Raw genomic sequence first — 323,220 nt, 5'->3', positions numbered from 1 at the left:
TTAGGTAGTTTCGTGTTCTTAACGGGAACCGGAGAAAAAGACGGAATCTTCCGACGCTTCGCCACACGCCCAATGCCCTACCCTCCGGTCCTGACTGTAAATAGCGAGCAAGGAACCGCAACTTTGACGACGGAGCATTTGCCTGCTCCTTACATACGGCTGTCAAAGTGCGGGGCCGTGCATTAGAAACGGCATATGAGACGCTTAAACACCACCCCAGATGCCGCAGGCCTGTTTGCATGACCAGAATGCCCGTTCCTATAAAGACCGAGTTGCCCGAACTTCCCGTCAGTGCCGTTCTCGGCGATATCGCCGAGGCTCTGGCCGGGGCGAAGCGCGCAGTTCTTTCTGCTCCACCGGGCGCGGGTAAAACGACACTGGTGCCGCTTCATCTTTTGCAGCAGGACTGGCGGGGGGACGGCAAGATCATTCTTCTCGAGCCCCGCCGGCTGGCCGCCCGAGCCGCAGCCGGGCGCATGGCCGAGCTGCTTCATGAGGATGTCGGGCAAAGCGTCGGCTATCGTATGCGGCTCGACAATCGCGTCTCCTCGAAAACCCGGATAGAAGTGGTGACCGAAGGCGTGTTTGCCCGGATGGTCCTAGACGATCCTGAACTTGCCGGCGTTTCGACGGTGATTTTCGACGAGTTTCACGGGCGTTCGCTTGACGGCGATTTCGGACTGGCGCTTGCGCTCGACGTACAGGGTGGGTTGCGAGATGATCTGCGTATCCTCGTCATGTCCGCCACTCTCGATGTCGAACGCATCAGCACGCTCATGGCAGACGCCCCGGTCATTCAGAGCCTTGGGCGGACGTTTCCAATCGATGTCCGTTATGAGGATCGTTGGCAGGGCGTGCCGATTGAAGAGAAAGTCACCAAGGCGATCACTGAGGCCCATGGGTCGGAAACCGGCTCCATCCTCGCCTTTCTACCGGGACAGGCGGAAATTACCCGAACGGCCGCGCGGCTGGAGGGACGTTTTCCCGACGATACGGATATCATCCCGCTTTACGGAAACCTTTCGCAGAAAGAGCAGGATGCAGCGATAAAGCCGGCGCCGGCCGGACGGCGCAAGATCGTGCTGGCCACCTCAATCGCGGAGACCTCGATTACCATCGATGGCGTGCGTGTGGTGATCGACAGCGGATTGCAGCGACTACCTGTCTTCGAGCCGGCAACTGGAATCACGAGACTGGAGACAGTGCGGGTGTCGCGCGCTTCCGCCGACCAGCGGGCGGGTCGCGCCGGGCGAACAGAACCCGGTGTTGCGATCCGCCTGTGGCATTCGGGGCAGACGGCGGCGCTCAACGCCTTTACGCCACCGCAAATTCTGGCGAGCGATCTAGCCGGCCTTGCGCTCGATCTCGCCCATTGGGGTGTTCAGGATCCCTCTTCTCTTGCCTTTCTGGATATGCCCCCCGAAGCCGCACTGAAAGAATCGGTGGCGCTTCTCAAAAATCTGGGCGCGCTCGACAAAGGCGGAGCGCTGACGCAGCGCGGCCATCTGATGCGCGGCCTTTCATTGCCGCCACGGCTGGCGGCCATGGTGATTGCGGCGGCAAGCGAAGGCGCGGGGAAAAAGGCGGCGATGCTCGCCGTCATGCTGACAGAACAGGGGCTCGGCGGAAACGATATCGATCTCGATGAACGGCTGCGGCGCTTTCTTTCCGACAGAAGCGAAAGGGCGCAGGCGGCGCGCAAGCTGGCATCGAGGCTGTTCGACGCGATCGGCGACAAGACGGCGGCAGCCGAGTTGCCGAGCGAGGCCGGCCCGCTGCTGCTGCATGCCTATCCGGACAGGATCGCACTCCAGCGTGGCGCGCGGGGACGTTATGTGATGGCCAATGGCCGTGGCGCAGAGCTTGCCGAGACAGAACGGTTGGCGGCGAGCAAAATGCTGGTGGTTGCCGATATTACCGGGCGAGCGGCGCAGCCGCGTATCCTTGCGGCGGCAGGCATAGAGAGGACCGATATAGAAGAGCGGATGCCGCATCTCATCGTTCAGCAGGACCAGCTGCTTTTCGACAAGGCGAGCGGCCAGGCGCGCGCGCGAAAGGTGACGCGGCTTGGCGCCATCATCCTCGATGAGACACCCCTGCCCCGTCCCGAGGGCGAACAGGCGGCACAGGCGCTCGCCAATGGCGTTCGGGAATTCGGCATCGGCATTCTTCCTTTTTCGAAAGAGACGCTGCAGTTACGCGACAGGATCGGCTTTCTGAACGCCAGTATCGGGGAACCCTGGCCGGATGTCAGCGACGAGGCGTTGCTTTCCAAGCTTGACGAATGGTTCGTCCCTTTTCAGAACGGTGCGCGCAGCCTGCAGGACATCCGGCCCGGCAGCCTCTCCGAAGGGATACTGTCTCTGGTGCCGCATGAGGTAGCGCGCGATCTCGCCAAGTTGGCGCCGACGCATTTCGAAGCGCCGACGGGCCAGCGACATCCCATCCGTTACGACGCCAGCGAACCGACGCTTTCCATTCGCGTGCAGGAACTTTTCGGGCTGAGAGCCCACCCGTCCATTGCACAGGGACGGTTGCCGCTGCTGCTGGAATTGACCTCCCCGGCGCACAGGCCGATACAGACGACACGCGATCTTCCCGGTTTCTGGTCGGGGTCCTGGAAGGATGTGCGGGCGGATATGCGTGGGCGTTATCCACGCCATCCATGGCCGGAAGACCCGGCATCGGCCCTGCCGACCAGCCGTGCAAAACCGCGCGGGACGTGATGATGATGAACAGGGCAAAGGAGATGACGGTGGCTGGCCATTCTATCGAAACCACGAGGCTCGGCCGCGCCAGCCGCAGGATAAGGCTGCAGACCATTGTCTGGCTGCGCTGGCTGGCGGTTGCGGGACAGACGGCAACGATCCTGCTTGTCGCCTTCGGGCTCAATTTCCCCCTGCCGCTTCTGGCCTGCGGTCTTCTGATCGCGGCACTGGCGCTGGCCAACCTGTTTCTCACTGCCCGCTTTCCCTCCACCTATCGTCTGGAGCCCTGGGAAGCGACATTGCTGCTGGCCTTCGACCTGCTGCAATTGACGGCGCTGATCTACATCACCGGCGGACTTTCCAATCCCTTCGCGCCGCTGATCTGCGTGCAGGTCATCATTGCCTTTGCCTCCCAGCCGCTGCGGCATTCGCTCATTCTCCTCGGCTTTGCCGTCATCTGCTCGACCGCGATCGCCTTTTCGCCCTTTCCGGTTCCGTGGTATCCCGGCGAGGTTTTGCCGATCCAGCTTCTGCTGCATGTCGGCACCTGGGTCGCGATCATCGCCACAACCTCTTTTGCGGCCTTTTACGCCTATCGCGTTTCGCATGAGGCAAACCAGCTGGCGGACGCGCTGGCTGCAACCGAGCTGGTGCTGGAGCGGGAAAAACATCTCTCGCAGCTGGATGGGCTCGCGGCGGCAGCGGCGCATGAGCTTGGCACGCCGCTCGCGACCATCAGTGTCGTCGCGAAGGAGATGGAGCGGGAACTCGGAAACGACGAAAAATTCGGCGAAGATATTGCCCTGCTGCGCAGCCAGAGCGAAAGATGCCGTGACATTCTGCGCCGCCTCACCTCGCTTTCCGCCGACAATGAGGAGCACATGCGCCGCCTGCCGCTCTCCTCGCTGATCGAGGAGGTGATGGCGCCGCACCGGGAATTCGGCATCCGCCTCGAACTCGTTGAAAAGAACAATCGCGCCGACGAGCCGGTCGGCATCCGCAATGCCGGTATCATCTACGGTCTTGGCAACCTCATTGAAAACGGCGTGGACTACGCGCGGGAAAAGGTGACCGTGACGGTGGATTACGACCAGCAGAACGTCGTCGTCATCATTGAAGACGATGGGCCGGGTTATGCCCATGACGTGCTTGCCCGTATCGGCGAGCCCTATGTGACCGAACGTCACAATGACACAAGAGCGGGCGGGCTCGGGCTCGGGCTTTTCATCGCCAAGACCCTGCTGGAGCGCTCCGGCGCCACCGTCACCTTTGAAAATCGCGGCACGAGCGGAACCGGAGCGCGGGTCACAATCGTCTGGCCTCGGGCGCTTATGGACGATAAAAGAAGCCGTTGACTTTACCATCCACGTTGAAGCGGCGATAAGAAGAAGAAAACCAAGCCGACGAAGTTGCCGGAAGGCCGGAAACATGAAGACAGAAGACCAGAACAACTCCACCAGCGCGCCAACGGACGATGTCGACCCGATCGGACCCGACAGATCGCTGCTGATCGTCGATGATGACGGCCCGTTTCTGCGCCGGCTTGCCCGGGCGATGGAAACACGCGGCTTTACCGTCGACACCGCGGAGACGGTCAGCGACGGCATTGCCCGCTCCAAAGCTGCACCGCCGAAATATGCGGTTGTCGATCTGAGGCTTGCGGATGGCAACGGTCTGGAAGTCATCGAGGCCATCAGGCAGAACCGGGACGATACGCAGATCGTCGTTCTGACCGGTTACGGCAATATCGCAACCGCCGTTACCGCCGTGAAACTTGGGGCGCTGGACTATCTGGCCAAGCCCGCCGATGCGGACGATGTGTTCAATGCGCTGACGCAGCGCAAGGGCGAAAAGACCGAAGTTCCTGAAAACCCGATGTCGGCAGACCGGGTTCGGTGGGAGCATATTCAGCGCGTCTATGAAATGTGCGAGCGCAACGTTTCGGAAACCGCCCGCCGGCTGAACATGCACCGGCGAACGCTGCAGCGCATTCTCGCCAAGCGCGCCCCCAAATAACGGAAGTCATTCTCCGAAGCTGCGCCCGGTCGTCCATTCCGCCAGCATCAGCCGGGTCGCAGCGGTTCGCGAGAAATCCAGCATCACCGACTTGCGGGTTGCGGGCGGCAATTTATGTTCCGGCGCATCGCGCAGCATATGGGCGCCATATCCATCCGACAGGATCAGCCCGCATTCCTCCGGGAATATGTCGGTCGGCACTTCAGGATGGGTGGCGAAGAACAGCCGGTCGCAATGCAGGCGATACTCCGGCCATTTGCGATCGACACGGAAATCCTCGATGGAGGATTTGATCTCTATGATCCAGATCTCACCCTTGACCGACAGGCTGATGAGATCTGCCCGTCGCCCGCTGGCAAGCGGCAGTTCGGGCAGCACCGAATGGCGCATTTCGTGCAGAAGCACCTGAACGCCGCGGCGCACCAGCATCGCTTTGTCCGACTGGCGACCGTCTATTAACGGATTATTGTTGGTAACGGAAAGAATAGTCATGGATAAAGGCTGCTGAAGCGTTTGGCCTATTGTTGCAAAAAGGCAATCAACCGGCAATTTTAAATGCCCGACCGTTTCGCGGCGGCGCAACGGCTTGCCAAGAGCGGCTGAATGGAAAATAACCGATTTATCCAATTAAGCCTACTCTTTCGCACAATTTGGCGAATTTTCCGCGAGAACGACATGCGCATCCGTACCCCATTGACCGCACTCGGTCTGACGGCAGCACTGGCTCTGGCCGGCTGCGCCGAAACTACCTCCCAATCCTCCGCTCCGACCTCCGGCAAGATCGCAGCGTCCGTACCGGTTGCTGACCCCGTTCCGGCGAAGGTCGAAACGGTCCAGATCTTCAACGATGTCTACGGTCCTGTGACCGATGCGGGCTATGCGCTGCCGGCCATTCCTATCAATCGTGTGAATGAGAAGTACCGCCGTCAGATCGTCGAATTCCAGACATCCGAACGCGCCGGTACCATCATCGTCAATACGCGTGAGCGTTACCTCTATTACATCCTGTCCGGCAACCGCGCGGTTCGCTACGGCATCGGCGTCGGCAAAGCAGGTTTCGCCTGGGCCGGTGAGGCCTATGTCGCCTGGAAGCAGGAATGGCCGATGTGGCATCCGCCGAAAGAAATGGCGGACCGTAAGCCGGAAGTCGCCAAATATGTCGAGGCTGGCATGGGTCCGGGTCTTACCAACCCGCTCGGCGCGCGCGCCATGTATCTCTTCAATGAAAAGGGACAGGACACGCTGTTCCGCATCCATGGTTCGCCCGAATGGGCCTCGATCGGCACCGCCGCCTCTTCCGGCTGCATCCGCATGATCAACCAGGACGTCATCGACCTTTACAGCCGCGTTCGCCCCGGCCGCAGCACCAAGGTCATCGTGATCCAGTAAAGATCACATACCAGACAAGAAAAAACCGCCGTGGATTTTCCCGGCGGCTTTTTTGTTTCTCGGGACGGCTGACGGCTTCAGGCCGCCTGTTTGGCCTTCAGCTCCAGACGACGGCGGTGCAGAACCGGCTCGGTGTAGCCGTTCGGCTGTTCACGGCCCTTCAGCACCAGTTCGACAGCCGCCTGAAATGCGACCGACCCGTCGAAGTCGGATGCCATCGGCAGATAGGCCGGATCGCCGGCATTCTGCGCATCGACCACGGCGGCCATGCGCTTCATGGTTTCGACGATCTGGTCCTGCGTCACCACGCCGTGGCGCAACCAGTTCGCCATGTGTTGCGCGGAGATGCGCAGCGTGGCGCGGTCTTCCATCAGCCCGATATTGTTGATATCCGGCACCTTCGAGCAACCAACGCCCTGATCGACCCAGCGCACGACGTATCCGAGAATGCCCTGCGCGTTGTTGTCGAGTTCGCGCTGGATTTCTTCCGGCGTCCAGTTGGGACGCGGCGCGACCGGCACCGACAGAATATCGGAAAGCTTCGCACGGCCGCGGCTTTTCAAACCTTCCTGAACGGCAGCGACATCGACCTTGTGATAATGCGTGGCATGCAGCGTCGCCGCCGTCGGCGACGGCACCCACGCGGTGTTGGCACCGGCCTTCGGATGCGCGATCTTCTGCTCCAGCATAGCCGCCATCAAATCCGGCATCGCCCACATGCCCTTGCCGATCTGCGCATGGCCGGAAAGGCCGCATTCGAGGCCGATATCGACGTTCCAATTCTCGTAAGCTGCAATCCATGCCGCCTGCTTCATGTCGCCCTTGCGGATCATCGGACCCGCCTCCATCGAGGTGTGGATTTCGTCGCCGGTGCGGTCGAGGAAGCCCGTATTGATGAAGACGACGCGATCCTTCGCAGCGCGAATGCTTTCCTTGAGGTTGACCGTGGTGCGGCGCTCCTCATCCATGATGCCCATCTTCATGGTGTTGGGCGCCATGCCGACAAGCTCTTCGACCCGGCTGAAGATTTCGTTGGCGAAGGCCACTTCCTCCGGCCCGTGCATCTTCGGCTTGACGACATACATGGAGCCGGCGCGGGAATTCTGACGCCGCCCGGATGGACCGACATCGTAAAGGGCGATCAACGCCGTGACGACGGCGTCCATGATGCCTTCAGGAACCTCCCGACCATCCCTGTCGAGGATCGCCGGATTGGTCATCAGATGACCGACATTGCGCACCAGCATCAGGGACCGGCCCGGCAAGGTCAGCGCGGCACCATTGGGAGCCGTGTAATAGCGATCAGGGTTGAGGCTGCGGATGAAGGTCTTGCCGCCCTTGGATACTTCTTCGGTCAGGTCGCCGCGCATCAGGCCAAGCCAGTTGCCATAAACCAGCACCTTGTCTTCGGCATCGACGGCGGCAACCGAATCTTCGCAATCCATGATGGTCGTGAGCGCGGATTCGAGAATGACATCGGAGATTCCCGCCTTGTCGCCCTTGCCGATTTCGGTCGTGGGATCGATGACGATTTCGGTGTGCAAACCATTCTTGCCGAGCAGGATCGTTGCAGGCTTTGCCGCTTCGCCGCTGAAACCCTTGAACTGGGCTGCATCCTCGAGGCCAGTCCTGGCGTCGCCGATGGCAAGCTGCAACAGGCCATTCTCGATCTTGAAACCGGTCACCTCGGACCAGCTTCCCGTTTCCAGTGGAGCGGATTCATCGAGGAAGTTTCGCGCCCATGCAATGACCTTTTCACCGCGCTTCGGATTATACCCCCTGCCCTTCTCCGCACCGTCGGCGTCAGAAATAGCATCCGTGCCGTAAAGCGAATCGTAAAGCGAACCCCAGCGGGCATTGGCCGCATTCAGCGCATAACGCGCATTCATGACCGGAACGACGAGCTGCGGGCCGGCAACGGCGGCGATTTCAGGGTCGACATTGCTGGTTTCCACCTGGAAGCCGGGACCTTCCGGCAGCAGATAGCCGATTTCCTTCAGAAAGCCCTCATAGGCGTCAAAATCCGCCGGCGCGCCATTCTGCCGATACCAGCCATCCAGCTTTTCCTGCAGGGCGTCACGCTTTGCCAGCAATTCGCGGTTCTTCGGAGAAAGCTCGTGAACAATGGTCGAAAAACCTTCGAAGAACGCCTCGCTGTCCAGACCCGTGCCGGGCAGGACGTCGTCAGTCAAAAAGGCATAAAGCCTGTCATCGATGGAAAGACCGAATTTATTCGTGCGGCTCACATGCGCCTCCTCTATTCTGAAGGCACAGATTGGACGCGGAGACGGCCGCTCGTCAATTGCGGCGGACAGCCAAATATTATTTCCATTTTGGAAACAATACGAACGATAGTCGCCTTTTTCTACAAAAGCGCCTGCAAATCCTTGATGCGGTCATTCACCAGCCAGCCGTAATAATTTTCCTCCGGCAACAGGGGCTGCTCCCCACCTGCGGCGCGCTGGCGGTTCTTCTGGGCAAGCGCAGCGGCACGCTGCTGCGACCCGCCGACATTATAAAGCGTGGAGGTCACACCCGGATTTTTCGAAATATCCATGTCGGCAATAGATCTATAGTCGTCGATAGACTTGCGGATGGAAGCCGCCATGAAAGCAAGCGACCGGTCAGGGTCCATGATGGCGGTGTAGACGGCGGTGGCGTCGTTCTCATCCAGCTTCTCATAGCCGGAAGTTCTCGACACCATATCGGACAACATCAGCGCGGTCAGCGGGTTGATCTGGCCGAGGCCGAAGGTCTGGCCGGCATAGAAGGGCTGGAAAAACACAGCGCTGAAACGGTTGTTCGGGTAGGCGACACCGTCTACCGTCTTGCCGCGGAAACTGTCTTCCCAGACATCTTCCCGACAGTTCCAGAGGCTGTAGGAATCCCTCTTCGACTGGCATTTGGCGAATTGCGAATGGGTCAGAAACTGCGCGATGGTTTCGTCCTTGTAGCCGAAACGGAAGCTGTTGCCCGCATAAGAGGCCGCCTTGACGTAATAGGACTGCAGCCGGTCATAGGCGTCGACATTATAGGTATGTTCGCCGACGATCGCGCCGATCATATGGATCGGATCGATGCCGTAGCGCCCGGCAGTCGACTTGATCTTGGCGATCAGCGCCTTGTCAGAGGACAAAAGATCGATGACCTTCTGGTACTTGCGCTCGAAAGAGGTGTTGGACGCCTTTGTTCTTTTTGCGGAAGCGCCGGGAACGCCGGGCTGTTCGGCATTGCGATTGCCCGGTGGAACGACCGTCGCGGCTTCGACGTAAGAAGACGCGGTGACGGTGAACGTCAAAGCAGCGGCAAATGCCAGAAGAGTTTTGCGCACGAGCGAATGCCTTTTCTCAAGCCTGCGGCTTCCGCCAGCGAAATACGCTGGGAAACCGTATCATTCCACTAAAGCGGTTCCAACCGGAATGCAGCCCTTCCCATAAACAAAATGCGGGCTGAATGCGAGACAAGGCGGATAAAATAAAAGAGTGCGGCAAATATGGCCGCACTCTTCTTTCTCATATCCCTGAAATTTTCAGAGAATATAGCGGGACAAATCCGTATCGGCGGCGAGATCGCCGACATGTTTGCGGACATATTCCTGATCGATCTTGACGGCGGAACCGCCGCGATCCGGCGCATTGAAGGAAATCTCGTCCAGAACCCGCTCCATCACCGTCTGCAGACGGCGCGCACCGATATTCTCGACCGACGAATTGAGATGAACCGCCACATCGGCCAGAGCATCGATTGCATCATCGGTGAAATCGAGGTCGAGTTCTTCCGTCGCCATCAGCGCCTTATACTGGCGGATGAGGCTTGCTTCCGTCTCCGTCAGGATGCGGCGGAAATCCTCCTTGGTCAGCGGCTTCAGCTCGACGCGGATCGGCAGGCGGCCCTGAAGTTCGGGCAGGAGGTCCGAAGGCTTCGCCACATGGAAGGCGCCCGATGCGATGAAGAGGACGTGGTCGGTTTTCACCGGCCCGTATTTCGTCGAAACCGTCGTGCCTTCGACAAGCGGCAGCAGATCGCGCTGCACGCCTTCGCGCGAGACGCCGGCACCCATGCCGCCATCGCGGGCAGCGATCTTGTCGATCTCATCGAGAAAGACGATGCCGTCATTTTCGACCGATTTCACCGCCTCGCGCTGGATCATTTCATTGTCGAGCAGCTTGTCGGATTCATCGCGGATAAGATCGGCATAGGATTTCGATACCGTGGTGCGCACTTTCTTGGTACGTCCGCCCATGGCCTTGCCGAACATTTCCGACAGGTTGAGAACGCCGATATTGGCGCCCGGCATGCCGGGAATTTCGAAACCGGGCATGCCCGAGCCGCTATCCGCCACTTCGATATCGATTTCCTTGTCGTCCAGTTCGCCGTCGCGCAGTTTCTTTCGGAAGCTTTCACGCGTGCCGGGCGATGCGGTTGCGCCAACCAGCGCATCGAGCACCCGCTCTTCGGCGCTTTGATGCGCCTTGGCCTGTACTTCGGCGCGCTTCTTTTCACGCACGAGGCCGATGCCGATCTCGACCAGATCGCGAATGATCTGCTCGACATCGCGGCCGACATAACCGACTTCGGTGAACTTGGTCGCCTCGACCTTGATGAAGGGTGCACCGGCCAGCTTGGCAAGGCGGCGGGAAATCTCCGTTTTGCCGACACCGGTTGGCCCGATCATGAGAATGTTTTTCGGCATGACTTCGTCGCGCAGGCTCTCATCGAGCTGCTGGCGGCGCCAGCGGTTACGCAGCGCAATCGCGACCGCACGTTTGGCCTCATGCTGGCCGATGATGAAGCGGTCGAGTTCCGAGACGATTTCCCGGGGAGAAAAAGTGGTCATTCTATCCTCTCGGCTTTCCTGTTCCGGCCGGCCATTCCGGCCCGGCCCACAGGACCCTTGGGTGAGAAACTGGCTTATTCGGCGTCGAGCGTTTCGACGACGAGATTGTGATTGGTATAAACGCAGATATCGGCGGCGATATCGAGCGACTGGCGCGCCACCTCCTCAGCCGATTTGTCCGTATCCATCATGGCGCGGGCAGCCGCAAAGGCGTAATTGCCGCCGGAACCGATGGCGATCGCGCCGTGCTCGGGCTCCAGCACATCGCCATTGCCGGTGATGGCGAGCGTGGTGGATTTATCGGCCACCAGCATCATGGCTTCGAGATTGCGCAGATATTTATCCGTGCGCCAGTCTTTCGCAAGCTCCACGGCTGCACGCATGAGCTGGCCCGGATATTGCTCGAGTTTCTTTTCAAGACGGTCGAGTAGCGTAAAAGCATCCGCCGTTGCACCGGCAAAACCGGCAATCACTTCACCCTTGCCGATGCGGCGAACCTTGCGGGCATTGCCCTTCATGACCGTCTGGCCAAGGCTTACCTGACCATCGCCAGCCATGACGACCTTGCCGCCCTTCCTGACTGTAATAATTGTTGTCATCAAACACCTGTCTGCCCTGCCGGGCCTGCGGTTAACGGGCCGGGATGCGGCCCTTCTCGGGTTCTATGTAAGTTTGCTTTTCACGATTGCAATCTTCGAGGCGACGCACCGTTTTCGGCATGTCAGGCAAGACGATGGAACAACTGGATATTTGTGTCCCGTGCTGATAAGGAACGGCAACATTTTCACGGAGCGGCCAAAATGGCAGAACGTAAAGGCGAGATTATCCGCAAGACCAACGAAACCTCGATTTCGGTGCGCGTGGATATCGACGGCACCGGCAAATCGAAAATTTCCACCGGCGTGGGATTTTTCGACCATATGCTGGACCAGCTCAGCCGCCATTCGCTGATCGACATGGAGATCGAGGTAGAGGGCGACCTGCATATCGACGACCATCACACGGTGGAAGATACGGGCATTGCCATCGGCCAGGCGATTGCCAGGGCGTTGGGCGACCGGCGCGGCATTACCCGTTATGCCTCGCTCGATCTTGCCATGGACGAGACGATGACCAAAGCCGCCGTCGATATTTCCGGCCGGCCTTTCCTCGTCTGGAACGTCAATTTTTCCGCGCCGAAGATCGGTACCTTCGACACGGAACTGGTGCGCGAGTTCTTCCAGGCGCTGGCGCAGAATGCCGGCATCACATTGCATATCCTGAACCATTACGGCGCCAACAACCATCATATCGCCGAAACATGCTTCAAGGCCGTTGCCCGCGTTCTTCGCACGGCAACCGAGATCGACCCCCGGCAGGCAGGCCGCGTTCCCTCCACGAAGGGCATGCTGGCCTGACGCCAAAGCTGTCAGGAAGCCCATGACAAGCTATCTCGTTCTGGAAGCCCCCAACGGGCCGGACAGGGACCACAAGACGACCCGCTTCATTGCAGACCGTTTCGTCTGGCTGGCTCTCATTGCGCCCTGGCTATGGCTCGCCATCAACCGGCTGTGGCTGGCAACGGCGGTGGTTGTGATCGCGCTCCTTCTGGCCGGGCAGGTCTCGATATTAGCCGGATTCGAACCGGTTGGCATTCTCTGCGGTTTCGCCATCGGGCTCATTACGGCGCTGGAGGGACGCGATTTTCTCGTCCGGCACCTGATCCGCAAAGGCTGGACACTGAAATCCGTCGTTTCCGCCCCTGATCTTTCGAGCGCCGAAGACATATATTTCTCCGGTCTCTCCGAAAACACCGAGAGGGCGGAACGGCTGTCCCAGCCGGTCTGGACCCCTTCGCCGCAAAAGAGCCGCGACAAAAACTTCGTCAACGATCCCGCCGGATCGTTTCTTTTCGACTTGAATGGAAGGCGCTGACATGCGTGTCGCGATCATCGACTACGGTTCGGGCAACCTGCGTTCGGCCACCAAAGCTTTCGAGCGTGCCGCCCGTGAAGCCGGCATCAATGCAACCATCGACCTGACCGACAAGCCGGATCATGTCGCCTCGGCGGACCGCATCGTTCTGCCGGGCGTCGGAGCCTATGCGGATTGCCGCGCCGGTCTCGACGCCGTTCCCGGCATGCATGACGCACTCATCGAAGCCGTGGAAAAAAAGGCCCATCCCTTCCTTGGTATCTGCGTCGGCATGCAGCTTATGTCCTCGCGCGGGTTGGAAAAGACTGTCAGCAAGGGCCTTGGCTGGATCGAAGGCGATGTCGTTGAAATGACGCCGTCCGATCCGAGCCTCAAGATTCCGCAGATCGGCTGGAATACACTGGAAATCCGCCACGCCCACCCGCTGTTCGACGGCATCAAGACCGGCGCGGACGGGTTGCACGCCTATTTCGTGCATTCCTATCATCTGGCCGCCAAGCACTCGACGGATGTCATCGCCACCACCAATTACGGTGGCGCGATGACGGCTTTCGTCGGCCGCGACAATATGGCGGGGGCGCAATTCCACCCGGAAAAGAGCCAGACGCTCGGCCTTGCCTTGATTTCCAATTTCCTGCGCTGGAAGCCCTGACATGATTCTTTTTCCTGCAATCGACCTTAAAGACGGCCAGTGCGTTCGCCTGAAACTCGGCGATATGGACCAGGCCACCGTTTACAACGAGGACCCCGGCGCACAGGCCAAGGCCTTCGAGGATCAGGGTTTCGAATGGCTGCATGTCGTCGATCTCAACGGCGCCTTTGCCGGCCAGACAGTCAATGGTGAGGCAGTCGACGCCATTCTGAAAACGACGAAAAACCCGGTGCAGCTTGGCGGCGGCATCCGCACGCTCGATCATATCGAAGCGTGGCTGAGCCGTGGGCTTGCCCGCGTCATTCTCGGCACCGTGGCGGTGCGCGACCCGGTTCTGGTCATCGAAGCCTGCAAGCGTTTCCCCGGTCAAGTCGCCGTCGGCATCGATGCCAAGGGCGGCAAGGTCGCTGTTGAAGGCTGGGCGGAAGCGTCCGAACTCGGCGTCATCGAACTGGCCAAACGTTTCGAAGGTGCCGGTGTCGCGGCCATCATCTACACCGATATCGATCGCGACGGCATTCTGGCCGGCATCAACTGGGCTTCGACGCTGGAACTGGCTAATGCCGTTTCCATCCCGGTCATCGCCTCGGGCGGTCTCGCCTCCATCGACGACATCAAGCGCATGTTGCAGCCGGATGCGTCAAAGCTCGAGGGCGCGATTTCCGGCCGCGCGCTTTACGACGGCCGCATCGATCCTGCCGAGGCGCTTGCCCTTATCAAGGCTGCAAAGGAAGTAAACGCATGACCCTCAAAGCCCGCGTTATTCCCTGCCTCGATGTCAAGGACGGCCGTGTCGTCAAAGGCGTGAACTTCGTCGACCTGATCGATGCCGGCGACCCGGTCGAGGCAGCGAAAGCCTATGATGCGGCGGGAGCGGACGAACTCTGCTTTCTCGACATTACCGCCTCTTCGGATAATCGCGACACGATCTTCGATGTCGTCTCGCGTACCGCCGATCATTGCTTCATGCCTCTGACCGTCGGCGGCGGGGTTCGCAGCGTCGCGGATATTCGCAAGCTGCTCCTTTGCGGTGCGGACAAGGTCTCGATCAATTCCGCAGCCGTCAAGGATCCGGATTTCGTGGCGCAGGCGGCCGACAAGTTCGGCAACCAGTGCATCGTCGTTTCCATCGACGCCAAGCGGGTTTCGAAGGACGGAGAAGAAGGCCGCTGGGAAATATTCACCCATGGCGGACGCCAGCCGACGGGTATCGACGCCGTGAAATTCGCCATCAAGATGGTCGAACGCGGCGCCGGTGAATTGCTTGTCACCTCGATGGATCGCGATGGCACCAAGAGCGGATACGATATCGGCCTGACGCGCAGCATTGCCGATCAGGTTCGCGTGCCCGTCATCGCCTCAGGCGGCGTCGGCACGCTGGACGATCTGGTGGCGGGCGTGCGCGATGGCCACGCAACTGCGGTGCTCGCTGCCTCCATCTTCCACTTCGGCACCTATTCGATCGGGCAAGCCAAGAACTACATGGCAGAGCACGGCATCGCCATGCGTCTCGACTGATTGCAGGAGCTTCCCATGAGCGCATTTTCCCTTTCCGATCTGGAACGCATCGTCGCGACTCGTGCCGCTGCCTCTCCTGACGAATCCTGGACGGCCAAGCTGGTTGCTGCCGGCCAGGAGCGTGCGGCGAAAAAACTGGGCGAAGAGGCGGTCGAAGCCGTTATCGCCGCTATCGCGAAGGACCGCGACGGGCTGAAGAACGAGGCGGCCGATCTGCTTTACCATCTGCTGGTGGTGCTGAAGATCGCAGACATTCCGTTGGACGACGTTTTTGCCGAGCTGGAGCGCCGTACGGGGCAGACTGGCCTTGCGGAAAAAGCGGCGAGGCCGACATCATGAATGTCGAGGCAGGCAGCGGGGAGAGAGGCATGCCGAGCACACTCGATCATTTCCGACCGGATGAATATTCGCCCTATCACTTCTTCAGTTCGGAAGAATGGTCGAAGTTTCGCGCCGATACGCCGCTGACGCTTTCCGCCGACGAGGTCAAACGTCTGCGCTCGCTGGACGACCCGATCGATCTGGACGAGGTGCGGCGCATTTACCTGTCATTGTCGCGCCTCCTGTCATCGCATGTGGAGGCATCGCAGCTGCTGTTCGAACAGCGCAACCGTTTTCTCAACATGGCGGATGTCAACAAGACGCCTTTTGTTATCGGTATTGCCGGTTCCGTGGCGGTTGGAAAATCGACGACGGCGCGTATCCTGAAGGAGCTTCTGGCCCGTTGGCCCTCCAGCCCCAAGGTCGATCTCATCACGACAGACGGATTTCTTTATCCGAATGAGGTTCTACGGCGCGAGAACCTGATGGAGCGCAAGGGCTTTCCCGAAAGCTACGATATCGGCGCGCTCCTGCGTTTCCTGTCGGCGATCAAGGCGGGCCAGCCGAATGTGAAAGCGCCGCGTTATTCGCACCTGACCTATGACGTTCTGCCGAACGAATTCACTGTCATCGACCAGCCGGATATTCTCATCTTCGAAGGCATCAACGTGCTGCAATCGCGCGACCTGCCGGCGGGCGGGCGGATCGTGCCGATCGTTTCCGACTTCTTCGATTTCTCGATCTATATCGATGCTGACGAGGGCCTCATTCACAACTGGTATGTGAACCGGTTCATGAATCTGAGAAAAACCGCCTTCCGCGATCCCAATTCGTTCTTCAACCGTTATGCCTCGATCAGCGAAGAGGCGGCGCTGAGCATTGCCGAAGGTCTCTGGCAAAACATCAACCTGAAGAACCTGCGGCAGAACATCGTGCCGACGCGCCCGCGCGCCGATCTTATCCTTCGCAAGGGCAAGAACCACCTGATCGATACGGTAGCGCTTCGCAAGCTGTGAAGATGCCGCGCGTGGCGGCACCTTCGGCGGTTAAAACCCGTTATTATGCAAGGTCAGGAATACGCAGAACCTGACCGGGATAAATCTTGTCAGGATGCGTCAGCATCGGCTTGTTGGCTTCGAAGATGATGTTGTTCTTCGCGCCATTGGCCTTGCCGTACTGGGCTTCCGCAATCTTCCAGAGATTGTCGCCCTTCTTGACCGTGTAGAAGACAGGTTCCTTCGCCGGCGCCTCAGTCACTTTCAGCTCGCCGGCCTCGACCTTGGAAATGCCGAGCGTATTGCCGACCGCGATGACCGCTTTTTCGAAAACCGACTGATCGGCCACTTCGCCCTTCAGAACGACCTTGTCGTCCACCACCTCGACCTGAACCTTGTCCGTGCCGAGATCGTGGGAAGCGAGTTCCTTCTTGACCGCTTCGACATCGGGGGCATCATCGCCGCCGATACCGAGCTTCTTTCCCGCTTCCTTGATGAAATTGAACAGACCCATAGCACCCTCCTTGGTTGTAGGGAGGCTTACCAGACGATATTTGAAGCTCTATGACAAGGGCGAAACATTCGCCGCCTCACCGTCGCTTATTCGCCCGAGGGCTTGCCGCGCATTTTCTTGATATCGGAGCGACCGGACTTCGCCTTGAGTCGGCGCTCGACCGATCCCTTGGTGGGCTTGGTGGCCTTGCGCACCGGCGGCGGCGGCGCGGCGGCTTCGAGGATCAGTTCCTTCAGCCTTTCGCGCGCGTCTTCGCGATTGCGCTCCTGGCTGCGAAATCGGCTCGCCTCTATCATCAGCACGCCGTCTTTCGACACGCGCCTGCCACCCAGACGCAGTGCATTGGTCTTCACCCGATCCGGAAGGGAGGGCGAATTGGCAATATCGAAAAACAGCTGAACCGCCGTCGAGACCTTATTGACGTTCTGGCCGCCCGGCCCGCCGGCCAGCACGAATTGCTCCGTCAGCTCCCAGCCGGCGATGGTGATACGGTTGCTGATGTAAAGCGGGTCGCTGGCCATGATCTTTCTCCGCGCCGGTGATGCCATAGATCGGCAGGAATGGAAACAGCAGGCCAAACGAAAGAACCCGGCACAAGGCCGGGTCCCCTCCTCCTCATAAATGAGGCTTCATTCATTCAGCCGCGAGCAAGAGGCCCGGCGCTGCGTCGCGAACCTTGCTGTCGACGTGGTCTTCGAACTTGGTGAAATTCGTGACGAACATCGACACCAGCTTCTTTGCCTGCGCGTCATAGGCTGCGCCATCGGCCCAGGTCGAACGCGGATCGAGGATCGCGCTGTCGACGCCATCCAGCGACAGCGGCACGGCGAAACCGAAATTCGCATCGGTGCGGAATTCCGCATTCTTCAGGTCGCCAGTCAATGCGGCGGTCAGAAGCGCACGGGTCGCCTTGATGGGCATGCGCTTGCCGACGCCGTAAGCACCGCCGGTCCAGCCGGTATTGACCAGCCAGCAATCGACGCCATGCTTGCCGATCAGCTCACGCAGCAGGTTGCCGTATTCCGCCGGGTGGCGCGGCATGAAGGGTGCGCCGAAGCAGGTGGAGAAGGTGGCTTCCGGCTCGGTCACGCCCTTTTCCGTGCCGGCGACCTTTGCGGTGTAACCGGAGAGAAAGTGGTACATGGCCTGCTCCGGCGTCAGCCGGGCAATCGGCGGCAGCACGCCGAAGGCATCCGCCGTCAGCATGATGATCGTCTTCGGATGGCCTGCAATGCCCGTTTCCGATGCATTCGGAATGAAGTGCAGCGGATAGGCGCTGCGGGTGTTTTCCGTCAGCGAGTTGTCATTGAAATCCGGAACGCGGTTTTCGTCCAGCACGACGTTCTCAAGAACCGTGCCGAAACGGCGGGTCGCGGCGTAGATTTCCGGCTCGGCTTCAGCCGAAAGCTTGATTGCCTTGGCGTAGCAGCCGCCTTCGAAGTTGAAGATGCCGTGCTCGCCCCAGCCATGCTCGTCATCGCCGATCAGCGTGCGCGACGGATCGGCCGACAGCGTGGTCTTGCCGGTGCCGGAAAGGCCGAAGAACACGGCGGAATCACCCTCAGGACCGACATTGGCCGAGCAATGCATCGGCATGACACCCTTGGCCGGCAGGAGATAATTCAGGGCCGTGAAGACGGACTTCTTGTTTTCGCCGGCATAGGAGGTGCCGCCGATCAGGATGAGACCATTGGTGAGATCGCAGGCGATGACGGTTTCCGTACGCACGCCGTGACGCGCCGGATCGGCCTTGAAGCTCGGCAGATTGATGATGGTGAGCTTCTGTTTGAAGCCCGAAAGCTTCTCCCGCTTCGGGCGGATCAGCAGATTGCGGATGAACAGCGAATGCCAGGCAAGCTCGGTGACGACGCGTGTCGGCAGCGCATTTTCCTCATCGGCGCCGCCGATCAGGTCCTGCACATAAAGCGTCTTTCCGGCGGCGTGGGCCAGCATGTCCTGCCGCAGCAGCTCGAAATTTTCCGGCGACAGCGGCTTGTTGTTGTCCCACCAGATGGTGTTCTCGGTCGCGGCGTCGCGAACGACGAATTTGTCCTTCGGAGAACGGCCCGTATGCTGGCCGGTGACGGCTCGAAGCGCACCATCGACGGTCAGTTCAGCCTCGCCGTTGCGGATCGCTTCTTCGTATAATTCGCTCTCATTGAGGTTATAAAAGACGCGGGAGGCCTCGCCCAGTCCGAGTTCCGCAACTCCATTGGCAGGATTATGAACCCCAAGCTCGTTCATGACGCGTTCCTTGTTAATGACGATAAGGACGTTGAAATTTCCTCGGAAAATACGTGGCAGCTTTTAGAAACGCAAGAGCCGCACTTTAAAAAACTTAGCAATTTCAATATATTAATCGATTTAAAAGATTTTATTTCTTTTTAAATCGGTTGAAGACGCATTAAAATCCAGCTGCGGCCTTTTCGCAAAATCCGCTCCCGCCTGAGCGGCGATTTCGGAGCGAGTTTTCCTTTGCCACAATTTGTTCCACCTTTATACTCAAGAGAGTGGCTCGCGGCGCACAACCTTGGCTGGGTGAATGTCGGGAGTTACGAGAAAATGACGATGGAGACCAACTACATGCAGACGATCGCGCTTGTCGACGACGACCGGAATATTCTGACTTCGGTATCGATCGCGCTCGAAGCCGAAGGCTACCGGGTCGAAACGTATACGGACGGCGCTTCCGCGCTTGACGGGTTGATCGCCCGTCCGCCGCAGCTCGCCATTTTCGATATTAAGATGCCACGCATGGACGGCATGGAGCTTTTGCGGCGTCTTCGCCAGAAGTCGGACCTGCCGGTGATCTTCCTCACCTCCAAGGATGAAGAGATCGACGAATTGTTCGGTCTGAAGATGGGTGCGGACGACTTCATCACGAAACCCTTCTCGCAGCGCCTTCTGGTGGAACGCGTCAAGGCCATCCTGCGCCGCGCCAGCAGCCGTGAGGCGTCCGCCGCAACCGGCAGCGTGCTGAAGCCGACCGCCGATCAGCAGGCGCGCACGCTGGAGCGCGGGCAGCTCGCCATGGACCAGGAACGCCACACCTGCACCTGGAAGGGTGAGCCGGTGACGTTGACGGTCACCGAATTCCTCATCCTGCATTCGCTGGCGCAGCGGCCGGGCGTGGTGAAAAGCCGCGACGCGCTGATGGATGCCGCCTATGACGAACAGGTCTATGTGGACGACCGCACCATCGACAGCCACATCAAGCGCCTTCGCAAGAAGTTCAAACTGGTCGATGGCGACTTCGATATGATTGAAACGCTTTATGGCGTAGGATATCGCTTCCGCGAAGCGGCTTGAAGAAGCCGACTCGCGCAGAAGGGACCACCCGATATGGGGGTGGTGAGGACTTGAATACGTGTTGAAGAAAACGCCGGAAACCGTCTCGGACAGCGACGATGCCGAAGAACGCGGCAGCGAACGCCGCCATCGTATCCATCCGCTGACGATCATCCGGCGCATTTTCGGCAATGCGGTGTTTTCCAGCCTCACGCGCCGCATCCTTTTTTTCAACGTCGCGGCGACGGTGGTTCTGGTCGGAGGCATCCTTTATCTCAACCAGTTCCGTGAAGGGCTGATCGACGCGCGCGTGGAAAGCCTGCTGACGCAGGGCGAGATCATCGCCGGCGCTGTCTCCGCTTCCGCCTCGGTCGATACCAATTCGATTACATCAATCCGGAAAAGCTGCTCGAATTGCAGGCGGGGCAAAGCATCACCCCTGCCCCCAATGACGAGGACTTGAGTTTCCCGATCAATCCGGAACGGGTGGCGCCGGTGCTGCGGCGGCTGATTTCGCCGACGCGTACCCGCGCGCGGCTGTTCGATGCCGACGCCAACCTGCTGCTCGATTCCCGCCATCTTTATTCGCGCGGCCAGGTGCTGCGCTTCGATCTGCCGCCGGTGACGCCGGAAACCCAGACTTGGGGCGACTGGTTCACCAGCATGTTCAACCGCATGCTGCAGCCGAGCAGCCTGCCGCAATACAAGGAAGCGCCGGGCGGCGACGGCTCGATCTATCCGGAAGTGATGAATGCGCTGACGGGTGTGCGCGGCGCGGTGGTGCGCGTCACCGAAAAGGGCGAGCTGATCGTTTCGGTCGCCGTGCCGGTGCAGCGCTTCCGGGCCGTGCTCGGCGTTCTGCTGCTGTCCACGCAGGCGGGCGATATCGACAAGATCGTGCATGCGGAGCGCCTTGCCATCATGCGCGTCTTCGGCATCGCCACGCTGGTCAATATCGTGCTGTCGCTGCTCCTGTCCTCGACCATCGCCACGCCGCTGCGACGGCTTTCCGCTGCCGCAATCCGCGTGCGCCGCGGGGCGAGAACCCGCGAGGAAATACCGGATTTCTCGGCGCGTCAGGATGAGATCGGCAATCTTTCGATTGCGCTGCGTGAAATGACGACGGCGCTTTACGACCGTATCGACGCCATCGAAAGCTTCGCCGCCGATGTCAGCCATGAGCTCAAGAACCCGCTGACCTCGCTGCGCAGCGCCGTGGAAACCCTGCCGCGCGCCAAGACCGAAGAGTCGAAACAGCGCCTGACCGAAATCATCTTCCACGATGTGCGCCGCCTCGACCGCCTGATCAGCGACATTTCGGATGCCTCGCGACTCGACGCCGAACTGGCACGCGCCGACGCCTCGCCGCTCGATCTCGACGTGCTGATGAAGGGTCTGGTGGACATATCCCGCCAGATAAGCACCAAGAAGAAAAGCGTGACGATCGACTATGTTGTCGACCGGAAGGCGGGTGCGAAAACCTCCTTCGTGGTGAATGGCCACGACCTGCGTATCGGCCAGATCGTCACCAACCTCATCGAGAATGCGCGCTCCTTCGTTGCCGAGGAAAGCGGTCGCATCACCGTGCGCCTTTCCCGTCACAAGGATCGCTGCATCGTGCAGGTGGAAGACAACGGACCTGGCATTCAGGCCGAGGATATCGACCGGATTTTCGAGCGCTTCTACACCGACCGGCCGGCGAGCGAAGGGTTCGGACAGAATTCCGGCCTTGGCCTTTCGATCAGCCGCCAGATCGCGGAAGCCCATGGCGGCAGTCTGCGGGCGGAAAACGTGGTCGACAAATATGGCGTGATTTCCGGCGCGCGCTTCACCCTGTCGCTGCCGGCGGCCGAAACCCATGAACGCTGAACGCTTCAACCTGCACGCCACCGCCATCACCGTTCAAAACACCGGCATCCTTTTCGTCGGACCGTCGGGCAGCGGCAAAAGCGAGCTTGCCTTCAGCTTCCTGACGGAGGCGGAACGCTGCGGATTGCCGGCGGCGCTGATCGCGGACGATCAGATTTTCGTGTATCGCGATGGCGACAACATCATTGCCGAGCGGCCGGAAGCAATCGCCGGCCTGCTGGAATTGCGCGGCAGCGGCATTGTTTCCGTCAAAAGCATTGCGCGCGCTCCACTACATTTTGCGGTCACGACAGTTCTTTCAGGGACAAATCCAAGACTTCCCGAAGATGACGAGGTGGTTTCCCTGCCCTGCGGCGGGCATATCAGACTTCTGCGCATTCCGCGTTCCAGTCTTACGCCCTATGGAAAATTTGCTGCACTTGCTCAGAATCTTTTTGAAACGAATGTGAAGTGACGATGATTCGGGCGATTTTAGGCTTGCGATTCGCATTTTCCTCATCAAGATGAAATCCCACCGATGGACAGGATTGCCGCGTTGCGATAGTCGGCAATGAGAGTGCGTGTGCAAGGGAGCATTTCATGATCGGACTAGTGCTTGTCACCCATGGCAAGCTGGCTGAGGAGTTTCGCCATGCGTTGGAGCATGTCGTCGGTCCCCAGAAATTGATCGAGACGGTCTGTATCGGTCCCGAAGACGACATGGATCAGCGCCGGCAGGATATCATCGACGCCGTTGCACGCGCCAATGACGGCAATGGCGTGATCATCCTGACGGACATGTTCGGCGGCACGCCTTCCAATCTCGCGATTTCCGTCATGAATAACGGCAATGTCGAAGTCATCGCAGGGGTCAATCTTCCCATGCTGATCAAGCTTGCCGGTGTTCGCAGCGAAGATAATATGGACAAGGCCCTTCAGGACGCATCCGATGCCGGCCGCAAATATATCAACGTCGCCAGCCGCGTTTTGAGCGGCAAGTGAGAAGTCAGCCCATGTCGCCATTCTCCCGGGAACTACCGATCATCAATAAACGCGGTCTTCACGCCCGGGCTTCTGCTAAATTCGTGCAGATGGTCGAAGGTTTTGACGCGACGATCACGGTTTCCAAGGATGGCATGACCGTTGGTGGCACCTCCATCATGGGCCTGATGATGCTGGCGGCCAGCCCCGGCTGCAGCGTTTATGTCGAGGCGAGCGGCAATCAGGCGAAAGAAGCGCTGGAAGCACTGGAGGCGCTGGTCGCCGACCGCTTCGGCGAAGAAGCCTGAGCCGGCACCATATAAAGACATAAAGACTTCTTTATATCATCATTGCCAGATCGTTCGTGGCCTGCTAAACCGCTGCTACGTTTAAGAGCCGGGCCGCAAGGCGCGGCGTTTCTGATCTGGAGAACTTCATGAGCCTTGAGAAGGACTACATCGTCGCCGATATCAACCTTGCCGCATTCGGCCGCAAGGAACTGGACATCGCCGAAACCGAAATGCCGGGCCTGATGTCCTGCCGCAAGGAATTCGGCGAAAGCAAGCCGCTGAAGGGCGCACGCATCACCGGTTCGCTTCACATGACGATCCAGACCGGCGTTCTCATCGAGACGCTGAAGGAACTCGGTGCGGACATCCGCTGGGCATCCTGCAACATTTTCTCGACGCAGGATCATGCAGCGGCGGCCATTGCGGCAGCCGGCATTCCGGTATTCGCCGTCAAGGGTGAAACCCTGACGGAATATTGGGAATATACCGACAGGATCTTCCAGTGGGCCGATGGCGGCCTCTCCAACATGATCCTCGACGATGGCGGCGACGCCACCATGTACATCCTGCTCGGCGCACGCGCCGAAGCCGGTGAGGACGTTCTTTCCAACCCCGGTTCGGAAGAAGAGGAAATCCTCTTCGCGCAGATCAACAAGCGCCTCAAGGCTTCGCCCGGCTGGTTCACCAAGCAGCGCGACGCGCTGAAGGGCGTCACGGAAGAAACGACGACCGGCGTTCACCGTCTTTACGATCTCAGCAAGAAGGGCCTGCTGCCCTTCCCGGCGATCAACGTCAATGACAGTGTCACCAAGTCGAAGTTCGACAACAAATACGGCTGCAAGGAATCGCTGGTGGACGGCATTCGCCGCGCAACCGACGTGATGATGGCCGGCAAGGTTGCCGTGGTCTGCGGTTACGGCGACGTAGGCAAGGGTTCTGCCGCCTCGCTGCAGGGCGCCGGCGCGCGCGTGAAAGTCACCGAAATCGATCCGATCTGCGCGCTTCAGGCCGCCATGGACGGTTTCGAGGTCGTTCGCCTGGAGGACGTGGTTTCCTCCGCCGATATCTTCATCACCACCACCGGCAACAAGGACGTGATCCGCATCGAGCATATGCGCGAGATGAAGGACATGGCCATCGTCGGCAATATCGGCCACTTCGACAACGAGATTCAGGTCGCATCGCTGCGTAACCTGAAGTGGACGAACATCAAGCCGCAGGTCGACATGATCGAGTTCCCGAAGGGCAACCGCATCATTCTTCTGTCCGAAGGCCGCCTGCTGAACCTCGGCAACGCCACCGGTCACCCCTCCTTCGTCATGTCGGCCTCCTTCACCAACCAGGTGCTGGGCCAGATCGAGCTCTTCACCAAGCAGGGCGAATACAAGAACGAAGTTTACGTGCTTCCCAAGCACCTCGACGAGAAGGTCGCGCGCCTTCATCTCGAGAAGCTCGGCGTACGCCTGACCGAACTTTCCGACCTTCAGGCAGATTATATCGGCATCTCGAAGGAAGGTCCGTTCAAGGCCGAACACTACAGATATTAATTTCATAGTTAATATCCACTGAAATTACACAATATCTAGATGCCGTGCGCTTGACAAAGCGTGCGGCATCTTTTTTGCGCGCTCCCTTTTCGCAGATTTATGAAGGCGGTATTGTCATCAGACTTGATTCGGACACGCCAAAGGGCGGCGGGGACGAAATGGGATGTCTTGTCGAAGATGCGGCACATAGGACGGAGACAGACCGGGGATGTCGGTTCAAAATTCGGATCTGCGCAAGCAGACAGTTCAACGCGTTGAAAACACGCAAGCGGGCGTGGCATTGAGCGCGGCTCTTGCGCGTTGCCGGCAGGTCGTCAGTGCGGTTCAGACAGGCTTTGCGAGGCTTCCTGTCCTGATGTCGGGCACGGTTCTGGCCGGCTCCGCAAGCGTGGCGCTGGCGCAAGACGGCCTTGTGGCAAAGACCGGCGCGCGGTTGTTCTCATCCGGAGAAACCATCACCTATTCGCTTTTCGTCGGCATGCTTTCGGCAACGCTGTTTTCCGTCGTCTGGCTTGTGCGCCAGCGCGGTAATATCGAGGCGGAAAGCAGCGAATACCGACAGGCGCTTGCCCAGTCCCACCACAAGATCGCGAAATACGAGGCGCTGATTTCCGACAAGAGCCGCCGCATCGTCATCTGGGACGGCGCAGACAAACGGCCCGAATTTCTGGGACAGCTGCCGGCCGAGACGGGTGTGCCGCTGGCGGATCAGGATTTTCTGGCCTTTGGCCGCTGGCTGAAACCGGCATCCGCAAGCCAGCTTGAAAAATCCATCGAAAAACTCCGCAGCCATGCCCAGAGTTTCGACCTGACCATCGAGACGCAGCGCGGCGAAGTCATTGAAGTGCAGGGCCGGGTTTCCGGCGGAAACGCCTTTGCGCGGTTTATTGCCCTCAACAATCTGCGCGCCGAACTCGCTGAATTGCAGGTGGAGCGCGAGCGCCTGATCGCTTCCGTCTCGACCTTTCAGGAACTTCTCGATTCCATCGAGCAGCCCGTCTGGCGGCGCAATGGCGAAGGTGACCTCATCTGGGTCAACCACGCCTATGCACAGGCGGTGGATGCACGTGACACCGAACAGGCCGTTCATGAAAAACGCGAACTGCTGAACACGGTTACCCGGCAGAAGATACGCGCGGCCGCGACACCGGAATCGCCCTATCACGACCGTATTTCGACGGTGGTTTCCGGAAACCGCACCTTCTTTGACGTCGTCGACATCAAGACGGCGGGTGGGTCTGCCGGCATCGCCATCGATGCCACCGAGGCCGAGACCATCGGCGAGGAACTCAAGCGGGTTCTGAAGAGCCACGCCGAAACGCTCGATCATCTGGCAACGCCTGTCGCCATTTTCGACGGCCGGCAGCGGCTGCAATTCTACAATCAGGCTTTTGCGGCTCTCTGGGGTCTCGATCTCGTTTTCCTCGAATCCAGCCCTGACAATTCCGAGCTTCTGGACAGGCTGCGCACCGCCGGCAAATTGCCGGAGCAACTGAACTGGAAGAACTGGAAGGAGACGGCGCTTTCCGTCTACCGTTCGCTGGATACCAAGACCGATCTCTGGCACCTGCCGAACGGCCAGACGCTTCGGGTTATCGCGACGGCCCATCCGCAGGGCGGCGCAACCTGGGTTTTCGAGAACCTGACCGAGCAGGTCGATCTGCAGATGCGCTACAACACGCTGGTAAAGGTGCAGGGCGAAACCATCGACCATCTGGCCGAAGGTGTGGCCGTGTTCGGCGCCGATGGGCGCATTCGCCTGTCCAACCCGGCATTCCGGGCGCTCTGGGGCGTGACCGCGGAACAGGCCGAGACCGGCACCCATATCCGCGCCATCGAAACCGCCTGCACGCAATCCTATGACAGGCCGGATGGCTGGCGCGCCTTCAGCCAGTTCATCACCAGCTTCGACGATGAGCGGCCGTCGCGGCAGGGCACGCTGGAACTGCTTTCCGGCCTAGTGCTCGACTACGCCATCATTCCGCTGCCGGATGCGCAGACCATGCTGACCTTCGTCAACATGACCGACAGTGTGCGGGCCGAGCGGGCGCTGAAAGAAAAGAACGACGCGCTTCTGAAGGCCGACGAGCTGAAGAACGATTTCGTGCAGCATGTTTCCTACGAGCTGCGCTCACCGCTGACGAATATCATCGGCTTCACCGACCTCCTGAAAACGCCCGGCATCGGCCAATTGACGGAACGGCAGGCGGAATATCTCGACCATATTTCCACGTCATCCTCGGTGCTCCTGACCATCGTCAACGATATTCTCGATCTCGCCACCGTCGATGCCGGCATCATGCAGCTCAATTATTCGGAAAACGATCTGAACGAATTGCTCGACGATGTTTCGGTGCAGATCGCGGACCGGCTGCAGGAGAGCGGTATTTCGCTCGAGATCGTTGCACCCGCCCATCTCGGCAGTCTGGTGGCCGATCACCAGCGGCTGAAGCAGATTCTCATCAAGCTCCTGACCAATGCGATCAATTTCGCACCCGAAGGTTCCTCCGTGCAGCTTTCCTGCCAACGTAGCGAAGGCGACTTCGTGTTCTCGGTGGCGGATAAGGGTCCGGGCATTCCTGAGGACATGCTGAAGAGCGTGTTCGACCGCTTCGCGACGCGCGGCAATGGCGGGCGGCGAACCGGTGCGGGGCTTGGCCTTTCCATCGTTGAAAGCTTCGTCAGCCTGCATCATGGCACCGTCAGCATCGACAGCCGGCCCGGCAACGGCACCATCGTCACCTGCCGCATTCCTTCCGGCACACGGCCGCATTCCATCGCCGCAGAATGAGCGAAGACATCTTGCCGATCACCATTCCCCTTGCGGGAGAAAAGGACACCATCAGGCTCGGTGAAGACCTTGCGCTGGCTTTGAAACCCGGCGATTGTCTCGCACTCATCGGCGATCTTGGTGCCGGCAAATCGACGCTTGCCCGCGCCTTCATCCGGGCAATGGCGGACGAGCCGGATCTTGAAGTTCCAAGCCCTACCTTCACGATCGTCCAGACCTATGCCGCCCGCATTCCAGTCGCCCATCTCGATCTCTACCGACTTTCGGATGTTTCGGAACTGGACGAACTCGGCATCGATGAGATGCTGGAGGATGGCATCTGCCTGATCGAATGGCCGGATATGGCCGCCGAGATTCTGCCGCCGGAGCAGACCGTCACGCTCCGGCTGACGCATTCCGGCGAAGGGCGGCTCGCCTCCATCGAGGCTCCGGCAAAGCTAAAAGCACGACTTGAACGGGTTTTCGCCATCCGCAGCTTCCTCGCGAAAAATGGCCGGGGCGACGCGGCCCGGCGCTTTCTGAGCGGTGACGCCTCAACACGCGCCTATGAGACCGTTTCCACTGACGGCCCGAACCTTATCCTTATGGATTGGCGCCGCCCCCTCAAGGGTGCGATCATTGCGGATGGCAAGACCTACGCGGAAATCGCCCATCTTGCCCAGGACGCCCGCTCCTTCGTCGCGATCGGCAATTATCTTCGAAACAACGGCCTTTGCGCCCCCGAGATTCTGGCGGCGGATATCGATCAGGGTATTCTGTTGCTGGAGGACCTCGGGCGGGATGGGGTACTTGCGCCTGACGGAACGCCGATAGAGGATCGCTATCTGCAAAGCGTCGCCTGCCTTGCCGCACTCCATCAGGCCACGCGACCCGGCCTGCTGCCGGTGGGTGACGGCAGCGCCTATGAGGTTCCCCCGTTCGACCGCCAGGCGATGAAGATCGAGGTTTCGCTGCTGGCGGAATGGTATCTGCCGCATAAACGCGGCAAGCCCCTCACCGATAGCGAAAAGAGCGACTATTACGCTCTATGGGACAGGCTGATCGACGCGCTCGCCGACTGCGAAACCGGCCTTCTGCTGCGCGATTTCCATTCACCCAACCTTATATGGCAGTCGCAAAACAGCGGCGTCCGGCAGGTCGGCCTGATCGATTATCAGGACGCGATGATCGGTCCGAGCGCATACGATCTTGCCTCCATCGTGCAGGACGCCCGTGTCACCATCTCACCCGAATTGCAGGCGCGCCTGCTTTCGCACTATCTCGACAGCAGGAGAAACGCGCCCTCTTTCGATAAGGCTGCTTTCCTCAAGGCTTTCGCCATCATGTCGGCGCAACGCAACTGCAAGCTCGCCGGTATCTGGGTGAGGCTGTTGGAACGGGACGGAAAACCCGGTTATATGAAACATATGCCGAGGACGTTCCGCTATCTCAGTGCAGCGCTTTCGCATCCGGAACTCGCACCGCTCAAAGACTGGTGCCTGCGCATGGGCATGGAATTCGACGACTGAAAGACGGTTGACCACGATGACGATTAAGAATGCGATGGTGCTGGCCGCCGGGCTTGGCACACGGATGCGCCCGATCACGGATACGATCCCGAAGCCGCTCGTCCAGATCGCGGGCAAGCCGATGATCGATTATGCGCTCGACGCCCTTGTCGAAGCCGGTGCGGAAACCATTGTCGTCAATGTGCACCACCACGCGGAACAGATGGTCGCCCATCTTGGGCAACGCACCGACGCCGAAATCCTGATTTCCGACGAGCGGACGCAACTGATGAATTCCGGCGGCGGTCTCGCCAAGGGCCTGAAGCTTCTGGAACCCGGCCCGGTCTTCGTCATGAATGCCGATCTATTCTGGATTGGCGAGCAGCTGAATGCGGTCAGCAACCTGCGCAAGCTTGCGCAATTCTTCGACCCGACCCGAATGGACATGGCGCTGCTCTGCGTCGACATGGACCGCACCACCGGGCACAATGGCAAGCGGGATTTCAACCTCTCCGCCGATGGGAAACTGACGCGGTATTGCGATGGCGATCCGAACCCCGTGGTTTATGCCGGAGCCATCGCCATGGATTCGCGACTGCTGGACGATGCGCCGGCGGATGCCTTCAACCTCAATATCTATTTCGACCGCGCCATTGAAAGAGACCGGCTTTTCGGGCTTTCTCTGGATGGCCACTGGATCACCGTCGGCACGCCGGATGCGATAGAAGATGCTGAAAGCATCATCCGCCAATTCAGGGAAAAACGCTCTGCATGACGCTCACCCACCACGCAAAGCGCGTTCTGACGATCGCTGCAGGAACGCCGTTCCTCAAGACGCTCGCGGAAACGCTGTGTGACGGGACACTGACAGCCGGCTATAAATACGACCCAGCCGATCCGCTGTCGCTTGCCAAGGTGACGATCTATGTGCCGACGCGGCGCTCCGCCCGTGTGTTGCGCTCCGAATTCGTCGATCTTCTGGGCGGCCGGTCCGCCATTCTGCCGCTGATCCGGCCGCTGGGCGAAACGGATGATGACAGCGGCTTTTTCGAGATCGAAAATCCTGAAATCATGGATCTGGCGCCGCCGATTTCCGGCACCGGCCGGCTGATCGAACTGGCGCGTCTCATTCTCGCCTGGCGCAACAGTCTGCCGGACGCCATCCGGGCAATTCACTCGGATTCGCCGCTTGTCGCCCCCGCCAGCCCCGCAGACGCCATATGGCTGGCGCGTGCGCTTGGCGAGGTGATCGATGCAATGGATACGGAAGAAAAGGACTGGGAAGCGCTTCAGCATCTCGATACTGGCGATCACGCCCAATGGTGGCAGCTGACGGCGGACTTCCTGCGCATCGCCAGTGTCTTCTGGCCGGCGCGGCTTGCCGAACTCAACCGTTCCTCGGCCGGCCGGCATCGCAACGCCATTCTGCGGGCGGAAGCGAACCGGCTTGCCAATTTGCCGGATACGGGACCGATCATTGTCGCCGGGTCGACGGGTTCCATTCCTGCCGCAGCCGATCTTATCGCCGCAGTTGCGGCCCTGCCCCAGGGCACCGTCGTGCTTCCGGGGCTAGACCTTGCCATGCCGGAGGAGCAATGGGAGGCAATCGCCGAGGACCCTACCGATCCTTCGAGCCGCACCCACTCGCAATATGGGCTTTATATGCTGTTGCAGAAGCTCGGCATCCTGCGCGACGACGTGGTTCAGATCGGCGCCATCGATGGCGATCTGGAAAAGCGCGCAGCCGTGTTTTCGGCCGCACTCGCGCCGGCCAAGTCCACCAGCGACTGGAATCGCTGGCGCGAGGACAGGCAACCCGGCTTTTTCGACGACGCCTTCGCAACGGCCACGCTGATAGAAGCCGCCAATGAGCGCGAGGAGGCAACGGCCATCGCGGTGGCTTTGCGGCTGGCGTTTGAAGCGCCCGGCGCTGGGCGTCCGTCGCAGGCAGCGCTGATAACCCCAGATCGCGGACTGGCGCGACGCGTGGCGACGGAGTTGCAGCGCTTCGGCATCGAAGCCGACGACTCGGCCGGTACGCCGCTTTCCGCCACCCCACAAGCGGGGCTGACGCAACTGGCGCTGGAAGCGATCCTGAGGCCCGGCGACCCGGTGCCGATCATTTCCCTTCTGAAACATCCGCTTAGCCGCTTCGGGCTTTCCGATGGAGCTTTCGCGAAAGCCTCCAAAGCGCTCGAGCTGATCGCGCTGCGCGGAGGCCGTGTCGAGACCGAAATCGGCAATCTGGAAGCGGTTCTGGAGGCGCAGCTTCTCGCGCAGCGCGATGACCGGCACCCGCCTGCCTGGCGGCTGGCGCTGCCGGAGGCAAGCGCGGAGGCCGCGCGCGACCTGGCACGGCGGATTGCCATTGCGACCGAGCCGCTTGGCTCCGCCTTTATCCGCAAAGATCGATCCGGCCGCGCCTTCACCGATAAATTGCCGCTGTCTGTTTGGGCGGAGCGGACGGGCCGCGTGATCGAAGCCATCTGCGCGGATGAAAACAGCGATCTTGCCGCGCTCTGGTCCGGTGAAGCGGGAGACAAGCTTTCCGAGCTGTTCGGCGAGCTGATGGAAAGCGGCGAAATCCTCGATGCGGATGGACCGCAATGGATCGATATTTTTGCGGCACTGGTAGCCGGTGAATCGATCAAGCCAAGATCGATGCGTCATCCGCGCATTTTCATCTTCGGCGCGCTTGAGGCACGGCTGCAAAGCGTCGATACCGTCGTCATCGGCGGTCTCAATGAAGGACTCTGGCCGGGGCAGACGGCGAATAATCCATTCCTGTCCCGCACCATGAAGACCGCCATCGGACTGGAGCCGCCGGAACGACGCATCGGCCAGCTTGCGCATGATTTCGAGATGGCAAATGGCACCCGGCAGATTTTTTACACCCGCGCGCTGAGGCAGGGCTCAACGCCCGCTGTCGCCTCACGCTGGTTGCAGCGTCTTCTGGCGCTGGGCGGCGAGGATTTTGCCGATAAACTCAGGAAGCGCGGCGAGACCTATCGCCATTGGGCGGGATTGATGGATGAAAGCATCGATCAGGAAGCGGCAAAGCGCCCTGTCCCGAAACCGCCGGCCGAGTTGCAGCCGACGCGCTATTCCTTCAGCGAAGTGGGGCGGCTGCGTCGCGATCCCTATTCGATCTATGCGCGACGCATCCTGAAGCTGGACCCGCTCGATCCCTTCAATCGCGATCCGAACGCCGCCGACCGCGGCACGCTCTATCACGCGATTATCGAGCGCTATTCCCGTGAGGGACATATTCCCGGCACACCGGCCTCGCTCGCGGCCATGCAGCGCATTCTGGACGAATGTTTCGATGCGGAAAACCTGCCTCCCCATGTGGATGTCATCTGGCGACCGCGTTTTGCGGCGGTAGCGCGCGCCTTTATCGACTGGGAAAAAGAACGTCATCCGTCCATTCGCCACAGCTTCTACGAGGCGCGCGCCGGGCAGGAAATCGTCGAGGCGGGTATAAGGCTGACGGGGATCGCCGACCGCATCGACATCAAGACAAACGGTCAGGCGGATATTATCGACTACAAGACGGGGCTTGCGCCTTCCGTCAATCAGGCGCGCGCGCTGCTCGATCCGCAGCTTGCGCTGGAGGCGGCCGCACTGATGCGCGGCGCCTTCCGCGAAGCCGGTTCGCCTACACCGGAAAACCTCATCTATGTTCGCCTGCGGCCGGGCGAGCGTTTTTTTGCCGATCAGGTCAATAACGAACATTCCAGCCGAAGCGGCAAAAGACCGCCGAAATCGGCGATTGAGCTCGCGACGGAATCGATCGAACAGCTCGCCAAATTCGTTCATTCCCTGCGTGACGGCGAAAACGGCTTCGCCTCGCGGCTCGTGCCGGAAGAGCAACAATCCTATGGCGGGGAATATGACCACCTCGCCCGCGTTTCGGAATGGTCGACGGCAGAACCGGGAGACGGCGATGACGATTGATCCCTTCGATGCCGGCCCCGCCACCGACACGCCTGAAAGCTGGATCGACTGGACCAGCGCCCGGCAGCGGCTTGCCTCCGATCCCGCCAGTTCCGCATGGGTGTCGGCCAATGCCGGCTCAGGCAAGACCCACGTGCTGACCCAACGCGTCATCCGCCTGCTTCTGGCCGGCTGCCGACCCTCGGCGATTTTGTGCCTCACCTATACCAAGGCCGCGGCGTCGGAAATGTCCAGCCGCGTCTTCGACCGTCTGGCGGAATGGGCTACTTTGCCGGATTCCGATCTCAAGGACCGCATCGCCGCCATCGAGGGCAAGGCGCCGGATCGCATCAAGCTTGCCGAAGCGCGCAGGCTGTTTGCCAAGGCGCTGGAAACGCCGGGCGGGTTGAAAATCCAGACGATCCACGCCTTCTGCGAGGCGCTGCTGCATCAGTTCCCGCTGGAAGCCAATGTCGCCGGCCATTTCTCCGTTCTTGACGACCGCGCCGCAACCACGCTGCTCGCCGAAGCACGCCGTTCGCTTCTGACGGCGGTTTCGACGGAGCGGGACGCGGAGCTCGCGCAATCGCTCGCTTATGTGCTTGATCTCGCCGACGAAAGCGGACTGGAATCGCTGCTCTCCGCCATCATCGCCAATCGCAGCGCCCTTCGCGCCTTTCTTCTGGACGCCAAACAGTCGGGCGGCATCGATGTGCGGTTGCGGCAGGCGATGCAGATCGCAGATGGGGAAACCGAAGAAACCGCGGCAGCAGCCTTCTGGCCTCTGCCCGGCCTCTCAGGCCTTGCGCTCGATACGTATCTCACCCTTGCCGACGAGGTGGGTGGATCACGCGTCATCGATGTCGCTTATGCGCTCAGGGAGGCAAAACGACAGTCGGACCCCGTGCGGCGGATGGAATTCATCGAAGCGGCGCTGCTGACAGCCAAGGGCGAAAAGAAATCGGATGCCTATGTCATCAACAAGAGTATGCAGAAATCCGCTCCCGAACTTCTCGATGCGCTGACACTGGCGCGGGACCATGTCGTCTCCTGCCGCAACCGTTATCGTCTGGTGCGGATGCTGGCGGCGACAAAATGCGCCCTTGTGCTGGCCGAAAGGCTGATCGGCGATTTCGAAGACCTGAAGAAACAGCGTAGCCAACTCGATTTCGAAGACCTGATCGAGCGCGCGGCCAACCTTCTCAACCGCGATACGGCGGGCGCTTGGGTGCACTACAAGCTGGATCAGGGCATCGACCATATTCTCGTTGACGAGGCGCAGGATACCAGCCCGGTGCAATGGTCGATCATCCAGTCGCTGGCGGCGGATTTCTTCACCGGCGAGAGCGCCCGCCTGGGGCGGCGCACGCTTTTTGCCGTGGGCGATGAAAAACAGTCGATCTATTCATTCCAGGGCGCCCGGCCGGAACGGTTTTCGCAGGAGCGCGAAGAAACTAAAAAGCGCGTCGATTCCGTCGAGCAGGCCTTTCACCGCATCCGCCTGCCGCTTTCTTTCCGGTCCACCGAGGATGTGCTGGCCGCCGTCGATCAGGTCTTTTCAGACCCGAATAACGCCAGTGGCCTCAGTGCCGATAACGAACCGGTGGAACACCGATCCAACCGCGCCGGCCATCCCGGCACCGTGGAGGTGTGGGACATGGTGGCGCCGGAAACCGCCGAAGACGAAGAGGATTGGACAGCGCCCTTCGATGCGCTGCGGGAAAGCGCGCCGGCTACTATCGTCGCCCGCCGGATCGCCGCGCGCATCGCCTATATGATCGGAAGCGAGACCATCATCGAAAAGGGCGTCGAGCGCGCCGTGGAGCCTGGCGATATTCTGGTTCTCGTCAGAAAACGCCATGCCTTCGTCAATGCGCTGACGCGCGAGCTGAAACGACGCAAGAACATCCCCGTTGCCGGCGCCGACCGCCTTCGCCTGACCGACCACATTGCCGTGCAGGATCTTCTGGCGCTCGGCCATTTCGTTGTCCTGCCCGAAGACGATCTTTCGCTCGCCGCACTGTTGAAGAGCCCGCTCTTCAACCTGACCGAAGATGACGTTTTCAACATCGCCGCCATGCGATCGGAAACGGAGAGCGTCTGGAAACGACTGCAAATCCTTTCGCAGGAAGAGAATAGCCATCTTTCCACCGTTACCGCCAAGCTGGAAGGTTTTATCGCTCTTTCAAAAACGGCCACCGTGCATGATTTCTTTGCAGCGGTCCTGACGCTGCATGACGGGCGCAAAAAATTCCTCGGCCGGCTTGGCAACGAGGCGAGCGATGTTCTGGATGAGTTCCTGTCCTTTGCGCTGGACCACGAAAGGACCGGTTTGCCCGGCCTTCAGGCCTTTCTCTCCGTTCTGGAAACCGATTCACCGGAGGTGAAACGCGAACAGGACAAGGATCGTGGCGAAGTACGTATCATGACCGTGCACGCCTCCAAGGGCCTGGAAGCGCCGGTGGTTTTTGTCGTCGATGGCGGCTCGAAGGCCTTCAATCACAGCCATGTGCCGAAACTGCGCTTCGTCGAAGCGGGCGAGGACGCCTTCCCGGTCTGGCTGCCCGGCAGCGGCTTTTCAAACCACCTCATTCGCTCGGACGAAGAACGGCTGAAGACGGCCGCCGAAGACGAATATCGACGGCTGCTTTATGTGGCGATGACGCGCGCCGCCGATCACCTCGTCGTCTGCGGCTATCGCGGCCAGAAGGAAAATCCAGAATGCTGGCATGCCATCGTCAAGGCGGCGCTTGCCAACAATGAAGACCATTGCAAGCCGCAGCTTTTCACGGCCGATGGTGAGGAATGGCAGGGGCTTGTCTGGCGTAAATCCGAGGCTCGCGCGACATCTCTTCCGCAAAGGTTGCCGGAAAAGCAGCAGGACGAAGAATATGCTCTTCCGCCCGGGCTGCTTGCTCCCCTGCCTGCCCTGCCCTCCTTGCCAAGGCCGCTCAGCCCCTCCGGTGCAGGCACCATCATCGATGACGGTGCGGATGATCTTGCCGTGCGTTCGCCGCTTTTCGGCGAGGAAGCCGATGTCTCTTCGCTGGCGCTGCAGCGCGGCCGGCTGGTGCATCGCATGTTGCAGGCACTGCCGGATTTTGCCGAGGCGGAGCGGGAGGAGGCTGCCCGCCGCTATGCGGAACGAGCGGCCCGTTTCTGGCCTGCGGCCGAACGCGAGCATTTGATCCGGGCGGTTCTGCGGGTCATCTCCGAACCGGCGGTGCAACCGGCCTTTTCCGCCAACAGCCGCGCGGAAATCTCCATCATGGGCACGATGACGATCGGCCGGCAGCACTATGCCGTGTCCGGTCGCGTCGACCGGCTGGCGGTGGATGGTGATCGCGTTATTCTGGTCGACTACAAGACGAACCGGGTTCCGCCGCGCACGGCACGCGAGATACCTTTCTCCCACACCGCGCAGCTTGCCATCTATCGCGAAATTCTTGCACCGCTCTATCCCGGCAAGGAATTTGTCTGCGCGCTGATCTATACGGAAAATGCCGCTTTTGTGCGGGTTGACGATGATGCAATGACGCAGGCTCTTGCCGCAATAAAGACAAAGTGAGATACCGGGGCATTGAAATTCCGACGCGCCCGCATCACATCGATAGCGGAAAAGTTTAGCTGAAAGGAGAGCCAGATATGGCTACCGTAAAAGTCGATGCCGCCAACTTCCAGTCCGAAGTCCTCGAATCCTCCGAACCCGTCGTGGTGGATTTCTGGGCCGAATGGTGCGGCCCGTGCAAGATGATCGCGCCGAGCCTTGAGGAAATTTCGTCCGAGCTGGCCGGCAAGGTCAAGGTCGCGAAGCTCAACATCGACGAAAACCCGGAACTGGCTGCCCAGTTCGGCGTGCGCTCCATCCCGACGCTCGCCATGTTCAAGGGCGGCGAAGTGGCCGACATCAAGGTTGGCGCTGCTCCCAAGACAGCGCTGTCCGCCTGGATTTCGGGCGCCGCATAAGCAATATCAGTGGAATGAAAAAAGCCCGGCAGCGATGCCGGGCTTTTTTATTGGGGAACCGTGCCGTTCAGGGCAAGCGCGTTGCCGGCAAGATAAAGCGAGCCGCCGATCAGGATGCGCGGCGCCGGTCCTTCGGGGTCGAAGCGGCGCGACAGCTCTTCCAGAGCATGCGTGAGAGACGAGGTGGGTGCCGCCACGAGGCCGGCATCGAAGGCCGCATGAGCAAGTACCACGGGATCGATCGCCGCATCGGTGCCGCCAATCGGCACGGTGAAGACATATTCGGCAATATCGGCGAAGGCCTTGAAATAGCCCACCGGATCCTTGGTATTGATCATGCCTGCAATGATGAACAGTGGGCGTGGCGTCTTTTCCTCAAAGCCGGCCATCGCTTCGGCAATGACTTCGCCCGCGCCGGGGTTATGACCGCCATCGATCCAGATTTCCGAATCCTTCGGGGCCATTTCAGCGATTTTGCCAGTCAGGATGCGCTGCAGACGGCCGGGCCATTCCACGGAGGTCATGGCTTTTTCGATCATCCGTTCCGTCACCTCGAAACCGGCGGCCTTGACAGCGCGGATCGCGGCGGCGGCATTGGCAAGCTGATGGCGGCCGGGAAGACGCGGCAACGGCGCATCGGCCAGGCCGAACTCATCCTGATAGACCATGCGGCCGAATTCTTCATGGGCGGAAAAATCCTGCCCATAGACCGATACCGGGCAACCGAGCCGCTCCGCCGTGGCGACAAGCGTTTCCAGCGCCGCATCATATTCCTGATGGCCTATGACGACGGGGGAACCCTTTTTCATGATTCCCGCCTTTTCCGCCGCGATCAACTCAACGCGGTCACCGAGATAAGCCTCATGATCGAGCGAAATCGGCATAATGATAGAGACAGCGGGGTTGTTGATCACATTGGTCGCATCGAAACGCCCACCAAGACCCACCTCGACGATAGCTGCGTCAGCCGGATGTTCCGAAAAAAGAAGGAACATAACCGCAGTCAGAATCTCGAAGACGGTAATCTTTTGGCCTTCGTTGGCAACTTCAATACGGCGCAGAGCATCCGCGAAGACAGCATCATCGACAAAGCGCCCCCTCTCGCCGGCCACACCGATGCGATAGCGTTCATGCCAATTGACGAGATGTGGCTTGGTGTGCACGTGCACGGGAAGTCCGGCTGCTTCCAGCAAGGCCCGACAAAAGGCGCTGACCGAGCCTTTGCCGTTGGTGCCAGCGACATGGATGACGGGCGGCATTCTATTTTGAGGATTGCCGAGTTTCTCAAGGAGCCGGGAAATTCTATCGAGCGAAAGATCGAACCCCTTGGGGTGGAGCTGCATCAGCTCTTCAATGATCTTCTCGGCCTCACCGATCGCGGGCTTCGTCATGTCTTCCGTTCGCCTTTCAGGCGTTTTGCTTGCCATTTGTCCGCCGCACCAAAGATGAAATCATGCAACGTATAGCATCATCCCGAAGGCAGTTTATGCCTCCGGGCGACATATTTTTTTTCTCAGGCCGAAGCGGCCAGCGGGACGACCGAATTTGCATTCCCAGCAGGCGCTTTGGTCATGATCTTGAGCAGATTAGCGAGCGTGTCGGGAATTTCGCGGCGGTCGATCACCATATCCACCATGCCGTGTTCCAGCAGATATTCCGAGGTCTGGAAGCCTTCGGGAAGCTTTTCGCGAATGGTCTGCTCGATCACGCGCTTGCCTGCGAAGCAAATCTCGGCGCCCGGCTCGGCGATATGCACATCGCCCAGCATGGCGTAAGAGGCCGTGACGCCGCCCGTCGTGGGGTTCGTCAGAACCACGATATAGGGCATGCCGGCTTCTTTCAGCATGTTCACGGCAACCGTGGTGCGTGGCAGCTGCATCAGCGAAAGAATGCCTTCCTGCATGCGCGCACCGCCCGAGGCCGGGAACATCACGAGCGGGCAACGCTCGGAAATGGCGCGCTCGAAGGCCTTGACGATGGCCTCGCCAGCGGCAATGCCGAGCGAACCGCCCATGAACTGGAATTCATGCACGACGGCGACGATCTTCAGGCCTTTCAGGAGGCCCACACCGGCAAGGATCGTATCTTCCTGCTCGGTCTTCGTGCGGCTGTCGCGCAGGCGGTCGGTGTATTTTTTGGAATCGCGGAACTTCAAGGGGTCCTGCGCCACCTTCGGCTGCGGCAGGGCTTCATAGACACCGCCATCGAAAAGATCGGCAAGACGTGCCTTGGCCGGCATCTTCATATGGTAGCCGGAAGCCGGGATGACCCACTTGTTATCTTCCAGGTCCTTGTGGAAGACCATCTCGCCCGTTTCCGGGCACTTGATCCACAGGTTCTCCGGAACCTCCGGGCGGCGGCCAAGCATGGAATTGATCCGGGGCCGTACGTAATTGGTGATCCAGTTCAACTGACTACTCCTGACTGGGCCGCGCGCTTATTCCGCAGCGGCGAGGCGCGATGCACGCACGCCCGTTGAAAGTCCTTTTACCAGCGTCGTAACGGCCGGTACGGTATCGGCGGTCGCCTGCCCGTCCTTGGTCAGGCTGCCCGCAATCTGGTTGACGATGGCCGAACCGACCACAACGCCATCCGCAACGGCACCGATCGCTTTTGCATGATCGGCCGTTTTGACACCGAAACCGACACAGACCGGCAGTTCCGTATGCGCCTTGATACGACCGACAGCGCCCGAGATCAACGAGGGATCGGGAAGCGCTGAACCGGTAATACCGTTCATCGAGACGTAATAAACGAAACCTGAGGTATTTTTAAGGACGGCAGGCAGGCGCTTGCCATCCGTCGTCGGCGTGGCGAGACGAATGAAGTTGATGCCGCGCGCGAGTGCCGGGATGCAGAGTTCATCGTCCATTTCCGGCGGCAGATCGACAACGATCAGGCCATCAATGCCGGCCGCGATTGCGTCGTCCAGAAATTTTTCGACGCCGTAGATATAGATAGGATTGTAATAGCCCATCATCACGATCGGCGTTGCATCGTCTTGCTTGCGAAACTCGCGGGCGAGATCGAGCGTGGTTTTCAGCGTCTGGCCGCCCTTCAGCGCGCGCTGGCCGGCCAGCTGAATCGCTGGGCCATCCGCCATCGGGTCGGAAAAGGGCATGCCGAGTTCGATGACGTCGGCACCGGCTTCCGGCAGGGCCTTCATGATGCCGAGCGAGGTTTCGAAATCCGGGTCGCCGCCCATGAAATAGGTAATCAGGGCCGGGCGATTTTCAGCGCGCAGATCGGCAAAGCGCTTGTCCATACGTGCAGTCATGATCTTATACATCCATTCCAAGGAACTTGCTGACGGTGTGGACATCCTTGTCGCCACGGCCGGAGAGGTTCATCAGGATGATTTCATCCTTGCCCATCTTCGGTGCGCGCTTGATGACTTCCGCCAGGGCGTGGCTCGGCTCAAGAGCCGGAATGATGCCTTCGAGGCGGGTCAGCATCTGGAAGGCGTCCAGCGCCTCATGGTCCATGATCGGCACATATTCCACGCGGCCGATATCGTTCAGCCAGGAATGTTCAGGGCCGATGCCGGGATAATCGAGGCCGGCGGAAATGGAGTGGCCTTCCTTGATCTGGCCATCCTCATCCTGCAGCAGATAGGTGCGGTTTCCATGCAGCACGCCCGGCGAACCGGCGGTGATGGAAGCGCAATGCTCATCACCCGAAAGACCCTTGCCGCCGGCTTCGACGCCGACGATGCGGACATTCTTGTCATCGAGGAAAGGATGGAAGATGCCGATGGCATTCGAACCACCGCCGACAGCCGCGACGACCAGATCCGGCAGGCGGCCTTCCGCCTCCAGCATCTGCGCCTTGGCTTCCTCGCCGATAACGGCCTGGAAATCGCGAACCATTTCCGGATAGGGATGCGGGCCGGCCGCGGTGCCGATCAGATAATAGGTATCCTCGACATTGGTGACCCAGTCGCGCAGGGCCTCGTTCATAGCGTCCTTCAGGGTGCCGTGGCCGGCCGTCACCGGCTTCACTTCAGCGCCAAGGAGCTTCATGCGGAACACATTCGGGGCCTGACGGGCAACATCCGTCGCGCCCATATAGACGACGCAAGGCAGGCCGAAGCGTGCAGCGACGGTAGCGGAGGCAACGCCGTGCTGGCCGGCACCGGTTTCGGCAATGATACGGGTCTTACCCATGCGCTTGGCAAGCAGGATCTGGCCGAGACAATTGTTGATCTTGTGCGAGCCAGTGTGGTTCAGCTCTTCGCGCTTGAAATAGATCTTCGCGCCGCCAAGTTCCGCCGTGAGGCGTTCCGCAAAATAAAGCGGGCTCGGACGACCCGTATAGTGCGCGCCGAGATGCTTGAGTTCCGCCTGAAACGCGGGATCGGTCTTGGCCTTGTCCCATTCCGCCTGCAAATCCAGAATGAGCGGCATCAGCGTTTCGGCAACGAAGCGACCTCCGTAAATGCCGAAACGGCCGTCCTCATCGGGACCAGCGCGAAAAGAATTGGGTGTTGGCGCGTCGTTCACTTCAAGCTCCCTTTGGGCCTTTCGACCAATCATTCACCACATCGAAAAATGCGTCGATCATGGATAGATCCTTGACGCCCGGCGCGCTTTCCACACCGGACGATAAATCTAGTCCGCTTGCCCTGGTCTCCGCCAGCGCCTCGGCGACATTGTCCTTGTTCAATCCCCCGGAAAGCATGTAATCCACACTTCCGTCAAGTGATCGCAGGATGGTCCAGTCGAAGGAGACACCGTTGCCACCCGGCAGCTCGGAACCGGCGGGCGCCTTGGCATCCAGCAGAAAACGGTCGGCTATTCCAATATAAGGGTCGATTTTGGCAAGATCAGCGGCATCGCGAATGGAAATCGCCTTCATGACAGGCAGGCCATACAGCGCCTTGATGTTCAGCAGCCGTTCCGGGCTTTCATTGCCATGTAGCTGAAGGATGTCCGGTTTGACGAGATCGACGATTTCATCGAGATAATCATTATCGGCATTGACCGTGACGGCAACCACCTTCGCAGCGCCGCGGGCGGCTTCCGCCAGCCTGCCGGCAATATCGGGCTCGATGTTGCGCGGGCTTTTTTCAAAAAAAATAAAACCGACATGGGACGCACCACGCCTGACGGCGCGCTCCAGCGCTTCCGGTGTCTTCAATCCGCAAATCTTGATATCCGGTTTCATACCCGCGACCTGACATGAAATGCGACAAGAGTCGAGCCAAATCGCATCCATTCCCGATGGAATGTTTCACGTGAATCCAGATGGCGATCCGCGTCGCCGGTTTCAATCGAAATCGATGGCGTGAAGTTTGGAACCGTGGCGTTTCAGCCAGCTCTTGGCTTCTTCCGTGTGCGGGCAGAGCTTTTCGCATAGTGCCCAGAATTTCGGGCCGTGGTTCATCTCGCTCAGATGCGCAACTTCGTGAGCGGCGAGATAGTCGATGACCTTTTCGGGGGCCATGACGATGCGCCATGAGAAGCTCAAATTTCCATCATGGGAACAGGAGCCCCAGCGGCTGCGCGTATCCTTCATACTGATGGAGCGCACCGGCCGGCCGGCGGTGCGTGCATGAACAGCCACAAGCCGTTCCAGATCCGCCTTCGCTTCCTTTTTCAGGAATGTCGCTATCCGTCTTCTCAGATGTTCCGGCGCGCCGCTGACCTTCAGAACGGCCACCCCATCGACGTCTTTCGTGACATGTGTCAGCCCTCGCACGCTCCCAGTATGGTCAATGCGGTGGGCTATGCCGCGAATATCGATGATCGCACCCGGACGCAAACCGTCGTCTGGGCTGAATTTTACAAGCTTGCCTTCCAGCCAACCCTGGTGCCTCTCAAGGAAATCATCCACCTGCCGGTGATGCAGGCCCATCGGGATCGTCAGCTTCAACGCCCTGCCGCCCGGTTCAATGCGCAGCGTAATGCGCGTGGCGCGCGGATTTTCCCTGACCGTAATCGGCACCTGCCTGCCCGCCACCGCGACGGTGCGCTGACTGGGCAGCACCTTCTTTGGGGCCGGCGATTTCAGGGATTTTCTGAGGAGCGAAAACATGTCCCCTTCATAACCGATTCGTCCGTCGCTTGGCCATGCAAATGCGCGGCACGGCCCGCCGTCTTTACCCTATGCTGTCTGGTGTTTGCGGATAAATTCCAGCATGCGCGGCACGATTTCCTTGCGGAAGCGCGAACCGTTGAAGACGCCGTAGTGCCCGACATCCGGCTGCATGTAATGGGCGCGTTTGTCTTCAGGGATATTCCGGCAGAGATCATGCGCGGCCTTTGTCTGGCCGACGCCGGAAATATCGTCGTTCTCGCCTTCCACCGTAAACAATGCGACATTGCGAATGGCCGCAGGATCGACCGCCCTGCCCCGGTGCAGCATGTTCCCTTTCGGAAGCGCATGGTCGATGAAGACGGTTTCCACCGTCTGCAGATAGAACTCCGCCGTCAGATCCATGACGGCCAGATATTCATCGTAAAATTCGCGGTGTTTTTCGGCGGAATCGCCGTCATTCTTGACGAGGTTGAGGTAAAAATCCTTGTGCGCCGTCATGTGTTTGTCGAGGTTCATCGACATGAAACCGGAGAGTTGCAGGAAGCCCGGATAGACATTGCGGCCAAAAGCCGGCTGCGGCCACGGCACCTGCATGACGACATTGTCGCGGAACCATTCAATGGGTTTCGCCTTGGCAAGACCGTTGACGGCAGTCGGGTTGATGCGGGTATCAATGGGACCGCCCATCAGCGTCATGGATGCCGGTGCGAATTTATCCCCATCCGCCTCCATCAGGGAAACGGCGGCCAGCACCGGCACGGATGGCTGACAGACGGCGACCACATGCGCCCCCGGTCCGACCGCGCGCAGCATCTCGATGACATAGCTGATGTAATCGTCGAGATCGAAGGTGCCCTCACTCACCGGCACGGTGCGGGCGTCGGCCCAATCGGTGATGTAAATATCCGCCGAAGGCAGCAGGGCCTCGACCGTCCCCCGCAACAAAGTGGCGTAGTGGCCGGACATGGGCGCCACCAGCAGCACCTTCGGATCGGACTGGCGGGCTGGATCAAGTTCTTTCTTGAAATGAAGCAGATTGCAGAACGGACGCGACCAGACGGTCTCTTCGACAACATTGACGGTCTGGCCATCGACAATCGTATTGCCGAGAGCGAATTCCGGTTTTGCGTAACGGCGCGTCATGCGCTCAAAGACCTCAAAACCGGCGTCTAGGCTTCTTCCGAAAGCCGTGCTGGAAAGCGGGTTGAGCGGATTATTGCAGGCCTGGCGCATCATGTCGGCGCCGGCGCGCAGCGGCGCCATGGCCGCATGGTTCATTTCATAGAGGTGGTAGAACACTGATGACGCCTCCCTCGCGATCACGCTCTTTTTTTCAACCATAGCAGCTTTTCGCAGGTGCACAAAATCGAAGGCGCTGGCGGTTTCCCGCCAGCGCCTCACTTTCCGTTGAACGCCTTCGCAATCAGATGTCGGCGACGAAAGTCTGCTTCTGGGAACCGAGGCCTTCGATACCGAGTTCCACGACATCGCCAGCCTTCAGGTAACGCGGTGGCTTCATGCCCATGCCGACACCGGGAGGAGTGCCGGTGGAAATGACATCGCCGGGATGCAGCGACATGAACTGGCTGAGATAGGAGACAACGTGGGCAACGCCGTACACCATGGTCTTGCTGGAGCCGTTCTGCATGGTCTGGCCGTTCACCTTCAGCCACATGCCGAGGTTCTGCGGGTCAGTAATTTCCTCTTTCGTCACCAGCCAGGGGCCGATGGGGCCAAAGGTGTCGCAGGACTTGCCCTTGGTCCACTGGCCGGCACGCTCCGTCTGGAAGGCGCGTTCGGAAACATCGTGCGAAACGCAATAGCCGGCAACGTAGTCGAGAGCATCGGCTTCCGAGACATATTTGGCGGTCTTGCCGATAACAACGCCGAGCTCGACTTCCCAGTCGGTCTTTTCAGAACCGCGCGGAATAGTGACGTTGTCATTCGGACCGACGATGGCCGAGGTCGCCTTCATGAAAATGACCGGTTCCGGCGGTACGGTGGCACCTGTTTCGGCGGCATGGTCGGAGAAATTGAGGCCGATGCAGATGAATTTTCCGGTTCCCGCGACGCAGGCGCCGATGCGATCTTCATTCAGGACCGGAAGCGTGCTCAGATCGATCGCGGCGATCTTTTTGAGGCCCTCGGGAGAAATGGCGTCGCCGCCGATATCTTTCACATGGGCGGACAGGTCGCGGATTTTTCCTTCCGCATCGAGGATTGCAGGTTTTTCCTGGCCGGGCTGGCCAACACGCATCAATTTCATGGAACTCTCTCCCGGTTGTCAGACAAGGTGATGCATATATGAACGATGCATTCATACTTGTCACCCCTTGACTGCGCCAAGTTTCGAAAAATACCTTTTCCTTCCCGTCAATCAAAAGGACATGGCCCGTGACGAACAGCAATAACAGGCAATCCGAATATCCCGTTGATCCCCTCTTCCTTGATCGCTGGTCTCCGCGCGCCTTCGACGGCAACGCCATGCCGCCACAACATCTGATGACCATTCTGGATGCGGCGCACTGGGCGCCTTCCGCCTCCAACTATCAGCCATGGCGCTTTGTCTATGCGCACAAGGACAGCGAAGACTGGCCGCTTTTCGTGGAACTGCTTGTGGAGGGAAACCAGCGCTGGGCTAAAAACGCCTCTGTGCTGCTCTTCGTCATTTCCCGCGACCATAACATCTCGCGCGAAGGTGAGAAAAAGCCATCCGCGACCCATTCCTTCGATGCGGGTGCTGCCTGGTTTTCGCTTGCCATGCAGGCGCATCTGCTCGGGTACCACGCCCACGGCATGGCTGGCATCTTGAAAGACCAGATCGTTGAGAGGCTGAATATTCCAGAAGGCTACAATGTGGAGGCCGGGGTTGCCATCGGCACGTTGACCGACAAGTCCGTTCTTCCTGACGATCTGGCGGAACGGGAAGTACCGAGCAAGCGCCTGCCTCTTTCAGACGTGGCTTTTGAAGGACGCTTCACGGGCAAGACCGACTGATATCAGCTTGTCCGCACAAAACAAAAGGCCCGGCGGAAATTGACCGCCGGGCCTTTTGTTAAAGTTTCGTTTCACGTGAATCGTTACGCGAAATGCTCCACAGGATTAAATGTCGAGGTTTGCAACGCTCAGCGCATTTTCCTGGATGAAGTCGCGGCGCGGCTCCACTTCGTCACCCATCAGGCGGGCAAACAGGCCGTCGGCATCGGTGGCGTCGTTGACCTTGACCTGCAGAAGCGAGCGGACGTTGGCATCAAGCGTCGTTTCCCAAAGCTGCTCGGCATTCATTTCGCCGAGGCCCTTGTAACGCTGCATGGAAAGACCCTTGCGGCCGGCGGCGAAAATCGCTTCCAGAAGCGCACGGGGGCCTGGCAGTTCCATGGTGCCGTCCTTGCGTTGCAGGACCGGCGGCGTGACGTAGATATCGCGTGTGCGGGCCGCGAGCTGATCGATATGGCGGGCATCGGCCGAACCGAGCAGGCCCATATCCAGCGTCGAGACTTCCTTGACGCCGCGCACCATGCGCTCGAAGCGCAAACCGCCATCCTGCAGCACGGTGCCGGACCAGCCGCGTTCGGTTTCTTCCGCAATCATGTCGAGACGCCGCGCCACTTCGGCAACGGTTTCTTCGGCGCGGGCGGCATCGGCCGAAAGCTCGGGGTTCAGCGCGCCGGCAATGGCAGCCTGTTCCACGATCGAGCGGCTGTAACGGGAATGCAGCCCGTCGATCAGCGAGCGCATGCGCAACGCATCCAGAATGACTTCGCGAAGATCGGCGCCGACACGCACTTCGCCAGAGCCGAGGGTCAGCGATGCTTCCTCGATACCCATGGAGATGAGGTACTCTTCCAGCGCCTTTTCATCCTTGAGGTACTGCACGGATTTGCCACGCGTGACCTTATAAAGCGGCGGCTGGGCGATATAGAGATGGCCGCGCTCGATCAGTTCCGGCATCTGCCGGAAGAAGAAGGTCAAGAGCAGGGTACGGATGTGAGCGCCGTCGACGTCAGCATCCGTCATGATGATGATCTTGTGGTAACGCAGTTTGTCGGCGTTGAACTCGTCCTTGCCGATGGACGTGCCAAGTGCCGTGATCAGCGTGCCGATTTCCTGGCTGGACAGCATCTTGTCGAAACGGGCGCGTTCGACATTGAGAATCTTGCCTCGCAGCGGCAGGATCGCCTGGGTTTCACGCGAGCGGCCCTGCTTGGCCGAACCGCCAGCGGAGTCACCCTCAACAAGGAAAAGTTCGGATTTCGCCGGATCGCGCTCGGAGCAGTCGGCAAGCTTGCCGGGCAGAGAAGCGATATCGAGCGCACCCTTGCGGCGCGTCAGTTCGCGCGCCTTGCGGGCGGCTTCGCGGGCGACCGCCGCTTCAACCACCTTGCCGACGAGGATTCTCGCGTCGGACGGATGTTCTTCCAGCCAGGTGGAGAGCGCTTCATTGACGAGGCTTTCCACGACCGGGCGCACTTCGGACGAAACGAGCTTGTCTTTCGTCTGCGAGGAAAACTTGGGGTCGGGAACCTTGACAGAAAGAATGGCCGTCAGACCTTCGCGGCAGTCCTCACCCTGCAGGCTTACCTTTTCCTTTTTCAGGATGCCGGAAGTTTCGGCATAGGAAGTGACCTGACGGGTCAACGCCGCGCGGAAACCGGCCATATGGGTGCCGCCGTCGCGCTGGGGAATGTTGTTGGTAAAACAAAGCACATTCTCGTGGTAACTGTCGTTCCACCAGAGCGCGACCTCAACCGTAATGCCGTCCTTTTCGCCCTTGATGGCGACAGGCTTGTCCACCAGCGGCTTCTTGGCGCGGTCGAGATAACGGACGAAGGCTTCGAGGCCGCCATCATACAGCAGCTCTTCCTGCTTGATATCAGAATGGCGCTTGTCGGTGAGCAGGATGCGCACGCCGGAATTCAGGAATGCGAGCTCGCGCAGGCGATGCTCCAGCGTTCCATAATCATAGTCCGTCATGGTGAAGGTTTGCGGGCTCGCGAGGAATGTGACCTCCGTGCCCGAGCGGCCTTCATATTCGCCAATGACGGAAAGCGGCGCATCGGCAACGCCATGGGTGAAGCCGATTTCATGCAGCTTGCCATTGCGGCGGATTCTGAGCTTCAGCCAGACGGAAAGCGCATTGACCACCGACACGCCCACACCATGCAGGCCGCCCGAAACCTTATAGGAGTTCTGGTCGAATTTACCGCCAGCATGCAGCTGGGTCATGATGACTTCGGCGGCGGAAACGCCTTCGGAAGAATGGATGTCGGTCGGAATGCCGCGTCCGTTATCCGTCACCGTCACGGAGCCATCGGCGTTCAGCGTCACCGTCACCAGATCGGCATGACCGGCGAGAGCCTCATCGATTGCGTTGTCGACGACTTCATAGACCATGTGATGCAGGCCGGAACCGTCATCGGTATCGCCGATATACATGCCGGGCCGTTTGCGCACGGCATCAAGGCCCTTGAGAACCTTGATCGAATCGGCTCCATATTCCGCATTCGCGCCGACTTCGCTTGACGATGTTTCGGTCATAAGTACTCTTTCCAAAGTTTTCCTGGCCAGGTTTCCAGTGAGAAGGCCTGAAGCCAGCGAATCACTCAAATCCGACATGCGACTATAGAAATTCTACACCCAATCCCAAAGGCCGCATGCTTCAGGATGCTGAATAAAGCAGGGGATAGAGGGGTTTCAATCGCAAGAACGGCTTTTTTGCAGCAAGGCTGACAGTTCCTCTACCACACTCGGCGGCAGCTTGCGAATATCCCGTGCGAGACGGTTGGCGAAAGCCGTATATTGCGGCGGCAGGCCGACGGTGTCGATCACCACTTTCGGGTCGGACGAGCCGGCCAGAAAGAACAATTCCTCCGCCTCGTCCCAGATGATGTTGAAATATCCGGCGATGCGCTGCAGCAGATCGAAGCTCGGCTTTCCACGCTTGCCATGCTCGAGCGCCGAAAGATAAGCCGGCGACACGCCGATAGCGGCGGCCATTTGTTTCTGCGTCACGCCCTTGCGTTCACGAAGCTGCCGCACTGCCTCCGCAAAGGGCGTCATGACTTTTCACCCCGCCGACGCGCCAGCCGCACATAAAGAGCGCCGTCGCCGCCGTGGTTGGCGGATGCATCCTCATAGGATGAAATCAGGTGGCGGTATTCCGGTTTGGAAAACCACATGGGCACCGCCCTTTTCAACGCGCCATCGCTACCAATGGAACGCCCCTTGCCCGTTATGACGAGCACATGCCTGAGACCACGTTCATGCGCGCGCAACAGAAAATCAAGCAGCACCGCATGGGCTTCGCTCTGGAACATACCGTGCAGATCGATCCGCCCTTCCAGCGGTAGCCGGCCACGGGTGAGCTTGCGCTTGACCGGTTTTTCCATCGGCTGATGAATTTTCGGCTTTTTGTCCGGAGCCGCTGATGGCGGCTCGGCCGGCTCCGCAAGCATGCGCGGAAAGCTGCTTTTGCCGGTCTGGGAAACCTCGGGTTCAACCAGAGGCTCCTCCATGTCCTCGAAAGCCAGCAAATCTTCCAGTCTGCCGGAGATCGGCCGCGTGGTTTTTGCGACCTTTCCCCACAGAATGCGTTCTTCCTTGCCGAGCTTGCGACTGCTCTTCATCACCGATACCTCTCCGCAGCAACCCGCGGTATCAGTATATAAAAGTCGGCCTCGTTGCGCACCGTACCGGCAAGCTCTCCTGCTTCGAAACCGGAGCCGGTGAAGATATCGCCACGGGCCGGGCCGACAATGGCTGAACCCGTATCGAGCGCCAGCATAAGCCGCGCAAAAGGTTTTCCGTCATCGAGATGAGTTAGCGACGGTGAATGGATGAAGAAGGGAAGCCCGAACGTGTGGATGAGCCTGTCCACCGCAAGCGCGCGCCCGGCGACAAGCGGCACCTTTGCGGCGGCGATCGGCCCCATATCCTGATCAGCGACATCCGCCTCCCGGAAAAAAATATAGGAGCGGTTATGCCATAGCACCCCATCCACCTTGTCGGGATGGTCAGCGAGCCATTTGCGGATCGTCTGCATTGACACGGTTTTCGGATCAAGTTCTCCGCGATCGAGAAGCAGACGGCCAATCGGGGAAAACGCATGCCCGGCCTTGGCCGCATAGGTAATGCGCTTTACCGCGCCGTCAGGAAAAACCAGACGTGCCGCCCCCTGAACATGGACGAAAAACAGGTCGACCTTCGATCTCGCCCAGGCAATCTCAAGGCCCCTGCCCTCCAGATGCCCTTCATCGATCGCCTGGCGGTCGGGATAATAGGAGATACCGTCCTTACCCGCCCTGCCGAAAGCATAGGAAGGATCGAAACCGGCAGGCCGATTGGTATCGTCGATATCCACCAGTTCGGGCGGCCGGCGGTAAATCGGATAACGCCAGATGTCGTCGGGTTCAGATGACACTTCCAGTTCGGGTTCGTAAAAAGCGGTTACGAAACCGCTTTTTCCCGGAGCCGAAGAAATCCTGAAAGGCACGCAATTGGTTTCGAAAAACCGGCGCGCCTGTTCCGGACTGTTTGCTAGGTTTTTCTCAGCACTTTCCAGAAGCGAAACAAGTTCCGCCGCCGTGACCCCGAGCGCGCCGGTCCTGTAGGGTTTTGCGTTTCGAAGATGCGACAGGATTGTCGCCATCGCCGGAAAAAGCTTGCCCGGATCGTCTTGCCGCCATCCGGGCAGGTCGCTGAAAGAAACTTCCTCGATCGAAAAGGGCGCGGTCATTGCTCGGATTCGGTAGCGATCAGCTTCCAGTTCGGATCACGCGAGCGGATATCGCGCGAGAAGGTCCAGATGTCGTCCACCTCCGCAACCGCATCCGGATCGCCATCCACCAGCTTGCCATCCTTGTCATAGGTCGCCGAAATCAGCTGGCTGACGATCCTCAGCGTGATCTGCACTTCGGAATCGCGCACACTGGCCTGCGTGATATCTGCTTTCTCGATGCCCACGAAGGTGGACTTCACCACCTCGCCACGACCTTCACGCTCGGAAATCGCCACTTCGAAACCATCGAAAACCTCCTTCGACAGAAGGTTCTTGAGCGTCTTGCGATCCCCATCGGCAAAACCCATGACGATCATTTCATAAGCCATGCGAGCGCCGTTCAGGAATTCCTTGGGACCGAAGGACGGGTCCCTGGTCATCACCTCACGCAGCGATGCATTGAGTGGGCTATCGACGGGCGCTAGCGCATCCGCCTCGGCAAAACGGTTTTCGTCGTCACCCTCGCTGCGCCTCGGCAGGGTCACGACCTTGTTATCGTCTGCAACGGGACCCTTTGCCACATCTCGCGGGCTATAGGGGTCGAATGGCGGCTTCTCATTGCCCGTGCGGCGACCGAGGACACTGCGCAGCTGAAAGAAGATCAGCACCGCTGCAACGAGAAAAAACAATGTGATAAAGTCGCTAAAGCCCATGTTTTACCAAAACCGCCATTTAAATTCGAAAACCACACCATCATATAGTCTGCATCTTATCATCATTCAAATGTGCAGATTCAATCATCGGTGTCCCGGGAACCGGCAATCTGCCAGAGATGCACACGCAAGGCTAGAAGATGCGTTTTTCCTTTCTCCCCATCGTCATCCTGATGATGCCCATCCTCGAAATTGCCGGTTTCATCATCGTCGGCAAGGCAATCGGTTTATGGCTGACATTGGCGCTTGTCCTGTTCACCTCGTTTCTGGGGTTGCTCATCCTGCGGCTGGGCGGCATCGGCATGGTGAGAAACCTTCAGGATGCGGGCCGCACCGGTGCGCAGCCGGCGGATGAGCTTGTGAATGGCGCCATGCGCGTCGTTGCCGGGATCCTGCTCTTCATTCCCGGTTTCATTACCGACATTCTCGGCCTTCTGCTTCTGTCGCCAACCGTGCGGCGATTTTTCTGGAAAGCCTTCGGGCCGCGCGTCGTCGTTGCGGGTTCCTTTCGGCAATCCGGCCAGCAATCCGGTCCTCAGCCCGGTGATTTTTCCGGCTTTCGGAATGATCCGGGACATGCGCGCAATTCGAAGGTGGTGGATCTCGACGAGGAGGAGTTTCATCGCGAAGAGCCAAAGGGTTCCCCATGGTCGCGCAAACCGGACGATCGCGATCTGCCCAAACCCTGATCCGGGGCGGAATGGATCGCGATGACCCGATCACGAAGGGTTGTAAGCCCCCGGTCGAAATGATAGACCGCCTTCCACGAATTCACGCCGTGAGGAAATGTAATGACCGCTGAAAATGGTGCACAGGGCGCAGTAAGTCCTTCCCTCAACATTCTTGCCCAGTACATCAAGGATCTTTCCTTCGAAAATCCGGGTGCTCCTCGCTCGCTTCAGGCCCGTGACAATGCGCCGTCGATCAACATCAATGTCAACGTCAACGCAAACCCGATCTCGGGTTCGGATTTCGATGTTGTCCTGACGCTGAACGCGGAAGCCAAGGATGGCGACAAGGTGCTGTTCGCGGCCGAGCTGGTTTATGGCGGCGTGTTCCGCATCGCCGGCTTCCCGCAGGAACATATGCTGCCGGTGCTGTTCATCGAATGCCCGCGCCTGCTGTTCCCCTTCGCGCGCCAGATCATTGCGGACGTTACCCGCAACGGCGGTTTCCCGCCGCTGATGATCGATCCGATCGATTTCGCGCAGATGTTCGCCCAGCGCGTTGCCGAGGAACAGGCAAAGGCCAAGGTTCAGGCCGTACCGAACTAAGTGGCGCGGTTCTGCGCTGCAGAATTCAGACAAAACAAAACCCGGGTTCATGCCCGGGTTTTTCTTTAACGGCATTCACCGTTTCCGGTGCCTGGACAAGCATCAATTCTGGTAACGGTTCCAGATCGCCTTGTCGCCCATGCCGAGAACGAGTTTGCCATGGGCCGCAACAGTTTCCGTATCCAGCCTCGAGGGCAAAGCCCGCGGCCTTTGCAGCGGCTCAAGCGGAACGTCTTCCTCGACGATGATGGTTTCCTGCTTGGCGGCGGAACCGAAACCGAGCGCCGTCTGGCGCCCGCCGATCATTTCAATATAAACTTCGGCGAGCAGTTCGGAGTCGAGAAGAGCGCCGTGCTTGGTACGGTGGGAATTGTCGATGCCGTAACGTCGGCAAAGCGCGTCCAGCGAGTTCGGTCCCATGGGGTGCTTGCGGCGGGCGAGCGAAAGCGTATCCGTCACCAGATCGGCGGCGACCGGTTCAATGCCGAGACGAGCGAATTCCGCATTGATGAAGCCCATGTCGAATGTGGCGTTATGCGCCACCCAGCGCGCGCCCTCGAGAAGTCACGAATCTGGTCGACGACCTCGGCGAATTTGGGTTTATCCTTCAGAAACTCGTCGGTAATCCCGTGAACGGCAAGTGCGTCGGGGTGAACCTTGCGATCTTCCGGGCTGATGTAGAGATGCAGCGTGCGGCCGGTGGGAAAGTGATTGATCAGCTCGATGCCGCCGATTTCAATCACGCGGTCCAGCTTCGATTCAAGGCCCGTGGTTTCCGTATCGAAAATGATCTCACGCATTCATCTCTCCGCGGCGCGACTCAGCGGCCAGTTTCTGCAGAACCTCTCTTACCTGATCCCGTGCCGCTTCGACACCATTTCCGGAATCGACAATAAAATCGGCGCGCCGGCGCTTTTCCGCATCGGGCATCTGCCGTGCGAGGATCATTTCGAATTTCTCTTCCGTCATTCCGGGTCGGGATAAAACCCGCTCTCGCTGAATCTCCGGCGCGCAGCTGACGACAACGACTTTATCGACCCGGCTTTCCGCCCCGGTTTCGAACAGCAGCGGAATATCGAGGAGGGCGAATTGCCGATCCTCTTTCCTTGCCTGCTCCAGAAAAGCCTCCTGCCTTCCGCGCACCAGCGGATGCACGATCTCTTCCAGTCTGCTGAAATTAGCCGGATTCTGCCGCAAGACCTCACCGAGTTTCTGCCTGTCCACCGCACCGGAAACGGTAGTGCCCGGAAAGGCCGCTTCGATCAGCGGGGCGGCTTCCGCCCGGTAAAGCCCGTGCACGACCTCATCCGAATCAAGAACCGGAACCCCTTCCCCGGCAAACAACTTTGCCGTCGTCGTTTTTCCCATTCCAATCGAGCCGGTGAGACCGATGACGATCATCAATGTTTCTCCATATCCTCGATGATGAGAGAACGCAGGGCCTCATCGACCTCCGGCGTTTTGCCGAACCATCGCTTGAAACCGGGTTTTGCCTGATGAAGCAGCATGCCGAGCCCGTCGACGGTTGCGATACCCTGCTCTTCCGCCATTTTCAGGATCGGTGTTTTCAACGGCACATAGACGATATCGGTTACAACGGCCTGATCTCCCAGCGGCGAAAAATCAATATGCGGCGCTTCCGTTCCATCCATGCCGAGCGACGTCGTATTCACGAAAAGCCCGGCACCCTGCATGACCTCATGAAGCGCTGCCTGCGGATGAGCAAAAACCCGCGGCCCAAAACGGTCAGCCAGTTCGCGCGCCCGTTCGACGGTACGGTTGAGGACGTGGATTTCGGCAATGCCGCGATCACGCAACGACTGAATGACCGCTCGGCTTGCGCCGCCGGCACCCAGAACCACTGCCCGCTCTGTCCTGTCCCAGCCCGGATGCCGCTCATCGAGATTGGAGACGAAACCATAACCGTCCGTATTGGTGGCGTGAAGCTCGCCCTCCTCCATCCAGACCGTGTTGGCGGCGCCGAGTTCTTCCGCCAGGGCATCTGGTCTGTCTGCCAGCCGGTAAGCCGCTTCCTTATGGGGAATGGTGACATTGCCGCCGACGGCCGTGCCCGGCTTGCCCTGCTTCAGCGTTGCAATGAAATTCGAGAAATCGTCCGGAGAGATTTCCACCGCTTTATAGGAGCCGGCAATGCCGAATTTCCTCAGCCAATAGGAATGGATAATAGGTGATCGCGAATGCTTGATCGGATAGCCGACAACGAAGGCGTTTATGGTTAATGTTTCACGTGAATCAGCCATCGATGACATCCATGTCGCGTAGCTTCGATAAAAGCGGCAGAAGCGGCAGACCGAGAATCGTGAAATAATCGCCCTTGATCGAGGTGAATAGCTGGATTCCCTCTCCTTCGAGCTGATAGGCGCCGACGCTGCTCAAGGCCTTTTCTCCCACCCGTTGCAGGTGGCGGGAGACAAATTCGGCGCTCAAAGTCCGAACGGTCAACTCGGCGCTGGAAACGACCTGCCACACCACCTCACCATGTCGGACGAGAACGGCAGCGCTGTTCAGGCGATGGACCTTGCCGGACAATGACAGCAGATGCGCTTCGGCCTTCGCCATGGTTTTCGGCTTGTGATAAACACGGGCGCCGAGCGCCATGGTCTGGTCGCAGCCGAGAATCAGTGCTTCCGGATAAAGCGCGCCAACCGCAAGAGCCTTGGCCCTGGCGAGTTCCAGCGCAACCTCTTCCGGACTGGCGCCGTCTCGTTCCAGCTGTTCATCGAGCGCACGCTCGTCAATATCCGCCGGGATGGCCGAAAATGTCAGCCCCGCATTGCGCATCAGCATCTGGCGGGATGCGCTGGACGAGGCGAGGATCAATTCTTGTTTCATCGACTGTCTGCTCCGAATGGTGCGATTCGGATTATCGTGTCCTCGAACGAAGGGCAAGGATCGCCGCCGCCGTTTCCTCGATGGAGCGGCGTGTGACATCGATCAGCGGCCAATTGTTGCGGGCACAGAGCGCACGTGCATATTTCAGCTCTTCCATGATGGTGGCGCGGTCCGTGTATCGACCACTGTCAAATCCGCCCGTCGCGCCGAGTTCCCGGTTTTCACGCACCTGCGATATCCGGTCCGATGTAGCGACTAGCCCGACGATCAACGGCCGCGTGGCCGCATAGAGGCTGTCGGGTAAAGGCACATTGGGAACGACCGGTATATTGGCGGTCTTTATCCCCCTGTTGGCGAGATAGATGCTGGTCGGTGTTTTTGAGGTGCGGCTGATGCCGATGATGACGATATCGGCCTCGTCATAGGTTTCGGGCATTTGCCCATCGTCATGATCCATGGCGAAATTGAGCGCCTCTATTCGGGCGAAATAATCCGCATTCAAGGCATGTTGCGCGCCCACCCGCCGTCTGGACGGCGCACCTAAATAGGTCTGGAAGATGCCGATAATGGGTTCAAGGACATTTACGCAGGGCACCCCGATCGCATGGCACCGCAGATCCAGAAACTCGGCCAGCTGCTGGTCGACGATCGTATAGAGAACAATGCCCGGTTCCTTGTCGATGAGGTCGACGACCTGTGCGAGCTGCTTCTGGTTTCGAATCATCGGATAGACATGCTCCACCGGCATGGAAGCGTGGAACTGTGCCGAAACGGCCCGACCGGCCGACATCAGAGTCTCTCCCGTTGAGTCCGAAATCAGGTGCAGATGGAAGAAGCTTTTTTTGTTCTCCACGCTGTTTTTCTCCCGCTGTTGATAAACCGGGACAAATCTCCGAATTGTCCTGCGGGTCGAACCGCGACGTGAATAAAGTGGTGTTTTTCCACAATCCGCAAGTGGCTTCAATCGTCTCCGGCGTGCTTGTGAATTGTTGGAAGAATGTGAAACCGTTCAAAATTTTCCCCAGACTATCCACAGTCGAACTGTTTTTCCGGATCTCTATAAATAACTGAAATTATTCATAAAATTTCTATTTTCCGGATTATTCCAAAACAATTGGGCCGATAACATCCGCAGGCGCGCTTGGAATTTTACGGCTGCGGCATTTCGACTGGAATGATTTTAATCCTTGCTACCCACAGACTCTAAGAAATAGAAAATCTTTTAAATCTCTTTGATTTTATTTTTTAGAAGCTGGGTGCCATGAGCGAACGTAAGGTTATGACGGTGTTGAACGGGCAGACGGTCACACCGCCGCCCATATGGCTGATGCGACAGGCTGGGCGTTATCTTCCCGAGTATAGGGAAACGCGAAAGAGCGCCGGCAGTTTCCTCGATCTCTGTTATAATCCCGAACTGGCGACGGAGGTTACTCTCCAACCCATTCGCCGGTTCGGGCTGGATGCCGCCATTCTCTTTTCCGACATTTTGGTGATACCCGACGCGCTTCATCGCAACGTATCTTTCAGCGAAGGAAAAGGTCCGGCCATGGACCCGATCGATGTCAGCGGTATCGAGAAGCTGGATGCAGCAAATGTCATGGCGCATCTTTCTCCCGTTTTCGAAACCGTTTCCCGTCTGCGCACCTCTTTGCCCGATGAAACGACACTTCTCGGTTTTTGCGGCGCGCCGTGGACGGTTGCGACTTATATGATCGCGGGACACGGAACGCCGGATCAGGCCCCGGCGCGGCTGTTCGGTTATCAGGAACCGGTGGCCATGGAAAAGCTGCTGGCTTTCCTCGCCGACGTTTCCGCCGATTATCTGGTGGCGCAGATCGATGCAGGCGCGGATGCGGTTCAAATCTTCGATTCCTGGGCCGGTGTGCTCGGTGAGAAGGAATTTGAGGATTATGCGATAAAACCCGTTGCCCGCACTATCGCATCGGTGCGCGCCCGTCGGCCTTCGGCAAAAATCATCGCCTTCGCCAAGGGGGCTGGTTATCTTCTCAAGGATTATCGTCGCAAGACGGGCGCCGACGCCATTGGGCTCGACTGGTCGGTGCCGCTGAGCTTTGCCAGGGATTTGCAGAAGGAAGGGCCCGTGCAGGGCAATCTCGACCCCATGCTGATGGTGGCGGGCGGCAAGGCTCTGCGAGATGGTATAGATGCGGTGCTGCAGGCTCTTGCACAGGGTCCGCTGATATTCAATCTCGGTCATGGCATCACCCCGCAGGCTGACCCGGAAAACGTCACCCGGCTGGTGCAGCGGGTGCGTTCCGGCGGAGCCGGGGCATGAGCGGCGAAAAACAGACTTCCGTCCGTTCCGGAAACCGGGCGGCTTTGCGCGCCGGCATCGCGCTCGGTGTCTTTGCTGCCTTCGTCGCCCTGTTATTTTATGCCGATCCGGCCGATCTCTATCTCTGGATCAAGGCACTGCATATCATCGCCGTCATTTCCTGGATGGCGGCGATTTTCTATCTGCCGCGTCTCTTCATCTACCACACCGATGCACCCGCCGGTTCGCAGCAGTCCGAAACCTTCAAGGTGATGGAACAGCGGCTGATCAAGGTGATCATGAACCCGGCGATGATGATATCCTGGATATTGGGACTTTATCTCGCCTGGTCGGTTTATGGTTTTTCCGGCGGCTGGCTGCATGCCAAGATCGCGCTGGTGGTGCTTCTGACTGCGACCCACGTTTATTTCACGCGCAGTGCAAAACGTTTCGCTCGGGATGAAAATACGCGGCCTGCCCGTCACTGGCGGTTGATGAACGAGGTTCCGACGGTGCTGATGATCCTCATCGTCATACTTGTGGTTGTGAAACCCTTCGGTTAAGACGGTGCGACGATAAATTTCGCGGAATTCGTGCTTTCCTCTTGCAGCGGCCGTGTTCAATCGCTATTTTCGGGCCACTCATCTTCGTGGCATGTGAATTATTCAGTCATCTGCGGTATCTCCCACAGCATCTGATTCGCGAACACGCCCTCCCCCGACATTACATTATCAAACGGTCTTCTCTTCATGGCTGAAATGAAGCTTCAGGAACTTAAGAGCAAATCGCCTACCGACTTGCTGACTTTTGCCGAATCCCTGGAAGTTGAAAATGCGAGCACCATGCGCAAGCAGGAGCTCATGTTCGCAATCCTCAAGGTTCTCGCGAGCCAGGACATCGAAATCATCGGCGAGGGCGTCGTTGAAGTCCTGCAGGACGGTTTCGGGTTCCTGCGATCCGCAAATGCAAATTATCTGCCCGGTCCGGACGATATCTATATCTCGCCGTCGCAGATCCGCCGCTTCTCGTTGAAGACCGGCGATACCGTTGAAGGCCCGATCCGCGGCCCCAAGGAAGGCGAACGTTATTTCGCGCTTCTCAAGGTCAATACGATCAATTTCGACGATCCGGAAAAGATCCGCCACAAGGTTCACTTCGACAATCTGACGCCGCTTTATCCGAATGAGCGCTTCAAGATGGAACTGGATGTTCCGACCTCGAAGGATTTGTCGTCGCGTGTGATCGATCTCGTCGCGCCGCTCGGCAAGGGTCAGCGCGGATTGATCGTCGCGCCGCCGCGCACCGGTAAGACCGTTCTGTTGCAGAACATCGCCCATTCCATCACGGCAAACCATCCGGAATGCTACCTGATCGTTCTCCTGATCGATGAGCGTCCGGAAGAAGTGACCGACATGCAGCGTTCCGTGAAGGGCGAGGTTGTGTCCTCCACCTTCGACGAACCGGCTGTCCGTCACGTGCAGGTCGCCGAGATGGTGATCGAAAAGGCGAAGCGCCTGGTCGAACACGGCCGCGACGTCGTCATCCTGCTCGATTCCATCACGCGCCTCGGCCGTGCCTACAACACGGTTGTTCCCTCCTCCGGCAAGGTTCTGACGGGTGGTGTGGATGCCAATGCCCTGCAGCGTCCGAAGCGTTTCTTCGGTGCCGCTCGTAATATCGAAGAAGGCGGTTCGCTCACCATTATCGCAACTGCGCTGATCGATACCGGCAGCCGCATGGATGAAGTCATCTTCGAAGAATTCAAGGGTACCGGTAACTCGGAAATCGTGCTCGACCGCAAGGTTGCCGACAAGCGCATCTTCCCGGCACTGGATATTCTGAAATCCGGTACGCGTAAGGAAGACCTGCTGGTGCCGCGTCAGGATCTGCAGAAGATTTTCGTTCTTCGCCGTATTCTCGCGCCGATGGGTACGATGGACGCCATCGAATTCCTGATCGACAAGCTGAAGCAGACCAAGAACAATTCGGATTTCTTCGAATCGATGAATACCTGATCCAAACTTTAGCCGGATTCATCATAAGAGCTTTAAAGCCGTATCCGTTTATTCGGATGCGGCTTGACTGTTTTAGACCGAGGTGAATGATGCCAGCTTCCGCCGATACGATCTATGCGCTTTCCAGCGGTGCCCTGCCGGCGGGTGTGGCTGTTCTCAGGATCAGTGGCTCCAAGGCTTTCGATGCCCTGGAGATGTTGACGGGCCGGGAACTTCCTTCACCACGAAAAGCTACGCTCTGCTCGATTCGGAATCGAAACGACGAGATCATCGACCAGGCGCTGGTAATCGCCTTTCCAGCTCCAAATTCTTTCACGGGTGAGCATTGCGTTGAAATTCATAGCCATGGCAGTCGCGCAGTCCTGGCTTCGATTTTTGCCGAACTGGAAAATCTTGAGGGACTTCGGCCTGCCGATGCCGGTGAATTCTCTCGCAGAGCCTTCGAAAATAGCAAGATGGATCTCCTTGAGGTCGAAGGCCTCGCCGATCTGTTGCAGGCCGAAACCGAAATGCAGCGGCGGTTGGCGGTGGAACAGAGTACTGGCAAATTGTCGGCACTCTATGATGGCTGGGCCAGCCGCCTGACACGCGCTCGCGCTCTGATCGAAGCGGAACTGGATTTCGCCGACGAGGAGGATGTTCCGGATTCCGTGGCGGCTCAGGTTTGGGAAGCCATGGCGATTCTCAAAAAGGAAATCCGCGATCATCTTCGGGGTGGCGAAAGCGGTGAAATCATTCGCGACGGGTTTAAGGTTGCGCTCGTCGGTGAACCGAATGCGGGCAAATCCACTCTTTTGAACGCCCTTAGCGGCCGCGATGTTGCTATCGTTACCGATATTGCCGGCACCACAAGAGATGTTTTGAGCGTTGACATCAATCTGGAAGGATATCTCGTCCGGATATTCGATACGGCAGGAATACGGGAAACACAGGATGTTGTGGAGCTTGAAGGTGTAAGGCGCGCGGTTCTGACGGCGGAAACAGCAGATCTCATTCTACTGCTGCAGGATAATGATTCGTTTCCGAAACAATCTCTCGAATCGTTCAAGAACCAGAGCTATTTGCGGGTTAGAACGAAAACAGCGCTTCATTCCCCCATCTTGGATGATGGATTTGATTTGTCTATCTCAGCCAAGGAAGGAATAGGCTTGAACGAACTGCGTTCGATGCTGAAGCAGGAGATAGAAAAACGCGTCGGCGCCGGCCAAACTTTGGTTCCCGCGCGCGCCAGGCATAAAAAACGACTTGAAGAGACGCTGAACTATGTTAGTGATGCGCTCGATTCCGGGACCCTGGACCTTGCGATAAGGTCGGAATATTTAAGACTCGCGGCGACATCGCTCGGACGGATCACCGGCCGCGTTGATGTGGAAGATTTGCTCGGCGTGATCTTCTCGGAATTCTGCATAGGAAAATGATTCACGTGAAACATCGACGGCCGAGGCGGCGATGTCGATGCTTATAGAACAGGGCGCAAGGATATGCACCAGTCATTCGATGTCATTGTTATTGGCGGTGGCCACGCGGGCAGCGAAGCCGCTGCTGCCGCTGCAAGGCATGGTGCAAAAACCGCCCTTGTTACCCATAAGCGTGAGACGATTGGCGTCATGTCCTGCAATCCTGCCATCGGCGGTCTGGGCAAGGGACACCTCGTTCGCGAGATCGATGCGCTGGATGGTTTGATGGGTCGGGTTGCCGACGCAGCGGGAATCCAGTTCCGCATGCTCAATCGCAAAAAGGGACCGGCCGTCCGTGGTCCGCGCACTCAAGCCGACCGGCGGCTCTACCGCGAAGCCATGCAGCGTGAGATCGATGCGATTGAAAATCTGACGATTATTGAAGGCGATGCTTTCGATATTGAGATGGACGATGATCGCGTCGCAGCCGTTATCATGAAGAACGGTAGCCGGATTCCTTGTGGCGCGGTTGTGCTGACGAGCGGCACCTTCCTGCGCGGTCTCATTCATATCGGCTCCGAAAAGATTCCGGCGGGACGCGTGGGAGAAATGCCGTCTGTTGGCCTCTCGGACACGCTCTCGCGGCTGGGTCTCGTTATGGGTCGCCTGAAAACGGGCACCCCTGCCCGACTGGACGGACGCACGATTGACTGGAATGCGGTGGATCGACAAGCTGCCGATGAGGATCCTGTCCCCTTTTCTTTCATGACGGATCGTATTCTCAATCCGCAAATAGAATGTGGCGTAACTCGCACCACTCCGGCTGGCCACAAGATCATTCAGGACAATATTCATCTGTCGGCGATGTATTCGGGACAGATCGAAGGGGTCGGTCCGCGTTATTGCCCGTCGATTGAGGATAAAATTACCCGTTTCGGTGAACGGGACGGTCATCAGATATTCCTCGAGCCGGAAGGTCTCGACGATCACACTATTTATCCAAACGGTATATCGACGTCCCTTCCCGCTTCCGTTCAGGAGCAATTTATCCGAACGATACCGGGCCTTGAACAGGTGACGATCCTGCAGCCGGGTTACGCGATCGAATATGACTATGTCGATCCGCGCGAGCTGAAGCCGTCGCTGGAATGCCGCAAGATTCCGGGATTGTTTTTGGCCGGCCAGATCAATGGCACGACCGGTTATGAAGAAGCGGGCGCTCAGGGTCTCGTTGCTGGATTGAATGCCTCCCTTTATGCGGGCAATGCCGATCCGGTCTATTTTAGCCGAACCGAGTCTTATATCGGCGTCATGATTGATGACCTGACGTCGAAAGGTGTCAGCGAACCCTACCGCATGTTTACATCCAGAGCGGAGTATCGTCTTTCGCTGCGCGTGGACAATGCGGATTTGCGGCTTACACCAGTCGGTCAGATGGCTGGCATTGTCGGCCGCGCGCGGCAGGAACGCTTCGCAAATTTCATTTCCGATCTGGATCGCGGTCGTGAGCTGATGAGGGCGATTTCCATCAGCCCATCCCAGGCGGCGAAGCAGGGGTTGAAACTTAATCAGGACGGTCAACGCCGGTCCGTTTATGAATTGCTGGCCTATCCGGATATGACTCTCGAGGTTCTTACCGAACATTGGCCGGAATTGGGCGCCCTTGACGGAAAAGTTGCCGAGGTCTTGCAGATCGAGGCGAGTTATGCGGTCTATATGCAGAGGCAGAGCGCTGATATCGTCGATATCAAGCGGGACGAAGACAGAAAAATCCCGGATGGCTTTGATTTTAAGAGTCTGTCAGGCCTCTCCAACGAGCTTAAACAAAAGCTGGAAAAGGCCCGTCCTGAGAATATTGCCCAGGCCGCTCGTGTTGACGGCATGACACCGGCTGCGATATCGCTGCTGCTCGCACTTCTGCGGAAGGATTCCGCAACGCGAAGTGAAAAATTACGCATGCACCAATAGCGAGTCGGATTATGAAGATAAACGGCCAGAGTGTTTCACGTGAAACACAGGAAAGGCTCGAACATTTTGTCGAGCTTTTTAAGAAGTGGAACAGAACCACAAATCTGGTAGCGCCTTCCACTCTCGCCGAGCTCTGGAACCGGCATGTGGCCGACAGTGCGCAAATATTCCAGCTCTCCCCTCAGCCAAAAAAGTGGATTGATCTTGGAAGCGGTGGCGGATTCCCCGGTGTCGTCACCGCGATTTTTCTGGCGGAGCTTGGCGACGGTTGGGTTGATCTGGTCGAAAGCAATAATAAAAAGGCGGCATTCTTGCGAATTGCACTGAAGGAAACCGGTGCAAGAGGTGCAGTCCACCCCGTCAGGATCGAAACAGCACCGGAAATCATTAAAAATTGCGACGCTGTTTCAGCGCGCGCGCTCGCCGAACTGGATCTGCTTTTCGATTATATTCATCCTTGGGCGCAGAATAACCCGAATCTCAAGGCCTATTTTAATAAAGGCCGGGATTATGATTCTGAAGTGCAGAAAGCACATGGTCGCTGGGAGTTTGATCTGGTAAAACATCAGAGTGCCATTGAGGCAGATTCTGTTGTTCTTGAAATCAGCAACCTCGCTTTGAGGCGCTGATGAGCTGGCCAGGTGCGGCATGACTTTGGAAAAAAACCGGATTATCGCAGTTGCAAACCAGAAAGGCGGCGTTGGTAAAACAACAACCGCCATCAATCTGGCTACCGCGCTGGCGGCTATTGGTGAGCGCGTGCTGATTGTGGATCTGGACCCGCAGGGTAATGCGAGTACCGGACTTGGAATCGACCGCAAGGAGCGCAAGCTTTCGTCCTATGATCTTCTGGTGGGAGATCATGGGGTAGCGGAAGTTGCTGTTCCCACCGCCGTTCCCAATCTCGACATCGTCCCCTCCACGATGGATTTGCTCGGTTTCGAAATGCAGGTCGCGAATGTTTCCAACCGCGTTTTTCTGCTGCGTGCGGCCATGGAGACGCAGGAAGCCAGAGGTTACTCCTATATTCTCGTCGACTGCCCTCCTTCTTTCAATCTTTTGACCATGAATGCCATGACGGCCGCACATTCCGTGCTCGTGCCGCTGCAATGCGAGTTCTTTGCACTGGAGGGCCTTAGCCAGTTGCTGGATACGGTCAGTCAGATTCGTGGATCGGTGAACCCGCAGCTCGATATACAGGGCATCGTTCTTACGATGTTCGATGCGCGAAATAATCTTGCACAGCAGGTTGTTTCCGACGTGCGCACGCATCTGGGCGAAAAGGTTTACCACACGCTCATTCCACGCAATGTGCGTGTTTCCGAAGCGCCGTCCTATGGTAAACCGGCAATTCTCTATGATCTGAAATGTGCCGGCAGCCAGGCCTATCTGCAACTGGCGTCCGAAGTGATTCAGAGAGAGCGTCTGCGCAAAGCCGCCTGACGTTTGCCGGAATGTATGGAGTAATATCTTATGAGTGATGATCTTTCCAAGCGTCGGCTGGGGCGCGGTCTTGCCGCATTGATCGGAGAAATGGACCAGCCTGTGCCGGTGGGTGAGCCCCAGCGCGCTGTTAACGCCGATCGTACCATCCCCATCGAATTCATCGCTCGCAGCCAGAGAAACCCGCGGCGTCATTTCGATGAGAATGAGCTGCAGGATCTTGCCGCCTCCATTCGTCAGCATGGAATTGTTCAGCCTGTAGTTGTAAGAACGGTTGGAGTCAACCGATACGAGATTATTGCGGGTGAAAGACGCTGGCGTGCGGCGCAGCTGGCGGGCTTTACCGATGTTCCCGTCATCGTTCGCGATGTGGATGACCGCACGGCGCTGGAACTGGCAATTGTCGAAAACGTACAGCGTTCCGACCTCAATCCGCTTGAAGAAGCGATGGGGTATGAGCAGCTGATCGCCGAACACGGCTATACGCAGAATGATCTCGGCGAAATCATCGGCAAAAGCCGAAGCCACGTTGCCAACAGCCTGCGGCTTTTGAAGCTTCCCGATCCGGTACGGGATATGCTGGCGGATGGTTCGCTCTCCGCAGGTCATGCCCGCGCGCTTGTTTCCACTTCCGATCCGGCGACGCTCGCGAAAACAATCGTATCCAAGGGACTTTCGGTCCGTGATGCCGAGCGCCTGGCGCAGAACGATATCAAATCGCAGGGCGATGTCGCGGAGAAGCGACCTGCGGCGGAAAAGGATTCCGATACGATCGCGCTCGAACGCAGCCTGTCCGATGCTCTCGGGCTGGATGTGAAGATCAGCCACAAGGGCGGATCGGGGCAAATCCGTATTGGTTATCGGACACTGGAACAGCTTGAAGCGGTATGCCGGCTTCTGGAGCAGAAATAAGTAACTATTTGTTTTAAAATATAAAATACCCGCCAAAGGCGGGTATTTTTATTTATGGCGCTCAAAAATCGATGGCCCGGCCTTTTATTTCGTAGTCGCCGAAACGCACGGGTTCCGCGCCGCCGCGGCCGCCGGTTTCCGGCGGCAGCTGGAGATCGGCCTGTTGCTTGCGCCGTTCTTCCGCTTCTTTCAACGCTCGCTGCGCCGCCGGCGAAAGTCGCTTTACACTTTCCGCGCCACTGTCTGTGGCGTTGTCATTATCCGCATTCTGCATGAAATCCTCCCTATGACGGGATATTGAAATACGTTTGCCGCTTACCAGATTATATAATCCGAGGGGCTTTATAAACCCCGGAATATTCCTGGTGAGTGACAAGGAGAGTTTAACGGATGAACATGATGCGCACGGCAATGCTTCTGGCCTTCATGACCGCATTGTTCATGGGTGTCGGTTTTCTGATCGGCGGCAAGGGCGGTATGATGATCGCCCTGGTCATCGCAGCCGGTATGAATATTTTTTCCTACTGGAACTCTGACAAGATGGTTCTCTCCGCCTATCATGCGCGGGAGGTCGACGAGGCGAATGCGCCCGAATTTTTTCACATGATCCGCGACCTGTCGCAGAATGCCGGTCTGCCGATGCCGAAGGTCTATATTTACGATAGCCCGCAACCCAATGCCTTCGCGACCGGGCGGAATCCGCAGAACGCCGCTGTTGCCGCTTCGACAGGCCTGCTGGAGCGTCTGACGCCCGAGGAAGTGGCCGGTGTCATGGCGCATGAGCTTGCGCATGTGCAGAACCGGGATACTTTGACCATGACAATCACCGCCACGCTGGCGGGCGCCATCTCGATGCTCGGCAATTTTGCCTTCTTCTTTGGCGGCAACCGGGAGAACAACAATAACCCGCTCGGCTTTATCGGCGTGCTGGTCGCGATGATCGTGGCGCCACTGGCAGCGATGCTGGTGCAGATGGCGATCAGTCGTACGCGGGAATACTCCGCCGACCGGCGCGGCGCGGAAATCTGCGGCAACCCGCTCTGGCTTGCTTCCGCCTTGCAGAAGATTTCGGGCATGGCGCAGCGCATTCACAATGACGATGCCGAGCGTAACCCGGCAACGGCGCATATGTTCATCATCAATCCGCTTTCCGGTGAGCGCATGGACAATCTCTTCTCCACGCATCCGAATACGGAAAACCGCGTGGCGGCGCTGCACGCCATGGCGCAGGAGTTTTCCCCGCGAGGATCGACGCCGCCGCCATCGGGTGATAGACCTCTGCGCAAATCAGGCTCCGTTCCCAAAACAGGCTGGGGACGAGGCAATGAAAACGAGCGCAAGGGGCCGTGGTCTTGACATCCGATATTCAGAATAAGCCGGCGCGGTCCAGAAAACCGAGACCGGCAAATGGGAGGGGCCGTGAAGACGGCCCTTCGTCTTTCCAGGACAAGCCGGGTCTCGCCGCGCGCATCGCCGCCACCCGCATTCTCGCCGCCGTTCTGGAAAAGAAGACCTCGCTGGATGGGATGCTCGATAGCGAAAACGGCAATCCCGTCTATCGAGCCCTGTCGCTTGCGGACCGGGCGCTGGTGAGAGCCATCGTCAACAGCGCGCTTCGCCACCTCCCCCGGATTGAAGCGGCATTGTCGATGCTGCTTGATGGGCCGTTGCCGCAGGGCGCGCGTTCGCTGCATCACGTTCTTGTCGTCGGTGCGGCGCAGATGCTTTACCTCGATGTACCGGATCATTCCGCTGTCGATCTCGCCGTGGAGCAGGCTCACCGCGATCCGCGCAACCGGCGTTTCGTCAAACTGGTGAACGCCGTTCTCCGACGGCTCGGTCGTGAAAAAGCGGATATCGAAAAGGCCGTCGCCGGCGTTCCGGTATTGCCGGATTGGTTCCATGCGCGGCTTGTTTCCGCTTACGGCAATGAGGTTGCGCAAAGGATTTCGGAGGCGCAGCTGACACCCTCCTCAATTGATCTGACGATCAAGGCTGATCCCGCTCTCTGGGCGGAAAAACTGGGCGGTACGCTCATGCCGAATGGCAGCGTGCGTCTGGGTGAATTCGAGGGGCAGATCCCATCGCTCGAAGGCTTCGCCGAGGGTGCATGGTGGGTGCAGGATCTCGCCGCCAGCATGCCGGTTCGGCTTATGGGCGACATCGCGGGCAAACGTGTCGCAGATCTCTGTGCTGCTCCTGGCGGCAAGACGGCGCAGCTTGCGCTGGCGGGCGCCAGGGTGACGGCGCTGGATCAGTCCGGTAACCGTCTTCGTCGCCTCAGGGAAAATCTCGACCGGCTTGGTCTCCGTGCCGAAACGGTGGAGGCCAATATGCTGAAGTACCAGCCGGAGCAGCTTTTTGACGCGGTCCTCCTCGATGCGCCCTGTTCTTCCACCGGGACACTTCGCAAACATCCCGATGTCTGCTGGACCAAGGATGAGAACGACATTGCCAAACTCGCTGCCCTTCAGGGCCAGATGCTGCGGCATGCGCTGACCCTTGTTGGCCCGGGCGGTCTCGTGGTCTTCTCCAATTGCTCGCTCGATCCTTCCGAAGGAGAAGCGATGATTGCTGAGGTTCTGGCGGAAAATCCGGGTGTGGAGCGTGTTGCCGTCCGCCGCGAGGATTGGCCCGGAATGGAAGCGGCCATCAGCCCCAATGGCGATCTTCGCACGACACCGGACATGTTCGGCGGTGTCGATGGGTTTTTTAGCAGTGTCTTGCGTAAGAAGTAGAAAAAAGCCAAGCTTTCGCGAATCATTAGATATTTATCGAAAACGTTCCGGTCGTCGCGGTTCACTGATAAAAACAAAACATGTGAAACGGGAAACACAGCTTGTTAGGGTCCTTTGCAGGCAGCATGAATGCCGCCGGTCTTCTGTCGCGGATGGCGTATCGTCATCTGTGTGTCGGCCTCACCCCTTTGCGCCTGCATATGTCGCGATTTGCCACTCGTGCGCCGGACGGTCTGGTGGCGGCGCCGACCGATCTCAGAGCCATCGATCCCTATTTCGCCGAGGAACTGTTGCGAGGCCGCATCGCGCTGGCCGGGCGTGTCGTCGAAACCGGCGGAGCTTCGCCATTTCAGGTGGAATATCCCTCGGCGGTCTTTGAAGAACGGCTGCATGCATTCAGTTGGCTGCGGCATATTCGCTCCGATAAATCGAGCGAGGCCTGCAAACGGGCGCGCCGCATCGTTGCGGAATGGATGGTGCTTCATGGCAAACGGCTTGCAGGCACTGCCTGGTCGCCGGAAATCGCCGCGCAAAGGCTGATTGCCTGGCTTTCGCACTCTCCCGTGGTTTTATACGAGGCCGATGCCGGCTTTTATCGACGGTTCCTGAAAAGCCTCGCCTTTCATGTGCGTTATCTCGAAAGAATCGTCCGACACGCGCCCGATGGCGAAGCGCGGCTGAGGATCAGGATTGCCTTGGCCATGGCTTCCATCGCCATGCCAACGCGCCTTTCGCGGATCACGCGGAATGGAATGAAGCTGGCTCAGGAAATGGAACGCCAGATTCTGCCCGATGGCGGGCATGTTTCCCGCAATCCACGCGTCACGCTGGACCTGCTGCTCGATCTCCTGCCGCTTCGGCAAAGTTATATCAATCTCGGCCATGATCTGCCCTCCGGCCTGGTACCGGCCATAGACCGCATGTTCCCGGCGATCCGGTTCTTCCGGCATCAGGGCGGCGATCTCGCGCTGTTCAACGGCGCCACGGCGACGCTCGCCAATGAGCTTGTTTCCGTGCTGCGCTATGACGAAACGGCCGGCCGGCCCTCCAAGGTCCTGCCGGACGTGAACTATCACCGGCTTGCGACGGACGATACGGTCATCATCGTGGATACGGGCTATCCCGGCTCGGCGGAGCTTTCACGCAATGCCCATTCGGGTTGCCTGTCTTTCGAAATGTCCTGCGGCAAGAACCGCTTCATCGTCAATTCCGGCTTTCCGCGCAACGCCGCGCCGGAATATCAGCGGGCCAGCCGGTCCACGGCGGCGCATTCCACCGTCACGCTTGCGGATACATCTTCCTGCAGACTGTCGCGCTCGCGGCTGCTTGGTCCGATCATGGTATCAGGCGTCAGCCACGTCGACAGCCGGCGTGGAACGGATGCAAACGGCAATGACGTTCTCTGGGCGTCTCACGACGGTTATTTGCAGAATTTCGGCTGCTACCATGAGCGGGAAATAGAATTGAATGCGGCCGGTACCAAGATAAAGGGCCGGGATCTGCTTCGGGCCGATGCGAGTGCGGCGAAAACGCAATTGCAGTCGGTCACGGCGGTTTCGCGTTTCCATATTCATCCCCACATTCAGATACACCAGCGGGATGAGGAGTCTGCCTATCTGGAGGCAGCGGATGGAACCGTCTGGCTGTTGTCTGCACCCGGACTGGAGCTTTTCGTCACCGAGGATGTCTTCATGGCCGATGCATCCGGTATGCGCCCGTCGCAGCAGATCGAGCTCCCCTTCAATCTCGCAAATACGCGGGAAATCCGCTGGCTCATCGAACGCCAGGCCTAGACAATTTCCGGCGATGCCGGTCAAAAACCACCATAGTTTTCACCGTTCGGCATCCCCGCTGTTTATTAATCCGGTAAGCTGTGTTAACGCGGCGGCAATTGCTGGATCAATCCCATTCCAGCCTGTCCTCCCCGTTAAACGGAGTATGCCTGATGGCCGTCGTGTCCAAGAAAATCCCCGCCCCCGATAAGGTCAAAATCCGCACGGCGCTTCTTTCCGTGTCCGACAAGACTGATATTATCGAGCTGGCGACGGTTCTGTCGAAGCTTGGCGTCAAGCTCCTGTCGACCGGTGGAACGGCGAAAACCATTGCCGAAGCAGGCCTGCCTGTGACGGATGTCTCCGACGTAACGAATTTTCCCGAGATCATGGACGGCCGCGTCAAGACACTGCATCCCAATGTCCATGGCGGGCTCCTTGCCATCCGGGACGATGCGGAGCATGTCGAGGCGATGAAGGCGCACGGCATCGAGGCAATCGATCTCTCGGTCATCAATCTCTATCCTTTCGAAGAAGTTCGCGCCAAGGGCGGCGATTATCCGACGACGGTGGAAAACATCGATATTGGCGGCCCGGCGATGATCCGCGCTTCCGCCAAGAACCACGCCTATGTCACGGTGGTTACCGACCCGTCTGACTACCCCGATCTGGTTGAGGCCCTGCAGGCCGATGACGGCCAGACGTCCTATGCGCTGCGCCAGCGTTTTGCCGCCAAGGCCTATGCCCGCACCGCCGCCTATGATGCGGTGATTTCCAACTGGTTTGCCGAGGCGCTTGCAATCGAAACGCCGGATTACCGCGCCATCGGCGGCGTGCTGAAGGAAAAGATGCGATATGGCGAAAACCCGCACCAGAGCGCTGGTTTTTACCTCACCGGCGAAAAGCGTCCTGGTGTCGCAACCGCGACGCTGCTCCAGGGCAAGCAGCTTTCCTATAACAACATCAATGACACCGATGCAGCTTACGAGCTCGTTGCGGAATTCCTGCCGGAAAACGCGCCGGCAGTCGCTATCATCAAGCATGCCAATCCCTGCGGCGTAGCGACAGGTCCGACACTTGCCGAAGCTTACCGGCGGGCGCTGGCATGCGATTCCGTTTCCGCTTTTGGTGGCGTGATTGCCCTGAACCGCACGCTCGATGCGGAAACGGCGGAAGAAATCGTCAAGCTCTTCACCGAAGTCATCATCGCGCCTGATGTCACCGAAGAAGCCAAGTCCATCATTGCCCGCAAGCCGAACCTGCGCCTTCTGGCCGCTGGCGGCCTGCCTGATCCGCGCGCGGCCGGTATTACCGCAAAGACCGTCTCGGGCGGCCTGCTGGTGCAGAGCCGCGACAATGGCATGGTCGAGGATCTGGACCTCAAGGTCGTCACCAAGCGTGCGCCGACGTCGCAGGAACTTGAAGACATGAAGTTTGCCTTCAAGATCGCCAAGCATGTGAAGTCCAATGCCGTCATTTACGCCAAGGACGGGCAGACCGCGGGTATTGGCGCAGGTCAGATGAGCCGTGTGGATTCGGCCCGTATCGCTGCCCAGAAGGCGGAAGATGCCGCCAAGGCTCTTGGCCTTGCCGAACCGTTGACGCGCGGCTCCGCCGTCGCCTCGGAAGCATTTTATCCCTTTGCCGACGGTTTGCTCGCCGCGATTGCCGCAGGTGCCACCGCCGTCATCCAGCCGGGCGGCTCCATGCGCGATCAGGAAGTGATCGACGCCGCGAATGAGCATAATGTGGCGATGGTCTTTACCGGCATGCGCCACTTCCGCCACTAAGCGCGGAAATAGGCAGAAATGACAAAGGCCCGGAAATCACTTTCCGGGCCTTTTGTTTCACGTGGGACAGTCTTGGTGCGGCAGGTTCAGGTCACGGCCCCAACCTGCCACGGCACAAATTCATTGTCGCCGTAGTCGTAGATCTCGCTGACGGTCTTGTCGCCGGAAGCCACCGCCAGAATATGTTCGAAAATTCGTTTGCCGGATTCTTCAATGGTTTCAGCGCCGGTGACGATCTCGCCGCAATTGATATCCATGTCTTCCTTCATGTGTTCATACATTTCGGAATTGGTGGCGATCTTGATGCAAGGTGACGGCTTGAAGCCCGAAACCGAGCCGCGGCCGGTGGTGAAACAGATGACGTTGCAGCCGCCGGCGACCTGTCCGGTGACGGCAACGGGGTCATAGCCGGGCGTATCCATGAAGACGAAACCCTGTTCCGTCACGGTTTCGGCGAACTCATAAACCGCCTTCAGCGGCATGGAGCCGCCCTTGGCGACCGCGCCCAGCGATTTTTCCAGAATGGTGGTCAGGCCGCCAAGCTTGTTGCCGTGGGAGGGGTTGTTATTGAGTTCGTCGCCATTACGGGCGGTATAATCACGCCACCAGTCGATACGCTGTAGCAGCTTTTCGGCGACGGCAGGGGTGACGGCGCGCTTCGTCAGGAGGTGTTCAGCGCCGTAAATCTCCGGCGTCTCCGAGAGGACCGTGGTTCCACCGTTGCGGACGATGAGGTCGGAGGCATAACCCAGAGCCGGGTTGGCGGAAATGCCGGAATAACCATCCGAACCGCCGCATTCCAGCGCCACCTTCAGCTTGGAAAGCGGTTGCTCCGTGCGGCGGGCGGCATTGACCATCGGCAGCATGGCCTTGATCTCGGCAATCGCCGCATCGATCGTCTTGCGGGTGCCGCCATGCTGCTGGATCGTCATGGTGCGCAGCCGCTCTCCTTCTTCCATCTTGTAATGTTCGAGAATGGGCGCGATCTGGTTGGTCTCGCAACCGAGGCCGATCAGCAGAATGCCGCCGAAATTCGGATGGCGGGCATAGCCCTGAATTGTGCGGATCAGCAGGCGGTAACCTTCCGATTTCGTATTCAGCGCACAGCCGCCGCCATGGGTCAGCGCCACGACGCCATCAACATTGTCGAAACCATCAAGGCCACCCTGCTTGTTGAAATAATCCGCGATGTAACGCGAAACCGTGGCGGAACAGTTCACCGAAGCGATGACGCCGATATAGTTTCGTGTTCCGACGCCACCAAGGCCGCGGTCATAACCCCTGAACGTCCGGCGTTCGGCTTCCGGCACCATGCCCTTTTCTTCGATATCAACGCTGAACTGATGCGCGTGTTCGGAAGGCACCATGGCGAGATTGTGCAGGTGCACGTGCCGGCCGGGTTCGATATCCTGGGTCGCTATACCGATGACCTGTCCGTATTTCAGCACCTCATCGCCCGATTTGATGAATTTGAGGGCCACCTTGTGCCCGCGCCCGATCAGTTCGAGCGCTGCCAGATCGCCCCTGCCCGTCGCGCCGCCGGCCGGAATGGACCGACGCGCCACCGCGACATTGTCGTTGGCGTTCAGCAAAATGGTTGCCTCGGAATTCTCACTCACGGGTTTTCCTCCTCCCGGTATATTGCCTGCTATGTTTCTAGATCAGTTTTCGACCCAGCGTCTCTTCGAACCTTCCAGATGGGTATGCATGGCGGCCTGCGCCAGCAGCGGGTCTTTCAGTTCAAGCGCCGCCAGAATGGCCTCGTGTTCCTGAAGCGCGTGGGTCCAGGTATCGCGGTCTTCGAATTTCACGCGAAGCTGGGCCGAAATGGGGCTGTGGCGCTCATCGAAGAGGTTCGCCACCATTCGCGCCAAAACGCTGTTACCGGATTGCTCGGCTATGGTGACGTGAAACAGCCGATCCTGATCCAGAGGCTTGCGGCCGGCCTCTATTTCCCGCTGCATGGTATTGAGTATCTGGCGGAGGGTCGCGATTGTCTCATCGGTCATCCGGCTTGCCGCCAGCACAATGGTCGCCCCCTCCAGCGCGGCGCGCGCTTGCATCAGTTCGGAGGGGCTGTCACCCAGCGATTTGGTATGGTGGGTCGTCTGCAACGCTTCCGCCGACACATAAACCCCGGAACCCATGCGAATTTCGACGGTGTTGTCGATTTCAAGCGCAATCAGCGCCTCGCGCAAGGAAGGCCTCGATACACCGAGCTTCTGTGCCAGTTCGCGTTCGGCGGGAAGCCGCGTGCCGGGCAGGAATTCACCCATATCGATGAGTTCGCGTATCTGGTCCGCAATTTGCTGATAAAGCCTGCGCGGTTCCGCTATTTTGGCCTGACCACTCATGTGTTTTTCGACGAGTCCTGTCTGCAATCCGTATTTGGCCTTACCGTAACGCCAAGTGTTTCAATACGCAAGGAATTACTTAAATATATGAAATTACGTATTTATTTTCAGTTATCGTTTTATATATTGCTTCCGTTTTGAATACGGCTTCGCAAATTTTGGCCTAATTGGCTTGACCATTCTGAAAAACCGGCCTAACCATTTGGCCTGTTCATGACCCCGGTGGAGCGGGGATACGGGTGGGAGGTTTCCAGATGTCGCAGGGCGCATCGACAATTCGGGGCGATTTTTCGCCTGAACAGATGGCGCATGGACAGCATGCGGTGCTCCTGCGCCTCGATAACATCAGCAAGGAATTTCCCGGCGTAAAAGCACTGTCGAACGTGCATTTCGATCTGCGCGCCGGCGAGGTACATGCCGTCTGCGGTGAGAATGGCGCGGGAAAATCGACGCTGATGAAGATCGTCAGCGGCGTCTATCAGCCGAGCGACGGCACCATCCTTCACAAAGGTGTGAAGGTGCAATATGTATCGCCGCTGGAATCCGAAGCCGCCGGCATCGCCATCATCCACCAGGAACTCAACCTCGTTCCGCATCTTTCCGTTGCCGAAAACATCTATCTTGCGCGCGAACCGCGTCGCGGTTTCCTCGTCGACCGCAAGAAGCTGCGTCTCGATGCCAAGCGCTGTCTCGACCGGCTGGGTGTCGATATCGACCCCGACCAGATCGTCCGCGGCCTTTCGGTCGCCCAGTGTCAGATGGTGGAAATCGCCAAGGCGCTTTCTCTTGACGCTGAAGTGCTCATCATGGATGAGCCGACCTCTTCGCTGACCGAGCAGGAGACCCGGCTCCTGTTCAAGGTCATTCGCGATCTCAAGGCATCCGGTGTCGGGATCGTTTATATTTCCCACCGTCTCGATGAAATGGCCGAAATCGTCGACCGTGTGACGGTTCTGCGCGACGGACGCTATATTTCGACCGACGATTTCGCTTCGATCACCGTTGACGACATCGTCACGCGCATGGTCGGGCGTTCGCTGGAAGACAAATTCCCCGAGCGCACATCGCGCCCCACGGAAGATGTTATTTTTTCCGTCGAGGGCCTGACACGCAGCGGCGTGTTCCACGACGTCGGTTTTTCGCTGCGACGTGGTGAAATCCTCGGTTTTGCCGGGCTGATGGGTGCCGGCCGCACCGAAGTCGCCCGGGCGATCTTCGGCGCCGATCCGCTCGATGCGGGCAGGATCGTTTTCAACGGGCGCGAACTTTCGATCAGCTCGCCGCAGGACGCCATCGAAGAAGGCATCGCCTATCTCTCGGAAGACCGCAAAAGCGATGGTCTCGCCATCAAGATGTCGGTAGCGGCCAATACGACGCTTGCCAATCTCGGCGAGGTTTCCAACCGTTTCGGCCTGATCGATTTCAAGAAACATGACGATGTGGCAAAGCGCTACGTCGATCTCCTGAATATTCGTACTCCCTCGATCGGGCAGACGGTGAGGCTGCTTTCCGGCGGCAATCAGCAGAAAATCATCATCGGCAAATGGTTGTTCCGGCAATCTCGCGTGCTGTTCTTCGACGAGCCGACACGCGGCATCGATGTCGGCGCGAAATTCGCGATCTACAAGATCATGGACGAGCTCGCCGCGCAGGGTATCGGCGTCATTCTCATCAGTTCGGAACTGCCGGAAATTCTGGGGCTGACGGATCGTATCGCCGTTTTCCACCAGGGCCGGATTACGGGCGTGCTCGAAACCGCCAATACCAATCAGGAAGAAATCATGCGGTATGCGTCCGGTTACGGCCGGACCGCGCAGTGAGGAACGACATGGCCAATATTGCAGAAACCAAGAAGAGCTTCGCAGTCAGCGATCGCCAGAAGGATATTATCCAGAAGTTTGCGGCGCTAGGCAGCCTCTTTGCGCTTGTCGCGGTCTTTTCCGCCACCAGCAGCGCCTTCTTCACCGTCAATAACGGCATGACGATTGCGTTGCAGGTCACGTCCATCGCGCTGCTCGGCATCGGGGCTACCTGTGTCATCATCACCGGTGGCATCGATCTTTCCGTCGGTTCGGTGCTTGCGCTTGCCGGTGTCGTCGCCGCCCTTGCGGTGAAGGAACTCGGCATGCCGGTGCCGGTCGGCATGTTGCTCGGTATTCTGACGGGGTCGCTCTGCGGTCTCATCAACGGTCTTCTGGTCACCCGTTTCAAGCTGCCGCCCTTCATCGCCACCCTTGGCATGATGTTGATCGCCCGTGGCGTGGCGCTGCAGATCACCGGTGCGCGCGCCGTCTCCGGCCTCGGCGAATCTTTCGGCGAACTCGGCAATGGCGCTCTCTTCCGCATCGTCACTATCGGTGACGACGGCTTTCCGAATGTGGTGTTCCCCGGCATCCCCTACCCCGTCATACTGATGGTGGTGATTGCGCTTGCGGTTTCCTTCATGCTCAACCGCTCGATCCTCGGCCGTCACATTTACGCTGTCGGTTCCAACGCCGAAGCCGCGCGCCTTTCCGGCGTCAATGTCGCCCGCGTTACCAATTTCACCTACATCCTGTCCGGCACGCTCGCCGGGCTGACGGGCTGCGTGCTGATGTCGCGCCTCGTCACCGCCCAGCCGAATGAGGGCGTGATGTATGAGCTGGACGCAATCGCCAGCGCGGTCATCGGCGGCACATCGCTGATCGGCGGCGTCGGCACGATTTCCGGCACGGCCATCGGCGCCTTCGTCATCGGCATCCTGCGCAACGGTCTCAACATGAACGGCGTCTCCGCCTTCACGCAACAGATCATCATCGGCCTCGTCATTCTGGTCACCGTCTGGATCGACCAGTTGCGCAACCGCCGCTGATCAAGGGCCTGCGGACCCTTTCCGCAAAAAAGATCGGCAAGGGGAGGCCCGGTATGCCGACATCACGGAGGAAGAAATGAAGAAAATTGCGACTGCCCTTCTGACATCCGCAATTGCGCTGTGGAGCGTTTCCACCGTGCAGGCCGGCGAAATCGCCGTCATCGTCAAGACCGTCAACTCCACCTTCTGGCAGAACGTCCAGAAGGGCGCTGATGCGGCGATGAAGAACTCTTCCGGCAATACCATGACCTTCCAGGGTCCGGCTGCCGAGTCCGCCATCGCCGATCAGGTCAACATGGTCGAAAACGCCATCAACCGTAAGGTCGCGGGCATTGTCCTGGCACCTTCAGACCCGGACGCGCTGGTGCCTGCCGTCAAGAAGGCCTGGGAAGCCCGTATTCCGGTGGTTCTGATCGACTCGCAGCTCGCAAAGGGCTCTGAGCAATATTACCAGTCGTTCCTGGCGACCGATAACAAGAAAGCCGGCGAACTGGCAGCGCAGGCGTTGATCGACAAGGTGGGCAAGGAAGGCAAGATCGCCGTCATGTCCTATGTCGCCGGTGCAGGTTCGGAAATCGGCCGTGTCGGCGGTTTCACCGACTACATCCAGATGAACTCCAACCTGAAGATCGTCGGCCCGTTCTATTCGCAGTCGCAGATGGCCACCGCGCTGAACCAGACGACCGACGTTCTGGCCGCCAATTCCGATCTCAAGGGCATTTTCGGCGCCAATGAGCCGACGGCAATCGGCGTCGGCCGCGCGCTCGCCCAGAGCGGCAAGGCCGGCAAGGTCGTCGCCATCGGCTTCGACGGCAACCAGGACCTTCAGGGCTTCGTCAAGGATGGCACGCTGGCCGGTATCGTGGTTCAGGGTTCCTATCAGATGGGTGAAAAGGGCGTAGAGACCATTTCCAAGCTCATTGGCAAGGAAAAGGTCGAGAAGTTCGTCGACACCGGTGTCGTTGTTGTTACCAAGGACAATATCGAAAAGCCGGAAGCCAAGAACGTTCTTTATTGATTGCGTGATGACGCGCCGCTTTGCGGCGGCGCGTCTTTCCAAAGACAAGCTGGAAAGTCCCTGCGATGAAAGTCTCCGATACACGTAAATTGCCGCGCCGCGCCGTCGACGTCACCGTCATGGGTCTCGGTTGCGCCCAGATGGGTAATCTCTACCGCGTCACGCCCTATGAAGAGTCCAAGGGTGCGTTCGACAAGGCATGGGAAAGCGGCATGCGTTATTTCGATACCGCGCCGTTTTACGGCTATACGCGGTCGGAGCGCCGCCTCGGCACCATGGTGACGGAGCATGACCGGAACGAATACACGCTGAGCACCAAGGTCGGCCGTGTGATGGTGCCTGACGAGACCGTCGGTCCGGAGGAGGATGCCTACATAGCGCCCCTGCCGTTCCGCCCGGTCTATGATTATTCCTATGACGGTATCCTGCGCTCCTTCGAGGCAAGCCAGCAACGGCTTGGTGTTCTGAAGCCGGATATTCTTTATGTGCATGATATCGGCTCCTTCACCCATGGCGAAAAGCACCGGCATTACTGGGAGCAGCTGACCACGGGCGGTGGCTTCCGGGCGCTTGGCAAGCTGCGCGAAGAAGGTTCGACGGGGGCCGTCGGCCTCGGCGTCAATGAATGGGAAATCGTCAGCGGCGCCATGGATGTCTTCGATATCGACGTCGCCATGCTCGCCGGCCGTTATACGCTGCTGGAGCAGCAGAGCCTCGCTTTCATGAACCGTTGCGCTGAAAGCGGTGTCGCCATCGTTGTCGCCGGTGCATTCAATTCCGGCATTCTGGCCGGCAACCGCAAATTCAATTATGCCGATGCGCCTGCCGATATTCTCACGCGTGTCGATGCGCTGCAGGGTGTTTGCGAGGAACTCGGCGTATCGCTGCAGGCGGCCGCGCTGCAGTTTCCGCTCGCCCATCCGGCATCTGTCACGGTCGTTTCGGGTGCGCGCAATGCGCAGCAGCTCGCCTCCAATATCGAGTGGTTCGAACAGTCGATCCCGGATGAATTCTGGTCCGAACTGCACAGGCGCGGCCTGATTGCCGAAGGTGCGCCTGTACCGGGCGGAAAGGCCTGAGGCAATGCTCATCGACGCCCACCAGCATCTCTGGCTGATGAAGGATCGCGCCGGGCAGTGGCCGCCGCCGTCGCTCGCCGCCATCTACCGGGATTTTCTCCCCGCCGACCTGTCGCCTTTGCTGGCCGCTGCTGGCGTTTCCGGCACCGTGCTGGTGCAGACGATGGAGACGGCGGCCGACACGGATTTCATGCTGGCGCTGGCGGAAAAGACCGATTTCATAAAGGGTGTTGTCGGCTGGGTGGATATGAAATCCGCCGATGCGGCGAGTGAAATCGCCCGTCGGGCAAAACATCCGGCGTTCAAGGGTGTCCGCCCGATGTTGCAGGGCATGGAGGATGTCGCCTGGATCGATGATCCGGCACTCGATCCCGCCGTGGCGGCCTTGGTGAAGCACGGTCTGGCGTTCGATGCGCTGGTCCTGTCGCCCAATCTGCCGCATCTCCTCGCCTTTGCCCGCCGCCATCCGCAATTGCCTGTCGTCATCGACCATGGCGCGAAGCCGCTGATTGCTACCGGTCACTACAGCAACTGGCGCAAGGATATGGCCGCTCTGGCGGCTCTCCCGAATGTCCATTGCAAGCTCTCAGGTCTGCTGACCGAGCGCGGTGAGCAGCGGCCGGAAGCGGTACGGCCTTATGCCGAGACCATTCTTGAACTCTTTGGCGGCAACCGCGTGATTTTCGGCAGTGACTGGCCGGTGTTGCGGCTGGCGGGCGATTATCAGGCGTGGCTGGATTTCTGCCGAGATATCGTGCCGGCAGAAGACCATGCGGCAGTTTTCGGCGGTAACGCCATTCGTTTTTATTCCCTTTCCCACAGGTGATGCATGCTGGCGATTTTCTGCGAAACCCCAGGTCAACTCGTCTCCAAGGAACTGCCGAAACCAGTGCGTGGCGACGGTGAAGTGCTGGTGCGTATTCGTCGCATCGGGGTTTGCGGCACTGACCTGCACATCTTCACCGGCAACCAGCCTTATCTTTCCTATCCCCGTATCATGGGCCATGAGCTTTCCGGCACGGTGGAAGAAGCGCCGCAAGGCAGCCATCTGTCTGCCGGCGATGTAGTCACCGTCATTCCCTATATCTCTTGCGGCAAATGCAGCGCCTGCCTGAAGGGCAAGAGCAATTGCTGCCGCAATATCGGTGTGCTGGGCGTTCATCGCGATGGCGGCATGGTCGAATATCTGAGCGTGCCGCAGCAATTCGTGCTGAAGGCGGCGGGGCTAAGTCTCGATCAGGCGGCGATGACCGAATTTCTGGCTATCGGTGCGCATGCGGTGCGCCGTGGCGCAGTCGAGAAGGGACAGAAGGTTCTGATCGTCGGCGCCGGCCCGATTGGCATGGCGGTTGCGGTTTTCGCGGTTCTCGATGGCGGTGAAGTGATCATGATCGATGGGCGCACCGACCGGCTGGATTTCTGTAAGGAGCATCTCGGCGTTGCGCATACGGTGACACTTGGCGAAGGTGACAAAGATCGCCTTTCCGAAATCACCGACGGCGATTTTTTCGATGCGGTCTTCGATGCGACCGGCAATCCGAAAGCCATGGAGCGCGGCTTTTCCTTTGTCGGCCATGGCGGTTCCTATGTGCTGGTCTCCATCGTCGCCAGCGATATTAGCTTCAACGACCCGGAGTTCCACAAGCGGGAGACGACGCTTCTCGGCAGCCGCAATGCCACGCCCCAGGATTTCGAGCGCGTCCTGCAGGCGCTGCGGGAAGGCAAGGTACCGGAAGCACTGATCACCCATCGCATGACGCTTGCCGATGTGCCCTCCAGATTCGCTGGCCTGACCGATCCGAAGGCCGGAGTGATCAAGGGCATGGTGGAGGTCGCATGACGCCCGATACGCCCATCCTGCAATTCGGCACCAGCCGCTTTCTTCTGGCGCATGCGGATCTCTTCGTTTCGCAGGCGCTGGATAAGGACGAGGCTCTCGGGCGCATCGCGATTGTCCAGACGACCGGCAATGCGGAGAGCCTGAAGCGTGTTGCGGCGCTAAACAGCGGCGCACCCTACCCCGTGCGTATTCGCGGCATCCGCGATGGGCAGGAAGTGGACGAGGAAATTCAGGGCGGGGCTGTCGCGCGGGCGCTGACGGCTGCGACCGACTGGGCCGAAGTGCGCCGCCTTGCCTGCGAGGCCGACGTCATTCTGTCCAATACGGGCGACCGCGGTTATGAGCTGGATTCGGCGGATAATGCTGGGCTGGCTGGCGATTTCACGATCGTACCGAAAAGCTTTCCGGCAAAACTCTGCATGTTGCTGCTGGAGCGTTTTCAGCGCAATCCGGAAGCGCCTGTGTCCATCTTCCCCTGCGAGCTCGTGCCGCGCAATGGCGAAAAGTTGAAACAGGTCATTCGCCGGCTTGCCGATGAATGGCAATTGCCGGCTGGGTTTGCCTTTTATCTGAATGAGAAGTGCCGTTTCGCCAATAGTCTGGTGGATCGCATCGTCTCCGAGCCTATCGACCCGGTGGGTGCGGTGGCGGAGCCCTATGCACTCTGGGCTATAGAGAAGCAGGACGGGCTTGTCCTTCCCTGCACGCACCCTGCCGTGGTGCTGACGGACGATCTCGATCACTATGAAAAGCTGAAGCTTTTCCTGCTCAATCTCGGCCATTCCTATCTGGCGGAACGCTGGTTGCAGGATGCGCGTGCGAAGGACGAGACGGTGCGTCAGGCAATGGCCGACGATGCTCTCGTTGCGGATCTGGAGATGCTTTGGCGTGACGAGGTTCTGCCGGTCTTTGCCGCTGAAGGCATGGGGGACGATGCGCAGGCCTATATTGGCGTGCTGCGGGAGCGTTTGCGCAATCCCTTTCTCGCGCATCGGCTCTCCGATATCGCCGGCAACCACGATGAAAAGAAGCGCCGCCGCTTTGTCCCGGTCATTGCTGCGGCAGAACGGCTGGGTTTGGACCTGCCGCAGACAAAGCTGCGCGCTGCGCTCGCCACCATCAAGCAATAACGGAGTTTTTCATGCAGCGCATGGGCATGGTCATAGGCGTCAAACCGGAGATGATCGCGGAGTATAAAAGGCTGCATGCAGCCGTCTGGCCTGAAATTCTGGCGTTTATCAGCGACTGCAATATCCGCAACTACACGATCTTCCTGCGCGAGCCGGAAAATCTGCTCTTCGGCTACTGGGAATATCACGGCAGCGATATCAGCGTCGACATGGCGAAGATGGCCGCAAGCCCCAAGAACCAGGAATGGTGGTCCTTCACCATTCCCTGCCAGCAACCGCTCGAAAGCCGGAAGGAAGGCGAGTGGTGGGCAATGATGGAAGAAACCTTCCACCACGATTGAACGATTTCCTTTGACACTGACCGCGAGTGAACGGCCATGACCAAAATTACTGATCTGCGTGTTTTCGACCTGCGTTTTCCGACCTCCCAGAGCCTCGACGGTTCGGATGCGATGAACCCCGACCCGGATTATTCGGCGGCTTATGTCATTCTCGATACCGATGAGCCAGGTCTTAAAGGCCACGGGCTGACCTTCACCATCGGCCGCGGTAACGATATCTGCTGCATGGCCATCGAAGCGATGCGTCATCTGGTCGTCGGCACCAATCTTGCCACCGTCACCGACAACCCCGGCAAATATTGGCGGCATCTGACGAGCGACAGCCAGCTGCGCTGGATCGGACCGGACAAGGGCGCGATGCATCTCGCCACCGGCGCCGTCGTCAATGCCGTATGGGACTTGCTGGCCAAGAAGGCGGGCAAGCCGGTCTGGCAGCTCGTTGCCGATATGAGCCCGGAAGAAATCGCCGATATCGTCGACTATCGTTATCTGACCGACGTGCTGACCCGGGACGAGGCGCTTGCGATCCTCAAAAAAGCCGAAAGCGGCAAGAAGGAACGTATCGAGACGCTGAAGAGCGAAGGTTATGCCTGCTACACGACCTCGGCCGGCTGGCTCGGTTATGACGACGCCAAGCTGCGCCGTCTTTGCCAGGAAGCCATCGATGCCGGATTCAACCATGTAAAGATGAAGGTCGGCCGCGATCTGGAAGACGACATCCGCCGCCTCACCATTGCCCGTGAGGTGATCGGTCCCGACCGTTACCTGATGATCGACGCCAACCAGGTATGGGAAGTAGATCAGGCAATCGACTGGGTGAAGAAGCTCGCTTTCGCCAAGCCATTCTTCATTGAGGAGCCGACCAGCCCGGACGATATTGCCGGCCATCGCAAGATCCGCGCCGCCATCGGCCCGGTGAAGGTGGCGACCGGTGAAATGTGCCAGAACCGTATCATGTTCAAGCAGTTCATCGCCGAGGGCGCCATCGATGTGGTGCAGATCGATAGCTGCCGTATGGGCGGGCTGAACGAGGTGCTGGCGGTGCTGCTGATCGCCGCCAAATACAATTTGCCGGTCTGGCCGCATGCCGGTGGCGTCGGCCTTTGCGAATATGTGCAGCATCTGTCGATGATCGACTATCTGGTCGTATCAGGCACGAAGGAAGGCCGCGTGATCGAATATGTCGACCACCTGCACGAGCACTTCATCGAGCCCTGCGATATCAGAAATGCCGCTTACATGCCGCCGAAATTGCCGGGCTTCTCCATCGAAATGAAGCCGGAGTCGATTGAGACCTACACCTTCGAGGAATAGTCAAAGGATGACAGCGCCTCCTCAACGCGCTGCCACTCCGTTTCGCTACCGGGAAGGCCGAAACGCATGTCGTTCGGCCTTTCATCAAAAATGCGGACCAGAATGCCGTGCCGGCCAAGATGGCTGAACAGGTCTGCGGTGCGGGGATCCCGCACCAGAGTAAACAGCGAGGTGCCGCCGGCAATTGCCAGCCCCGCTTTCTCCAGCATGGCGTTCATGCGCCGGGCGTCTTCGGCAAGGTGCAGACGCATGGATGATTGCCATTCCCCGTCCGCCAGAGCCTGTGTCGCGATATGCAGCGCCGGGCCGGAAACCGCCCAGGGGCCGAGCCTTGCCTCCAGTTCAGCAGCGATATCGGGCTGCGCAATCGCGAAACCCAGCCGAACGCCCGCCATGCCGTAAAATTTGCCGAATGAGCGCAGGACCACCAGCGCATCCTGACCGGCGGCATCTGCGAGGCTTTCGGCAAGTCCCGTCTCGATGAAGGCTTCGTCCACGACGAGCAGCCCACCCTTGCGGCGCATGGCTTCGGCCAGCGACAACAATGCAGCGCGATCCGTGATGCGGCCATCGGGATTATTGGGATTGACCACCACGGCATAGTCATGAGCCGACATCGCGTTGATGTTTTCCACCTCGGTCACAGCCAGCCCGGCCATGCGTGCGGTCCGGGCATGTTCCGCATAGGCGGGTGAAAGCACGGCGCCGCTCTTGGCCCCGCGGGCGATAGCGATCTGAGCCAGCAATGGCATCAGCATCTGGGTGCCGGGGGAAAGCGCCACATGCCGGGCGGAAGGCGCATCGAAATGCGCCGTCGCCAGATGTTTCAATTCTTCGGCGGCGTCCGGTTCCGGCAGGCGGGCGAATGCGCTGGCAGGGATCGGCGAATGCGGGTAATAGTGCGGATTGATCCCGGTCGAAAGGTCGATCCATGGTTCCGGCGCTTCAGGAAACATCAGACGCGCCCTGCCGAGATTGCCGCCATGACGGATCGCAGCTTTCGCCTTTTCTGGTACTGTCTCGCCCATGTTTTTTGCTCTCGCTTTCCTGTCGCTCGTGATCGAACGCCTGACCGGCTATCCGGACTGGCTGTTCAAACGCATCGGCCATCCCGTCACCTGGATCGGTTCGCTTATCGCGCTGCTGGACAAAAAATGGAACCGGGAGAGCGCGTCATTTTCACAGCGTAAGGGGGCTGGTGTGGCGGCTCTCGTCGTTTTCGTCGGGCTGACGCTGCTTGTTGCATGGTTAGCGCAATCCGTTCTCCTCCTCATGCCCTTTGGCCTTTTGCTGGTCGCCGTGCTTGGCGCTTCGCTGCCGGCGCAGAAAAGTCTCGAGCAACATGTGGAGGCTGTCGCCACTGCGCTGGAGCGCGAGGGTGTGGAAGGCGGCCGCAAGGCGGTATCGATGATCGTCGGGCGCGATCCGCAAAAGCTGGACGAGGCGGCAATTTGCCGTGCGGCGATCGAAAGTCTGGCCGAGAATTTTTCCGACGGCATCGTCGCTCCCGCCTTCTGGCTCGGCCTCCTGGGCCTACCGGGCGGCGCGGCCTACAAGGCGATCAATACGGCCGACAGCATGATCGGCCATCGCTCACCCCGTCATGAGGCTTTCGGCTGGGCCTCCGCCCGGCTGGACGATCTGGTCAATCTGCCGGCCTCGCGGCTGAGCGGCGTTCTTTTCGTTGTCGCGGCGTTTTTTGTTAAGGGCGCATCACCCGGCGGGGCCATGGCCGCGATACGTCGCGATGCCCACCATCACCGTTCCCCCAATGCCGGCTGGCCGGAGGCGGCGCTGGCTGGCGCTCTCGGCTTTGCGCTCGCAGGGCCGCGCTCCTATGGCGGGCAGATGATCGAGGCGCGTTTCATGTGCGAAGGCGGCAGGGCGGCGCTGGTTGCCGGCGATATTCGCAGGGCGCTGCGGCTCACACGGGTTGCCGACCTGTTGTTGATCGGCCTGCTGGGACTTCTGGCGATCCTTATCGCGCTATAGCGAGCAGACGGTCGAGATCGAGGTGCTGTTCCATATGCGCCGCAAGGCGATCAAGAACGGCGTCCACCTGCGCATCGTAGTTTAGTTCCGTGTTCTGTCCGCCAAGCCGCTCAAGCCACGCGCCGCGTTGGCGGTCGTCCGAAAACAGGCCGTGAATATAAGTGCCGAAGATGCGGCCGTCAGGCGACACAGCGCCGTCTTCATGCCCATCAATTTTTGAAAAAGGCAGGCTGTCGGTCCGCTCGCGGTTTCACCGACATGCATTTCATAGCCGGATAAATCAATTCCGTCGAAACTCTTCCCTGTAACGGAAACCAGCCTTTTGTCGCCCGTCAGAACAGTGTCGACATCCAGCAGGCCGAGCCCGTCGACTGTTGCCGGCGCTCCTTCGATGCCTTCGGGATCGGCAACTGTTTTCCCAAGCATCTGGTAGCCGCCGCAGAGGCCCAGAACATGGCCGCCACGTCTCACATGCGCCTTGATATCGATGTCGAGTCCCGTATTCTTCAGCACGGCAAGATCGGCGATGGTGGATTTCGAGCCGCAAAGCAGCACCAGCCGGCAATCGGCGGGAATGGTTTCGCCCGGCCGCACGCGGATCAGTTCGACATCCGGTTCCATGTCCAGCGGATCGAGATCGTCGAAATTGGAAATATGCGGCAGAATCGGCACGGCGATGCGGATCTTCGCGTCAGGTTTCCGCTCAGCCGGGCCGGAAAGCCCGAGAGCATCCTCTGCCGGCAACTTAGCGGCATCGGAAAAATGCGGCAGGAGCCCGATGGAGGCCCAGCCGGTTTTTTCGGCAATCATGCGCATGCCGTCTGAAAACAGGGCCGGATCGCCGCGAAAGCGATTGACGATAAAACCTTCGATCATCGCCGCGTCTTCAGCTTCGAGCACGGCTTTGGTGCCGACGAGGCTGGCGATGACGCCGCCCCGGTCGATATCGCCGATCAGGATCACAGGCGCGTCCGCAGCTCTGGCAAAACCCATATTGGCGATATCATTGGCACGCAGGTTGATTTCGGAGGCGCTGCCTGCGCCTTCCACCAGCACCAGATCGGTCTGTTGTTTCAGGCGGTCGAAGCTTTCCAACACACGCGGCATCAGCCCGGCCTTCATGTGCTGATAATCGGCCGCTTTGGCATTTCCGGCGATCTTGCCCTGCACCACCACCTGTGCGCCGGTCTCGCTCTGCGGCTTCAGGAGCACCGGGTTCATGTGCACGGAAAGCGGCACGCCCGCCGCCCGTGCCTGCAGCGCCTGCGCACGACCAATCTCGCCGCCATCGGCGGTGACCGCCGCATTGTTCGACATGTTCTGCGGTTTGAACGGCATGACGGACAGGCCGCGCCTGACGAAGGCACGGGCAAGGCCGGCCACCATCAGCGATTTGCCGACATCCGAGCCGGTTCCCTGAAACATCAGCACGCGTGCAGCCATATCAGAATTCTATCCCCGCCTGCGCCTTCACGCCCGCCTTGAAGTGATGTTTCACGAGGGTCATTTCCGTCACCATATCGGCCGCGTCGATGAGCGGTTGCTTGGCGTTGCGGCCGGTAACGATGACATGCAGATCGGGCCTGCGGCTGGAAAGCGTTTCGACCACCTCTTCCAGCGGCAGGTAATCGTAACGGAGCGCGATGTTCAGCTCATCGAGGATCAGCAGGCCGATGGTCTCGTCGACCATCAGGACCTTGGCTTCTTCCCAGGCCTTTGCCGCCGCTGCGACGTCGCGTTTCAAATCCTGTGTGTCCCAGGTGAACCCTTCGCCCATGGTGCGCCACACGACCTTGTCGCCGAACAAAGTCAGCGCCTGCTGTTCTCCCGTCGACCATGCGCCCTTGATGAATTGAACGACGCCCACCCGCCGCCCGGTGCCGAGCATGCGCAGGGCAAGGCCGAAAGCGGCGGTGGATTTGCCCTTGCCGGGACCGGTATTGATCATCAGCAGACCTTTTTCGATGGTCTTTTCCGCAACCTCGGCGTCCTGCATCGTCTTGCGGTTGACCATTTTCTGTCGGTGACGTTCGGCTTCGCTGTCGCTGATGTCGCGTGTCATCGCGTTTTCCTTTTCATCCAGCGGCGCGGGACCCGGTGCCCCCGCCATTCGGAGCGGCGACTATACCCAATTTGCCGCACCCGGCAATGTGCGGGCCACAGGGCCGCGGCATTGACCCCCACGCCCGTTCAGCCTAAGGGTAACGGACTGACGGTCTTTTCCCGGCAACGGGAAAAGCTAAGAGGGAACACGGTTCCAGCCCGATTACCGGGTCATTCCGTGGCTGCCCCCGCAACTGTAAGCGGTAAGCCCGCACCGTAAAGCCACTGGACACCTCAACGGGTTCGGGAAGGCGGTGTCAGGGTGTAAAGCCGCGAGCCAGGAGACCTGCCGTTTCAGGAAAAACGTCTGCCGGGCGGGGTGCTCCGGTCAGTCGGTTAGATCGAGCATCCGGTTTGCGCCTGTCCGCATACCGTATTCGACATCCGCACCCCCGAGATTTTTTTGCAAGGCGCGGGAAACGATACGGTTTGGATATTTCAGCGACATCTTCATGTGCAGGCGGAAACACGCAGGACGAAACGGCGTCCGGCGTGATCGTCTTCGTTTGCAGAAGCTGTCGCGATGAAGCCGAGCCCAATGCCGAACCGCGCCCCGGCTCACGCCTCGCCGATGCCGTCATCGCAAAGGCGGAGGAAACGGGTGTCACCGTTCGTTCCGTCAACTGCCTCGCCAATTGCAAGCGCGGGCTTAGCGCCGTGCTGCGCAGCGCCAATGGCTGGTCCTATGTCTTTGGCGGGCTGACAATAAGTGACGCGGAAGATTTGCTGACCGGCGCACGGCTGCTGGCCGCTGCTCCCGACGGCCTGATGCCCTGGCGCGGTCGCCCGGAACCCTTAAAGCGCGGCATGGTGGCGCGCATTCCCCCATTCGATTTTACCGAGGAGAGATCATGAGCACCCTTCTGGACCGCGTTCCCTGCACCATCGTCACCGGCTTTCTGGGGGCTGGCAAAACCACGCTGCTGCGCGGCCTTCTCGAAAAGCTGGACGGCAAGCGGCTGGCGATCATCGTCAACGAATTCGGCGATATCGGCATCGATGGCGAGATTCTCAAAGGTTGCGGTATTGAAAGCTGCCCGGAAGAAAACATCGTCGAACTGGCCAATGGCTGCATCTGCTGCACGGTGGCGGATGATTTCCAGCCCGCCATCGAACAGATTCTGAGCCGCCAGCCGAAGGTGGAGCATATCCTCATCGAAACTTCCGGCCTCGCCCTGCCGAAGCCGCTGGTGCAGGCCTTCCAGTGGCCGGCGATCAAGAGCCGCGTGACGGTGGATGCCGTCGTGGCCGTGGTGGATGGCGCCGCCCTTGCCGAAGGGCAGGTGGCGCACGACATGGAAGCGCTCGCGGCCCAGCGGGCCAATGACGAGGCGCTCGATCACGATGACCCGGTCGAAGAGGTTTTCGAGGATCAGGTCGCCTGCGCCGATCTTATCGTGCTGACCAAGGCCGATCTTCTTGACGATGCCGGCCTGAACAAGGCCAAGGCGCATGTTCTCGAACATCTGCCGAAGGCGGCAAAGATCGTCGTGGCTTCCAATGGCGCCATCGACCCCGCCGTGCTGATCGGTCTTGGCCTTGCGGTGGAAGAGGATATCGAAAACCGCCGTACCCACCATGATGGCGAACTCGACCATGAGCATGACGATTTCGACAGCTTCGTCATCGATCTGCCGGCCGTGACCGACCCGGAAGCGCTGGCAGCCCGTATCGCCGAGACGGCAGCTGCGGAAAATGTCCTGCGCATCAAGGGCTTCATCGAGGTTTCCGCAAAGCCGATGCGCCTGCAGGTGCAGGCTGTCGGCAGCCGCGTCAACCATTATTACGACCGGCCCTGGGCTGTGGGTGAGGAACGCCGCAGCCGCCTCGTCGTCATCGGCGAAAAGGGCATCAACCGCGAAAAGATCGAACAGATGCTGGCCGCCTGACGATGCACATTCTCGCCACCACATCCTCGTCTCTGGACGACCTGATCGAGCCGGTTGATCTCAACCAGCCCCGGTCTGATGTGGTGGTACTGTCTTTTTCGGCAAGCGATCTGGCCGGCTTGGAACAGGCCTGGCGGCGAACAGAGGGTGCGCTCCCCTCCCTGTCAGCCGCCAACCTCTCCGAGCTTCGACATCCCATGTCGGTCGATCTCTGGATCGAAAAGACGGCGGAACATGCCAAGGTTATTCTTATCCGGATTCTCGGCGGTGCGGAACGCTGGCGTTACGGTGTCGATCAGCTTTCCATTCTTGCACGCAGGCGCGGCATCAAGCTTCTGCTTTTGCCGGGTGAGTGCAGCGAAAGGGACGAGAAACTCGAAGCGGCCTCGACCGTCGATCGGCGGATTTTGACCTCGGTCCTCTCCTTCTTTCGCGAGGGCGGGCAGGAGAATATGGATCGGCTTGCCCTTGGTCTCGCCGCTCTTGCAAGAGGCGAGGCATGGCCGGATATCGAAGCCGAACCGCTGCCGAAAGCCGGTTTCTACCGGCCCGGTAGGGGCGTTGTGGATAGGGTGGAAGCCTGCGCGGGTTTTCCCGACGGTGCGCCCGTTCTGCCCATTCTGTTTTACCGTTCCATGCTTCTGGCGGCAGATGCAGCACCGGTGGATGCGCTTTTCGAGGCGCTCTCGCGGCGCGGTTTTGCACCCTTGCCGATTTTTGTCTGCGGTCTGAAGGATAGCGAGGCGATCCGTTTCCTCGAAACGGCGCTGCCCGATCTGAGGCCCGCCGCCATCATTGCCGCCACCGCCTTCGCCAGCCAGACGGATGACAATGGCACAACGCTGTTCGACCGTCTCGGCGTGCCGGTGTTTCAGGTGGTGATGGCGACGACGCGGCGGGACGGATGGGCGGAAAATGCGCGCGGGCTCAATCCCTCCGATCTCGCCATGCACGTCGTCCTGCCGGAACTGGATGGCCGGATTCTCGCCGGAGCAATCTCGTTCAAACAGGCGCGCGTGGATGGCGGCGCGAGTTTGCTCAATGTACCCGAGGCCGATCGGGTCGAGCAGGTGGCAAATCGCATCGCCGCTTTCCTGCGGCTGAGGAATGCCCTTCCACGGGATCGCCGTCTCGTCATTCTGATGCCGGATTATCCCGGTGCGGCGCCCGGACGAACCGGTTATGCCGTCGGTCTCGATGTGCCGCAAAGCGTTCTCGAAATGATGCGCGATCTTGCCGGGGCCGGTTATACGGTCAAGGATATTCCTAAGACCGCGCGGGCGCTGCTCGACTGCGTCGAGCAACAGGAAGCGGCAATTGATCTTTCCACCTACGAGGCTTTTTTCTCCGCCTTGCCGCCGGCATCTACCGCATCCGTAAACGCGACATGGGGCGTGGCAACCGATGACGATGCACTCGTCGATGGCGCATTCCGGTTCCGCGCCGCCCGTTTCGGCGAAGTGTTCGTGGCGCTAGCGCCGGACAGGGGCCGCAATGAGGATCGCCGGGTGGACTACCACGACCCTGCCCTGCCGCCGCGTCACGCGCTTGTTGCCTTCGGTGCATGGATGCAGCGGATTGCGGGTGCGCATGCCATCGTGCATGTTGGCGCGCATGGAACGCTGGAATGGCTGCCGGGCAAGACGGTGGCGCTTTCCCGCAATTGTTTTCCCGAAATCGTTACCGGCTCGCTGCCTGTAGTCTATCCGTTCATCGTTTCCAATCCGGGCGAGGCGGCGGTCGCCAAGCGGCGAATTGCGGCTGTGACCATCGGCCATGTCCCGCCCGTGCTGGTCAATGCCGGGCTTTCGCCAGAACAGTCGGCGCTGGAGCAGCTGGTCGATGAATATGCGCAGGCGGATGGGCTGGATCGCCGCCGGCGTGACCGGCTGGCGAAACTGATCGTCGAAAAGGCGCTGGAGACCGGGCTTGCGGCGCAAGCGGGCGTGGCTGCGAAGGATGATGCCGATGCGGCCCTCTCACGCATCGATGCTTTTCTCTGCGACCTCAAGGATTTCGCCATCAAGGATGGCCAGCATGTTTTTGGCCGCTGTGCAAAAGACGAGACCGATCTTCTGAGGCTCGAAAGCGCCAAATCGGAAAAAGCTGCCCTGCTTGCCGCGCTCGATGGCCGGCATATCGTCCCCGGCCCTTCCGGCGCACCTGCGCGCGGGCGGCTCGATGTGCTGCCCACGGGCCGCAATCTCTATGCTGCCGATCCGCGCACCATGCCGACGCCGACGGCGTTCGAGCTGGGCCGCATGGCGGGCGAAGAGGTGCTGCGCCATCATCTGCAGTCCCATGGCGACTGGCCGAAACATCTGGTTTTCGATCTGTGGGGCAGCGCCAGTCTGCGCAATGGCGGTGAGGATGTGGCGCAGGCGCTGCATCTGATGGGGGCGAGACCGATCCACGACCCCGCCACCGGCCGGGTCACCGGTATTGAGGTTCTGCCGCCGGCGAGCCTGGGGCGGCCGCGTGTCGACGTCACCTTTCGCATTTCCGGCCTGTTCCGCGACATGTTCCCGGCGCTGATCGCGCTTCTCGACGCCGCCGCCAAGGCCATTGCGCGGCGGGAGGAAGCGCCGGGCGACAATCCGCTCGCGGAAGAGGCCGCCACGCTCGGGCATATTCCGGCGCGTATTTTCGGCTCCGCGCCCGGCACCTATGGTGCCGGCATCGAAGAAAAGCTTGCCAGCGGGAAATGGGACGAACGCGAGGAGTTGGGACAGGCCTATCTCGATGCGGCGAGCCACGCTTTCGGCGGTGCGGACGGGCTGGAGATTTTCGAAGATACCGGTTTTGTGGAGCTGGTCAGGCGCGCCGATCTTCTGGTTCATACCGGGGACGATCCGGGCCGCGACCTTCTGGACGGTTCTTCGGATGTCGCCTTCATCGGCGGTTTTTCCGCCGCGAAAGCTGTGCTTGGCGGCGTCGCCGATATTGTTGCGCTGGATACGACAGATCCGGCGCGCCCGCGTGCAAGGTCGATGACGCAGGCGCTGACGCGGGTGGTGCGCGCGCGTGCCGTCAATCCCCGCTTCATTGCCGGCCAGATGCGGCACGGTCCGCGCGGGGCGGCGGAATTCCTCGAGACGGTGGACCGGTTGATCGGCTTTGCCGAAACCACCCATGCGGTGTCCTCCTCGTTGATCGAGGCGCTTTACGATGCCTATTTCGGTGATGAGGATGTGCGCGATTTCATCCTGCGGGAAAACCCGAATGCGGCGCAGGTGATGGCCGCACGCTTTTTATCCGCCCGCCGTCGCGGGCTGTGGCACAGCCGCCGCAACGCGGTGGATGCGGAACTCGAAATGCTGATCCTGCCGCGCTCCCAAAGGGTGGAGGCGTGATGATGGCCGCTGCCGATCCCGTTCAGCCATTCGGCCGCCGTGGCCTCTGCCCGGCCCTGTCCGCTCCCATGCGCACCGGCGACGGTTTTTTGTCGCGGATCGCTTTCGAGGCGGATATCGACCCGCGCGACATGGTGGCGCTTTGTCAGCTTGCCGAGCGGCATGGCAACGGATTGATCGACATTACCGCCCGCGGCAGCCTGCAATTTCGCGGCCTGACACCGGAAAGTGCCCGCGCTCTGGAAAAAAACGTTCTGGCGCTGGATTTGCCGTTGCGTGCGGGGCTCGCGGTCGAGACGTCGCCTCTCGTTGGTCGGGATGACGCGGAGATTGCCGATGGTTTCCCTCTTGCCGAGGAGATTCGAAAAGAGACCGACAGGCTCGCTCTCCATGAAAAGCTTGCCGCTAAAATGTCTGTCGTCATCGATGGCGGCGGGCGCCTCTCCATGGAAGATTTGCTGGCCGATATTCGCCTGAAAGCTGTGTCGCTTGATGGGCGGACCGTCTGGCGATTGCTCGTGGGTGGGCCGGAAAGTAAGTCGTTGAATGCCGGATTGGTCGAGACGGACATAGCGGCGGGTGTCGTCCTGTCGCTGCTCGTCTATCTGGCCGGCGAAGGGCCGCTTGCCCGTGGCCGCGATCTGGACCATTCGACGATAAAAGCGATCTGCGGTGATCGCCTGCTGGATCGGGTGATTGTTGATGACGCCAGAGCGGCTTCTGCGCCTCTGGGACTGATGATGACGGGAAAGGATCGCTTCGCCATTGCTGTCGCGCCTGCTTTCGGGCAAATCCGGGCCTTCGATTTGTCGCATCTCTGCGAACGGGCCGGTACCCTCGGCATCACGGCCCTGCGGCCAGCACCAAACCATAGCCTGCTATTCTTTGGATCGCCCTCTGCCTGCGGCGCATTGCTTCAGATTGCAAGGGCGTCCGGTTTCATCACGACGGCAGGTGATGCCCGCTCTTCCATTGCCGCCTGTCCCGGTGCGCCGGGCTGCGCTTCGGCTTTTCTTCCTACCCATGAATTGGCCGCCTTTGCTTCTGAGGAATGCGCCTCGTTGCTGGACGGCTCCTTCACGCTGCATATTTCCGGCTGCGGCAAAGGTTGCGCGCGCCCCGCGCCGTCGCTTCTCACTTTTTCCGGCGCCGCCAATGGTCTGGCCTTTTCGATTTCGGGACGCGCCGGCGACGTGCCGGATGGCATTTTACCTTTCCAGCATCAGAGGACGGCGCTTTCGCGGCTTGCCCGTCTTTACGAAAAAGAACATAAGCCCGGGGAAAACGCCGCCACCCTGTTTGTCCGGCTGGGCAAACAGGCAATCGGTGCGGCGCTTCGACAGGATGACCGATGACTGACTATGACTATATTCGCGATGGCAATGCGATCTATGAGCGCTCCTTCGCCATCATTCGCGAAGAAGCGGATTTGTCCGCCTTCACCGAAGAGCAGGCGGATATCGCCATTCGCATGATCCACGCCTGCGGGCAGGTGGAGGCGGCCAGCCATTTCCGCTTTTCACCGGATTTTGTTGCCGCGGCACGTGGTGCTCTACGAGCCGGTAAGCCTGTTCTCTGCGATGCGGAAATGGTTGCCCATGGCGTGACGCGCGCGCGCCTTCCGGCTGAAAATGAGGTGGTCTGCACCCTTCGCGATGCCCGCACGCCGGAGCTGGCGAAAACGATTGGCAACACCCGCTCCGCCGCCGCACTCGATCTGTGGGCAGAGAAGCTGGATGGTGCTCTCGTTGCCATTGGCAATGCGCCGACTGCACTGTTCTATCTGCTTGAGATGCTGGAAAAAGGCGCCCCGCGCCCGGCTGCCATCATCGGCATGCCCGTCGGCTTTGTCGGTGCAGCGGAATCGAAAGACGCGCTGGAGGTAAGTTCACTCGGCATTCCCTATGCCATCGTCAAGGGACGCATGGGCGGTTCGGCCATGACGGCTGCCGCCATCAACGCCGTTGCGAGGGCTGGCCTGTGAGCGCGGCGCTTTTCGAACATCCGAAGGGTAAGCTTGTGGGCGTCGGCACCGGCCCCGGAGATCCAGAGCTTCTGACGCTGAAGGCTGTCCGCGCCATTGAAAATGCCGATGTGCTTGCCTTCTTCTGCAAGAAAGGCGGCAGCGGCAATGGTCGCGGTATTGTCGAAGCCTTCATCCGGCCCGGAACGCTGGAAATGCCGTTGGTCTATCCGGTAACCGTCGAAAGCGATAAAAACGGCAGCGATTACCGTGATGCCATCGCCGCTTTTTTCGATCAGTCGGCGAAGGACATCGCTGTTCATCTCGAAGCCGGGCGCAATGTCGCCGTGCTGTCGGAAGGCGATCCGCTGTTTTACGGTTCTTATATGCACCTTCATTTGCGGCTTGCGCCATCTTACCCGGCGGAAGTCGTCGCTGGCATCACGGCCATGTCCGGCTGCTGGTCCATGGCCGGACTGCCGCTGGTGCAGGGCGACGATATTTTGAGCGTGCTTCCCGGTACGCTCGGCGAAGATGTGCTGACGGAACGTCTGTCCGGCACGGATGGCGCGGTGATCATGAAGGTGGGGCGCAACCTGCCGAAGATTCGCCGGGCGCTGGAAAAGGCCGGTAAGCTTGAAGAGGCGCTTTATGTTGAGCGTGGCACCATGGCCAACAGCCATGCGGTGAGGCTCCTCGAACGCGATTCATCGCCTGCACCCTACTTTTCGCTGATTTTGGTGCCGGGCTGGAAAACCAGACCCGCTGGAGGCGAAACGCCATGACCGGCAGGGTGGTCGTTGTCGGCCTTGGTCCCGGCAGTGCGGCGCAGGTGACGCCGGAGGCGCTTGCCGCCGTCGAGGCGTCGGAGGATTTCTTCGGCTATATTCCCTATCTCGACCGTCTATCGCTGAGACCCGATCAACGCCGCCATGCTTCGGACAATCGTGAGGAAATCTCCCGCGCCGAACAGGCGCTGCGGCTTGCAGCTTCCGGCGGCAAGGTGTGCGTGGTGTCCGGCGGCGATCCCGGCGTTTTCGCCATGGCGGCTGCGGTTTGCGAGGCGATCGAAAGTGGCCCCGCCGAATGGCGCGATATCGATTTCTCTGTCGTGCCCGGTGTGACTGCCATGCTGGCCGTAGCCGCAAAGGCTGGCGCGCCGCTTGGCCATGATTTCTGCGCCATTTCGCTGTCGGATAATCTGAAACCCTGGGGCATCATTGAAAAACGGCTGATCGCGGCGGCGGAAGCAGGCTTTGTAATGGCGTTCTACAATCCCGTCAGCAGGGCGCGGCCGCACCAGCTCGGTACCGCTTTTGATCTATTGCGGGTGCATTTGCCCGGTTCCGTGCCGGTGATTTTCGGTCGTGCGGCAGGCCGGGCGGATGAGCGTATTCGGGTCGTGCCTCTTTCGGAAGCCTCGAGCGATATGGCGGATATGGCCACCTGCATCATCGTCGGTTCGGTTGAAACCCGTCTGATCGAGCGTTCCGGCAAAGACCCGCTGGTTTATTCGCCTCGTTTTTCGAGAAGAGAGAGCTGATGGCGAATGGCGGTGAGCGCAGCGGCAATATCCGGCACCGTCACGTCATTCAGGGGCGCGTCGTTCCGCTGTCGCGGCCGGTCGATCATGATGACTGGCAGGCTGAGCTGTCGCGCCGCTTCGATCTTGCCATAGCTCGCGCTGCCACCGGAGTTTTTCGAGACCACCGTGTCGATGCGGTTTTCTTCCAGCATGCGGATTTCGTCGTCCAACGCAAAGGGGCCGCGCGCGGTAATGTAGCGCGCATGCGGCAGTTTCAGTGGCGGCTCCACCGGGTCGACGCTACGGATGAGATAGTTGTGCTGGGGTGCGGCTTCGAAAGGAAGAAGCTCCTGCCGTCCCAAAGCCAGAAACACGCGCCTGCCTTCGCTGCCGAGCGCGGTGACAGCCTGTTCGACAGTGTCGACACCATGCCACCTGTCACCCGGCTGGCGCTGCCAGGCAGGACGCGAAAGGACGACCAGCGGAACTTTGGCAAGCCCTGCGGCCTCAATGGCATTGGCGGAAATCTTCGCCGCATAGGGATGGGTGGCGTCCACCAGAATATCGAAACCCTCGGTGCGAATGAAATCCGCCAGCCCGCCCGCGCCGCCAAAACCGCCGCTGCGCATCGGCACCGGCTGTTCGACCGGCGAGAGCGTGCGGCCGGCCATGGAGAGCAGGATTCGGTAGCCGGGTTCTTCGGCCAGCCTGCCGGCCAGAATACGGGCATCCGCCGTGCCGCCAAGGATGAGTATGGAGCGTGTCATGACGTCTGAATATTCCGGAACGGGTGATGCTTCCACCGAAAAGAAAGAGAAGCCGTGGCTTTCCATCGTCGGCATTGGTGAGGATGGGCTCGGGGGGCTGGGCCGGAATGCGATTGAGGCGATAGAGGCGGCCGAGGTGGTTTTCGGCGGCAAACGCCATCTGGAACTGGCGGCTGCGGCCGTTCGTGGTGGAGCACGGCGCTGGCCGGTGCCGTTCGATACGGATATGAGCGATGTCGTGGCGCTGCGCGGCAAGCGGGTTTGCGTGCTGGCTTCCGGCGATCCGTTTTTTTATGGCGTTGGTGTTACGCTTCTGCGGCGTATCGATGCGGGTGAGACAGTTTGTTATCCCTCGCCCTCCGCTTTCTCGCTGGCCGCCGCGCGGCTCGGTTGGGCGCAGCAATCGGTCGAATGCGTTTCGCTGCACGGACGTTCCATCGATCTCCTGCGGCCGTATCTCCATGCCGGTGCACGGATCATCGCGCTTACCTCGGACGCCCACGCCCCGGCATTGATCGCGGAATTGTTGTCCGATTTGGGTTTCGGCCGGTCGGAATTCGTTTTGCTTGAAGCTTTGGGCGGAGAGCGGGAGAGGCGGCGGCAGGTCAGGGCGGCCGATTTCTCGTTTGCTGATATTGATCCGCTGAACGTGGTGGCGATTGATGTTGTGGCTGATGAGGGTGCGCGTATTCTGCCTTTCACATGTGGGCTTGATGACGGCCTGTTCGAACATGACGGGCAGATCACCAAACGCGAAATCCGTGCCGTGACACTTTCCTCTCTTGCCCCACGGCGGGGCGAGTTGCTGTGGGATATCGGTGCCGGTTCGGGTTCGATCGGCATAGAATGGATGCTGTCGCACCCTTCGCTCCGTGCCATCGCCATAGAACAACACCCGGAAAGGGCGGAGCGTATCGCCCGCAATGCCGAAGCTTTTGGCGTTCCGGGACTTGAGGTCATGATCGGTGCAGCCCCTGCGGCTTTCGAAGGCTTGCCTCAGCCGGATGCTATTTTCATCGGCGGCGGCGGCAGTGAAGCGGGTGTGCTCGAGGGCGCTATGGAGGCTCTGAAACCCGGCGGGCGGCTGGTTGCCAATGCGGTGACGCTGGAAATGGAGGCGGTGCTGCTTGCCGCCCATGCGCGGCACGGCGGATCGATGATCCGCCTGGATGTGTCGCGGGTGGCGGCTGTCGGTTCCATGTCGGGCTGGCGTCCGGCAATGCCGGTGACGCAGTGGAGCTGGACCAAGCCATGGTGACAGTGGCTGGCATAGGCTGCCGCAGAGGCACGGGTTCGGATGCCGTGATTGCCGCCGTGCGCGCTGCGGAGCATGCTTTGGGCATGATGGCGGAATGCCTGGCGACTGCGCCGCTCAAAGCCGATGAAGCCGGTCTTGTGGAGGCGGCGAAAAGCCTGTCGCTGTCGCTTGAAATCGTATCGCAGGAACGGCTTGAGGCGGTTGCTTCGAAAACAATGACATTTTCACAGGCAAGCCTAGATCATGCCGGCTCGCCGAGCGTGAGCGAAGCGGCGGCGCTTGCCGCCGCCGGCGAGAATGCAAGACTGGTTGCGCCGCGTCTCGTCGTTGGCGATGTGACTGTGGCCATCGCAACCACTGACGATGCCCCACATGATAGCGGCTGCGCCATAGAACATGGAGAACAACAATGACGGTTCATTTCATCGGCGCCGGTCCGGGCGCCGCCGATCTCATCACGGTGCGCGGGCGCGATCTTATCGCCGCCTGCCCGGTGTGCCTCTATGCCGGCTCGCTGGTTCCGAAGGCGCTTATCGAATATTGCCCACCGGGCGCCCGCATCGTCGATACGGCAGCACTTTCGCTTGACGAAATCGAGGCGGAATTCGTGGCCGCAGCAGAGGCCGGCAAGGATGTGGCGCGGCTGCATTCCGGCGACCTTTCCGTCTGGAGCGCCATGGGCGAGCAGATTCGCCGGCTGGAGCGACTGGGTCTCGATTATACCGTCACGCCGGGCGTGCCCTCCTTTGCCGCTGCGGCCGCCACCTTGCAGCGGGAACTGACGGTGCCGGAAGTGGCGCAGAGCCTTGTGCTGACCCGCATTTCCGGGCGCGCATCGAAGATGCCTGACGGTGAGACGCTGAAGGCTTTTGGTGCGACGGGCGCAACGCTCGCCGTCCATCTCGCTATTCATGCCATCGGCAAGGTGGTGGAAGAGCTAACGCCGCTTTACGGCTCCGACTGCCCGGTCGCCATCGTCGTTCGCGCGTCCTGGCCGGATGAGCGGGTTATCAGCGGCACGCTGTTCGACATTGAGGACAAGCTCGCCGCCGAGCCGGTGGAGCGGACGGCCCTGATCTTCGTCGGGCATGGACTTGCCTCGACGGATTTTCGCGAAAGCGCGCTTTATAGCACCGACTATGTCCGGCGGTTCCGGTCTCCAAAGGAAGATGCGAAGGGCTGATGCGACGGCGTGGAGGCGGTGCGGCCCTTGAACGCGCCCTGACGATCGAACACCAGAATATCGAGCGCAATGGCCGGCGTCTTCAGCGCCGCCGCTGCGGTTACCCAAGCTTTTTCCGCCACGATCGCGCCGAGGTCTATCCCCGCGTGTTCGGCCAGCTCAAAGGCGTGCGCGACCATGTTCGCCTGACGGATGGCAATGGCGAGATTTTCATCTCCTCCGGCTTCCGTCGCCAATGCCGCCAGCGCATCGAGATCGGCCAGCCCCTTCTTGGAGTGCACGTCGAGCATGCCCTGGGCAAGCTTGGTCATCTTGGCGACGCCGCCGGCAATCGTTACCCGCTCGACGGGGTGGCTGCGCAGATATTTCAGCATACCGCCGATGAAATCGCCCATGTCGATCAGCGCGGTTTCCGGCAGATCGTAAAGCGCCTGCCCGGCTTTTTCGGAGGTGTTGCCGGTGGCGCCCAGCACATGGGTGCAGCCGGTGGCACGCGCCACATCGATGCCGCGCCAGATGGAGTGAATCCACGCCGAGCAGGAAAAGGGAATGACAATGCCGGTGGTGCCGAGGATGGAAATGCCGCCGACGATGCCGAGCCTGCCGTTCAGGGTTTTTTCCGCCAGTTTCTCGCCATCGCGGACGGAAATCTCGACCTCGAAATCGGCACTTTCTCCGGCCACTTCGCGAATGGCGGTTTCGATCATCTTGCGCGGCACGGGATTGATGGCGGGTTCTCCCGGCGGCAAGGGCAGGCCCGGCCGGGTGATGGTGCCGACGCCCTTTCCGGCCTTGAAGGTGATGCCGCTTCCCGGTTGACCTCGCCGCACCGTGCTTTCGATCAGCGCACCGTGGGTAACATCCGGATCGTCTCCGGCATCCTTGACGACGCCGGCGCGCGCGAAGTTTTCGCCCTTTTCCTCGGTGGCGAGGGAAAATGCCGGCCTCGCGCCGCTTGGAAGTTCGACCTCGACAGGGTAAGGAAACTCGCCGGTCAGAAGGGCGGCGCAGGCCGCCTTCGTGGCGGCTGCCGCGCAGGTGCCCGTGGTCCAGCCGCGGCGAAGGGTCTTTCCATCCGTATCCATATGAATTTCTATAGCCGGGACGGCTTTTTCCGTCATCGTTAAAAAGCAGCCAATGAGAATGTCGATAGCGCAGATTTTGAACAGCATTGCCGCAAAAGGTCCGGTCTTCGAGGCCGGCCATGTCTGGCTCGCGGGTGCAGGGCCGGGCGATGTGCGTTATCTGACGCTGGAAGTGGCGCTCGCGCTGTCTCAGGCCGATATCATCGTGCGCGATGCGCTGGTGAGCGACGAAGTCATAGCGCTTGGTCCGCAGGCGGAGATTGTTTTTGCGGGCAAAAGGGGTGGCAAGCCCTCCGCGACACAGGATGATATTACCGCTTCGCTGATCGATTTCGCCGGCCAGGGCAAAAAGGTGCTGCGGCTGAAGGGCGGCGATCCCTTTATTTTCGGGCGCGGCGGCGAAGAGGCGGAGGCGCTTGTCCATGCCGGCATTCCGTTTCGCATATTGCCGGGCATGACCTCGTCGTTCACGGCGCTTGCTTCCGCTCGCATCCCCGCCACCATGCGCGGCATCAGCCGCGCCGTGACGCTGGCCACGGGCCACGCTGCGGGCACCGAAGAGGATCTGGACTGGCTGGCGCTGGCGAAAACACGCGAACCCATCGTCGTTTATATGGGGCTGAAGAATATCGGCACGATCGCCAGCCTTTTGATACAGGGCGGCCGTTCCGGCGAAACGCCGGTCGCCGTCATCATGTCGGCAACGACGGCGCAGGAGCGGATTTTCATCGGTACGCTGAAAAGCATAGCTGACGATGCAAAACGAGAAAATTTCGAAGCGCCGGCTTTGATCGTCATCGGCGAGATTGTTTCGATGCGGGCGCGCCTTGGAGTTTCCGACTCATGACGGTGCGGGCGATCATCATTGGTGCGCCGCGCTCGGGTTCCGGCAAGACCAGCGTGACCATCGGCTTGCTCCGGGCCTTTGCCCGACGCGGTATCAAGGTGCGCGGCATCAAGACGGGTCCTGACTACATCGATCCCGGTTTCCATGCCTTTGCCACCGGCACATTGGGTCTTAATCTGGATAGCTGGGCCATGCGGCCGGAATTGCTGCGGCATCTGTTTTCGCAGCAGACCGAGGATGCGGAACTCGTTCTGATTGAAAGCGCCATGGGCCTGTTCGACGGTATTCCGGTTGCTGAAAATCGCACGGGTTCGGCGGCGGATCTGGCGCGGCTGTTCGGAATTCCGGTGCTGCTGGTGCTGGATGTGTCCGGCCAGTCGCAGACGGCTGCTGCCGTCGCCCATGGTTTTGCTCACTACGATCCGGCCGTTACCATGGCGGCGGTGGTGCTAAATCGGGCGGGCAGCGAAAGACACCGGACGCTGTGCACGGAAGCCATCGAAAAAATCGGCCTTCCCGTTGCCGGCTGCGTGTTGCGTGATCCTTCGCTCATCCTGCCCGAACGGCATCTGGGGCTGGTGCAGGCCAGCGAACATCCGGAGATCGATGCGCATATCGAACGGCTGGCGGATGCGATGGAAAAATCCATCGATCTCGATGCCCTGCTTTCACTCGCCGCGCCGGTGAATGTGCCTTCCGGCTCAGTGGATGCGGCGATTGCGCCGCCCGGCCAGCGCATTGCGCTGGCGGAGGATGCGGCGTTCACTTTCCTTTATCCGCATCTCAGGAAGCATTGGCAGGCGGCCGGGGCCGAGATCGTGCCGTTTTCCCCGCTCGCGGACGAGGCGCCCGACGGGAACTGCGATATTTGCTGGCTGCCGGGTGGGTATCCCGAGCTTTTTGCCGGAAAGCTTGCGGATGCGGCTGGTTTCAAGGCGGGTATTGCCCGCTTTGCTGCGACAAAGCCCGTTCATGGCGAGTGCGGCGGTTACATGGTGCTCGGAGAGGCGCTGGAAGATGCGGATGGCGTGACCCATGCCATGACCGGGCTTCTGTCCCATGCCACCAGCTTTGCGACCCGCAAGATGAATCTCGGCTACCGGCAGGCAACAATCGCGGCAAGCGGACCGCTCGGCATGGCGGGGGATGTTCTGCGCGGCCATGAATTCCATTATGCGCGGGTTACCGATCCCGGCCGCGATGAGCCCTTCGCCCAGATTGCTGACGGGCAGGGTCGTCCGCTCGGGCCATCGGGCGGCAGGAGAGGTTTTGTCTCGGGCACCTTTTTCCACGCGATCGCCAGAGGCGGTTGATCGTTTCCGGGTGTTGTCCGTGGACCTGCGGCAAAGTGGACCAAGCTGCGAAAGTTTGTAGGCCTGGATCACGGGAAAGTGCTATAGATTCTTTATAGGGCATGGAAGAGCGGAGTTATCTCCCGTGATCCATGTTCGGTGAAGCGCAGCAGGACCGAAAGCCGCTTCATATGTCCCGGTCCGAACCTGCTCTCGCGCATTTATATCGAGCGTGCCTACCGATGATGAAACCCGGATTTTTTGTCTCCGCTGCTCTTGCCGCATCCATTCTGCTGGCCCCCTTGGGCACCGGTGTCGATGGTATGGCTGCCCACGGCGGTGAAGACTATGCGACGCTGGAAAAGCTCGGTGCGGCACTGTTCGACGATCCCAGTCTTTCGATGAACCGCACCATGGCCTGTTCCACCTGCCATATGCAGGCCGCCGGTTTTTCCGATGCGCGGGAGAGCGATAAGGTCGGGCGGGATGTATCGCTTGGCGATGACGGCATTTCACTGGGCGACCGCAACGCGCCGACTGCAGCTTATGCCCGCTTCACGCCGCCTTTCAGCAGGAATGCGGCGGGAGAGTATGTCGGCGGGCAGTTCTGGGATGGCCGCGCCTCCCTGCTTGAAGATCAGGCGGGCGGTCCGCCGCTCAATCCCCTCGAAATGGGCATGCCGGACAAGGCCTCGGTCGTCAAACGGCTCAGGGAAAACCCGGATTATGTCGCGGCTTTCGGCACGCAGTTCGGCAAGGATGTTTTTGCGAGCGACGACACCGCCTATGCCGCGATGACGAAGGCGCTGGCGAGCTTTGAGCGCTCGGATGAGTTCTCCACCTTCGATTCCAAATATGACCGCTTCCTGCGCGGCAAGGAGAAGCTGACCGATCAGGAAGAGCTGGGTCGGGTTCTGATCTCCTCGACGCAATTCACCAATTGCAATACCTGCCATGAAATCCGTGGCGCCAAGGGCCTGGAAGACGGCCTCTTCACCAACCACAAATATTTCAATATCGGCGTTCCCGCCAATATATCGGTTCGGGCCGTGAACGGTTCCAAGCCGGGCGCGGTCGATCTGGGGCTGGCGCAAAATCCTGAAGTTGCCGGCGATGCCGCCCAGCGTGGCAAGTTCAAAGTGCCGACGTTGCGCAATGTCGCCGTCACCGGTCCTTACATGCACAATGGCGTGTTCAAGGATTTGCGCACGGTGGTGCTGTTTTACGTGAAATATAAAAGCAAGAAGCCGAGCCGCCAGATCAATCCGGAAACAGGCAAGACGTGGGATGCGCCGGAAGTGCCTGAAAATATCGCCATGGCGGAACTGACATCCGCGCCGGCGCTGGACGACAAGCGTGTGGACGCCATCGTCGCCTTTCTGAAGACGCTGACTGACAAAAGATACGAGCATCTTCTGCCGAAGGAAGATGGGCAGGCAAAGGTGCCGCCTGCCCAGCCGGTTTCGTCGAGCGTTACGCCGAAAGCGCCTTGAATTCGGCGAGAACCGCATCACCCATTTCGGAGGTTCCGACCTGGCGGCTGCCCTCGGCCATGATGTCGGCCGTGCGGATGCCCTTGTCGAGCACGTTTGCGATCGCTGCTTCGAGCTTCGTTGCCTCATCCACCATGTTGAACGAGTAACGCAGGCACATGGCGAAGGACGCGATCATGGCGATGGGGTTGGCGATGCCCTTGCCGGCAATGTCAGGAGCCGAACCGTGCACCGGCTCATACATGGCCTTGCGCTTGCCGGTCTTGGCGTCAGGTGCGCCAAGCGAAGCGGAGGGCAGCATACCGAGTGAGCCGGTGAGCATGGCGGCGACGTCGGAGAGCATGTCGCCGAAGAGATTGTCGGTGACGATCACGTCGAACTGCTTGGGCTTGCGCACCAGCTGCATGCCGCCGGCATCGGCCAGCATATGTTCCAGCTGAACATCCCTAAACTTGGCGGCGTGGGTTTCGGTGACCACCTGGTTCCACAAAACGCCTGACTTCATCACGTTGCGCTTTTCCATCGAGCAGACGCGGTTGTCGCGGGTGCGGGCCAGTTCGAAAGCGACGCTGGCAATGCGCTCGATTTCGAAAGTGTCGTAGATCTGCGTGTCGATGCCGCGCTTCTGGCCGTTGCCGAGATCGATGATCTGCTTCGGCTCACCGAAATAAACGCCGCCCGTCAGCTCGCGGACGATGAGGATATCGAGGCCTTCGACCAGTTCCGGCTTCAGCGAAGAGGCTGCGGCAAGTGCCGGGTAGCAGATGGCCGGGCGCAGATTGGCGAAAAGCTCGAGATCCTTGCGCAGGCGAAGCAGGCCCGCTTCCGGGCGGTGCTCGTAGGGCACGCCATCCCATTTCGGGCCGCCGACGGCGCCGAACAGGATCGCATCGGCAGCAAGCGCCTTTTCCATATCCGCATCGGAAATCGCCACGCCATGGGCGTCATAGGCAGAGCCGCCGACCAGACCTTCCGAGACGGTGAAACCGGCATTGTGCGCGCTGTTCATATAATCGATCAGCTTGCGAACTTCGGCCATGGCTTCGGGGCCGATACCGTCACCGGGCAGCAGGAAAAGCGAACGGACTGTCATGAGAAACCCTCCTTGGGCGGCGCGCCGAAAAACATCCTGAAGGGTTTTCGATTGCGGCGAGCGCGGCGTCAAACTCATTCCGTCCTGCACATGGCAAATCGTGTCGCAGCCGGACGGGATGGGAGGTCTCTTATCTCCGCCTCAAGGGCTTTTCAAGCAAAGCAAAAGCCGATCTGGTACGGTTTGGTACGGGATCGGCTTTTTTGAAGAGCAGAAATGTGGTCAGGCCCAGGGGCGGACCGAGGCGTTTGCCTTTTCGAACGTGTCGATAGCGCCCGAATGTTCGAGCGTCAGGCCGATATCGTCCAGACCGTTCAGCATGCAGTGACGCTTGAATTCATCGATCTCGAAGGTGATCGTGCCGCCATCGGGGCCGCTGATTTCCTGACTTTCCAGATCGACGGAGAGAACGGCATTCGATCCGCGCGACGCATCGTCCAGCAACTTTTCGAGGTTCTCGGGGCTGACGACGATCGGCAGGATGCCGTTCTTGAAACAGTTATTGTAGAAGATGTCGGCGAAGCTGGTGGAGATCACGCAGCGGATGCCGAAATCGAGAAGCGCCCATGGCGCATGTTCGCGCGAAGAGCCGCAACCGAAATTGTCACCCGCGACAAGAATCTGGGCGTTCTGGTAGGCGGGCTTGTTCAGTACGAAATCCGGATTGGGCGAACCATCCTCGAGATAACGCGACTCGGCGAAGAGGCCCTTGCCGAGGCCGGTGCGCTTGATGGTCTTCAGATAGTCTTTCGGAATGATCATATCGGTGTCGATATTGACCACCGGCATGGGCGCGGCAACGCCCGTCAGCTTGGTGAATTTTTCCATCTGTCGCTTCCCGTGTTTCCCTTCAACAAAATCCGGGGCTGGTTAAAGCTCACCGGACGTGTTCTGCCGGGAAATACTGCAAAACTCATCACTTTAGAAGCGCAAACCCGCATTCTTCAGTACGCCGTGCGCGGCGCTCTGGCATTTTTGCCGACTTGAGACGATCTCAGAGATCGATAATCGTGCCCTTACCGTCGTTCCAGACGCGCATATCGCGCTGGTTACGGGGCTTGACCGGAATGGGGGCCGGCTTCAGACGCGCGGAAAGCAGGCGAGCAGCACTGAGAACCGCGAGCACGCCGATGAAAGCGACCGTGAGCGACGCGGTGAACAGGGCGACTATCGCCAGAATTGCAATGCCGGATGCGGCGATGAAAAACGAACGTATGCCTTGCATGATCCAAACCTTTCTATCCAGACGAATGTGGGCCTTCTTCTTCCGGCTTGCAAGAGGATTCAGTGGATTGTCAGCTTGCAGATGTCACAAAAGCTTGACACAAGTGCGGCATGGTCAACTTTTCCGAAAATATTCTTGTGAGACCACGTCGTTCGTTGCTCTCCGTGCCGGCCATCAATGTCCGGGCACTGGAAAAAATCCGCGATCTCGATTGTGACGGGGTGATCCTCGATCTGGAGGATTCGGTCGCACCCGGGATGAAGGACGAGGCGCGGGACAATCTGCAAAAGCTGTTTTCGGAAGCGCCTTTTGCAGCGGGCGAGACCATTATCCGCATCAACCCGCTTTCCACGCCGGATGGGAAGGCGGATTTGCAGCTTGCGCTTTCCTGCCGGCCGGATGCAATTCTTTTGCCGAAGGTGGAGCAGCCGGCCGATATTCACGAGGTGGCTGATCTTCTGGCCGAGGCGGATGTGCCGGAGCACCTGAAAATCTGGGCGATGATCGAAACGCCGCTTGGTGTCCTGAATGCCGCCTCAATTGCTGACGCTGCCCATACGCCGGATGCGCGGCTTTCGGCTTTTCTCATCGGGCTCAACGACCTGCGCAAGGAAACGCGGGTTCCAGCCCTTCCCGGACGCACTTATCTCGTACCCTGGATGATGCAGGTGGTGCTTGCCGCCCGTGCCTATGGTCTGGATGTCATCGACAGCGTCTCGAACGATTTCCGCGATATCGCCGCTTTCGAAGCCGAATGTGAGCAGGGTCGCGCCATGGGTTTCGATGGCAAGATGCTGATCCATCCGGCCCAGATCGAGCCGGCCAATCGGCGCTTTGCCCCGGACGATGCCGCTGTTGCGGAAGCCCGCGAGATCATTGCCGCTTTCGCAAAACCGGAATCTGTGGAATTGAACGTCATCAACATGAACGGTCGGATGATCGAACGGCTGCATGTGGGGCAGGCCGAGAGGCTGGTCGCCATGGCCGATATCATCGCACAAAGAGAGGCAAATAAGACGTGAAGGTCTATCGTTTCATAACCGGTCCCGACGACGCGAAATTCTGTCACCGGGTCACCGAGGCGTTGAACAAGGGTTGGGAACTGGCCGGCTCACCGAGCTATGCCTTCAATGCCGCAAGCGGCATCATGCATTGCGGCCAGGCCGTGACCAAGGTGGTCGAGGGCAAGGAATACCATCCGGATATGAAGCTCGGCGAGCAGTGAGCGGTGCTAGCCGCCCCGATCAGCGATCGGCGGCGGCCTCGTCGGCGCTTTCTTCGATCCGCTCCATGTCGTCGTCCGACAGGCCGAAATGGTGGCCGATTTCGTGGATGAGGACATGGGTGATGATATCGCCCAGCGTCTCCTCGTTCTCGGCCCAGTAGTCGAGAATCGGACGGCGATAAAGCGTGATGCGGTTCACCATCTCGCCCGTTTCCATGGTGAAACGTTCGGAGATGCCGCGTCCTTCGAACAGTCCGAGAAGATCGAAGGGTGTTTCGAGCGCCATGTCTTCGAACACGTCATCGGTCGGAAAATCGGCGATCTCGATGATGAGATCTTTCGTCAGCGCGCGAAATTCTTCCGGCAGGTGGCCATATGCCTCGATCGCAAGCGACTCGAAGGCGGAAAGTGTCGGCGCATGGCGGTCCCGCCAATCGTCGGTCTGGTCTATGCGGGCCATTTCTGCTCCTTGTTGGAAGGCCCATATAAACACTTGCTGGACAAATTTCGAGACCCGACTGCTTCACCCGCCGAAAAAGCATGAAATTCTTGGCGTTACAGTTACTTTTCAAGCCGTCGTCATCTTGACATAAACGGGCGTCTCGCGTAATCGGCACCCAAATTGATGGCGTAGTGCGCCTTCTGTTTATTCCGCCCTTCAAAAGGCGGCTTCACCGGCAGACATTCAAAGGGGCATTCAGTCCTGACGGATTTCCGCTACTCCGACTGATAAAAAGACGGCCAGCTTGCATTTGCGGGCAGAGCCGGAACGAACATGAAAGGATAAAAAATGTTCGCAGTCATCAAGACCGGCGGTAAGCAGTACCGCGTAGCGGCCGACGCCGTGCTGACCATCGAAAAGCTGGAAGCAGAGGCAGGCGCAACTGTAGAATTCACCGAAGTTCTCGTTGTTGGCGAAGGCGCCGACGCCAAGTTCGGTGCTCCCTTCGTGAAGGGCGCCATCGTCAAGGCTGAAGTTGTCGAGCACAATCGCGGCAAGAAGGTCATCGCCTTCAAGAAGCGTCGTCGTCAGAACTCCAAGCGTTCGCGCGGCCATCGTCAGCATCACACTGTCGTCCGCATTACGGACATCGTTGCTGCCTGATCGGCGCGACACGGGAAACAAGGTTTAAAGGAGAACTCCAATGGCACACAAAAAAGCTGGCGGTTCCTCGCGTAACGGTCGCGATTCCGAATCCAAGCGCCTTGGCGTAAAGAAGTTCGGCGGCGAAGCTGTCATTCCAGGCAACATTATTCTGCGTCAGCGCGGCACGCAGTGGCATCCGGGCGCCAATGTTGGCATCGGCAAGGACCACACGATTTTCGCACTGACCGCAGGTAACGTGAACTTCCGTACGAAGGCCAATGGCCGCGTATTCGTATCCGTGGCCCCGAAAGCGGAAGCCGCAGAATAAGCCGGTAAGCGTCATATGCAGCCGGTGTCCCATCGACCCGGCTGAGACGTATCAGGTTCAGTCAAGAAAACAGGGGAGATGGGGCACCACCCAACTCCCCTTTTTCTTTAACCCCAAGGAGGGACTGAACCATGCAAGCTGAATTGTTGAGGGTTGACCAATCACGGTCACCCGAGGAACGGCCGAGGCCCGATCGGTCGAGGAGCGATTGCCCCGTTTTACTGTCGCAGAGGCTGGTTTTGCGCAAGCCTCACGAAGAAGACATCGACGCCCTTGCCCATCTTGCCAACAATGCCAATATTGCGACCATGGTGTCGCGTATGCCGCACCCTTACACGGCCAAAGACGCCGCGGATTTTGTGCGACGCTCCAAAGCTGGCGAGATTGGCAAGTGCGTCTATGCGATTACCCGCATGGACAATGGCGAGTTTCTGGGCTGCTGCGCGCTCGAACCCCAGGAAGACGAAAAGACGCTGGAAATCGGTTACTGGCTGGGGGAACCCTACTGGAACCGGGGTTACATGACGGAAGCCGCGCATGCGCTGATCGACATGGCCTTCCGCACGCGTGAAATCGACCAGATCGATGCCCGTTGCCGGGTCACCAACATCGCGTCGCGCCGCGTCATCCAGAAATGCGGTTTCCAGTTCCAGGGCTCCGGCATGGTCGGTTCTCTGGCGCTTGGCGGCATGGTGCCGGTCGAATGGTACAGGCTGGACCGCAAGACCTGGGTTTCGCTGAAGAGCTGGGGGGATATGGGATGAGCACGATAGAGCTTACCCGTCGCCGCGCCGCCACTGCCGTAGCGCCGCCCGGCCCCTGCCCTGTCATCGAGACAAAGCGTCTGGTGCTGCGGCCGCAGCGGCTTTCCGATGCCGGCAGCATTGCGGAATCGCTTGGCGATTTCGCCGTGACCAGAATGTTGGCCCGCGTTCCGGCGCCCTACCACAAGCAGGATGCGCTGGAATGGCTGGTCTTGCGCACCTCCGGCACCCTGCCCGACTGGGATTTCGCCATTACCAGCGGCGACGATACCCTGATCGGTGTCGTCTCGGTGGAATTGCGGCACGGCGAGTGGCATCTCGGCTACTGGCTGAACCGCTTCTACTGGGGCAAGGGTTACATGACCGAGGCGGTGGCCGCCGTGGTCGAGCGGTTCTTCCGCCGTATGCCCGGAGTGGCCCTTCACTCCGGCGTATTTGCGGATAATCCCGCTTCGCTGCGCGTGCAGGAAAAACTCGGCTTCCGGGTGACCGGTTGCCATCAGGTCTACGCCACGGCGCGCGCCGCCATGGTGGCGCATATCGGTACGAAGATCACGGCTGAGGATTTCATTCAGCCGCATCGTACTTGAGGAGCATTGCAAGGCCGGTTTGATCCAAACCGGCCTTGTCTCGCGCATGGGCTTCCCGCACGATAGTCTTTGACCTTGCGGAGAAGCGCTTGTATTCGAAACGACGATATTTTTGTTCGACGCAATGGCAAGATTGTTGCGTCCGCAAACCGACAGAACGGCAGTCCGATGAAATTTCTCGATGAAGCAAAAGTCTATATCAAGTCCGGTGACGGTGGCGCGGGCGCCGTTTCCTTCCGGCGCGAAAAATTCATCGAATTCGGCGGTCCTGACGGTGGCGATGGCGGACGCGGCGGCGATGTCTGGGTTGAGGTGGTCAACGGCCTCAACACGCTGATCGACTTCCGTTTCCAGCAGCATTTCAAGGCCTCCATCGGACAGCACGGCATGGGCAAGACCCGCACCGGCGCCAAGGGTTCGGATGTGGTGCTGAAGGTACCCGTCGGTACGCAGATATTCGAGGAAGACAATGAAACGCTGATCGTCGATCTGACGAAGGAAGGCCAGCGCTTTCGTCTTGCCGCCGGCGGCAATGGCGGTTTCGGCAATGCCTATTTCAAGTCGTCGACCAATCAGGCGCCCACCCATGCCAATCCGGGCCTTGCCGGCGAGGAAAAGACGGTCTGGCTTCGCCTGAAACTGATCGCCGATGCCGGTCTCGTCGGTCTGCCCAATGCGGGTAAATCCACGTTCCTTGCGACGGTCACCCGTGCGCGGCCGAAGATCGCCAACTATCCCTTCACCACCCTTCATCCGAACCTGGGCGTCGCGACCATCGATGGCCGTGAATTCGTGTTGGCCGATATTCCCGGTCTCATCGAAGGCGCGCATGAGGGTGTGGGCATCGGTGACCGTTTCCTTGGCCATGTGGAGCGTACCCGCGTGCTTCTGCATCTCGTTTCCGCGCAGGAGGAGAAAGTCGGCAAGGCCTATAAGACTGTTAAGGCCGAGCTGGACGCCTATGGCGGCGGGCTGACCGACAAGCCGGAAATCGTGGCGCTGTCGCAGATCGACGTGCTGGATGAAAAAGAGCTGAAAAAGAAGGCCAAGGAACTGGAGAAGGCCTGCGGTCGTCCCCCGCTACTTCTCTCCGCTGCTGCCCATATCGGCATGACGGAAGCGCTGCGCGCCCTTCGCGATGTCATCGTCTCGGCGAGCAATGGTGGCGAAACCGCCCTGCCCGACCGGTCGATGCCGCATGAGGACAGCGAGGCCGAGGAAGAGGACGACCGTCTATGAGCCTGACGCGCAAGCCGCTGGCGAGCCATCACCGGATCGTCATCAAGATCGGATCGGCGCTTCTGGTGGACCGGAAGACCGGTCTCAAGAAAGACTGGCTCGACGCCATCTGCGAGGATATCGCCGCGCTGAAGAAAAACGGTGCGGATGTACAGGTTGTGTCTTCGGGCGCCATCGCGCTTGGCCGCACCGTGCTTGGCCTGCCTTCCGGTGCATTGAAGCTGGAAGAAAGCCAGGCGGCGGCGGCTGTCGGCCAGATCGCGCTGGCGCGGGCATGGTCGGAAAGCCTGTCGCAGCATGAGATCGTCGCTGGCCAGATTCTTCTGACGCTCTCCGATACCGAAGAGCGTCGCCGTTATCTCAATGCGCGCGCCACCATCAACCAGTTGCTGAAGATCGGCGCCATCCCGATCATCAATGAAAACGATACCGTGGCGACCACCGAGATCCGTTATGGTGACAATGACCGTCTGGCGGCGCGTGTGGCGACCATGACCGGCGCCGATCTTCTGGTGCTGCTTTCGGATATTGACGGGCTTTACACGGCTCCGCCGCATCTCGATCCCGACGCGAAATTCCTTGAGACGATCGCCGATATTACGCCCGAAATCGAGGCCATGGCAGGCGGTGCGGCATCCGAGCTTTCACGCGGCGGCATGCGCACCAAGATCGATGCGGGCAAGATCGCGACCGCTGCCGGCTGCGGCATGATCATCGCTTCCGGCAAGACGCTTAATCCTTTGAAGGCTATTGAAAACGGCGCGCGCTCCTCATGGTTTGCGCCTTCAGGTACGCCGGTGACGGCGCGCAAGACCTGGATTGCCGGGCAATTGCAGCCGGCCGGCGAAATCCATGTGGATGCCGGTGCGGAAAAGGCTCTTTATGCCGGAAAAAGCCTGCTTCCGGCGGGTGTGCGACTGGTGAAGGGCAATTTCGGCCGTGGTGATGCAATCGCCATTATCGGTGCGGAAGGCCGTGAAGTCGCTCGTGGTCTTGCGGGTTACGATGCTGAAGAGGCGCGTCTTATCATCGGTCACAAGTCCAACGAGATCGAGGCGATCCTTGGTTATGTCGGGCGGGCGGCCATGATTCATCGTGACGATCTGGTGATGACGGGCGCTGCCATCAAAGTTAAAAATGCAAAGAAGGATGAGGTCCATGCCTGAACAGGCCGTGAAGCAGAGCCATGATATTGACGCGTTGATGATGACCATCGGCGCTCAGGCGAAAGCTGCTTCGCGACCGTTGTCCATCGCCGGCACAGACCAGAAGAACCGCGCGCTGCTTGCCATGGCCTCCGCCATCGAGGCATCCAGGGATGCGATCCTTGCCGCCAACAGGAAAGATCTGGTCGCCGCGGAAAGCGCAGGCCTTGCCGTTTCCTTCGTGGACAGATTGACCCTCAACGATGCAAGGATCGCCGGTATTGCCGAAGGCATCCGTTCGGTTGCGGCGCTGCCCGATCCGGTCGGTGAAGTCATCGCCGCCTGGGATCGTCCGAATGGGCTGAAGATCGAGCGCGTGCGCACACCGCTCGGCGTCATCGGCGTGATTTACGAAAGCCGACCGAATGTGACGGCGGATGCCGGCGCTTTGTGCCTCAAGGCGGGCAATGCCGTCATCCTGCGCGGCGGCTCGGATTCGCAACATTCATCGCGTGCTATCCATGCCTGCCTCGTGGAAGGCCTGAAGATCGCCGGTCTTCCCGAGCATGCCATTCAGCTGGTGCCGGTGACCGATCGCGCCGCTGTCGGCGCGCTTCTGAGTGGATTGAACGGCACGGTTGACGTCATCGTGCCGCGCGGCGGCAAAAGCCTCGTGGCGCGGGTACAGTCGGAAGCCCGTGTGCCGGTCTTCGCGCATCTGGAAGGCATTTGTCATGTCTACATCGACAAATCGGCCGATGTCGACATGGCGAAACGTATCGTCGTCAATGCCAAGATGCGCCGCACCGGTATTTGTGGGGCGGCCGAAACGTTGCTGGTGGATGCCGCTGCCGTTTCCACGCATCTTACGCCGCTCGTCAAAGCCTTGATCGAAGCCGGCTGCGAAGTACGCGGTTCGCAGGCCGTTTGCGATGTGGTGGCGGGTCTCACGCCAGCAACGGAAGAGGACTGGCGCACCGAATATCTCGATGCGATCATTTCCGTCGCCGTGGTGGAGGGTATTTCGGGCGCGATCGAACATATCGGCACCTATTCGTCCAACCACACCGAGGCGGTGATCGCCGAGGATCCCGATGTGGTCGCGCGTTTCTTCAACGAACTCGATTCGGCTATTCTACTGCATAATGCCTCGACGCAGTTCGCGGACGGCGGCGAATTCGGCATGGGTGCTGAAATCGGCATTGCCACGGGCAAGATGCATGCGCGGGGCCCGGTCGGCGTCGAGCAGCTTACCTCGTTCAAATACCGGGTGCATGGCACCGGCCAGACACGGACCTGATATTTGCCGGCTGACAAGCGCCTCGACAGACGTTATCTCACCATGCCGCATGTGGAGCGCGGCATGGTCGTCGGCCTGTTCGGTGGTTCTTTCAATCCGCCGCATGCGGGTCACGCGCTTGTGGCCGAGATTGCGCTGCGCAGGCTCGGTCTCGACCAGCTCTGGTGGATCGTCACACCGGGCAACCCGCTGAAAAGCCGTTCGGAGCTGGCGTCTCTGGAAGATCGTATCGCCGCCTGCGAAAAGCTGGTCCACGACCCGCGCATCAAGGTGACGGCCTTCGAAAAATCACTGGGGATGAGCTATACGGCCAATACGCTTGCCAAGGTGAAGGCGAAGAATCCGCATGTCCGTTTCGTCTGGATCATGGGAGCGGACAATCTGAAAAGCTTCCATCGGTGGCAGAAATGGCGGCGGATCGCCGAGACATTCCCGATTGCCGTGATCGATCGGCCAGGCTCCACGCTCTCTTATCTTTCCTCCACCATGGCGCAGGCCTTCAGCCATGCACGGGTGGATGAGGACGATGCTGGCGTTTTGTGGAAAAAAGCGGCCCCTGCCTGGGTTTTCATTCACGGTCCGCGCTCCACGCTCAGCTCCACGGCGCTTCGCAACGGTCGTAAATGACGCCTTCGATCACAAATGATGTATGTGCCGGGTGTCGAAGGGTCCATATCTTGAAAAGTTAATGCTTTGATGCCACCTTCATTATGTGACGCAGAGAATCGCGTCGCCAGTACCTGTTTTGTCATTCTTGGAAAGGAAAACCTCTGACAACAGTACACGCCAAGGGAAGAGCATTTGTTGCTATCCCGAAGGGCCAGGACAGTGGCGCCGATGCCGCCGGCCATGCCCTCGAAACCGTCCTCGCGAGCCTCGAGGACTCCAAGGCTGAAGATATCGTCTCTCTCAACATTGCCGGAAAATCGGCGCTTGCGGACTACATGGTCGTGGTCTCCGGGCGGTCGAACAGGCATGTTTCGGCGATTTGCGAGCATCTTCTCAAGGACATGAAGGATGAAGGGTTCGGAAACGCCCGCGTCGAAGGTCTCGAGACCGGAGACTGGGTGCTGATCGATACCGGCGACATCATCGTTCACGTGTTCCGCCCGGAAATCCGCGCCTTCTACAACATTGAAAAAATGTGGGCGACGCCGGACATGCCGGAAGAGACGCTGCATTGATGCGGTGAGCCTTTGAGCGAGTGCATCGCTTTTGCCGAAGATCATATCTGACTTCGGAAACGGTGCCTCTGGCCGGAAATCAGACCGGCCGCATAGGAATCCGCAGGCTATGCTGTTAAGAGCGTGATCCTGTTGGGTCACGACGAATGCAGGTTTGCGATGCGGATTTCAATTTTTGCGGTGGGACGGCTGAAATCCGGCCCCGAAAAGGATCTTGCGGCCCGTTATATCGAGCGCCTGGCAAAGACCGGCCCGGCGATCGGGTTGGAGTTTTCGCGGGTGATCGAGGTTGCCGAAAGCCGCGCTTCCAATGCGGAGACCCGCAAGCGCGAAGAAGCCGCGATGCTGGAGAAACATCTGGCCGATGGTGCTGCCCTCGTGCTGCTGGACGAGCGCGGAAAGGCGCTTGATAGTCCTGCCTTCGCTTCATTTTTTGGCGATCTGCGCGATAGCGGCAAGCGAGACCTCGTGATCGCCATAGGCGGAGCCGATGGGCTCGATCCCGCGCTTTACGACAAGGCGACGGCCGTTCTCAATCTCGGCAAGCTGACATGGCCGCATCAGATCGTTCGTATCCTGATCGCCGAGCAGCTTTACCGCGCTGTCACGATCCTCTCCGGTCATCCCTATCATCGCGTTTGATCGGGTTTCGATTCGGATAATTGTCTCAATTTCAACATGAAGCTCCGCGACACCGCTGACAGCGCACGGCTTTGGCGGCGGCCTTTCCAGGGCCTCTTGGAAGATCGCGGCAAAATCCCTAATATCGGCGCTTCTGCTTCGGCATCAAAGAAAGTTCACATGGACAACAGGCCTCAACGAAAACGGCACGCTGCCCTTGCGGGCGCGGTTATTGCTGCTTTCGTCATGGGCATCGGTCCGACCTATTCGCGGGACGATGCGGGCGCCGTTCCGGCCGCAGGCGATGATTCGTCGCCGGATGCGCTGCAAACGCTGGAGAAGCGCCGCGACCAGAACCGGCAGGATCTGGAGGAGCTGGTCGACAGCATCGGTCTTTCGGAAGACAAGACAAGGAAGCTTGAGGAAAGCATCGCCTCCCTCAATCAGGACAGCGCCCGCATCCGGGAAGAGCTGATCGCATCGGCTGCCCGGCGTAAGGCGCTGGAAACCAAGATCAGCGACGGTGAGGATCGCCTGGCCAAGCTTTCGGTGCGCGAGGATGGCGTCAAGGCGTCGCTGCGTGAGAGGCGCGGCGTGCTGGCGGAGGTTCTGGCGGCGTTGCAGCGCATGGGCCGAAACCCGCCCCCCGCCCTTCTCGTCTCGCCGGAGGATGCGCTGGCGTCCGTGCGAAGCGCCATTCTTCTCGGCGCTGTCGTGCCCGGCATTCGCGGTGAAACCGACAAGCTGGTCGCCGCTCTCAAAGAATTGACTGATCTGAGGCAGGCAATCGCTCGCGAAAAGGACGATCTTACGGGTATGATGACGGCAAGTCTGGAAGAGGAAAAACGTCTCGACCTGCTGATTGTCGAAAACGATCGCAAGAATACCCAGACGGCGACAGAGCTGGAGGCGGAACGCAAGCGATCCGAAGAGCTTGCGAGCAAGGCGACGAGCCTCGAGGGGCTGGTCAGTTCGCTTGAAGGCGAGATTACCTCGGTGCGGGAGGCGATGGAAAAGGCGCGGGCGGAAGAGCAGCGTCTGGCCCGTCTTTCGGAGGCGGAACGCGAAAAGGAGCGGGCCGCGGCCGAGGCTGGAATGCCTGATAAAAACCGTATTGCGCCCGCATATCCCTTCGCGAGTTTGAAGGGAAAGCTGGAGGTTCCGGTTGCGGGCGAGGTGCTGCGGCGCTTCGGCGATGCGGATGGAACGGGCCACTTTTCCAAGGGAATTGTCGTCGCGAGCGGACCGGAAGCCATCGTGACGGCGCCTGCAGACGGCTTCGTGGTGTTTGCCGGAGATTTTCGCAGTTATGGCCGGATGATTATCCTCAATACGGGTGATGGATATCATGTGGTGATGACGGGCATGGACAATGTGAGGACGCGGCAGGGAATGTTCGTGTTCTCCGGAGAGCCCATCGCCTCCATGGGTGCAAAAAGAGTAGCGAGTGCAGCAGCATTGGCGCTGGAAACCGACAGGCCAACGCTCTACATTGAGTTCAGGAAAGATGGTGTACCGGTTGATTCTCAACCGTGGTGGACCGCAAAAAATACCGGAAGGGCGCACAATGATTCGTAAGGTTTCGCTTCTCCTTATCGGTGGGCTTATGGGCGCCACGGCGATGAGCGTGATTTATTCGGCGAGCATGCCGGCACAGGCGGCCGGGCCTTCGACCTATAAGGAACTGTCGATCTTTGGCGATGTGTTCGAGCGCGTGCGCGCACAATATGTGACGCCGCCGGATGACGAGAAGCTGGTGGAAAACGCCATCAACGGCATGCTGAGTTCGCTCGATCCGCATTCGAGCTTCATGAATGCCAAGGATGCCAACGACATGCGCACCCAGACCAAGGGTGAATTCGGCGGTCTCGGCATCGAAGTGACCATGGAGAACGAGCTCGTCAAGGTCATTACGCCGATTGACGATACACCGGCTTCCCGCGCAGGCATTCTCGCCGGCGACTTCATTTCGGAAATCGACGGTACGCCGGTTCGTGGCCTGAAGCTGGAGCAGGCGGTAGAAAAGATGCGCGGCGCGGTCAAGACGCCGATCAAGCTGACGATCATCCGCCAGGGCGCCGACAAGCCGCTCGAATTCACCGTCATGCGCGATGTCATTGCCGTTCGCGCGGTGAAGTCCCGCGTCGAGGGCGACAATGTCGGTTATCTGCGCGTCATCTCCTTTACCGAGAAGACCTATGACGATCTCGAAAAGGCGATCAAGAAGATCAAGGCGGACGTGCCGGCCGACAAGCTGAAGGGTTATGTGCTCGACCTTCGCCTCAATCCGGGCGGTCTGCTCGATCAGGCGATCAATGTCTCCGACGCCTTCCTCGAACGTGGCGAGGTCGTTTCGACCCGTGGCCGTAACCCCGACGAGACCCGCCGCTTCAACGCGACGGCAGGCGATCTGACCGATGGCAAGCCGGTAATCGTGTCGTCAACGGCGGTTCGGCTTCGGCTTCGGAAATCGTTGCCGGCGCCCTGCAGGATCTGCGCCGTGCCACCGTGGTCGGCACGCGTTCCTTCGGCAAGGGTTCGGTCCAGACGATCATTCCGCTCGGCGAGGCGGGCGCGCTGCGCCTGACCACGGCGCTCTATTACACGCCGTCGGGTAAATCGATCCAGGGTACGGGCATTGAGCCTGACATCAAGGTGGAGCAGCCATTGCCGCCCGAGCTGCAGGGCAAGGTGACCACCGAAGGTGAATCCGGTCTTTCCGGCCACATCAAGGGCCAGAGCGAAACCGACGAAGGTTCGGGTTCCTCCGCTTATGTTCCGCCGGAAGCCAAGGACGACATCCAGCTCAACTATGCTCTGGACCTGTTGCGCGGCACCAAGACGGATCCGTCTTTCCCGCCGAACCCGGAAAAGGCTGTGGTCAACAAGCAGTAAGATAGTGCGCCGGTCAGCCGGCGCATTCCATCTATTGCCCAACCGTTTGGACGGATCGTTCATTGCCTTCGGACCTGCGAAAACCACTTCTGGGTCGTCAGAAAAAAGGCGCCGGTATCAACCGGCGCTTTTCCGTCATTATGGCTCTGTCGGTGCTTGCGGTTTTCTCAATCGGCGGCCTGTCCGTCTATACGGCGCTTTCGCCCGGCAATTTGCAGAAGACGGCGAGCGGGCCGGATGCACAGCCTCAGCTTGCCGAAAAGACACCTGAAACCCCAGCGGCCAAGGCAACGGCGCCCGCTGACGCTGCCGCTCTGCAGCCGCAAAGCGGGCGCTCCGGCGCCAACATTAATCGTGAGACAATGCCTGATGGCAATGTCGTATCGGTTTACTCTCCCCGCCCTCGCGAGGGTGATGGGCCGGTGCTGATGAGCGGCCAGACCTATGGTCAGGATCCGCGCATGGCGACGCGACCCAATGAGGAACTGCTGGAAGAAACTGCATTCGGCAGATTGCCGGTTGTCGGTGCGGACGGTTTGCTGCCGATGGAGCAATATGCGCGGCCCTGGTCTGGCGCACGCGGCACCCGGGTGGCGATCGTGGTCGGCGGGCTGGGTCTCAGCCAGACGGGGTCGCAAAAAGCGATCCGGGAGCTGCCGCCGGAGGTGACGCTCGGTTTTGCCGCCAGCGGCAACAGCCTGCAGCGCTGGATGCAGGAAGCGCGCCGACAGGGACATGAAATCCTTCTGCAGATACCGCTTGAGCCTTTCGGTTACCCCGGCACCAATCCCGGCCCGGACACCCTGCTGGCGGGTGATCCCGCCAAGGTCAACATCGACCGGCTGCATCGCTCCATGGCGAAGATCACCAATTACACCGGCATCATGAATTATCTCGGCGGGCGTTTCCTTGCCGAGCAGGCGGCGCTGGAGCCGGTAATGCGCGACATCGGCAAGCGTGGCCTGCTGTTTCTGGATGACGGCTCTTCGGCGCAGTCGCTGAGCGGCGGCATTGCCAAGGCGATTTCCGCGCCACAGGGTTTTGCCGATATTCTGCTCGACGGCGAAGTCACCGAAGCTGCCATTCTGCGCAAGCTGGACGAACTGGAACGAATTGCACGGCGGAACGGCCAGGCGATCGGCGTTGCTTCGGCTTTCGATGAAAGCGTTGCCGCGATCTCCAAATGGTCGCGCGAGGCTGGTGGGCGCGGCATCGAGATTGTCGGTGTTTCTGCGCTTGTTTCCGGGCAGGCAGGGCAGTAAACCTTGCGTGCGGCCATTTCTGGCGCTCAGACAGTGCGGGTTTCCCATGACAATCAAAGCAGAAGATTTGCCTTATCGTCCCTGTGCGGGAATTATGGTGTTGAATGCCGAAGGGCTTGTCTGGGCAGGCAGGCGCATCAAGGAAGGCAATTCCGAATATGATGGCTCACCGCATCTGTGGCAGATGCCGCAGGGCGGCATCGATGACGGTGAGCGGCCTTTGACGGCCGCCATTCGCGAACTCTACGAAGAAACAGGCATGAAAACGGTGAGCCTGCTTGCGGAGGCGAGCGACTGGATTCACTATGACCTGCCACCTGAACTGATCGGTATCGGCCTCAGGGGCAAATATCGCGGGCAGGCGCAGCGCTGGTTTGCGTTCCGTTTCGAAGGCGACGAAAGCGAGATCCAGATCGATCCGCCGCCGACCGGGCACACCGCCGAATTCGACGCATGGGACTGGAAGCCGATGGAAAGCCTGCCGGAGCTCATCGTGCCGTTCAAGCGCGCGGTATACGAGCAGGTCGTGGCGGAGTTCCAGCACCTTTCCGGCAAATAAAAAAGGCGGCCAAGGCCGCCTTTTCTGTCCTGTCGCCAGTGCTTATTCCGCTTCGTTGGCGGAATCGGCGTTGAGCTGGCCGTATTTTTCCTCGCCGATCTTGCCGAGCAGTTCGAGCTGGGTTTCGAGAAAGTCGATATGGCCTTCCTCGTCGATCAGCAGTTCTTCGAAAAGCTTCATGGAGACGTAGTCTCCGGCCTCATAACAGATATCACGCGATTTCTTGTAGGAGGTGCGGGCGTCATATTCGCCGGCGAGGTCGGATTCCAGAACTTCCTTGACATTCTGGCCGATGCGCAGGGGCGCGACGGTCTGAAGGTTGGGATGGCCTTCAAGGAAGATGATGCGTGCGACCAGCTTGTCGGCGTGCTGCATTTCCTCGATGGATTCAGCACGTTCCTTTTTGGCGAGCTTCGTGTAGCCCCAGTCTTCCAGCAAACGATAGTGAAGCCAGTACTGGTTTACCGCACCGAGTTCGAGAAAAAGGGCCTCGTTAAGCCGCTCGATGACTTTTTTGTCGCCTTTCAATGTCCGCTCTCCTGTTCTCTTCATGGAATTGTTTCAGGCGGGACATAAAATCAAAAACATCGGCCTCAGTCGAGTGGCGACGGGCATGATATTCTTCGGTGGTTTTGATGATCAGGTCGACAACGGTGGGGAAACAGCCGCAACAGCGACCGCGTTTTTCCATGGCGTGATACACTTTTGCAGGAACGATGAGCTGCCAACAGTCCTCGTCGAGGAGCTCGTTGATGACGTCCCGGATATCGTGATCGGTGATGTAATTGCAGCTGCAAACCAGCATGATGGACTGCCTGTATGACGCAACACGTTGTTTTCGTTCTTAAACCAAAACAGGACAGCAAATGTCAAGAAAAACCTCTTAATGAGTCGCCAAGGATTTTCTAGACTCATTCTAAACTATACAAAAACTATCGTATTTTCATTAGTTTAGGATGCGCGTCATTCCAGTGTTTCATCTTCAAGTTTTTGTGCGCGGCAAAATTATCGAAGCTGCGATCACGGAAAGTTTACTGAGTTCAGGCGGCCAGGAAGGCAGGATCAACGGCCTCAGGCGAAATATTGTCCGCCATTGGCCGTCATGGTCGAACCGGTGATGAAACCCGCCTCGTCGGAAACCAGAAACAGAACGCAGCGCGCGATTTCTTCCGGCTCACCCAGCCGTCCAACGGGAATTTGCGGCACGATCCGCTCAGCCAGAACCTTCTCCGGTATAGCTCTCACCATCTCCGTGCCGATATAACCGGGGCAGATGGCGTTGACGGTGATATTGCGGCTGGCGCCTTCCTGGGCGAGCGCCTTGGTGAAGCCGATATCGCCCGCTTTCGAGGCGGAATAATTGGCCTGTCCCGCCTGACCTTTCTGGCCATTGATGGAGGAGATGTTGACGATGCGGCCAAAGCCGCGGTCGCGCATGCCCGGCCATACGGGGTGGGTCATGTTGAACACGCCGGTGAGGTTGGTGTCGATCACCTCGCGCCATTGCTGCGGCGACATTTTATGGAACATCGCATCGCGGGTGATGCCGGCATTGTTGACGAGCACCTCGACGGGACCGAAGGTCTCTTCTACCCTGGCTATGCCATTGACGCAGGCGTCATAGTCGCGCACGTCCCACTGAAAAGCGGGGATGCCGGTTTCTTTCTGGAATGCTTCCGCCCTGTCCGTCGTGAAGGCGTAATTGACGGCCACCCGGTAGCCGGCCGCCTGCAGGGCGCGGGCGATTGCGGCGCCTATGCCGCTCGTCCCGCCGGAAATCAACGCAACCCGGCTCATATCGGCCTCCATGACCTGTCATTGAAGCGCCTGCATATGCGAGGATGCTTCCATATCTTGCAGAACTTGTTCGTCGTGCTCACCGGCCACAGAAATGCGGCCAATGGGAGACCGCTTCTACCCTATTGCGCGCTGAACCGGAATTGCTTTTTGGCAAGTCGTGTGGCGGTTTCAGAGTGCTTCGATGCACATGGCGACGCCCATGCCGCCGCCGATGCAGAGCGTTGCAAGACCCTTGGACACGTTACGGCGGCGCATTTCGAAAATCAGGGTGTTGAGGACGCGCGCGCCGGAGGCGCCGATCGGATGGCCGATGGCAATCGCCCCGCCATTGACATTGACGATGGCAGGATCAAGGCCAAGTTCGCGCACCACGGCGCAGGACTGGGCCGCAAAGGCTTCGTTGGCTTCCACAAGACCAATATCGCTGATCGACCAGCCGGCTTTGGCCAGGGCCTTGCGGGAGGCGGGGATGGGACCGGTGCCCATGATCTGCGGATCGACACCCGCCGTCGCCCAGGAGGCGATACGGGCGAGCGGCCTGATACCGCGCTTTCCTGCTTCCTGTTCCGACATCAAAAGCGTGGCGGCGGCGCCATCGTTCAGACCGGAGGCGTTGCCGGCCGTGACCGTCCCTTCCTTGTCAAAGGCGGGGCGCAGCTTGGCCATGGTTTCCAGCGAAGCCCCGGCGCGGATATGCTCATCTGTATCAATGACGATATCGGCCTTACGGCCCTTCACCGTGAAAGCCACGATCTCATCTGCAAAACGGCCGGCGCTTTGCGCGGCTTCGGCCTTGTTTTGCGATGCGACGGCGAATTGGTCCTGCTCGTCGCGGGAAAGCTGCCATTGGCGGGCGATGTTTTCAGCGGTGATGCCCATGTGGTAGCCATAGAAGGCGTCGGTAAGGCCATCTTTCAGCATGGTGTCGATCATCTTGAAATCGCCCATCTTCACGCCGCCGCGCAAATGGGCGCAGTGGGGAGCCATGGACATGGATTCCTGCCCGCCGGCAATGACGATGTTTGCGTCGCCGGTCACGATCTGCTGCATGCCGAGGGCCACGGCGCGCAGGCCAGAGCCGCAAAGCTGATTGAGGCCGAAGGCGGTCGCTTCCTGTGGAATGCCGGCCTTCATGGCAGCCTGCCGCGCCGGGTTCTGTCCCTCGCCTGCCGTCAGGACCTGACCGAGAATGACTTCATCGATTTCGTTTGCCGCGACACCGGCGCGCTCCAGCACGGCGCTGATGACGGTCGCCCCGAGTTCATGGGCTGGCGTATTGGCGAAGTGGCCGTTGAAAGAGCCGACGGCTGTGCGCGCGGCGCTGGCAATCACGATTGAAGGCAGGGTCATCAGTTTTCTCCTCACTTGCGGGCGGAGACTGGCAAAGCTTTCAATACAAGTCAAATGGCGAAAGTTGCTTTAAAAGATGTTGCTAAATCACGCCGAAATCTTGCGGAAAATTGCTGCGCAAAAAACAAACTGTTGCGATGCACAAAACATTTGTCAGAGGGCTCGTTTTGCGCATACACTTTGCGGCGGGAAGAGCAATAACACCAAAAAACAAGAAAATACCATCATCGCGAGGAGGCGGGCATGGCGAAACACGACGGCGAAACAATCATTAAAAAATACGCCAACCGGCGGCTCTACAATACCGGTACCAGCACCTATGTGACGCTCGATGATCTGGCGCAGATGGTCAAGCGCGGCGAGGACTTCAAGGTTCAGGATGCCAAGTCCTCCGAAGACATCACGCATGCGGTGCTGACGCAGATCATCGTCGAACAGGAGGCCAAAACCGGCAATACGTTGCTGCCGACGGCGTTTCTGCGGCAATTAATCTCCTATTACGGCGACCAGATGCAGATGGTCGTGCCGACATTTCTCGAACATTCGATGAAGACCTTCTCCGACCAGCAGAGCCAGATGCAGGAGCATATGGCCAAGGCTTTCGGCGATGGTTCGCTTGCCCGCAATTTTCAGGCGCCGCTGCAAATGATGGAAGAGCAGATCCGCCGCAATACGGAACTGTTCCGGCAGGCGATGCAGGGTTTCACACCTTTCGCAATGCCGCAGGCGCCCAAGGAAACCCGCAAGCCGAATGCATCCGAAATCGATGAGCTGAAGGCGCAGTTGCGCGCATTGCAGCAAAAGCTCGATCAGCTCTGATCCTGTCGGGCCGATGCCCGGTTTCAGCAAACCGCATCGGCTTTTGCTTCAGACTTTCAGCCTGCCGTTCTTTCCGGCACGCGCAGCAACAGCAGGAACCCGGATCCCAGAAATACGATGAGCGTCGCCATGCCGATATGGGCGGAGCCGCTTATCGTGGTTGCTATGGAAAACGACAGCGTCGCCATGAAGCTGGTGGCGCGTCCGGAGAGCGCATAAATACCGAAATAACGACCCGCCTCGGCGACAGTGATGTTGCGGGCAAGATAAGATCGTGACGAGGCCTGAACCGGGCCGAAGGCAAGGCCGATCAACACACCATAAAGCAGATAGGCCTTTTCCGCGCCGGTGGCGAAGATGCCGCCATTATCTGCGGTCGACAATTGTATCCAGCCGAAAAGGGTGGAGCCCTTTTCCGTCGAGACGATTCCGAGCGTGGCCAGCAACAGAAGCACGAGACTGATAAGGATGGTGATGCGCGACCCGAGCTTCTGGTCGACGCGCCCGGCGGCAAAGCAGCCGGCGATGGCAACGATATTGAGCAGGATGCCGAAGAGCCCGATTTCCATCGTCGCCCAGCCGAACATGCCGGCAGCGAAGGCCCCGCCCAGAATGAGCACGCCATTGACGCCGTCCTGATAAAGCATGCGCGCAATCAGAAACCGCAACAGCACGGGGCGGTAGCGCAGCTCGCGCAGCGTGATCTTCAGTTCCCCCATCCCCGAGCGGATCGCGGCTGCGAAGGGTAAGCCCTTTTCAGCATCGGGAGTGAGAAGAAACATCGGCAGAATGAAGATGAGATACCAGACCGCGGCGAGCGGGCCGGTTATTCTGGCATCCTCGCCGGTTGCGGGATCGAGGCCGAAAAGAGGCCTGATACCGGCGATGGTCACCCCGGTTTGTGGATTGGCGGCCAGAAGCGTCACCACGGCAATCAGCACCACCATGCCGCCGAGATAACCGAGCCCCCAGGCGAGATTGGAAATGCGCCCGACATTTTGCGGGCTGGTCAGGCGCGGCATCATGGAATCGTTGAAGACGATGGAAAATTCCGCCGCGATGGACGCGAGGATCATGCAGACGATTGGAAGGATGAGCGGCGAACCGGGTGCGGCAAACCAGAGGAAAAAGAGACTGACAATCTTGATGACGGCAAAGAAGGCGATCCACGGTTTGCGTGCGCCGGACTGGTCGGCGATGGAGCCGAGAATGGGGGAGAATAGGGCGATGATGATCGAAGACACCGTCGCCATGTTGCTCCATGTCGCCTGCGCCGAAATAGGATCATCGGTGAGCCGTGCGACGAAATAAGGCCCGAAAACGAAGGTCGTGACGACCGTAAAGAACGGCTGCGCCGCCCAGTCGAACATCACCCAGCCCCAGATGCCGCGTTTGGCAACCACTGTTTCCGCATTTGGGGAAGGGACAGTCATTCATCGTCCTATCGGAAAATCGGGAAATAAAATGCGCGATGCGGGTGCATCCATCTTGTCTGGCGCCATCCGGGAGGACCCGGATGGCGTTTTTTGAGGCTGCCGATCAGCGTGCCTGGACGATATCGCCAAGCAGCCCGGCCGCGACCGTCAGACGGGCAAGGTTGGTGTCGCCGCTGTCGCTGAGCGCGCCGAGTTCGGAGACGATGCGGTTGACGCGCACGCGATCCGCCGCATACCAGGCCTGAACCGGATCCTTTTCTTTGGCGTATTCGGTCAGCGCGGAGATGACGATCCGGCGTCTCGACGAGGAGATCTGGTCCTGGCTGCGCAGGAGAGCCAGACTCTCGTAATGATCCGCCGGTGTGATGCGCTGGCTTGCATCCAGCAGACGCGCGACGCGGAAGGTCGATGAGACGGTGGCGTAGCTTTCGGCGGCGCGGGCAAGCGTCGTACCGGCGCTTTCGGCGATGCGCATGATCTCCGGCACATAGACGAGCAGGGAAAGCGTATCGAGTTCCTCCAGAAGACCGGAAGGAACGCCGTCGATTTCCGTGACGCCGAGTTCGCGGCGGTACTTCGCCGCTGCCGGCGATAGCGTCTTGATGGCGGTTTTCAGTCGCTCGATTTCGGTCGCCATGTCACCTGCGGCCGCACTCGCGCTCCCGGTTTGCAGGTAAAGCCTGCTCGCATCCGAGAAGATACGCGTGATCATGGCATAAAGCCCGTTCTGGACTTCACCGCCGACCTTGCCGTCAAGCGCGTCGACTTCGCTCCACAGGCGTTTGAGACCGAAACCATCCTCGACGATCACTGCTGCCTTGACGACGTCGGCCGCCAGAAGACCGCTCGCATCGGCAAGTTTCTGCACAAAGCCCGGGCCGCCGCGATTGACGACGGCATTGGCGAGCGCGGTCGCGACGATTTCGCGATGCAGACGATGCGACTTGATATCGTCCGCATAGTTCTTCTGCATCTTGGCCGGGAAATAATCGACCAGAAGATGCTGGAGATAGGGTTCGTCGGGAAGCGTGCTTGCCACCAATGCATCGAACAAAGTGAGCTTGGCATAGGAGAGGAGCACGCCGATTTCCGGCCGGGTCAGCGGTTTGCCGGTGGCGTATCTTTCGCTGAATTCGGCATTGTTGGGCAGGGTTTCGACCTTGCGGTTCAGTTGTCCGGTCGCCTCCAGCGCGCTCATCAGGCGGCCGAGTTCTTCGCGGTTCGAAAGGCCCAGCCGCTCCGTCAGCGAGATCGCCAGCGATTGCAGGTAGTTGTTGCGCAATACCAGCTGCGCCACTTCCGGCGTCATGGAAGCAAGAAGCTGGTTGCGTTTCGGCATCGTCAGGCGACCGCTGTTCACGGCGGAGGCAAGCGCGATCTTGATGTTGACCTCGACGTCCGAGGAGTTCACGCCGGCCGAGTTGTCAATGGCGTCGGAATTGCATCGCCCGCCCGAAAGCGCATAGGCGATGCGCCCCTTCTGGGTGATGCCGAGATTGGCGCCTTCGCCGATGACCTTGGCGCGCAGCTCGGTTGCGTTGACACGAATGGGGTCGTTCGCCCTGTCACCCACCTCGGCATTGGTTTCCACCGCCGCCTTGATGTAGGTGCCGATGCCGCCGAACCAGAGGAGATCGGTTGGTGCCTTCAGGATGGCCGTCATGATCTCGAAGGGCGTGGCGACGGATTTGTCGATGCCGATGGCGGCCACGGCTTCCGGCGTCAGCGTCACCGATTTGTCGGAGCGCGAGATGATCATCGCACCGGCGGAGAGGGCCGAACGATCGTAATCCTGCCAGCTGGAACGCGGCAGTTCGAAAAGCCGCTTGCGTTCGGCAAAGGACTTGTCGGTGTCGGGATCCGGATCGATGAAGATGTCGCGGTGATCGAAGGCGGCGATCAGCCTGATCTTTTCCGACAGCAGCATGCCGTTGCCGAAAACGTCGCCGGACATATCGCCCACGCCCGCCACCGTGAAGGGGGTGGTCTGGATGTCGGTGTCCATTTCACGGAAATGGCGTTTCACCGTTTCCCAGGCGCCACGGGCGGTAATGCCCATCTTCTTGTGGTCGTAACCGGCCGAACCGCCCGATGCGAAGGCGTCGTCCAGCCAGAAACCGGCCTCATGGGCAAGACCGTTCGCCGTATCGGAGAAGGTTGCCGTTCCCTTGTCGGCGGCGACGACGAAATAGGGGTCGTCACCGTCGAGGCGCAGCGTGTCGGCTGGCGGTACGATGGCATCGTCGACGATATTGTCGGTGATGGAGAGCAGGGTGCGGATATAGGTCTTGTAGGCCTCGCGGCCGGCATTGAAGACCTCGTCGCGGGAGCCGCCGGCCGGCAGGTTCTTCGGGAAGAAGCCGCCCTTGGCGCCGACCGGAACGATCACCGCATTCTTGACCTGTTGCGCCTTGACGAGGCCGAGCACTTCCGTGCGGTAATCCTGGCCGCGATCCGACCAGCGCAGACCGCCGCGCGCGACCTTGCCGAAGCGCAGATGCACGCCTTCGACCTCTGTTCCGTAGACGAAGATTTCGCGGAAGGGACGTGGGTCGGGCAGGCCGTCCAGATGTTTCGGATCGAACTTGAAGGCCAACAGGTCACGCGGCGTGCCGTCGGCATTTTTCTGGAAGTAGTTGGTGCGCAGCGTCGCGTCGATGGCGTTGACGTAACGCCTGAGCGTGCGGTCCTCGTCGAGATTGGGAACGCCGCTCAATGCCGCTTCGATTGCCTTGTGTATTTCGGCAAGTTTCTTCAGCCGCTTCTTTTCGTCGACGGACGGATCGAAGCCGGCTTTGAACAGCGCGAAAATATTGCGGGAAATCGCCGGATACTTATAGAGCGTTTCGGAAATATGCTCCTGCGAATAGACGATGCCGGTCTGGCGGAGATAACGGGCATAGGCGCGCAGTACGGAGACTTCGCGCACGGTGAGGCCGCAGGCGAGGATCAGGCGGTTGAAGTTGTCATTGTCGACCTTGCCGGAGAAGGCGGCGAGGAACGCTTCTTCGAGTTTCTGTCCATAGTGCGGCAGATCGAGCGTCGTTCCCTTGGCGACCGACAGTTCCATGTCGTGCAGCACGATGTCGCGCTTTTCGCCGTCCGAAACGACACCGATATCGAAGGTGCGCTCGCTGATGACGTTGAAACCGAGATTTTCGAGCAGCGGTACGCGGCGTGAAAGCGGCAGGTGGCCGTCGCGGTGGAAAATCTTCAGCGACAGCGTCTCCGCCGATTGACCTTCCTGCTGGTAAAATTCGATGCGGACCGGCTCGCCCTTCGCGGCGCCCAGAATATCCGGCATGTCGCCGATCGCTTCTTCCGGCGTGAAGGCTTCCTGATAGGCCTGATCGACCTCCAGCACCGGCGCTCCCGGCTCGGACAGGGCGACGAAATGGTCTATCCAGCGCGCCGCAATGTCGCTGACGGCGTCTTCGAGCTTGTCCTGGGCGATGCGCGGCGTCTTGCCTTCCGTTCGGCCGACGATGAAGTGGACGCGGGCGACGGCGCCTTCGGGGAAGGCGGGGTAATAGGCGGAAATATGCCCGTCATAGACCGTGCTCAGATAGTCGCCGATCTTCTCGCGTACATAGGAATTATACTCCTCGCGCGGAACGAAGATGATGGCCGAAACGAAACGGTCGAAACGGTCGATACGTGCAAGCACGCGCACGCGCGGCCGGTCGCTCAGTTCCATGATCTGCTCGACGAAGCGGATCAGAAGATCGGTTTCGATCTGGAAAAGATCGTCGCGCGGATAGGCTTCCAGCGTGTTCTGCAGGATGCGGCCGGAGTGGCTGTTCGGATCGAAGCCGAAATGCCGCTCGACTTCCGCGACCTTGGCGCGCAGCAGCGGTATCTGCTTGACTGAGCGCGTATAGGCGGTGGCGGTGAAGAGGCCGACGATGCGCAATTCGCCGATGACATTGCCGTCCTCGTCGAAGCGCTTGATGCCGATATAATCCATATAGGCGCGGCGGTGCACGATGGATTTCACATTGGCCTTGGTGACGATGAGGAAATCCGGGCCGTCGAGGAAGGCAAGGATTTCCGGCGTCGTCGTCACGGCATTCTTGCCGAGGCGCAGCACGCGCACATCCGGATCGCTGAGGCTGCCGAGACCGACGCCGTCACCGCGCTCGATCTTCGCGTTCTTTCCCTTGCCGGAATAGGTGTAGTCACGCATGCCGAGGAAGGTGAAATTGTCGTTGCGAAGCCAGTTGAGGAATTCTACGGCTTCCGCACGCTCGGTCTTGCGCCGTGACGAACCGCGCTTGGACAATTCATCCAGCGCCTCGTCGAGTTTCGCCAGCATGGGCCGCCAGTCGCGATAGGCGAACTGAACCTGCGTCAGCACGAAGCGCAGTCTTTCTTCCAGCGCTGCGGCGGCTTGCGGCGTGAGCGGCGCGATATGCAGCTGGATGAGGCTGATATTTTCAGCAGGATCATCCTCGGGTTCCGCAAGACGATAGCCCGCCTGCGCGCTTTCGTCGCGCACCAGGATCGGGTGCACCGCGAGGTAAAGACCGCGATAGCTGCTGGTGACCTCGCCCATGACGGAATCGTAAAGGAAGGGCATATTGCGGCCGATAATGGTCAGGACCGTTACCGGAATATCCCGCGGCGAAACGCCCTCCACCTGGGAGATGCCGATGTACGGAGCGTCTCCGGTCCAGTGCGAAAGCGCCTCGAAACTGTGAGCGGCGCTCGCAGCCAGCATCTCGGCGGAATAATATTCTATATCGTCGGCGCTTGCCCTTCCATAAAGAATACCCGGATCAAGAAATTGGACATTTTCGGCAATTGCCTGCTGGCGCGCTTTTTCGATCTGTTTTTCGCGTTTTGGATTATTTCTGTAGCCCATTTGACGTGGATTCCTCCAAAAATCACACTTTAATATAAAAAAGCATCGCCAATTTGCGGATTTTGCCTTTTCAGTCGAATCGGATATTGGCGTGGAATTACGAAGAGTTTAAGAGGCTTTCGTGTTTCTTCAGTCGGTAAGTGAAATTTTTTTGCTCCTTTTGCCATGAGGGCCTGTCACGAAGCATTTTGACAGTATTTCTGCGGCTAATTTTTAGGCGGTTCTTTGGCTGCCATGTGATGTTGCGGCCACGGTCGAAGCAAATTATTGATTTGCGCCTATTTTTGTGGTACACCAACGACACTGATCCACAGCGTGGCATTTGTGTGCCCAAAAACACCACGAAAGCAACACCTCTTTTGCACGCGGTTTCCGTGACATATCGAGCGTTTACGTTATCGAACCCCGCAAGACGGGAAGGTGTGTTTTTGCGTGCACGGCTGGACCAGTGCGGAGTCACCTGACGGTTCCCCCGTCTCATCAGGGCCTGACCGACCCAACCCCGGCATCCCCGGGTATGTAACAGGGAGTTTTTAGAACGAATGACGACCCAGCAGAAGAAATCTCCAGCACATCACGGTTTCAAGACCGGTGAAGCGATTGTGTATCCCGCTCATGGTGTCGGTACCATTTCTGCCATCGAGGAACAAGAAGTCGCCGGCATGAAGCTTGAGCTTTTTGTCATCGATTTCGAAAAAGACAAGATGCGTCTTAAAGTTCCCGTCGCCAAAGCCGTCAGCATCGGCATGCGCAAGCTTTCCGAAGGCGATTTTGTCGAGCGGGCGCTGAAAGTGGTGCAGGGCAAGGCGCGTGTGAAGCGTACCATGTGGTCGCGCCGCGCGCAGGAATATGATGCGAAGATCAATTCCGGCGATCTCATCGCGATTGCGGAAGTCGTGCGCGATCTCTACCGTGCAGAAAATCAGCCGGAGCAGTCCTATTCCGAGCGTCAGCTTTATGAAGCTGCTCTCGACCGCATGGCGCGCGAAATCGCCGCCGTCAACAAGATGTCTGAAACCGAGGCTGTTCGCCTGGTGGAAGTGAACCTTGCCAAGGGCCCCAAGCGCGGCAAGACCGTCGAAGAGGACGATTCTCAGGACGAAGCCGCTTAATAACCGGCTTTTTCCCTCTAAAAAAACCCGCCTTGATGGCGGGTTTTTTGTTGCCCGATTGCAGGCTGGAATTCACAGGATGCGGATTTTCGTGCCTTTGCGCAGATGCGGCAGGATGCGCCGCATGTCACGGGGATGGAGGGCGACGCAGCCTGCGGTCGGCTCATATCCCGGTCTGATCAGATGCATGAAGATCGCCGAGCCGCGGTTGCGGCTTCTCGAGGTGATATTCCAGTCGAGCACCAGGCAGACGTCGTAGAGGCCGTCCTTCCGCATCATCTCTTCATGGCTCGGGGCGAAGGGCGCCTTGACCAGCCTGTTGTAATTGGGACTACTGGGCTCGTCGCACCACAGCATGGACTTCCGTGTACGCTGCATCGGCAGTGCCGTGGCGATGCCGGGAAGGCGGTCGCCGCGATAAAACCCGTGCAGCAGGCCGATGGTCGAGATGGGAGATTTTCCGTCTCCTTCACGTTTCAGCGCAGTGCGGCCATTGCGTCCGATCGCGGCTGGAAAGGTGAGATGCCCGAGCTGGACGATGGCGCGACTGATTTTCGAGGGGGCCGGCCGAACCATGAGCGTCGATGCGCGTTTACGTTGTCTTACGGGCTGGGTGCTCATGTTTTTCACGAGATTTTGCTTTGCAGGTTATTTAACGTGAAGTCATAGCACTTCGTTATATCATGGCAATGGGTTGACCTTTTATCGGCAAACCGCTGAATTGGCTGATAATTAGAGCGCCGGGCGTCTTTTGGGATGCATAAGGGACGCTCTAACTCTTTTAAACTACGCGTCGTGTCTCTCGAAAATCGAGCCTGATTTTTGGGCCGATGCGCTAAAGTAAGAAAGGCTGAGAATCCGAATGACGGCTCGCACTATCCTTCTGGTGGACGATGACGACGATCTTCGAGAGACGCTGACCGAGCAATTGTCTCCCTATGAGGAATTCTCGCTGCTCAGCGGCGCCAATGCCGCGCAGGCGATGCAGACCGCCAAGACCGCCCAGGTCGATCTTCTGATCATGGATGTCGGCCTTCCGGACATGGACGGCCGTGAGGCGGTAAAGCTGTTGCGCAAGGGCGGTTTCAAGGCGCCGATCATCATGCTGACCGGGCATGATACCGATTCCGATACTATTCTTGGGCTGGAAGCCGGGGCGAACGACTATGTGACAAAACCCTTTCGTTTCGCCGTGCTTCTGGCGCGTATCCGGGCACAGCTGCGTCAATATGAGCAGAGTGAGGATGCGGTTTTCACCGTCGGTCCCTATCAGTTCAAGCCCAGCCAGAAGCTGTTGACGACGGAGGACGGCAAGAAAATCCGCCTGACGGAAAAGGAAGCGGCGATCATCCGTTATCTCTACCGCGCCGGCAGCACCGTCGTTACCCGCGACGTCCTGCTGGAAGAGGTCTGGGGTTACAATTCCGGCGTGACAACGCACACGCTGGAAACGCATGTCTATCGTCTGCGCCAGAAGATCGAACGCGACCCGTCCAACGCTGAAATTCTGGTGACCGAGAACGGCGGATACAAGATCGTTCCCTGAGCAGGGGCTCTTTGCACCTGTCACGTGTCCAAAGCTCACGCCGCGCGTCCGAAAGGGCGCGCGGCGTTCTAACAGCTTGTATTTTGAGGGCCGATATTGGAAAACCGCTATAGTGGTGCAGGCGTTTTTCCGGAGTAACGATCGACATGGCCTTGACGGACGATATCATGCTGCTGGGGCAAGTGCCGTTATTTGCGGGGTTCAGCGATGACCAGTTGCGGCTTATCGCCTTCGGTGCGGAGCGCCGTCGTGTATCGGCCGGGCAGACATTGTTCCGGGAACACTCACCGGCCGAATGCGCTTTTGCGGTGACGGCTGGCCATTTCGAGCTTTTCACGGCAGGGCGGGATGGCAAGCCCGTGCTGCAGGCGACGCCGGGCAAGGGGGCGCTGCTTTCGGAGCTTGCGCTTTTCACGCTCTGCGAACGGAAGTTTACTGCCGTGGCAGCGGAGGATTCCGAAGTCATCCGCATAACGCGCATCCTCTTCCACCGGCTGGTGGAGGAGTTTCCGGAGGTTGCCGATATCGTATCGGCGCGTATTCGCGACAATATCGCGTCGCTGGCGGCGGGTGCGGCCCGTTTGCAGAACCGCTTCGTCTGACGCCAGACAACTCCGCCTGTTCAGAACCGGAAATGGGCGGTGACGGGAACATGGTCGGATGGCCGGTTCCAGCCACGGGCCTCGCGCAATATGTCGATTTTTTCGAGCGAGGAACCGAGATCCTGCGAAGACCAGATGTGGTCGAGGCGGCGGCCGCGATCAGCCGCTTCCCAGTCCTTGGCGCGGTAGCTCCACCAGGTATAGATTTTTTCCGTCTCCGGCACATTCAGACGCATCAGATCGAGCCAGTTGCCCTTCTTCATGATGTCAAGCATGCCTTCGGTTTCGACAGGCGTATGGCTGACGATTTTCAGAAGCTGCTTGTGTGACCAGACGTCATTTTCGAGCGGTGCGATGTTGAGATCGCCGACGAGAATGGACGAGGTCCCAGGCACGCCGTCGGCGCGAAGCGCCTTCATTTCCTCGATGAAATCCAGCTTGTGGCCAAATTTCGGATTGATCGAGCGATCCGGCTCGTCACCGCCTGCCGGCACATAAAAATTATGCAGCCGCACGCGGCGCGATCCGACCTCAAAAATCGCGGAAATGTGGCGTGCGTCGCCGATACCGCAATAGTCCTGTCGATGATCTTCGGTCAGCGGAATCTTCGAGGCGATGGCGACGCCGTGATAGCCCTTCTGGCCATGGATGATGACATGCTCATAACCGAGCGCCTTCAGCGGCTTCATCGGAAACTCGCCATTCGGGCATTTCGTTTCCTGCAGGCAAAGAATGTCGGGTTTGTAACGTACCAGAAACTGCTCAACGATCGGCATTCTGAGCCTGACCGAGTTGATGTTCCAGGTGGTTATCGAAAACGACATGCATGTGCTCCGCTTTTACTGCCGCGAACCGCTTGGCTCGTGACATGTTTCCGGGGCGCAGGCTTATAACATCGCGACGAAAACGGGAATGTATTTTAGCGGTAAAATGAAAAAGGCGACCGCGGGGTCGCCTTTCGAAGAATTTCCTTGGGGCTTAAAGCCTCAGCCGCCTTTACGAACTTCCTCGTAATTGATGTTGAAGACGCGTTCATCGAGGTTTACGCCGGTCTGGACATTGAAGATCATGACGGTCGTGTCCTTGTTCTGGGCGTCTGTCGTGGTCCATTGCCGCAGATCGAAGGTCTTCGGATCGAACATCAGGGTAATGGTGGAATCGCCGAAGACGCTCTTGTCGCCCAGCACGATGGTGGTCAGGTCCGATTCTTCCTTGACGTTGCGAACCTTCTGGTTGCCGAGATCGATCTTGTCGGACAGAAGCAGGCTGAGCGGCGTCTTGGAGAGCGGATAAAGATCCCAGGTCTTGAGCTTCATATTGCCGATGACGACGTTCTTGCCGTCGGCGATGACCCGCATGGGCGAGGGGTCTTCGTAATTGAAGCGGAGTTTGCCGGGGCGTTCGATGTAGAATTTGCCACCGGTCTGTTCACCGCGCGGGCCGAACTGGACGAATTCCCCCATCATGGTTTTGACCGACGAGAAGTGATTGGCGATTTTCTGTGCTGTCGCCGTGTTGCCGGCCGCCTGGGCAAAGGCGTCAAGCGGCGACAGGCCGGCCATGATTGCGGCCATGGAAAATGCCGTCAGCACGCCACGACGCGTCACGCCGTTTTGCGGTGCGTTTGCGTTGGCCGTTTCGCCGGTGGTGAGGTCGTTCATTCTATTCTCCTTCATCGCAGCGATTGTCCGCATAAAAGGCGGCGGCTTCATGACGTTGAAAGCGTGGAATAACGCTTCTTCGCCCCGCTTGGTTGCGGACGTTACCGCTCGATGATGTCTGCTTCCGTCGGTACGAGTATTTCGCGTTTTCCGGCGTGGTTGGCGGGGCCGATAATGCCCTCCTGCTCCATGCGCTCGATCAGCGAGGCGGCGCGGTTATAGCCGATGCCGAGACGCCGCTGCACATAGGATGTGGAGGCTTTGCCATCGCGAAGCACGACGGCCACGGCCTGATCGTACGGGTCCTCGGAATCGGAGAAACTGCCGGCACCGGTCGGGCCGCCGCCATTGCCCTCCTCGTCGTCTTCCTCGGTAATCGCTTCCAGATATTCCGGTGCGCCCTGTGTCTTCAGATAGGCGACGATCTCTTCCACCTCGTTGTCGGAAACGAAAGGACCGTGCACGCGCTGGATGCGCCCGCCGCCTGCCATATAGAGCATGTCGCCCATGCCGAGCAGCTGTTCGGCGCCCTGCTCTCCAAGGATGGTGCGACTGTCGATCTTCGACGTCACCTGGAAGGAGATGCGGGTCGGGAAGTTTGCCTTGATCGTGCCGGTGATGACGTCGACGGAGGGGCGCTGGGTCGCCATGATGACATGGATGCCGGCGGCGCGCGCCATCTGCGCCAGGCGCTGCACCGCGCCTTCGATGTCCTTGCCGGCGACCATCATCAGGTCGGCCATCTCGTCGATGATGACGACGATATAGGGCAGGGGCTTCAGATCGAATTCTTCCGTCTCGTAAATCGCCTCGCCGGTCTGGCGGTCGAAACCGGTCTGCACCGTGCGGGTGAGTATCTCGCCCTTGTCGAGCGCCTGCTGCACGCGGCTGTTGAAGCCGTCGATATTGCGCACGCCGATCTTCGACATCTTTTTGTAGCGCTCTTCCATCTCGCGCACCGTCCACTTCAGCGCCACGACGGCCTTTTTCGGATCGGTAACGACGGGAGAGAGCAGATGCGGAATGCCGTCATAGATCGACAGTTCGAGCATTTTCGGGTCGATCATGATCAGGCGGCACTGTTCCGGCGACATGCGGTAAAGCAGTGACAGGATCATGGTGTTGATGGCGACCGACTTGCCCGAACCGGTGGTGCCGGCAACGAGAAGATGCGGCATCTTGGCAAGATCGGCGATGACAGGTTCGCCGCCGATGGTCTTGCCGAGCGCCATCGCGAGTTTGGCCTTGCTGTTTTCGAAATCGCGGCTGCCGATCAGTTCCCGCAGGAACACGGTTTCGCGCGTCTGGTTCGGCAGTTCGATGCCGATGGCGTTGCGGCCGGGAACGACGGCGACGCGGGCGGCGATCGCGCTCATGGAGCGGGCGATGTCATCGGCAAGGCCGATGACACGAGAGGATTTGATGCCGGGTGCCGGTTCCAGTTCGTAGAGCGTGACGACCGGGCCGGGGCGGACATGAATGATTTCGCCCTTGACGCCGAAATCCTCAAGAACGCCTTCCAGAAGGCGGGCGTTCTGTTCCAGCACTTCCTCGCTCAGCATATTGTCGCGAACGACATTCTTCGGCTCCGCCAGAAGATGGACTGTGGGCAGCTGGAAACCGTCTGCGGCGATGAAAGAGGCCTGCGCCTCCCTTGCCACGCGCTCGCTGGGCTTCGGGCGCGCGGAAGGGGCGGTTATTCTGGGTTGCCCGCGTCCCGGCGCCTGTCGGGCGGTGAATTTCTGGTCGGACTCGTCGTCGGAGAGAATGCCGTTCGGCAGCCGGCGTCCATCCGCGTCGAAGGGGTGTTCGTCATCCATGTCCTCGTCATGATCGAGCGCGATGGAGGGAGGCGACATCTGGCGACGCGATGCGGCGCGTTCTTCGAAAGACGGCTCTGCGCGCTGGTCGAGGCGGTTGATCGCGGTCTTGAGGCGCGACGGTTCGTTCAGCGTGCCGAATTCATATTCGTTGAAGTCGTAAGGATGTTCGAATTCGTCGTGCAGGGATTTAGACTTCAGGCCGAACAGGCGGCGCAGGCGCGCCTGGGTGATGTACCAGTAATGCGCCAGTGCGCCGAAGGCGAGCATATTGGCGAAGAAACCCTCGCCGTCGTCTTCATCATCCTCTTCGGCCTCACGGGCGGCGCGGGCCTTGCTGGTGGCGACGGGAGCGGCTTCTTCGCGTTCCAGCTCGTCATCCAGACCGCCAACGACACCGGCGGCAAACAGCATCAGCCATGCGGCAGGCGCCGCAAATATGACACCCAGTACCGTGGCAATCGTGCCGGTGGGGTAAGCGCCGATGAAAAGGGCGGGAAAGCGCAGGATCATGTCACCGATGACGCCGCCGATGCCGTTCGGCAGCGGCCATGTCACGGGGGCCGGAAAACAGCCGAGCGAGGCGGCGCAGACGATGGCGCCTGCGACCCAGGCCACGAGGCGAACGGGTATGCGGTGGAATTTGCGGCCGGCGATCAGCGCGATCGCCCAGGCGATGACGGGCAGGAGCGAGATGATTGCGGAAAGCCCGAGGAACTGCATCACGATATCGGCGAAAATCGCACCGCCGTAGCCCAGAAGATTGGTGGGCTGGTTTCCTGTCGCGTAGGAAAGGCTCGGATCCGCGACATTCCATGTCGCGAGCGCGGCGATGCCCAGTGCAATCGTGGCCAGCAGAGCGAAACCGGCGAGAGCCATGATCTGACGCACGAAAAACGCCGTCAACACGAAGCGCGTGTGACGACCATCGAATGTCGGAGAATGCATTCTGCCCATGTCCCTGAACCCGTCGTTTTATGGTTTCGGCAAGATCCGGCAGGAGACCTGATCCCGGATTGACAGGGAAAACTAACCGCTTGCTGGTTAATGTCGTGTTAACCATGCGGTTTTTTGAAGCGCTTCGGATTTACGGCAAAGAAAAAGGCCCGCCGGAGCGGGCCTTCTTTTGGGAGAGGGGATGGAGAACCCCTTTTCCCGGATATCAAGAGTGGTAAGCGGCTTCGCCGTGGGTTGCGAGGTCGAGACCTTCGCGTTCGGCTTCGACCGGAACCCGCAGACCGACGATCACGTCGACGATCTTGTAGAGGATCGCGGAGACGATGGCGCACCAGACGATGGTGATGGCGACGGCGACGAACTGCGTCCAGAGCTGCGAGGCGATGGAGAAGTCTTCCTTGCCCGTGCCGCCAAGCAGCGGCGAGGTGAAGATGCCGGTGCCGAGAGCGCCGATGATGCCGCCAATGCCGTGGACGCCGAAGACGTCGGCAGTGTCGTCATAACCGAACTTGTTCTTCACCACGGAGACGAAGAAGTAGCAGATCGGCGAGACGATGAGGCCGAGAACGATGGCGCCCATCGGGCCGACGGAACCGGCGGCGGGGGTGACGGCGACGAGACCGGCGATCATGCCCGAAGCGGCGCCCAGCATGGAGGCCTTGCCGCGGGTGAAGCTTTCAACCAGCGACCAGGAAACGATGGCGGCTGCGGTTGCGAGGAAGGTGTTCATGGTTGCGAGAACCGCACCGCCCGATGCTTCGAGGTTGGAGCCGGCGTTGAAGCCGAACCAGCCGAACCACAGCATGGCTGCACCGACGAGGGTCAGCGTCATCGAGTGGGGGGCCATCATGTCCTTGCCGAAGCCGGTACGCTTGCCGACCATGATCGCACCGATCAGGCCTGCGATACCGGCATTGATGTGAACGACGGTGCCGCCGGCGAAGTCGAGAGCGCCCATGCCGAAGATCAGGCCGTTTGCATCCCAGACCATGTGAGCGATCGGGAAATAGACGAAGGTGGCCCACAGGATGGTGAAGAGGATGACGGCGGAGAATTTGACGCGTTCTGCGAAGGCGCCGATGATCAGCGCCGGCGTGATGGCCGCGAAGGTCATCTGGAAGGCGATGAAGGTATATTCGTAGATCACGACGCCCTCAGAGAAGGTTGCCGAGGTGCTGTCAAGCGAAACGCCCGACAGGAACAGCTTGCCGAAACCGCCGAAATAAGGGCCGGTGCCGCCGCCAAAGGCGAAGGAGTAACCGTAGATTACCCAGACGAGCATCATGACTGCGCCGACGACCGTGCACTGCATGAGAACGGAGAGCATGTTCTTTGTGCGGACGAGACCGCCGTAAAACAGGGCCAGGCCCGGAATGATCATGAAAAGGACGAGGATCGTCGCGACATACATGAATGCGGTGTCGGCTTTTTCCGGAACGGGCGCTGCGGCTGCTGCCGGCGCGGCATCCTGGGCAAAGGCGATGGCCGGAGCCATCAGGGCCGCCGCTGCGGCGCCCAGCTTGCCGAGCGTTGAAAACTTGTTGAGTTGCATAGCTAGAAAACTCCCCTGTCAGCCGTGCTTCAAAGCGCTTCTGTGTTGGTTTCGCCGGTACGGATGCGCACGGCCTGTTCGATAGAGTAGACGAAGATCTTGCCGTCACCGATCTGCCCGGTCTTTGCCGCAGACGCGATCGCTTCGACAGCCTTGTCGACGACGTCGGATGGAACTGCGATCTCGATCTTCAGCTTGGGAAGGAAGCTCACCGCATATTCCGTGCCGCGATAAATCTCGGTATGCCCCTTCTGGCGTCCGTAACCCTTTACCTCGGTCACGGTCAGGCCCTGGATGCCGACGCCGGTGAGCGCTTCGCGCACTTCATCCAGCTTGAACGGCTTGATAATGGCCATCACAATTTTCATCTGGTTTCCCATCCTTTGTTTTGTCCTCGGCACGGAGCCGACTCTCCTGCCGCTGGCAGATCAGTAACAGCGACTGCGGACATACATTCAAAGGGCGTGCCAGTTTTGAGTGTGTATCTAACGTATTGAAATATAAAACTTATATGAAGTGCGTCTGAAAAAGGGGCATTTGTCGCCAAAATTTGCGTCTATTAAATGTGCGATTTTCAGAAAAAGCACATTATTTAATCATTTGCCCTTTTGCGGATCAAACCCTCCTGCGCCACGGAGGCGACCAGTTCACCCTGTCTGGTGAAAATATTGCCACGGGTCAAACCGCGTGCGCCGGAAGCGCTGGGGCTGTCCTGTGTGTAGAGCAGCCAGTCGTCCAGCCGGCAGGGGCGGTGGAACCACATGGCGTGATCGAGGCTCGCCACCTGAATGGACGGATCGAAGATGGTCGTGCCATGGGCGTAGAGCGAGGTGTCGAGCAGGGTCATATCTGAGAGATAGGCGAGAATGGCCGATTGCAGACGCGGATCATCGGGCACATCGCCGACGGCGCGGACCCAGATATCCTGCTGCGGTTCGAGTTTTTCCTTGGAGATGTAGTGGGTCAGCGATACCGGCCGTATCTCTATCGGTCGCTTGTTGCTCCAGTATTTGCGGATAGAAGCGGGCGCCTTTGCAAGAAAGGCTGCCTGCATCTGCTCCTCGCTCATCAGTTTTTCAGGCGGCGTCACGTCAGGCATTTTGATCTGATGGTCGAAACCATCCTCGAAAATCTGAAACGAGGCCGACATGGAAAAAATGGCCTTGCCATGCTGGATGGCGACCACCCGGCGTGTGCAGAAGCTCGCGCCGTCGCGGATGCGCTCCACCTGGTAGACGATAGGCACCAGCGGATCGCCGGGGCGCATGAAATAGGCATGCAGCGAATGCACGAAACGGTCGTTATCCACGGTCCTCTGCGCGGCGATCAGGGCCTGCGCGATGACCTGGCCGCCGAAAACCCGCTGCCAGCCGATCTGCGGGCTTTCGCCCCGGAACAGGTTCTCTTCCAGCTTCTCAAGATCGAGTGTGGCGATGAGATTGACCATCGGGTCTGAGGTTTGCGAGGGATGCGACATTTTTTCGGCCTGCTCCGGCTGTAGGAAGACGTCACATGGTCTATAGTGCGCCGATGATGCGTGCACAAGATTCGAGGAGAAGCGCGATGCTGGACGTAGTGGTGGCAGGCGGCGGATATGTCGGTCTTTCCGTTGCTGTCGCAATCAAGCAGGCGGCCCGGCATCTTGATGTGCAGGTGGTTGAGGCTTCTCCCGAGGATGTCTGGGCGAAGGACGTTCGCGCTTCCGCCATTATTGCGGCAGCCACCCGGATGCTCGATGTTTTCGGCATATGGAACGAAATCGAGCCGGAAGCGCAGCCGATACACAAGATGATCGTCACCGATTCGAAGACCGCCGATCCGGTGCGTCCCGTGTTCCTGACTTTCGACGGCGCCGTGGAAGAAGGCAGGCCGTTTGCCCATATGGTTCCGAACGTCGCTCTGGTGGGCGCATTGCGAGGCCTGTGCGAGCGTCTTGGCATAAAAATCCGTCACGGTCTCAGTGTTTCCGATTTTACCGCGGGTCCGCAGTCGACGGCCATTCGCCTCTCCGATGGGTCGACGCTCGAAGCGCGATTGCTGATTGCCTGTGACGGCGTTCGCTCCGCGCTCAGGGACATGGCCGGTATCAAGACCGTGCACTGGGCTTACGATCAGTCCGGTATTGTGACGACCGTTGAGCATGCGCGGCCGCATGAGGGCTGCGCCGAAGAGCATTTCCTGCCATCCGGTCCCTTCGCCATCCTGCCGCTGAAGGGAAATCGCTCTTCGCTCGTCTGGACCGAACGCACGGCCGATGCCGACAGGCTGGTAGCTTCCGACGATCTGGTGTTCGAGGAAGAACTGGAGCGCCGGTTCGGTCACAAGCTCGGTCCTCTTCGTCCGGTCGGTCCCCGCCGCGCCTTCCCATTGGGTCTGACGCTGGCGCGCTCTTTCGTTGCTCCGCGTTTCGCGCTTGCGGGTGATGCGGCCCATGGCATTCACCCGATTTCCGGGCAGGGCCTCAATCTTGGCTTCAAGGACGTGGCGGCTCTCGCCGAAACCGTGGTCGAGGCCGACCGTCTCGGCCTCGATATCGGCTCACTCAACGTTCTGGAGCGTTACCAGTCCTGGCGGCGCTTCGACACGTTGCGGATGGGCGTGACGACGGATGTGCTGAACCGGCTTTTCTCCAACGATATTGGCCCCATCCGTATCATGCGTGATTTCGGTCTCGGCGTGGTGGATCGTTTGCCGGGTCTCAAATCCTATTTCATCGGTCAGGCCGCCGGCACGACGGATGCGAATGCGCCGCGTCTGCTTGCCGGCGAGGCGCTCTGATCCGACCCCTCATGTATGTTTCTGATCGGCTTTTCCGGGATTGCCGCTTGACAGCCGATTCCGGGATTTTCTGCCCGGCGGCTTTACCGTAAAGTCGAATCCGGCCAAGGACTTATCCGGATTCATAATCTGGTATGGTCTGCGCCCTCGCCAACCAGATATTGCGGAGAACAAAAGCTGAATCCCATCGAGTCAGCGATTCGTATTCGATTCGTTCGCAGACTGTTCCGCAGCCGAATCGATTTCATTTTCGCCGGATTCTTTTTGTTTGTTCAACTAGCTGAATCTGAAAGGAAAATTCCGTCGACTGGTCGCCCTGCGCCACTTTGCGGGTGAGGCCTATTGCCTTTGTCAGCGGGCATTGCCATGTGTGGTGCGTGCGGCCCGTATCGGTGATGCCGGGCGGCACGGCAAGCAGATGAAGTCGATTCGCGGATAGTACGTTGAATTTTCGCCCCATGATCCTGAGCGGCCGCGGTGTCACGGCCGTTCTCGGCCCCACCAATACCGGCAAGACCCATTACGCGATCGAGCGGATGGTCGCGCATGGCAGCGGTGTCATTGGCCTGCCGCTGCGTCTTCTGGCGCGGGAGGTCTATACCCGCCTCGTTGAAAAGGTGGGCGCGCCGAATGTGGCGCTGATTACCGGCGAAGAAAAAATCGCTCCTCCCAAAGCCAAATATTCCGTCTGCACGGTGGAAGCCATGCCGCGCGAGACGACGGCCGCCTTCGTCGCGATAGACGAGGTGCAGCTGGCGGGCGATCTCGAACGCGGGCACATCTTCACCGACCGGGTGCTGCATCTGCGCGGGCGGGAGGAAACGCTGCTGCTTGGCGCCGGCACGATGCGCCCTATCCTCGAAAAACTGCTGCCGGGAATTACCGTTGTGGAACGCCCGCGCCTGTCGCAGCTCTTTTATGCGGGTCAGAAGAAGATAACCCGCCTGCCGCAACGCACGGCGATCGTCGCCTTTTCCGCCGATGAGGTCTATGCCATCGCCGAGCTGGTGCGCCGTCAGCGCGGTGGTGCTGCCGTGGTGCTGGGCGCGCTTTCGCCGCGCACACGCAATGCGCAGGTGGGGCTCTACCAGTCCGGCGATGTCGAATATCTTGTCGCGACTGACGCCATCGGCATGGGTCTCAACCTCGATGTCGACCATGTCGCCTTCGCGCAGGACCGCAAATTCGACGGCTATCAGTTCCGCAATCTCAATCCCGGTGAGATCGGCCAGATCGCCGGCCGCGCCGGCCGCCATCTTCGCGATGGCACATTCGGCGTGACAGGGCGTGTCGATCCGTTCGATGACGAGCTGGTGGAGCGGATCGAAACCCATCAGTTCGATGCGGTGAAGGTTCTGCAGTGGCGAACGAAAAATTTCGATTTTTCCTCCATCGCCAATCTGCGCCTGAGCCTCGATGCCGCGCCGGCGATCCAGGGACTTTCGCGCGCCCTGCCGGCAATCGACCAGCAGGCGCTGGAATATCTGTCGCGTTATCCCGAGATCATCGATGTGACGACGACCGATTCGCGGGTGGAAAAACTATGGGAGGCGTGTGCGCTTCCCGACTATCGCCGCATTGCTCCTGCCCAGCATGCGGATCTGATCTCCACGCTCTATTTCGACCTCGTCAAACGCGGGGCGGTGAACGAGGATTTCATGGCCGAGCAGGTGCGTCGCGCCGACCGCACGGATGGAGAGATCGATACCTTGTCTGCGAGGATTGCGCAGATCAGAACATGGACTTATGTATCGAACCGCCCAGGATGGCTTGCCGATCCGACACACTGGCAAGAAAAGACTCGGGAAATCGAGGATCGATTGTCCGATGCGCTACATGAAAGGTTGACGAAACGCTTTGTTGATCGCAGGACATCTGTGCTCATGAGGCGCCTGAGAGAGAATGCGATGCTTGAAGCTGAAATCAGTGTAAATGGTGATGTCTTCGTAGAAGGTCATCACGTCGGCCAGTTGGCCGGGTTCCGGTTCACGCCGGTGCCGGGAATGGAAGGGCCGGATCAGAAGGCCGTGCAGGCTGCGGCGCAGAAGGCGCTCGCGCTCGAATTCGAGGCGCGTGCCGCGCGTCTGCATGCCAGTGGAAATGGCGATCTCGCTTTGAGCTCCGATGGTCTGGTTCGCTGGTTGGGCGAACCGGTTGCTCGCCTTTCGGCCGGCGACAACATCATGAAGCCGCGGGTGATCCTGCTTGCCGACGAGCAGCTGAACGGCAATGCCCGTGATCACGCGCTGGCGCGCGTCGAGCGTTTCGTCAATCATCAGATTGCGACCGTGCTGAAGCCGTTGGACGATATTTCCCGCGCCGAAGACCTTCAGGGTCTGGCGAAGGGTCTGGCGTTCCAGCTCGTGGAAAATCTTGGCGTACTGTTCCGCCGCGACGTTGCCGAAGACGTGAAGTCTCTGGATCAGGACGCGCGCGCCTCCATGCGGCGCTACGGCGTGCGTTTCGGCGCCTATCACGTTTTCCTGCCTGCGCTTCTCAAGCCCGCCCCGGCGGAGCTTGTGACGCTGCTCTGGGCTTTGAAGAATGACGGTCTCGGCAAGCCGGGTTACGGCGATCTCATTCCGGTGCTGGCCGCCGGCCGTACCTCGGTCGTCACGGATGCCAGCTTCGAGCGCATGTTCTACAAGCTCGCCGGTTTCCGTTTCCTCGGAAAGCGCGCCGTGCGTATCGACATTCTAGAGCGCCTGGCCGATCTCATCCGCCCGCTGCTGCAGTGGAAACCCGGTCAGCAGCCGCGTCCGGAAGGCGCCTATGACGGTCGCCGTTTCACAACCACGACCGCCATGCTTTCCATTCTCGGCGCGACGCTTGACGACATGGAAGAAATTCTGAAGGGCCTCGGTTACCGCGCCGATCAGGTGACGGCGGAAGAGGCGCAGGCCTTCCTCGCCAGCCACGCCGGTGCCTCTGCTCCGGCTGCCGCGGAAGCGGCGACGGCTGAAGAGGAAAGCGTCGAGACCGAGGAACACGAGCCGGCTTCCGAAGAACAGGTGTCCGAGACGGTGGCTGCTGTCGAAGGCGAAGCTTTCGAGGCGCCGGTTGCGGAGGCTGAAGGCGAAGAGGCTGTCGCAGCCGAGGCTGCGCCGGAAAGCGCTGAGGCCGCCGAGCCCAAGCCCGTTCTTCTGTGGCGTCCGGGTGGTCGCAACGAAAATCAGCGTGGCGAAAACCGTCGTCCCGGCAATCGCGGTCAGGGCCGTGGTGAAGGAGCGCGCGAACAGGGCGAGCGTCGTGGCGAAGGCCGTCGCGACAATCGTGACGGTGCAAGTGCCAATCGCAGTGGTGACGGCGAGCGCAAGCGCGATGGCGGCCGTCCGGACCGTGGCAACAACCGCAACAACGATCGTCACGATCGCGGGGAGCGCAAGGACCGGCCGGAACGCAATGACCGTGGCGGAAAGTCACAGGGTCAGCAGCGCTTCGAAGCCAAGCCGCCGCGCAAGGAAAAGCCGCTCGATCCGGATTCGCCCTTCGCAAAGCTCGCTGCCCTCAAGGAGCAGCTGAAGAAGTAGGCCGATGGGAAGCAGCGAACAGCCACTGGAAAGCACGCGTCAGCGTCTGGACAAGTGGCTGTTCTTTGCCCGTATGGCCAAATCCCGTTCGCTTGCCCAGAGCTACATTCAGTCTGGCCACGTCAAGGTCAACGGCATTGCCATTCGCCAGTCCAGCCATGTGGTGAAGGCGGGCGACAGGCTGGAGATCGGCTTCGAGCGGATGGACAAGGTGCTTGTCGTCAAGTCCGGCGGAACACGGCGTGGACCCTATGAGGAAGCCAGACTTCTCTATGACGACGAGACGCCGCCACGGGAACCTTCCGACAGGCTGACACCTCTCGAGCAGGCGTTGCGCCAGCCGGGCAGCGGGCGTCCCACCAAAAAAGAGCGCAGGGCGCTCGACAGGTTTCTGTCTGACAGCGACGGAAGCAAAGATTAGAATAAACCTCCGGGTCGCACCCCTTTTTCAGAATTGTTTATCCTTGCTATCTGTAAGCAAAGGCATTACGTCACTTGCGAAATTGCCCTGTCTGAATTCCGGGCGACGGCTTGTGTTCCGAAGCCCACAGACCCGGCCTGCATATTCTGGAGTTCATCATGACATATGTCGTGACCGACAATTGCATCCGCTGCAAATATACCGATTGCGTTGAGGTCTGCCCCGTCGACTGCTTTTACGAGGGTGAAAATTTCCTCGCGATCAATCCCGATGAATGTATCGATTGCGGTGTCTGCGAACCGGAATGTCCCGCCGAAGCCATCAAGCCCGATACGGAGCAGGGTCTCGATAAATGGCTGAAGCTCAATGCCGAATATGCGGCAATCTGGCCTAATATCACGATCAAGCGCGACCCGATGCCGGAAGCCAAGGAAATGGACGGTGTCGAAGGCAAGCTCGAGCTTTATTTCTCCGCCGAGCCCGGACAGGGCGACTGAGTTTTTACGGCCTGACCGCGAAACCATGATTTAAAAAGCCCTCGCAGCAGCAGCGCGAGGGCTTTTTGCTGGGCCTCATCCGCCGCGGCCGGATTGCAGCGTGGTCGACAGCAATGTCAGAAGGGCCACGCTTTCCTCCAGGCTTTGCCGCTGACGGCTTTGCAGGATAGCGGCCTGCAGGCGGTTCATCTCGCGGGCGATCGCCGCTGGCTGCCAGGTTCGCAGTGCTCTTTCGATGATGGGTTTTCTGCGGAAATGGATGTGGCGTCCAAGTGTCTGCATGACCTGACCGGCCTGCAGTTTTTTCTCATCCATTTCGGCCCGCATCTGGTCGAGCAACTGGAATTGCTTGAGGCACCCCTGAAGCACAAGGAAGATCGGGGTCTTCGAAGAGACGATCTTCTGCGTCGCATGGAAAAAGGCATTTCTGTCGCCTTTCAGAATGGCGTCGACGGCATCGTCTGCGGAAACTGTGCTGGCGTCACCGATGATCGCCAGCACATCGTCTTCCTCGACCACCTCGGCTCCGCGGCAATAGAGCGCCAGCTTGCGGATTTCGTTGCGCGAGGCGATACGGTCACCACCCAGGGATTCGATTAGCCTCTGTCTTGCGGCTGGCGCAATGCGCAGATTATCGGCGGAGAGTTCCTGATCGATCAATGCGTTCAATGAGCGCGCATCGTCGGCATAACAGGGAATCGCAGCGATGGAGCGCGCCGGTTCTGCGATCTTGCGCAGTCCCGTACCCTTCTTGATGTCGCCTGCTTCGATGATGAGGAAGCTCGCTTCCGGCGGTGTCTCGGCAAGAATCTGCAGCGCATCCACCAGCGCCTTTTCCGCCGCAGCACCTTTGACCCAGACGAGTTTTTCGCCGCCGAAAAGGCCGATGGCATTCACCTCGTCGAGCAGACGGCCGGGGTCGCCCTGCAGATCGGATGCGGTCAGTTTCAGCGATGCGAAAGCGTCATCGGGATCGATACCGGTCTTTTTGGCGATGACGCCTGCGCGTTCCGACACGAGACCGCGATCCGGGCCGTAAAGCACGAAAACGCGAAAGCGCTCCGCCGGATTTTCGGCGAAGCGCTCAAATTCATGGGACTTTATCTCCGTCACGGTCGCCGCTCTCAGCGGCCGAGCGTGGCGGCGATATCGGTGCGGATGATTTCAGCCAGTTCCCGGGCCGCACGGTTCTCGGCGTCGCGGATTGCCCGGATCTTGGCGAATTCCTGCTGCGGCAGGTCCACCTGCGCCGTCACACTACGCCGTGCGGAGCGCAGGATTTGACCGTCGGAAACGCGTGTCAGCACATATTGACCGCTCATTACGACACGACCAGGGTAGGGGCCATCGTAATTGTTGTTTGCGCGGGTCGTCAGGTCGTAATTCTGCACTTCCGTTGACGTGGCGCTCGAGCTTACGGAAATCTTGACGTTATATTGCGCCGTGGCCGGTTGGCCTGCGCCGCCGGCCATCAGAAAGATCAGTTGGTTGCGGACTTCCTGCCCGACTCTGCCACCGACGTCGGAGACGCTGACGGCCGCCAGTCTTTCCTTGGTTCCGGAAGCCTCGCCATAGAGCGGGCGCACCTGGCAGCCTGCCAGAAGACCAGCCATCGTCACGACGGAAATTGCTGCCGCGACGCGGCCCCATCTTGAAAAAACGTCAGACAACAATGTTCACAATCCTCTGCGGAACCACGATGACTTTCTTGGGCTCGCCACCGGCAAGAATGGATTTGACGGCATCCAGCGCAAGGGCGGCCGTTCGGACCGCATCTTGATCCGCATCGCGCGCGATTGTCAATTCGCCACGCTTCTTGCCGTTGACCTGCACGGGCATGACCACATCGTTTTCCTCGACCAGCGAAGCGACGAAGGCCGGCCACGGCGTCTGGGCCACGAGGCCCGTATTGCCCAGTGCGGACCAGCATTCTTCCGCCAGATGCGGCGTCATGGGGGCAATGATGCGGATGAGGATTTCGACGGCGTCGCGCGCGGCCGCCTTGACGTCCTCAGGTTTGCCGCCAGAAGCAACATCGGCGAGCGGGCCGGCCAGCGCATTGACCAGTTCGTAGATGCGGGCGATGGCCTTGTTGAAGGCGAGCTTGTCCAGATCTTCCTGAACAGCCTTCAGCGTCTTGTGGGCGGCCTTGGAGGCCGCCAGCCCTTCGCCTTCGGTCGCAGGCTTCGGCTGGACGGTTCTCAGCTCTTCCGCCGCTTCGCCGATGATGCGCCAGACGCGCTGGACGAATCGGTTTGCGCCTTCCACCCCGGCTTCGGACCAGATGACGTCACGATCGGGCGGAGAGTCCGACAGCACGAAGAAGCGTGCGGTATCGGCGCCGTAGGATGCGATGATATCGTCGGGGTCGACCACGTTCTTCTTCGACTTCGACATCTTCTCGATGGAGCCGATTTTCACCTCTTCGCCGGAAGAGAGCAGGAAGGCGCGGCGCGTGCCGTCGTTTTCCTCGATCCTCAGTTCGGCCGGCGGCACCCATTCGCGTGCGGTGCCTTCGCCGCGGCTATAGGTCTCGTGCACCACCATGCCCTGCGTGAACAGGCCCTTGAAGGGTTCCTTGACGCCGACATGGCCTGTCTCGCGCATCGCACGGGTGAAGAAGCGCGAATAGAGCAGATGCAGGATCGCGTGCTCGATGCCGCCGATATACTGATCGACCGGCAGCCAGTGGTTGGCGACCTTCGGATCGGTCGGTGCGTCTTCCCACGGCGCGGTGAAGCGCGTGTAATACCAGCTGGAATCGACGAAAGTATCCATCGTATCGGTTTCGCGGCGCGCGTCATGGCCGCATTGCGGGCAGGAGACATGACGCCAAGTGGGGTGCCGGTCCAGCGGGTTGCCGGGCACATCGAACGTCACGTCGTCGGGCAGCTTGACCGGCAGGTCCTTTTTCGGGACCGGTACGACGCCGCAGACTTCGCAATGGATGACCGGGATCGGGCAACCCCAATAACGCTGGCGGGAAATGCCCCAGTCGCGCAAACGGAAATTGACCTTGCGCTCGGCCTGCGGCGCGTTGCCCAGCGTCTGCGTAGAAAGCTTCTGCGCCATCGCCTCAAAGGCGTCAGCCGTCTTCATACCGTTCAGGAAGCCGGAATTGATCATCACGCCGTCATCGGTGAAGGCGGTATCATCGATGGTGAAGTTTGCAGCATCGGGGCCTTCGGGTGCGACGACGGCCACAACCGGCAGGCCGTATTTGCGGGCGAAATCCAGATCGCGCTGGTCACCCGACGGGCAGCCGAAGATCGCGCCGGTGCCATAGTCCATCAGCACGAAATTGGCGACATAGACCGGCAACTCCCAGCTCGGGTCCAGCGGGTGCACGACCTTGACGCGGGTATCGATACCCTTCTTTTCAGCCGTTTCGAGCGCTGCGAGCGAGGTGCCATGGCGGCGGCATTCGTCGCAGAACTCGGCAATCGCCGGGTTGTTCGCGGACAGTTCTCTCGCCAGCGGGTGGTCGGCGGCGATTGCCAGGAAGGATGCGCCGAACAGGGTGTCCGGGCGTGTCGTATAGACGGTGATGTCGGAGAAACCTTCCGGCGCCGTGTCGGCGACCGTCTGCCAGCGCAGTGACAGGCCTTCGGAGCGGCCGATCCAGTTCTTCTGCATCAGGCGCACTTTTTCCGGCCATTGGTCGAGCGTATCCAGCTCGTCCAGCAGGTCCTGGCTGAAATCGGTGATGCGGAAGAACCATTGCGTCAACTCGCGTGTTCGACCAGCGCGCCGGAGCGCCAGCCGCGACCGTCGATCACCTGCTCGTTGGCGAGAACCGTATGGTCGACCGGGTCCCAGTTGACCTTGGACTGCTTGCGATAGACCAGACCCTTTTCCATGAAATCGACGAAAAGCGCCTGCTGGCGGTGGTAATATTCCACGTCGCAGGTCGCGAATTCGCGGGTCCAGTCCAGCGACAGACCCATGGATTTCAGCTGGCCGCGCATGGTGGCGATGTTCTGGTAGGTCCAGTCCTTCGGGTGAACCTTGTTCTGCATGGCGGCGTTTTCGGCAGGCATGCCGAAGGCGTCCCAGCCCATTGGGTGCAGGACGTTGAAACCGCGGGCGCGCTTGTAGCGGGCGACCACGTCGCCCATGGCATAGTTGCGGACATGGCCCATGTGAATGCGTCCCGACGGATAGGGAAACATCTCCAGAACGTAATATTTCTCGCGCGGATCGCTGTTGTCGGTGACGAAAACCTTGTCTTCGTTCCATTTCTGCTGCCAGCGCGGCTCGGCGTCGCGAGGATTGTAACGTTCGATGGCCATTGTTTAGAATTCCGGGTATCGAGGGGAAAAATTTGCGCTGACCTTCACCATGAAACGACCGGGGCGTCAAGTTTGGCGGGGCATTCGGGCGTTCAATCTTGGCCAGCGTGCCTCAAATGGTGCTAAACCCGCTTGGCATCAAGGCAATCGGCGTCTAGTTAGCGTTGCGAATGGTTCAAATGAAGGTCTTGTGATGGAAATCGAAGCACGTCTTGAGGATGTCAGGCAGCGCATTGCCGATGTTGCGGAAAAATCCGGACGCAAGGCGGCGGATGTTGCCCTCGTCGCGGTCTCGAAGACCTTCGAGGCGGAGGCGATTCAGCCGGTCATCGATGCGGGCCAGCGCGTGTTCGGCGAGAACCGCGTGCAGGAGGCGCAGGGCAAGTGGCCAGGCCTTAAAGAGAAGACGCCTGATATCGAGTTGCATCTGATTGGCCCGCTACAGTCCAACAAGGCGGCGGATGCCGTGGCGCTGTTTGATGTGGTGCAGAGCGTCGACCGCGAAAAGATCGCCCGCGCACTTGCCGAGGAATGCGGTAAACAGGGTCGCAGCCTTCGTTTTTATGTGCAGGTCAATACCGGGCTTGAGCCGCAAAAGGCGGGCATCGATCCGCGTGAGACCGTGGCTTTCGTCGGCTTTTGTCGGGATGAGCTGAAATTGCAGATCGAAGGACTGATGTGCATTCCGCCGGCGGATGAAAATCCGGGTCCGCATTTTGCGCTTCTGGCGAAGCTTGCCAAACAATGTGGGCTTGAGAAGCTTTCCATGGGCATGTCGGGCGATTTCGAAACCGCCGTGGAATTCGGCGCGACGAGTGTCCGTGTAGGCTCGGCGATCTTCGGTACGCGATAAGGCTGCAAATAAAAAACCCGGCGCTGAGGCCGGGTTTTCAAACTCTAAAAGACGTTCGATCAGTAGTGATCGTCCTCGTCTTCGTCCTTCTGCGTAGACTTCAGCGAGCTGAGCTTCTTGAAGACCGCATCGGCGTCGATCTGCTCGTCTTCCTCGCGCTGGAAGCTGTAGTCCAGACCTTCCGTCGCCGTTGCCGGCTGCAGCGTATTGTCGAGTTCTTCCGCGGTCGGAAGCGGACGGCCGCGCGAGGCGCGTTCGACTTCAAGGTCGAGATCGATCTGGCTGCAGAGGCCGAGCGTCACCGGGTCCATCGGCGTCAGGTTGGCCGAGTTCCAGTGGGTACGGTCGCGAATCTGCTCGATCGTCGACTTCGTGGTGCCGACGAGACGCGAAATCTGCGCATCCTTTAGTTCCGGGTGGTTGCGAACGAGCCAGAGAATGGCGTTCGGACGATCCTGACGCTTGGAAACCGGGGTGTAGCGCGGGCCGCGGCGCTTGGATTCCGGCACGCGGACCTTCGGTTCGGAAAGCTTGAGCTTGTGGTTGGGATTGGCTTCGGCGCGGGCGATTTCGTCGCGGGAGAGCTGTCCGGTTGCAATCGGATCGAGACCCTTGATGCCCTGTGCGGCTTCACCGTCGGCAATCGCTTTGACTTCGAGCGGATGCAGTTTGCAGAACGTGGCGATCTGATCGAACGACAGCGCGGTGTTGTCAACCAGCCATACAGCCGTAGCCTTTGGCATGAGCAATTGTTGAGCCATAGATACAGTCCTTCTGTCCGTCCGCGCCGGTGTCGCGGGCCGTGGGTATCAACCACTAATTTCCGGGATATGGGGGCTCTATAGCTGCATTGCATCAGAATTGCAATTCTTTGCGAAACAAATGACCTTTGTCTAATTGCCGTGCGAATTTGAACTGCTATGAATTCAACACATGCCTGAGGTGGGAGTCTCGGGCCACGTTAAAAGCCATATCGGTTCCAGGAGGAGTTCATGTCTGCCAAAATCTACCCGGTTCTCAAATCGGCGAAGGCCCGCACGCTCATCGACAATGAGCGTTACCAGAAATGGTATCAGGAGAGCGTCGAGGATCCGGAAAAGTTCTGGGACAAGCACGGCCGGCGGATCGACTGGTTCAAGCCCTATACCAAGGTCAAGAACACGTCTTTCAAGGGCAGGGTGCCGATCAAGTGGTTCGAGGACGGCCTGACGAACGTTTCCTATAACTGTATCGACCGGCATCTGAAGACGCATGGAGAGCGCACGGCGATCATCTGGGAAGGCGACAATCCCTATATCGACAAGAAGATCACCTATAACCAGCTCTATGACTATGTCTGCCGTCTGGCGAATGTGCTGAAGAAGCACGGCGTCAAGAAGGGTGACCGCGTCACCATCTATATGCCGATGATACCCGAGGCGGCTTACGCGATGCTCGCCTGCGCCCGCATCGGCGCCATCCATTCCGTCGTGTTCGGCGGGTTCTCGCCGGAAGCGCTGGCGGGCCGCATCGTCGATTGCCAGTCTACCTTCGTGATCACCTGCGATGAGGGCGTGCGCGGCGGCAAGCCGATCCCGCTCAAGGAAAATACCGACAAGGCGATCGATATCGCCGCCAAACAATATGTCATCGTCAACAAGGTTCTGGTAGTGCGCCGCACCGGCGGCAAGACCGGCTGGGCGCCAGGCCGCGATATCTGGTACCATCAGGAAATCGCCACCGTGAAGCCGGATTGCCCGCCGGTGAAGATGCGTGCGGAAGACCCGCTATTCATCCTCTATACGTCCGGCTCCACCGGCAAGCCGAAGGGCGTGTTGCACACGACGGGCGGCTACCTCGTCTATACGTCGATGACGCATGAATATGTCTTCGACTACAAGGATGGTGAGGTTTTCTGGTGTACGGCCGATGTCGGCTGGGTCACGGGCCATTCCTATATCGTCTACGGGCCGCTTGCGAACTGCGCGACGACGCTGATGTTCGAAGGTGTTCCCAATTTCCCGGATCAGGGCCGCTTCTGGGAAGTCATCGACAAGCACAAGGTCAATATTTTCTACACCGCGCCGACGGCGCTCAGATCGCTGATGGGGGCCGGCGACCAGTTCGTCCAGCGCTCCTCGCGCGAGAGTCTGCGGCTTCTCGGCACGGTCGGCGAACCGATCAATCCGGAAGCCTGGGAGTGGTATTACCATGTGGTCGGCGAGGATAAGAGCCCGATCGTCGACACCTGGTGGCAGACGGAAACCGGAGGCATTCTCATTTCGCCGCTGCCGGGCGCGACCGATCTGAAACCCGGTTCGGCCACACGGCCGTTCTTCGGCGTGCAGCCGCAGCTTGTCGATGCCGAGGGCAATGTGCTGGAAGGACCCGCTGACGGCAATCTTTGCATCATCGATAGCTGGCCGGGCCAGTCGCGCTCCGTCTATGGCGATCATCAGCGCTTCATCGATACGTATTTCTCGACCTACAAGGGCAAGTACTTCACCGGCGACGGTTGCCGGCGTGACGAGGACGGCTATTACTGGATCACCGGCCGCGTCGATGACGTGCTGAACGTTTCCGGCCACCGCCTCGGCACGGCCGAGGTGGAGTCGGCGCTGGTGTCGCATCACCTCGTTTCGGAAGCGGCTGTGGTGGGCTACCCGCATGCCATCAAGGGCCAGGGCATTTATTGTTATGTCACGCTGATGGCGGGCCAGAATGGCGACTATGCGCTGCGCGAGGAGCTGGTAAAGCACGTGCGCAACGAGATCGGACCGGTTGCGACACCTGACAAGATCCAGTTCGCGCCGGGTCTGCCCAAGACCCGATCCGGCAAGATCATGCGGCGCATCCTGCGCAAGATCGCCGAGGACGACTTTGGTGCGCTGGGGGATACGTCGACGCTCGCCGATCCGGCGGTGGTCGAAGACCTCATCGCCAACCGGCAGAACCGCACCGCGTCCTGATCTTCTGGGAAGGCTGCTTCGGCAGCCTTTTTCCATCTGCGATTTTCACAAACAAAAACACCCGGAGGCGGAACCTCCGGGTGTTTTCAATTGTATCCGGTAAGGATTACTGGCCGCGGATCTTCTTCAGGTCCGCCAGAACGGCGTCGACGACGTCTGCGCCGATTTCAGCCTTGTGCTTTTCGTAGACGACCATCGACTTTTCGCGGATACGGGTCTGCTCTTCTGCAGACAGCGTGTTCACTTCGAGGCCGGCAGCCTTGATCTTCTCCAGCGACTTCTGGTTCAGGTCGCGGATGACCTTGCGCTCTTCGTCGCGGCCGACGACTGCGCATTCACGCAGGGCGGCCTGTTCTTCGGGCGTGTAGCTGTCGAAGATCGGCTTGGAGAAGAGGAAGAGGAACGGCGTGTAGGCGTGGTTCGTCTCGGTGATGTACTTCTGCACCTCGTAGAACTTGGAGGTGTCGATCGTCACATAGGGGTTTTCCTGCGCGTCGATCGCGTTGGTTTCCAGCGCCGAGAAGACTTCGCCGAAGGCCATCGGCGTTGCATTGGCGCCGAGGTTCTGGAAGGTGTCGAGGAAGATGTTGTTCTGCATCACGCGGACCTTGAGGCCCGAGAAGTCTTCCCACTTGTTCACGGCATGCTTGGAGTTCGACAGGTTGCGGAAGCCGTTTTCCCAGTAGGCCAGGTTTACGAGGCCCTGTTCTTCCAGCTTCTTGTTCATCATGTCGCCGAAGGCGCCGTCCATGACGGCATCGGCTTCCTTGGCGTTGGCGAAGAGGAATGGCAGGTCGAAGACGCCGAGCGACGGGATGAGACCGACGAGCGGCGACGAGGACGTCACGACCGCTTCCTGAACGCCGGAGCGCAGAGCCTGCGTCGCCTGAAGGTCACCGCCGAGAGCGCCGCCCCAGAATGCCGTCAGCTTCAGCTTGCCGCCGGACTTGTCGTCGAGGCAGGCCTGCATGGCCTTGATGCCGTCGCCGACCGGATGATCCTGGTTGATGCCGTTCGAAACGCGGATATTGCGGCTGTTGAACTCGGCCATTGCCGGAGCGGCGGCGCCAACTGCGAAAGCGATGGCCGTGGTGGTCAGAAGAAGCTTTCTCATAATATCCTCCCTTGGATTGTTTGCGAGAAGCAGGTTGAATTAACGAAGATACTGCAGCGGTACGAGGACGATGTCCGGGAAAATCACCAGCAGCGCCAGTACGATGGTTTCAGCAACGAGGAACGGCCAGACGCCGACCGTGACCTTGCCGAGCGGGATGCGGCCGACGCCGCTGACGACGTTCAGCACCACGCCAACCGGAGGGGTAATCAGGCCGATGGCGTTGTTGATGATGAAGAGAACGCCGAAGTAGACCGGGTCGATGCCCGCCTGTTTGACGATAGGCATCAGAACAGGCGTCAGGATCAGGATGGTCGGCGTCAGGTCGAGTGCGGTTCCGACAATGAAGACCAGCACCATCATCGCGGCCATCAGAAGCATCGGGCGGTCGATCAGCGGCTCGATATAGCCTGCGACTTCGTTCGGAATGTTCGCTGCCGTGATGAGCCATGCGGAGACGAGCGCCGCGCAAACCAGGAACATGATGATGGAAGTGCTCTTGGCGGCGCGCAGAAGCACGTGGAACAGATCGGCCGGTTTCAGTTCGCGGTAGATCACCATGCCGACGAAAAGCGCGTAAACAGCCGCAACGACGGCAGCTTCCGTCGGCGTCATGATGCCGGCCTTGATGCCGCCGAGAATGATGACAGGCATGCCGAGCGCCCAGCCGGCGCGAGCAGTGGCGGTCAGACGTTCCTTGGCGGAGGTCTTCGGCAGCGGCTTGACGTTATCCTTACGGACCACGATCAACCAGGCGATAATGAGCGATGCACCCATCAGAATGCCGGGAACGATACCCGCAAGGAAAAGCTGGGTGATCGAGACGTTGGCGGCAACACCGAAAACGATGAAGGCCATGGATGGCGGGATGACCGGCGCGATGATGCCGCCTGCGGCGATGAGACCGCCGGAGCGCGGAATATTGTAACCGGCCTTCGCCATCATCGGGATGAGGATTGCGGCAAGGGCTGCGGTATCGGCTGCGGCCGAACCGGAAATGCTGGCCATGATGATGGCTGCAACGATGGCCACGATGCCGAGACCGCCACGGATATGACCGACGAGTGCGATTGCAAAGTCGATGATGCGGCGAGACAGACCGCCGGAATTCATCAGTTCGCCAGCCAGAATGAAGAAGGGGATGGCGAGCAGCGTGAAGGTGTCCGCGCCCGAAATCATGTTCTGGGCGATGATGGCGGTGTTGAACATGCCCATGTACCACATGAGCACGACGCCGCAGAACATCAGCGAGAACGCGACGGGAACGCCAATCGCCATGGCTCCCAGCAGAGAGCCGACAAAAACGAGAAGTGTCATGGTATCAGCGCTCCGAAAGCTGTTCGATCGTCAGATTCTCGCCCGCGAACTGGGCGATTTCGTCTTCTGTCACGCCGCCCGTCAAGTAACGGTACAGGCGCTCCAGTGCGATGATGAACATCAGGCCTCCGGTGAACATGCCAACGCCATAGACCCAGATCATCGAAAGCTTGGTGACGGGCGCATGCATGCTGGCATTGATGCCGGACTGCTTCCAGGTGCCCCAGAAGAAGATGGCGGAACAGGCCAGAATGATGATGTTCGACACGATCATGCAGACGATGCGGGCGCGACGGGACAGGAACATCACGAGCGTTTCGATGCCCATGTGGCTGTTCTCACGGAAGGTCAACACGGCGCCGATGAAGGTCAGCCACACGAAGAAATAACGCGACAGTTCTTCCGAGACGTTGATGCCGGAGTTCATCGTATAACGCATGACGACGTTGACGAAGACCATGATCGACATGCCGGCGAGCAGCAGGACGAGAATGATTTCGAGAATCCGGTAAAACAGATTGATGGTCTTTTGCATTTTCCCCTCCCGAAGAAATATCTAGAGCAGCCCTCGTTTCGCCAGGTTGCGCATCAGGGCCGCGGTGCCGAATGTCCATTCCGGGCATTCGTCGGTCGTGGTGACCCAGTTGATCAGCTTACCGAGCTTGGGCGTGGAGATTTCGACACGGTCACCCTTTGAATGGGTGAAACCGAGGCCTGGGCCATGGCGATCCTTCACCGGCGCGAACATCGTGCCAAGGAAAAAGACGGCGCCGTCAGGATACTGATGGTTACGGTTCAAGAGCTGCGAAGCGAGGTTCTCCGGCGTGCGGCTGATCGCTTCCATGGGGCTGACGCCCGTCATGGTGAAACCGTCTTCGCCCTCGACCAGAAGCGATATCTGCGACTTCTTCACATCTTCAATGGTGAAGTTGCCGTCAAACAGGCGGATAAAGGGACCGATCGCGCAGGACGCATTGTTGTCCTTCGCCTTGCTGAGCAGCAGGGCGGAACGACCTTCGAAATCGCGCAGATTGACGTCGTTGCCGAGCGTTGCGCCAACAATGCGGCCGTCGGAAGCGATGGCCAGCACCACTTCCGGCTCCGGGTTGTTCCACTGCGATTTCGGGTGAACGCCGATCAGCGCGCCGCAGCCGACGGAAGCCATGGCCTGCGCCTTGGAGAATATCTCCGCATCCGGGCCGATGCCCACTTCCAGATATTGCGACCAGAGGCCCATTTCCTGCAGCAGTTTTTTCACTTCGGCAGCTTTTTCGGAGCCGGCCTCAAGTCCCTTGAGATTGTCGCCGAGAACCGGCGCCAGCCGTCCGCGAATTTCCTGCGCACGCAGCGGATCGCCCTTTGCCTGCTCCTCGATCACGCGTTCCAGCATGCTGTCGGCGAAGGTGACGCCGGCGGCCTTCACGGCCTGAATGTCGTTGGGGGCAAGGAGTTCGCCGGCGGAACCGTCCAGAAAAGCTTCCAGTGCGCCGAGTGCGACGAAAGTGCCGGTGTCGGCGAGCTGCTCTACTAGGTCGGTCTTCTCCAGAAGTTCGGACATGGTTGGGGAAATCGAAGTGAGGTCATAAAGCACGCCGCCCTTCAGCAGGACGGGGCAGGGGCCGCCTTCGCTTTTCGACCAGACGCGGCCGACGAGCAGCGCGTTTTCGAAATCTTCAGGCAAAATTGCGATAGCGTCGATGGACCTTGTACCGGTCATGTAGTCCTCCCCTTCAGCACCCGACAGGCCGCCTCCTGCGGTCTTATTGTCTGGATGTCTGACAACTTAATCCCATTCTTCTTAGTATGACTTTTGTTACGAGTCTAGCGGCCTCGCCGACAAAATTATCGTCTTTCGCGTCTCAATTCCCGGAAAGCCGTAAACCTGTCCTATAGCTTTACCGGCGTGCTCATTTGCTGCTCAGAAGATATCCAGTTCGAGATTGACCCGGCTGGCTGCGCCGATCAGGTGCTTGCGCATGGCGTTCTTGGCGGCAGTGGCATCGGCCTTCTCGACGGCTTCGTAGATTGCCACATGTTCGGCGATCGTCACCTCGAGAATTTCACCAAAAACCGCACGCGAAAAAGCAATGTTGATGGCGGAGCTGATGCGTTCCGCGATGAAGCCGAGGAACATCAGGAAATATTCGTTCTCAGTCGCTTCCGCCAGAATGCGGTGGAAGTCGAGATCGGCGGCAACGCCTTCCGTCGACCAGTCATCGGCGGTTTTCATCTTTTCCAAAGCTGCCGCCAGCCGCGTCAGCTGCTGCGGGCTGCGGTGCAGTGCAGCCAGCCCCGCCGCCTCTATTTCCAGCGGCATGCGAAGCTGGAAAAGATCGCGGAAATTTTCCGGATCGTTCAGCCGCGACCGCTCGATGCGGATGGACAGTCTTTGCCGGGGATCGGTGACGAATGCGCCCACACCCTGCCGGGTTTCGACAAAGCCTTCGTTGCGCAATTGTGCAATCGCTTCGCGGATGACCGAACGGCTGACCCCGAAGGTTTTTGCCAGAACATGTTCGGTCGGCAGCCTGTCACCCGGTCCGAGCTTCGAATCATTGATTTCGCGCGCAATCTCCGCGGCGATACGGCCGGGCAGATGGTCGTTGCGATGTATCTGATTGAACTCCAGCGTCATGGTTGCTCCCGTTCCACAGAAACGATTGGTTCGTTTTCCCGCGGCAGGCGACTTCCTCCTTCGCCGTCAGCGGGGTTTTCAAAGGCGGCGTTTTCAGCCGCCTTTGCCGTTCCTCGATTAGCTATCCGGTTGCAGGGTTATCTGGCAACCGGGATTCATCCGCAAATCAGGGTCGAAGGTGTTTTTCAGGCCGGTGATCATCCGGCGCTGTACGTCGGATAGCCGGCTTTCGAAATCGGAGCGTTTCAGGCGGCCGATGCCGTGCTCGGCGCTGATGCTGCCGACGTAACGGTCAAGGACCTCGTTAACGAGTGTCTTGGACTTGTAAATGAAGGTGTCGCGCTCTTCCGGCGTCGAACCGTTCGGCGGCAGCACGTTGAGGTGGACGTTGCCGTCCCCAACATGGCCATAGGAAACCGCGAGGCATTCCGGCAGTTTTTCCGCCAGTTCCGCCTCGGCTTCGGCCACGAAAGCGGCGAGTTTCGACAAAGGTACGGAAATGTCGGTACGCATATGCGCGCCGCGCAACGCCTGACCCTCGTTCATGCCTTCGCGGAACAGCCAGAGCGATTGCGCTTGTGCCCGTGAAGAAGCGATGACGCCGTCCAGCACCAGCCCGTCTTCCATCACGCCCTCTAGGAAGCGTCCCATAAGGTCGGCCGTGTCCACCAGACCGGAGCCTGAAATTTCCATCAGCACATAGGCCGGATAGTCGCCGGCAATCGGCATTTTCAGGTCGGGTATAGCTTCGATAGCCAGCGTGAAGGCGACAGGCGGCATGAATTCGAAGGCGGACATCAGGTCGCAGCATTCGCGACGGGCGCGGCGGTAAAGCTTGATGGCGTCATCAAGCGAATTGAGGCCGAGCAGCGCCGTCTCGACATGTTCGGGATTGGGGTAAAGCTTGACGGCAACGGCGGTGATGATGCCGAGCGTTCCTTCGGCGCCGATGAAGAGCTGCTTCAGATCGATGCCGCGATTGTCCTTGCGCAGCGTCGACAGGCCATTCCAGATGGTGCCGTCCGGCAATACGACTTCGAGACCCAGCACCAGTTCGCGGGTCATACCGTAGCGCAGGACATTGATGCCGCCGGCATTGGTGGAGACGTTGCCGCCGATGCGGCAGCTGCCCTGCGCGCCGAGCGACAGCGGGAAAAACATGCCTTTGTCCTGAACCGCATCCTTGAATTCCGAGAGAATGCAGCCGGCTTCCACGACGGCGGAAAAATCGTCGCTATCGATGGTGCGGATGGCGTTCATGCGCTCGAGGCTCAATACGACCTGATGTTTGGGGGCATCGGGAATGCCACCGAGCACCAGACCGGTGTTGCCGCCTTGGGGGATGATGGCAAGGCCAAGTTCCGCGCAGGCGCGAACGGTGTCGGAGACTTCCTTGGTCGACCGGGGGCGGATGACGGCCACGGCCGAGCTGGTGACATCGCCGTGCCAGTCGCGGCAATAGCGCAGCATGTCTTCCTGCGATGTCAGCAGCAAAGCCTCGCCGAGCCTGTTCTTCAACGAGAACCGCAATTCCTCGATATCGGTTTCGCTTACGATCGTCATTCCACCCTCTCCGTCCAATCCGCCCTAAGTTTCCGGACAGGGCTCTTTCGCCCTTGCTTTTGCCGGTTTGTGAAAAAATACTATTTTCAATCCGATCATATAAGGTTATCAGACAACCTTACAAGCTAATTTATCGGTCGATTGGCCGATGGTGTTTTTTCGGTCCCGGGAGAATGGCCGGGACAAAGAGGAGGAAGACATGCATATCGCAATCATCGGCGCCGCAGGCATGGTTGGCCGCAAGCTAACGCAGCGCCTCGTCAAGGATGGATCGCTTGGCGGCAAGCCAATCGACAAGTTCACGCTTATCGACGTGTTCCAGCCCGAAGCGCCCGCCGGTTTTTCCGGTAAGGTCGATGCGCGTGCCGCCGATCTCTCCGCGCCGGGTGAGGCCGAAAAGTTGGTTGAAGCCCGTCCCGATGCCATTTTTCACCTCGCTGCCATCGTCTCCGGTGAAGCCGAACTCGATTTCGACAAGGGCTACCGCATCAATCTCGACGGTACGCGTTATCTTTTCGATGCCATCCGCATTGCCAATGGCAAGGATGGTTACAAGCCGCGCGTGGTCTTCACCTCGTCTATCGCCGTTTTCGGTGCGCCGCTTCCCTACCCGATCCCGGACGAGTTCCACACCACGCCGCTGACCAGCTACGGTACGCAAAAGGCGATCTGCGAATTGCTGCTGTCCGACTACAGCCGTCGCGGTTTCTTTGACGGCATCGGTATTCGCCTGCCGACCATCTGCATTCGTCCCGGCAAACCGAATGCGGCCGCTTCCGGCTTCTTCTCCAATATTCTGCGGGAGCCGCTGGTCGGGCAGGAAGCGGTTCTGCCGGTTCCGGAAAGCATTCGCCACTGGCACGCCTCGCCACGTTCCGCCGTCGGCTTCCTCATCCATGGCGCAACGATTGACGTCGAAAAGGTCGGCCCGCGCCGCAACCTGTCGATGCCGGGCCTCAGCGCCACCGTCGGCGAGCAGATCGAGGCGCTGCGCAAGGTGGCGGGCGAAAAGGCCGTCGCCCTCATCCGCCGCGAGCCGAACGAGATGATCATGCGCATGTGCGAAGGCTGGGCCCCCGGTTTCGAAGCCAAGCGCGCCCGCGAACTGGGCTTTACGGCTGAAAGCTCCTTCGAAGAAATCATTCAGGTTCATATCGAGGACGAACTGGGAGGTTCACTGAAATGAGTGTCGACGGGGAGGAGAAGAAGCGGTCCGTTGCCTTTATCGGCATGGGCCTGATGGGCGGGCCGATGGCCCGGCGCCTGCTGGGTGCCGGCTTTTCGGTCACCGTCTGGAACCGTAGCGTCGATAAGGCCGAGGCGCTTGTTGCCGATGGCGCGGTCGTCGCGGCATCGCCGGCGGAGGCCGCCAAGGGTGCCGATATCGTCATCACCATGCTGAGCGACGGCAAGGCCGTGGGAGAAGTGCTGTTTGAGGCCGGCGTGGCCGAAGCGCTGAAAAAGGGCGCGGTCGTCATCGACAGCAGTTCGATTGCGCCGCCGATTGCGCGGGAACATTCCTCCCGGCTTGAGGCGCTTGGCATTCATCATGTCGACGCGCCGGTTTCCGGCGGTGTGCCGGGCGCGACGGCCGGTACGCTCGCCATCATGGCCGGTGGGGACGAGACGCTGATTTCGGGTCTTGCCGATGTTTTCGCGCCGATGGGCCGGCTTACCTATGTCGGTCCCTCGGGTGCGGGCCAGCTCTGCAAGCTTGCCAATCAGCAGATTGTCGCCATCACCATCGGCGCGGTTGCCGAGGCGATGATGCTGGTGGAAGCGGGCGGTGCATCCCGTGAAGGGTTCCGCAACGCCATACGCGGCGGTTTTGCCGAAAGCCGAATCCTGGAACTGCATGGCGACCGCATGGTGAAGCGCAATTTCGTGCCGGGCGGTCCCTCCAAGTTCCAGCTCAAGGACCTGAATGGCGTGCTGGCGACGGCGAAGGATCTGTCTCTCAACCTGCCGCTTACCCAGCAGGTGACGCGGGAATTTGACGATTTCGTCGGTGACGGCGGTGCCGATATCGACCATAGCGGCATCCTGCTTTACCTCGAAAAACTGAACAACCGGGAACAGGGCTGAGGCAGGCTTATGAGCGACGACAAGAGACCGATGCGCCGCCTGCGGTCGCAGGACTGGTTCGACAATCCCGACCATCTCGACATGACGGCGCTCTATCTGGAGCGCTTCATGAATTACGGCGTGACGCCGGAAGAGCTTCGCTCCGGCAAGCCGGTCATCGGCATCGCCCAGAGCGGCAGCGACCTGACGCCTTGTAACCGCGTCCATGTGGAACTGGTCAAGCGGGTGCGGGACGGCATCCGCGATGCGGGCGGCATTCCCATCGAGTTTCCGACCCATCCAATGTTCGAAAACTGCAAGCGCCCGACGGCTGCGCTCGACCGTAATCTCGCCTATCTCAGCCTTGTGGAAGTGCTTTACGGTTATCCGCTCGACGGTGTCGTTCTGACCACGGGCTGCGACAAGACCACGCCTTCGGCGTTGATGGCGGCAAGCACGGTGGATATTCCGGCCATCGTCTTGTCCGGTGGGCCGATGCTCGACGGCTATCATGACGGCGATCTGGTCGGTTCCGGCACGGTCATCTGGCGCATGCGCCGTAAATACGGTGCCGGCGAAATCACCCGCGAGGAATTCTTGCAGGCGGCGCTCGAATCCGCACCTTCCGTCGGCCATTGCAACACCATGGGCACAGCATCGACCATGAACGCCATGGCGGAGGCGCTCGGCATGTCGCTCACCGGCTGCGGTGCGATCCCTGCCGCTTACCGCGAACGCGGCCAGATGGCCTATCGCACTGGCCGCCGCGCCGTCGAGCTGGTTGTCGAGAACATCAAGCCCTCCGACATCATGACGCGCGAGGCGTTTTTGAACGCGATCCGCGTTAATTCCGCAATCGGCGGTTCCACCAATGCCCAGCCTCACCTGGCAGCGATGGCGAAACATGCGGGCGTCGAGCTTCGCGAGGAAGACTGGCAGGTCCACGGTTACGACATTCCGCTTATCGCCAATGTCCAGCCTGCCGGCAAATGGCTGGGTGAGAAATATCACCGCGCCGGCGGCACGCCCGCCATCATGTGGGAGCTTCTGCAGGCCGGCAAGCTCGACGGAAGCTGTCCGACCGTAACCGGCAAGACCATGGCGGAAAATCTGGAAGGGCGGGAATCGACCGACCGCGACGTGATCCTGCCTTACGATAAGCCGTTGAAGGAACGGGCGGGTTTCCTCGTCCTCAAGGGCAATCTGTTCGATTTCGCCATCATGAAGACGAGCGTGATCTCGGCGGAATTCCGCCAGCGTTATCTGAGCGAGCCGGGCCGCGAGGGGATTTTCGAGGGCAAATGCGTGGTGTTTGATGGTTCGGAAGACTATCACGCCCGTATCAACGATCCGTCCCTCGATATCGATGAGCGCACCATTCTCGTTATTCGCGGTGCGGGGCCGCTCGGCTGGCCGGGTTCGGCTGAGGTCGTCAACATGCAGCCGCCGGATGCGCTGTTGAAGAAGGGCATCACCAGCCTGCCGACGATCGGCGACGGCCGGCAGTCGGGAACGGCAGACAGCCCCTCCATCCTCAACGCCTCGCCGGAAAGTGCGGCCGGCGGTGGGCTGGCATGGCTCCGTACGGGGGATGTGATCCGCATCGATTTCAATGAGGGCGAGTGCAATGCGCTGGTGCCGGATGAGGAGCTCGCCACCCGCAAAGCCGATGGCATTCCCGCCGTTCCTGCGGATGCGACGCCTTGGCAGCGCATCTATCGTCAATCAGTGACCCAGCTTTCGGATGGCGCGGTTCTGGAAGGGGCCGCGGATTTCCGCCGGATCGCCGAGAAGATGCCCCGGCACAATCATTGATCACATACGATAAAATCCCCGACCACGTCCGGGGATTTTTCTTTTCCGGTCGGTTTCGCAATTGATTGCGACCTCTTAATGTACCCGCAAATCCGCATCACAGGGGCACGACATGACAGATATTTCGATGATAGAAGCCGCGCGTGGGCGCATCGGCAACCATGCGGTTCGCACGCCGCTTCTCTCATCGCCTTTTCTGGACGAGATTGCTGGGCGGAAGCTGTTCGTAAAGGCCGAATGCCTCCAGAGAACGGGTTCCTTCAAGTTTCGTGGCGGCTGGTCGGCCGTCTCCGGCCTTCCGGCGGAGGTGCGCGCCAAGGGCGTGATCGCCTTTTCCTCCGGCAACCATGCGCAGGGCGTGGCGCTTGCCGCCCGCCTGCACAATGTTCCCGCCGTCATCATCATGCCGTCGGATGCGCCGAAGATCAAAATCGACAATACCCGCGCTTATGGCGCAGAGGTCGTGCTCTATGACCGGGCAAACGAGGACCGTGACGCCATCGGCGACCGCCTGTCGCGCGAGCGCGGGCTGACGCTGATCAAGCCATTCGACGAACCGCTGGTCATTGCCGGGCAGGGCACGGTGGGGCTGGAGATTGCCGAACAGGGCGCGGAGCTTGGCGTCGGTGCGGCCGAGGTTCTGGTGCCGTGCGGCGGCGGCGGTCTCACCTCCGGCATTTCGCTCGCGCTCGCCGCAAAGGCTCCAAATTACAAAGTCAGGACTGCCGAGCCCGAAAATTTCGATGACGTGGCGCGCTCGCTCGCCTCGGGCAAGATAGAGCGTAATGCTTCGACATCCGGTTCCGTCTGCGATGCGATCATCACGCCGCAACCCGGCAACATTACCTTCCCGATCATGGCGGGGCTTTGCGGGAGAGGCGTTGCCGTGACCGAGGAGGAAGCGTTGCGGGCTATGGTTCTCGCCTTCAACCGGCTGAAGATCGTTGTCGAACCCGGTGGTGCGGTGGCGCTGGCGGCGGCTCTCTTCCACGGCGATGAACTGGAAAGCGAAACGGTGATCGCAGTCGCTTCCGGCGGCAATGTCGATCCGGAGATCATGGCCGGCGCCCTGTCCCGTTTCGGCTGAGGTTAAGGTTAGGCGTCTAGCCGTGCGGCGACCTCATCGGCGATAGCCAGCGAGGCGGTGAGGCCGGGGCTTTCTATGCCGAAAAGATTGACGAGGCCGGCAACGCCGTGGGTTTCCGGCCCATCGGTGCGGAAGTCCATGGCCGGTTCGTCCGGGCCGGAAATCTTCGGCCGGATTCCGGAATAGGCCGGGATCAGCCCGTCATCGGGAAGGCTTGGCCAATAGCGCCGTATCGCATCGCCAAACCCCTCCATGCGGCGGGGATCGACCGCATAGTCGATGGTGTCCACCCACTCCACATCCGGCCCGAAACGGGCCTGGCCGGCGAGATCGAGCGTGAGATGCACGCCGAGGCCATGGGTGTGCGGTGCGGGGTAGATCAGCCGTGAAAAGGGCGACTTGCCGGCCAGCGAAAAATAGCTGCCCTTGGCGAAACGCGCCTGTGGGATTCCATCCTCCGGCAATCCTTCGATCTTTCTCGCCACCATGGGTGCAACAAGCCCGGCGGAGTTGATGAGCAGCCGACATGTCAGGCTGGTGGGTTCCGCTCCGCCGACATGAACGCGGAAACCATTGCCCATCGCCTCTGCCTTTTCGAAGGGTGCGTTCAGGGCAAGGGCCGCGCCATGATCCTGCGCGTCTCCAAGCAGCGCCAGCATATAGCCGTGGCTATCGATGATACCGGTCGAGGGCGATATCAGGGCTGCGACGCAGGCGAGCGCGGGTTCGAGCAGGCGCGCCTGTCGCTCGTCGATCAGCTCAAGGTCGTTGCAGCCATTGGCTTTGCCTTTCTCGTACAGCGTGGCGAGCATGGCCGTTTCTTCATCGCGCGTGGCGACGATGAGCTTGCCGCAGCGGCGATGTGCCACGCCATGGCTTTGGCAGAAGGCGTAGAGCCGCTCCTTGCCCTCCACGCAAAGTCGGGCCTTGAGGCTTCCGGCCGGATAATAGAGCCCGGCGTGGATGACTTCGCTGTTGCGGGAGGAGGTGGCAGAGCCGAATTCCTTCCCGCTTTCGAGGATGATGACGGAGAGGTCACGCATCGCCAGTTCACGCGCTGTCGCGAGCCCTATCACCCCGGCTCCGATGATGATGGCGTCGATATCCGTCATGGTCTTTTCCGTGCCCGCCACCGGTTTTGAACGGAAATGCCCTCCACCGCGTTGATCCTGCGCAATGGGTAGATTGATGCTTGCCGGTGGGCAAGTCGCAATCGGTATTTTTCCCGATGCGCCAATCTTATGGAATTTTATCTCTACTGAAACAGTGGGGAATAAAGCTATTCTATAAGTGAAATAAGCAATGCCCGCTTTGAAGGGCCGAGCAGGAAGGGAGTGTACAATGTCTTATTCCAAGGCAGGAAAAGTAAAAGACTTTGTCTCGCAGCCCCAGTCGCCGCGCAACTGGAAAGATTCGGTCCATGCGGCTCTTGTCGGCGTCTGCGTGGCTTTTGTCGCTGCCGTCATTTTCGGTCTCGTTCCCTGATCCTCCCGATTTTCTCGTCAGGTAATTTGAGAATAAAAGGCCGGTCGCTCCTCCGACCGGCCTTTTTCATGCCCATTCAGGCCTTCAGGTAATCTTCCGCCAGATCGACCCAGAAAGCGGTTCCGATCGGCAGGATATCGTCGTTGAAATCGAATTTCGGATGGTGCAGCGGCGGGTCATTCTCCGTGCGCGCGGTGCCGAGGAAGAAATAACAGCCGGGCCGTTTCTCCAGCATATAGGCGAAGTCTTCCGCACCCATCGACGGGCGCTGCATCTCGACCACCTTTTCAGGTCCGGCAAAACGCCGGGCGAGATCGGCGACATAATCCGTTTCCGCCTTGTGGTTGACGGTTGCATTATAACCGCGCTCGTAATCGATGGTGACGCTCATGCCGTAGCTGGCCGCCTGGCCTTCGGCTATCGCCCGGATGCGCTTTTCCAGCTCGTCGCGCACGCCCGGATCGAAGGAGCGGATGGTCAGCAGCATTTCCGCCGTTTCGGGAATGACGTTGCTGGCAGCACCGGCATGGAACGCGCCAACCGTGACGACCGCCGATAATTGCGGATGGATGTTGCGGGAGACCACGGTCTGCAGCGCCATGATGATGCTTGCGCCGGCAACGATGGGATCGGCCGCATCCTGCGGTTCGGCGCCGTGGCCGCCATATCCGTTGACCGTGATTTTGCACTCATCGACGGCGGCAAGGATCGGCCCGTCGCGTAGCACGAATTGCCCGAAGGGCACGCCGGGGTCGTTATGAAGGGCAAAAACCGCATCGCAGGGAAAACGCTCGAACAGGCCGTCCTCGATCATGATGCGGGCGCCGCCGAAATTCTCTTCCGCCGGCTGGAAGATCAGATGCAGGGTTCCGTCGAAATTTTTGCGCTCGGCAATGATCTTTGCCGCACCAAGCAGCATGGCGGTGTGGCCGTCATGACCGCAGGCATGCATCACGCCCTGATTGGCGCTCGCATAATCCGCCCCGGTTTCCTCATGGATCGGCAGGGCGTCGATATCGGCGCGGATGCCGAGCGTGCGGGTGCTGTCGCCATTGCTGAGCGTGGCGACGACACCGGTTCCGGCCAGGCCCCGCGTAACCTCATAGCCCATTGCCTCCAACTGTTCGGCGATAAAATCCGACGTCTTGAACTCCGAAAGGCCGATTTCGGGATTGCGGTGCAGGTGGCGGCGAATGGCCACTACATCCGGCATATGGTTGGCAAAGGATGCGAGATTTGCGGTCTGTCTGGTCATTTTTAAAGTCCCGGGTTCGGCCGTTTTTTCCGGCGCCTTTTGTAAATGACATAGCAGCATATGCAGCCATGCGTAAGGGGCGTAGCCTGCCCGGAAATGCCCCGAAATTCAGCGCTTGCATCGTGCCGCGACAGGTGGCATGGAACTATTGACGTCCTGGGGCATTAGCTTCTTTCGGATGTAGCGCGGGCCTCTCGGTTCGTGTTGCCCTTCAGGTTGTCAACGGGGGATTATCGGACGTTGCGCGAACAATTTTCGCCATCGGGGAGGGTGCGAAATCCGGTCGGAACGGCATTGCCGGGCCGAACGACGCCATTTTCTTCCCGTCATCGAAAACGCTCTGTCCGCGCCGATCTCCAACTTCGCAGATATTCCGGAATAATGACGCTGCAGCATGACGCGCCTGCGGATATTCTGCACTTGACGATCCGTTCCGCACAGCGTCCGGTCCGGTTCACCGAAGGTTCAGGATAAGTCATAAATATAGCGTGGCCCGATTTTCGTGTGTGTTCCCGCCACGGACGAAATGCCGGTCAAGTCGAACAGGTTTCCATAAAGTTCAGAATACGAGCCCGATGTCATTTCATATTACCCCGACCGCCGCCGCCCGTGATTCCGAGACGAAGCAGATCGATCACAACGATTCGATCCGCGCGTCCTATATGACGGTGGAGGAACTGCATGATGCGGGCGCCGCGCTTTCGCGCGATGGCGCCGACAGCCTTCCCGGCTTCATGGAGTTCGATTTCTTCGAGCGTCATCGCGAGAACGAGAAGGAAATCCTCAGGGTCTATCGCACGACGGCCGTCGATGCGGAAAATGGCGCGACGATAACGCCGGCGGCGGAATGGCTGCTCGACAATCACTACGTTATCGAAGAGGCGATCCAGGAAGTCCGCCGCGATTTTCCGCGCAAGTTCTATCGCCAGCTGCCGACGATGACGGTGGGCGGCGTGACGATCCCGCGGGTCATGGCGCTCGGCTGGCTTTATGTCGCCCATACCCACAGCACGGTTTCGCGCGAGAACATGACGGCGCTGGTGGATGGCTACCAGACGTCGAAGACGCTGCAGATCGGCGAATTGTGGGCTTTGCCGTCGATCATCCGTTTCGTTCTCATCGAAAATCTTCGCCGTATCTCCATCCGCGTGGAGCGTTCGCGCCGCATGCGCCAGAAGGCGAATGAGGTCGTCGATGAAATCATCCGTCTGAACGATGCGGAAGCCTCGGCAGCGCTTCTCAAGCAGGTCGATTCGCTGGTCGACGACCCGACTTTTGCGACGCAGTTCCTTTATCGTCTGAGAAACGGTTCGCAGACCTCCGGTTTTGCCGTTGCCTGGCTAGAAGAGCGTCTTCACGCTGCCGGCACCGATGCCGAAAACGTCATGATGTCGGAACATAATCGCCTGGCATCCGGCAATGTGACGATGGGCAACATCGTCAAGAGCCTGCGCGAAATCGACGATACCGAATGGTCGGTGTGGTTCGAGGAAGTCAGCCATATCGACAAGGTTCTGCGCGAAGAGACCGACTACGAGGTTCTCGATTTCGGTTCGCGCAACACCTACCGCAACACGATCGAACTTCTGGCGCGCCGTTCTCCCAAGACCGAAGTCGAGGTTGCGCGCGCCGCTGTCGAAATGGCGCGTTCGGAGACGCCGGCCGGTGCGGATGAAACCCATCGCGTCAATGTCGGCTCCGTGCTTGTCGGCCAGCGCCGCTTCGAGCTTGAAAAGGCTTTGGGTTACCGGCCGCTGGTGTCGCAGCGCATCGTGCGCTCGATGCGCAAGTTCAACTGGCTGGCAATCGCCGCGCCGGTGCTGCTGATCACTGCGCTCGCCATGCTTGCTGTCGGCTGGTTCCTGGCGCAGGCCGGCATGCCCTGGTATGTCGTGACCGCGTTTCTGCTGATGTTCGCATTGCCGGCATCCGAAGGCGCGACTGGCCTCTTCAACACCCTCGTCACCTTCTTCGTGAAACCGTTCCGGCTGGTCGGATACGAGTTCAAGAACGGCATTCCGCAGGATGCCCGCACATTGGTCGCCGTGCCCTGCATGTTGACCAGCCGCGACAGCGTCGACGAGATGATGCGCAATATCGAGGTGCATTATCTCGCCAATCCGCATGGCGAGATCTACTTCTCGCTGGTCAGCGACTGGCGTGATGCGCAGTATGAACAGTCCGACGACGACCTCGAGATTCTCGACTATGCCAAGCGCGAACTTGCGGCGCTGAACAGCCGTTATGCCTTTGATGGCAAGACGCGCTTTTACCTGCTGCACCGTCGCCGCATCTACAATTCGGCCGAAGGCTGCTGGATGGGCTGGGAGCGCAAGCGCGGCAAGCTGCATGAGCTGAACATGCTGCTGCGCGGCGACAAGGATACGACCTTCCTCGGCGGCGCGAACGTCGTGCCGGCCGATGTCAAATATGTCATGACGCTGGATGCCGATACGCGTTTGATGCGCGATGCGGTGACCAAGCTCGTCGGCAAGATGCACCACCCGATCAACCGTCCGGTCATCGATCCGGTATCCGGACGGGTTGTCGAAGGCTATGGCCTGTTGCAGCCGCGCGTAACACCCTCGCTAACGACCGGCAAGGACGCTTCCGTCTTCCAGCGGGTCTTCTCGATCAACCGTGGTATCGATCCTTACGTCTTTACTGTTTCCGACGTCTATCAGGATCTGACCTCCGAAGGCACCTTCACCGGTAAGGGTCTTTACGATGTGGATGCCTTCGAGGCGGCGCTGAAGGGCCGTATCGAGGAAAACTCCATTCTCAGCCACGATCTGCTTGAGGGCTCCTTTGCGCGCTGTGCGCTGGTGACCGATGTGGAGCTGGTGGAAGACTTCCCGACCCGCTATGAGGTGGAAGTGTCGCGCCAGCATCGCTGGGCGCGTGGCGACTGGCAGCTTCTGCCCTTTATCCTCGATCGTGCCCGTGGCGTTACCGCCATCGGCCGCTGGAAGATGGTCGACAATCTGCGTCGCTCGCTGACGCCGATCGCCTGGTTCTTCGCCTCGATCCTTGGCTGGTATTTCATGGATCCGCTCGGTGCGTTGATCTGGCAGATCCTGCTGATCTTCTCGCTGTTCGTCGCGCCCACGCTTTCCCTGCTGTCCGGTCTCGTGCCGCGCTCCACCGATATCGTGCCGCAGGCGCATTTCCATACCATCTGGTCGGAAATCCGCGCCACCAATGCGCAGGTTGCGCTGCGCATCGTCTTCATCGCCGATGCCGCCTGCATGATGACGGATGCGATTGCCCGTTCGCTTTACCGCCTGCTCGTCAGCCACAAGCTGATGCTGGAATGGCGTACCGCCGCCAGCATGCAGTCGAGCGCGCAGGGCAGCATCATCGATTATTACCGCCAGATGTGGCATGCGCCCGTGGTGGCGATGCTTGGCCTGCTGTTTGCGGCGCTGCCGGGCGACAACGCTTTCCTGATCGGCATTCCCTTCACGCTGCTCTGGGTTCTGTCCCCCGCCGTTGCCTGGTATGTCAGCCAGTCGGCTGAAACCGAAGACCGGCTGTTCGTTTCGGAACACGTCTCCTTCGAGCTTCGCAAGATCGCACGCCGCACCTGGCGTTATTACGAGGCCTTCGTGACGCCGCAGGAAAACCACCTGCCGCCGGATAACTTCCAGGAAACGCCGGAGCCGATCGTTGCTTCGCGTACTTCGCCCACCAATATCGGCGTCTATCTGCTTTCCATCATTTCGGCGCGCCAGTTCGGCTGGATCAGCTTTGCCGATACGCTGGAGCGGATCGAGAACACGATCCAGACCGTCGAGAAGATGGAGAAGCATCGCGGCCATCTCTACAACTGGTATCATACCGACACCTTGCAGACGCTTGGCCCCCGCTATGTTTCGGCGGTGGACAGCGGCAATCTCGCCGGTCACCTGATCGCGGTTTCGTCCGCCTGCCGTGATTGGGCAGAAGCGCCATCCGCGCATCTTCAGGGCAATCTTGACGGTATTGGCGATGTTGCCGGCATTCTGCGTGAAACGCTGAAGGCGCTGCCCGACGACCGCAAGAACCTGCGTCCGCTGCATCGTCGCCTTGAAGAGCGCATCATCGGCTTCTCGAACGCTCTGGCCTCCGTCAAGCGCGAGCATGAATTTGCTTCCATCCGTGTCATCAATCTCGCGGTTCTTGCGCGCGACATCCAGAAACTCGCCACCAATGTCGATCACGAGGTGAAGTCCGCGCAGAGCGCGGAAGTGACGCGCTGGGCGCAATTGCTCGTCGATTGCTGCGAGGCGCATATTTCCGACAGCGCCATCGACCTCACCAACATGGAGCCGCTGCGCCAGCGCCTCGCATCGCTGCGCGACCGCAGCCGCAACCTCGCCTTCTCGATGGATTTCACCTTCCTTTATCGCAAGGATCGCCGTCTTCTGTCGATCGGCTATCGCGTCGAAAGCAAGGAGCTGGACGAGGCCTGCTACGACCTTCTGGCTTCCGAATGCCGCCTGACCAGCCTGTTCGCCATCGCCAAGGGCGATCTGCCGACCGAACACTGGTACCGTCTCGGCCGCCAGGTCGTGCCGATTGGCGCGCAGGGTGCGCTGGTCTCCTGGTCCGGCTCGATGTTCGAATATCTGATGCCGCCGCTTGTCATGCAGGAGCGTCAGGGCGGCATTCTCAACCAGACCAACAATCTGATCGTCAAGGAACAGATGAACCACGGCCGTCGCCTCGGCACGCCATGGGGCATTTCCGAAGCGGCGTTCAACGCCCGCGATCACAACATGAACTATCAGTACACCAACTTCGGTGTGCCGACCCTTGGCCTCAAGCGTGGCCTTGGCCAGAATGCGGTGATCGCGCCTTATGCATCGATCCTCGCCAGCCAGTATGATCCCGATGGTGCGCTTGAGAACCTCGACAAGCTGCGCAAGCTTGGCGCTCTCGGCCAGTACGGTTTCCATGATGCGGTGGATTTCACGCCGACACGTGTGCCGGATGGCAAGGTCTGCGCGGTGGTCTACAACTATTATGCCCACCATCACGGTATGTCGATTGCGGCCGTCGCCAACGTCGCTTTCGACGGCGTGCTGCGCGAACTCTTCCATTCCGATCCTGTGATCGAGGCGGCCGAACTGCTGCTGCAGGAAAAGGCACCGCGTGAAGTGCCGGTCATGAGCGCCAAATACGAGCCGGAAACTCCCGGCAAAGAACAGGCTGATCTGTTGCGTGCGGAAGTGCGTTCCATTGCCGATCCGGCGGTGCGCGACCGCGAAGTGGTGTTCCTGTCGAATGGCCACTACTCGACCATGCTCACCTCGACGGGTGCCGGCTATTCGAAGTGGAACGGCCAGGCGATTTCCCGCTGGAAGGCCGACCCGACCGAAGATCGCTGGGGAACCTTCATCTTCCTGCGCGACACCACCAATGGACAATGGTGGAGCGCAACGGCCGAGCCGCGCGTTATCGAAGGTGAAAAGACCAAGACGATCTTCACCGATGACAAGGCCGAGTTCCACAAGACCACCGGCGATCTGCAGAGCGTGGTCGAATGTATCGTCGCCACCGAGCACGATGCCGAAGGCCGCCGCGTCACCCTGCTCAATGTCGGTTCCGAGGATCGCTATATCGAAGTGACCTCCTATATGGAGCCGGTCATTGCGTCGGAGGATGACGACAACGCCCATCCGCTGTTCTCGCGCATGTTCGTGCAGACGGAGATCGGCCGCCGCGGCGACGTTATCCGCGCCTGGCGCAACCGCCGCAGCCCGAATGAGCCGGGCACCGTCATCGCGCATCTTGCCGCCGACAATGCCGGCCCGTCGCGCCCGACGGAATTCGAGACGGATCGCGCCAAGTTCATCGGTCGCGGACGTTCGCTGCGCGAAGCGGCGGCTTTCGATGCCGGTGCGACGCTTTCCAGCACCGATGGCTTCACGCTTGATCCGATCCTGTCGCTACGCCGCACCGTGCGCGTGCCGGCGGGCAAGAAGGTGAGCGTGATCTTCTGGACGATCGCCGCGCCGAGCCGCGAGGAAGTCGACAAGGCAATCGACCGTTATCGTCATCCGGATGCCTTCGCGCATGAACTCGTGCATGCCTGGACGCGTACGCAGGTACAGATGCGCCATGTCGGCGTCACCTCGCAGCAGGCGGCGGCCTTCCAGCATCTCGGCCGTTATCTGACCTATCCCGACATGCATCTGCGGGCGGATTCGGAAACCCTTAAAACGGGTCTCGCTTCGCAGCGCGCTTTGTGGCCGCTTGCGATTTCGGGCGATTTCCCGATCTTCAGCCTGCGCATCAACGACGATATGGACATGGATATCGCCCGTGAGGCGCTCAGCGCCCATGAATATCTGCGCTCGCGCGGCGTGATCTTCGATCTCGTCATCGTCAACGAACGGGCCGCGTCCTATGCACAGGACATGCAGCATGCGCTGGATCATATTTCCGAGGCGCAGCGCCGCATCAATCCCGCCGATGGCGGACGTCCGCACGTCTTCTCGGTGCGCCGCGACCTGATGGATGAAGAGACGTGGAGCGCGCTTCTTGCCGCTTCCCGCGTCGTTCTCCATGTGCGCAACGGCAAGATCGTCGACCAGATCAACCGCGCGGTATCGCTGTTTGCGGCCCATCGCGGTCCTGACGGCACGAGCGATGCTGCACAGGCCCGTCTGCCTGTGCCGGTCTTCCCTGTTGCGGAGCCGGTGGAGGATGCGGGCGATCTCGATTTCTGGAACGGTTTCGGCGGTTTTGCCAGAAGCGGTCAGGAATATGTCGTGCGCCTCAATGGCGGGCAGTCCACGCCACATCCGTGGATCAACGTCATCTCGAACGAGAATTTCGGCTTCCATATTTCGGCCGAAGGCGCCGGTTTCAGCTGGAGCCGCAATTCGCGCGACTATCAGCTGACACCCTGGAGCAACGATCCGGTCATCAACCGGCCGGGTGAGGCCTTCTATGTGGCCGATGTGGAGACAGGAAAGCTCTATACGCCATGTGCCGCGCTGTCGCGCGATCCCGAAGCCATGTTCGAAACCCGCCATGGTCTCGGTTACTCCGTGCTGACGGGCGTGGCCGATACGCTGGAGGTGGAGCTGACGCAGACCGTAGACCGTGAAAAACCGGTCAAGTTCTCGCAGGTCATCGTTCGCAACAAGGGTTCGAAAAGCCGCCGCCTGAAGGTCTATGCCTATGTGGAATGGGTGCTCGGCAATAACGGCCAGAAATCCGCGCCGTTCATTCTGAGCAGGCACGATGCCGGCAACAACGCGATCTTCGCGTCGAACCCCTACAGCATCGACTATAGCGCCCGCACCGCTTTCCTGACGCTCGACAGCGAGGCGAGCGGGTTTACCACCAGCCGCCGGGAATTCATCGGCCGCTTCGGGTCGGCACAGGCGCCGCAGGGCATCGTGTCCGGCGCCGCACTCAGCGGCAGCACCGAGGTCGACGGCGATCCCTGTGCCGCACTGATGCAGGAAATCCACCTGAAGCCCGGCGAAGAGCGGCACATGACCTTCATTCTCGGCGATGCCGACAATGCGGAAGAGGCCGAAGCGCTGGTGAAAGATGTTCGCCAGACGGACTTCCAGACGGTGCTGGATGAGAGCAAGGCGTTCTGGACGGGCTTTACCGGGCAGTTGCAGGTTTCCACGCCGGATGCCGGCTTCAACCACATGGTCAATAACTGGCTGCCCTATCAGGCGCTTGCCTGCCGCATTCTGGCGCGCACGGCCTTTTATCAGTCGAGCGGTGCCTTCGGTTTCCGCGACCAGCTTCAGGATACGCTGGCCTTCCTGCTCTACCAGCCGGATCTCGCCCGCAAGCAGATTCTGCGCGCGGCAGGCCGCCAGTTCCCTGAAGGCGATGTGCAGCACTGGTGGCTGCCGCTGACAGGCGCCGGTGTGCGCACCACCATTTCGGACGATGTGGTTTGGCTTGCTTATGCGATCAACCAATATGTCTCGGCCACGGGTGATGCCGCCATCCTCGATGAGAGCATTCCCTTCCTGAAAGGTCCGGCATTGATGCCTGGCCAGCATGATGCTTTCTTCCAGCCGGAGACGAGCGACAGGTCCGCCACGCTTTACGAACATGCGGCGCTGGCGCTCGATCTCGCCATCCATCGCACCGGCGAAAACGGTCTGCCGCTGATCCTCGGCGGTGACTGGAACGACGGCATGAACCGTGTCGGCGTTGGCGGCAAGGGCACCAGCGTCTGGCTCGGCTGGTTTCTGGCCGGGGCCCTGCGTGATTTCATCGGGATCGCCGAGAAGCGTGGCGATACTGGTCGTGTCGGCAAATGGACGGCGCATCGGGAAAAGCTGCGCAATGTTCTCGAAACGGCGGGTTGGGACGGCAGCTATTATCGGCGTGGTTATTTCGATGACGGCACGCCGCTCGGTTCCGCCGAAAGCGAGGAATGCCGGATCGATTCGCTTGGCCAGAGCTGGAGCGTTCTCTCCGGCGAAGGTGAAGAGGCTCGGTCGCGGCAGGCAATGGATGCCGTCATGGAGCATCTGGTCGATGAGCAGACCGGTATTATCCGGCTGTTCACGCCGCCCTTCTCGCGTGCGCCGCATGATCCGGGCTACATCAAGGGATATCCGCCGGGTGTGCGCGAAAACGGCGGACAATATACCCATGCGGCAACCTGGGTGGTTCTCGCTCTTGCGAAGCAAGGTAGGGCGCAGGAGGCATGGAACTGCTTCAAGCTGCTCAATCCCGTCAATCATGCGCTCGATGCGGCAGCGTCGGAAACCTATCGGGTCGAACCCTATGTGGTGACTGCGGATGTCTACGGTGAAGGCGCTTATGCGGGCCGTGGCGGCTGGAGCTGGTACACGGGTTCCGCCGGCTGGCTCTACCGCGCCGCTGTCGAGGGTATTCTCGGCATCACCCGCACCGACGGCAAGCTGCATATTTCGCCGTCGCTGCCGGAGGACTGGAGCGGTTTCTCGGTGAAGATCACGCTCGACGGCAAGGCCAGGGACATCGTCGTAAGCCGTAAGGCCGACACGGCGGAAGTCTCCGTTTCCGTCGATGGCAAGGCCCTATCGGCAGATGACCGGGTGATCCCCTTCGACTGAGACGATCAGGTCTCCGTTCGCCTTTAAACTCAGGCTCCCGTGGTAACGCGGGGGCCTGAATTTTTGTGGGCTACCCTGGCCTCTGACTCAGTTAATGGGTCGGATCATGGCACGGAACCGGGCTCCTTCGCAGCGTCGGCTGGAAGCTCCCGCAGCACCGAGATAGGGTCATATTGGCGAAGGTTTTGATGGCGCGGTGCCAGACCGTCCGGTGCGGACTGTCGTCAGTCTTTTCGAGAAAAGCAGCAGTCGCCAATAGTCGGTCGATCGGAAGGGAGTTATCTTGCAATTCAGCGCATCTTTCACAGAACTTGCACTGTTGGCGTTGCTCGCCATTCTTTCCCTGGCGTTGTCGTGTTGGTTGGCGCGCTACCCACGCAAAACGAGCGTCGGAATAATGCTTGGTGTGTTGCTTGGAATTTTCCTGACCAATCTCGCAGCAGGTATTGTCGCCTTTCTGGGAAATTTCCTCCCCTTCGGGCAGATCGATTTCTGGCTGGCAAGTTCCTTGACCGGAATTCTTCGATAGACGACCTGTGATCTGGCGGGGCCGTCGGGAAGCGCACAAAGAAAAAGGGCGGACAGCATGCTGTCCGCCCTGTCTTCATTCCGTCAGCCAGACCCTCAGGAGGCAATGGCCTTTGGCCGGGGCTGCTGGTTTTCGTCTTCCGTCAGCAGGCCGCTGGTGCGCAGCAGCGAGGTAAAGCGTCCGCCGCGCTGGCTCAGCTCATCGAAGGTGCCCTTTTCGATGATCCGGCCCTGATCGAGGAAGAGGACGAGATCGGCATCGCGAACCGTGGAAAGGCGGTGGGCGATGATGAAGGTCGTACGGTTCTTTCTCAGCGCGTCGACAGCGGCCTTTACCCGGGCTTCCGTTTCCACATCCAGCGCACTGGTCGCTTCGTCGAGAACCAGAATAGGAGCGTTCTTCAGGATGGCGCGGGCAATGGCGATGCGCTGGCGCTCGCCGCCGGACAGGCGGTTGCCGCGTTCACCCACCTGGGTCAGATAGCCGTTGATGCGGCTGTCGATGAAATCCGTCGCCGCTGCGGCTGCCGCTGCTTCCACCACTTCCGCATCGGTGGCCGATTCACGGCCGAGGCGGATATTTTCGCGAATGGAGCGGTTCAGCAGGCCGGCATCCTGAAACACCGTGGCGATGGAGTTGCGGAGCGAATTTTTCGTCACCGTCGAAATATCGGTCCCATCGATCAGGATCTGGCCGGAATCGGGATCGTAGACCCGCTGCAGAAGGTTGATGAGCGTGGTCTTGCCGGCACCTGTCGGCCCGACGATAGCGACTGTCTCGCCGGCCTTGGCCGTGAACGAAACGTCGTGAACGCCCTGCTTGGTGTTGGCGAAACCGAAATTGATGTTGCGGAACTCCACCGTGCCGGAGACATTCGACAATTCGCGCGCATCGCCCGGTTCTTCCCGTTCCTTGACGGAATCTTCCAGCACGAAGAAGTCCTCGAGCTTGGCGCGGGCTTCGAAAATCTGCGTCACGAATTGGCGCATCTGGTCCAGACGGCCGATCAGGAGATTGGCGAAACCGATGAAGGCGATGACATCGCCAACGCGCAACTCGCCGTTCTTCACCAGCACGGTGCCGATGACGAGGATGATCATCATCGAAACGGTGGAGGCCGTGCGGTTCAGAGCACTGGCGAAGGCCCACCAGTCGAGCACCGGATATTGCGCGCTCAGCAGCTTTTCGGTGAAAGATTTCAGCGCCTTCGTTTCAGCCTCGATGCGGTTGTAGCTGTGCAGCACCGACACGTTGCTGATGGAATCGCTAACATGGGCAAAAACGCTGTGATAGTGCTCCTCTACCGAAGCCTGGCCATCCTTGGTGCGGCCCATCACCCACTTGCCGATGAACCAGTAGACGATGCCGAGGCCAATCAGTACGAAACTGAGGCGCATGTCCATGGACATGGCGGTCGGCACAAGCAGCACCAGCGCGACGAAAGTGGCCAGATGCGTGCGCATGAATTCGAGCCAGAGGCCAAACAGCGTTTCGCTGGCGCGCAGCAGCGTGTGGAGGGCGTTCGACGTGCCGCGCTGATGGTGCCAGGAGAGCGGCATCGAGATGATGCGCCCAAAGGCTTCCGTCAGCAGCGAAGCGCGCCGGCCATGGGCCAGCCGGTCGGCCTCGCGGGCGACAGCCACATAAGCGACGGTGTTGAAGACACCGAACCCGGCCCAAAGAATGAGAATGGGCGTGACATTGGTGCCGGAAGAGATGGCGTCGATGATCCGGCCGAACAGCACCGGTTCGGCGATGGTGATCGCTGCAAGAATGACGTTGGCGATGACGACCACCGTCACCCGCCATTTATGTACGGTCAGATAGCGCAGAGCGCGTGTGTAAACCTGAAACAAGGTCAAATTTTCAATCCAGTCCGAGCGTCTTTTTCGAGCGGTTGTTTGTTCGGCCTCAAGGCAAGTTATTTTAGCAAGGTTGCATGAGACGGCGAAATTTGTGTAATTATCGCTCTTTCTGTCTGAATGGCGGCTTAACAGATTGACCGCGCGTGCGAACCGAAAAAAACCGAACCCGATGTTTCCCGGGGCCTGCCGTCACAAGATTTCGCATCTTCGTTTCAGGGATTGCTAACGACGATATGTTCAATCTCAACCGACCGGCGCCCGAGTAACATGACGTCATCGCGGGACCACGTCCTTCGTGTCATTCCCTTCAAGCCAAGCTCCGGACCACGTGTCTTTATGCATGATATTCTTCACTTCATCTCTGCGTGTTACCAGGCGGGAAGCGCCGACCGCGTTCGTTCCGAATTTGCAACGCTCATTCGCGAATACGGTTTCGAATATTTTCTCGTCAGCAGGCGGATGACCGGGGAGCTCGCCTCCACCGGACACATCCTTGCGCAACATCTGCCCGAAGGCTGGCTGGAGGTCTACAGGGCCAAGAAATACAATCTCGTCGATCCCGTCCGCAAGGTGATCGGCATGGTGCACAAGCCGTTTCAGTGGAAGGAAGCGCTGGAGGGTCTGCCGCGTGCGATGCATCGCAAAAGGGCGAGCGTCTTTTTCCACGATGCCGGCCGGTACGGCCTGCAGGGCGGTTACGCCTTTCCCGTACATGGCCGTGCGGGCTTCATCGGTGCGGTCTTCATCGGCGGCCAGGATCGGCAATTGCCCTCTTTGCAGGTGGAACTGCTGGATGCGGCCACGCGTGCCGTGTTCTGGCGCCTGCTCGATCTTTCCGGGCAGGCCCATGGCTTCAGCAATGCCCCTGACGTTGCCGCTCTCGAGCTTACGAGGCGCGAAATGGAGGTGCTGACGCTGATGGCGGACGGCATGACCTCCACCGAAATTGGACGCCAACTATCGATCTCCAACCACACGGTCGACTGGTATATCAACGGAATCCAGCGCCGTTTCAGCGCCAAGAACCGGCAGCATACCGTAGCGCTTGCTTTTCGCCATGGTTTGCTGAGCTAGCGCAAACAGGACAGTTCTCGCCGGAATTGCCCTTTCCAAGACCGGGTTTTGCTGCTTAATTCCGCAGTGCAGCAGAAATTTTGTTTTGGCGTGTGGGGAGACCGTCTTGAAAATATCGAAAATACTTGTTGCCAACCGATCCGAAATTGCGATCCGCGTTTTCCGGGCAGCGAACGAGCTTGGGATTAAAACCGTTGCGATTTGGGCGGAAGAGGACAAGCTGTCTTTGCACCGCTTCAAGGCGGACGAATCCTATCAGGTCGGCAGGGGGCCGCATCTCGCCAAGGATATGGGACCGATCGAGAGCTATCTTTCGATCGAGGAGGTTATTCGCGTAGCCAAGCTCTCCGGAGCGGACGCGATTCATCCCGGTTACGGCCTTCTGTCTGAAAGCCCTGAATTCGTGGAGGCCTGCAACAAGGCCGGCATCACCTTCATCGGACCGACGGCGGATACGATGCGCCAGCTCGGCAACAAGGTGGCTGCGCGCAATCTGGCGATCTCGGTCAACGTCCCCGTTGTTCCCGCTACCGATCCGCTGCCCGACGATATGGCGGAAGTGGAGCGCATGGCCGAGGAAATCGGCTATCCGGTCATGCTGAAAGCCTCCTGGGGCGGCGGCGGACGCGGCATGCGCGCCATCCGCAGACGAGAGGATCTCGCCCGCGAGGTGACGGAAGCCAAGCGCGAGGCGAAGGCTGCTTTCGGCAAGGACGAGGTCTATCTGGAAAAGCTGGTCGAGCGTGCTCGCCACGTCGAAAGCCAGATTCTCGGCGACACACACGGCAATGTCGTGCATCTGTTCGAGCGTGATTGTTCGATCCAGCGCCGCAATCAAAAGGTGGTCGAGCGTGCGCCCGCGCCCTATCTCACCGAAGCGCAGCGTCAGGAACTTGCTGCCTACTCCCTGAAGATCGCCGCCGCGACCAGTTATATCGGTGCCGGCACGGTCGAATATCTGATGGATGCCGATACCGGCAAATTCTACTTCATCGAGGTCAATCCGCGCATCCAGGTGGAGCATACCGTTACCGAAGTCGTGACCGGTATCGATATCGTCAAGGCGCAGATCCATATTCTCGAAGGCGCCGCCATCGGCACTGCGGAATCCGGCGTGCCGCGCCAGGAGGATATCCGTCTCAACGGCCATGCGCTGCAGTGCCGTATCACGACGGAAGACCCGGAACATAACTTCATTCCGGATTACGGCCGTATCACCGCCTACCGTTCCGCTTCTGGCTTCGGCATTCGTCTGGATGGCGGTACTTCCTATACCGGCGCTGTCATCACCCGCTATTACGATCCGCTGCTCGTCAAGGTAACGGCCTGGGCGCCGCAACCGGATGAGGCGATCAACCGCATGGACCGCGCGCTGCGCGAATTCCGTATCCGCGGCGTTGCGACCAACCTCACCTTCCTCGAAGCCATCATCGGTCACGACAGTTTCCGCAACAATACCTATACGACCCGCTTCATCGATTCGACGCCGGAACTGTTTGCGCAGGTCAAGCGTCAGGACCGTGCCACAAGCTCCTGACCTATCTTGCCGACGTGACCGTCAACGGCCACCCGGAAACCAAGGGTCGCGCCAGGCCGTCCGAAAAGGCGGCAAAACCCGTCGTGCCTTATATCGATGCGCCGACGCCCGATGGCACCAAGCAGTTGCTGGACAAGCTTGGCCCGAAGGGCTTTGCGGACTGGATGCGCAATGAAAAACGTGTTCTGGTCACCGACACGACCATGCGTGACGGGCACCAGTCGCTGCTGGCCACCCGCGTTCGCACTCATGATATTGCCCGCGTCGCCAGCGTTTACGCCAAGGCGCTGCCGCAGCTTCTCTCGCTGGAATGCTGGGGCGGGGCGACGTTCGACGTTTCCATGCGCTTCCTGACGGAAGACCCATGGGAGCGTCTTGCGCTGATCCGCGAAGGCGCGCCGAACCTGCTGCTGCAGATGCTTCTGCGCGGCGCTAACGGCGTCGGATACAAGAATTATCCCGACAATGTCGTCAAATACTTCGTCCGTCAGGCCGCAAGGGGCGGGGTCGATCTTTTCCGCGTCTTCGACTGCCTGAACTGGGTGGAGAATATGCGCGTCTCGATGGATGCGATTGCCGAGGAGAACAAGCTCTGCGAGGCGACCATCTGCTATACCGGCGATCTGTTGAATTCGGCTCGTCCGAAATACGATCTCAAATATTATACCAACCTTGCCGCCGAGCTTGAAAAGGCGGGAGCTCATATCATCGCCGTCAAGGATATGGCGGGCCTGCTGAAACCGGCCGCCGCCAGGGTTCTGTTCAAGGCGCTGCGTGAGGCGACCGGTCTACCGATCCACTTCCATACCCACGATACCTCGGGCATTTCCGCCGCGACCGTTCTTGCGGCCGTGGATGCCGGTGTCGACGCCGTCGATGCTGCAATGGATGCCTTCTCCGGCAATACGTCGCAGCCATGCCTCGGCTCGATCGTGGAGGCGCTGGCGGGATCGGAACGCGATACGGGTCTTGATACCGAATGGATCCGCCGCATTTCCTTCTACTGGGAAGCTGTGCGCAACCAGTATGCCGCCTTCGAGAGCGATCTCAAGGGACCGGCCTCGGAAGTTTATCTGCACGAAATGCCGGGCGGCCAGTTCACCAACCTCAAGGAACAGGCGCGTTCGCTGGGTCTCGAAAGCCGCTGGCACGAGGTGGCGCAGGCCTATGCCGACGCCAACCGCATGTTCGGCGATATCGTCAAGGTGACGCCGTCCTCCAAGGTCGTCGGTGATATGGCGCTGATGATGGTCAGTCAGGATCTGACGGTGGCCGACGTTGAAAACCCCGATCGTGAAGTGTCTTTCCCGGAATCGGTGGTGTCGATGTTGAAGGGCGATCTTGGACAGTCGCCTGGCGGCTGGCCGGCAGCCCTGCAGAAAAAGGCGCTGAAGGGCGAAGCACCCTATACGGTTCGTCCGGGTTCGCTGCTGGAAGATGCTGATCTCGATGCCGAACGGAAGGTGATCGAGACCAAGCTGGAGCGCAAGGTCGACGATTTCGAGTTCGCGTCCTATCTGATGTATCCGAAGGTGTTCACGGATTTCGCGCTGACAGCCGAGACCTATGGCCCGGTTTCCGTGCTGCCCACCCATGCCTATTTCTACGGCATGGAGGATGGCGAGGAACTGTTTGCCGATATCGAACGCGGCAAGACGCTTGTCATCGTCAATCAGGCCTCGTCCGGCACGGATGACAAGGGCATGGTGACGGTGTTCTTCGAGATCAACGGCCAGCCGCGCCGCATCAAGGTGCCGGATCGTGCCCATGGTGCTTCCGGCTCCGCCGTGCGCCGCAAGGCCGAGCCCGGCAATGCCGTCCATATCGGCGCGCCGATGCCAGGCGTGATCAGCCGCGTCTTCGTCAACCAGGGCCAGGACGTCAAGGCCGGCGACGTGCTGCTTTCCATCGAGGCCATGAAGATGGAAACCGCGCTTCACGCCGAACGCGACGGCAAGATCGCAGAAGTTCTGGTGCGCCCCGGCGATCAGATCGATGCGAAGGATCTGTTGATCGCTTACGGGGAATAAAGCCGTATCCGATCATTGATGAGTGTCAGACGCCCGCCTCTCCGGCGGGCGTTTTTTGTTGCGCAGCCGTAAAAACTCGAATATGCATGTTCGTGCACGTTTATTCCTGTTTATGCATGAGTTCCGATGAGCGATCATTTTGTCAGCGAGCGGCAGGCGCTCATCCTTGCGCAGTTACGGCAAAGCGGCCGGGTGCTGGCGCAGGATCTCGCGCAGAATTTCGGCGTTTCCGAAGACACCGTGCGCCGCGACCTGCGTGAGATGGCAGCCCGGGGAGAATGCCTGCGGGTTTATGGCGGGGCGTTGCTTTCCGACAGCAAAACGGTGCCGCTGAAGACGCGCATTGCCGAGGATGCCGACCGCAAGGCCTTGCTGGCGCGCGCCGTTGTCCCGCTTCTCGAACCGGGCATGGTCGTCTTCATCGATGCCGGGTCCACCAATCTCGCCATTGCAAGGGCGCTTCCCGCCGGGCTCAACCTGACGGTGGTGACGAATACGCCCGCCATTGCCGCTGAACTGACGGGGAGGGCCGATATCGATCTGGTGCTGATCGGCGGTAAGGTCGATCCGGCCGTAGGTGCTGCGATTGACGCCATGGCGCTTCGGCAGCTCGAACTGATGCGGCCCGATCTCTGCATTCTCGGTGTCTGCGGCGTTGCGGCCGAGACGGGTCTGTCGGCGGATGTTTTTGAGGATGCGGTGTTCAAGCGGCTTGCCTGCAGCGCCAGCCAGCGGATTGTCGCCGCCATCACCACGGAAAAGCTCGGCCACAGGGCAGCTTTCCATGTGCATGATTTTTCTCCACCTCTTTCCCTCGTGCTGGAACAGGATGCCGACCGCGCATTCGTCGAGGCGCTGTCGGCAAAGGGCGTACAGATTTATTGCGGCGATGATGACGTCGCTCAGTTTTCTCATGGTCAAGTCTGAAGGATATTGCCGATGAATGGCCCCACGACATTTTCGCCGACAGGCATACGCTCGTCCTATCTGACGCGGCACAGGCTGGGTGTTTCCCTGCTGTTCTTGATGAACGGTTTCATGATGGGGTCATGGGCGCCCAAGATTCCGGAATTTGCGGCGCGCCTGTCCCTCAGTGAGAGCGCGCTCGGCCTGATCATCCTGGTTTTCGGCATCGGTTCGCTGGTTTTCATGCCGATTGCCGGTTCGCAGATCGCCCGTTTCGGCTCGCGTACGGTCAGTCTCGTCACTGCGGCGATCTTTTTGCCGACCCTGCTTTTCATTTCCTGGGCGGGCACGGTGTGGGCCGGGGTGATTGCGGTGTTTCTGTTCGGCGGGCTGACGGGGGCGATGGATGTCGCCATGAACGCCAATGCGGTGGCGGTGGAACGGGATATGCGCCGCGCCATCATGTCGTCTTGCCACGCCTTCTGGAGCCTTGGCGGCCTGATCGGCGCCGGTCTTGGCGGTTATCTCATCACGGCCATCGGTGTGCAGGGGCACGCCATTGCGTTGACGGTCATCGCACTCGTGTTGCTGGTCATCGCGTGGCCGCGCGTCCTTGCGGATCGTCCGCATCCGGAGGAGGAACGCCCGAAAGGCGGCCTGCCGCTGACGCCGCTGCCGTGGATCATCGGCCTGATGGCGCTGTTCTCGATGATTCCTGAAGGCGCTATCCTCGACTGGGGCGCACTTTATCTGCGCAATGAACTCGGTGCTTCGGTATCGCAGTCCGGTTTCGCCTTCGCGGCCTTCTCCATGACCATGGCGGCGATGCGGTTTGCCGGCGATCTGGTGCGTGACCGCTTCGGCGCCGTGACGACCCTGCGCTTCTGCTCGGCCATGTCGATTATCGGTCTTATGATTGCCGGTCTTGCGGGAAATTCCACTATCGCGATCATCGGTTTCGCGATTGCCGGCATCGGCATTTCCAACATGGTGCCGATTGCCTTTTCCGCCGCCGGTAACATGCCGGGACTGGCGCCCGGCATTGGTCTCTCGGTCGTCACCACCATGGGTTATTCCGGTATTCTGGTGGCGCCATCGGCCATCGGCTTTATTGCCGAGCATACCGGCCTTGCCAGCGTCTTCATCGCCCTGCCGCTCTTGCATGTGGTGGTTCTGCTGCTTTCGCGGCTCGCCCGCCATGCGGATGGCGCGGGCAAGGAATAGGCGTCTCGAATTTTGCCATGATTGCGGTAAAGTAGAAGCTCTCATGCGTTGGGTGTTGACAAGCAGGCCCCCTTGTTTCACCTCAATTGCCAGACCTTGCCGCAAGCTCCAGAGACCGCCATGACGTCACATGCCGATTACGATCCCAAGCCCCGCCGCGCATCCGTCGCCGTAGACGTGGGCGGTGTCATCGTCGGTGGCGGCGCGCCCGTCGTCGTGCAGTCGATGACCAACACCGATACGGCGGATATCGACGCCACCGTCAGCCAAGTGGCGGCGCTCTTCCGGGCCGGTTCGGAAATCGTGCGCATCACCGTCGACCGCGACGAGAGCGCGGCCGCCGTGCCGAAAATCCGCGAACGGCTGCTGCGTCTTGGGCTTGATGTGCCGCTTGTCGGCGATTTCCATTATATCGGCCACAAGCTTCTGGCCGATCATCCGGCCTGCGCCGAAGCTCTGGCGAAATACCGCATCAATCCGGGCAATGTCGGCTTCAAGGACAAGAAGGACAAGCAGTTCGGCGAGATCGTCGAAATGGCGATCCGCTACGACAAGCCTGTGCGAATCGGCGTCAACTGGGGGTCGCTCGATCAGGAACTTCTGACCACGCTGATGGACAAAAACAAGGAGCAGGGTTTCCCTCTCTCCGCCCGTCAGGTCACGCGTGAGGCCATTGTTCAGTCGGCGCTGATTTCCGCCGAGCTTGCCGAAGAGATCGGCCTGCCGCGCAACCGCATCATCCTCTCAGCCAAGGTCAGTCAGGTGCAGGACCTGATCGCCGTTTATTCCATGCTGTCGGAACGCTCCGATCACGCCCTGCATCTCGGCCTCACCGAAGCGGGCATGGGCTCCAAGGGCATCGTCGCCTCGTCCGCCGCCATGGGTTATGTGCTGCAGCACGGCATCGGCGATACGATCCGCGTCTCGCTGACGCCGGAGCCGAATGGCGACCGCACCCGCGAAGTGCAGGTGGCGCAGGAACTGCTGCAGGTCATGGGTTTCCGCCAGTTCATTCCGGTCGTTGCGGCATGTCCCGGCTGCGGACGCACCACGTCCACCGTCTTTCAGGAACTTGCCCAGAACATCCAGAATGATATTCGCAAGAACATGCCGATCTGGCGTGAGAAATATCCGGGTGTCGAGGCGCTCAATGTCGCTGTCATGGGCTGTATCGTCAACGGTCCCGGTGAAAGCAAACATGCCGATATCGGCATTTCCCTGCCCGGAACTGGCGAAAGTCCGGCAGCGCCCGTCTTTATCGACGGTGAAAAGGCGCTGACCCTGCGTGGTCCCAATATCGCCGCCGATTTTGAAGCGCTTGTGATCGATTACATCGAAAAGCGTTTTGGCCGGAAAGATGCGGCGGAGTAAAGAGTACCGTGAAAAGGCCGGAATTCCACTGTCATACCTCCTGAACCTCTCGGAGCATCAAAACACATGATCAAAAAAATCGCGATCGTCGCCCTTTGCGGGGCCTATCTTTCCGCCTGCACCACCACCGATCCCTATACGGGTGAGCAGAAGATGTCGAACACGGCGGGCGGCGCCGGCATCGGCGCCGTGGTCGGTGCTCTGGGTGGTCTGGCTGTCGGCGGTTCGCCGACCGGTCGCCGCAATGCCGCGCTTATCGGTGCGGGCATCGGCGCGCTCGCCGGCGGCGCTATCGGCAATTACATGGATGGCCAGGAAGCCGAGCTTCGCGCCCAGCTTCAGGGGACGGGCGTTTCGGTTACCCGCCGTGGCGACAGCATCGTTCTCAACATGCCGTCGAACATCACCTTCGCGACGGACCAGGATCAGGTCATCCCGCCATTCTATCAGACGCTCGATTCCGTCGCCATCGTGCTGAACAAGTTCAACCGCACGCTCATCGACATCAACGGCCATACCGATTCCACCGGCAGCGCCGGTTACAATCAGGGCCTTTCGGAGCGTCGTGCCGCATCGGTCGCCAATTATCTCGGCGCGCGCGGCGTCGACCAGCGCCGTATTTCGACACTCGGCTTCGGCCCGTCGCAGCCGATTGCCTCAAATGCAACGCCGGATGGCCGCGCTCAGAACCGTCGCGTCGAAGTGCTGATCTCGCCGCTCAAGGGCTGATCGGGTAATGAAAAGCTGAGTGGAAGCCGCTCAGCTTTTTCGTTCAGCGATGAATCTGGCGGCCGCGATGAGAATCGCGGCCTTTTCTCCATAAGGGGTCAGCAGTTCGCTGGCTTCCGCCACTTGCTCCCGCAGCTGGCTGCGCGCCCAGTCCTCGCCGCGCAGCGCCACAAGCGTTCCCTTGCCGCGCGCGGCGTCCTTGCCGGTTGCCTTGCCCATGGTGGCGGCATCGGCCGTCAAATCCAGAAGGTCGTCGGCAAGCTGAAAGGCGAGGCCGATCTTTTCGCCGAAGAGACGCAACCTTTGCCTCTCGGAAACATCGCTGCCGGCGATGATTGCGCCTGCTTCGCAGGCAAAACGCAGCAGTGCACCGGTTTTCATAGCCTGCAATGTAATGACGCCGGCTTCATCGGGTGCTTTCTTTTCCGCAGCTAGATCGAGGGCCTGGCCGCCGGCCATGCCGCCAATGCCCGCCGCGCGGGCAAGCGAAAGTACGAGCGCGGCCTTGCGCTCGGCCGCAAGCGGATTTTCATCCGATGCGATGATATCGAAGGCAAGCGTCAGCAGGCTGTCGCCGGCGAGAATAGCGGTTGCCTCATCGAATTTGCGATGCACGGTCGGCTGGCCGCGGCGCAGGTCGTCATCGTCCATGGCCGGCAGATCGTCATGAACAAGCGAATAACAATGGAGGCATTCCAGTGCCGCGCCGACATAAAGGGCGGCTTCGGCATTCCCGCCTGCAAGGGCGGCACTTTCGATGACGAGGAAGGGCCGCAGGCGTTTGCCGCCGTTCAGCACGCCATGGCGCATGGCGTCGAGCAGGTTTTGCGGGCGGGTGATCTCATCCGCGCGGGCTTCGCCGGAAAGCAGGCGGCCAAGCAAGGCTTCGGTTTTTGTCGCGTTTTCGCGCAGCTTCGTTTCGAAATTTGTCATCGCAGCGTCCATGCCGCGCTCTTTGGCATGCCGCGCGAATGCAGGCAAACCTTTTCGTGATTCCAGAGGTGCAACTATTTGAGCGGACTCGCCTTGAAGGCGGCAATGGACTATGAAAGGCTTCAATTGGTGCGGGGCTTTGACGAATATTGAGCAGTACGCCTGAAAGCGACGCAGATTACGCCGTGCTGGCGGAAGACCGGAGCAGTCCGAAGGTGGATTTTCGCACGTTGGCAAAGCGTATCGTCATGACCTTGCTGGCTTTGCTGATCCTGCCCTATCTGCTGATTCCGGTTTATGCGCTGCCGTTTATCCGGCCGGTCTCGACGCTGATGCTCGCCGATCTGGTGACCCTGCAGGGATATGACCGGCGCTGGGTGCCGCTTGAGGATATTTCGCCGCGCCTTGTGCAATCCGTGATGATGTCCGAGGACGGTCAATTCTGTTTCCATGGCGGCGTGGACTGGAACCAGATGCAGTCCGTGGTCAGCAATGCGCTCGACGGGGCCGCGACGCGTGGGGCGAGCACCATTCCGATGCAGACGGCCAAGAACCTGTTTTTATGGAACGGACGTTCGTTTTTGCGCAAAGGGCTGGAACTGCCGCTCGCGATTGCCGCCGATTTCGTCTGGTCCAAAAAACGGATGATGGAGATTTATCTCAACGTTGCCGAATGGGGACCGGGCATTTATGGAATCGAGGCTGCCGCCCAGCACCATTTCAAGGTGCCTGCCGCAAAACTCAGCTCACGTCAGGCGGCGCTGCTGGCTGTGTCATTACCCAATCCAATCGACCGCGTCGCCAGCAAGCCGGGACGCGGGCTGCAACGGCTTGCCGGCCTTATCGAACGGCGCGCCCGCGCCTCTGGCGGCTATGTCGGCTGCGTGCTGGATTGACCCCGGCGCGCCGCGTCAGCCTTTCTTGAAAATATAGTCGGTTTCCTGACGCAGGGTTTCACCCGGCCGCAGGATGGCGTGCGGGAAATCCGGGTGGTTGACGGCGTCCGGCCAAATCTGCGTTTCCAGGCAGAAACCGGCAAAGGGGCCGTAGTGACGGCCATCGAGGCCCGGAACCGGGACATCCAGTTTGAAGGCCGAATAAAACTGCACACCGGGTTCGGTGGTGTGAACCTCAAGTGCGATATCGGAGGCCGGCGAATAGGCGCGGGCGACCTTGCGTTTTGCGCGGCGCTCGGGTGACAGGCAGAAATTATGGTCGTAGAGAACCTGCTCGCCATTTTCCTTGCGCCGCATCGGTGTCGGGTGGCGCAGGTCGAAGACGGTGCCTTCGACGGAGCGGATTTCGCCCGTCGGTATCTGCTTGTCATTGGTGGGCAGGTAAAAATCAGCCGCGATGCTGATCTCATGCCCAAGCGCGGTGTCTGCGCCATCGAGATTGAAATAGGAATGCTGGCAGACATTGGCGATGGTCGGCTTGTCGGTCACCGTTTCATAGACCACCGAAAGCACGCCGCCGTCGAGGATCGTATAGGTGGCCGTGACCGTGCAATTGCCGGGATAACCGGCGCGGCCATCGGGGTCGATGATCTGCAGAACCGCATGGCTTTCGCCATGTTCCATCAGCATCCAGTTGCGCTTGCCCATGCCGTCGCTGCCGCCATGCAGGTGGGTTACGCCCTTTTCATTGAGCTCCAGCTGGTATTCGTGCCCATCGATCGAGAACCGGCCATCGCCGATACGGTTGGCGTTGCGGCCGGGGGTGGCGCCGAAATAGGAGGAATATTTGTAGTCCTCGAACCTGTCGAAGCCGAGAACGAGCGGCGGCTGGTGCCCCTCGAGGCGCAGATCCTGAATGACCGCGCCCCAGGTGATGACCTTGGCCGTCAAACCGCCTTTCGAGATGGTGACGCGTTCGACCTTTTCGCCGGTCGCCGTGAAACCGAAATTCTCCCGCGCCGCCGCGTCGCTCATCTCGTCATTCTCCCTGGTGTTGCGAATTGCCGGGCGGACGTTGCGTCATTTTCCGGCAATTCGCAATCCCGCAATTCAAAGCATGTCTCCCAAAAGTGTGCCGCGGTTTTGGGAAAAAGACATGCTTAAAACAGAACGAAAGCGCGTCGCATGCGTTCGATAAAACGCGACGCGCTTTACGCGGCCAGTTGCCCGATGGCCTCGAGATCATAGGGCGTCGTCTGGTATATCTCGTTGATCCAGTTGCCGAAAAACAGATGGGCATGGCTGCGCCAGCGGTTGAGCGGGGCAAGTTCCGGGTCGTTGTGCGGAAAATAATCATGCGGCAGCTTGATGGGCACGCCGGCATTCGCGTCACGGAAATACTCATCCGAAAGCGATGTCGAATCATATTCGACATGGTTGAACATATAGAGCCTGTTGCCCTCTTTCTCATGCACCAGACAAACGCCCATTTCCTCGGATTCCATCAGGATTTCGAGTTTCGGATGTTTTTCGATATCGGCACGGCGTACTTCCGTCCAGCGCGAGACCGGGACCTGGAAATCATCCGAAAAGCCGTTCAGATAGATCGATGAGGGGCAGAGATTGCGGTGACGATAGACCCCGAAAGCCTTTTCCTTCAACTCGTGCTTCGGCACGCCGTGGAAATGATAGATGGCGGCCATCGCGCCCCAGCAGACATTCAGCGTCGAATGAACGTTGGTCTGCGTCCATTCGAAAATCTTCTGCATTTCATTCCAGTAGGTCACGTCCTCGTAGGCCAGCGTCTCGACGGGCGCGCCGGTAATGATGAAGCCGTCGAACTTGCGGTGGCGTACTTCTTCCCAGGTCTCATAGAAGGACAGAAGATGTTCTTCCGGCGTATTCTTGGCACGATGGCCGCCGATACGTATCAGCGAAAACTCGACCTGCAGGGGAGAGGCGCCAACGAGCCGCGCCATCTGGATTTCCGTCTTGATCTTGTTCGGCATGAGGTTGAGAAGCCCGATCTGGAGCGGGCGGATATCCTGCCGGATGGCCGCCGTTTCGGTCATGACCCGCACGCCCTCATGAACGAGGGTCTCAAAAGCGGGAAGCGTATCGGGAATCTTGATCGGCATGTCGAACTCTCTTTTCCGGATCACGTAAAGAACGTTGCGAAAACAAAAAAACCGGCAGCGAAATCGCGACCGGTCCCAGGAAATTGCCCTTTTCCTCGACCCTTTAGCGACTTCTTTAAAGTGGCTGCAAGCCGGTCGGCAAATCACCACTGAGGCGTTTCATAATCCCGAAGCCGGCGAAAATCAATATAGGCCGATTTCATCGGGTTTCTGCTTTCCATTTTTGGCCGAGGTGCGATAAGGCAGGGCATGAATAAAGAGCGCTTCACCATTCTGCTTGGCGGCGATGTTACGGTAACCGATCGTCTGCAAGAGGCGGTCGCGGATAGCCGTGTGATTGCGGCCGACGGCGGCATGCGCCATGCCGGGCCGCTTGGCCTTGCGCCGGAGTTGTGGGTCGGGGATTTCGATTCCGCCAGCAAAGAGTTGCTGGAGGCCTGGCCCGATGTAGCGCGGCAGCCATATCCGGCCGCAAAGGCGGTGACGGATGGCGAGATCGCGGTATCGGAAGCTCTCTCCCGTGGCGCGCATTCGCTGGTGCTTGTCGGTGCGCTTGGAGGCGCGAGAAGCGACCATGCGCTTCAGCACCTCCTTTACGCGGTGGCGCTCGCCGAACGTGGTATCGACGTTACGCTGACCTCCGGTGAAGAAGAGGCGCGGCCGCTGCTTGCCGGTTCGCTGGATATCGATTTGCCACCCGCCTCGCTGTTTTCGGTTGCCGGATTTACCGCCCTTGAGGGGCTCGATATCGGCAATGTGCGTTATCCGTTGAAGGATTTCGCGCTTGCTTTCGGTTCGTCCCGCACTATTTCCAATGTCGCGAATGGCGGCCCCGTGCATTTCTCGCTGAAAAGCGGAAAAGCCATCGTGCTCGCCCGCCCTTATGATCTGACCGGAGCCTGACGCCTTGGCACCCCCAATTTTGAAACTCGATGACATCAAGCTGACCTTCGGCGTGACCCCGCTGCTCGACGGCGCCAATCTCCAGGTGGAACCGGGCGACCGCATCTGCCTCGTCGGGCGCAACGGTTCCGGCAAGTCCACCCTGATGAAGATCGCCGCGGGTCTCGTCGAGGCGCAGTCGGGCGAGGTTTTCCGGCATCCGGCCGCCACCATCCGTTATCTGGAGCAGGCTCCGGATTTTGCCGGTTACGACACGGTTCAGGCCTATGCCGAAGCGGGGCTCGGCCCCGGTGACGATCCCTATCGCGTCACCTATCTTCTGGAGCATCTTGGCCTCACCGGGCAGGAACACCCTGCAAGCCTTTCCGGTGGTGAAGCGCGACGTGCGGCTCTTGCCCGCGTCATGGCGCCGGAACCCGATATCCTGATGCTGGACGAACCGACCAACCATCTCGATCTGCCCACCATCGAATGGCTTGAAAGCGAGCTGCAGCAGACGCGCAGCGCACTGGTGCTGATTTCGCATGACCGGCGTTTTCTCGAAAAGGTCTCGACTTCGACCGTCTGGCTGGATCGTGGCCAGTCGCGCCGTCTCAATCGCGGTTTTGCTCATTTCGAGGAATGGCGCGACAAGGTGCTGGAAGAGGAAGAACTGGAACAGCACAAGCTCGGTAAGGCCATCGAGCGCGAAGAACACTGGATGCGTTATGGCGTGACCGCAAGGCGCAAGCGCAACATGCGCCGCGTTGGCGAGCTTCAGGCCATGCGTGCGGAATATCGCGGCCACAAGGGGCCGCAGGGCACGGTGCAGGCGACCGTTACCGAAGGGCGTGAATCCGGCAAGCTGGTCATCGAGGCCGAGGCCATCACCAAGGCTTATGGCGAGCGCGTGATCGTCGCGCCGTTTTCGCTGCGCGTCCATCGCGGCGATTGCATCGGTTTCGTCGGCCCGAATGGCGCCGGTAAAACCACGCTTCTGAAGATGCTCACCGGCCAGCTGGAGCCCGATAGCGGCTCGGTGAAGCTCGGCACCAATCTGGAGATTGCGACGCTCGACCAGAAACGCGAGGATCTCAATCCCAACGATACGCTCGCGCATTATCTGACCGATGGTCGTGGTGAAAATCTGCTGGTCAACGGCGAATTGAAGCATGTGACGGGCTATATGAAAGACTTTCTGTTCCAGCCGGAACAGGCCCGCACGCCGATCCGCAACCTTTCCGGGGGCGAGCGCGCGCGCCTTATTCTGGCGCGCATTCTGGCGCGGCCGACCAATCTTCTGATCCTCGACGAGCCGACCAACGATCTGGATATCGAAACGCTCGATCTGTTGCAGGAAATCGTTGCGGGCTTTTCCGGCACCGTTATCCTCGTCAGCCACGACCGCGATTTCCTCGACCGCACCGTCACCTCCACCATCGCGCCCGTCAATCCGGATGAGCCGGACGGACGATGGATCGAATATGCCGGTGGCTACTCGGACATGATGGCGCAGCGCAAGGGCGCGGCGGAAGAAAAACGCAAGGCTGAGAAACAGGAAAAGGCGAAGGCCGCACCTTCGGCCTCTGCATCGCAGGATCCTTCAAAGGCCAAGGGCAAGCTTTCCTTCAAGCAGAAATTCGCGCTCGAAAATCTTCCGAAGGAGATGGAAAAGGCGCAAGGCGAAATCGCAAAACGCGAGCAGCGCATGGCCGATCCGGAACTTTTCACAAAGGACCCGGCGGCCTTCAACACGCTGGCGCAGGAGATGTCAAAGCTGCGCGACAAGCTGGAGGCCATGGAAGAAGAATGGCTGGAACTGGAGATGCTGCGCGAGGAACTGGAGGGCTGAAGGCAATCAGTTCCCCGTTTGACCGGTCCTCCTTCGGCCTTTGACAGAAAAGCAGAATTGCCGTTCTATGCCGGCGTTCGTTTGGAGGAGTTGTGAAAATGCGCATGATTTTCGTCAATCTGCCGGTCAAGAATATCGAGACATCAAGGAACTTCTTCACTGCTCTCGGTTTCAGCTTCAACCCGGAATATTCGGATGACCGCACGCTCTGCATGATCGTGGAAGAGAATATCTTCGTGATGCTTCTCCAGGAGGGACGTTTCCGCGATTTCATCAACGGCGACATTGCCGACGCGACGCGAACCACCGAGGTTCTGACCTGTCTTTCCGCCGGAAGCAGGGAGGAAATCGACCGGATGATCGCCACGGCGCTCGCCTCCGGCGGCAGCGGCTGGAAGCCCGTTCAGGACCATGGCTTCATGTATGCCGGCAGCTTTCAGGATCCCGACGGGCACGTCTGGGAACTGGTGCATATGACGGAACAGGGCTGACCTCGGCCATCTTGCCAATCAGGGACGGCGGGACTACACCATCATCTTGATCTAACGGGGTGTCTTTTGCGCTTGGGTGCAAAAGGCTGAGAGGCTTGCCAACCCGAAGAACCTGATCCGGTTCATACCGGCGGAGGGATTAGACGGCTTTAACGCAGGCGGCTATTTCCCTATCGTTTTTTTGAGGAGATACCCGTGCGCTGTCGTCTTTTCCTGAATTCCTTCGTTGCCGCCTCGCTGTTTCTGCCCGGTCTTGCCGTTGCACAGGATAGACAGGAACTGACTGTCTACACCTATGAAAGCTTCGTTTCCGAATGGGGTCCCGGTCCCAAGGTGAAGGAGGCCTTCGAGAAGGTTTGCAATTGCACGCTCAATTTCGTCGGCGTGGCCGATGGCGTGGCGCTGCTCAATCGTCTGAAGCTTGAAGGGGCGGGGTCCAAGGCGGATGTCGTCGTCGGTCTCGACACCAATCTTGTCGCGGAAGCAAAACAGACCGGTCTGTTCGATGTCAGCGGCATCGATGCATCGGCGGCCAAGGTGCCGGGCGGCTACACGGACGATGTTTTCGTTCCCTATGATTACGGTCATTTCGCTGTCATCTATGATACGCAGACGGTGAAAAACCCGCCGGCGAGCCTGAAAGACCTCGTGGAAGGCGACGCGTCGCAGAAAATCGTCATTCAGGATCCGCGCACCTCCACGCCGGGGCTTGGCCTGCTGCTATGGGTGAAATCGGTTTACGGCGACAAGGCCCCGGAGGCCTGGGAAAAGCTCAGGAAGCGCATTCTCACCGTTACGCCGGGCTGGTCGGAATCCTATGGCCTCTTCACCAAGGGTGAGGTGCCGATGGTGCTCTCCTACACCACCTCGCCCGCCTATCACATGGTCGCTGAAAAAACGGATCGTTATCAGGCCGCCGCCTTTTCCGAAGGGCATTACATCCAGATCGAGGTTTCCGGTCTCCTTAAAAACGCGCCGCACAAGGAGCTGGCAAAGCAGTTCCTCGCTTTCACGCTGACATCCGGTTTTCAGGATGCCATTCCGGAAAACAACTGGATGATGCCGGTCGCGGCGACCTCCAAGCCCTTGCCGGAGGCGTTTTCAAAACTCGTGGTGCCGCAGAAGACTTTCCTGATGGATCCGGAAGAGGTGGCGAAGAACCGCAAGGCATGGATCGATGAATGGCTTGCCGCCATGAGCATGAATTGAGGAAGAGGCACACCCGCGCATGATGCTGCGTCGCGATTACCGGCGGTCGATCATTTTCGGAACGGCGGCTTTTGCCGCCGTTTTCCTGTTCATGGCGCTCGCGGTTGCGGCTCTCCTGTCTTTTGATGCCGGCGCGTCCGCTGCCGGCATCATGGATGCCTATACGCTGCGCATCCTGCGTTTCACGCTTTATCAGGCAACGCTTTCCACCCTTCTTTCCATTGTTCTCGGCCTGCCGGTGGCGCTGGCGCTTTGCCGTCGGCGCGAGTTTCCGGGAAGGATCTGGATCATCAGGCTGATGGCGGTGCCGATGGGTCTGCCGGTGATCGTCGGCGCCTTCGGTATCATCACCATCTGGGGCAGGCAGGGCGTTTTGAATTCGGCACTCGTTTTTGCCGGGGCGGATGAGCCTTTCAGCATTTACGGCCTGTCCGGCATCCTCATTGCCCATGTGTTTTTCAATCTTCCGCTTTCGGTGCGGCTGATGCTGGCCGGGCTGGAGCGCATTCCGGGCGAATATTGGCGCATGGCGGCGAGCCTCGGCATGGGGCCGGTTTCGATTTTTCGGTTTATCGAATGGCCGGCGGTCGCGCGTCTCGTTCCCGGCATTGCCGGGCTTGTCTTCATGCTGTGCGCCACCAGCTTCACGCTCGTTCTTCTGTTGGGCGGCGGGCCCGCGGCAACGACGCTGGAGGTGGCGATCTATCAGGCGCTGCGGTTCGATTTCGATCCGCAGCGGGCGATTGCGCTTTCGGTTTTGCAAATTGCCCTCACCGCAATCCTGCTTGGCCTTCTTGCCTTTTTGCCGTCGCCTGAAGCGGAAATTCCCTCGCTTGGTCGTTCCCTTCGCCGTTTCGACGGAAAGGGCATCGGTGCCCGCCTCTGGGATGGCGCGGCAATCGTGTTCGCTGTTCTGCTGATCGGCCTGCCGCTTGTCGCCATAGCAGTCTCAGGTTTGAGGGCCGATCTGCCGCGCCTTCTGTCCGCGCCGATTTTCCTGCGCGCGGCGGTGACCAGTCTTGCAATCGCCGCACTGTCCGCAGCCCTTGTCGTGCTTTGCTGCATGGCGATCATCGGCGCGCGCCAGGCGATAGGCTCCAGACGGCAGGCGGGGCAACCCCTGCGCTTCCTCGCCGCCATGCTGGGGGCAGGGTCTTCGCTGGTGCTTTTGGTGCCGCCAGTCGTATTGGGAAGCGGATGGTTCCTGTTATTGCGGGTTTTCGGCGATGTCAGCTTTTATGCGCCGATCCTCGTGGCGCTCATCAATATGCTGATGGCTTTGCCGCTTGCCATGCGGGTGCTGGAGCCGGCCTGTACCAGTCATTTCTTGCGAACCGGCCGGCTTTCCGCCAGTCTCGGGCTTCAGGGCCTGACGCGGCTGCGGTTCGCCGATCTTCCGGTTCTGTGGCGGCCGCTGGCCATGGCGTTTTCTTTCGCCATGGCCCTGTCTCTCGGCGATTTAGGCGCGGTTGCCCTGTTCGGATCGGAAAGTTTCGTCACCCTGCCATGGCTGGTTTACAGCAATATGGGCAGCTATCGTACCAATGACGCCGCCGGTTATGCCTTCCTTCTCGGTGTCGTCTGCCTGCTGCTTGCCGCAGGCGGTGTTGCACGGCAATCCCAATCAGCAAGGGCGAGCATATGACAGGCGATGATTTTGCCGTTGAACTGGACAAGGTCAGGCTGCGGCTTGGAACACAGGATTTCGACCTCGATTGCACATTCCCGCAGAGCCGGATAACCGCCGTCGTCGGCGCGTCCGGTTCGGGCAAGTCGACGCTTCTCAACCTCGTCGCCGGTTTCGAGGCGCCGGATTCCGGCCGCGTGATGATCGGCGGGCAGGACATGACGGCGCTCGATCCTTCGGAAAGACCGGTCTCATCGATCTTTCAGGATAATAATCTGTTTGCGCATCTCGATATCTTCACCAATGTCGCTCTCGGTGTCAGCCCCGGGCTGAAATTGCGGGTGGAAGACCGGGAACGGATTGAGGTGGCGCTTGCACGTGTCGGTCTGGCGGGTTTCGACAAACGTTTGCCGGGCACGCTTTCCGGCGGAGAAAGGCAGAGAGCGGCGCTGGCGCGTGCGCTGGTCAGGAAAAAACCAGTCATGCTGCTCGACGAGCCTTTTGCGGCACTCGATCCGGGACTGCGGGCGGGTATGACCTCCTTGCTTCTCGACTTGCATGGAGAAACAAAAAACACGGTGATTATTGTCACCCACCATCCCGAAGACATAAAGAAGCTGGCACAGCAGGTGGTTTTTCTTGATCGCGGCCGGGTTGTCTATGTCGGCTCGACCGCAGATTTCTTCGCCACACAAAATGTGAAGGCGGTGGACAGTTTTCTGAACGGGTGATCGCCTTATTTTCGACGTGTGCCGCTGGCAATCGCTTTAGATGACTTCAATGGCGCTAATTTGCACTTGCCAGTTTCAAGTTGTTGCCCGAGAAAAGATGGGAATTATTGCGTTCTTCAGGAATAATCCGGACTTGATGGATCGTTTTTACCGTTTCGGCATTCATCGCCCGTTGGGGCGAATCTGTTATTCTGGTCTGCAATTAACGGATGATCAGGAACGTTAGGGGCAGGCATAGAGAATGAGAAATAGCATGACTGCACAGTGGAGGCTCTTCTCCCGTTCAGGCCTTCGCCGTTCGGGCAGGATGGCTGCCGCCTGTTCCGTGCTGACCGCGTCTGCGGTGTTCCTGTCGTCGTGCCAGTCTCTTTTCAGCCCGGCCTACCAGTCCACCCTGCGCCCGTCGGATAATCCGCAGACCGTGGAAGAGGTGCAGAAGAATGATCCCCGCGCCCAGATGGGCGCGCGCGAGCATCCGCGCATCGTGGCGAGTTATGGCGGTGAATATCGTGACGCCAAGACGGAGCGGCTTGTCGCGCGTATCGCCGGTGCGCTGACGGCCGTTTCGGAAAATCCGCAACAGTCTTACCGCATCACCATCCTCAACTCACCGGCCATCAATGCCTTTGCGCTGCCGGGCGGATATCTTTACGTGACGCGCGGGCTTCTGGCGCTTGCCAACGATGCTTCGGAAGTGGCCGCCGTGCTTTCGCATGAGATGGGCCATGTCACCGCCAATCACGGCATCGAACGCCAGCGCCGCGAAGAGGCGGAGGTGATTGCCAGCCGCGTGGTTGCCGAAGTGCTGTCGAGCGATCTTGCCGGCAAACAGGCGCTTGCGCGCGGCAAGCTGCGGCTTGCGGCCTTTTCGCGCCAGCAGGAATTGCAGGCGGATGTGATCGGCGTGCGGATGCTGGGTGAGGCCGGTTACGACCCCTTTGCCTCGCCGCGTTTTCTGGATTCCATGGCGGCCTATGCGCGGTTCTCTTCGGCTGATCCCGAAAACGACCAGAGCCTCGACTTCCTTTCCAGCCACCCCAACACGCCGCAGCGCATCGAGCTTGCGCGCCGTCATGCCCGCGCCTTCGGACAGGACGGTCAGGTCGGGGATCGTGGTCGCGACTGGTTTCTGGATGGCATAGACGGCCTGCTTTATGGCGATAGCCCGCAGGAAGGTTATGTCCGCGGCCAGACGTTCCTGCACGGAACGCTCGGCATCCGTTTCGATGTGCCGGAAGGTTTCGTCATCGACAACAAGGTTGAGGCCGTTCTGGCGACGGGACCGGGCGATATGGCGATCCGTTTCGACGGCGTCGCCGATCCGAAACAGACGACCCTTGCCAATTACCTGACCAGCGGCTGGGTTGCCGGTCTGTTGCCGGAAACCGTCAAGGAAACCCAGATCAATGGTCTGGAGGCCGCGACAGCCCGGGCAAGTGCGGATAAATGGGACTTTGACGTGACCGTCATTCGTGTCGGTCAGCAGATATTCCGTTTCCTGACCGCCGTGCCGAAGGGCAATACGCAGCTCGATTCCATCGCCAATACATTGCGCACCAGCTTCCGCAAGATGACGCCGCAGGAAATCGCCTCGCTGAAGCCGCTCAGGGTACGGGTGGTGACGGTGAAGCCCGGTGAAACCGTGGCGACGATGGCGGCGCGGATGATGGGAACCGACCGGAAGCTCGACATGTTCCGCATGATCAATGCCATGAGCGCCACGGCCACCATTCAGCCGGGCCAGCGGGTGAAGATCATTTCGGAATGAGCTGACGGCCTGTCATTCACCAGTTGCCTGAGACAGGTAGGCGTGAACGAGTGCGATCATTTCCCGTCTGACTTTGGGCGACTGCAACTCTCCGCGGCGGGCAGCATTATGAATGATGCCGTCAATGGCATCGGATACGATCAGCGCCGCGGTTCTGCTTTCGCCCTTTGTGCCGGCCGTCATATGTGCCGCGATCGCTGCAGCGTAGAGACCGAGATATTCCTGTTCGAAAACGCTGTTGGGATCGTTCGTCCCTTCGTGGCTGGGCGCATCGTCCAGAAGGACCTTGTGAAGACCGGGATGGATGCTGTGGACCCCGATCATGCCGGTCACGAGCTCTTCCACGAATTTCGCAAGCGATTGCTGCTTTTGCGAGACGCTCTTCATGACGCAGAGACAGTCTTCGAGGTGACGATGGCGCACGGCTTCCACGATTGAAATCTTGTCCGGGAAATATTGATAGAGCGAGCCAATGCTGACGCCGGCCGTTTCGGCAACCCTGTTCGTGGTAAAACCCGCCCAGCCATGATCGCTCAAAATGCGAGCTGCCGCGTGAATGACGGCATCGACCGTGGCGCGGGAACGCTCCTGACGCGGCTCCTTGCGCATCTCGGTCTTCCGCTTTGCAATGCGAGTAGACAAGACACCCTCCATGACGAAAATATAAACATAGTGCTCACATTTTTCAGATGTAAAGGATATTGTGATGAGGGATCTGCTCAGGAGCCTGCTCGGCTATCACCAATGGGCGAACAGGGACTTGTTCGAGAAGCTGAAACACCTCGATCCCGTTCAAAATGCATCCGAACGGCACACGGCAATCCGGCTGATCAATCACTATTACGTCGTCGCGAGGATTTTTTCGGGTCACCTCACCGGAACGGCACATGGCTTTCTCTCGGATAATACCGAGGCAACGCCGCAGCTGGATGATCTTGCGAAGGATGTCGCCGCTCTCGATGGCTGGTATCTCGATTATCTCGAGAAAACATCGCCGGCATCGCTTGGAGAATTTGTCGCCTTCACCTTCACGGATGGGGACAAGGGTTATATGTCCCGCGCTGAGATGATCTCACATATGGTCCTGCATGCGGGCATTCACAGGGGCGAGGTCGCGCGTATTTTGAGCCAGCTCTCCATCACGCCACCCTGGGATACTTTTGCCGTGTTTCTGCACGGCACGCAGCCGCAGCGGCGTTTGCAGGCGCTATAATAAAAAGCCACCCGCCCCTGTGGGGACGGGTGGCTTTCTTGAAACGATGGCCTCAGGAGCTTATTGCCACTCACGTACGTCGACGAAATGACCGGCGATCGCCGCCGCCGCCGCCATGGCGGGGGAGACGAGGTGGGTGCGGCTCTTATAGCCCTGACGGCCCTCGAAATTGCGGTTCGAGGTGGAGGCGCAGCGTTCGCCGGGTTTCAGGCGGTCGTCATTCATGGCAAGGCACATGGAGCAGCCTGGCTCGCGCCATTCGAAACCGGCTTCGAGGAAAATCTTGTCCAGACCTTCCTTTTCCGCCTGTTCCTTCACGAGACCGGAGCCGGGCACGATCATGGCCGAAACGGTGGGAGCGACTTTACGGCCGTCAACGATCTTCGCCGCCGCGCGCAAATCCTCAATGCGGCCGTTGGTGCAGGAGCCGATGAAGACACGGTCGATGGCGATATCGGTGATGCGCGTGCCGGGCTTCAGGCCCATGTAGTCAAGCGCACGCCACTTGGAAGCGCGCTTGTTTTCTTCATCGATATCATCGGGATTGGGAACAATGCCTTCAACGGAGGTCACGTCTTCCGGAGACGAGCCCCAGGAGACGATGGGCGGCAGGTTGGCCGCATCCAGAATGACCACCTTGTCATAATGGGCGCCTTCGTCGGATTTCAGCGTTTTCCAATAGGCGATGGCCTGTTCCAGCATTTCGCCCTTCGGCGAGCGCGGCTTGTCCTTGATGTAATCGAAGGTGATTTCGTCAGGTGCGATGAGACCCGCACGGGCTCCGCCCTCAATGGTCATGTTGCAGACCGTCATGCGGCCTTCCATGGAAAGCGAACGGATCGCCTCGCCGGCAAATTCGATGACGTGGCCGGTGCCGCCAGCCGTACCGATCTCGCCGATAATGGCGAGGATGATGTCCTTGGCGGTAACGCCATCAGGGATTTTGCCGTCGACACGCACCAGCATGTTCTTGGCTTTCTTCTGGATCAGCGTCTGGGTCGCCAGAACGTGCTCCACTTCCGAGGTGCCGATGCCATGCGCCAGTGCGCCAAAGGCGCCGTGGGTCGAGGTGTGGCTGTCACCGCACACGATCGTCATGCCCGGCAGGGTGAAGCCCTGTTCGGGGCCGACGATGTGAACGATGCCCTGGCGCTTGTCGCGCTCGGAATAATATTCGACGCCGAAATCCTTGGCGTTCTGCGCGAGCGCTTCCACCTGAATGCGGCTTTCCTCGTTCTTGATGCCTTCCAGACGGTCGGCCGTGGTCGGAACGTTATGATCGACAACGGCCAGCGTGCGGGCAGGTGAGTGCACAGGGCGACCGGCCATGCGCAGGCCTTCGAAGGCCTGCGGGCTCGTCACCTCATGGACGAGGTGACGGTCGATGTAGAGAAGACAGGTTCCGTCCGGGTCACGATTGACGACGTGGTCGTCCCAGATCTTGTCATATAAGGTGCGGGGTACGCTCATGGCTCTATGCCTTGTCATGGAAAAGGGTAATCAGGGTTCAGGAAGGCGTGGACAGCAGTGCTGTCAGGCGAGCCTAAGTCGGCTGGTGAGCGCCCCGGAAACGCGCGCAAAGAACCGTGCCGGCAGACGCTTGTGGTCCTGCAGCACATAAACATTCTGCGCGAGACATCCGAATTTAGATCCCATGGCAGCCTTCATAGCAGATCGCCGGTTTTACGGCAATATGAATGCGCATAGCCCGGAACGCGACGGCTTGGCATTTTCTATATGCACTGCATCACGGCTGAAGGCCCGTAACGGCCCTGTCCAGCTGGGGTTCTCCAATGGTTATGATGCAATGCAACTTGCGTATTTTGCGATGCACATATAGATGGGTTCCCTTATCATTTGCGTTTCGACGAGAAATCGAAGGGAGGGAAAAGCATATGGTATCCGAAAAAGCCCTTATCTCGAAGATCACCTGGCGGCTGATGCCGTTTCTTGGCCTTCTCTATCTCATCGCTTATATCGACCGCCAGAATGTCAGCTATGCCAAGCTGCAGATGGTGGATGCGCTGAGCCTCAGCGAATATGCCTACGGTCTTGGCGCTTCGCTGTTCTTCATCGGTTACTTCATCTTCGAAGTGCCGAGCAATCTGTTCCTCAACCGTTTCGGCGCCAGCAAATGGTTTGCCCGCATTCTGGTTTCCTGGGGCGCCGTCACCATCGCGCTTGCCTATACGCAGAACGCCACGATGTTTTACATCCTGCGCTTCCTGCTCGGGCTTTGCGAAGCGGGTTTCTTCCCCGGTGTGCTCTTCCTGATGACGCTCTGGTTCCCGCGCGATTATCGCGGCCGCATGATCGGCCTGTTCATGATTTTCAGCGCGCTTGCCAATGCCATCGGCGCGCCGCTCGGCGGCATGCTGCTCGATCTGGATGGGTTCCTCGGTTATGCCGGATGGGAATGGGTATTCCTCGCCACGGGTATCCCGGCCGTGATCGCCGGCATCGTCACCTTCTTTTATCTCGACGACACCCCGGAAAAGGCGAAGTTTCTGACGCAGGATGAGAAAACCTGGTTGAAGAACCGGCTGGCCGAAGAAAACAAGGGCATGGAAGAGCATGCGGAGGACGGCTTCAAGGCGCTGGTCAATCCGCGCGTTCTGTTCATGGCGCTCTGCTATGTCGGCTTTCCGCTGGCGGCCTATGGTCTCAGCTACTGGCTTCCGACCATCGTGAAGAGCTTCGGCGTTTCCAATACCGCCAACGGCTTCATCAACATCATCCCCTGGGTGATCGTGGCCATCGCCCTGTTCGTTGTGCCCCTGGCCGCCGACAAGGCAAAGAACAAGACGCCCTATATCGTCGGTCCTGCCTTCATCGGCGCCTTTTGCCTGTTGATGTCGGCATTGCTGAGCGATCCGGTCTTGCAGTTCGCTTTCCTTTGCATCGCCGCCGCAGGCATCTTTGCCGGCCAGCCGGTGTTCTGGAGCCTGCCCGGCCGCTTCCTCAAGGGAGCAGGGGCGGCCGCCGGCATCGCCGCGATCAATTCCGTCGGCAATCTGGGTGGCTTCGTGGCGCAGAATGTGGTGCCCTGGATCAAGGATGAGACCGGCAGCACCATTGCGCCGATGTTCTTCCTTGCCTTCTGCCTGGCGCTTGCCGGGGTGCTGGTCATCGTCGCAACGCGTAGAATGGGCACTCAGGTCAAGCCTGCCTGACTTTGGAAGATTGCGACGGCTGCCATGAGTGCCGGTGGTCGCCAATGAAAAAAATCGTGGCCCGGATGTTTCCGGGCCACGATTTTTTTAAGCGGCAAATAATGAATTCTCTTCGAGAGAATTACGCCGTGAACCAGTCGCTACCGGTCAGGTGAACACCGGCGACAACGATCTTTTCGCCCTTGTGCTCGCCAGTGACGTTGTAGGTGAGGATGGTGTCGCTATCGTCGATCCTCACCGCCCAGTTGTCGATGGTCGTACCAACCAGTTTCAGCTTGTCCATAGAGGCGTTGAAGCCTTGGATGCTGTCGGTGGCGGAGCTCTTGGCCATGTCGCCGAGATTGAAGACGAAGGTATCGGCGCCACCGCTTGCAATGATGTGGTCGATGCCCTTGCCGCCGGTGACGAGCGATGAAGCGAGGTTCACGCCGCTCAGGTCGATAGAGTCGTTACCTGCACCGGCGTCGATCTTGACGGAGGTGAAGCTGCCGTCGGTGACGCCAGCGCCGCCGTTCACAACGGGGGTATTGGCAGCAAGGCCGCCCGTGCCAGTCGCAGACGTGTCATTCAATGCAGCGCCAGCCTTGATCTTGATCGTGTCGTTGCCTGCACCGGTGTCGATGTTGAAATTGTTGACCCAACCCTTGTCGTTCGAAACGACAGAGACAGTGACCGTGTCGTTGCCGGCGCCAGTCGTAATGTTACCACGCTTGGCATTGAGAACTTCCACGGTGGACGAACCGGTGCCGCCGAGATAAACGTCGACGTGAACGAAATCCTTGAAGGTAAGGTTTTCAGAAGTGTCGGACTGGGCGAGAGCGTTCTTTACCGAATTCCATGCCGACGATACGTCAAATTTGAAGCCGTTCGAGCTGGGGTCATAGCCAACATCGACCGTGCCGCCCGCGCCGGTGCCGGGAACCGATACCGCGCCGACATTGACCACGCCGGAGTCGAGCGAAGAACCGTTTTTGACCTGTGCTGTGGATTCGGTGAGGAGCTTGTAAGCTTCCTGATCGACCAGGTTGGTGAGCGAAGAGACCGAAGCAGCGCCACCATTACCAAAAGTTACTTTTAACGCCATTTTACACTCCCATAAATTTTTGAGAAATCGATGAATTGAAATTAAATTTATAATAAATATTGCGGGTGATATTTAATACGTAAAAAATGATAATACAATATAAGAAATTGTTTTTTTGAATAAAGTGCGTCTTTAACGTGTTGCGGAAATTCCTTTCGCAAAATTATGCAATGGAAACTGTTTATTCCTGTACGAAGGTCTTTTTGAGCCTGTCCTGGAACGGCTTCACAAAATAAGAAAGAACACTCCTTTCGCTGGTTTGTATGAATACTTCGGCCGGCATGCCGGGATATAATTTCCCGCCGGGCAGATGACCCATTCCGGCCTTGTCGGGTTTGATGCGCAGCGCGTAATAAGATGTGCCAGTTCGGGAATCCGTCTGCAGATCGGGGGCGACGACAGCAACTTGCGCGCTCAAATCCGGCGTCGTGCTTTGATTGAATGCCGTAAAACGAATGGTTACCGGCTGGCCGACGTAAATCTGATCGATGTCTCGTGGGGTTATATTGGCCTCGATGGCAAGCTCATCCTGCTCCGGCACCACCAGCATCAGAACTTCACCCGGTTGAATGACGCCGTTTATATTGTGCACCGAGAGCTGGTAGATGCGACCGGCAATCGGCGAGCGGATGTCGAGGCGATCCAGCTGGTCGCGCGTTGCCGCCAGCCGCTCTTCATATTCCGCGACGGTCGCTTCGATCGATGTCAGATCTTTCGTGACTTCCGATTTGCGGTCTTCATCGAGCTGAAGCAATTGCAGGTCCAATTCGCTCAGCTTGCCCACCGTCTGTGCCCGGGCGGCGATGTATTGACCCTGCTGACCTTCGAGATTGGAAAGCTGGCGCTTGAGGAGATTGAGGCGCTGAAGCGTGACAAGCCCTTTTTTGAAGAGCTCGTCCGTCTTGGAAACGTCTTCCTTTACAATGGCAAGCTCATTGTCCGTCGCCTCCACCTGCACCTCGAGGCCGCGTGCCTCGTCAGCGAGTTGGTCCTTGCGTGTTCCCAGCTGCTTTTTCATGCCGATCAAGGCGTTGCGACGGCTGTTGAAAAGGTTCTGTTCGCTATCGATAAAGGTCTTGGCCGCCTTCGAACTCGTCAGTGCCGCCAGATCTTCCTGCACAGTGAAAGATGGCGCCTCGGCAATTTCCGCACGCAGACGCGCTCGACGCGAATAAAGCTGCGCAAGCGTATTTTCGACGATTGAGAGGTTGGCCTGCACGACGGTGGCGTTCAGCCGCAACAGGACCTGACCGGCCTCGACCCTGTCGCCTTCGGCGACATTGATCTCGCTGACGATGCCGCCGGAAAGATGCTGGATTTTCTTGGAGTTGCCTTCAACGACAACCCGGCCGGTGGCCACCACTGCGCCTGCAAGCTTTGCAAAAGCCGCCCAGCCGCCCAATCCGACCAGCAGGCCAAGGGCGAGAACGACCACTGCGGTCGCGTGCCTGAGAATGGACGCATTCGTCATACCGGGTTTTTCCGCCTCAACCATTTTCGCTCACCCGGTTTTCAATCTTGCGCGTTTCTTCCTCTTCAGGCACCTGGCGGATGTTCTGCCGCAGGATTTGCGCGAGGACCTCCTCCTTGGTGCCAAAGCGCAGCATTCGACCGTTGCTCATCACCATCACCAGATTGACGCTTTCGATGGCGCTGGGGCGATGGGCAATGACGACGACAATGCCGCCACGCGCCCTGATGTCGCCAATGGCAGTGCGCAGGGCCGCTTCGCCTTCGCTGTCCAGATTGGAGTTCGGTTCATCGAGAAGGACGAAGAAGGGTTCGCCAAACAGCGCGCGGGCAAGGCCGATGCGCTGTTTCTGACCGCCCGACAAGGCCTCGCCACGGTCGCCAATATAGGTATCGTAACCGTTGGGCAAGTTCAGGATCAGCTCATGCACCTGCGCGGCTTTGGCTGCGGCGACAACCGCTTCCGCTGTCGCATCGCGGTCGAAGCGCGCGATATTCTGCGCCACGGTCCCCGGCATCAGCTCCACCTGCTGGGGCATGTAGCCGATGGATTTGCCGAGAAACTCGAAATCCCACTGGTTGAGCGCGGCCCCATCGAAACGGACGGAGCCGCGTTCATAGGGCCAGATGCCGGTCATCACGCGTGCCAGCGTGGATTTGCCGGAGGCGCTTGGGCCAATGATGCCGAGACCATCGCCTGCGTTCAGCGTGAAGGAAATATCGGCAACCGTATCGCGCGCGCCGTTTGGTGGCCCACCGGTTACACGGTCAACCGCGACGGTATATTGTGGGCGGGGCAGGGAGAGCGGCGGCGACGGTTCGGGCACCAGTTCCAGAAACTCGTTGACGCGTTTCCAGCCCTGTATTGCGGTCATGAAGCTGCGCCAGTTTGCAATCGCATGTTCGACAGGGCCGAGCGCCTTTGCCGAGAGGATCGAGCCTGCGATGATGCTGCCCGCCGATGCATTGCCGTCGATGACAAGAACGGCGCCGATGGCCATGACGCCGGATTGCAGCAACAGCCGGAAGGTTCGCGACATGGCGCCGAGCATGCCGGCCGTATCGGATGTCGACAGGGTGACAGCGCGATATCTGGAGTGCAATTCGTCCCACATGGATGTCACCGCCCCCATCATGCCCATGGTCTTGATGGATTCGATGTTGCGCTGGCTGCTGCCGACGAGGACGTTTCTCTGCCCTCGTGCGGTATAAGCCTGCTTTGTCGCCCTTTCGGTCAGCCAGTTCGTAAGGAGCGTCAGCACGATGAGAACTACGGCTCCGCCGAGCACAGCGAACCCGATCCACGGATGCAGGGCAAAACAGATCAACAGATAGATGGGGAGCCAGGGAATGTCGAAAAAGGCCGCCGGGCCCGGTCCTGAGAGGAACTGGCGGATCTGATCGAGATCGCCGACGATCTGCAGCCCATCGATCTTTCCCGAGGCAAGGAGCGGCGCACTGATCGACGCCCTGAAAAGCTTCTGATTGAGCGCGTCGTCCATATTGTCTGAAATACGCGCCAATATACGGCCTCGCAGCGCGTCGAAACCCATAAGGAACGCGTAGAGAACGATCAGGAGAACGACCAGTGCCACAAGGGATGGAATGCTCTTGCTTGGCAAAATGCGGTCGTAAACTTCCAGCATGAAAAGCGAGCCGGAAAGATTAAGAATGTTCATCAACGCGCTGGCGAGACCAACGGCGAAAAAAGCAGACTTATTTTTTGTTAAAAAAGAATTAAATAAAAACATAATAACACCTGAAACGGCAAGAAAATCGCACAATAAATGCAATTAGGCAATGCTGTTCGAGGATGGGCTAAAACACTCGAGCAAGAAATCAGGCAGGCATTTGTTGCCGGTCGAAATCTGCTGCATCTTTCCGCAAAGGAAATGACTGAAAGAGCTTCGGTATTCTCAGGCCCGCCAATGTTCGCCAAGCGCAGCTTTCAAGCCGCATGCGTGCCTTGCTACGTTATATCGGCGCAACAAAAAAGGCGGCCCGAAGACCGCCTTTTGATCAATCCATCGAAATGGAAATCTTATTCCGCTGCGGTTTCAGCAGCCTTTGCTGCTTCTTCCGCTGCCTTGGCTTCTGCGGCTTCGGCTGCTGCCTTCTCGGCGGCGAGAGCCTGTGCTGCTGCTACCTTTTCGGCTTCCAGACGTGCCTTTTCGTCGGCAAGCGCCTGACGCTCGGACTCGTTCAGCTTGCGGGCGCGCGTACCGGTGTTCTCAACGATACGGGCAGCCTTACCGCGACGGTCGCGCAGGTAGTAGAGCTTCGCGCGGCGAACCTTACCGCGGCGAACGACTTCAACGCCTTCGACCAGCGGGGAGTAGATCGGGAATACGCGCTCGACGCCTTCGCCGTAGGAAATCTTGCGAACGGTGAAGCTTTCGGAAAGACCGCCGCCGGAACGGGCGATGCAAACGCCTTCGTAAGCCTGTACGCGGGTACGGTTACCTTCGGTAACGCGCACGTTGACGCGCAGGGTGTCGCCCGGAGAAAACTCGGGCAGGGTGCGCTTTGCTTCGATCTTGGCGGCCTGTTCGGCTTCCAGCTGCTGAATGATGTTGGTCATGTTAACCTCTGATTTCTTCTGAAACAGCCAGAGCGCTCAACGGTTCGTCTGTCGGTCAATGCCTTCAGACCATGCTTTTCGGCAGGAGCGGGTTCGCCATTCTTTGCTTTCGGTTGGGATATTTCCCATTTCCACGCGGGCACATACACGAGGATGCGCCGTTTGTCATCCCTTTCATGACAATATTTTATCAATTACGCGCCGCGTTCCGGCAGTTGCGAAGCGGCGCGCTGGCGGATATGGCATGGGAACCTTGGGAGGGGCCATGTCCATATTCATTATTCTCATGCTGTTCGCCACCGGCTTTCTGTCGGGTGTCGTCAATGCGATTGCCGGCGGCGGCACCTTCCTGACCTTCGGGGCGATGACGCTGGCCGGCCTGCCACCCATCGTCGCCAACGCCACATCGGCCATCGTGCAGTTTCCGGGCTACATCACCTCCGTGATCGCCTATGGGCCGGAAATCCGCGCCCATTGGCGCGAGGCGATCCTTCTGTCTGGCGTTTCAGTCGTCGGCGGGCTGGCGGGATCGCTTCTGCTTTTGTCGCTCGACAATCCTTCCTTCCGCCAGCTCGTGCCATGGCTGCTTCTTGCTGCAACCGCCGTTTTCGCTGCCGGCCCGTGGCTGCGGCCGAAGGCGAGCGCCGAACGTTCGCCCGGTAATCTGACGAGCCTCGTCTTTCAGGGTCTCGCTTCCGTCTATGGTGGGTTTTTCGGTGCCGGCATGGGCATCATGATGCTGGCTATCCTCGGAATAACCTCGGGCGGCAGCTACCATCATCTGAACGCGCTGAAGAACCTCTTGTCAGTCGTGATTGCCGTCATCGCAATCACGATCTTCGTCAGCGGCGGTGTCGTTTCCTGGTGGGCGGCGCTCATCATGTTCCCCGCGGCCGCGCTTGGCGGCTATGCGGGCGTCCATACGGCACGGCGGGTGCCGCAATGGATCATTCGCTGGCTGGTGATCGCCGTCGGGCTGGTGCTGACGGCCTATTATTTCGTTTCGGCCTGAGCCTTTACCAGAAGGTCCGGACGTCTTTCCTGCGTCAGCTTCAGCGCCTGTTCATGGCGCCACCTGTCGATGACAGCGTGGTTGCCGGAGGTGAGAACGGCTGGAATGTCACGGCCTTCCCAGACCTGCGGGCGGGTATAGTGCGGATGCTCCAGCAGTCCGCCTTCGAAGCTCTCATGCACACCGGAAAGATCGTTGCCCATGACGCCCGGCAGGATGCGGACGATGGCATCAAGAAGCGTCAGCGCCGCCGGCTCGCCGCCGGAGAGGATGTAATCGCCGATCGACACTTCCTCCAGCCCGCGCGCCTCTATCACCCGCTGGTCGACACCTTCGAAACGTCCGCAGACGATAATCGCGCCTTCTCCGGCTGCCAGTTCGCGCACACGGTTTTGCGACAGCGGCTTGCCGCGCGGGCTCATCAGCAGCCGCGGCCGTGTATCGCCATCCGAAACATGGTCGATGGCCGCAGCCAGAACATCGGGTTTCAGTACCATGCCGGCGCCGCCGCCTGCCGGTGTGTCATCGACGCTTCTGTGTTTGTCGGTGGCAAATTCGCGGATCTGTACGGCGTCCAGCGACCATTGCCCCCGCTCCAGCGCCTTGCCCGCCAGCGAATATCCGAGATGCCCCGGAAACATTTCCGGGTAGAGCGTCAGAACGGTAGCCTTGAAGGTCATTGTTTATTTCTTGCCGAAAGGCGATACGCCGGTTTCGTCCTTGTCGTCGGGATTGTCGATCAGTCCGGCAGCCATCGGATCGATGAGAATACGACCGGCTTCGAGGTCGATTTCCAGCACGGCCGCTTCCGAAAAGGGAATGAGGGCAGGGCGACGGCCTGCGCCTTTCAGCTCCAGCAGGTCACCAGCGCCGAAATCATAGACGGCGCTGACGGCGCCATAACTTTTGCCATCGGCATCGACGGCTTCCAGCCCTTCGAGGTCGGCATAATAAAACTCGTCATCGTCAAGCTCGTCGTCAGGCAGATTGTCGCGCTCGATGAACAGTTCCAGACCGTTCAGGCTCTCCGCCGCATTGCGGTCGTTGATGCCTCTGAAACGAACGACGACGACGTTCTTGCCCTCGCGCACTTCCAGAATTTCGAAAACACGGCCATCGGCGGTAACCAGATTGCCATAATCGCCGAGCGCCATCGGATCGGCCGTATAGGTGCTGACACGGACTTCGCCGCGCAGGCCCTGTGCGCCGCCGATCTTTGCCATGAGTACCGGGTTTTCCAGCTTTGCCATCGGGCCGTCCGTCTTCTGGTGTTGGTTGCGTCAGCTTTAAGGTTTGTTGACGCCAAAATAAACAAAAAACGGGCGGCATGGAAAACCACGCCACCCGTTCTTCAAAAGTTTCCGCGCAGATTATTCTGCAGCAGAGGCTTCCGCAGCAGCAGCGGCTGCATCTTCAGCCTTCTGCTTCTTTTCAGCGATACGCTCGAGAGCGCGCTTGCCCGGCTTTGCCTTTTCCGGGTTGCTGCGAGCGGCGCGCTCGGCAAGGCCGGCTTCTGCGAGGAAGCGCAGAACGCGGTCGGTCGGCTGTGCGCCCTTGGCGATCCATTCCTTGATGAGGTCAGCCTTCAGCTCAACGCGCTGCGGGTTGTCCTTGCCGAGCATCGGGTTCCAGGAACCGACCTTCTCGAGGAAACGGCCGTCGCGGGGCGAACGGGCGTCAGCAACGACGATCTGGTAGTACGGGCGCTTCTTGGAGCCACCGCGTGCGAGACGAATTTTCAGTGCCATGTTATTTACTCCTTAGGATGGCTTGTCCGCCGTTCAGGCGGTCTTTTCGGTGCCGCCATGTTCGGCGGCGATTGCTTCATGATGCCGGATGACTTCCTTGATGATGAAGTTCAAGAACTTCTCGGCGAAATCCGGGTCCAGATTGGCATCCTTCGCCAGACGGCGAAGGCGTTCGATCTGGTATTCCTCGCGCGCCGGGTCGGCCGGCGGCAAATTGTACTTTGCCTTCAGCACGCCCACCGCCTTGGTACAGCGGAAACGTTCGGCAAGAATGTGAACCAGTGCGGCATCGATATTGTCGATCGACTGGCGGTATTCGGAAAGCTGGGCTTTCACCTCTGCATTGTTCACTGGTGTCCCCCTCACTTCTTTTTCGGAAAGCCGGGCAGGCCCGGCATGCCGCCAAGACCAGGCAGCTTGGCGCCACCCAGACCCGGCAATCCGCCCGGCAGACCGCCAAGACCGGGCATTGCGCCCGGCTTGCCGAGACCGGCGGCTTCTGCCTGCTTCTGGAGCGCCTCGAGCTGCTTCGGATCGATGTTCGACAGATCAGGCATGCCGCCGCCAAGGCCACCGAGGCCCATCTTGCCGGCAAGGCCGCCCATCATCTGCTTCATGATGCCGCCTTTGCCCTTGCCGCCCATGGCCTTCATCATGTCGGCCATGCCGCGGTGCATCTTCAGAAGCTTGTTGATTTCAGCGGCGTCGGTGCCGGAACCGGCGGCGATGCGCTTCTTGCGGCTATGCTTCAGAATATCGGGATTGGCGCGCTCGGCCTTGGTCATGGAGGAGATGATGGCGATCTGGCGGTCGAACATCTTGTCGTTCAGACCGGCCGAAGCCATCTTGTCCTTCATGCCGGCCATGCCGGGCATCAGCCCCATGATGCCGCCCATGCCGCCCATCTTCTTCATCTGGGCAAGCTGGTCGGAGAGATCGTTGAGGTCGAACTTGCCCTTGGCCATCTTCTCGGCCATGGCGCGGGCTTTTTCCGCATCGATGTTTTCGGCGGCCTTTTCGACCAGCGAGACGATGTCGCCCATGCCGAGAATACGGTCGGCGATACGGCGCGGATGGAACTCGTCGAGTTCGTTCATGCGCTCGCCGATACCGATCAGCTTGATCGGCTTGCCGGTGACGGCGCGCATGGAGAGGGCCGCACCGCCGCGTCCATCGCCATCCATACGGGTCAGCACGAGGCCGGTGATGCCGACGCGCTCATCGAAATTGCGCGCGAGATTAACGGCGTCCTGACCGGTCAGCGAATCCGCGACCAGCAGGATTTCATGCGGGTTGGACTTCTTCTTGATGTCGGCCATTTCCAGCATCAAGGGTTCGTCGATATGGGTACGGCCGGCGGTGTCGAGAATGACGACGTCATGGCCGCCGAGTTTTGCAGCCTGCACTGCACGCGCGGCGATATCGGTCGGCGACTGGCCGGCGATAATGGGCAGCGTGTCGACGCCGGTCTGGACGCCGAGCTGGCGAAGCTGTTCCTGGGCGGCGGGACGGCGCGTGTCGAGAGATGCCATCAGCACCTTCTTCTTATCGCGGTCGGTCAGGCGCTTGGCGATCTTGCCGGTGGTCGTGGTCTTGCCCGAGCCCTGCAGACCCACCATCATGATGACGACGGGGGCAGGGGCGTTGAGATCGATGGAGACGCCTTCGGTGCCGAGCATCTGACAAGCTCGTCATGCACGATCTTGACGACCATCTGGCCGGGCTTGATGGATTTCAGGACGGCTGCGCCGACAGCCTTTTCACGCACCCTGTCGGTGAAGGAACGCACGACTTCCAGTGCAACGTCCGCTTCCAAAAGCGCACGGCGAACCTCGCGTAGCGCGGCAGCAACATCGGCTTCCGTCAGCGCGCCACGGCCGGTCAGTCCATTCAGAATGGAACCAAGGCGGTCCTGGAGGTTTTCAAACATCGTTTCTTCCTTCTTCGTTCCGGGGTCTCCGAAACGTCGGTGCTTTCGCTGGCAAAAACAAGACGCAAAGCCAAAAAGCACCCGAGGGCGCATCGCGCTGTCGGGTGTTGACCTCCGGGATCTCTTTATACCTTTGCGGGTCCCGGTCGGCGGCTTGGAGTCGTGAAACTGCCAGCTGATGGGCGGGATAAACAGGAAAGTGCAGGAAAAGTCAAGGCGGCGCGGGTTTGTGGCCGAAAAGGCCCGCATTTCATCTTTGCGTGATTGGCCGCAAGCCGCGATTGGCGCCGCTTGAACGGCGCCATTCCGCTCCCTATACCTTTAGCATGAACCGTCGAAACTTCTTTCGCTTTTCCACGCTTGGACTGCTCGCTCTGGCGGGCGGTACTCTCTATGCCCGTCGTTCGAGCGCCAGCGCCTATTATAGCGGCCCGATCTCCGATCATTTCGACGGGGTTCGCTTCTTCAACCCCGGCGGTTCGCCGCCGGGCAATTTCATGGGCCTGCTGAAGTGGCGCTTCAATGGCGAGCGTGCCACCTGGCCGGAAAGCTATCCAAGCCCATTTCCCTTTGCGAAGCCGGAAACCCGGGTTGAGGGCAAGGGCATCCGTGTCACCTTCATTGGCCACGCTTCCTTCCTCATCCAGACGGCGGGGCTGAATATACTCATCGATCCGGTTTGGTCGCAGCGGACCAGCCCCTTCAGTTTCGCCGGTCCCAAACGGGTCAATCCTCCCGGCATCCGTTTCGAGGATCTGCCGCCCATCGACCTGGTGCTGGTGACGCATAATCACTACGACCATCTGGACATGGAAACGCTGAAGCGCCTGCATGTGGCGCACAAGCCGCTCTTCATCACACCGCTCGGCAACGATGCCATCATCCGCACCGGTGTCGAAGCGGCGCGTATAGAAGTGGGTGACTGGGACGATGTGATTGAGGTGGGCGCAGTGAAAATTCACTTCGAGCCTTGCCACCATTGGTCAGCCCGCGGTCTGAACGACCGGCGCATGGCACTATGGGCAGCCTTCGTCATCGAAACGCCCGGCGGCAAAATCTACCATATCGGTGATACCGGCTTCCATGAAGGCCGCAATTATCACGCCGCGCGCAAGAAGCACGGCGATTTCCGCCTCGCCAACCTACCCTTCGGTGCTTATGAACCGCGCTGGTTCATGAAGGGCCAGCACCAGAACCCGGCCGAAGCCGTGGAGGGCATGAAGCTTTGTGGTGCGGCGCATGTCTGCGGCCATCACTGGGGCACCGTGCAGCTGACCGATGAGGCGGTGGACGCCCCGCTCGTGGCGCTCAAGGCGGCACTGAAGGAGCAGGGGGTGGATGAGAGCCGTTTTCAGCCCATGCGCCCCGGCGAAGTCTTCGACGCGCCTTCCGCCTGATCGCTGCCGCGTTTGCGCCGTAACAGTCTGGTAATTTGCTGTCCTTTCCGCCATATAGGGCGAAAGCGCGGGGAAAATCCCTATGCAATCCGATTTTCAGACAGTTTTCAGGTTTAGGGCAATGGCGGATACGGTCGAATTTGCGAAGATGAACGGGCTTGGCAACAAGATCCTGGTTATCGATATGCGCGGCCGTAAAGATATGGTCACGCCGGGGGCGGCGATTGCGCTGAACGCCGATGCTGCTACACAGTTCGACCAAATCATGGCCATCCACGATCCGCGTGTCAGTGGCACGGATGCCTTTATCGATATTCTCAATTGCGATGGTACGAAGGCGCAAGCCTGCGGCAATGGCACACGCTGCGTGGTGCAGGCGCTGTCCTCCGAAACGGGCAAGACCAGTTTCACCTTTCAGACGGTGGCGGGCATTCTGAATGCCGTCGAACATGAAGACGGCATGATTTCCGTCGATATGGGGCTGCCGCGTTTCCGCTGGAGCGATATTCCGCTTTCGGAAGAGTTCCACGATACGAGCCGCATCGAATTGCAGATCGGGCCGATCGACGCACCGATCCTGCATTCGCCGGCCGCCATGTCCATGGGCAATCCGCATGCGATTTTCTGGGTGGATCGCGATCCGATGGAGTTCGATCTCGAACGTTTCGGGCCTCTGCTCGAAAACCATCCGATGTTTCCGGAAAAGGCCAATATCACGCTGGCGCAGGTAATTTCCGACAGCGCGCTGCGCACCCGTACCTGGGAACGGGGCGCCGGGCTGACACTCGCCTGCGGTTCGGCCGCCTGCGCCTCAGCCGTTTCCGCTGCCCGCACCGGTCGCACCGGCCGGAAGGTCACCATCGATGTCGCTTCCAGCCCCATTCGCGTGCCGCTGACCATTGAGTGGCGCGAGGACAATCATGTCATCATGACAGGCCCGGCCGAATGGGAATGGTCGGGTTCCGTCGATCCCGTCACCGGCGCGTGGTCGCGGGATGTTGCGGCGGAGCAGGGGGCCGTATGAGCGGCGTCGAGGTCATCACCTTCGGCTGTCGTCTCAACACCTATGAATCGGAAGTGATGCGGGCGGAGGCCGAAAAGGCCGGGCTCAACAATGCCGTGCTGGTCAATACCTGCGCCGTGACGGGCGAGGCCGTACGTCAGGCGCGCCAGGCCATCCGCCGGGCAAGACGCGACAATCCGCACGCGCGTATCATCGTTACCGGCTGCGCCGCCCAGACCGAGAAGCAGACCTTTGCCGAGATGCCCGAGGTGGATGCCGTGCTGGGCAATGAGGAGAAGCTGAAAAGCGCCTCCTATCGCGCGCTGCCCGATTTCGGCGTCTCGGCGGAAGAAAAGTTGCGCGTCAACGACATCATGAGCATCAAGGCGACTGCGCCGCAGATGGTCAAGCATATTGACGGGCATGTGCGCGCCTTCATTCAGGTGCAGAACGGCTGCGATCATCGCTGCACCTTCTGCATCATTCCTTATGGGCGCGGCAATTCCCGCTCCGTGCCGATGGGTGCCGTGGTGGATCAGGCGCGCAGGCTGACGGAAAGCGGCTATTGCGAGATCGTTCTGACGGGGGTGGACGCGACGAGCTATGGCGCGGACCTGCCGGGCGAGCCTTCCCTTGGTTATCTCGCCAAGACATTGCTCAAGCAGGTGCCGGACATTCTGCGGCTGCGGCTTTCCTCCATCGACAGTATCGAGGCCGACCGCCATCTGATGGATCTCATTGCCGATGAGCCGCGTTTCATGCCGCATCTGCACCTGTCCCTCCAGCATGGCGATGACATGATCCTGAAACGCATGAAACGCCGCCATTTGCGGGCTGATGCCGTTCGTTTCTGTCACGAGGTGCGGTCATTGCGGCCGGACATCGCCTTCGGGGCGGATATGATCGCCGGTTTTCCGACCGAGACGGAAGAGATGTTCGAAAACGCCGCGACCCTTGCGGAAGAATGCGGCATTTCCAGCCTGCATGTCTTTCCCTATAGCCCACGTGCGGGCACGCCGGCGGCGCGCATGCCGCAGCTTGACCGGGCTTTGGTGAAGGAGCGGGCGGCGAGGCTTCGGGAGCGCGGCGAGGCGCTGAAGCTGGCGCATCTGCAAAATATGGTGGGGTCGGTGCAGACGATCCTCGTTGAAAACAACGGTTTTGCCCATACCGACAATTTCACGCTGGTGGAGGCACCGCATCTTGCCCCGCGCACTCTTGCGCAGGTTGCGATTACCGGCCACAACGGCAAACATCTGAACATGAAGCTTCTGGCGGCGGATGCGGCCTGAGGCGGCACAAGAGAAAAGACACGGGAACGACCATGGCCCTCGGCTTCATCAAAAAAGTCTTTTCGTTCGGCAAGGACAAGGCCGAAACGGACGACCGGCCGCAAGAGGACGCCGCGCCTGAGCGCGGCAATGAAAACGCCTCCTTCGAAGCAGCGCTGAGCGACGCCGAAGCGCATGGCCCTGTCGACAAGGACCCGGTTTCCGAACTGGAGATGGAGACGGCCGGCGGACCAGCCCCGGACGAGGCGACGGACGTGGTCCTTTCCGACGATGACGAGGAAAAGGACGCACCGCTTCTGCCTGGTGCCGAGCTTTCCGGCGATATGGGCGTGGTGCCGCTGTCGTTGCTACAGGCGGAAGCAGCGGCCGAAGAGCAGGTTGAATCTGCCCCCGAAGCAGCGGATGTCGTGCTGGATGCGGATGCGATGGATGCGCTGCTTGACGAGGCCGAAGCTGCGACCGCCGCTATACCGCCAGCTCTACCAAAGGGTTTTTCGTCCGCCAGTGAGCGGCAGGAGCCTGCCCCTGCCGCACCGCAGGTAAAACTGACATGGTTTCAGCGCCTGCGGGCCGGGCTTGCCCGCACGTCGTCGCAGCTGACCACACAGATTTCGGCGCTTTTCACCAAGCGCAAGCTGGATGAGGATACGCTCGACGAGCTGGAGGATCTTCTCATCCAGTCGGATCTCGGCGTTGAGACCGCCATGCGCATCACCGGCGCCCTGTCTTCCGAGCGTTACGGCAAGGATGTGAGCGGCGAGGATGTGGCGCGCATCATGGCGGGCGAGATCACCAAGGTCCTGAAGCCTGTCGCCAAGCCGCTGGAGCTTGATCTTTCACACAAGCCGCATGTCATTCTCGTTGTCGGTGTGAACGGTACGGGCAAGACGACGACCATCGGCAAGCTTGCCGCCAAGCTTTCCGGTTCGGGCCTCAAGGTTATGCTGGCGGCGGGCGATACGTTCCGCGCGGCGGCCATCGAGCAGCTCAAAATCTGGGCGGACCGTACCGGTTCGCAATTCATCGGCACCAAGCTTGGCGCAGATGCGGCCGGGCTTGCCTATGACGCCTATGAGCAGGCGCGGGCGCAGAAAAGCGACGTTCTCATCATCGATACGGCCGGTCGCCTGCAGAACAAGACGGAGCTGATGGCGGAGCTGGAAAAGATCGTACGCGTGCTCGGCAAGCTCGATCCCGACGCGCCGCACACCGTGCTGCAGACGCTGGATGCGACAACCGGCCAGAACGCTATGAACCAGGTGGAAATATTCCGCAATGTCGCGGGTGTTTCGGGCCTGATTATGACAAAATTGGATGGCACGGCGCGGGGCGGTATCCTCGTTGCCATCGCTGCCAAACACAAGCTGCCGGTTTATTTCATCGGTGTGGGTGAAGGTGTTGATGATCTGGAGCCCTTCGAGGCGGAAGATTTCGCCAAGGCCATTGCGGGAGTTTGAGTATGGATATTGAAAGCAATTCCAAGGAAAGCGAAAAGATGGTGGCGGAAATCAGCCCGCTCCTGAAATTCGTGCTCGAGCTTGGCCCGCTCATGGTCTTCTTCTTCGCCAATTCCCGCGGCGAATGGCTGGCCTCCACCTTCCCCGTGCTGACGGAATTCGGCGGACCGATCTTCATCGCCACCGGCCTGTTCATGATCGCAACGGCTCTGGCGCTTTCCGTCTCATGGGTGCTGACGCGCAAGTTGCCGATCATGCCGCTGATATCGGGCATCGTGGTGTTCGTGTTCGGCGCGCTGACGCTTTGGTTGCAGAACGATACCTTCATCAAGATGAAGCCCACCATCGTCAACACGCTGTTCGGTGTCATTCTGCTCGGCGGCCTGTTCTTCGGGCAATCGCTGCTCGGTTATGTCTTCAATTCCGCCTTCAGGCTGACGGATGAGGGCTGGCGCAAGCTGACGCTGCGCTGGGGCGTATTCTTCCTCTTTCTTGCGGTGCTGAATGAGGTGGTGTGGCGCATGTTCACCACCGACACCTGGGTTGCCTTCAAGGTGTGGGGCACGATGCCGATCACCATCATCTTCACCATGGCCCAGATGCCGCTCGTCATGCGCCATTCGCTGGAACCGCTTAACAAGGACGAAAAATGACCGTTGCAGAGATGTCGGCTTCCCGTTCGCGCTCGCTCAAATGGTTCGGCGTGGCCGCCGGGCTGCTTCTCCTGCAGATCGTCATCCTTTATTTCATGGGCCGCATTCCGATCTGCGAATGCGGTTACGTGAAGCTGTTCGAACCGGGTGTGAACACGCCGGGCAATTCCCAGCATCTGGCCGACTGGTATACGCCCTCACATATCATTCACGGCTTCCTGTTCTACTGGTTCGCCTGGCTGCTGTTCCGCAACAGGCCGCTTTCCATGCGGCTTTCGCTTGCTGTTCTGGTGGAAGCGGCATGGGAAATCCTCGAAAACTCGCCTCTCATCATCGATCGTTACCGCACCGCGACGATGGCGCTGGGTTACACCGGCGACAGCATCCTGAACTCGGCGATGGATACCGTCTTCATGGTGCTGGGTTTCCTGTTCGCCGCCCGGGTGCCGGTGTGGCTGACGGTGGCGATCGCCATCTTCTTCGAGATATTCACCGGCTGGCTGATCCGTGACAACCTGACGCTGAACGTGGTGATGCTGCTCTGGCCCGTGGACGCGATCAAGGAATGGCAGAACGCGCTCCCGCAAATGTGAACGGGTTTTCCTGGGCCGCGGGCCGAAAGGCGGGGAAGCCGCGCAATATATGCAGGTTTTCTTAATGGCATTGCGGTAGTGTCAGGCAAAGGCTCGTCTCTCCCTCCGGCAGAACCCATTGCAAGACAACTTCGCCTATCTTCTCCCCTTCATCATGCTGACATTCGGCGTGGTGTTCCTGTTCCTGCAAAGGATCGGCCACGCTTCCGCCCGCTATTGGGGTATAGGATATCTTTCGGCGGCCTTCGGTTTTGCGACACCTCTGGTGCTCGGCGGCCTGCCTTTCGAAATACAGGCGATTGTTTCGAACCTGTTGTTCTTCTCCGCCTTCTTCCTCTATGGCCATGCTCTGCTCGTCCATTTCGGGCGGCCGCTTTATATCGCGGCCAGGCTGCCGATCGTGGTTGCCGCGGTTTTGCTGGTCTCTTTCCATGTCTTCGTCACGCCGGATCTGAAACGCGAGCTCGTCATCGGCGATCTCGTCTGTGCCCTTTTGCTCGCGATCCCGGTCTGGATCGTGCGGAAGCGGCCGGTGGCGCTTGCCGACAGGCTGATGGTGGGAATTGCCTGTCTTGTGGTGCTGGAGACGCTGGTGCGCATCGGCATGCTGCTGGTGATGACGCCGAGCGGCTCGATGATCGAACTCAGCGAATTCTTCGAATCCGACTATGCTTTTTACATGCAGCTTGCCGCCAGCATCTTCGGTTTCCTGCTGGCGCTCTCCGTGCTCGCGAGTCAGATTTCCGTCACCGTCGACCGGCATCTGCATGCGGCAGAGCATGATCCGCTGACGGATGTGCTGAACCGGCGCGGCTTCGACCGCCGTGTTCCCGATTTTCGCAGCGATACCCCTGAGGGTGCGGTCATCGTCTGCGACATAGACCACTTCAAGCGTATCAACGATGTTTACGGTCATGCGGCCGGAGATATCGTTCTTATCGGCCTCTCCGATCTTCTCAGGCGAAATGCGCCCGAGGATGCGCTGGTGGCGCGCTTTGGCGGTGAGGAATTCGTGGTCTTCCTGCCCGGCCAGACAGCCGCCGCAGCCGGCCAGCTGGCCAATGGCATGCGGACAGGTCTTTCGTCGCTCGATTGGCGCAACCGGGGTGTAACCAGCCAGATTACCGCGAGCTTCGGTGTTTCGGCCGTCGCGAGGGGAGATCATTCCATTCATGACGCCATCAAGCGGGCCGATGACAGTCTCTATGCCGCAAAACGTGGCGGTCGCGATCAGGTCGTTCTGGAAGGCATACGTCTGCCGGCTGAAGGCCCTTCGCTGCGGGTCGTTACCAAGGGGTGACGCCTTGCGGAGCGGGTTATTTCCCGGCAGCGGCCGCGATGGCTGGCAGCAGGTCGCGCTCGACGCTGCGGGCGTCGAAGGGGCCGACCTTTTTATAAAGGATCGTGCCGTCCGCGCCGACCAGATAACTTTCCGGAATGCCATAGACGCCCCAGTCTATCGCGGCCTTGCCGTTCGGATCGACGCCTATCGCTGCAAAGGGATTGCCGAGTTCGCCGAGGAAGCGCAGCGCATTATCCTGCTTGTCCTTGTAATTGATGCCGACGACGGTAATGCGGCCGTCTTTCGCCAATTCCTGAAGCAGCGGATGCTCCTGCCGGCAGGGAATGCACCAGGAGGCGAAGACGTTCACCAAAGTCAGCTTGCCCTTGATGGCGGCATCGGTCAGCGCCGGCAGGTTGGAGCCCTCCAGCGGCGGTAGCGACAGGGTCGGCGCCCTGGTGCCGATCAGCGCCGAGGGAATGGCGCTGATATCCAGGCCGTTCACGTCCTGATCGTAGAGCATCTTGCCGGCGACGAGGGCGAAACCGCCGAACAGCAGCAACGGCAGAAGCGCAAGCGCATAGCGTGCACGGCCTGTCGTTTTGGCCTTGGTGTCGCGGTCAGCCTGCGTCATTGCGCGTCACCTGCGGAACCGGCTCTCGCTCTGCGGCGTATGCCGGATGCCTCTAGTTCCTTCAATTCCCGTTTGCGTGCCTGACCGTCCACGACGACCCAGGCGATGAGACAGAGAACGACAAGGCTGGTCGCCGCATAGGACATGCCGATATAAAAGGCGTGCGTCATCACTTCAGCCCTCCCGGTTCGCCATGCGCGCCGCGAGACGCCGCTGCGCGGCTACGCGCCGACGCCAGATTTCGTTGCGCATCGCGGCGATATGCAGGGTGAAGAACAGCAGCGTGAAACCCACGGCCATGGTCAGCAGCGGCCAGAGAAATTCCGCATCGATGGCGGAGCCGCCCATGCGGATGACGCTTGCCGGCTGGTGCAGCGTATTCCACCACTCGACCGAAAACTTGATGATGGGGATATTCACGAAACCGACGAGGATCAGCACGGCGCTGACGCGGGCGGCTCTCGACGGATCGTCCATGGCGCGGTTGAGCGCGATCAGCCCCAGATACATCAGGAAGAGGACGAAAACGGAGGTCAGCCGCGCATCCCAGACCCACCAGGTTCCCCACATGGGTTTACCCCAGAGCGAGCCGGTGACGAGCGCAATCAGCGTGAAGGCCGCGCCGATGGGGGCAGCGGCCTTGTGGCTGACATCCGCCAGCGGGTGACGCCAGACGAGGGTGCCGATAGCGGAGACCGCCATGACCGAATAACACATCATGGCAAGCCAGGCTGAGGGCACATGCACATACATGATGCGTACGGTATAACCCTGCTGGTAATCGCCTTCGGTGGTGAAGGACAGATAAAGACCGGCGGCCAGCACCAGCGCCGTCAAGGCAGCGAGCCATGGCAGAATGCGTGCCGCCAGCGCCAGAAACCGGGTGGGATTGGCGAGATCACTGAATTTGGTGATGGTGAAGGTCTGCTCGTTCATGCCGTTTGTGTAACCCGAGAATGGCCGCCCCGCAATTGATCCCTGTCAATCGGGGATCGTCTGGCGTGGTTTCATCAATCCATAACATTGCGCAGCGCCAAAGCGGCGAAGAAAGGTCCGGTCACGGCTGAAAATAACGTGATCGCACACAAAATGAGAAATGGCGGCATGAAGGGCGCCGGGTCCTGTACCGCCGCATAGGAGGCGCTGACGCCGAAGATCAGCACGGGAATGGCGAGCGGCAGGACGAGGATGGAAACCAGAAGCCCTCCGCGCGGCAGGGCAACGGCAACCGCCGCCCCCACTGCGCCGATGAAGGTGATGGCGGGCGAGCCGACGAGAAGGGTAAGCATCACGGCGCCGATCGCCATCTCGTCCATGTTCATGAAGAGGCCAAGCAGAGGGGAGGCAAGCACCAGCGGCAGACCGGTCGTGACCCAGTGTGCCAGGCATTTCACGAACACGGTCAGGACCAGCGGGGTTTCCTGCATCAGGATCAAATCGAGGGAGCCGTCATCCCGCTCGGCCTGAAACAGCCGGTCGAGGCCGAGAAGGGCGGAGAGCAGCGCGCCGATCCAGACGATGGCCGGGCCGATGCGCGCGAGCAGGTTGAGATCGGGGCCGACGCCGAAGGGAATGACGGCAACCACTGTCATGAAGAACAGCACGCCGATCAGCGCGCCGCCGCCGGCGCGGATGGAGAGTTTGATGTCGCGGAGGAGGAGGGCGATCATTGGGACGCCCTCGTGTTCGCGGCGTTACCCCCCTCTGCCCTGCCGGGCATCTCCCCCTCAGGGGGGGAGATCGGCAAGACGCTCTTCCACCACTCCATTATCAAGCGTTGAGATGGGCGAGACCTTGCCGTGAGTCGATCCCCCCCCTTGTGGGGGAGATGCCCGGCAGGGCAGAGGGGGGTATGCCCCGCGCACATCGTCCTCATGCCCAAGCCTCCACACCCGCAAACCCCGTCATCCGCAATTCCCGCGCATTCTCCAGCCCCAAAGGCTGATGCGTCGCGGCCAGAACGATACCGCCTTTCCCGAGGTGGTTTTTCACGAGATCGGTAAACATCCCGTCCGCTGCCTTGTCGAGCGCCGCCGTCGGCTCATCGAGAATCCACACCGGCCGCCATGCAATCAAAAGTTTCGCCATGGCAAAACGCCGCTGCTGGCCGGCGGAGAGATAACCGAAGGGCAGGTGGGTAATGCCGGCGAGGCCGACGATCTCCGCCGCCTCATCGATCGCCACGCCCGCACCGCCGGAAAAATCGCCGAGGAAGTCTTTCCAGAACCGGAGATTCTCCGAAACGGTCAGTTCGGTTTTCATCGCATTGCGATGGCCGAGATAATGGCAGGCCTCAGACGGGCGCATGTCAGCGTCTATTTCTTTGCCGGCTATCTTTATTCGTCCCTGTTCGGGCCGCAGCAGGCCGGCCACCGTGCGCAGCAGAGTGGATTTTCCTGAACCGTTGCGACCGGTCAGCACAAGAGCCTCACCGTCGCTTAACTTGAAGGAAATATTCATGAATATGAAATCTTCGCCGCGTCGCACGCCAAGATTTTCCGCCGTCAAATCCATGCTGCGGTTCCGATTACGATTTCGTCGTCTCGATCATAAAAAAATCGATTAGGTTCGTTGAATGGTCTGGCACGTTTTAGAGAAATTATCTATATGGGTGTCAACACGCCAGCGGCCGGCGTGAACATCATCTTGCGCCGGACTTGACGATTGCGAGGAGCAATTTTCACGTGCGGACAGCGGAAATGGTCGTACCCGCATCCTGATGTGCATGAGTGCATAGGTGTCCGCACGCACGTGTTGGCTATCAGAGTAAGCGGGGTTTTTATCCATGCCCAAATCACTCGACAGTTTCCAATGTCGTTCCGTCCTTACCGTTGACGGTAAGGAATACGTCTATTTCAGCCTTCCCAAGGCTGAAGCCAATGGCCTGAAGGGCGTTTCCAAGCTGCCCTATTCCATGAAGGTTCTGCTCGAAAACCTGCTGCGTTTCGAGGACGGCCAGTCCGTCACCAAGGAACACATTCTGGCGGTCTCCGAATGGCTGAACAACAAGGGCCTGACCGAAACCGAAATCGCCTATCGCCCCGCCCGCGTTCTGATGCAGGACTTTACCGGCGTTCCCGCCGTTGTCGACCTTGCCGCCATGCGTGACGGCATCAAGGCCCTTGGCGGCGATCCGGAAAAGATCAACCCGCTGGTTCCCGTCGATCTCGTCATCGACCACTCGGTCATCGTCGACGAATTCGGCACGCCGAGCGCCTTTGCCCGCAACGTTGAGCTGGAATATGAGCGCAACGGCGAGCGTTACCGCTTCCTGAAGTGGGGCCAGCAGGCGTTCGAGAATTTCCGTGTGGTTCCGCCCGGCACCGGCATCTGTCACCAGGTCAACCTCGAATATCTCGGCCAGACCGTCTGGACGAAGGAAGAGGATGGCGAGACGATTGCTTATCCGGATACCTGCGTCGGCACCGATTCGCACACGACCATGATCAATGGTCTCGGCGTTCTCGGCTGGGGCGTTGGCGGTATCGAGGCTGAAGCGGCCATGCTCGGCCAGCCGGTCTCCATGCTTTTGCCCGAGGTTATCGGCTTCAAGCTGACCGGCAAGGTGAAGGAAGGTGTGACCGCGACCGACCTCGTGCTGACCGTGGTTCAGATGCTGCGTAAGAAGGGCGTTGTCTCCAAATTCGTCGAATTCTTCGGCCCCGGCCTCGACTCGATGTCTCTGGCCGACCGCGCCACCATCGGCAATATGGGCCCGGAATATGGCGCGACCTGCGGCTTCTTCCCGGTCGATAGCGAGACCATCAATTACCTGACCATGTCCGGCCGTGCCAAGGACCGCATCGCGCTCGTCGAAGCCTATTCGAAGGCGCAGGACATGTGGCGCACAGGCGACGGTTCAGACCTCGTCTTCACCGACACGCTGGAACTCGACCTCGGCGACGTCGTGCCTTCCATGGCCGGCCCCAAGCGTCCGGAAGGCCGCCTGCCGCTCGAAACCATCGCGCCGAATTTCGCGACGGCTCTTGAAAACGACTATAAGAAGCCCGGCCAGCTTTCGAGCCGTTATGCGGTCGAAGGTGAGGCTTTCGATCTCGGTCACGGCGATGTAGCGATTGCCGCCATCACCTCCTGCACCAATACTTCCAACCCCTCGGTTCTCATCGCTGCCGGCCTTCTCGCCCGCAACGCCGTCGCCAAGGGGCTGAAGTCCAAGCCGTGGGTGAAGACGTCGCTGGCACCGGGATCGCAGGTCGTTGCCGAATATCTCGACAAGTCCGGTCTGCAGAAGGATCTCGACGCGATCGGCTTTAACCTCGTCGGCTTCGGCTGCACGACCTGCATCGGTAACTCCGGTCCGCTGCCGCCGGCGATCTCCAAGACGATCAACGACAAGGGCCTGATCACCGCCGGTGTTCTCTCGGGCAACCGCAACTTCGAGGGTCGTATTTCGCCGGATGTTCAGGCGAACTATCTGGCCTCGCCGCCGCTCGTCGTGGCCTATGCCCTTGCAGGCACGGTCCAGAAGGATCTGACGAAGGAGCCGATCGGCGACGATCGGAACGGCAATCCGGTCTACCTCAAGGATATCTGGCCGACCTCCAAGGAAATCCAGGAATTCATCCTGAAATACGTCACCCGTGAGCTTTACGAAACAAAGTATGCCGACGTGTTCAAGGGCGATGCGAACTGGCAGGCGGTTCAGGTTCCTCCGGGCCAGACCTATGCCTGGGACGACCAGTCGACCTATGTTCAGAACCCGCCCTATTTCGTCGGCATGGGCAAAAAGGGCTCGGGCCTCAAGAACATCAAGGGGGCGCGTGTCCTCGGTCTCTTCGGCGACAAGATCACCACCGACCATATTTCTCCGGCCGGTTCGATCAAGGCTGCTTCGCCTGCCGGTGCCTATCTGACGGAACATGGCGTCGCCGTTGCCGACTTCAACCAGTACGGCACGCGTCGCGGCAACCATGAAGTGATGATGCGCGGCACCTTCGCCAATATCCGCATCCGCAACCACATGCTCGGCCCGAACGGCAAGGAAGGTGGCTACACCATTCACTATCCGTCCAAGGAAGAGATGTCGATCTATGACGCGGCCATGAAATACAAGGCGGAAGGCGTCCCGCTCGTCATCTTCGCCGGTGTCGAATATGGTAACGGCTCGTCCCGCGACTGGGCGGCGAAGGGCACCAACCTGCTCGGCGTCAAGGCTGTCATCGCGCAGTCTTTCGAACGTATCCACCGTTCGAACCTCGTCGGCATGGGCGTCGTTCCCTTTGTCTTCGAGGAAGGCACGACCTGGGCGAGCCTCGATCTCAAAGGTGATGAAATCGTCGAGATCGACGGGCTCGAAGGCGAAATCAAGCCGCGTGAAAAGAAGATCGCCAAGATCACCTATAGCGACGGTTCGGTGAAGGAAGTTCCGCTTCTTTGCCGCATCGATACGCTGGATGAAGTGATCTACATGAGCAACGGCGGCATTTTGCAGACCGTTCTTCGCGATCTGGCCGCATAAAGCTTCAACAATCGAAGACGCCGGGAGAAATCCCGGCGTCTTTCCATTTCATCGTCTCTTTTTTTGTGATTGTCGCTCACCCCTTCGTGACTTTCTATTGAAGGGCAATAGACGTTATTTTCCGGTTTGCATCCCGGCAGGATTGATCGCATCAATTCGTCTGGATCTCTTCCGGACAAAGGTTTTTGTAATGCCGCTGAAATTCCCCCTGTCGATATGTCTTCTCGGCACGTTCCTCGTCACCTCCGCGCAGGCGCAGGAGGCCGTGAAGGGCGTCGTCGAATTGTTCACGTCGCAGGGATGCTCATCCTGCCCGCCGGCCGATGAAGCCCTGCGCAAGATGATCCAGAAGGGCGATGTCGTCGGTCTTTCCTACCATGTCGATTACTGGAACTATCTCGGCTGGACGGATTCGCTGGCGTCTAAGGAAAATACCGACCGGCAATATGGTTATATGCGCGCGCTCGGCCGTAACGGGGTCTATACGCCGCAGGCCATTCTGAACGGCCGCGACCATGTCAAGGGTGCCGATGTTCGCGGCATCTATGACAGGCTTGATGCGTTCAAGCGCGAGGGCAAGGGACTGAACGTGCCGGTCTCGTCGAAATTTGCCGGTGACGAGGTGGAGATCGATATTGGCGCCGGCAGCGGCAAGGCCGATGTCGTCGTTGCCTATTTCACGCGCGAACAGACCGTGGATGTGCAGAAGGGCGAAAACCAGGGGAAAAAAATGTCCTACTGGCACAGCGTCTATGATGTGCAGACAGTCGGCATGTGGGATGGTTCGCCGATGACGGTGAAGCTTCCGGCGAGCGTGGTGGCCAAGGTGAAAAAGGGCGGCTGCGCCGTGCTGTTGCAGACGGCCAATGCCGGCGGCGATCCCGCGGCAATCGTCGGCGCAAGTATTCTGCTTGGAAATGAAAACCCCTGATCGCCTGTCGGGCGATGGAAGATCCGGTCCGGGCATTGGGGGCTGGGGGTAAAGGGTCAATGCACCGGACCGGGTCATCTTGGTGCCTAGGCATCAATTGACAATAGGACTATTCCACCCAATTCGGGCCATGGTTTGACCGAAATACGGCAGCCCATGTGAAAATGGCTGCCTAAATGGTTACCATTTTTAACCCCTGCTTTTGCCGTTGGCAGCGCTTGTCGGAGAATCGGCGGGCGCAATTCTGTGCTGCCGTCTTCCGGTTCCGCTGCGCATCGAAGGCTTGTCAAACCTTTCCCGGAATTCCCTGTCCTGTGCGCCATGCCGGTGCAAAGACTTGCAATTTCGCCCTCTCAGGCTCACACTGCACGGATGATTTGGGTGGAATCGGAGGTATTGGATGACCGATCAACCGGATGTGCAGCAGGTGCAGACCGCTTCACGTGACAATTCCACCGTTATCGATCTCCGCGAATATAAAAAAAACAAGGACCCTTTGCCGGTCACCTTTCACCGCCGCGAGCTGGATGCGATCCTGCGCATCTATGGCCGCATGGTGGGCGAGGGCGAGTGGCGTGACTACGCCATCGATCACCTCAAGGAAAAGGCGGTGTTTTCCGTCTTCAAGCGTTCAGGTGAAATGCCGCTTTTCAGGATCGAGAAAAACCCCAAGCTGGCTGCGAAACAGGGCGCCTACTGCGTGGTGAATACGGATGGCCGCATTCTCAAACGTGGGCATGAGTTGCCGCAGGTTCTGAAGGTCTTCGACAAGGTTTTGAAGCTCATCGAGTGAGCTTTCGCAAAAGCGGACTGTCCGCCTCTGGCGGATAAGGGTGAAGAATCTTCCCAAATAAAAAGGCGGCCGAAGGGCCGCCTTTCGTATGTCTGGCAATCGAACTCTTAACCTTAGTCGTCGCGGTTTCCGAGAAACTGCAGGAGGAAGGTGAAGAGGTTGATGAAGTCGAGATACAGCGTCAGTGCGCCCATGATGGCCTTGCGGCCGGCCACGGCAACATCGTCAGCATCGAAATACATTTCCTTGATCTTCTGGGTGTCGTAGGCGGTCAGGCCTGCGAAGATCAGCACGCCGATCGCGGAAATCGCGAACTGCAGGGCGGAGGATGCAAGGAAGATATTGACGATGGAAGCGATGATGAGGCCGAACAGACCCATGATCAGGAACGAACCGAAACCGGAAAGGTCCTTCTTCGTCGTATAACCGTAAAGCGAGAGCGCGCCGAACGAGGCAGCGGTCACGAAGAACGTCTGCACGATGCTCTGGCCGGTGAAGACCAGGAAGATCGCCGACAGCGAGACGCCCATCAGCGCCGCATAGATCCAGAATGTCGTCTGGGCGGCGGAAACGCTCATGTTCTGGATACGGAAGCTAAGGAAGAAAACCAGTGCGAGCGGAGCCAGCATGACGACCCAGCGCAGCGGCGACGCATAGAGCAGCTGGGCGAAAGCCGGGTTGGAAGCGGCAAGCGTATAGGTGCCGAACGCTGCAACGCCGGTGATGACCAGAGCCAGCGCCATCAGGTTATAAACCTTGAGCATATAGGCGCGAAGACCTTCATCGATCATCGCACCAGTCTGTGCACGGGTCTGCGCCATGCGGTTCTGGTAGTTATTGAAGTCAGCCATTGTTTCCTCTTTTGAGCTCCGTGATTGCTACGGTGTCGGGATACCTCCCGGGCGCCGCTGCGGAGCTTCAGCAAGCCTGATCAAGAATATGATGGCAGAACGTGTTCTATACAAGGCCTTTTCCCGTCGAAAAGACACCATATGCGCGAAAAGCGCTCACGTTTTGGCGATCATTACAAAGAATTAATCGTTAAAGTTAAGCGGCGCACAACCGACGATCATTCACCTGCCTGCCGGAGAACCGGGGCCGCTTTCTGCCCGAGAATCCGCCATGTGCCGATGAGGCCGATGCCCACCGTCATGACGAGGGCGACGACGAGGGTGCCGATCGCCACATCCGGCAGGAAGCTGGAGGGCAGCTTCATGATGCGGGCGATCACGAACCATGCGGAGACGCCGCCGGCGAAAAGTGCGAAGACGGCGGTGGCGAGGCCGAGCATCATATATTCGTAAGAGAAGGCGCGGATGAGCAGGTTTCGTGTGCCGCCCAGCGTTTTCAGGATGACCGCGTCATGGGTACGGGCGCGGTTTCCGGCGGCAAGAGCGCCGGCGAGAACCAGGACGGAGGCGATGAGGGCAACGGCTGCGGCGGCGCGAATGGCGGTGGCAAGCTGGCCGACAAGCCGGTTGACGACGTCGAGCGCATCTTTCACGCGTACGCTCGTGATTGTCGGATAGGCGTTGGTGACGGCGCGCAGGATACGGCCTTCGTCGGCGGCGGTTGCGGAAGGGTCGGCGAGTGTCGCCAGCCATGCATGCGGCGCGCCGCGGAAGGTGTTTGGCGAAAACACCATGACGAAATTGATCGACAGGGATTCCCATTCGACATTGCGCAGATTGGCGATCCTTGCCGTTATGCTGCGGCCGAGCACGTTGACGGTCACCGTGTCGCCAATCTTGAGACCCAGTTCCCCGGCTTCCTCGGCCGCGAAGGAGACCAGCGGCTCGCCGCTATAGTCCGGTCCCCACCAGCTTCCTTCTGTGAGAGTCGCATTTTCGGGAATATCCTGCGAATAGGTGATACCCCGGTCGCCGCGCAGCACCCAGCGTCCGGCCGGAGGTACCTCCATCTTCGTGACGTCCTCGCCGTTGAGCGCCAGGATGCGCCCGCGCAGCATCGGCACTTCGGTCAGCGCGCCTTCCGGCGCTTCCCGCTTCAGAAGGTCGCGGAAGCCCTGAAGTTCGCTGCCCTGAATATCCACGAAGAAGAAATTCGGTGCGCGGTCCGGCAGGCTGTCCGTCAGTTCGCGGCGCAGATTGCCGTCGATCAGCGTGAGCGTCACGAGCAGGGTCAGGCCGAGGCCGAGCGAAAGGACGACGGAGGGGGTGAGCGCGCCTGGCCGGTGAATATTACCGATCGCCAGTCTGAGCGCAGCCGAATGAACGCGCGGACTGCGCTTGGCGATGGCTTTCACACCGGAGGCAACGAGCCGCAGCACCACGAAGGCAAAAGCGATGGCGGCAAGGAAGACCGAGGCGATGAAGCGGTCTTCCGCCGAGAAGATGGCCAGCGCGGCGAGCGCCGCCAGCAGCAGGCCGGTTGCGGCCAGGTAGGGCCAGGATGGCCAGCTGCCCTCCTCGAAACCCTGTTCGCGGAAAAGCGCCGTTGCCGGCACTTCGCGCGCCTGGCCAAGCGGCACGATGGCGAAAGCGAGCGTCGTCAGGAGGCCGAACAGGGCGGCGAGGCCGAGCGCGCCGGGATAGAAGGCAAGCTCCTCCGGCACAGGCAATACGCCCTCCAGAAACCGCATGGCGATGAGGGGCGCGACGGCGCCGACGACAAGGCCGATGACGATGCCGACGGCGGCGATGAAGGCGATCTGGAAGAGATAGGTCATGGTGACCACCGAGGCCGGTGCGCCTAAGCATTTCAACGAAGCGATGGTGGTGCGCTTGGAATCCAGAAACGCGCGAACGGCATTGGCAACGCCGACACCGCCGACGATGAGGGCGGTGAGGCCCACCAGCGTCAGGAATTGCGAGAAGCGATTGACGTTTTCGGTGAGCGATGGGGCCGCCCGGTCACTGGTGCGGATGGACCAGCCGGCATCGGGAAAGGCCTTGTTGGCCGCATCGGTCATCGTTGACCGTGCCGAAGGATCGTTCAGCCTGATCTTGTAGGCGTGTTCGACCAGACTGCCGTTCTGAACGAGGCCCGAGGCGAAAAGGGCGTCGCGACTGACCATCAGTCGTGGCGCAAAACCGAAACCATCGGAGAGAGCATCCGGCTCGTCGACCACGGTGCCGGTCAGTTTCAGCTTCACATTGCCGAGCAGGATTTCATCGCCGACCTTGATGCCGAGCCGTTCCAGCAGAAGCGGTGCGGCAATGGCGCCATAGGTGTCGCCGTTCCCGACCAGAAGCTCGCTCAGCGGTCGGTTGGGTTCGGCTACGAAGGCGCCATAGAGCGGGTAAGCGCCATCGATAGCCTTCACTTCCGTCAGGGTCTGTTCAGACCCGTCGGCAAGGCGGGCCATGGAGCGCAGCCCGGTGGAAACTGCGACGGTGCCGAGGCTGTCTAGATAGGCCCGTTCTTCTTGTGTCGCTTCCCTGTTGCGCAGTTCGAAACGCACATCGCCTGCCAATATTGACTGACCTTCGGTGGCGATGGCGCTGGTGACCGCGCGCGAGACGGAATTGACGGCGGCGATGGCGCCGGTTCCAAGCGCGATGCAGGCGAGGAAAATGTAAAAGCCGCGTAACCCGCCGCGAATTTCGCGCCGCGCGAGCCTTGCGGCGTTTCTGATATTGGCAAGAGACGGGATAATGGGTCCGGTCATGCCGACACCGCCCGCGCCATATGGGAGGTGGCGCTGTCGCCCTCTATCTCGCCGGAGCGCACCTTGATCTGGCGTGAGCACCGGGCGGCAAGCGACGGATCGTGGGTGACAAGGATCATCGTCATGCCGCGTTCGGCCTGTTTGGCAAAGAGAAGATCGGCGATCTGCCTGCCGGTATCGGTATCGAGATTGCCGGTCGGTTCGTCAGCAATCAGCACGGCCGGTGAGGGGGCAAGCGCGCGGGCGATGGCGACACGCTGCTGTTCGCCGCCGGAGAGCTGGCCGGGATAGTGGTTGAGGCGTTCGCCGAGACCGACGGCGACGAGCTCGCGTCTGGCGATCTCGAAAGGGTTCGGGGTGTTTGCCAGTTCGAGCGGAACCGCAACGTTTTCCAGGGCCGTCATATTGGCGATGAGATGGAAGGACTGGAAAACAATGCCGATATTCCGGCCACGAAAATCCGCCAGCGCGTCCTCGCCGAGCTTGTGCAGTTCCGTATCCGCGATGATGATTTCACCGCTATCGAGCCTCTCGAGACCGGCAAGCACCATCAGAAGTGTCGACTTTCCCGACCCAGAGGGGCCGACGATACCAACCGCCTCGCTCTCTCCGATTGAAAGATCGATGTTCTTGAGAACGTGAACGGAGGCGGCGGCATTGCCGAGCGTGAGGTCGGCTTTCTTCAGCTCTATGATGCTTTTCGTCACAATTCTCGTTCCTATATAGGGTGATGAAAACGGTCTGGCGGTCGATGCGGTCGGTATTTCAGACAATGGGAACCAAGTTAGGAAAGCCGTGATGAGATTTAAAGCTGCCCTGTTTCACTTCATCGTCATTTTTGCCGCCGCCTTTTCCGCAACTGTTGTCCTGGCTCAGGAGCGGACATTGCAGTTGGTCGGACTCGGCGACAGCCTGATGGCCGGCTATCAGCTTCCCCCCAACGACAGCTACACCGCACAGCTTGAGGCTGCATTAAAGGGCAAGGGCGCCAATGTCGCCATCGCCAATGCCGGTGTGTCCGGCGATACCTCTTCCGGTGGTCTGGCGCGGGCGGAATGGTCGGTTCCCGACGGTACGGATGGGGTTATCCTGGAACTCGGCGCCAATGACGCTCTGCGCGGAATTCCCCCGGAACAGACCGAAAAGAACCTCGACACCATCATTTCCGGTTTTCAGAAGCGCAACATAGCCGTGTTGCTGGTCGGCATTATGGCGCCGCCGAATATGGGCGATGATTATGCCAGCCGCTTCAATCCGATCTTCCCGAAGCTCGCCGGAAAATACAACCTGCCGCTTTATCCTTTCTTTCTGGATGGCGTGGTGACGGACGATGCGCTGAAGCTGGATGACAAGATGCACCCCAATACCAGGGGTGTGGCGATGATGGTCGAAAAATCTTTGCCGGCTGTTGAAAGCTTCATCACGACAATCGGTGCGCAAAAAAAATAAGCACTTGCGCCCGCCTGCATTGCGTGATTCGCTATGCTTGTTCTGCCAAGAGATTCGGGGAGCTCGCCATGCCGAGACTGTTTACCGCCCTCGAAATTCCGCGCAATGCGGCTATGAGCCTCTCATTGTTGCGCGGTGGTCTGCCGGGAGCCCGGTGGATCGATGTGGAGAATTATCACATAACCCTGCGTTTTATCGGTGACATCGACGGGCGGACCGCCGATGAGGTCGTGGACAGGCTGGACCGGATCGAAAGGCCGGAATTCCAGCTCAGTCTCACCGGTATGGGGTCCTTCGGTTCCAAGAAACCGCATTCCATCTGGGCCGGGGTTTCTCCCTCTCCGGAAATGCATGCGCTTCAGGCGGAAATCGAGCGGATCTGCCAAAGGATCGGTCTCCCACCCGATCCGCGCAAGTTCATGCCGCATGTCACGCTGGCGCGGTTGCGCTCCTCCCGCGTCGACGATGTGGTGCAGTATCTTTCCGGACGCGGCAACTTCCGCACCTCGCCCTTCACGGTCGGCCGTTTCGTGCTGATGTCGTCGAAGGAATCGGTGGGCGGCGGACCCTATATCGTTGAAGAGGCGTTTCCGCTTCACGAGGCGCGGTCCAGCTCCATCTTTTCGAGCAACGATCTGCATCCTGCCAAGAGCATGTTGTAGACCTTGAGGAACCCATCCTCGGCCCCGTAATAGGGATCGGGGACGTTCTCGCGGCGGCCAGTGGCATAGTCCATGAAGAGATGGATCTTGTGCCGCTGCCTTTCCGGGCTCGATTGCAGCAGGTTCGCCAGATTGTTTTCGTCCATGGCGAGTATCAGGTCGAAGGTCTCGAAATCCGCAGGGGTGACCTGTCTCGCCCGCTGCCGGGAAATATCGACGCCATGCCGTCGCGCCATGGCGATGGATCGGGGATCGGGCGCATCACCCGCGTGCCAGCCGCCAGTGCCGGCGGAATCGACGGTAAGCCGATCAGACATGGCCGCGCCGTCGGCAAGGTGTCTCAAAACCCCTTCGGCCAGCGGTGAACGGCAGATATTGCCCATGCAGACAAAAAGAATAGCTGTATGTTTCATGGAATATGCGTCGATCCGGTCGTTGAAGCGTTAATGGGTCTCAAGCGGAGGCAAGTTCATGAAATATCCCAGACTCGAGCCGGACGCCATCCGGCAGGCCCTGTCGAAACTCGAGGGCTGGTCCCTGCGCGAAGATGGGGCGGCAATCGTCCGTTCCTTCAAGTTTTCAAGTTTTGCGGAAGCCTTCGGTTTCATGGCCGAATCCGCACTTGTCGCGGAAAGGCTCAATCACCATCCCGAATGGTCCAATGTCTATTCGCGGGTCAAGGTCTGCCTTACCACCCATGATTCGCAGGGTGTGACGGAGCGGGATTTTCTTCTGGCCGAGGCCATGCAGAAGGCGGCTGCGGGTCGAAGCAATTGAACGGCGGACCTTAAATCCCATATAATAGCCGTGACCGGAGGACCGTCGATCATGGATGATGTGAAAATCGGTGAAATTCTTCTGCCGGGTGAAACCGACAGGCAGCAGGAGCGCGAGACTGTGGTGCGGGCGAAATTCTGGCCCAAGCTGAAGCGCGTTATGTCGAAGGTGCCTTTCGCACGCGATGCGGCGGCTGCCTATTATTGCGCGATCGACCGCGATACGCCGCTGCGCGCCAAGGGTATCATTCTGGCGGCGCTCGCCTATTTCATCATGCCGATGGATGCGATGCCGGATGTGCTGGCCGTTATCGGATTCACCGATGATATTGCCGTCATCACGGCGGCGCTCGCCATGATCCGCGCCCATATCAAGATGGAGCATTACGAGGCGGCTGACGCCATGCTGAAACGGCAGCAGGAAGCCGGGTAACGCCTCTGTGATCTGCCTGTTCGGGTGAGCCAGACGGGCGACAAATTCTTGCCTGAATTTATGTGTCATACACACGGAGGAAGGGTGTTTCGCGCCCTTCTCCTCAGGGCGTCGGGAGTCGCCAATCTGTAACACCGCAAGACGTTTCCGGCATTTTATGCGTGTTGTTGACGGTTTGGTAACCGCTTCCCGACCACAATGAGAAAAGACGATCCGCACCTGAACGTGGCCGATCCAGAAACTGGGCTCGCCGATGCTTCGGGCCAATGGAAGACAATAACCCGGCAGGAAATTCTATGTTTGTAAGAAGTGTAGCAACCGCAGCGGCCATTTTGCTGACCAGCGTCGGCGTAGCATCTGCACAGTCGCCCACGCGCATCCAGCAGTTCAATGCATGGGGTGCCTATTCGTACAAATCGGGCAACAGCACCGTCTGCTACGTTCTTTCCATTCCGACCGCCAAGGAACCGGCAAGCGTCGATCACGGCGATATCTTCTTCATCGTCTCGCAGCGTCCGGGCCAGAACATTTCCTATGAGCCGCAGGCCATGGTGGGTTATCCGCTGAAGCAGGGCTCCAAGGTCAATGTGACGATCGACAACAAGAACTTCGTCATGTTCACCAAGGACAAGGCCGCCTGGGTTGAAAACGCCGCTGAAGAACCGGCGCTCGTTGCCGCCATGAAGGGCGGCAAGTCGATGACCGTCAAGGCAGTTTCCGGCCGTGGCACCGCGACCTCCTATTCCTATTCGCTGTCGGGTATTTCGGCGGCTCTCAAGCAGATCGAGAGCTGCAAGTAACCCTTACGCTTTATTGCATTCAACGATGGCCGGTCATTGACCGGCCATTTGCGTTTTTGCTTGTTTGATGCTAAAGGCGCGGCAACATTGACAGGCGGATGCGCGAAAAGTGCTCCGCCTTTGATTTTCTCGACATGCAGACGATTTTCCGCCTATCCGAAAGGCTGGTCGTGCGATGCATGGAATGGTGGGATAGCGTAATGTCCGTAATGCAAGCCCCTGCCGGCCTGGCAGTCAAAACCCCGCTGATCGCCAATAGCGATCTGATGTCCGGCAAGCCGTCGCTGATCGGCCTGACGCGTGAGGACATGGGCGAGGCGCTGGCCGAAATCGGCGTGCCGCAGAAGCAGGTGAAGATGCGCGTCAGCCAGTTGTGGAACTGGCTTTATGTGCGCGGCGTCTCCGATTTCGATAATATGACCAATGTCGCCAAGGAGCTTCGCGAGAAGCTGAAGGCGGCCTTCACCATTGCCCGCCCGGAAATCGTCGAAGAGCAGATCTCCAATGACGGTACCCGCAAATGGCTGATGCGGTTCCCGCCGCGCGGTGCGGGACGTCCGGTCGAAATCGAGACGGTCTATATTCCCGAAGAGGGTCGCGGCACGCTGTGCATTTCGAGCCAGGTGGGCTGTTCGCTGACCTGTTCCTTCTGTCACACCGGCACCCAGCGCCTCGTGCGCAACCTGACGGCTGAGGAAATTCTCTCCCAGCTTCTGCTGGCCCGTGATCGGCTCGGTGATTTTCCCGATGGTTCGACGCCGGTTGGCGCTTATGTGCCGAGCGAAGGCCGCAAGGTTTCCAACATCGTGATGATGGGCATGGGCGAGCCGCTCTATAATTTCGAGCATGTGAAGACCGCACTTCTGATTGCCACCGATGGCGATGGCCTGTCGCTCTCCAAGCGTCGCGTCACGCTCTCTACCTCGGGTGTTGTGCCGGAAATCTTCCGCACCGGCGATGAGATCGGCGTCATGCTGGCGATTTCGCTGCATGCGGTGCGTGACGAGTTGCGCGACATGCTGGTGCCGATCAACAAGAAATATCCGCTGAAGGAACTGATCGAGGCCTGCCGTAAATATCCGGGCCTCTCCAACGCCCGCCGCATTACCTTCGAATATGTGATGCTGAAGGATGTGAATGACAGTCTGGAAGACGCCAAGATGCTGGTGCAGCTTCTGAAGGGCGTTCCGGCCAAGATCAACCTCATTCCGTTCAACCCATGGCCGGGCACGAACTATCAGTGCTCGGACTGGGCGCAGATCGAGAAGTTCGCCGATTTCATCAATCAGGCGGGTTATGCTTCGCCGATCCGCACGCCGCGCGGTCGCGATATTCTCGCTGCCTGCGGCCAGCTGAAGTCGGAATCGGAGCGCATGCGCAAGACCGAAAGGTTGGCTTTCGAGGCGATGATGATCGCCAACCATGGCGCGGATGACTGAATAAGCCGCAATTGCCGCCTGAAAGCTTGTTTTGCAGCGGTCTCCGATTGATTTCGGGCTGTCTTGTTCCTAAGAAGACGAAAACAGGGAACCAACAGGAGGATATCCATGCGCGCATTCGTTCTGGCTCTCGCTGCCGCGAGCGCCCTCGTTCTGCCGGCCAAGGCTGAAAACGTCACCGTTGCCGTCACCGCCATCGTCGAACATCCGGCGCTCGATGCTGCCCGTGATGGCGTCAAGGCCGCGCTTGCCGAAGCCGGTTACAAGGAAGGCGAGAACCTCAAGTTCCTTTATGAGTCCGCGCAGGGCAATCCCGGCACCGCGGCGCAGATCGCGCGCCAGTTCGTGGGCGATGCGCCGAACGTCATCGTGCCGATCTCGACGCCGTCCGCCCAGGCCGTCGTTGCCGCCACGCGCGACATTCCGGTCGTCTTCACGGCGGTTTCCGATCCGGTCGGCGCACAGCTCGTCAAGGACATGCAAAAGCCCGGCCGCAACGTGACCGGCCTTTCCGACATGCTGCCGGTTGGCGAACATCTGGCGCTCATCAAGGAAATCTCCCCGAACGCCAAGTCCATCGGCTTCATCTACAATTCGGCCGAGGCCAACTCCGTTTCGACGCTGGCCCTCTTAAAGGCCGAAGCCGAGAAGGCGGGTCTCAAGGTTGTTGAATCCGTCGCCACCAAGTCCGCAGAAGTGCAGGGCGCAACCCGCGCGCTGGTCGGCAAGGCCGATGTGATCTACGTTCCGACCGACAACACCATCGTTTCCGCCTTCGAAGCGGCTGCCGGCGTTGCATCCGAGGCCAAGATCCCGCTTTACGCCGCCGATACGGATTCCGTCGCCCGCGGTGCGGTTGCTGCCCTCGGCTTCAACTATTTCGACGTTGGCAAGCAGACCGGCGCCGTCGTCGTCCGCATCCTCAAGGGTGAAAAGCCGGGCGATATTCCGGCAACCGTTGCTGTCGGCACTGATCTGGTGATCAACAAGAAGGCCGCCGAAAAAGCTGGCGTTACCTTCCCGGAAAGCATCACCAAGCGCGCCACCAAGGTCATCGACTGAACCGAAACCAGACTGAATAACGGGCGGCGGCAAATTCGCCGCCCGTTTTACGTGGCACGAGACGGTGCCCGTCTCCGCCTGATGGCGGCAATAACAAGGACATTACCGTGAGCCAAATCGCCTTCTGGGGTGCCGTGGAGCTGGGACTGGTCTTCGCTTTCGTGGCGATCGGCGTTTATCTCGCTTTCCGGGTGCTTGATTTTCCTGACCTGACCGTGGACGGTTCGTTTCCGCTCGGCGCCGCCGTGGCTGCCGTGCTGATCATCGCCGGTCTGAATGCCTGGGTTGCGACAGCGATTGCGATGGTGGCCGGTGCCGCCGCCGGCATCGTGACCGCGACGCTCAACGTTCGTTTCAAGATCCTCAACCTGCTTGCCTCGATCCTGACGATGATCGCGTTGTTTTCCGTCAATCTGCGCGTGATGGGAAAGCCGAATGTGGCGCTGCTCAATCAGGATACGATGATCTCGCCGTTTTACGGCCTCGGCTTGTCGGAATATCTGGTGCGGCCGCTTTTCGTCGGCGCGCTGGTGCTGATCGCGGTCATCCTCGTCTGGCGTTTCCTTGAAAGCGATGCGGGCCTTGCCATGCGCGCGACGGGTGCGAATGCCCGGATGGCGCGGGCGCAGGGCGTGAAGACCGGCAACCAGATCTACCTCGGCATGGCGCTTTCGAATGCGCTGGTCGCTCTCGGCGGCGCGCTGTTTGCGCAGACCAACGGCTTTGCAGATGTGACCTCCGGTGTCGGCACCATCGTCGTCGGCCTTGCCGCCGTCATCATCGGCGAAACTCTGTTCGGCGCGCGTGGCATTCTGATTGCGCTGATCGGCTGTGTCTTCGGCTCCATCGCCTATCGTCTCGCCATCCAGCTCGCTTTGTCGAGCGATGTGCTGGGCCTCAAGGCGTCCGATCTCAATTTCGTAACGGCGGTATTGGTGGCAATCGCATTGATCCTGCCCCGACTCCGTCGCGGGGGAGCAACATCGTGATTTCTCTTTCCGATATCCAGGTCGTCTTCGGGCGCGGCACGCCGCTGCAGAAGCAGGCGCTCTCCAAGATCGATCTCACCATCGACGATGGCTCCTTCGTCACCGTCATCGGTTCCAATGGCGCCGGTAAATCGACGCTGCTCGGCGTTCTGGCGGGCGATGTCCTGCCGACGGCGGGCAAGGTGATGATCGGCGGCGCTGATGTTACCCGCAAACCGACCGCCAGCCGGGCGGGACGGGTGGCGCGCGTGTTTCAGGACCCGCTGGCGGGCAGCTGCGGCGCGCTCACCATCGAGGAAAATCTGGCGCTGGCGGCGTCGCGCGGCGAGCGTCGCGGCCTTCTGCCGGCGCTTGGACGCGGCCGTCGGGATTTCTTCAAGGAGCGCATCGCCTCGCTCAATCTCGGGCTGGAAAATCGTCTGAAGGACCGCATGGACCTTCTGTCCGGCGGCCAGAGGCAGGCGGTCTCGCTCGTCATGGCGACGCTGTCCGGCTCGGACGTGCTGCTGCTCGACGAACATACGGCGGCGCTCGATCCCGGCATGGCGGAATTCGTGATGGAGCTGACCCGCAAGGTGGTGGCTGAGCGCAAGCTGACGACGCTGATGGTCACCCATTCCATGCGTCAGGCGCTGGATTACGGCACCCGCACAATCATGCTGCATGCCGGCGAAATCGTGCTCGACGTCTCCGGTGACAGCCGTAAGGATCTCGAGGTCGAGGACCTGATCGACATGTTCCGCAAGATACGCGGCCAGAAGCTCGACGATGATGAGTTGCTGATCGGTTGATAACGTCTCCTCCGTTCATGCTCGGGCTTGTCCCGAGCATCTGCAACCGATTGATTTTGCGATACGTGATTAGATCCTCGGGACAGGCCCGAGGATGACGTCGCGTCTCTGTGGCGGTTTATCAGCAAACGGCATGCTTTTTTATTTGCCGTCAGCGCGCCTGCGTGAAGAAAATCTTGACGGCGAAAAGCGAAAAGACGCCGGCGATCGTATAATCCAGTCCGCGCAGAATTTTCCGGTTGCGTTGCAGCCAGGCTGAAAGAACATCTGCGGCGATCACGATGCCAATGCCGATCGGCAGCGCGACGATGATCGACCATATGCCGAGGAAGATCAGCTTGCCGGTTACATGCGGGTCGGATGCACTGACGAATTGCGGCAGGAAGGTCATGAAAAAGATGATGATCTTCGGGTTCAGCAGGTTGACCCAGATGCCGTTCAACAGCGCCGATTTCAGGGAGGACTGCGCTTTTTCGCCGGTGCTTTTCACCATCACGAAATCCGAGCCCTTGCGGATCGCCTGAATAGCGAGCCAGACCAGATAGGCGGCCCCGCCGGTCTTCAGGATCATGAAAGCGGTCGGCGAAGCGACGATGAGGGCGGCAACGCCGAAGGCGACGAGCATCGTGTGCACGGTAATGCCGATATTGGTTCCCAGAAGCGTCATGAAACCCGCCGTCCGGCCCTCGCGCAGAGAGCGGCTGATCCACAGCGTCATGTCAGGCCCCGGCGTCACCGCCAGAAGCAGAATGGCGATGGTGAAGGCGATCAATGTTGGCAGGCCTGGAACGAAATCCATCGCGGCACCCGTAAAATCTGGAGGTTGCCGTGCTTAACGCGATTTCGCGCTTCTGCCAATGTTTTTGAGCGCTGGCGCGAAAAGCCGCCGCAATGCTCACATCGCGGCGGCCCCGAACATTCAGTTTTTCAGGAAGCTGGTGAAGGCGGCGGAATATTCCGTGTGCCAGCGCGACAGCGGAGGGCGGTTCTGGACGATGTCATAGGCCGCCCAGAGAATGCGCTTTTCATCCGTCGGGCGATCCACCTCGCCATCCGGGCAGAGAATGTAGAAATCGCCCCGGCCGATGCTTTCGACCATGAAGTCGACGGTCTGTTCGCCGGTCCATGCGCCTTCCGGCTTTTCCGTTCTGCCATGGGCGGTGAGGCCGGTGAAAACGTAACCGGGGATCAGCAGATGGGCGGAAACCGAGCCGTTCGGAATATTGCGCAATTCGTGCTGAAGCGCTTCCGTGAAGGTTTTGACGCCGGACTTCGAGACGTTGTAGGCGGGATCGCCGGGAGGTGTGGTGATACCCTGTTTCGAGCCGGTATTGATGATGAGCGCCGGCTCGCCATGGGCGATCATGCCCTGGCCGAAAACACGGCTGCCGTTCACGACGCCCATCAGATTGACGTTGATGATTTTTTCCCAATTGGCCTGCGGGCCGAAAATGGCGCTGCCGGGCTGGATGCCGGCATTGTTCATCAGGACGTGAACGCGTCCGAAACGCTGGATCACGGCGCGCTCCAGCGCCTCCAGTTCATCGAGTTTGGATATGTCGGTCGGGATGGCGACGATCTGCGCTTCGCCGTCCTTGGCGACGGCCAGAATATCCGCATGGGCTGCGGCAAGCCTGTCGCCGTCGAGATCGACGAGCACGACACTCATGCCGAAACCGGCGAATTTGCGGGCGGCGGCAAGTCCGATGCCGGATGCCGCACCGGTGATGACAGCGACATTATCTTCCTTGAATGCGGGGTGGATGGTCGTCATAGGTTTCTCCTTCGCGTCGTTTCGGCTGTTTCCAGCGGTTTGCAACGTTGCCTGAACCTGAGTGGCTTCATTCACGGTCTTCAAGTCGATCGCGCCGCTTATGATAAAGCGCGAATTTTCATAATGCATGTGACAATTGCTTCGTTCCCATCGATGCGCCCGGTCATCGCCCGCTGTCGTACCCGCCCATCAATTGTTTTGTCGCTTATCTCACGGAAAAGCGCTTCACACATTTCGGGTTGCACTGTAAAAGTGCCGAAATCCCAAGGAAATGGCGGTGTCCCAATGCCGTCATCATGCAGATGGACATCACTATGGCACTTCCGAAAGACGTTAAGAAAGTCGTTCTCGCCTATTCCGGCGGCCTCGACACCTCGATCATCCTGAAATGGCTTCAGACGGAACTCGGCGCGGAGGTCGTGACCTTCACCGCCGATCTCGGCCAGGGCGAAGAACTTGAGCCGGCGCGCAAGAAGGCCGAGATGCTGGGCATCAAGGAAATCTTCATCGAGGACGTCCGCGAAGAGTTCGTGCGTGATTTCGTATTCCCGATGTTCCGCGCCAACGCCGTTTATGAAGGCGTCTATCTGCTCGGCACTTCCATTGCCCGTCCGCTTATTTCCAAGCACCTGATCGAAATCGCCAAGAAGACCGGCGCCGACGCCATTGCCCATGGCGCCACCGGCAAGGGCAACGACCAGGTCCGTTTCGAGCTTTCGGCCTATGCGCTGAACCCGGATATCAAGATCATCGCTCCCTGGCGCGACTGGACGTTCAAGAGCCGTACCGACCTCTTGAACTTCGCCGAACAGCACCAGATTCCGGTTGCCAAGGACAAGAAGGGCGAGGCGCCTTTCTCGGTCGACGCCAACCTGCTGCATTCCTCCTCCGAGGGCAAGGTTCTGGAAGACCCGGCACTGGAAGCACCGGAATATGTGCATATGCGCACCATTTCCCCGGAAGCCGCTCCAGACAAGGCAACCGTCATCAAGGTCGGTTTCCGCAAGGGCGATGCCTGCTCCATCAACGGCGTCGAAATGTCGCCGGCGACGCTTCTTGCGACGTTGAACAACTATGGCCGCGAAAACGGCATCGGCCGTCTCGATCTGGTCGAGAACCGCTTCGTCGGCATGAAGTCGCGCGGCGTTTACGAGACGCCCGGCGGCACCATCCTGCTTGCCGCGCACCGCGCCATCGAATCCATCACGCTTGACCGGGGTGCAGCCCACCTCAAGGACGAGCTGATGCCGCGTTACGCCGAGCTCATCTATTACGGCTTCTGGTTCTCGCCAGAGCGCGAAATGCTGCAGGCGCTGATCGACAAGAGCCAGGAACATGTGGAAGGCGAAGTGACGCTGAAGCTCTACAAGGGCAATGTCATGGTAACCGGCCGCGAGAGCGCCAAGTCGCTCTATTCCGACGCGCTGGTTACCTTCGAGGACGACCACGGCGCTTATGACCAGAAGGATGCGGCAGGCTTCATCAAGCTCAACGCGCTGCGTCTTCGCACGCTCGCAAAGCGCAATATCAGCAAGTAATTCTGCCGGAATGAAAATAATGAAACCCGCTGGCGGCGACGCCGGCGGGTTTTTTCATGTCTCTCGTCTGGAGACGATGCGGAAGCCGATGTAGCTGGCGATTGCGGTGAGTTCCATCACGGGGATGATGATGCCGAAGCCGGTCAAAGGCGAACCGATAAGCGAGGCTGCGGAACCGCCTGCAAAACCCGACCCCATCTGAATGAACCCCATCATCGCCGATGCCGAGCCGGCAATATGCGGGAATGGTGCGAGGGCCGCCGTCACCATGGATGGCGTCAATAAGGCGATGCCGACTGTTGCCACCGCCACGGGTCCCATAATCGAAAGAAAGGATGGCGGTATCAGGAACACCGACAGCAGGATGAGGAGACCGCCCGTTCCCGAAAAACAGAGGCCGAGGACAACCGAACGGCGGTCACCCAGCCGCGGTGCGATATAACGCAGGGCGATGGAGCCGAAGAAATAAGCGCCGGTCTGCATCAGCATGCCGATGCCGAAGGCGGTGGGTGTCATGCCGACCTTGTTGATGAGGATGAAGGTCAGCATGGTCGCCTGCGCATAAAGCGCGCCGATGGAACCGCCGAGCACCAGTGCGGCCAGAAGAAAACGCGGCTCGGTGAGCAATGTCCCATAGGCCGACAGGAGGCGGCGCGGGCGGATCAGGTTTTTGTCCGGGATCGTCGTCTCGCGCAGGAAGACCACGACGGAGAAGATGGCGATGGCCCCGAGGCCGGCCATGAGGAAAAATACCGATTGCCACCCGAAAGCCGCAAGCGAAAGCCCGCCGATGGTCGGGCCCATGGCTGGGCCGACGGCCAGCATGATGCCAATGAGGTTCATGATGCTGGAGGCTTCGGCGCCCGTGAATTGATCGCGTACGATGGCGCGCGCCACCGTCATGCCGACGGAGGCGCCAATGCCCTGAACAAGCCGGGCGAAGAGCAGCACTTCAATTGTTGGGGCGAAGATCGCCAGCAGTCCGCCGCCCAGAAAGATGGAGAGGAAAACGAGACTCGCCTTTCGCCGACCGAAGGCGTCGGATGCCGGGCCCGCGAGCAGTTGGGCGATGGCGAAACCGGCGAAATAAAGCGAGAGGCTGAGTTTGACGGCAGATTCCGTGGTGGAGAAAACCCGCGTCAGTTCCGGCATGGCCGGTGTGTAGATCGCCATGGAAATCGGCGCCAGCGCCGTCAGCAACGCACCGAGTATGGCCGTGCGCTTTCTGGACATGATCGTTTCTGGCGACATTGCGATCAGCAGCTCTGGCCCGGCTGTTCCGGCTGGAGATTGTTGCGAAGCGTCTGCAGGAAGCTGCGGAAAAGCGCGACCTCCTCTTCATTCAGGCCCTGCGTGGCATGCCGCACGAGTTCATCGATTTCCTGGCGCACGGCTTCCAGCATGTCGGTGGAGTTTTTTGTCAGCACGATGCGCTTGGAGCGCCTGTCCTGCGGGTCCTGCTGGCGTTCGATGAGATCGAGAGATTGCAGCTTGTCGAGATAGGCGCAGATCGTCATGGGCTCGATGCCGAGCCGGGCGGCGATATCCGACTGTTTGCTGCCATCAACGACGGCAACCGTCAGCAATGCGCGCGCTTCCCCGGGCGTCAGGCCCAGTCCGGCTTCAGAAATTCGGCGCTCAAACGCGCTGTTAGCAGGCGTGCGCCGCTGTTCAGTAAAAATGCCAACGAGTCTTTTTCGCGTTTAGTGCCCATGCTTCGCCTTTTCGTAAGTCAGCCTTACTAAAATCCCGGCGATAATCAATGGCGCATAAATCATATTGTTGAAAATCGAGTAAAGTATGTGTCAGTTCGATTGCGTTACGGTCGGCAACATAATCGATGATTGTTACGCCAAAGCAAAGAAGATCGGACATCCCGCGTTTTATTTCATCTGCCATGCCGGTCCGTATCGTCGGTCAAGTCCCTTACATAGGTCACCTGCCATCGGTATCCGGCGTCTGTGCCGGCAGTCGGGGCAAAAGCAAAAATCAGGTCGTAGCCAATCTTCCTTACACCAAAGTCCGGCATTGAATTGCCGGTGGAGGCGTGCCCATATGGGCTTAAACCGGAATTGTACAAGGAAGATGAAATGCCATCCAAGACCGCGCTTTATCCCGCACTCGTTGACTGGAACGGCCACAATGGTCTGCCGAAATTCGATGCGGTCAGGGATGAGGATTTCGCTCCGGCCTTCGATGCCGCCCTTCTGTCCCACGAACAGGAAATCGATGCGATTGCCGGCAATGCTGAGACCCCGAGCTTCGAAAACACCGTGACCGCGCTCGAAATCGCCGGAGACGATCTTTCGCGCATTTCGGCGCTGTTCTGGAACAGGGCGGGCGCCAATACCAATGGTGTGATCCAGGCGCTGGAGCGGGAGATCGCACCGAAACTGTCGCGGCACTATTCGAAGATCGGCATGAACGAAGCGTTGTTCAAGCGCATCGATACATTGTGGGAAAAGCGCGGAACGCTTGGGCTGACGGGTGAGGAGAGCCGCGTTCTCGAGCGGCACTGGAAGGGTTTCGTGCGCTCCGGCGCCAAGCTGCCGAAGGACCGGCAGGAACGGCTGGCGGCGATCAATGAGGAACTTGCCGGTCTCGGCGCGAGATTCGGGCAGAATGTGCTGGCGGATGAAAAGAACTGGAAGCTTCTGCTTTCCACGGAAGAGGAACTTGCCGGTGTTCCCGGTTTTCTTCGCGACGCGATGGCGGGTGCGGCCCGTGAGCATGGCGAGGACGGCAAATTTGCCGTCACCCTTTCCCGTTCCATCATCGAGCCTTTCCTCACCTTTTCCGAACGCCGCGATCTGCGCGAGCAGGCCTTCAGGGCCTGGGTGGCGCGCGGCGAAAATGGCGGCGAGACCGACAATCGCGAGATCGTCCACCGCACGCTCGAACTGCGTGAGGAGAAGGCAAAGCTTCTCGGCTACGCGAATTTCGCCGCCTACAAGCTTGATGACACGATGGCGAAGACGCCGGATGCCGTGAACGGCCTTCTGGGGCAGGTCTGGGAAAAGGCCGTGCGCCGTGCGGGCGAGGAAGAGGCCGAACTGGCCGCCATCATCGCCGAGGAGGGCAGGAATCACGAAGTGCTGCCCTGGGACTGGCGGCATTATGCCGAAAAGTTGCGGGCACGGAAATTCAGCTTCTCCGAGGCGGAGTTGAAGCCCTATCTGCAGCTCGAAAAGATCATCGAGGCCTGCTTCGATGTGGCCGGGCGGTTGTTTGGGATTCGGGCGGTCGAAGTCAAAGGCATTGCCGCCTATCACCCGGATGTGCGGGTTTTCGAAATCCGCGATGAAAAGGGCGATTTGAAAGCCATGTTCCTCGGCGATTATTTCGCCCGTCCCTCCAAGCGCTCCGGCGCGTGGATGAGCTCTTTCCAGTCGCAGCACAAGCTGCCCTTGAAGAACGGCACGGTCGGAGAAATCCCGATCATCTACAATGTCTGCAATTTCGCCAAACCGGCTGAAGGCAAACCGGCGCTGCTTTCGCTCGACGATGCGCGCACGCTGTTTCACGAATTCGGCCACGCGCTGCATGGCATGTTGTCGAATGTCACTTACCCTTCCGTTTCCGGAACGGGCGTCTCGCGCGATTTCGTCGAATTGCCGTCGCAGCTTTACGAACATTGGCTGACCGTGCCGGAAATTCTGGAAAAATACGCCCTGCATTATGACACAGGCGCGCCGATGCCGAAGGCGCTGCTGGACAAGGTTCTGGCCGCGCAGACCTTCAATGCCGGGTTCAGCACGGTGGAATTCACCTCGTCGGCGATTGTCGACATGGCGTTCCACACGCGGGAAAACGTGAGCGATCCAATGGTCGTGCAGGGTGAGGTGCTCTCCACCCTGAACATGCCGAAGTCTATCGTCATGCGGCATGCGACCCCGCATTTCCAGCACGTTTTCTCCGGTGACGGATATTCAGCCGGCTATTATTCCTACATGTGGTCGGAAGTGCTGGATGCCGATGCCTTTTCGGCCTTCGAGGAAACTGGCAACCCCTTCGATGGCGAGATGGCGCGCAAGTTGAAAGACAATATCTATTCCGTCGGCGGTTCCATCGATCCGGAGGAGGCCTATCTTGCTTTTCGTGGCAAGATGCCAAGCCCGGATGCCATGCTTTTGAAGCGTGGCCTCGTGTAAGAGTTCGGTATAAAAGACTGTCATATTTCTGAGCTAGAACCTGAGTGCAGGGGGCTTATGACAAGGCCCCCCTTTCGCATTTGCAAAAAAAAGGTTATGAGCGCGCCAAACTAAATTGGCGTTTCTCATCAATATAGCGCCCAACCTCAGAGATTTTGAACAATGGCACTTCGCAACATCGCGATCATCGCGCACGTTGACCATGGAAAAACGACGCTCGTGGACGAGCTTCTGAAGCAGTCCGGCTCGTTCCGCGACAACCAGCGTGTCGCCGAGCGCGTGATGGATAGCAACGATCTCGAAAAGGAACGTGGCATCACCATTCTCGCCAAGGCGACTTCGGTGGAGTGGAAGGGTGTCCGCATCAACATCGTCGACACCCCCGGCCACGCCGACTTCGGCGGTGAAGTCGAGCGTATCCTGTCGATGGTGGATGGCGCAATCGTTCTGGTCGACTCCTCGGAAGGCCCGATGCCGCAGACCAAGTTCGTGGTCAGCAAGGCGCTGAAGGTCGGTCTTCGCCCGATCGTCGCGATCAACAAGATCGACCGTCCGGATGGCCGCCACGAAGAAGTCATCAACGAAGTCTTCGACCTCTTCGCAAACCTCGATGCCACCGATGAGCAGCTCGACTTCCCGATCCTCTACGGTTCCGGTCGTGACGGCTGGATGAACGTCAACCCGGAAGGCCCGAAGGATCAGGGTCTTGCGCCGCTGCTCGATCTGGTTCTCGAACATGTTCCGGAGCCCAAGGTTGAAGAAGGTCCGTTCCGCCTGATCGGCACCATCCTTGAAGCCAACAACTTCCTCGGCCGCATCATCACCGGTCGCATCGCTTCCGGCTCCATCAAGCCTAACCAGGCCGTGAAGGTTCTCGGCCAGGACGGCAAGGTTATTGAAAACGGCCGTATTTCCAAGATCCTCGCATTCCGCGGCATTGAGCGCACGTCGATCGAAGAAGCCCATGCGGGCGACATCGTCGCCATTGCAGGCCTCTCCAAGGGAACTGTTGCCGACACCTTCTGTGACCCCTCCGTCACCGAGGCGATGACCGCGCAGCCGATCGACCCGCCGACCGTTACCATGTCGTTCATCGTCAACGACAGCCCGCTGGCTGGCACTGAAGGCGACAAGGTCACGAGCCGCGTTATCCGTGACCGCCTGTTCAAGGAAGCCGAAGGCAACGTTGCGCTGAAGATCGAAGAAGCCGAAGGCAAGGATTCGTTCTTCGTTTCCGGCCGTGGCGAATTGCAGCTGGCGGTTCTGATCGAAACCATGCGTCGCGAAGGCTTCGAGCTTGCCGTTTCGCGTCCGCGCGTCGTGATGCACAAGGATGAGAACGGCACCCTGCTCGAGCCGATCGAAGAAGTCGTGATCGACGTTGATGAAGAACATTCCGGCGTCGTCGTCCAGAAGATGTCCGAGCGCAAGGCTGAAATGGCCGAGCTTCGTCCTTCCGGCGGCAATCGCGTTCGTCTGAAGTTCTATGCGCCGACCCGTGGCCTGATCGGTTACCAGTCGGAGCTTTTGACCGACACCCGCGGTACGGCGATCATGAACCGTCTCTTCCACGATTATCAGCCCTTCAAGGGCCAGATTGCCGGCCGCGTGAACGGCGTTCTGCTGTCGAACGGTTCGGGTGAAGCTGTCGCTTATGCCATGTTCAACCTGGAAGATCGCGGCCCGATGATCATCGAGCCGGGTGAGAAGGTCTATGCCGGTATGATCATCGGTATTCACTCTCGCGATAACGATCTCGAAGTGAACGTGCTGAAGGGCAAGCAGCTGACCAACATCCGCGCTGCCGGCAAGGATGAAGCCGTGAAGCTGACGCCGCCGATCCGCATGACGCTCGATCGCGCGCTCTCCTGGATTCAGGACGATGAGCTGATGGAAGTGACGCCGAAGTCCATCCGTCTGCGCAAGATGTTCCTGGACGCCAACGATCGCAAGCGTTTTGAAAAGGCCAAGCTCGCTGTCTGATTGCGGCTTGTCGTTACGAATTTGAAAGAACCCGGCCTCGAGCCGGGTTTTTTTATGCGTTCGTTTTTATGTGTGCATGAGTCGAAAGGCGCTTTGCCAAAGGTTAAGGATGCGTTAATTTTTATCGGTCGTCCACATGAATAGGCTGTGGGTAAGCTTGCCGGCGTTAACCTTTATGACTGGTAAGTTTGCGTGGCCGGGGCCAGAATCGCGTTATGAAAACGTTATCCATCGATGTTCGCCGTGCTGAACCGCATGATGCGCGCGCCATCTCCGAGGCGCACCGTCTGTCGTGGCAACAGGCCTATGCTGGGCTTATCCCGCATCGGCCGTTGACGCAGATGCTCGAGCGTCGTGGAGAAGTCTGGTGGAAAAAGGCAACCAAAGGCTCCGCAACCATGCTGGTGGTGGAGGTGGCCGGTGTGGTCGCCGGATATGCGACACTGGGCCTCAGCCGGGCACGCGGGCTGCCGCAGGACGGCGAGATATACGAACTGTATCTCCGGCCGGAATATCAGGGCATCGGGCTTGGCTCGCTGCTGTTTACGGAAGCGCGCAGACTGCTGACCTCGCTTGGCTGCAACGGCATCGTTGTCTGGTGCCTTGAAGACAGCGATGTGGCCAACCGCTTTTTCCGCTCTCACGGTGGCCGCGATATCGCCGAAGGCATGGAAGATTTCGACGGCAAGTCGCTTCGCAAGGTCGGTTTCGTCTGGAACTGACAAACAATGCCGGGTGATTTGGCCTTGGGTTCATTCTCCCGGCCGGCCATGCGCAAATGCGATAGCCTCAAATCCCGCATTCTGCCTTATCCGCCCAAAGCCATGTTGCAATGCGGCGACTTTCCCAGTATCGAAAACCAAATCCAACCCGTCGAATGAGGGAAGCGAATGCGTATCGATGCAATTTCCGTAGGCAAGAATCCGCCGGATGACGTGAATGTCATCGTTGAAGTGCCGGTCGGTGGACACCCGATCAAGTACGAGATGGACAAGGATGCCGGTGCGCTGATCGTCGATCGCTTCCTCTACACGCCGATGACCTATCCGGGTAACTATGGTTTCGTGCCGCACACCCTGTCCGACGATGGCGATCCGATCGACGTTCTCATCTGCAACACCCGCCCGCTGGTTCCGGGCTGCGTCATCAATGTCCGCCCCATCGGTGTGATGATCATGGAAGATGACGGCGGCAAGGACGAGAAGATCCTCGCCGTGCCGGTTCCGAAGCTGACGCGCCGTTACGACAAGGTCCACAACTACACCGACCTGCCGGAAATCACGCTGAAGCAGATCGAGCACTTCTTCGAGCACTACAAGGATCTGGAGCCCGGCAAGTGGGTGAAGATGGGCGGCTGGCAGGATGTCGACGTCGCCAAGAAGCTGATCGTCGAAGCCATCGAGCGCTACAAGGCGCAGGGCTGATCTAAAGCATGTCTCCCAAAAGTGTGCAGCGGTTTTGGGACTAAGACATGCTTAAAAACAAAGATCTAAAGCGCGTCGCATGAATCAGATTAGACGCGATGCGCTTTAGTTTTCGAGCTTCTTGAATAGCTCTTCGAAATCCTCCGGGTCGGTGTCGATCCGGAGGATTTTTTTGCGCGCCGTTTCGCCTGAAACGAAGCTGATGGAGGATTTCGGCAGGCCGAGTTTTTTCGCCAGCAAAACAATCAGGGCCTTGTTGGCCTTGCCGCCTTCCGGCACGGCGCTGACGCGGGCTCTGAGATGCGCGTTTCCCTCCGCATCCTTTTCCACGCCGTCGATGGCGTCCCGCCCGCCATTCGGTGTGAGGCGGACGGTCAGGCGGACATGGTCGCTATGCTTCTGCCAGCAGCCGCTCAAGCGACCATCGGGTAAAGCGTGTTCCACATGAAGGAGCGGATGAAGAAGATGATCAAGAGCACGATGATCGGCGAAATGTCGATGCCGCCGAGATTGGGCAGAATGCGGCGGATGGGGCGCAGAACCGGTTCCGTGACATTGAACAGAAAGCTGCCGATGGCGTTCACGAACTGGTTGCGGGAATTGATGACGTTGAAGGCGTAAAGCCAGGAAAAAATAGCGCTGGCGATCAGCACCCACGTATAGAGGTTCAAGGCCAGATCGATGGTCTGAAACAGGGCAAGCATCAATATCTCCGTATCTTGGTTGCAAGACATTTAGACATTGAACCGTGAACCGGCAAGTGTCGCGCCGGATCGTAATGATCTTTGGTCTGATCGGCCGGCGATCATCGCAATCTGGTTCATGGCTTTGTAGAGGGATTTCAGACGAAAACCGCTCACACTTTTCGTCATCCCGCTGGTGAGGGCTGGCGATTCCCGTGATATCGCTCTATTGCAAAGCTCTCATATTGTCTCGCGAGCACCCAGCCGATGTCCCTCCCTTCCGCCGAAAACCGTTTCGGTGCATTCCGGCATAGTTCCTATCGCCGCTTTTTCAGTGCCCGGTTTTTTTCCGCTTTCGCCATCCAGATCGTCAGCGTCTCGGTCGGCTGGCAGATGTATGAGGTGACCGGCAACGCCTTTTATCTCGGCCTGATCGGTCTTTTCCAGTTTCTGCCGTCCCTGCTTCTGATCCTCGTCACCGGAACGGTCGCCGACCGGCACAATCGTCGGCGCATCATGGCCATATGCCTGCTGATTGCGGCGCTGTGCGCTGCCGCTCTTCTGGGTCTTACGCTGACGCACAGCTTTTCCCCCTGGCCGGTCTTCGCCATTCTTGTCGTCTTCGGCATAGAGCGCGCCTTTATGGGACCGGCGGTTCAGTCGCTGGCGCCCAATCTCGTGCCGGTGGAGGATTTGCCGAACGCCATCGCCTGGAATTCCTCTTCGTGGCAGATGGCGTCCATTCTCGGTCCCGTTGCCGGCGGCCTGCTTTATGGCCTCGGTGCTTCCGTCGCCTATAGCGTGGCGCTCGTGCTTTTCATCGTGTCCGCAGCGCTTGCGGTGACGATCCGCAAGCCGGAACAACGCGGCCCGGCAAAAGCCATCAGTCTCGAAACCATGCTCGCCGGGTTCAAATTCATCGCGCAGGAAAAAATCGTTCTCGGTGCGATCTCGCTCGATCTTTTCGCGGTGCTGCTGGGCGGCGCGGTGGCGCTGATGCCGATTTTTGCCAAGGAAGTGCTGACGCTCGGGCCATGGGGTCTCGGGCTTCTGCGGGCAGCACCCGGCATCGGGGCCATCACCGTTGCGGTCATTCTGGCGTTCAAGCCCATTCGTCACCATGCCGGTCTGCTGATGTTTACCGGCGTCGGCCTCTTCGGCATCTCCACCGTGGTCTTCGGGCTTTCGCAAACCGCGTGGCTGTCTATCGCCGCGTTGGTGGTCATGGGCGCATCCGACATGGTGTCGGTTTATGTGCGCGAGACCCTGATCGCGCTGTGGACGCCGGATGAGGTGCGCGGGCGCGTGAATGCCGTGAACATGGTGTTCGTCGGCGCATCGAACGAGTTGGGTGAGTTCCGCGCCGGCACCATGGCGCATGTCGTCGGGGCCGTGCCGGCCGTTGTCATCGGCGGGGCGGGCACGCTTGCTGTGGCGGTTATCTGGGCGCTCAGCTTTTCAAAGCTGCGCAGAATCGACAATCTGGACGCGCCGAACTGATGGCGATGGGCATTAGGTCATGATGATTTTAGGTCGAATCGACCCAAAATCATCATGATCTAAATCAAAAAGTTGAGACGCGGGATTTCAGGCGAAAACCGCTTACACTTTTCGCCATCCCGCGCTAGCGCTGCGCCTTGCCTTCAAAAACCAGATCGAGGAAATTGCCGAGCCATGCCCTGAGCGGCGTGTCGAACAGCATGCGGCCTTCCAGATGCTGGCTGCCCACCTGCGCATTGGGCATGCCGAAGCGCTGCGCGCCGCGCACCACCCAGCTATGCATCATGGCGCGGGTCAGTTCGGCGTGAAACTGCAGGCCCCAGGCATTCTTTCCATAGCGATAGGCCTGATTGGGATAGGTCTCGCCCGAGGCCAGAAGTTCGGCTCCGCGGGGCAGCTCGAACCCTTCCTTGTGGAAATGATAGACCATCTTCGGCCAATGCGGCATCAGAAGGCGCCCATGTTCGGTGGCATGAAGCGGATACCAGCCGATCTCCACCTTGCCTTCCCTGTCGGCCTCCACCTTGCCGCCGAGATGTTTGGACAGCATCTGCGCGCCGAGACAGATGCCGAGAAAGGGCTTGTTTTCCTTCAGTGGCACCTTCAGCCAGTCTATTTCGGCTTTGACGTAGTCATGAGAATCGTTGGCGCTCATCGGGCCGCCGAAGATGATGGCGCCTGCGTGTTTCTCCAGCGTTTGCGGCAGGTCGTCGCCGAGTGCAGGGCGCCTTATATCCAGACGATACCCTTTTTCCACCAGCATCTGGCCGACGCGGCCGGGCGTGGAACGTTCCTGATGCAGGACGATGAGCAGCGATGGTTGTTTTCTCTGTTGCCTGGAAGGGTCAAACAGCATCGTCTTCGTTTTCGCTTTCTTCAGCGGGCCCGGACCTCGTGGCGGCCTGCTGACGTTGCAGAACCCTGTCGCGCACGGATACACCAAGCAGGTCGGCGACTCGCCAGATCACATGGTCTTCCATTTCGCTTCGTTCGCCGTCAGCGTAAACAATATCCCATAATATGCCAATAAGCTCCACGCGCTGATCTTCATCGAGATGGCGGCGTATATCGGTGGTGAAGCGGTAATAATCGACGGCTTCCTTGCCGGCCTCCTGGCCGGCGGCGAGAAGCGCGTCCAGCTTGCCGGCATCGAGATGGTAATAGTCCTGCAGGATTTCGCGCAGGCGGTCGCGCTCGCTTTTCGAGACGGTGCCATCCGCTTCCATGACCTGGAAACAGAGGGCGGCCACCGCCACCCTCAGATCGTCCGGGCTAAAATCATCCCCATGCGGGCCGACGAGGTTCTGAATAAACGACTGTATTTGCTGGAACATCGATATCCTGTTCGTCAGAAGAGTTTGAGCCGGGTCTTGGGTTCGGCTTCCACGCCGGGTTTCTTGACGCCCGGATCATCCGGCGCGCCGCCGAAAAACGGCACGGCTTCCGCCTTTTCATCCGTAACATCGGTTTCCACTGGCGCTTCGATTGTGACCGGCTTTTTCTCCTGCGGGACCGATACGGCCGGCTTGACCTCGATCGGTGCGACCGGGGCGGGTTTCGGTTCGGCGCGTGTCTCCGGCGCGGCTTCGACAATGATCGTTTTCGCGGCCGGTTCGGCCCGTGCGGGCGCTGCGGCAATCGCGTTTTCGATTGTCAGGTCTTCGACGGGCGCTTCGAGCTGGCCGAAAGGCGCTTTCCATTCGAAAGCATCGAGACGGCCGGTGACCGGCGAGACCGGCAGCCATTTTTCCGAAACGACGCCGTCTGCCACCCAGGCGGGGTCGCGCGGCGCGCGCAGCGCCTGCGCCATCCAGTAGCGCACACGGCCCTGATCGCCGGTTTCGGCCTCCTCTATATCGGCCATCAGCAAGAAGATGCTCTCGCGCGGTTCGATCCGGGCGGCGGCTTCGGCCTTGGCCCGCGCCTTGGCGAATTCCTTGGCGTCGAGCGCTGCCTGCGCCACGGCGAACAGGGATTCGATGTTGTTGGGCTTCAGGCTCTCAAGCCGCTCAGCCCGTTTCAGCCGGTCTATGGCGGTATCGCCGCTGCGTGCGCGGACATAAAGTTCGGCGATCTGCGGGTGCGGATCGTTCTTCCAGACGGGCTCCAGAACCGTGGCTGCCTTGCGCAGATTGTCTTCCCGGAGATAGGATTTCGCCGCGATCAGCGCTGCCGGAACGAGGCTCTTGGCAAGCTTGAGAGCGTGCTTGGCATCCTCGCGCGCGCCAACCGGATCGCTTTCCAGCTTTTCGCCGGCCTTGGCGGTAAGAAGCACTGCTTTCAGACGTTCCGCCTCGCCGCGTTCGATGACGCCGGCCGCCTTCTGCTGGTCGAGCAGGCGGATGGCATCGTCCCACTGTCCGTTGCGGCAGCGGTTTTCCAGCGTCGCCTGCGCGGCCCAGGGCAGATAGGGAGCCTTCTCCGCTGCATCCTCGGCATATTGCTGGGCGGCTTCATAGGCGCCCTGACGGCGGGCCTCGATATAAAGGCCGCGAAGGCCAAGTTCGCGTGTCTCGGGATCGCGGGCCATGGCTTCGAATTTGCGCCGTGCCTCGTCATATTTGCCTTCGATGAGATCGGCCTGCGCATCGAGCAGATGGATCAGCGGCTCCTGATCGGCGCTGAGCAACCCTTGAGTGCGGGCCGTCATCTTGCGGGCGAGGATCGCATTGCCGGCCCCGGCAGCGATGAGCCCGGTGGAGAGCGCCTGATAACCACGGTCGCGCTTGCGGGCACGAAAATAACGCCGGGCGGCATTGGGCGAGGTCCAGATGGCATTGACGATCCACCAGACCAACATGACGGTGGCGACCAGCGCCGCGATGATGGAGGCGGCGACCATCAAGCTCATTTCGATCAGCTGGCCCTGCCAGACGATGGAGAGCACACCCGGCCTGTCGGCCAGCCAGGAGAAACCGAAGCCGAGAGCCAGAACGATAACGGCGAAAGTCAGAATTCTGGTCATGCCCTTACCCCTGCCTGCCGGTGCTGGTGATGGCGCGGTTCAACGTGCCGCCCACCAGATTCTCGACCTCGATGCGCGCATCCAGCGATTTCTTGTAATCGGCGGATGCCGTCTTGGCGGCATCGGGAAGCCCGTTCCACTCAAGCGCCGCGCCCTGCAGATCGCCGTTGCGCAGCTTGTTTTCCATGCGCGCGATCTGGGCTTCTGGGGTCTCGCCCTCGATATTTCCGACAGGGCGCACCTTCACCAGCGAAAAGGCGCTTTCGGTCAGGCGTTCCATGATGCCCTGATTGGGGTCTGGCTGGTTGATCGCGGAAAGCATCGCATTGGCGACGTCAGGGAATTTCTGCATCAGTTCCGAACGTGACAGCACACCGGTTGCGGCGAAGGATTGCAGCGATGTGATGGCCGGATCGTCGGGCGTTACCTTGGATAGCGTGTCGAGTTCTGTCAGGAATGGCCCCCCGCGATCGATCGCGGCCTTCAGCGCGGCGGAAGCGATGGCGCGGGCGACTTCAATATCGTCGCGCGGCTCGTTGATCTTGGCTTCCGCATCCGCAAGACGGCGTGTCAGTTCCGCCGTCGCCGATGCCTGTGCGGATCGCTCCGACTGGAAGGTGGATTCCAGCGCGGCGATTTTTTCCGACAGCCCATCCACCTGCGGGGCCTCACCCTTTGCGCCTTCGAGGGTTGCGATACGCTGTTCCAGCGCCGAGGTGTCGGCGGCTGGCGCGTTGGCAAGCTGCTGCCGCAAGCTGCCGAGATCGGTTTTCAGTGCGGCGATTTCCTCACTTCCCGCCCTGCCTGCATTGAAGGAGGGCAGGATCCCGGCATATTGCATGCTGCCGGCGGCGGCGAGCGCCACAAGGCCGCCGACGATACCTGCCGCGATCAGGCCGGAGGTCGCCGCCTGTTTGCGCTCCGCCTGCTGCGGTGTGGAGGGCTTTGCCGGTCCTGAGGAGGAGGTCGCCGTCGATGGTTTTGCAGCGGTGGCGCCGCTGGATGCGCTGGAGGACGCTGTGGAGCCGAAGGCCGGCTTCGTAGCAGCTGCTGCAGCCGCAGCCGCGCTCGTGTCAGTGGTGCCCGTCGACGGTTTTGTATCGGCTTTGGGCGAAACGGGGGCCGGCGAGACGGGCTCTTTCTGCGTGTCTGCGGGGCTCTCAGTCTTCGGTGCCGTGGCTACGGATTCCGCTTTGCCGACATTGGGTTCGGGCTCGATAGGGGTTTTCTTGGGCTGGTCCCAGATGGGGGCGGGGTTACCCGTTGCGGCTGCTTCGGGCTTTGTCTCCGAAACACCCGACTCTGCGGTGGCCTCAGGTGTTTTGTCACCGGGCTTTTCGTCCGTCTTGGCAGCGTCCACGTCGGCGGAAATTGCTTTCACGTCTTTGGCGTCCAGGTCGATGGTGACCGGTTCGGCTTTGGACTTGGAGTGGCGTGGCGGCTTTCCCGATACCATGACAACCTCATTTCTGCCTGCAGTAATCTAAACCTAGTCAGTGACGGCGGCAAAGGAAAGAGGCGAGCTCGAATTAGGTTCCAGAGTTATGGTGTAGAAGTTCAAACATCGCGGCCTCGCTCGGTTCTTCGGCGGCCTTGGCGTTTGCGCGGAAGATTTCCGGAACGAGAGAAAACACGTTGCGGCTGATGCAGATGAATTGTGTCGTTGCCAGCGCCGCCACGTATTTTTCCGTCGATACGTGATGAAAAAAGGACCGCGCCGCTTCCGATGAATAGAGCAGGACCACATCGGCAGCGCTTTCGACAAGCGCCGTCTCTAGCATCGTCTCCGAAATGTCGGAGGGCAGCATCTCGTAACAATCCACCGTTCTGAAGGGAATGCCGGCGGCGGCAAGGCCTTCCGCGAAGACGGCGCCACGGGGCCTGCCAGCGAGATAGAGCAGGGGCTCTTCTTCGGAAAATAGAGTCCGGTGCTCAGTCACCAGCGCGGTCAGACTCACGGCGTCGCCGGAGGCGGTGAAAATCTGTTCGAAGCCGGTTTTTTCCGCCGCTTCCGCCGTTGCTCCGCCGACGGCGAAAAGCGGTTTTGACAGATAGGGAGCCAGCCCGTCCCGTGATGTTTCCAGCGCCCGCAGCGCCTCGGCGCTGGTCACCGCGATGGCCGCCAGCGGGGCGGATAGCGCAGAGACGGCGCGTTCGCCATGATGGGCGGGATAAAACAGCGGAAGAAGCACCGGCGCATGGCCAAGCGCTTCAAGCTTTGCGGCCGTCCTTTCGCCCGAACGCTGCGGCCGGGTGACGACGATCCGCATCGGCTCAGCTCCAGCCTTCGAAGAAATTGCTGCCGGCCTTGGCGCGCACGTCTTCGCCGGCCTGCCGGCCGAGCTTTGCCGCATCGCGGCGGTTGCCGGAGGCTTCGATGCCGTGGCTCGTCTGGCCATCGGGGGTGAGGATCAGGCCGGAAAAATGCAATTCCTGGCCATCGCAGGTGGCGTAGCCGGCAATCGGCGTGCGACAGGAACCATCGAGTGCTGCCAGAAAGGCGCGCTCGCAGGTCACGGCATCATGAGTGGGCCTGTCGTTTATGGGAGCGAGCAGTTCGTCCATGCGCGTATCGCCGATGCGGCTTTCCACGCCGATTGCGCCCTGGGCTGGAGCAGGAGGGAATTCCTTCGGGTCGAGAATTTCCGTCGGAACATTGTCCTTACCAAGTCTCTTCAGACCGGCAAAGGCGAGAAGCGTCGCATCCGCCTGGCCTTCCTCCAGCTTACGCAGGCGGGTATCGACCTGACCGCGAAAAATGATGACGCTCAGATCCGGCCGCAGGCGGCGGATCAGCGCCTGGCGGCGCAGGGATGCGGAACCGACCACGGCGCCCTGCGGCAACTCCAGCAGCTTCGGTGCGGTGCGGCCGATGAAGGCGTCGCGTATGTCTTCGCGCGGCAGGAAAGCGGACAGATAGAGGCCTTCGGGCAGAACGGTCGGCATGTCCTTGGAGGAATGCACGGCCATATCGAGTTCGCCGGACAAAAGCTGGCTTTCCAGCTCCTCTGTGAAGAGGCCCTTGCCGCCGATTTCCGACAAAGCGCGGTCGGTTATCCGGTCGCCCTTGGTGGACAGCACGACGATTTCGAACATTTCTTCCGGCAGGCCATGCGCCGCCATCAGCCGGTTGCGCGTCTCGTAAGCCTGCGCGAGCGCCAGCGGGCTGCCGCGCGTGCCGATTCGGAAAGGTTTTGTTTGCATCCGCGTCTATCCATTGTTACCGGAGTTGTCTTAGACCAACTCAGCGCATGATCGCAATGAACGAACAGATTTGATGACCCCCTTTCTTCGTATCCTCGGCATAGAGACAAGCTGTGACGAAACCGCCGCATCCATTGTGGTTCGGCATGCGGACGGCCATGGCGAGATCGTCTCCGACGTCGTTTTGTCGCAGCTTGAGGAACACAGCGCCTATGGCGGCGTAGTGCCGGAAATTGCCGCGCGCGCCCATGTCGAGGCGCTGGATACGCTGGTGGAAGAAGCACTGGAGCAGGCGGGCGTGACCCTTGCCGATGTCGACGCCATCGCCGCCACCTCCGGCCCCGGCCTTATAGGCGGCCTGCTGGTGGGTTTGATGACGGGCAAGGCCATCGCCAAGGCGGCCGGCAAGCCGCTTTATGCCATCAACCATCTGGAAGGCCACGCGCTGACGGCGCGCCTTACCGACGGCCTGTCTTTTCCCTATCTGATGTTGCTCGTCTCCGGCGGCCATACCCAGCTGGTGCTGGTGCGTGGCGTGGGCGATTATGAGCGTTGGGGCACCACCATCGATGACGCGCTGGGGGAGGCCTTCGACAAGACAGCGAAACTTCTGGGCCTGCCCTATCCCGGCGGGCCTGCGGTCGAGAAGGCGGCGGCGAAGGGTGATCCGAACCGCTTTCCGCTTCCGCGCCCTATGGTCGGCGAAGCACGGCTCGACTTTTCCTTCTCCGGATTGAAGACGGCGGTGCGGCAGGCGGCTACCGCCATCGCGCCGCTTTCCGAGCAGGATATCGCCGATATCTGCGCCTCGTTCCAGAAAGCGGTGTCGCGCACGCTCAAGGATCGGATCGGCCGTGGCCTTGCCCGTTTCAGCCAAGAATTTCCGCATACAGAAATCGAGCCTGCTCTGGTCGTCGCCGGCGGCGTCGCCGCCAATCAGGAAATCCGCCAGACGCTGCAATCGCTTTGCGATACCCATGGCTTCCGCTTCGTCGCGCCGCCGCACCGGCTCTGCACCGATAATGCCGCGATGATCGCCTGGGCGGGGTTGGAGCGCATGGCGGACGGCCGGGACCCCGATCCGCTCGAAATCCCGCCGCGCTCGCGCTGGCCCCTGGATGGCAGCGCGGAGACATTGATCGGTTTCGGTAAAAGGGGAGCCAAGGCCTGATGCAGCGGGAGAAAATCGTCGTCATCGGCGCCGGCGCCTTCGGAACCGCGCTTGCTGTGGTCATCGCGCTGGAAAATCGGCATGACGTGACCTTGCTCGGCCGCGACCCATCGCTGATGGCCGACCTCAGGAGCGACGGCGTGCACGAGGCGGCCCTGCCGGGCGTCGATCTGCCGGATGCGCTTGAATTTTCCGCCGAGCCCGATGTGCTGGCCGGCGCCGGCATCGTCCTCTTCGCCATGCCCTCGCAGGCTCATGCCGATGCGGCCCGTCACTACGGCCCTTACCTGGCTAATGACTCAATCATTGTCACCTGCGCCAAGGGTATCGACCGCAGTTCCGGCCGGCTGCTGACGGAACTTCTGGAAGCGGAACTGCCGCATCACCCGATTGCGGTTCTGTCCGGTCCGGGCTTTGCAGCCGACATAGCGCGTGGTTTGCCGACGGCCATGGCGATTGCGGCGGAAGATGCGGTGATAGCCGAGCGGCTTGCGACCACGATTTCCGGCAAGACCTTCCGGCTTTATGCCTCGACCGACCGCATCGGCGTGCAGCTTGGCGGGGCGCTGAAGAATGTTCTCGCCATTGCCGCCGGCATCGTCGAAGGCGCGGGTCTTGGCGATTCCGCCCGGGCGGCGCTGATTTCGCGCGGGCTTGCCGAAATGTCGCGTCTCATCGTCGCGATGGGCGGGAAGGCGGACACGGTGCGCGGCCTCTCGGGCCTTGGCGATCTGGTGCTGACAGCCACCAGCCACCAGTCTCGAAACCTGCGTTTCGGCATCGCGCTCGGCCGGGGTGAAGGCAAGAATATGTCCGGCGGGCTGGTGGAGGGCGCTTTCGCGGCAGCCGTCGCTGCCCGGCTCGGGGAAAGTCACGCTGTCGACATGCCGGTTACCGAAGCGGTGGCCGCTATCATTGACGGCAATCTGGATGTGGCGAGCGCCATGCAACAATTGATGACACGGCCCATCACCACCGAATGAGGGCGGGTCTTCGCTCCAAACCGCTGACGCGTTTGGAAGACATGTTTTAACGAGGAGACGAAAATGCTGTTTGCCTTTATCTGCAAGGACAAGCCCGGCCATCTGAATGTGCGCATGGAAACGCGCCCGGCGCATCTGGAGCACCTGAACAAGCTGAATGCCGAGGGCACGCTGAAGATCGCCGGTCCGTTTCTGGATGCCGAAGGCAAGCCGAATGGCAGCCTCGTAATCGTTGACGCCGCCGATATCGACGCCGCGAAGGCTCTCGCCGATGCCGATCCCTACGCCAAGGCCGGCCTGTTCGAAAGCGTTGACGTGAAGCCCTATAATTGGGTCTTCAACAATCCGGGAGCATGACCGGACATGGCGAACTACTGGCTTTACAAGTCCGAGCCGTTCAAATGGTCCTGGGAAATGCAGAAGGCCAAGGGCGAGGCGGGCGAAGAGTGGACCGGCGTGCGCAATTATCAGGCGCGCAACAACATGCGCGCGATGAAGATCGGCGACAAGGGTTTCTTCTATCACTCCAATGAGGGGCTGGATGTCGTCGGCATCGTCGAAGTCTGCGCATTATCGCATCCGGACTCGACCGCCGAAGGCGATCTGAAATGGGATTGCGTGGATATCCGCGCCGTGTGCGACATGCCGCAGCCCGTTTCGCTGAAGGATGTGAAAGCCAATCCGAAGCTGGCGAAGATGTCGCTTGTCACTTCCATGCGGCTTTCCGTGCAGCCGGTGACGGAAGAGGAATATCTCGAGGTCTGCCGCATGGGCGGTCTGGCCAATCCACCGAAGTCACCGGATTGATGCTTCGGTGAGGACCGACCCCGAACGCTTCATTCTCGACAATACCACCATCATGCATCCGCCGCATGTGCCGGAGTTGCGCCTTCATCTCGCCACCGAAGCCCATGAGCTGTGGCTGAAGACGGAGGAGGAGCTGGAAGCGATCGGCCTGCCGCCGCCCTTCTGGGCCTTCGCCTGGGCCGGCGGGCAGGGGCTTGCCCGCTACGTTCTCGATCATCCTGAAAGCGTTTCCGGCAGGCGCGTGCTGGATTTCGCCAGCGGCTCCGGTCTGGTCGCCATCGCTGCGGCAAAGGCGGGCGCGGGTGCTGTTCTGGCGGCCGATATCGATCCGTGGACAGAGACCGCCATTCGGCTGAATGCGGCTATCAATGAGGTGGACATTGCTTTCACCGGGCTTGATCTGGTTGGGAAAGCGGTCGAAGCGGATGTTCTGCTGGCCGGCGACGTGTTTTACGACCGCGCCTTTGCCGAACTTCTCGTACCGTGGTTTCTGGAGCTGACGGAAAAAGGCGTGACCATCCTCGTCGGCGATCCCGGACGCGCTTATTTGCCCAAAGAGCGGCTTCGCCCGGAGGCGACCTATCAGGTGCCGGTGACGCGGGCGCTGGAAGACAGCGAAGTGAAGAAAACCACGGTGTGGCGTTTCATCTGATCAGCGCATTGCGCATTTCCAGTAAACCGCTTCATGCTTTTGCCGAAAATGCTTCAGGGCCGGATAATGCAGACGCCATGTTCATAGGCGCAGGCGTCGCCAGCGGTTTCAGCACGGACATTGATGATTTTCGCCTTTGGCGCAAGTTGCACGCCCGTCGCAACCGCTGCGCCTTTCCGTGAAAGCCCGCCGCCAATTGCGAAATAATTGCCGTTGCCGCGAACGCGTAGCGCCGATATCGCACCGACGTAAGTACCGCCGGAGAGGGTGGATGGCAGCCCGTCCGTGGAGAAACTCTCCTGCGATTGACGATGTTGATAGTTGTGCTGATAATCACGGCGGCCATAAGAATTCTCTGCCGCCGCTGAAGGCACCACGGTGAAAATGACGCCTGCGACCATCATGGTCAAAGCGGCGATTCGGCGCTGTAACATGAGCCTCATTCTCCGGATTTTCTTGGTTGACCAAAGGTAAATTACACGATTCATGAATTACGTAAAGGTAAATATTTTAGGGGCGTAAATCTTGGAAACGCTCGATTTTTTATTTTGACGCAAAAAAATTCCAAAAAAAATTCGTGAACCAATCGATTAAATTGGAATCGGCCATGAAATGTGCTTGTCGTGATGCTCCCATGTGATTAAACGTCGCGGTTGGTGCAATGCACATTCTTTCGTCATGTGCTGTTGCTTGGGGGCGTCCTGTCTGATGGGCGCACGGGAAAACGCCGCGAGGTTCTGATGGCGAATGCGACTAATAACCGGCCTCTGTCGCCGCATCTTCAAGTTTACAAGCTGATTCCGACGATGGTTGCATCCATCGTGCACCGCATCACGGGCGGCGCTCTTTATTTCGGAACGCTTCTGGTTGCCTGGTGGCTGATCGCTATCGCCTCGGGTCCGGCCTATTACGACTGGGTCAACTGGGCGATGGGTACGATCATCGGCAGGCTCATCCTGATCGGATACACCTGGGCTTTGGTTCATCACATGCTTGGCGGCCTTCGCCATTTCATGTGGGATTTGGGCTACGGCTTCGAAAAGCACTTTACCACCAAGCTGGCAAAGGCCTCGTGGGTGGTGTCGATCTGTCTGACCGCGCTGATCTGGGTCATTGCCCTGATCGTGCGCTGAGGAGATTTTTCATGGATATGCGTACACCTCTCGGAAAGGTTCGCGGCCTCGGCTCCGCCAAGGAAGGCACCGACCATTTCTGGCGTCAGCGCGTGACTGCGGTCGCCAACGTTCCGTTGCTCATCTTCTTTGTCGTCTTCCTCATCAGATATGCCGGCGCACCCTATCCTGAGGTCGTTGCGGCGCTGTCGAACCCGCTCGTTGCGGTCATCATGGCTCTGGTTTTGGTTTCCGGCCTCATCCACATGAAGCTCGGCATGCAGGTCATCATCGAAGACTATATTCACGCCGAGGTTTCGAAGCTCGTTCTTCTGATGCTCAATATGTTTTTCGCGGTTCTCATTGGCGGTCTTTGCATCTTCGCCATTCTGAAAATCGCATTCGCAGGATAATCCCGCCATGGCATCGATCAGTTCACCTTCCCAGAATGGCAAGGCTTACACCTATGTCGATCACTCCTATGACGTGATCGTGGTGGGCGCCGGCGGCGCGGGTCTGCGCGCAACGCTCGGCATGGCGGAACAGGGTTTCCGCACGGCCTGCATCACCAAGGTTTTCCCGACGCGCTCCCACACGGTTGCGGCGCAGGGTGGCATTGCCGCATCGCTCACCAATATGACGCCCGACTGTTGGCAGTGGCACCTTTACGACACCGTAAAGGGCTCCGACTGGCTCGGCGACGTCGATGCGATGCAATATCTCGCCATGGAAGCGCCGAAGGCGGTCTATGAGCTGGAACATTACGGCGTGCCTTTCTCGCGCAACGAAGAAGGCAAGATCTATCAGCGCCCGTTCGGCGGTCACATGCAGAACTACGGCGAAGGCCCGCCGGTACAGCGCACCTGCGCCGCCGCCGACCGTACCGGCCACGCCATTCTGCACACGCTTTATGGCCAGTCGCTGCGCAACAATGCGGAATTCTTCATCGAATATTTCGCGCTCGACCTCATCATGTCTCCGGACGGCCGCTGCACCGGCGTCGTTGCCTGGAACCTCGATGACGGCACCATCCATCGCTTTGCCGCCAAGATGGTGGTTCTGGCGACCGGCGGTTACGGTCGCGCCTATTTCTCGGCGACCTCGGCCCATACCTGCACCGGCGACGGTGGCGGCATGATCGCACGCGCTGGCCTGCCGCTTCAGGATATGGAATTCGTTCAGTTCCACCCGACCGGTATTTATGGCGCAGGCTGCCTGATCACCGAAGGTGCACGCGGCGAAGGCGGTTATCTCGTCAACTCCGAAGGCGAGCGCTTCATGGAGCGTTATGCGCCTTCCGCGAAGGACCTTGCCTCGCGTGACGTTGTCTCGCGCTGCATGACGATGGAAATCCGTGAAGGCCGCGGCGTCGGCAAGAACAAGGACCACATCTTCCTGCATCTCGATCACCTCGATCCGGCGATCTTGCATGAGCGTCTTCCAGGCATTTCCGAAAGCGCGAAGATTTTCGCCGGTGTCGATGTGACCCGCGAGCCGATCCCGGTCCTGCCGACGGTTCACTACAATATGGGCGGCATTCCGACCAATTATTGGGGTGAAGTGCTGAATGCCGATGCCAACAACCCGGAGCGCATCGCGCCCGGCCTGATGGCTGTTGGCGAAGCCGGCTGCGCCTCGGTTCACGGCGCCAACCGCCTCGGTTCCAACTCGCTGATCGACCTCGTGGTCTTCGGCCGTGCTGCGGCGATCCGCGCCGCTCAGGTCATCAATCGTGACGAGGCTGTTCCCGCTCTCGATACGGCTGCCTGCGACAAGATCATGGAGCGCTTCAACGGCCTGCGTTACGCCAACGGCTCGACGCCGACGGCGGTGCTGCGCGACAAGATGCAGCGCGCCATGCAGGACGATGCGGCCGTGTTCCGCACGCAGGAATCGCTGGAAAGCGGTTGCCAGCGTCTTTCCGCCATCTGGAAGGAACTGCCTGACGTCAAGGTCACCGACCGTTCGATGGTCTGGAACTCCGATCTGGTCGAGACGCTCGAGCTGCACAACCTCATGGCCAATGCGATCACCACGGTCTATGGCGCGGAAGCGCGCAAGGAAAGCCGCGGTTCGCACGCCCGCGAGGATTTCGTCGACGGTCCGTTCGCCGGTCGCGACGATGTGAACTGGCGCAAGCACACGCTTGCCTGGGTCAGCCCGGAGGGCGACGTCAAGCTCGACTACCGCCCTGTTCACACCGACCTCATCGCCGACGGCATCGATCCCAAAAAGATCGAGCCGAAGGCGCGCGTCTACTGATTTGAGGAACTGGATATGGTTGAACTCGCTCTCCCCAAGAATTCCCAGATCAGCGAAGGCAAGGTCTGGCCGAAGCCGGACGGCGCCAAGAATGTGCGCGAATACCGCATCTATCGCTGGAACCCGGATGACGGCCAGAACCCGCGCATCGATACCTATTATATCGATGTCGACGATTGCGGGCCGATGGTTCTCGATGCGCTTCTCTACATCAAGAACAATATCGACCCGACGCTGACGCTGCGCCGCTCCTGCCGCGAAGGCATTTGCGGCTCCTGCGCCATGAACATCGACGGGACCAACACGCTCGCCTGTACCAAGGGCATGGAAGAGATTAACGGCACGGTGAAGGTTTATCCGCTGCCGCACATGCCTGTCGTGAAGGACCTCGTTCCCGATCTGTCGAACTTCTACGCCCAGCATCGCTCCATCGAGCCCTGGCTGAAGACGGTTTCGCCGACGCCCGCCAAGGAGTGGAAGCAGAGCCATGAGGACCGCCTGAAGCTGGACGGTCTTTATGAGTGCATTCTCTGCGCCTGCTGCTCCACCTCCTGTCCCAGCTACTGGTGGAATGGCGACCGTTATCTTGGTCCGGCTGTTCTGCTGCAGGCCTATCGCTGGCTGATCGACAGCCGCGATGAGGCAACCGGCGAGCGTCTCGACAATCTCGAGGACCCGTTCCGCCTTTACCGCTGCCATACCATCATGAACTGCGCGCAGGCCTGCCCGAAGGGTCTGAACCCGGCCAAGGCTATCGCGGAAATCAAGAAGATGATGGTCGAACGCCGCGTTTAAAGGCGATTCGCTGACGACAGAAAATCTAGCGGGCCGCGGTCTCGACCGTGGCCCTTTTTACAACCCGGCGTGGGAAAATTCGGTAAAAATCGACCGAAATGGTAATTATCCCGGCCATCGCTTGCGCAAGATAAGGCTTTGGTAATAATTCAGCCTTCTTGTTTGATCATGATCTTTCCGGAAGCGAGAGAATCGGGAGCTTGATATGCAATTCAGATATGTGGTGACGGGCCTTGCGGTTGTGATGACTCTCGCCGGTTGCCAACGTACCTCCTACGATTACAACAACAACGCCAGCAACAATCCCGGTTATACGCCGCCTTTGCAGGCGCAGCCGGTGCCCTCGGTCCAGTCCGGCGCCCTGCCGCCGCCCGGTGGCGCCACGGGCAGCCAGTTCCCGTCGGCACCTGCCTCGGCCGCCCCTGGCGGAACCAATGTCGCTTCTGCCGCTCCGCCGGCGGCCGCACTTGACGTTACCAAGGAATCCATGGTCGGCAATTGGCGCGTTTCCAATGGCGGCGCCAATTGCGACATGTTCCTGACGCTCACCAACCTCGGCAGCGGCTCGCGTGGCGGCACGCGTGGTTGCGCGGGCGAGCTGACGGCGATGGGGTCCTGGGAAGTGTCCGGCAAGATGGTTCTCTTCAAGAACCGTTCGGGTGACACGATTGGCCGCGTCTACAAGAGTGCCGATGCGCGCTTCGATGGCACAACCAATAGCGGCCAGCCGCTCAGCCTCAGCCGATGAGGCTTTCCGGTGCAGCCGGAACGCTCTTTTCGCTCTAAGCCTGTCCATTCGTCGCGGGTGCCTTTGTGCGCCCGCGTCCGAGGCGTTTATCCATGAAGCCCTTGCCTGATTACAATCATAGTGTCGTTGAACAGCTCAACGCATTGACGGCAGCTGGCACCTTGCAGGCCGATGCCGCCCAGCTTGGCGTGGCGGCGCATCTCGACCGTATCCTTGCCGACCTGAAGGCACGCAAGCCCGCCAAAAAGAAGAGCGCGCTCGGCTGGATGTTTGCGCGCAAGTCCGGGCCTGCCGCCGCCGTCAAGGGGCTGTATGTGTATGGCAGTGTCGGCCGCGGCAAGACGATGCTGATGGACATGTTCTATGAGATGGCGCCCGTTTCCTCCAAACGGCGCTGCCATTTTCACGAGTTCATGGCGGATGTGCATAATCGTGTGCATGCGCATCGGCAGAAGCTGAAGAATGGCGAAACCAAACAGGCCGATCCGATTCCGCCCGTCGCCGCCCAGCTCCTGGCGGAAGCGGAGCTTTTATGTTTCGACGAATTCACGGTCACGGATATTGCCGATGCGATGATCCTTGCGCGGCTGTTCAGCGAGCTGTTCGCCAATGGCTGTACATTGGTGACGACCTCCAACGTCGTGCCGGATAATCTCTACAAGGATGGTCTCAATCGCGGCCTGTTCCTGCCCTTCGTCGATCTCCTGAAGAAGCATGTGGAGGTGGTGACGCTGGACAGCCCCACCGATTACCGGATGGAGAAGCTGGAAAGCCTGCCCGTCTATGTCACGCCGCTCGACGGTTCGGCGGATCAGGCGATGGATATGGCATGGCGGCACATGATTGCCGGTCACCTCGTTGCACCGACCGAGATACCGATGAAGGGCCGTTCCATTCTGGTGCCGCGCGCCAGCGGCCGGGTTGCCCGTTTTTCCTTTTCCGATCTTTGCGAAAAGCCGCTTGGGGCTTCCGACTTCCTTGCCATTGCCAATCGTTTCGATACGGTCTTCATCGATCACATTCCGTTCTTGAACGCGGACAAGCGCAACGAGACCAAGCGTTTCATCATCCTCATCGATGCGCTTTACGACCACAGCGTCCGGCTTTTTGCCTCCGCTGCCGCCATGCCGGAAGACCTGCTCGGCAAGCGCAAGGGGACCGAAGGTTTCGAGTTCGATCGCACCGCCTCGCGCCTGTTTGAAATGCGCAGTGCGGATTATCTCGCGCTGCACCACGAAAAACGCCAGAAAGTTTGACACTTTCGTGACGTATTTTCTTACGTTTACGTAAGAAAATAATGATCTAAACGATTGAAAATATTCACCGGAAAAGAATCTGTTGCCTATTTTAGCCAATGGGGCTAATCGGAGTGCGACAATTTGGCTGCCGGTTTGGCGCGGTGAAATTGAATTGAAGCTCAAGAGGAAGCATTCGATGGCTCGCAAAAAAATTGCACTTATTGGTTCTGGCATGATCGGCGGCACGCTGGCGCATCTCGCCAGCCTGAAGGAACTGGGCGATATCGTCCTCTTCGATATTGCTGACGGCATCCCGCAGGGCAAGGGTCTGGATATTGCCCAGTCCGGCCCGGTTGAAGGCTTCAATGCAAAGCTCACCGGCGCTTCCGATTACGCCGCCATCGAAGGTGCTGACGTTTGCATCGTCACCGCTGGCGTTGCCCGCAAGCCGGGCATGAGCCGCGACGATCTTCTCGGCATCAACCTCAAGGTCATGGAGCAGGTCGGCGCCGGCATCAAGAAATATGCCCCGAACGCTTTCGTCATCTGCATCACCAACCCGCTCGACGCCATGGTCTGGGCGCTGCAGAAGTTCTCCGGTCTGCCGAAGAACAAGGTCGTCGGCATGGCCGGCGTTCTCGACAGCGCTCGTTTCCGCCTGTTCCTCGCCGAAGAATTCAACGTTTCGGTTGAAGACGTCACCGCCTTCGTTCTCGGCGGCCACGGCGACACCATGGTGCCGCTCGCACGCTACTCCACCGTTGCCGGTGTCCCGCTGACCGATCTCGTCAAGATGGGCTGGCTGACCGCCGAGCGCCTCGAGCAGATCATCCAGCGCACCCGTGACGGCGGCGCGGAAATCGTCGGCCTGCTGAAGACCGGTTCGGCCTATTACGCGCCGGCCGCTTCGGCAATCGAAATGGCTGAATCCTATCTCAAGGACAAGAAGCGCGTTCTGCCCGCCGCTGCCCACCTCTCGGGCCAGTATGGTGTCGACGACATGTATGTCGGCGTGCCGACCATCATCGGCGCCGGTGGTATCGAGCGCATCATCGAGATCGAACTCAACAAGGAAGAAGAAGCCGCCTTCCAGAAATCCGTCGGCGCTGTCGCTGGTCTTTGCGAAGCCTGCGTCAACATCGCTCCGTCGCTGAAGTAATAGCCTAGCGGCTCCAAACAGGGATTATTCCATGAATATTCACGAATATCAGGCCAAGGCTCTTCTGAAGGGCTACGGCGCGCCGGTTGCTGAAGGCGTCGCCATTCTCAAGGTCGAAGAAGCCGAAGCTGCCGCCAAGCAGCTTCCCGGCCCGCTCTACGTCGTCAAGAGCCAGATCCACGCTGGCGGCCGCGGCAAGGGCAAGTTCAAGGAACTCGGCCCGGACGCCAAGGGCGGCGTTCGTCTGGCGAAGTCCATCGACGAAGTCGTTTCCCACGCCAAGGACATGCTCGGCAACACGCTGGTAACGGCGCAGACCGGTGAAGCCGGCAAGCAGGTCAACCGTCTCTACATCGAAGACGGTGCCGACATTGCCCGCGAACTCTACTGCTCGCTGCTGGTTGACCGTTCCGTCGGCCAGGTTGCTTTCGTGGTTTCCACGGAAGGCGGCATGGACATCGAAGCTGTCGCCCACGACACGCCCGAGAAGATCCACACCATCGCCATCAACCCGGAAAAGGGTGTGAGCGACGCCGACGTTGCTGCGATCTCCAAGGCTCTCGCGCTTGACGGCGTTGCTGCCGAAGATGCCAAGGCGCTCTTCCCGATCCTCTACAAGGCCTTCAATGAGAAGGACATGGCTCTCCTCGAAGTCAACCCGCTGATCGTCATGGAAAATGGCCATCTGCGCGTTCTCGACGCCAAGATGTCCTTCGACGGCAACGCGCTGTTCCGCCATGACGACGTCAAGGCGCTGCGCGACGAGACCGAAGAAGACGCCAAGGAAATCGAAGCCTCCAAGTGGGACCTCGCTTACGTGGCCCTCGACGGCAACATCGGCTGCATGGTCAACGGCGCCGGTCTCGCCATGGCGACGATGGACATCATCAAGCTTTACGGCAAAGAGCCGGCTAACTTCTGCGACGTCGGCGGCGGCGCCGGCAAGGAGAAGGTTGCGGCAGCCTTCAAGATCATCACGGCAGACCCGAAGGTCGAGGGCATCCTCGTCAACATCTTCGGCGGCATCATGAAGTGCGACGTCATCGCCGAAGGCGTAATCGCCGCGGTGAAGGAAGTCGGTTTGCAGGTTCCGCTCGTCGTTCGCCTCGAAGGCACCAACGTCGAACTTGGCAAGAAGCTTCTCAACGAATCTGGCCTTGCGATTACGGCTGCTGACGATCTGGACGACGCAGCCAAGAAGATCGTCGCGGCGATCAACGGCTAATTGAGGGACCGGAAATAATGTCTATTCTTGTTAATAAAGACACGAAGATCCTCGTTCAGGGTCTGACCGGCAAGACCGGCACCTTCCACACCGAACAGGCGCTTGCCTATTACGGCACGCAGATGGTTGGCGGTATTCACCCGAAGAAGGGCGGCGAAACCTGGACCGGCTCCAAGGGCGAAAGCCTGCCGATCTTCGCAACGGTTGCCGAAGCCAAGGAAAAGACCGGTGCAGACGCATCCGTGATCTACGTTCCGCCGGCAGGTGCAGCAGACGCCATCATCGAAGCCATCGATGCGGAAATTCCGTTCATCACCTGCATCACCGAAGGTATCCCGGTCATGGACATGGTTCGCGTCAAGGCTCGCCTCGACCGTTCCAAGTCGCGCCTGCTCGGCCCGAACTGCCCGGGTATCCTGACGCCGGAAGAATGCAAGATCGGTATCATGCCGGGCTCCATCTTCCGCAAGGGTTCGGTCGGTATCGTTTCGCGTTCGGGCACGCTCACCTATGAAGCCGTGTTCCAGACCTCCAACGAAGGCCTCGGCCAGACCACTGCTGTCGGTATCGGCGGCGACCCGGTCAAGGGCACCGAGTTCATCGACGTGCTGGAAATGTTCCTCGCCGACGACGCCACGCAGTCGATCATCATGATCGGCGAAATCGGCGGTTCGGCTGAAGAAGATGCGGCGCAGTTCCTGATCGACGAAGCCAAGAAGGGCCGCAAGAAGCCGATGGCCGGCTTCATCGCGGGCCGTACGGCTCCGAAGGGCCGCACCATGGGCCACGCGGGCGCTGTCGTTTCCGGCGGCAAGGGTGACGCAGAGTCCAAGATCGCAGCCATGGAAGCGGCCGGCATCAAGGTGTCGCCTTCCCCGGCGCGCCTTGGCAAGACGCTGGTTGAAGTCCTCAAGGGCTGAGACCACATGACATCGGTAACGGGCGGCGTGGCTTCAATGCCACGCTGCCCGATGCCGCAAGGAACGACAGACAGAACGGCATACCGCCCCGGCGGCAGACAGCAATAATCAAAGCGGCAGGCCGGCGAACGGCCCTAACGGCATCGAGGAGGCGGACGGATAAGTCCGCAAGAACACAATGGCAAGGCAAGAAGCGAACGAGCAGTTTCAGATCACGTCGTTTCTGGACGGCGCGAATGCAGCCTATATCGAGCAGCTCTATGCCCGGTACGAAGAGGACCCCTCTTCCGTGTCGCCGGAGTGGCAGAGCTTCTTCAAGGCGTTGTCCGATAATCCGGAAGACGTGAAGAAGGCGGCCAAGGGCGCCTCCTGGAAGCGCGCCAACTGGCCGATCCCGGCGAATGGCGAACTGGTATCCGCACTCGACGGCAACTGGGCCACGGTCGAAAAGGCCATCGAGAAGAAAGTTCAGGCGAAAGCCGAGGCCAAGAGCGCCGACACCGGCAAGCCGGTCAGCCAGGCGGAAGTTCTGCAGGCGACCCGTGACAGCGTTCGCGCCATCATGATGATCCGCGCCTACCGCATGCGCGGCCACCTTCATGCCAAGCTCGATCCGCTCGGCATCGCCGTTGCGGTTGAGGATTACAACGAGCTGTCGCCGAAGTCCTACGGCTTCGAGGAAAGCGATTACGACCGCAAGATTTTCATCGATAACGTGCTCGGCCTCGAATATGCGACCGTGCGCGAGATGATCGATATTCTGGAGCGTACCTACTGCTCCACCATCGGCGTCGAATTCATGCACATGTCCAGCCCGGAAGAAAAAGGCTGGATTCAGGAGCGCATCGAAGGTCCGGACAAGGGCGTTGCCTTCACGGCGGAAGGCAAGAAGGCCATTCTGTCCAAGCTGGTCGAAGCCGAAGGCTACGAGCAGTTCCTCGACGTGCGCTTCAAGGGCACCAAGCGTTTCGGCCTCGACGGCGGTGAATCGCTGATCCCGGCGCTGGAGCAGATCATCAAGCGCGGCGGCCAGGAAGGTCTGGAAGAAGTCGTTCTCGGCATGGCCCACCGCGGTCGCCTGAACGTTCTGACCAACGTGATGGGCAAGCCGCATCGCGCCGTGTTCCACGAGTTCAAGGGCGGTTCATTCAAGCCTGACGATGTCGAGGGTTCGGGCGACGTGAAGTACCACCTCGGTGCGTCCTCCGACCGCGAATTCGACGGTAACAAGGTTCACCTGTCGCTGACGGCCAACCCGTCGCACCTTGAAATCGTCAACCCCGTTGTCATGGGCAAGGCCCGCGCCAAGCAGGACCAGCTGGCCAAGGTGTGGGACGGCGACATCATTCCGCTGTCGGAACGCGCCAAGGTGCTGCCGCTCCTGCTGCACGGCGATGCCGCCTTTGCGGGTCAGGGCGTGGTTGCGGAAATTCTCGGCCTTTCCGGTCTGCGCGGTCACCGCGTTGCCGGTACCATGCACTTCATCATCAACAATCAGATCGGCTTCACGACGAACCCGGCCTTCTCGCGTTCGTCGCCCTATCCGTCCGACGTCGCCAAGATGATCGAAGCGCCGATCTTCCACGTCAACGGCGACGATCCGGAAGCGGTGACCTATGCGGCCAAGGTTGCGACCGAATACCGTATGAAGTTTCACAAGCCTGTCGTCATCGACATGTTCTGCTACCGCCGCTTCGGCCATAACGAAGGCGATGAGCCGGCGTTCACGCAGCCGAAAATGTACAAGGTTATCCGTGGTCACAAGACAGTCGCGCGCATCTATGCCGACCGCCTGATCGCGGAAGGCCTGATGAACGAAGGCGAATTCGAGAAGATGAAGGCCGACTGGCGCGCTCATCTCGAGCAGGAATTCGAGGCAGGCCAGTCCTACAAGCCGAACAAGGCCGACTGGCTGGACGGTCAGTGGTCGGGTCTGCGCGCCGCCGACAATGCCGATGAGCAGCGTCGCGGCAAGACCGGCGTACCGATGAAGCAGCTGAAGGAAATCGGCAAGAAGCTGTCGACCATTCCGGAAGGCTTCAGCGCCCACCGCACGATCCAGCGCTTCATGGAAAACCGCTCGCAGATGGTCGAGACGGGTGAAGGCATCGACTGGGCAATGGCGGAAGCGCTTGCGTTCGGTTCGCTCGTTGCCGACGGCCACAAGATTCGTCTTTCCGGTCAGGATTGCGAACGCGGCACCTTCTCGCAGCGTCACTCGGTCCTCTACGATCAGGAGACCGAAGAGCGTTACATCCCGCTCGCCAACCTTTCGCCGACGCAGGCCCGTTACGAAGTCATCAACTCGATGCTTTCGGAAGAAGCCGTTCTCGGTTTCGAATACGGCTACTCGCTGGCCCGTCCGAACGCGCTGACCCTTTGGGAAGCCCAGTTCGGCGACTTCGCCAACGGCGCGCAGGTGGTGTTCGACCAGTTCATCTCGTCGGGTGAACGCAAGTGGCTGCGCATGTCCGGTCTCGTCTGCCTTCTGCCGCATGGTTACGAAGGTCAGGGCCCGGAACATTCGTCCGCCCGTCTGGAGCGCTGGCTGCAGATGTGCGCCGAAGACAACATGCAGGTTGCCAACTGCACGACGCCGGCCAACTACTTCCACATCCTGCGCCGCCAGGTGAAGCGCGACTTCCGCAAGCCGCTGATCCTGATGACGCCGAAGTCGCTGTTGCGTCACAAGCGCGCCACCTCTTCGCTGGCCGAGCTTGCAGGCGAGTCCTCCTTCCACCGTCTCCTGTGGGACGATGCGGAGGTCATCAAGGACGGTCCGATCAAGCTGCAGAAGGATTCGAAGATCCGCCGCGTCGTCATGTGCACGGGCAAGGTCTACTACGATCTGCTCGAGGAACGCGAAAAGCGCGGTATCGACGATATCTATCTGCTGCGTATCGAACAGCTTTACCCGTTCCCGGCCAAGGCGCTCATCAACGAGCTGTCGCGTTTCCGCAATGCGGAGATGGTCTGGTGCCAGGAAGAGCCGAAGAACATGGGTGCGTGGTCGTTTATCGATCCCTACCTGGAATGGGTCCTGGCGCATATCGACGCCAAGTACCAGAAGGTCCGTTACACGGGCCGTCCGGCTGCCGCCTCTCCGGCGACCGGCCTGATGTCCAAGCACCTGGCGCAGCTTGCTGCGTTCCTGGAAGACGCGCTGGGAGAGTGAAAACTCTCCCGCATCGCCCCGCAAAAAAGACACCTGAATAACGGAACTAGATCATGGCCACTGAAATCCGCGTACCAACCCTCGGCGAATCCGTCAGCGAAGCGACCGTCGGCACCTGGTTCAAGAAGGTCGGCGATACCGTCAAGGCCGACGAACCTCTCGTTGAACTGGAAACCGACAAGGTTACCGTCGAAGTCCCGGCGCCTGCGTCCGGCGTTCTCACCGAAATCGTTGCGCAGAACGGCGAGACCGTCGGTCTCGACGCGCTTCTCGGCCAGATCGCCGAAGGTGCTGCCGGCGCTGCGACCTCCGCACCCGCTGCCGAACCGGCAAAGCCTGCTGCGGCTGCCGCACCGGCACCTGCCGCCGTTGCCGCGCCGGCAACCGGCTCCATGCCGCCCGCACCTGCCGCCGGCAAGCTGCTTGCCGAAAACAACCTGTCCGCCGATCAGGTCGACGGTTCGGGCAAGCGTGGCCAGGTTCTGAAGGGTGACGTTCTCGCCGCCGTCGCCAAGGGCGTTTCGGCACCGGCTGCCGCACCGGCTCCGGCTGCGGCCCCCCGCCCGGTTTCCGCGGAGCAGGATGCCGTTCGTGAAGAGCGCGTGAAGATGACCCGCCTGCGTCAGACGATCGCCCGCCGCCTGAAGGACGCGCAGAACACCGCCGCCATGCTGACCACCTATAACGAGGTGGACATGAGCGCCGTCATGGACCTGCGCAACCGTTACAAGGACGTTTTCGAGAAGAAGCATGGCGTCAAGCTCGGCTTCATGGGCTTCTTCACCAAGGCCGTGACCCACGCGCTGAAGGAACTGCCCGCCGTCAACGCTGAAATCGACGGCACGGACATCATCTACAAGAACTATTGTCACGTCGGCATGGCTGTCGGCACCGACAAGGGTCTCGTCGTTCCGGTCATCCGCGATGCCGACCAGCTCTCCATCGCTGGTGTAGAAAAGGAACTCGGCCGCCTCGCCAAGGCAGCGCGTGACGGTTCGCTCGGCATGGCCGACATGCAGGGTGGCACCTTCACCATCACCAATGGCGGTGTCTACGGTTCGCTGATGTCTTCGCCGATCCTCAATGCACCGCAGTCGGGCATCCTCGGTATGCACAAGATCCAGGAGCGTCCGGTCGCCATCGGCGGTCAGGTCGTCATCCGTCCGATGATGTATCTTGCGCTCTCCTACGATCACCGTATCGTTGACGGCAAGGAAGCCGTGACCTTCCTCGTCCGCGTCAAGGAAAGCCTGGAAGATCCGGAACGTCTGGTTCTCGATCTCTAAGACTGAAACAGGGGAGAAGAGGGATGGAAAACCTGGCCGGCGGGAATGGACCTTTCGTGTTCCTGCTGTCGCTCAGCGTCGTTCTTCTTCTCCTGCATATCTGCCTTCAGGCCATGTCCGCGACGCGGGAACTCGGCCTTGCCTGGAATGCGGGCGCGCGCGATACCCGGCAGGACCTCAAAGGGGTGTTTGCTGGACGTGCGCAGCGCGCGTCGGATAATTTTCGCGAGACCTATCCGGCTTTCGTCGGTCTCACTCTCGCTCTTGCGATTGCCGGTGACGCTTCCGGCTGGGGACTGACGGGCGGCTGGATATGGACCATGGCGCGCATCGTCTACATCCCGCTTTATCTGGCAGGCGTGCCCTATGTACGGTCGATCGCGTGGGTCGTGTCCCTTGGCGGTCTGGTCCTCATGCTTGTCGCGCTGATCTGAGGTCGAGCCTATGCATCAATATCTCATCGAACTTGCATCCCTGATGGCGATCTTCTCCTTTGCGATCGTCTCGCCCGGCGCCGATCTCGCCATGGTGATGCGCCAGGCCATGGTGCACGGTCGCAAACAGGCCATCATCACCAGCTTCGGGGTGGGGACGTCTCTGATGTTCCACGTCACCTATACGATCCTCGGACTTGGCCTCATCATTTCCCAGTCGATCTATCTCTTCAACATCGTCAAATGGCTGGGCGTCGCCTATCTGATCTATATCGGCATCAAGGCGCTGCGCGCCGGCAAGACAGAACTGCCGACGGCTGAAGGTGAGGTCCGGGCCAAAAGCGTCCAGACAGGACTCAAGGCCTTCACGCTCGGTTTTGCTGCCAATGCGCTCAATCCCAAGCCGGTGTTTTTCTTCCTGTCGATCTTTTCGACGGTGGTTCACGCACATACGCCGGTCGCCATCAAGTTCGGATACGGTCTCGTCATGGCGAGTTGCCTTATCCTGTGGTTCGTCGGTGTCAGCCTGTTCATACGACGCCACGCATGCGCGCCGCATTTCAGCGCGCCAGCCAATGGATCGACCGCACCAGCGGCGTGGTCTTCATCGCTCTCGGTATAAAACTCGCAACGGAAAAAGCGGCCTGAGTTGCAGGTCAAACGCAAGCAGGGCAATGATCCAGCATCTTGCCCGACATCAATCAGGAAAACGAACATGGCATATGATGTAGTTGTAATCGGCACGGGCCCCGGCGGTTATGTTTGCGCGGTCAAGGCGGCACAGCTCGGCCTGAAGGTCGCTGTCATCGAAAAGCGCGCGACCTATGGCGGCACCTGCCTCAATGTCGGCTGCATCCCCTCCAAGGCGCTGCTGCACGCGTCCGAAACCTTCGCTCATGTCGCCCATGGCGTCGATACGCTCGGTATCGAAGTTGCCGCTCCGAAGCTGAACCTTGAAAAGATGATGGGCCACAAGGACGGCGTGGTGAAGGCCAATGTCGACGGCGTCGCCTTCCTGTTCAAGAAGAACAAGATCGATGCATTCCAGGGCACCGGCAAGGTGGTTTCCGCCGGCAAGGTTTCCGTCACCAACGACAAGGGTGAGAGCCAAGAAATCGAAGCGAAGAACATCGTCATCGCCACCGGTTCGGATGTTGCCGGCATTCCGGGCGTTCAGGTCGATATCGATGAAAGCGTCATCGTGTCCTCCACCGGTGCGATCGCTCTTTCCAAGGTTCCGGAAAAGCTCATCGTTGTCGGCGGCGGCGTCATCGGCCTCGAGCTAGGTTCGGTCTGGTCGCGTCTCGGCGCCAAGGTTACTGTCGTTGAATATCTCGACAATATTCTCGGCGGCATGGATGGTGAAGTTTCCAAGCAGGCCCAGCGCCTGCTCGCCAAGCAGGGTCTCGATTTCAAGCTCGGCGCGAAGGTGACGGCCGTTGAAAAGACCGCTGCCGGTGCAAAGGTGGTGTTCGAGCCGGTCAAGGGCGGTGCTGCCGAAACGCTGGAAGCGAATGTCGTGCTGATCTCCACCGGCCGCAAGCCCTACACCGAAGGTCTCGGCCTTGCGGAAGCCGGCGTTGTGCTGGACAGCCGCGGCCGCGTTGAAATCGACGGTCACTACAAGACCAATGTCGATGGCATCTATGCGATCGGCGACGTGGTGAAGGGCCCGATGCTGGCGCATAAGGCGGAAGACGAGGGCGTTGCTCTCGCGGAAATCCTCGCCGGCCAGCGCGGCCATGTGAATTACGATGTCATTCCGGCAGTGGTCTATACGCAGCCTGAAATCGCTTCCGTCGGCAAGACCGAGGAAGAACTGAAGGCCGCAGGCATCGCCTACAAGGTCGGCAAGTTCCCCTTCACCGCCAATGGCCGCGCCCGCGCCATGCAGGTGACGGATGGTTTCGTGAAGATCCTTGCCGACAAGGAAACCGACCGGGTTCTTGGCGGCCACATCGTCGGCTTCGGCGCTGGCGAAATGATCCACGAAATCACCGTGCTGATGGAATTCGGCGGTTCTTCGGAAGATCTGGGCCGCACCTGCCATGCGCACCCGACCATGTCGGAAGCCGTGAAGGAAGCGGCGCTGGCGACCTTCTTCAAGCCGATCCACATGTGATCGGTGTTGGAGCCCTCTACTCCAACATTAAATTTCAGTCATCTGCCAAACCCCGGCTTGCCATGTAGGCCGGGGTTTTCCATACTCGCGCCACAGCCTGTCTAACCTTTTGATAAAAGGCAATAAAATGGCGTTTCCAAATCAAGTTTCCTTCACCGTTCCGCAGCGCATCATTCATTGGGCGATGGCGCTTCTGATCTTCTTCAACCTGTTGTTTCCCGATGGGATGGAACATGCCTACCGGCTGATGCGGCGGGGCGAAACACTGACGCCGGAACAGGTATCTTCGGCCAATATTCACGCCTATGTCGGCTTCACCATTCTGTTGCTTGCGGTGCTGCGCCTCTGTCTACGATTCTTCCAGGGCGTGCCGCCGCATCCCGCCGAAGAGCCGAGGCCATTTCAGATTGCGGCGAAGGTGGCGCATTTCACCTTTTATGCCCTGTTCCTCGTCCTGCCCCTGTCCGGTATTGCCGCTTATTACTTCGGCGCTCAGCCGGCCGGGCAGCTGCATTCCGGTCCCTTCAAGGCGCTGATGTGGGTGTTGATCGCCGGTCACGTCGTCGCCGTTCTGGTTCACCAGTTCTACTGGCGCACCAATGTCCTGAAGCGCATGACGCACGGCTGAGCGGCGGTTTGTCGCGTTTCCGGTTTCTCGGAAAAAGAGGAAGGTGACCCCTGCCGCATCGTGCGGCCGGGGTTCGGGAATGCAGGATATCGAAGACATATTGCCGGGCGCAGACTGGCGGGATTGCTATCAGGGAGAGATGGTGACGCCGGAGCCGTCCTCCCTCCATGTGAGCAGGCTCCTTCTCGATCATCCTCCGGCATGGATCCGCAGCCTTATGGCGCTTCGAAACCGCGTGGTGGCGCTTTTCGGTTTAAGAGCGGTCGAAATGGTGGCTGGGACGTCGGCAGGCGGTTTTCCAGTCCTGTCCTCCACGCCACAGCGGACTGTGCTGGGCTTCGACGACTGCCATCTCGATTTCCGGATCGTCGTCGATCTCGAAGAGAAGGAAAACCGCCAGCTGGTGAGTGTCACCACCATCGTCAGGCGCAAGAACCTGTTTGGGCGGCTTTATCTTCTTGTCGTCGGACCGTTTCACCGCCGCATCGTGCCGGCGACGATGCGGCCGTTCTGCGCCAACGTCCGGCCCGTCAGCATCGGGAGTGAGCCGGTCAATCGACCCGCGTGAGGGTGAAGCCTTCCGCGCGCAGCAATTCGACAAGGCCTTCCTCGCCCGGCAAATGCAGTGCGCCCACGGCCATGAAAACATTGCCCCTGGCAAGCTCGGGGGCGGCCCGTTCCGCCATGACGTGGTTGCGGTCGGTGATGATGCGCTGCTCGAAGGCGGCGTAGCCCTGTTCGCTTTCAGCCGCAGCCTTCTTGGGGTCCAGGCTTTTCAGCATGGGCATGGTCATGCCGATATCGCCGGCGACGTAAAGATCGGTCATGGTTGTCATGATGTCATCCATGCGGTCGCCCAGTTCGAGCGTTTCGATCAGCGCCTGAAGATGAAATTCCATCGGCAGCTCGGACATGGCCGTCAGCTGTTCCACCATGGTCTCCAGCCCGACAAGGTGTTTCCCGTCCGCGATGGCATCTTCGGCCAGCTTCTTGTCCAGAAAGGAGAGGCCGGTGGCCTTGCGGGCGAACTCACAGGCGGGAAGGGCGACGAAGCTCGAAAGCATCCATGGCTTCATTCGCGATACGGCGTTCAGCGGAATGCCGCGTTCCTTGAGGCCCTTTTCCAGACGCGCGACATTTTCCGGCGACAGGATGTCGGTGATCGATTTGCCATCCAGAAACATGGTGAGTTCGGGCTTGCTCAGCAGCGAGGCGGCGACCCTCTTGTCATCGACGATTTCGTCCGATTCCACGATCACCGTCGCGGCTTTCTCGAAGGCGGGGCTGGCGGCGGCAGGCATTTCCAGAACACGCGGATCGGTGACATGCATGGTGCCGAGAAGATAGGACGTGGGCGTTCCCGCCTTTTCGATGCGCCAGAAATTGCCCTTGCCGTTCGGGATCGCGGCCGCTTCCTGCTCGATCTTCGCGAGGGCCTGCGGATCGGTCTTGCGCATTTCCACGAGAATGTCGCTGCCGGTGCAGGTGATCTGCTGCGCGGCTTCCGCTTGCCCCAGCGAAAGCAAAGTCATGAGCAGGATTGCGACGGCGGTGACATGCAGGGCGGCAAGCAGCCACAGCAGGGCGTCGCCGGTCTTGCCCATCAGGGTGGCGGTGAGGTTTTGCGGTTTTATCAGGCTGTGCATCGGTCCAATCCGGTTGTCGTTCGCTTATAGAACGGCGGCTTGGATGTCTGGTTAATGATTATGGTTAACCATTTCCTGCTTCATGCGCGAGGATGGGCGTTGTCGTAGATTTCCAGCAGTCTTGCGGTGTCGACCCCGGTATAGACCTGTGTGGTGGAGAGGCTCGCATGGCCGAGCAGTTCCTGAATCGTGCGCAGGTCGCCGCCGCCGGCAAGAAGGTGCGTGGCGAAGGAGTGGCGCAGCGCATGCGGTGTGGCGTTTTCCGGCAGGCCGAAAGCGCCGCGCAGCTTCTGCATTTCCCTCTGGATGATGGCGGGCTGCAGCTTGCCGCCGCGTGCGCCAAGGAACATGGGCTCATCCGCCGACAGGGCATAGGGGCAAAGCTTCCTGTAGGTATCGACAGCTTCCGTCACCACCGCCAGTAGGGGCACAATCCGCGTCTTGTTGCCTTTGCCGGTAATGCGCAGGCTGCGGGCGCCGGGTGGGAAATCGGCCGGGGTAAGGCCAAGCGCCTCGGAAATGCGAAGGCCGCAGCCATAAAGCAGTGAAAGAACCGCGGCATTGCGGGCGGCGATCCATGGTTCGTCGTTCAATTGCGCTTCACTCGTGGTGATTTTCAGCGCCTGCCGGTCGGTCAGCGGTTTCGGTAGCGATTTCGGCTGTTTTGGTGCGCGCATGGCGGTGGCGCCTGCGGCATTCACCAGGCCTTTTTTCTGCAGGTGATGAAGCAGGGAGCGCAGGCCTGCCAGATGCCTGCCCAGCGAACGTGCGCCGGCGCCTTCCTTGCGCCGGTTGGCCAGAAAGGCGCGAAGATCGACCGGACGCAGATCGGCAATATCGGTGATTGAGGCCGGTTTGCCGATGTAACCGGTCAGGAATGTCAGAAATTGCCGGGTATCGCGCTCATAGGCCTCGACGGTATTGTCCGAAAGCCGGCGTTCGCCCGCGAGGGCGGCGAGCCAGGACTGGCGCTCGTTCAAAAGATCGGCTTGGGCAAATGTCAGGATTTCGGTCACGTGGCGTTCCTTTCCATGCTTCGAAACTATGCGCTTATGGTCAGCATTTGGTTAAGAGGTGGACTTTGCAAGGCGCGCCCACTACATCCGGGCGGTTTCCTTTTTCCTGTCGCCGGGGCATGGTCGCCACATCATGGCTAAAGATTCGTCCGATCTGTTTGGGGCTCTGTTCGACCCGCCGTCGCCCACGCGCACGGTGCCCGTTCTCGTGCCCATGCCGGCGCCCGGGCCTTACAGCTATTCGGTGCCCGAGGATATGGTGGTGGAGACCGGTTCCGTCGTGCAGGTGCCGCTTGGCCCCCGGCAGGTCTTTGGCGTGGTGTGGGACGATGCGGGCGAGAACGGCGTCGATCCGAAGAAGCTGCGGCCCATCACCAAAAGTTTCGAGTGCCCGCCGCTGAAGGCGGAAATGCGCCGCTTCGTCGACTGGGTCGCCGCCTATACGCTGTCTCCGCCCGGCCTCGTGGCCCGCATGGCGCTCAGAGCACCTGCCGCCTTCGATCCCGAGCCGATGATCGAGGGGCTGCGGCTGACCGAAGGCCGGCCGGAGCGCCTTACCCCCGCCCGCGAGCGGGTGATGGAACTGGCGGCTGAAGGGCATGGCTGGACGAAGAGCGGGCTTGCCCATGCCGCCGGCGTTTCGACCAGCGTTATCGACGGTCTCGTCAAGCAGGGCGTATTCGAGACGGTGTTTCTGCCGGCGCCGCCTGTCGTGGCCGAACCCGATCCTGACTATGTCGAGCCGCGTCTGGAAGGCCCGCAGAAACAGGCCGCTTCGGAGATACTCGAGGATGTGCGCAAGGGCGGGTTTCATGTTTCGCTGATCGACGGCGTCACAGGTTCTGGCAAAACCGAGGTCTATTTCGAGGCGGTGGCGGAGACGCTCCGGCAGGGCAGGCAGGTTCTCATCCTGTTGCCCGAAATTGCGCTGACGGCGGCCTTCCTTGAACGTTTTCAGGACCGTTTCGGTGCGAAACCGGCGGAATGGCATTCGGACCTGTCGCCGCGGATGCGAGAAAAGGTCTGGCGGCAGGCGGTGACGGGCGAAGTGAAGGTGGTGGCCGGCGCGCGCTCGGCCCTTTTCCTGCCCTTCGACAATCTCGGTCTCATCATCGTCGATGAGGAGCACGACCCGGCCTACAAGCAGGAAGACCGCGTCTATTACAATGCCCGCGACATGGCGGTGGTGAGAGCGCGGATCGCGGAATTCCCTGTCGTGCTGGTGTCGGCCACGCCATCGGTCGAAAGTCAGGTCAACGGTAGTTCGGGGCGTTACAACACCATCCACCTGCACACGCGGTTCGGCGATGCGGCGATGCCCGATCTGCACCTTGTCGATATGCGGCGTCATCCGCCAGAGAGGGGAGGGTTTCTTTCGCCCGTCCTGCTGCGCGGCATCGGCAAGACCATCGAAAAGGGTGAGCAGGCGCTCCTCTTCCTCAATCGTCGCGGTTATGCGCCGTTGACGCTCTGCCGGGTCTGCGGTCACCGTTTCCAATGCCCGCAATGTTCCAGCTGGCTGGTGGAGCACCGGTTCCGCAATCAATTGCAGTGCCACCAGTGCGGCCACAGCGAGCCGACGCCCGATCATTGCCCGGAATGCGGAACCTTCGATCATCTGGTGGCTTGCGGGCCGGGTGTGGAGCGCATCGCCGAGGAGGTGGAGAAACATTTCCCCGAGGCCCGCACCATCGTACTCTCCTCCGATCTCATGGGCGTCAAGCGCCTGCGGCTGGAACTGGAGGCGATCGTCAAGGGCGAGGCCGATATCGTTATCGGCACGCAGCTCGTCGCCAAGGGACATAATTTTCCGCTGATGACACTTGTGGGCATCGTCGATGCCGATCTCGGCCTTGCCAATGGCGATCCGCGTGCGGCGGAGCGAACATTTCAGCTGTTGTCGCAGGTGACGGGGCGCGCCGGGCGCACGGGGTTGAAGAGCCATGGCCTGTTGCAGACCTATCAGCCGCAGCACCCCGTCATGCAGGCCATCGTTTCGGGCGATGCATCGGCCTTCTACGAAAGGGAAATCGTGGAGCGGGAAAAAGCCGTTCTGCCGCCCTTCGGACGGCTTGCCTCGATCATCGTCTCCGCCGATACGCGCGGGGAAGCGGAAACCCATGCCCGGGGCTTGAGGGCCGCAGCCCCGCAGGTTGCCGGCATCATGCTGCTCGGCCCGGCGGAAGCGCCGCTCGCGCTCATCCGTGGCCGCCACCGTTTCCGCCTCTTGGTGCACGGGCGGCGCAATTCCGACATGCAGTCTTTTCTCCGCACGCTTCTGGCCAATGGCCCGAAAGAGCGCGGCAGTGTGCATGTGCAGCTCGATATCGACCCGCAAAGTTTCCTTTGAACTTTGCCGCCGGGGCGTTTTCCCGCTGTCATGACCGTGTCATAACGCAGCAGGCAGTCAAAATGATTTGGGGAACGAGATGGAGTTTTATTTTCCCGCCGAGTTCGGCGAGCAGCTGGCCTTCGGAGCGGCGGTGGTTTCGGCCGTGATGGGCCTTTTTTTCATGTTTGCGCCGGGTATTACGCTGCGTGCCTTCGGTCTGCAGCCGGCGGGTGAGCGCAGGGATGGTTATGCGCTTGTGCGTTCGTCGCTTGCCGGGTTCTATCTCGGTCTCGGCGCCGCCGCCCTGCTTCTCGCGCAGCCCATGGTCTATCTCGCCTTCGGTGCGGCTTTCGGCCTCAGTGTCTTTGGCGGCATTCTCTCCATACTCTCCGATGGTGGCGCAACCATGCGGAATTTCTTACTTCTGGTTGTACACTTTCTGCTCGCTGCACTGTCGTTGAGCTACGTGTTCGGGCTGGTCTGAAGCGGGCTTTTTGCCTTTTGTGACGCACAGATGCCGCATCCTGGGCGAAATCGGAAAATTTAAACGCATTCCCCCTTGCCCAAACGGCGCTTTCCGCTATTACGCGTGTTGCGAGTCCCGGCGTCCTATGCTAGACGGACCGCGAAATTGGGAAAAGGCAGGGGGGAATTCCGGTCTTTTTCGGGGAAATTGAAACGATTTCAAGAATTTGATGCGGTGGAGCCCCATCGCTGATGGTCTTGGACGATTAGCAGGGAAAAAGTGCCCGTGGCAGACACCTCCCATGGAACATCCGGTGTAGCGGAAAGGTATGCGTCGTCGCTTTTCGAGCTTGCTTTGGAAGCGGGTGCGGTCGAAGCGGTTCAGGCCGATCTGGATAAGTTCGGCGCACTTCTCGACGAAAGCGACGATTTGAAGCGTCTGGTTGCGAGCCCGGTGTTTTCCGCCGAGGATCAGTTCAAGGCAATCACCGCGATCTGCGAAAAGGCCGGCATTGCCGGTCTCGCTCTCAATTTCCTCAAGGTCGTTGCGAATAATCGCCGTCTCTTTGCCGTTCCCGGCATGATCCGCGCCTACCGCACCATTGCCGCCGCCCACCGCGGCGAAATCACCGCCGAGGTCACCTCGGCACATGCGCTCGACGAGGCGCAGGAAACTGAACTGAAGGCGGCGCTGAAGAGCGTTACCGGCAAGGATGTGGCGGTTTCCGTTACCGTCGATCCGTCGATCCTCGGCGGCCTGATCGTCAAGGTCGGCTCTCGCCAGATCGATACGTCTCTTCGCACCAAACTTTCCACCCTTAAGCTTGCACTGAAAGAGGTTGGCTGATGGATATCCGCGCCGCGGAAATTTCCGCAATTCTGAAAGATCAAATCAAAAATTTCGGCAACGAGGCGGAAGTCTCGGAAGTCGGTCAGGTGCTTTCCGTCGGTGACGGTATCGCCCGCGTCTATGGCCTCGACAATGTTCAGGCCGGCGAAATGGTCGAGTTTCCCGGCGGCATTCGCGGCATGGCGCTCAACCTCGAAGCCGACAACGTCGGTGTGGTTATCTTCGGTTCGGACCGTGACATCAAGGAAGGCGACACCGTAAAGCGGACTGGCGCTATCGTTGACGTTCCGGTCGGTCCGGAGCTGCTCGGCCGCGTCGTTGACGCGCTCGGCAACCCGATCGACGGCAAGGGCCCGATCAATGCCGCCAAGCGTTCGCGCGTCGACGTCAAGGCTCCCGGCATCATTCCGCGCAAGTCGGTTCATGAGCCGATGTCGACCGGCCTCAAGGCCATCGACGCGCTCATCCCGGTTGGCCGCGGCCAGCGCGAGCTCGTCATCGGCGACCGCCAGACCGGCAAGACCGCCATCATCCTCGATACGATCCTGAACCAGAAGGCCATTCACGACAATGGCCCGGATGGCGACAAGCTTTATTGCGTCTACGTCGCTATCGGTCAGAAGCGTTCGACCGTCGCCCAGTTCGTTAAGGTTCTGGAAGAGCGCGGCGCGCTGCAGTACTCGATCATCGTTGCTGCTACTGCTTCCGACCCGGCTCCGATGCAGTACCTCGCTCCGTTTGCCGGTTGCGCCATGGGCGAGTACTTCCGTGACAACGGCAAGCACGCTCTCATCGGCTACGACGACCTTTCCAAGCAGGCCGTTGCCTATCGTCAGATGTCGCTTCTGCTGCGCCGCCCGCCGGGCCGCGAAGCTTATCCGGGTGACGTTTTCTACCTCCACTCCCGTCTTCTCGAGCGCGCTGCAAAGCTCTCCGACGAAATGGGCGCTGGTTCGCTGACGGCTCTGCCGGTTATCGAAACCCAGGGTAACGACGTTTCGGCCTTCATTCCGACCAACGTGATCTCGATCACCGACGGCCAGATCTTCCTTGAAACCGACCTGTTCTATCAGGGTATTCGCCCGGCCGTTAACGTCGGTCTGTCGGTTTCGCGCGTTGGCTCCGCCGCCCAGATCAAGGCGATGAAGCAGGTTGCCGGCTCGATCAAGGGTGAACTCGCCCAGTATCGCGAAATGGCCGCCTTCGCCCAGTTCGGTTCGGACCTCGACGCTTCCACGCAGCGCCTGCTCAACCGCGGCGCCCGCCTGACCGAGCTTCTGAAGCAGCCGCAGTTCTCTCCGCTCAAGACGGAAGAGCAGGTCGCGGTGATCTTCGCCGGTGTCAACGGTTACCTCGACAAGGTTCCGGTCGCACAGGTCGGCAAGTTCGAGCAGGGTCTGCTTTCCTACCTCCGCTCGGAAGGCAAGGCGATCCTCGACACCATCCGCACGGAAAAGGCTATCAGCGACGATACCAAGGGCAAGCTCAAGGGCGCTCTTGATAGCTTCGCCAAGTCTTTCTCGTAATCAGGGCTCTTTTACTCGGACGGATAACGGATGCCTTCACTAAAGGATCTGAAAAACCGCATTGCCTCCGTAAAGGCGACGCAGAAGATTACCAAGGCGATGAAAATGGTCGCCGCGGCGAAGCTTCGGCGCGCCCAGGAAGCTGCGGAGGCCGCCCGGCCTTATTCTCAGCGCATGAGCGCCGTTCTCGCCAACATCGCCAAGGCGGTCGAGGCGGACGTTGCTCCGGCGCTGATGACCGGCACCGGCAAGGACGACGTGCACCTGCTCGTCGTCTGCACGGCTGAACGTGGCCTTTGCGGCGGTTTCAACTCGCAGATTTCCCGTTTTGCCCGCGATCACGCCCGCAAGCTGATTTCGGAAGGCAAGACGGTCAAGATCATCACGGTTGGCAAGAAGGGTTACGACAGCCTTCGCCGCGAATTTGCAGCCAACATCATCGAGCGCATCGAACTGCGCGACGTGAAGAAGGTCGGTTTTGAAAATGCCGACCAGATCGCCAAGAAGGTGATCTCGCTCTTCAACGCGGGTGAGTTCGATGTCTGCACGCTGATCTATTCGGAATTCAAGTCCGTCATCAGCCAGATCCCGACCGGCCTGCAGCTCATTCCCGCCGCAACGCCTGTTGTGGAAGAGGATGCCGCGACGCAGAACGCCGTCTACGAATATGAGCCGGATGCGGCTTCTATTCTGGAAGACCTTATTCCGCGCAACATTTCGGTTCAGGTTTTCCGGGCTCTGCTCGAAAACGTAGCCGGTGAAATGGGCGCCAAGATGAGCGCGATGGACAATGCAACGCGCAATGCCGGTGAGATGATCAACAAGTTGACGCTGTCCTACAACCGTCAGCGTCAGGCTCAGATCACCAAGGAACTCATTGAAATCATTTCGGGCGCGGAAGCGCTCTGAGGTAAGGAAAGAGGGTAAGGATAATGGCTAAGGCAGCTACCCCCAAGAAAACCGCAGCGGTGAACGGCGCGGGCAAGGTTACCCAGGTTATCGGCGCTGTTGTCGACGTGGCGTTCGAAGGCGAACTGCCTCCGATCCTGAACGCGCTCGAAACCGAGAACAATGGCAACCGCCTCGTTCTGGAAGTCGCGCAGCATCTCGGCGAAAACGTCGTTCGCACCATCGCCATGGACTCGACCGAAGGTCTGGTTCGCGGTCAGGGCGTCGTCAACACGGGTGCGCCGATCGAAGTTCCGGTCGGTCCCGAAACGCTCGGCCGCATCATGAACGTCATCGGCGAGCCGGTTGACGAAGCCGGTCCGATCACCACGGCCAAGAAGCGCGCCATCCACCAGGACGCGCCGTCTTACGTCGAGCAGTCGACGGAAGCACAGATTCTCGTCACCGGCATCAAGGTCGTCGACCTTCTGGCTCCTTACGCCAAGGGCGGTAAGATCGGCCTGTTCGGCGGCGCCGGCGTTGGCAAGACGGTTCTCATCATGGAACTCATCAACAACGTCGCCAAGGCGCACGGCGGTTACTCGGTATTCGCCGGTGTTGGTGAGCGTACCCGCGAAGGTAACGACCTCTATCACGAAATGATCGAGTCGAACGTCAACAAGCTCGGCGGCGGCGAAGGCTCCAAGGCAGCACTCGTTTACGGCCAGATGAACGAACCGCCGGGCGCCCGCGCCCGCGTCGCTCTGACCGGTCTGACGATCGCTGAAAACTTCCGTGACGAAGGCCAGGACGTTCTGTTCTTCGTGGACAACATCTTCCGCTTCACGCAGGCTGGTTCGGAAGTATCGGCTCTGCTCGGCCGTATTCCTTCGGCCGTGGGCTACCAGCCGACGCTCGCAACCGACATGGGCCAGATGCAGGAACGCATCACCACCACGACCAAGGGTTCGATCACCTCGGTTCAGGCCATTTACGTTCCCGCCGACGACTTGACCGACCCGGCACCTGCCACCTCGTTCGCGCATCTTGACGCAACGACGGTTCTGTCGCGTTCGATCGCTGAAAAGGGTATCTACCCGGCTGTTGACCCGCTCGACTCCACCTCGCGTATGCTTGACCCGATGATCGTCGGCGAAGAGCACTATGAAGTGGCTCGTAAGGTTCAGTCGACCCTGCAGCGCTACAAGGCTCTCCAGGACATCATCGCCATCCTCGGCATGGACGAACTGTCGGAAGAAGACAAGCTGACGGTTGCCCGCGCCCGCAAGATCGAGCGTTTCCTGTCGCAGCCGTTCTTCGTTGCTGAAGTCTTCACCGGTTCGCCGGGCAAGCTGGTCGCTCTCGAAGACACGATCAAGGGCTTCAAGGGCCTGGTCAACGGCGAGTATGACAACCTGCCGGAAGCTGCTTTCTACATGGTCGGTTCGATGGAAGAAGCCATCGAAAAGGCAAAGAAGCTGGCTGCCGAGGCTGCCTGATCATGAATTGGCGGGCGCGTGGCTCTAGCCGCGCGCCCTGCCGACAATGGTGGCGAAACCGGAACGGTTTTCGCCTGCGTTGTAAAAGACAAGTCCGTGACGCCCGCGTAATTGAAAAGAAGTGAATAGCCATGGCTGACAGTTTCAAATTCGATCTCGTTTCCCCGGAGCGTCTGCTCGTTTCCGAAACGGTTACGGAAGTCGTCATCCCGGCTACGCTGGGTGAGATGACCGTTCTGGCCAATCATGCGCCGACGATGACCACGATTAAGCCGGGTCTGGTAACGGTGAAGTTCGCTTCCGGCGAGACGCATAAATATGTCGTCTTCGGCGGTTTTGCCGATATTCTGCCGACTGGCTGCACGCTTCTCGCCGAATCCGCCGTTTCGGCCGATGACATGTCCCCCGACACGCTGCAGAAGCGTATCGATGCGGCCAAGGCCGAAATCGAAGAGGGCAATCATCATCACGAACATCTGACCAAGCTTGAAAAGCACCTTTACGAACTGACGAACCTGCATGAGGTTCTCGTCGCTGCTTGAAAGCACCGGGCGGGTTCGAAAGAATGACTGCCCACAAAAAACCTAAAGCAGAAAGCGGCCGCTTCGGTCGCTTTTTTGTTTTGGGCTGTTACCTCCCCATATCAGGCGAAGCATGGCTGCTTTCGCATAGAAACCCGTCACCTGGCTTGATCTGAGCTTCTGAATGGCGTTGGCGGGATTGCATCAGTGATGGACGTGCGGAAAATGGGTGAGGCAAGGAGCGCCTTCAACGGGTGCACCCGGGAAACCGATTCCGATTTTCAGGGCTTTCGGTTAGATGTGATACCGGGAAGAAATGCTGCTTTGAGATCGTGAGAGAGACGAAGCGAATTTTCGTCATGGAGGAGTGATCGGCGTGTCGGCAAAGGCAAGTTACCGAAGGGTGGCAAGAACCGCTTTGCGCGAAGGGGCCATAGTGAAGGGCGAGAGGGCGGTGCCCGAGGAGGTGCCGGTTGCCTTTTCCTATGGCGGCAGCACCCATGCCGTGATGATGGCTAGCCCCGCTGATCTTGTCGATTTCGCGGTTGGTTTCAGTCTTACGGAAGGCATCATATCCACAAGGGCGGAAATCCGTTCCATCGAGGTGATCGAGGCCGGGCAGGGCTTCGATGTTCAGGTGGATTTGCAGGATGCCAATGCGGATGCGCTGAAGGCAAGACGGCGGCATATGGCAGGCCCCGTCGGCTGCGGTCTTTGTGGCATCGAATCCATAGAACAGGCGGTCCGTGTAGTACCGGAATTGAGCGACGTGGAAATCGCCGTTGACGGTGATGACATCGTCGCCGCGGTGAAAGCGCTGAATGAAGCGCAAAGCCTCAATCGCGAAACGAGGGCAGTTCACGGCGCGGGTTTCTACAATCCTCAAAAAGGGCTGCTTGCTGTCCGCGAAGATGTCGGCCGCCACAATGCGCTCGACAAGCTCGCAGGTGCGGTTGTCAATGCGGACCTATCGCCCGATACGGGCATTGTGGTGGTCACCAGCCGACTGTCGGTGGAAATGGTCCAGAAGACGGCCATCCTTGGCAGCCCCATTCTGGCGGCAATTTCAGCCCCCACTGCGCTTGCCATCGAAACGGCCGAGAGTTCGGGTGTCACACTTGTGGCGCTGGTGCGGGGTGAAGATTTTGAAATCTTCACCCGGGCGGATCGTATCCTTCTATAACATTGAGGCCGCCGTTTCCCGGCGGCCCTTGGCTTCAGAGCGGGCCTAGAATTCCGCCCATTCGGTTGCTGCGTTTCCGTGAGACCTTGGCGCGGCGGCATATCGCGGTTGCGGTGTCGGGAGCCGGGTGACGACGGCTGGCTTTTTGTCGACCGGGCGGGTGGGCGATGCCTCGTGGGATATTCTGAACTGCCGCAGCAATTCGTGCAGATTTTCCGCCTCCGTGGCGAGGCCGTGGCTGGCGGCGGTGGTTTCCTCCACCATGGCGGCGTTTTTCTGAGTGGCCTGATCCATGACGTTGACGGCCTGATTGATTTCGCTGAGACCATTCGCCTGTTCGCGCGAGGCTTCGACGATCGCCGAGACATTGGTGTCGATCTCGCTCATCTGCGACTGGATATCCCGGAGCGCGCCGCCGGTTCTGCCCACCAGATCCACACCGTTGGCGACCTGCTCGCGGGAGGTGTTGATGAGGGATTTGATTTCCTTGGCCGCAACGGCGGACCGTTGTGCGAGTTCGCGAACCTCCTGCGCCACGACGGCGAAACCCTTGCCCGCTTCCCCGGCCCGGGCGGCTTCGACACCCGCATTCAGGGCCAGAAGATTGGTCTGGAAGGCGATGTCGTCAATGACACCGATGATATTGGTGATTTCACCCGAGGAACGCGAAATCGCGTCCATGGCGGAAATTGCCTGCTGGACGATATCGCCGGAATGTTCGGCATGTTCTCTCGTTCGCAATACCAGCTTTCCGGCCTCGCCGGCGCGCTGGCTGGCATCGGTAACGGTGGTGGTGATTTCCTCCAGCGCGGCTGCGGTCTCTTCCAGTGAGGCGGCCTGCTGTTCGGTGCGCTGCGAAAGCTGATCGGCGGCGATGCGGATTTCACCGGAGCCCGAGGCGATTGTCGAGGCATTGTGGGCGATGGTCTGCATGGTGGCCTGCAGCTTGGCGACGACTTCGTTGAAGTCCGCGCGCAGCTTTTCCATGCTGGGCACGAAGCTGTTGTCGAGGCGCTGCACAAGATCACCTTCGGCCAGCGCCCGCAGGGCATCGGCAAGCACACTGATGGCGCTCATGCGCGGCGTGACATCGGTGGCGAATTTCACCACTTTGACGACCTTGCCCGCCTCGTCCAGCACCGGATTATAGGCGGCCTGGATCCATATTTCCTTGCCGTTCTTTCCGTATCGGACAAATTCATCCGAGATGAATTCCCCTGCCGCCAGTCGCGGCCAGAAATTGCCATAGGCGGGCGAGGCGGCATAGGCTGGATCGCAGAACATGCGGTGATGCCTGCCCTCGATTTCCTTGAGGTCGTAATTCACCGTGGCACAGAAATTCGGGTTGGCGGTAATGATGGTGCCGTCCGGGAAAAATTCGATTGTGGCCTGCGAACGGGAGAGCGCCTCCATCTTGCCCGCATCGTCCACGGCCTTGATTTTCTTGGCGGTGATGTCGGTGGCGATCTTCACGACCTTATAGGGTTTGCCGGAACGGAAAACCGGGTTGTAAGAGGCCTCGATCCAGATAACCGAGCCGTCCTTGCGGATACGGCGATATTCCCTGGCCTGGAACTCGCCACGGGCGAGAGACTCCCAGAATTCCTGATAGGCCCGCGACCCGGCAAGCTCGCTATCGCAGAAGATGCGATGGTGCTTGCCGACGATCTCAGTGAGATCATAACCCAGCGCCGTGCAGAAATTTTTATTCGCGGTGAGGATATTACCCTTGAGATCGAATTCTATGACCGCCTGCGATCTCGATATCGCATCGAGCATATTTCTGTTGTCTACGCTTTTACCTAACCCCAGCATTATACGTCCCCCAAAAACGGCCCACGGCGCGGCGAGCCGCACAGGATATGCGGTCCGCGTCGTATCATGTTGAACAACGAACAGGTTTGCCGCCGAAGGCAGCAATGCAGGCACTTCCGTCTCTCCGCCTCGGTCAGGTATCGGGCCAGCGTGATATTCGTGCCGGCGCGATACTGTTCCACGGCCTTTAATATTAGATATCCATAATATTAAAATGTTCTTATTTAATAAGGCGAGGTAAAGAGTAAAAATAAAACCGCCGGGCGAGTGCTCCGGCGGTCTGGATTGATCGATACTCTTCTTGTGGCGTGGCCAGCCGAAAAGGCCTGATTAGGCTGCGAGATCTTCCGCTTCGGTTCCCTTGAACATTTTCGCAAGGTTCAGGAAGCAGATCATGCCATGTTCGTTGGCAATGATGCCTTCCGAATAGGACTTGTCGAAAGATGCCGAGATTTCCGGAACCGGCTGAACCTGGTTTGCCGGGATCGTCAGAATGTCGGAAACGCGGTCGACGAGCATGCCGATGACCATGTTGTGCACTTCCGCCACCACAATCGCGCTTCTCTCATTGGCGACAGTGCTCTTCATGCCGAGCTTGTGAGCCAGATCGATGATCGGAATAACAGAGCCGCGCAGGTTCATGACGCCGATGACGTCTTTCGGCGCGTGGGGAATGGGCGTAGAAGGCGCCCAGCCGCGAATTTCGCGGATGGTCGTCGTCTTCACGCAGAATTCCTGATCATGCAGGCGGAACGCGATGATTTCGAGCGTCTCACCGCCAAAATTGGTAGAGTTAATCATTGCCATCAGAATTCTTCCCAATGCTCGCTGTGGAGGCCGGCGCAAGTGCACCGACACTTGCATATGCGGATTTGGCGTTCTGCCTGGTGCCTGAACAGCCGGAAACAATATTTCCGTCTTCAATGGATGATTTGTATCATCAGATGGTTTCGCAAACCTAAATGCGAAGCGGCGCTGGAGTATTTTACGCATTGTCCGGACGTAAAAACCGCTACACACTTTTACTGGAAATGCTAATATTCTTTCTCGTAAAATATGCCGGCTGCGCCTTCGCCATCGCCGCCCGCTTCCCCGCGTAGCTTCACACCCCGTCCGACATCGAGGTTGATGATGGCTTTTGCGCCGGATTCGCCGCTTTGCTGCAGCTCGAGATAGGTTCTTTCGTTCAGATATTTACCGGCGGAAACACGGGCCTGCCCTTCGGAATCGGTCGAAATATCGAGATCGTCGACGCCGAGATTGCTTCTGAGCTTGTCGAACAGCGAAGTGGAACGCCCGCCGGCCAACTGGGCGGCGGCATCGGCCAGCCTTGCGATTTGCAGAGCCGAGAGTTTCGACATGGACTGGCCGAAGATCAGCTGTGCCATCACCTCATCCTGCGGCAGGGCGGGTGCCGAGGAGAAAGCAAAGGTCGGATCGTTGGCGTTGCCGGAAACGGCCACGGTGATGGTCGTCGAACCGACCGTCGAGTCGGCCTTCATATCGAGGACCGGAACGAGGCCGCCGCCGAAACTGATATTGCCGGTGGTGAAATCGAGGCGGCGAGTGAGGATTTCGAGCCGGCCACGGCGCATTTCGAAGCCGCCGGAAATGACGGGAACGGCTGCCGTGCCACGGATCGTCAGATTGCCCGTGAGTTCCGCATCGATGCCGCGTCCGCGCACGAAGATGCCGCTCGGTGCGTTCACCTGCAGGTCGAGATTGATGGTGGACGAGCTGCCGCTGCCGCCCTGATCAGCCCCGAGCGCCTTGGCCTGCGCGCGCACCTTCGGCGGGGCGTTCTTGTGCTTGACATCGATTTCCGTCAGCGAGGCCGGAAGCTTTTCCGGAATGGTGATGGCGCTTCTGTCCAGCGTCAGGTTGCCGCCCAGCACGGGAGAATTCAGCAGCGGGCCTTTCAGCGTCAGCGTGCCGCTTACTACCGTCGTCACCAGCGTGCCGTCATTATAGCCGGCGCGATTAAGCGTGATCGATATATCGGCGGGGAAACCAGAACCACCGGCTATGCCGACGCTGCCGGTTCCCGAGATCGTTCCGCCGCCCGCCAGCTTGCCCGTCAGTCGCGAAATGACGGCACGGTCGCGGTCGAAGGTGATGGTGGCGCCCAGATCGTTGATGGTCAGGTTTCGGCGTACGTCGGTCAGGCGCGTACCATCGGTGGTGATGCTGCCGGTAACGACAGGCGCGGAAGCGCTGCCGGAAATCTTCACATCGATGGCGGCGGTGCCGTCCACATCGAGGCCCTGCGCTGCGGTTTGCGCCGCGACGGCGGAGAAGGGCAGCCTGCCGGAAAACGCCATCGAAAGCGGACGATTGCCGGCGATGCCGAGCGAGCCGCCGCCGGAAAGCGACATGCCGCCCTGGCCGGATACATTGGTGTCGATCTGCAAGGTGCCACCGGCAAAACGGCCGTTCGCCTTGATGCCGAGCGCGGCAAGGCCTGCCGCACGTGTCTGCGCGACCTCGGCATTGGTCCAGTTCAGATTGTAATCGACCGCGGGGTTCGATGCCGCACCCTTGGCGCTCACCGTGCCGGAGATGCTGCCTGCCGCATCCAGCCCGGAGGCGAAGGCATTTGCGAGACTGGCGGGCAGCGAACGGATATCGGCATTGATATCGAGCGTCGACCCGGCGCTGCCGTTGACCTCGACGCGTCCTTCACCCGTGATGATGGTCAGATCGGAGATGCGGGCCGTGCCGTTCTGGATGGCGATGGTGCTCGGTTTTTCAAGGCGAACCGCAATGCCCTTGGGAGCGGCGGAAAAGGCGTCGACGCGCACCGTCATCGGAGATCCGCCGGTCTCTGCGCTGCCTTTTACCACCAGCGGCGCATTGTCGTAACGGCCATTGACGTCGAACTGCGTCGTTGTACCGGAATGGCCAATGGTGGCATTCAGGCCTGATATCGCGGCGGCGCCGGCATTGACGCTGTCGGCGCTGACCTTGCCGTTGATGGCGAGAGCCTGAAGATCGTCGATGGAAATATCGGCGGCGAGTTTGGAGATCGTTGTCGTGCCCTGGCGGATGCTGCCACCATTGGCCTTGATCGTCGCGGCAATCCGGCCATTGGCGTTGCTCAGGGCGATGTCGCCGGCAATATCGCCATCCGCCTGCTGCGCGGCGAGGGCGGCGAGCAGGGCAAGGTCGGGGAAGTTGAAGGAGAGATTGCCCGATGGCAGGAATTGCTGCGAGAATTGCAGCTGGCCGTTCAAGATATTCCGTCCTACGGCCACGTGCAGCTCAGGGACGGCCGTGCCGTTTTCGGTCTGCACCACATCGGCATTGGCGTCGATCTTCTGTCGGTCGAGGCTGCCGCTGACGGTGAGCTTTGCCTGAGGCGCGGTGGGATCGGCTTTGCCCGTTGCATTGACCTTCAGCGATTCGAGTGTTCGTCCGGCAAGGATTGCGCTTTCGGAACTCAGGGTGACGTTGAAATCCGGTGCTGTTAGCGCGCCGCTGGCTTCGATTGCAAAATCGGCGACGCCCTTCGCCTGTGGCGTCAGTTTTTCAAGAGCGGGAAATTTACCCGTCAGGCTGGCGCTCAATGCATCGTTTTCGAGGCCGACATTGCCGGTCGCTTCGATGGTTCCCGATTTGACGACGAGGTTTTCAAGGCTGGTGCGTCCGCCGACGGTCACGTCGATATCGCCCTGGAGGGCAATGGTGGTGTCGAACTTTTCCGCGAGGGCCGGTGGAAGGGTGGCGGGCAGCGCGAAGAGCTGCACGCTGGAGGTCAGGCGATTGCCGCTGAGATCGAAACTGCCGTTCAGCGTTCCACCGACACTGGCGCTTTCCAGCGTCGCGCCGTCGAAGCCAATGGCGGAAGAGGTGAGGCTGAGCGGCGCCTTGATGGTGAGGGGCGCCCGCACCAGCCGGTCGATATCGGCACTGACGAAGGAGGATTGGGCCACGGACAGGACCGTCGCGATCGTGCCGCTGCGGTTGGCGATGTTGAGATCGGCGCTCTCGGCCGTCAGCTTGACGTCATCGAGCCTGCCTTGCGGCAGGGAAAGGCTGCGTAACGATACCGTCGTGTTGAGATGCGCGGCGTCTGCGCCGCCCTTGAGGGAAAGATCGAGGCCGTTGATGAGGGCCTGAACCTCGCCATTCTCCAGCGGCCAGCGAAAATCCACGGGGCCGGCGGTGCCAATGAGATTGGCGGCGAGATCGTTCTGACCGTTCGGATCGACCGTGCCTGACGCCGTCAACAGCAGGGTGCCGGTCTCCAGCGTGCTGCTGCCGATTTCGATACGGCCCTGCGGCGAAAGGGTTGCATTTGCGTCGAGCTTTGTCTCGCCAGCAAAAAGCTGGCGGAAGGCCGGAGGCAGAAGCAGATCGGGCTGGCCACCGCCTGCAATTTCGATACGGCGGGTGCCATCATCTGCAAGAAGGTGGCGGCCGGTGACGTTGACGACAGGGTTGCCGGCGACATTGCCGCGCAGCGTGCCCGTCCAGTTGGAAAGCGGGCCTTCGCCGTTGAGGTCTATTGCCACCGCAGGCGTTCCCGGAAGCGAAAGCAGCGTGGCGAGAAGACCGCCTTCGGGCTCCTTCATCTCCGCTTTCAGCTTCAGGACATTCTCATTCGGAAGGAAGGCGATGTCGGCATTAACCTCCGCATCCGGCGCATTGAGCCGATGGGCGGTGAGCGATAGCCGCATATCGTCCTGGGCAGCCGTCAGGTTGCCTTCCGCGTTCAGGTCGAAGGGACGGCCGAGAAGCGACTGGCCAAGGCTGATATCGGGAAAGCTGAACTTGTCGACGGCGATTTCGATCGGCAGCGAGGAATTGCCGGAGCTCTTGGTCGATGTCTGCTCCGGGGCAAGCGGTTTGCGCTCGACATCGATCGATCCGGCCGAGACCCGGTCGGCATGGAAGGTGCCGGCAAGCAGCGAGAGCGGCGACCAGTCGACGGCGATCTGGTTCACGCGGGCATAGGGTCCCTGCCGGTCTGAAAGCGTGACATTGTCGAGCCGCAGGCGGCCGGTCAAAAGGCCGCTCGGGGGCGAAATCTCGATTACCTGATCTGGCGTGGAAACGAGCGATGAAATCTGCTTTGCGGCAATTCTTGCGCCCATCGGGGTAAAACCGACGAACAGAACCGCAAGCAACACCAGCACCACGCCGCACAAAGCAGCGTAGCCCAGCCATTTCAGCAATCGAATCAACGTTTTCATAAAGGGTAATCTACACTCTGTTGTAAGGGTGTTCGACTGCGGCGTTTAAAAAGACTGACCGATGCCAGCATAAATGCCGAAACTGTTGCCGCCATCGTATTTGTCGAGCGGCATGGCGACATCGAGACGCAGAGGCCCGAAGGGCGTCGCGTAACGCAGGCCGATACCGGCGCCAGCCCGGATATCGGAAAAATCGGGTGCCACGTCTTCCGAAACCACACCCGCATCGATGAAGGGGACGATGCCGATCGTATCGGTGACCTTGATGCGGGCCTCAACGGAGCCGACGACATAGGAGCGGCCGCCCGTCGCGTCGCCGGCGGCATTGTAGGGCGATATTTCCTGATAGCTGTAGCCGCGCACCGATCCGCCGCCGCCGGCATAAAAGCGCCTGGTGGTGGGTATGTCCTGCAGATCGCTGCCGCCGACCAGCACGCCGCCGGAAAGCTTTCCGGCCATGATCAGCCTGTCCTCGGCGCCAAGTCCCTTGTAGCCCGAAATGGAGCCTTCGAAAGAGGAAAAGAAGGTGCCGTTCAGTGCTTCGTAGCTCGGTTTGGCGGCCACCGAGGCGCGAAAGCCTTCGGTCGGGTTCAGTTTATCGTCGCGTGTATCACGAACGAATTCCAGCGGGATGGAGGTGGTGAGATATTCGTTCTTGCCGAATGCGTCTTCCGTATCGGCCCATTGCACCTCGAGGCCGGCTGCGGCTGTATCGGTATCGTTCAGCTCGTAGGCGAAACCGGCCGTGCCAGTCACGGTCTTGGCGTCGTATGTATCGGGGTGTTCGGTCTTGGCAATCAGGCTGGTCTTGAAGGTGGTACGTGGGTTGAACATGCCGGGCTTGGTGAAAGTGATGCCCGCCGAATAATCCATGCCTTCGACGCTCGATGCCTCTGCGATGCGCGAAACCGAACCTTCGATACGCAGCGATTCGGCCTGTCCGAACAGGTTCCTGTGGCCCCAATAACCCTGGAGACCGATGCCTTCCGTGGTGGAATATTGCGCGCCGACGCCGAAATAGCGGTGCTTGCCTTCCGAAACCTCGATGGTAAGCGGAATGGTGCCGTCGCGCGCCAGCGTTCCCGCTTCCTTGATGGTCAGGCTGGAAAAGACGCCGAGCTGCCGCAGCCGGTCGGCGGCCTTGCGCAGTTTTTCCGGCGAATAGGGCTCGCCGCCATTGAGGCGCGAATAACGGCGGATAAAATCGCCATCGACGGTTTTTTCACCTGTGACGGTCACCGTGCCGAGGGGCGCCACGGGACCGCCTTCGGCCGCCATGGTAATGTCCACCGTGTTTGTCGCGTGGTTGGCGACGGCCTCGCGTTTCGCCAGCTTCGCAAGCGGACGGCCTTCGGCCTTCAGATCATCGATCAACTTGTTGCCGGCGCGGATGATGGCGAGAGAACCCGCGTCGCCGCCGGTCGTCAGGCCATATTCCTCAAGGTTGCGGCCGGTGACATCGCCTTCAAGCCTGACATTGCCGAGTTTGAAGACCGGGCCGGGCGTAACCGTGATGACCACGGGCACCGGAGCGGAATGATCGAACACCGGATTGGGCGGCAGGCTATCCACATCCTTGCCGGCGACGGTGACCTTGACGATGCCGCCATAACGGGCGTTTTCATAAAGCGCCGCGATCAGCCTGTTCCGGTCGTCTCTTGCCTTTATCAGAAGGCCAAGATCGCCGGAGGCCGGCTTGTCCTTGTCGGCAAGGAGAAGCGAGCTGTTTTCCAGGCTGTCTTTCAGGGATTTATCGGCGTCCGCGGCATCCAGCGTGACGGCGTATTTAACAGGGTTGATAACCTCGACCTCCGGTTCTTCCGAACCCCAGAGGCGCATGCCGAACAGTTTGAAGGCAAAGGCGTCACGGGTAAACGCCGGATACAGGGCGAACGTCACAGCAACCGCAAGTGCGGTGCCAGCTTTCCGATACGCAATACCTGTCTTCGGGTTAGTTCGTGTTCTTCGCATAAGCTGCTTTATGGTTGAGCCTTTATTGTCGCCCTAACCCGTTTCCTGTCCGTTAACATTGCAATTTAATCATAAATAAACGGCTTTGAGGACCCTTGCGCTTGTGTTTTGCTGCCCAAAACGCAAAAAGCCCCGGGTGACCGGGGCTTCTGTGCAACGGTATTTCGCGAAGCGATTAGCGGCAACGCGCCGTGTAACGCTGACCGTACTGGTCGCGATAATAGCAATAGCCCGGCTCGGAAGCATTGCCGATGAGGGCACCGCCGACGCCGCCGATTGCCGCACCCACTGCCGCGCCACGAACGTTGCCCGTGATAGCTCCACCAATAACAGCACCGGAAACGGCGCCGATGGAAGCTCCCTTTTCAGTCTGCGTGCAGCTTGCAAGCGACAGGCCGACGAGCGCAAATATGATTGCCTTTTTCATGAAACTCTCTCCAACGTTACAATGAGCTCTTCGGCTCGGTAGGCGTCCCATATTTATCTGCGGCGACTGCTACCTCCGACCGCCACAGATAACTAACAATTCGATGTCGTTTAGGGAAGCCTCCTCTTACAGGCATTCCGCCGAGCGTAAATCGATTGCGTCCCAAACAACGGCGCGGCGCAAAAAAGGTTCCAAAAATCCGGGTTTTTTGATTTGAATCAATTTTGTACTTTTCATCGGGTTCTATAAACGGTTTATTGGAATGGTTCAAAACAACGGCGAATTGACGCAGACGCGGTTAAAGTGGCCCAAAAGGGTTGACGGTCCCCATGTCGGGGGAGAAAACGATCTGGTCAATTCTGGAGCATGGCATGGACTTCGAGGCATTTTTCACGACGGAACTGCAAAGCCTGCATTCTGAGGGACGCTATCGCGTTTTTGCGGATATCGAGCGCCAGCAGGGCAATTTCCCCCGTGCGACACGGTATAACGCCAATGGCGAGCGTAAGGATGTGACCGTCTGGTGCTCCAACGACTATCTCGGCATGGGCCAGAACCCGAAAGTCATCGAAGCCATGAAGGCCGCCATCGATCACTGTGGCGCGGGTGCGGGAGGCACCCGGAATATTTCTGGTACCAACCACTATCACGTCCTGCTCGAGCGCGAACTTGCCGATCTCCACGGCAAGGAATCGGCGCTGATTTTCACCTCGGGTTATGTCTCCAACTGGGCCACCCTCGGCACGCTCGGTCAGAAAATTCCGGGCCTGATCATTTTCTCGGATGCGCTCAACCATGCATCGATGATCGAAGGCATCCGTTACGGCCGCTGCGAGCGGGTGATCTGGAAGCACAACGATCTCGAAGACCTCGAAGCCAAGCTCAAGGCGGCGGATCCGAATGCGCCGAAGCTGATCGCCTTCGAATCCGTCTATTCGATGGATGGCGATATCGCTCCGATCAAGGAAATCTGCGATCTGGCCGACCGTTATGGCGCCATGACCTATCTCGACGAAGTTCATGCCGTTGGCATGTACGGACCGCGCGGCGGCGGCATTGCCGAGCGCGAAGGCCTGATGGATCGCCTGACGATCATCGAGGGAACGCTCGGCAAGGCCTTTGGCGTCATGGGCGGCTATATTACCGGTTCTACGGCGGTCTGCGACTTCATCCGCTCCTTCGCTTCCGGCTTTATCTTCACGACGGCCCTGCCGCCGTCGCTTGCCGCAGGCGCGATTGCTTCGATCCAGCATCTGAAGGCAAGTCCCTTCGAGCGCGCGCGCCATCAGGACCGGGTGCGCAAGCTGCGCGGCCTTCTCGATGCGCGCGGTATTCCGCACATGGACAACCCAAGCCACATCGTGCCTGTCATGGTGGGCGATGCCGCCAAGTGCAAATGGATTTCGGATATCCTGCTCGACAATCACGGTGTGTATGTGCAGCCGATCAACTATCCGACCGTGCCGCGCAAGACCGAGCGCCTGCGTATTACGCCGACACCGCTGCATAGCGATGCCGATATCGAGCATCTGGTCGGCGCGCTGCACCAGCTCTGGTCGCATTGTGCGCTGGCGCGGGCGGTGGCGTGAGGCCGCAATTTAGATAAGAGAAGACCGGGCCGCGTTTACGCGGCCTTTTCTTTGGTGGCAATCAATTCGCGGGCGTGACGACGGGCCTCCTCATCTGCTGCGAAGACATCGTCAATCGTGACGGCGGAGCGGCCGTCATGCATGCGGTCCATAACCGTTTCGACGATCTCGGCCATATCGAGAAAACCGATATTGCCTGCAACGAAAGCGTGAAAGGCGGTCTCCTCGGCGGCGTTCAGGGCGGCGCCCTGCAGACCGCCGCGCTCCAGCGCGGTGCGGGCCAGACGGATCGCCGGGAAACGGGCCTCATCCGGCGCTTCGAAATCGAGCCGCGCCAGTTTTGCGAAATCCAGCCGCTCGACACTCAGATTGCCGCGCTGCGGATAGGTGAGGGCATAAGAAATAGCAGTGCGCATGTCGGGAGAGCCGAGCTGGGCGATATAGGAGCCGTCGGTGTAACCCACCATCGAATGGATGATCGACTGCGGGTGGACGATCACCTCCACCTGATCGGACATCAGATCGAAGAGATATTTCGCCTCGATCATTTCAAGCCCCTTGTTGAACATGGAGGCGCTGCCGATGGAGACCTTCAGTCCCATCGACCAATTGGGATGGGCGCGGGCGATATCCGCCGTGACATTGGCCATCTCCTCGCGCGACCAGGTGCGGAACGGGCCGCCGGATGCGGTCAGCACGATGCGTTCCACGGCCTGCTTATGTTCGCCCGTCAGGCATTGGAAGATTGCGCTGTGTTCGCTGTCGACCGGGATCAGCCTGCCGCCGCCCTGCTTGACCGTGCGCAGAAAAACATCGCCAGCCGAAACCAGGCATTCCTTGTTGGCGAGCGCTATGTCTGCGCCACGTCGCGCGGCTGTAAGGGTAGGCGCAAGGCCGGGGGTTCCGGCAATCGCCGCCATCACCCAGCCGGCATCCGTCGACGCGGCCTCTTCGAGGCCGGATTTGCCCGCCGCAACCGCGATGCCGGTGCCGGCAAGGGCCGATTTCAGCGCTTCGTATTTGTCGTCCTCGGCGGTAACCGCCAGCCGCGCACCGAATTCCCGCGCCTGTTCCGCCAGAAGCGCGATGTTGCCCGCGCCGGTCAAAGCCTTGATCTCGAACGCGTCGCGGCCACCCAGCTGACGGACGACATCCAGCGTATTGGTGCCGATCGAACCGGTCGAACCCAATATTGTCAGCTTGCGTGGCATTTCACTGGCATTCGTCATTTTCAGTCCGTCGGTCGTTTCCGGTTCGCACCTCTCGGTGCACGTCGTTTTCCCGAAAACGCCATGCACTTTCGAGCAACATTCCTTAGCCTCTACCCGCGAAAACCAGCCATAACAAGGACAAAGCCGGGGCTATTGTTTTTGCGGAAGGCAAAGCCATATGCAAGAAAAACAATGAGAGGATATCGATGCGACGTTTTCTGGTTTCCAGCGGGTGGATTTTTGCGGCAAGCCTTGTGCTGGTCCTTGTCTTCATTCCTTTTGATCCGCGTCTTTCCGAAAGCGCGCAGGCGCTGCCAGGGGGCGTGGTCTCCTTCAATCGCGCCATTACCGATTTCGGAACCTTCCGCTGGATGCTCTATTCTACCGGCCTTCTGGCGATATTGGCCTATGTCGCCGCACGGGTTTTAAAGGCGCAGACCTATAATGGTCGGCTGAGGACGGCATGGCGGCTTCTTACCTATTTCTTCCTGACGATCGGAACGGCGAGCATTCTCGTCCATACGCTGAAATTCCTGATAGGACGGGCACGGCCTGAGCTTCTGCTGGAAATGGGCGCCTATAGCCTCACCCCATTTACCGGCGACAATCTCTATGAAAGTTTCCCCTCAGGCCATTCGACCGCCGCCGGGGCGTTTTTCGGCGCTTTCGCCATGTTGATGCCGCGCTTCCGCTGGGCGTTTCTCCTGCTTGCCCTCGTCATCGGTGTTTCGCGTGTCATCGTCGGCGCACACTATCCAAGCGATGTCGCCGCCGGGCTTTTGCTCGGCATGTGGACGGCCATGGCCTTCGCCTTTATCTTTGCCCGGTCCGAAATGCTGTTCCGGTTCGATGCGCAGGGCTGGCCGCAGCCGAAGAATGCAAACCTCCCGGCGGCGGATACACGATGAGGACCTCAAGCGGGATGTAAGGGGGAAGGTGATGGAAGAAGCGACAATCGCTCCGGAAAATGACGGCAGGGCCGTTCAGCACATCCGCACGTCCGTCGCCGTGGCCGGTGGCGGGCCGGCGGGCATGATGCTTGGCCTGCTGCTTGCGCGCAGCGGTATCGATGTCGTCGTCGTCGAGAAACACGGGGATTTTCTCCGCGATTTTCGCGGCGACACCATCCACCCTTCAACGCTTGAATTGATGGAGCAACTCGGTTTCATCGATGAGTTCCTGAGCTTGCCGCACACGCGTGCGCCAAGGCTGAATGCGGTTATCGGCGGCGAGCGTATCACGATAGCGGATTTTTCCCGCCTGCCGGTCCGCCACCGCTTCATCGCCTTTATGCCGCAATGGGATTTTCTCAATTTCATCGTCGGCAAGGCGGGACAATACGAAAATTTCCGATTGCTGATGAATGCGCCGGTGACCGGACTGATCGAGCGCGGCGGGCATGTCGGGGGTTTCACGGTCAGCACGCCGGACGGCATCATCGAGATCGAAGCCGATCTGGTGGTGGGGGCGGATGGGCGCAACTCCACCGTCCGCGAGGCGGCGGGGCTGGAGGTGCAGCGTTTCGGCATTCCGACCGAAGTGCTGTGGATGCGCCTTTCGAAACAGCCCGACGATCCGACGGAAACCATGGGGCATGCCGGTTCGCGGCAGGGTTTCGTCATGATCAACCGGGGCGATTACTGGCAATGCGGTTATGTGGTGCGAAAGGGATTTTTCGCCGACATAAAGCTGCAGGGAATTGAAGCCTTCAGGGACAGGGTTGCGGAAATCTGCCCTTTCCCACGCGAAAGGCTCGATGAGCTCAAGAGTTGGGACGATGTGCATCTCCTCACCGTCCGTATCGACCGGCTGAAGCGCTGGTGGAAACCCGGCCTGATCTGCATCGGTGATGCGGCCCACGCCATGTCCCCCGTCGGCGGTGTCGGCATTAATCTGGCCATTCAGGATGCGGTTGCGGCGGCCAATATATTGGTGCCGGTGCTCGTGTCCGGCCGGGCCATTGCCGATGACGATCTCGCCGCAATTGAAAAGCGGCGATCCTTCCCGACCAAGGCCACGCAATTTCTGCAGCGGATGATGCGTATCGGCGGCAAGAAGGGCCGGGCCGATGCGGAAAAACCGAAAGGACCGCCAGCCTTTGTGCTGGCCATCATGCGGTTTCCGCTTCTTTCCCATTTGACCGGTCGGCTGGTGGGGCTGGGTTTCCGCCGGGAAAAGATCGAGACGATGTGATGCCGCTCAGGCAGTGCCGGCGGCTTCTTTCTCATATTTGAGCCCGATAACGGCGGATCCGATCAGCCCCGGCTCGATGCGGCAGATGGCGGGTACGACCAGAGGGCGGTCGAAGCGCCTCAGAATGCGGCTCCTTACCACCTCGTCCAAAGCGGCGAGAAGCGCCTTCGAATTCGAAAGTCCGCCACCGACCGGCACGATGGTTGCGCCGGTAACGTTGATCACCATTGCCAGAGGCGAGGCGAGAATATCGATAAGGACATCGATGGTTCTTGCGGCCTTCGGATCGCCCGCCTGCCAGGCCGAAATAATATCTTCGCTGGTCATCGCCTGCCGGTGAAGATGCGAATGCAGTTTTTCCATGCCACGGGCGCTGCCGATTGCATCGACACAGCCGGTAAGCCCGCAACCGCATTCGAAACGCGGCAGCGAAACCGGCGGATTTCCGGCCAATGTCGCGGCCACCGGCCCGTGTCCCCATTCGCCGGCGAAACCGCCGTCGCTGTTGATGAGCTTGCCGTCGATCACCAGCCCGCCGCCGACACCCGTTCCGAGGATGACGCCGAAGACCACGCGATGACCCCGTCCGGAACCGATTTCCGATTCGGCGATCACGAAGCAATCCGCATCGTTCGATACGATGACGGGAAGGTTCAGCGCCTTTTCCAGCTCGTCCTTCAAGACCCTGCCATGGATGCTCTGAATATTGGCGACAGTGGCCTTGCCGGTGTCGGGATCGATGACGCCGGCAATCGACAGCGACACGCAGGCGGGTGTGCCGCCGCTATTGTCGATGACGGATTTCAGGCCGGCGGCGAAGTCTTCGAAACTGGTCTTGGGCGTCGGGATGCGCGGCACGGGCCGAATATCGTCGGGAGCGTAGGCAATCGCGCCCTTGATGGTCGTTCCGCCTATATCGAAACAAACGATCATGATTCAGGCTCCGGAACGGGTGGCATCGTGGATTTTTTCTGCGCCGATCCATGTCGAATGCATCTGAAGGTCGGGTGTCAGCATGACGAAATCCGCATCGAAGCCGGGCAGGAGCTTACCTTTTCCGGAAGCGCCGATTGCCTCGGCGGGATAGGCGGACGCCATTCTCAAGGCCTCTTCCAGCGGTGTGTCCAGCTTTTCATGCATGAAGCGGATGCAGGAGAGCATATCGATATCCGCTCCCGCCAGCGTGCCGTCGGCCAGCGTCAGCCTGCCGCCGTTGCGATAGACACGCCTGCCGTTCAGTTCGAAACCGTTATCATCCGTGCCGATGGTGGACATGGCGTCGGTGACGAGGAAAATGCGGCCGGGATTATTCTTGGCGCGAAGTGCAATGCCGATTGCTGCAGGATCGACATGGAAACCGTCGGCGATCAGCCCGCAATCCAGCTTTCCGTTCGAAAGTGCCGCTCCCACCAGTCCCGGTTCGCGATGGCCGAGCGGGCTCATGGCGTTGAAGAGATGTGTCACCATGGATGCGCCGGCCTCGGCATAGGCCGTCGCGACGCTGAGGCCCACATCGGTGTGGCCGAGGCTGACGACGATGCCGGCTTTGTGCAGCGCCGTGACCTGCGCCTCGGTTACGTTTTCCGGGGCGATGGTTGTCAGCACGAAAGGAAGCTTCGCCTTGCAGCCCGTCAGAACCGCGAGATCGGCCGTTTCCATCTTTCGGATCAGCGCCGGATCATGGGTGCCCTTGCGTGCGACGGAAAGATGCGGTCCTTCGAAATGCAGGCCGAGAAAGCCGGGCACCCCTGCCTTGTGGGCGGCGATGCCCGCTTCGGCGGCTTTGGCCGTGATATCCGGCCGGTCGGTGATGAGTGTGACCATCAGCGCCGTGGTGCCGAATTGCGCATGGGCCGAGCAGATGCGGGCAATGCCTTCCACATCCGGCTCGTTATTGAACATCACGCCGCCGCCGCCATTGACCTGAAGGTCGATGAAGCCTGGCGCAATGAACAGTCCTTCCGCATCGATGATTTCGGCGTCTGCGGGCACGGACATGCGGTCGACGATGTCGGCAACCTGGCCATCACCGGTCACGAGCGCCTTGCCATCGTGCCACGCGGCGCCATCGAAAATGCGGGCGCCGACAAATGCCTTGCTGCTGCTCATTGGGTTTCCGTCACCTTCTTCAATGCCACGGGCGCATCCGGGTTGAAGCCGCGGGCGCGCGACAATTGCTCGATGAAGCCGTAAAACGGCGCGATCAGCAACAGGGCGTCGGTCAGCGGGTGATTGGTTTCCACAAACGGCAGGGGCTTGGCCGGGCTACCTTTTGCGGAGGTGACGAAAACACTTGCGCCCTTGCCGGCGAGACCGGCCGCGATATCCGTTACGGAGGTTTCGGCGCGGTCACGCGCGGCAAAAGCGATGACGGGAAATTTCGGTGCGACCAGCGAAACGGGGCCGTGCATCACTTCCGCCGATGAATAGGCCTCCGCGTGGAGTTCGCAGGTTTCCTTGCATTTCAGCGCGGCTTCCGCGGCAATGGCCAGCGCCGGACCGCGGCCCAGCATATAGAGCGATTCCTCACCCTTGACCGCTTCGCCGATCTGGCTCCAGTCGAGCGCGATGGCCCTGGCGAAATTCTGCGGCAGGGCGCTGACGGCTTTGGCGAGCAGGCTGTCTTCCGTCCATTCGGCAAGGATTGCGAGGCCGGCGACGATGGAGTTGACGAAAGATTTGGTTGCGGCCACCGCTTTTTCAGGACCCGCCTGGATATTGATGGCGTGATTGGCCGCATCGCCGAGCGGGGAGGGCAGGGTGTTGACAAGCGAGAAGGTAAGCGCGCCGCCCCTGCGGGCGCTTTCCGCCAGAGCGACAATGTCAGGGCTTTTGCCGGATTGCGAGACGGCGAAGGCCGCCGCCCGGCCCAGCCGCAGTTTCGTCTGGTAGATCGAGGCGAGCGAGGGGCCGAGCGAAGCGACCGGAAGCCCGGTCTGCAATTCGATCGCATATTTCAGGAAATGCGCGGCGTGGTCGGAGGAGCCGCGTGCAATGGTGACGATAACGGCCGGGTCACGGGCCTTCAGATGAGCGCCTGCTTCGTGGAAGTCGGCATTGGCATTGTCCAGCAGGCGGGCGACTGCATCGGGAATCTCATCGATTTCCTGGCGCATCAGGGTTGTCATCGTTTCGTGTCCTTGATCAAGAGATTTGTCACTCGGGCCCCATCGTCAGTTCGGCGACGAGGTCATAGGCGTCGCTGCGGTACAGCGCGCGGGATATTTCCATGAGGCGCCCGCTTTCCAGATAGGCCATTCGCTGAACGGAAAGCGCTGCCGAACCCGGCGGAACCCCAAGCAGCAATGTTTCCTCATCGGTGAGGTTACGGGCGGAGATGCGCTGAATGGCGCGCACCGGGCGAATGCCGTTTTTCTCGAGCTCCAGATAAAGCGAGTTTTCCACCAGTTGCGGGTCAGGCAGGATATCGCCCGGCAGGCTGGTGACTTCGAGTGCGATTGGCTGGTCATTGGCTAGACGCAGACGCGTGAGCCGCGCCACCATGGCGGATTGGGAAAGGCCGAGCGCCATCATCTCGTCGCCGGTCGGGTGGAACAGGCCTCTGTCTAGCCAGCGGGTGCTCGCCGTCATTCCACGCCGGCGCATGTCCTCGGTAAACGAGGTGAGTTTGGTCAGGGGCTGCTGCATGCGGGTGATGGGCTTGACGACGAAAGTACCCGAACCGTGCCGGCGAACGAGAAGGCCGTCGCGGACGAGATCGTCCACCGCCTTGCGCACCGTGACGCGGCTGACGCAGGCGCTTTCGGCGATATCCCGCTCCGGCGGCAAGGCGTCGCCATGCTTCAGGCGGCCGCCATTGATGGCGTCTTCAATCGTCTGGCGCAGTTTCAGGTAAAGCGGGCCGCCGCCTGATTGCAGGTCGTCCAGATTAAGCGCTGCCCCGTTCATCCATAACCTCTGTCACGATCCATGTGGTCGGCGATATGGCCGGCTCTGGCTATATCATATGCCACGCAATCGGCAATACCAAAATAGAACCATTGCTAGATTTGTACGATTAATCGGTGGTTTTTTCGATATTTTGCCGAATAATAAGGCTACATGCTTGATATTTTCGCATTAACCAAAAAAATTTTCTCGATAACGGAATTGCTCTGGACGATTGGCATTTTTTTGGTATTGTTTTTTTGCGTCGGTGGTCGGCGGCGATCCGTTTCGCATCCGTCTCGCAGGGAAAATCGGTTTCCGACTCGCGCAGCGTTTGCGAAATCGAATTTAGCTTGACCGTTGTGAAAATTAATTTCATCGTGGCAGGAAATTATCGCAGATAACTGGATGGCCAGCACAGAAATGGTCGCTTCTGCGAAAATGAATTACGAATGAACAGGGAACAAAGTTCATGAGGGTGGGAATTATCGGACTCGGATTCCGTCTCGGTTATCTGGGCTACGTTTTTCATGAGATCGACAAGGATTTCGAGATCGTCGGTTACGTCGATCCCGCGCCGGCGGGCCTGCCGGGCCTGCAGGAAAAGGGCATTTCGGCCGGTAAGGCTTACGATAGTCCCGAGGCGCTGATCGCAAACGAAAAATTCGATCTCTTCATGATCGGCTCACCGAACCACATGCATCTGGAGCATATCCGTATCGGGCTTGAGGCCGGCTGCACCATCTTCTCGGAAAAACCCATCGTCGTCAGCATCGAGGAAAGCCTCGAGCTTGCCCGGCTGCTCAACAAGCACGGTCACGAACGGCTCCTCGTCGGTCTGGTTTTGCGTTATTCCCCGCTCTACCGCGATCTGCGCGCTGCGCAGGCGGAAGGCAAGCTGGGCGATGTCGTTTCCATCGAAGCCTCGGAGCATATCCCGCCCTATCACGGCGCATTCTTCATGCGCGACTGGCGGCGTTACGAGAATTATTCCGGCTCCTTCATGCTGGAAAAATGCTGCCACGACCTCGATCTCTATAATGGCGTGGTCGGTGCGCGGCCGCGTTTCGTCTCGAGCTTCGGCGGGCGCAAGAGCTTCACGCCGGCAAACGCGCCGCAGCATGACGGCATCAACGACATGGAGGTGTACCATCGCAAGCCGAGCGGCTGGATGGGCTCCGACAAGGTCTTCGACAGCGACGGCGACATCATCGATTACCAGACGGCGATCGTCGAATATGAGAACGGCGCATCGCTCGCCTTCCATACCAATCTCAACGTTCCCGACGATTTCCGCCGTTTCTGCGTCATCGGCGCCAAGGGCATGGCCGAGGGCGATTTCGTGCGCGGCTTCCTGAACGTGCACAATGCCCGGACCAATGAAAAGACCGTGGCCAAGACCTATTCGGCGGCGACCGCGCTCTCGCAGCATTACGGGGCGGACGAGCAGATGGCCGAGGACGTCATCGCCCATATCGTCAAGGGTGCGGCCCTTCCGGTTTCCGCACTCGATGCGATCGAGGCCGGTATTCTGGCGCTTGCCATGGACGAAGCGCGCCATGGCCGTAAAGTGATCGATCTCAAGCCGGTGTGGGAGGAATACGATCTGGCGCTGCACGGGCAGCCGAAATCCCCCGCTGTGAAATCGGCTTGAGGGGGCGGCGCGATGGATGCGAAACGCAGCGCGGTCGTCTTTGCCTGGCTTCTTCTTCTGCCGGCGCTTTTATACATCACGGTTATCGTTGCTTATCCGCTCGTCGATACCTTCATCCTGTCCTTTACCGATGCGTCGCTTAGAAAAACGACGAATTGGGTCGGCTTCATCAATTACGAGAAGATTTTCAACGCGACTTTTGCCGATGTCATCACGCGGACCTTTATCTGGACGTTCTTTTCCGTCTCGATAAAGATGATCATCGGCACATTCGGTGCGGTCTTGCTGAATTCGGCCGTGCCCGGCCGGGCGCTGTTCCGTATCCTGACCATGCCGCCATGGATCGTGCCGATGGCTATCGGCATCTTCATGTGGGGCTGGATGTATAACGGCCAGTTCGGCATGATTTCCGGGGTGCTCCAGAACCTCGGCCTGGTGGATGGTCCGGTTGCGTTCCTCGCCTATGGCAGAACGGCCTTCTGGGCAACGATCGTCACCGACGTCTGGATTGGCGTGCCGATGGTGACGCTTTATCTGCTGGCGGCCATTCAGGCCATTCCGCAGGATCTCTACGAGGCCGCGTGGACAGACGGGGCAAGCCGCTTCTACCGCTTCCGCCGTATCACGCTGCCGCTGATGCTGCCGGCCATGATTACCATGTCGATGATCTCGCTGATTTCGACCTTCAATTCCTTCGATATCATCTGGATCCTGACGCAGGGCGGTCCGACCGGCCAGACCACGACCATGATCATCGACACGTACAAGACGGCGATCGGCTCCTACAAATACGGTGAAGGTGCTGCGCGCGCCGTGCTGATCTGCATCTTCCTGTCGATCTTCACCTATTTCTACTTCCGCATCACCAGCCGCATCTCGCAGGAGGCCAGCCGATGAGCGACAAGAATGCGATGATCAACCGCTACAGGTGGTATGAAATCGTCGGGATCTATTGCGGCATCGCCGTGTTCCTGACCTTCGTGCTGGCGCCCTTCGTGGAAGGATTTCTGGTTTCCCTGAAGCCGCTCAGCCTGCTTTTCTCCTCGCCCTACAAGTTCTGGCCGGAAAACGGTTCCTTCGAGGCTTATCGGACCATGTGGGTCAGCGTTCCGGGCTTTGCCCGCTACGTTTTCAACTCCTTCTTCATCTCCACCATTTCGACCATCATCGTCCTCATCCTGGTGGTGCCGGCCTCCTATGCTTTCGCCCGTTTCGAGTTTCGTGGACGTGGGCAGTTGCTCGGCGCATTCCTGGCGATCAACATGTTTTCGGGCGCGGTGCTTCTGATCCCGCTTTACCGGCTGATGCGCAACATGGGTGTGCTGAACACCTATCTGGCGATGATCATTCCCGGCGCGGCCTTCCTGATCCCCACCGCCATCTGGCTGTTGCGCACCTATATGCTGCGTATTCCGCGGGAACTGGAAGAGGCGGCCTATGTGGACGGTGCGAGCTATTTCTATACCTTCCGCCGGGTGATCCTGCCGCTGGCGATGCCGGGCATCGCAGTGGTCTCCATCACCACCTTCATCGGCGCCTATGCCCAGCAGTTCATTTTCGCGCTCACCTTCAATTCCAAGACCGAATATATGCCGCTGCCCATCGGCCTCTTCGCCTATTTCGGTCGCCAGGAAGTCATCTGGAATGAGTTGATGGCGGCCAGCTTCGTCGGCATTGCGCCGGCCATGGTCGTGATCTTCTTCATGCAACGATATCTCGTCAGCGGCCTTACCGCCGGCGCGGTGAAATAATCAACAACCGGAACGACCACCAAAACGGGAGACTACCTATGGCACTGAAACATTACGGATTGGCGCTCTGCGCTTTCGCATTTGCCGGTTCCACTGCCCTTACGACGGTGACGGCGCACGCGGCCGACAAGGAGATCAGCTGGATCTATTGCGGCGACAAGATGGACCCCATCCATGAGAAATACATCAAGGAATGGGAAGGCAAGAACGAGGGCTGGAAGGTCGTGCCTGAGGTCGTCGGCTGGGCCCAGTGCCAGGACAAGGCGACCACGCTCGCCGCTGCCGGCACCCCGGTCGCCATGGCCTATGTCGGTTCGCGCACGCTGAAGCAGTTCGCGCAGAACGATCTCATCGTTCCGGTGCCGATGACCGAAGACGAAAAGAAGAGCTATTACCCCAACATCGTCGACACTGTGACCTTCGAGGACACGCAGTGGGGCGTGCCGGTCGCCTTCTCGACCAAGGCGCTTTACTGGAACAAGGACCTGTTCAAGCAGGCGGGTCTCGATCCGGAAACGCCGCCGAAGACCTGGGCCGAAGAGATCGCTTTCGCCAAGCAGATCAAGGAAAAGACAGGCATCGCCGGTTACGGTCTGCCTGCCAAGACCTTCGACAATACCATGCACCAGTTCATGCACTGGGTTTACACCAACAACGGCAAGGTGATCGACGGCGACAAGATCACCGTCGACAGCCCGCAGGTTGTTGCAGCGCTGAAGGCCTATAAGGACATCACGCCCTATTCCGTCGAAGGTCCGACGGCCTATGAGCAGAACGAAATCCGCGCCATCTTCCTCGATGGCAAGGTCGGCATGATCCAGGCCGGTTCGGGCGCCGCCACACGCCTGCAGGAAACCAAGATCAACTGGGGCATCGCCACGCTGCCACTTGGCCCGGAAGCAAAGGGTCCCGGCACGCTGCTCATCACCGACAGCCTTGCGATCTTCAAGGGAACCGGCGTGGAAGAAAAGGCGACCGAATTCGCCAAATTCATCACCTCTCCCGGCCCGCAGGGCGAATACGAGTTGCAGGGCGGCGCGGGCCTCACCCCGCTGCGTCCGTCGCCGAAGGTCGATGAATTCATCGCCAAGGATCCCTTCTGGAAGCCGCTGATCGACGGTATCGCCTATGGCGGTCCCGAGCCGCTCTTCACGGACTACAAGGGTTTCCAGGACACGATGATCGAGATGGTGCAGTCTGTCGTCACTGGCAAGGCAATACCGGAAGATGCCGCGAAGAAAGCGGCTTCGGCTCTCGAGCAGTATAAATAATCTTTCATGAGCACGGATGCGGGCGCTGGCCGTCCGCATCCGGCAAGTTTCGCCGTGGGAATGCCTTGCGTCTTCCGGGATGCTCTTTCCCCTGTTTTCAACGGTTCCGATCCGGTGTGGCTTTGCCCCTGTTTCGGAACATCTCTGAACGTGGCCAGATGTCGGCCGCTGACGGGAGAGGCAAGTCTTGGGTCAGCTTTATCTCAACAACGTCCGCAAGAACTATGGACATTTCGAAGTCATCAAGGGCGTTCAGCTCGACATCAGGGATGGCGAGTTCGTCGTTTTTGTCGGTCCCTCGGGATGTGGCAAATCCACATTGCTGCGCATGATCGCGGGCCTTGAGGATATTTCCGGTGGCGACGTCGTCATCAATGGCGTGAAGGTCAATGACTTGCCGCCGGTCAAGCGCGGTATCGCCATGGTGTTCCAGTCCTATGCGCTCTACCCGCACATGACGGTTTTTGAAAACATCGCTTTTCCGCTGCGCGTCGAGAAGATGGAGGAGGACAAGATCAAGCAGAAGGTCGAGGGCGTCGCCAAGATTCTCCAGCTCGATCAGCGTCTGCAGCAGCGCCCCGGCATGTTGTCCGGCGGCCAGCGCCAGCGCGTGGCGATCGGCCGCGCCATCGTTCGCGAGCCGAAGATATTCCTGTTCGACGAGCCGCTTTCCAACCTCGATGCAGCACTTCGCGCCGATATGCGCATCGAACTCACCAATCTTCACCGGACGCTGAAGGCGACGATGATCTATGTCACCCACGATCAGGTGGAAGCCATGACCATGGCCGACCGCATCGTGGTGCTGAATGCCGGCGAAATCGCCCAGGTCGGTGCGCCGCTCGAGCTTTATCACAAGCCGGCTAACCTCTTCGTGGCAGGATTCATCGGTAACCCGAAGATGAATTTCCTGAAGGTCACCTGCAAATCCGTCAGCGCCGAGGGTGTGACGGTGGAATATGAGGGCCAGACGATCACCGTGCCGGTGGAGCCCCGCGCCGGTCTTGAAGGCGCGCAGCTGACGCTCGGCATCCGCCCGGAACATACCGGCCTCGAAACGGCCGACCTCAATGTCACGGTCGCGCCCAGCGTGATCGAGCGGCTCGGGGTCAATACCATCGCCTATGGCGCCGCGCCGACAGGTGAGAATTATTGCGCGCTGCTTTCCGGCTCCGCTCCTGTGGTCGTGGATGAGCCCATCGTCACCGGTATCAAGGCATCGGATTGCCATTTGTTTGACGAAAGCGGCATTGCGCTGGAGCGGCGCGTCGATCTTTCAGTCCTCAAGCTGATCCAATAAGGCGCAGGAGCCGGGCCATGTTATCTGTTTTTCCATGCCCGGCTGTTCCTGACGCGATCCGTCTCCGGCAGCATTTTTCCGCCCCTTCCAGACGAAAAAACAACGCCGGGCTTTCGGCCCGGCGTGCAAAGCTTTTCCAGATGTCCGCTGGATCACGGCATAGGATTGGGCATGTAGCCGGTGAAACCGCTGATCTTCCAGCGGCCTTGATGCAGCCGGCAATAATAGAGCGTCTGCCATTTCATGACGTCGAAGCTGCCATCGGCCTTGCGAAGCCCGCCGTCGAACTTCTTGCGGACCAGCGCGGTCTCGCCTTCCACTTCGATTTCTTCCAGCGTGGTGGTCGTGAAGATCGCATCGCGCGGATTCTCTGCGAATTGCTGGGTTTGAAAATCCTGCGCCTGCCGCAGCCATTCGTCGCGATAGGCGGTAAGCGAGGGGAAGGACAGGCGCCAGTTGTCCGGGTTCGCATCGCGGTTGGCGTTGATGCCGAGAAAGCCGTCCTCAACGAAATCATCCGCGACCTTCGACCAGTCGGCAGCGAGGAATGCGTCGATGTCCCGCGTTACCAGCATCTCCCAGATAGAATGGCGGGCGACGTCCGTTGCGGGAAAGGGGTTTTTGAAGGGGTCACGCATGGTTTGGGTCCGTTTTTGAAATTATTTTCAAGATTTGGAGTTTTCTCTGGTGAAGATTGTTGGCATATGCTCATCTATCAATCAACAGAGAAAATAATTTTCAAATCAGAGGTGTCCGTCGTGTCGTCAATGGGACGAAACAGGATCGATTCAGGGGGCTATGCGGTTGACGGGCGCGCTTTATTAGGGTGCATCGGTAACGGAGCCAAGGCTTAAGTTTTGGCGGAACGGAGACCGGTGAACATGGATATTTTCGCAAGGATACAGGAAGACAGGGGGCAGTTCTCGCAATCGGAACGGCGGATCGCCGATATTCTGGTTTCGGACTTCGAATTCGCCGTCAATGCCTCGATCATCGAGCTTGCGGCCCGCGCCGAAGTATCTCCGCCGACGGTGACGCGGTTCTGCCGGCGTCTCGGCTGCCAGAGCTTTTCGGATTTCAAGGTCAGCCTCGCCAAGACGGCCTATGTGGGTATCCGATATCTTACCTCCGAGCCCTCCAGCACCGGCCCTTCCGATGTCGCGGAGGAGGTGCTTGCCAAGGCGCAGGAAGCGCTTTTCCTGCTGCACAGGACGCTCGATCCCGCTCTGGCCGATGAGGCCGCGATCAGGATCGCCAATAGCGGCATGATCTACGCCTTCGGCGCGGGCGGCAATTCCTCGATGATCGCTTCGGAAATCCAGAACCGGCTGTTCCGCCTGGGTCTGCGCGTTTCGACCAGCGCCGATCACAGCATGCAGCTGATGATGACCGCCGCTGCGCGCAAGGAAGACGTCATCATCGGTTCGTCCTTTTCCGGCCGCAACATGGAACTGGTGAAATGTTTCAGGCTGGCGCGGGAAATGGGGGTTACCACCATTGCACTCACCCAGAGCGACACGCCTGTTGCCGCGGCTGCGGATATGGTGGTGGCCGTTAATGTACCCGAGGGAAACAATATCTTCCGCCCCACCTCATCGCGCTACGCCTATCTGGCCGCCGTCGATGTTCTGGCGACGCTTGCTGCCTATCACCAACGGCAACGGTCGATGGTGACGTTGCGTCATATCAAGCAGCAGCTCGTGGAACATCGTGACCCGGATGACAAGCAATTGCTCGGTGATTGAGGGCGGTATGCCGAAAAACACAGGCTGCTTTGCCGGAGACCTCGCTTTGTGGCGGGTCGTAAAGCTTCAAGGGAGTTGTAGGAGATGAAGGACAGGAAAGACCAGCTCGCCGTCGTTACCGGCGCGGCAGGTGATATTGGTCGGGCAATTGCTGCGGCGCTCGCTGAAAGCCATGCAAAGGTAGTGTTGGTCGATATCGATCCCGACGCTCTTTCGGGCGCGCTATCCCTGCTTTCCGGTCCCCGCTTCGTTGCGAAAACCTGCGATGTCACCGATCCGCAGGACCTTGAGAGGCTGGCCGCCGAGGTTGCGGAACTGGGTGATGTCGCGACCCTCGTCAACAATGCGGGTGCCGCAAGGGCGGTCAGCCTGCATGACACGACCGCCGACATATGGCGCAAGGACAATATCCTCAATCTGGAAGCCCCGTTTCTCTGCTTCAGGGCTTTCGAGG

At 59.6% G+C, this 323,220-nt stretch carries 280 protein-coding genes, 9 pseudogenes and 3 riboswitches (1 of these 292 cut by a window edge); of the genes and pseudogenes, 175 read left to right on the top strand and 114 right to left on the bottom strand.

Annotated elements, in window-relative coordinates; all coding sequences use genetic code 11:
* Positions 1-239: 239 nt before the first annotated feature.
* The 3 genes from hrpB to L904_RS21940 all read left to right on the top strand — a co-directional run bounded on the left by hrpB (position 240) and on the right by L904_RS21940 (position 4,724).
* Positions 240-2,726, top strand: coding sequence for an ATP-dependent helicase HrpB (gene hrpB, locus L904_RS21950; RefSeq protein WP_020808727.1), 2,487 nt, complete (start codon positions 240-242; stop codon positions 2,724-2,726).
* Positions 2,727-2,755: 29 nt separating this feature from the next.
* Positions 2,756-4,063 carry a two-component system sensor histidine kinase ActS gene (gene actS / locus L904_RS21945; RefSeq protein WP_080657439.1) on the top strand — a complete coding sequence of 436 codons (1,308 nt, stop codon included), beginning with the start codon at positions 2,756-2,758 and terminating at the stop codon, positions 4,061-4,063.
* Between the two features lie 73 nt (positions 4,064-4,136).
* The gene (locus tag L904_RS21940; RefSeq protein WP_020808725.1) at positions 4,137-4,724 is read left to right on the top strand and encodes an ActR/PrrA/RegA family redox response regulator transcription factor; all 588 of its coding nucleotides are present in this window, start codon (positions 4,137-4,139) and stop codon (positions 4,722-4,724) included.
* Between the two features lie 6 nt (positions 4,725-4,730).
* Here L904_RS21940 and L904_RS21935 read toward each other — a convergent pair whose 3' ends face one another.
* The gene (locus L904_RS21935) at positions 4,731-5,216 is read right to left on the bottom strand and encodes an MmcB family DNA repair protein (RefSeq protein WP_004444350.1); all 486 of its coding nucleotides are present in this window, start codon (positions 5,214-5,216) and stop codon (positions 4,731-4,733) included.
* Positions 5,217-5,399: 183 nt separating this feature from the next.
* On the opposite strand from L904_RS21935, the gene L904_RS21930 reads away from it, so the two are divergent.
* Positions 5,400-6,113 carry a L,D-transpeptidase gene (locus L904_RS21930; protein WP_003521204.1) on the top strand — a complete coding sequence of 238 codons (714 nt, stop codon included), beginning with the start codon at positions 5,400-5,402 and terminating at the stop codon, positions 6,111-6,113.
* A gap of 77 nt (positions 6,114-6,190) precedes the next feature.
* Here L904_RS21930 and L904_RS21925 read toward each other — a convergent pair whose 3' ends face one another.
* From L904_RS21925 to hslV, 4 genes are all read right to left on the bottom strand, one after another.
* Positions 6,191-8,359: a malate synthase G gene (locus L904_RS21925; protein ID WP_020808723.1), complete on the bottom strand. Its 2,169-nt coding sequence runs from the start codon at positions 8,357-8,359 to the stop codon at positions 6,191-6,193.
* Positions 8,360-8,478: 119 nt separating this feature from the next.
* Positions 8,479-9,444 carry a DUF1402 family protein gene (locus L904_RS21920; RefSeq protein WP_020808722.1) on the bottom strand — a complete coding sequence of 322 codons (966 nt, stop codon included), beginning with the start codon at positions 9,442-9,444 and terminating at the stop codon, positions 8,479-8,481.
* A 198-nt stretch (positions 9,445-9,642) separates the two neighbouring features.
* Entirely contained in the window at positions 9,643-10,950 is a 1,308-nt protein-coding gene (hslU, locus tag L904_RS21915; RefSeq protein ID WP_003521199.1) for an ATP-dependent protease ATPase subunit HslU, read from the bottom strand.
* Between the two features lie 74 nt (positions 10,951-11,024).
* Entirely contained in the window at positions 11,025-11,549 is a 525-nt protein-coding gene (gene hslV, locus L904_RS21910; protein ID WP_003521197.1) for an ATP-dependent protease subunit HslV, read from the bottom strand.
* 201 nt (positions 11,550-11,750) lie between these two features.
* Here hslV and hisB point away from each other — a divergent pair, with 201 nt between their 5' ends.
* From hisB to coaA, 7 genes are read left to right on the top strand one after another with little or no spacing between them, the layout of a single operon-like run.
* Positions 11,751-12,347, top strand: a complete 597-nt coding sequence (gene hisB, locus L904_RS21905; RefSeq protein ID WP_020808720.1) for an imidazoleglycerol-phosphate dehydratase HisB — start codon at positions 11,751-11,753, stop codon at positions 12,345-12,347.
* Between the two features lie 22 nt (positions 12,348-12,369).
* The gene (locus L904_RS21900) at positions 12,370-12,864 is read left to right on the top strand and encodes a DUF2628 domain-containing protein (protein ID WP_020808719.1); all 495 of its coding nucleotides are present in this window, start codon (positions 12,370-12,372) and stop codon (positions 12,862-12,864) included.
* A gap of 1 nt (position 12,865) precedes the next feature.
* Positions 12,866-13,516 carry an imidazole glycerol phosphate synthase subunit HisH gene (gene hisH, locus L904_RS21895; protein ID WP_031233376.1) on the top strand — a complete coding sequence of 217 codons (651 nt, stop codon included), beginning with the start codon at positions 12,866-12,868 and terminating at the stop codon, positions 13,514-13,516.
* A gap of 1 nt (position 13,517) precedes the next feature.
* Positions 13,518-14,261, top strand: coding sequence for a 1-(5-phosphoribosyl)-5-[(5-phosphoribosylamino)methylideneamino]imidazole-4-carboxamide isomerase (gene hisA / locus L904_RS21890; protein WP_020808717.1), 744 nt, complete (start codon positions 13,518-13,520; stop codon positions 14,259-14,261).
* Positions 14,258-15,034, top strand: a complete 777-nt coding sequence (gene hisF / locus L904_RS21885; RefSeq protein ID WP_020808716.1) for an imidazole glycerol phosphate synthase subunit HisF — start codon at positions 14,258-14,260, stop codon at positions 15,032-15,034. The genes hisA and hisF overlap by 4 nt, the downstream gene beginning before the upstream one ends.
* A 15-nt stretch (positions 15,035-15,049) precedes the next feature.
* Positions 15,050-15,373 carry a phosphoribosyl-ATP diphosphatase gene (locus L904_RS21880; protein ID WP_020808715.1) on the top strand — a complete coding sequence of 108 codons (324 nt, stop codon included), beginning with the start codon at positions 15,050-15,052 and terminating at the stop codon, positions 15,371-15,373.
* Entirely contained in the window at positions 15,370-16,371 is a 1,002-nt protein-coding gene (coaA, locus tag L904_RS21875) for a type I pantothenate kinase (protein WP_020808714.1), read from the top strand. The genes L904_RS21880 and coaA overlap by 4 nt, the downstream gene beginning before the upstream one ends.
* Positions 16,372-16,414: 43 nt before the next feature.
* Here the strand turns inward: coaA and lysM are convergent, their stop codons facing one another.
* The 3 genes from lysM to L904_RS21860 form a co-directional block, all read right to left on the bottom strand.
* Positions 16,415-16,864, bottom strand: a complete 450-nt coding sequence (gene lysM, locus L904_RS21870) for a peptidoglycan-binding protein LysM (protein WP_020808713.1) — start codon at positions 16,862-16,864, stop codon at positions 16,415-16,417.
* Between the two features lie 86 nt (positions 16,865-16,950).
* A complete protein-coding gene (gene arfB / locus L904_RS21865) occupies positions 16,951-17,385 on the bottom strand; it encodes an alternative ribosome rescue aminoacyl-tRNA hydrolase ArfB (protein ID WP_020808712.1) in 435 nt (144 codons plus the stop codon).
* 112 nt (positions 17,386-17,497) lie between these two features.
* Entirely contained in the window at positions 17,498-19,108 is a 1,611-nt protein-coding gene (locus L904_RS21860) for a phosphoenolpyruvate carboxykinase (RefSeq protein WP_020808711.1), read from the bottom strand.
* Between the two features lie 339 nt (positions 19,109-19,447).
* Here L904_RS21860 and chvI point away from each other — a divergent pair, with 339 nt between their 5' ends.
* From chvI to trxA, 12 genes and pseudogenes are all read left to right on the top strand, one after another.
* On the top strand, positions 19,448-20,173 hold the full coding sequence (gene chvI / locus L904_RS21855; protein ID WP_003505377.1) for a two-component system response regulator ChvI: 726 nt from the start codon (positions 19,448-19,450) through the stop codon (positions 20,171-20,173).
* A 58-nt stretch (positions 20,174-20,231) separates the two neighbouring features.
* Positions 20,232-22,021 (top strand): annotated as a pseudogene (gene chvG / locus L904_RS21850) (two-component system sensor histidine kinase ChvG).
* Positions 22,011-22,475 (top strand): HPr kinase/phosphorylase, encoded by a 465-nt coding sequence (locus tag L904_RS21845; RefSeq protein WP_035264115.1) that lies wholly within the window; start codon positions 22,011-22,013, stop codon positions 22,473-22,475. The pseudogene chvG and the gene L904_RS21845 overlap by 11 nt, the downstream one beginning before the upstream one ends.
* A gap of 125 nt (positions 22,476-22,600) precedes the next feature.
* Positions 22,601-23,002 carry a PTS sugar transporter subunit IIA gene (locus L904_RS21840; protein ID WP_003505374.1) on the top strand — a complete coding sequence of 134 codons (402 nt, stop codon included), beginning with the start codon at positions 22,601-22,603 and terminating at the stop codon, positions 23,000-23,002.
* A gap of 11 nt (positions 23,003-23,013) precedes the next feature.
* The gene (locus tag L904_RS21835; protein WP_003521181.1) at positions 23,014-23,289 is read left to right on the top strand and encodes an HPr family phosphocarrier protein; all 276 of its coding nucleotides are present in this window, start codon (positions 23,014-23,016) and stop codon (positions 23,287-23,289) included.
* 128 nt (positions 23,290-23,417) lie between these two features.
* Positions 23,418-24,818 carry an adenosylhomocysteinase gene (ahcY, locus tag L904_RS21830; RefSeq protein WP_035264116.1) on the top strand — a complete coding sequence of 467 codons (1,401 nt, stop codon included), beginning with the start codon at positions 23,418-23,420 and terminating at the stop codon, positions 24,816-24,818.
* A gap of 208 nt (positions 24,819-25,026) precedes the next feature.
* On the top strand, positions 25,027-27,609 hold the full coding sequence (locus L904_RS21825; RefSeq protein ID WP_035264117.1) for a PAS domain-containing sensor histidine kinase: 2,583 nt from the start codon (positions 25,027-25,029) through the stop codon (positions 27,607-27,609).
* Complete coding sequence (gene tsaE / locus L904_RS21820) at positions 27,606-29,117, top strand: tRNA (adenosine(37)-N6)-threonylcarbamoyltransferase complex ATPase subunit type 1 TsaE (protein ID WP_035264118.1); 1,512 nt, start codon at positions 27,606-27,608, stop codon at positions 29,115-29,117. Before L904_RS21825 ends, tsaE begins: the two co-directional genes overlap by 4 nt.
* A gap of 16 nt (positions 29,118-29,133) precedes the next feature.
* Entirely contained in the window at positions 29,134-29,871 is a 738-nt protein-coding gene (locus L904_RS21815; protein ID WP_035264127.1) for a nucleotidyltransferase family protein, read from the top strand.
* Positions 29,868-33,053 carry a double-strand break repair protein AddB gene (addB, locus tag L904_RS21810; RefSeq protein ID WP_035264119.1) on the top strand — a complete coding sequence of 1,062 codons (3,186 nt, stop codon included), beginning with the start codon at positions 29,868-29,870 and terminating at the stop codon, positions 33,051-33,053. The genes L904_RS21815 and addB overlap by 4 nt, the downstream gene beginning before the upstream one ends.
* On the top strand, positions 33,043-36,600 hold the full coding sequence (addA, locus tag L904_RS21805) for a double-strand break repair helicase AddA (RefSeq protein ID WP_035264121.1): 3,558 nt from the start codon (positions 33,043-33,045) through the stop codon (positions 36,598-36,600). The genes addB and addA overlap by 11 nt, the downstream gene beginning before the upstream one ends.
* 77 nt (positions 36,601-36,677) lie before the next feature.
* The gene (gene trxA / locus L904_RS21800; RefSeq protein ID WP_003521174.1) at positions 36,678-36,998 is read left to right on the top strand and encodes a thioredoxin; all 321 of its coding nucleotides are present in this window, start codon (positions 36,678-36,680) and stop codon (positions 36,996-36,998) included.
* A gap of 47 nt (positions 36,999-37,045) precedes the next feature.
* Here the strand turns inward: trxA and L904_RS21795 are convergent, their stop codons facing one another.
* The 8 genes from L904_RS21795 to L904_RS21760 form a co-directional block, all read right to left on the bottom strand.
* Positions 37,046-38,425, bottom strand: coding sequence for a folylpolyglutamate synthase/dihydrofolate synthase family protein (locus L904_RS21795; RefSeq protein WP_020810581.1), 1,380 nt, complete (start codon positions 38,423-38,425; stop codon positions 37,046-37,048).
* Positions 38,426-38,511: 86 nt separating this feature from the next.
* Complete coding sequence (accD, locus tag L904_RS21790) at positions 38,512-39,408, bottom strand: acetyl-CoA carboxylase, carboxyltransferase subunit beta (RefSeq protein ID WP_020810580.1); 897 nt, start codon at positions 39,406-39,408, stop codon at positions 38,512-38,514.
* A gap of 27 nt (positions 39,409-39,435) precedes the next feature.
* Positions 39,436-40,275, bottom strand: a complete 840-nt coding sequence (gene trpA / locus L904_RS21785; RefSeq protein WP_031233963.1) for a tryptophan synthase subunit alpha — start codon at positions 40,273-40,275, stop codon at positions 39,436-39,438.
* Between the two features lie 4 nt (positions 40,276-40,279).
* Positions 40,280-41,500, bottom strand: coding sequence for a tryptophan synthase subunit beta (trpB, locus tag L904_RS21780; protein WP_003521170.1), 1,221 nt, complete (start codon positions 41,498-41,500; stop codon positions 40,280-40,282).
* A 1-nt stretch (position 41,501) separates the two neighbouring features.
* Entirely contained in the window at positions 41,502-42,164 is a 663-nt protein-coding gene (locus L904_RS21775; RefSeq protein WP_003521169.1) for a phosphoribosylanthranilate isomerase, read from the bottom strand.
* 102 nt (positions 42,165-42,266) lie between these two features.
* Positions 42,267-43,034 carry a M48 family metallopeptidase gene (locus L904_RS21770; RefSeq protein WP_020810578.1) on the bottom strand — a complete coding sequence of 256 codons (768 nt, stop codon included), beginning with the start codon at positions 43,032-43,034 and terminating at the stop codon, positions 42,267-42,269.
* 69 nt (positions 43,035-43,103) lie between these two features.
* Positions 43,104-44,336, bottom strand: a complete 1,233-nt coding sequence (locus L904_RS21765; protein WP_031233962.1) for a polyhydroxyalkanoate depolymerase — start codon at positions 44,334-44,336, stop codon at positions 43,104-43,106.
* A 124-nt stretch (positions 44,337-44,460) separates the two neighbouring features.
* The gene (locus tag L904_RS21760; RefSeq protein WP_035259872.1) at positions 44,461-45,303 is read right to left on the bottom strand and encodes a fumarylacetoacetate hydrolase family protein; all 843 of its coding nucleotides are present in this window, start codon (positions 45,301-45,303) and stop codon (positions 44,461-44,463) included.
* Between the two features lie 128 nt (positions 45,304-45,431).
* Between L904_RS21760 and L904_RS21755 the strand changes: the two genes are divergently transcribed.
* Positions 45,432-46,034 (top strand): nitroreductase family protein, encoded by a 603-nt coding sequence (locus L904_RS21755; RefSeq protein ID WP_059762658.1) that lies wholly within the window; start codon positions 45,432-45,434, stop codon positions 46,032-46,034.
* Positions 46,035-46,139: 105 nt separating this feature from the next.
* Here L904_RS21755 and gyrB read toward each other — a convergent pair whose 3' ends face one another.
* The 5 genes from gyrB to L904_RS21730 all read right to left on the bottom strand — a co-directional run bounded on the left by gyrB (position 46,140) and on the right by L904_RS21730 (position 51,467).
* Positions 46,140-48,575, bottom strand: coding sequence for a DNA topoisomerase (ATP-hydrolyzing) subunit B (gene gyrB / locus L904_RS21750; protein ID WP_035265273.1), 2,436 nt, complete (start codon positions 48,573-48,575; stop codon positions 46,140-46,142).
* 156 nt (positions 48,576-48,731) lie between these two features.
* Positions 48,732-49,097, bottom strand: coding sequence for a helix-turn-helix domain-containing protein (locus L904_RS21745; protein WP_003505345.1), 366 nt, complete (start codon positions 49,095-49,097; stop codon positions 48,732-48,734).
* A complete protein-coding gene (locus L904_RS21740; protein WP_003505344.1) occupies positions 49,094-49,663 on the bottom strand; it encodes a Smr/MutS family protein in 570 nt (189 codons plus the stop codon). Before L904_RS21740 ends, L904_RS21745 begins: the two co-directional genes overlap by 4 nt.
* The gene (locus tag L904_RS21735) at positions 49,663-50,772 is read right to left on the bottom strand and encodes a murein transglycosylase A (RefSeq protein ID WP_035265271.1); all 1,110 of its coding nucleotides are present in this window, start codon (positions 50,770-50,772) and stop codon (positions 49,663-49,665) included. The genes L904_RS21740 and L904_RS21735 overlap by 1 nt, the downstream gene beginning before the upstream one ends.
* Positions 50,769-51,467, bottom strand: a complete 699-nt coding sequence (locus L904_RS21730; RefSeq protein ID WP_035265269.1) for a Tim44/TimA family putative adaptor protein — start codon at positions 51,465-51,467, stop codon at positions 50,769-50,771. The genes L904_RS21735 and L904_RS21730 overlap by 4 nt, the downstream gene beginning before the upstream one ends.
* A 140-nt stretch (positions 51,468-51,607) precedes the next feature.
* Here L904_RS21730 and L904_RS21725 point away from each other — a divergent pair, with 140 nt between their 5' ends.
* On the top strand, positions 51,608-52,156 hold the full coding sequence (locus tag L904_RS21725; RefSeq protein WP_020809862.1) for an FxsA family protein: 549 nt from the start codon (positions 51,608-51,610) through the stop codon (positions 52,154-52,156).
* A 102-nt stretch (positions 52,157-52,258) separates the two neighbouring features.
* The gene (gene secB, locus L904_RS21720) at positions 52,259-52,741 is read left to right on the top strand and encodes a protein-export chaperone SecB (RefSeq protein ID WP_003521154.1); all 483 of its coding nucleotides are present in this window, start codon (positions 52,259-52,261) and stop codon (positions 52,739-52,741) included.
* Positions 52,742-52,843: 102 nt separating this feature from the next.
* On the opposite strand, the pseudogene dnaQ reads toward secB, so the two are convergent.
* The 5 genes and pseudogenes from dnaQ to L904_RS21695 form a co-directional block, all read right to left on the bottom strand.
* Positions 52,844-53,541, bottom strand: a pseudogene (gene dnaQ, locus L904_RS21715) (DNA polymerase III subunit epsilon).
* The gene (gene coaE, locus L904_RS21710) at positions 53,534-54,142 is read right to left on the bottom strand and encodes a dephospho-CoA kinase (protein WP_020809860.1); all 609 of its coding nucleotides are present in this window, start codon (positions 54,140-54,142) and stop codon (positions 53,534-53,536) included. The pseudogene dnaQ and the gene coaE overlap by 8 nt, the downstream one beginning before the upstream one ends.
* Positions 54,142-55,002, bottom strand: coding sequence for a shikimate dehydrogenase (locus tag L904_RS21705; RefSeq protein WP_031233761.1), 861 nt, complete (start codon positions 55,000-55,002; stop codon positions 54,142-54,144). Before L904_RS21705 ends, coaE begins: the two co-directional genes overlap by 1 nt.
* Positions 54,995-55,594, bottom strand: a complete 600-nt coding sequence (locus L904_RS21700; RefSeq protein WP_020809858.1) for a Maf-like protein — start codon at positions 55,592-55,594, stop codon at positions 54,995-54,997. The genes L904_RS21705 and L904_RS21700 overlap by 8 nt, the downstream gene beginning before the upstream one ends.
* Positions 55,595-55,625: 31 nt before the next feature.
* Positions 55,626-56,447, bottom strand: a complete 822-nt coding sequence (locus L904_RS21695) for a pyruvate, water dikinase regulatory protein (RefSeq protein WP_003521149.1) — start codon at positions 56,445-56,447, stop codon at positions 55,626-55,628.
* 408 nt (positions 56,448-56,855) lie between these two features.
* On the opposite strand from L904_RS21695, the gene hemE reads away from it, so the two are divergent.
* The 8 genes from hemE to L904_RS21655 all read left to right on the top strand — a co-directional run bounded on the left by hemE (position 56,856) and on the right by L904_RS21655 (position 65,604).
* A complete protein-coding gene (gene hemE / locus L904_RS21690) occupies positions 56,856-57,890 on the top strand; it encodes a uroporphyrinogen decarboxylase (protein ID WP_031233759.1) in 1,035 nt (344 codons plus the stop codon).
* Entirely contained in the window at positions 57,887-58,432 is a 546-nt protein-coding gene (hemJ, locus tag L904_RS21685; RefSeq protein WP_020809857.1) for a protoporphyrinogen oxidase HemJ, read from the top strand. Before hemE ends, hemJ begins: the two co-directional genes overlap by 4 nt.
* A 186-nt stretch (positions 58,433-58,618) precedes the next feature.
* Positions 58,619-59,884 (top strand): transcription termination factor Rho, encoded by a 1,266-nt coding sequence (rho, locus tag L904_RS21680; protein ID WP_004444236.1) that lies wholly within the window; start codon positions 58,619-58,621, stop codon positions 59,882-59,884.
* An 86-nt stretch (positions 59,885-59,970) separates the two neighbouring features.
* Positions 59,971-61,302, top strand: a complete 1,332-nt coding sequence (mnmE, locus tag L904_RS21675; RefSeq protein WP_020809855.1) for a tRNA uridine-5-carboxymethylaminomethyl(34) synthesis GTPase MnmE — start codon at positions 59,971-59,973, stop codon at positions 61,300-61,302.
* A gap of 63 nt (positions 61,303-61,365) precedes the next feature.
* A complete protein-coding gene (gene mnmG / locus L904_RS21670; protein ID WP_020809854.1) occupies positions 61,366-63,249 on the top strand; it encodes a tRNA uridine-5-carboxymethylaminomethyl(34) synthesis enzyme MnmG in 1,884 nt (627 codons plus the stop codon).
* 11 nt (positions 63,250-63,260) lie between these two features.
* Positions 63,261-63,878, top strand: a complete 618-nt coding sequence (gene rsmG / locus L904_RS21665; RefSeq protein ID WP_003521143.1) for a 16S rRNA (guanine(527)-N(7))-methyltransferase RsmG — start codon at positions 63,261-63,263, stop codon at positions 63,876-63,878.
* 19 nt (positions 63,879-63,897) lie between these two features.
* Positions 63,898-64,692, top strand: coding sequence for a ParA family protein (locus L904_RS21660; RefSeq protein WP_003521142.1), 795 nt, complete (start codon positions 63,898-63,900; stop codon positions 64,690-64,692).
* A gap of 30 nt (positions 64,693-64,722) precedes the next feature.
* Positions 64,723-65,604 carry a ParB/RepB/Spo0J family partition protein gene (locus L904_RS21655; protein ID WP_003505321.1) on the top strand — a complete coding sequence of 294 codons (882 nt, stop codon included), beginning with the start codon at positions 64,723-64,725 and terminating at the stop codon, positions 65,602-65,604.
* Between the two features lie 61 nt (positions 65,605-65,665).
* Here L904_RS21655 and L904_RS21650 read toward each other — a convergent pair whose 3' ends face one another.
* Positions 65,666-65,878: a DUF1674 domain-containing protein gene (locus tag L904_RS21650; RefSeq protein WP_003520210.1), complete on the bottom strand. Its 213-nt coding sequence runs from the start codon at positions 65,876-65,878 to the stop codon at positions 65,666-65,668.
* Between the two features lie 116 nt (positions 65,879-65,994).
* Here L904_RS21650 and htpX point away from each other — a divergent pair, with 116 nt between their 5' ends.
* The 4 genes from htpX to purH all read left to right on the top strand — a co-directional run bounded on the left by htpX (position 65,995) and on the right by purH (position 71,904).
* Positions 65,995-66,960, top strand: a complete 966-nt coding sequence (htpX, locus tag L904_RS21645) for a zinc metalloprotease HtpX (RefSeq protein ID WP_020809853.1) — start codon at positions 65,995-65,997, stop codon at positions 66,958-66,960.
* Complete coding sequence (locus L904_RS21640) at positions 66,957-68,342, top strand: RsmB/NOP family class I SAM-dependent RNA methyltransferase (protein WP_031233757.1); 1,386 nt, start codon at positions 66,957-66,959, stop codon at positions 68,340-68,342. The genes htpX and L904_RS21640 overlap by 4 nt, the downstream gene beginning before the upstream one ends.
* A 125-nt stretch (positions 68,343-68,467) precedes the next feature.
* Positions 68,468-70,135: a heparinase II/III family protein gene (locus L904_RS21635; protein ID WP_031233755.1), complete on the top strand. Its 1,668-nt coding sequence runs from the start codon at positions 68,468-68,470 to the stop codon at positions 70,133-70,135.
* 152 nt (positions 70,136-70,287) lie between these two features.
* Complete coding sequence (purH, locus tag L904_RS21630; RefSeq protein WP_020809850.1) at positions 70,288-71,904, top strand: bifunctional phosphoribosylaminoimidazolecarboxamide formyltransferase/IMP cyclohydrolase; 1,617 nt, start codon at positions 70,288-70,290, stop codon at positions 71,902-71,904.
* An 86-nt stretch (positions 71,905-71,990) separates the two neighbouring features.
* Here the strand turns inward: purH and L904_RS21625 are convergent, their stop codons facing one another.
* Together L904_RS21625 and L904_RS21620 are read right to left on the bottom strand one after the other, a co-directional pair.
* Complete coding sequence (locus tag L904_RS21625; RefSeq protein ID WP_020809849.1) at positions 71,991-73,523, bottom strand: UxaA family hydrolase; 1,533 nt, start codon at positions 73,521-73,523, stop codon at positions 71,991-71,993.
* A 42-nt stretch (positions 73,524-73,565) separates the two neighbouring features.
* Entirely contained in the window at positions 73,566-74,258 is a 693-nt protein-coding gene (locus tag L904_RS21620; RefSeq protein WP_020809848.1) for a FadR/GntR family transcriptional regulator, read from the bottom strand.
* Between the two features lie 254 nt (positions 74,259-74,512).
* On the opposite strand from L904_RS21620, the gene L904_RS21615 reads away from it, so the two are divergent.
* From L904_RS21615 to L904_RS21575, 9 genes are all read left to right on the top strand, one after another.
* Positions 74,513-76,078, top strand: a complete 1,566-nt coding sequence (locus L904_RS21615) for a sugar ABC transporter ATP-binding protein (RefSeq protein WP_020809847.1) — start codon at positions 74,513-74,515, stop codon at positions 76,076-76,078.
* A gap of 8 nt (positions 76,079-76,086) precedes the next feature.
* On the top strand, positions 76,087-77,109 hold the full coding sequence (locus L904_RS21610) for an ABC transporter permease (protein ID WP_003520221.1): 1,023 nt from the start codon (positions 76,087-76,089) through the stop codon (positions 77,107-77,109).
* Between the two features lie 76 nt (positions 77,110-77,185).
* Positions 77,186-78,127: an ABC transporter substrate-binding protein gene (locus tag L904_RS21605; RefSeq protein WP_003520222.1), complete on the top strand. Its 942-nt coding sequence runs from the start codon at positions 77,186-77,188 to the stop codon at positions 78,125-78,127.
* A 65-nt stretch (positions 78,128-78,192) separates the two neighbouring features.
* Positions 78,193-79,206, top strand: coding sequence for an aldo/keto reductase (locus L904_RS21600; RefSeq protein ID WP_020809846.1), 1,014 nt, complete (start codon positions 78,193-78,195; stop codon positions 79,204-79,206).
* A gap of 4 nt (positions 79,207-79,210) precedes the next feature.
* Positions 79,211-80,032: an amidohydrolase gene (locus tag L904_RS21595; RefSeq protein ID WP_020809845.1), complete on the top strand. Its 822-nt coding sequence runs from the start codon at positions 79,211-79,213 to the stop codon at positions 80,030-80,032.
* 3 nt (positions 80,033-80,035) lie between these two features.
* Positions 80,036-81,046 carry a zinc-binding alcohol dehydrogenase family protein gene (locus L904_RS21590; RefSeq protein WP_020809844.1) on the top strand — a complete coding sequence of 337 codons (1,011 nt, stop codon included), beginning with the start codon at positions 80,036-80,038 and terminating at the stop codon, positions 81,044-81,046.
* Complete coding sequence (locus L904_RS21585; protein WP_020809843.1) at positions 81,043-82,176, top strand: mannitol dehydrogenase family protein; 1,134 nt, start codon at positions 81,043-81,045, stop codon at positions 82,174-82,176. Before L904_RS21590 ends, L904_RS21585 begins: the two co-directional genes overlap by 4 nt.
* Before the next feature lie 11 nt (positions 82,177-82,187).
* Complete coding sequence (locus L904_RS21580; RefSeq protein WP_020809842.1) at positions 82,188-82,517, top strand: L-rhamnose mutarotase; 330 nt, start codon at positions 82,188-82,190, stop codon at positions 82,515-82,517.
* A 36-nt stretch (positions 82,518-82,553) separates the two neighbouring features.
* The gene (locus tag L904_RS21575) at positions 82,554-83,831 is read left to right on the top strand and encodes an L-fuconate dehydratase (RefSeq protein ID WP_020809841.1); all 1,278 of its coding nucleotides are present in this window, start codon (positions 82,554-82,556) and stop codon (positions 83,829-83,831) included.
* Here the strand turns inward: L904_RS21575 and cobD are convergent.
* Positions 83,813-84,859 (bottom strand): threonine-phosphate decarboxylase CobD, encoded by a 1,047-nt coding sequence (gene cobD, locus L904_RS21570; RefSeq protein WP_020809840.1) that lies wholly within the window; start codon positions 84,857-84,859, stop codon positions 83,813-83,815. The genes L904_RS21575 and cobD overlap by 19 nt on opposite strands.
* On the opposite strand from cobD, the gene cbiB reads away from it, so the two are divergent.
* Positions 84,858-85,823 carry an adenosylcobinamide-phosphate synthase CbiB gene (cbiB, locus tag L904_RS21565; protein WP_020809839.1) on the top strand — a complete coding sequence of 322 codons (966 nt, stop codon included), beginning with the start codon at positions 84,858-84,860 and terminating at the stop codon, positions 85,821-85,823. The two genes, cobD and cbiB, sit on opposite strands and share 2 nt — an antisense overlap.
* Here the strand turns inward: cbiB and L904_RS21560 are convergent.
* Positions 85,810-87,266 (bottom strand): annotated as a pseudogene (locus L904_RS21560) (cobyric acid synthase). The gene cbiB and the pseudogene L904_RS21560 overlap by 14 nt on opposite strands.
* A gap of 1 nt (position 87,267) precedes the next feature.
* Positions 87,268-87,885, bottom strand: a complete 618-nt coding sequence (cobO, locus tag L904_RS21555; RefSeq protein WP_031233752.1) for a cob(I)yrinic acid a,c-diamide adenosyltransferase — start codon at positions 87,883-87,885, stop codon at positions 87,268-87,270.
* 134 nt (positions 87,886-88,019) lie between these two features.
* Positions 88,020-88,235, top strand: a riboswitch (cobalamin riboswitch).
* A 120-nt stretch (positions 88,236-88,355) separates the two neighbouring features.
* On the opposite strand from cobO, the gene L904_RS21550 reads away from it, so the two are divergent.
* From L904_RS21550 to L904_RS21520, 7 genes are read left to right on the top strand one after another with little or no spacing between them, the layout of a single operon-like run.
* Positions 88,356-88,781: a DUF1636 family protein gene (locus L904_RS21550; RefSeq protein WP_020809836.1), complete on the top strand. Its 426-nt coding sequence runs from the start codon at positions 88,356-88,358 to the stop codon at positions 88,779-88,781.
* Complete coding sequence (gene cobW / locus L904_RS21545; protein ID WP_020809835.1) at positions 88,778-89,815, top strand: cobalamin biosynthesis protein CobW; 1,038 nt, start codon at positions 88,778-88,780, stop codon at positions 89,813-89,815. Before L904_RS21550 ends, cobW begins: the two co-directional genes overlap by 4 nt.
* A 2-nt stretch (positions 89,816-89,817) precedes the next feature.
* Positions 89,818-93,168, top strand: coding sequence for a cobaltochelatase subunit CobN (cobN, locus tag L904_RS21540; protein ID WP_020809834.1), 3,351 nt, complete (start codon positions 89,818-89,820; stop codon positions 93,166-93,168).
* A complete protein-coding gene (gene cobG, locus L904_RS21535; RefSeq protein ID WP_020809833.1) occupies positions 93,168-94,523 on the top strand; it encodes a precorrin-3B synthase in 1,356 nt (451 codons plus the stop codon). Before cobN ends, cobG begins: the two co-directional genes overlap by 1 nt.
* Positions 94,520-95,152, top strand: coding sequence for a precorrin-8X methylmutase (locus L904_RS21530; protein WP_020809832.1), 633 nt, complete (start codon positions 94,520-94,522; stop codon positions 95,150-95,152). Before cobG ends, L904_RS21530 begins: the two co-directional genes overlap by 4 nt.
* Positions 95,149-95,916 carry a precorrin-2 C(20)-methyltransferase gene (locus tag L904_RS21525; protein ID WP_020809831.1) on the top strand — a complete coding sequence of 256 codons (768 nt, stop codon included), beginning with the start codon at positions 95,149-95,151 and terminating at the stop codon, positions 95,914-95,916. Before L904_RS21530 ends, L904_RS21525 begins: the two co-directional genes overlap by 4 nt.
* Positions 95,913-96,674 carry a precorrin-3B C(17)-methyltransferase gene (locus L904_RS21520; protein ID WP_020809830.1) on the top strand — a complete coding sequence of 254 codons (762 nt, stop codon included), beginning with the start codon at positions 95,913-95,915 and terminating at the stop codon, positions 96,672-96,674. The genes L904_RS21525 and L904_RS21520 overlap by 4 nt, the downstream gene beginning before the upstream one ends.
* Here L904_RS21520 and L904_RS21515 read toward each other — a convergent pair.
* A complete protein-coding gene (locus L904_RS21515) occupies positions 96,641-97,423 on the bottom strand; it encodes a cobalt-precorrin-6A reductase (protein ID WP_020809829.1) in 783 nt (260 codons plus the stop codon). The genes L904_RS21520 and L904_RS21515 overlap by 34 nt on opposite strands.
* Here L904_RS21515 and L904_RS21510 point away from each other — a divergent pair.
* Genes L904_RS21510 through cobM form a run of 3 tightly spaced genes read left to right on the top strand, consistent with a single transcriptional unit; the run spans position 97,422 to position 99,864 of the window.
* Positions 97,422-98,681 (top strand): bifunctional cobalt-precorrin-7 (C(5))-methyltransferase/cobalt-precorrin-6B (C(15))-methyltransferase, encoded by a 1,260-nt coding sequence (locus tag L904_RS21510; protein WP_020809828.1) that lies wholly within the window; start codon positions 97,422-97,424, stop codon positions 98,679-98,681. The genes L904_RS21515 and L904_RS21510 overlap by 2 nt on opposite strands.
* Complete coding sequence (locus L904_RS21505; RefSeq protein ID WP_020809827.1) at positions 98,675-99,094, top strand: cobalamin biosynthesis protein; 420 nt, start codon at positions 98,675-98,677, stop codon at positions 99,092-99,094. Before L904_RS21510 ends, L904_RS21505 begins: the two co-directional genes overlap by 7 nt.
* Positions 99,091-99,864: a precorrin-4 C(11)-methyltransferase gene (cobM, locus tag L904_RS21500; RefSeq protein WP_020809826.1), complete on the top strand. Its 774-nt coding sequence runs from the start codon at positions 99,091-99,093 to the stop codon at positions 99,862-99,864. The genes L904_RS21505 and cobM overlap by 4 nt, the downstream gene beginning before the upstream one ends.
* On the opposite strand, the gene L904_RS21495 is transcribed toward cobM, so the two are convergent.
* Positions 99,819-100,949: a cobalt-precorrin-5B (C(1))-methyltransferase gene (locus tag L904_RS21495; protein WP_020809825.1), complete on the bottom strand. Its 1,131-nt coding sequence runs from the start codon at positions 100,947-100,949 to the stop codon at positions 99,819-99,821. The genes cobM and L904_RS21495 overlap by 46 nt on opposite strands.
* Before the next feature lie 58 nt (positions 100,950-101,007).
* Here L904_RS21495 and cobA point away from each other — a divergent pair, with 58 nt between their 5' ends.
* The 3 genes from cobA to L904_RS21480 all read left to right on the top strand — a co-directional run bounded on the left by cobA (position 101,008) and on the right by L904_RS21480 (position 104,581).
* On the top strand, positions 101,008-101,796 hold the full coding sequence (gene cobA / locus L904_RS21490; protein WP_020809824.1) for a uroporphyrinogen-III C-methyltransferase: 789 nt from the start codon (positions 101,008-101,010) through the stop codon (positions 101,794-101,796).
* The gene (locus tag L904_RS21485) at positions 101,793-103,109 is read left to right on the top strand and encodes a cobyrinate a,c-diamide synthase (RefSeq protein ID WP_020809823.1); all 1,317 of its coding nucleotides are present in this window, start codon (positions 101,793-101,795) and stop codon (positions 103,107-103,109) included. Before cobA ends, L904_RS21485 begins: the two co-directional genes overlap by 4 nt.
* A gap of 221 nt (positions 103,110-103,330) precedes the next feature.
* The gene (locus tag L904_RS21480; RefSeq protein WP_031233750.1) at positions 103,331-104,581 is read left to right on the top strand and encodes a cytochrome-c peroxidase; all 1,251 of its coding nucleotides are present in this window, start codon (positions 103,331-103,333) and stop codon (positions 104,579-104,581) included.
* Here the strand turns inward: L904_RS21480 and leuB are convergent.
* The 3 genes from leuB to L904_RS21465 form a co-directional block, all read right to left on the bottom strand.
* On the bottom strand, positions 104,562-105,674 hold the full coding sequence (gene leuB / locus L904_RS21475; protein WP_031233748.1) for a 3-isopropylmalate dehydrogenase: 1,113 nt from the start codon (positions 105,672-105,674) through the stop codon (positions 104,562-104,564). The genes L904_RS21480 and leuB overlap by 20 nt on opposite strands.
* A 222-nt stretch (positions 105,675-105,896) precedes the next feature.
* Positions 105,897-106,502: a 3-isopropylmalate dehydratase small subunit gene (leuD, locus tag L904_RS21470; protein ID WP_020809820.1), complete on the bottom strand. Its 606-nt coding sequence runs from the start codon at positions 106,500-106,502 to the stop codon at positions 105,897-105,899.
* 166 nt (positions 106,503-106,668) lie between these two features.
* Positions 106,669-106,899, bottom strand: a complete 231-nt coding sequence (locus tag L904_RS21465) for a hypothetical protein (protein ID WP_020809819.1) — start codon at positions 106,897-106,899, stop codon at positions 106,669-106,671.
* Positions 106,900-107,009: 110 nt separating this feature from the next.
* On the opposite strand from L904_RS21465, the gene L904_RS21460 reads away from it, so the two are divergent.
* Positions 107,010-107,921, top strand: coding sequence for a CoA ester lyase (locus L904_RS21460; protein ID WP_020809818.1), 912 nt, complete (start codon positions 107,010-107,012; stop codon positions 107,919-107,921).
* A complete protein-coding gene (locus L904_RS21455) occupies positions 107,918-108,124 on the top strand; it encodes a DUF1737 domain-containing protein (RefSeq protein ID WP_019565981.1) in 207 nt (68 codons plus the stop codon). The genes L904_RS21460 and L904_RS21455 overlap by 4 nt, the downstream gene beginning before the upstream one ends.
* 19 nt (positions 108,125-108,143) lie before the next feature.
* Here the strand turns inward: L904_RS21455 and L904_RS21450 are convergent, their stop codons facing one another.
* A complete protein-coding gene (locus tag L904_RS21450; protein ID WP_003520258.1) occupies positions 108,144-108,584 on the bottom strand; it encodes a metallopeptidase family protein in 441 nt (146 codons plus the stop codon).
* A gap of 330 nt (positions 108,585-108,914) precedes the next feature.
* Between L904_RS21450 and rplU the strand changes: the two genes are divergently transcribed.
* The 14 genes and pseudogenes from rplU (at position 108,915) to L904_RS21380 (ending at position 121,098) form a co-directional block, all read left to right on the top strand.
* Entirely contained in the window at positions 108,915-109,229 is a 315-nt protein-coding gene (rplU, locus tag L904_RS21445) for a 50S ribosomal protein L21 (protein WP_003492690.1), read from the top strand.
* A gap of 40 nt (positions 109,230-109,269) precedes the next feature.
* The gene (rpmA, locus tag L904_RS21440) at positions 109,270-109,539 is read left to right on the top strand and encodes a 50S ribosomal protein L27 (protein WP_003492686.1); all 270 of its coding nucleotides are present in this window, start codon (positions 109,270-109,272) and stop codon (positions 109,537-109,539) included.
* A 131-nt stretch (positions 109,540-109,670) separates the two neighbouring features.
* On the top strand, positions 109,671-110,303 hold the full coding sequence (locus tag L904_RS21435; RefSeq protein ID WP_003505256.1) for a GNAT family N-acetyltransferase: 633 nt from the start codon (positions 109,671-109,673) through the stop codon (positions 110,301-110,303).
* Positions 110,300-110,893, top strand: coding sequence for a GNAT family N-acetyltransferase (locus L904_RS21430; RefSeq protein WP_035265260.1), 594 nt, complete (start codon positions 110,300-110,302; stop codon positions 110,891-110,893). The genes L904_RS21435 and L904_RS21430 overlap by 4 nt, the downstream gene beginning before the upstream one ends.
* A gap of 168 nt (positions 110,894-111,061) precedes the next feature.
* Positions 111,062-112,132, top strand: coding sequence for a GTPase ObgE (gene obgE, locus L904_RS21425; RefSeq protein ID WP_035265258.1), 1,071 nt, complete (start codon positions 111,062-111,064; stop codon positions 112,130-112,132).
* Positions 112,129-113,298, top strand: coding sequence for a glutamate 5-kinase (gene proB, locus L904_RS21420; protein WP_035265256.1), 1,170 nt, complete (start codon positions 112,129-112,131; stop codon positions 113,296-113,298). The genes obgE and proB overlap by 4 nt, the downstream gene beginning before the upstream one ends.
* Positions 113,291-114,577, top strand: a complete 1,287-nt coding sequence (locus L904_RS21415; RefSeq protein WP_035265253.1) for a glutamate-5-semialdehyde dehydrogenase — start codon at positions 113,291-113,293, stop codon at positions 114,575-114,577. The genes proB and L904_RS21415 overlap by 8 nt, the downstream gene beginning before the upstream one ends.
* Before the next feature lie 42 nt (positions 114,578-114,619).
* Positions 114,620-115,204, top strand: a complete 585-nt coding sequence (locus tag L904_RS21410) for a nicotinate-nucleotide adenylyltransferase (protein ID WP_051671949.1) — start codon at positions 114,620-114,622, stop codon at positions 115,202-115,204.
* 113 nt (positions 115,205-115,317) lie between these two features.
* On the top strand, positions 115,318-115,761 hold the full coding sequence (gene rsfS, locus L904_RS21405) for a ribosome silencing factor (RefSeq protein ID WP_035236703.1): 444 nt from the start codon (positions 115,318-115,320) through the stop codon (positions 115,759-115,761).
* Positions 115,762-115,920: 159 nt separating this feature from the next.
* Positions 115,921-116,403 carry a 23S rRNA (pseudouridine(1915)-N(3))-methyltransferase RlmH gene (rlmH, locus tag L904_RS21400; protein ID WP_035265250.1) on the top strand — a complete coding sequence of 161 codons (483 nt, stop codon included), beginning with the start codon at positions 115,921-115,923 and terminating at the stop codon, positions 116,401-116,403.
* Positions 116,404-116,562: 159 nt separating this feature from the next.
* Positions 116,563-117,960 carry a murein hydrolase activator EnvC gene (locus L904_RS21395; RefSeq protein ID WP_035265283.1) on the top strand — a complete coding sequence of 466 codons (1,398 nt, stop codon included), beginning with the start codon at positions 116,563-116,565 and terminating at the stop codon, positions 117,958-117,960.
* Positions 117,950-119,277: pseudogene (locus L904_RS21390) on the top strand (S41 family peptidase). The gene L904_RS21395 and the pseudogene L904_RS21390 overlap by 11 nt, the downstream one beginning before the upstream one ends.
* Positions 119,278-119,339: 62 nt before the next feature.
* The gene (locus tag L904_RS21385; RefSeq protein WP_020811991.1) at positions 119,340-120,539 is read left to right on the top strand and encodes a divergent polysaccharide deacetylase family protein; all 1,200 of its coding nucleotides are present in this window, start codon (positions 119,340-119,342) and stop codon (positions 120,537-120,539) included.
* A gap of 46 nt (positions 120,540-120,585) precedes the next feature.
* Positions 120,586-121,098, top strand: coding sequence for an RNA pyrophosphohydrolase (locus tag L904_RS21380; RefSeq protein WP_020811992.1), 513 nt, complete (start codon positions 120,586-120,588; stop codon positions 121,096-121,098).
* Between the two features lie 42 nt (positions 121,099-121,140).
* Here L904_RS21380 and bfr read toward each other — a convergent pair whose 3' ends face one another.
* From bfr to L904_RS21360, 4 genes are all read right to left on the bottom strand, one after another.
* A complete protein-coding gene (gene bfr / locus L904_RS21375) occupies positions 121,141-121,626 on the bottom strand; it encodes a bacterioferritin (RefSeq protein WP_003520274.1) in 486 nt (161 codons plus the stop codon).
* Positions 121,592-121,903, bottom strand: a complete 312-nt coding sequence (locus tag L904_RS27300) for a bacterioferritin-associated ferredoxin (RefSeq protein WP_003505234.1) — start codon at positions 121,901-121,903, stop codon at positions 121,592-121,594. The genes bfr and L904_RS27300 overlap by 35 nt, the downstream gene beginning before the upstream one ends.
* A gap of 266 nt (positions 121,904-122,169) precedes the next feature.
* Positions 122,170-122,895 carry an acetoacetyl-CoA reductase gene (phbB, locus tag L904_RS21365; protein ID WP_003520276.1) on the bottom strand — a complete coding sequence of 242 codons (726 nt, stop codon included), beginning with the start codon at positions 122,893-122,895 and terminating at the stop codon, positions 122,170-122,172.
* Between the two features lie 171 nt (positions 122,896-123,066).
* The gene (locus L904_RS21360; RefSeq protein WP_035265247.1) at positions 123,067-124,248 is read right to left on the bottom strand and encodes an acetyl-CoA C-acetyltransferase; all 1,182 of its coding nucleotides are present in this window, start codon (positions 124,246-124,248) and stop codon (positions 123,067-123,069) included.
* Between the two features lie 243 nt (positions 124,249-124,491).
* Between L904_RS21360 and phaR the strand changes: the two genes are divergently transcribed.
* Positions 124,492-125,067, top strand: coding sequence for a polyhydroxyalkanoate synthesis repressor PhaR (phaR, locus tag L904_RS21355; protein WP_003520279.1), 576 nt, complete (start codon positions 124,492-124,494; stop codon positions 125,065-125,067).
* A 56-nt stretch (positions 125,068-125,123) separates the two neighbouring features.
* Here the strand turns inward: phaR and L904_RS21350 are convergent, their stop codons facing one another.
* Positions 125,124-126,500: an MFS transporter gene (locus L904_RS21350; RefSeq protein ID WP_035265245.1), complete on the bottom strand. Its 1,377-nt coding sequence runs from the start codon at positions 126,498-126,500 to the stop codon at positions 125,124-125,126.
* A gap of 106 nt (positions 126,501-126,606) precedes the next feature.
* A complete protein-coding gene (locus L904_RS21345; RefSeq protein ID WP_035265242.1) occupies positions 126,607-131,367 on the bottom strand; it encodes an NAD-glutamate dehydrogenase in 4,761 nt (1,586 codons plus the stop codon).
* A gap of 542 nt (positions 131,368-131,909) precedes the next feature.
* Between L904_RS21345 and L904_RS21340 the strand changes: the two genes are divergently transcribed.
* A complete protein-coding gene (locus L904_RS21340; protein ID WP_003505223.1) occupies positions 131,910-132,479 on the top strand; it encodes a CarD family transcriptional regulator in 570 nt (189 codons plus the stop codon).
* Positions 132,480-132,551: 72 nt separating this feature from the next.
* On the opposite strand, the gene L904_RS21335 is transcribed toward L904_RS21340, so the two are convergent.
* Entirely contained in the window at positions 132,552-133,055 is a 504-nt protein-coding gene (locus L904_RS21335) for a L,D-transpeptidase (protein ID WP_155246276.1), read from the bottom strand.
* 286 nt (positions 133,056-133,341) lie between these two features.
* Here L904_RS21335 and L904_RS21330 point away from each other — a divergent pair, with 286 nt between their 5' ends.
* The gene (locus tag L904_RS21330) at positions 133,342-134,025 is read left to right on the top strand and encodes a response regulator transcription factor (RefSeq protein ID WP_003505216.1); all 684 of its coding nucleotides are present in this window, start codon (positions 133,342-133,344) and stop codon (positions 134,023-134,025) included.
* Between the two features lie 146 nt (positions 134,026-134,171).
* Positions 134,172-134,627, top strand: a complete 456-nt coding sequence (locus tag L904_RS21325) for a cyclic nucleotide-binding domain-containing protein (protein ID WP_020810625.1) — start codon at positions 134,172-134,174, stop codon at positions 134,625-134,627.
* A gap of 20 nt (positions 134,628-134,647) precedes the next feature.
* Here L904_RS21325 and L904_RS21320 read toward each other — a convergent pair whose 3' ends face one another.
* From L904_RS21320 to tesB, 6 genes are all read right to left on the bottom strand, one after another.
* Positions 134,648-135,451, bottom strand: coding sequence for an exodeoxyribonuclease III (locus tag L904_RS21320; protein WP_003520284.1), 804 nt, complete (start codon positions 135,449-135,451; stop codon positions 134,648-134,650).
* A gap of 162 nt (positions 135,452-135,613) precedes the next feature.
* Positions 135,614-136,339: an outer membrane lipoprotein carrier protein LolA gene (locus L904_RS21315; RefSeq protein WP_020810626.1), complete on the bottom strand. Its 726-nt coding sequence runs from the start codon at positions 136,337-136,339 to the stop codon at positions 135,614-135,616.
* A 50-nt stretch (positions 136,340-136,389) separates the two neighbouring features.
* Positions 136,390-139,056: a DNA translocase FtsK gene (locus tag L904_RS21310; RefSeq protein WP_020810627.1), complete on the bottom strand. Its 2,667-nt coding sequence runs from the start codon at positions 139,054-139,056 to the stop codon at positions 136,390-136,392.
* A 214-nt stretch (positions 139,057-139,270) separates the two neighbouring features.
* On the bottom strand, positions 139,271-140,617 hold the full coding sequence (locus L904_RS21305; protein WP_020810628.1) for an ammonium transporter: 1,347 nt from the start codon (positions 140,615-140,617) through the stop codon (positions 139,271-139,273).
* Positions 140,618-140,646: 29 nt separating this feature from the next.
* The gene (locus L904_RS21300) at positions 140,647-140,997 is read right to left on the bottom strand and encodes a P-II family nitrogen regulator (RefSeq protein WP_004444057.1); all 351 of its coding nucleotides are present in this window, start codon (positions 140,995-140,997) and stop codon (positions 140,647-140,649) included.
* A 212-nt stretch (positions 140,998-141,209) separates the two neighbouring features.
* The gene (gene tesB, locus L904_RS21295; protein WP_031234171.1) at positions 141,210-142,094 is read right to left on the bottom strand and encodes an acyl-CoA thioesterase II; all 885 of its coding nucleotides are present in this window, start codon (positions 142,092-142,094) and stop codon (positions 141,210-141,212) included.
* Between tesB and L904_RS21290 the strand changes: the two genes are divergently transcribed.
* The 4 genes from L904_RS21290 (at position 142,070) to fdxA (ending at position 147,843) form a co-directional block, all read left to right on the top strand.
* A complete protein-coding gene (locus L904_RS21290; RefSeq protein WP_371259439.1) occupies positions 142,070-143,395 on the top strand; it encodes a ubiquinone biosynthesis hydroxylase in 1,326 nt (441 codons plus the stop codon). The two genes, tesB and L904_RS21290, sit on opposite strands and share 25 nt — an antisense overlap.
* 458 nt (positions 143,396-143,853) lie before the next feature.
* Positions 143,854-146,925 carry a helicase-related protein gene (locus L904_RS21285; protein ID WP_035265237.1) on the top strand — a complete coding sequence of 1,024 codons (3,072 nt, stop codon included), beginning with the start codon at positions 143,854-143,856 and terminating at the stop codon, positions 146,923-146,925.
* Between the two features lie 4 nt (positions 146,926-146,929).
* Positions 146,930-147,346, top strand: a complete 417-nt coding sequence (locus tag L904_RS21280; protein ID WP_020810999.1) for an RNA-binding S4 domain-containing protein — start codon at positions 146,930-146,932, stop codon at positions 147,344-147,346.
* A 158-nt stretch (positions 147,347-147,504) separates the two neighbouring features.
* Positions 147,505-147,843 (top strand): ferredoxin FdxA, encoded by a 339-nt coding sequence (gene fdxA / locus L904_RS21275; protein ID WP_031234034.1) that lies wholly within the window; start codon positions 147,505-147,507, stop codon positions 147,841-147,843.
* Positions 147,844-147,918: 75 nt separating this feature from the next.
* Here the strand turns inward: fdxA and holA are convergent, their stop codons facing one another.
* From holA to leuS, 3 genes and pseudogenes are all read right to left on the bottom strand, one after another.
* Entirely contained in the window at positions 147,919-148,956 is a 1,038-nt protein-coding gene (gene holA, locus L904_RS21270) for a DNA polymerase III subunit delta (protein ID WP_020811001.1), read from the bottom strand.
* Positions 148,957-148,967: 11 nt separating this feature from the next.
* Entirely contained in the window at positions 148,968-149,513 is a 546-nt protein-coding gene (gene lptE, locus L904_RS21265; protein WP_049832314.1) for an LPS assembly lipoprotein LptE, read from the bottom strand.
* Positions 149,506-152,135: pseudogene (leuS, locus tag L904_RS21260) on the bottom strand (leucine--tRNA ligase). Before leuS ends, lptE begins: the two are co-directional and overlap by 8 nt.
* Before the next feature lie 193 nt (positions 152,136-152,328).
* Between leuS and L904_RS21255 the strand changes: the two are divergent.
* Entirely contained in the window at positions 152,329-152,988 is a 660-nt protein-coding gene (locus L904_RS21255; protein ID WP_035265231.1) for a YggS family pyridoxal phosphate-dependent enzyme, read from the top strand.
* 59 nt (positions 152,989-153,047) lie between these two features.
* Here the strand turns inward: L904_RS21255 and L904_RS21250 are convergent, their stop codons facing one another.
* Positions 153,048-153,749, bottom strand: a complete 702-nt coding sequence (locus tag L904_RS21250) for a DUF1013 domain-containing protein (protein ID WP_003520299.1) — start codon at positions 153,747-153,749, stop codon at positions 153,048-153,050.
* Between the two features lie 231 nt (positions 153,750-153,980).
* Between L904_RS21250 and acs the strand changes: the two genes are divergently transcribed.
* On the top strand, positions 153,981-155,936 hold the full coding sequence (gene acs, locus L904_RS21245) for an acetate--CoA ligase (protein ID WP_035265228.1): 1,956 nt from the start codon (positions 153,981-153,983) through the stop codon (positions 155,934-155,936).
* 106 nt (positions 155,937-156,042) lie between these two features.
* Here the strand turns inward: acs and L904_RS21240 are convergent, their stop codons facing one another.
* The 6 genes from L904_RS21240 to L904_RS21215 all read right to left on the bottom strand — a co-directional run bounded on the left by L904_RS21240 (position 156,043) and on the right by L904_RS21215 (position 162,565).
* Positions 156,043-157,050 carry a TRAP transporter substrate-binding protein gene (locus L904_RS21240; RefSeq protein WP_035265226.1) on the bottom strand — a complete coding sequence of 336 codons (1,008 nt, stop codon included), beginning with the start codon at positions 157,048-157,050 and terminating at the stop codon, positions 156,043-156,045.
* A 39-nt stretch (positions 157,051-157,089) separates the two neighbouring features.
* The gene (locus L904_RS21235; RefSeq protein WP_035265222.1) at positions 157,090-158,367 is read right to left on the bottom strand and encodes a TRAP transporter large permease; all 1,278 of its coding nucleotides are present in this window, start codon (positions 158,365-158,367) and stop codon (positions 157,090-157,092) included.
* Between the two features lie 4 nt (positions 158,368-158,371).
* Entirely contained in the window at positions 158,372-158,902 is a 531-nt protein-coding gene (locus L904_RS21230) for a TRAP transporter small permease (RefSeq protein ID WP_003520303.1), read from the bottom strand.
* Between the two features lie 21 nt (positions 158,903-158,923).
* A complete protein-coding gene (locus tag L904_RS21225) occupies positions 158,924-160,084 on the bottom strand; it encodes a fumarylacetoacetate hydrolase family protein (protein ID WP_035265219.1) in 1,161 nt (386 codons plus the stop codon).
* 201 nt (positions 160,085-160,285) lie between these two features.
* Positions 160,286-161,002 (bottom strand): FadR/GntR family transcriptional regulator, encoded by a 717-nt coding sequence (locus tag L904_RS21220; protein WP_003520305.1) that lies wholly within the window; start codon positions 161,000-161,002, stop codon positions 160,286-160,288.
* 117 nt (positions 161,003-161,119) lie between these two features.
* The gene (locus tag L904_RS21215) at positions 161,120-162,565 is read right to left on the bottom strand and encodes an FAD-binding oxidoreductase (RefSeq protein ID WP_035265216.1); all 1,446 of its coding nucleotides are present in this window, start codon (positions 162,563-162,565) and stop codon (positions 161,120-161,122) included.
* A 199-nt stretch (positions 162,566-162,764) separates the two neighbouring features.
* On the opposite strand from L904_RS21215, the gene denD reads away from it, so the two are divergent.
* From denD to L904_RS21195, 4 genes are all read left to right on the top strand, one after another.
* Entirely contained in the window at positions 162,765-163,751 is a 987-nt protein-coding gene (denD, locus tag L904_RS21210) for a D-erythronate dehydrogenase (protein ID WP_035265281.1), read from the top strand.
* Positions 163,748-164,650 (top strand): NAD(P)-dependent oxidoreductase, encoded by a 903-nt coding sequence (locus L904_RS21205; RefSeq protein WP_035265213.1) that lies wholly within the window; start codon positions 163,748-163,750, stop codon positions 164,648-164,650. Before denD ends, L904_RS21205 begins: the two co-directional genes overlap by 4 nt.
* A 9-nt stretch (positions 164,651-164,659) precedes the next feature.
* Entirely contained in the window at positions 164,660-166,444 is a 1,785-nt protein-coding gene (locus tag L904_RS21200) for an IlvD/Edd family dehydratase (protein WP_035265210.1), read from the top strand.
* A 112-nt stretch (positions 166,445-166,556) separates the two neighbouring features.
* Positions 166,557-167,531 carry a threonine/serine dehydratase gene (locus tag L904_RS21195; protein ID WP_035265208.1) on the top strand — a complete coding sequence of 325 codons (975 nt, stop codon included), beginning with the start codon at positions 166,557-166,559 and terminating at the stop codon, positions 167,529-167,531.
* A gap of 8 nt (positions 167,532-167,539) precedes the next feature.
* Here the strand turns inward: L904_RS21195 and L904_RS21190 are convergent, their stop codons facing one another.
* Positions 167,540-168,643: an NAD(P)/FAD-dependent oxidoreductase gene (locus tag L904_RS21190; protein ID WP_035265278.1), complete on the bottom strand. Its 1,104-nt coding sequence runs from the start codon at positions 168,641-168,643 to the stop codon at positions 167,540-167,542.
* Between the two features lie 229 nt (positions 168,644-168,872).
* Between L904_RS21190 and L904_RS27290 the strand changes: the two genes are divergently transcribed.
* Positions 168,873-169,016 carry a hypothetical protein gene (locus L904_RS27290; protein ID WP_003505150.1) on the top strand — a complete coding sequence of 48 codons (144 nt, stop codon included), beginning with the start codon at positions 168,873-168,875 and terminating at the stop codon, positions 169,014-169,016.
* A 76-nt stretch (positions 169,017-169,092) separates the two neighbouring features.
* Here the strand turns inward: L904_RS27290 and L904_RS21185 are convergent, their stop codons facing one another.
* Positions 169,093-170,271: a M20 aminoacylase family protein gene (locus L904_RS21185; protein WP_035265205.1), complete on the bottom strand. Its 1,179-nt coding sequence runs from the start codon at positions 170,269-170,271 to the stop codon at positions 169,093-169,095.
* A 575-nt stretch (positions 170,272-170,846) separates the two neighbouring features.
* Between L904_RS21185 and L904_RS21180 the strand changes: the two genes are divergently transcribed.
* Together L904_RS21180 and L904_RS21175 are read left to right on the top strand one after the other, a co-directional pair.
* Positions 170,847-179,342: a GH36-type glycosyl hydrolase domain-containing protein gene (locus L904_RS21180; RefSeq protein ID WP_035265203.1), complete on the top strand. Its 8,496-nt coding sequence runs from the start codon at positions 170,847-170,849 to the stop codon at positions 179,340-179,342.
* Positions 179,343-179,625: 283 nt separating this feature from the next.
* Positions 179,626-179,871: a hypothetical protein gene (locus L904_RS21175; protein WP_031234224.1), complete on the top strand. Its 246-nt coding sequence runs from the start codon at positions 179,626-179,628 to the stop codon at positions 179,869-179,871.
* A gap of 95 nt (positions 179,872-179,966) precedes the next feature.
* Here L904_RS21175 and L904_RS21170 read toward each other — a convergent pair whose 3' ends face one another.
* Entirely contained in the window at positions 179,967-181,733 is a 1,767-nt protein-coding gene (locus L904_RS21170; protein ID WP_035265200.1) for a glucan ABC transporter ATP-binding protein/ permease, read from the bottom strand.
* A 339-nt stretch (positions 181,734-182,072) separates the two neighbouring features.
* Here L904_RS21170 and L904_RS21165 point away from each other — a divergent pair, with 339 nt between their 5' ends.
* The 6 genes and pseudogenes from L904_RS21165 to L904_RS21140 all read left to right on the top strand — a co-directional run bounded on the left by L904_RS21165 (position 182,073) and on the right by L904_RS21140 (position 190,607).
* Positions 182,073-182,810 (top strand): LuxR family transcriptional regulator, encoded by a 738-nt coding sequence (locus L904_RS21165; protein WP_035265197.1) that lies wholly within the window; start codon positions 182,073-182,075, stop codon positions 182,808-182,810.
* A 106-nt stretch (positions 182,811-182,916) separates the two neighbouring features.
* Positions 182,917-186,377, top strand: a pseudogene (gene pyc / locus L904_RS21160) (pyruvate carboxylase).
* Between the two features lie 126 nt (positions 186,378-186,503).
* A complete protein-coding gene (locus L904_RS21155) occupies positions 186,504-187,304 on the top strand; it encodes a DeoR/GlpR family DNA-binding transcription regulator (RefSeq protein ID WP_020810993.1) in 801 nt (266 codons plus the stop codon).
* 12 nt (positions 187,305-187,316) lie between these two features.
* Entirely contained in the window at positions 187,317-188,507 is a 1,191-nt protein-coding gene (locus tag L904_RS21150) for an MFS transporter (RefSeq protein ID WP_020810992.1), read from the top strand.
* 120 nt (positions 188,508-188,627) lie between these two features.
* The gene (gene ispG / locus L904_RS21145) at positions 188,628-189,878 is read left to right on the top strand and encodes a flavodoxin-dependent (E)-4-hydroxy-3-methylbut-2-enyl-diphosphate synthase (protein WP_003520322.1); all 1,251 of its coding nucleotides are present in this window, start codon (positions 188,628-188,630) and stop codon (positions 189,876-189,878) included.
* 66 nt (positions 189,879-189,944) lie between these two features.
* Entirely contained in the window at positions 189,945-190,607 is a 663-nt protein-coding gene (locus tag L904_RS21140; protein WP_035265192.1) for an OmpA family protein, read from the top strand.
* 30 nt (positions 190,608-190,637) lie between these two features.
* On the opposite strand, the gene L904_RS21135 is transcribed toward L904_RS21140, so the two are convergent.
* Positions 190,638-191,552, bottom strand: coding sequence for a polyprenyl synthetase family protein (locus L904_RS21135; protein ID WP_059762660.1), 915 nt, complete (start codon positions 191,550-191,552; stop codon positions 190,638-190,640).
* A 236-nt stretch (positions 191,553-191,788) separates the two neighbouring features.
* On the opposite strand from L904_RS21135, the gene mtgA reads away from it, so the two are divergent.
* Entirely contained in the window at positions 191,789-192,436 is a 648-nt protein-coding gene (mtgA, locus tag L904_RS21130) for a monofunctional biosynthetic peptidoglycan transglycosylase (RefSeq protein ID WP_211393980.1), read from the top strand.
* A gap of 15 nt (positions 192,437-192,451) precedes the next feature.
* Here the strand turns inward: mtgA and L904_RS21125 are convergent, their stop codons facing one another.
* Together L904_RS21125 and metA are read right to left on the bottom strand one after the other, a co-directional pair.
* Positions 192,452-193,471 (bottom strand): aldose epimerase family protein, encoded by a 1,020-nt coding sequence (locus L904_RS21125; RefSeq protein ID WP_035262185.1) that lies wholly within the window; start codon positions 193,469-193,471, stop codon positions 192,452-192,454.
* Positions 193,472-193,647: 176 nt separating this feature from the next.
* Positions 193,648-194,574, bottom strand: a complete 927-nt coding sequence (gene metA, locus L904_RS21120; RefSeq protein WP_035262182.1) for a homoserine O-succinyltransferase — start codon at positions 194,572-194,574, stop codon at positions 193,648-193,650.
* A gap of 83 nt (positions 194,575-194,657) precedes the next feature.
* Positions 194,658-194,734, bottom strand: a riboswitch (SAM riboswitch).
* An 89-nt stretch (positions 194,735-194,823) separates the two neighbouring features.
* Here metA and L904_RS21115 point away from each other — a divergent pair.
* The 7 genes from L904_RS21115 (at position 194,824) to L904_RS21085 (ending at position 203,134) form a co-directional block, all read left to right on the top strand.
* Positions 194,824-195,477 carry a thiamine diphosphokinase gene (locus tag L904_RS21115; protein WP_020811008.1) on the top strand — a complete coding sequence of 218 codons (654 nt, stop codon included), beginning with the start codon at positions 194,824-194,826 and terminating at the stop codon, positions 195,475-195,477.
* A 4-nt stretch (positions 195,478-195,481) separates the two neighbouring features.
* Complete coding sequence (locus tag L904_RS21110) at positions 195,482-197,308, top strand: ABC-F family ATP-binding cassette domain-containing protein (protein ID WP_020811007.1); 1,827 nt, start codon at positions 195,482-195,484, stop codon at positions 197,306-197,308.
* A 98-nt stretch (positions 197,309-197,406) separates the two neighbouring features.
* Complete coding sequence (locus L904_RS21105; RefSeq protein ID WP_003520331.1) at positions 197,407-197,799, top strand: VOC family protein; 393 nt, start codon at positions 197,407-197,409, stop codon at positions 197,797-197,799.
* A 45-nt stretch (positions 197,800-197,844) separates the two neighbouring features.
* Positions 197,845-197,955: riboswitch (TPP riboswitch) on the top strand.
* 39 nt (positions 197,956-197,994) lie between these two features.
* Positions 197,995-199,008, top strand: coding sequence for a thiamine ABC transporter substrate binding subunit (gene thiB / locus L904_RS21100; protein WP_020811006.1), 1,014 nt, complete (start codon positions 197,995-197,997; stop codon positions 199,006-199,008).
* Between the two features lie 19 nt (positions 199,009-199,027).
* On the top strand, positions 199,028-200,653 hold the full coding sequence (gene thiP / locus L904_RS21095) for a thiamine/thiamine pyrophosphate ABC transporter permease ThiP (RefSeq protein ID WP_020811005.1): 1,626 nt from the start codon (positions 199,028-199,030) through the stop codon (positions 200,651-200,653).
* Positions 200,650-201,366: an ATP-binding cassette domain-containing protein gene (locus L904_RS21090; protein WP_035262178.1), complete on the top strand. Its 717-nt coding sequence runs from the start codon at positions 200,650-200,652 to the stop codon at positions 201,364-201,366. Before thiP ends, L904_RS21090 begins: the two co-directional genes overlap by 4 nt.
* A 307-nt stretch (positions 201,367-201,673) precedes the next feature.
* On the top strand, positions 201,674-203,134 hold the full coding sequence (locus L904_RS21085) for a M48 family metalloprotease (protein WP_020809481.1): 1,461 nt from the start codon (positions 201,674-201,676) through the stop codon (positions 203,132-203,134).
* Between the two features lie 12 nt (positions 203,135-203,146).
* On the opposite strand, the gene L904_RS21080 is transcribed toward L904_RS21085, so the two are convergent.
* Positions 203,147-203,743, bottom strand: a complete 597-nt coding sequence (locus L904_RS21080) for a TetR/AcrR family transcriptional regulator (protein WP_020809482.1) — start codon at positions 203,741-203,743, stop codon at positions 203,147-203,149.
* Positions 203,744-203,840: 97 nt separating this feature from the next.
* Between L904_RS21080 and L904_RS21075 the strand changes: the two genes are divergently transcribed.
* The gene (locus L904_RS21075; RefSeq protein ID WP_020809483.1) at positions 203,841-204,347 is read left to right on the top strand and encodes a DinB family protein; all 507 of its coding nucleotides are present in this window, start codon (positions 203,841-203,843) and stop codon (positions 204,345-204,347) included.
* A gap of 60 nt (positions 204,348-204,407) precedes the next feature.
* On the opposite strand, the gene leuC is transcribed toward L904_RS21075, so the two are convergent.
* The gene (gene leuC, locus L904_RS21070; protein ID WP_031233626.1) at positions 204,408-205,817 is read right to left on the bottom strand and encodes a 3-isopropylmalate dehydratase large subunit; all 1,410 of its coding nucleotides are present in this window, start codon (positions 205,815-205,817) and stop codon (positions 204,408-204,410) included.
* 425 nt (positions 205,818-206,242) lie between these two features.
* Between leuC and L904_RS21065 the strand changes: the two genes are divergently transcribed.
* Positions 206,243-207,520 (top strand): MFS transporter, encoded by a 1,278-nt coding sequence (locus tag L904_RS21065; RefSeq protein WP_020809486.1) that lies wholly within the window; start codon positions 206,243-206,245, stop codon positions 207,518-207,520.
* A gap of 121 nt (positions 207,521-207,641) precedes the next feature.
* Here the strand turns inward: L904_RS21065 and L904_RS21060 are convergent, their stop codons facing one another.
* The 4 genes from L904_RS21060 to rplS form a co-directional block, all read right to left on the bottom strand.
* On the bottom strand, positions 207,642-208,604 hold the full coding sequence (locus L904_RS21060; protein WP_020809487.1) for a hypothetical protein: 963 nt from the start codon (positions 208,602-208,604) through the stop codon (positions 207,642-207,644).
* A 181-nt stretch (positions 208,605-208,785) separates the two neighbouring features.
* The gene (locus tag L904_RS21055) at positions 208,786-210,099 is read right to left on the bottom strand and encodes an HlyD family type I secretion periplasmic adaptor subunit (RefSeq protein WP_020809488.1); all 1,314 of its coding nucleotides are present in this window, start codon (positions 210,097-210,099) and stop codon (positions 208,786-208,788) included.
* The gene (locus L904_RS21050; protein WP_020809489.1) at positions 210,092-211,825 is read right to left on the bottom strand and encodes a type I secretion system permease/ATPase; all 1,734 of its coding nucleotides are present in this window, start codon (positions 211,823-211,825) and stop codon (positions 210,092-210,094) included. The genes L904_RS21055 and L904_RS21050 overlap by 8 nt, the downstream gene beginning before the upstream one ends.
* Positions 211,826-212,115: 290 nt before the next feature.
* Positions 212,116-212,655 (bottom strand): 50S ribosomal protein L19, encoded by a 540-nt coding sequence (gene rplS, locus L904_RS21045; protein ID WP_003520506.1) that lies wholly within the window; start codon positions 212,653-212,655, stop codon positions 212,116-212,118.
* A 265-nt stretch (positions 212,656-212,920) separates the two neighbouring features.
* Between rplS and L904_RS21040 the strand changes: the two genes are divergently transcribed.
* Complete coding sequence (locus L904_RS21040) at positions 212,921-213,667, top strand: sulfite exporter TauE/SafE family protein (protein ID WP_020809490.1); 747 nt, start codon at positions 212,921-212,923, stop codon at positions 213,665-213,667.
* Here the strand turns inward: L904_RS21040 and trmD are convergent.
* The 5 genes and pseudogenes from trmD to ffh form a co-directional block, all read right to left on the bottom strand.
* A complete protein-coding gene (gene trmD / locus L904_RS21035) occupies positions 213,649-214,347 on the bottom strand; it encodes a tRNA (guanosine(37)-N1)-methyltransferase TrmD (RefSeq protein WP_020809491.1) in 699 nt (232 codons plus the stop codon). The two genes, L904_RS21040 and trmD, sit on opposite strands and share 19 nt — an antisense overlap.
* Before the next feature lie 3 nt (positions 214,348-214,350).
* Positions 214,351-214,917, bottom strand: coding sequence for a ribosome maturation factor RimM (rimM, locus tag L904_RS21030; protein ID WP_020809492.1), 567 nt, complete (start codon positions 214,915-214,917; stop codon positions 214,351-214,353).
* A 120-nt stretch (positions 214,918-215,037) separates the two neighbouring features.
* Positions 215,038-215,415, bottom strand: a complete 378-nt coding sequence (gene rpsP, locus L904_RS21025) for a 30S ribosomal protein S16 (protein ID WP_003520510.1) — start codon at positions 215,413-215,415, stop codon at positions 215,038-215,040.
* A 33-nt stretch (positions 215,416-215,448) separates the two neighbouring features.
* Positions 215,449-215,766: a chorismate mutase gene (locus L904_RS21020; RefSeq protein WP_003492497.1), complete on the bottom strand. Its 318-nt coding sequence runs from the start codon at positions 215,764-215,766 to the stop codon at positions 215,449-215,451.
* Between the two features lie 11 nt (positions 215,767-215,777).
* Positions 215,778-217,345 (bottom strand): annotated as a pseudogene (gene ffh / locus L904_RS21015) (signal recognition particle protein).
* Positions 217,346-217,671: 326 nt separating this feature from the next.
* Between ffh and L904_RS21010 the strand changes: the two are divergent.
* From L904_RS21010 to L904_RS20980, 7 genes are all read left to right on the top strand, one after another.
* Positions 217,672-218,742, top strand: coding sequence for an MBL fold metallo-hydrolase (locus L904_RS21010; RefSeq protein WP_080707268.1), 1,071 nt, complete (start codon positions 217,672-217,674; stop codon positions 218,740-218,742).
* 121 nt (positions 218,743-218,863) lie between these two features.
* Positions 218,864-219,766: a diaminopimelate epimerase gene (gene dapF / locus L904_RS21005; protein ID WP_035261543.1), complete on the top strand. Its 903-nt coding sequence runs from the start codon at positions 218,864-218,866 to the stop codon at positions 219,764-219,766.
* On the top strand, positions 219,763-221,037 hold the full coding sequence (gene mtaB, locus L904_RS21000) for a tRNA (N(6)-L-threonylcarbamoyladenosine(37)-C(2))-methylthiotransferase MtaB (protein WP_035261536.1): 1,275 nt from the start codon (positions 219,763-219,765) through the stop codon (positions 221,035-221,037). Before dapF ends, mtaB begins: the two co-directional genes overlap by 4 nt.
* Positions 221,038-221,069: 32 nt before the next feature.
* Positions 221,070-222,494: a signal recognition particle-docking protein FtsY gene (ftsY, locus tag L904_RS20995; protein ID WP_035261534.1), complete on the top strand. Its 1,425-nt coding sequence runs from the start codon at positions 221,070-221,072 to the stop codon at positions 222,492-222,494.
* A 2-nt stretch (positions 222,495-222,496) separates the two neighbouring features.
* A complete protein-coding gene (locus L904_RS20990) occupies positions 222,497-223,147 on the top strand; it encodes a septation protein A (RefSeq protein ID WP_003520517.1) in 651 nt (216 codons plus the stop codon).
* On the top strand, positions 223,144-223,740 hold the full coding sequence (locus tag L904_RS20985) for a DUF2585 domain-containing protein (RefSeq protein WP_035261531.1): 597 nt from the start codon (positions 223,144-223,146) through the stop codon (positions 223,738-223,740). The genes L904_RS20990 and L904_RS20985 overlap by 4 nt, the downstream gene beginning before the upstream one ends.
* A 118-nt stretch (positions 223,741-223,858) precedes the next feature.
* Entirely contained in the window at positions 223,859-225,040 is a 1,182-nt protein-coding gene (locus tag L904_RS20980) for a diguanylate cyclase (RefSeq protein ID WP_035261528.1), read from the top strand.
* A gap of 16 nt (positions 225,041-225,056) precedes the next feature.
* Here L904_RS20980 and L904_RS20975 read toward each other — a convergent pair whose 3' ends face one another.
* The 5 genes from L904_RS20975 to ccmA form a co-directional block, all read right to left on the bottom strand.
* Complete coding sequence (locus L904_RS20975; RefSeq protein WP_059762656.1) at positions 225,057-225,656, bottom strand: DsbE family thiol:disulfide interchange protein; 600 nt, start codon at positions 225,654-225,656, stop codon at positions 225,057-225,059.
* The gene (gene ccmD, locus L904_RS20970) at positions 225,653-225,826 is read right to left on the bottom strand and encodes a heme exporter protein CcmD (RefSeq protein ID WP_035261526.1); all 174 of its coding nucleotides are present in this window, start codon (positions 225,824-225,826) and stop codon (positions 225,653-225,655) included. The genes L904_RS20975 and ccmD overlap by 4 nt, the downstream gene beginning before the upstream one ends.
* Before the next feature lie 4 nt (positions 225,827-225,830).
* The gene (locus L904_RS20965) at positions 225,831-226,592 is read right to left on the bottom strand and encodes a heme ABC transporter permease (RefSeq protein ID WP_035261524.1); all 762 of its coding nucleotides are present in this window, start codon (positions 226,590-226,592) and stop codon (positions 225,831-225,833) included.
* A gap of 74 nt (positions 226,593-226,666) precedes the next feature.
* Positions 226,667-227,326, bottom strand: coding sequence for a heme exporter protein CcmB (gene ccmB / locus L904_RS20960; RefSeq protein WP_059762654.1), 660 nt, complete (start codon positions 227,324-227,326; stop codon positions 226,667-226,669).
* A 202-nt stretch (positions 227,327-227,528) separates the two neighbouring features.
* Entirely contained in the window at positions 227,529-228,170 is a 642-nt protein-coding gene (gene ccmA / locus L904_RS20950) for a heme ABC exporter ATP-binding protein CcmA (protein WP_035263230.1), read from the bottom strand.
* 271 nt (positions 228,171-228,441) lie between these two features.
* Here ccmA and acnA point away from each other — a divergent pair, with 271 nt between their 5' ends.
* From acnA to L904_RS20935, 3 genes are all read left to right on the top strand, one after another.
* Complete coding sequence (gene acnA, locus L904_RS20945) at positions 228,442-231,135, top strand: aconitate hydratase AcnA (protein WP_035263231.1); 2,694 nt, start codon at positions 228,442-228,444, stop codon at positions 231,133-231,135.
* A gap of 190 nt (positions 231,136-231,325) precedes the next feature.
* Positions 231,326-232,066 (top strand): thioredoxin family protein, encoded by a 741-nt coding sequence (locus tag L904_RS20940; protein WP_003523168.1) that lies wholly within the window; start codon positions 231,326-231,328, stop codon positions 232,064-232,066.
* 400 nt (positions 232,067-232,466) lie between these two features.
* Positions 232,467-232,859, top strand: coding sequence for a DUF2794 domain-containing protein (locus L904_RS20935; protein WP_003523170.1), 393 nt, complete (start codon positions 232,467-232,469; stop codon positions 232,857-232,859).
* A gap of 113 nt (positions 232,860-232,972) precedes the next feature.
* On the opposite strand, the gene L904_RS20930 is transcribed toward L904_RS20935, so the two are convergent.
* The 3 genes from L904_RS20930 to L904_RS20920 all read right to left on the bottom strand — a co-directional run bounded on the left by L904_RS20930 (position 232,973) and on the right by L904_RS20920 (position 237,197).
* Positions 232,973-233,710: a Bax inhibitor-1/YccA family protein gene (locus L904_RS20930; RefSeq protein ID WP_035263233.1), complete on the bottom strand. Its 738-nt coding sequence runs from the start codon at positions 233,708-233,710 to the stop codon at positions 232,973-232,975.
* A gap of 218 nt (positions 233,711-233,928) precedes the next feature.
* Entirely contained in the window at positions 233,929-236,490 is a 2,562-nt protein-coding gene (locus L904_RS20925; RefSeq protein WP_035263236.1) for an ABC transporter permease, read from the bottom strand.
* Positions 236,487-237,197, bottom strand: a complete 711-nt coding sequence (locus tag L904_RS20920) for an ABC transporter ATP-binding protein (RefSeq protein ID WP_035263238.1) — start codon at positions 237,195-237,197, stop codon at positions 236,487-236,489. Before L904_RS20920 ends, L904_RS20925 begins: the two co-directional genes overlap by 4 nt.
* A gap of 91 nt (positions 237,198-237,288) precedes the next feature.
* Between L904_RS20920 and L904_RS20915 the strand changes: the two genes are divergently transcribed.
* Positions 237,289-237,939, top strand: a complete 651-nt coding sequence (locus L904_RS20915; RefSeq protein WP_035263240.1) for an arylesterase — start codon at positions 237,289-237,291, stop codon at positions 237,937-237,939.
* Positions 237,940-238,007: 68 nt separating this feature from the next.
* Complete coding sequence (gene thpR, locus L904_RS20910) at positions 238,008-238,601, top strand: RNA 2',3'-cyclic phosphodiesterase (protein WP_003523177.1); 594 nt, start codon at positions 238,008-238,010, stop codon at positions 238,599-238,601.
* On the opposite strand, the gene L904_RS27270 is transcribed toward thpR, so the two are convergent.
* A complete protein-coding gene (locus L904_RS27270) occupies positions 238,535-239,014 on the bottom strand; it encodes a low molecular weight protein-tyrosine-phosphatase (protein ID WP_080707323.1) in 480 nt (159 codons plus the stop codon). The genes thpR and L904_RS27270 overlap by 67 nt on opposite strands.
* A 58-nt stretch (positions 239,015-239,072) precedes the next feature.
* Here L904_RS27270 and L904_RS20900 point away from each other — a divergent pair, with 58 nt between their 5' ends.
* From L904_RS20900 to L904_RS20870, 7 genes are all read left to right on the top strand, one after another.
* Positions 239,073-239,378 carry a 4a-hydroxytetrahydrobiopterin dehydratase gene (locus L904_RS20900; protein WP_003505045.1) on the top strand — a complete coding sequence of 102 codons (306 nt, stop codon included), beginning with the start codon at positions 239,073-239,075 and terminating at the stop codon, positions 239,376-239,378.
* A 51-nt stretch (positions 239,379-239,429) separates the two neighbouring features.
* Positions 239,430-239,810 (top strand): YkvA family protein, encoded by a 381-nt coding sequence (locus tag L904_RS20895; RefSeq protein ID WP_035263242.1) that lies wholly within the window; start codon positions 239,430-239,432, stop codon positions 239,808-239,810.
* Positions 239,811-240,106: 296 nt separating this feature from the next.
* On the top strand, positions 240,107-240,610 hold the full coding sequence (locus tag L904_RS20890) for an invasion associated locus B family protein (RefSeq protein ID WP_003523183.1): 504 nt from the start codon (positions 240,107-240,109) through the stop codon (positions 240,608-240,610).
* A 266-nt stretch (positions 240,611-240,876) separates the two neighbouring features.
* Positions 240,877-242,049, top strand: a complete 1,173-nt coding sequence (gene rlmN, locus L904_RS20885; protein ID WP_078052458.1) for a 23S rRNA (adenine(2503)-C(2))-methyltransferase RlmN — start codon at positions 240,877-240,879, stop codon at positions 242,047-242,049.
* A gap of 108 nt (positions 242,050-242,157) precedes the next feature.
* Complete coding sequence (locus L904_RS20880) at positions 242,158-243,111, top strand: ABC transporter substrate-binding protein (protein ID WP_020813569.1); 954 nt, start codon at positions 242,158-242,160, stop codon at positions 243,109-243,111.
* Positions 243,112-243,218: 107 nt separating this feature from the next.
* Positions 243,219-244,100, top strand: a complete 882-nt coding sequence (locus tag L904_RS20875) for an ABC transporter permease (RefSeq protein ID WP_003505036.1) — start codon at positions 243,219-243,221, stop codon at positions 244,098-244,100.
* Positions 244,097-244,891, top strand: a complete 795-nt coding sequence (locus L904_RS20870; protein WP_020813568.1) for an ABC transporter ATP-binding protein — start codon at positions 244,097-244,099, stop codon at positions 244,889-244,891. Before L904_RS20875 ends, L904_RS20870 begins: the two co-directional genes overlap by 4 nt.
* Before the next feature lie 151 nt (positions 244,892-245,042).
* On the opposite strand, the gene L904_RS20865 is transcribed toward L904_RS20870, so the two are convergent.
* A complete protein-coding gene (locus tag L904_RS20865) occupies positions 245,043-245,690 on the bottom strand; it encodes a LysE family translocator (protein ID WP_003523192.1) in 648 nt (215 codons plus the stop codon).
* A 120-nt stretch (positions 245,691-245,810) separates the two neighbouring features.
* Complete coding sequence (locus L904_RS20860) at positions 245,811-246,665, bottom strand: SDR family NAD(P)-dependent oxidoreductase (protein ID WP_031234585.1); 855 nt, start codon at positions 246,663-246,665, stop codon at positions 245,811-245,813.
* Positions 246,666-246,979: 314 nt separating this feature from the next.
* Between L904_RS20860 and L904_RS20855 the strand changes: the two genes are divergently transcribed.
* Positions 246,980-248,203 (top strand): argininosuccinate synthase, encoded by a 1,224-nt coding sequence (locus L904_RS20855; RefSeq protein WP_031234584.1) that lies wholly within the window; start codon positions 246,980-246,982, stop codon positions 248,201-248,203.
* A 54-nt stretch (positions 248,204-248,257) separates the two neighbouring features.
* Here L904_RS20855 and L904_RS20850 read toward each other — a convergent pair whose 3' ends face one another.
* From L904_RS20850 to L904_RS27915, 3 genes and pseudogenes are all read right to left on the bottom strand, one after another.
* The gene (locus tag L904_RS20850) at positions 248,258-249,454 is read right to left on the bottom strand and encodes a multidrug effflux MFS transporter (protein ID WP_020813565.1); all 1,197 of its coding nucleotides are present in this window, start codon (positions 249,452-249,454) and stop codon (positions 248,258-248,260) included.
* A 5-nt stretch (positions 249,455-249,459) separates the two neighbouring features.
* Positions 249,460-249,917, bottom strand: a pseudogene (locus tag L904_RS20845) (MarR family winged helix-turn-helix transcriptional regulator).
* Entirely contained in the window at positions 249,875-250,102 is a 228-nt protein-coding gene (locus L904_RS27915) for a hypothetical protein (protein WP_155246314.1), read from the bottom strand. The pseudogene L904_RS20845 and the gene L904_RS27915 overlap by 43 nt, the downstream one beginning before the upstream one ends.
* Positions 250,103-250,293: 191 nt before the next feature.
* Between L904_RS27915 and L904_RS20840 the strand changes: the two genes are divergently transcribed.
* The 4 genes from L904_RS20840 (at position 250,294) to ppa (ending at position 255,761) form a co-directional block, all read left to right on the top strand.
* Entirely contained in the window at positions 250,294-252,354 is a 2,061-nt protein-coding gene (locus L904_RS20840) for a M3 family metallopeptidase (RefSeq protein ID WP_020813562.1), read from the top strand.
* Positions 252,355-252,516: 162 nt separating this feature from the next.
* The gene (typA, locus tag L904_RS20835; protein WP_003523483.1) at positions 252,517-254,337 is read left to right on the top strand and encodes a translational GTPase TypA; all 1,821 of its coding nucleotides are present in this window, start codon (positions 252,517-252,519) and stop codon (positions 254,335-254,337) included.
* 215 nt (positions 254,338-254,552) lie between these two features.
* Entirely contained in the window at positions 254,553-255,059 is a 507-nt protein-coding gene (locus L904_RS20830) for a GNAT family N-acetyltransferase (RefSeq protein ID WP_003523484.1), read from the top strand.
* Positions 255,060-255,227: 168 nt separating this feature from the next.
* Positions 255,228-255,761 carry an inorganic diphosphatase gene (ppa, locus tag L904_RS20825; protein WP_003523485.1) on the top strand — a complete coding sequence of 178 codons (534 nt, stop codon included), beginning with the start codon at positions 255,228-255,230 and terminating at the stop codon, positions 255,759-255,761.
* 105 nt (positions 255,762-255,866) lie between these two features.
* On the opposite strand, the gene L904_RS28230 is transcribed toward ppa, so the two are convergent.
* Together L904_RS28230 and L904_RS28225 are read right to left on the bottom strand one after the other, a co-directional pair.
* Positions 255,867-256,178, bottom strand: a complete 312-nt coding sequence (locus tag L904_RS28230) for a DUF167 domain-containing protein (RefSeq protein ID WP_031234583.1) — start codon at positions 256,176-256,178, stop codon at positions 255,867-255,869.
* Positions 256,175-256,465, bottom strand: a complete 291-nt coding sequence (locus L904_RS28225) for a YggT family protein (protein ID WP_003523487.1) — start codon at positions 256,463-256,465, stop codon at positions 256,175-256,177. The genes L904_RS28230 and L904_RS28225 overlap by 4 nt, the downstream gene beginning before the upstream one ends.
* 246 nt (positions 256,466-256,711) lie before the next feature.
* Here L904_RS28225 and L904_RS20810 point away from each other — a divergent pair, with 246 nt between their 5' ends.
* A complete protein-coding gene (locus tag L904_RS20810; RefSeq protein ID WP_020813559.1) occupies positions 256,712-257,944 on the top strand; it encodes an MFS transporter in 1,233 nt (410 codons plus the stop codon).
* 124 nt (positions 257,945-258,068) lie between these two features.
* On the opposite strand, the gene L904_RS20805 is transcribed toward L904_RS20810, so the two are convergent.
* The 6 genes from L904_RS20805 to hemC form a co-directional block, all read right to left on the bottom strand.
* Positions 258,069-258,800 carry a glutamine amidotransferase gene (locus tag L904_RS20805; protein WP_003523491.1) on the bottom strand — a complete coding sequence of 244 codons (732 nt, stop codon included), beginning with the start codon at positions 258,798-258,800 and terminating at the stop codon, positions 258,069-258,071.
* Positions 258,790-259,278: a TerB family tellurite resistance protein gene (locus L904_RS20800; RefSeq protein WP_020813557.1), complete on the bottom strand. Its 489-nt coding sequence runs from the start codon at positions 259,276-259,278 to the stop codon at positions 258,790-258,792. Before L904_RS20800 ends, L904_RS20805 begins: the two co-directional genes overlap by 11 nt.
* Before the next feature lie 14 nt (positions 259,279-259,292).
* Positions 259,293-260,909: a heme biosynthesis protein HemY gene (locus L904_RS20795; RefSeq protein WP_020813556.1), complete on the bottom strand. Its 1,617-nt coding sequence runs from the start codon at positions 260,907-260,909 to the stop codon at positions 259,293-259,295.
* A 4-nt stretch (positions 260,910-260,913) separates the two neighbouring features.
* Entirely contained in the window at positions 260,914-262,365 is a 1,452-nt protein-coding gene (locus L904_RS20790; protein WP_035262456.1) for a COG4223 family protein, read from the bottom strand.
* Positions 262,366-262,438: 73 nt separating this feature from the next.
* Positions 262,439-263,179: a uroporphyrinogen-III synthase gene (locus L904_RS20785; RefSeq protein ID WP_035262459.1), complete on the bottom strand. Its 741-nt coding sequence runs from the start codon at positions 263,177-263,179 to the stop codon at positions 262,439-262,441.
* A 4-nt stretch (positions 263,180-263,183) separates the two neighbouring features.
* Positions 263,184-264,113, bottom strand: coding sequence for a hydroxymethylbilane synthase (gene hemC, locus L904_RS20780; RefSeq protein ID WP_035262460.1), 930 nt, complete (start codon positions 264,111-264,113; stop codon positions 263,184-263,186).
* 73 nt (positions 264,114-264,186) lie between these two features.
* Here hemC and tsaD point away from each other — a divergent pair, with 73 nt between their 5' ends.
* The 5 genes from tsaD (at position 264,187) to L904_RS20755 (ending at position 267,726) form a co-directional block, all read left to right on the top strand.
* Positions 264,187-265,284 carry a tRNA (adenosine(37)-N6)-threonylcarbamoyltransferase complex transferase subunit TsaD gene (gene tsaD, locus L904_RS20775; RefSeq protein ID WP_035262462.1) on the top strand — a complete coding sequence of 366 codons (1,098 nt, stop codon included), beginning with the start codon at positions 264,187-264,189 and terminating at the stop codon, positions 265,282-265,284.
* Complete coding sequence (locus tag L904_RS20770) at positions 265,284-266,267, top strand: NAD(P)H-dependent glycerol-3-phosphate dehydrogenase (RefSeq protein ID WP_035262464.1); 984 nt, start codon at positions 265,284-265,286, stop codon at positions 266,265-266,267. Before tsaD ends, L904_RS20770 begins: the two co-directional genes overlap by 1 nt.
* Positions 266,268-266,330: 63 nt before the next feature.
* Positions 266,331-266,624: a YciI-like protein gene (locus L904_RS20765; protein ID WP_003523501.1), complete on the top strand. Its 294-nt coding sequence runs from the start codon at positions 266,331-266,333 to the stop codon at positions 266,622-266,624.
* 6 nt (positions 266,625-266,630) lie between these two features.
* Entirely contained in the window at positions 266,631-267,074 is a 444-nt protein-coding gene (locus L904_RS20760) for an EVE domain-containing protein (RefSeq protein ID WP_003523502.1), read from the top strand.
* A gap of 7 nt (positions 267,075-267,081) precedes the next feature.
* A complete protein-coding gene (locus tag L904_RS20755; RefSeq protein WP_035262467.1) occupies positions 267,082-267,726 on the top strand; it encodes a methyltransferase in 645 nt (214 codons plus the stop codon).
* Between the two features lie 53 nt (positions 267,727-267,779).
* Here the strand turns inward: L904_RS20755 and L904_RS20750 are convergent, their stop codons facing one another.
* The gene (locus tag L904_RS20750) at positions 267,780-268,160 is read right to left on the bottom strand and encodes a hypothetical protein (protein ID WP_035262468.1); all 381 of its coding nucleotides are present in this window, start codon (positions 268,158-268,160) and stop codon (positions 267,780-267,782) included.
* Positions 268,161-268,466: 306 nt separating this feature from the next.
* Here L904_RS20750 and sdhC point away from each other — a divergent pair, with 306 nt between their 5' ends.
* The 16 genes and pseudogenes from sdhC to L904_RS20670 all read left to right on the top strand — a co-directional run bounded on the left by sdhC (position 268,467) and on the right by L904_RS20670 (position 285,398).
* Complete coding sequence (gene sdhC, locus L904_RS20745) at positions 268,467-268,859, top strand: succinate dehydrogenase, cytochrome b556 subunit (RefSeq protein WP_003523506.1); 393 nt, start codon at positions 268,467-268,469, stop codon at positions 268,857-268,859.
* Between the two features lie 11 nt (positions 268,860-268,870).
* Positions 268,871-269,251: a succinate dehydrogenase, hydrophobic membrane anchor protein gene (gene sdhD, locus L904_RS20740; protein ID WP_020811956.1), complete on the top strand. Its 381-nt coding sequence runs from the start codon at positions 268,871-268,873 to the stop codon at positions 269,249-269,251.
* A gap of 7 nt (positions 269,252-269,258) precedes the next feature.
* Positions 269,259-271,100, top strand: coding sequence for a succinate dehydrogenase flavoprotein subunit (gene sdhA, locus L904_RS20735; RefSeq protein ID WP_003523508.1), 1,842 nt, complete (start codon positions 269,259-269,261; stop codon positions 271,098-271,100).
* A 15-nt stretch (positions 271,101-271,115) separates the two neighbouring features.
* On the top strand, positions 271,116-271,895 hold the full coding sequence (locus L904_RS20730) for a succinate dehydrogenase iron-sulfur subunit (protein ID WP_003523509.1): 780 nt from the start codon (positions 271,116-271,118) through the stop codon (positions 271,893-271,895).
* Between the two features lie 205 nt (positions 271,896-272,100).
* Complete coding sequence (locus L904_RS20725; RefSeq protein ID WP_003523510.1) at positions 272,101-272,643, top strand: protease inhibitor Inh/omp19 family protein; 543 nt, start codon at positions 272,101-272,103, stop codon at positions 272,641-272,643.
* Between the two features lie 92 nt (positions 272,644-272,735).
* Positions 272,736-273,899, top strand: coding sequence for a cell division protein ZapE (gene zapE, locus L904_RS20720; RefSeq protein WP_035263522.1), 1,164 nt, complete (start codon positions 272,736-272,738; stop codon positions 273,897-273,899).
* Between the two features lie 178 nt (positions 273,900-274,077).
* On the top strand, positions 274,078-275,040 hold the full coding sequence (mdh, locus tag L904_RS20715; RefSeq protein ID WP_003523512.1) for a malate dehydrogenase: 963 nt from the start codon (positions 274,078-274,080) through the stop codon (positions 275,038-275,040).
* 31 nt (positions 275,041-275,071) lie between these two features.
* Positions 275,072-276,265 (top strand): ADP-forming succinate--CoA ligase subunit beta, encoded by a 1,194-nt coding sequence (gene sucC, locus L904_RS20710; RefSeq protein ID WP_035263523.1) that lies wholly within the window; start codon positions 275,072-275,074, stop codon positions 276,263-276,265.
* Positions 276,266-276,282: 17 nt separating this feature from the next.
* Positions 276,283-277,185 carry a succinate--CoA ligase subunit alpha gene (sucD, locus tag L904_RS20705; protein ID WP_003492390.1) on the top strand — a complete coding sequence of 301 codons (903 nt, stop codon included), beginning with the start codon at positions 276,283-276,285 and terminating at the stop codon, positions 277,183-277,185.
* Positions 277,186-277,363: 178 nt separating this feature from the next.
* On the top strand, positions 277,364-280,360 hold the full coding sequence (locus L904_RS20700) for a 2-oxoglutarate dehydrogenase E1 component (RefSeq protein ID WP_035263524.1): 2,997 nt from the start codon (positions 277,364-277,366) through the stop codon (positions 280,358-280,360).
* Between the two features lie 53 nt (positions 280,361-280,413).
* Positions 280,414-281,646, top strand: a complete 1,233-nt coding sequence (gene odhB / locus L904_RS20695; RefSeq protein ID WP_035263525.1) for a 2-oxoglutarate dehydrogenase complex dihydrolipoyllysine-residue succinyltransferase — start codon at positions 280,414-280,416, stop codon at positions 281,644-281,646.
* Between the two features lie 23 nt (positions 281,647-281,669).
* Positions 281,670-282,080 carry an MAPEG family protein gene (locus L904_RS20690; protein WP_035263526.1) on the top strand — a complete coding sequence of 137 codons (411 nt, stop codon included), beginning with the start codon at positions 281,670-281,672 and terminating at the stop codon, positions 282,078-282,080.
* Positions 282,081-282,090: 10 nt separating this feature from the next.
* Positions 282,091-282,728 (top strand): annotated as a pseudogene (locus L904_RS20685) (LysE family translocator).
* A gap of 67 nt (positions 282,729-282,795) precedes the next feature.
* Positions 282,796-284,202, top strand: a complete 1,407-nt coding sequence (gene lpdA / locus L904_RS20680) for a dihydrolipoyl dehydrogenase (protein ID WP_035263528.1) — start codon at positions 282,796-282,798, stop codon at positions 284,200-284,202.
* Positions 284,203-284,329: 127 nt separating this feature from the next.
* Positions 284,330-284,830 (top strand): cytochrome b, encoded by a 501-nt coding sequence (locus tag L904_RS20675; protein WP_035263529.1) that lies wholly within the window; start codon positions 284,330-284,332, stop codon positions 284,828-284,830.
* A gap of 79 nt (positions 284,831-284,909) precedes the next feature.
* Positions 284,910-285,398, top strand: a complete 489-nt coding sequence (locus tag L904_RS20670) for a DUF2867 domain-containing protein (protein ID WP_035263530.1) — start codon at positions 284,910-284,912, stop codon at positions 285,396-285,398.
* Here the strand turns inward: L904_RS20670 and L904_RS20665 are convergent.
* Both L904_RS20665 and L904_RS20660 read right to left on the bottom strand, forming a co-directional pair.
* Complete coding sequence (locus tag L904_RS20665) at positions 285,382-286,476, bottom strand: TraB/GumN family protein (protein WP_035263531.1); 1,095 nt, start codon at positions 286,474-286,476, stop codon at positions 285,382-285,384. The genes L904_RS20670 and L904_RS20665 overlap by 17 nt on opposite strands.
* Positions 286,477-286,556: 80 nt before the next feature.
* The gene (locus tag L904_RS20660; RefSeq protein ID WP_035263532.1) at positions 286,557-287,492 is read right to left on the bottom strand and encodes a tyrosine recombinase XerC; all 936 of its coding nucleotides are present in this window, start codon (positions 287,490-287,492) and stop codon (positions 286,557-286,559) included.
* A gap of 133 nt (positions 287,493-287,625) precedes the next feature.
* Here L904_RS20660 and L904_RS20655 point away from each other — a divergent pair, with 133 nt between their 5' ends.
* From L904_RS20655 to fdhD, 8 genes are all read left to right on the top strand, one after another.
* The gene (locus tag L904_RS20655; protein ID WP_035263535.1) at positions 287,626-289,842 is read left to right on the top strand and encodes a primosomal protein N'; all 2,217 of its coding nucleotides are present in this window, start codon (positions 287,626-287,628) and stop codon (positions 289,840-289,842) included.
* A gap of 79 nt (positions 289,843-289,921) precedes the next feature.
* Positions 289,922-290,308, top strand: a complete 387-nt coding sequence (locus L904_RS20650) for a phage infection protein (protein WP_003523527.1) — start codon at positions 289,922-289,924, stop codon at positions 290,306-290,308.
* Positions 290,309-290,569: 261 nt separating this feature from the next.
* A complete protein-coding gene (locus L904_RS20645; protein ID WP_170988551.1) occupies positions 290,570-291,136 on the top strand; it encodes a F0F1 ATP synthase subunit delta in 567 nt (188 codons plus the stop codon).
* The gene (gene atpA, locus L904_RS20640; protein ID WP_004443771.1) at positions 291,136-292,665 is read left to right on the top strand and encodes a F0F1 ATP synthase subunit alpha; all 1,530 of its coding nucleotides are present in this window, start codon (positions 291,136-291,138) and stop codon (positions 292,663-292,665) included. The genes L904_RS20645 and atpA overlap by 1 nt, the downstream gene beginning before the upstream one ends.
* Positions 292,666-292,695: 30 nt before the next feature.
* On the top strand, positions 292,696-293,574 hold the full coding sequence (locus L904_RS20635; RefSeq protein WP_035263533.1) for a F0F1 ATP synthase subunit gamma: 879 nt from the start codon (positions 292,696-292,698) through the stop codon (positions 293,572-293,574).
* Positions 293,575-293,597: 23 nt separating this feature from the next.
* Positions 293,598-295,052, top strand: a complete 1,455-nt coding sequence (gene atpD / locus L904_RS20630) for a F0F1 ATP synthase subunit beta (RefSeq protein ID WP_003523533.1) — start codon at positions 293,598-293,600, stop codon at positions 295,050-295,052.
* Between the two features lie 131 nt (positions 295,053-295,183).
* Positions 295,184-295,594: a F0F1 ATP synthase subunit epsilon gene (locus tag L904_RS20625; RefSeq protein WP_003492358.1), complete on the top strand. Its 411-nt coding sequence runs from the start codon at positions 295,184-295,186 to the stop codon at positions 295,592-295,594.
* 346 nt (positions 295,595-295,940) lie between these two features.
* Positions 295,941-296,756, top strand: a complete 816-nt coding sequence (fdhD, locus tag L904_RS20620) for a formate dehydrogenase accessory sulfurtransferase FdhD (RefSeq protein WP_020811419.1) — start codon at positions 295,941-295,943, stop codon at positions 296,754-296,756.
* 45 nt (positions 296,757-296,801) lie between these two features.
* On the opposite strand, the gene L904_RS20615 is transcribed toward fdhD, so the two are convergent.
* The 5 genes from L904_RS20615 to L904_RS20595 all read right to left on the bottom strand — a co-directional run bounded on the left by L904_RS20615 (position 296,802) and on the right by L904_RS20595 (position 306,164).
* Positions 296,802-298,571 (bottom strand): methyl-accepting chemotaxis protein, encoded by a 1,770-nt coding sequence (locus L904_RS20615; protein WP_031234108.1) that lies wholly within the window; start codon positions 298,569-298,571, stop codon positions 296,802-296,804.
* A gap of 330 nt (positions 298,572-298,901) precedes the next feature.
* Complete coding sequence (locus L904_RS20610; protein ID WP_003504949.1) at positions 298,902-299,378, bottom strand: chemotaxis protein CheW; 477 nt, start codon at positions 299,376-299,378, stop codon at positions 298,902-298,904.
* Between the two features lie 227 nt (positions 299,379-299,605).
* Positions 299,606-303,766, bottom strand: a complete 4,161-nt coding sequence (locus tag L904_RS20605) for a translocation/assembly module TamB domain-containing protein (RefSeq protein WP_020810839.1) — start codon at positions 303,764-303,766, stop codon at positions 299,606-299,608.
* Positions 303,767-303,811: 45 nt separating this feature from the next.
* Positions 303,812-305,737 carry an autotransporter assembly complex family protein gene (locus L904_RS20600; protein ID WP_020810838.1) on the bottom strand — a complete coding sequence of 642 codons (1,926 nt, stop codon included), beginning with the start codon at positions 305,735-305,737 and terminating at the stop codon, positions 303,812-303,814.
* Positions 305,738-305,912: 175 nt separating this feature from the next.
* Positions 305,913-306,164 (bottom strand): YMGG-like glycine zipper-containing protein, encoded by a 252-nt coding sequence (locus tag L904_RS20595; RefSeq protein WP_003504940.1) that lies wholly within the window; start codon positions 306,162-306,164, stop codon positions 305,913-305,915.
* 371 nt (positions 306,165-306,535) lie between these two features.
* Between L904_RS20595 and hemA the strand changes: the two genes are divergently transcribed.
* Positions 306,536-307,753, top strand: coding sequence for a 5-aminolevulinate synthase (hemA, locus tag L904_RS20590; RefSeq protein WP_003521261.1), 1,218 nt, complete (start codon positions 306,536-306,538; stop codon positions 307,751-307,753).
* A 35-nt stretch (positions 307,754-307,788) separates the two neighbouring features.
* Here hemA and dxr read toward each other — a convergent pair whose 3' ends face one another.
* Positions 307,789-308,982 carry a 1-deoxy-D-xylulose-5-phosphate reductoisomerase gene (dxr, locus tag L904_RS20585; protein WP_031233630.1) on the bottom strand — a complete coding sequence of 398 codons (1,194 nt, stop codon included), beginning with the start codon at positions 308,980-308,982 and terminating at the stop codon, positions 307,789-307,791.
* Between the two features lie 188 nt (positions 308,983-309,170).
* On the opposite strand from dxr, the gene L904_RS20580 reads away from it, so the two are divergent.
* On the top strand, positions 309,171-309,872 hold the full coding sequence (locus L904_RS20580; protein WP_020809495.1) for a phosphatase PAP2 family protein: 702 nt from the start codon (positions 309,171-309,173) through the stop codon (positions 309,870-309,872).
* 31 nt (positions 309,873-309,903) lie between these two features.
* On the top strand, positions 309,904-311,157 hold the full coding sequence (locus tag L904_RS20575; protein ID WP_059762651.1) for an FAD-dependent oxidoreductase: 1,254 nt from the start codon (positions 309,904-309,906) through the stop codon (positions 311,155-311,157).
* Positions 311,158-311,163: 6 nt separating this feature from the next.
* Here L904_RS20575 and L904_RS20570 read toward each other — a convergent pair whose 3' ends face one another.
* Genes L904_RS20570 through L904_RS20555 form a run of 4 tightly spaced genes read right to left on the bottom strand, consistent with a single transcriptional unit; the run spans position 311,164 to position 315,066 of the window.
* A complete protein-coding gene (locus L904_RS20570; protein ID WP_020809497.1) occupies positions 311,164-312,090 on the bottom strand; it encodes an ROK family protein in 927 nt (308 codons plus the stop codon).
* A 3-nt stretch (positions 312,091-312,093) separates the two neighbouring features.
* Entirely contained in the window at positions 312,094-313,266 is a 1,173-nt protein-coding gene (nagA, locus tag L904_RS20565) for an N-acetylglucosamine-6-phosphate deacetylase (RefSeq protein WP_020809498.1), read from the bottom strand.
* Complete coding sequence (locus tag L904_RS20560; RefSeq protein WP_020809499.1) at positions 313,263-314,285, bottom strand: SIS domain-containing protein; 1,023 nt, start codon at positions 314,283-314,285, stop codon at positions 313,263-313,265. The genes nagA and L904_RS20560 overlap by 4 nt, the downstream gene beginning before the upstream one ends.
* Before the next feature lie 28 nt (positions 314,286-314,313).
* Positions 314,314-315,066, bottom strand: a complete 753-nt coding sequence (locus L904_RS20555; protein WP_003521268.1) for a GntR family transcriptional regulator — start codon at positions 315,064-315,066, stop codon at positions 314,314-314,316.
* A gap of 451 nt (positions 315,067-315,517) precedes the next feature.
* Here L904_RS20555 and L904_RS20550 point away from each other — a divergent pair, with 451 nt between their 5' ends.
* The 5 genes from L904_RS20550 to L904_RS20530 all read left to right on the top strand — a co-directional run bounded on the left by L904_RS20550 (position 315,518) and on the right by L904_RS20530 (position 321,021).
* Positions 315,518-316,699: a Gfo/Idh/MocA family protein gene (locus tag L904_RS20550; RefSeq protein ID WP_035264437.1), complete on the top strand. Its 1,182-nt coding sequence runs from the start codon at positions 315,518-315,520 to the stop codon at positions 316,697-316,699.
* A 12-nt stretch (positions 316,700-316,711) separates the two neighbouring features.
* A complete protein-coding gene (locus L904_RS20545; RefSeq protein WP_003521273.1) occupies positions 316,712-317,596 on the top strand; it encodes a carbohydrate ABC transporter permease in 885 nt (294 codons plus the stop codon).
* The gene (locus L904_RS20540; protein WP_020809501.1) at positions 317,593-318,450 is read left to right on the top strand and encodes a carbohydrate ABC transporter permease; all 858 of its coding nucleotides are present in this window, start codon (positions 317,593-317,595) and stop codon (positions 318,448-318,450) included. The genes L904_RS20545 and L904_RS20540 overlap by 4 nt, the downstream gene beginning before the upstream one ends.
* 38 nt (positions 318,451-318,488) lie before the next feature.
* Complete coding sequence (locus tag L904_RS20535) at positions 318,489-319,721, top strand: extracellular solute-binding protein (protein ID WP_020809502.1); 1,233 nt, start codon at positions 318,489-318,491, stop codon at positions 319,719-319,721.
* A gap of 187 nt (positions 319,722-319,908) precedes the next feature.
* Entirely contained in the window at positions 319,909-321,021 is a 1,113-nt protein-coding gene (locus L904_RS20530) for an ABC transporter ATP-binding protein (protein ID WP_020809503.1), read from the top strand.
* A 152-nt stretch (positions 321,022-321,173) separates the two neighbouring features.
* Here L904_RS20530 and L904_RS20525 read toward each other — a convergent pair whose 3' ends face one another.
* Complete coding sequence (locus L904_RS20525; protein ID WP_003504908.1) at positions 321,174-321,659, bottom strand: hypothetical protein; 486 nt, start codon at positions 321,657-321,659, stop codon at positions 321,174-321,176.
* Between the two features lie 243 nt (positions 321,660-321,902).
* Here L904_RS20525 and L904_RS20520 point away from each other — a divergent pair, with 243 nt between their 5' ends.
* Complete coding sequence (locus tag L904_RS20520) at positions 321,903-322,766, top strand: MurR/RpiR family transcriptional regulator (protein ID WP_003504906.1); 864 nt, start codon at positions 321,903-321,905, stop codon at positions 322,764-322,766.
* 84 nt (positions 322,767-322,850) lie between these two features.
* A protein-coding gene (locus L904_RS20515; protein ID WP_035264434.1) for an SDR family oxidoreductase crosses the window boundary here: on the top strand, positions 322,851-323,220 show its 5' end (the start). 413 nt of this gene lie beyond the right edge of the window; the window shows 370 of its 783 coding nt (coding positions 1-370); its start codon is at positions 322,851-322,853; its stop codon lies off the right edge, out of view.

The sequence above is a fragment of the Agrobacterium sp. LY4 genome (assembly GCF_001526585.1).
GTDB lineage: Bacteria > Pseudomonadota > Alphaproteobacteria > Rhizobiales > Rhizobiaceae > Agrobacterium > Agrobacterium leguminum.
This window is presented reverse-complemented; position numbering and strand designations above follow the sequence as displayed.

What these genes read in the sequence shown, in the direction of transcription:
- rplU (WP_003492690.1), top strand. Translation starts at nt 108,915, where the DNA reads ATGTTCGCAGTCATCAAGACCGGCGGTAAGCAGTACCGCGTAGCGGCC.
- L904_RS21230 (WP_003520303.1), bottom strand. Translation starts at nt 158,902, where the DNA reads ATGCAAAAGACCATCAATCTGTTTTACCGGATTCTCGAAATCATTCTC.
- L904_RS20850 (WP_020813565.1), bottom strand. Translation starts at nt 249,454, where the DNA reads ATGTCGCCAGAAACGATCATGTCCAGAAAGCGCACGGCCATACTCGGT.
- L904_RS21200 (WP_035265210.1), top strand. Translation starts at nt 164,660, where the DNA reads ATGAGCGACGACAAGAGACCGATGCGCCGCCTGCGGTCGCAGGACTGG.
- L904_RS21650 (WP_003520210.1), bottom strand. Translation starts at nt 65,878, where the DNA reads ATGCAGAATGCGGATAATGACAACGCCACAGACAGTGGCGCGGAAAGT.
- odhB (WP_035263525.1), top strand. Translation starts at nt 280,414, where the DNA reads ATGGCCACTGAAATCCGCGTACCAACCCTCGGCGAATCCGTCAGCGAA.
- L904_RS21215 (WP_035265216.1), bottom strand. Translation starts at nt 162,565, where the DNA reads ATGACGATCGTAAGCGAAACCGATATCGAGGAATTGCGGTTCTCGTTG.
- L904_RS21515 (WP_020809829.1), bottom strand. Translation starts at nt 97,423, where the DNA reads ATGACACGCTCCATACTCATCCTTGGCGGCACGGCGGATGCCCGTATT.
- L904_RS20760 (WP_003523502.1), top strand. Translation starts at nt 266,631, where the DNA reads ATGGCGAACTACTGGCTTTACAAGTCCGAGCCGTTCAAATGGTCCTGG.
- L904_RS21835 (WP_003521181.1), top strand. Translation starts at nt 23,014, where the DNA reads ATGTCGCCATTCTCCCGGGAACTACCGATCATCAATAAACGCGGTCTT.
- hemA (WP_003521261.1), top strand. Translation starts at nt 306,536, where the DNA reads ATGGACTTCGAGGCATTTTTCACGACGGAACTGCAAAGCCTGCATTCT.
- leuD (WP_020809820.1), bottom strand. Translation starts at nt 106,502, where the DNA reads ATGGAAAAATTCACCAAGCTGACGGGCGTTGCCGCGCCCATGCCGGTG.
- L904_RS20925 (WP_035263236.1), bottom strand. Translation starts at nt 236,490, where the DNA reads ATGACCGGACCCATTATCCCGTCTCTTGCCAATATCAGAAACGCCGCA.
- L904_RS21660 (WP_003521142.1), top strand. Translation starts at nt 63,898, where the DNA reads ATGACTTTGGAAAAAAACCGGATTATCGCAGTTGCAAACCAGAAAGGC.
- L904_RS20965 (WP_035261524.1), bottom strand. Translation starts at nt 226,592, where the DNA reads ATGAACGAGCAGACCTTCACCATCACCAAATTCAGTGATCTCGCCAAT.
- phaR (WP_003520279.1), top strand. Translation starts at nt 124,492, where the DNA reads ATGGCGAAACACGACGGCGAAACAATCATTAAAAAATACGCCAACCGG.
- L904_RS21250 (WP_003520299.1), bottom strand. Translation starts at nt 153,749, where the DNA reads ATGGCTCAACAATTGCTCATGCCAAAGGCTACGGCTGTATGGCTGGTT.
- nagA (WP_020809498.1), bottom strand. Translation starts at nt 313,266, where the DNA reads ATGAGCAGCAGCAAGGCATTTGTCGGCGCCCGCATTTTCGATGGCGCC.
- rimM (WP_020809492.1), bottom strand. Translation starts at nt 214,917, where the DNA reads ATGGCAAAGCTGGAAAACCCGGTACTCATGGCAAAGATCGGCGGCGCA.
- L904_RS21620 (WP_020809848.1), bottom strand. Translation starts at nt 74,258, where the DNA reads ATGAGTGGTCAGGCCAAAATAGCGGAACCGCGCAGGCTTTATCAGCAA.
- lpdA (WP_035263528.1), top strand. Translation starts at nt 282,796, where the DNA reads ATGGCATATGATGTAGTTGTAATCGGCACGGGCCCCGGCGGTTATGTT.
- L904_RS21360 (WP_035265247.1), bottom strand. Translation starts at nt 124,248, where the DNA reads ATGACCCTGCCTTCAATCGTGATTGCCAGCGCCGCGCGCACAGCCGTC.
- thpR (WP_003523177.1), top strand. Translation starts at nt 238,008, where the DNA reads ATGCCGAGACTGTTTACCGCCCTCGAAATTCCGCGCAATGCGGCTATG.
- hslV (WP_003521197.1), bottom strand. Translation starts at nt 11,549, where the DNA reads ATGACAACAATTATTACAGTCAGGAAGGGCGGCAAGGTCGTCATGGCT.
- L904_RS21845 (WP_035264115.1), top strand. Translation starts at nt 22,011, where the DNA reads ATGAACGCTGAACGCTTCAACCTGCACGCCACCGCCATCACCGTTCAA.
- L904_RS21530 (WP_020809832.1), top strand. Translation starts at nt 94,520, where the DNA reads ATGACTGACTATGACTATATTCGCGATGGCAATGCGATCTATGAGCGC.
- secB (WP_003521154.1), top strand. Translation starts at nt 52,259, where the DNA reads ATGACCGCTGAAAATGGTGCACAGGGCGCAGTAAGTCCTTCCCTCAAC.
- L904_RS21280 (WP_020810999.1), top strand. Translation starts at nt 146,930, where the DNA reads ATGGGAAGCAGCGAACAGCCACTGGAAAGCACGCGTCAGCGTCTGGAC.
- L904_RS21585 (WP_020809843.1), top strand. Translation starts at nt 81,043, where the DNA reads ATGACGCCCGATACGCCCATCCTGCAATTCGGCACCAGCCGCTTTCTT.
- cobO (WP_031233752.1), bottom strand. Translation starts at nt 87,885, where the DNA reads ATGACACGCGACATCAGCGACAGCGAAGCCGAACGTCACCGACAGAAA.
- metA (WP_035262182.1), bottom strand. Translation starts at nt 194,574, where the DNA reads ATGCCGATCAAGATTCCCGATACGCTTCCCGCTTTTGAGACCCTCGTT.
- L904_RS21435 (WP_003505256.1), top strand. Translation starts at nt 109,671, where the DNA reads ATGCAAGCTGAATTGTTGAGGGTTGACCAATCACGGTCACCCGAGGAA.
- sdhC (WP_003523506.1), top strand. Translation starts at nt 268,467, where the DNA reads ATGGCGAATGCGACTAATAACCGGCCTCTGTCGCCGCATCTTCAAGTT.
- L904_RS20615 (WP_031234108.1), bottom strand. Translation starts at nt 298,571, where the DNA reads ATGCTGGGGTTAGGTAAAAGCGTAGACAACAGAAATATGCTCGATGCG.
- htpX (WP_020809853.1), top strand. Translation starts at nt 65,995, where the DNA reads ATGAACATGATGCGCACGGCAATGCTTCTGGCCTTCATGACCGCATTG.
- typA (WP_003523483.1), top strand. Translation starts at nt 252,517, where the DNA reads ATGGCACTTCGCAACATCGCGATCATCGCGCACGTTGACCATGGAAAA.
- L904_RS20605 (WP_020810839.1), bottom strand. Translation starts at nt 303,766, where the DNA reads ATGAAAACGTTGATTCGATTGCTGAAATGGCTGGGCTACGCTGCTTTG.
- zapE (WP_035263522.1), top strand. Translation starts at nt 272,736, where the DNA reads ATGAAGCCCTTGCCTGATTACAATCATAGTGTCGTTGAACAGCTCAAC.
- L904_RS20915 (WP_035263240.1), top strand. Translation starts at nt 237,289, where the DNA reads ATGAGATTTAAAGCTGCCCTGTTTCACTTCATCGTCATTTTTGCCGCC.
- rpsP (WP_003520510.1), bottom strand. Translation starts at nt 215,415, where the DNA reads ATGGCACTGAAAATTCGTCTCGCACGCGGTGGCTCCAAGAAGCGCCCG.
- L904_RS21760 (WP_035259872.1), bottom strand. Translation starts at nt 45,303, where the DNA reads ATGAAATTGATGCGTGTTGGCCAGCCCGGCCAGGAAAAACCTGCAATC.
- coaE (WP_020809860.1), bottom strand. Translation starts at nt 54,142, where the DNA reads ATGATCGTCATCGGTCTCACCGGCTCGATTGGAATGGGAAAAACGACG.
- L904_RS21485 (WP_020809823.1), top strand. Translation starts at nt 101,793, where the DNA reads ATGACGGTGCGGGCGATCATCATTGGTGCGCCGCGCTCGGGTTCCGGC.
- L904_RS21125 (WP_035262185.1), bottom strand. Translation starts at nt 193,471, where the DNA reads ATGAGCGACGCGGCGGCGCGGGAGAATTTCGGTTTCACGGCGACCGGC.
- cbiB (WP_020809839.1), top strand. Translation starts at nt 84,858, where the DNA reads ATGTTTTTTGCTCTCGCTTTCCTGTCGCTCGTGATCGAACGCCTGACC.
- L904_RS21610 (WP_003520221.1), top strand. Translation starts at nt 76,087, where the DNA reads ATGGCCAATATTGCAGAAACCAAGAAGAGCTTCGCAGTCAGCGATCGC.
- L904_RS27300 (WP_003505234.1), bottom strand. Translation starts at nt 121,903, where the DNA reads ATGCTGGTTTGCAGCTGCAATTACATCACCGATCACGATATCCGGGAC.
- chvI (WP_003505377.1), top strand. Translation starts at nt 19,448, where the DNA reads ATGCAGACGATCGCGCTTGTCGACGACGACCGGAATATTCTGACTTCG.
- L904_RS27915 (WP_155246314.1), bottom strand. Translation starts at nt 250,102, where the DNA reads ATGGCAGATGAAATAAAACGCGGGATGTCCGATCTTCTTTGCTTTGGC.
- purH (WP_020809850.1), top strand. Translation starts at nt 70,288, where the DNA reads ATGGCCGTCGTGTCCAAGAAAATCCCCGCCCCCGATAAGGTCAAAATC.
- L904_RS21705 (WP_031233761.1), bottom strand. Translation starts at nt 55,002, where the DNA reads ATGGCTGATTCACGTGAAACATTAACCATAAACGCCTTCGTTGTCGGC.
- cobW (WP_020809835.1), top strand. Translation starts at nt 88,778, where the DNA reads ATGAGCACCCTTCTGGACCGCGTTCCCTGCACCATCGTCACCGGCTTT.
- L904_RS20540 (WP_020809501.1), top strand. Translation starts at nt 317,593, where the DNA reads ATGAGCGACAAGAATGCGATGATCAACCGCTACAGGTGGTATGAAATC.
- L904_RS21465 (WP_020809819.1), bottom strand. Translation starts at nt 106,899, where the DNA reads ATGCAAGGCATACGTTCGTTTTTCATCGCCGCATCCGGCATTGCAATT.
- L904_RS21410 (WP_051671949.1), top strand. Translation starts at nt 114,620, where the DNA reads ATGCCGCATGTGGAGCGCGGCATGGTCGTCGGCCTGTTCGGTGGTTCT.
- L904_RS20665 (WP_035263531.1), bottom strand. Translation starts at nt 286,476, where the DNA reads ATGCACAGCCTGATAAAACCGCAAAACCTCACCGCCACCCTGATGGGC.
- hslU (WP_003521199.1), bottom strand. Translation starts at nt 10,950, where the DNA reads ATGACCACTTTTTCTCCCCGGGAAATCGTCTCGGAACTCGACCGCTTC.
- L904_RS21840 (WP_003505374.1), top strand. Translation starts at nt 22,601, where the DNA reads ATGATCGGACTAGTGCTTGTCACCCATGGCAAGCTGGCTGAGGAGTTT.
- rho (WP_004444236.1), top strand. Translation starts at nt 58,619, where the DNA reads ATGGCTGAAATGAAGCTTCAGGAACTTAAGAGCAAATCGCCTACCGAC.
- L904_RS21395 (WP_035265283.1), top strand. Translation starts at nt 116,563, where the DNA reads ATGGACAACAGGCCTCAACGAAAACGGCACGCTGCCCTTGCGGGCGCG.
- L904_RS21320 (WP_003520284.1), bottom strand. Translation starts at nt 135,451, where the DNA reads ATGTCGTTTTCGATAACCACCTGGAACATCAACTCGGTCAGGCTCAGA.
- cobA (WP_020809824.1), top strand. Translation starts at nt 101,008, where the DNA reads ATGTCGATAGCGCAGATTTTGAACAGCATTGCCGCAAAAGGTCCGGTC.
- L904_RS21155 (WP_020810993.1), top strand. Translation starts at nt 186,504, where the DNA reads ATGAGCGATCATTTTGTCAGCGAGCGGCAGGCGCTCATCCTTGCGCAG.
- mdh (WP_003523512.1), top strand. Translation starts at nt 274,078, where the DNA reads ATGGCTCGCAAAAAAATTGCACTTATTGGTTCTGGCATGATCGGCGGC.
- L904_RS21495 (WP_020809825.1), bottom strand. Translation starts at nt 100,949, where the DNA reads ATGGATACGGATGGAAAGACCCTTCGCCGCGGCTGGACCACGGGCACC.
- L904_RS21205 (WP_035265213.1), top strand. Translation starts at nt 163,748, where the DNA reads ATGAGTGTCGACGGGGAGGAGAAGAAGCGGTCCGTTGCCTTTATCGGC.
- L904_RS20895 (WP_035263242.1), top strand. Translation starts at nt 239,430, where the DNA reads ATGGATGATGTGAAAATCGGTGAAATTCTTCTGCCGGGTGAAACCGAC.
- rlmN (WP_078052458.1), top strand. Translation starts at nt 240,877, where the DNA reads ATGTCCGGCAAGCCGTCGCTGATCGGCCTGACGCGTGAGGACATGGGC.
- fdxA (WP_031234034.1), top strand. Translation starts at nt 147,505, where the DNA reads ATGACATATGTCGTGACCGACAATTGCATCCGCTGCAAATATACCGAT.
- L904_RS21775 (WP_003521169.1), bottom strand. Translation starts at nt 42,164, where the DNA reads ATGAAACCGGATATCAAGATTTGCGGATTGAAGACACCGGAAGCGCTG.
- L904_RS20855 (WP_031234584.1), top strand. Translation starts at nt 246,980, where the DNA reads ATGGCACTTCCGAAAGACGTTAAGAAAGTCGTTCTCGCCTATTCCGGC.
- L904_RS20880 (WP_020813569.1), top strand. Translation starts at nt 242,158, where the DNA reads ATGCGCGCATTCGTTCTGGCTCTCGCTGCCGCGAGCGCCCTCGTTCTG.
- L904_RS20570 (WP_020809497.1), bottom strand. Translation starts at nt 312,090, where the DNA reads ATGATCGTTTGTTTCGATATAGGCGGAACGACCATCAAGGGCGCGATT.
- L904_RS21105 (WP_003520331.1), top strand. Translation starts at nt 197,407, where the DNA reads ATGCGCATGATTTTCGTCAATCTGCCGGTCAAGAATATCGAGACATCA.
- L904_RS20750 (WP_035262468.1), bottom strand. Translation starts at nt 268,160, where the DNA reads ATGTTACAGCGCCGAATCGCCGCTTTGACCATGATGGTCGCAGGCGTC.
- L904_RS20840 (WP_020813562.1), top strand. Translation starts at nt 250,294, where the DNA reads ATGCCATCCAAGACCGCGCTTTATCCCGCACTCGTTGACTGGAACGGC.
- L904_RS21815 (WP_035264127.1), top strand. Translation starts at nt 29,134, where the DNA reads ATGACGATTAAGAATGCGATGGTGCTGGCCGCCGGGCTTGGCACACGG.
- trpA (WP_031233963.1), bottom strand. Translation starts at nt 40,275, where the DNA reads ATGACTGCACGTATGGACAAGCGCTTTGCCGATCTGCGCGCTGAAAAT.
- L904_RS20865 (WP_003523192.1), bottom strand. Translation starts at nt 245,690, where the DNA reads ATGGATTTCGTTCCAGGCCTGCCAACATTGATCGCCTTCACCATCGCC.
- sucD (WP_003492390.1), top strand. Translation starts at nt 276,283, where the DNA reads ATGTCTATTCTTGTTAATAAAGACACGAAGATCCTCGTTCAGGGTCTG.
- ppa (WP_003523485.1), top strand. Translation starts at nt 255,228, where the DNA reads ATGCGTATCGATGCAATTTCCGTAGGCAAGAATCCGCCGGATGACGTG.
- L904_RS21185 (WP_035265205.1), bottom strand. Translation starts at nt 170,271, where the DNA reads ATGACCAGACAGACCGCAAATCTCGCATCCTTTGCCAACCATATGCCG.
- dapF (WP_035261543.1), top strand. Translation starts at nt 218,864, where the DNA reads ATGGCGGATACGGTCGAATTTGCGAAGATGAACGGGCTTGGCAACAAG.
- rlmH (WP_035265250.1), top strand. Translation starts at nt 115,921, where the DNA reads ATGCGGATTTCAATTTTTGCGGTGGGACGGCTGAAATCCGGCCCCGAA.
- L904_RS20860 (WP_031234585.1), bottom strand. Translation starts at nt 246,665, where the DNA reads ATGACGACCATCCACCCCGCATTCAAGGAAGATAATGTCGCTGTCATC.
- L904_RS21735 (WP_035265271.1), bottom strand. Translation starts at nt 50,772, where the DNA reads ATGACCGCGCCCTTTTCGATCGAGGAAGTTTCTTTCAGCGACCTGCCC.
- hisH (WP_031233376.1), top strand. Translation starts at nt 12,866, where the DNA reads ATGCGTGTCGCGATCATCGACTACGGTTCGGGCAACCTGCGTTCGGCC.
- sucC (WP_035263523.1), top strand. Translation starts at nt 275,072, where the DNA reads ATGAATATTCACGAATATCAGGCCAAGGCTCTTCTGAAGGGCTACGGC.
- L904_RS20785 (WP_035262459.1), bottom strand. Translation starts at nt 263,179, where the DNA reads ATGCGGATCGTCGTCACCCGGCCGCAGCGTTCGGGCGAAAGGACGGCC.
- L904_RS21930 (WP_003521204.1), top strand. Translation starts at nt 5,400, where the DNA reads ATGCGCATCCGTACCCCATTGACCGCACTCGGTCTGACGGCAGCACTG.
- ccmD (WP_035261526.1), bottom strand. Translation starts at nt 225,826, where the DNA reads ATGACGCACGCCTTTTATATCGGCATGTCCTATGCGGCGACCAGCCTT.
- L904_RS21520 (WP_020809830.1), top strand. Translation starts at nt 95,913, where the DNA reads ATGACCGGCAGGGTGGTCGTTGTCGGCCTTGGTCCCGGCAGTGCGGCG.
- L904_RS21700 (WP_020809858.1), bottom strand. Translation starts at nt 55,594, where the DNA reads ATGAAACAAGAATTGATCCTCGCCTCGTCCAGCGCATCCCGCCAGATG.
- L904_RS20520 (WP_003504906.1), top strand. Translation starts at nt 321,903, where the DNA reads ATGGATATTTTCGCAAGGATACAGGAAGACAGGGGGCAGTTCTCGCAA.
- L904_RS21180 (WP_035265203.1), top strand. Translation starts at nt 170,847, where the DNA reads ATGTCATTTCATATTACCCCGACCGCCGCCGCCCGTGATTCCGAGACG.
- L904_RS21880 (WP_020808715.1), top strand. Translation starts at nt 15,050, where the DNA reads ATGAGCGCATTTTCCCTTTCCGATCTGGAACGCATCGTCGCGACTCGT.
- L904_RS21080 (WP_020809482.1), bottom strand. Translation starts at nt 203,743, where the DNA reads ATGCGCAAGGAGCCGCGTCAGGAGCGTTCCCGCGCCACGGTCGATGCC.
- L904_RS21725 (WP_020809862.1), top strand. Translation starts at nt 51,608, where the DNA reads ATGCGTTTTTCCTTTCTCCCCATCGTCATCCTGATGATGCCCATCCTC.
- L904_RS21090 (WP_035262178.1), top strand. Translation starts at nt 200,650, where the DNA reads ATGACAGGCGATGATTTTGCCGTTGAACTGGACAAGGTCAGGCTGCGG.
- thiP (WP_020811005.1), top strand. Translation starts at nt 199,028, where the DNA reads ATGATGCTGCGTCGCGATTACCGGCGGTCGATCATTTTCGGAACGGCG.
- L904_RS21010 (WP_080707268.1), top strand. Translation starts at nt 217,672, where the DNA reads ATGAACCGTCGAAACTTCTTTCGCTTTTCCACGCTTGGACTGCTCGCT.
- L904_RS20985 (WP_035261531.1), top strand. Translation starts at nt 223,144, where the DNA reads ATGACCGTTGCAGAGATGTCGGCTTCCCGTTCGCGCTCGCTCAAATGG.
- L904_RS21350 (WP_035265245.1), bottom strand. Translation starts at nt 126,500, where the DNA reads ATGACTGTCCCTTCCCCAAATGCGGAAACAGTGGTTGCCAAACGCGGC.
- L904_RS21730 (WP_035265269.1), bottom strand. Translation starts at nt 51,467, where the DNA reads ATGGGCTTTAGCGACTTTATCACATTGTTTTTTCTCGTTGCAGCGGTG.
- hisA (WP_020808717.1), top strand. Translation starts at nt 13,518, where the DNA reads ATGATTCTTTTTCCTGCAATCGACCTTAAAGACGGCCAGTGCGTTCGC.
- L904_RS20805 (WP_003523491.1), bottom strand. Translation starts at nt 258,800, where the DNA reads ATGCTGTTTGACCCTTCCAGGCAACAGAGAAAACAACCATCGCTGCTC.
- tsaD (WP_035262462.1), top strand. Translation starts at nt 264,187, where the DNA reads ATGACCCCCTTTCTTCGTATCCTCGGCATAGAGACAAGCTGTGACGAA.
- atpD (WP_003523533.1), top strand. Translation starts at nt 293,598, where the DNA reads ATGGCTAAGGCAGCTACCCCCAAGAAAACCGCAGCGGTGAACGGCGCG.
- L904_RS20525 (WP_003504908.1), bottom strand. Translation starts at nt 321,659, where the DNA reads ATGCGTGACCCCTTCAAAAACCCCTTTCCCGCAACGGACGTCGCCCGC.
- dxr (WP_031233630.1), bottom strand. Translation starts at nt 308,982, where the DNA reads ATGACGAATGCCAGTGAAATGCCACGCAAGCTGACAATATTGGGTTCG.
- addB (WP_035264119.1), top strand. Translation starts at nt 29,868, where the DNA reads ATGACGCTCACCCACCACGCAAAGCGCGTTCTGACGATCGCTGCAGGA.
- L904_RS21940 (WP_020808725.1), top strand. Translation starts at nt 4,137, where the DNA reads ATGAAGACAGAAGACCAGAACAACTCCACCAGCGCGCCAACGGACGAT.
- L904_RS21770 (WP_020810578.1), bottom strand. Translation starts at nt 43,034, where the DNA reads ATGTTTTCGCTCCTCAGAAAATCCCTGAAATCGCCGGCCCCAAAGAAG.
- L904_RS20690 (WP_035263526.1), top strand. Translation starts at nt 281,670, where the DNA reads ATGGAAAACCTGGCCGGCGGGAATGGACCTTTCGTGTTCCTGCTGTCG.
- addA (WP_035264121.1), top strand. Translation starts at nt 33,043, where the DNA reads ATGACGATTGATCCCTTCGATGCCGGCCCCGCCACCGACACGCCTGAA.
- cobG (WP_020809833.1), top strand. Translation starts at nt 93,168, where the DNA reads ATGATGGCCGCTGCCGATCCCGTTCAGCCATTCGGCCGCCGTGGCCTC.
- tsaE (WP_035264118.1), top strand. Translation starts at nt 27,606, where the DNA reads ATGAGCGAAGACATCTTGCCGATCACCATTCCCCTTGCGGGAGAAAAG.
- L904_RS20765 (WP_003523501.1), top strand. Translation starts at nt 266,331, where the DNA reads ATGCTGTTTGCCTTTATCTGCAAGGACAAGCCCGGCCATCTGAATGTG.
- L904_RS21050 (WP_020809489.1), bottom strand. Translation starts at nt 211,825, where the DNA reads ATGTTTTTATTTAATTCTTTTTTAACAAAAAATAAGTCTGCTTTTTTC.
- ispG (WP_003520322.1), top strand. Translation starts at nt 188,628, where the DNA reads ATGACGTCACATGCCGATTACGATCCCAAGCCCCGCCGCGCATCCGTC.
- L904_RS21065 (WP_020809486.1), top strand. Translation starts at nt 206,243, where the DNA reads ATGGTATCCGAAAAAGCCCTTATCTCGAAGATCACCTGGCGGCTGATG.
- L904_RS20575 (WP_059762651.1), top strand. Translation starts at nt 309,904, where the DNA reads ATGGAAGAAGCGACAATCGCTCCGGAAAATGACGGCAGGGCCGTTCAG.
- L904_RS21635 (WP_031233755.1), top strand. Translation starts at nt 68,468, where the DNA reads ATGAATGCCGCCGGTCTTCTGTCGCGGATGGCGTATCGTCATCTGTGT.
- L904_RS20675 (WP_035263529.1), top strand. Translation starts at nt 284,330, where the DNA reads ATGGCGTTTCCAAATCAAGTTTCCTTCACCGTTCCGCAGCGCATCATT.
- coaA (WP_020808714.1), top strand. Translation starts at nt 15,370, where the DNA reads ATGAATGTCGAGGCAGGCAGCGGGGAGAGAGGCATGCCGAGCACACTC.
- ccmB (WP_059762654.1), bottom strand. Translation starts at nt 227,326, where the DNA reads ATGATCGCCCTCCTCCTCCGCGACATCAAACTCTCCATCCGCGCCGGC.
- L904_RS21825 (WP_035264117.1), top strand. Translation starts at nt 25,027, where the DNA reads ATGTCGGTTCAAAATTCGGATCTGCGCAAGCAGACAGTTCAACGCGTT.
- L904_RS21590 (WP_020809844.1), top strand. Translation starts at nt 80,036, where the DNA reads ATGCTGGCGATTTTCTGCGAAACCCCAGGTCAACTCGTCTCCAAGGAA.
- L904_RS20900 (WP_003505045.1), top strand. Translation starts at nt 239,073, where the DNA reads ATGAAATATCCCAGACTCGAGCCGGACGCCATCCGGCAGGCCCTGTCG.
- obgE (WP_035265258.1), top strand. Translation starts at nt 111,062, where the DNA reads ATGAAATTTCTCGATGAAGCAAAAGTCTATATCAAGTCCGGTGACGGT.
- mtgA (WP_211393980.1), top strand. Translation starts at nt 191,789, where the DNA reads ATGACCTTGCTGGCTTTGCTGATCCTGCCCTATCTGCTGATTCCGGTT.
- L904_RS28225 (WP_003523487.1), bottom strand. Translation starts at nt 256,465, where the DNA reads ATGCTTGCCCTGTTTCAGACCATCGATCTGGCCTTGAACCTCTATACG.
- L904_RS21345 (WP_035265242.1), bottom strand. Translation starts at nt 131,367, where the DNA reads ATGGGCTACAGAAATAATCCAAAACGCGAAAAACAGATCGAAAAAGCG.
- L904_RS27270 (WP_080707323.1), bottom strand. Translation starts at nt 239,014, where the DNA reads ATGAAACATACAGCTATTCTTTTTGTCTGCATGGGCAATATCTGCCGT.
- L904_RS20580 (WP_020809495.1), top strand. Translation starts at nt 309,171, where the DNA reads ATGCGACGTTTTCTGGTTTCCAGCGGGTGGATTTTTGCGGCAAGCCTT.
- L904_RS21580 (WP_020809842.1), top strand. Translation starts at nt 82,188, where the DNA reads ATGCAGCGCATGGGCATGGTCATAGGCGTCAAACCGGAGATGATCGCG.
- L904_RS20635 (WP_035263533.1), top strand. Translation starts at nt 292,696, where the DNA reads ATGCCTTCACTAAAGGATCTGAAAAACCGCATTGCCTCCGTAAAGGCG.
- L904_RS27290 (WP_003505150.1), top strand. Translation starts at nt 168,873, where the DNA reads ATGTCTTATTCCAAGGCAGGAAAAGTAAAAGACTTTGTCTCGCAGCCC.
- L904_RS20670 (WP_035263530.1), top strand. Translation starts at nt 284,910, where the DNA reads ATGCAGGATATCGAAGACATATTGCCGGGCGCAGACTGGCGGGATTGC.
- L904_RS21040 (WP_020809490.1), top strand. Translation starts at nt 212,921, where the DNA reads ATGTCCATATTCATTATTCTCATGCTGTTCGCCACCGGCTTTCTGTCG.
- rsmG (WP_003521143.1), top strand. Translation starts at nt 63,261, where the DNA reads ATGAAGATAAACGGCCAGAGTGTTTCACGTGAAACACAGGAAAGGCTC.
- phbB (WP_003520276.1), bottom strand. Translation starts at nt 122,895, where the DNA reads ATGAGCCGGGTTGCGTTGATTTCCGGCGGGACGAGCGGCATAGGCGCC.
- leuB (WP_031233748.1), bottom strand. Translation starts at nt 105,674, where the DNA reads ATGACAGTCCGTTCGCTTTTCCTGCTGCCCGGTGACGGTATCGGCCCC.
- hisF (WP_020808716.1), top strand. Translation starts at nt 14,258, where the DNA reads ATGACCCTCAAAGCCCGCGTTATTCCCTGCCTCGATGTCAAGGACGGC.
- rplS (WP_003520506.1), bottom strand. Translation starts at nt 212,655, where the DNA reads ATGACCAACATCATTCAGCAGCTGGAAGCCGAACAGGCCGCCAAGATC.
- L904_RS21480 (WP_031233750.1), top strand. Translation starts at nt 103,331, where the DNA reads ATGATGAAACCCGGATTTTTTGTCTCCGCTGCTCTTGCCGCATCCATT.
- hemJ (WP_020809857.1), top strand. Translation starts at nt 57,887, where the DNA reads ATGAGCGGCGAAAAACAGACTTCCGTCCGTTCCGGAAACCGGGCGGCT.
- cobM (WP_020809826.1), top strand. Translation starts at nt 99,091, where the DNA reads ATGACGGTTCATTTCATCGGCGCCGGTCCGGGCGCCGCCGATCTCATC.
- L904_RS21740 (WP_003505344.1), bottom strand. Translation starts at nt 49,663, where the DNA reads ATGAAGAGCAGTCGCAAGCTCGGCAAGGAAGAACGCATTCTGTGGGGA.
- tesB (WP_031234171.1), bottom strand. Translation starts at nt 142,094, where the DNA reads ATGTCGCATCCCTCGCAAACCTCAGACCCGATGGTCAATCTCATCGCC.
- L904_RS21315 (WP_020810626.1), bottom strand. Translation starts at nt 136,339, where the DNA reads ATGAAGCCGCCGCCTTTTATGCGGACAATCGCTGCGATGAAGGAGAAT.
- hemC (WP_035262460.1), bottom strand. Translation starts at nt 264,113, where the DNA reads ATGCAAACAAAACCTTTCCGAATCGGCACGCGCGGCAGCCCGCTGGCG.
- L904_RS21085 (WP_020809481.1), top strand. Translation starts at nt 201,674, where the DNA reads ATGGCTGCCGCCTGTTCCGTGCTGACCGCGTCTGCGGTGTTCCTGTCG.
- trxA (WP_003521174.1), top strand. Translation starts at nt 36,678, where the DNA reads ATGGCTACCGTAAAAGTCGATGCCGCCAACTTCCAGTCCGAAGTCCTC.
- L904_RS21150 (WP_020810992.1), top strand. Translation starts at nt 187,317, where the DNA reads ATGAATGGCCCCACGACATTTTCGCCGACAGGCATACGCTCGTCCTAT.
- L904_RS21505 (WP_020809827.1), top strand. Translation starts at nt 98,675, where the DNA reads ATGGTGACAGTGGCTGGCATAGGCTGCCGCAGAGGCACGGGTTCGGAT.
- cobD (WP_020809840.1), bottom strand. Translation starts at nt 84,859, where the DNA reads ATGGGCGAGACAGTACCAGAAAAGGCGAAAGCTGCGATCCGTCATGGC.
- L904_RS21310 (WP_020810627.1), bottom strand. Translation starts at nt 139,056, where the DNA reads ATGCATTCTCCGACATTCGATGGTCGTCACACGCGCTTCGTGTTGACG.
- L904_RS21165 (WP_035265197.1), top strand. Translation starts at nt 182,073, where the DNA reads ATGCATGATATTCTTCACTTCATCTCTGCGTGTTACCAGGCGGGAAGC.
- acs (WP_035265228.1), top strand. Translation starts at nt 153,981, where the DNA reads ATGTCTGCCAAAATCTACCCGGTTCTCAAATCGGCGAAGGCCCGCACG.
- L904_RS20545 (WP_003521273.1), top strand. Translation starts at nt 316,712, where the DNA reads ATGGATGCGAAACGCAGCGCGGTCGTCTTTGCCTGGCTTCTTCTTCTG.
- L904_RS20940 (WP_003523168.1), top strand. Translation starts at nt 231,326, where the DNA reads ATGCCGCTGAAATTCCCCCTGTCGATATGTCTTCTCGGCACGTTCCTC.
- L904_RS21510 (WP_020809828.1), top strand. Translation starts at nt 97,422, where the DNA reads ATGACGTCTGAATATTCCGGAACGGGTGATGCTTCCACCGAAAAGAAA.
- hemE (WP_031233759.1), top strand. Translation starts at nt 56,856, where the DNA reads ATGAGCGAACGTAAGGTTATGACGGTGTTGAACGGGCAGACGGTCACA.
- hisB (WP_020808720.1), top strand. Translation starts at nt 11,751, where the DNA reads ATGGCAGAACGTAAAGGCGAGATTATCCGCAAGACCAACGAAACCTCG.
- L904_RS21220 (WP_003520305.1), bottom strand. Translation starts at nt 161,002, where the DNA reads ATGACGCTGGAGTTCAATCAGATACATCGCAACGACCATCTGCCCGGC.
- ftsY (WP_035261534.1), top strand. Translation starts at nt 221,070, where the DNA reads ATGGCCCTCGGCTTCATCAAAAAAGTCTTTTCGTTCGGCAAGGACAAG.
- L904_RS21300 (WP_004444057.1), bottom strand. Translation starts at nt 140,997, where the DNA reads ATGGGAAACCAGATGAAAATTGTGATGGCCATTATCAAGCCGTTCAAG.
- mnmG (WP_020809854.1), top strand. Translation starts at nt 61,366, where the DNA reads ATGCACCAGTCATTCGATGTCATTGTTATTGGCGGTGGCCACGCGGGC.
- cobN (WP_020809834.1), top strand. Translation starts at nt 89,818, where the DNA reads ATGCACATTCTCGCCACCACATCCTCGTCTCTGGACGACCTGATCGAG.
- trmD (WP_020809491.1), bottom strand. Translation starts at nt 214,347, where the DNA reads ATGACCTTCAAGGCTACCGTTCTGACGCTCTACCCGGAAATGTTTCCG.
- L904_RS21860 (WP_020808711.1), bottom strand. Translation starts at nt 19,108, where the DNA reads ATGAACGAGCTTGGGGTTCATAATCCTGCCAATGGAGTTGCGGAACTC.
- L904_RS20770 (WP_035262464.1), top strand. Translation starts at nt 265,284, where the DNA reads ATGCAGCGGGAGAAAATCGTCGTCATCGGCGCCGGCGCCTTCGGAACC.
- L904_RS20800 (WP_020813557.1), bottom strand. Translation starts at nt 259,278, where the DNA reads ATGTTCCAGCAAATACAGTCGTTTATTCAGAACCTCGTCGGCCCGCAT.
- L904_RS20795 (WP_020813556.1), bottom strand. Translation starts at nt 260,909, where the DNA reads ATGACCAGAATTCTGACTTTCGCCGTTATCGTTCTGGCTCTCGGCTTC.
- atpA (WP_004443771.1), top strand. Translation starts at nt 291,136, where the DNA reads ATGGATATCCGCGCCGCGGAAATTTCCGCAATTCTGAAAGATCAAATC.
- L904_RS21935 (WP_004444350.1), bottom strand. Translation starts at nt 5,216, where the DNA reads ATGACTATTCTTTCCGTTACCAACAATAATCCGTTAATAGACGGTCGC.
- L904_RS20830 (WP_003523484.1), top strand. Translation starts at nt 254,553, where the DNA reads ATGAAAACGTTATCCATCGATGTTCGCCGTGCTGAACCGCATGATGCG.
- L904_RS20560 (WP_020809499.1), bottom strand. Translation starts at nt 314,285, where the DNA reads ATGACAACCCTGATGCGCCAGGAAATCGATGAGATTCCCGATGCAGTC.
- L904_RS21605 (WP_003520222.1), top strand. Translation starts at nt 77,186, where the DNA reads ATGAAGAAAATTGCGACTGCCCTTCTGACATCCGCAATTGCGCTGTGG.
- L904_RS21900 (WP_020808719.1), top strand. Translation starts at nt 12,370, where the DNA reads ATGACAAGCTATCTCGTTCTGGAAGCCCCCAACGGGCCGGACAGGGAC.
- L904_RS20600 (WP_020810838.1), bottom strand. Translation starts at nt 305,737, where the DNA reads ATGCGAAGAACACGAACTAACCCGAAGACAGGTATTGCGTATCGGAAA.
- L904_RS20655 (WP_035263535.1), top strand. Translation starts at nt 287,626, where the DNA reads ATGGCTAAAGATTCGTCCGATCTGTTTGGGGCTCTGTTCGACCCGCCG.
- L904_RS21595 (WP_020809845.1), top strand. Translation starts at nt 79,211, where the DNA reads ATGCTCATCGACGCCCACCAGCATCTCTGGCTGATGAAGGATCGCGCC.
- L904_RS20990 (WP_003520517.1), top strand. Translation starts at nt 222,497, where the DNA reads ATGGATATTGAAAGCAATTCCAAGGAAAGCGAAAAGATGGTGGCGGAA.
- L904_RS21330 (WP_003505216.1), top strand. Translation starts at nt 133,342, where the DNA reads ATGACGGCTCGCACTATCCTTCTGGTGGACGATGACGACGATCTTCGA.
- sdhD (WP_020811956.1), top strand. Translation starts at nt 268,871, where the DNA reads ATGGATATGCGTACACCTCTCGGAAAGGTTCGCGGCCTCGGCTCCGCC.
- sdhA (WP_003523508.1), top strand. Translation starts at nt 269,259, where the DNA reads ATGGCATCGATCAGTTCACCTTCCCAGAATGGCAAGGCTTACACCTAT.
- L904_RS20930 (WP_035263233.1), bottom strand. Translation starts at nt 233,710, where the DNA reads ATGGCTGACTTCAATAACTACCAGAACCGCATGGCGCAGACCCGTGCA.
- L904_RS20650 (WP_003523527.1), top strand. Translation starts at nt 289,922, where the DNA reads ATGGAGTTTTATTTTCCCGCCGAGTTCGGCGAGCAGCTGGCCTTCGGA.
- L904_RS21135 (WP_059762660.1), bottom strand. Translation starts at nt 191,552, where the DNA reads ATGGACGCTGCGATGACAAATTTCGAAACGAAGCTGCGCGAAAACGCG.
- L904_RS20610 (WP_003504949.1), bottom strand. Translation starts at nt 299,378, where the DNA reads ATGGCAATGATTAACTCTACCAATTTTGGCGGTGAGACGCTCGAAATC.
- L904_RS21415 (WP_035265253.1), top strand. Translation starts at nt 113,291, where the DNA reads ATGCCTGAACAGGCCGTGAAGCAGAGCCATGATATTGACGCGTTGATG.
- L904_RS20790 (WP_035262456.1), bottom strand. Translation starts at nt 262,365, where the DNA reads ATGGTATCGGGAAAGCCGCCACGCCACTCCAAGTCCAAAGCCGAACCG.
- L904_RS21460 (WP_020809818.1), top strand. Translation starts at nt 107,010, where the DNA reads ATGGTCAACTTTTCCGAAAATATTCTTGTGAGACCACGTCGTTCGTTG.
- L904_RS21325 (WP_020810625.1), top strand. Translation starts at nt 134,172, where the DNA reads ATGGCCTTGACGGACGATATCATGCTGCTGGGGCAAGTGCCGTTATTT.
- L904_RS20700 (WP_035263524.1), top strand. Translation starts at nt 277,364, where the DNA reads ATGGCAAGGCAAGAAGCGAACGAGCAGTTTCAGATCACGTCGTTTCTG.
- L904_RS21655 (WP_003505321.1), top strand. Translation starts at nt 64,723, where the DNA reads ATGAGTGATGATCTTTCCAAGCGTCGGCTGGGGCGCGGTCTTGCCGCA.
- proB (WP_035265256.1), top strand. Translation starts at nt 112,129, where the DNA reads ATGAGCCTGACGCGCAAGCCGCTGGCGAGCCATCACCGGATCGTCATC.
- L904_RS20730 (WP_003523509.1), top strand. Translation starts at nt 271,116, where the DNA reads ATGGTTGAACTCGCTCTCCCCAAGAATTCCCAGATCAGCGAAGGCAAG.
- L904_RS21055 (WP_020809488.1), bottom strand. Translation starts at nt 210,099, where the DNA reads ATGGTTGAGGCGGAAAAACCCGGTATGACGAATGCGTCCATTCTCAGG.
- L904_RS21285 (WP_035265237.1), top strand. Translation starts at nt 143,854, where the DNA reads ATGATCCTGAGCGGCCGCGGTGTCACGGCCGTTCTCGGCCCCACCAAT.
- leuC (WP_031233626.1), bottom strand. Translation starts at nt 205,817, where the DNA reads ATGAGCGTACCCCGCACCTTATATGACAAGATCTGGGACGACCACGTC.
- lysM (WP_020808713.1), bottom strand. Translation starts at nt 16,864, where the DNA reads ATGGGTCTGTTCAATTTCATCAAGGAAGCGGGAAAGAAGCTCGGTATC.
- L904_RS21075 (WP_020809483.1), top strand. Translation starts at nt 203,841, where the DNA reads ATGAGGGATCTGCTCAGGAGCCTGCTCGGCTATCACCAATGGGCGAAC.
- mnmE (WP_020809855.1), top strand. Translation starts at nt 59,971, where the DNA reads ATGATGCCAGCTTCCGCCGATACGATCTATGCGCTTTCCAGCGGTGCC.
- denD (WP_035265281.1), top strand. Translation starts at nt 162,765, where the DNA reads ATGCATATCGCAATCATCGGCGCCGCAGGCATGGTTGGCCGCAAGCTA.
- hrpB (WP_020808727.1), top strand. Translation starts at nt 240, where the DNA reads ATGACCAGAATGCCCGTTCCTATAAAGACCGAGTTGCCCGAACTTCCC.
- L904_RS20810 (WP_020813559.1), top strand. Translation starts at nt 256,712, where the DNA reads ATGTCCCTCCCTTCCGCCGAAAACCGTTTCGGTGCATTCCGGCATAGT.
- L904_RS21575 (WP_020809841.1), top strand. Translation starts at nt 82,554, where the DNA reads ATGACCAAAATTACTGATCTGCGTGTTTTCGACCTGCGTTTTCCGACC.
- L904_RS21225 (WP_035265219.1), bottom strand. Translation starts at nt 160,084, where the DNA reads ATGACCGGTACAAGGTCCATCGACGCTATCGCAATTTTGCCTGAAGAT.
- L904_RS21195 (WP_035265208.1), top strand. Translation starts at nt 166,557, where the DNA reads ATGACAGATATTTCGATGATAGAAGCCGCGCGTGGGCGCATCGGCAAC.
- L904_RS20595 (WP_003504940.1), bottom strand. Translation starts at nt 306,164, where the DNA reads ATGAAAAAGGCAATCATATTTGCGCTCGTCGGCCTGTCGCTTGCAAGC.
- ahcY (WP_035264116.1), top strand. Translation starts at nt 23,418, where the DNA reads ATGAGCCTTGAGAAGGACTACATCGTCGCCGATATCAACCTTGCCGCA.
- mtaB (WP_035261536.1), top strand. Translation starts at nt 219,763, where the DNA reads ATGAGCGGCGTCGAGGTCATCACCTTCGGCTGTCGTCTCAACACCTAT.
- L904_RS20725 (WP_003523510.1), top strand. Translation starts at nt 272,101, where the DNA reads ATGCAATTCAGATATGTGGTGACGGGCCTTGCGGTTGTGATGACTCTC.
- gyrB (WP_035265273.1), bottom strand. Translation starts at nt 48,575, where the DNA reads ATGACCGAAACATCGTCAAGCGAAGTCGGCGCGAATGCGGAATATGGA.
- L904_RS21255 (WP_035265231.1), top strand. Translation starts at nt 152,329, where the DNA reads ATGGAAATCGAAGCACGTCTTGAGGATGTCAGGCAGCGCATTGCCGAT.
- L904_RS20550 (WP_035264437.1), top strand. Translation starts at nt 315,518, where the DNA reads ATGAGGGTGGGAATTATCGGACTCGGATTCCGTCTCGGTTATCTGGGC.
- L904_RS20535 (WP_020809502.1), top strand. Translation starts at nt 318,489, where the DNA reads ATGGCACTGAAACATTACGGATTGGCGCTCTGCGCTTTCGCATTTGCC.
- L904_RS21060 (WP_020809487.1), bottom strand. Translation starts at nt 208,604, where the DNA reads ATGGCGTTAAAAGTAACTTTTGGTAATGGTGGCGCTGCTTCGGTCTCT.
- L904_RS21115 (WP_020811008.1), top strand. Translation starts at nt 194,824, where the DNA reads ATGAATAAAGAGCGCTTCACCATTCTGCTTGGCGGCGATGTTACGGTA.
- L904_RS21600 (WP_020809846.1), top strand. Translation starts at nt 78,193, where the DNA reads ATGAAAGTCTCCGATACACGTAAATTGCCGCGCCGCGCCGTCGACGTC.
- L904_RS21240 (WP_035265226.1), bottom strand. Translation starts at nt 157,050, where the DNA reads ATGAGAAAGCTTCTTCTGACCACCACGGCCATCGCTTTCGCAGTTGGC.
- L904_RS20555 (WP_003521268.1), bottom strand. Translation starts at nt 315,066, where the DNA reads ATGAACGGGGCAGCGCTTAATCTGGACGACCTGCAATCAGGCGGCGGC.
- L904_RS20625 (WP_003492358.1), top strand. Translation starts at nt 295,184, where the DNA reads ATGGCTGACAGTTTCAAATTCGATCTCGTTTCCCCGGAGCGTCTGCTC.
- L904_RS21795 (WP_020810581.1), bottom strand. Translation starts at nt 38,425, where the DNA reads ATGGCAAGCAAAACGCCTGAAAGGCGAACGGAAGACATGACGAAGCCC.
- L904_RS21430 (WP_035265260.1), top strand. Translation starts at nt 110,300, where the DNA reads ATGAGCACGATAGAGCTTACCCGTCGCCGCGCCGCCACTGCCGTAGCG.
- L904_RS21745 (WP_003505345.1), bottom strand. Translation starts at nt 49,097, where the DNA reads ATGACGCCCTTTGCGGAGGCAGTGCGGCAGCTTCGTGAACGCAAGGGC.
- ccmA (WP_035263230.1), bottom strand. Translation starts at nt 228,170, where the DNA reads ATGGATTTGACGGCGGAAAATCTTGGCGTGCGACGCGGCGAAGATTTC.
- L904_RS20975 (WP_059762656.1), bottom strand. Translation starts at nt 225,656, where the DNA reads ATGACGCAGGCTGACCGCGACACCAAGGCCAAAACGACAGGCCGTGCA.
- rpmA (WP_003492686.1), top strand. Translation starts at nt 109,270, where the DNA reads ATGGCACACAAAAAAGCTGGCGGTTCCTCGCGTAACGGTCGCGATTCC.
- arfB (WP_020808712.1), bottom strand. Translation starts at nt 17,385, where the DNA reads ATGGCCAGCGACCCGCTTTACATCAGCAACCGTATCACCATCGCCGGC.
- L904_RS21140 (WP_035265192.1), top strand. Translation starts at nt 189,945, where the DNA reads ATGATCAAAAAAATCGCGATCGTCGCCCTTTGCGGGGCCTATCTTTCC.
- acnA (WP_035263231.1), top strand. Translation starts at nt 228,442, where the DNA reads ATGCCCAAATCACTCGACAGTTTCCAATGTCGTTCCGTCCTTACCGTT.
- L904_RS21615 (WP_020809847.1), top strand. Translation starts at nt 74,513, where the DNA reads ATGTCGCAGGGCGCATCGACAATTCGGGGCGATTTTTCGCCTGAACAG.
- L904_RS21190 (WP_035265278.1), bottom strand. Translation starts at nt 168,643, where the DNA reads ATGACGGATATCGACGCCATCATCATCGGAGCCGGGGTGATAGGGCTC.
- L904_RS20935 (WP_003523170.1), top strand. Translation starts at nt 232,467, where the DNA reads ATGACCGATCAACCGGATGTGCAGCAGGTGCAGACCGCTTCACGTGAC.
- L904_RS21380 (WP_020811992.1), top strand. Translation starts at nt 120,586, where the DNA reads ATGACAATCAAAGCAGAAGATTTGCCTTATCGTCCCTGTGCGGGAATT.
- L904_RS21335 (WP_155246276.1), bottom strand. Translation starts at nt 133,055, where the DNA reads ATGGTTCGGCCGGCCCCCTCGAAAATCAGTCGCGCCATCGTCCAGCTC.
- L904_RS21305 (WP_020810628.1), bottom strand. Translation starts at nt 140,617, where the DNA reads ATGCAACTCAACAAGTTTTCAACGCTCGGCAAGCTGGGCGCCGCAGCG.
- L904_RS21450 (WP_003520258.1), bottom strand. Translation starts at nt 108,584, where the DNA reads ATGGCCCGCATAGACCAGACCGACGATTGGCGGGACCGCCATGCGCCG.
- L904_RS20890 (WP_003523183.1), top strand. Translation starts at nt 240,107, where the DNA reads ATGTTTGTAAGAAGTGTAGCAACCGCAGCGGCCATTTTGCTGACCAGC.
- L904_RS21340 (WP_003505223.1), top strand. Translation starts at nt 131,910, where the DNA reads ATGACGACCCAGCAGAAGAAATCTCCAGCACATCACGGTTTCAAGACC.
- L904_RS21235 (WP_035265222.1), bottom strand. Translation starts at nt 158,367, where the DNA reads ATGACACTTCTCGTTTTTGTCGGCTCTCTGCTGGGAGCCATGGCGATT.